The organism is Afipia massiliensis (assembly GCF_001006325.2).
Lineage (GTDB): Bacteria > Pseudomonadota > Alphaproteobacteria > Rhizobiales > Xanthobacteraceae > Afipia > Afipia massiliensis_A.
On the sequence record NZ_LBIA02000001.1, the window covers coordinates 1 to 461373 of the forward strand.

400 protein-coding genes, 8 pseudogenes and 2 riboswitches (1 of these 410 only partly in view) are annotated in these 461373 nt (G+C 60.0%); of the genes and pseudogenes, 150 read left to right on the forward strand and 258 right to left on the reverse strand.

Translation table 11 applies throughout. The features are described from left to right. Positions 1-551: 551 nt before the first annotated feature. The 4 genes from YH63_RS00005 to YH63_RS00020 form a co-directional block, all read right to left on the reverse strand. Positions 552-3794: a bifunctional cytochrome P450/NADPH--P450 reductase gene (locus YH63_RS00005; RefSeq protein ID WP_046829389.1), complete on the reverse strand. Its 3243-nt coding sequence runs from the start codon at positions 3792-3794 to the stop codon at positions 552-554. A gap of 132 nt (positions 3795-3926) precedes the next feature. Beyond that, on the reverse strand, positions 3927-4928 hold the full coding sequence (locus YH63_RS00010; protein WP_046829388.1) for an alpha/beta fold hydrolase: 1002 nt from the start codon (positions 4926-4928) through the stop codon (positions 3927-3929). 14 nt (positions 4929-4942) lie between these two features. After that, positions 4943-6484, reverse strand: a complete 1542-nt coding sequence (locus YH63_RS00015) for a WS/DGAT/MGAT family O-acyltransferase (protein ID WP_046829387.1) — start codon at positions 6482-6484, stop codon at positions 4943-4945. Between the two features lie 116 nt (positions 6485-6600). Continuing rightward, the gene (locus YH63_RS00020; protein ID WP_046829386.1) at positions 6601-7401 is read right to left on the reverse strand and encodes an esterase/lipase family protein; all 801 of its coding nucleotides are present in this window, start codon (positions 7399-7401) and stop codon (positions 6601-6603) included. A gap of 277 nt (positions 7402-7678) precedes the next feature. Between YH63_RS00020 and YH63_RS00025 the strand changes: the two genes are divergently transcribed. Then, entirely contained in the window at positions 7679-10381 is a 2703-nt protein-coding gene (locus YH63_RS00025; protein ID WP_046829385.1) for a bifunctional acetate--CoA ligase family protein/GNAT family N-acetyltransferase, read from the forward strand. A 133-nt stretch (positions 10382-10514) separates the two neighbouring features. On the opposite strand, the gene YH63_RS00030 is transcribed toward YH63_RS00025, so the two are convergent. After that, entirely contained in the window at positions 10515-11567 is a 1053-nt protein-coding gene (locus YH63_RS00030; protein ID WP_046829384.1) for an alcohol dehydrogenase, read from the reverse strand. Between the two features lie 199 nt (positions 11568-11766). Between YH63_RS00030 and YH63_RS00035 the strand changes: the two genes are divergently transcribed. Continuing rightward, positions 11767-12675, forward strand: coding sequence for a LysR family transcriptional regulator (locus tag YH63_RS00035; protein WP_046829383.1), 909 nt, complete (start codon positions 11767-11769; stop codon positions 12673-12675). A 64-nt stretch (positions 12676-12739) separates the two neighbouring features. Here the strand turns inward: YH63_RS00035 and YH63_RS00040 are convergent, their stop codons facing one another. The 3 genes from YH63_RS00040 to YH63_RS00050 form a co-directional block, all read right to left on the reverse strand. After that, on the reverse strand, positions 12740-13657 hold the full coding sequence (locus YH63_RS00040) for a FecR family protein (RefSeq protein WP_046829382.1): 918 nt from the start codon (positions 13655-13657) through the stop codon (positions 12740-12742). Between the two features lie 11 nt (positions 13658-13668). Continuing rightward, on the reverse strand, positions 13669-15030 hold the full coding sequence (locus YH63_RS00045) for a tetratricopeptide repeat protein (RefSeq protein ID WP_046829381.1): 1362 nt from the start codon (positions 15028-15030) through the stop codon (positions 13669-13671). A 126-nt stretch (positions 15031-15156) separates the two neighbouring features. Then, positions 15157-16974, reverse strand: coding sequence for a glycosyltransferase (locus YH63_RS00050; protein WP_246657979.1), 1818 nt, complete (start codon positions 16972-16974; stop codon positions 15157-15159). 55 nt (positions 16975-17029) lie between these two features. On the opposite strand from YH63_RS00050, the gene YH63_RS00055 reads away from it, so the two are divergent. The 5 genes from YH63_RS00055 to YH63_RS00075 all read left to right on the forward strand — a co-directional run bounded on the left by YH63_RS00055 (position 17030) and on the right by YH63_RS00075 (position 22367). Then, complete coding sequence (locus tag YH63_RS00055; protein WP_046829380.1) at positions 17030-18208, forward strand: glycosyltransferase; 1179 nt, start codon at positions 17030-17032, stop codon at positions 18206-18208. A 134-nt stretch (positions 18209-18342) separates the two neighbouring features. Further along, positions 18343-18756: a Zn-ribbon domain-containing OB-fold protein gene (locus YH63_RS00060; protein ID WP_046829379.1), complete on the forward strand. Its 414-nt coding sequence runs from the start codon at positions 18343-18345 to the stop codon at positions 18754-18756. Positions 18757-18761: 5 nt separating this feature from the next. Further along, positions 18762-19901, forward strand: a complete 1140-nt coding sequence (locus tag YH63_RS00065; protein WP_046829378.1) for a thiolase C-terminal domain-containing protein — start codon at positions 18762-18764, stop codon at positions 19899-19901. Positions 19902-19924: 23 nt separating this feature from the next. Further along, complete coding sequence (locus YH63_RS00070; RefSeq protein ID WP_046829377.1) at positions 19925-20845, forward strand: SDR family NAD(P)-dependent oxidoreductase; 921 nt, start codon at positions 19925-19927, stop codon at positions 20843-20845. A gap of 157 nt (positions 20846-21002) precedes the next feature. Beyond that, positions 21003-22367 (forward strand): metal-dependent hydrolase family protein, encoded by a 1365-nt coding sequence (locus YH63_RS00075; RefSeq protein ID WP_046829376.1) that lies wholly within the window; start codon positions 21003-21005, stop codon positions 22365-22367. 26 nt (positions 22368-22393) lie between these two features. Here YH63_RS00075 and YH63_RS00080 read toward each other — a convergent pair whose 3' ends face one another. From YH63_RS00080 to YH63_RS00095, 4 genes and pseudogenes are all read right to left on the reverse strand, one after another. Beyond that, positions 22394-23182, reverse strand: a complete 789-nt coding sequence (locus YH63_RS00080; protein WP_046829876.1) for a crotonase/enoyl-CoA hydratase family protein — start codon at positions 23180-23182, stop codon at positions 22394-22396. 24 nt (positions 23183-23206) lie between these two features. Beyond that, positions 23207-25945: pseudogene (ppc, locus tag YH63_RS00085) on the reverse strand (phosphoenolpyruvate carboxylase); the annotation flags it as partial. A 245-nt stretch (positions 25946-26190) separates the two neighbouring features. Continuing rightward, positions 26191-27738: an acyl-CoA synthetase gene (locus YH63_RS00090; protein ID WP_046829375.1), complete on the reverse strand. Its 1548-nt coding sequence runs from the start codon at positions 27736-27738 to the stop codon at positions 26191-26193. Positions 27739-27750: 12 nt separating this feature from the next. Then, positions 27751-28563 (reverse strand): crotonase/enoyl-CoA hydratase family protein, encoded by an 813-nt coding sequence (locus YH63_RS00095; protein WP_046829374.1) that lies wholly within the window; start codon positions 28561-28563, stop codon positions 27751-27753. A 109-nt stretch (positions 28564-28672) separates the two neighbouring features. Between YH63_RS00095 and YH63_RS00100 the strand changes: the two genes are divergently transcribed. The 5 genes from YH63_RS00100 (at position 28673) to YH63_RS00120 (ending at position 34516) form a co-directional block, all read left to right on the forward strand. Further along, positions 28673-29545, forward strand: a complete 873-nt coding sequence (locus YH63_RS00100; protein ID WP_046829373.1) for an SDR family oxidoreductase — start codon at positions 28673-28675, stop codon at positions 29543-29545. A 47-nt stretch (positions 29546-29592) separates the two neighbouring features. Continuing rightward, positions 29593-30819 (forward strand): ABC transporter substrate-binding protein, encoded by a 1227-nt coding sequence (locus YH63_RS00105; RefSeq protein WP_046829372.1) that lies wholly within the window; start codon positions 29593-29595, stop codon positions 30817-30819. A gap of 126 nt (positions 30820-30945) precedes the next feature. Further along, positions 30946-32370, forward strand: a complete 1425-nt coding sequence (locus YH63_RS00110; RefSeq protein ID WP_046829371.1) for an amidase — start codon at positions 30946-30948, stop codon at positions 32368-32370. A 55-nt stretch (positions 32371-32425) separates the two neighbouring features. Then, positions 32426-33721: an O-acetylhomoserine aminocarboxypropyltransferase gene (locus YH63_RS00115; protein WP_046829370.1), complete on the forward strand. Its 1296-nt coding sequence runs from the start codon at positions 32426-32428 to the stop codon at positions 33719-33721. 3 nt (positions 33722-33724) lie between these two features. Continuing rightward, the gene (locus YH63_RS00120; RefSeq protein WP_046829369.1) at positions 33725-34516 is read left to right on the forward strand and encodes an alpha/beta fold hydrolase; all 792 of its coding nucleotides are present in this window, start codon (positions 33725-33727) and stop codon (positions 34514-34516) included. Here YH63_RS00120 and YH63_RS00125 read toward each other — a convergent pair. From YH63_RS00125 to YH63_RS00150, 6 genes are all read right to left on the reverse strand, one after another. After that, a complete protein-coding gene (locus YH63_RS00125) occupies positions 34505-35212 on the reverse strand; it encodes an ABC transporter ATP-binding protein (protein ID WP_137325077.1) in 708 nt (235 codons plus the stop codon). The genes YH63_RS00120 and YH63_RS00125 overlap by 12 nt on opposite strands. Continuing rightward, positions 35202-35936: an ABC transporter ATP-binding protein gene (locus YH63_RS00130; RefSeq protein WP_046829368.1), complete on the reverse strand. Its 735-nt coding sequence runs from the start codon at positions 35934-35936 to the stop codon at positions 35202-35204. Before YH63_RS00130 ends, YH63_RS00125 begins: the two co-directional genes overlap by 11 nt. Then, positions 35933-36943 (reverse strand): branched-chain amino acid ABC transporter permease, encoded by a 1011-nt coding sequence (locus YH63_RS00135; protein ID WP_046829367.1) that lies wholly within the window; start codon positions 36941-36943, stop codon positions 35933-35935. Before YH63_RS00135 ends, YH63_RS00130 begins: the two co-directional genes overlap by 4 nt. Continuing rightward, complete coding sequence (locus YH63_RS00140; RefSeq protein ID WP_046829366.1) at positions 36943-37821, reverse strand: branched-chain amino acid ABC transporter permease; 879 nt, start codon at positions 37819-37821, stop codon at positions 36943-36945. Before YH63_RS00140 ends, YH63_RS00135 begins: the two co-directional genes overlap by 1 nt. 97 nt (positions 37822-37918) lie before the next feature. Beyond that, on the reverse strand, positions 37919-39160 hold the full coding sequence (locus YH63_RS00145; RefSeq protein ID WP_046829365.1) for an ABC transporter substrate-binding protein: 1242 nt from the start codon (positions 39158-39160) through the stop codon (positions 37919-37921). An 82-nt stretch (positions 39161-39242) separates the two neighbouring features. Beyond that, positions 39243-40067 (reverse strand): putative hydro-lyase, encoded by an 825-nt coding sequence (locus tag YH63_RS00150; RefSeq protein WP_046829364.1) that lies wholly within the window; start codon positions 40065-40067, stop codon positions 39243-39245. Between the two features lie 111 nt (positions 40068-40178). On the opposite strand from YH63_RS00150, the gene YH63_RS00155 reads away from it, so the two are divergent. Next, a complete protein-coding gene (locus YH63_RS00155) occupies positions 40179-41135 on the forward strand; it encodes a LysR family transcriptional regulator (RefSeq protein WP_046829363.1) in 957 nt (318 codons plus the stop codon). Here YH63_RS00155 and YH63_RS00160 read toward each other — a convergent pair. Continuing rightward, on the reverse strand, positions 41086-41343 hold the full coding sequence (locus YH63_RS00160) for a DUF6894 family protein (RefSeq protein ID WP_046829362.1): 258 nt from the start codon (positions 41341-41343) through the stop codon (positions 41086-41088). The genes YH63_RS00155 and YH63_RS00160 overlap by 50 nt on opposite strands. A 123-nt stretch (positions 41344-41466) precedes the next feature. On the opposite strand from YH63_RS00160, the gene YH63_RS00165 reads away from it, so the two are divergent. Next, positions 41467-42225: a sulfite exporter TauE/SafE family protein gene (locus YH63_RS00165; protein ID WP_046829361.1), complete on the forward strand. Its 759-nt coding sequence runs from the start codon at positions 41467-41469 to the stop codon at positions 42223-42225. On the opposite strand, the gene YH63_RS00170 is transcribed toward YH63_RS00165, so the two are convergent. From YH63_RS00170 to YH63_RS00200, 7 genes are all read right to left on the reverse strand, one after another. Further along, positions 42222-43061 carry an aldo/keto reductase gene (locus YH63_RS00170; protein ID WP_046829360.1) on the reverse strand — a complete coding sequence of 280 codons (840 nt, stop codon included), beginning with the start codon at positions 43059-43061 and terminating at the stop codon, positions 42222-42224. The genes YH63_RS00165 and YH63_RS00170 overlap by 4 nt on opposite strands. Positions 43062-43073: 12 nt before the next feature. Continuing rightward, on the reverse strand, positions 43074-44162 hold the full coding sequence (locus tag YH63_RS00175) for a lipocalin-like domain-containing protein (protein WP_046829359.1): 1089 nt from the start codon (positions 44160-44162) through the stop codon (positions 43074-43076). Continuing rightward, on the reverse strand, positions 44152-46617 hold the full coding sequence (locus YH63_RS00180; protein ID WP_046829358.1) for an ABC transporter permease: 2466 nt from the start codon (positions 46615-46617) through the stop codon (positions 44152-44154). Before YH63_RS00180 ends, YH63_RS00175 begins: the two co-directional genes overlap by 11 nt. Next, positions 46614-47282, reverse strand: a complete 669-nt coding sequence (locus tag YH63_RS00185) for an ABC transporter ATP-binding protein (RefSeq protein ID WP_046829357.1) — start codon at positions 47280-47282, stop codon at positions 46614-46616. Before YH63_RS00185 ends, YH63_RS00180 begins: the two co-directional genes overlap by 4 nt. A 50-nt stretch (positions 47283-47332) precedes the next feature. Continuing rightward, the gene (locus tag YH63_RS00190) at positions 47333-50416 is read right to left on the reverse strand and encodes a MexW/MexI family multidrug efflux RND transporter permease subunit (protein WP_046829356.1); all 3084 of its coding nucleotides are present in this window, start codon (positions 50414-50416) and stop codon (positions 47333-47335) included. A gap of 21 nt (positions 50417-50437) precedes the next feature. Further along, positions 50438-51559, reverse strand: a complete 1122-nt coding sequence (locus tag YH63_RS00195; protein WP_083992732.1) for an efflux RND transporter periplasmic adaptor subunit — start codon at positions 51557-51559, stop codon at positions 50438-50440. A 73-nt stretch (positions 51560-51632) separates the two neighbouring features. Next, entirely contained in the window at positions 51633-52334 is a 702-nt protein-coding gene (locus YH63_RS00200) for a TetR/AcrR family transcriptional regulator (protein WP_046829354.1), read from the reverse strand. Positions 52335-52686: 352 nt separating this feature from the next. Here YH63_RS00200 and YH63_RS00205 point away from each other — a divergent pair, with 352 nt between their 5' ends. Both YH63_RS00205 and YH63_RS00210 read left to right on the forward strand, forming a co-directional pair. Further along, the gene (locus tag YH63_RS00205; protein ID WP_046829353.1) at positions 52687-54702 is read left to right on the forward strand and encodes a TRAP transporter permease; all 2016 of its coding nucleotides are present in this window, start codon (positions 52687-52689) and stop codon (positions 54700-54702) included. A 25-nt stretch (positions 54703-54727) separates the two neighbouring features. After that, positions 54728-55696, forward strand: coding sequence for a TAXI family TRAP transporter solute-binding subunit (locus YH63_RS00210; protein ID WP_046829352.1), 969 nt, complete (start codon positions 54728-54730; stop codon positions 55694-55696). A 57-nt stretch (positions 55697-55753) separates the two neighbouring features. Here the strand turns inward: YH63_RS00210 and YH63_RS00215 are convergent, their stop codons facing one another. The 4 genes from YH63_RS00215 to YH63_RS00230 all read right to left on the reverse strand — a co-directional run bounded on the left by YH63_RS00215 (position 55754) and on the right by YH63_RS00230 (position 60163). Further along, entirely contained in the window at positions 55754-57004 is a 1251-nt protein-coding gene (locus YH63_RS00215) for an NAD(P)/FAD-dependent oxidoreductase (RefSeq protein ID WP_083992684.1), read from the reverse strand. Positions 57005-57181: 177 nt separating this feature from the next. Beyond that, positions 57182-58690: a tripartite tricarboxylate transporter permease gene (locus YH63_RS00220; RefSeq protein WP_046829351.1), complete on the reverse strand. Its 1509-nt coding sequence runs from the start codon at positions 58688-58690 to the stop codon at positions 57182-57184. Positions 58691-58702: 12 nt separating this feature from the next. Further along, positions 58703-59188 (reverse strand): tripartite tricarboxylate transporter TctB family protein, encoded by a 486-nt coding sequence (locus YH63_RS00225; protein ID WP_046829350.1) that lies wholly within the window; start codon positions 59186-59188, stop codon positions 58703-58705. A gap of 69 nt (positions 59189-59257) precedes the next feature. Further along, positions 59258-60163 carry a tripartite tricarboxylate transporter substrate binding protein gene (locus tag YH63_RS00230; protein WP_246658103.1) on the reverse strand — a complete coding sequence of 302 codons (906 nt, stop codon included), beginning with the start codon at positions 60161-60163 and terminating at the stop codon, positions 59258-59260. A gap of 422 nt (positions 60164-60585) precedes the next feature. Here YH63_RS00230 and nikR point away from each other — a divergent pair, with 422 nt between their 5' ends. The 4 genes from nikR (at position 60586) to YH63_RS00250 (ending at position 65938) form a co-directional block, all read left to right on the forward strand. After that, positions 60586-61041, forward strand: coding sequence for a nickel-responsive transcriptional regulator NikR (nikR, locus tag YH63_RS00235; RefSeq protein ID WP_046829348.1), 456 nt, complete (start codon positions 60586-60588; stop codon positions 61039-61041). A gap of 51 nt (positions 61042-61092) precedes the next feature. Then, positions 61093-62361 carry a Zn-dependent hydrolase gene (locus YH63_RS00240; protein WP_046829347.1) on the forward strand — a complete coding sequence of 423 codons (1269 nt, stop codon included), beginning with the start codon at positions 61093-61095 and terminating at the stop codon, positions 62359-62361. A gap of 30 nt (positions 62362-62391) precedes the next feature. Continuing rightward, on the forward strand, positions 62392-64494 hold the full coding sequence (locus tag YH63_RS00245; RefSeq protein WP_046829346.1) for a S9 family peptidase: 2103 nt from the start codon (positions 62392-62394) through the stop codon (positions 64492-64494). Positions 64495-64642: 148 nt separating this feature from the next. Further along, positions 64643-65938 carry an MFS transporter gene (locus YH63_RS00250; protein ID WP_046829345.1) on the forward strand — a complete coding sequence of 432 codons (1296 nt, stop codon included), beginning with the start codon at positions 64643-64645 and terminating at the stop codon, positions 65936-65938. Here YH63_RS00250 and YH63_RS00255 read toward each other — a convergent pair. Together YH63_RS00255 and YH63_RS00260 are read right to left on the reverse strand one after the other, a co-directional pair. Continuing rightward, on the reverse strand, positions 65935-66540 hold the full coding sequence (locus tag YH63_RS00255) for a hypothetical protein (RefSeq protein ID WP_046829344.1): 606 nt from the start codon (positions 66538-66540) through the stop codon (positions 65935-65937). The genes YH63_RS00250 and YH63_RS00255 overlap by 4 nt on opposite strands. Before the next feature lie 179 nt (positions 66541-66719). Then, positions 66720-67709 carry a hydroxyacid dehydrogenase gene (locus YH63_RS00260; RefSeq protein WP_046829872.1) on the reverse strand — a complete coding sequence of 330 codons (990 nt, stop codon included), beginning with the start codon at positions 67707-67709 and terminating at the stop codon, positions 66720-66722. A 189-nt stretch (positions 67710-67898) separates the two neighbouring features. On the opposite strand from YH63_RS00260, the gene YH63_RS00265 reads away from it, so the two are divergent. Together YH63_RS00265 and YH63_RS00270 are read left to right on the forward strand one after the other, a co-directional pair. Next, positions 67899-68612 (forward strand): RraA family protein, encoded by a 714-nt coding sequence (locus YH63_RS00265; RefSeq protein WP_046829343.1) that lies wholly within the window; start codon positions 67899-67901, stop codon positions 68610-68612. 285 nt (positions 68613-68897) lie between these two features. Next, positions 68898-70316 (forward strand): protein adenylyltransferase SelO, encoded by a 1419-nt coding sequence (locus YH63_RS00270; protein WP_046829342.1) that lies wholly within the window; start codon positions 68898-68900, stop codon positions 70314-70316. Between the two features lie 134 nt (positions 70317-70450). Here the strand turns inward: YH63_RS00270 and YH63_RS00275 are convergent, their stop codons facing one another. Beyond that, on the reverse strand, positions 70451-71464 hold the full coding sequence (locus tag YH63_RS00275) for an NAD(P)H-dependent flavin oxidoreductase (protein WP_046829341.1): 1014 nt from the start codon (positions 71462-71464) through the stop codon (positions 70451-70453). 190 nt (positions 71465-71654) lie between these two features. On the opposite strand from YH63_RS00275, the gene hemE reads away from it, so the two are divergent. Further along, positions 71655-72713 carry a uroporphyrinogen decarboxylase gene (hemE, locus tag YH63_RS00280; protein ID WP_083992683.1) on the forward strand — a complete coding sequence of 353 codons (1059 nt, stop codon included), beginning with the start codon at positions 71655-71657 and terminating at the stop codon, positions 72711-72713. Positions 72714-72919: 206 nt separating this feature from the next. Here hemE and hemC read toward each other — a convergent pair whose 3' ends face one another. Continuing rightward, positions 72920-73885 (reverse strand): hydroxymethylbilane synthase, encoded by a 966-nt coding sequence (hemC, locus tag YH63_RS00285; protein ID WP_046829339.1) that lies wholly within the window; start codon positions 73883-73885, stop codon positions 72920-72922. Positions 73886-74078: 193 nt separating this feature from the next. Here hemC and YH63_RS00290 point away from each other — a divergent pair, with 193 nt between their 5' ends. Further along, the gene (locus tag YH63_RS00290) at positions 74079-74891 is read left to right on the forward strand and encodes an HpcH/HpaI aldolase/citrate lyase family protein (protein ID WP_046829338.1); all 813 of its coding nucleotides are present in this window, start codon (positions 74079-74081) and stop codon (positions 74889-74891) included. A gap of 146 nt (positions 74892-75037) precedes the next feature. On the opposite strand, the gene YH63_RS00295 is transcribed toward YH63_RS00290, so the two are convergent. Both YH63_RS00295 and YH63_RS00300 read right to left on the reverse strand, forming a co-directional pair. Beyond that, positions 75038-75376: a VOC family protein gene (locus YH63_RS00295; RefSeq protein WP_046829337.1), complete on the reverse strand. Its 339-nt coding sequence runs from the start codon at positions 75374-75376 to the stop codon at positions 75038-75040. 8 nt (positions 75377-75384) lie between these two features. After that, positions 75385-75984 carry a TetR/AcrR family transcriptional regulator gene (locus YH63_RS00300; protein ID WP_046829336.1) on the reverse strand — a complete coding sequence of 200 codons (600 nt, stop codon included), beginning with the start codon at positions 75982-75984 and terminating at the stop codon, positions 75385-75387. Positions 75985-76210: 226 nt separating this feature from the next. Between YH63_RS00300 and YH63_RS00305 the strand changes: the two genes are divergently transcribed. Both YH63_RS00305 and YH63_RS00310 read left to right on the forward strand, forming a co-directional pair. Then, positions 76211-77392 (forward strand): efflux RND transporter periplasmic adaptor subunit, encoded by a 1182-nt coding sequence (locus tag YH63_RS00305; RefSeq protein WP_046829335.1) that lies wholly within the window; start codon positions 76211-76213, stop codon positions 77390-77392. 153 nt (positions 77393-77545) lie between these two features. Continuing rightward, positions 77546-80758, forward strand: coding sequence for an efflux RND transporter permease subunit (locus YH63_RS00310; protein ID WP_046829334.1), 3213 nt, complete (start codon positions 77546-77548; stop codon positions 80756-80758). A 181-nt stretch (positions 80759-80939) separates the two neighbouring features. Here YH63_RS00310 and hutX read toward each other — a convergent pair whose 3' ends face one another. The 3 genes from hutX to YH63_RS00325 all read right to left on the reverse strand — a co-directional run bounded on the left by hutX (position 80940) and on the right by YH63_RS00325 (position 84316). Then, a complete protein-coding gene (gene hutX, locus YH63_RS00315; RefSeq protein WP_046829333.1) occupies positions 80940-81440 on the reverse strand; it encodes a heme utilization cystosolic carrier protein HutX in 501 nt (166 codons plus the stop codon). Between the two features lie 11 nt (positions 81441-81451). Then, complete coding sequence (locus tag YH63_RS00320) at positions 81452-81787, reverse strand: antibiotic biosynthesis monooxygenase family protein (protein ID WP_046829332.1); 336 nt, start codon at positions 81785-81787, stop codon at positions 81452-81454. Between the two features lie 159 nt (positions 81788-81946). Next, a complete protein-coding gene (locus YH63_RS00325) occupies positions 81947-84316 on the reverse strand; it encodes a TonB-dependent hemoglobin/transferrin/lactoferrin family receptor (RefSeq protein WP_046829331.1) in 2370 nt (789 codons plus the stop codon). A gap of 245 nt (positions 84317-84561) precedes the next feature. On the opposite strand from YH63_RS00325, the gene YH63_RS21750 reads away from it, so the two are divergent. From YH63_RS21750 to YH63_RS00380, 11 genes are all read left to right on the forward strand, one after another. Beyond that, the gene (locus YH63_RS21750; protein ID WP_246657980.1) at positions 84562-84780 is read left to right on the forward strand and encodes a hemin uptake protein HemP; all 219 of its coding nucleotides are present in this window, start codon (positions 84562-84564) and stop codon (positions 84778-84780) included. Further along, positions 84777-85769: a heme/hemin ABC transporter substrate-binding protein gene (locus YH63_RS00335; RefSeq protein ID WP_137325079.1), complete on the forward strand. Its 993-nt coding sequence runs from the start codon at positions 84777-84779 to the stop codon at positions 85767-85769. Before YH63_RS21750 ends, YH63_RS00335 begins: the two co-directional genes overlap by 4 nt. 53 nt (positions 85770-85822) lie before the next feature. Beyond that, positions 85823-86866, forward strand: a complete 1044-nt coding sequence (locus YH63_RS00340; RefSeq protein ID WP_137325080.1) for a FecCD family ABC transporter permease — start codon at positions 85823-85825, stop codon at positions 86864-86866. Continuing rightward, positions 86863-87657 (forward strand): heme ABC transporter ATP-binding protein, encoded by a 795-nt coding sequence (locus tag YH63_RS00345; protein WP_046829328.1) that lies wholly within the window; start codon positions 86863-86865, stop codon positions 87655-87657. Before YH63_RS00340 ends, YH63_RS00345 begins: the two co-directional genes overlap by 4 nt. Before the next feature lie 166 nt (positions 87658-87823). Further along, positions 87824-88624 (forward strand): FadR/GntR family transcriptional regulator, encoded by an 801-nt coding sequence (locus tag YH63_RS00350; protein ID WP_046829327.1) that lies wholly within the window; start codon positions 87824-87826, stop codon positions 88622-88624. 284 nt (positions 88625-88908) lie between these two features. Then, positions 88909-90210: an ABC transporter substrate-binding protein gene (locus tag YH63_RS00355; RefSeq protein WP_046829326.1), complete on the forward strand. Its 1302-nt coding sequence runs from the start codon at positions 88909-88911 to the stop codon at positions 90208-90210. A gap of 179 nt (positions 90211-90389) precedes the next feature. Beyond that, complete coding sequence (locus YH63_RS00360; protein ID WP_046829325.1) at positions 90390-91286, forward strand: branched-chain amino acid ABC transporter permease; 897 nt, start codon at positions 90390-90392, stop codon at positions 91284-91286. Continuing rightward, the gene (locus tag YH63_RS00365; RefSeq protein ID WP_046829324.1) at positions 91286-92272 is read left to right on the forward strand and encodes a branched-chain amino acid ABC transporter permease; all 987 of its coding nucleotides are present in this window, start codon (positions 91286-91288) and stop codon (positions 92270-92272) included. The genes YH63_RS00360 and YH63_RS00365 overlap by 1 nt, the downstream gene beginning before the upstream one ends. Next, positions 92269-93018 (forward strand): ABC transporter ATP-binding protein, encoded by a 750-nt coding sequence (locus tag YH63_RS00370; protein WP_046829323.1) that lies wholly within the window; start codon positions 92269-92271, stop codon positions 93016-93018. Before YH63_RS00365 ends, YH63_RS00370 begins: the two co-directional genes overlap by 4 nt. Next, positions 93015-93677: an ATP-binding cassette domain-containing protein gene (locus YH63_RS00375; protein WP_046829322.1), complete on the forward strand. Its 663-nt coding sequence runs from the start codon at positions 93015-93017 to the stop codon at positions 93675-93677. Before YH63_RS00370 ends, YH63_RS00375 begins: the two co-directional genes overlap by 4 nt. 24 nt (positions 93678-93701) lie before the next feature. Further along, entirely contained in the window at positions 93702-95294 is a 1593-nt protein-coding gene (locus YH63_RS00380; protein WP_046829321.1) for a class I adenylate-forming enzyme family protein, read from the forward strand. Positions 95295-95469: 175 nt separating this feature from the next. Here YH63_RS00380 and YH63_RS00385 read toward each other — a convergent pair whose 3' ends face one another. The 3 genes from YH63_RS00385 to YH63_RS00395 form a co-directional block, all read right to left on the reverse strand. Continuing rightward, on the reverse strand, positions 95470-96243 hold the full coding sequence (locus YH63_RS00385; RefSeq protein WP_046829870.1) for a ferredoxin--NADP reductase: 774 nt from the start codon (positions 96241-96243) through the stop codon (positions 95470-95472). Between the two features lie 332 nt (positions 96244-96575). Continuing rightward, on the reverse strand, positions 96576-97796 hold the full coding sequence (locus tag YH63_RS00390; protein ID WP_046829320.1) for an ABC transporter substrate-binding protein: 1221 nt from the start codon (positions 97794-97796) through the stop codon (positions 96576-96578). A gap of 54 nt (positions 97797-97850) precedes the next feature. After that, positions 97851-99134, reverse strand: a complete 1284-nt coding sequence (locus YH63_RS00395) for a hydroxymethylglutaryl-CoA reductase, degradative (protein ID WP_137325081.1) — start codon at positions 99132-99134, stop codon at positions 97851-97853. A 125-nt stretch (positions 99135-99259) separates the two neighbouring features. Between YH63_RS00395 and YH63_RS00400 the strand changes: the two genes are divergently transcribed. The 6 genes from YH63_RS00400 (at position 99260) to YH63_RS00425 (ending at position 105467) form a co-directional block, all read left to right on the forward strand. After that, positions 99260-100666, forward strand: a complete 1407-nt coding sequence (locus YH63_RS00400; RefSeq protein ID WP_046829318.1) for a PLP-dependent aminotransferase family protein — start codon at positions 99260-99262, stop codon at positions 100664-100666. 239 nt (positions 100667-100905) lie between these two features. Continuing rightward, the gene (locus YH63_RS00405) at positions 100906-102123 is read left to right on the forward strand and encodes an ABC transporter substrate-binding protein (protein WP_046829317.1); all 1218 of its coding nucleotides are present in this window, start codon (positions 100906-100908) and stop codon (positions 102121-102123) included. Between the two features lie 124 nt (positions 102124-102247). Then, the gene (locus YH63_RS00410) at positions 102248-103102 is read left to right on the forward strand and encodes a branched-chain amino acid ABC transporter permease (protein WP_046829316.1); all 855 of its coding nucleotides are present in this window, start codon (positions 102248-102250) and stop codon (positions 103100-103102) included. A gap of 1 nt (position 103103) precedes the next feature. Continuing rightward, positions 103104-104033: a branched-chain amino acid ABC transporter permease gene (locus tag YH63_RS00415; RefSeq protein WP_046829315.1), complete on the forward strand. Its 930-nt coding sequence runs from the start codon at positions 103104-103106 to the stop codon at positions 104031-104033. Then, positions 104030-104773, forward strand: a complete 744-nt coding sequence (locus YH63_RS00420; protein WP_046829314.1) for an ABC transporter ATP-binding protein — start codon at positions 104030-104032, stop codon at positions 104771-104773. Before YH63_RS00415 ends, YH63_RS00420 begins: the two co-directional genes overlap by 4 nt. Further along, the gene (locus YH63_RS00425) at positions 104760-105467 is read left to right on the forward strand and encodes an ABC transporter ATP-binding protein (RefSeq protein ID WP_046829313.1); all 708 of its coding nucleotides are present in this window, start codon (positions 104760-104762) and stop codon (positions 105465-105467) included. Before YH63_RS00420 ends, YH63_RS00425 begins: the two co-directional genes overlap by 14 nt. 99 nt (positions 105468-105566) lie before the next feature. Here the strand turns inward: YH63_RS00425 and YH63_RS00430 are convergent, their stop codons facing one another. The 3 genes from YH63_RS00430 to YH63_RS00440 all read right to left on the reverse strand — a co-directional run bounded on the left by YH63_RS00430 (position 105567) and on the right by YH63_RS00440 (position 108375). Then, positions 105567-105962, reverse strand: coding sequence for a carboxymuconolactone decarboxylase family protein (locus YH63_RS00430; RefSeq protein ID WP_046829312.1), 396 nt, complete (start codon positions 105960-105962; stop codon positions 105567-105569). Positions 105963-106233: 271 nt separating this feature from the next. After that, positions 106234-107217, reverse strand: a complete 984-nt coding sequence (locus tag YH63_RS00435; protein ID WP_046829311.1) for a tripartite tricarboxylate transporter substrate-binding protein — start codon at positions 107215-107217, stop codon at positions 106234-106236. A gap of 75 nt (positions 107218-107292) precedes the next feature. Beyond that, positions 107293-108375 (reverse strand): tartrate dehydrogenase, encoded by a 1083-nt coding sequence (locus YH63_RS00440; protein ID WP_046829310.1) that lies wholly within the window; start codon positions 108373-108375, stop codon positions 107293-107295. Between the two features lie 193 nt (positions 108376-108568). Here YH63_RS00440 and YH63_RS00445 point away from each other — a divergent pair, with 193 nt between their 5' ends. From YH63_RS00445 to YH63_RS00455, 3 genes are all read left to right on the forward strand, one after another. Then, on the forward strand, positions 108569-109273 hold the full coding sequence (locus tag YH63_RS00445; RefSeq protein ID WP_046829309.1) for a GntR family transcriptional regulator: 705 nt from the start codon (positions 108569-108571) through the stop codon (positions 109271-109273). Between the two features lie 108 nt (positions 109274-109381). Next, the gene (locus tag YH63_RS00450) at positions 109382-110620 is read left to right on the forward strand and encodes an MFS transporter (protein WP_046829308.1); all 1239 of its coding nucleotides are present in this window, start codon (positions 109382-109384) and stop codon (positions 110618-110620) included. A 74-nt stretch (positions 110621-110694) separates the two neighbouring features. Then, on the forward strand, positions 110695-111549 hold the full coding sequence (locus YH63_RS00455) for an alpha/beta hydrolase (protein WP_046829869.1): 855 nt from the start codon (positions 110695-110697) through the stop codon (positions 111547-111549). A gap of 278 nt (positions 111550-111827) precedes the next feature. Here YH63_RS00455 and YH63_RS00460 read toward each other — a convergent pair whose 3' ends face one another. The 3 genes from YH63_RS00460 to YH63_RS00470 form a co-directional block, all read right to left on the reverse strand. Next, positions 111828-112121: a hypothetical protein gene (locus tag YH63_RS00460; protein WP_046829868.1), complete on the reverse strand. Its 294-nt coding sequence runs from the start codon at positions 112119-112121 to the stop codon at positions 111828-111830. A gap of 112 nt (positions 112122-112233) precedes the next feature. Beyond that, positions 112234-113400 (reverse strand): M20 aminoacylase family protein, encoded by a 1167-nt coding sequence (locus YH63_RS00465; protein ID WP_046829307.1) that lies wholly within the window; start codon positions 113398-113400, stop codon positions 112234-112236. Between the two features lie 61 nt (positions 113401-113461). Then, on the reverse strand, positions 113462-114592 hold the full coding sequence (locus YH63_RS00470; protein WP_046829867.1) for a M20/M25/M40 family metallo-hydrolase: 1131 nt from the start codon (positions 114590-114592) through the stop codon (positions 113462-113464). Between the two features lie 216 nt (positions 114593-114808). Here YH63_RS00470 and YH63_RS00475 point away from each other — a divergent pair, with 216 nt between their 5' ends. Then, positions 114809-115675 (forward strand): DMT family transporter, encoded by an 867-nt coding sequence (locus YH63_RS00475; RefSeq protein ID WP_046829306.1) that lies wholly within the window; start codon positions 114809-114811, stop codon positions 115673-115675. A 132-nt stretch (positions 115676-115807) separates the two neighbouring features. Here the strand turns inward: YH63_RS00475 and hppD are convergent, their stop codons facing one another. Beyond that, positions 115808-116932, reverse strand: a complete 1125-nt coding sequence (gene hppD / locus YH63_RS00480) for a 4-hydroxyphenylpyruvate dioxygenase (RefSeq protein ID WP_046829305.1) — start codon at positions 116930-116932, stop codon at positions 115808-115810. 135 nt (positions 116933-117067) lie between these two features. Between hppD and YH63_RS00485 the strand changes: the two genes are divergently transcribed. After that, positions 117068-117544 (forward strand): Lrp/AsnC family transcriptional regulator, encoded by a 477-nt coding sequence (locus YH63_RS00485; protein WP_046829866.1) that lies wholly within the window; start codon positions 117068-117070, stop codon positions 117542-117544. Positions 117545-117631: 87 nt separating this feature from the next. Here the strand turns inward: YH63_RS00485 and fahA are convergent, their stop codons facing one another. The 6 genes from fahA to YH63_RS00515 are packed head-to-tail and all read right to left on the reverse strand — an operon-like array spanning position 117632 to position 123731. After that, a complete protein-coding gene (gene fahA, locus YH63_RS00490; protein ID WP_046829865.1) occupies positions 117632-118903 on the reverse strand; it encodes a fumarylacetoacetase in 1272 nt (423 codons plus the stop codon). A 21-nt stretch (positions 118904-118924) separates the two neighbouring features. Further along, on the reverse strand, positions 118925-119563 hold the full coding sequence (gene maiA / locus YH63_RS00495) for a maleylacetoacetate isomerase (RefSeq protein ID WP_046829864.1): 639 nt from the start codon (positions 119561-119563) through the stop codon (positions 118925-118927). Positions 119564-119574: 11 nt separating this feature from the next. Next, positions 119575-120921, reverse strand: coding sequence for a homogentisate 1,2-dioxygenase (gene hmgA, locus YH63_RS00500; RefSeq protein WP_046829304.1), 1347 nt, complete (start codon positions 120919-120921; stop codon positions 119575-119577). A gap of 4 nt (positions 120922-120925) precedes the next feature. Next, complete coding sequence (locus YH63_RS00505) at positions 120926-121882, reverse strand: MBL fold metallo-hydrolase (protein WP_046829303.1); 957 nt, start codon at positions 121880-121882, stop codon at positions 120926-120928. After that, positions 121879-122112, reverse strand: coding sequence for a DUF2783 domain-containing protein (locus tag YH63_RS00510; RefSeq protein WP_046829302.1), 234 nt, complete (start codon positions 122110-122112; stop codon positions 121879-121881). Before YH63_RS00510 ends, YH63_RS00505 begins: the two co-directional genes overlap by 4 nt. Beyond that, positions 122109-123731 carry an FAD-dependent oxidoreductase gene (locus tag YH63_RS00515; RefSeq protein WP_046829301.1) on the reverse strand — a complete coding sequence of 541 codons (1623 nt, stop codon included), beginning with the start codon at positions 123729-123731 and terminating at the stop codon, positions 122109-122111. Before YH63_RS00515 ends, YH63_RS00510 begins: the two co-directional genes overlap by 4 nt. A gap of 111 nt (positions 123732-123842) precedes the next feature. Here YH63_RS00515 and YH63_RS00520 point away from each other — a divergent pair, with 111 nt between their 5' ends. After that, positions 123843-124322 (forward strand): MarR family winged helix-turn-helix transcriptional regulator, encoded by a 480-nt coding sequence (locus tag YH63_RS00520; RefSeq protein WP_046829300.1) that lies wholly within the window; start codon positions 123843-123845, stop codon positions 124320-124322. Between the two features lie 289 nt (positions 124323-124611). Here YH63_RS00520 and YH63_RS00525 read toward each other — a convergent pair whose 3' ends face one another. The 3 genes from YH63_RS00525 to YH63_RS00540 form a co-directional block, all read right to left on the reverse strand. Continuing rightward, on the reverse strand, positions 124612-126660 hold the full coding sequence (locus YH63_RS00525; RefSeq protein ID WP_046829299.1) for a methyl-accepting chemotaxis protein: 2049 nt from the start codon (positions 126658-126660) through the stop codon (positions 124612-124614). A 215-nt stretch (positions 126661-126875) separates the two neighbouring features. Continuing rightward, positions 126876-128036 carry a ribonucleotide-diphosphate reductase subunit beta gene (locus YH63_RS00530; RefSeq protein ID WP_083992682.1) on the reverse strand — a complete coding sequence of 387 codons (1161 nt, stop codon included), beginning with the start codon at positions 128034-128036 and terminating at the stop codon, positions 126876-126878. Between the two features lie 127 nt (positions 128037-128163). Continuing rightward, on the reverse strand, positions 128164-131082 hold the full coding sequence (locus tag YH63_RS00540; protein ID WP_046829298.1) for a ribonucleoside-diphosphate reductase subunit alpha: 2919 nt from the start codon (positions 131080-131082) through the stop codon (positions 128164-128166). Positions 131083-131197: 115 nt separating this feature from the next. Then, a riboswitch (cobalamin riboswitch) is annotated at positions 131198-131416 on the reverse strand. A 276-nt stretch (positions 131417-131692) separates the two neighbouring features. Further along, a riboswitch (cobalamin riboswitch) is annotated at positions 131693-131911 on the forward strand. 98 nt (positions 131912-132009) lie between these two features. Between YH63_RS00540 and metE the strand changes: the two genes are divergently transcribed. Continuing rightward, positions 132010-134361, forward strand: coding sequence for a 5-methyltetrahydropteroyltriglutamate--homocysteine S-methyltransferase (metE, locus tag YH63_RS00545; RefSeq protein ID WP_046829297.1), 2352 nt, complete (start codon positions 132010-132012; stop codon positions 134359-134361). A 239-nt stretch (positions 134362-134600) separates the two neighbouring features. Here metE and YH63_RS00550 read toward each other — a convergent pair whose 3' ends face one another. The 9 genes from YH63_RS00550 to soxY all read right to left on the reverse strand — a co-directional run bounded on the left by YH63_RS00550 (position 134601) and on the right by soxY (position 142171). Next, positions 134601-134993 (reverse strand): c-type cytochrome, encoded by a 393-nt coding sequence (locus YH63_RS00550; RefSeq protein WP_046829296.1) that lies wholly within the window; start codon positions 134991-134993, stop codon positions 134601-134603. Between the two features lie 158 nt (positions 134994-135151). Next, entirely contained in the window at positions 135152-136426 is a 1275-nt protein-coding gene (locus YH63_RS00555) for an NAD(P)/FAD-dependent oxidoreductase (RefSeq protein WP_046829295.1), read from the reverse strand. A 56-nt stretch (positions 136427-136482) separates the two neighbouring features. Next, a complete protein-coding gene (locus YH63_RS00560) occupies positions 136483-137004 on the reverse strand; it encodes a DsrE family protein (protein ID WP_046829294.1) in 522 nt (173 codons plus the stop codon). A 23-nt stretch (positions 137005-137027) separates the two neighbouring features. After that, positions 137028-137312, reverse strand: a complete 285-nt coding sequence (locus YH63_RS00565) for a c-type cytochrome (RefSeq protein ID WP_246395234.1) — start codon at positions 137310-137312, stop codon at positions 137028-137030. A gap of 23 nt (positions 137313-137335) precedes the next feature. Then, the gene (locus YH63_RS00570) at positions 137336-138040 is read right to left on the reverse strand and encodes a c-type cytochrome (protein WP_046829292.1); all 705 of its coding nucleotides are present in this window, start codon (positions 138038-138040) and stop codon (positions 137336-137338) included. Continuing rightward, the gene (gene soxC, locus YH63_RS00575; protein ID WP_046829291.1) at positions 138024-139301 is read right to left on the reverse strand and encodes a sulfite dehydrogenase; all 1278 of its coding nucleotides are present in this window, start codon (positions 139299-139301) and stop codon (positions 138024-138026) included. The genes YH63_RS00570 and soxC overlap by 17 nt, the downstream gene beginning before the upstream one ends. 218 nt (positions 139302-139519) lie before the next feature. Next, a complete protein-coding gene (gene soxB, locus YH63_RS00580; protein WP_046829290.1) occupies positions 139520-141217 on the reverse strand; it encodes a thiosulfohydrolase SoxB in 1698 nt (565 codons plus the stop codon). Between the two features lie 110 nt (positions 141218-141327). Then, positions 141328-141657, reverse strand: a complete 330-nt coding sequence (gene soxZ, locus YH63_RS00585; protein ID WP_046829289.1) for a thiosulfate oxidation carrier complex protein SoxZ — start codon at positions 141655-141657, stop codon at positions 141328-141330. 49 nt (positions 141658-141706) lie between these two features. Next, positions 141707-142171 (reverse strand): thiosulfate oxidation carrier protein SoxY, encoded by a 465-nt coding sequence (gene soxY, locus YH63_RS00590; RefSeq protein WP_046829288.1) that lies wholly within the window; start codon positions 142169-142171, stop codon positions 141707-141709. A gap of 246 nt (positions 142172-142417) precedes the next feature. Here soxY and soxA point away from each other — a divergent pair, with 246 nt between their 5' ends. Genes soxA through YH63_RS00605 form a run of 3 tightly spaced genes read left to right on the forward strand, consistent with a single transcriptional unit; the run spans position 142418 to position 144451 of the window. Next, a complete protein-coding gene (gene soxA / locus YH63_RS00595; protein ID WP_046829287.1) occupies positions 142418-143242 on the forward strand; it encodes a sulfur oxidation c-type cytochrome SoxA in 825 nt (274 codons plus the stop codon). A gap of 14 nt (positions 143243-143256) precedes the next feature. Continuing rightward, the gene (soxX, locus tag YH63_RS00600) at positions 143257-143919 is read left to right on the forward strand and encodes a sulfur oxidation c-type cytochrome SoxX (protein ID WP_046829862.1); all 663 of its coding nucleotides are present in this window, start codon (positions 143257-143259) and stop codon (positions 143917-143919) included. Between the two features lie 34 nt (positions 143920-143953). Next, the gene (locus YH63_RS00605) at positions 143954-144451 is read left to right on the forward strand and encodes a GlcG/HbpS family heme-binding protein (RefSeq protein ID WP_046829286.1); all 498 of its coding nucleotides are present in this window, start codon (positions 143954-143956) and stop codon (positions 144449-144451) included. Positions 144452-144477: 26 nt separating this feature from the next. On the opposite strand, the gene YH63_RS00610 is transcribed toward YH63_RS00605, so the two are convergent. The 3 genes from YH63_RS00610 to YH63_RS00625 form a co-directional block, all read right to left on the reverse strand. Beyond that, positions 144478-145359 carry an HdeD family acid-resistance protein gene (locus YH63_RS00610; protein ID WP_349642959.1) on the reverse strand — a complete coding sequence of 294 codons (882 nt, stop codon included), beginning with the start codon at positions 145357-145359 and terminating at the stop codon, positions 144478-144480. An 840-nt stretch (positions 145360-146199) separates the two neighbouring features. Next, positions 146200-146787, reverse strand: a complete 588-nt coding sequence (locus YH63_RS00620) for a SoxW family protein (RefSeq protein ID WP_046829284.1) — start codon at positions 146785-146787, stop codon at positions 146200-146202. A gap of 20 nt (positions 146788-146807) precedes the next feature. After that, on the reverse strand, positions 146808-147551 hold the full coding sequence (locus tag YH63_RS00625) for a cytochrome c biogenesis CcdA family protein (protein WP_170978640.1): 744 nt from the start codon (positions 147549-147551) through the stop codon (positions 146808-146810). On the opposite strand from YH63_RS00625, the gene YH63_RS00630 reads away from it, so the two are divergent. The 3 genes from YH63_RS00630 (at position 147538) to YH63_RS00640 (ending at position 149583) form a co-directional block, all read left to right on the forward strand. Further along, on the forward strand, positions 147538-147993 hold the full coding sequence (locus tag YH63_RS00630; protein ID WP_046829283.1) for a thioredoxin family protein: 456 nt from the start codon (positions 147538-147540) through the stop codon (positions 147991-147993). The genes YH63_RS00625 and YH63_RS00630 overlap by 14 nt on opposite strands. Positions 147994-148024: 31 nt before the next feature. Next, positions 148025-148402: an ArsR/SmtB family transcription factor gene (locus YH63_RS00635; protein WP_046829282.1), complete on the forward strand. Its 378-nt coding sequence runs from the start codon at positions 148025-148027 to the stop codon at positions 148400-148402. A gap of 71 nt (positions 148403-148473) precedes the next feature. Continuing rightward, positions 148474-149583 (forward strand): YeeE/YedE family protein, encoded by a 1110-nt coding sequence (locus YH63_RS00640; RefSeq protein ID WP_046829281.1) that lies wholly within the window; start codon positions 148474-148476, stop codon positions 149581-149583. Between the two features lie 64 nt (positions 149584-149647). Here YH63_RS00640 and YH63_RS00645 read toward each other — a convergent pair whose 3' ends face one another. Together YH63_RS00645 and YH63_RS00650 are read right to left on the reverse strand one after the other, a co-directional pair. After that, positions 149648-150118 (reverse strand): DsrE family protein, encoded by a 471-nt coding sequence (locus YH63_RS00645; protein WP_046829280.1) that lies wholly within the window; start codon positions 150116-150118, stop codon positions 149648-149650. A 115-nt stretch (positions 150119-150233) separates the two neighbouring features. Then, positions 150234-151283, reverse strand: a complete 1050-nt coding sequence (locus YH63_RS00650) for a YeeE/YedE family protein (RefSeq protein ID WP_046829279.1) — start codon at positions 151281-151283, stop codon at positions 150234-150236. A gap of 292 nt (positions 151284-151575) precedes the next feature. Here YH63_RS00650 and YH63_RS00655 point away from each other — a divergent pair, with 292 nt between their 5' ends. After that, positions 151576-154410 carry a bifunctional transaldolase/phosoglucose isomerase gene (locus tag YH63_RS00655; RefSeq protein ID WP_046829278.1) on the forward strand — a complete coding sequence of 945 codons (2835 nt, stop codon included), beginning with the start codon at positions 151576-151578 and terminating at the stop codon, positions 154408-154410. Positions 154411-154417: 7 nt separating this feature from the next. Here the strand turns inward: YH63_RS00655 and YH63_RS00660 are convergent, their stop codons facing one another. Together YH63_RS00660 and YH63_RS00665 are read right to left on the reverse strand one after the other, a co-directional pair. Then, positions 154418-155308 (reverse strand): NAD(P)-dependent oxidoreductase, encoded by an 891-nt coding sequence (locus tag YH63_RS00660; RefSeq protein WP_046829277.1) that lies wholly within the window; start codon positions 155306-155308, stop codon positions 154418-154420. A gap of 83 nt (positions 155309-155391) precedes the next feature. After that, entirely contained in the window at positions 155392-156822 is a 1431-nt protein-coding gene (locus YH63_RS00665) for an aldehyde dehydrogenase family protein (RefSeq protein ID WP_046829276.1), read from the reverse strand. Between the two features lie 322 nt (positions 156823-157144). Between YH63_RS00665 and YH63_RS00670 the strand changes: the two genes are divergently transcribed. The 5 genes from YH63_RS00670 (at position 157145) to YH63_RS00690 (ending at position 162087) form a co-directional block, all read left to right on the forward strand. Next, positions 157145-158044, forward strand: coding sequence for a LysR family transcriptional regulator (locus tag YH63_RS00670; RefSeq protein WP_046829275.1), 900 nt, complete (start codon positions 157145-157147; stop codon positions 158042-158044). 296 nt (positions 158045-158340) lie between these two features. Beyond that, on the forward strand, positions 158341-158784 hold the full coding sequence (locus tag YH63_RS00675) for a PAS domain-containing protein (protein ID WP_046829274.1): 444 nt from the start codon (positions 158341-158343) through the stop codon (positions 158782-158784). Between the two features lie 233 nt (positions 158785-159017). Further along, the gene (locus YH63_RS00680; protein WP_046829273.1) at positions 159018-160076 is read left to right on the forward strand and encodes an acyl-CoA dehydrogenase family protein; all 1059 of its coding nucleotides are present in this window, start codon (positions 159018-159020) and stop codon (positions 160074-160076) included. 33 nt (positions 160077-160109) lie between these two features. Beyond that, positions 160110-161270: an acyl-CoA dehydrogenase family protein gene (locus YH63_RS00685; RefSeq protein WP_046829272.1), complete on the forward strand. Its 1161-nt coding sequence runs from the start codon at positions 160110-160112 to the stop codon at positions 161268-161270. A gap of 31 nt (positions 161271-161301) precedes the next feature. Beyond that, the gene (locus YH63_RS00690) at positions 161302-162087 is read left to right on the forward strand and encodes an enoyl-CoA hydratase/isomerase family protein (RefSeq protein ID WP_046829271.1); all 786 of its coding nucleotides are present in this window, start codon (positions 161302-161304) and stop codon (positions 162085-162087) included. On the opposite strand, the gene YH63_RS00695 is transcribed toward YH63_RS00690, so the two are convergent. The 6 genes from YH63_RS00695 to YH63_RS00720 all read right to left on the reverse strand — a co-directional run bounded on the left by YH63_RS00695 (position 162074) and on the right by YH63_RS00720 (position 168599). Then, positions 162074-163411 carry a GumC family protein gene (locus YH63_RS00695; RefSeq protein WP_246657981.1) on the reverse strand — a complete coding sequence of 446 codons (1338 nt, stop codon included), beginning with the start codon at positions 163409-163411 and terminating at the stop codon, positions 162074-162076. The genes YH63_RS00690 and YH63_RS00695 overlap by 14 nt on opposite strands. Positions 163412-163647: 236 nt before the next feature. Next, positions 163648-164484 (reverse strand): endonuclease/exonuclease/phosphatase family protein, encoded by an 837-nt coding sequence (locus YH63_RS00700; protein WP_046829269.1) that lies wholly within the window; start codon positions 164482-164484, stop codon positions 163648-163650. Then, entirely contained in the window at positions 164484-165293 is an 810-nt protein-coding gene (locus YH63_RS00705) for a carbohydrate ABC transporter permease (protein ID WP_046829268.1), read from the reverse strand. The genes YH63_RS00700 and YH63_RS00705 overlap by 1 nt, the downstream gene beginning before the upstream one ends. After that, a complete protein-coding gene (locus YH63_RS00710) occupies positions 165290-166210 on the reverse strand; it encodes a carbohydrate ABC transporter permease (protein WP_046829267.1) in 921 nt (306 codons plus the stop codon). The genes YH63_RS00705 and YH63_RS00710 overlap by 4 nt, the downstream gene beginning before the upstream one ends. A 45-nt stretch (positions 166211-166255) precedes the next feature. After that, on the reverse strand, positions 166256-167533 hold the full coding sequence (locus tag YH63_RS00715; RefSeq protein WP_046829266.1) for an ABC transporter substrate-binding protein: 1278 nt from the start codon (positions 167531-167533) through the stop codon (positions 166256-166258). Between the two features lie 49 nt (positions 167534-167582). Further along, entirely contained in the window at positions 167583-168599 is a 1017-nt protein-coding gene (locus YH63_RS00720; protein WP_046829265.1) for an ABC transporter ATP-binding protein, read from the reverse strand. 241 nt (positions 168600-168840) lie between these two features. Between YH63_RS00720 and YH63_RS00725 the strand changes: the two genes are divergently transcribed. Both YH63_RS00725 and YH63_RS00730 read left to right on the forward strand, forming a co-directional pair. Then, positions 168841-169629 (forward strand): DeoR/GlpR family DNA-binding transcription regulator, encoded by a 789-nt coding sequence (locus tag YH63_RS00725; protein WP_046829264.1) that lies wholly within the window; start codon positions 168841-168843, stop codon positions 169627-169629. Positions 169630-169660: 31 nt separating this feature from the next. Continuing rightward, positions 169661-171310, forward strand: a complete 1650-nt coding sequence (locus tag YH63_RS00730; RefSeq protein WP_046829263.1) for a Na/Pi cotransporter family protein — start codon at positions 169661-169663, stop codon at positions 171308-171310. 39 nt (positions 171311-171349) lie between these two features. Here the strand turns inward: YH63_RS00730 and YH63_RS00735 are convergent, their stop codons facing one another. Continuing rightward, positions 171350-172123, reverse strand: a complete 774-nt coding sequence (locus YH63_RS00735; protein WP_046829262.1) for a ferredoxin--NADP reductase — start codon at positions 172121-172123, stop codon at positions 171350-171352. 176 nt (positions 172124-172299) lie between these two features. On the opposite strand from YH63_RS00735, the gene YH63_RS00740 reads away from it, so the two are divergent. Beyond that, positions 172300-173499, forward strand: coding sequence for an amidohydrolase family protein (locus tag YH63_RS00740; RefSeq protein ID WP_046829261.1), 1200 nt, complete (start codon positions 172300-172302; stop codon positions 173497-173499). Between the two features lie 11 nt (positions 173500-173510). On the opposite strand, the gene YH63_RS00745 is transcribed toward YH63_RS00740, so the two are convergent. The 9 genes from YH63_RS00745 to YH63_RS00785 form a co-directional block, all read right to left on the reverse strand. Continuing rightward, positions 173511-174047, reverse strand: a complete 537-nt coding sequence (locus YH63_RS00745; protein ID WP_083992680.1) for a MarR family winged helix-turn-helix transcriptional regulator — start codon at positions 174045-174047, stop codon at positions 173511-173513. 50 nt (positions 174048-174097) lie between these two features. Beyond that, the gene (locus YH63_RS00750; protein ID WP_046829259.1) at positions 174098-174802 is read right to left on the reverse strand and encodes an ABC transporter ATP-binding protein; all 705 of its coding nucleotides are present in this window, start codon (positions 174800-174802) and stop codon (positions 174098-174100) included. Next, positions 174799-175590, reverse strand: a complete 792-nt coding sequence (locus YH63_RS00755) for an ABC transporter ATP-binding protein (protein ID WP_046829258.1) — start codon at positions 175588-175590, stop codon at positions 174799-174801. Before YH63_RS00755 ends, YH63_RS00750 begins: the two co-directional genes overlap by 4 nt. After that, on the reverse strand, positions 175587-177473 hold the full coding sequence (locus tag YH63_RS00760; protein WP_046829257.1) for an ABC transporter permease: 1887 nt from the start codon (positions 177471-177473) through the stop codon (positions 175587-175589). The genes YH63_RS00755 and YH63_RS00760 overlap by 4 nt, the downstream gene beginning before the upstream one ends. A gap of 57 nt (positions 177474-177530) precedes the next feature. Continuing rightward, positions 177531-178751, reverse strand: coding sequence for an ABC transporter substrate-binding protein (locus tag YH63_RS00765; RefSeq protein WP_046829256.1), 1221 nt, complete (start codon positions 178749-178751; stop codon positions 177531-177533). A 111-nt stretch (positions 178752-178862) separates the two neighbouring features. Continuing rightward, complete coding sequence (locus YH63_RS00770) at positions 178863-179447, reverse strand: amino acid synthesis family protein (RefSeq protein WP_046829255.1); 585 nt, start codon at positions 179445-179447, stop codon at positions 178863-178865. Then, a complete protein-coding gene (locus YH63_RS00775; protein ID WP_046829254.1) occupies positions 179444-180028 on the reverse strand; it encodes an amino acid synthesis family protein in 585 nt (194 codons plus the stop codon). Before YH63_RS00775 ends, YH63_RS00770 begins: the two co-directional genes overlap by 4 nt. Beyond that, positions 180021-180929 carry a UPF0280 family protein gene (locus tag YH63_RS00780; RefSeq protein WP_046829253.1) on the reverse strand — a complete coding sequence of 303 codons (909 nt, stop codon included), beginning with the start codon at positions 180927-180929 and terminating at the stop codon, positions 180021-180023. The genes YH63_RS00775 and YH63_RS00780 overlap by 8 nt, the downstream gene beginning before the upstream one ends. Continuing rightward, positions 180926-182395: a hypothetical protein gene (locus YH63_RS00785; RefSeq protein ID WP_046829252.1), complete on the reverse strand. Its 1470-nt coding sequence runs from the start codon at positions 182393-182395 to the stop codon at positions 180926-180928. The genes YH63_RS00780 and YH63_RS00785 overlap by 4 nt, the downstream gene beginning before the upstream one ends. 334 nt (positions 182396-182729) lie before the next feature. On the opposite strand from YH63_RS00785, the gene YH63_RS00790 reads away from it, so the two are divergent. From YH63_RS00790 to YH63_RS00805, 4 genes are all read left to right on the forward strand, one after another. Further along, positions 182730-183212 (forward strand): (2Fe-2S)-binding protein, encoded by a 483-nt coding sequence (locus YH63_RS00790; RefSeq protein WP_046829860.1) that lies wholly within the window; start codon positions 182730-182732, stop codon positions 183210-183212. Further along, a complete protein-coding gene (locus tag YH63_RS00795; protein ID WP_046829251.1) occupies positions 183212-186781 on the forward strand; it encodes a molybdopterin cofactor-binding domain-containing protein in 3570 nt (1189 codons plus the stop codon). The genes YH63_RS00790 and YH63_RS00795 overlap by 1 nt, the downstream gene beginning before the upstream one ends. Positions 186782-186993: 212 nt before the next feature. Then, positions 186994-188298, forward strand: coding sequence for a nicotinate phosphoribosyltransferase (gene pncB / locus YH63_RS00800; RefSeq protein ID WP_046829250.1), 1305 nt, complete (start codon positions 186994-186996; stop codon positions 188296-188298). A 114-nt stretch (positions 188299-188412) separates the two neighbouring features. Further along, on the forward strand, positions 188413-188646 hold the full coding sequence (locus YH63_RS00805) for a DUF6489 family protein (protein ID WP_046829249.1): 234 nt from the start codon (positions 188413-188415) through the stop codon (positions 188644-188646). 120 nt (positions 188647-188766) lie between these two features. Here the strand turns inward: YH63_RS00805 and hpxZ are convergent, their stop codons facing one another. The 4 genes from hpxZ to YH63_RS00825 all read right to left on the reverse strand — a co-directional run bounded on the left by hpxZ (position 188767) and on the right by YH63_RS00825 (position 193060). Then, positions 188767-189159, reverse strand: a complete 393-nt coding sequence (hpxZ, locus tag YH63_RS00810) for an oxalurate catabolism protein HpxZ (RefSeq protein WP_046829859.1) — start codon at positions 189157-189159, stop codon at positions 188767-188769. A gap of 176 nt (positions 189160-189335) precedes the next feature. Next, positions 189336-190997, reverse strand: a complete 1662-nt coding sequence (locus YH63_RS00815; RefSeq protein WP_046829248.1) for a flavin-containing monooxygenase — start codon at positions 190995-190997, stop codon at positions 189336-189338. Between the two features lie 148 nt (positions 190998-191145). After that, positions 191146-192090, reverse strand: a complete 945-nt coding sequence (locus YH63_RS00820) for an alpha/beta hydrolase (RefSeq protein ID WP_046829247.1) — start codon at positions 192088-192090, stop codon at positions 191146-191148. 193 nt (positions 192091-192283) lie between these two features. Continuing rightward, on the reverse strand, positions 192284-193060 hold the full coding sequence (locus YH63_RS00825) for a DUF4394 domain-containing protein (protein ID WP_046829246.1): 777 nt from the start codon (positions 193058-193060) through the stop codon (positions 192284-192286). A gap of 260 nt (positions 193061-193320) precedes the next feature. Between YH63_RS00825 and YH63_RS00830 the strand changes: the two genes are divergently transcribed. Both YH63_RS00830 and YH63_RS00835 read left to right on the forward strand, forming a co-directional pair. Continuing rightward, positions 193321-193803 (forward strand): sigma-70 family RNA polymerase sigma factor, encoded by a 483-nt coding sequence (locus YH63_RS00830; protein WP_433995106.1) that lies wholly within the window; start codon positions 193321-193323, stop codon positions 193801-193803. Then, a complete protein-coding gene (locus YH63_RS00835; RefSeq protein ID WP_046829244.1) occupies positions 193800-194552 on the forward strand; it encodes an anti-sigma factor in 753 nt (250 codons plus the stop codon). Before YH63_RS00830 ends, YH63_RS00835 begins: the two co-directional genes overlap by 4 nt. 27 nt (positions 194553-194579) lie before the next feature. Here the strand turns inward: YH63_RS00835 and cnbZ are convergent, their stop codons facing one another. The 6 genes from cnbZ to YH63_RS00865 are packed head-to-tail and all read right to left on the reverse strand — an operon-like array spanning position 194580 to position 199891. Beyond that, positions 194580-195338: a 2-amino-5-chloromuconate deaminase CnbZ gene (gene cnbZ / locus YH63_RS00840; protein WP_046829243.1), complete on the reverse strand. Its 759-nt coding sequence runs from the start codon at positions 195336-195338 to the stop codon at positions 194580-194582. A 46-nt stretch (positions 195339-195384) separates the two neighbouring features. Then, positions 195385-196119, reverse strand: coding sequence for an ABC transporter ATP-binding protein (locus YH63_RS00845; protein WP_046829242.1), 735 nt, complete (start codon positions 196117-196119; stop codon positions 195385-195387). Next, positions 196112-196861 (reverse strand): ABC transporter ATP-binding protein, encoded by a 750-nt coding sequence (locus tag YH63_RS00850; RefSeq protein ID WP_046829241.1) that lies wholly within the window; start codon positions 196859-196861, stop codon positions 196112-196114. The genes YH63_RS00845 and YH63_RS00850 overlap by 8 nt, the downstream gene beginning before the upstream one ends. Continuing rightward, positions 196854-197789, reverse strand: a complete 936-nt coding sequence (locus YH63_RS00855) for a branched-chain amino acid ABC transporter permease (RefSeq protein ID WP_046829240.1) — start codon at positions 197787-197789, stop codon at positions 196854-196856. Before YH63_RS00855 ends, YH63_RS00850 begins: the two co-directional genes overlap by 8 nt. Then, a complete protein-coding gene (locus YH63_RS00860) occupies positions 197786-198652 on the reverse strand; it encodes a branched-chain amino acid ABC transporter permease (protein ID WP_046829239.1) in 867 nt (288 codons plus the stop codon). The genes YH63_RS00855 and YH63_RS00860 overlap by 4 nt, the downstream gene beginning before the upstream one ends. 27 nt (positions 198653-198679) lie before the next feature. Next, positions 198680-199891, reverse strand: coding sequence for an amino acid ABC transporter substrate-binding protein (locus YH63_RS00865; RefSeq protein WP_046829238.1), 1212 nt, complete (start codon positions 199889-199891; stop codon positions 198680-198682). Positions 199892-199963: 72 nt separating this feature from the next. Here YH63_RS00865 and YH63_RS00870 point away from each other — a divergent pair, with 72 nt between their 5' ends. Then, positions 199964-200962, forward strand: coding sequence for a LysR family transcriptional regulator (locus YH63_RS00870; RefSeq protein WP_246657983.1), 999 nt, complete (start codon positions 199964-199966; stop codon positions 200960-200962). On the opposite strand, the gene YH63_RS00875 is transcribed toward YH63_RS00870, so the two are convergent. Beyond that, positions 200959-204129: an efflux RND transporter permease subunit gene (locus tag YH63_RS00875; protein ID WP_046829236.1), complete on the reverse strand. Its 3171-nt coding sequence runs from the start codon at positions 204127-204129 to the stop codon at positions 200959-200961. The two genes, YH63_RS00870 and YH63_RS00875, sit on opposite strands and share 4 nt — an antisense overlap. Beyond that, on the reverse strand, positions 204126-205316 hold the full coding sequence (locus YH63_RS00880; protein WP_046829235.1) for an efflux RND transporter periplasmic adaptor subunit: 1191 nt from the start codon (positions 205314-205316) through the stop codon (positions 204126-204128). The genes YH63_RS00875 and YH63_RS00880 overlap by 4 nt, the downstream gene beginning before the upstream one ends. A 245-nt stretch (positions 205317-205561) precedes the next feature. On the opposite strand from YH63_RS00880, the gene YH63_RS00885 reads away from it, so the two are divergent. Further along, positions 205562-206248: a GntR family transcriptional regulator gene (locus YH63_RS00885; protein ID WP_083992678.1), complete on the forward strand. Its 687-nt coding sequence runs from the start codon at positions 205562-205564 to the stop codon at positions 206246-206248. A gap of 61 nt (positions 206249-206309) precedes the next feature. Here the strand turns inward: YH63_RS00885 and YH63_RS00890 are convergent, their stop codons facing one another. From YH63_RS00890 to YH63_RS00920, 7 genes are read right to left on the reverse strand one after another with little or no spacing between them, the layout of a single operon-like run. Beyond that, entirely contained in the window at positions 206310-207422 is a 1113-nt protein-coding gene (locus tag YH63_RS00890; RefSeq protein ID WP_046829234.1) for a Zn-dependent alcohol dehydrogenase, read from the reverse strand. Next, a complete protein-coding gene (locus tag YH63_RS00895; protein WP_046829233.1) occupies positions 207423-207743 on the reverse strand; it encodes a DUF6166 domain-containing protein in 321 nt (106 codons plus the stop codon). It abuts the gene before it with no gap. A 37-nt stretch (positions 207744-207780) separates the two neighbouring features. Continuing rightward, a complete protein-coding gene (locus YH63_RS00900) occupies positions 207781-208500 on the reverse strand; it encodes an ABC transporter ATP-binding protein (RefSeq protein WP_046829232.1) in 720 nt (239 codons plus the stop codon). After that, positions 208500-209306: an ABC transporter ATP-binding protein gene (locus YH63_RS00905; protein ID WP_046829231.1), complete on the reverse strand. Its 807-nt coding sequence runs from the start codon at positions 209304-209306 to the stop codon at positions 208500-208502. The genes YH63_RS00900 and YH63_RS00905 overlap by 1 nt, the downstream gene beginning before the upstream one ends. Then, on the reverse strand, positions 209306-210319 hold the full coding sequence (locus YH63_RS00910; RefSeq protein WP_137325083.1) for a branched-chain amino acid ABC transporter permease: 1014 nt from the start codon (positions 210317-210319) through the stop codon (positions 209306-209308). The genes YH63_RS00905 and YH63_RS00910 overlap by 1 nt, the downstream gene beginning before the upstream one ends. Further along, on the reverse strand, positions 210316-211197 hold the full coding sequence (locus YH63_RS00915; RefSeq protein WP_046829229.1) for a branched-chain amino acid ABC transporter permease: 882 nt from the start codon (positions 211195-211197) through the stop codon (positions 210316-210318). Before YH63_RS00915 ends, YH63_RS00910 begins: the two co-directional genes overlap by 4 nt. Before the next feature lie 3 nt (positions 211198-211200). Continuing rightward, positions 211201-212475, reverse strand: a complete 1275-nt coding sequence (locus YH63_RS00920) for an ABC transporter substrate-binding protein (RefSeq protein ID WP_046829228.1) — start codon at positions 212473-212475, stop codon at positions 211201-211203. A gap of 204 nt (positions 212476-212679) precedes the next feature. Between YH63_RS00920 and YH63_RS00925 the strand changes: the two genes are divergently transcribed. From YH63_RS00925 to YH63_RS00935, 3 genes are read left to right on the forward strand one after another with little or no spacing between them, the layout of a single operon-like run. After that, a complete protein-coding gene (locus YH63_RS00925) occupies positions 212680-213483 on the forward strand; it encodes a sterol desaturase family protein (protein ID WP_046829227.1) in 804 nt (267 codons plus the stop codon). Between the two features lie 28 nt (positions 213484-213511). Further along, a complete protein-coding gene (locus tag YH63_RS00930) occupies positions 213512-213910 on the forward strand; it encodes a hypothetical protein (protein WP_046829226.1) in 399 nt (132 codons plus the stop codon). A gap of 31 nt (positions 213911-213941) precedes the next feature. Next, positions 213942-214154 (forward strand): hypothetical protein, encoded by a 213-nt coding sequence (locus YH63_RS00935; protein WP_046829225.1) that lies wholly within the window; start codon positions 213942-213944, stop codon positions 214152-214154. 26 nt (positions 214155-214180) lie between these two features. Here the strand turns inward: YH63_RS00935 and YH63_RS00940 are convergent, their stop codons facing one another. The 4 genes from YH63_RS00940 to YH63_RS00955 all read right to left on the reverse strand — a co-directional run bounded on the left by YH63_RS00940 (position 214181) and on the right by YH63_RS00955 (position 218017). After that, positions 214181-215440, reverse strand: coding sequence for a Glu/Leu/Phe/Val family dehydrogenase (locus YH63_RS00940; RefSeq protein ID WP_046829858.1), 1260 nt, complete (start codon positions 215438-215440; stop codon positions 214181-214183). 152 nt (positions 215441-215592) lie between these two features. Beyond that, the gene (gabD, locus tag YH63_RS00945; protein ID WP_046829224.1) at positions 215593-217065 is read right to left on the reverse strand and encodes an NADP-dependent succinate-semialdehyde dehydrogenase; all 1473 of its coding nucleotides are present in this window, start codon (positions 217063-217065) and stop codon (positions 215593-215595) included. Between the two features lie 440 nt (positions 217066-217505). Then, positions 217506-217730, reverse strand: coding sequence for a hypothetical protein (locus YH63_RS21755; protein WP_083992677.1), 225 nt, complete (start codon positions 217728-217730; stop codon positions 217506-217508). A gap of 65 nt (positions 217731-217795) precedes the next feature. After that, positions 217796-218017 (reverse strand): cysteine rich repeat-containing protein, encoded by a 222-nt coding sequence (locus YH63_RS00955; protein WP_046829223.1) that lies wholly within the window; start codon positions 218015-218017, stop codon positions 217796-217798. 152 nt (positions 218018-218169) lie between these two features. Between YH63_RS00955 and YH63_RS00960 the strand changes: the two genes are divergently transcribed. Next, on the forward strand, positions 218170-218526 hold the full coding sequence (locus YH63_RS00960; RefSeq protein WP_046829222.1) for a hypothetical protein: 357 nt from the start codon (positions 218170-218172) through the stop codon (positions 218524-218526). Between the two features lie 48 nt (positions 218527-218574). Here the strand turns inward: YH63_RS00960 and YH63_RS00965 are convergent, their stop codons facing one another. Further along, the gene (locus YH63_RS00965) at positions 218575-219393 is read right to left on the reverse strand and encodes a hypothetical protein (protein ID WP_083992676.1); all 819 of its coding nucleotides are present in this window, start codon (positions 219391-219393) and stop codon (positions 218575-218577) included. Positions 219394-219597: 204 nt separating this feature from the next. On the opposite strand from YH63_RS00965, the gene YH63_RS00970 reads away from it, so the two are divergent. After that, positions 219598-220800, forward strand: a complete 1203-nt coding sequence (locus YH63_RS00970; RefSeq protein WP_046829219.1) for an efflux RND transporter periplasmic adaptor subunit — start codon at positions 219598-219600, stop codon at positions 220798-220800. A 9-nt stretch (positions 220801-220809) separates the two neighbouring features. Beyond that, positions 220810-223959: an efflux RND transporter permease subunit gene (locus YH63_RS00975; RefSeq protein ID WP_046829218.1), complete on the forward strand. Its 3150-nt coding sequence runs from the start codon at positions 220810-220812 to the stop codon at positions 223957-223959. Positions 223960-223984: 25 nt separating this feature from the next. Here the strand turns inward: YH63_RS00975 and YH63_RS00980 are convergent, their stop codons facing one another. The 21 genes from YH63_RS00980 to YH63_RS01080 form a co-directional block, all read right to left on the reverse strand. After that, positions 223985-224674: a winged helix-turn-helix domain-containing protein gene (locus YH63_RS00980; RefSeq protein WP_046829217.1), complete on the reverse strand. Its 690-nt coding sequence runs from the start codon at positions 224672-224674 to the stop codon at positions 223985-223987. Next, entirely contained in the window at positions 224671-227358 is a 2688-nt protein-coding gene (locus YH63_RS00985; RefSeq protein WP_046829216.1) for a sensor histidine kinase, read from the reverse strand. The genes YH63_RS00980 and YH63_RS00985 overlap by 4 nt, the downstream gene beginning before the upstream one ends. Before the next feature lie 21 nt (positions 227359-227379). Continuing rightward, positions 227380-227982 (reverse strand): K(+)-transporting ATPase subunit C, encoded by a 603-nt coding sequence (locus tag YH63_RS00990; protein WP_046829215.1) that lies wholly within the window; start codon positions 227980-227982, stop codon positions 227380-227382. An 11-nt stretch (positions 227983-227993) separates the two neighbouring features. Further along, complete coding sequence (kdpB, locus tag YH63_RS00995) at positions 227994-230066, reverse strand: potassium-transporting ATPase subunit KdpB (protein ID WP_137325084.1); 2073 nt, start codon at positions 230064-230066, stop codon at positions 227994-227996. A 23-nt stretch (positions 230067-230089) separates the two neighbouring features. Then, the gene (kdpA, locus tag YH63_RS01000; RefSeq protein WP_046829213.1) at positions 230090-231793 is read right to left on the reverse strand and encodes a potassium-transporting ATPase subunit KdpA; all 1704 of its coding nucleotides are present in this window, start codon (positions 231791-231793) and stop codon (positions 230090-230092) included. Between the two features lie 9 nt (positions 231794-231802). Further along, positions 231803-231892: a K(+)-transporting ATPase subunit F gene (locus YH63_RS01005; RefSeq protein WP_046829212.1), complete on the reverse strand. Its 90-nt coding sequence runs from the start codon at positions 231890-231892 to the stop codon at positions 231803-231805. Between the two features lie 322 nt (positions 231893-232214). After that, positions 232215-233306: a glycerol dehydrogenase gene (locus YH63_RS01010; protein WP_046829211.1), complete on the reverse strand. Its 1092-nt coding sequence runs from the start codon at positions 233304-233306 to the stop codon at positions 232215-232217. Further along, positions 233303-234079, reverse strand: coding sequence for an SDR family NAD(P)-dependent oxidoreductase (locus YH63_RS01015; protein ID WP_046829210.1), 777 nt, complete (start codon positions 234077-234079; stop codon positions 233303-233305). The genes YH63_RS01010 and YH63_RS01015 overlap by 4 nt, the downstream gene beginning before the upstream one ends. A 2-nt stretch (positions 234080-234081) precedes the next feature. After that, complete coding sequence (locus YH63_RS01020) at positions 234082-234915, reverse strand: carbohydrate ABC transporter permease (protein WP_046829209.1); 834 nt, start codon at positions 234913-234915, stop codon at positions 234082-234084. Further along, entirely contained in the window at positions 234915-235775 is an 861-nt protein-coding gene (locus YH63_RS01025) for a carbohydrate ABC transporter permease (protein WP_046829857.1), read from the reverse strand. Before YH63_RS01025 ends, YH63_RS01020 begins: the two co-directional genes overlap by 1 nt. Positions 235776-235839: 64 nt before the next feature. After that, entirely contained in the window at positions 235840-237159 is a 1320-nt protein-coding gene (locus YH63_RS01030; RefSeq protein WP_083992731.1) for an ABC transporter substrate-binding protein, read from the reverse strand. Between the two features lie 59 nt (positions 237160-237218). Further along, positions 237219-238271: an ABC transporter ATP-binding protein gene (locus YH63_RS01035; RefSeq protein WP_046829207.1), complete on the reverse strand. Its 1053-nt coding sequence runs from the start codon at positions 238269-238271 to the stop codon at positions 237219-237221. 3 nt (positions 238272-238274) lie between these two features. Further along, positions 238275-239801, reverse strand: coding sequence for a xylulokinase (gene xylB / locus YH63_RS01040; protein ID WP_046829206.1), 1527 nt, complete (start codon positions 239799-239801; stop codon positions 238275-238277). 41 nt (positions 239802-239842) lie between these two features. Further along, entirely contained in the window at positions 239843-241324 is a 1482-nt protein-coding gene (locus tag YH63_RS01045; protein ID WP_046829205.1) for an FAD-binding oxidoreductase, read from the reverse strand. A gap of 139 nt (positions 241325-241463) precedes the next feature. Then, positions 241464-242444, reverse strand: coding sequence for a LacI family DNA-binding transcriptional regulator (locus tag YH63_RS01050; RefSeq protein ID WP_246658105.1), 981 nt, complete (start codon positions 242442-242444; stop codon positions 241464-241466). A 310-nt stretch (positions 242445-242754) separates the two neighbouring features. Next, complete coding sequence (locus YH63_RS01055; RefSeq protein WP_046829204.1) at positions 242755-243054, reverse strand: HU family DNA-binding protein; 300 nt, start codon at positions 243052-243054, stop codon at positions 242755-242757. 515 nt (positions 243055-243569) lie between these two features. Beyond that, positions 243570-243890, reverse strand: coding sequence for a cupredoxin domain-containing protein (locus YH63_RS01060; protein ID WP_046829203.1), 321 nt, complete (start codon positions 243888-243890; stop codon positions 243570-243572). An 11-nt stretch (positions 243891-243901) separates the two neighbouring features. After that, positions 243902-244426: a DUF4142 domain-containing protein gene (locus YH63_RS01065; protein ID WP_046829202.1), complete on the reverse strand. Its 525-nt coding sequence runs from the start codon at positions 244424-244426 to the stop codon at positions 243902-243904. Positions 244427-244586: 160 nt separating this feature from the next. Beyond that, complete coding sequence (locus YH63_RS01070; protein WP_046829201.1) at positions 244587-246122, reverse strand: FAD-dependent oxidoreductase; 1536 nt, start codon at positions 246120-246122, stop codon at positions 244587-244589. Positions 246123-246194: 72 nt separating this feature from the next. Then, the gene (folE, locus tag YH63_RS01075) at positions 246195-246818 is read right to left on the reverse strand and encodes a GTP cyclohydrolase I FolE (protein WP_046829855.1); all 624 of its coding nucleotides are present in this window, start codon (positions 246816-246818) and stop codon (positions 246195-246197) included. A gap of 84 nt (positions 246819-246902) precedes the next feature. Continuing rightward, complete coding sequence (locus tag YH63_RS01080; RefSeq protein WP_046829200.1) at positions 246903-247604, reverse strand: RNA polymerase sigma factor; 702 nt, start codon at positions 247602-247604, stop codon at positions 246903-246905. Between the two features lie 792 nt (positions 247605-248396). Between YH63_RS01080 and YH63_RS01085 the strand changes: the two genes are divergently transcribed. Next, positions 248397-250739: a Tex family protein gene (locus YH63_RS01085; protein WP_046829199.1), complete on the forward strand. Its 2343-nt coding sequence runs from the start codon at positions 248397-248399 to the stop codon at positions 250737-250739. 102 nt (positions 250740-250841) lie between these two features. On the opposite strand, the gene rfbD is transcribed toward YH63_RS01085, so the two are convergent. Continuing rightward, the gene (gene rfbD / locus YH63_RS01090) at positions 250842-251744 is read right to left on the reverse strand and encodes a dTDP-4-dehydrorhamnose reductase (protein WP_046829198.1); all 903 of its coding nucleotides are present in this window, start codon (positions 251742-251744) and stop codon (positions 250842-250844) included. 538 nt (positions 251745-252282) lie between these two features. On the opposite strand from rfbD, the gene YH63_RS01095 reads away from it, so the two are divergent. The 8 genes from YH63_RS01095 (at position 252283) to YH63_RS01130 (ending at position 258230) form a co-directional block, all read left to right on the forward strand. Next, positions 252283-253077, forward strand: a complete 795-nt coding sequence (locus tag YH63_RS01095) for a FadR/GntR family transcriptional regulator (protein WP_046829197.1) — start codon at positions 252283-252285, stop codon at positions 253075-253077. Beyond that, positions 253067-253564, forward strand: coding sequence for a 2,4'-dihydroxyacetophenone dioxygenase family protein (locus tag YH63_RS01100; protein WP_246395249.1), 498 nt, complete (start codon positions 253067-253069; stop codon positions 253562-253564). Before YH63_RS01095 ends, YH63_RS01100 begins: the two co-directional genes overlap by 11 nt. Next, positions 253564-254337 (forward strand): SDR family NAD(P)-dependent oxidoreductase, encoded by a 774-nt coding sequence (locus YH63_RS01105; RefSeq protein ID WP_046829854.1) that lies wholly within the window; start codon positions 253564-253566, stop codon positions 254335-254337. The genes YH63_RS01100 and YH63_RS01105 overlap by 1 nt, the downstream gene beginning before the upstream one ends. A 165-nt stretch (positions 254338-254502) precedes the next feature. Then, positions 254503-255285, forward strand: a complete 783-nt coding sequence (locus YH63_RS01110; protein WP_052753891.1) for an ABC transporter permease — start codon at positions 254503-254505, stop codon at positions 255283-255285. Further along, complete coding sequence (locus tag YH63_RS01115) at positions 255282-256088, forward strand: ABC transporter permease (RefSeq protein ID WP_083992675.1); 807 nt, start codon at positions 255282-255284, stop codon at positions 256086-256088. Before YH63_RS01110 ends, YH63_RS01115 begins: the two co-directional genes overlap by 4 nt. After that, positions 256085-256843, forward strand: coding sequence for an ABC transporter ATP-binding protein (locus YH63_RS01120; RefSeq protein ID WP_046829195.1), 759 nt, complete (start codon positions 256085-256087; stop codon positions 256841-256843). The genes YH63_RS01115 and YH63_RS01120 overlap by 4 nt, the downstream gene beginning before the upstream one ends. Continuing rightward, entirely contained in the window at positions 256840-257172 is a 333-nt protein-coding gene (locus YH63_RS01125; protein ID WP_046829194.1) for a hypothetical protein, read from the forward strand. Before YH63_RS01120 ends, YH63_RS01125 begins: the two co-directional genes overlap by 4 nt. A gap of 2 nt (positions 257173-257174) precedes the next feature. Then, positions 257175-258230 carry an ABC transporter substrate-binding protein gene (locus YH63_RS01130; RefSeq protein WP_052753890.1) on the forward strand — a complete coding sequence of 352 codons (1056 nt, stop codon included), beginning with the start codon at positions 257175-257177 and terminating at the stop codon, positions 258228-258230. 652 nt (positions 258231-258882) lie between these two features. Here YH63_RS01130 and YH63_RS01135 read toward each other — a convergent pair. Beyond that, the gene (locus YH63_RS01135; protein ID WP_046829192.1) at positions 258883-259602 is read right to left on the reverse strand and encodes a Crp/Fnr family transcriptional regulator; all 720 of its coding nucleotides are present in this window, start codon (positions 259600-259602) and stop codon (positions 258883-258885) included. Positions 259603-259854: 252 nt separating this feature from the next. Here YH63_RS01135 and YH63_RS01140 point away from each other — a divergent pair, with 252 nt between their 5' ends. Further along, positions 259855-263076 carry an ATP-binding protein gene (locus YH63_RS01140; RefSeq protein ID WP_246657985.1) on the forward strand — a complete coding sequence of 1074 codons (3222 nt, stop codon included), beginning with the start codon at positions 259855-259857 and terminating at the stop codon, positions 263074-263076. Between the two features lie 33 nt (positions 263077-263109). On the opposite strand, the gene YH63_RS01145 is transcribed toward YH63_RS01140, so the two are convergent. The 10 genes from YH63_RS01145 to YH63_RS01195 form a co-directional block, all read right to left on the reverse strand. Further along, positions 263110-264585, reverse strand: a complete 1476-nt coding sequence (locus tag YH63_RS01145; protein ID WP_046829190.1) for a Dyp-type peroxidase — start codon at positions 264583-264585, stop codon at positions 263110-263112. 16 nt (positions 264586-264601) lie between these two features. Next, positions 264602-266656 carry a hypothetical protein gene (locus YH63_RS01150; protein WP_046829189.1) on the reverse strand — a complete coding sequence of 685 codons (2055 nt, stop codon included), beginning with the start codon at positions 266654-266656 and terminating at the stop codon, positions 264602-264604. After that, positions 266653-268098, reverse strand: a complete 1446-nt coding sequence (locus YH63_RS01155; RefSeq protein WP_046829188.1) for a cytochrome P450 — start codon at positions 268096-268098, stop codon at positions 266653-266655. Before YH63_RS01155 ends, YH63_RS01150 begins: the two co-directional genes overlap by 4 nt. 434 nt (positions 268099-268532) lie before the next feature. Then, complete coding sequence (locus tag YH63_RS01160) at positions 268533-269564, reverse strand: M23 family metallopeptidase (protein ID WP_246657986.1); 1032 nt, start codon at positions 269562-269564, stop codon at positions 268533-268535. 48 nt (positions 269565-269612) lie between these two features. Next, a complete protein-coding gene (locus YH63_RS01165) occupies positions 269613-270809 on the reverse strand; it encodes a helix-turn-helix transcriptional regulator (protein ID WP_137325085.1) in 1197 nt (398 codons plus the stop codon). Between the two features lie 45 nt (positions 270810-270854). Then, positions 270855-271436 carry a hypothetical protein gene (locus YH63_RS21760; protein WP_046829185.1) on the reverse strand — a complete coding sequence of 194 codons (582 nt, stop codon included), beginning with the start codon at positions 271434-271436 and terminating at the stop codon, positions 270855-270857. Next, positions 271384-271905 carry a calcium-binding protein gene (locus tag YH63_RS01180; RefSeq protein ID WP_246657987.1) on the reverse strand — a complete coding sequence of 174 codons (522 nt, stop codon included), beginning with the start codon at positions 271903-271905 and terminating at the stop codon, positions 271384-271386. The genes YH63_RS21760 and YH63_RS01180 overlap by 53 nt, the downstream gene beginning before the upstream one ends. A gap of 294 nt (positions 271906-272199) precedes the next feature. Beyond that, positions 272200-273444 (reverse strand): MFS transporter, encoded by a 1245-nt coding sequence (locus tag YH63_RS01185; RefSeq protein WP_046829184.1) that lies wholly within the window; start codon positions 273442-273444, stop codon positions 272200-272202. Then, complete coding sequence (locus tag YH63_RS01190) at positions 273444-273689, reverse strand: hypothetical protein (RefSeq protein ID WP_246657988.1); 246 nt, start codon at positions 273687-273689, stop codon at positions 273444-273446. The genes YH63_RS01185 and YH63_RS01190 overlap by 1 nt, the downstream gene beginning before the upstream one ends. Positions 273690-273826: 137 nt before the next feature. Next, positions 273827-276031, reverse strand: a complete 2205-nt coding sequence (locus tag YH63_RS01195) for a TonB-dependent receptor (RefSeq protein ID WP_046829182.1) — start codon at positions 276029-276031, stop codon at positions 273827-273829. 166 nt (positions 276032-276197) lie between these two features. Here YH63_RS01195 and YH63_RS01200 point away from each other — a divergent pair, with 166 nt between their 5' ends. Further along, positions 276198-277289, forward strand: a complete 1092-nt coding sequence (locus YH63_RS01200) for a helix-turn-helix transcriptional regulator (RefSeq protein WP_046829181.1) — start codon at positions 276198-276200, stop codon at positions 277287-277289. A gap of 43 nt (positions 277290-277332) precedes the next feature. Here YH63_RS01200 and YH63_RS01205 read toward each other — a convergent pair whose 3' ends face one another. From YH63_RS01205 to YH63_RS01225, 5 genes are all read right to left on the reverse strand, one after another. Continuing rightward, positions 277333-278256: a 3-keto-5-aminohexanoate cleavage protein gene (locus tag YH63_RS01205; protein WP_046829180.1), complete on the reverse strand. Its 924-nt coding sequence runs from the start codon at positions 278254-278256 to the stop codon at positions 277333-277335. 35 nt (positions 278257-278291) lie between these two features. After that, positions 278292-279233 (reverse strand): 3-hydroxyacyl-CoA dehydrogenase, encoded by a 942-nt coding sequence (locus tag YH63_RS01210; protein ID WP_046829179.1) that lies wholly within the window; start codon positions 279231-279233, stop codon positions 278292-278294. 16 nt (positions 279234-279249) lie between these two features. Beyond that, the gene (locus tag YH63_RS01215; RefSeq protein ID WP_046829178.1) at positions 279250-281769 is read right to left on the reverse strand and encodes a branched-chain amino acid ABC transporter ATP-binding protein/permease; all 2520 of its coding nucleotides are present in this window, start codon (positions 281767-281769) and stop codon (positions 279250-279252) included. Positions 281770-281780: 11 nt separating this feature from the next. Then, positions 281781-282659 carry a branched-chain amino acid ABC transporter permease gene (locus tag YH63_RS01220; protein WP_046829850.1) on the reverse strand — a complete coding sequence of 293 codons (879 nt, stop codon included), beginning with the start codon at positions 282657-282659 and terminating at the stop codon, positions 281781-281783. A gap of 107 nt (positions 282660-282766) precedes the next feature. Beyond that, a complete protein-coding gene (locus tag YH63_RS01225) occupies positions 282767-284023 on the reverse strand; it encodes an ABC transporter substrate-binding protein (protein ID WP_046829177.1) in 1257 nt (418 codons plus the stop codon). A gap of 179 nt (positions 284024-284202) precedes the next feature. Between YH63_RS01225 and YH63_RS01230 the strand changes: the two genes are divergently transcribed. Then, on the forward strand, positions 284203-284904 hold the full coding sequence (locus tag YH63_RS01230; protein WP_046829176.1) for a GntR family transcriptional regulator: 702 nt from the start codon (positions 284203-284205) through the stop codon (positions 284902-284904). A gap of 11 nt (positions 284905-284915) precedes the next feature. Beyond that, positions 284916-285692: an SDR family oxidoreductase gene (locus YH63_RS01235; RefSeq protein ID WP_046829175.1), complete on the forward strand. Its 777-nt coding sequence runs from the start codon at positions 284916-284918 to the stop codon at positions 285690-285692. Positions 285693-285775: 83 nt separating this feature from the next. Here the strand turns inward: YH63_RS01235 and YH63_RS01240 are convergent. Then, positions 285776-286459 (reverse strand): annotated as a pseudogene (locus tag YH63_RS01240) (NapC/NirT family cytochrome c). A gap of 108 nt (positions 286460-286567) precedes the next feature. Between YH63_RS01240 and YH63_RS01245 the strand changes: the two are divergent. The 3 genes and pseudogenes from YH63_RS01245 to YH63_RS01255 form a co-directional block, all read left to right on the forward strand. Then, positions 286568-286948, forward strand: a pseudogene (locus tag YH63_RS01245) (LuxR C-terminal-related transcriptional regulator); the annotation flags it as partial. 109 nt (positions 286949-287057) lie between these two features. After that, positions 287058-287426 (forward strand): response regulator transcription factor, encoded by a 369-nt coding sequence (locus tag YH63_RS01250; protein WP_046829848.1) that lies wholly within the window; start codon positions 287058-287060, stop codon positions 287424-287426. A 339-nt stretch (positions 287427-287765) separates the two neighbouring features. Beyond that, complete coding sequence (locus YH63_RS01255) at positions 287766-288827, forward strand: ketopantoate reductase family protein (RefSeq protein WP_046829174.1); 1062 nt, start codon at positions 287766-287768, stop codon at positions 288825-288827. Positions 288828-288994: 167 nt separating this feature from the next. On the opposite strand, the gene YH63_RS01260 is transcribed toward YH63_RS01255, so the two are convergent. The 10 genes from YH63_RS01260 to YH63_RS01305 are packed head-to-tail and all read right to left on the reverse strand — an operon-like array spanning position 288995 to position 298071. After that, positions 288995-289765 carry an ABC transporter ATP-binding protein gene (locus tag YH63_RS01260; RefSeq protein ID WP_046829173.1) on the reverse strand — a complete coding sequence of 257 codons (771 nt, stop codon included), beginning with the start codon at positions 289763-289765 and terminating at the stop codon, positions 288995-288997. Continuing rightward, positions 289762-290577, reverse strand: a complete 816-nt coding sequence (locus YH63_RS01265; protein ID WP_137325086.1) for an ABC transporter permease — start codon at positions 290575-290577, stop codon at positions 289762-289764. The genes YH63_RS01260 and YH63_RS01265 overlap by 4 nt, the downstream gene beginning before the upstream one ends. Continuing rightward, a complete protein-coding gene (locus tag YH63_RS01270) occupies positions 290574-291551 on the reverse strand; it encodes an ABC transporter substrate-binding protein (RefSeq protein ID WP_083992674.1) in 978 nt (325 codons plus the stop codon). Before YH63_RS01270 ends, YH63_RS01265 begins: the two co-directional genes overlap by 4 nt. A 33-nt stretch (positions 291552-291584) precedes the next feature. Continuing rightward, positions 291585-292403, reverse strand: a complete 819-nt coding sequence (gene pcaD, locus YH63_RS01275; RefSeq protein ID WP_052753887.1) for a 3-oxoadipate enol-lactonase — start codon at positions 292401-292403, stop codon at positions 291585-291587. Positions 292404-292413: 10 nt separating this feature from the next. Continuing rightward, positions 292414-292881 (reverse strand): SRPBCC family protein, encoded by a 468-nt coding sequence (locus YH63_RS01280; RefSeq protein WP_046829170.1) that lies wholly within the window; start codon positions 292879-292881, stop codon positions 292414-292416. Between the two features lie 9 nt (positions 292882-292890). Beyond that, a complete protein-coding gene (locus YH63_RS01285) occupies positions 292891-293868 on the reverse strand; it encodes an amidohydrolase family protein (protein ID WP_046829169.1) in 978 nt (325 codons plus the stop codon). A gap of 11 nt (positions 293869-293879) precedes the next feature. Beyond that, positions 293880-296276 (reverse strand): xanthine dehydrogenase family protein molybdopterin-binding subunit, encoded by a 2397-nt coding sequence (locus tag YH63_RS01290; RefSeq protein WP_046829168.1) that lies wholly within the window; start codon positions 296274-296276, stop codon positions 293880-293882. Then, positions 296273-296854, reverse strand: coding sequence for a (2Fe-2S)-binding protein (locus YH63_RS01295; protein ID WP_046829167.1), 582 nt, complete (start codon positions 296852-296854; stop codon positions 296273-296275). Before YH63_RS01295 ends, YH63_RS01290 begins: the two co-directional genes overlap by 4 nt. After that, positions 296851-297738 (reverse strand): FAD binding domain-containing protein, encoded by an 888-nt coding sequence (locus YH63_RS01300; protein ID WP_046829166.1) that lies wholly within the window; start codon positions 297736-297738, stop codon positions 296851-296853. Before YH63_RS01300 ends, YH63_RS01295 begins: the two co-directional genes overlap by 4 nt. Before the next feature lie 6 nt (positions 297739-297744). Further along, a complete protein-coding gene (locus YH63_RS01305) occupies positions 297745-298071 on the reverse strand; it encodes an NIPSNAP family protein (RefSeq protein ID WP_046829165.1) in 327 nt (108 codons plus the stop codon). Between the two features lie 308 nt (positions 298072-298379). On the opposite strand from YH63_RS01305, the gene YH63_RS01310 reads away from it, so the two are divergent. The 3 genes from YH63_RS01310 (at position 298380) to YH63_RS01320 (ending at position 301715) form a co-directional block, all read left to right on the forward strand. Continuing rightward, the gene (locus YH63_RS01310) at positions 298380-299753 is read left to right on the forward strand and encodes a PLP-dependent aminotransferase family protein (RefSeq protein ID WP_046829164.1); all 1374 of its coding nucleotides are present in this window, start codon (positions 298380-298382) and stop codon (positions 299751-299753) included. 128 nt (positions 299754-299881) lie between these two features. Beyond that, on the forward strand, positions 299882-300643 hold the full coding sequence (locus YH63_RS01315) for a sulfite exporter TauE/SafE family protein (protein WP_046829163.1): 762 nt from the start codon (positions 299882-299884) through the stop codon (positions 300641-300643). A gap of 172 nt (positions 300644-300815) precedes the next feature. Further along, a complete protein-coding gene (locus tag YH63_RS01320; RefSeq protein WP_046829162.1) occupies positions 300816-301715 on the forward strand; it encodes a LysR family transcriptional regulator in 900 nt (299 codons plus the stop codon). A 66-nt stretch (positions 301716-301781) separates the two neighbouring features. Here YH63_RS01320 and YH63_RS01325 read toward each other — a convergent pair whose 3' ends face one another. The 4 genes from YH63_RS01325 to YH63_RS01340 form a co-directional block, all read right to left on the reverse strand. Beyond that, positions 301782-302753, reverse strand: coding sequence for a Bug family tripartite tricarboxylate transporter substrate binding protein (locus YH63_RS01325; protein ID WP_046829161.1), 972 nt, complete (start codon positions 302751-302753; stop codon positions 301782-301784). A 72-nt stretch (positions 302754-302825) separates the two neighbouring features. Then, positions 302826-304061 (reverse strand): amidohydrolase family protein, encoded by a 1236-nt coding sequence (locus YH63_RS01330; protein WP_052753886.1) that lies wholly within the window; start codon positions 304059-304061, stop codon positions 302826-302828. Continuing rightward, a complete protein-coding gene (locus YH63_RS01335; RefSeq protein WP_046829160.1) occupies positions 304058-304417 on the reverse strand; it encodes a hypothetical protein in 360 nt (119 codons plus the stop codon). Before YH63_RS01335 ends, YH63_RS01330 begins: the two co-directional genes overlap by 4 nt. Then, the gene (locus YH63_RS01340) at positions 304404-304769 is read right to left on the reverse strand and encodes a Rieske (2Fe-2S) protein (protein ID WP_046829159.1); all 366 of its coding nucleotides are present in this window, start codon (positions 304767-304769) and stop codon (positions 304404-304406) included. The genes YH63_RS01335 and YH63_RS01340 overlap by 14 nt, the downstream gene beginning before the upstream one ends. A 294-nt stretch (positions 304770-305063) precedes the next feature. Between YH63_RS01340 and YH63_RS01345 the strand changes: the two genes are divergently transcribed. Next, positions 305064-306518, forward strand: a complete 1455-nt coding sequence (locus YH63_RS01345) for an amidase family protein (RefSeq protein ID WP_046829158.1) — start codon at positions 305064-305066, stop codon at positions 306516-306518. Positions 306519-306783: 265 nt separating this feature from the next. Here YH63_RS01345 and ggt read toward each other — a convergent pair whose 3' ends face one another. The 10 genes from ggt to YH63_RS01395 form a co-directional block, all read right to left on the reverse strand. Continuing rightward, positions 306784-308394 carry a gamma-glutamyltransferase gene (ggt, locus tag YH63_RS01350; RefSeq protein ID WP_205717117.1) on the reverse strand — a complete coding sequence of 537 codons (1611 nt, stop codon included), beginning with the start codon at positions 308392-308394 and terminating at the stop codon, positions 306784-306786. A 214-nt stretch (positions 308395-308608) separates the two neighbouring features. Then, positions 308609-309574 carry a carbamate kinase gene (gene arcC, locus YH63_RS01355; RefSeq protein WP_046829156.1) on the reverse strand — a complete coding sequence of 322 codons (966 nt, stop codon included), beginning with the start codon at positions 309572-309574 and terminating at the stop codon, positions 308609-308611. Further along, a complete protein-coding gene (gene fdrA / locus YH63_RS01360; RefSeq protein WP_046829155.1) occupies positions 309561-311093 on the reverse strand; it encodes an acyl-CoA synthetase FdrA in 1533 nt (510 codons plus the stop codon). Before fdrA ends, arcC begins: the two co-directional genes overlap by 14 nt. Continuing rightward, positions 311090-312340, reverse strand: a complete 1251-nt coding sequence (locus YH63_RS01365; protein WP_019196112.1) for a DUF1116 domain-containing protein — start codon at positions 312338-312340, stop codon at positions 311090-311092. The genes fdrA and YH63_RS01365 overlap by 4 nt, the downstream gene beginning before the upstream one ends. A 10-nt stretch (positions 312341-312350) precedes the next feature. Then, entirely contained in the window at positions 312351-312548 is a 198-nt protein-coding gene (locus YH63_RS01370) for a hypothetical protein (protein WP_046829154.1), read from the reverse strand. Between the two features lie 245 nt (positions 312549-312793). Next, on the reverse strand, positions 312794-314386 hold the full coding sequence (locus YH63_RS01375) for a gamma-glutamyltransferase family protein (RefSeq protein ID WP_046829153.1): 1593 nt from the start codon (positions 314384-314386) through the stop codon (positions 312794-312796). A gap of 207 nt (positions 314387-314593) precedes the next feature. Then, the gene (locus YH63_RS01380; RefSeq protein ID WP_046829152.1) at positions 314594-315571 is read right to left on the reverse strand and encodes an oxamate carbamoyltransferase subunit AllH family protein; all 978 of its coding nucleotides are present in this window, start codon (positions 315569-315571) and stop codon (positions 314594-314596) included. Positions 315572-315742: 171 nt separating this feature from the next. Next, positions 315743-316492 carry a TetR family transcriptional regulator gene (locus tag YH63_RS01385; protein WP_046829151.1) on the reverse strand — a complete coding sequence of 250 codons (750 nt, stop codon included), beginning with the start codon at positions 316490-316492 and terminating at the stop codon, positions 315743-315745. Positions 316493-316688: 196 nt separating this feature from the next. Beyond that, positions 316689-317900 carry an amidohydrolase family protein gene (locus YH63_RS01390; RefSeq protein WP_046829150.1) on the reverse strand — a complete coding sequence of 404 codons (1212 nt, stop codon included), beginning with the start codon at positions 317898-317900 and terminating at the stop codon, positions 316689-316691. Positions 317901-317953: 53 nt separating this feature from the next. After that, entirely contained in the window at positions 317954-318985 is a 1032-nt protein-coding gene (locus YH63_RS01395) for a polysaccharide deacetylase family protein (protein ID WP_083992670.1), read from the reverse strand. A 205-nt stretch (positions 318986-319190) separates the two neighbouring features. Here YH63_RS01395 and YH63_RS01400 point away from each other — a divergent pair, with 205 nt between their 5' ends. Genes YH63_RS01400 through YH63_RS01410 form a run of 3 tightly spaced genes read left to right on the forward strand, consistent with a single transcriptional unit; the run spans position 319191 to position 323810 of the window. Then, on the forward strand, positions 319191-320354 hold the full coding sequence (locus YH63_RS01400) for an ABC transporter substrate-binding protein (protein ID WP_433995107.1): 1164 nt from the start codon (positions 319191-319193) through the stop codon (positions 320352-320354). Positions 320355-320391: 37 nt separating this feature from the next. Next, on the forward strand, positions 320392-321267 hold the full coding sequence (locus YH63_RS01405) for a branched-chain amino acid ABC transporter permease (protein WP_046829148.1): 876 nt from the start codon (positions 320392-320394) through the stop codon (positions 321265-321267). Further along, positions 321264-323810: a branched-chain amino acid ABC transporter ATP-binding protein/permease gene (locus YH63_RS01410; protein WP_046829147.1), complete on the forward strand. Its 2547-nt coding sequence runs from the start codon at positions 321264-321266 to the stop codon at positions 323808-323810. Before YH63_RS01405 ends, YH63_RS01410 begins: the two co-directional genes overlap by 4 nt. 59 nt (positions 323811-323869) lie before the next feature. On the opposite strand, the gene YH63_RS01415 is transcribed toward YH63_RS01410, so the two are convergent. From YH63_RS01415 to YH63_RS01475, 13 genes are all read right to left on the reverse strand, one after another. Next, a complete protein-coding gene (locus tag YH63_RS01415) occupies positions 323870-324298 on the reverse strand; it encodes a RidA family protein (protein WP_052753885.1) in 429 nt (142 codons plus the stop codon). Positions 324299-324759: 461 nt separating this feature from the next. Further along, positions 324760-325737 carry a hydroxymethylglutaryl-CoA lyase gene (locus YH63_RS01420; RefSeq protein WP_046829146.1) on the reverse strand — a complete coding sequence of 326 codons (978 nt, stop codon included), beginning with the start codon at positions 325735-325737 and terminating at the stop codon, positions 324760-324762. After that, positions 325734-327728: an acetyl/propionyl/methylcrotonyl-CoA carboxylase subunit alpha gene (locus YH63_RS01425; protein ID WP_046829145.1), complete on the reverse strand. Its 1995-nt coding sequence runs from the start codon at positions 327726-327728 to the stop codon at positions 325734-325736. The genes YH63_RS01420 and YH63_RS01425 overlap by 4 nt, the downstream gene beginning before the upstream one ends. Positions 327729-327740: 12 nt before the next feature. After that, complete coding sequence (locus YH63_RS01430; RefSeq protein ID WP_046829144.1) at positions 327741-329348, reverse strand: acyl-CoA carboxylase subunit beta; 1608 nt, start codon at positions 329346-329348, stop codon at positions 327741-327743. Then, positions 329341-330735, reverse strand: coding sequence for a phenylacetate--CoA ligase family protein (locus tag YH63_RS01435; RefSeq protein WP_052753915.1), 1395 nt, complete (start codon positions 330733-330735; stop codon positions 329341-329343). The genes YH63_RS01430 and YH63_RS01435 overlap by 8 nt, the downstream gene beginning before the upstream one ends. Positions 330736-330873: 138 nt before the next feature. After that, entirely contained in the window at positions 330874-331473 is a 600-nt protein-coding gene (locus YH63_RS01440; RefSeq protein WP_046829143.1) for a TetR/AcrR family transcriptional regulator, read from the reverse strand. A gap of 97 nt (positions 331474-331570) precedes the next feature. Further along, positions 331571-332725 (reverse strand): ABC transporter substrate-binding protein, encoded by a 1155-nt coding sequence (locus YH63_RS01445; protein ID WP_170978644.1) that lies wholly within the window; start codon positions 332723-332725, stop codon positions 331571-331573. A 37-nt stretch (positions 332726-332762) separates the two neighbouring features. Continuing rightward, positions 332763-333809 carry a branched-chain amino acid ABC transporter permease gene (locus tag YH63_RS01450; protein ID WP_046829141.1) on the reverse strand — a complete coding sequence of 349 codons (1047 nt, stop codon included), beginning with the start codon at positions 333807-333809 and terminating at the stop codon, positions 332763-332765. Beyond that, entirely contained in the window at positions 333809-334681 is an 873-nt protein-coding gene (locus YH63_RS01455; protein ID WP_046829140.1) for a branched-chain amino acid ABC transporter permease, read from the reverse strand. The genes YH63_RS01450 and YH63_RS01455 overlap by 1 nt, the downstream gene beginning before the upstream one ends. Next, complete coding sequence (locus YH63_RS01460; protein WP_046829139.1) at positions 334678-336537, reverse strand: AMP-dependent synthetase/ligase; 1860 nt, start codon at positions 336535-336537, stop codon at positions 334678-334680. The genes YH63_RS01455 and YH63_RS01460 overlap by 4 nt, the downstream gene beginning before the upstream one ends. Next, on the reverse strand, positions 336534-337313 hold the full coding sequence (locus YH63_RS01465; RefSeq protein ID WP_046829842.1) for an ABC transporter ATP-binding protein: 780 nt from the start codon (positions 337311-337313) through the stop codon (positions 336534-336536). Before YH63_RS01465 ends, YH63_RS01460 begins: the two co-directional genes overlap by 4 nt. After that, on the reverse strand, positions 337310-338101 hold the full coding sequence (locus YH63_RS01470; protein ID WP_046829138.1) for an ABC transporter ATP-binding protein: 792 nt from the start codon (positions 338099-338101) through the stop codon (positions 337310-337312). Before YH63_RS01470 ends, YH63_RS01465 begins: the two co-directional genes overlap by 4 nt. 92 nt (positions 338102-338193) lie before the next feature. Next, complete coding sequence (locus YH63_RS01475; RefSeq protein WP_246657989.1) at positions 338194-339120, reverse strand: enoyl-CoA hydratase-related protein; 927 nt, start codon at positions 339118-339120, stop codon at positions 338194-338196. Positions 339121-339197: 77 nt separating this feature from the next. Here YH63_RS01475 and YH63_RS01480 point away from each other — a divergent pair, with 77 nt between their 5' ends. From YH63_RS01480 to YH63_RS01510, 7 genes are read left to right on the forward strand one after another with little or no spacing between them, the layout of a single operon-like run. After that, a complete protein-coding gene (locus YH63_RS01480; protein WP_170978646.1) occupies positions 339198-339992 on the forward strand; it encodes an enoyl-CoA hydratase/isomerase family protein in 795 nt (264 codons plus the stop codon). A gap of 3 nt (positions 339993-339995) precedes the next feature. Next, positions 339996-340814 (forward strand): SDR family oxidoreductase, encoded by an 819-nt coding sequence (locus tag YH63_RS01485; protein ID WP_046829135.1) that lies wholly within the window; start codon positions 339996-339998, stop codon positions 340812-340814. A 15-nt stretch (positions 340815-340829) separates the two neighbouring features. Further along, on the forward strand, positions 340830-342329 hold the full coding sequence (locus YH63_RS01490; protein ID WP_046829134.1) for a class I adenylate-forming enzyme family protein: 1500 nt from the start codon (positions 340830-340832) through the stop codon (positions 342327-342329). Continuing rightward, positions 342326-343102, forward strand: coding sequence for an enoyl-CoA hydratase/isomerase family protein (locus YH63_RS01495; RefSeq protein ID WP_046829133.1), 777 nt, complete (start codon positions 342326-342328; stop codon positions 343100-343102). Before YH63_RS01490 ends, YH63_RS01495 begins: the two co-directional genes overlap by 4 nt. Before the next feature lies 1 nt (position 343103). Beyond that, positions 343104-344258: an isovaleryl-CoA dehydrogenase gene (locus YH63_RS01500; protein ID WP_046829132.1), complete on the forward strand. Its 1155-nt coding sequence runs from the start codon at positions 343104-343106 to the stop codon at positions 344256-344258. A gap of 33 nt (positions 344259-344291) precedes the next feature. After that, positions 344292-345077 carry a 2-ketocyclohexanecarboxyl-CoA hydrolase gene (gene badI / locus YH63_RS01505; protein ID WP_046829131.1) on the forward strand — a complete coding sequence of 262 codons (786 nt, stop codon included), beginning with the start codon at positions 344292-344294 and terminating at the stop codon, positions 345075-345077. Positions 345078-345084: 7 nt separating this feature from the next. After that, the gene (locus tag YH63_RS01510; protein WP_433995087.1) at positions 345085-346278 is read left to right on the forward strand and encodes an acyl-CoA dehydrogenase; all 1194 of its coding nucleotides are present in this window, start codon (positions 345085-345087) and stop codon (positions 346276-346278) included. A 123-nt stretch (positions 346279-346401) separates the two neighbouring features. Here YH63_RS01510 and YH63_RS01515 read toward each other — a convergent pair whose 3' ends face one another. The 6 genes from YH63_RS01515 to YH63_RS01540 form a co-directional block, all read right to left on the reverse strand. Further along, positions 346402-346815: a PaaI family thioesterase gene (locus YH63_RS01515; RefSeq protein ID WP_170978648.1), complete on the reverse strand. Its 414-nt coding sequence runs from the start codon at positions 346813-346815 to the stop codon at positions 346402-346404. 114 nt (positions 346816-346929) lie between these two features. Then, positions 346930-347727 carry a TetR/AcrR family transcriptional regulator gene (locus YH63_RS01520; protein ID WP_083992669.1) on the reverse strand — a complete coding sequence of 266 codons (798 nt, stop codon included), beginning with the start codon at positions 347725-347727 and terminating at the stop codon, positions 346930-346932. 124 nt (positions 347728-347851) lie between these two features. After that, a complete protein-coding gene (locus YH63_RS01525) occupies positions 347852-349558 on the reverse strand; it encodes a long-chain-fatty-acid--CoA ligase (protein ID WP_046829129.1) in 1707 nt (568 codons plus the stop codon). A gap of 149 nt (positions 349559-349707) precedes the next feature. Beyond that, positions 349708-350928 carry an ABC transporter substrate-binding protein gene (locus YH63_RS01530; RefSeq protein WP_046829128.1) on the reverse strand — a complete coding sequence of 407 codons (1221 nt, stop codon included), beginning with the start codon at positions 350926-350928 and terminating at the stop codon, positions 349708-349710. 101 nt (positions 350929-351029) lie between these two features. Further along, complete coding sequence (locus YH63_RS01535; RefSeq protein WP_046829127.1) at positions 351030-353168, reverse strand: alpha/beta hydrolase fold domain-containing protein; 2139 nt, start codon at positions 353166-353168, stop codon at positions 351030-351032. Between the two features lie 511 nt (positions 353169-353679). Further along, the gene (locus YH63_RS01540; RefSeq protein WP_052753882.1) at positions 353680-354048 is read right to left on the reverse strand and encodes an enoyl-CoA hydratase/isomerase family protein; all 369 of its coding nucleotides are present in this window, start codon (positions 354046-354048) and stop codon (positions 353680-353682) included. Between the two features lie 196 nt (positions 354049-354244). Between YH63_RS01540 and YH63_RS01545 the strand changes: the two are divergent. After that, positions 354245-354556: pseudogene (locus tag YH63_RS01545) on the forward strand (PQQ-dependent sugar dehydrogenase); the annotation flags it as partial. Positions 354557-354773: 217 nt separating this feature from the next. Here the strand turns inward: YH63_RS01545 and YH63_RS01550 are convergent. Beyond that, positions 354774-355274 (reverse strand): winged helix-turn-helix transcriptional regulator, encoded by a 501-nt coding sequence (locus YH63_RS01550; RefSeq protein WP_046829125.1) that lies wholly within the window; start codon positions 355272-355274, stop codon positions 354774-354776. 123 nt (positions 355275-355397) lie between these two features. On the opposite strand from YH63_RS01550, the gene YH63_RS01555 reads away from it, so the two are divergent. From YH63_RS01555 to YH63_RS01570, 4 genes are all read left to right on the forward strand, one after another. Beyond that, on the forward strand, positions 355398-356117 hold the full coding sequence (locus tag YH63_RS01555) for a hypothetical protein (RefSeq protein ID WP_046829124.1): 720 nt from the start codon (positions 355398-355400) through the stop codon (positions 356115-356117). Between the two features lie 73 nt (positions 356118-356190). Continuing rightward, complete coding sequence (locus YH63_RS01560; RefSeq protein ID WP_046829839.1) at positions 356191-356652, forward strand: (2Fe-2S)-binding protein; 462 nt, start codon at positions 356191-356193, stop codon at positions 356650-356652. Beyond that, on the forward strand, positions 356645-359017 hold the full coding sequence (locus YH63_RS01565) for a xanthine dehydrogenase family protein molybdopterin-binding subunit (protein WP_046829123.1): 2373 nt from the start codon (positions 356645-356647) through the stop codon (positions 359015-359017). Before YH63_RS01560 ends, YH63_RS01565 begins: the two co-directional genes overlap by 8 nt. Further along, positions 359014-359865: an FAD binding domain-containing protein gene (locus YH63_RS01570; protein ID WP_046829122.1), complete on the forward strand. Its 852-nt coding sequence runs from the start codon at positions 359014-359016 to the stop codon at positions 359863-359865. Before YH63_RS01565 ends, YH63_RS01570 begins: the two co-directional genes overlap by 4 nt. Positions 359866-359905: 40 nt before the next feature. Here YH63_RS01570 and YH63_RS01575 read toward each other — a convergent pair whose 3' ends face one another. From YH63_RS01575 to YH63_RS01625, 11 genes are all read right to left on the reverse strand, one after another. Next, positions 359906-360469: a winged helix-turn-helix transcriptional regulator gene (locus YH63_RS01575; protein WP_046829121.1), complete on the reverse strand. Its 564-nt coding sequence runs from the start codon at positions 360467-360469 to the stop codon at positions 359906-359908. A gap of 83 nt (positions 360470-360552) precedes the next feature. Next, positions 360553-361776, reverse strand: coding sequence for an ABC transporter substrate-binding protein (locus YH63_RS01580; RefSeq protein WP_046829120.1), 1224 nt, complete (start codon positions 361774-361776; stop codon positions 360553-360555). A gap of 81 nt (positions 361777-361857) precedes the next feature. Next, positions 361858-363123 (reverse strand): CaiB/BaiF CoA transferase family protein, encoded by a 1266-nt coding sequence (locus YH63_RS01585; protein WP_046829119.1) that lies wholly within the window; start codon positions 363121-363123, stop codon positions 361858-361860. Position 363124: 1 nt separating this feature from the next. Then, positions 363125-363922: an enoyl-CoA hydratase/isomerase family protein gene (locus YH63_RS01590; RefSeq protein WP_246657990.1), complete on the reverse strand. Its 798-nt coding sequence runs from the start codon at positions 363920-363922 to the stop codon at positions 363125-363127. A 100-nt stretch (positions 363923-364022) separates the two neighbouring features. Next, complete coding sequence (locus YH63_RS01595; RefSeq protein WP_046829117.1) at positions 364023-365012, reverse strand: fumarylacetoacetate hydrolase family protein; 990 nt, start codon at positions 365010-365012, stop codon at positions 364023-364025. A gap of 23 nt (positions 365013-365035) precedes the next feature. Then, positions 365036-365407: a hypothetical protein gene (locus tag YH63_RS01600; RefSeq protein ID WP_046829116.1), complete on the reverse strand. Its 372-nt coding sequence runs from the start codon at positions 365405-365407 to the stop codon at positions 365036-365038. Between the two features lie 295 nt (positions 365408-365702). Next, positions 365703-366023, reverse strand: a complete 321-nt coding sequence (locus YH63_RS01605) for a non-heme iron oxygenase ferredoxin subunit (protein WP_046829115.1) — start codon at positions 366021-366023, stop codon at positions 365703-365705. A gap of 47 nt (positions 366024-366070) precedes the next feature. After that, positions 366071-366484, reverse strand: a complete 414-nt coding sequence (locus YH63_RS01610) for a Rieske (2Fe-2S) protein (RefSeq protein WP_046829114.1) — start codon at positions 366482-366484, stop codon at positions 366071-366073. A 1-nt stretch (position 366485) separates the two neighbouring features. Continuing rightward, positions 366486-367589: an amidohydrolase family protein gene (locus YH63_RS01615; RefSeq protein ID WP_046829113.1), complete on the reverse strand. Its 1104-nt coding sequence runs from the start codon at positions 367587-367589 to the stop codon at positions 366486-366488. Position 367590: 1 nt separating this feature from the next. Beyond that, a complete protein-coding gene (locus YH63_RS01620) occupies positions 367591-368643 on the reverse strand; it encodes an amidohydrolase family protein (RefSeq protein WP_046829112.1) in 1053 nt (350 codons plus the stop codon). A gap of 37 nt (positions 368644-368680) precedes the next feature. Beyond that, on the reverse strand, positions 368681-369607 hold the full coding sequence (locus YH63_RS01625; protein WP_246657991.1) for a Bug family tripartite tricarboxylate transporter substrate binding protein: 927 nt from the start codon (positions 369605-369607) through the stop codon (positions 368681-368683). A 133-nt stretch (positions 369608-369740) separates the two neighbouring features. Here YH63_RS01625 and YH63_RS01630 point away from each other — a divergent pair, with 133 nt between their 5' ends. Then, positions 369741-370553, forward strand: coding sequence for an IclR family transcriptional regulator domain-containing protein (locus tag YH63_RS01630; RefSeq protein WP_046829110.1), 813 nt, complete (start codon positions 369741-369743; stop codon positions 370551-370553). A gap of 239 nt (positions 370554-370792) precedes the next feature. Here the strand turns inward: YH63_RS01630 and YH63_RS21550 are convergent, their stop codons facing one another. The 4 genes and pseudogenes from YH63_RS21550 to YH63_RS21965 all read right to left on the reverse strand — a co-directional run bounded on the left by YH63_RS21550 (position 370793) and on the right by YH63_RS21965 (position 372924). Continuing rightward, positions 370793-371077 carry a hypothetical protein gene (locus tag YH63_RS21550; RefSeq protein WP_046829109.1) on the reverse strand — a complete coding sequence of 95 codons (285 nt, stop codon included), beginning with the start codon at positions 371075-371077 and terminating at the stop codon, positions 370793-370795. A 31-nt stretch (positions 371078-371108) separates the two neighbouring features. Then, positions 371109-371657: pseudogene (locus YH63_RS01645) on the reverse strand (IS30 family transposase); the annotation flags it as partial. Further along, complete coding sequence (locus tag YH63_RS01650) at positions 371630-371911, reverse strand: DUF6538 domain-containing protein (protein ID WP_349642961.1); 282 nt, start codon at positions 371909-371911, stop codon at positions 371630-371632. The gene YH63_RS01650 and the pseudogene YH63_RS01645, both read right to left, overlap by 28 nt. Before the next feature lie 593 nt (positions 371912-372504). Further along, positions 372505-372924, reverse strand: a complete 420-nt coding sequence (locus YH63_RS21965; protein WP_083992668.1) for a GYD domain-containing protein — start codon at positions 372922-372924, stop codon at positions 372505-372507. A 344-nt stretch (positions 372925-373268) separates the two neighbouring features. On the opposite strand from YH63_RS21965, the pseudogene YH63_RS21770 reads away from it, so the two are divergent. Together YH63_RS21770 and YH63_RS01665 are read left to right on the forward strand one after the other, a co-directional pair. Further along, positions 373269-373487 (forward strand): annotated as a pseudogene (locus YH63_RS21770) (hypothetical protein); the annotation flags it as partial. After that, a complete protein-coding gene (locus YH63_RS01665; protein WP_046829107.1) occupies positions 373451-378277 on the forward strand; it encodes an NAD-glutamate dehydrogenase in 4827 nt (1608 codons plus the stop codon). The pseudogene YH63_RS21770 and the gene YH63_RS01665, both read left to right, overlap by 37 nt. A 249-nt stretch (positions 378278-378526) precedes the next feature. On the opposite strand, the gene YH63_RS01670 is transcribed toward YH63_RS01665, so the two are convergent. From YH63_RS01670 to YH63_RS01705, 8 genes are all read right to left on the reverse strand, one after another. Continuing rightward, positions 378527-379321: an integrase core domain-containing protein gene (locus YH63_RS01670; protein ID WP_246657992.1), complete on the reverse strand. Its 795-nt coding sequence runs from the start codon at positions 379319-379321 to the stop codon at positions 378527-378529. Between the two features lie 435 nt (positions 379322-379756). After that, positions 379757-380188, reverse strand: coding sequence for a biotin/lipoyl-containing protein (locus YH63_RS21970; RefSeq protein ID WP_433995108.1), 432 nt, complete (start codon positions 380186-380188; stop codon positions 379757-379759). 372 nt (positions 380189-380560) lie between these two features. Next, on the reverse strand, positions 380561-381400 hold the full coding sequence (locus YH63_RS01680; RefSeq protein ID WP_046829106.1) for an ABC transporter ATP-binding protein: 840 nt from the start codon (positions 381398-381400) through the stop codon (positions 380561-380563). 78 nt (positions 381401-381478) lie between these two features. Continuing rightward, positions 381479-382798, reverse strand: a complete 1320-nt coding sequence (locus tag YH63_RS01685) for an ABC transporter substrate-binding protein (protein ID WP_046829105.1) — start codon at positions 382796-382798, stop codon at positions 381479-381481. Positions 382799-382926: 128 nt separating this feature from the next. Next, on the reverse strand, positions 382927-384054 hold the full coding sequence (locus YH63_RS01690) for a branched-chain amino acid ABC transporter permease (protein ID WP_046829104.1): 1128 nt from the start codon (positions 384052-384054) through the stop codon (positions 382927-382929). Between the two features lie 15 nt (positions 384055-384069). After that, complete coding sequence (locus YH63_RS01695) at positions 384070-384999, reverse strand: branched-chain amino acid ABC transporter permease (protein ID WP_205717103.1); 930 nt, start codon at positions 384997-384999, stop codon at positions 384070-384072. A 10-nt stretch (positions 385000-385009) separates the two neighbouring features. Further along, a complete protein-coding gene (locus YH63_RS01700; protein ID WP_046829103.1) occupies positions 385010-385795 on the reverse strand; it encodes an ABC transporter ATP-binding protein in 786 nt (261 codons plus the stop codon). Next, positions 385792-387762 (reverse strand): AMP-binding protein, encoded by a 1971-nt coding sequence (locus YH63_RS01705; RefSeq protein ID WP_046829835.1) that lies wholly within the window; start codon positions 387760-387762, stop codon positions 385792-385794. Before YH63_RS01705 ends, YH63_RS01700 begins: the two co-directional genes overlap by 4 nt. Before the next feature lie 245 nt (positions 387763-388007). On the opposite strand from YH63_RS01705, the gene YH63_RS01710 reads away from it, so the two are divergent. The 6 genes from YH63_RS01710 to YH63_RS01735 all read left to right on the forward strand — a co-directional run bounded on the left by YH63_RS01710 (position 388008) and on the right by YH63_RS01735 (position 394552). Then, a complete protein-coding gene (locus YH63_RS01710) occupies positions 388008-389360 on the forward strand; it encodes a sulfite oxidase (RefSeq protein WP_046829834.1) in 1353 nt (450 codons plus the stop codon). A gap of 38 nt (positions 389361-389398) precedes the next feature. Continuing rightward, positions 389399-389740, forward strand: coding sequence for a hypothetical protein (locus YH63_RS01715; protein WP_137325089.1), 342 nt, complete (start codon positions 389399-389401; stop codon positions 389738-389740). A 577-nt stretch (positions 389741-390317) separates the two neighbouring features. Next, positions 390318-391652 (forward strand): extracellular solute-binding protein, encoded by a 1335-nt coding sequence (locus YH63_RS01720; protein WP_046829102.1) that lies wholly within the window; start codon positions 390318-390320, stop codon positions 391650-391652. An 88-nt stretch (positions 391653-391740) separates the two neighbouring features. Beyond that, complete coding sequence (locus YH63_RS01725) at positions 391741-392769, forward strand: ABC transporter ATP-binding protein (protein ID WP_046829101.1); 1029 nt, start codon at positions 391741-391743, stop codon at positions 392767-392769. Further along, complete coding sequence (locus tag YH63_RS01730; RefSeq protein ID WP_205717104.1) at positions 392766-393701, forward strand: carbohydrate ABC transporter permease; 936 nt, start codon at positions 392766-392768, stop codon at positions 393699-393701. Before YH63_RS01725 ends, YH63_RS01730 begins: the two co-directional genes overlap by 4 nt. Continuing rightward, complete coding sequence (locus YH63_RS01735; RefSeq protein ID WP_052753881.1) at positions 393701-394552, forward strand: carbohydrate ABC transporter permease; 852 nt, start codon at positions 393701-393703, stop codon at positions 394550-394552. The genes YH63_RS01730 and YH63_RS01735 overlap by 1 nt, the downstream gene beginning before the upstream one ends. A gap of 480 nt (positions 394553-395032) precedes the next feature. Here the strand turns inward: YH63_RS01735 and YH63_RS01740 are convergent, their stop codons facing one another. The 5 genes from YH63_RS01740 to YH63_RS01760 form a co-directional block, all read right to left on the reverse strand. After that, complete coding sequence (locus YH63_RS01740) at positions 395033-395824, reverse strand: crotonase/enoyl-CoA hydratase family protein (protein ID WP_083992667.1); 792 nt, start codon at positions 395822-395824, stop codon at positions 395033-395035. 74 nt (positions 395825-395898) lie between these two features. Then, positions 395899-396960 (reverse strand): alcohol dehydrogenase, encoded by a 1062-nt coding sequence (locus YH63_RS01745; RefSeq protein WP_046829098.1) that lies wholly within the window; start codon positions 396958-396960, stop codon positions 395899-395901. 83 nt (positions 396961-397043) lie between these two features. Beyond that, entirely contained in the window at positions 397044-400340 is a 3297-nt protein-coding gene (locus YH63_RS01750) for an acetyl-CoA carboxylase family protein (protein ID WP_046829097.1), read from the reverse strand. 53 nt (positions 400341-400393) lie between these two features. Next, the gene (locus YH63_RS01755; protein WP_246657993.1) at positions 400394-402322 is read right to left on the reverse strand and encodes an AMP-binding protein; all 1929 of its coding nucleotides are present in this window, start codon (positions 402320-402322) and stop codon (positions 400394-400396) included. Then, positions 402298-403452, reverse strand: coding sequence for an ABC transporter substrate-binding protein (locus YH63_RS01760; RefSeq protein ID WP_246657994.1), 1155 nt, complete (start codon positions 403450-403452; stop codon positions 402298-402300). Before YH63_RS01760 ends, YH63_RS01755 begins: the two co-directional genes overlap by 25 nt. A gap of 311 nt (positions 403453-403763) precedes the next feature. Between YH63_RS01760 and YH63_RS01765 the strand changes: the two genes are divergently transcribed. Continuing rightward, on the forward strand, positions 403764-404477 hold the full coding sequence (locus YH63_RS01765; RefSeq protein WP_052753880.1) for a GntR family transcriptional regulator: 714 nt from the start codon (positions 403764-403766) through the stop codon (positions 404475-404477). Between the two features lie 493 nt (positions 404478-404970). Here YH63_RS01765 and YH63_RS01770 read toward each other — a convergent pair whose 3' ends face one another. The 5 genes from YH63_RS01770 to YH63_RS01790 form a co-directional block, all read right to left on the reverse strand. Beyond that, positions 404971-405411, reverse strand: a complete 441-nt coding sequence (locus YH63_RS01770) for an HIT domain-containing protein (RefSeq protein WP_046829095.1) — start codon at positions 405409-405411, stop codon at positions 404971-404973. Positions 405412-405564: 153 nt separating this feature from the next. Then, positions 405565-406263 carry an ABC transporter ATP-binding protein gene (locus tag YH63_RS01775; protein ID WP_046829094.1) on the reverse strand — a complete coding sequence of 233 codons (699 nt, stop codon included), beginning with the start codon at positions 406261-406263 and terminating at the stop codon, positions 405565-405567. Beyond that, complete coding sequence (locus tag YH63_RS01780) at positions 406260-408110, reverse strand: branched-chain amino acid ABC transporter ATP-binding protein/permease (RefSeq protein WP_046829093.1); 1851 nt, start codon at positions 408108-408110, stop codon at positions 406260-406262. The genes YH63_RS01775 and YH63_RS01780 overlap by 4 nt, the downstream gene beginning before the upstream one ends. Positions 408111-408125: 15 nt before the next feature. Beyond that, complete coding sequence (locus YH63_RS01785) at positions 408126-409001, reverse strand: branched-chain amino acid ABC transporter permease (protein WP_046829092.1); 876 nt, start codon at positions 408999-409001, stop codon at positions 408126-408128. 163 nt (positions 409002-409164) lie between these two features. Continuing rightward, entirely contained in the window at positions 409165-410523 is a 1359-nt protein-coding gene (locus tag YH63_RS01790) for a substrate-binding protein (protein WP_046829091.1), read from the reverse strand. A gap of 414 nt (positions 410524-410937) precedes the next feature. Here YH63_RS01790 and YH63_RS01795 point away from each other — a divergent pair, with 414 nt between their 5' ends. Continuing rightward, positions 410938-411504 (forward strand): hypothetical protein, encoded by a 567-nt coding sequence (locus tag YH63_RS01795; RefSeq protein ID WP_052753879.1) that lies wholly within the window; start codon positions 410938-410940, stop codon positions 411502-411504. 190 nt (positions 411505-411694) lie between these two features. After that, positions 411695-412180, forward strand: a complete 486-nt coding sequence (locus YH63_RS01800; protein ID WP_046829090.1) for a MarR family winged helix-turn-helix transcriptional regulator — start codon at positions 411695-411697, stop codon at positions 412178-412180. Positions 412181-412530: 350 nt separating this feature from the next. Here YH63_RS01800 and YH63_RS01805 read toward each other — a convergent pair whose 3' ends face one another. After that, entirely contained in the window at positions 412531-413658 is a 1128-nt protein-coding gene (locus tag YH63_RS01805; RefSeq protein WP_205717105.1) for an AraC family transcriptional regulator, read from the reverse strand. A gap of 219 nt (positions 413659-413877) precedes the next feature. Between YH63_RS01805 and YH63_RS01810 the strand changes: the two genes are divergently transcribed. From YH63_RS01810 to YH63_RS01820, 3 genes are all read left to right on the forward strand, one after another. Continuing rightward, the gene (locus tag YH63_RS01810; RefSeq protein WP_046829089.1) at positions 413878-415161 is read left to right on the forward strand and encodes a cystathionine gamma-synthase family protein; all 1284 of its coding nucleotides are present in this window, start codon (positions 413878-413880) and stop codon (positions 415159-415161) included. A gap of 56 nt (positions 415162-415217) precedes the next feature. Beyond that, a complete protein-coding gene (locus YH63_RS01815; RefSeq protein ID WP_046829827.1) occupies positions 415218-416000 on the forward strand; it encodes a crotonase/enoyl-CoA hydratase family protein in 783 nt (260 codons plus the stop codon). 131 nt (positions 416001-416131) lie between these two features. Next, positions 416132-418498: a molybdopterin guanine dinucleotide-containing S/N-oxide reductase gene (locus YH63_RS01820; protein ID WP_046829088.1), complete on the forward strand. Its 2367-nt coding sequence runs from the start codon at positions 416132-416134 to the stop codon at positions 418496-418498. Between the two features lie 268 nt (positions 418499-418766). Here YH63_RS01820 and YH63_RS01825 read toward each other — a convergent pair whose 3' ends face one another. The 3 genes from YH63_RS01825 to YH63_RS21975 all read right to left on the reverse strand — a co-directional run bounded on the left by YH63_RS01825 (position 418767) and on the right by YH63_RS21975 (position 420758). Further along, positions 418767-419279, reverse strand: coding sequence for an integrase core domain-containing protein (locus YH63_RS01825; protein WP_046829826.1), 513 nt, complete (start codon positions 419277-419279; stop codon positions 418767-418769). A 292-nt stretch (positions 419280-419571) separates the two neighbouring features. Continuing rightward, positions 419572-420537, reverse strand: coding sequence for a polyamine aminopropyltransferase (gene speE / locus YH63_RS01830; protein WP_246657995.1), 966 nt, complete (start codon positions 420535-420537; stop codon positions 419572-419574). Continuing rightward, positions 420435-420758 carry an S-adenosylmethionine decarboxylase family protein gene (locus YH63_RS21975; RefSeq protein ID WP_052753878.1) on the reverse strand — a complete coding sequence of 108 codons (324 nt, stop codon included), beginning with the start codon at positions 420756-420758 and terminating at the stop codon, positions 420435-420437. Before YH63_RS21975 ends, speE begins: the two co-directional genes overlap by 103 nt. Before the next feature lie 368 nt (positions 420759-421126). Between YH63_RS21975 and YH63_RS01840 the strand changes: the two genes are divergently transcribed. Together YH63_RS01840 and YH63_RS01845 are read left to right on the forward strand one after the other, a co-directional pair. Next, positions 421127-421486: a VOC family protein gene (locus YH63_RS01840; RefSeq protein WP_046829086.1), complete on the forward strand. Its 360-nt coding sequence runs from the start codon at positions 421127-421129 to the stop codon at positions 421484-421486. 95 nt (positions 421487-421581) lie between these two features. Further along, positions 421582-422505, forward strand: coding sequence for a complex I NDUFA9 subunit family protein (locus YH63_RS01845; protein ID WP_046829085.1), 924 nt, complete (start codon positions 421582-421584; stop codon positions 422503-422505). Positions 422506-423067: 562 nt separating this feature from the next. Here the strand turns inward: YH63_RS01845 and tenA are convergent. Then, positions 423068-423742 carry a thiaminase II gene (gene tenA / locus YH63_RS01850; RefSeq protein ID WP_046829084.1) on the reverse strand — a complete coding sequence of 225 codons (675 nt, stop codon included), beginning with the start codon at positions 423740-423742 and terminating at the stop codon, positions 423068-423070. A gap of 163 nt (positions 423743-423905) precedes the next feature. On the opposite strand from tenA, the gene YH63_RS21940 reads away from it, so the two are divergent. Further along, the gene (locus tag YH63_RS21940) at positions 423906-423998 is read left to right on the forward strand and encodes a dodecin family protein (RefSeq protein ID WP_349642976.1); all 93 of its coding nucleotides are present in this window, start codon (positions 423906-423908) and stop codon (positions 423996-423998) included. A gap of 245 nt (positions 423999-424243) precedes the next feature. Here YH63_RS21940 and YH63_RS01860 read toward each other — a convergent pair whose 3' ends face one another. Genes YH63_RS01860 through YH63_RS01870 form a run of 3 tightly spaced genes read right to left on the reverse strand, consistent with a single transcriptional unit; the run spans position 424244 to position 425629 of the window. Further along, on the reverse strand, positions 424244-424594 hold the full coding sequence (locus tag YH63_RS01860; RefSeq protein WP_046829083.1) for a 4a-hydroxytetrahydrobiopterin dehydratase: 351 nt from the start codon (positions 424592-424594) through the stop codon (positions 424244-424246). A 58-nt stretch (positions 424595-424652) separates the two neighbouring features. Further along, a complete protein-coding gene (fdxA, locus tag YH63_RS01865) occupies positions 424653-424988 on the reverse strand; it encodes a ferredoxin FdxA (RefSeq protein ID WP_046829082.1) in 336 nt (111 codons plus the stop codon). A gap of 38 nt (positions 424989-425026) precedes the next feature. Continuing rightward, a complete protein-coding gene (locus tag YH63_RS01870; RefSeq protein ID WP_046829824.1) occupies positions 425027-425629 on the reverse strand; it encodes a MarR family winged helix-turn-helix transcriptional regulator in 603 nt (200 codons plus the stop codon). Positions 425630-425726: 97 nt separating this feature from the next. Between YH63_RS01870 and rpoH the strand changes: the two genes are divergently transcribed. Then, positions 425727-426626, forward strand: coding sequence for an RNA polymerase sigma factor RpoH (rpoH, locus tag YH63_RS01875; RefSeq protein ID WP_046829081.1), 900 nt, complete (start codon positions 425727-425729; stop codon positions 426624-426626). 180 nt (positions 426627-426806) lie between these two features. Then, positions 426807-427043: a zinc-finger domain-containing protein gene (locus tag YH63_RS01880; RefSeq protein ID WP_083992665.1), complete on the forward strand. Its 237-nt coding sequence runs from the start codon at positions 426807-426809 to the stop codon at positions 427041-427043. Positions 427044-427131: 88 nt separating this feature from the next. On the opposite strand, the gene YH63_RS01885 is transcribed toward YH63_RS01880, so the two are convergent. The 4 genes and pseudogenes from YH63_RS01885 to YH63_RS01900 form a co-directional block, all read right to left on the reverse strand. Further along, complete coding sequence (locus YH63_RS01885) at positions 427132-427563, reverse strand: thiol-disulfide oxidoreductase DCC family protein (protein WP_246657996.1); 432 nt, start codon at positions 427561-427563, stop codon at positions 427132-427134. Between the two features lie 357 nt (positions 427564-427920). Then, positions 427921-429558 (reverse strand): chaperonin GroEL, encoded by a 1638-nt coding sequence (gene groL, locus YH63_RS01890; protein ID WP_046829080.1) that lies wholly within the window; start codon positions 429556-429558, stop codon positions 427921-427923. Between the two features lie 154 nt (positions 429559-429712). Beyond that, positions 429713-430028 (reverse strand): annotated as a pseudogene (locus YH63_RS01895) (co-chaperone GroES). A gap of 491 nt (positions 430029-430519) precedes the next feature. Next, positions 430520-430765, reverse strand: a complete 246-nt coding sequence (locus YH63_RS01900) for a hypothetical protein (RefSeq protein WP_046829078.1) — start codon at positions 430763-430765, stop codon at positions 430520-430522. 336 nt (positions 430766-431101) lie between these two features. Here YH63_RS01900 and YH63_RS01905 point away from each other — a divergent pair, with 336 nt between their 5' ends. Next, entirely contained in the window at positions 431102-431353 is a 252-nt protein-coding gene (locus YH63_RS01905) for a DUF1488 family protein (RefSeq protein ID WP_046829077.1), read from the forward strand. Between the two features lie 707 nt (positions 431354-432060). Here the strand turns inward: YH63_RS01905 and YH63_RS01910 are convergent. The 13 genes and pseudogenes from YH63_RS01910 to YH63_RS01965 all read right to left on the reverse strand — a co-directional run bounded on the left by YH63_RS01910 (position 432061) and on the right by YH63_RS01965 (position 445141). Beyond that, a complete protein-coding gene (locus tag YH63_RS01910; RefSeq protein WP_046829076.1) occupies positions 432061-432486 on the reverse strand; it encodes a hypothetical protein in 426 nt (141 codons plus the stop codon). A 768-nt stretch (positions 432487-433254) separates the two neighbouring features. Beyond that, positions 433255-433374 (reverse strand): annotated as a pseudogene (locus YH63_RS21980) (hypothetical protein); the annotation flags it as partial. 29 nt (positions 433375-433403) lie between these two features. Further along, positions 433404-434198 (reverse strand): enoyl-CoA hydratase/isomerase family protein, encoded by a 795-nt coding sequence (locus YH63_RS01915; RefSeq protein WP_046829075.1) that lies wholly within the window; start codon positions 434196-434198, stop codon positions 433404-433406. A 41-nt stretch (positions 434199-434239) separates the two neighbouring features. Further along, positions 434240-435214, reverse strand: a complete 975-nt coding sequence (locus tag YH63_RS01920; protein WP_046829074.1) for an NAD(P)H-dependent flavin oxidoreductase — start codon at positions 435212-435214, stop codon at positions 434240-434242. Between the two features lie 39 nt (positions 435215-435253). After that, positions 435254-435553, reverse strand: coding sequence for a putative quinol monooxygenase (locus YH63_RS01925; protein WP_046829073.1), 300 nt, complete (start codon positions 435551-435553; stop codon positions 435254-435256). 11 nt (positions 435554-435564) lie between these two features. Then, a complete protein-coding gene (locus YH63_RS01930) occupies positions 435565-436365 on the reverse strand; it encodes an SDR family NAD(P)-dependent oxidoreductase (protein WP_046829072.1) in 801 nt (266 codons plus the stop codon). A gap of 40 nt (positions 436366-436405) precedes the next feature. Then, complete coding sequence (locus YH63_RS01935) at positions 436406-437962, reverse strand: long-chain-fatty-acid--CoA ligase (protein ID WP_046829071.1); 1557 nt, start codon at positions 437960-437962, stop codon at positions 436406-436408. Between the two features lie 76 nt (positions 437963-438038). Beyond that, positions 438039-438512, reverse strand: a complete 474-nt coding sequence (locus tag YH63_RS01940; protein WP_046829070.1) for a MaoC family dehydratase — start codon at positions 438510-438512, stop codon at positions 438039-438041. Positions 438513-438541: 29 nt separating this feature from the next. After that, the gene (locus tag YH63_RS01945) at positions 438542-439762 is read right to left on the reverse strand and encodes an ABC transporter substrate-binding protein (protein WP_052753876.1); all 1221 of its coding nucleotides are present in this window, start codon (positions 439760-439762) and stop codon (positions 438542-438544) included. Between the two features lie 56 nt (positions 439763-439818). Continuing rightward, positions 439819-440598, reverse strand: a complete 780-nt coding sequence (locus YH63_RS01950; protein ID WP_046829068.1) for an SDR family oxidoreductase — start codon at positions 440596-440598, stop codon at positions 439819-439821. A gap of 28 nt (positions 440599-440626) precedes the next feature. Next, complete coding sequence (locus YH63_RS01955; RefSeq protein ID WP_046829067.1) at positions 440627-442435, reverse strand: acyl-CoA dehydrogenase C-terminal domain-containing protein; 1809 nt, start codon at positions 442433-442435, stop codon at positions 440627-440629. Between the two features lie 5 nt (positions 442436-442440). Further along, positions 442441-443232: a crotonase/enoyl-CoA hydratase family protein gene (locus tag YH63_RS01960; RefSeq protein ID WP_046829066.1), complete on the reverse strand. Its 792-nt coding sequence runs from the start codon at positions 443230-443232 to the stop codon at positions 442441-442443. 34 nt (positions 443233-443266) lie between these two features. Then, the gene (locus tag YH63_RS01965) at positions 443267-445141 is read right to left on the reverse strand and encodes an AMP-binding protein (RefSeq protein WP_433995109.1); all 1875 of its coding nucleotides are present in this window, start codon (positions 445139-445141) and stop codon (positions 443267-443269) included. A gap of 265 nt (positions 445142-445406) precedes the next feature. On the opposite strand from YH63_RS01965, the gene YH63_RS01970 reads away from it, so the two are divergent. Continuing rightward, complete coding sequence (locus YH63_RS01970; protein ID WP_246657997.1) at positions 445407-445952, forward strand: TetR/AcrR family transcriptional regulator; 546 nt, start codon at positions 445407-445409, stop codon at positions 445950-445952. A 165-nt stretch (positions 445953-446117) separates the two neighbouring features. Here the strand turns inward: YH63_RS01970 and YH63_RS01975 are convergent, their stop codons facing one another. Continuing rightward, positions 446118-447185 carry a tripartite tricarboxylate transporter substrate binding protein gene (locus YH63_RS01975; protein ID WP_246657998.1) on the reverse strand — a complete coding sequence of 356 codons (1068 nt, stop codon included), beginning with the start codon at positions 447183-447185 and terminating at the stop codon, positions 446118-446120. Positions 447186-447231: 46 nt separating this feature from the next. Then, positions 447232-448044 carry an IclR family transcriptional regulator domain-containing protein gene (locus YH63_RS01980; RefSeq protein WP_046829064.1) on the reverse strand — a complete coding sequence of 271 codons (813 nt, stop codon included), beginning with the start codon at positions 448042-448044 and terminating at the stop codon, positions 447232-447234. A 28-nt stretch (positions 448045-448072) separates the two neighbouring features. Here YH63_RS01980 and YH63_RS01985 point away from each other — a divergent pair, with 28 nt between their 5' ends. The 5 genes from YH63_RS01985 (at position 448073) to terL (ending at position 454440) form a co-directional block, all read left to right on the forward strand. Further along, positions 448073-449020 (forward strand): sulfurtransferase, encoded by a 948-nt coding sequence (locus YH63_RS01985; protein ID WP_052753875.1) that lies wholly within the window; start codon positions 448073-448075, stop codon positions 449018-449020. 19 nt (positions 449021-449039) lie between these two features. Then, positions 449040-450785, forward strand: coding sequence for an FAD-dependent monooxygenase (locus YH63_RS01990; protein WP_083992662.1), 1746 nt, complete (start codon positions 449040-449042; stop codon positions 450783-450785). A 510-nt stretch (positions 450786-451295) separates the two neighbouring features. Continuing rightward, a complete protein-coding gene (locus YH63_RS01995; RefSeq protein WP_246657999.1) occupies positions 451296-452618 on the forward strand; it encodes a site-specific DNA-methyltransferase in 1323 nt (440 codons plus the stop codon). Further along, positions 452618-453046, forward strand: a complete 429-nt coding sequence (locus YH63_RS02000) for a DUF5681 domain-containing protein (RefSeq protein ID WP_046829060.1) — start codon at positions 452618-452620, stop codon at positions 453044-453046. The genes YH63_RS01995 and YH63_RS02000 overlap by 1 nt, the downstream gene beginning before the upstream one ends. Beyond that, positions 453043-454440, forward strand: a complete 1398-nt coding sequence (terL, locus tag YH63_RS02005) for a phage terminase large subunit (protein ID WP_046829059.1) — start codon at positions 453043-453045, stop codon at positions 454438-454440. The genes YH63_RS02000 and terL overlap by 4 nt, the downstream gene beginning before the upstream one ends. A gap of 149 nt (positions 454441-454589) precedes the next feature. Here terL and YH63_RS02010 read toward each other — a convergent pair whose 3' ends face one another. Then, on the reverse strand, positions 454590-455159 hold the full coding sequence (locus YH63_RS02010; RefSeq protein WP_046829058.1) for a hypothetical protein: 570 nt from the start codon (positions 455157-455159) through the stop codon (positions 454590-454592). Between the two features lie 215 nt (positions 455160-455374). Between YH63_RS02010 and YH63_RS02015 the strand changes: the two genes are divergently transcribed. The 9 genes from YH63_RS02015 to YH63_RS21985 all read left to right on the forward strand — a co-directional run. Next, positions 455375-455650, forward strand: a complete 276-nt coding sequence (locus YH63_RS02015; protein WP_046829057.1) for a helix-turn-helix domain-containing protein — start codon at positions 455375-455377, stop codon at positions 455648-455650. A 145-nt stretch (positions 455651-455795) separates the two neighbouring features. Beyond that, entirely contained in the window at positions 455796-456017 is a 222-nt protein-coding gene (locus YH63_RS02020; protein ID WP_046829056.1) for a hypothetical protein, read from the forward strand. Positions 456018-456114: 97 nt separating this feature from the next. Then, a complete protein-coding gene (locus tag YH63_RS02025; protein WP_046829055.1) occupies positions 456115-456471 on the forward strand; it encodes a DUF3489 domain-containing protein in 357 nt (118 codons plus the stop codon). Beyond that, the gene (locus YH63_RS02030; protein ID WP_046829054.1) at positions 456468-456956 is read left to right on the forward strand and encodes a DUF2924 domain-containing protein; all 489 of its coding nucleotides are present in this window, start codon (positions 456468-456470) and stop codon (positions 456954-456956) included. The genes YH63_RS02025 and YH63_RS02030 overlap by 4 nt, the downstream gene beginning before the upstream one ends. Continuing rightward, on the forward strand, positions 456946-458481 hold the full coding sequence (locus tag YH63_RS02035; RefSeq protein ID WP_046829053.1) for a recombinase family protein: 1536 nt from the start codon (positions 456946-456948) through the stop codon (positions 458479-458481). The genes YH63_RS02030 and YH63_RS02035 overlap by 11 nt, the downstream gene beginning before the upstream one ends. Positions 458482-458995: 514 nt before the next feature. Continuing rightward, the gene (locus YH63_RS21555; protein ID WP_046829051.1) at positions 458996-459235 is read left to right on the forward strand and encodes a multiubiquitin domain-containing protein; all 240 of its coding nucleotides are present in this window, start codon (positions 458996-458998) and stop codon (positions 459233-459235) included. 2 nt (positions 459236-459237) lie between these two features. Continuing rightward, entirely contained in the window at positions 459238-459666 is a 429-nt protein-coding gene (locus tag YH63_RS02045) for an E2/UBC family protein (protein WP_046829050.1), read from the forward strand. Further along, positions 459663-461117 carry a HesA/MoeB/ThiF family protein gene (locus YH63_RS02050; protein ID WP_046829049.1) on the forward strand — a complete coding sequence of 485 codons (1455 nt, stop codon included), beginning with the start codon at positions 459663-459665 and terminating at the stop codon, positions 461115-461117. Before YH63_RS02045 ends, YH63_RS02050 begins: the two co-directional genes overlap by 4 nt. Before the next feature lie 220 nt (positions 461118-461337). Further along, positions 461338-461373, forward strand: the 5' portion of a protein-coding gene (locus YH63_RS21985) for a DUF6527 family protein (RefSeq protein WP_433995110.1). Its footprint extends 204 nt past the window's final position; 36 of the gene's 240 nt are visible here — the first part of the coding sequence; it begins with the start codon at positions 461338-461340; its stop codon lies beyond the right edge, outside the window.

A 461373-nucleotide genomic window follows, 5' to 3' on the forward strand; every position in this document is an offset into this window, starting at 1 on the left:
CGTCGGTGAGGACGAAGGCGGCGAAAGCCGTCCGGATAAGGATGCTCGGCATCCGTCCTCACCCGGAAGTACGGTCCCCTCGCCCAAAATCGCCGCCAAATAGCAGTCAAGCTTGCGCAGACTGCGTAAACTTGTCTGCGGAGCGCCGCAAGGCGATGCGCTTCCGGACACACCATCGCCTCGCAAGCGATGCCGGAAGCGAAACAAGACAAGGTGCGCCTCGCGGCGCTCCATGCCCCTCATTTTCAGGGGCGAGACTCAAAGCTCACCTCGCGCGTGGCGCGAGAACGCGAACCCGTGCGTGAATGAAAGTGGCTGTTTGAAAATTGAATCTGGATAGAGCGCGCGATGCCCGACACCTCCCTCCCCTTCCGTGGGGAGGGTCGGCCGAGCGAAGCGGAGGCCGGGGTGGGGGCAAAGCGAAACACGTGGTGATCACCCCCACCCGGCCCGTTGTTCGCTGCGGCTCACAACGCGCCACCCTCCCCGCAAGGGGAAGGGAAAGGAAAGTTGCGCCTTCGCGGAAACGGCGTGGAGAAAGACCGTAAGCTTCAACTTCCCGCCCAGACGTCGAGCACGTAACGGTTCTGCGTTCCCATGCTGTCGATCCAGCGTAGCGCCGCAGCCTCGTCGGCACCGGACCGCTCGCGGTAGATCGTCGTCAGCACCCGCTTGACGTCCGGCTCCATCTTGCCGCCATCGCCGCAGACGTAAATGATCGCGCCAGCTTCGATCAGTTTCCAGACCTTATCCTTCTGGGCCGCGATCAAATCCTGCACATAGCTCTTCGGCGTATCCGCTCGCGAGAACGCAACGTGCAGGTCGGTAATGCCCTGATCGGCGAAACCCTTGAGCTCGTCCGCATACAGGAAATCCTGCTCCGGATGACGGCAGCCGAAGAACAGCATCGAAGCGCCGAGCGACTTACCCTTGGCCTTCATCGCCGCGCGCTCCTGAAGGAAGCCACGGAACGGCGCAAGACCCGTACCGGGACCGACCATGATGATCGGCGTCGACGGATTCTCGGGAAGGCAGAAACCGGCCTTGGTTTCGCGAACGATGGCATGGACTACGTCGCCGGGGCGGCGGCTGGAGAGATAATTCGAGCACACGCCCTTGTAAGTGCCGCGCCCGGAACTGGCCGGCGCATCAACCACACCGACAGTGACGCTGCATTTCGACGTCCCGGCCACCGCAGGCGATGAGGAGATCGAGTAATAGCGTGGCGACAGCAGCGAAAGCATTTCCAGATAGGTGTGGAAGGGCAACTCGCACGCCGGGTATTCCTCGAGCAGACTGTACACCGACCTTCGCTTCGCCAAAATTTCCGAACGGTAGAGCTCGGTTGAGGCAGGATCGTCGCCGATCAGCGCTTCGAGCTTCGGCTTGGTCATCGGGCAGCGGGTATGCTCCGACATGATCTGGATTTGCTTGCGGGTCGCGACCTGCTGCAACTCCACGAACTCTGTCAGCAGCCGGCCAACCGAGACCGCGTTGTCGACCGGCAACTGCGCCCGGCGGCCGGTGGCGACATGCAGCCGTACCTGATCGGCGGGAAGGAAACCAAACCGCCGCGCCACCGCATCCACCAGAACCGGATCGTTGCGCGGAATGACGCTGAGATGGTCTCCAACACGATAGCTGACGTTCTCCGGCAATTCGACTTCGATATGCCGCGTCGAGCGCGTCGATGGATTGGCGCCGGACTTGTTCTGCAACTCGTCGTTGATCAGCAGCTTCACCGGGACCGCGCCGCCGGACACCGCGACCGTATTGACCGCGCTGTGTGCCACCGGCTCGATCTTGTAAAGCGGCTCGTCGTTAGCTTCGCGCGTGAAGCCGGTGTCGATGCTGAACTCCTTCACCGCGATTTCGCGCACCGACTTGAACCATTTCTCGAATTGGCCATCGAGATCGTCGCGGGCGTCGCCCTCGCCCCGCACCACGGCCGGTGTCGCGCCATGCGCCGCAAGCTGCTCATCGATCATGCGCGGGATCGATTGGTAAGTCGCAAGCCAGTCGCTGTTGCCGCAACCGAACACGGCGTAGCGGACACCCTTGAAGGCGTCCTTGGGCAGATCGCTGCTCAGCCATTTGACGAACTGGGTCGCATTGTCCGGCGGCGCGCCGTTGTAAGAGGCACAGAAAATGATGACTCCCCCCTGATCGCTCAGGTTGCCGACATAGTCGTCGAGCGGCGCGAGCTTGGTTGCAAAGCCGTTAACTTCCGCCAGATCGGCGACGCGATGTGCAAGATCCTCTGCCGTACCCAGATTCGAGCCGTAGAGAATGAGCAGCGGCGTGTTGTGACCGGGACGTACCCGCGCCGGCGCGGCCGCCCCTGCACTGCCGGCAACCGCGGCGGCGCCCGGACGATTGGCAACGATGGTCCGGTCCTTATCCGAACGCGCGCGCACCTTGATCTTGAAACCGTCTGGCTTAATCGTCAGCGTTTCCTTCAGATGCATCTGATAGCGCGTGTGATCGAGCAGCTTGAATCGCTGCAGGATCATGCCGAGCGCCAGCGCAGCCTCATGCATCGCAAAGCCGCGGCCGATGCAGGCGCGCTGGCCGTTGCCGAACGGTTTCCACGCATTGGCGGGCCGCTTGGTCTCCGCCTCGCGGCTGAAGTTTTCCGGATCGAAAACATCCGGATTCGGACCCCATACCGACGGATCGCGGTGCAACGCCATCACCAGAACCGTAACGAAGGTGCCTTTCCGCAGCTTGTACTTGCCGCCGATCGTCTCATCCTTGAGCGGAGATACGCCGTAAGCCGGCGCCGGCGGCCACATCCGCAGGGATTCTTTCAGGATCTGCGAAATGTAATGAAGCTGCGTCACCTGCTGGAAGGTCGGCTTGGCATCGATATCAGGACCGAGAACCCGATCGACTTCCTCATAGGCCTTCTTCAGCACCTCCGGATGCTTGAGCATGGCGTAGATCGCGCAGGACAACAGGCCACTGGTGGTCTCGTGGCCGGCGATCAGGAAGGTGTTGATCTGGTAGCGAATGTTGACGTCGTCGAGCTGCTCGCCGGTCACCTTGTCGACGCCGGTCATCATCGCGTTGAGCATGTCTTTCTTGGCCGCCGCCTCGTCGGCATTCTTGCGTCGCTCGGCGACGATCTCATCGACCATGTTATTCATGAACGCGACGTCTGCCGCCATGTCGGCGCGGCGCGCGCGCATGAACAATCCTTCGAGCGGGATGCCGCGAGTCATCATGATGGTTTCGAGCGATCGCACCAGTGCGCCGACGAACGGGTGATAGTCCTCGCGATAGAATGAATTGAAGCGATAGTCGAAGCCGCACAGCCCGATGGTATCGAGCGTCAGCGCGGTCATGTCATGGACGACATCGATTTCGTCGTCAGCGTTGAGACGTTCCCATTTCTTGACGAGTTGCTCGGCGATATCGACCATCATCGGGTGATATGACTGCATCGCCCGGCCGCCGAACGGCGAAAGAAGGATGTTATGCGCCTTGTTCCAGTTCGGCTCGGTGGTGTCGGCAGTGAACAGTCCGTCGCCGCCGATCGCGCGCACGCGACGTAGCGCACCGCGCACCGCCTTGTCGAACCGCTTTTCGTCGCTCAACTCGTTGACGAGTTCAAATCCCGAGACGATCACCAGCGGCTGGCCCATCATGTCGAGCCAGAAGATCGGACCCAGTTCCTTGGTCTTGCGCACCAGATCCTGCACCGGCGCGGTCGAATCCAGCGACAGCATGTTGCCGACGACCGGCTTCTTCGGCGGATGCGGAATCGGATTCAACTTGTTCTGGGACGACATCGCTCGGGTATCTCCTGCCCACGTGATTTTGACGCCCGGTTGGCCCGGAGCTTTTCTCCGAAACTACTGTTCCGGCGCATCTTTTGCAAAGAACTTATAATGCAGCGCTTTGGCTACGATCTCCCGGCGGCGTTATCCGAAACGCCGGCGACGCCATTCGAGGATTTTGGCGCTGACCTCGCCGGGCTGCTCCTGCTGGGTCCAGTGCCCGCTGTCCTTGACCAGGTACTTTTCAAGGTCCGGGACGATAGTCTCCATCCCGTCGCATGACGACGGCGGAAGCACCGCGTCGTTCTCGGCCATGATCATCAGCGAAGGCACGCGCACCGTGTGGTCAATATGCGCCGAACGTTCCCAGTTACGGGTCATGTTGCGGTACCAGTTGATCCCGCCGGTGAACCCCGAGATCTTGAACGCATCCACAAACACCTGCATTTCCTCAGGCGTCAGGATTTTCTCGCGCGGATCGAGCTTGCCGTCGTAACCCGCCACCATCTGCGGGAACGCCATGTTCAGCTTTGGCGACGCACCGAGACCAGCCGCTGGCGGCCCCTCGCCGGATTCCAGTGCTTTCTTCTGCGGCATCGGCTTGCGCATGAAGAAATCGAAGGCCTGTTCGACGCGACTGTCGAATATCTTGTCGGCGCGGCGTTCAGGGTCTTGAAACTGCGCGATGTAGAGGTGATCACCGTACCGCTTGCGGAGCAGCCCGATCGGATCGCTTGGGGTGCGCGGCGTATGCGGCGTATTAACGCCAATGACCCCGGCCACGCGCGACGGATGTCGCAGCGGCATCTGCCAGACGATAAATCCGCCCCAGTCGTGGCCGACGAAGATCGCCTTGTCGATTTTCAGGTGATCGAGCAATCCAACGAGGTCGCCCGTCAGATTTTCGATGTCATAAGCCTCGACAGACTCCGGACGGTCCGTGGCGCCATAGCCGCGCTGGTCCGGCGCGATGACACGTACGCCCGCTTCGCTCAGCGCCTTGATCTGGTGCCGCCACGAAAACGCGATCTCAGGCCAGCCGTGGCACAACACCAGTGGCGGCGCGTCTGTTTTCGGGCCGGCTTCGTAGAAGCCCATGCGTATACCGTTGACCTTGGCATACTGAAGCGGCGGCATTTCCATCATTGCAGGTGCCACGTTCAGCTTGCGGCACTTGCGCGGTTGCCGGGCGCGGCAAAGGCCGCGGCGAGAAGTTCGAATTCCTTGGGCAGCATATCCGCCAGCACCTCGACATGAGGAATGATGTTCGCGCCGGCGATGAAGCCAAAATCGAGCTGATCGCGATAGCTCTGCACCGTGATGTTCAGGGCAAGACCATGCGTCGAGATCGACACCGGAAAGATATGCAACAGCTCGGCGCCCACCGCATAGAGTGTCTGCCGCGGACCGGGCACATTGGAGATCGTCACATTCGCCGTTGGCGGAAGCACATCGGACAGGTTGGAACGGCTGTAGAGCAGCGCCAGCACCTGAATCAGCATCGGAGCACCCAGCATCGCAACGTTGGAAACCGACGGCATCAGCGCGCGCAGCGGATGCGACATTTCCTTTGACTTGGCCGACTGCGCGATGATGGCCTCGAGGCGCTCCTTCGGGTCCTCGATGTTGGTCGCCAGCGAACAGATCATCCCGAACACCTGATTGTTGGCGTCAGTGTTACCCTCCTCGCGCAGCGAGATCGGGACTGCTGCGGTCAGCGAGCGGCTCGGCAGCCCGCCGTGTTCGAGCAAATAGCGACGCAGCACGCCGCTCGACAGCGCCATCACGACGTCGTTGAGCTTTCCGCCGGCCTGTTTCCCGATCGCCTTGGCGTCCGGCAGCGAGATCGAGACGCCCGCGAAGCTTCGCTCCGAAGAGATCGACTTGTTCAACATGGTCGGGGGCGACACCATGCTCGCAAGGCTTTCCCGTGACTTAGGATCGGACACCTTCGCCACCATGTCGCGGATACTTTTGACGGTTTCGGGAACACCGCCGACCATCCTGATCCCGCTCTCGATCTGGAACATCGCGTTGTCGAACAACACAGAGCCAAGATCGCTCTTGCCGGTGCGCGGCAGATCGAAGCTTTTCGCCTTGGTGGCGTCCAACAGCTGGCGCCAGAGCTGGGTATAGGAATCGAGCATGTTGGCTGCAATATCGCGCGGTTCATTCGCTGGCTTATTCGGAACGGCCTTTGGAAATTCGCGTGGCACAGGCGTGATGTCATAGATCATATTGGTCAGTGCGGCACCCGCGCCACCGTCGATGCAGGCATGGTGCATCTTGGAGTAAAGCCCGACCTCGTTGTCCTTCATGCCCTCGAAAACATAAAACTCCCAAAGCGGGCGAGCCCTGTTGAGAAGCTTGGCATGGATCCAACCGACGGTCTCCTCAAGCGTCTTGCGATCCGCGGGTGCCGGAAGACTCGCGCGGAATATGTGACGGTTGATGTTGAACTGATCGTCCTCGACCCAGCTTGGATTGTCGATGTCGAGGGGCGCCTTCTCCAGCCGCGCCTTAAGGATGGGAGCTACATGAAGCCGGCCCGCAATCATCTTCTTAAAGTCTTCGAAGAAGTTGCCCTGATAGCCATCCTTCAGCTTGAAGATCGCCATGCTTCCGACATGCATCGGCATCTCGGGCGTTTCGAGATAGAGAAACGACGCGTCCATTGAGGACAGCTTCTTGGCGTGGCTCATCTAACCCTCCCGTTTCAACGAGACCATGACGCTTGCGGGCTCTTGCCGCGTTTCGCGCTTCATGATCCGATTTGCCGTTGTCGCCTTTCCGGCGATTCTCGCTCGGCCGTATTCTTTTATGCGCCGACTTTCTCCGGACGCGCATAGGCCAGTGCAAACGGCCCCGAGCGATCGAACGGATGAAATTCGCCTTCCCGTTGCGCAAGACGATCGGCGACAGCCCACAGCGCCGCGGCATTGACGCCAATTCCGATATGGCTCGCGAGCGAGATTTCGATGTTTTCCGCCGTATCGTTTTCGCGGACAAGGCAGGTCCGCCAGTTCACGATCCCATCGGCACGGGTAAAGAGCGACGACGTCGGCACCGGCAGATCACCAGCCAGCGACTGAATGTCTTTCATGTCGGCCTCTTCGATGGTCTCGCCCGACACCATTTCGTAGACGCGCTTGGCATTCGTCGCGGTGATATCGCCGGCAAACGGGGTGCCCAGCGTCACGACATAACGAACCATGTCCGGCATCCGCAAAGCCAGATCACGGGCGTAAATCCCGCCGAGACTCCAGCCGACGAGACTGACCTTGCGGCCAGTCGCAGCGTGGACGCTCGCCAGCAATTTGCCGAGTTTGTCGCGCATGCTGTAGACGCCACCGGTGTTGCGGCCGAAGCCCCACGGATGGGTGGAGAATCCGAGCAGGTCGAGATAGCGCCGCAGGATGAGGGTGGAGACATCGCTCGCCAGCAGACCCGGCAAGACCAAAACCGGATGCCCGTCACCGCGCGGGGCTGTCAGAAGCGCAGGCGCCATCAGCAATGTCGCATTCAACTCGAAAACGCCCCGCCCCTCGGCAAGAAACAAACCGAGATTTGGCGGGCGTAGCCGGCCCTTTTCGGCGAGGTGGCTCTCGTTAGCTGTCATTGCGACCTGCCCGGGCAAACAACTTCACTGAACACGCCTTTTACTGCTCCGCATTGAGGCAGTCCGCTCAGTCTAGAAGCATGTCAGGCCTCATGCCAATCGGCTTTCGTTGAAAACGGCGGCGTGGTGAATTTTATTGCTCTGCAGCATGTTCCGGAACATGTTGCACAATGCCGGCATCCGGGGAATCGCATGCGACCCGATGCCCTTGGACCGCCCCCGACGCATTTCCCGCACAATTGCGATAGCCTGTGACGACGATGGCCCGAGACCTTTCATGAGCACGTACCGCCTCGACCACCTGTTTGCGCCGCGCTCGATCGCGCTCATCGGCGGAAGCCCGAAGCATGCCTCCGTTGGCGGTTCAACGCTTCGCAACCTGCTCGGCGGAGGCTTCAGCGGACCGATCCATATCGTCAACCGCAAGTACGCCGAAATCGAAGGCATCAAGACGCTCCGCGATATCAAGGACATTCCGGGGACGCCCGACCTCACAATCATCTCCACACCGCCCTCCGCCATTCCAGGGGTCGTGAAAAGAGCCGGCGCGCGCGGATTTCCAGCCGCGATGGTGCTTTCCGCGGGGCTCGGTCTCGGCACCGGCTCATATACGGAAGCCATCGCACAGACCGCGCGAACGACAGGGTTGCGCCTGATAGGACCATCGCTCGGCGTGCTGGTGCCGCGCATGAAATTGAACGCCAGTTTTGCGTCGCGCCTGCCGCAGGACGGCGACCTTGCGCTGATTTCACAATCCGGAGCGATCTCGACCACGCTGGTCGAATGGGCCGCGAACCGCAACGTCGGATTTTCCGCTATCGTCTCGATGGGTGAGAATCTCGACGTCGATTTCGCCGACCTCCTCGACTATTTCGCGCTCGATTCCGACACCCGTGCCATCCTGCTTTACGTCGAGTCGATCAGCGACGTGCGAAAGTTCATGTCGGCGGCGCGCGCCGCTGCGCGCGTGAAACCCGTGGTCGTCATCAAGTCAGGTCGTCACACCCAGGGCGCGCGCGCGGCAGCAACCCATACCGGCGCATTGGCGGGATCGGACGCCGTCTATGATGCCGCGTTCCGCCGGGCGGGACTGCTGCGCGTGCTCGACCTCGACGAACTGTTCTCCGCCGCTGAAACGCTGGGCCACCTGCAATCCTCACATGGCCACCGGCTTGCGATCGTCACCAACGGCGGCGGACTTGGCGTCCTCGCGGTGGACCGCCTGATCGATCTCGGCGGAGAACTCGCTGGCCTTTCCGAAGACGTCAAGAAAGGCCTCGACAAAGTTCTGCCGGAGCGTTGGTCGAGTGCCAACCCTGTCGACATTCTCGGCGATGCCGACGGCGAGCGTTACGCGAAAGCCTGCGAACTTGTGCTGGGCGACACCGCCAACAACGCCGTTCTGATCATGAATGCGCCAAACACGCTGGCGCCTCCGGTTGAATCCGCGCAGGCCGTGGTCGCCGCCGTTGAAAAGTATCGTGCCGAAACCTACTCCCGCAAACCGGTGTTCGCCGCCTGGGTCGGCGATAGCGGCGCCAGCAGTACCGTGTTCGGCGAAGCAGGCATCCCGCACTTCTCCAGCGAAGCCGATGCTGTGCGCGGCTTCATGCATATCGTCCGTTATCGCGAAGGTCTGGACGTCGCGATGCAGACGCCGCCCAGCCTGCCGGAAGACTTCGCGCCGGATGTGGCGGCGGGACGCGCGATCGTCCAGAACGCCCTGCAGGACAAGCGCGGGTGGCTCAATCCGATCGAGATCACCGAATTGTTCGCCGCTTACGCGATTCCCATTGCCTCGGCGACGCTGGCGCGCGATCCGGATCAGGCCGCACGCGCGGCAACCGCAATCCTGGCCGCAGGCAACACCGTCGTCGTCAAGATCAGCTCACCCGACATCCTGAACAAGTCCGATGTCGGCGGCGTGCGGCTGAACCTGACCAGCGAGCGCGCGGTGCATGCCGCAACCGAAGAAATCCTGCAACGCGCCGCCAAGATGCGGCCCAAGGCCCGTATCGATGGCGTCACCATCCATCCGATGATTCTGCGCCCTCGCGCGCGCGAACTGATCGCCGGCCTTGCCGACGATCCGAGTTTCGGCCCGGTCGTGGTGTTCGGGCGCGGCGGCACCGCCGTGGAAGTCATTAATGACAAGGCGCTCGCGCTTCCACCGCTCGATCTCAATCTGGCAAGGGATCTGATCGCGCGTACACGCGTCTCGCGCATTCTCAAGAGTTACCGCGACGTGCCAGCAGCGGATGAAGGCGCTGTCGCGCTGCTGCTGGTGAAGATCGCGCAAATGGCGGCCGATTTGCCCGAGATCCGCGAACTCGACATCAACCCCCTGCTCGCGGACAAGGATGGTGTGATCGCCGCGGACGCCCAGGTGTCGATCGCGCCGCTGAGCGATGCGATCCGTGGCTCCGGTCACTACCGCTTTGCGATCCGGCCCTATCCGAAGGAATGGGAACGGCACATAACGCTCAAGGATGGCAAGCACATCTTTGTGCGCCCGGTCAGACCCGAGGACGAGCATCTCTATCCGGAATTCTTTTCGCACGTCAGCCAGGAAGACATCCGGCTGCGGTTCTTCTCCGCGATGAAAGAATTGACCCATCCGTTCATCGCCCGCCTGACGCAACTCGACTACGCACGCGCGATGGCCTTCGTCGCCATCGAGGAAACCACCGGAAAGATGCTGGGCGTGGTGCGCCTTCACACCGATGCCGACTTCGCCAGCTCGGAATTTGCCGTGCTTGTGCGGTCCGACCTCAAGGGCGTAGGCCTCGGCTTGCTGTTCATGAAAATGATTATCGAGTACGGCCAGGCGGAAGGCGTCCGCGCTATCCGCGGCCAGGTGCTGAGCCGAAACAACAGAATGCTGGACATGTGCCAGCGGCTCGGATTCGAGGTTCGTCCCGATCCGCAGAACTCGGATATTTCACTCGTCGTTCTGCCACTCGGTACGCAAGCGAAATAATGCTGCTTCCTGGAGATTGATCATGGCGCGAATTGTGATTCCCGCAGCGATCGCACTGGCCGTCATTCTCCGGGCTTATACCAATATCCTGACGCGTTGAGCGGCGCCGCAGCGCCGCTCTTAACGCACATCGTCAGGGCACCAGCACCGCACGACCGACCAGCTTGCCCTGCTGCAGATCCTTCAGCGATGCGTCGGCTTGTGCGAGCGGCCGGGTGGTGACCGGGATCGGCGCAATCCCCTTCTCGCGCACGAGATCGATCAACTCCTGCGTCTCACGCAGGTTGCCGACATAACTTCCCTGAATCGTAATCGCCTTGATCGGAATGAGCGGCAATGCCCATGGCGCGCCGCCGCCGAACAGACCGACAACGACAAGCTTTCCGCCCTTGCTCAGGCAGTCGAATCCCAGTGCCGCCGTCGCTGCATTGCCGACCAGATCAATCACGCCCAGAATCGGTCCGCCCGCTTTCGACATGATCTGCTGCAAGGCATCCGGCGCGGCGCCGTCAACCGATGCCAGCGCGCCCGCCTCCTCGGCAGCCTTGCGCTTGTTCGCATCGATGTCGACCACGATGGCACCTTTGCCGCCCATCGCTTTGAGAAGCGACAACGCCATTAGTCCAAGCCCGCCCGCGCCGAAGATCACAATGGGTCGGTCCAGAACGGTCTCGAGTTTCTTGATCGCGCTGTATGTCGTGACGCCCGAGCACGCATATGGCGCAGCCGTGACCGGATCGAGACCCTTGAGATCGAGCAGATAGCGCGGATGGCGAACCGTGATGTGATCGGCATAACCGCCATCGCAATAGACGCCGATCGAATTCGGTTTGACGATACACATGTTCTCGTCGCCGGCGAGGCAGGTGTCGCACTTGCCGCAGCCGAGCCACGGATACACCAGCCGGACGTCGCCGACTGCAACGCCCTTGGCCTCCGGCCCGAACGCCACGACCTCGCCCACCGTCTCGTGTCCCATGGTCAACGGCAGCGAGACGCCGCGATCCTTCAACGACAGCTTGCGGCCATGGCCGAGATCGTAACCGCCCTCCCAGATGTGCAGGTCGCTATGGCAGACGCCGGCGGCCTTGACCTTCAGCAGGACCTGCGTGCCCTCCGGCTTTGGGGTCGCGACGTCCACTTCCGTCAACGGAGCATTGAATTCGGTGACCCTGAAGCTCTTCATCGCGTATCTCCCGTTTCTTTTCCAGCCGCCTGGCGCGCGGATTCTGTTCGGGCGGGAGTAGAGGCGAGCGGAGGCAGGCCTGTCAATACGGGCCACGCCATGCCCGCCGCCGGCAGATGAAACTTGGCCGCAGGCACCGGATGGACTACGCAAGGCGGACCGGCAGAGGCTTCGCCGGCGAATATCGAGAGCAACTGCGATGACCGACCAGTTTGACTGGAATCTTGTTCGATCGTTTCTGGCCATTACGCGCACCGGCAGCATGACCGCGGCCGCCAAGCGCCTGAAGATCGACTATTCGACGCTCAGCCGGCGGATTGCCGCGCTGGAAGCGTCGCTGGGCTCCCAGTTGTTTGATCGGCGCACCAGCGGCTCGTCTCTCACCGAGGCCGGCGAGCGGCTGCTCGAAATGGCCGAACAGATGGATCAACTTGCGACCTCGGCAGCGCAGTCGATCGGCGACTCGAAGCTTCAGGCCAACGGCGCGGTGCGGATCGGCACGCCGGACGGCTTCGGCACTAAATTCCTGGCGCAGCGTCTTGGCGACCTCAGCGACCGCCACCCCGATCTCACCATCGAACTCGTCGCAATGCCGCGCGAATTCAACCTCTCCCGCCGCGAGGCCGACATTGCGGTGAGCCTGACGCAACCGAGCGAAGGGCGGCTGCACTCGCGCAAGCTCACAGACTACGAACTCGGGCTCTACGCATCGCGCGAGTATCTCGCCAGGCATCCAGCCATCGAGACCGCCGCGGACGTGCCGTCCCACCGGTTCATTTCGTACATCGACGACCTGATCTTTTCGCCGGAGCTGGAATACGCGCATTTCGTGTCGCCGGACCTGCGGCCGGCGATCAAGAGCTCGAACCTGATTGCGCAACTGAATTCCACCATCGCCGGCGCGGGCCTCTGCGTGTTGCCGTGCTTCATCGCGCAGACCGAGCCGGAACTCGTTCGGGTGTTGCCGAGCTTTCGTTTGATCAGGACATTCTGGCTGTTGCTGCACAGCGACCTGCGCAACATCGCGCGCATCCGGGTCACGGCGGATTTCATTGCCGAACAGGCGGCTCAGGCTCAGCCGCTTTTCCTGCCCAAAAGCCAGAAGTGAAAAACTGGCCGCCGCTGCCGTTATGCAGACTTCGAACGGCAACGCCGTTACCGCAACCGGGAGATCAGTTGCCGTAGCAATACCCATAACAACCGCCTGGATTTGTGTTCGGCGGTGGTTGGACCTGATTGGTCTGGTTCGACTGCGACTTGTTCTTGGCGATGGCGTTGCCACCATCGAAGATCGAAAAGTATCCGAGCGGATCCGTGCCCGGCGGCTTCGCCGGGTCGGTGACGATCGTCTTGCCGAAGCCGAGCCGCGCAGCCATCTGGTCAGTCGGCAGATCGCTGATACCGCCGGTCTGCCCCGGCCCGCTGGTCAGCGCGGCCATGATCTTCTGCAACAGGAAGTCGGGGATCGGGAACGGCTCCGGAATGGGATCGTTCGGACCGGACACCCAGGTCATGTAACCAGGCCGGACAATCACCGAGCCAACATTGTTCTTGATGATGACCGAACCGACATGGCCGATGACGATCTCGCCCTTCGCCTGCGACAGTTTAGGATCGGAGCCTGTGAAACCCGGCGGGATCGGATAAACAACCGTAGCGACGCCGCCGCGAATACCAAGCGTCGCAACCGGGGTCTTCACCGTGACGCCCGCGGTGTGGCTGATCTGCCCGCCGACAAAGCGCATCACGCCTTTGGAGACGGTCGCCACCATCTTGCCGGTCCCGGCAGCCGGATCGTAGACGTACTCGTCGATCACGATATTGCTGTTGCGGCCGACATTCAGCGTCGAGGTGTCGGGGAACATGATCTGCGTCGACCCTTGCGCCGACGTCTGCACCCTCTCCTTGTAGATCACATTGGTGCCGATGGTGAGCGTGCGCGTGCCCGCGCCCGGCGGCGTCCCGGTCGCGTCAAGATTGACGGCACCGACCCGCCCGGAGTTTTGAGCCTCGGCAGCGGGAATAAGTGCAGTCGTGGAGAGCAGCACCGTCAGAAACGACGTAAAATATGTCTCTTTGGAAAATAACATCTGCTGCTCCCTCAGAAACGGGCGGTCGGGCCGAACATCACGGAGAAATTCTCCAGGCGATAGTTCGGCAGCGAGGAATTGGTCTTATCGTACTGGACCGCAGCCGAAATGCCGAAATTCTTAGTCACGGGCGCGTTAAACAGCGCGCCCACCGACCACTGGTTATCGTTGCGTGCAATCAGCGGATCGATAAACGGATTTGGCGCGTCGAAACGGGTTTCGATCCACCGGACGAACGGCGCCACACTCCAGTTGCGTGACATCCAGACGAACGGCGGCCCGAACTCGAGCGTCAAGGCGGCTTCCATTGCCCACTGGTCAAAAGACTGGAACGCGAATGCCGAGTCGCCCCGCCGATAAAGCCCGCGCGCATCAAGCTTGATCTGCTGTGCGATGTTCCAGCTCGCCGCAAGGCTGGTTGTGTACCAATCGCCGGAGTTGAAGCCCGCGACAGGATCGGTTGTCCTGAAATCTGAGCGACGCCATTCGAAATCGGGACCGAAGGTGAATTTGTCGTTCACCGGAACCTTCACGCCGACGCCGACGCCTACCGTCGAAAAGTACGACGAGCCGCCGACCCAGGTGTTTCCGCCGACCACATAGGGCTTGATGGTGACGCCTGGCAGAAGCTCCGGTGCCAGCGCAAGCCGAGGACCGAAGCTGACATCGACGAAGCCGACGTTGAGGTCCTTCAGGCGCGATTGCTCGGTGAGATATCCAACCGCGCGCGTTTCGATAATGTCGCCACGCTGGTTCTGCAAATCATAATCGTGGCTGAGGCCGACGAGCCCGAACCAGTTGATGTCGCTCTTCTGCCGCGCGGTCGGCAGCAACGCTAGATCCTGACCTCCGAGACGCAGCACGCCGCCGCCCGGCGCGAAGCTCGCATTGCTCTGCGAGCGGATGCCTGTCTGCGCGAAACCGGAGAACCGGCTTGGCTGAAGCTGCTTCTCGGTATCCGGAAGATAGGTTTCGATGCGCTCCTTGGTGATGGCATCGATATCCGGACTCGCGAGAGCTTCCTTGAAATAGCGCTTCGCCATTTCATAAGAGCCGAGCCGGAAATACAGCGCGCCGAGTTCATATTTCACGCGCGTCAGCTTGGGATTGTAGAACAGCAGCCGCTCAAGCGCACCGATCGCGGCTTCGTAGTCCCCCCGCGCAGTCGCAACCTTGACGTAAGCGAATGTCACTTCGTGGTTCGCGGGACTCCGCACCATCTGCTGAAACAGTTGCTGCTGCTCTGCCGCATCCTGGGCCCGCGCGCTGTTCACATCAGCAAACACAACAAGTGCGCAAACAGCCCAGATGCTACGGGCCGACACAGCCTGCGTCCGTGACCCAGCCAAGAGGGGCAATACTCGAAACCACATATCAAAAATTCCCGTCGCCAATGACTCCGGTAGAACCATAAAAGCGGCATTTAATCAACGCTGTACCACCCGTATCGCGTGGCCGAATTGATACAGCTGGAAGAAAAGCAGGGCCGCGGAACGCGACTATGTCTGCCTCTGGCTTAGGCATTGGTACATGTGCGCGACCCATCGGTTCAATTCGCGGAAGGAAATTTTTGCCGGAAAATCAGCGCCTACGCCGTACTTCTGGATTTGACCATCAAGGAATGAGCCCTCAGGTGGAGCAAGATCATGCGGTATCCCGGCACGGCGCCACACTTCGTCATGAAGGTGCAGGAAATGAAAATCCTTGCACAATCGACTCAATCTCTCGGCGCTGTCCGGATCGAACAAGTCCGGCACATCGAACCATGAGACGGGACCGAGAGGCGCCCGATTCTGAATTTTACCGCCCAGCTTGTGCCGCTCGACGAGCGATGTGAGCAAAGCAGACCCGGATTTTTCCCAGCCGTCCAGCGAACCGGAAAGACTTTCAACTTCCGCCAGCGCTTCCGTCAGCAACCCGTGCCCTGCTGGAAATTTCAGAACGCCGGTCGGCACGCGGCCGAACACATCCAAACCGGCGAAGAAAACATTGCCCGGCGGAAGATCAGGCTTCAGCAACAGGACATCGGGATCGATCCACCATCCACCCAGTTTCTGAAGCAATGCATAGCGGAACAGATTTGCGTGAATCGCGAAAGCGCCCTCTTCACCCAACGGCCTAAGGACAACCTCTCGTGGCAGGATTTCGGCTGCATCCTCAACAGATATCCAGTCCGGGACGTTCAAGTCGCGATTGTAGGAAAATACCTCGACGCGATGTCCGCTGGCCGCGAAGCTCTTCAAGCACATCAGCTGATAGGGACCGATCGTCTCACCGTGCCAGAATGTTTTCAGCGTTTGAGGCTCGCCGGCGAGTAGATGATCTCCTTGCGGCGAAGTCTCGGCATTGCCGAAAGACCGCACGCCGGGCCGCCAGCCGCTGATCTGGATTGATCGGGCCAGATGATCCAATGCATCGTACGGCACACTCTGGGTGGAGAGCTTCTGCTTGAGCTCCTTCATTACCCAGAATTCGCGAAACCATCCTTCAACGGCCTCAAAGGAGAGACGCGCTCCCTGCGGAACATCGATTCCAAAACGCTTGAACAGTGTATCCAGAAAGCTGCCTTCAGGCGGCCCGAGGTTTTTTGGAATACGCAGCGCGCGCCACAGATCATTCCAGAGATGGACGAAATCGCTTGAGGCCAGCCGCTCAAAAACTGCCTCACATTGTCTAGGATCGAAGAACATCAGAACTTCGTTGGGATGAATCTCGTAAGCGCTGACTTTCGGGCGAACCAAATGGTCGATCGCATACTCGGACGAGAGACGCGTGATGAGTTTCGGTCCGACGATACCGTGATCGGCTCCCGGTGCGGCGGTCCCTGCTGCCGGCAGAAGCCTCATCGCCTCTTCGATGGCAGCCGTCATGATCGGCGACTGCGCGGGGAATTTCATGACGGCGGCATTGGCGACGCCGTCTTCCTGGTAAGCGAGATAGATCTTGTCGTCCGGCAGCTGCGAAGCCATCACGACAATGTCGAGATCCATATACCAGCCGCCGAATTTCTGGATGGCGAGGTATCTGAACAGATCGGAATGCAGCGCGAGCGAAAGATCGCCGTCATTATGATGAAATTGGTAGAGCGGGCCGGACAGAACCTCACGCGCATCAACAAGTTCAACACCTTCGGGCACGGTCAGGCTTCTATTGTAGGTGTACAACAATACACGCGCGCCTGACGCGACCGCGCTCCGCAGCGACAGCTCTTCGTAGTAGCTGGGATTTGGTCCTGTCCAAAAAGTCCGCACTTCCTGGCGGGGCTTCATAAAAGACGGCTGCATGCGATGTTCGATTGCCTTTTGATATTCAATCATTATAGCCAGTATTCCGATCTGCGTTGTCAAACGCAAAGTGGAAAGTAAACTCGCCATGAAGACGGTTCTGTTTGCCTGGGAGAACGGCGGCGGGTTTGGCCATATCGCAAATCTGGGACGCTTTGCTGCGCTGCTGAGGCACCACGAGATACGCCCGGTTTTTGTGCTGAAGCATCCGGAAACCGCGCGTCTGCTGGAGACCGACGCAGAGGTACTTCAGGCTCCGCCGTGGCCGGTGACTGCTTCTGACGAAAATTCCTTTCGCTCGACAGCGACGATGCACGACCAACTGGCATCAGCGGGTCTGGCCGATGAGCATGGCTTGCGATCGTTGCTGCAAGCGTGGGACCACATTTTCAAAACCATTGCTCCGGACCTTGTCGTCGCGGACTCTGCGCCCGCGGCAAGCATGATGTCGCATAGACGGATTCCGTTGATCGTGGTCGGAAACGGATACACCGCCCCTCCCGGCGAAATGAAACGCTTTCCGCCGCTTCATCGTGTTCATCCTCCACGCTGGAGCGAAGACGAAACGCTGGGAACGGTCAATCGCGTGCTGCAATCTCTGGGCCGGCCTCCCCTTGAACGGCTGCCGCAAATATTTTCCGGCGATGCGCAGATCATTCTCACCTTTTCGATGCTCGATCCCTATGATTTGCAGAGATCTGGCCCGCTCGCTGGCCCCATCTTCGACACTCCGCCGCTCGAAGGCCGGAAAGATGCGGACCACATCTTCGTCTACCTGTCGCGAGGCGTGTTATCCAAACTTCCTTTCGACATCGTTCCGGCATTGCTCCCTCATGCCAGCCGTCTCATTGTTTCAGCTCCAGGCATGGCGAGCGGGCAGTCCGACGACCTGTTGCGTCGCGGAGCGCAGGTCTATGCACAACATTTGCCATTGAGCGAGACGTTGGCATCGACACGGCTCGTCATTCATTTCGGCGGAGGCGGACTGGCAGCTCACGCAATTGCCGCGGGTATCCCTCAACTCGTCGTGGCAACTCACATCGAGCAGCTTCTGAACGGGCTCCAGCTCGAAAAGGCACGCCTCGGAAAGGTCATTGATAGTTTCCAGCCACAGGCCGACATCTCCAAGTCGCTGGATGCGATCCTCGCTGACGATGGCATGCGACAACATGCGGCGCGGGTCGGTCATACGCATCGCGAAATGCTGACGAACATGAAGCCGCTTGAAACATTCGAAGCCGCCGCCCTGAAACTTCTCGGCAAATAGCCGAGTGCCTTCAGCAAGCGTGCATGCCAGCCCCTATTTTTCGCTCCGGGGACGCCACTTGCCTGCGGCTGGGATTACCGGCATAAAGTTAATCGACCAATTAACAAAAGCCAACGATCAGGGAGAGACTGCAGATGGCTGCACCTTCGCGCGCCTTACCGGTGCCTACGCCGGAAACCAAACACTTCTGGGAAGGAACCCAGGCGAATGAGCTGCGTCTGCAACGCTGCGACGACTGCTCGAACGTCTATTTCCCGCCCCGTCCGTTCTGTCCGTCATGCGCCTCGCGCAAGGTCAGCGCGTTCAAGGCCAGCGGCAAGGGCAAGCTTTACAGCTACGTGATCAACCACCGTCCCGCCGCCCCGGGATTCACGCCGCCTTACGCCATCGCGGTTGTCGAACTCGATGAAGGTCCGCGGATGATGAGCAATATTCTCGATTGTCCGCAGACGCCTGAAGCTCTCGTGCTCGACATGAAGCTTGAAGTCGCGTTCGAGATAGTCAGCGACAAGATCACCCTTCCCCAGTTTCGTCCGGCGAAGGGCTAAACATCATGCGAAGAAATCAGGTTGCCGTCGTCGGCGCGGCAGAAACCACCAAGCTCGGCGTCATTCCCGACGTATCTCAAATCCAACTGCACGCCGACGCCGCGCTGAACGCACTGGCGGATGCGGGACTAAAGCTGTCGGACATCGACGGTATCGCCACCGCTGTCGAGACGCCGCAACAGCTCGCCCATTACCTCGGCATCACGCCGACCTGGGTCGACGGCACGTCGGTCGGCGGCTGCTCGTTCATGCTTCATGTTCGCCACGCGGCCGCAGCGATTGAAGCCGGTTTGTGCAAGACCGTCCTCATCACCCATGCCGAAAGCGGCAAGTCGATGATCGGCAAGCTGCCGCGCTCGATTCCCGCAGACAGCCTACAGGGCCAATTCGAAGCGCCGTTCGGCATCTATGGCCCGCCGAGCATGTTCCCGATTCCCGTGCTGCGCTACATGAAAACCTACGGCATCACCCACGAGCAAATCGCGATGGTGTCGGTGGTTCAGCGCGAATGGGCCGCGAAGAACCCGCGCGCCATGATGAAGGACCCGATCACCGTCGAGGACGTGCTCAACTCGCGGATGATCGCCTATCCGTTCCGCATTCTTCAGTGCTGCCTCGTCACCGACGGCGGCGGTGCGCTGATCCTGACCAGTGCCGACCGCGCCAAGGACTTCCCGCAAAAGCCGGTTTATATCTTGGGCACCGGCGAGAGCGTCGAAACGCCGATGGTCAGCCAGATGGAAACCTTCAACTCGTCACGCGCGTTCAAGGTTGCGGGACCGACGGCGTTCCGCGAAGCAGGCATTGCACACAAGGACGTCGATCACCTGATGATCTACGACGCCTTTGCACATCTGCCGCTGTTCGGTCTCGGCGATCTCGGCTTCATGCCGCATGAAGAAACCGGCAAGTTCATCGCCGACCGCAACACTGCCATCGGCGGCAAGCTGCCGATGAACACCAACGGCGGCGGTCTCAGCTACATGCATTCGGGCATGTACGGAATGTACGCGCTGCAGGAAAGCGTGCGGCAGATGCGCGGCATCGCGCCGGCACAGGTGCCGGGCGCGAAGATCTCAGTCTGCCACGGCGTCGGCGGCATGTTCGCCGCCAGCGGCACTATCATTTTCACCAACGAACGCTGACAGCGAAAACAGGAGCTAAAGTCATGTCACAGAAGAAATCGCTGGACGGCAAGGTCATCATCGTCACCGGCGCGGGCCGCGGCATCGGCCGCGAGATCGCGCTGCTCGCCGCCGCAGAAGGCGCCAAGGTCGTGGTCAATGATCCCGGCGTTGCCGCCGACGGATCGGGCACCAATGCGGCGCCCGCCGAAGAGGTCGTCGAGGAAATCAAGAAGCGCGGCGGCACCGCCGTTGCGAATTTCGAGACGGTTGCCGAAGCAATCCCTGCCAGCAAGATCATCAAGCAGGCTATCGACACCTACGGCAAGCTGGATGGCGTCGTGAACAACGCCGGCATCCTGCGCGATGCAATCTTCCATCGCATGAGCGTCGAAGCGTTCGAGTCCGTCATCAAGGTTCACCTGATGGGCTCGTTCTACACCTCGCACGCCGCTGCCCGCATTTTCCGCGAGCAGGAAAGCGGCGCATTTGTCCACTTTACCTCGACCTCGGGCCTGATCGGAAATTTCGGCCAAGCAAACTACGCCGCCGCCAAGCTCGGCATCGTCGGCCTGTCGAAGTCCATCGCACTCGACATGGAACGCTTCAACGTGCGCTCGAACTGCGTGTCGCCGTTCGCATGGAGCCGCCTGATCGGCACCATTCCGACCGAGACCGAGGAAGAGAAGGCCCGCGTCGCGCGCATGCAGCAGATGGGGCCGGAGAAGATCGCGCCGCTGTCCACGTTCCTGCTCGGCGACGCCGCTAAGGACGTCACCGGACAGATCTTCGCGGTCCGCATGAACGAGATCTTCCTGATGGGCCAGTCGCGTCCATTGCGGTCGATCCACCGCGCCGAAGGCTGGACGCCCCAGACCATTGCAGAGCATGGCATGCCCGCACTCAAGTCGTCGTTCTACAAGCTCGACCGTTCCGCGGATATTTTCAGCTGGGATGCGATTTAGCGCGCTCCAAAACGATCAAAGGACTCGCCTGCAATCCGGTCTTGTGCGGGCAGACCTTCCGTTCGCCGATACGCTTAAAATCGTGCTTGTTGTATGCACTGAACTAATACAAATTTGGAAACACAAAAAGACGCAGCACGCTCAACAAGGCAGCTGAATGATCGCTTGGCAACTGATGCGGATCTGTCTCGGGCATTTTTCCCGGATCGCTCTGGGTTGGGTTTTGGTCGCATTCGCGTCGCCTGTCGCCGCTCAGCAAGGCGCGCCGTCCGAAACGCTATTTCGCAACGTGCGGGTGCTCGACGTCCTGAAGGGCGAGTTGGGCCCGGCCACCGACGTGCTCGTGCGCGGCAACCGGGTCGCAGCCATCGGCGCGTCCGGCAAGGCAGCGGCAGGCGCGACGGTTATCGACGGTCAGGGACGTACCCTGATGCCCGGCTTGATCGATGTTCATGTCCACATCAGCTTCGGAAGTCTGCTGTTTCCGCAGCTCAATGATCCCAAGACCTCGCCCGAGAAACTTGGCACCGCGATGTCGAACTCAGCGGAGCAGATGCTGTTGCGCGGTTTCACCGCCGTTCGCGACATGGGCGGTCCGATCTTTCCGCTGAAGCGCGCCATAGATGCCGGCAAGACCCTTGGCCCACGCATCTGGCCGTCGGGGGCGGTGGTTTCGCAGACGTCCGGCCACGGCGATTTCCGTGCGCCCAGCGAACGGTCGCGGCGCTTCTTCGGCAAGCCATCGCGCGCGGAGGAATACGGCGCAACCTTCATCGCCGATGGCCGCGACGAGGTCCTGACCGCAACGCGCGAGAATCTGCGGATGGGCGCGAGCCAGATCAAGTTGATGGCGGGTGGCGGCACATCATCCGCCTACGATCCCATCGACGTGACGCAATATACATCGGACGAAATGAAAGCCGCCGTCGAGGCCGCCGACGACTGGAACACCTACGTCGCCGTGCATGCCTATACGCCCCGCGCGGTGCGGCGCGCCATCGATGCCGGCGTCAAATGCATCGAGCATGGCCAGTTGCTCGACGAGCCGACCATCGAATTGATGGCCCGACGCGGTATCTGGCTGAGCGCGCAGAATCTTATACCGGACTCGCCCAACATGACTCCGGAGCGGCGCAAGAAGCGCGCAGACATCATCGAAGGCAATGCGCGTCTATGGCCGATGGCGAAAAAACACGGCGTCAAACTTGCGTGGGGTACCGATCTTCTATTCGAGCCGGAACTGAATGCCCAACAGAACGCCCTCATCCTGGCCCTGCGGCAATGGTTTACGCCGGCGGAAGTCCTCAAGATGGTGACCTATGACAACGCGCAACTGCTGGCGTTGAGCGGTCCCCGCACGCCCTACGAAGGCAAACTCGGCATCGTCGAGGAAGGCGCTCTCGCAGACCTAATCCTCGTCAATGGCGATCCGCTCGCGAAACTCGACCTGATCGCCGATCCGGGAAAGAATTTCTCCGTCATCATGAAGGATGGCGTCATCTACAAGGGAGCGCAGCGCTGATTGCGCTGCTCGCCTGTAACCTCGCCTTATCCGAATGATCCATGCCGGCCTTGCCCGCTGGCAAAGCGCGTGGCTCCTTCAAGCGTCTCCCCGGAGGCGATGATGCCAAGACCACCCTGCATCTCGTCGTTGATCGCGTCTTCTTCCTCGAGATCCCATTGACGCAGCGCGGAGCGCTTGTCGTTGCGCAGGCAGCCTTGCGGGAAACGCGCAAGCTCTTGCGCTAGAGCAACAGCATGTGCCCGCGCCTCGCCCTTCGGCACAAGGCGATTGGCGATCCCGATATCGAACGACTCCTTCGCATCGACCGGACGTCCTGTGAGGATCAGATCCATCGCGCGCGAATGCCCGATCAGCCGCGGCAGCCGGATGGTGCCGAGATCAATCAGCGGCACACCGAAGCGGCGGCAGAAAATGCCGAAGGTCGCACCCTCTCCCACCACGCGCATATCCGCCCACAACGCCAGTTCCATTCCGCCGGCAACGGCATGGCCTTCGACCGCCGCGATCACCGGCTTGCTGAGACGCAAACGGCTCGGGCCCATCGGTGCGATGGTGTCGTGACCACCGAGCTCGCGCTTCTTCTCGCGATCACCCAGCGCGACGGCTTTCAGATCGGCGCCGGCGCAGAACGCGCCGCCGGTGCCGGTGAACACCGCAACTGAAGAATTCGGATCGGCATCGAATGCGCGGAAGGCATCGAACAGGCGGCGCGCCGTCGCGCCATCGACGGCATTCTTGCGCTCGGGCCGGTTGATGGAAACGATGGTGACGGGTCCCTCGCGCTCGACAAGAATCGTGTCGGTGTCGGTCATCATTCCCTCCGTTGTTTTTGATTATTAGCCGCTGTTGCGCAGCCCTGCCGAAATTCCGTTGATGGTGAGCTGAATGCCGCGCAGCACCTGCTCGTCCGTGCTTTGCGCCCGATGTGCCTGGAGCAGTTCAACCTGCACGTGGTTGAGCGGATCGAGATATGGAAAGCGGTTGCGGATCGAGCGTTCGAGCAGAGGATTTCCCTGCAACAGCCGGTCGTGCCCCATGATCGTCAGCAAGGTCTCGATGGAATCATGCCACTCGGCACGAATGCGGCCGAAAATAGTGCTGCGCAACTTCTCATCCGGGACGAGATCCGCATAGCGCGACGCGATTGCGATGCTGCTCTTTGAAAGCACCATGTCCATGTTCGACAGCAGTGTCTGGAAAAACGGCCACTCGCGATACAGTTCCTGCAGGAACGCGATTCCTTTGTCGGGATTCTGCTTGACCCAGGCATCAACCGCGCTGCCGAAACCATACCAGCCCGGCAGCATCAGCCGGCATTGCGCCCAACTGAACACCCATGGGATCGCGCGCAGGTCTTCGATCTTGCGCGTCTTGGTGCGCGAGGCCGGGCGGCTGCCGATGTTCAGCGTCGAGATTTCCGAAATGACGGTAGACGCCCAGAAATAGTCCTCGAAGCCTTCGGTTTCATAAACCAGGTTGCGGTAGGCCGCATAAGCAAGATTCGAGAGCTCCTCCATCGCGGCGATGTACTCGTCGCGCGGCGCGGAGTGCTTCGGTTGCAACAGGCTTGCTTCCAGCGTCGCGGCCGCGAGAATTTCAAGATTGTGACGGCCGACGTCGGCGTTGGAATACTTGCTGGAAATGATTTCGCCCTGCTCGGTGATACGGATCTGCCCATTCACCGCTCCGCCCGGTTGCGCCAGAATCGCATCGTAGCTTGGCCCGCCGCCGCGGCCGACCGAACCGCCGCGCCCATGGAACAGACGAAGCCGTACGCCATGGCGCTCGAATACCTCAACGAGACTGATCTCGGCCTTGTAAAGTTCCCAGCCCGAGGTGACAAAGCCGCCGTCCTTGTTGCTGTCCGAATAGCCGAGCATGACTTCCTGAATGCCGCCGCGGCTGTCGACGAGACGGCGATACTCGGGCAGCGCGAACAGGCTGTCCATGATTTGCGCGCATTGCCGCAGATCGTCGATAGTCTCGAACAGCGGCACGATGTTCAGGCGGCTGGTGCCGTCCGGCGCCACCAAACCCGCTTCTTTCAGTAGTACTGCGACCTCGAGCAGGTCGGATGCGCCCTCGGTCATCGAGATGATGCACTGGGGAATGACCGCACCGCCGAACACCGCATGCGCTTCAGCGGCCGCGCGCAGCACAGCGAGTTCCTTGATCGTCTCTTCGCCATAGGCAACAAACGGCGACGCCAGTGGACGCGCGGTGTTCAGCTCGCGCGACAGCAACGCGATCCGCGAGTCTTCCGGCAATTCTCGATAGTTCGTGCCGGGTGCCGCCGCCTCAAAGAGTTCCGCAATGGTGCGCTCGTGCACCGCGGAGTTTTGCCGCATGTCGAGCGCGGCAAGATGGAAACCGAAGCAATCCACTGCGCGGCGCAGATGCCGCAGCCTTCCGCGTGCAATCACCAGCGAGTTGTTGGCGACCAGCGAGGCGTGCAGCACGTCAAGGTCGCGGGCCAGTTCCGCCGGTCCCGCATAAGCCTCGGCATGACCGACCGGAGGCCGGCTGGTTTCGATCTTGAGCTTCAGCGCAGTCGCGGCAAGGCGCGCGTAGATGCCGGACACAGCCAGGCGATAAGGCTCGCCGCTCCGGTGGGGTGACGGGTCAGGCGATTGCTGCGCCAACGCGCGCAACTCAGGCGATACATCCGCGAGATGGGTGGCCAGCGACAGCTCGCCGCCGAGCTCATGCAGTTCGGCGAGATAGAAGCGAAGCACGCGCGTGCTCTGCATCTGCAATGTTCCACGCATCACGTCAGCGGTGACAAAGGGATTGCCGTCGCGGTCCCCGCCGATCCAGCTTCCCATCTTGAGGAACGTCGCAAGCCCTGGCGCATCCTGCGCATCGGCGGCGCTGCCGCCCTCTTCGGCCAGCCGGTCTTCCAGCGAGCAATGCAGCCGCGGCACTTCGCGCAGGAATGTATAGTCATAGAACGACAGGCCGTTGGCGACCTCGTCCAGCACAGTCAGCTTGGTCCGGCGTAGCAGGTTGGTCTGCCACAGCGTCACTACGGCGCGGCGCAATTGCTCGTCGCTCGCCGCGATTTCATCGACCGTCATCTGGGTCCGCTCACGCGTATTGAGCACGGAAGCGATTTCCATTTCGCGGTCGATCGTGCTCTTGCGGCGGACTTCGGTGGGATGTGCGGTCAGAACCGGGCTAGCCAGCGCCTTGGCAAGGAACGTCCGCAGCGCGTCGGCATCGATCCCGGCCTCCTTTGCGCGCGCCAACGCACGCGACAGCGTGCCGGGGCGCGAGGCCGTTCCCGCCATGTCCTGCGCACGCCGCTGGCGGATGTTGTTCTGGTCTTCGGCGATATTGGCCAGATGCGAAAAATAGCTGAACGCGCGCACGATGCGAACGGTTTCGGCAATCGACATGCCGTCCAGAATGGTTTCCAGTTCAAGCCGCGCCGGCTTGTCGTCATCGCGATGGAAGCGGATCGAGGTCTGCCGGATACGTTCGACCAGATCGAAGACGTCGGCCCCCTCCTGGTCGCGCACGGTATCGCCGAGAATGCGCCCAAGCCGCCGGATGTCGGCGCGCAGCAGCGCATCATCGTCGGATAACGGACTATCGCCGTCCCGAAGCCGGGTGTCACGCGTTCTGGACGAAGATGTCTCCGACATGGATGATCCGTTTGCGCGAAAAAAACCGGTGTTCCTCCAGTCGCAATTTTTGCACAACGGCGCAAGCACCGGAATACTCATCCCCGGCGCATTTTGCTCAACCGCTTCGGCGGCCGGCTTGTGATGCCGCATGCTTCCCGCAAGAAACGGCAACCGTTCCGCCTGAAAACGCGCTAAATCTTGCGTCCGGCGCGCTCCCAATACGGATCGCGCAGCCGCCGCTTGAAGATCTTGCCGGAATCCTCGCGCGGAAGATTCTGCTGGACTTCAATATGCTTGGGCACCTTGTAGCCCGCCAGCGAGAGCTTCAGCTGTTCACGGATCGCGGCAACGTCAAGTTTGGCTTCCGGTTGGGGCTCGACCACCGCCATCAGCGCCTCGCCGAACTCCTCGTCGGGAATTCCGAACACGGCGCAGTCGTGCACGCCGGGAAGTCCATGCAGCACAGCCTCGATCTCGGCCGGATAGATGTTGACGCCACCGGAGATCACCATGTCGCGCTTGCGGTCACAGATAAAGACGTAGCCATCCGCATCGATGTAGCCGACATCGCCGCTGGTGATGAAACCGTCCCGTTCGATTTCAGAGCGTTTCTCGGGCCGGTTGTGATAGGTGAAATCGGGATTTCCGGCGATGCGCGAATAGATTTCACCGATCTCCCCCTGCGGCAAAATCCGACCGTCGTCGCCGATGAACCGCAGTTCGGCGCCGGGGGAAATCTTCCCCACCGTGCCGGGCTTCTTCAGCGCATCCTCGGAGTTGGCGAACGTCACCGCGCCGGATTCCGTGCTGCCGTAGAATTCGTAAATTACCGGGCCGAACCACTCGATCATGGCGCGTTTGACGTCGGCCGGACATGGCGCTGCGGCATGGATGATATGGCGCAGGGAAGAAACGTCGTAGGACTTACGAACATGCTCGGGCAGCTTCAGGAGCCGGGTGAACATCGTCGGCACCATGAAGACGTTGTCGATCTTCTGCTGATCGATGATCCGCAGGAACTCCTCGGCGTCGAAGCGCGGCATGATGACCAGCAGATCGCCGAGCCGTCCGGCGCGCAGGCCGAACGCATTGGGCGCGGAGTGATACAGCGGCCCCGGCAGAAGCGCACGCACGCCGGGCTTCAGTCCATAGATCAGCGCGCGCATCGCTTCCATCGACGCGCTTTGCTCCGGCGTGGGCGCATAGCGCTTGACGCCCTTGGGGTGCCCGGTAGTGCCGGACGTGTAGATCATATTCTGCGGCTGCGGCAGCGCGGGACCGTCATATGGCGTTTGCTTGGCAAGCCATGTGTCGAAATCGATGGTGCCACGCGCAGCCAGGCAAAGCGCAGGATCGATCCGGTTGCTTGCGGCGATTTCCGGCGGAGGCGGCAGGCTGAGCATGGTGACACCGGCGGGAACGACGCCATCGAGCCCGTGCAGCAGATCGGCGTGGCCGATCAGCACACGCGCGCCGGAATCGCCCATGACATAGGCAACTTCATCGCCCTTGAAATGCCAGTTAATCGGAACCGCATAGGCCCCGAGCGACATGACAGCATATGCCGACTCGAGAAACGCAATGTCATTGCGCATCAGGATTCCAACGCTGTCGCCTTGCTTGACGCCGAGCGCGGCAAGCCCGCCTGCGATCAGACCCGCCCGCTCGTTGACCTCATCGCGCGTCTTGCGGCGGTCACCGCTGACGATTCCCGTCTCACGTTTAACCGAAGCTGACATCCATTCACCCGTTCAGTTCGAGCCGTCAGCAAATTTCGGCGCGCGTTTTTCGATGTTGGCGCGCACCGCCTCGGTCTGGTTGGGCGTTCCCATGAGTTTCATCTGCTCCACCGATTCCGCCAGCAACGCCGGTCCGGGATTGCTGGTGGACAGGCTGTTCAGCATCCGCTTGATGGCGCGGATGGCGTCCGGGCTCTTGCCGGCAATGTCGCGCGCGGTCTCGAGCGCAACCGAACGAGGATCGTCGCAGATCCGTGTCGCAAGGCCGTAGCTCATGGCCTCCTGCGCGGAGAAAATCCGGCCGGTGAAGGTCAGGTCGCGCAGGATATCGTCGCGGACCAGGCTGGCGAGAATCGGTGTTCCCGCCATATCTGGCACCAGCCCCCATTTGATTTCCATGATCGACATGCGCGCGTCCGGAGCGAGGAAGCGCATGTCGGCGCCGAGGGCGAGCTGGAAGCCGCCGCCGAACGCAACGCCGTGCACGGCAGCGATTACCGGCACCGGCAACTGCCGCCAGCCCCAGACTGCCTGCTGCGAATGATTGGTGAGGCCGTGCGTGCGCTTGGCAAGATCACGCAGATCACTGCTGCCGTCGCCCATCGCGGAAAACCGCCCCATATCGAGACCTGCGCAGAACGCACGGCCTTCGCCGGACAGCACCACTGCGCGCAGCCCCTTTTCGTTCTTGAGCCGAGCTGCCGTGTCGACCAGCGCATTGAACATCGCTGCATCCAGCGCATTCATCTTGTCGGCGCGGACCAGACGAACGTCGGCCACACCCTCCGACATCGAAACCGTAATGCGATCGCTGGTGGCGGACATGGCATTCTCTCCCTGATTGTTTTTGATCTCTTCTCTTTACAGAGTTAGCCCACCCTGTTTTAATTAATCAACTAACTAATCAACAAATTCTATCAGGGCAGGATTGCACATGTTCACAGATCGACTTCTCGCGGGCCGCAAAATCCTGGTAACCGGCGGCGGCACTGGGCTCGGCAAGGCCATGGCCGCGAAGTTTCTCAGCCTTGGCGCGGAAATCCACATCTGCGGCCGCCGCAAAGGCGTCTGCGAGGAGACCGCCGCCGAATTGATGAAACTGCACGGCGGCAAGGTCACGGCCCATGGCGTCGATATTCGCGATTCCGCTGCTGTCGATGCGATGATCGAGGAAGCATTCAAGGACGGCCCCCTCACCGACCTGATCAACAATGCGGCGGGAAATTTCATTTCACGCACGCAGGATCTCTCGCCGCGCGGCTTCGATGCGGTCGCCAACATCGTGATGCACGGCACGTTCTATGTCACCCATGCGGTCGGCAAGCGCTGGATCGCAGGCGGCCATCGCGGCAACGTCGTCTCCATCACCGTGACGTGGGTGCGCAACGGCAGCCCCTACGTGGTCCCCTCGGCCATGAGCAAGTCCGCGATTCATGCCATGACCATGTCGCTCGCCACCGAATGGGGCCGTTACGGCATTCGGCTCAACACCATCGCGCCCGGTGAAATTCCGACGGAAGGCATGAGCAAGCGCATCAAGCCCGGCGACGAAGCCGGCGCGCGCACGATCGCCATGAACCCGATGGGCCGCGTCGGTCACATGAGCGAGTTGGAAAACCTCGCGACGTTCCTGATTTCCGGCGGCTGCGACTGGATCAACGGCGAGACCATCGCGATGGACGGCGCGCAGGCGCTGGCCATGGGTGGCAACTTCTACCAATTGCGCGACTGGAAGGATTCCGACTGGAGCGCAGCACGCGACGCCATCATGGCGCAAAACGAAAAGGACAAGGCGAAGCGCGCTTAAGCGTTCGCCACGTCCGTCCAGATAAAAATCAAACAGGGAGAAACTGAATGCGTTTCACGAAACCGCTATGCGCTGCTGTTGCGGCAGGATTTCTGGTCGCCGCGACCGGAAGCGCCATGGCCCAGAAAAAATACGATACGGGCGCAACCGATACAGAGATCAAGATCGGCAACATCATTCCCTATAGCGGCCCCGCTTCAGCCTATGGCGTCGTCGGCAAGGCGATGGAAGGCTATTTCAAGAAGCTTAATGAAGAAGGCGGCATCAACGGCCGCAAGGTCAACTTCATTTCATATGACGACGCCTACAGCCCGCCGAAAGCGGTCGAGCAGACCCGCAAGCTGGTCGAAAGCGACGAAGTGCTGCTGGTGTTCGGCGCGCTCGGCACGCCGTCAAACTCGGCGATCCAGAAATACATGAACGCCAAGAAGACGCCGCACCTGTTCCTCGCGACCGGCGCGACCAAGTGGAACGATCCAAAGGCGTTTCCGTGGACCATGGGCTGGCTGCCGAGCTACCAGAGCGAAGGCCGCATCTATGCGAAGTATCTCCTGAAGGAGAAACCTGACGCCAAGATCGCCGTGCTCTATCAGAACGACGACTTCGGCAAGGATTACCTGAAGGGGATTCAGGATGGCCTGGGCGCCAAGAAGTCCATGATCGTTGCGGAAGAAAGCTACGAGCTGTCGGAGCCGACCATCGATTCCCACATCGTCAAGCTGAAGTCGCTGAACCCCGACGTTCTCGTGATCTTCACGACACCCAAGTTCGGCGCGCAGACCATCAAAAAGGTCGGCGAACTCGGCTGGAAGCCCACGATGATCATCGCCAACGTCAGCGCATCGACAGCGACCGTGATGAAGCCTGCGGGTTTGGATAACGCGCAGGGTGTTATTTCCGCCTCCTACGCAAAGGATGCATCCGACCCGCAGTGGAACAACGATCCCGGCATGAAGGAATTCAAGGCGTTTCACGCCAAGTATGTACCCGAAGCCAACGTCGCGGACAGTTCCCTTCTCACCGGCTACAACATGGCGCAGACCATGGCCGCAGTGCTGAAGCAGTGCGGCGATGATCTCACCCGCGCCAACGTCATGAAGCAGGCTGCCAACATCAAGGGGCTCCAGCAGGGTGGCTTGCTGCCTGGTATTTTGATCAGCACCAGCGCGACGGACTTCTCGCCCATCGAACAGCTGCAACTGATGCGGTTCAAGGGCGAGCGCTGGGAGCTGTTCGGCGGCGTCCTTGACGGCGAAGCCGGCGGTGAACGCTAAGGCACCATGCACTCTGCGCTGACGTGACTTGAGTTGAGCGAGGCGGATATCTCTCAATTTCGCCTCGCCATTCGAACGCCTCCCGCTATATTGGCCCCAAGAAACCAATAAACGGGAGGCGATTTCGTGGGATCCAGTGAAGAACTCGTGCAGGCGACGGCCTGCGACATTGTCGAGCGGCTGCGCAAAAACGACATTACGCCCCACGATCTGCTCGACGCGCTGGAATCCCGAATTCACAAAGTCGATGGTCAGGTCAACGCCCTGCCCACGCTCTGCTTCGACCGTGCCCGCGCCCATGCCGACCGGCTGATGAAGAAGCCCGTCGGCGAGCGCGGCCTGCTCGCCGGTATGCCGGTGCCAATCAAGGATCTGACAGACGTCGCGGGCGTGCTCACCACACAGGGCTCGCCGATCTTCAAGAACAGCATCGCGACAAAATCCAACATCGTCGTCGAAAATCTCGAGATGAACGGCGCGGTGATCTACGCCAAATCCAACACGCCGGAATTCGGCGCGGGCGCGCAGACCTTCAACGAGGTCTTCGGCGCGACGCTCAATCCGTGGAACCTGTCACGCTCGGCGTCCGGGTCGTCCGGCGGCGCTGCGGCGGCGCTCGCAACCGGCACCGCATGGCTCGCCCACGGCACCGATGTGGGCGGATCGCTCCGCAATCCGGCCAGTTTCTGCGGCGTCGTCGGCATGCGCCCCAGCATCGGCCGCGTCGCCCATTCCCAAGCCGCAAAGATCGACCGTACGCTCAGCGCCGACGGGCCGATGGCCCGCAATGTTGAAGATCTCGCGCTGATGCTGGACGCGATGTCGGGCGAGCATCCCGGAGATCCGCTATCCCTGCCCGTTCTGCCAACATCCTTTCTCGCCGCCGCCCGCTCCGGCAAAAAGCCAAAGCGCATCGCCTATTCCGCCAATCTCGGGATTTCACCGGTCGATCCGGAAGTCGCCGAGATCACGCGCAAGGCCGCGCAACGATTTGCCGAAGCCGGCGTGATCGTCGAGGAAGCCCACCCGGATTTCAGCGAGGCGGTTGCATGCGCGCACGTGCTGCGGGCCTACGACTACGTGCTGACCAAGGGAAAACTCCTCAAGCAGCACCGCGATCAGTTGAAGCCGGAGGTGATCTGGAACATCGAGGAAGGCCTCAAGCTGACGCTGGCCGATATCGAACGTGCCGAGGCGCAGCGCGTCACGCTCACCAATCGCGCCCTCGCCTTCTTCGAGACCTACGATCTGCTGCTGTGCCCGACCACCATTGTCGCGCCGTTCCCGGTCGAACAGCGTTATCTCGCCGAATGCAACGGCGTCAAATTCGACAACTACGTCGGCTGGCTCGCGATGGTGTCGGCGATCACGGTTGCCTGCTGCCCGGCGATGTCGATTCCTTGTGGATTCACGCGCGAAGGCCTTCCGGTCGGACTGCAGATTGTCGCGGCACCCCGCGGCGAGGCCCGCGTGCTGGCGGGCGGGAAACTGCTCGAAACCATTCTCGGACTGGGAGCCCTCACCCCGATCGATCCGCGGCCGGGCACCTGAGCTTGCAATCGGCGACCTTGCATGAAACATATCCCCTCAATCTGTGAGAGAATAGATGGCAGCGCCAAAACCTCCTGCGTTCGACACGCTCAGCCTGCATGCGGGCCAGCATCCCGATCCGGTCACGGGCTCGCGCGCCGTTCCGATCCATCAGACGACGTCCTACGTGTTTCAGGATGCGGACCATGCGGCCGCGTTGTTCAACCTGGAACGCGCCGGACACATCTATACCCGCATTTCCAATCCGACCATTGCGGTGCTGGAAGAACGCCTCGCCGCACTTGAAAACGGCGTCGGCGCGGTCTGCACCGCCAGCGGCATGGCGGCGATGCATCTGGCCATCGTGACGCTTCTCGGCGCGGGCGATCACATCGTAGCCTCCGCTTCGCTGTATGGCGGCACCATCAACCTGCTGACGCACACACTTCCACGCTTCGGCATCACCACGACCTTCGTCAAGCCGCGTGATCTCGACGCCCTCCGCGCCGCGATCAAGCCGAACACCAGGCTCGTGATCGGCGAAACCATCGGCAATCCCGGCCTCGAAGTGCTCGACATCCCGGCGGTTGCGAAAATCGCGCACGACGCCGGTATCCCGCTTCTGATCGACAATACGTTTGCGACGCCCTACCTCGCCCGCCCGATCGAGATGGGCGCAGATATCGTCATGAACTCGATCACCAAATGGATCGGCGGCCACGGCATCGCGATCGGCGGCGTGATCGTCGACGGCGGTCACTTCGACTGGGAGAAATCCGGCAAGTTCCCGACACTGACCACGCCCTATGCCGGCTATCACGGCATCGTCTTCAGCGAAGAATTCGGGCCGCAGGCCTTCATCATGCGCGCCCGCGCCGAGGGTCTGCGCGATTTCGGCGCCTGCATGTCACCCACCAATGCCTTCCAGATCCTGCAAGGCGCGGAGACGCTGCATGTCCGCATGCAACGTCATGTCGAGAACGCCGCTGCCGTGCTGACTTTCCTCACCGCGAACAAAGCCGTCGAGTGGGTGCTGCATCCCTCGCTCGAGAGCCACCCCGACCATGCGCTGGCGAAACAACTGCTGCCGCGCGGCGCGGGTTCGATCATCACCTTCGGCATCAAGGGCGGACGCGACGCTGGACGCAAGTTCATCGAGGCGCTGAAACTCGTCAGCCATGTCGCCAATGTCGGTGACGCCAAGACGCTGGTTATCCATCCCGCCAGCACGACGCATCAGCAGATGAACGCAGAGCAGTTGAAGGTCGCAGGCATCGGCGAAGAACTCATTCGCCTCTCCATCGGCATCGAAGCCGCTGACGACATCATCGGCGACCTCGGCCAGGCGCTTCGCTTTTCGCAGAAAGCTTGAGACATGATTTTGACTGTGGACGGCGCTGAGGTATTCGCAACGACGGGCGGCAAGCCCTTCAATCCGGAACTGCCGCTGGTTGTTTTCCTGCACGGCGCCGGGTTCGATCATTCGATGTGGGCACTGTTCAGCCGGTGGTTTTCCCATCACGGCTACAGCGTGCTGGCACCGGATCTTCCGGGGCATGGGCGCTCCAAGGGACAACCCATTGCGTCCATCGCAGGCATGGCGGACTGGACGATCAAGCTGATCGACGCCGCAGGCGCGAAGAAGGCCGGGCTGGTCGGTCATTCAATGGGTTCGCTGGTCGCGCTGGATGCCGCCGCGCGCTATCCCGACAGGATTTCCGCGCTCTCGCTAATCGGCGTCGGCGGGGCGATGCCGGTGTCCCCTGACCTGCTCAATGCGGCAAAGGACAACAACCACGACGCCATCGACATGGTCTCGATTTGGGGCTTCGGGTTCGCCGCAGGTCTCGGCGGCTCGCAGGCGCCCGGCCTGTGGATGATGGGTGGCGGCCAGCGCGTACTCGAACTTGGCAAACCGGGCGCGCTCCATAACGATCTCGCCGCCTGCAACGACTACAAGGACGCGCTCGCTGCTGCGGCGAAGGTCACCGCACCAACCACACTCATTCTCGGCGAACGGGACATGATGACGCCGCTCAAATCGGGCAGGCAACTCGCGGCCGCGATTTCCGGCTCGACGCCGGTGGTGCTGCCGGGCGCAGGCCACATGCTGACAGCGGAACGGCCGGACGATGTGCTGAAGGCACTGATCGCTTCACATGCCTAGGTAGATCCGCCGGACCTCCGGATTGGATCTGATGTCGGCAGCCGGGCCGCTCATCACCACCTTGCCGGTCTGCAGCACATACGCACGGTCGGAAATCTCGAGGCTTTCCGACAGACGCTGTTCGACCAACAGAACGGTCACGCCATTGGCGCGGATCTGCTGAACCGCCCGAAAAATCTCATCGACCAGCTTCGGCATGATGCCCTGCGACGGCTCGTCCAGCATCAACAGGCGCGGCCGTGTCATCAGGGCGCGGGCAATCGCCAGCATCTGCTGCTCGCCGCCGGACAGCGTGGCCGCGCGTTGCGATAGGCGCTCTTCGAGTCGCGGAAACAGCTTGAACACGAATTCAAGCGGGCTGTCGCGATCCGGGCTGCCGCGATGCAGGTAACTGCCGAGCCGCAGATTGTCCGCAACACTGAGGCGCGGGAACAACCGCTTGTTCTCCGGTACAAAGGCCAGTCCACGCGCGGTGATGAGGTGCGCCGGAATGTTGTCGATCCGGTCGCCGACAAAACTGACCGTTCCCGATTTCGGCTTTTCCATCCCGGCGATGGATTTCAGCAATGTGGATTTGCCCGCGCCGTTTGCCCCGGCGACGGTGACGATCTCGCCGGAATCGACGTTGATCGAAATATCGGAGATCGCGATCAGGCCGCGATAGGCCGTGGTGAGGTTCGCTACTTCAAGCAACACGGTGGCGATCCCCCAGATAGGCGGCGATCACCTTCTCGTCGCGCACCACTTCTTTGGGCAGGCCCTCCGCAAGCACCTTGCCGAGATGCAGCACCACGGCGCGGTCCACTAACGGCATGACGACTTCCATCACATGTTCGACCATGACGACGGTGACGCCGGTCTCCCTCACCTTTCGGATCAGATCGACACCCGCCGCTGCTTCGCTCGGTGTCAGCCCGGTCAGCACTTCATCGAGCAGCAGCAGCTTCGGTTCGGTCGCTAAAGCACGCGCCACTTCGAGGCGGCGCTTCTGCGGCGGCGTCAGGTCCGCTGCAGACGCATCGGCATGGGCCGCAAGGCCGACATAGTCGAGAACATCGAGCGCCTTGGCGCGGGCCTGCAGAACACCGGGATAGCGCACGAACGCCCCGACCGTGACATTCTCGACCACGGACATGGAATCGAACGAGCGAGGCACCTGATAGGTCCGGGCAATGCCGAGACCGCAGCGATCGGCAGCAGGGAACGGCGTAATATCCCGGCCATCAAATTCGATAACACCGAACGACACCGGAAACGAACCGGCGATCAGATTGAACAGCGTCGATTTGCCCGCACCATTGGGGCCAATGAGCCCGAGAATTTCGCCGCGCTTGACGTCGAGATCGATGGAATCATTCGCGACCAGCCCATCGAAACGACGCGTCACACTGCGGCAGCTGACAAGCGGATTGTCGATCATGCCGTCGCCTCGCGCTTCACTGCCGGCTTGATCATGCTGAGAATGCCCTCAGGCCGCGTCAGCGATACGATCATGATAAGGCCGCCGTAAATTACGAGATCGAGCCCCGAACCGGCGCCGCCGAGATACGAGCGCGTCAGCTCGGCCAGCGGAATCAGGATCAATGCGCCGATGGCCGGCCCCCACAGCGAGCCGACGCCGCCCAGCACTGCAGGCAGCGCCATCAGCAGCGAGAAACGGAAATGCATCACGCTGTCCGGATCGATGTAGGACACGAACGCCGCGTAGAACCCGCCACCGACCGCCGTAAAGAATGCCGAGATCGCGGCCGCCGCCATCTTGGAATGGAAGATCGTGACGCCGAGGCTCTCGGCCGCATCGGCGCTGTCCTTCACCGCGCGCCACCAATAGCCCCACTTCGATTCAACAATGGAGAACGTGACCAGCCAGGTGACGGCGAAAAGGCCCAGCGCGAAGTAGAAATACGGCGCCTTGTCGCGCGCGAATTGCAGCGTCCACCACGAGTCCGGCGTGAACGGCCACTGGATGCCGAGCGCGGCGCCCGCATAGTCCCAGTTGTGGAACAGCAGCAAGCCAATTTCGGCGATGACGATGGTCGCGATCGAGAAATAGTGTCCCTTGAGCCGGAAGCACGGGTAGCCGAGCGCCAGCGCGATCAGCGCGGCGATAATCCCGCCCGCGAGAAGCCCACCCCACGGCGTGATGCCGAACTTCACGTAGAGAATACTGGTCGCATATGCGCCTATCCCGAAATACAGCGCATGCCCCAGCGAGACCTGCCCGCAATAGCCGCCGAGCAAATTCCAGCTCTGAGAAAGTGCCGCGAACAGCAATGTCAGGATCAGGACGTTCATCATGTAAACGTCGGTCACCAGCCGCGGCACCAACGCGATCAACGCAAATACGACAAACGCGGTAATGAGCTGACGCCGCCGGCTGGCGACGAACGCGGACATCGATGAGGCTGCGGCAGAACTCTGGGTCATCACAGCCTCCCGAACAGGCCGCTCGGCCTGACGAACAACACCAGAAGATAAAGCGAATACACGCCGACGGATTTCAGCGACGCCGGCAGAATCAGTGTGGTCAGCGCCTCCACCAGCCCGACGATCACGCCCGCAACCAGCGCGCCGAAAATACTGCCGAAGCCGCCAAGCGCGACGGTGACGTAAGCGATCAGCGCGAAGGTTCCGCCGACCTGCGGATGAATGTAATAGAAAATCGCCAGCACCGCGCCCGCGATTCCCACCAGCGCGGCGCCAAGTCCCCAGCCGAGCGCAAACACACGGTTGCGGTCGATGCCGACCAGCGCCACCGCGCCCTGATCCTCGCGCGTCGCCTCGAGCGCCTTGCCGAAATCCGTGCGCGTGATCAGCCAGTAGAGCCCGGCGAACACCGCCAATGAGACCGCTCCGCCGAAAATCTGCGGCCACGGCAGAAACACGCCGCCCAGGTTGAGCGTCTTGCCGCCGAGCCATGTATTGGCGATGTTGCGGTAATCCGGCGTGAAGAAATACTGCGCGAGGCCCTGGATCAGCAGCGCGAGGCCAAAGGTCGCGAAGATCTGCACCATGCCGGGATTGGCCTTGGCGCGCATCGCATAGCGGATAATGCCCGCATAGACCGACACGCCCAGAACGAACATCAGCGCCACCACAAGCGGCATGAGCACAACCGGATCGAGCGTCGTTGCGAGCACCAGGCCGAAGGTCGCATACATCGCGAGCATCAGGAACTCGCCGTGGGCGAAGTTCACCACGTCCATCAATCCGAAGATCAGCGAGAGGCCGACCGCGATCAAGGCGTAGATCAACCCCAGCAGGAGGCCGCTCGCGATCACCTGTAGAAACGCTTGCGTTGTCACTGTGCAATCATTCTGTCAAAGGAGGACGCTGCCGCCAGGAGCGGCAAGTGGACGTTCAAGAAAATGGGCGCTGCCTTATCGACAGCGCCCGTGTGTCTCAGCCATTCATCGGCCATTTCGGCTCGGCGATTGCGGCCTGTGCCGGATACACGGTCACGAACTTGCCGCCGAGATACTGCAGCAACACCGGATCGGCATCGTCGTTCTGCCCCTCAGGGGTGAACTTGATGCGCTTCCAAGGCATAATCGTCTTCTCGCCGGGCGTATCGGTGGCCGCAAGCGCCGCGCGGATCTTTTCGCCATCAGTGGATTTCGCCCGGTCGATGGCATCGGCGAGGACCAGGATGCAGGTCAGCTGCCGTGACGTGTTGTCGTTCAAATCGCGGTTGGCGCGCGCCTTGAACATCTCATTGACCTTGCCGACCGACGGACGCTTGGCCGCGAGGTCGAGCGAGAAGCTGGCGCGCGAAATCATGCCGTTCAGCTTGTCGCCCACTGCGTCGAACGTCGCCTTGTCGGAGAAGCCCGCCGCCTGCGCCAGAATGTTGTTCGGCTTGTAGCCGAGTTCATCCATCGTCTTCATCAGAAGAATGGTGTCGGTGGTGTAGCTCGACGGCAGCAGAACATCCGGATTGGCGCTCTTGATCTGCTGCACTTCAGCCGTCAGCGACGGCGAACTGGCGCGATACTTGATGTCGACGGCAACCTTGTAGCCGCGATCCGCCGCCAGCTTGCGCTGGACATTCGACGAGTCGGTACCGAAAATTGTGTCCTCGAAGAACAGCCCGACGGTGTCGATCTTCTTGCCCTTCTTCTTCAGCGCATCCATGAACTCGAACATCGCGAGAGAGAACATCTCGTCATGAGCTGCGGGGCGGAAGAAGAACTTGAGGCCCCGGCGATGCAGGCTCGGCGACGAGGAGTCGGCGGCAATATAGGGGACACCATAGCGTTCGCAGGATGCGCTGACCGTCGCCGAGACTGACGAATGGAACGCGCCGCAAATAGCGACCACCTTGTCCTGAGTGATCAGGCGCTCGGCTTCGGCACGGCCCTTCTGCGGATCGCCCTGATGATCGGCGAAAACCAGCTTGATCTTGGCGCCACCGAGGCCCGCAAGCCCGGCGTTCTTTGCGGTCGGCAGATCGAGATCGTGCGAGTTGTTGACGATATCGACCGCGGTTTCCAGCGCGTGGCGCGCGTCCGCGCCGATCTGGGCCGTCGGTCCTGTCAGAGGCCAGATGCAACCGATCAGGATTTCCTTGCCGGCTTGCGCAAACGCGTGCGTTCCCGCCAACGACAGAGCAACACCGGACAACAATACTTCGCGACGATTCATCGACAATACTCCCTGGTTTAACGCGGCCTCATGTCTGGCAAAGGCTTCGCGGCTGATCTGTCGTAACTCGCAGGCAAGGCTCTTACTGAATCGAAAATTCCGAATTGCGAACGTCTGTCACCAGCATGAAGCCCGGCGCATGGGTGATCGCGAAGGCTGGCCGCGACTGCAGGATGACCGATTGCGGCGTGACTCCGCACGCCCAAAATACCGGCATTTCATCCGGCTGAATACTCACTGCGTCGCCATAGTCAGGCTTCGCGATATCCTTGATGCCGATCAGTTCCGGCTTGTCGATATGCACTGGCGCGCCATGCACCGCCGGGAAACGCGTGGTGATCTGGATCGCGCGGATCGCTTCCGCAGGCTTGAACGGGCGCATCGAGACCACCATAGGCCCTGCGAACGGTCCCGCCGACGCGCATGGAACGTTGGTGCGATACATCGGGACGTTACGCTTCTCCTCGATGTGGCGAATTTTCAGTCCGTCCGCGATCAGCGCTTCCTCGAATGAAAACGAACAACCAATGACGAAGGCGACGAGGTCGTCTCGCCAGTGCGCCATGATGTCGGTGGGCTCTTCGCTTAGTTGCCCGTCGCGCCAGACCCGGTAGCGCGGAATATCTGTGCGGATGTCGAGGTCGATGCCGAGCGCGGGAATCCGCGGATCGCCGACTTCGGACATGCCGATGATCGGACACGGCTTGGGATTGAGCTGGCAGAAACGATGAAAGGATGCCGCGAGTTTTTCCGGCACGACGGCGAGGTTGCCTTGAACATAACCGGGCGCAACACCCGCGGTGACGCCAACCTTGCCGGACCGATAGGCCAGCCGCGCGTCCCGGCTTGGCAGGCCAGCGCCGAGACTATGAACCGATCGAGACACCTGTTCGGCCGCCGAGAGCATAGGACCCCTCCATTTCTCGTCAAAAAGAGTGGATCATTGCCCCACGATAAAGTCTAGTCGCGTTTTCTTATAAGAAACGATAAGCTGGACTAATAGGTGTGGGGCTACGGCATGGTGGATTTCAAATCGATCGAAACATTCCTCTGGGTGGTGACGCTCGGGAGCTTTGGCGGCGCGGCGCGCAAACTCAACACCACCCAGCCTGCGATCTCGCAGCGCATCTCGCAGCTCGAAGCCGAGATGGGCGTGAAGCTGCTGCAGCGTGACAGCCGCTCCGTGATGCCGACACCGAGCGGGCGGCAGATGATGCAATACGCCGAGAAGCTGATCGGGCTTCGCGCGGAGATGCTGGCCGCCGTGATGGATCGCTCTGCGATGCGCGGCGTGCTGCGTCTCGGCGTTTCGGAAACCATCGTCCACACCTGGCTGCCGAAACTGATCGAGCGCGTCGCCAGCACCCATCCCAATCTGTCGCTGGAAGTCGAAGTCGACATCACGCCAAATCTTCGCGCGCGCCTGCTGGCTCAGGAAATTGACCTCGCCTTCTGTCAAGGGCCGTTATCGTTATCGAACGTGCGCAACCGCGTGCTGTGCGATTATCCGATTTCCTTTGTCGCCAGCCCCTCGCTCGGTCTCGGCAGCGGTGTGCTGACAGTTCATGATCTCGCGCGCTTCGCGATCATCACTTTCGCACGCAAGACGCAGCCTTATGAAATCGTGCGCTCTCTGTTCAACCGGCCCGATCTGCCCTCGATCCGGCTGCACGCCAGCGCGTCGCTGGCGACCGTGATCCGGATGGCGACCGACGGCATCGGCGTCGCGGTGATCCCGACCGCGATCGTCGAGCGCGAACTGGCGGAAGGCCAGCTGCGTCTTCTGTCCACAGATCTTCAGGTACCGACGCTGACATTCGCCGCAAGCTGGCTCGCCTCACCCGACACGCTGGCCGCCGAACTGGTTGCCGATCTTGCCGTGAAACTCGCACAAGTCGAAGTCGACACGGCCGCCACGCGCAATGTCAGTGCTGCGACGGTGGCGGCTCGTCCGGTATCTCCAGCGCTTCCGTGAACGGAAATTCGAGCACGATCTCACCGGCAGCGTCAGTGACTTCCAGAGATGCCGATAAGAGGCTCGGGTCCTTACCTTCCTCCTGAAGAATTTGCCGGATGGTCGCGCGCGCCACACGCCAGGCGTGATCGGGATCGCGCAATTCAGCGCCTTCAGGGTCCGGAATAAGCGTCTGGCCGATGCGGGTGTTGAAGAAATAACGGGGCATATTTGAAACCTAGGACTGACACCGCAAACCCACAAGGGCGGCCTGCATTTCCGCGCGGCGATAGCAGTTGATCTGGATGGGCCTTTTGATGCCTAAGTGAAAGGTATCTGACGGAATCATGACGTGCATACTATCATCACCGAGCCGTTGTTCTATTTTGTGGCGGTTCCGGCGGTGATCCTGCTGGGACTGGCCAAGGGCGGCTTTTCGGGTCTCGGCATCGCATCGACACCATTGCTGGCGCTTTACCTGCCGCCGCTGGAAGCCGCAGCCCTGATCCTGCCGATCTTGATCACGCAGGACATCATCTCGATCTATGTCTACCGGCGCGACTGGGATGCGTGGAACCTGAAAGTCATGTTGCCCGGTGCGATTGCCGGCATGGCGCTCGGATGGCTGCTCGCCTCGCACCTGTCGGATGCCTTTGTGCGGATCATTATCGGCCTGATCGGACTGGCGTTCGTCGCCAACACCTGGCTGCGTCGCAACAGGATCGAACCGCATCCGGCGACCACAATCAGCGGGGTATTCTGGGGCGGCGTCTCGGGCTTTACGTCGTTTATGACCCAGGGCGGCGGACCGCCGTTTCAGGTTCACGTCCTGCCGCAGCGGCTGCCAAAGCTGACGCTGGTCGGCACCACCACCATCTTTTTCGCGGTGGTCAATGTCCTGAAGATCGGCCCCTACTTTGCGCTTGCGCAGTTCACGACAAAGAACTTCGCGACGTCGTTGCTGCTGCTGCCGATCGCGGTGCTGGCGAACTTCGCCGGCATCTGGCTGGTCAGGAAAACACCGACCGGATTGTTCTACAACATCGCCTACGTGCTGCTGTTCGTCATCTCGCTGCTGCTGCTGTGGCAGGGCGTGGCGGCAGTGGTCTAAAGCATCGGCAGGCTGCGCGGCTCGCGGCCCAGCGGAAACGTCTTGTCGATCGCGGCAATGTCGCTCTCCGTCAACGTCAGGCTCCCTGCTCCCGCGTTGTCCGCCGCATGGTCCGATGAGGAAGCCTTGGGGATCGCGAACACCGACGGCCACCGCGTCAGAAACGCGAGCGCCACCTGACGCGGCGTTGCGCCATGTCGCATAGCGATCTCCTGCAAGGCCTTGCCGCCGGCCGATTGCGCATGAGGGAAATCGTCATGACCGAACGGCGAATAGGCAACGACCGCGACACCATGGGCTTCACACCACGGGATCACCGAATGTTCGATAGCGCGTTCGTTCAGATGATACAGCACCTGATTGCAGGCGATACGCCCCTCGCCCGCGACATCGAGAATCTCCGCAAGATCGCCCGCGTCGAAATTGCTGACGCCCCATGAGCGGATCTTTCCATCGCTCACCAGTTGTTCAAAAGCCGCGACTGTATCCTCCAGCGGATATGACCCGCGCCAATGCAAGAGGTAGCAGTCCAGACGGTCGGTCTTGAGGCGTTTCAGAGAGCGCTCGCAGGCCTGCACCGTGCCCTTGCGCGAAGCGTTGCTCGGCAACACCTTTGAGACCAGAAATACCTCGTCGCGACGACCGGCCGTCGCCTCGGCGACGACAAGCTCCGCATCGTCATACATTTCCGCAGTGTCGATATGGGTCATGCCGAGGTCGAGACCGTTGCGCACTGCGGCCACAGCGGAAGCGCGATTACCCCGATCGATGTACCAGGTGCCCTGCCCGATGACCGAGACCTGCTTGCCTGTCGCGCCGAATGATTTGTACTTCATGCCAATGTGCTTTCAGTAGCCTGTCATTTCCAGATAGCCGATGCCAGTGTGGCTGCCTTTAAAGCTGATCGGGCCTTCCCAATAGGCGAATCGCGTGCCCATCCAGCTTTTCGCATTCAGCGGCACGCTGTCGATCTTCAACCCTCGCTCGGAAATTGCGACGCTCCACGATGTCGGCAGCTTGCGGCCATCGATATCGGTCGATCCGGTGGGCGTCATGGTGATCGCGGTCGTGGCTAGCGGCACCGAGTGTCCGCTGCCGTCAATCCAGTTACCGGCGAAATAATGACCGCCGTCCTTCTGCCGCAGGCGAAACAGCATGACCTTTTCGCCGGAATCGAGATGCAGCGAAACCCAGTCCCACCCGGTCTGGTCGGATGCCAGCGGCTGGCTGCTCCATTCGCGGTCCATCCACGCACGGCCTGTGACGGCGACCTGTTTATCGCCCAGCACAATCGTGCCCGACGCCGAAAAGTAGGGTTGGCTGAAATAGTACGACGCCTGCCCGCGTTCCGATTTCCTGCTGTAGCCGCCGTCCCCCTGCAACACCAGCGGACGATCCGCAGTGAGATTCAGGGCGTAACTGAAATCCGCACCCGATGCTGAGACCGCGATCGGCGCAACATTCTGCGCGCTGAAAGCATCAAGCCCGCGCATCTCCCATGAATCAATCCATGCATGAAACGGCACCGCCTCCGCGCCGGCCTGGCCCACGCCGCCGCGCGCGAACTTCTCGGCATAGCGATGCGTGGTCGCGCTGGTGATCGCAGCGTGTCCCATCCAGATCTGCTGATTGGCCCAGCCGTCCTGCTGTGCTCCGGGAGCCATGGCCTGCCGGAACAGCGTCCATTGCGCGCCCCACTGGGCGCCACTGGCGTCATTCAAGTTCGCGGTGAGATACCACCACTCGATGCGGTAATCCGGATGCGGCCCGTGATCACGCGGAAATTCGAGCGCTCTGCCCGGCACCACCGCCGCAAATCCCTCACTCTCACCGCCCAATCCTGCAAAGCCCTGCGCGCGCGCGAACCCGTCACTGAGCATTGCGAGCAGACTGCCGCCCACGAAGGCGCGACGGTCGATATGAGTTTTAACGCTCATTGGCGAAAATCTTCGCAAGGGTTGCGGGTTGCAACCGGATCAGCCGGAGGATCGGCAGGCACGTCGCTAGCAATGCTGCCAGCATCGCAACCGCAAGCAGTTCCAGCAACTGCGCAGGGAAAACATGCAGCGGCAGACGCCAGCCGAACGCCTTGACGTTCACCACCGCCACCAGACACCACGCCACCAGAATTCCGAGCGGCAGCGCCAGCAGCGCCGTGATGAACGCAACCGACATGGTTTTCAGCAGTTCGATCCCCGCGAGCCGCCGCCGCGTCAGCCCCAGCGCCCACAACGGCGCCAGTTGCGGAAGCCTGCTGTTGCTGAGCGTGAGGAGACTTGTCAGCAGCGCGACCCCCGCGACACCGAGCGTGAAGGCATTCAGCGCCGACGTTACTGCAAATGTGCGGTTGAAGATGCGGGTCGACTCCGCCTTCAGCGTCGCCTGATCCAGCAGCCGACTGGCATCGAGTCCGAATTTTTCGCGAATGGTTGCGACGAGCTCAGGCACCTTCGCCGGCGAGACGCGCAACCCGAACCGCGTCCGGGCGATCTCCGGCCATCGTTTGGCTAGCGCATCGATATCGATCCCGATCTGACCTTTTGGATTGCCGTAATCGGGATAGATCCCGGCAACCTCGACCTGCCACGGTCCCGTCGTCGCCGGCAGCACGATGCGTTCGCCGAGACGAACTTTGAGCCGCCGCGCCAGTTGCTCGCTGACCAGCGCCCCCTCGCCCGCGCGCACCTTGTCCCAGACGTGCGGTACCGACTCCAGCAGCGGCCAGCGCTCGCGATAGGTCGCGTGGTCGGCGAAACCAAGAACCTCCACCGGCAGTGTGTCCAGCGTCACATCGGTGCGCCACGCGGGCAGGATGGCCTCCACTTCAGGCCGCTGACGCAGCCACGTCACGATCTCTGAAGCTTGCGCATCGCTGTTTGCATTCAGATAGACCTCGGCCGCGAGCCGGTCGTCGAGCCAGTTCGTGAAGGTGCGCGAGAAACTCTGCACCATGGTGCCGACGCCGACATTCACGGCCAGTGCGAGCAATAGCGCCATCAGCGCCAGCGACAATCCCGGCAGTTGCTGCCGGCTGTCGGCCCAGAACCATTTGACCAGCGGACGCTCTGTGCCGCGCTGCCCGAAATTTAGCACAGCACCGAGCAGCACCGGCAATGCCAGCGCCGCCGCCAGCAGCAATCCCGCCAGCACCAGAAATCCCGATGCGAGGGAATCCCCAAAGTAGAAGCATCCCGCAGCGGCAATGACGACCGCGAGCGCCAGCAAGCCCTGCCGCTTCAGCCATCGTTGCTGCTCCTGTTGCCAGGCATAGGGCTGCGCCGCAGCCAGAACAGGAAGACGATAGATGCGATAGAGCCCCGCACCCGCTGCGAGCAGCGCACCGAGAATGCTCATGCCGAGGCCCGATAGCCACCAGCTTGCTTTCAGCGTGAGCTGTCCCGGAACCTGTGCGCCATAAAGCCCGCGCAGGCTCGCGACTACATCGGGCAGCAGGAACGCCGCGACGAAATAACCGCAGATCAACCCGACAATGCCTGACACAATCGCCAGCGATACCAACTCAATCACCAGCACGACGGTGAGCGCCCGCGCCGACACCCCACAGGCGCGCATGGTCCGCAACATCGGCAGCCGCTGCTCGAACGCGAGCCCGATCGCCGAATGGACGATAAAGAGACCGACCACGAATGACAGCAGGCCGAATGCCGTGAGGTTCAGATGAAAGCTGCTGGTGAGGCGTTCGAGATCACTCGGCGCGCCCGCTTCCGTCAGTCGCAGCTTGTCGCCAACGACCTGCTCGAGCGGCGGCCGCTTTCCACTACTCTGTTCGCCGACCAGGAGCCGCGACACCTGATCCGGCATTTTGAGACTACGCTGCGCGATGCCGATGTCGACCACCAGAACACCCGGCGCGAGATTGTCCTGCACAGCCAGCGGCGGCAGCGATGTCCCGCCGCCTATCACCGGCGATGCACCTTCCGGCAGCTTCAGGTCGGACAATGTCTCCGGCGCAACAAGTGTCTGACCCGGCGGCATCAGGAACGTCTGCAAATTCGCCTGGCCGATATCCGGCGCAGGCCCCGCCCCGGTAGGCAGGGACACCGGTTCGATACCGAGCAGCCGGAATGCACGTCCACCGATCAGGACGCGGCCTTCCACCACCGGCGACACTGGCCAGTTAGCGCGGCGCAGATCGACAAAGAGCTGCTGCGGGAAAATCGGGCTGTCGCGACCGACCAGCATCGCCGTGTTGCCGCCGCCGAATGTCGCCGCCGCGCGGTCGTAGCTGCTGCGCGCCTGTTGATTGAGCGCCTGCACCCCGCTCCACAGCGCGGTGGCTGAAATCAATCCGACCAGCAAGGTGGCGAGTTGCATCCGGTGCCGCTTCCAGTGGCTCAACAGACCCACGAGAATCCACAGCGGACGCGTCATGTGATCCGCCCCGCGGTGAGATGGACCCGCCGGTCGAGCGTCGCCGCAAGCCGCTCGCTGTGCGTCACCATGAGAAAACCGCAGCCTGTGCGCGCGACCAGATCGCGCGCAAGCGCCAGCACATCGTCGGCAGTTTTCTCGTCGAGATTTCCAGTCGGCTCGTCAGCCAGCAGCACCAGCGGCTTGATCGCCAGCGCGCGCCCAATCGCCACGCGTTGTTGCTGCCCTCCGGACAATTGCTCGGGATAGCGGTCGAGCAGCGCGCTCAACCCAAGGCGCTGCACCAGTTCGTCCTGCCATGCTGGATCGTGACGTCCCGCGATCCGTGCCTGGAACGCGAGGTTATCGCTGACCTGAAGACTGGGGATCAGATTGAACTGCTGAAACACGAGACCGAGCCGGTCGCGTCGCATGGCGGCCCGGTCGCCGTCCGAGAGATCGGATACCAACGCGCCGTCGAGCCAGACTTCGCCGCTGTCCGCCTTGTCGAGACCTGCGATCAGATGAAGAAGCGTGCTCTTGCCGCTGCCGGACTCGCCGGTAAGCGCCACGCTTTCGCCTGCGGCCAGCGCAAGATCGACGCCGCGCAAAACCGCAAGCTGCTCCTCCGACGTCCGATAGGATTTGGTGAGGTTGCGAACCGTCAGCATGATCGCGGCGATCATACACTCCCGCGAAGGGAGCGTACAATCGCCGCGACGTTCATATCAGCGTATCATGTCAGATTGAGTTCGTACTTCTCGATGTCCTTGGCTCGCTCGGAGCCTGCCGCCGCCCGGTGATCGGTCGCGATCATGGTGTACACCGCTGGCAGCACGAACAGAGTGAACAGCGTGCCGATCGTCATGCCGGCCACGACGACCAGGCCGATGGAGAAGCGGCTCGCCGCACCGGCACCGCTGGCCGTCAGCAACGGCAGCAGACCGGCGACCATCGCCGCGGTCGTCATCAGGATCGGCCGCAACCGGACCCGCGCAGAGTGTTCGATCGCGGTTCTGCGATCCAGACCTTCCTTCAACTGGAGCTCGTTGGCGAACTCCACCATCAGGATGCCGTGCTTGCTGATCAATCCGATCAGCGTCACCAGACCGACCTGCGTGTAGATGTTGATTGTCGCCAGACCGAAGTACAGCGGAAGCAACGCCCCCGAGATCGCCATCGGCACCGAGATCAGGATGACCAGCGGGTCGCGGAGACTTTCGAACTGCGCGGCCAGCACCAGGAAGATGATGATGAGCGCGAACAAGAAGGTGACAGCGAGCTGATTTCCTTCCTGCACGTATTGCCGCGAGTCCGCGAGAAAGTCGCGGCTGAAGCCTGCGGGCAGTTGCTTGGCCTGCTCCTCGAGGAATTCAACGGCCCGGCCGACCGTGACGCCCGGCATTGGCACAGCCTGGAAGGTTGCCGAATTCAACTGGTTGAAATGCGTCAGCGCGTTCGGATTGGTCTTGGTTTCGATGCTGACAATGGTCGAAAGCGGAACCTGCCGGCCACCGTTCGTTGCGACGTAATACTTCTCCAGCGATTCCGGCGACAGTCGAAGGTCACGCGGCACCTGCGGGATCACCTGATAGGAGCGCCCTTCCAGATTGAACCGGTTGACGTAGTTACCGCCAAGCAGCGTCGACAGCGTGGTGCCGACCGCCGCCATGTTGATACCGAGATCGTTTGCTTTCGACCGGTCGATGTTGACGCGCACCACCGGCTGGTTGAACGCCAGATCGCTATCGGCCACGATGAACAGGCCGCTCGCGCGCGCCGCCTTCTTCAGCTTTTCCATCTGCTCGAAGACAGCCTGGAATCCGCTGGTGGTGCTGATCACCATCTGGATAGGCAAGCCGCCCGGCCCGCCCGGCAGCGGCGGCAGGTTGAACGCGAACGCGTTGACGCCTTCGATCTTGCTCAGTTCATTCTGAACCAAGGGTTTCAGCGCAAGCGACGACCGCGTCCGCTCATCCCACGGTTTCAGGATCATGCCGGCGATGCCGTTGGCAGGTCCGCTGATGCCGTTGATGATGAAACGCAGATCGGTTTCCGGGAAACTTCCGAAAGCCTTGTCGAGCTTGGTGCCGTAATAGTTGCTGTAGTCGATATTGGCGTACTGCGGCGCCTTGGTTACCGAGAAGAGAATGCCCTGATCTTCTTCCGGCGCCAGCTCCTTGCTGGTGTTCATGTACATGAAGCCGACAAGGAACAGGATGGTCGCGCAGAAAAGAACGGTGATCGGGCGGTAGTCCAGCGAGCGGTCGAGCTTGCGCCCATACCAGCGGGTGACCTTGCCGAACACGTTATCGACGATCTTGGCAAACTTGCCATGATCGCTGCCGCTCTTGAGCAACACCGAGCACATCATCGGCGATAGCGTCAACGCCACGACGCCGGAGATGATCACCGAGCCTGCTAGCGTAAACGCGAACTCGCGGAACAGCGCGCCGGTCAGACCGCCGAGGAACCCGATCGGCGCATACACCGCCGCCAGCGTGATGGTCATGGAGATGACCGGCCCGACGATTTCCCGCGCGCCGACCAGAGAAGCTTCAACGGGCGATTTGCCCTCCTCCAGATGCCGGTGGATGTTTTCGACCACGACAATCGCGTCGTCGACCACAAGTCCGATGGCAAGCACCATCGCCAGCAGCGTCAGCAGGTTGAGCGTAAAGCCCATCGCCAGCATCAGGATGCAGGCGCCGACCAGCGATAGCGGAATGGTGACGACCGGAATGATGACCGAGCGCAGCGAAGCCAGGAACAGGAAGATCACAACGACCACGATGACGACCGCCTCGACCAAGGTGTTGCGCACCTCGTCGATCGACGACTGAATGAACTTGGTCGAATCGTAAGCCACCCGCATTTTCAGCGACGGCGGCAGATTGCGCTCAATCTCCGGGAACAGCGCGCGAACGCCCTTCACGATGTTCAGCGGGTTGCCCTGCGGCGTGGACTGCACGCCGATGAAGATGGCCTGCTGGCCGCTGAGCGACACGCTGGAATCCGTGCTCTGCGCACCCAGTTCGACGGTCGCGATATCCTCAAGCCTGACGAAGCCGCCATCCTTGGCCTTCACGGTCATCCGCTTGAACTGGTCGATACTGGTCAGGTCGGTATTGGTCGTCACGTTGGAGACGATGAAATACCCTTTGGTTTGACCGGCGGCTGCCTGGAAGTTGTTGGCCCTGATTGCCGCCTGGACATCGTCCGGCGACACATTGCGGCCGGCCATACGCGCCGGATCGAGCCAGATGCGGGTCGCCAGCGTCTGCGCGCCGAGAATATCGGCCGAGGCGACGCCGTCGACCGTCGCCAGGATCGGCTGAACGACGCGCGCGAGATAATCGGAAATCTGCGGTCCGCTCAGTTCGTCGCTGGCGAAGCCGAGATACATCACCGCCGTGGTCTGGCCGGTCGATTTGGTGATGACGGGATCGTTGGATTCCCTCGGAATCAGATACCTGACCGAGCTCACCTTTGAGCTGACTTCGGTCAGCGCCGAATTCGGGTCGACGTTGAGCTTGACGTAGACTGTGATCGTGCTCAAGCCCTGCACCGAGGACGACGTGATGTAATCGACGCCTTCCGCCGACGCCACCGCCTGCTCGATCGGCTGCGTGATGAAGCCCTGCATCAGGTCCGGCGACGCGCCGGGATACGACGTCGTAATCGTGACGACGGTATTCGACAGCTTGGGATACTGGCGAATTCCCAGATGCGTCGCCGCCTGGAAACCGATCAGCAGGATCAGCAGGCTGACGACAAGCGACAGCACCGGCCGCTTGATGAAGATATCAGTGAAGGCCATGAGCGGCGCTCCGTTCAAAAATCAATTGCGCGGCGGCTGCGCGGGAATCGGCGGCGGCGGATCGGCCGAGATCGCGACGGCCGAACCAGACTGGAGCTTGAGCTGTCCCACGGCGACGACACGATCGCCGGGTTTTACGCCGCTGGTAATGACGACCCGCCCGTGAATGCGAGGACCGGTCTTCACAAAGGTCCGGTCCGTCTTCAGCGAAGCCTTCCCGTTCGCATCCTTCGTTTCGGTGATCAGCCAAACGGAATCGCCGTAGAGCGTGTAGTCAACGGCGGTCTCCGGCACGGTGACCACCGCGGGCTTCGGCGGCAGTTCAACTGTGGTGGTCGCAAACATGCCGGGCTGCAGAATCCGGTCCGGATTCGCCAGCGTGGCCTGAATCCGCACGTTGCGGGTGTCGGCGCTGATCTGCGGCTCGATCGTGGTGATCTTGCCCTCGAAGGTGCGGCCCGGATAGGCGTCCACAACGATGCGAACGGTCTGGCCGACATTGAGAACCGCGCGGTCCTTTTCAGTCGCCGTGAAGTTCAGGAACAGTTGCGACAGATCGGTCAACGAGACGATCTGCGTTCCGGCGCTCAGATACTGGCCGAGCTCGACCATGCGCACGCCGAGGTCGCCGTCGAACGGCGCCTTGATCCGCTTCTGCGAGATGATGGCTTCGGTCTTGGCAACCGCCGCCTGGGCCTGATCGAAAGCCGCCTGCGACTGGTCGACCGTCGCCTGCGGACCAAAGCTCTTCGCTGCGAGCGCCTTGGCGCGATCGAGCGCAAGCGAAGCCGCCAGCGTCTGCGCCTTATAGCTGGCAAGATCGCTCTGATCTGGCGCGTCGAAAATCTGGATGAGCGGATCGCCCGCCTTCACTTTCGAACCCGCCGTAAACAGGATCTCGGTGACACGGCCGCTGACGTCGGTGGTGACGTTGACCTGATGAACCGCGGCGAGATCGCCGACGCCGGTCAGCAGGTTCGGCAGTACTTCCGATTTCGCTTCAGCAACGGCAACGTTGGTCGGAGGCGGCTTCATGCTCGCGAAGTATTTCTTGATGCCTTCGCTGCGCAGGTGGTTGAAGCCGACAATGACCACCAGCAACAGCGCAAGTGCGCCGCCGATGATGATCATCCAGCGTCGCATGCGCACAGGCTTATGCTGCGTCTTTTCGCTCGACGAAGGGGGCTGATGAGAAGGTGTGCTCTTGGCGTCCATGTTATGCACTTTCCGCAATCCGGACCGCCGCATTCGAGAGCGGTGGAACGGTATCCAAATAAGAATTGATAGCCCGGCCGCTCATTCCGATTCCTCGCAGAATGAACTGGCAAATCTGACGTTCGAAGTCCGGTGCGCTGGGATACGTCAACGAGGGAGTCGCAGGAAGCCTTGCCAGGGCAATCATGTGAACAACCTGATGCGCGAACCAGAAAAGGTTTAGCGATTCTCCCTCGACCCGCTCCACGTCGCCGGCTTCGATGGCGCTTTCAAGCGAGGCCTTGAAGATGGGGCCGATCAGGTCTCCGATTTTGTCATAGAGCAGCCTTGCGAATTCGCCATCGGTCAACTGGCTGGAGATTAGCAGCCTGACGCGCTGGGCGTCTTCCTGGTCCGGCGCATCGGTGGCGCGCATGAAATGCACAACCATTTCGCGGATAAGAATGACAAGCGTCGCCGTCGATGGTTTCAGCTCGCGCAGCCGAATCAGCTCCGGATCAGCCTCACAGGCTTCCGCGAGAATTTCGGTATAGAGTGCGGCTTTAGTTGGGAAATGCTTGAACAGCAGCCCCTCGGAGATGCCTGCAGCCTGCGCGACGCTGCGCGTCGTCGTCCCCGCAAAACCGTACAGGGCGAAACAACGTTTGGCCGCTTCCAGGATTTGCTCCCGGCGGAGATCGCTCGTCAGTCTGATTGTGCTCATTCGGCGTGTGAGTAAGCACTCACTTAGCCCAAAGTCAATTGGATTTGCTGCTGTGCAGCGCGCAATTCCGCCACATTTGAACCACCGCGCCCCGCCGCAGGGCATCGGCACCGCACACTGATCCGGCGGCGTGGAACAGCATGTCATCCGACGAACGCGCCGGTACCCTGTGTTGATTGTCCCGCCTTCGGCTCACAACCAAAGCGCGTTGCAACGATGTTCTGACGCTGCACAGAAAGGAGGTCTTGCCTAAATCGATCGAACCCGCCTCAATGCGCTCCAACGAATGGTCCCTGCGTCAGCAGGAAGACCGCAAGGCCCGCTATGAACAGGGTCACGAGGGGGAGATGGTATGACGACGGTAAATACACCGCCGGGCAGTGACCCGACGGTCATTTCCGACGAGGCTTTGCGCAAAGCCGAGGAATTCATCGAAGCGGATGAGGGAGCGACCAACAGGCTCGGCGGACTGGCCGGCCAGACCGTCACCGTCATCGCCATCGCAATGAGCCTGTTTCATCTCTATGCGGCCTACGCGATCGTCCCGACGCAGGAGCTGCGCTATACCCACGTCGCGTTCACGCTGGTGCTCAGCTTCCTGCTGTTTCCGTTGGCCGCGCGCTTTCGCAACCGCGTGCGCTGGTGGGATGTGATCCCCGGCATTCTTGCCGTCGCGACCATCGTCTACGCATTGTCGGGCGGCGACGATTTCACCGACCGCGCCACGACGCCCGATCGCTGGGACGTTATCGTCGGCATCATCTTTATCGTCCTCGTGCTGGAGGCGACCCGCCGCACCACGGGCGCGATCATGCCAGTGGTCGCCGTCTTTTTCATCGCCTATGCGATGCTGGGCCCGCATCTCCCTGCCCCCTGGACGCACCGAGGCTATGACCTGTCGCGGCTGGTCGGACATCTATTCATCACGCTCGAAGGTATTTTTGGCGTCGCGGTCGATGTGTCGGCGACGCTGATCATCCTGTTCACGATCTTCGGGGCGTTCCTTCAGCAGTCGGGCGCCGGAAAATTCTTCATCGATTTCTCGCTGGCGATGATGGGCGGCAAGCCGAACAGCGCCGGGCGCACCGTGGTGCTGTCATCATTCCTGCTCGGCGGGCCGTCAGGATCGGGCGTGGCCACGACAGTGATGATCGGCACCGTCGCCTATCCGATGATGAAGAAGGCCGGCTTCGAGAAAAACGCCGCCGGCGGCCTTCTCGCCGCGGGCGGACTTGGCGCCATCCTGTCACCGCCGGTGCTCGGCGCCGCGGCGTTCCTGATCGCGGAGTTTCTCAAGATCAGCTATCTCGACGTGATCTGGATGGCGACCATCCCGACCTGTCTCTATTACCTCTCGCTGCTGATCATGGTCGAGCTCGACGCCAAGCGCTTCCATGCGCGCGACGTCGACTTCAAACCGGAGATGTCGCTCGGCACAATGACCAAGCGGTACGGCTTCCACTTCATCTCCCTCATCGCCGTCGTCTTCTTCATGGTGATCGGTTATTCGCCGGCATTGTCGGTGTTCTACGCGATCATCACCACATTCGCGCTGAGCTTCCTGCGCAAAGATACCGCGCTGATGCCTCCGAAGCTGAAGCGCGCGCTGGCTGATGGATCAATCGGTGCGCTCAATGCCGCCACGACCTGTGCATGCGCCGGCATCGTCGTCGGCATCGTGACGCTGACAGGACTCGGCCTGAAATTCTCCTCGATCGTGATTGCCTACGCTGGTGGTAGCCTGCTGCTCACGGCGATCTACACGGCGCTGATCGTCTGGATCATCGGACTCGCCGTGCCTGTCACGGCGTCCTACATCATTTGCGCGGTGATCGCGGCCCCTGCCCTGATCAAGCTCGGAGTGCCGGACTACGCCGCGCACATGTTCATCTTCTACTATGCGGTGCTCTCCGAGGTCTCGCCGCCAACGGCGCTTTCGCCTTTCGCGGCAGCAGCCATCACCGGCGGCGATCCCTACAAGACCACGCTGCAATCGTGGAAATACACCCTGCCCGCGTTCCTGGTGCCGTTCGTATTCGTGCTGGACCCGCAGGGCGTCGGACTGCTGCTCAACATTCCGAAAGGCGGCTCGTGGGTTGATGTCTTCGAAATCACCCTCAAAACCACGCTCGGCCTGATGGCGCTGGCGGCGGCGGCACAGGGCTGGGTCTTGCGGCATACCACGCTGATCGAACGCGGACTGCTGATCCTCTCGGGACTTCTGCTGGTGTTCCCGAGCCTGATCGAAGCTTTGATCGAAGCGGCGATTGGTCGCGATATCTCTTATACTTATGTACCCGGCGTCCTGATCGGATTGGGGGTATTGTTATGGCAGGCAAAGGGGCCGGCGCTTCAACGACCGGCCTGAACGTTTCACAGGGAGGAACACTGGAATGAAAAGAACGACAAAAATCGCTGCGGTGCTTGCCGTCGCGCTATCCGCTGGGCTGGCGCTGACCGCCCACGCACAGCAGAAAACGATGGCAATCGGAACGGGCGGCACCGGCGGCGTGTACTACCCGCTCGGCGGCGCGATCGCGAACGTCCTGTCGAAAAACCTGCCGAACGTGCAGGCCACCGCCGAAGTGACCGGCGGCTCGGTCGACAATCTGAAGCTCATCGGCACCGGGAAGAACGAACTCGGCTTCACGATGGCCGATGCGGCGCTCGACGCCTACAAGGGCGAGGACAAATTCAAGAGCGGAAAGATTCCGCTGCAGGCGCTCCTCGTGGTTTACCCGAACCGCATGCATGTCGTGACCGTTGAGAGCACCGGCATCAAGACGATGGCCGACCTCAAGGGCAAGCGCGTCTCCACCGGCTCGCCCGGCGGCGCGACCGAGGTCATGGCTTTCCGCGTGATCGAGGCTGCCGGTCTCGACAAGGACAAGGACATGAAGCGCGAACGCCTCGGCGTCGCGGAATCCGTCAACGCCATCAAGGACGGCAAGATTGACGCGTTCTTCTGGGTCGGCGGCATTCCCACCGCATCGGTCACCGACCTCGCCGCCACACCCGGCGTCAAGCTCAAGCTGATCGACCACGCCGACGTCGTCGAGAAAATGAACGCCAAGTACGGCAAGCTCTATAGCGCGGGCATCATCAAGGCCGGATCGTATCCAGGCTACGATGTCGACAACAAGATGGCCGAGGTCTGGAACATCATCGTCACCGGCGATAAGATGAGCAACGACGACGCCTACAACATCGTCAAGACGCTGGTGGAAAAGAAGGCCGATATCGTCGCCGTGCACAAGGAAGCGGAAAGCTTCTCGCTCGACAACCAGGTGCAGGATCGCTCCCCGGTGCCGTTCCATCCCGGTGCGATGAAATACTTCAAGGAAAAGGGCAAAGGCGGCTAGGCCTAAGCCGAATTGCTTCGATGAACCCCGGCTTCGCGCCGGGGTTTTTTCGTTGCACTATGGAATGTCCTTCGGCGCGTCTCGATCAATCGCGAAATCGTCGAACCACGGCTGATGGTTGCCGGCAATCGACGCTGCAATCATGCGCGAAGCAAGATAGCTGTAGGTAATTCCGTTGCCGCCGTAACCGTATGCCGCGTGAATACGCGGATGACCGGGCACACGCCCGATCAGCGGCAGGCCGTCGGTCGTGGTGCCAAACGTTCCGGACCACACGAATTCGGCCACCGGCTCGGCATGCGACCACAGCCCGTTCAGCTTGCGCAGGATGGTCTCCGCCTTCGCCGGCATCAACTTGTCGCGTGCTTCCGGCTCGATCACCTGATCGTCGTCCTCGCCGCCCACGATGATCCGGTTGTCCCGCGTTGTGCGTGCGTAACTGTAATTCTCGGAAGCTTCCCAGATCAGCGTGCCATCGCGCCAGATTGCGCCGGCCGGCTGCGGAGGTGTCGCGACGGCCCAGCTCGACGAAATCTTGTGAAGACTGGAGGTAAGAAATTCCGGCATCACATAGCCTGTCGCGAGCACGACCTGCTTCGCCTCGATCACATGACCGCTGTCGAGTTCGACAACGACCGCCTGCCCGCTGTTGTCGTAATTTTCCGCGCTGGCATCGAATATCTTGACTCCATGTATCGTCGCCATCGCCAGCAACGCCTGACACAGCAACAACGGGTCTGCGTCCGCCGAGCCTATCGAATGGATCGCCGCCTCCCGGTAGAGGCCGAACTGTTCCAGCAGCGTCAGGTGATCCAGATATTCGCCGGGCAGCCCGGCACGCATGCGAAGCGCGTGTTCGGCCTGCAATTCGCGCGCACCGACTTTGCCCGCCGCCAGATACAGCGAACGCTTGTGCCGCATGCCGCATGCGAGTTGGTGCGTATTCACCAGCTCAGCCAGCCCGCTGACCGCGCTGAAGCTGCGGCGATAGATGTTCGCAGCGCGCTCGAACCCATACATGGCGGTGAGATCGCTCAGGGAGCTATCGATCTCCCACAGCAGCATGGCCGTGCTGGCGGTCGTGCTGCCGAGGCCGGGGCGCTGCCGGTCGATGATACAGACTTCATGCCCCTGCGATGCAAGATGCTCGGCTGCCAGCGAACCGGTGACGCCGGCGCCGACAACCAGAATTTCACAGCGGAAATCCCGATCGACGGACGGGCGGACGGGCTGCACGAGCCGGTGGCTCCACGGCGACGTGCCTCCGCGCAAATCGTTTTGCCGAACTCTCTCTGGATCGAACATCATTCGCTTCAATCATGGCTGGAAACGGCACTCCCCTGTGCCGCGATCATGATGACGCCAGAACGTGGCAAAAGTTCCTTCGCTAGTGCCCCGATCCGAAGTTCGCTTCATTTGGCTCGCAAGTCCGCAAACAGAGGGTGCGGTAACGATGATGCGGACTTGCGACCGCCACACCCGCCGTCAGGCCCCCTCGTCCAGCGCGACCAGCTCACGCTTCTTGCGCAGCGCCGGCAGCAAAGGCGCGATCAGCAGGATCGCGGCCACTACGAGGCAGACCGCCGAGATCGGGCGCTGCACGAATGTCATCAGGTCGCCCTGGGACAGGATCAGCGACTTGCGCAGGTTGTTCTCCATCAGCGGTCCGAGCACGAATGCAAGAACCAGCGGAGCCGGTTCGTATCCAAACTTGCGCATCAGGTAGCCGATGACGCCGAATCCGACCATGACATAGACGTCGAAGACATTGTTGCTGCTGCAATAAACGCCGACGATGGTGAACAGCAGGATCATCGGAAACAGCACGTTGTAGGGCAGCTTCAGCAACTGCACCCACATGCCGATCAGCGGCAGGTTGAGGATCAGCAACATGACGTTGCCGATATACATGCTGGCAATGATGCCCCAGAACAATCCGGGATTCTGGGTGATCAGCAGCGGCCCCGGTTGCAGGCCGTGAATGACGAAGGCTCCGAGCAGCAGCGCCATCACGACGTTCGGCGGAATTCCCAGCGTCAGCAGCGGAATGAACGCGCCGCCCGCCGCGGCGTTGTTGGCCGCTTCGGGCCCGGCGACACCTTCGATGGCGCCCTTGCCGAAGCGCTCCGGCGTTTTCGACAGGCGCTTCTCCAGCGCATAGGAGCCGAATGACGCAACCACCGCGCCGCCGCCCGGCAGAATGCCGAGGAAGAACCCCAGGATCGTTCCGCGCCCCATCGGCCCGGCGCTGGCCTTCCAGTCGGCCTTGCTGGGCAAAAGGTGCGAGATTTTCGCACTGATGACGTCCCGCTTGATGACCTGCTCGATATTGATCAGGACTTCGGCGACGCCGAACAGGCCCATCACCACCGGCACCAGGCCGATGCCGTCGATCAGTTCGAGACGGCCGAATGTCAGCCGCGGCATCGCGTTGATGCTGTCCAGCCCGATCAGACCAAGCACGACGCCGATGCACGCCATCAGCAGCGCCTTGGCCATCGAGCCCTGGGTGAGGAATGTCAGAACCACAAGGCCGAGCACCATCAGGCTGAAATACTCCGCCGGGCCGAACGCAACCGCGACGCTGGCGAGCGAAGGCGCGATCAGCATCAATGCAATCAGCGAGAACGTGCCCGCGATAAACGATCCGAGCGCGGAGATGCCGAGCGCCGGCCCGGCCCGGCCTTGCTTCGCCATCTGGTGACCGTCGAGACAAGTCACGACCGACGCTGCCTCGCCCGGAATGTTGACGAGAATCGACGTGGTCGAGCCGCCATACATTGAGCCGTAGTAGATACCGGCCATCATGATGATGCCGGACTCGGGCGTGCCGGACAGCGTCACCGGCAGCAGCAGCGACATCGCCGAGATCGGACCGATGCCTGGCAGCACACCGACCAGCGTGCCGATGAATACGCCGATGAAACAATACAGCAGGTTGACCGGCTGAAGCGCGACGCCGAGACCGTGCGAGACGTTGACGAGAACATCCATGAGCTTGCCCGATCAACCGATACCGAAAATGCCCGAAGGCAACTGGATAAGGAGCGCGCGCTTCAATACCCACCAGACGCCGAGCGGCGCCAGTACGGCGAGCGGAATCGCCAGCGTCCAGCGCACCGGGTCGATGACACGCAACAGCAGCAACAGCAGCGGGATCGATGACAGGAGAAATCCGAGCGGCTGAAGGAGGAGTGCGAATAGTGACAGACATGCGGTGACGATCAGCGGCTTGGTCCAGCGCGTTCCCGCCCACAGCGACCCGACGGTCGGCCCGCCTTCCGTGACTGCCGCGACAATGATCGACAGCGCGAACAGGCACATCAGGATGCCCGTGTAGAACAGGACGAAGCCCGATCCGGGATCGTTGATGCTGCCGATCTTGAGCTTGTAGCCCGACCAGATCACGAACATGCCGAGCGCGAGCCCGACCAGCCCGCCCCATAGTTCGGAGTTGTTCAGCCCGCTTTTTGCACGGCCCGCCTCTGCCATCGCCCATCTCCCCCAGCGTCAGATCAGGGCCCGCGGCAAGCGCGAGCCCTGCATTAAGCACGCAGACCTTTAGTTGGTCTTTTTGGCGAGCCCGAGTGTATCGATCACCTTGCGTTCGGAGTTGGTGACCTCGGCGACGAACTTCTTGTACTCCTCGGTGTTCTTGTAATTTGCCACCATGTCGAACTTCGCCAGCGTCGCGATGACCGCCGGGTCTTCGATCGCCTTCTTGAAGGCATCGTGCAGCTTGGCGACGATCTTCGGGTCCATGCCCTTCGGGCCCGCGATACCGAACGGCGAGTCATAGACCATGTCGTATCCAAGTTCCTTGAGCGTCGGCGCATCGGGGAAATTCGGCGAACGCTTCGACGTCCACACCATCAAGAGACGCAGCTTGCCCGCATCGACCAGCGGCCGCCAACCGGTGGAATCAGCCTGCAGCATGGTGTGGTTGCCGAGCACTGCGGCGTTGGTCTCCGCGCCGCCCTTGAACGGCACCTGCGTCAGCTTGATTCCGGCCTTGCCTGCGATCTGCTCCATACCGATATGCAGCGATGTTCCCGCCCCCGGTGTCGCATAGGTCACCTTGCCGGGGTTGGCCTTGGCGAAATCGACCACATCCTTCCAGGTCTTGAACTGCGATTCCGCGTTGGTGGTCACGCCGAAGGTGTAGCCGGTCAGGTGGACGATGTAAGTGAAATCCTTCTCCGGATTCCACGACACGTCCTGCATCAGCGGAAGACGGAAAACCGTGATCGGGATCTGCGAAATGGTGTAACCGTCCGGCTTCGCCGCCGCAGCCATCGTCGCCGGGCCGACCGTGCCGCCGCCGCCGGCCTTATTGTCCACCACAACCGGCTGCCCGAGAATTTTCGAGGCGCTTTCGGCGATCGCGCGCATGGAAATGTCGGTCGAGCCGCCCGCGGGCCAGGGCACGATCAGTGTGATCGGCTTGATGGGATACTCCTGCGCCATCGCGACACCGCAAACCGCTGCGAACGCAGCCGCTGCCAATCCGGTCTTCAGTACGGTTCGATAAGTCGTTACGCTTCGATAAGCCATATGATCATTTCTCCCTTGGAGGTTCGTGATGATGTCCGAACCTGTCTTGTTCTATTTTTATGGAGTGATGATCCCCGAAATCGGCGCGAAAGAAAAGCAAGGAGACGCATGAAGTCGAAGTTATTGCGACGCATCAGGCCACTGCGTCGTATAATCCCAGAATGTGCTACCTCTCGTTCGCTTAGCGAAACAGACCGCCCCACATTCAGACACCGCACCGCGCGTGCCCCGGAAATCCTGCCTCTTTTGACATCATCGAATCGAGCCCAACGGCGTCGCGGATCGGCTATGGTCATGGAACCATCAGCACCCGGCCGTTGCCAACGGAGCCCTCAATGCACCGCGTTACCATCACCCTTGACGACGATCTCATGGCGGACCTGGACCGCATGATCGAGCAGCACGGCTATCAGAATCGTTCCGAGGCCATCCGCGATTTCGCCCGGGCCGGGATGCAGCAGGCCGCACAGGATGCCGGAAAGGCCGGCGGCGAATGCGTCGCCGCGCTGGTCTATGTCTACGATCACGCCGCGCGCGATCTCTCCAGCCGCCTTGTCAACAATTTCCACGATCACCACGATCTGTCGCTGGCGACGCTGCATGTGCATCTGGACAACGACAACTGCATGGAGATCACCGCGCTGAAGGGCCGGACTACCGATGTGCAGCATCTGGCCGATCATGTCATCGCGGAACGCGGGGTACGCTATGGCCGCGTGGTGATGATCCCCACCGACCCCGGCGCCAAGCCCTCCGCTGCGCGCAAGCGTCCGGCGCACCGGCACACCTGACCCTCCATTTCCGGAGATGTTTCCGGCACAAACCTGCGGTATCGATCCATTATGACAAAAGCCAGATCCAATCTTCAGATCGATTCCGCGCGCCTCTGGGGCGATATTCATGAAACCGCAAAATTCGGCGCCACTCCGAAAGGCGGTGTGAAACGCCTTACTCTGGGCGCAGAGGACAAGCAGGTGCGCGACTGGTTCCGCGCCGCCTGCGAGGCAGCGGGCTGCGAAGTCCGCGTCGATGCGCTCGGCACCATGTTCGCGATCCGTCCCGGCCGCGACATGTCGAAGCCGCCGATCGGGATCGGCTCGCATCTCGACACCCAGCCGACCGGCGGCAAGTATGACGGTATCCTTGGCACGCTGGCCGCGCTGGAAGTGGTCCGCGCCCTGAACGATGCCGGGATCGAGACCGACATTCCGGTTTGCGTCTGCAACTGGACCAACGAGGAAGGCTCGCGCTACGCGCCGGCGATGATGGCCTCCGCCGCCTATGCCGGCGACTACACCACCGACGATATTCTCGGCCGGAAGGATGCCGACGGCATCACCGTCGCGGACGCGCTCGATACCATCGGCTATCGCGGCGCAGATGCGGTGGGGAAACAAAAATTCAGCGCCTTCGTCGAATTGCATATCGAACAGGGCCCATTGTTGGAGGCCGAGAACAAAACCATCGGCGTGGTCGATCGCGGCCAGGGCATCATCTGGTACGATGGCACGATTTCAGGCTTCGCCAGCCATGCCGGCACGACGCCGATGCCGCTGCGCAAGGACGCGCTGGCGGCATTTTCGGAAGTTGTGCTCGCGGTGGAAAAGATCGCGCGCGATCACGGGCCGAATGCGGTCGGCACCATCGGCGAAATCAAGATCGACAATCCATCGCGCAACGTCATCCCCGGCGATCTCGCGTTCACGGTGGACATCCGCAGTTCGGAATCAAACATTCTCGACGGCCTGCATAGCGCCATACAGGCCGCCGTCGCCGAGATCGCCGCCCGCCGCAAGGTGAGCATCGATGTCCAGCAGATCTGGCGGAAAGAACCTACCGTCTTCAACACCACGCTGGTTGATGCAGTTGAGGCTGCCACCAAGGAAATGGGCTACAGCCACCGCCGCATCACGTCCGGTGCAGGGCACGATGCCTGCAATCTGGCGGGTGTCGTTCCGGCGGCGATGATCTTCGTGCCCTGCAAGGACGGCATCAGCCACAACGAACTGGAAGACGCGACGCAGACCGACTGCACGGCGGGTGCCAACGTGCTGCTGCATACCGTTCTGGCGCTGGCAGGCGTTGCATCCGCGCCGAATGCGAATAGCTAAGCTCCAAGTTCTCACCGGAAGCAAATCTTCATGACCACTCGCCCTCCCGCGGCTGCGCCCGTCGCCCCGCGCCGCCCTCACAGCTTCACGCATCACGGCATCACCGTGATCGACGATTATGCGTGGCTGAAGGACGACAACTGGCAGGAGGTGCTGCGCGAACCATCGGTGCTCAAGCCGGACATCCGGGCCTATCTCGAAGCCGAAAATGCCTACGCCGACACGGTGCTCGGTCACACCACAGAGCTTCAGCAAAAGCTCGTGGCTGAAATGCGCGCCCGCATAAAAGAGGACGACTCCAGCGTTCCCTCGCCCGACGGGCCGTTTGCGTACTTTCATAAGTATCGTGAAGGCGGCCAGCACGAGCAGATCGGCCGGCAGCCCCGTGACGGCGGCGAGGCGCGTTTCATCATCGACGGCGATGAGCTGGCGAAGCAGACCGAATACTTCAAATTCGGGGAAGCGCGCCACTCCCCCGACCACACGCTGGAAGCATGGAGCGCGGACGTCCGTGGCTCGGAATATTTCACCATCCGCGTTCGTGACTGGCAAACAGGAATCGACAGCGCCGACATTGTCGAGGAAACCGATGGCGGCATCGTCTGGGCGGCGGATTCAAAATCGTTCTTCTACGTCAAGCTCGACGGCAATCACCGCCCGATGCAGGTGTATCGTCACACACTCGGCACGCCGCAGTCCGACGACGCGCTGGTCTACGAGGAAAGCGACTCCGGCTGGTTCACCCATATTCATGAAAGCGCCAGCGGCCGCTTCTGCGTGATTGCGGGCGGCGATCATGAAACGTCCGAGCAGCGGCTGATTGATCTGAGCGCGCCCGAGGCCAAGCCGCGCCTGATCGCAAAGCGTGAGGACGGCGTACAGTATTCTGTTGCGGATCGCGGCGATCAGTTGTTCATCCTGACCAACGCGGATGAGGCCGTCGACTTCAAGATCGTCACCGCGCCGCTCGCGTCACCAGCCCGCAAGAACTGGCGTGACCTGATCCCGCACCGGCCCGGCACCTATATCATCGATCTCGAGCTTTATTCCGGTCATCTGGTGCGGATGGAACGCACCAACGCGCTGCCGTCCATCGTCATCCGCGATCTTGCGACCCTGCAGGAACACGCCATAGCCTTCGACGAGGCGGCCTATTCGCTCGGCACCCTTGGCGGCTACGAATTCGACACCACGCAGATCCGGTTCTCCTACTCGTCGATGACGACGCCATCGGAAGTGTTCGACTACGACATGGTTAGCCGCCAGCGCACCTTGCGCAAGCGTCAGGAAATTCCGTCCGGCCACAACCCTGCCGACTATGTCACCACGCGGATCATGGCGACATCCAACGATGGCGCCCAGGTGCCGGTGTCGATCCTCCATCGCAATGACCTCAAGCGCGACGGCAGCGCGCCGCTGCTGCTGTACGGCTACGGTTCCTACGGCAGCTCTATGCCGGCGTCGTTCTCCACAAACCGGCTGTCGCTGGTCGATCGCGGCTTCGTCTATGCCATCGCGCATATCCGCGGCGGCGCGGACAAGGGCTGGGGCTGGTATCTCGACGGCAAGCGCGAGAAGAAAACGAAAACGTTCGACGACTTCGCCGCCGCCGGCCAGGCGATGATCGAAGCGAAATACACCTCCGCGAAAAGGATCGTCGGCCACGGCGGCAGCGCGGGCGGCATGTTGATGGGCGCTGTGGCGAACCGCTCGGGCGAACTGTTCGCGGGCATCGTCGCCGAAGTCCCGTTTGTCGATGTGCTGAACACCATGCTCGATGAGTCGCTGCCGCTGACGCCGCCGGAATGGCCCGAATGGGGCAACCCGATCGAGAGCGCGGCCGATTTCAAGACCATCCTGTCGTATTCGCCGTACGACAATGTCGCGGCGAAAGACTATCCCGCGATTCTGGCAATGGGCGGCCTCGCCGATCCGCGCGTGACCTATTGGGAGCCAGCAAAATGGATTGCACGGCTGCGCCCGGTGATGACGGGCGGCGGGCCAGTGTTGTTGCGCACCAACATGGGAGCTGGCCATGGCGGCGCATCGGGCCGCTTCAACAGGCTGGATGAAATCGCGATTGTTTACGCGTTTGCGCTGTGGGCGGTGGGACTGGCGGATGGTGAAAGCTAAAGCTTTCCTCTTACCTTACAGGTAATTTAATCGCCGTCGTCAGACCCTCATGATGCAATTTGATTCCGTTGCAGCGCGTCGTGACGCGCTGCTTTTCTGTGCCATACTCAGTTACTGACCCGCTGCCTCTCGTTTCCGGAATGCCCGCATGCGCCGCCTGCCCTTCTATTACGGCTGGATCATTGTCGCCGTAACCTTCATCACCATGGGCATCGGCGTGAATGCCCGCACCTCGTTCTCGCTGTTCTTCTCGCCGATCGTCGATGAATTCGGCTGGGATCGCGGCATCACCGCGGGCGCGTTCTCTGTCGGCTTTCTGGTCTCGGCGCTGCTCAGTCCCTTGATGGGCAAGCTGATGGACCGCAGCGGTCCGCGCACCGTCATGGAACTTGGCGTGGTTCTAATGGGAGCCGGCCTCCTGCTCGCGCCGCTGACGACGCAGCCGTGGCATCTCTATGTCACCATCGGATGCCTCGTTGGCGCGGGCAGCATCTGCCTCGGTTATTCCGGCCAGTCGCTGTTTCTGCCTAACTGGTTCGTCAGGCGCCGTGGCCTCGCTGTCGGTCTCGCCTTCGCCGGCGTCGGCATCGGCTCCATCATCATCCTGCCCTGGGTGCAACTCCTGATCGACAGGAGCGGCTGGCGCGCTGCGAGTTGGGCGATGGGCATTCTCGTGCTCGTTGTGCTGATCCCGCTCAATCTTCTGTTACGCAAACGCCCCGAGGACATCGGCCTGCAACCGGACGGCGACGCCGCGCCGACGGCAACGACGATTCCGCCTCCATCGAACATCGTCGATCCGGCATGGGCTGCAACCGACTGGACGCTCGGCCTTGCGGTGCGCACCGCACGGTTCTGGTGGATTTCGCTCGGCTATTTCTGCGGTCTCTATGTCTGGTACGCCGTGCAAGTGCATCAGACCAAGTATCTCGTCGAGATCGGATTCAGTTCGACCTCGGCGGCATGGGCGCTGGGCATGGTCAGCCTGATCGGCATCCCGGGACAGATCGCGCTCGGCTATCTCTCGGACCGCATCGGCCGCGAATGGATCTGGACGATTTCGAGTCTTGGCTTCGCGATCTGCTTCGCGGCGCTGATCGCGTTGCAGTTCGCACCGACGCTGCTGCTGGTTTACGTCATGGTCGTGGTGCAGGGATTCCTCGGATACGGATTCACCTCCATCATGGGCGCGGTCGTTGCCGAGATCTTCCAGGGCAAGCACTTCGGAACGATCTTCGGCACCATCGGCTTCACCGCGCTGGCCGGCGGCGCGGCAGGGCCTTGGGTGACCGGCATCCTGCATGACATCTACGGCGACTACACGCTGGCCTTCATCATCGGCATTGCCGTGAGCGCGCTGTCCGCCGCCGCGATCTGGCTGGCTGCTCCGGGCAAGGTCCGCGCCGTTGCGGGGCGCATGGACCGGATCGCGAAGGCGGCCTAAAGCCCGATCTGCACCGGATAGCCTTCGCGCAGTGCATTAACGATCGACGGCGGCGTCAAAAGCTTCGCGTCAGCCAAATCAGCAAATGCGCGGCTGTAGCCCGAAAACGACCAGCGCCAGACTTCGCCGTTCGCGATCAGGTAGCTTTCGCCTTCACTGGTCACCATCGTGCCATCCGGCAGCTTGAGTGCCGCTACGCCCAACGGATGCAGCCGTTTTTCGCGGCCATCGAGACGCTCGCCGTGAAGCACGGCGTCCATTTCGGTCGCATAAGGCTTTGCGCGACTGTTGCCTTTGGCCCATGCGTCGCGAAACGCCGTCGCCTCGTCCCGGCGGCAGTAAAAGCACGGACGATGCCCTGCCGCGAAGGATGTCGCTTCATCGAGGAAGAACAGCTCGGTCCAGCTTCGTCGGTCCATCACCTTGCGCCTGCGTCCGCGAAACTCGCAGACGCAGGTGATCCACGCCTTCGACGACCAGCGACGGTTCAGCAGCGTCTTCGTCGCCGGATCGTGGATGATGCCGCGATTGCCGGTGAAGCGACCGCGATGCGCGGTCGCGACGATTTCACCGAACGGCGACACGCGGTTTTTGAGGGGCATGAGGCCTCGTCACTCACAACGTCGTCCCGGTGGAGGCCGGGACCCATAACCACCGTTTTCTCTGCAGAGGTACGTTGAACATTTCTTCGCACGATACCCTGACAGGGAGTATGGGTCCCGGCCTCCGCCGGGACGACCCGAAAACTGACTACGTCACTCAGATCAACCGAAGCTCCGCCTCAGCCCAGCACATCCTGATTGATGACATTCTCGCGGATAGGTTTGCCGTCGAGCGCACTGAGGATGTTCTTGGCGGTTTGCAGGCTCATGCGGTCGAGCGCCTCGCGCGTCACGCCCGCCACATGCGGCGCGGTGATGACGTTATCGAGCTTGAACAGCGGATGATCCGGCCGCGGCGGCTCCTGCGCAAACACGTCGATGCCCGCGCCCGCGATCTTGCCAGAGGTCAGCGCCGCATGGAGTGCGTCTTCATCGACGATGCCGCCGCGCGCAGTGTTGATGAGGTAAGCCGTCGGCTTCATCATCTGCAATTGCGCCGTGCTGAACATATTGACGGTTTCCGGCGATTTCGGACAATGGATCGACACGAAATCGGCGCGTGGCAGCGCGGTGTTGAGATCGGTTACATATTCCGCGCCCGCCGCCTCAACCTCGGCGGCAGATTTGAATGGGTCATAGACCAGAACGTTCATCTCCATCGCCACCAGTCGCTTCACTGTCCGGCTACCGATGCGGCCGAAGCCGACCACCAGCGCGGTCTTTCCGAGCAGGTCGAAGGGGATTGCACCGAGCCGCTTGGTCCAGTTGCCGCTCTTCACAAGGGCATCGAGTTCAGCCGCGCGCTTCGCCAGCGCCAGCATCATGAACAGTGCGCATTCGGCCACCGATGGCGAGTTCGCGATGCCGGTGGTCATCAGCGGAATCTTGCGGGCGCTCAGTGCCGCGACATCGACCGCGTCGTAACCGACGCCAATGCGCGTAACGACCATCATTTCGCCCGACGAGACGATCTCGTTCGCGCCGAAGCGCGTGCCGCCCAGCGCCACGCCGTTGACCGGCGCATGCTGCCGCAGCATTTCGTTGAAATCCGGGGCAGAGATCGTGTTGGGAAACTCGATGGCCTCGATGTCGCTGCGCTCCCGCAACAGGGCCCAACCACCGGGCGACAGGGTTTCCACGATCAGCAGTTTCTTCTTGTTGGTCGCCATTTCATCCCCTGATGTTTGTTGATTTTCGTTCAGCGCGAGGCGCAAGTCGCCCATCATCGCCTTGTTTCGCCTCTTCCCGCAAGCCGGGAAAGGAGCCGAACCGTGCCCTTGCAGCGATCACGTTGCAAAGGCAAACTCCCCACGCCGCACCGTTCGGATCGGCAGAAAACAACAACAGGAGATCAACCCGTGACCCAGCCCGCGCCCCATCCCGCATCCCTGCTCGAGACATTGGCACGCTGGGACACGCCGACCATCTGCAACGCGCTGGAAGTGGTCGCGCCCGAACGCCGGCTGATCGGTTTCACTACCAAGCCACTGGTCTGCCCGTTTCCGGACTTGCAGCCGATGGTCGGCTATGCCCGCACCGCAACAATCCGGGCGACATCGCCGTCGAGTTTGTCGGCGGCCGATCAACGTGCCCAGCGCGCCGCCTATTACGAATATTGCGGCACAGGCTTTGGCCCGCGCATCAGCGTCATTCAGGATCTCGACGGCGCGAACATTGGATTCGGCGCGTTCTGGGGCGAGGTCAACAGTTCGGTGCACAAGGCACTCGGCTGCCTTGGCGTCGTCACCGACGGGTCGATCCGCGACATTCCGGCGTGGGCGCCGGGCTTTCAGGCGCTGGCCGGCAGCATCGGGCCCTCGCACGCGTATGTTCATCTCGCCGGATTCGGCGAGGATGTTTGCGTCGCCGGCATGACGGTGAGCTCGGATGATCTGATTCATGCAGACCGCCATGGCGCGGTCGTGATTCCGGCCAATGTCGCGGCGAAACTCCCCGATGCCGCGCGGCTGTGCGAGCGCCGCGAAGAGCCGATCCTGGGTATCGCCCGCGATCCCGGCTTCACCGTGGAGAAGCTCAAGGAAGCGCTGGCCAAGGCCGCGGAGATTCACTAACGCGTGACGATGGCGCAAGCCTTCTCGCAACACGCAATCAACGGAAGGTTTGTGCCATGAAAGTCGCACTCGGCGTCGTCGTCGGACTGGTGATCGGGTTCCTCGCCATGACCTATTTCAAGACCGGTCACCTGCCGTTCTGACGTCCTATAGGCAGGCGTCATTCCGGGGCGCGAGTGAAACGAGCGAACCCGGAATCTCCCGCGCACCTGCCGGACAAATGGATTCCGGGTCTGCGCCGAGCGGCGCATCCCGGAATGACCGGTGAATGAAATTGGGTTTCTGATGCCTGTGTCTCCCTTGTACCGCGCCTCGACCAGCCACGCCGCGCTCGGTCCTGAATTCTACGATGTCGTCGCGGCGGCCGCGTTTCCCGATCACATCCTGCGCTACCGCAACCAGCGCGCGGCAAGGACAGTCGGGCTTGATACGCTTAGCGACGAGGAATGGATCGCGCATTTCGGACGATTTCAGCCGCTGGCCGAAAACTTCAAGGAGCCGCTGGCGCTGCGCTATCACGGCCATCAGTTTCGCGTCTACAATCCGGAGCTGGGCGACGGGCGCGGATTTTTGTTCGCACAGCTATACGACGACAAGGGCCGCCTGCTCGATCTCGCCACCAAGGGCAGCGGCAAGACGCCGTGGTCGCGCACCGCAGACGGACGCCTGACACTCAAGGGTGGCGTGCGCGAGGTGCTGGCGACTTCCATGCTGGAAGCGCTCGGTGTCGATACCTCGAAAACCTTCAGCTTGATCGAGACCGGCGAAGCACTGGAGCGCGGCGACGAACCCTCGCCGACGCGCTCTTCCGTTATGGTGCGGCTAAGCCACTCGCATGTCCGGATCGGCACGTTTCAGCGGCAAGCGTTTCATCGCAACACCGCGAACATCCAGAAGCTGCTCGACTACACGATCAGGACTTACATGCCAGACATCTGGCACGACGATGCATCGGCGCGGGCCATCGCATTTCTCGAAGAGGTCTGCCGCCGCGTCGCCCGCGTCGGCGCGCAGCTGATGGCAGCCGGATTTGTTCACGGCGTCCTCAACACCGACAACATCAACGTTACCGGCGAAAGCTTCGACTACGGCCCGTGGCGGTTTCTGCCCGTGCTCGATCCCGCCTTCACCGCCGCCTATTTCGACGAAACCGGGCTTTACGCCTATGGCCGTCAGCCCGATGCGCTGTTCTGGAACGTCACGCGGCTGGCGGAATGCCTGCTCGGCATCACGGACCAGCCGAGCCTTGAAAAAGCGCTCGGCGTCTTTGAACCCGCCATTCGCCAGGAATTCACCGACGCGATGCTGCGACGGCTCGGCGTCCAGTCACTCGATGCAGTGCGCGACAACGAACTGGTGCGTGCGCTGTGGATCTTCCTGTCGGAAACGCAAGCGCCGTTCGAGCAGACCTTCTTCGACTGGTTCGGCGGCCTCGCGAGCGCCGAACGCGCGGCAGGAAGCCCGTCGAAGGATTTCTACGCGAATCCGGCGTTCAGCGCGGTTCGTGACGCTTTTCAGGGCTTCTCACCGCGCGATGGCGTCGATCTCAGCCACGCGTATTTCAGCAAGCCCGTCGCATGTTCGATGCTGATCGAAGAAGTCGAAGCCATCTGGAAGCCGATTGCAGACAGCGATGACTGGTCGGTGTTTCACGCCAAACTTGAGGCCATCGACCAGATGCGTGAGGCGTATGGGCTGACGTGAGGTACACGTCATTCCGGGGCGCGAGCGTTGGCGAGCGAGCCCGGAATCCAGGAGTTACTTCCGATGAACTCGACTGGATTCCGGATCAGCCCGCTGCGCGGGCTGATCCGGAATGACATGGCGGGAATGGATCCTCACGCCACCTTCTTGCGCGGCTCGGACACGGCAAACGTGCCGTCGAGGAATCCGGTCAGGCGCTGGCGGATGATGAACTCGGCATCTGCCATGATGCGGTCGATCAGTTCCTTGCAGGTCGGAATATCGTTGATCAGGCCGACCATCATGCCGCAGCTCCAGGCGCCTGCGTCCATATCGCCTTCCAGCATCACCTTCGGATAGACGCCGGCGACCTGATCCATGATGTCCTCGATCTTGAGGCTCTTGCCCTTTTCCTTCTCGATCTCGATCAGCTTCTCGACATTCCTGTTGGTCAGCACGCGTTCGGTGTTGCGCAGTGCGCGCATTACCAGACGGGTATCGAGCTCGGTGGCCTTTAGCAGCGCCTGCTTCACGTTGTCATGCACCGGCGCTTCCTTGGTGGCGATGAAGCGCGTGCCCATGTTCATGCCCTGCGCGCCCATCGCGAGCGCCGCGACGAGGCTGCGCGCATCGGCCATGCCGCCCGACGCAACGAACGGAATTCGCAGTTCCTCTTCCGCGCGCGGCAACAGGATCATGTTCGGCATGTCGTCCTCGCCGGGATGACCGCCGCACTCGAAGCCGTCGACGCTGACCGCGTCGCAGCCGATGGCTTCAGCCTTCAGCGAGTGGCGGACCGAGGTGCACTTGTGGATGACCTTGATGCCCGCCGCCTTCAACGCCGGCATGTATTGCTCAGGGCTGCGGCCTGCGGTCTCGACCGCCTTGATGCCGGCTTCCTTGATGGCCGCGATGTATTCGGGATACGGAGGCGCTGCGAAGGTCGGCAGGAAAGTCAGGTTCACGCCGAACGGCTTGTCGGTCATGTCCTGGCACTTCTTGATTTCCTTCGCCAGCAGCTCAGGCGTCTTCTGCGTCAGGCCCGTGATGATGCCAAGGCCGCCTGCGTTCGACACGGCGGAGGCAAGCTCCGCGAAGCCGATAAAGTGCATGCCGCCCTGGATGATCGGGTGCTGGATGCCGAACATTTCCGTAATCGCCGTTTTCATATGTTCCCTCTCATTGGTTCTAATGACATCGTTACCGCAGGTGCTCGCGGCGCGACAATGGTTTGGCTCGACAGGGCTGCCATGCCATCCGTTCCGAAAAGGAACGTATCAGCATGATCCAGGTCGTCAACCGGTGGCCAAAACCGGAGGCAGCGTGTATCAGGGCCGCAGATAAGCCTATCTTCAGCCAATGGAATTTCGTTTGAGCCAGTCCCCCGCCGTCAAGCCGTTCATGGAAGTCCTCTCTGGCCGCAGGCAGAGCGTGCCGCCGGTGTGGATGATGCGGCAGGCAGGCCGTTATCTTCCTGAGTACCGCGAGCTGCGCGCGAAGGCGGGCGGCTTTCTCGACCTGTGCTTCAATCCCGAATGGGCGGCCGAGGTGACACTGCAGCCGATCCGGCGCTTCGGTTTCGACGCCGCGATCATCTTCTCGGACATTCTGGTGATCCCGCATGCCCTCGGACGTTCGGTGCGCTTCGAGGTTGGCGAAGGCCCGCGACTCGATCCGCTCGATACGCCGGAGAAGATCGCGACGCTGACGACGGCTGCCGACTTCACCAAACTCGAACCCGTCTTCGAAGCACTGCGCCGTGTCCGCGCCGAACTCGATCCGAAAGTTGCGCTGATCGGTTTCTGCGGTGCGCCGTGGACCGTTGCGACCTACATGGTCGCCGGGCAAGGCACGCCGGATCAGGCGCCGGCGCGGATGCTCGCCTACCGCGAGCCGGATGCGTTTGCAAAAATCATCGACGTGCTGGTCGAGAATTCCATTGAGTATCTACTGGGACAGCTCAAAGCCGGCGCCGACGCGTTGCAGATCTTCGACACATGGGCAGGCATCCTGCCGCCGCGCGAATTTCAGCGCTGGTCGGTTGAGCCGACACGGCGGATCGTCGAAGGCGTTCGTGCGAAAGCTCCGCACGCGAAGATCATCGGCTTTCCGCGCGGCGCGGGCGCACAGCTGCCGCTGTATGTCGGCCGCACCGGCGTCGATGGCGTCAGCATCGACTGGGCGGCGGAGCCGTCACTGATCCGCGAGCGCGTGCAGAACCACGTTGCTGTGCAGGGCAATCTCGATCCGCTGGCCTTGATCGCAGGCGGCGATGCGCTGGATCGCGCGGTCGATGATGCGCTGGCGAACTACGCAGGTGGCCGATACATCTTCAATCTCGGTCACGGCATCCAGCCGGAGACGCCCATCGCCCATGTCGAGCAGATGCTGAGGCGCGTGCGGGCTTATAACTTATAAGGGGTAGTTCGTTTCCTGCTCCTTGTTACGTGCAAGGATCACCCCACCCGGCTGACCTTTCGGTCAGCCACCCTCCCCATTCAGGGGAGGGATAAGTTCGCGGGATACGTCGGTCTTTTTCATCCCTCCCCCCTTGTGGGGAGGGTCGGCGCGTAGCGCCGGGGTGGGGGGTCAACGACCGCGCATCACTGCGAATTAGTCTAGATCTACGGCCTCGATCGCTCGATGATCGCAGCAGCCCCCTTCGCCAGCAGATCAAATGCCACCGCCCGGCCAAGCTCGCGCGGCTTGTCGGCCGGGCCGGTGCGCGTCGCTTCGAGCAACTGATCGCCTTCCAGATCAAGCACCGAAGCAGTCAGCGACATCTCGCGGCCGTCGATCGTCGAAAATCCCGCGATCGGCGAATTGCAGTGGCCGTTGAGCACCCACAGCACCTCGCGCTCCGCATCGGCGCACAGATGCGCCACCGGATCATCGATCAGCGCGAGATACTGCCGTGTGCGCCAATCGTTCACTGCACATTCCACCGCGACGATGCCCTGCCCCGCCGCCGGCAGCATTTCCCGCGCAGCGAATTCGTGGGCGATGCGGCTTGCAAGCCCGACGCGCTCCAACCCCGAACGCGCCATGATCAGCGCATCGGCAGGACCGACTTCGCCGCCTTCTGCGAGCCGCTGCATCTCGCCATTGTCGAGTTTGCGCACCCGCGTATCGGCCGCGCCGCGAAAGTGAATCACTTCGATCTCCGGAAACAGCCGCCGCGCATACGCCGCACGCCGCACAGCGTTGGTCCCGATCTTGAAGCCCTTGCCCTTGGTGCGCTTCAGATCGTCGAACGTGACGCCTGCGCGCAGCACCAGCGCATCGGTCGGCGGATCGCGCGACAGCGTCGCACCGATCACAAGGCCGGGCGTGTCCTCGTTGCCCGGCATGTCCTTCAGCGAATGCATCGCCGCGTGCAGTTTTCCTGCGATCACGGCTGCGCGGATTTCGGCAACAAACGCGCCGCCTTTGCCGCCATGCGGCAGCAGCAAGCCGACCTGATCCTGATCGCCGCGCGTCTCGAACTTGACGATCTCGACGTTCAGATCCGGCGCGGCAGCTTCGAGCTGGCGTGCAATTTCCCCGGTCTGCGCAAGCGCCATCGTACTTTTGCGCGTTCCGATACGCATGGAAATTGCTGCCACGTTTGCTCCGTCACCGGCTTGATGTCGTCCGTAAATCACGTTCTTTCGGGCCGAAACATACGGCGGACCGTCCCCCTAATGCAAACGCATTGAAGAACCTATCGCGGTTGCATCAGCTTCCGGTCCGCGCTTAAACAGCCTAAATCCCGCGTCCTGCGCAATCAAAAGAGTCCCCTGAATGACATCTTCCCCGTCCATCGGCTTCCTCGCGCCCCTGTTCGTTCCCGCCACCCGGCCCGACCGTTATTTCAAGGCAGCAGGGTCCGGCGCGGACGGCGTGATCATCGATCTTGAGGATGCGGTGGCCGCGAACGAGAAGGACGCCGCCCGCGCGACGCTGGTTGCGGCCTCCCTGCCCCCGAATTCGATCGTCCGCGTCAACGCTTTCGGAACGCGCTGGCATGAGGCTGACATTGTGGCGATGAAGGGCCTCGGCATTGCAGGGATCATGCTGCCGAAGGCAGAGACCGCGGGACATCTGGAAAGCGTGCGCGCCGTGCTGGGTGATCTGCCGGTGATTTCGCTGATCGAATCGGCGCACGGCGTCGCAGGCGTCCGCGAGGTCGCCCGTCACTCCGACCGGCTCGCGTTCGGCTATATCGACTTCAGCGCCGATGTCGGCTGCAGCATGGACCACGACGCGTTGCTGATGGCGCGCTCCGAGATCGTGCTGGCGTCAAGACTTGCACAGTTGCCGTCACCGCTCGAAGGCGTGACGCCATCGTTCGATGATCCTGCACTGGTCGAGGATGACGCGCGTTATGCGGCAATGATGGGTTTCGGCGGCAAGCTCTGCATTCACCCGAAGCAGATCGCCCCGACACTCAAGGGGTTCCGGCCATCGCAAAAAGACATCGAATGGGCGATTCGAATCTCGAATTCAGGCGATGGCGCCGTGTCGGTCGACGGCATGATGGTCGATGCGCCGGTTCGGCTTCGGGCACAGCGCATTCTCGCCGCGGCAAAGGCCAGCGATGCGGCTGGGGGGTAGCCGATAACGTGGAGACTTCAGCTTACACACCGTCATTGCGAGCGAAGCGAAGCAATCCAGTCTTCTGATAGAAGAAAGCAAGGACTGGATTGCTTCGTCGCTTTGCTCCTCGCAATGACGAAGAGGAAGCTTCCAGCAAGCTCTCGCTAATCGCGCGCGATCCACACCGCTATTTCATTTCCGCCAGGTTCGCGGAAATGAAACCGCCGCCCGCCGGGAAAATCGAACTGCGGCTTGGTGATTGTGCCGCCGGCGGCGATCACGCGCCGTTCGGCATCGTCGATATCCGCGGTCCGCACCACGGCGAGCGGTGCTGATACCCTCTCGGGCGCCTGATCGATACCGCCATCAATTCCCGCGCCAGTGAGCGCGTCATAGGTCGGACCGTAGCTGACAATGCCCCAGCCGAAAGCCGCCTGAAAAAACGCGCTGGTGCGCGCACGGTCGGTGCTGGGAAATTCGATATAGTCGATCTTGTCGGTCATGATTGCCTCTATTGCGCCGCGACCGGCGGCCAGGTCATCAGAACCACCTCGACGATCTTCTTGAGTTCGTCGCGCTTGGCTCCTCCGACCGCCTGGACTGCTATTCCTTGTGCGATGGTGGAGGCATAGCGCGCCAGCACCTCCGCATCCGCGTGCGCGGGAAGATCGCCATCGGACCGCGCCTGCTCGAAGCGCTCGCGCAGATCGCTTTCAAACTTCGCGCGCCGCGCGACCAGCTCCTGCTTGATCGACTCCGCGGCGTCTCCGCAGGTCAGCGCGCCGTTGATGGACAGACATCCTGCCGGACAATCCGGATCGGTCACGGCATCGACTTCTCCATAGAGAAGATGCTCGATCACCGCGCGCGCCGTCGGCTGCTGCAGCGCCAGCTTGGTGTAACCGGCGGGGCCATCGGCATACGCGTCGAACGCCTTGCGGAATAATTCTTCCTTGTTGCCGAACGCGGCATAGAGCGACGGCTTGGTGATGCCCATCGCCTCCGTCAGATCGGTCATCGACGCGCCCTCGTATCCCTTCTCCCAGAAAACGTGCAGGGCGTTTTCCAAAGCCTGATCGAGATCGAATTCACGGGGGCGTCCCATGGCCACGGTAAGAACCTTTCTGAATTTGTACCTTTCGTTAGATATGTCCCTTGACGGAGAAAGTCCAAGTCCCATTTATACCGAACGTTACAGTTGCGATGCAGCAATATTGCATCGCGACGCGGGGCAAATCGGAACTTTTATTCTCCAGCGATCACGATCTCCCCAGCAACGTATTGAAATTACAGCATTTCGCGTTTCGGCGCGGATGCAATGAAATGGGAAGCTCGTGATGAAAAGCCTTTCAAAAAGAACAAGCCTGATTGGCGCCGGCATCGGTCTGGCAATTCTGGCGACTGCGGGAACCCTGGTCTTTACGGCCTCGAACAATCGGGCCAGGGCTGATTCCGCCGCCGCGGCCACACCGCCCGCAACTCCCGTCTCCGTCGCCAGTGTCGCCGAGCGAGAAACCGCGATCTGGGACGAATTCTCGGGCCGGCTGGAAGCCATCGAGCAGGTGGAAGTCCGCTCGCGTGTCGCCGGCGCGATCCAGGAAATCCGTTTCCGCGAAGGCGCGCTGGTTCAGAAGGACGATGTTCTCGTCGTGATCGATCCCGCGCTCTACGCCGCCGAGGTCGCCCGCGCGGACGCTCAGGTCGCCGCTGCGCAGGCTCGTCTCGTCTTCACCAAGAGCGATTATGAACGCGGCCAGCAACTGAGCGGATCGCAGACTATCTCGCAGCGCGATCAGGACAACCGCATCAACGCTTATCGCGAGGCGGAAGCAAACCTCAAGGCAGCACAGGCCACCCTCAAGACCGCGCAGCTCAACCTCGGCTACACCGAAGTCCGCGCGCCTGTGACGGGCCGGGTCGGCAAGCGCGAGATCACCGTCGGCAACCTGATCGCCGCCGGTCCCGGTTCGCCGCTGCTGACCACCATCGTCTCGACGACGCCGATCTATGCCAGCTTCAACGCCGACGAACAGATCGTGCTGCGTGCGCTCGACTCGCTCGGCAAAGACGATGCGGCATCGAAGACCGGCCGCATCCCCGTCAAGATGGGCACCGCGACCAGCAACGGCCTGCCGTTCGAAGGCCACATGCAGTTGATCGACAATCAGGTCGATGCGCGCAGCGGCACGGTGCGGGTCCGCGCCATCTTCGACAACAAGGATGGCCGCCTGATCCCCGGACAGTTCGTCCGCCTGCAGATGGGCAAGCCCAAAACCGAACGCGCGATGATGATCAACGAACGCGCCGTCGGCACCGACCAGAACAAAAAGTACGTGATGGTCGTGAACAAGGAGAACAAGGCCGAGTATCGCGAAGTCTCGCTTGGCGTCGCCGTTGACGGCCTGCGCGTGGTCACGGCCGGCCTGAAGCCGGGCGAGCAGATCGTGGTCAAGGGCTTGCAGCGCATTCGCCCCGGCGCACCTGTCGCGCCTGAAGTCGTGGCGATGGACACCAACTGAACGGCCTCCGGGAAATACATCAACAACGTCATTGCGAGCGAAGCGAAGCAATCCATCGCTGAAAAGAGAAGACTGGATTGCTTCGTCGCGAATGCTCCTCGCAATGACGATATCGGGCGACCGACGCAACAATACCAATAATGAGATGACGTCATGAATATCTCGAGATTTTTCATCGACCGGCCGATTTTCGCCGGTGTGCTGTCGGCGCTGATCCTGCTTGCGGGTCTGCTGTCGCTCCCCGCACTGCCGATCTCCGAATATCCGGAAGTTGCGCCGCCCATCGTGACCGTGCGCGCGCTCTATCCCGGCGCCAACCCCAAGGTGATTATCGAATCGGTCGCGACGCCGCTCGAGGAGCAGATCAACGGCGTCGAAAACATGCTCTATATGAACAGCCAGGCGACGACCGACGGCGTGTTGACCCTCAACGTCACCTTCCGCCTCGGCACCAATCCCGACCTCGCGCAGCAGATGGTTCAGAACCGGGTCTCGCAGGCGGAGTCGCGGCTGCCGGCGGTGACGCGCCAGCTCGGCATCACCACGGTGAAGAGCTCGCCGAACATCACGCTGGTGGTGCATCTGTTGTCGCCGAACGATCGCTACGACACCACTTATCTGCGCAACTTCGGCGTGATCAACGTCAAGGATCGCCTCGCCCGCATTCGTGGCGTCGGCCAGGTGCAAATCTGGGGCGCCGGCGATTATGCGATGCGCGTGTGGCTCGATTCGCAAAAGGTCGCCGAGCTTGGTCTCTCGCCCGGCGACATCACCCGCGAAATCCAGGCCCAGAATGTCGAGGCCGCGGCGGGTACGGTCGGCGGCGCGCCGAACTCCACGGACATCACCCTGCAGATGCCGCTCAATGCGCAGGGCCGCCTGAAGGACGAGCAGGAATTCGGCGACATCGTCATCAAGACGGGTCAGAACGGTGAAATCACTCGCCTGCGCGACGTTGCGCGGATCGAGCTTGGCGCCTCTGAATATGCGCTGCGTTCGCAGATCGACAATAAATCCGCTGTCGGCATCGGCATCTTCCAATCCCCCGGCGCCAACGCGCTCGCCATCGCCGACGAAGTCCACGCGGTGATGACGCAGATCAAGCAGAACATGCCCGAGGGTGTCGATTACCGCATCGCTTACGATCCGACGCGATTCATCCGCGCCTCGATCGAAGCCGTAATCCACACCCTGCTGGAAGCGATCGCGCTGGTGGTGCTGGTCGTCATCCTGTTCCTGCAGACCTGGCGCGCTTCGATCATCCCCCTGATCTCGGTGCCGGTCTCGATCATCGGCACCTTCGCGGTGCTCCTGCTGTTCGGCTATTCCATCAATGCGCTGAGCCTGTTCGGCCTGGTGCTGGCGATCGGAATCGTGGTCGACGACGCTATCGTCGTGGTGGAGAACGTCGAGCGCAACATCGAGGAAGGCTTGTCGCCGCGCGATGCGACCTATCGCGCCATGAACGAGGTGTCGGGCCCGATTATCGCCATTGCCCTGGTGCTGGTGGCGGTGTTCGTGCCGCTTGGCTTCATCAGCGGCCTGACCGGCCAGTTCTACAAGCAATTCGCCATGACCATCGCGATCTCGACAGTGATTTCCGCGATCAACTCGCTCACGCTGTCGCCGGCGCTCGCGGCCCTTCTGTTGAAGGGTCACGATCAGCCGAAGGATGCGCTCAGCCGCGGCATGGACAAGATCTTCGGCGGCTTCTTCCGGCGATTCAACAGCGTCTTTCTGAAAGCCTCGGATTCCTATAGTGGCGGCGTCAAGCGGGTCATCTCGCGCAAGGCCGCCGTCATGGGCGTCTATCTGGTCTTGATCGGCGTCACGGCCGTCCTGTTCAGGGTCGTGCCCGGCGGATTCGTGCCGCTGCAGGACAAGCAATATCTGATCGGGTTTGCCCAGCTTCAGGAAGGCGCCACGCTCGACCGCACCGAAGAGATCATGCGGCAAATGTCGGCAATCGCCATGCAGCAGCCCGGTGTCGAGAGCGCCGTGGCGTTTCCGGGCCTGTCGATCAACGGCTTCACCAACTCGTCGAGCGCCGGCATCGTATTCTCGACGCTCAAGCCATTCGGCGAGCGCAAGGATCCTTCGTTGAGCGCCACCGCGATCGCGGCCGAGTTGAATAAGAAATATACTGTCATTCAGGACGCCTTCGTGGCCATGCTCCCGCCGCCGCCGGTTGACGGCCTCGGCACCACCGGCGGTTTCAAGCTGCAGCTCGAAGATCAAGCGGGGCTGGGTTATGAGGCGCTGGACGACGCCAAGAAGGCCTTCCTCGCCAAAGCGGCACAGGCGCCGGAGCTCACCGGATTGTTCTCGAGTTACAAGGTGGACGTGCCGCAGCTTTATGCGGACATCGATCGCACCCGCGCGCGCCAGCTCAACGTGCCGATCACCAGCATCTTCGAGACCCTGCAGGTTTACCTCGGCTCGTACTACGTCAACGACTTCAACAAATTCGGCCGCGTCTATTCGGTGCGCGTGCAGGCCGACGGCAAATTCCGCGCGCGGCCGGAAGATGTCGGCCAGTTAAAGGTGCGCTCGACGACCGGCGATATGATTCCGCTGTCGGTGCTGCTGCGGCTGCAATCCACCGCCGGCCCCGAAAGCGCGATGCGCTATAACGGCTTCCTCGCCGCCGATATCAACGGCGATACCGCGCCTGGCTATTCCACCGGCCAATCGCAAGCCGCGGTCGCGCGTATCGCCAGCGAGACGCTGCCCAAGGGCATCGGCTTTGAGTGGACGGACCTGACCTATCAGGAGATCATCGCGGGTAACACCTCGCTCTACATCTTCCCGATCGTGATGCTGCTGGTGTTCCTCGTGCTCGCTGCGCAGTACGAAAGCCTGATGCTGCCGCTGGCGATCATCATGATCGTGCCGATGTCGCTGCTGGCCGCGATGTTCGGGGTCTGGATCACCGGCAACGACAACAACATCTTCACCCAGATCGGCCTGTTCGTTCTGGTCGGGTTGTCGGCCAAGAACGCGATTCTGATCGTGGAGTTCGCACGCGAACTTGAATTTGCCGGACGCACGCCGATTGCGGCGGCGATCGAGGCCAGCCGCTTGCGGCTGCGGCCGATCCTGATGACGTCGATCGCCTTCATCATGGGCGTGGTGCCGCTGGTAACATCGGTCGGCGCCGGCGCGGAGATGCGTCACGCCATGGGCATCGCGGTGTTCTCCGGCATGATCGGCGTCACGGCGTTCGGCATCTTCTTCACGCCGGTGTTCTACGTGCTGCTGCGTGGCGTCACCGGCAACAAGCCGCTGGCCCAGCACGGCGCAAGCTCGATCGAGCCCGTCGCCGCCGCACACGCACCGCATGCGCTGAAGGATGCGGCCGAATAGCCCGCTCGCGCGGGCCACGAGATGGCGCACAGCTGCATTGCCCGTGACAGCGATGCGCCCGCGACACGAAGCAATCCGGTCCTTGCCCCTCCAAAGGCTGGATTGCTTCGGTCGCAACTTCTGCAAAAGAAAATGGCCGGGGAAACCCCGGCCATTTTTGCAATCAGAACAGCGAAGACCGTTAGCCCAATGTCTTCGCCAGCGCGCGAAATTTCTCGAGCTGATCGGTCTTGAGCGCCCGGTTCTCGTCGCGGCCGACGAAGACCTTGAACATCACGCCGCCATCGACGTTGAGGAACGCCGCGAAGGCCGACGACTTGCCCATGAACGGGCGCTCGACGAAGGCGATCCCGCCGCAGCGCTCATGCCGCAGATGGCCGTGCATGCCCTTGGGCTTCATGATGTTGTAGTAGCCGCGTCCGATCTCACCGCCGCCGACAGGCTCGGTGACTTCGAAGATGCCGTCCTCGGTATGGATGATCAGCGTCACCTCGCCCCATGTCGCAATGTCCTGCATCGCGGCCACGAACGCGGAGCCCGGCGCGAAGCTGCGCATCTCCTCGGGCAACGCCTCGATCACGGCGCGCGCCGTGACGTTCTTCTCCCGCGCGACGTCTTCGATGACGCCGCCGGGGTTCTCCGCCATATGCTTCTTGAGATCGGCCAGATCGGTGCTCAGCATGGACTGCCCTCTCAAGCCGCGGCGCTGGTCTTGCGCTCGCTCTGGATGATGTCGAAGCCTTCGAACTTCGGATGCCCGAGGTAGAGGCTCGGGCCGGTCTGGTTGTCGGCGCGGGCATGCGCCTTGCGAAACTGCTCGGACTTGGTCCAGGCCTCGAACGAGGCCTTGTCGGCCCACAACGTGTGCGTCGAATACAGCGTGTGATCCTCGGCCACCGGGCCGCGCAGCAGGTGAAACTCGATGAAGCCCGCCAGCTCGCTGAGATACGACTCGCGCGTCGCCCATACGGTCTCGAACGCCTGTTCGGAGCCGGTCTTCACCTGGAAACGGTTCATAGCAATAAACATTGGTCTTCTCCTGTTTGTCTTACCTTAAAGGCATCGGGCGGTTTATCAAAGGGGCCTAACCCACATCCTTGAGCGATTCAACGCAACATGCCGCGCAGAAACTCTCTGCGCGGCATAAGCCTGTTCGCTTTTGAAGCGAGGTTATTGAACGCTCGGCGTTCAGGTCCCTCCGAAGTGGTAACGTAGCCCAGCCTTGTAGACGATGCCCGCGCCGGCGCTGGCCCACAGCACGTCATTCTGTGGCGACGTGAAGTCGGCGGCGCGCGGAATGGCGTAAGGCCGGTAGTACTGGTTGAGGAGATTCTCGACCGAGAAGTTCAGAGCGAAGTCCTTTGTCGGTCTCACTTGCAGATACAGGTTGACCAGGTCGTAGGATGTGCCCGGCAGATACGTGACCGGAATATCGGTGTTGCTCTTCACCGACGTCCACATCGCCGACAGTATTACCTGATTGTCGAGGAAGCGCAGGCCTGCCGTCGTCGTCACCTTCTGCGGCTGGATGCTGTAGAGGCCGATATTGGTCTTGGTGTTCTTGCCTTCCTGCAGCGTCAGCGACACGCCTACGAAGTAGTCGTTGGCGTCGTACATCGTTTCGGCTTCGAAACCCTGGATCCGGGCGTGCGCGATGTTCTGATACTGAAGATACGTGGTCGGAAACAGCCCCGGAATCGGCGGGAACGAATTGAACGGAGGTCCGGTGAGCTGAAAGCTGTCGATATAGTCGTCGACATCGTTGCGGAAGAGATTCAGCTTACCGCGGAAACTGTCGCCGGCCCTGAACAGATCATTCTTCTTGATGTTGACGCCGATTTCCTTGGTCTTGCCTACCTCGGGACGCAGATTGGGATTCGGCAGGAAGCAGAAGAAGCCGCGCGTGCCGTCCGGGCAGATCGAAAAGTCACCCTGCCCGGCACCGGTTGCGACGTGGGCGCTATCCACCAGTGTTTCGGTGATCGACGGTGCACGATAGCCCTCTGCGTAGCTGACATACGGCGTCACGACGCTCGCAGGCAAAAGTCCGATCGTGATCTTCGGCGAGAAGCGGTCGCCGCTGGCGGAAGCTGCCGATGAACTGAGCTGATAGTTGTCGTATCGAATCGCGCTGACCATTTCGAACAGCGAGGAGTAGTTGGTCTTCCACTGGACGAAAGCGCCGGTGACTGTGCGTTCGCCGCCGGGGGTGGTCTTGTTGGAATTGCCGCTCTTGTCGAAGGTCGAAACGTCGTCGCGGAAGCCGTCGCCACCGTAAGTGACGGCGTGGCGCCAATCACCGGTCTCAAAACGCGATGTATTATGGACATCGAATCCAAAGGTGTCGATCAGATAGCCACGCTGATCGCCAACGCAGCCGGTGATGCTGTTGCCCGGCCGACCGCCGATGCAATTGCCGGTCGCCGCTGTCGAGTTGTGCAGGGTCTTGACCTGCTGGCTATCGGTCCGATTCCAGTAGATCTTGGCGTCCCAGTCGAAAATCTGGTCGTCGGGCCGCGAGTACTTCCAGCCAAGTGTGGTGGTGTAGTTCTTCAGGTTGGTCGCATAGACCGATGTGCCGTTGCCCGCCGCTCCTGGCTGCGCGAAAGGCTGCCCCAAGGGCCGTCGTGGCTGACCAACATTGAAGAGATCTTCCTGGAAGATGCCGCCGAGCTTGATCTCGTGCCCATCCGCAGGACGCACGGTCAGTTTTGCAATACCGCTCGAGAGCCGCTGCGCGGTGTTCTCGACGGTGACGCCGAGACCATCCTTGTAGTTGTTCTGCGTCGAGTAGGTACCGCCTGCGAACACATCGACGTTCGGATTGACGTGCACGCCGCCGAAGATCGATCCGAGCGCGCGGCCGCTGTTGGTACCGAACACCGTGTTGGTATCGACGCCCCAGCGCTCGCCGGGGCGCACCACGTCCTGAATGTCCTTGGTGCGGAATGAGGCCACGCCGCCGATGGCGCCCGAGCCATAGATATTGGCGGTCGGACCGCGCACGATGTCGATGCCGCCGATCAATTCGGGATTCAGGAAGAACGAGCCATTCGAGTTGTGGCCGGTACGCTGGTAATTCTGACGCGCGCCATCGACCACCACCGCAACGCGGCCGAAATCCTGCAAGCCGCGGATGTTGATCGCGGTCGATGGATCGTCACCACGATCCTGCAGCCAGACGCCGGGTATATTGTAGATCAAGTCGCCAACGCGCGAGGCCTGACGCCCCTGGATCTGCTCCAGCGTCACGACGCTGACCGGCGCCAGCGCATCGATCGCGCGCTCCTGGGTCTTCGTGGCGGCAACTGTGATCTCGTCGAGTGATTGATAAACCGGCTGTCCGATCTGGGCGTTCGCGTTCATCAGATTCGCCTGCGGCACAGGCACTTCCGCCATCGGTGCCCCGGCGCGCTTGCGCTTGATCGGCTTAGGCTTAGCCGTTTGAGCAACCTGGCTGGATTGCGCATACACTGGCCCAGCGGCAACCACCGCTCCCAGCGTAACAACAGATACAGATAGTAACAGCGCGCACGCACGCGCGTTCAGCCCCGACATGACAGCCCCAAATCTTCTTGATGCTTTTTGTGATGCGGCTGGCGGGCATCGCCCGGAGGCGGCTGGCTGGCTGTCTTGGAATCCGTTGGCCACTGCCAACGTGTTGCCACTTTTCGTAAAATGCTTCGTCGGGGTCAAGCCAAGCGACGGCCAGTTTAAATCTATTGTAAACTGGAGTGTTGGAATTCGCGCGCCGACAAACTTAAGAACAACCAAGACTTTCCGAAACAGGACGCGCGAAACGAATGAATGCTGGCTCTCCCCAAGACCCCGACGGCATGTCGGGCAAAGACGCCGGCGATCAATCTAGAACGACTCTAATTGAGCGATCGATCCCTTTGACGGATAACCGTATCCAGAGCCGTGACCTGTTCGTGTCCTCGCGCGAGATCACCATCTCCCATGGCGAGGAAACCTATCGCTTGCGGCTGACCTCGCAAAACAAGCTGATCCTGACCAAATGAACTGCAGAATGCCCGCACCCCGAACGACCGGCGTATTGCTCGGCGTCACGCTCGCCCTCGCCGCTGGTCTTTGCGTGAGCGCTGTCCCGTTCGCGGCCGCCCGCGCCGAAAGCATCGTCGTCCATGATGCCCGTGGCCGCGACGTCGCCATAGGCAACCGGTCGCGCATCGTCTCGATCGGCGGCGCGATCACGGAAATTCTGTATGCGCTCGGCCTCGAGGACCGGATCGTCGGTGTCGACACCACGAGTCTTTACCCCCCGAAGGCGCTCGGCGAAAAGCCGAACGTCGGCTACATGCGGCAACTGAGCGCAGAGGGCGTGCTCGGCCTCAACCCGCAACTGATCCTCGCCATCGAAGGCTCCGGCCCGAAGGAAACGCTGGAAGTTCTCGACGCAGCGAAAATTCCGTTCGTGTCGTTTCCCGAGACCTACACCGAGCAAGGCCTGATCGATAAGATCAAGATGGTCGCGCATGCGATGGACGCCGACGCCCGCGGCGCGTGCCTCACCGCGGCGGTCAGCGGCGATCTCGCCGAATTGAAGAAGCTGCGCGACAACGTCAAGAAGCCCGCGCGCGTGATGTTTGTGATGTCGTTCCTGAACGGCCGCGCCATGGTGGCAGGACACAAGACGGCGGCAAACGAGATCATCAAGCTCGCCGGCGGCGTCAACGCGGTTGACGGGTTCGAGGGCTACAAGCCGGTCAATGACGAAGCCATCGTCGCCGCCAAGCCGGATGTCATTCTGACCATGCAGCGCGGCCGCGAGCAGCTCGACGCCCAGACCGTGTTCGCCAATCCGTCGTTTGCGCTGACGCCGGCTGCCGCCAAGAAATCGTTCGTGGCGATGGACGGACTTTATCTCTTGGGCTTCGGTCCGCGCACCGCCGCTGCAGCCCGCGATCTCGCGCTGTCGCTTTATCCCGACCTCACCGACAAGGCCGCGACATGGAAGCCGGCGACGCTGACCGTCGACTGCCATAAATGACGACGGCCGAAGCAGCGTCCGCGACGCCACGCCCTCTCGCCCCAAGTGTTTCCATGCGGCCTTCGGCCATTCTTGTTTACGCCGTTCTGATCGCCGGGGTCTTCGCGGTCGCGCTGCTGGCGACCACCGTCGGCGCGGCAGGCATTCCGCTGCCCCGCCTTGCCGCTGCGCTGGGATTCAACATCGGCCATGCCGATCCCGCCATGCTCGCGCGCGATGAACTTGTGCTGTGGTCGATCCGGATTCCGCGCATCGCCGTCGCAGGCATGATCGGCGGTCTTCTCGCCCTGTCCGGTGCCATCATGCAGGGACTGTTCCGCAATCCCCTCGCCGATCCGGCGCTGGTTGGCGTGTCCAGCGGCGGCGCGTTCGCAGCGGCGTCCGCCATCGTGATCTCCGACAGCGCATGGGGCGCGAGCTTCCGCTTCCTGCAATTCGAACTGCTGCCTGTCGCGGCGTTTGCAGGCTCGCTGATCACCACCACGATCCTCTACAAGATCGCCAGCCGCGAGGGCCGCACCTCCGTCGCGATCTTTCTGCTGGCCGGCCTCGCCATCGCGGCCATCGCCAACGCCGGCATCGGGCTTCTGGTGTTCGTCGCCGATGACCGCCAGTTGCGCGACATCACCTTCTGGTTGCTCGGCTCGCTCAGCGGCGCGACCTGGCCGAAAGCCGGGGTGGTTGCGCCGGTCGCACTGCTTGCGCTGCTGGCTATCCCGCTGATCGCCCGCGGTCTCGACGTGCTGGTGCTTGGAGAAGCGGAAGCGTTTCACACCGGTGTGGATGTCGAACGGTTGAAAAAAATCTCGATCGTGCTGATTTCCGCGATGACCGGCGTTGCGGTGTCGATCTGCGGCGTGGTCGGCTTCGTCGGCATCGTCGTTCCGCATCTGCTGCGGATCGTGATCGGCCCCGGCCACCGGATGCTGCTGCCCGCCTCGGTCTGCCTCGGGGCCATTCTGCTCATTCTCGCCGACACCATTGCGCGCGTGCTGGCGGCCCCGGCCGAAGTGCCGATCGGAATTCTCACCGCGGTGCTCGGCGCGCCGTTCTTCCTGTTCATCCTGTTGCGGCAGCGGGCGCTGATCGGATCATGACCTCGCCGGTCCCTGCCATGATCGAAGCCAACGCGATCTGCATGAAAGTGCGGCAGGCGACGCTGCTCGATAACGTCAGCGTGCAGCTTCGCGGCGGCGAGACCGTCGCCATCGTCGGGCCGAACGGCGCCGGCAAATCGACGCTGCTGCGCCTGCTGTCCGGCGATCTTCGCTGCACCGGTGGCGGCGTTCGCCTCAAGGGCCGCGATCTCGCCTCGTTCTCCTCGCGCGAGCTGGCGAACCATCGCGTCATGCTGTCCCAGCATGTCAACGTCTCCTTCCCCTTCACCGTCGAGGAAATCGTGGCCATGGGCGCGGGCGATCGCCCCCGCACCGTCGCAACCCCTCTGGTCGATGCGGCCATTGCCGAACTTGATCTCGCGCCGTTCCGCCACCGCGAATTGCCGACGCTGTCGGGCGGCGAACAGCAGCGCGCCCACTTCGCGCGTGTTCTGGTGCAACTGGCCTGCGGCGAAGCGGACCATGGCCCCGGCGTGCTCCTGCTCGACGAGCCGACATCCAGCCTCGACCTGCGCCACCAGATCAATCTTGTTGAAACAGCGAAACAACGGGCTCGCACCGGCACCGCCGTGGTCGCGGTGCTGCACGATCTCAACCTCGCCGTCCGGTTCGCGGATCGCATTATCGTTCTGCGCAAGGGAATGGTCGCCGCTGACGGTAGCCCCACCGAGACGATCACTAACGAGATGATCAGACAGGTCTTCGAGGTCGAGACCAATATCGGCTCCGAGGACGGCCAGCCCTACGTTCTGCTCCAGCGCATGCAATAATCCGCGAATGCGGCGGCGCACGCGCTGCCGATTGCGATTTCAGGCCATTTGCGCTATTTCACGCATCAGAACTGGTCAGACCTCCTGCATCGCAGCAACCAAGATCCATCTGATGTTAAACATCGGATGATTGTCGCGGTGAATGCCCGCGTGCTAGCTTTGGCAAATGAAGTCGCCCGCCAAACCCCGTCCAAAGCCAGTCAGCAAGCTCATCAAGCCGGGCCGCATTCAGGCCGTGCTGCGCACGCTCGGCAGCGAGATCGCGCAGGATCTGATCCCGGTCGGCGCGACGCTGCCGCCGGAACACGACCTCGAGAGCCGTTTTGGCGTCGGCCGCGGCGTGGTGCGCGAAGCGATCAAGACGCTCGCCGCCAAGGGACTGGTCAGCGTGCGGCCCCGCCACGGCACCCATGTGCGGCCGCGCGGCGACTGGAGCCTGCTCGACCGTGACGTGTTGAGCTGGCTGATCAGCAAGGAAGAGCCGAATCGCGACCTGCTGCTTGCGCTCCAGGAAGTCCGCCTGATCATCGAGCCTGCTGCCGCCGCCCTCGCCGCCGAACGCGCGACAGCGAAGGATCGCAAGCGCATCATGACGGCGCTCGCCGCAATGGAAGCCTCGCACGACGTGCCGACCGCCATCATCGCCGACAAGGCATTCCACCTGGCGATCATCGACGCCACGCACAATCCGGTGCTGCAGGGTTTCCGCGGCGCCATCGACACCATTCTCAGCGCCGTCTTCATGGTCGCCACCGGCAGTCCGGGCTGGTTTCACGAAAATCTGCCGAACCACGCCATCGCGGCCCGCGCCATCGGCGAGGGCAACGCTGAGAAGGCACGCGCGGCAATGCAGCAAGTGCTCGGTTATACCCAGTTCAAGCTGTCGAAGAAGAAATACGGACGGGCGCGAACGTCATCCGGCAAGCAGGCGGTCAACGGCAAGCTCAGGAAGAAGCGCGTCGCGTGACGCAACAATCCGTCACGGCAACCGGTTCGCCACACGAACGCGCGATGCGCGTACCCGCCTGACTGGAATGTGTCAGTCCTGGTTGGCGTTACTGCAAATACCTTGTGCAAATTCTGCAAGACCTCTGCAACCCGCTAGAAGTGCAAGCTTTCGTCGCACCATCCCGAGAACCGGATCATAGACGTGCGCCGAAAGCCCGCTTAAGCTGTCATCGAACCACTGACATCCGGCGAACGGATGCGGACACAAAGAGCCGGCGCGACCGGACAATTCGGGAGGAACATATGAAGCGCTTCACGCGAACCCTTGGCATGTTGACGGCCTGTTCGGCCGCATTTCTGGCGCTCACTGGCCCATCGTTGGCACAGGAAACCTTCAAGGTCGGCATCGTCACCTTCCTGTCGGGTCCCGCCGCCGAAAGTTTTGGCGTGCCCGCCGGCAAAGCTGCGGAATTCGTCATCGGCGAATTGAACAAGGGCGCCGTACCGGCTCCCTATAATAAAGCCGGCTTCGGCGGCATGAAGATCGAGCCCATCGTCATCGACGAGAACGGCGGCGCGACCAAACAGGTGCAAGAGCTGCGCAACCTCTATCAGCGCGACAATGTCGACGCCGTCATCGGCTATATCGGATCCGGCGACTGCCTCGCGGTCGCGCCCATCGCGGAAGAGCTGAAGAAGCCGCTGTTCCTGTTCGACTGCGGCACGCCGCGCATCTTCGAGGAAGCCAAATACAACTACGTCTTCCGTACGGCCGCCCACGCCACCCAGGATAACGTCGGGCTCATCCGTTACATGAAGATGAAGAACATCAAGATGGATACGTTCTCGGCCATCAACCAGGATTACGCCTGGGGCCAGGACAGCCGGGCCGACTTCGTCGCGGCCGCGGCCCAGCTTTACCCCAATGCGAAGCTCGGCGCGGACCTGCTGCCGAAGTTCGGCGCGGGCCAGTATGGCACCGAAGTCTCTGCTCTGGTGTCGGCCGGATCTGATGTCGTCTATTCGAGCCTCTGGGGCGGCGATTTGCAGGCCTTCGTCCTGCAATCGGTGCCACGCGGCCTCGCCAAGCGCAGCCAGTTTGTGTTCAGCGCCGCTGACCACGTCCTGCCGCCGCTCGGCGACAAGATGCCCGACGGCGTCATCATCGGCGCACGCGGCTCCTATGGTCTGATGTCGCCGAAGACCCCGCTCAACGAGTGGTTCTTCAGCGGCTACGAAAAGGCCAACGGTGCCTATCCCGTGCAGGCCGCCTATCGCGTCACGCAGTCGATCCTCGGCGTGAAGAACGCGGTCGAGAAGGCCATGGCCAAGAACGGCGGCAAGAAGCCAAGCGCCGATGAACTGGTCGCTGCGATGACCGGCTCCGAATGGCAGAGCCCAGGCGGCCTGATCCAGATGAAGAACGGCGACGGTCATCAGGCCATCCAGCCGATCTCGTTCAGCCGCACCAAGTACAACGCAGAGAAGAAGCGCGTCGATCTGGTCGACATCGTCAACTTCGAAGCCGAATGCGTTAACCCGCCTCCGGGCGTGAAGGCGATCGACTGGATCAAGGGCGGAATGAAGAACGACAAGTGCAAGTAATCTGATCAGATCGCACATGTCGCCTCGAACACCATGCGCCCCCTCTCCCCGTTGGGGAGAGGGTGGGGTGAGGGGCGCTTGATGCCTCTGCTCGGATACCGATCCCCCTCACCCGGCGCTACGCGCCGACCTCTCCCCACCGGGGAGAGGTGATCCCGGCATCGCGGCACGAAAGACACATGAACACTTTTCTCACGGTCATACTCGACGGCCTGATCCAGGCATCGTGGCTATTCGTCGTGGCGCTGGGGCTAACCCTCGTCTTCGGCGTGCTCAAGATTCTCAACATCGCCCACGGCGGCTTCTACGCGCTGGGCGCCTATCTCGCCGCGACTGCCGTCACCATGGCCACCGCGCATAAGGTTCCTCCGGGCCTTGGCTTTATCCTGATGCTGGTGTCGGTGGCCCTCATCGCCGCGGCAATCGGCCTGCTGATGGAGCGCGGACTCATCAAGCTGTTCTATGGCCGCGATGAAGTCGTGCTGCTCCTCGTCACCTATGCTGTGTTTCTGATCTTCGAAGACGCGACCAAATTGATCTGGGGCGTCAATCCGATCTACGCCAACCAGCCTTATGAACTGTTCGGCAATGCCGAGTTCGCCGGGTTGTTCTACGTCGGCTACGATCTCATGCTGATTCCGCTGTCGGCGGCCATCGGCTTCGCGGTGTGGTTCGGTCTCAACCGCACCACCACCGGCAAGATCGTCACGGCGGTCATCCACAATGCCGAGATGAGCGCCAGCATGGGCGTGAAGATCAATCGGGTCTACGCGCTGGCCTTTGCCTTCGGTGTCATGCTCGCCGCACTGGCCGGCGGACTGACCGCGCCGAAGATTTCGGTGCAGCCGGGACTGAGCTCCGAAATCATCATTCTCAGCTTCGCCATCGTCGTAATCGGCGGCCTCGGCAGCGTTGAAGGCGCAGCCGTCGGCGCCATCCTTGTCGGCCTCGCGCGTGCCGCGTCGGTCCATCTGCTGCCGCAGGCCGAATTGTTCATGATCTATCTCATTATGGCTGCCGTGCTGATGTTCAGACCCGAGGGCTTGTTCCGCCGTGAAACCGCGAGGCGGATCTGATGAAATACGCCACAAATCCATTCGTTCTTTTCGGCCTCGTCGTACTCGCTGTGCTGTTCGGCCGCGTGATTCCAGCGTGGACGCTGTCGCTCGCCACCGTCGCCGCATCGAAGGCGCTGGTCGCGCTCGGCATCGTTGTACTGGCGCGCACCGGCAACGTCTCGTTCGGGCAAGGCCTGTTCTATGCCGGAGGCGGCTATGGCGTTGCTCTCATCGCCCACAGCTGGGGCCTGACGGATGCCGTCGCGCAGGTTCTGATCGGCGCGGTGTTCGGCGGTCTGCTCGGCCTGATCATCGGCCCGCTCATTGCCCGTTACACCGGCATCTTCTTCGGCATGCTGACGCTGGCGCTGTCGATGGTGCTCTACGGTGCGCTGGTCAAGACCACCGTGCTTGGCGGCTCCGACGGATTCAACGTGGGCCGCCCCACCCTGTTCGGCGCGGTGTTCAACGATCCACGCGAAGCGGACTTCATGCTCTACGCGGTGTCGGTCGTCGCCACCGGCCTTGCGGGCATCTTCGCAACGATCCTGTTCCGCTCGCAGTTCGGGCTGACAAGCCTCGCAGTGCGTGAAAACAACCTTCGTGTCGAATATCTCGGCACCTCCGCGAACCGCATCGTCACCATCAATTTCATCATCGCGGCAACATTCGCCGGCGCCAGCGGGGCCCTCGCCCTGATGGCCCAGCGACACATCGATCCGGAATTCGCCTACTGGACCACATCCGGCGAATTCGTCTTCATCGCGGTGCTCGCGGGCACGCAGAGCGTCGCCGCGGTGTTCATTTCAGCTGTTGTGCTCGAACTGGTGCGCTCGTTCTCCAATCTCTACCTGCCGAACACATGGCAGCTCGTGCTCGGCCTGTTCCTGCTGGCGGTTATCCTGTTCCTGCCGCGCGGCATCGGATCGCTCTGGAATCGGAAGAAGCGCACGACGGAAGCGCCTCCGGAACCGGCAATCGCCGGGAAAGGAGCGGCATCATGAAGCCCGTCCTTTCCGTCCGCGGACTGCAGAAGCGTTTCGGCGCGGTGGTCGCCGCCGACAACGTCAGCATCGATATTCCAGCGGGCCAGAAGCTTTGCCTGATCGGCGCGAACGGCGCGGGCAAGACCACGTTCGTGAACATGGTGACGGGCTACATGAAGCCCGACAGCGGCGCGATCGAACTTGACGGCTCGCCGATCGGACGGCGCTCCCCGCGCGATGTCGCCAAGCTCGGGATTTCGCGCTCGTTCCAGATTCCGCAGCTCTTCATCGAACTCACCGCGGCGGAAAATCTCACCGTTGCCGTCTCCAGCGCGGAAGGCGGAAAGCTCTCGGTGACCGCCCCTGCGGACAGCGGCGACCGCCGCGACAAGGCCGTCGCACTGCTCGACCGTTTCGGCCTGGCCGGCCACGCGGACCGCCCGGTGGCCGAACTGGCCGGCGGCGTCCGCAAGCTGGTCGATATCGCCATGGCGCTGGCGCGCCGTCCGAAATTGCTGCTGCTGGATGAACCGACCTCCGGCGTCTCTGCGGAGGAGAAATTCGCGACGATGGACCGCGTCATTCACGCCGTGTCGGAAGAAGCCGCTACCATCGTCTTCGTCGAACACGACATGGACATCGTCAGCAAATATTCCGACCGCGTGGTCGCCTTCTACAACGGTCGCATTCTGGCCGACGGCGAGCCGTCAACCGTGCTGAAAGACAACGAAGTGCGCCGCTATGTGACAGGAGGCGCACGATGACCCCCGCCCGCCCGCTGCTTGATATCGACAATCTCGCGGTCGAGATCCAGTCAATGCCCGCGCTGCGCGGCTTCACCATGCACCTTTCTGAGGGCGCCATGGTCAGCCTCGTCGGCCGCAACGGCGCCGGCAAAACCACGCTGATGCGCTCGATCATGGGGCATCTCGCACCCAAGCACGGTACGATCCGTTTCGGCGGCGAAGACCTGGCCGCCCTGCCGCGTCATGCCCGCGCCGGTCTCGGCATCGGCTACATGCCGGAAGATCGCGGACTGGTGCCTCAACTGACGGTAGAAGAAAACATCCTGCTGCCGCTGTGGGTCGCGAAGGATGTCGATCGCAAGGCGCGGCTGGACTTCGTCTACGAGGTGATCGGTGAACTGACCACCATGCGCGACCGCAAGGCGCTGCTGCTGTCCGGCGGACAACAGAAGCTGGTTGCGCTCGGCCGCGCGCTCGGCATCGGAACAAAATGCCTGCTGCTCGATGAGCCATTCGAGGGGATCGCACCTGCCCTGTCCGAACGCATCTCCGATGTGCTTGCCTCGCTCAAGGGCAAAGGTTTAACTGTCTTGATGTCTCAATCCGATTTGAATCATTCGCATACTTTGTTCGATGCTGAATTCGTGATCGAGCGCGGAGCCAACCTTACAGCCTGACATTGCAGGACAGGACACGACGACATGGACTGGTCGCAATATCCGATTCCAGCAATGCGGCTGGAAACCCGTTTCGGCGATCGCGTCGTCCCAGCCTTCGAGAACCGGCCGGCGAATATCTGGGCGATGGTCGCCGATGCAGCCGTGCGGCATCCCGACAGCGACGCCTTGATCTGCGGCGACGAACGGATGACCTGGCGCGAGGTCGCGCAGAAATCCATGCAGATCGCGGCGGGCTTCAAGGAAATCGGGCTGAAGCCCGGCGACCGCATCGCGCTTCTGCTCGGCAACCGCAACGAATTCGTACTGGCGCTGTTTGGCGCAGCCCATCTCGGCCTCGTGAGCGTGATGCTGAGCACGCGCCAGCAAAAGCCCGAAATTGCCTACGTTCTGACCGACTGCGGCGCGAAGCTTCTCATTTATGAAGACGCCATGGCAGACCGCCTGCCCGATCAACTCGAACTTCCAGAACTGCTTCACCGCGTGTCGATCAGCCCCACCGAGGGCGCACTGGCGTTTCAGGATCTTGTCGCAACCGACGCAGCGCAGTCGCCGGCAGCGGTGGACGAGCAGGATACTGCGATGATCCTGTACACGTCGGGGACGACGGGAAGACCCAAAGGCGCGATGCTGGCGCATTGCAACCTGATCCATTCGGCGATGGTGTATGAAGCCTGCCTCGAACTGACCCACAAGGACCGCTCGATCGCCGCCGTTCCGCTCGCGCATGTCACCGGTATTGCGGCCAATATCATGAGCATGGCGCGTTGCTCCGGCGCGCTCATCATCGTGCCGGAATTCAAGGCCGCAGAATATCTGAAGATCGCCTCGCGCGAACGCGCCACACAGACGGTGATGGTGCCCGCGATGTACAATCTGTGCCTGCTGCAGGCCGATTTCGACTCTTACGATCTGTCCGCCTGGCGCATCGGCGGCTATGGCGGCGCGCCGATGCCGGTCGCAACCATCCAAAAACTCGCGGAGAAACTTCCCGGGTTGAAACTGGTCAATGCCTACGGATCGACCGAAACATCGTCGCCTTCAACCGTCATGCCGCCGGAATTCACCGCGAGCCACGGCGACAGCGTCGGCCTGCCCTGCCCCGGCGCGCATATCATGGTCATGAGCGCCGACGGACGCGAACTGCCGCGCGGCGAGGTCGGCGAACTCTGGATCCACGGCGGCTCGGTCATCAAGGGGTACTGGAACAATCCGCGCGCGACGGCGGAGAGCTTTACCGCCGGTTACTGGCATTCCGGCGACCTCGGCTCGATCGACGAGCAGAACTTCGTGCGCGTGTTCGATCGGCAGAAGGACATGATCAACCGCGGCGGTCTCAAGATCTATTCGGCGGAGGTGGAGTCGGTATTGGCCGGTCATCCCGCGGTGATCGAAAGCGCCATCGTCGCGCGCCCCTGCCCGGTGCTGGGCGAGCGCGTTCATGCCGTGGTGGTGGTCCGCGCGGAGATCGATTCGCCGACGCTGCGTTCATGGTGCGCCGAGCGCATGTCGGATTACAAAGTCCCGGAAACCATCTCGATCGGTACCGAGCCGCTGCCGCGCAATGCCAACGGCAAGGTCATGAAGAAGAACCTGCGCGACAGCCTGACGGGCTAAGCATCTCTGCGGACAGTAGGTGTTCCCAACGGCCTAGCTAATACAATCGGGAAATTCAGCGATTCAATTTCGTCATTGCGAGGAGCTCTTGCGACGAAGCAATCCAGCTTGTCTTTTGCTTCTGGATTGCTTCGCTGCGCTCGCAATGACGGCGCGAGATCGCCGCGCTCAGCGCTCAGCGCTCAGCGAACGCCTTCTCGACCACGAAATCAGCCGGTTCGCCATGATTGCCTTCAACGAAGCCGCGATCCATCAAGAGCTTCTTGGTGTCCAGCAGCAGCGCCGGGCTTCCGCACATCATGACGCGATCTTTGGCCGAATCGAGGTCAGGCAGCGAAATGTCGGAGAACAGCTTGCCCGATGTGATCAGGTCGGTGATGCGGCCGCGATTGCGGAACGGGTCGCGCGTCACGGTCGGATAATAGATGAGCTGCGCGCGCACCATGTCGCCGATCATCTCGTCCTGCGGCAGCTTCTCGGTGATCAGCTCGCCATAGGCCAATTCCCTGACGTGACGGCAGCCGTGCAGCAGCACGACCTTCTCGAAACGCTCGTAGGTCTCGGGGTCCTTGATGACGCTCAGGAACGGTGCGAGGCCGGTGCCGGTGCCGATCAGATAGAGGTTGCGGCCATCGGTGAGGTTGTCGATCACCAGTGTGCCGGTCGCCTTGCGGCTGACGATGATCTCATCGCCTTCCTTGAGATGCTGGAGGCGAGAGGTCAGCGGGCCGTCTGCGACCTTGATCGAGAAGAATTCGAGGTTCTCTTCATAGTTCGCGCTCGCGACGCTGTAGGCGCGCAGCAGCGGCTTCTCGTTCACCTTGAGGCCGATCATGGTGAACTCGCCATTGCGAAACCGGAACGACGAATCGCGCGTGGTCGTGAAGCTGAAAAGATTGTCGGTCCAGTGATGGACGCTGAGAACCGTTTCCTGATTGAAGTTGCTCATAACCGGACCCATGCTCTTGCAATCGGTGAGCGCATAATCGCCGGACTTGCGGGCGGTCACGCCTCACGCAGAACTTCTCGCCAATGAATTTTGCTGGATGACCTGAAGACGGCGGCAGCATTCACGACGCCGGTGAAATAGCCGAATTTGCGTTTTTGGTCAATTACATACCGCGCCTGCGTCATGCCTCAAGGGCAGACCCACGTTGCATTCTAAGATCATGATCCGGAGGAGAAATTTCCTCCCGCACAGAGCCCGCCGGGAGGAAATTACACTCAATCTAACCGCCCGGATAACCGCGGCTGAGGAGCGCTCAGCCGCGGCAACCGGTCTTACTTCTTCACCATCGCGCAGTTGCCCTCGCTCATCGGCCGGAACGCTTCCGCCGCCGGGATCGTCTCAACCAGCTTGTAGAAATCCCAGGGGGCCTTGGATTCAGCCGGTGTTTTCACCTGGAACAGATACATGTTGTGGATGTGACGGCCGTCTTCACGGATCGTGCCCTCGCCGAACAGCGGGTCCTTCGACGGCATCGCCTTCATCTTGGCGACGACCGCCTGCCCATCCGTCGTGTTGGCAGCGGCGGCTGCGCGCAGGTAATGCAGCGTGCCGGCATAGACGCCCGCCTGGATGGCGGTCGGCCGCCGTCCGCCGCCCACGATCGCGGTGAAGCGATCAGCGAACTTGCGCGTGCCTTCGTTGGTGTCCCAATAGAAGCCCTCGGTCAGATAGAGGCCCTTCGCGCCCTGCAGCCCGATGGCGTTGACGTCCGTGACCTGCATCAGAAGCGCCGCAAGCTCCTGTCCGCCGGCCTGAATGCCGAACTCGGAGGCCTGCTTCACGGAGTTGACGGTGTCGCCGACCGCATTGGCGAGCGCGACAATCTTGGCCTTGCTGGCCTGTGCCTGCAGCAGGAACGACGAGAAGTCCGACGCGCCGGGCGGATGCCGCACGCTCCCCAGCAGCTTTCCGTTTTGCGCCTTCACGACATCGGACGCATCCTTTTCGAGCGAATGGCCGAAAGCATAGTCCGCCGTGACGAAGAACCACGAGTCCTTCTTAGCCTTCAACAAGGCCAGCGCCGTTCCGTGCGCCAGCGCCCAGGTGTCGTAGGTCCAGTGCACGGTGTTCGGCGAACACTTCTCGCCGGTCAGCAGTGATGAGCCGGGTCCCGACGCGATGAACGCGGTTTTCGAACCACGCGTGGCTTCCTGCACCGCCAGCGCCACCGACGAGAACGGCACGTCGAGAATGGCATCGATCTTGTCGATGTCCATCCAGCGCCGCGCCAGCGCACCGCCGATATCCGCCTTGTTCTGGTGATCCGCCTGAACGAGTTCAACCTTGATATCCGGCTTCTCGGCCTTGAAGTCTTCGACTGCGAGACGCGCGGCGGCAACCGAACCTGCGCCGGTGGAATCGGTCGCGATACCGGTGAGATCGGTCAACACGCCAAGCTTGATGGTGTTGTTGGCAATCTGCGCGCTTGCCGGAGCCATGAGCGCCAGCAGCATCGCGGCGCCCGCCAGAAAAGCCGATTTCGATTTTAGCATTTGTATCCTCCCGGTTGAATTTCTTATGTGGTTGTCCGGTCTCGCCGGAATTGCTTAGCGTCGAATCGTTTCCAAGACTTCCTGCGCGACGTCGATACGCACCGTTGCGCGCTCGACCAACACTTTCGCAACAGCCTCGACCTCATCGCCGACAGCGCCGGCCATGATCGCGATGTTTTGCGCGTGAAGCGCCATGTGGCCGGACTGGATGCCCACCGTGGCGAGCGCCTTCAGCGCAGAGAAATTCTGCGCGAGTCCGACCGCCGCGATGATGCGCGCCAGCCGTTCCGCCGTGGTCACGCCGAGAATCTTCAGGCACGCCTGCGCGGTCGGATGGATCTTGGTCGCGCCGCCGATCAGACCGACCGCGAGCGGCAGTTCGATCGACCCGGAGAGATCGCCGTCCTTGTTGATCTCGTAGCGCGTCAAACTCGTGTAGCGCCCGCCGCGCGCCGCATAGGCATGCGCACCCGCTTCCACCGCGCGGGTGTCATTGCCAGTCGCGAGGATCACCGCGTTGATGCCGTTCATGATGCCTTTGTTGTGTGTGGCCGCGCGATACGGATCGGCTTCAGCGAACTGATACGCGCTGATGATGCCGTCGCGCACGCTTTCTCCGCCGATGTCGGCGAGCTTCCAGACCGCGTGCGCACGCGCAAGTCGCCGGTCCGCCAGATTGGAGAGGATGCGCAGGAACACGCGCCCGCCACTCCATGTGGCGATATGCGGCGCGATTTTTTCCGCCATGGTGTTGACGGCATTGGCGCCCATCGCATCGCGCGTATCGACAATCAGATGCGTGATGACCATCGGCCCGCCCAGCGTATCGAGAATCCGCACCTCGACATCGCGGAAACCGCCGCCAAGCTTCACCAGCAGCGGATCGCAGGCGTCGCAGATTGCCTTGATCTCGTCGCGCTTCTCCAGAAGACGAAGGCGCGCAGCATACGGATCCGACACATCGACGGCCTGCACCTGCGCGATCATCAGCGTGCCGGACACCGAAGTGGTAAAGCCCGCGTCATAGGTCTGGCGCGCGGCGTTGCAGACTGCGGCGACGACGGAGGATTCCTCGGTCGCCATCGGGATCAGCACGTCTTCGCCATCGACCTTGACGTTGGTCGCGATGCCGATCGGCACATTCATGGTGGCGATAACGTTTTCGATCATCTTGTCCGCGAGCTGCGGCGACAGATTGCCCATATCGGCAAGGTGAGCTGCGGTCGCGGGATCAAGCCCCGCGAACGAAGCCACCAGATCGAGCCGTTCCTGCGGCGACTTGCGGTGAAATCCAGCGATCCGCGAACTGCGGTTCGCGCCATGCTTGGCGACAGTCATTATTCAGCGTCTCCCAGACCGAAGTCCTCTTGAGGGGATTCTCGGCCGCGGAAACTGTATGGTGACGGGGGTACGCCACAAGGAACACTTTGCACAATTTCAGGAAGGTCCGTACCATTCGCAACATGGGTACAGTTCATCATCTCGGCCGCGGAACCACGCGATCGCGCGTCGAGACCATTGTTGATGCGATCATTGCGCGGATCGAGCGCGGCGCGATCCGGCCCGGCGAACGCCTGCCGTCGATCCGCGACGCGTCGAAACTGTTCGGTGCATCAAAGAATACCATCGTCGATGCCTATGACCGGCTGGTCGCGTCGGGGCAGATCGAGAGCAAACCCGGCTCCGGCTTTTACGTTTCGATGCATCGCCCCAAGCGCGCGGAGACAATCGAACCTGCGAAAGTCGAGGCCGTCGACAGCGTCTGGCTGCTGCGCGAGCAACTCGAAAAACGTTACGAGGTGCGTGTCGGTGATGGACGGCCGCCGGCGGCGTGGATGGAAGGCTCGGAGGTCGGGCCTTATCTGCGGCCGGTCAGCCGGCCCGGGAAGCGCAATCTGCCCGAGAGCTACGGCAGTCCCTACGGCCTGTTGCCGCTGCGGCAGCGCATCGCGGGTCTTTTGGCCGAGCGATCGATCGGAGCGGAGCCGACGCAGGTTCTTTTGACTCAAGGCGCGAATGACGCGCTCGACATGATCGTGCGCCAGTACATCGAGCCGGGCGATCCCGTTCTCGTGGACAGCCCCGGCTATTATCCGCTGTTCGGCAAGCTGCGGCTGGCCAAGGCGCGGCTGATCGGCGTGCGGCGAACCGCCGACGGGCCGGACCCGGACGATCTCGCCGCCAAGGCGGCCAGCACCGGCGCACGGATGTTCTTCACGCAATCGCTGGCGCACAACCCGACGGGTTGCTCGATCACGCTTCCGATCGCCTATCGGCTGCTGCGCACCGCGACGGAGCACAACTTGCGCATCGTCGATTCGGATCCGTTCGCCGACGTGCTGTCGAATACGTCCCCCCGCCTCGCCGCGCTCGATCAGCTCGACCGCGTGATCTATGTCGGTACCTTCGCCAAGACTCTCTCCGCCAGTCTGAGGTCGGGATACATCGCGGCCAACGCTGACACCGTCGCGCGGCTGGCCGATCTCAAGATGATCACGCGCGCCAACAGTTCGGGTTATATCGAGCAGATCATCTACGACCTGATGACCAGCGGGCGCTATCGCGGCCATCTCAAGCGGTTGACCGGCCGCATCGAAGCGGCAACCCGCCAGGCCAACGACACACTGTCACGCCTTGGCCTGCCGGTATTCGGCCAGCCGCGCGGCGGATTTTACATGTGGTGCGAACTGCCCGATCACATCGACGACACGCAACTGTCGCGCATCGCCGCCGAGCGCAGCATCCTGCTCGCGCCGGGTTCAGCGTTCAATCCGGACGCGATGCCTGCTCACCCCGCGATGCGCGTCAATATCGCGCATGTCGGCGATCCGCGGTTCGCAAGTTTCATGGCCGAACATCAAGCACCATAGAGCATCCAGTGCGGTGCGCCGTTGTACGCACAGCGGCCAACGGTAAAGACGCTCCAATTTTTTTGGCGTCGCAACATTAACACGCGGCAATTTTGTTCCGGCCCGCTCGAATTCCGTTTCAAACAACCGCTCGCTGCAATCATCCGATCTTTGCTTGACTTGAACTTCTCCGGCCAGCAGTCTGTCGGCTCAAATAAAAAGCACCGAACACGAATTCGGATGCATCAGGGAGAAACGTCATGAAGTCTTTTCTCAGCCTTCTCGCAACAGCGAGCATCGTCAGCGCCGGCACCCTTCTCGGCCCCGTTCCAGCTTCCGCCCAGCAAACCATCAAGATCGGCGTTCCAACCTCGGTCCAGCTTCAGGTCGGACGCGACACGCAGAACGCCATTAAAATGGCGATCGAGGACATCAACAGCAAAGGCGGCCTCGTCGGCCGCAAACTTGAAATGGTTGTCGCGGACGAAACCGAGAACCCCGAACAAGGCATCGCGGCGATCAAGAAACTCACAGCCGACGACAAGGTCGATGTGCTGATCGGCGGTTACACCAGCGGCGTGACGCTGGCCCAGTTACCGCACATTTCCAATGCGAAGACGATCTATCTCGGTGTCGGCGCTGCGTCGCCCGCGATCACCGCGAAGGTGAAGGCCGACTACGAGAACTACAAATATATCTTCCGCGTTTCTCCGATCCACGCTGGCCATCAGGCCCGCGCGCTGGTCGATTTCATCGGCGGCAAGCTCAAGGGCGAGATGGGATTGAAGAAGATCGCCATCGTCGGCGAGAACGCCAAATGGGTGCAGGATCTCGTTCCGATCCTGAAGAAGGGCGCGGTCGAGGGCGGCACCGAAGTGCCGATGGCCGAATTCTTCGACACCTCGACGTCGGACTTCTCGCCATTGTTCGCCAAGGTCAAGGCCAGCGGCGCGCAGTATCTGATCGTCATCCTGTCGCATGCGTCGTCGGACATTTTCGTCAAGCAGTGGCATGATGCGCAGGTGCCGATTCCAATCGGCGGCATCGACGTCAAGAGCCAGGACGCGGACTTCTTCACCCGCGTGAGCGGTAAGGCGCTGTCGGAGACCGTCGGCCTGTTCGCGACCCGCGCCGCGCTGACCCCGAAGACCATCCCGTTCTGGGATGAATTCGTGAAGCGCTACGGCACCGCGCCAGTCTACACCGGCGTCGGCGCCTACGATGCAATCTACGTCTACGCGGACGCCGTGAAGCGCGCCAACTCGGTCGAGCCGAACGCGGTGATCAAGGAACTCGAGAAGACCGACTATGTCGGCATCGCCGGCAAGATCGTGTTCGACGAAGTCCACGATGTGAAGACCGGACCCGGCCTGCAGAACCTGCTGTTCGCGCAATGGCAGAAGGACGGCGCACGCGTCGTCGTGTGGCCGAAGGCTTCCGAAACCGGAAAGATGATCCCGCCGCCCTGGATGAACTGAACAGACTCACGTCGTGAGAACGGCGGCCGGTAACAACCTTACCGGCCGCCGATCCCGAAGGCTCGCCTTCCCCTTACGCCCCGTGATCCGGTTCTGACATTCGTATCCTCAGCAGCAGGCGGTTATGCTCGAAATCCTGATCTATGGCGCTGTGTCCAGCGCAATCTACGCGATGCTCGCGGTGGGCTTCACGCTCATCTTCGGCGTCGCCCGCATCCTCAATCTCGCCCACGGCGCATTCTATGCACTCGGCGCCTACGCGGCTTATGTCTTCACATCCCTGCTGAACCTGCCGCTGTTCATCGCGGCACCGCTGGCCGTTCTTCTGGTCGCGGGATTTGGCGTGCTGATGGAGCGGTTTCTGGTGCGGCCGTTGCGGGCGTCGCAGCTCGCGGTGCTGATGATCACGCTCGCCGTATCGCTGGCCGTCGAACAGGCGCTGTTCATCACCTTCGGCTCCGAATATCGCAACGTGCCTTCCTTCGTCGCCGACAAGATTTCCATCGGCGGCGTCGATATCGGCGGGCAGAGACTGCTCGCCCTCGTTGCGGGCATTCTGGTGCTGCTGACGCTGTGGCTCTTCATTCAACGCACGCGCCTCGGCGCGGCCATTCTCGCGGTGTCGCAAGACCCCGAAGCCGCGCAGTACATGGGCATCCCCACCAACCGCATTTTCTCCATTGTCATGGCGATCTCGGCGGGGACCGCAGCGCTGGCCGGCGTATTGGTCTCGCCGTTCCTCACCGTGCAGCCGACCATGGGCCTGCTGCCGATGGTGAAGGCGTTCGCCATCGTCATCGTCGGCGGCCTCGGATCGATCCCCGGCAGCATCATCGCCTCGCTGATCCTCGGCTATTCCGAAACCATCGTGGCCTATCTGGTCTCGACATCGTGGACTGAACTCGTGTCCCTCGTCGCAGTCGTCATCACCCTCATGATCAGACCGTCCGGGATTCTCGGCCGGCGGGCGGCGTTCTGACATGCGGCAGATTTCATTGATCGATGTCGCTGGCGGTATCGCTGTGGTGGCCGTGCTCGCACTCGCCCCCGTGTTCGTGGCCAGCAACTATCTCACCGGCGTGCTGACGGTCTGCGTCATCTACGGCATCTGGGCCTCGAGCTGGGACTTCATGTCGGGCCTGACCGGCCGCGAGAATTTCGGCCACTCGCTGTTCATCGGCGCAGGCGCCTATACTTCAGGCTTCATGGCCACGATCTGGTTCACGAATCCGTGGTACAGCCTGCCGGCGGCAGTCGTCATCGCCGTTATCTTCAGCCTGATCGTCGGCTTCCCGACATTGCGCCTGCGCGGTCCCTACTTCGCGCTGGCCATGCTGTCGGCCTCCGCGATCCTGCAACGCCTCTGCCTGATCTTCTGGGAACAGACCGGCGGCGAGGAAGGCCTCTACGGCCTCGACCCGCTGATCCGAAATCCCCTGCACTACTACTGGTTCGTGCTGGCGGTCCTTGTCGTCACGGTCATCGTGCTGGTGCTGCTGGCGCAATCGCACTGGGGCCTGCTGCTTCGCGCCATTCGCGGCGACGAGGCGACCTGTCAGGCCGCCGGAATCAACGTGACGTTCTATAAGATCGCATCGCTTGCGATCAGCGCGGCCTTCGCCGGGCTCGGCGGCGCGCTCTACGCGCACTACCAGCTTCAGGTCAGTCCGCCGCTGTTCTCCGTCGTGGTGTCGATCACCATCATCATCATGGTCTATGTCGGCGGCATCGGTTCGATCTACGGTGCTGCGATCGCCGCGATCCTGCTCACGCTGCTCACCGAAATGCTGCGCGGCTTCGGCGAATACCGGCTCTGGATCTACACCCTCACCCTGATGCTGATCCTGTTCTTCCTGCCGAATGGCCTCATCGCGCCGCTCTGGCGCAGAATGACGGAGCGCTTCCGATGACCGCGCTTCTTGAAGTCAACGACGTCACCAAGCGCTTCGGCGGCCTCACGGCCGTGAAGAACGCAACCTTCACGCTGCAGAGAGGCGAGTTCACCGGAATCCTCGGTCCCAACGGCGCGGGCAAGACCACGCTGTTCAATATGCTCACCGGCTTTATGGGACCAACATCCGGAGCTGTCACATTTAACGGTGAAGCGCTGCAAGGACTCGCGCCCTACAAGATCGTCAACCGCGGCATGGCGCGGACCTTCCAGCTCTGCCGTCCTTTTGTGGGCATGAACCTGCTGGAGAATGTTCTCGTCGCCTGCATGTCGCCACGCGCACATGTCGACAAGGACAAGGAAGAACGCGCGCGCCACCTCCTCGAACAGGTGGGGCTCGGCGGACGCGGGCTGGAGCCAGTGGAAACGTTGCCTTACGGCGACCTGCGGCGGCTCGAAATTGCGCGCGCGCTGGCGACCCGGCCCGATCTCTTGTTGCTCGATGAACCCTTCGCCGGATTGGGCAGCAGCGAGATCGAACCGCTTGCGCAACTGATCAAACGCCTGCATCGCGAGGAAAACCTGACCATCCTTCTGATCGAACACAAGCTGCGCGAGTTCATGGCGCTGGTCTCCCGGGTGATCGTGATGAATTTCGGCGAGATCATCGCTGTGGGGCCACCCGAGGAAATCGTGAAAAATCCGAAAGTGATCGAAGCCTATATCGGCAAGACGGAGGACGCTCATGCCTCTGCTTGAAGTCTCCGATCTGCGCGTCAGCTACGGCAAGGCGCTCGCCATCGAATCCGTTTCGATCAAGGTCGACAAGGGTGAACTGATCGGCGTGCTCGGGCCCAACGGCGCAGGCAAGACCACGCTGCTGAAAGCGATCTCGCGTTCCATTCCCTCGCAAGGCACGCTGACGTTCAAGGGCCAGTCCCTCGACGGCGTCGCGCCCTACGACGTGGTGGCGCGCGGCATCTGCCATTGTCCCGAGGGCCGCAAGCTGTTCTCGGAACTGTCCGTGCTGAAGAATCTCCAGCTCGGCGCCTACCTGCGCAAGAACAACGCCGAGATCAACGCCGACCTCGAACGTGTGTTCACGCTGTTTCCGGTGCTGCGCGAACGGCAATGGCAGCAATCGAGCACGCTTTCCGGCGGCGAACAGCAGATGGTGGCCATCGGCCGCGCACTGATGGGGCGGCCGGAATTGCTGCTGCTCGACGAGCCGTCGGTCGGCATCGCGCCACGCTTGAAGGGCCTGATCTTCGATGCGATCCAGCAGATCCGGAAGGACGGCACCGCCATCCTGATCGTCGAGCAGGACGCGACCTCGACCTTGCGGATCACCGACCGCGTCTATGTCCTCGAGCATGGCCGCACCATCCGCGAGGGAACGGCGAAAGACCTCGCGGGCGACGAGTATATCCGGCAGGTTTATCTCGGGGTGTGAAGCTTGAGCGATCAGCCGTCATTGTGAGGAGCGTAGCGACGAAGCAATCCAGTTCTTTTCTGTAGCTCTGGATTGCTTCGCTCGCAATGACGCCGTGAACTACTTCTTATCCAGCGCGCCTTCGGCCTTCAGCACTTCGTGCGCGGCCTTGAAGGCCTCCAGGCCTGCAGGAATGCCGCTGTACACGGTGGCGTGCAGCAGAACTTCCTTGATCTCCTCGACGGTCACGCCATTGGTCAGCGCGCCTTTGACATGGAGCTTGATTTCGTTGGGTGCTTTCAGCGCCGTCAGCATCGCGAGGTTGAGCATGCTGCGGGTCTTGCGGTCGAGGCCGGGCCGCGTCCAAGCATAGCCCCAGCACCATTCAGTGGTGATGTTCTGGAAGGCCATCATGAAATCGTCGGCCTTGGCGATGCTGCCGTCGACATAGTCCTTGCCCAGAACGTCACGCCGGACGGCCAGACCCTTCTTGAATTGTTCGCTTTCACCGCTCATGACGCTCTCCAGAACTTCGATTGATGATGGGTAATCCAACAGCCTTAGCGGCTGGGCACTGATCCGACAATCGCCGGTTCTGCCGCGCCGCCATGACGCATTCGATGGCTAGTGTGGTGGTTCGCAAGTCCGCATCATTTCTACGGCGCCTTCATTTGCGGACTTCCGGACCAAAACCACACTAGAATTATATTTTCTAGTGTCCTTTTGAATCCGAAATTCGCTAGGAAAGTGCTGCAAAATGATGCGAACTTCGGATTCAGGACACTGGCTAATTCGCCTTCGCTCCCGATGCCTGAATAACCGGCGACCATTTCGCGACTTCAGCCTTGAGATGAGCAGATAACGCCTGTGGGGTCGCCTGTTCCGGCTTTACCGGCTCGACGCCGAGCGCGGCCATGCGTTCGATAACTTTTGGATCTTTCAGTGCGGCCTGCAAAGCATCGTTCAGTTTCTTCCGGACGTCAGCCGGCAACCCCTTCGGCGCCCACATTGCATGCCATGCGGCGACCTCGAAGCCCTTGAGGCCGACTTCGTCGAGGGTCGGCAGGTCCGGCAGAATCTTCAGGCGCTCTTTGGTCGTGGCGGCGTATCCCTTGATCTTGGCGTCCTTGATCTGCGCAGTGGTGGTCGTGGTCTGGTCGCACATCATGTCGAACTGGCCGCCGAGCAGATCAGACATCGCAGGTCCCGTTCCGCGATAGGACAAGGCGGTCATCTGGGTGTTGACCGCGCTCATGAACATGATCGCGCACAGGTGCGATGCAGAACCGATGCCCGCGTGGGCATAGGTCACAGCGGTTTTCTTCTGCTTGACCCAGTCGATCAGGTCCTTGGCCGTCTTCGGCTCCAGACCGGCCTTGCCAACAATCGTCATCGGCACGTCCGCGATGCGGCCGATGGAATCGAAGTCGTCGATCACATTGTAGCGGAGGTTGTCGTAGAGCGACGGCGCCGTCGCCTGCGCGATGTGCCAGACCGTGACCATGTATCCATCGGCAGGAGATTTGACGACGCGGGTCATTCCGATGGTGCCGCCGGCACCGCCGACATTCTCGACGACGATCTGCTGACCCAGCGTTCGGCCCATCGATTCCGCGATCAGGCGAGAGACCGCGTCAGTCGGCCCTCCCGCCGCAGCCGGAACGATCAATGTGATCGGACGCGACGGAAAGTCCTGTGCCGCAGCCGGTCCGATTCCCGAAATCGACAGCGTGGCAATTGCAACTGCAAATCCTGCGAAGAATCTTCGCATCGTGTCCTCCCTGTGTTTTTGTTTCCTCGCGTTATTTTCTTCTTGGCTTTTTTGTTGCTTCGCCCGGGTCCGGGTCTAGTTCTCCTGATTGTCTCCGGCCAGTGCATCGCAGACGGCCTTGGTGACATCGGCAGTTCTTGCTTTTCCGCCCAGGTCCGGCGTGTGCAGTGACTTGTCGGCCGTTACCTTTTCGATGGCCCGCATCAAGCGCGCCGCTGCGGATGGCTCGCCGAGATGCTCCAGCATCATGACACTGGACCAGAACGTCCCGATCGGATTGGCAATCCCCTTGCCGGTGATATCGAAGGCCGAGCCATGGATCGGCTCGAACATCGATGGAAACTGGCGTTCGGGGTTGAGATTGGCGGTCGGCGCGATGCCGAGCGAGCCTGCCAACGCCGCCGCCAGATCGGACAGAATATCGGCGTGCAGATTGGTCGCGACGATGGTGTCCAGGGTTTCGGGCTTCAGCGTCATCCGCATGGTCATGGCATCGACCAGCATCTTGTCCCACGTGACGTCGGGAAATTCGCTGGCGACCTCGGCCGCGATTTCGTCCCACATCACCATCGCATGACGCTGAGCATTCGACTTGGTCACGACGGTCAAGAATTTGCGCGGCCGTGAGCGCGCCAGTGCGAATGCGAAACGCATGATCCGCGCGACGCCAGCGCGCGTGAACATCGACACATCGGTGGCCACTTCCTCGGGCAAGCCGCGATGCACGCGCCCGCCGACGCCAGCGTACTCGCCTTCGGAATTCTCGCGCACGATCACCCAATCGAGTTCAGGACCGGAAACGTTACGCAACGGGCTGACGATCCCCGGCAGGATGCGCGTCGGGCGGACGTTGGCGTACTGATCGAACGGCTGGCAGATCGCAAGCCTCAGGCCCCACAACGTAACGTGATCGGGCACGTCGGGTGCGCCTGCGGAGCCGAACAGGATCGCATCGTGGGACTTGATCAGGTCGCGTCCGTTGTCCGGCATGAACGCGCCGGTTGTCTTGTAACGCTCCGATCCCCAGTCGAAATGATCGAACGCGAACGTGAAACCGCCATCACGCTTTGCGCATGCGGCGAGCGCTTCGACGCCCGCGGAGATGACCTCGGAGCCGATACCGTCTCCGGGAATGGCAGCAATTCGATAGGTTCTCACATGACATCCACTTGTTTGGCCGAACCCGACACGAACGCGAACTGCCGTCGCTGAGTGGGCCGGCAAGTCTCGCCTTCTGTCAGCGTCAGCACGCTAAGGGTGCTATCTTCCATGGAAGATGGTATGGATGTCAAGACACCTCGCGCAAGACACAGGCTAGCCTCTATAAGGAAGCGGCAGTCAGGAACCGGACATGAGTCGCCTTAAAACGCCGATCGCAGAGCCGCTTGCCAAAGCACCCTCGCTTGTCGCCGACGCCTATCAGGCGTTGAAGGACGCCATTCGCGACAACGCCTTCGCGCCCGGCTACCAGGGCTCGGAGCAGGAAATCGCGCTTCGGCTTGGCATGAGCCGGACCCCGGTCCATGAGGCTCTGATCCGGCTTCAGGAAGAAGGGCTGGTGCGGGTTCTGCCCAAACGCGGCGTCACCGTTCTGGCGCTGTCGCCTGACGATATGCGCGAGGTCTATGACGTGATCATCGCCCTCGAAGGCATGGCTGCCGAATTGATCGCCGGTATGAGCGCGAAAGACCGCCGTCCCATCGTTGCGGCCTTGGAGAGCATCAACGCCGAGATGAAAAATGCGTTGCAGCGCGATGAACTCGACGCATGGGCGCTTGCGGACGATCGCTTTCATCGCACCCTGATCGATGGCAGCGGGAACATGCGCCTGGCGCGCCTTGCCAATACCATCATGGATCAATCGCACCGCGCACGCATGATGACGCTCCGCCTGCGGGCCAAGCCGACGAAATCGCTCAAGGAGCATCAGGCGATCATCGCCGCCATCAAGAGCGGCGATTCCATGCTGTCCTGCAGCGAAGCCCAAAGTCACAGGCGGCGCGCGCGCAGCGAACTCCTGCCGCTGCTGGACCAGTTCGGAATGAAACATCTCTGACGCGTCGCCCGCGATTGCATAGGCGCATTCGCAAACTGCACCTGCTCCTGACCGGCGAATTGCGGTTCATAGACATATGAGTCGCGATTTGTCCTCCGGGCGTGCCCGATGACCCCCATCACCCCGGACATGAAACCGGGCATGAAGCCGGTCCACATCGCGCTCAACGTGCTGGCGCTGTGCTTCATGTTGTCCGTGCTCGGGCGCGGACTTGGCGAAACCTTCACCGTTTTCCTGTTGCCGATCTCGCAGACCTTCGGCTGGGACCGGGCGGAAATCATCTCCATCTACTCGCTGGCAGCGCTGGCCGGCGGCCTTTCGGCCCCCATCATCGGCCGGCTGTTCGACCGGTCCGGCCCCCGCGCCGTCTACTCATTGGGACTGCTGTTGCTCGGCTGCGCGTTCCTCGCCGCCGCCCATGCGCAGCAGCTCTGGCAACTCCAAGTCAGCCTTGGCCTGTGCGCCGGTTTCGGTGTCGCCTGTATCGGCAACGTCCCCAATTCGATCCTGCTCGGACGATGGTTCGGCCCGAAACTGCCGACCGCGATGGCCGTGGTCTACTCCGCGATGGGCGCGGGCGTGCTGATCCTGTTGCCGCTGTCGCAGGTTCTGATCGACCGACTGGGCTGGCGCGGCGCGTATCAGATCTTCGGCGGAACGGCGCTGATCCTGCTCGTTCCGCTGCTGTTCTTGCCGTGGAAACTGTTCGCGTCGGGCTCTGCCACGCTCGCCAAAAACGCCGCCGCCGAAGCCATCGACGAGGGCTGGACGTTGCTCAGCGCCATGCGCCATCACGCATTCTGGGCGCTGTTCTGGACATTCTTCTTCACCGCGGTCGGCATGTTCGCGCTCTCGGCGCAGATCGTCGCCTATCTGGTCGATGCCGGGTTTCCGCCGCTGCAGGCCGCGACCGCGTGGGGTTTCAGCGGCGTGGTGCTGCTGTTCGGAATGCTCGGCGTCACCTGGCTCGACGGCGTTATCGGACGTCGCCGCACGGTGCTGTTCAGCTACGCGCTATCGATTATCGGGATCGGCCTGCTCTGGCTGCTGAAATCGTATCCCAATGTCTGGCTGCTGACCGCATTCGTCGTGACATTCGGCAGCATGATAGGCTCGCGCGGCCCGCTGATCACCGCAACCGCGATGAAAATCTTTCGCGGCGAGCGAGTCGGCACCATCTATGGGACGATCACCATCGGCAGCGGCCTTGGCTCGGCGTTCGGTTCGTGGGCCGGCGGTCTGATCCACGACATGACGGGAGGCTACGACGCGCTGCTGCTGTTTGCCCTCATCAGCGTGATCCTCGGCATGATCCCGTTTCTCGTGGTCCCCGCCCTGCGGCAGTGACCGCGAACATCCCGGTTGCGCCGGTGTCCCGGAGTTGCGATCATCATGAAACGATGAAAACCGGAGATGTTGTCATGAGCGCGCCTGTCGATGCACCGGATTGGCGCAGACTGACTCAGGACCAACTCGATCTCGGTTTCAACAACACGATCCATGTGCCCGAGACGTCAACAATCGTTGCCGAGTGGGACAGGCTGTCCGCCGAAATGCGCGCACGCCACCCGCAGTCTCTTGATCTTCGTTATGGTCCGCGCGAGCGCAACCGGATCGATTTCCTGAAAGCTAACAACGGCGGTCCCACGCTGGTCTTTATTCACGGCGGCTACTGGCAGACACGCGCGAAGGAAACCTTCGCGTTCTGCGCCCGCGGGCCGATGGCGCACGGCATCAACGTCGCCCTGATCGGCTACACGCTCGCGCCCGACGCGACGCTCGACCAGATCGTGGACGAAGTCCGCACCGGCATCGACACCCTCGTCAACGAACTGCCCGCGCTCGGCAGCAGCGCGGACAATATGGTCGTGTCGGGCTGGTCTGCAGGCGGGCATCTGTCGTCCATGACGCTTGGGCATCCGCACATCAAGGCGGGGCTTCTCATCAGCGGGATCTACGATCTCGAACCGATCCGCCACAGCTATCTGAACGCCAAGCTCGGCCTGGACGAAGCCATGAGCCGCCGCAACTCTCCGGTGCTGCAACCGGGCGGCGTGGACAAGCCTCTCGTCGTTGTCGCCGGAAGTGGAGAACTGCCGCTGCTGCGCAAGCAATCCGCCGACTTCGCCGCGCACCGCGCGGTGCATGGGCTTCCGGTCGTCTACGAGGAAATCCCCGGCGCGAACCATTTCACCATGATGGATGAACTGGCGTCGCCGTCCGGCCGCCTGATAACGCTGGTCCGTCAGTTGTTCGGGCAAATTTCCAGCAGCTAGTGTGGTGGTTCGCAAGTCCGCATCATTTCCACAGCGCCGTCATTTGCGGACTTGCGAACCAAAACCACACTAGAATCATAGCTTCTAGTGTCCTTTTGAATCCGAAGTTCGCTACGGAAAGTGCCGCAAAATGAAGCGAACTTCGGATTCGGGACGCTAGGGCGAGCACTCATAGTGCCGAGCTCGGTTGGCGCGGCGAGATCGATGTCTGCATTGAGTCCGCGTTCGCCGATTCGTGCCGCAACCTGATCTCGCAGCATCGTCCGGATATTGAGGATTCAGAGGTCGAGCACAACGGTTCCCGAAACGGCATCTGTCATGCCGCGTCCGTCACCCTGATCTTCGAGAAGGGACCTGAAGCTGTCGAGTGTCTCGATCATTGCGGGTCGCGCAGCAACCAGCGCTTCCTGACTGGACCACGATCCGATGAGGCAAAACGTTTGCTCGCCGGTCTGTATGCTAAAGCCACGCTCGAGGCCCGGCCATTTGGCCTTGCCGTTCCGGTGCGCATCGAGGAAGGCGGCCTCTTCGCCGGACTTCACCCTGAACTTGACTACATTGTAGACCTGCATGATGCGCTCCAATGTGTTGAAGGGGATGGCATTTCCCTTGCTTCATCGTCATTCGAGGCGCCCAAGCGCGCGCCTCTCGATGACAGTCCCGGGCAGAATCCGAATTCGCTCTTCACGCTACCATCGGCATCCGCTGCTCGATAATTCGCGAGAACAGACTGGCCCCGACGGGCAAAATCTTGTCGTCGAGAATGAACCCGGGATTGTGCAGCGGCACGCTTCCCTCATGACCCAGCCAGAAATAGGCACCGGGCACCGCAAGCAGCATGTCGGCGAAATCCTCGCTGCCCATTTTTGGCGTCGGAGTTGTCAGCACATTCTCGCCGCCGACGACCTCGCGGGCCACGTCCGCCACGAAATGCGACTGCTCCTCGTGATTGACCAGCACCGAGAAGATGTCGCGGATCTCCACCTTGATCTCGACCTGAAACGCCGCCGCCATGCCGGCTGCGATGGTGCGCATCCGGTCGCGGATCTTTTCCCGGACCTTCTCGGAAAAGGTCCGCACGGTGCCGGCCAGCGTCGCCTCGCCCGGAATGACATTATAGGCCGAACCCGCATGGATCTGCGTGATCGACAGCACCGCGGATTTCAGCGGGTCGACATTGCGGCTGACGATGGTCTGCAGCGCCTGCCCCAGCGTCATCGCGATCACGACCGGATCGCGGGACATTTCTGGCATAGCGCCGTGGCTGCCATAGCCGGTGATGGTGATGTCGAAGAAATCCGCGCAGGCCATGCTCGGCCCGGGAAAGATCGCGACCTGGTTCGGCGCAAGCTGAGGGGCGTTGTGCAGCCCGTAAACCTCATCCAGCGGAAATTTCTCGAACAGCCCGTCCTTGATCATGGCGCGCGCGCCCCCGAGCCCTTCCTCGGCGGGCTGGAAAATGAAAGCCACCGTGCCGTCGAAATTACGCGTTTGTGCCAGATAGCGCGCCGTGCCGAGCAGGATGGTGGTGTGCCCGTCATGGCCGCAGCCATGAAAGCGATCGGGAATCGTCGAGCGCCAGCTCAGATTGGTCTTTTCCTCCATCGGCAGCGCGTCCATGTCGGCGCGCAGGCCGATCCGCCTGTTGCCGCCGCCCTTGCCTTTCAGCAGGCCGACCACGCCGGTGCCGCCGATGCCGCGATGCACCTCGATGCCCCACCCGGCGAGCTTCTCGGCGACGATGCCGGAGGTGCGGTGTTCCTCGAAGCCGATTTCCGGATGCGCATGAAGATCGCGGCGGATGGCGGTGAGGTCGTCGGCGAAGCTGTCGATGAGTTCAATATTGGGCATGCGGCATCATCCATTTTTTCATGAAGATTGTAGCCAGGCAAAGCGCGGGCATCTTGGCAAATCATTGCAGGCTGGCCAAGAGACCGGCCATCAAACGTCCGCGTTCGACCAGGCTGTCGACCTCGATATGCTCGTTGAGGGTATGATAATCCGCGCCGCGCACGCCGAGGCTGTCCAGCGTCGGCAGCCCCATCGCGCCGGTGAAATTTCCGTCCGAGCCACCGCCCGAACTGCCGTGGATCAGATCGAGGCCGATGGTTTTCCCCACCGCCCGCGCCTGCTCATAAAGCGCCATGGTTCCGGCATTGGGTTCCCAGACCGGCCGCGTCACGCCGCGCGTCACCTTGAACGTCACGTCATTTGTCGTGCCGTTCAGCGCCAGCATCCGCTCAACCCCGCGATCGAGATCGGCCTGGCGTTTCGCCATGCTGAGTGCCTCGCCGCGGCAGCTCGACGCCACGCAGTTGACCCACTGCCCGCCATGAACGACGCCGACGCTGAAGGTGCAGTCGTCGCCGGTCATGCCGTCGATGGCAATGATCTGCCGTGCCATTTCGCGGATTGCGGATCGTCCAGCGGCGAGTGTTGCGCCGGCGTGGCTCGGCTTGCCGGCAGCTTCCAGATTGAACCGCGCAATTGCGTAGCGGCCCGTGGTGACGCCTGCATTCTTGAACGCCGGTTCCGGCACCAGCACATACTTGTTGCGCGCCGCTTCCGCCTCGATGATGTCGCGCGTGCTCGGCGTGCCGACTTCCTCGTCCGGCGTGAAAAGAACCGTGACCGGCAGCGGCGTCGCAATCGACGCCCTCTGCAGTTGCAGGATGGCTTCGAGCGCGGCGTAATTGCCGCCCTTCATGTCGAGGATGCCCGGCCCGTAACACTTGCCGCCCTCGCGCCGCCACGGCAGCTTTTGCAGGGTGCCGATCGGATGAACGGTATCCATGTGTCCCGCGATCAGGATGCCCGGCTGTCCCTGATTGGGGTGCGGAAATCGCGCCCGGATACAGCCGCCAAAACCCTGCCGCCCGGAGATCGTTTCAATCGTGGCCCCGCCGATCGCCATGTCGCGCGCGGCAAGTTCAAGCATGCGATTGACCGCGGCGGCGTCCCAGGTCGGACTTTCGCATTCAATCCACGGACGCAGGCCCGCCAGCATCGTCTCGGCATTAAACGGAAGTGAGGTGGGATCGATCAAGGCGCTGTCCTCTCGTTTTGCTTCTTTACGGCAGGAACTGACGCCCCGCTCGCACCGGATCGTTGCAGGTTCGGCAGCCGATTCAAGATGCAAACTTGCCGGGGCTGATGTCAGTTTGGCGATGTTGCCTGCCGGAATCAGATTGCGTATGCAGGCCCCAATCTCATTGGGAAGGTTTGCGATGTCGATTTGCGCTGCAACACAGGTGGGTTTGTGACGCAATCGCTCGTCGTCGTGCCCCCGTCCAACGCGAAGGCCGCCGGTTGGATGGCTGGCTGGCTGACCCTGATGCTGGTCCTGCTGGTGGCTGGCCGCGAAGCCACGCGCGAACTCAGCGTTTTCCAGATCATGGAAATGCGCTCGGTCATCGGCCTTTTCATGCTCTATCCGCTGATTCATCTGAACGGCGGCCTGGCAAGCATGAAAACCGCGCGTCCGCTTCAGCACATTGGCCGCAACGTCGTTCACTACGCCGCGCAGTACGGCTGGTTTCTGGCCCTGACGCTGATCCCGCTGGCGCAGGTGGTGGCCATCGAATTCACCATGCCGATCTGGACCGCGCTGCTCGCGGTGAGCTTTCTCGGCGAGCGGCTGAATATCTGGAAGATTCTCGCAATCGTGCTCGGGCTTGTGGGTGTCCTCATCATCGTGCAGCCCGGCGCTGCGCAGGTCAGCCCCGGTCAGTTGATCATGGTGCTCGCCGCCGTCGGCTTCGGCGCGGCGATTGTGATGGTGAAATCCCTCACACGCACCGACTCGGTGATCGTGATCATTTTCTGGATGCTGGTGATCCAGTCCCTGATCGGATTGATCCCAGCCCTTTACTATTGGCACACGCCATCAGCGCATGTCTGGCCATGGATCCTAGTGATCGCGTTCTGCGGAACGTACTCGCACTACTGCTTCGCGCAGGCGATGCGCTATGCCGACGCCACGGTTGTTGTGCCGATGGACTTTCTTCGCGTGCCGCTGTCAGCCGCGGTCGGCTGGCTGATCTATTCCGAGCGGCTCGATGCGGCCACCATCGCAGGCGCGGCGCTGATCCTGACCGGCAATTTGCTGAACCTGAAGCGATCGTAGGCGGGGTCGACCCCCATCGTCATTGCGAGCGAAGCGAAGCAATCCAGCAGCAACACAAGCAAGACTGGATTGCTGCGTTGCGAGTGCTCCTCGCAATGACGATTAAGTCCTACATTCCGTGCGCTGATCGGCTCACGCCGCGCTTTTCTTGTCCACCGACAGCACGCCGCGCCGGATCTGGTCTTCCTCGATCGACTCGAACAGCGCCTTGAAGTTGCCCTCGCCGAAACCATCATCACCCTTGCGCTGGATGAACTCGAAGAAGATCGGGCCGATCGCGTTGGCCGAGAAGATCTGCAACAGCACCTTGGTGTGGCCGCCATCGACCACGCCTTCGCCGTCGATCAGGATGCCGTTCTTCTGCAGGCGCGCGACGTCCTCGCCGTGTTTCGGCAACCGCGCATCGATCTTCTCGAAATAAGTCTGCGGCGGCGGCGGCATGAACGGCAGGCCGTCGGCGCGCAGCTTCTCGATGGTGTGATGGATGTCCTTCACGCCGCAGGCGATGTGCTGGATACCCTCGCCGCGATAGGTGTTGAGATATTCCTCGATCTGGCCGGAATCGCCCGCATCCTCATTGATCGGAATCCGGATCTTGCCGTCCGGGCTGGTCAGCGCGCGCGAGAACAGGCCTGACGCCCTGCCCTCGATGTCGAAGAAGCGAATCTGGCGGAAGTTGAACAGCCGCTCGTAGAACCCGGTCCAGACATCCATGCGGCCGCGATGCACGTTGTGGGTCAGGTGGTCGAGATAGAACAGCCCCGCGCCATCAGGGTGAATGTCCTTCAGGCCGAGCCATTCGAACTCGGTGTCATAGGCCGAGCCCTTCGCGCCGTAACGGTCGACGAAGTAAAGCAGGCTGCCGCCGATGCCCTTGATGGCCGGAACATCCAGCGTTTTGCGGGATGACGTCTCGTCGGCCGGCTCCGCGCCGAGTGAGAGCGCACGCTCGTAGGCGCGCTTCGCATCGACCACGCGGAACGCCATCGACGGCGCGCACGGCCCATGCGCGGCGACGAAATCGTATCCATGCGTGCCGGGCTGTTCGTTGACGAGATAGTTCACGTCGCCCTGACGGTAGACCGTGATCGCCTTGGTCTTGTGCTTGGCGACAACCGTGAAACCCATCAGGCGAAACAGCGCATGGAGCTTTTCCGGCTCGGGATGGGCGTATTCGACGAACTCGAAGCCGTCGGTGCCCATCGGGTTCTGCTCGGAAATGACGGCGGCCGGTGCATCGTGCGGAAACGGACCCATGGCGATCTCCCTTGAATCTGCTGGCGATTCTTTCTCAGGGAAGTATTGCGCCGCTTTTCATGCAACAGGCGTGCAAAATGAGCCGGATTATGCCAAAATCATGCACAGAACGTGCACATATGAAGGTTTTTGCGCATGACTTCACTGGACGGCTTCGATCTCAAAATTCTCGCCGCGCTTCAGGACGACGGCCGCCTGACCAATCAGCAACTCGCCGATCTGGCAGGCCTGTCGGCGTCGCAATGTTCGCGCCGCCGAACCCGGCTGGAGGACGAGAAGATCATCGCCGGCTATCACGCCGACCTCGCCAGCGAAGCGCTCGGCTTCAACGTGCTGGCTTTCATCCAGATCACACTGGCGACGCACTCGCCCAACAACGCCAAGCGCTTTCGCGACCTGATGCGCCGGGTGGACGAAATTCAGGAAGCCTATTCGCTGACCGGCGACGCGGACTATCTGTTGAAGGTCGTGCTGAGCGATCTCAAGAGTCTGTCCGACATCGTCAACAACGTGCTGATGCCGCACGAGAGCGTTGCGCATGTGCGCTCGTCGATCGTGCTCGACCGGCTGAAGACAACGCGCAAGCTGCCGCTGCGGAAGCTCGCAACTTAGGCGTCATTGCGAGGAGCGTAGCGACGAAGCAATCCAGTCTTGCTTGTTGCTTCTAGATTGCTTCGCTTCGCTCGCAATGACGGAAATTCAGATGGACGGCAGGACCGTACCCTCAACTTCGCCGAAGCCGATGCGGTAACCGTCGCCCTGACACCAGCCGCGCATGGTCAGCGAGTCACCGTCTTCGAGAAACGACCGCTGCTCGCCGCCGCCGAGATCAAGCGGCTCAGCGCCGCCCCAACTCAGTTCCAGCATGCTGCCACGCTCGCTCTTCTCAGGACCGCTGATGGTGCCGGAGCCGAGCAGGTCGCCGACATTCATCGCGCAGCCGCTTGAAGCATGATGCACAAGCTGCTGCACCGACGACCAGTACATGTGCCTGAAATTGGTGCGGCAGATCGTGCCGGGCTTGTTCATCTTCTCGGTACGCAGGTCGACCGCGAGTTGCATGTCGTAGTTGTTCGCACCTTTCTGCTGCAGATACGGCAGTGGCGTCGGGTCCTGCGCCGGGCCGTGCACCCGAAACGGCTCCAGCGCCTCACGCGTCACGATCCACGGGCTGATCGAGGTGCCGAACGCCTTGGCCTGAAACGGGCCGAGCGGCACGTATTCCCATTGCTGGATGTCGCGTGCGCTCCAGTCGTTCAACAGGGTGAAGCCGAAGATCATCTCCTCGGCCTGCTGCTCGGTCAGCATCTCTCCCATCGCGGAGGCCTGTCCGATCACCACGCCCATCTCCAGCTCGAAATCGAGCCGCTTGCACGGTCCGAATGTCGGCAGCTCCGCCGTCGGCGGCTTCAACTGCCCGCGCGGACGACGAATCGGCGTGCCGCTCACCACGACGGTCGATGCCCGGCCATTGTAGCCGATCGGGATATGCAGCCAGTTCGGCAGCAGCGGATTGGTCTTGTCGCGGAACATGGTGCCGACATTGGTGGCGTGTTCCTTCGACGAATAGAAATCGGTGAAGCCCGCGACCTCGATGGGCATGTGCATCTGCGCAAGATTTTGCGATACCAGAGCGCGCATGCGCAACTCCGCGTTGTCGCGCAGTTCGGGATTGTCATGACGCAGCAGTTCGCTGATGCGCGCGCGGGTCTGCGCCCAGACCTTCGGCCCGAGCGCCATGAACGCATTGAGCGACGGTTTCGCAAAGACATTGTCCGTCCCGTCAAAACGGATCAGTTCCGCCCTCTCCAGTTCGGCAAGATCAAGTATCTGATCTCCGATGGCGACGCCGACGCGCAGGTCCGGCCATTCCGGCGTGAAGAACACGCCGTAAGGCAGGTTCTGGATCGGAAAATCCGACGATGGATCAACCTCGATGAAGGAACGCAGCTTCGGATCGTTCGGGTGCATCGTGTCCATCCAGTCTGTCTATTATTCAGCGTCGGGCTGGCGGCCGGGTTCGGCTGCAGTGAAGGCCTCAAGCTGTGCAGCGGCGGCATCGAGCGCCACGATACGCTTGTAGGGCGCGAGATCCACACCGAACCGCCGTGCATTGAACACCTGCGGCACGATACAAATGTCCGCCAGCGTCGGCTGATCGCCGAGCGCGAACGGCCCCGGCAGATGCGCCAGCCGCGCCTCGACGGCTTCGAATCCCGTCTCGATCCAGTGCTTCGACCATGCCGCGCGGGTGGCCTCGTCGACACCCATGCCGGTCAGCCTGTTCAGCACCCGCAAGTTTCCGATGGGATGAATATCGCTGGCGACGACAAGCGCGATCTCCCGCGCAATGGCCCGCCCCTTCGCATCCGGCGGCAGCAGCGGCGGCTTCGGATGGGTCTCGTCGAGATATTCGATGATCGCAATCGACTGCGCCAGTTCGAGATCGTCATCGATCCAGTACGGCACGAGGCCGGCCGGATTGACCTTGCGATAGGCCGGCTGCGTCTGCTCGCCCTTGCGCAGATGCACAAAGCGATGCTCCGCGCTCAGTCCCTTGAGATTGAGCGCGATGCGCACGCGATAGGCCGCGCTTGAGCGGAAGTAGCCGTAGAGAACAGCATCACTCATGCCGGTCACACTTACGGTTTCGACGGGTCGAAGCGGCGCTCCAGCCCCTGCCAGCAATCGGCGTAATCGTCCTGCAGCGTGCTGGTGGTCGCGGCGTACTCGGTCACGCGCTGCGGAAAGCGCGTCTCGAACATGAAGGCCATGGTGCCGGTCAGTTTCACCGGCTTCAATTCTCCGTTGCTGGCGTGATCGAACGCCTCGCGATCCGGTCCGTGCGGCAGCATCATGTTGTGCAGGCTGATGCCGCCCGGCACGAAGCCCTGCGGCTTGGCGTCGTAGACGCCGTAGATCAACCCCATGAACTCCGACATGATGTTCATGTGATACCACGGCGGCCGGAAGGTATTCTCTGCCACCGCCCAGCGTTCCGGGAAGATCACGAAGTCGATATTCGCGGTGCCTGCTGTCTCCGACGGCGAGGTCAGCACGGTGAAGATCGACGGATCGGGATGATCGAATCCGATGGCGCCGACCGGCGAGAATGTCCGCAGGTCATATTTGTACGGCGCATAGTTGCCGTGCCACGCCACCACATCCATCGGCGAATGCGGCAGCCTGGTCACGAACAGCGACCCGCCCCACTTTACATAAAGCTCGGTCGGCGTGTCCTTGTCTTCGTAGGCCGCCACCGGCGTCAGGAAATCGCGCGAGTTCGCGAGACAATTCGCGCCAATGGGTCCGCGCTCCGGCAGCGTGAACGCGCCGCCATAGTTCTCGCAGAGATAGCCACGCGCAGGCCCCGACGGAATCTCGACGCGGAATTTGACGCCGCGCGGGATCACCGCGATTTCGCCGGGCTCGATGTCGATGATGCCGAACTCGGTGACGAGGCGCAAGTTGCCCTCCTGCGGAACGAACATCAGTTCGCCGTCGGCGTTGTAGAAATGCTGATCCACCATCGATTTGGTGATGAGATAGATGTGCGCCGCCATGCCGGCCTGCGTATTCGCGTCGCCCGCCGTGGTCATGGTGTAGACGCCCTGCAGGAAGGTCTGGTCGTCCTTCGGCATCGGCGCGGGGTCCCAGCGCAGTTGCGCGATCGGCATGTCGTATTCGGTACACGGCGCGGTGCGCCAGTGTTTCGCGTCGGCCTTGGCGAAGCGGCCCGAATGTCTCACCGACGGGCGGATGCGATAGAGCCACGAGCGCTCGTTGGTGCCGCGGGGCGCGGTAAACGGCGAACCAGAGAGCTGCTCGGCATAAAGCCCGTAGGCGCAGCGCTGCGGCGAGTTGCGGCCGATGGGCAGCGCGCCGGGCAGCGCCTCGGTCTCGAAGCTGTTGCCGAATCCGGACATATAGCCCGGCGTGACGTTGACGGCGTTGCGATTGACGACGCCAGGAGCGGTGTTGATGTTCATCGCACTATCCTCCTTGCAGAGCTGCCCACATTTCGCGGTCGCGCTTGTCGGTCCAGATCACAGGATCGTCGATCCCGGATGCTTCATCGAAGGCGCGCGAGACATTGAACGGCAGGCAGTGTTCATAGATCGCGAAGCTGGAGAACTTGGGGTCCATCACGGCGCGCGTCGCGGCCATGGTTTCCTTCAGCGTCCGCCCCTTCGCCACCGACAGTTCAGCCGCGCCATAGAGCGACGTCACGAAGTCGCGCGTCATGGCGATGGCCTCGTTCACGGTCGCCGCGCCCTTCAGCGCGTCGCCACGGCCGGGCGCGACCGCCTTCGGATTGAAGTCGCGGATTTCATTCAGCGTCAGCGGCCATTCGCGCAGCAGCGCGTCGCCGCAATAGCAGGCCGAATGGAATTCGATCAGGTCGCCGGAGCACATCACCTGCGCATCGGGCACCCAGGCCACGATGTCGCCGGAGGTGTGGCCCGCGCCGAGATGGATCAGTTGCACCTCGCGCTTGCCGAGATAGAGCGTCATGCCGGTGTCGAACGTGATCGTCGGCCATGTCAGGCCGGGAATGCTCTCGGCGTCGCGGAACAGCCGGGGAAACCGGCCAAACTCGGAATCCCAGTCCTGCTGCCCGCGCTCCATGATGAGGCGGTGGGTTTCCGTTGAGGCGACGATGCCCTGCGCCTTGTAGGCCGACGCGCCGAGCACGCGCACCGCATGATAGTGCGACAGCACCACATACTTGATCGGTTTGTCGGTTACGGTCTTGACGCGCTCGATCACGCTGTTGGCCATCGCCGGCGTCGCCTGCGCGTCGAACACGAGGCAACTGTCGTCGCCGACGATCACCGCCGTATTGGGATCGCCCTCCGCGGTGAAGGCATAAATATCCGGCCCGATTTCGGAGAAGGTGATTTTCTTCTCCGTCATGTCTCCGGTCGAAGCGAAACCCTTGGCGTTCATTTTGCGTCCCTTGTTGAATCCATCTTGCCGCCCGTCATGACAAGCTGGCGCTTCGCCAGCGCAATCGCTTCGCGCAACACCTCGGCATCGCCGATATGATTGGCCAGGATCAGAACCAGCGCTGTATCCAGCGATGCACTGTCCTCGTCGCTGAGGCCGCGATGCGCTTCGACCACCAGCCGGTAGGCGGTGTCGGGATCGCTGAAATTCGATGTCGTCGAGAGTGTCATGACGCGGTTCCCGGCTGTGCGCTGGCGCGGGCAATGGCGGCTTGCACGGCGGACGCCGTCGGCTTCCGGAAGCGCGCCGCGACATAGCCGTCCGGCCGCAGCAGATAGGCCGCGCCGTTGGTGACATCATAGCGCTTCGCAAACAGTCCCGACACATCGCGCAGCGGCGCGGTCTCTCCAATCACGATGGAGTGACAGCCGGGCAGATCACCGTCGCCAGTTCCCGATCGCAGCAACACGAAATTTCCGCCCCCCTGCCTGAACGCTTCGGTGAGATAGATCGGCTCGCCGCCTGCCGTCGCCAGCGGCGCGTCGATCATGTGGGTGCCGGGGCACGGCCCTGCGCTCCATGAATCGCGGTCCGGCGTCGATAGCGGCGACTGATAGATCGACGGCGTCGACAATCGCCCGCCATTGACCATGCGTTTGGCGAATTCGGTTTCCTTCGCGAGTCTGAGCACCGCCTGCCGCATCCGGCGTTCCTGCTTCGAATGCGGCGCGATGAAATCGGTCGAGCGGGTCGAGGCGCGGATGTTTTCGTCGGCGGCGGCGCTGCGCTCGATCTCGTAGCTGTCGAGCAGCGACGCCGGCGCCTTGCCGCGCAGGATCATCGACAGTTTCCACGCAACATTCTCCGCATCCTCAAGACCGGAGTTTGCGCCGCGTGCGCCGAACGGCGAGACCTGATGCGCCGAGTCGCCCGCGAAAATCACGCGCTCATGGACGAAGCGCTGCATGCGGCGGCACTGGAACTTGTAGATCGAAATCCATTCGAAATCGAAATTCGCATGACCCAGCATCCGCTCGATCCGCGGCCGCACATTCTCAGGAAGCCGCTCGACGGCGGGATCGGCGTCCGGCCCCAGTTGCAGATCGATGCGCCAGACATCATCCGGCTGGCGATGCAGCAGTGCGGACTGGCCCGAATGGAACGGCGGATCGAACCAGAACCAGCGCTCGGTCGGAAATTCGGCGGTCATCTTGACGTCCGCGATCAGGAACTGATCCTCGAACACCTCGCCGGAGAACTCCGCGCCGACGAGGCCGCGCAACGCCGACCGCGCGCCGTCGCAGGCGACAACATAATCCGCTTTCAGATGATAGCGCCCGTCCGGCGTGTCGATGGCCAGCACGACATGATCGTTGCGCTGGTCCAGCCCGACCACCTTGTTGCGCCAGCGCAGATCGATCTGCGACAGTTCCTGCACACGATCGACCAGAAAGGCCTCGGCGTAATATTGCTGAAGATTGATGAAGGCCGGCATCTTGTGGCCGTCTTCCGGCAGCAGATCGAAGCGGTAGAGCATGTCGTCGTGCAGGAAGATTTTTCCGACCTTCCAGACCACGCCCTTCTCCACCATGCGCTCGCCGACGCCTAGACGATCCCACAATTCCAGCGAGCGTTTCGAAAAGCAGATCGCGCGCGAGCCGTCGCCGATCCTGTCGGCGTCGTCCAGCAGCACGACGTTATGGCCGCGTTGCGCCAGATCGATCGCCAGCGTCAGCCCGACCGGGCCGGCCCCGACCACCACCACCGGATAGCGCGCGGCATCCGCCGCCGTCCGGTCCTGATCGGAATGGCGGCGATAGCCGAACTGAATGACCCGAGGTTCCGACACGTCTCAACCCTGCTTGACTGATGGGCTTCTTGAACGAAGCTCTGGCCATCAGAATAGACCAAGGCTATGATCGTTGCAACTGCAACCAAATAACCCAACCGGACGTATTCCTTGAGCAAGCTCGATCTCTTCAAGTTCGTGCCGTTCCGGCTGAACCGGCTGGCAGCGGAAGTCAGCGCCGAACTCGCCAGCGAGTATCGCGAGCGCTATGGCCTGGATATTCCGGAATGGCGGGTGCTGGCCACGCTTGGCTTTCGCGACGACGCCTGCACGGCGCAATACATCGCCGATTGCACGCGCACACATAAATCGACTATCAGCCGCGCCGTCGCCCACCTGCTGGAACAGCAACTGATCGAACGCGTGGAAAACAAGGATGACCGGCGCGAGCTGGCGCTGCAACTCACCGGCAAGGGGCGCGCGCTTTACGAGGAACTGATTCCACGCCTGCTCCTCAAGGAGCAGGACATCCTGTCATGCCTGACGGCGGTGGAGCGCAGGGATTTCGCCAACGCGCTCGGCAAGATCGAGCGCCAGCTCGATCTGGTTCAGACCGTGAAGGATGCACGCGCCAAGAAGGATGCGTATTAGGTGCGAAGACAACAACTCCGCGTCATTGCGAGCGAAGCGAAGCAATCCAGAGTCGCACACAAGGACTGGATTGCTTCGTCGCAACTGCTCCTCGCAATGACGACGTGGAACGCAAGGGATGTCGTCCCGGCGCAGGCCGGGACCCATAACCACTAAACATCGCGATGATGTTGTGGAGATTGCTCCGGCATCTTCTCCAAATCTCTAGCTCAGGGAGTATGGGTCCCGGCCTACGCCGGGACGACCTGAATAGAGATCGTGCACGCCGCCTCAACGGCTACGACAGTCATCACGCCGCGCGGATGTTCTCCATGAAGCGATCCAGTTCCTGACGCAGCCGCGTGCTTTCAACCGCCAGCGTCTGCGCGGAGTTCAAAACTTCACCCGAGGCCGACCCGGTTTCACTCGCGCCACGGTTAACCTCGGAGATGCCCTCCGCGATTTCCAGCGTGCCGCTGGCAGCGCTCTGGACGTTGCGCGCGATTTCGGTCGTCGCGGTGGTCTGCTGCTCGATCGCTGCGGCGATGTTGCCGGCGATCTTGGAAATCTGGCCGATGGTCTCGCCGATTTCCTTGATGGCGGAGACGGATTCCTGCGTGGCGGCCTGCATGCCGGTGATGTGCGACGAAATCTCGTCGGTCGCCTTCGCGGTCTGGCTCGCCAGCGACTTCACTTCGGACGCGACCACGGCAAAGCCCCGCCCCGCGTCGCCCGCCCGCGCAGCCTCAATGGTGGCGTTCAGCGCCAGCAGGTTGGTCTGCTCGGCAATCGCCGTGATCAGCTTGACCACGTCGCCGATCTCCTGCGCCGCGCGCGACAGCTTGGCGATGCGCGCGTCGGTGGCTTCGGCCTGCGACACCGCCGCCGCGGCGATCCGGCTCGACTCCTTGACCTGCCGGCCGATCTCGTTGACCGAAGCCGACAGTTCCTCCGTAGCCGCTGCGACGGACTGCACATTCGCCGATGCTTCTTCCGACGCGCCCGCGACCTTGCCGGACAACTCCTGCGCGGTCTCGACGGTCCGGGTCAGGGTCGTTGCGGACGACTCAAGCTGGCTCGCCGAAGACGAGACGCTCGACACGATCACGCCGACGGCGGTTTCGAAATCGTCGGCGAAACGGTGAAGCTCCGCGCTGCGGGCAGCGCTGGCGGATTTGCCCTGCGCTTCGCGTTCCGCCGCCTCGCTCTGCGCCTTGGCAACGGCGCGCATCTTGAACTCCTCGACGGCGCCCGCCATCTCGCCGATTTCATCCTTCTGGCCAAGCCCTGGCAGCACAACGTCGAAGTTGCCGCCGGCGAGCTGCCGCATCGCGTTGCACATGGCGATCATCGGCCGGGAAATTCCGCGGCCCAGCATCCATGCGAGGAACGCGCCGAACACGATGCCCGCACCACCGAGCGCCGTCACGAACTGGCTGGTCGAATGCGCCGCCGTGGCGGATTCCTTGGCGAGTTGCGTCTGCCGGACCACCAGACCATCCTTGATGGTCTTTGCTTCCTGCGTCACTGATGACGCCGCATCGTTCATCTTGGCCGAGAGCGCGGTGATCTTCGCGGTGTTCTCGACGAACTTCGCGAAATTCGTCCTGTAGGCGTCAAGCTCAGAGGTGATTTCCGCGATCTTGGATGAGAGCTTTGCGTCCTCCGAGGTCAGCGATCCGAGGCTGTTCTTCAGGAGCTGCATGCGCGCGCTGACGCTGTTCGCAACCGCGTTGTCCGGCCGCAGGATGTAATTGCTGATGTTGGCGGTGATGGCCGCCGAGTGGGTCGCCAGTTCCTTCGCATTCTGCTGGATCGACGTCAGGCCGGCGAGAATCGCGGTGTCCGCCAGATCGTCGAACTTGTAGCGGATCACGTTGCCCATGCGGAGCAACTGGTTCGACGCGATCGCCGCGTTTTCGGTCTTGAGCTTGATGACATCCGCGAACAGCGCAGCGAATTCGCCGTAGCTGGCGGAAAGGCTAAGCACGCTCTTGCGGTTGTCGGCGGTGGCGACACGCGCGGCACGCTCAATCGCACTGCCGAGACTCTTCTCGGCGGCACGCGCAGCTTCTTCGTCCGCCGGAAGGCCGGTGGTCACGTAATGGCGGGCCAGAAGCTGATAGGCCACCAGCTCGCGATCGATCTCGCGTGCGCTGTCACTCTCGGCGACGATGCCTTGATAGGACTGAACGCCACTCGCGATGCGGTCGAAACCGAAATAGGCGACGCCCATATTGATGGCGGAAATGCCCAGCACGATCACGAAGCCGAGCATGATCTTGGTTCGGAATCTAAGATTTGAAAGGAAGCTGACGTTTGTCTTCTGCTTTGCCGGAGTGCCCTTGAACCAGCCCATTCCCAACCCCCAAAAATTCTTTTTGCATGCCCGACCGGCCGGCCAATCAGCCGGCGGAAAGTCCCCCAAGGTAAACAAAATTGAATAACACCCCGTAAATTGCTACCGCGCGCAGAAAAAAACGCCCGCCAGGCGGGCGTTTCTTGCTAACGATGTGTGCAACTGCAGCGGGCTGAGCAATATCCCGGCACCGCTGGCGCCGAAAGATTAACAATTCATTCCCAGCTTAGCGCGCCGCCGTTCTGGTATTCGATCACGCGGGTCTCGAAGAAGTTCTTCTCCTTCTTCAGGTCCATCGCCTCCGACATCCAAGGGAACGGATTGTCCGTCTCGTCGAATACGCGCGTGAGCCCAAGCTGGGCGCAGCGGCGGTTGGCGATGAAGTGCATGTACTGCTCGCACAGCGCGGCGTTCAGCCCCAGAAATCCCCTCGGCATGGTGTCGCGGCTGTAGGCGGCCTCCAGTTCGGCGGCCTCGCGGATCATGCCGCGGATCTCGTCCTGAAATTCGCGCGTCCACAGGTGCGGATTTTCCATCTTGATCTGGTTGATGACATCGATGCCGAAGTTCAGGTGAATCGATTCATCGCGCAGGATGTACTGATACTGTTCGGCGATGCCGACCATCTTGTTGCGGCGGCCGAGCGACAGGATCTGCGCAAAACCTGTGTAGAACCACATGCCCTCGAAGATCACGTAGAACGCGACGAGATCGCGCAGAAACGCCTGATCGGATTCCGGCGTGCCGGTCTTGAAGTCCGGGTTCTCGAGATTCTGCGTGTGCTTCAGCGCCCAGGCCGCCTTGTCGGTGATCGACGGCACCTCGCGGTACATGTTGAACAGCTCGCCCTCGTCGAGGCCGAGACTTTCGACGATGTACTGAAACGTGTGCGTGTGCACCGCCTCCTCAAACGCCTGACGCAGCAGGTACTGGCGGCATTCGGGATTGGTCAGATGGCGATAGATCGCCAGCACGATGTTGTTGGCGACGAGGCTCTCGGAGGCCGCGAAGAATCCGAGATTACGCTTGATCGCGCGGCGCTCGTCCTCGGTGAGGCCGTCGCGCGATTTCCACAGCGCGATATCGGCCTGCATCGAAACTTCGGTTGGCATCCAGTGGTTGTTGCAGCCGGCAAGATACTTCTCCCACGCCCATTTGTATTTCAGCGGCAGCAACTGGTTGACGTCGGCGCGGCAGTTGATCATCGCCTTGTCATCGACCGACACGCGCCCGCCCTTGCGGTCGATGGTGCCAAGCCCTGTTGAATCAAGTCCTGTTGAATCAAGTCCGGTCTGGTCAATCGCTGCGGATTGGCCGGTCAGGATTGGCGGGAGCGTGTTGGCGGCTTTGGGTGAGGTTTCGGACCAGTCGAGCATGGACTTCGCTTTCTATATAATGTGGGGCATTGCTGATCGTCATTGCGAGGAGGCGGAGCCGACGAAGCAATCCAGTTTTCTTTTTGCTCTGGATTGCTTCGCTTCGCTCGCAATGACGGCGAGTCTGCTACTGGCACGCCTCGCAGTCGGGATTGTCGATGGAGCACGCCACTGCATCCGACAGATCCGGCGCGGATGACGACTGCGGCACCATGATGGGCTTGTTCACCGGCATGGCCGCGAGCGACGACGACGACACCGCGTTGAGCTTGCCGTCGGTGCCCTTGAGCGTCGATTTCTCCACGTGCGTGGCGCTGCGCGAGCGCAGGTAGTAGGTCGTCTTCAGGCCGCGCGCCCATGCCAGCCGGTACAGCTGATCGAGCTTTTTGCCCGATGGATTGGCGATATAGAGGTTGAGCGACTGCGCCTGATCGATCCACTTCTGCCGCCGCGCTGCCGCCTCGATCAGCCATGCGCTGTCGATCTCGAACGCGGTTGCATAGAGCAGCTTCAGATCGTCCGGCACGCGGTCGATGGAGCCGACGCTGCCGTCGAAGTATTTCAGATCGGACACCATCACCTCGTCCCACAGGCCGCGCGCCTTGAGATCACGAACGAGGAATTCGTTCACCTCGGTGAAGTCGCCCGACATGTTCGATTTGACGTAGAGGTTCTGGTAGGCGGGCTCGATCGACTGCGCCACGCCGCAGATGTTGGAGATGGTTGCGGTCGGCGCAATCGCCATCACGTTGGAGTTGCGCATGCCGGTGGATTGCACCCGCGCGCGCAGCGCCGTCCAGTCCAGCGTCACCGACCAGTCCACATCAAGGCCGCCGCGGGCGGCCGCCAGAATTTCAATCGAGTCGATCGGCAGGATGCCCCTGCTCCACAGCGACCCCTTGAACGACGGATACTGTCCGCGCTCGGCTGCAAGATCGACCGACGCTGTGATGGCGTGGAACGAAATCGCTTCCATGCTGGTGTCAGCGAACGTGACGGCAGCGTCGGACGCCATCGGGATTCGCAGCGCGTGCAGCGCGTCCTGAAAGCCCATCAGGCCGAGCCCGACCGGACGATGCTGCAGGTTCGAGCGGCGCGCTTCCGGAATGGTATAGAAATTGATGTCGATGACGTTGTCGAGCATCCGCATCGCGGTCGAAATCGTCCGCTTCAGCCGCACATGATCGATCCCGCCCTCGCCCACATGGTTGAGCAGGTTGACCGAGCCGAGATTGCACACCGCAACCTCGTCATCCGACGTGTTCAACGTGATTTCGGTGCAGAGATTTGACGAGTGGATCACGCCGACATGCTGCTGCGGCGAGCGCAGGTTGCACGGGTCCTTGAAGGTGATCCACGGATGCCCGGTTTCGAACAGCATGGTCAGCATCCGACGCCACAGATCCGTGGCACGCAGCTTCTTGAACACCCGCATCTCGCCGCGCGCGGCCTTGCCCTCGTAGAAGGCGTAACGCTCGGCAAACGCCTTGCCGTAAAGATCGTGCAGGTCCGGCGTCTCGTCCGGCGAGAACAGCGTCCACTCGCCGTCGGATTCGACGCGTTGCATGAACAGATCCGGCACCCAGTTCGCGGTGTTCATGTCGTGGGTGCGGCGGCGATCGTCGCCGGTGTTCTTGCGCAGATCGAGGAATTCCTCGATGTCGACATGCCATGTCTCGAGATAGGCGCAAACCGCGCCCTTGCGCTTGCCGCCCTGATTGACCGCGATGGCCGTGTCATTGGCGACTTTCAGGAACGGCACCACGCCCTGGCTTTCGCCGTTGGTGCCCTTGATGTGAGCGCCGAGGCCACGCACGCGGGTCCAGTCGTTGCCGAGGCCGCCGGAATACTTCGCCAGCAGCGCATTGTCCTTCACCGACTTGAAGATGCCGTCGAGATCGTCCGCCACCGTGGTGAGGAAACAGGACGACAGTTGCGGCCGCAGCGTGCCGGAATTGAACAGCGTCGGCGTGGACGCCATGAAGTCGAACGACGACAGCAGGTTGTAGAATTCGATGGCGCGCGCCTCGCGATCGATCTCGCGGATCGCAAGGCCCATCGCGACGCGCATGAAAAACGCCTGCGGCAGCTCGATGCGGTTGCCGTCGTCATGCAGGAAATAGCGGTCGTACAGTGTCTGCAGCCCGAGGAACTGGAACGACAGATCGCGCTCCGGCTTCAAGGCCGCTGCGATCCGCTTCAGGTCGTAGCGTGCCAGTTCGGGATCGAGCAGCTCGGCCTCGATGCCCTTTTTGACATAGGCCGGAAAGTACTCCGCATAGCGCGCCGTCATGTCGGCCTGCGAGGCGTTGATCTGCGCGGAATGGACAAACGACAGCACTTCGGTGCGCAGCTTGTCGAGCAGCAGCCGCGCGCTGACATAGGCGTAGTTCGGCTCCAGTTCCACCAGCGTGCGTGCAGCCATGATGCCCGCGAGCGCCAGTTCATCCTGGCTAATGCCGTCGTAAAGGTTGCGGCGCGTCTCGGCGAGAACCGGTGCCGCATCGACGCCGTCAAGATTGGCGCAGGCTTCCTGAATGATCAGCGTCAGGCGATCCACATCGAGCGGCACGCGCGTGCCATTGCCCAGCGTCACATGCAGTTGCGGTTCGGAAGAAGTCTTGGCGGGCTTTGCGGCTTCCGCCTCGGCGCGCTGGCGCGTGCGTTCCTCGCGATAGAGCACATAGGCACGAGCGACCTTGTGATGTTCGCTGCGCATCAGCGCCAGTTCGACCTGATCCTGCACATCCTCGATATGGAAGGTGCGCCCCTCGCCGATCCGGCGGGTCAGCGCGCCGACGACCTCGTTCGTCAGTTGCTCGATGACCTCGTGAATGCGGCGCGACGCCGCCGCGGTGTGCCCTTCGACCGCGAGGAACGCCTTGGTCATCGCAATCGAGATCTTGCTCGCGTCGAACGGCGAGACCGTGCCGTTGCGGCGGATGACCTGCAACGGCGGTGTGGTGGCAGGGACGGCCAGCGACTCGGAACGCAACTGAATGAGAGGAGCGGATTTTGCGGCTTCGCGTTCGAGAGAGAGAGACATCGGCAGACCCCGTGCGTGTTGCAATTTTTTGGGGGCTTGGGCCGAGAGAACGCTGCATGACGACCGGCAAGCGCCGGCAATGCTGCAAGCGACCTCCGGACACCCCGCCCGTGGACGTTCTTTTGGTGTCGCGGCAGGTCTCCTGGCTCGCAGGTCAGCGTTGAACCCGGTCTTCCCGATGCGAAAAACGCACCAGTGACATCGGTCGGATTCAACTCACTGCTTACAGTTGCGGGGGCAGCGCCGGACTTGCTGCATCAAACGTGCAGCTCACCGGCTTCCCTCTTAGCCACTAGATTTTGACGTCCAGCGGACCGTGACATCTACATGTGGTGATATAAGGCTCAAAGAGTCAACAAAAGATTAAAAAGCATCCCCGTTATCCCTAGGCCCTTCGAGAAACCGCTGTTTCTCAACACTGGGTTAGAGTGCTTCGATTCTGTTTCCACGGCCAAGATAATTCAGAACCACGCCACGATATCGCACCTCAGGACAAATCAACGAGAATCAGTGACGGCGACGCCATCAAGTTTCTGCCCACAGGCGTCGCGCGCGATCTTCTGAGGTGCCCGGTGGGAAGCTTTCCCTTTGACCGACCGGAATGCGCTTCTCATAACTTGACCATCGCGGTTCTGCGGATCGGTGGTCCGGAGCCAAGAGGGAATGCGGTGCGCGCGGTCCAGGTGGATTGCGCAAGTCCGAAGCTGCCCCCGCAACTGTAAGCGGCGAGCCTTTGTCCATCACTGCCACTGCGGCGCAAGCCGCGGGAAGGCCGGACTTAAGGCGTCGACCCGCAAGCCAGGAGACCTGCCGCGATCACAGTACGTCCACGGGCGGGGTGCCCCGGTGTGTCGCTTGCGGAGGACGGCACTTCCGTCTCTGTCGTTCGCGCATGTCCGGCCCTGCCCCAACATCACGGGGTTTCCGATGACGAATTCTGCTTCCACTGCTTCCATTCCTGTCGCCACGCTCGGCGTGCCGCGCATCGGCCCACGCCGCGAACTGAAAATGGCGCTGGAGAAATTCTGGTCCGGCAAGATCGACGAGGCCGCGCTGCGCGAGGCCGCCGCGAAAATCCGCGCCGACAACTGGACGCGCCAGCGCGATCTCGGCGTCACCGTGATCCCGTCGAACGATTTCTCGCTCTACGATCAGGTGCTCGACACCAGCGCCATGGTCGGTGCGATTCCGAAGATCTACGGCTGGACCGGCGGGCCGGTGTCTTTCGAGACATATTTCGCGATGGCGCGCGGCAGCCAGAAAGGCTTGTCTCACAAGGACTCGGGCGACCACGACGGCTGCGCGCATGGCCATAGCCACGGGCAAGGCGTTCCGGCGCAGGAAATGACCAAGTGGTTCGACACCAACTATCATTACATGGTGCCGGAGTTCTCGAAGGATCAGACCTTCGCCCTCTCCTCCACCAAGGCGATCGATGAATACCGCGAAGCCAAGGCGCTCGGAATCCAGACCCGGCCGGTGCTGGTCGGCCCCGTGACGTTCCTCAAGCTCGGCAAGGGTGAGAACCGGCTGTCGCTGTTGCCGAAGCTGCTGCCGGTCTACATCGAGTTGCTCAACAGGCTCGCAGCCGAAGGCGCGGACTGGGTGCAGATCGACGAGCCGTGTCTCGTGCTCGATCTCGACGCGGATGAAAAGGCCGCGCTGAAGACGGCGTACAGCGAACTCGCGCTGAAGGTGCCCGGCGTCAAGATCATGCTAGCCACCTATTTCGGCGAACTCGGCGACAACGCCGATCTCGTCACCAAGCTGCCGGTCGCGGGCGTGCATCTCGATCTGGTGCGCGGCAAGGGCCAGATCAACTCCGTCCTCGACAAGATGCCAGCAGACCGCGTGATGTCGCTGGGGGTGATCGACGGACGCAACATCTGGCGCGCCGATCTCACACGGGTCTTCAATTTCTCCAACGACGCCATCGCGCTCCGTGGCGCGGACAGAATCCAGATCGCGCCGTCGTGCTCGATGCTGCATGTGCCGATCGATCTCGATCAGGAAACCGATCTCGACGCCGACCTGAAGAGCTGGCTTGCGTTCTCGGTGCAGAAGATGGGCGAACTGGCCGCGCTGAGCCGCGCGCTGTCGTCGGGACGCGAGTCCGTCAAGGATGTGTTCGCGGCCTCGGACGATGCTGCCAAGAAGCGCGCATCGTCGCCGAAGATTCATAATCCTGCCGTGCAATCGCGTGCGGCGGAAAAATCTTCGGCCCTGTCGGAGCGCAAGAGCGCGTTCAGCGCGCGGCAGAAACTGCAGAGCAAGGTGCTGGGCCTGCCCTCGTTCCCGACCACGACCATCGGCTCGTTCCCGCAGACCGAGGAGGTGCGCAAGGCGCGCGCCGCTCACGCCAAGGGCCAGCTCAGCGACGCCGAGTACGACACGTTCCTGCGCAAGGAAACCGAGACCGCCGTGCGCTGGCAGGAAGATATCGGCATCGACGTGCTGGTGCACGGCGAGTTCGAGCGCAACGACATGGTGCAGTATTTCGGCGAGCAACTGTCGGGCTACGCCTTCACCAAGCACGGCTGGGTGCAAAGCTACGGCTCGCGCTATGTCCGCCCGCCGATCATCTTCGGCGACGTCTCGCGCCCCAAGCCGATGACGGTCGGCTGGTCGTCCTATGCGCAGTCGCTGACCACGCGGCCGATGAAAGGCATGCTCACCGGCCCGGTCACCATGCTGCAATGGTCGTTCGTGCGCGACGACCTGTCGCGCGATCAGGTCTGCCGCCAGATTGCCTTCGCGCTGCGCGACGAGGTGACCGATCTGGAAAAGGCCGGCATCGGCGTGATCCAGATCGACGAGCCGGCGTTGCGCGAGGGTCTTCCGCTGCGCAAGGGCGACTGGAAGGCGTATCTCGACTGGGCGGTGGACTGCTTCAAGGTCTCGCAAGCTGGCGTGAAGGACGAAACCCAGATCCACACCCACATGTGCTACGCCGAGTTCAACGACATCATCGACGCCATCGGCGCGATGGACGCCGACGTGATCTCGATCGAGACCTCGCGCTCGAAAATGGAGCTGCTCGACGCCTTCGTGACCTACAAGTATCCGAACGAAATCGGACCCGGCGTCTACGACATCCATTCGCCGCGCGTGCCGGAAGTGCCGGAGATGATGGAGCTGATCGGCAAGGCGCGGCGCAACCTGTCGCCGGAGCAGATCTGGATCAATCCGGATTGCGGCCTCAAGACGCGCGGCTGGCCGGAGGTGAAGTCCGCGCTGAGCAATATGGTCGAGGCCGCACGGCAGGCGCGCGTGGCGTAGTCGTCGTTCTGTTGATGCCAGTTCTCCCTCTCCCCGTTCTTACGGGGAGAGGCGAAGAACAGTATCTCGCGTCGTCCCCGCGAAGGCGGGGACCCATAACCACCGAATTCACCGTTGCGCGTGATGCCGCACCGCTTGCCCGGCTATCAATCTTAAATGAGAGTTTAGGGAGTATGGGTCCCCGCCTTCGCGGGGACGACATTGTGCGTGCGGGTCGTTCGCGCGCCCGGAACGTCGGATTACTTCTTCTTCCCGTCCGCGCCGTACTGCTTGAGGAATGCGGTGAGATCCTTGATCTCGTCTTCCTTCTTGATGCCGGCGAACGCCATCTTGGTGCCGGGGATCTTGGCCTTCGGGTCCTTGATGTACTCGGCGAACACCGCGTCATCCCAGGTGATGCCCGAATTCTTGTTGGCGTCGGTATAGTTGTAGCCCTCGATCGTTCCCGATTTGCGGCCGAACAATCCGTTCAGCACCGGACCCACCGTGTTCTTGGCGGTCTCGCCGACCTGATGGCAGGCGCGGCACTTGTTGAAGGACTTCTCGCCCGCGGCAACGTCCTGAGCATTGGCGGAAGTGGCAAAGCTGACAGCGGCAAGAGCGAGGGCGGCGACGAGCGAACGAGCAATCATGTGGTTTGACCTTTGAAGCGGGCAGGAAGGCTGGCAGGTGGTGAGAGTGAGAACTATGGGCGGGAAGACTTAGAGAGGAAGACTTGAGAGAAGAGGATTTGGGGCATGAGACCGAACCCCACCGCGCCCCGCGGCGGGTTCCGTCAACGATCAGTTCATCAGCCGAATATATCGGCCGTGATCCCGGTATACCAACCCATGTTTTCCGCCTGCGTCTGCTTGCGCAGATCGGCGCTCTCGCCGGTCTTTGAGATAAACGTGGAAGACGCGCCGATCTTGCCGTCCTTGGCTTCGTAAGCGCCGCCAACCTTCACGGCGTCATCGGTGTCGATCATGCTCCAGCAGGTGTTGGTGTAACGCGCCGGGAACGTGCGCGCCGAAGCCAGTTCGCCCCGGATCATCATGGCGGCGACCTTGGCCTGGCTGTTGGCGGAGAACGCCGATTTTGGCATCTCGCCGGCGATGCAGGCATCGCCGAGAACGTAGATGTTGGAATCGATCGCCGACTTCATGTTCGTCGGATCGATGGCGCAAAAGCCGGTGGCATTGGCCAGGCCGGCATCGCGCGCGATTGCACCGGCCATCTGCGCGGGGATGACGTTGACCAGCGCCGCGTTCTTGTAGGTCTCGAAACCGGTGACGACGGTGTTGGTCTTCGGGTCGACCGACTTCAATCCGTCATGCACCTTCGGGCCGAGCCATTCGACCATGCCCTTGTAGCGGTTTTCCCAGCCTTCCTGAAACAGCGCCTGCTTGGAGAAGGTTTCCTTCGGATCGATGATGATGATCTTGCTGCGATCCTTCTTCGCCTTCTTCAACGCATGAGCCATCATCGAGACGCGCTCGTAAGGTCCGGGCGGGCAGCGATAGGGATTCGGCGGAGCGATCATCACGATGACGCCGCCGTTTGGCACCGCGTCGAGACGCTTCTTCAGGAGCAGCGTCTGCGCACCCGGCTTCCAGGCATGCGGCATCACTTTTTCGGCGGCCTGCGACCAGCCGGGAACGGAATCGTATTTCAGGTCGATGCCCGGCGAGACCACGAGGCGGTCGTAAGGAAGCTTCTTGCCGTTGGCGAGAATGACCTCTTTCTTGTCGCGATCGATCTTCGCGGCCATGCCGTTGACGACGGTGACGCCATGCTTCTTCATCCCGTTGTAGCGGTGCGTGATCGACGCAAAGTCCCTGACGCCGCCGAGGTAGAGATTGCTGTGGAAGCAGGTCTGATACCTTGGGTTCGCCTCGACCAGGGTGACGGAAATCGCGCCCGCGCTGTCCTTGGCGATGTACTTCGCGGCCGTCGCGCCGCCCGCGCCGCCGCCGATCACCACAACGCGCGGCTTGCCCTGCCCGAGAACCGCAGGTGCGCCAAACATCATGACGCCCGCGAACGATGCCGATCCCGTAATCAACTGCCGACGATTGATGCTCATGGTATCCCTCCAGTATTCTTGATTGAAAAATGGTTTCAGCAGGCAGGCCACGCCGGTCAGCCGACTTTCAGATAGGCAAAGCCTTTCGATTGCAGCGCCGCGACGGTGGCGACGCCCGACGGCACGAAGCTGATAAACGGCACGTCTCGCACCTTGCCCTTGTCGAGCTTCAGCCGCTGGAAGGTGATCTCGCACAGATGAACCTTAAGGCCATTCTTGGCGAGCGCGGTCACCCGCTCAAACAAGGCCGGATCGATGGTCTCGTCCTTCCACGGCGTTCCCTCCAGCGTGCTCAGGAAATACTTCACCGCGACGCTGTGCGCGATGATGACGAGTTGCAGGCCGAACGGATCGGCGCCGTAAGCCGAATAATGATTGGAAATGTTGTTCAGCGTCTGGGCGAAGCGCGCGTTGTCGCCGTAGTCGCAATGATAGAGGCAAGCAACATCGCCTTCCTTCTTCAGGTCGGCCATCGACAGCGCCGGCGGCGCGGCGTGCGCCGTTGCCGCGGCCAGACCACCCGCAGCGGCTCCGATGATGACGCTGCGACGCGTTGTCGAACCCTTGTGGTCTGTCATGACAACCTCCGATGTTGGAACCGCTATTTCTGCGTCTTGAAATAAGCCGCCAGAGCCGCGATGTCACCCGCTTCGAGCCGTCCCGCGATGGTTTGCATCACCGGGTTGTCGCGCTGCTTGTCCTTATAGGCATTCATCACCGCGATGAACTGGTCTTCCGGCCATCCAGCGATTTTCGGAATGCCCTGCGCATTCTGACCCGAAACGCGGTGACAGGTCACGCATTCCGACGACAGATATTGTCCAAGTTCTCGGTCTCCCGCAGCAGCATTTTCCAGCGCAAGGCCCGCCGCCAGAACGAAAAGCATCGCCCTCGCCGACGGCCGCCTCATCAATCGACCTTCGGCCCGGATTTGCTGTCGGGCGTCACGTCCACCGAGATCGCCCGGCCGGTCACCTTCGGTGCGCTGCGGCAATCCTTCATGCACGGGTCTTTCTTCCAGAACTGTTTTTCAGCGGTCTCGCGGTCGTCGTCGTAAAACGCCGCCGCATTCGGCATCTTGATGGACGTAAAGTTCCTGTCATTCAATTCGAAATTTTCGCCTTTGACGATATCATTCATGCTGAGAAGGTAGGCCGTCAGAGCATAAACATCATCATCGGACAGCGACCGCGCATTCCCGTAAGGCATCGCGCGCTTGATGTAGTCGAACGCGGTCGACAGATCCGGCCAGAACGAGCCGATGGTCTTGTCGGGGCGATCCGCCTTCAGCGTTCCGGCGCCCCCGGAAAGCACCGGCCAGCGGCCAGCACCTTCACCGAATTCGCCGTGGCAGGACGCGCATTGCGCCTGAAAAATCACGTCCCCCTGCTTCACCGTGCCCTTGCCCGGCGGAAGGCCCTTGCCGTCCGCCCGCACATCGGTGTCCCACGCCTTGATTTCGTCCGGCAGCGCGGGACGTCCGAGCCCGAGCTTAGACGAGGTCTTCGCGGCCGCCTGTGCGGCAATTTGCTGCGCTTCGATCCGCGAGTTCGCAACTGCGAGCGCGACGCCGCATAACAGCGCGACTGCGGCGAGCTTAACCGATCTCGACATTTTCAGTCTCCCCGCCTGAACGCACCAGCCAGGTCTGAATGCCGTTGTTGTGGTAGATCGAGTTGACGCCGCGCACCTTGCGCAGTTCGTCCTTGGTCGGCTGCACATAGCCTGTCGAATCCATCGCGCGGGACTGGATCATCAGTTCCTGACCGTTCCAGTCGAAGTCGACATAGAAGCGCACCAGCGACTTGTCGAACACCGGCCCGTCGATCCGCGCGGTCTGCCAGTTGCGCCCGCCGTCCATCGAGACATCGACGCGCTTCACGGTGCCGCGCCCGGACCATGCAAGGCCGCTCAGCACGTTGCGACCTTTGTGTTTCAGCGGCGCCTGCGGCGACGGATTGGTCACCACCGACTTCGCATCCATGACGAAGGTGTGCTTGCGCGAACGTCCATCGGCCAGCAGATCCGTGTATTTCGATGTTTCCTCGCGGGTCTGCCATGGCTGGTCGCCAACCTCGATGCGGCGAATCCATTTCACCCAGAGATTGCCCTCCCAGCCCGGGATCACCGCACGCAGCGGATAGCCCTGCTCGGGCCGCAGCGCCTCGCCGTTCATGGCGAATGCGAGCATGCAATCGTTCAGCGCCTTCTCGATCGGGAGCGAGCGGTTCATGGCGGCCGCGTCCGCGCCTTCCAGCATCAGCCACTTCGCATTCGGCTTCAGGCCCGCTTCATCCAGCAGCGTCTTCAGCGACACGCCGGTGTACATGACGTTGTGCACCATGCCGTGGGTGAACTGGCAGCCGTTGAGCTGCGCGCCGCGCCATTCCATGCCGGAATTGGCCGCGCATTCGAGGAAGTAGACCTTGTTCATGCGCGGCATGCGCTTGATATCGTCCATCGTGAACACCAGCGGCTTGTCCACGAGACCGTTGATCATCAGCCGGTGTTCGGCGGGATTGATGTCCGCGACGCCGGAGTGATGCCGTTCGAAGCACAGCCCCGACGGCGTGATGATGCCGTCGAGTTCGTGCAGCGGCGTGAAGTTCACCGAGGACTCCGGCGATGCCGTGAGCCACGACACGTCGCGGCGGATCACGTTCTTCTCGAACTTCGACGGCACGCCGTAAGGCTTCTTGTCGACGCCGTCGCCGAGATAGCGATTCCAGTCCTGAATCTCGGTGATCAGCGGATCAGGCTTGACGCCTTCCGCCATCGCAGGCTTTGCGCCGAGTGCAGCGCCTGCGCCGGCGAGACCAACTGCGCCGAGAAACTTGCGGCGGTTGAGAATATCCGCAGATGATTTGTCACTCATGCGGCATCCTTTCTATTTATCTCGATACGTGAATATGTTGAACGCAGCTTGTCCATCGATGTTGCTTCTCACAGCGACTGATCGGATTCAGCCGTCATTGCGAGCGAAGCGAAGCAATCCAGAGCAACAAGGAAGAACTGGATTGCTTCGTCGCTATGCTCCTCGCAATGACGGAGCGGAACGCTCAAATTCGTGGTTCGCATGCCTTCAGCCTCTCGTCAGACACCTGAGACTTTGACGGCGGTGTTCGGTTCGACCTTGACGGTGCCGCGCTTGCCGACATGCGCCGACACAACGTCCCAGATCGGCGGACCCTGGGTGTTTTCGTTGACGCTGGCCCAGCCCGCGACGGTGTAGCTCTTCGCGGCGTCGATCGGCTTGCCGGATTTCAGATGCGTCAGTTCGGAAATGCGCGAGCCCATCGGCTTCGACACATCGATCGAATAACCCATGCCGCCGATGCGGACCATGTCGCCGCCGCCCTGGAAGTACGGATCGGGATGGAAGATGTTGTCGGCGACGTCCTCGAGAATTTCCTTGAGCTGCGCGCCGGTCATCTGGTTGCGATAGCAGTTCGGATAGGTGATCGCGGTGGCGTTGGTCACGTCTTCCCATGTGATCGGGCTGTCCGGAAGCAGCGTGCCGCCCCAGCGGAAGCCGGGCGACAGCGCGATTTCGACGTCGCGTTCCGACAGCATCGCGTCGCAGATCAGATCGTCGAAGGTGCCGTTGAAATTGCCGCGTCGATACAGCAGCGAATCCGTCTTGCCGATGACGCGCGCCAGATCCTTGGCGAACGGCGCCCTCACCTTCTCGACCAGCGCGGTCATCGCGCTGTCCGGTTTGATCGCATCGGTGAACACCGGCATCAGCTTGAAGCGGACGCCGGCGACCTTCTTGTCCTTCACCTCGATATCGAGGCGCGACACGAACTTGCCGTGCGAACCGGTCGCGACCAGCACCGTGTCGCCCACGCGCACGAGGCCCGGCATCGCATCATGCGTATGCGCGGTCAGGATCACGTCGAGGCCCTTGACCCGGCCCGCGAGCTTGCGGTCAACGTCGAAGCCGTCGTGCGACAGCAGCACGACGATCTGCGCACCCTCGGCGCGCGCCTCATCGACTTGCTTCTGCATATCCTCTTCGCGGATGCCAAATTCCCATTTTGGGAACATCCAGCGCGGATTGGCCACCGCCGTGCGCGGCAATGCCTGTCCGATCACGGCGATCTTCGCACCGCCGCGTTCGAACATCTTGCGCGCCTCGAACACCGGCTCCTGCCATTCGTTGTCGCGGATGTTCTGCGCGAGAAATGCGAACGGCGCCTTGTCGGCTATTTCCTTGACGCGCTCGGCGCCGTAGGTGAATTCCCAGTGGCCGACCATGGCGTCGAGCTTCAGCGCCGACATGACGTCGACCATGTCCTGCGCCTTGGTCTGCAGCGAGGACCAGCTTCCCTGCCAGGTGTCGCCGCCGTCGAGCAGCAATACCTTGTCCGCACCGCGTTCCGCGCGCACCGCATTGATCAGTGTTGCCACGCGATCCATGCCGCCCATGCGGCCGTAATTGCGCGCCAGCGAGACGAAATCGTCCGACGTCAGCGCGTAGGCATCCGCCGATCCGGCGGCGACATTGAAATATTTCCGGAACGCGTCGTCGGTGAGATGCGGGGGAAGTCCGCGATCCGCGCCGACGCCGAGGTTGACCGACGGCTCGCGGAAATACAGCGGCATCAACTGCGCATGGATGTCGGCAACATAGAGCAGCGTCACCGTGCCCAGCGGATCGAAGCGCGTGATGTCGGCCTGCGTCAGGCGCTGCTGCGCGGCCACGCGTCCGAGCGAACCAAGTCCGCTTCCGATCGTCAGCGCAGACGCAGCCGCGGTCGCCTGCAGGAATTCCCGCCTCGATATCATCGAACCACCTACAGTAAAGCTGTCATTGCGAGCGAAGCGAAGCAATCCACTCTTGAAGAGAGAAGCTGGATTGCTTCGCCGCTCGCGCTCCTCGCAATGACGGTCCCGCCTCAGCCGACCGTCAGCTTGTTCTTGGCCGTGTATTCTGAACCGTCGTCATCCTTCCAGGTGAAGGTGAACTCGCCGGTCTCAGAGGCCTTGTAGAAAAATGACTGATACGGATTCGCCGAGATCGCCGGATTCCAGTCCGCTTCGAACACCGGCTTGCCGTTGAACGTCGCCGAGAACTTGTTGATGATCTTGCGCGGCACGACCTTGCCGGACGAATCCTTGCGCTGGCCGGATTCCATTTCGTGCGAAATGAGGGTCTTGATTTCGATCATCTCGCCGGCCTTCGCGGCGGCAGGAACACGAACGCGCGGGGTGGGTGCATTGGCCATGGGAAAATTCCTCGCCTGAGTATCTTTTTCTTAAGTGAACGCCGCTCGATCAGCCGCCGCAGCCACCGATGGTGACCTTCACGTTTGCTTTCGCCATGTAGAGATTGCCGTCCGACATTTCCGCGACGCAGACGATGTTCTGGGTCTGCGCAAGGCGCATGCGGGTCGACGCGGAGGCCTTGCCGCAGGCAGGCGTGAATTTGTAGGTGACGACGCCCGGAAGCGGATTGCCGTCGGCGAACACATGTACCGCCTTCACGTAATCCTTGTCGGTCATCGGGCTTTCGACTTCGACGTTGACCGGCACCACGAGGCCGTTCTCGGCGATCTCGGGCACATCGAGCTTGATCTTGCCGCTGGCGGGCTTCTTGTCGCCGTAGAGCTTCTTGATTTCGGCGGCGACGGCGTTCTCGTCGGCGAACGACATCTTCGGCGCGAGGAATGCCGCGAGCCCCGCGATGGCCGCGAGCGTCAGCGTTTCGCGACGGGTTGTTTCAACGGTCTTCAAATTCATCGAATGATTCCTCCAGCGGGAGTCTTTTGCATCCCTTGACGATAGTATCGCTTGACGATGCCAAGTGTGATCTATCATGATCCGAGACACATCATTATATTGTTTTTCTTGAATGTAAAGATGTGCCGGTGTGGTGGTTCGCTAGTTCGCATCTGCGAAATAAAATGAACTTCAGATTCACGACACCAGGCTAATCCGGGGAACCGAAAGGGTCGCACAGACGGCCTGACGGAGGGAGGAACAAGAATGAGACAGACCACGATTCGGTCGGCGATAGCTTTCGCCATTCTGGTGTGCGCTTCGGGCGCCCCCGTTCATGCACAGGATGCGAGTGAAAAGGAAATCGAGCGTTATCGCGCGATGATTTCCGATCCGATGTCGAATCCCGGCTTTCTCGCGGTCGACCGCGGCGAAGTCCTGTGGAGCCAGAAGCGCGGCACCAAGGATGTTTCCCTTGAAACCTGCGATCTGGGTCAGGGTCCTGGCAAGCTGGAAGGCGCTTTCGCCAAGCTGCCACGCTATTTCAAGGACGCCGACAAGGTCATGGACACCGAGCAGCGCCTGCTGTGGTGCATGACGAACATTCAGGGTCTCGACACCAAGGACGTGATCGCCCGCCGGTTCTCCGGCCCCGGCCGCGCATCCGACATGGAAGACCTCGTCGCCTTCATCGCCAACAAGTCGAGCGGCATGAAGATCGACGTTCCGCTCAGCCATCCGAAAGAACAGGAAATGGTCGCCGTCGGCGAGGAATTGTTCTATCGGCGCGGCGGCGTGATGGATTTTTCGTGCGCCACCTGCCACGCCGAGGAAGGCAAGCGCATCCGGCTTCAGGGTCTGCCGGACCTGTCGAAGCCTGGCAAACAGGCGCAGGAAACCATGGGTGTATGGCCGACCTATCGCGTGTCGCAAGGTGCGCTGCGCACGATGCAGCACCGCCTGTGGGATTGCTTCCGGCAGCAGCGCTGGCCGGTTCCGGAATACGGCTCGGACGCTCTCACCGCCCTGACCGTGTTCCTGCAGAAGCAGGCGGCCGGCGCTGAAATCAACGTCCCGTCGATCAAGCGTTGAGAGAGGAGCGCATCATGAAAACAATTTCAAAATTTGCCGCGCTGATCTTGACCGCCGCCGGCATCGGAACGCTCGCTCTCGCCGCGCAGGCGCAGACGGCGGCAAAAAAGGCCGACGTTGCATCCACCGTCAAGAAGGTCGATCCGGCGTTGGTGGATACGTATGTGAAAGCGACCTTCGGCAAGGCCCCGCCGGAATGGCAGGCCCGCATCGAACCGGATGAAACGCTGAAGCTCTGCAATCAGTATCGCAACGATGTGCCATCGGCGGAGGCCGACAAGATCATCGCGCGCGAACTGGCGAAGGTTGTCTTCCCCGCCGACGGGAAAATGCTCGGCGACTGGAAGGAAGGCAAGAAGATCGCCAACAACGGTCGCGGCGGACAGTTTTCGGACGCGCCGGACACCGTGAGCGGCGGCAACTGTTACGCCTGCCATCAGCTGGAAAAGGCCGAACTCAGCTACGGCACGATCGGCCCAAGCCTGTTGGCTTACGGCAAGGATCGCAAATACGCGCCCGACGAGATCAAAACCACGTTCACGAAGATCTACGATTCCCATGCGGTGCTGGCGTGCTCCAACATGCCGCGCTTCGGCGCGAATAAGGTGCTGACGGAAAAGCAGATCACCGATCTCGTCGCATTGCTGTTCGATCCGGAATCGCCGGTCAACAAGTAGACCCGGCAATCCTGCGCAAAGCGGAGATAACGAGATGAAGGTGCAATATCTGCTGGCGATGGCGGCTGTTTGCGCCCTCGCCTCGTTTCCCGCGCGCGCGCAGGACGCGACCGTCACATACAAATCGCTCAGCCCCGAACTGGCGCTGGACGCGGCGAAGGCCGCGTTCGCCGATTGCCGCAAGCGCGGCTATCAGGTGTCGGTCGCCGTGGTCGATCGTTTCGGCACGCCGCAGGTGATGCTGCGTGATCGCTTCGCGGGTGCGCATACGCCGCCGACCGCGACTGGCAAGGCATGGACCGCGGTCAGCTTCCGCAGCAGCACAACCGAGCTCAACACGGCAACGCAGGCGCCCGCGATGCAGGGCCTGCGCAATCTGCCCAACGTCGTGGTGATCGGCGGCGGCGTGATGATCGAAGCCGGCGGCTCATTGCTCGGCGCGATCGGCGTTTCCGGCGCACCGGGCGGCGACGCCGACGAAGCCTGCGCCAAGGCCGGCATCGCCGCGATCAGCGACAAGCTCGACTTCTAAAGCCGCACGTCTCATCCGCTGTCGATTCAGGCCGGAGCCTTGAGCTTCCTCAGCCGGAACGACAGCCCGATGAAAATAACACCCATGAGCATCGAAAACCAGGCGATCGTCCAGACCAGCGCCAATGCGCCGGCGCCCGGCCGGACCAGCAGGAGAACACCGAAGGCGATCGAAACCAGACCGCCGAGGATCAGCCACCATTCGCCTTCAATTTCCTTGCGCAATTGAATCGCGCCCCAGATCTCCAGCACGCCGATCACGATCGACCAGACGGCGATGAACATCAGCAGCACCAGGGCGGTCGTGCCGGGCCAGAAGAACGCCAGCAAGCCCGCGACAATGCCGGCGATGCCGACGAAAGCGAGCCACCAGCGCGGTGCAATGGCGTCACCTCTGCCGGATATCGCGGCCCATAGCGACAACACCCCGTCAGCGAGCGCGAATGCGCCCCAGAACAACGTGAGAGTCAGCAGCGTCAGACCCGGCCAGACAAACGCCAGTATGCCGAAGAGAATGGCGGCGATGCCGCGCAACAACACCAGCCACCAGTTTTGGGCGAGAGCTTCACGCAGCGCAAATCCTGAACCGGGTAAGGTCGCCCGCGATGGGGCCGATGTGTCGGACATTGGATCTCTCCGTTCTTTCGACGTTGCACCAACCGTCTCCAGGGAGCGACCGATGGCATCGGCATATTCGAACGCAGGAGCCGCCTTCAGCGCATCCTCGTGACACCGGTCAGAATTTGCCTGTTGCCGGCCGGTGTCAACTTTTGAAACCGGCATGGGCCGCAGAGCGCCAATGCATGAGCGCGAGGACGCCTTGGTTAAAGAGGTCTTCCGCAAGAAGAAACAATGCGCAAGGACCGGCACGCGCAGGATTGAATCAATGGGGCGGGCCGATTTCTCCACCCGTCATTCCGGGATGCGCCCCTTGGCGCAGGCCCGGAATCCATGCTTCGAGGGAATCAATAGTCCGGTGATGGATTCCGTGCTCGCGCGAAGACGCGCGCCCCGGAATGACGGCGGACAATATCGCGCACACGCAGGCTGCAACATTTCGTGATGGGGATACGAATCCCCGCGCGCTGAACCTCTCGTATGTTCGACGTGTCCTGTTCGTGAGGGGCGCTTTCTAGAGGCGTCTTGAAGGCGGAGCAGGATGCGGCGCCTGCGCGCACGGTTCGCACCCGTTGCGCCCGGGAGGCTGGGGTCACCGTCCGGGCCAACTACGTGGCTCTGCCGTTCGCGGCTGGACGTCGGTGAGGACGAAGGCGGCGAAAGCCGGCCGGATCGGGACGTGAAAGCGTCCGTCCTCACCCGGAAGTACGGTCCCCTCGCCAAAAATCGCCGCCAAATAGCAGTCAAGCTTGCGCAGACTGCGTAAACTTGTCTGCGGAGCGCCGCAAGGCGATGCGCTTCCGGAGTTCATCGCCTCGCAAGCGATGCCGGAAGCGAAACGATACAAGGTGCGCCTCGCGGCGCTCCATGCCCCTCGGTTTCAGGGGCGGAACCAAAAGCTCACCTCGCGCATTCATGTGCGAGAGCAATCACGCGCGGCTGTTTGAAAATTGAATCTGGATGGAGTGCGCGATGCTCGTTATCTCCCTCCCCCTCCGTGGGGAGGGTCGGCCGAGCGAAGCGGAGGCCGGGGTGGGGCAAAGCGAAACGCGGTGATCACCCCCACCCGGCCCGTCGTTCGCTGCGCTCACAACGCGCCACCCTCCCCACAAGGGGGAGGGAAAAGAAAGCTCACGCCTGCCGCTTGAGCCACTCCGGGAACGGCGCGGACTCATAACCCTTCTCGCGGACATAACGGAACATCGCGAGAAATTCGTTTGGCTCCAGCAGTCCCGGCAGGCGCGCGACTTCCCGCGCCTGTCCGCTCTTCGCCGCAAGGCCCGTCGCGGTCTCGGGAAAGAACTGGATCGTCGGCGTGAAGCGAACGCCGTAAGCCTCGGCGAACGCCTTCTCGCCGCGCTTGCGTCCGTCGAAGTCGGTCACTTCGCGTGAACCGATATGGTTGAGATGGAGGATCTCGAAATTGTCGCGGACGTAGCTTTCGATCTTCGGGTCCAGCATATGCACCTCGTGCATCCGCTTGCAGGCCGGGCAACCTTTCAGGCCCCACATGATCGCGAAGCGTTTGCCTTTCGCGGTCGCGCCGGCGAGATCCTCGGACACATCAAGGAAGCTGTCGAGATACCAGTCCATGTGATAGATGCCGTCGTCGCCGAGCTTTGCCTTCGCGAAGGCCGGCGCAGCGCGCAGGCTCAAGGCGCCGATGCCGAGTGCCGCGATGGCGTGCCGCCGGGTCAAGAGTTTTTTGTTGTTGGGCAAGAAGACCTCCCTCGTCCGCGTCAGCCGACCGATCCGAACGCCGGAAATGTTTCCAAGAGCCAACCGGCGATGCGCGGCATGCCGCCAGTCAAAAACAGCACCCCCGTCAGCACAAGAGCGCCGCCGATCACCTTTTCGATAGTGCCCATATGGCCGCGCAGCCGCGCCATCAGCCGCATGAACGGCGCGGAGAACAGCGACGCCAGCATAAACGGAATGCCGATCCCGAGCGCATAGGCCCCGAGCAGCGACGCGCCGCGCGTTGCCGATCCCTCGACACCAGCAACCACAAGGATCGCAGCCAGCACCGGTCCGACGCACGGCGTCCAGCCGAATGCGAAAGCGAGGCCGACGACATAAGCGCCGAGAAATCCCGCGGGCTTCGAGGCGGTTTGAAACCGCGCCTCGCGAAACAAGAGCCCGATCCTGAACACACCAAGGAAATGCAGGCCGAGAATGATGATGATCACGCCGGCGATGATGGCGAGCGTGTCGAAATACGCGGTGATGGTCTTGCCGAGCGCCGAGGCCGACGCGCCGAGCGCGACGAACACGGTGGCGAAGCCGAGCACGAAGGCGAAAGACAGCGCCACCACGCGCCAGTTCGGTCGCCAACCGGGCGCGGCGTCATCCTTGGTCAGATCATCGAGGCTGATGCCCGCCAAAAAGCACAGATACGGCGGCACCAGCGGCAAAACACAGGGCGAGAGGAACGACAGCAGCCCCGCCCCCAGCGCGCCGATCAAGGAAATGGAAGAAACCACGGATTTTCCGGCTCTGGCAGATACATGCGAATTCGTGTATATGTATCACATGTCTGGACAAACGCTCGCAAAAACCGTCGCCGCGGCTGCGCTTTCAACAAGCATGCTGTGGCCGGTCATGACGCAGGCCGCCGAACTCGTCATGTTCGAGCAGGCCGGCTGCATCTATTGCCAGCGCTGGGACCGCGACGTCGGCGCGCTCTATGAGCGGACCGATGAAGCCAAGGCGATGCCGCTCCGGCGCATCGATATCCGGGATCAGAAAGCCAGCGGGATCGTTCTCACCGCGCCGGTGCGCTACACGCCTACATTCGTGGTCGCTGAAAACGGCCGCGAGATCGGGCGCATCACCGGTTACAGCAATGACAATGCATTCTGGGGACTGCTCGACGCGCTCGCCGCGAAGCTGCGTCCCTCGCCGCGCGAACCCAGTCGAATCTGACGACGTTTCACCGTTTGAAAAGATAAAGCCAATGACATCGATCCTTTCATCCGAACTGGAAACCGAACTTCGCGACGGCGCGGAGTATTCGCCCGAACTCGACCAGTTGATGCGCAAGGCGCGCAAGGCCAGCAACTTTCTCAAAGCCCTCTCGCACGAGAACCGGCTGCTGCTGCTGTGTCTTCTTGCAGAGCGCGAACGGTCGGTCACCGAGCTTGAGAACATCCTGTCGCTGCGCCAGTCCGCCGTGTCGCAGCAACTCGCGCGATTGCGTTACGACGGCATGGTCGATACGCGACGCGACGGCAAGACCATCTACTACAGCCTCGCCAATGACGATGTCCGTCGGGTGATCTCGGTGGTCTACGATATTTTCTGCGCGCCGGTGGACGCCGCAGACAAGAAATAATCCTGCCGCAACGGCAGGCGGACGCAACGCAGCCCGCAAGGCTGACGTCGCGCCGATCCGGGAGAAACGCCATGCAGAATATGTCTGCCTGGATGCAAGCTTTGGGCGGCTTCGCCATCGGCGCGACTGCGGGCTTCGCTGTGCGCCATGCGCGGCTGTGCACATTCGGCGCCATCGAGGATGCGCTGATGGGCGGCGACAGCCGGCGGCTGCGCGTGTTCGGGCTGGCGCTCGGCATCGCCATTCTCGGAACGCAGGCCCTGATCCTCGGCGGCGTCCTCGATCCCGCATTGGTGACCTACACGCCGTCTGCGTTGCCGCTGGTTGCGATCGCCATCGGCAGCGTGATGTTCGGCATCGGCATGGCGATGGTCGGCACCTGCGGCTTCGGCTCGCTGGTGCGGCTCGGCACCGGCGACCTGCGCAGTCTCGTCGTGGTGCTGGTGCTGGGCGGCGCGGCCTATGCGACTTTGCGCGGAATCTTTGCCGGATTCCGGATCGACTTTCTGGAATCCCTGTCGCTTCCGATGCCGAACGGCACACGCGCCGAGATCGCATCGCTGTCCTCGCAATTTCTGGGCATCGATACGCGGATCATCATTGCGGCCATCGCAGGGGCCGGACTGTGCTGGCTGGCACTCCGCGACCCGCGGCTCAGGCGCGCGCCGCGTCTTCTATCAGCGGGAATCGCGCTCGGCGTCCTCATCGTCGCCGGCTGGATCGTCACGGTGTCAGTCGTGGATGAGTTCGCTGGCCCGTCACGTCCGCAAAGCCTGACCTTCGTCTCCACCGTCGGCAAGGCGCTGTACGCGGGCCTGCTGAACGTGACTAATTTCGCGGACTTCGGTGTCGCCAGCGTGTTCGGCGTCATCGCCGGATCGTGGCTCGCCGCATGGCGCGCGGCGGAATTGCGCTGGGAAGCGTTCGACGACGATCACGAGATGCGGCGTCACCTCGGCGGCGGCGTGCTGATGGGCATCGGCGGCATTCTCGCCGGCGGTTGCACCATCGGTCAGGGCCTGACCGCCGGATCGATGCTGGCGCTGTCCGCACCGCTCGCCGTTGGCGGCATGATTATCGGCGCGCGGCTTGGCATCGCCATTCTGGTCGATGGTTCGCCGCGCGACATCATTCAGCGCCGCTGGGCCAGCCTGCTCGGCAAAGGCGGTCCTGCGGAATAGGCGGTCTTTTGAGCGGGCATGATCTTTTCCGAAAACCGGTATCCACTTTTCGGGATCATGCCATTCAGGGACGAATGACGGTGTAGCCGCTCTCGCTCAAGGTCAGCAGTTGCCCGACGCCGACCTGAACCTCGATGGCATGCGGATTGATCTTCGGCCGCTGCCCGGTCTCGTGCTCGATGGTGTCGAGCGTGTTGCCGCAGACATCGAAACGCACGCCCTGCGTGATCAGACTGTCCACCAGTTGCCGATTCTCGCTCGTGTCGCGCAACAGATCGATACCGGGTCCGAAAGCCACCACCTCGATGGCGATCTTGTCCTGCCCGTAGGCCTTCTGGAGGTTGCTCGCGACGCTAAGCACAAGCCGCTGCTTCTTCGGATCGGAGTCGGACAGTTGCAACGCGATGAAGTGTTCCGCGAACGGCTTGTCCTCAGGCGGCTTGGGCCCAGCCTTCGTTTGCGCGCCAGCCGGACACGAAACGGCCGAGGTCAACGCAGCAAGAGCGGCTGAGTAAAACAGTTCACGGCGGTTCATAGTGGCTTGCCCCTCCCGGCCGACAACGCGGCGGGAGAATGCAGGAGCACTTTCAGGACGACAAGGTGTCGTCGCAAACGTTCTGGTGAACGCTCCGGGAACCGGGATATTGCCGTTAGCGCGTCGCCAGCGCCGGAATGATAACCGATCCGCGAATGCCGAACGCCGCACCCGCGAGAATTCCGGCGACCGCGATGAACGACGGCATGCCCAGCGTGGACAAGCCGGTCAGTCCCTGCCCGATCGAGCAGCCGTACGCCATCGCGCCGCCAATGCCCATCAACGCCGCGCCGGAAATCGAGCGCACCATGTGGTTCGGCGAGGTGTAACCCTCGAGCTTGAAACGTCCGGTCACAACCGCCGTCACAAGGCTGCCGGAGAGCACACCGGCCACGAGCGCGATGCCAAAGCTCAGCGTCAGGCCGGTGGAGAGCATCGTATACTGCAACGAATCCGCGATCGGCGAGACGAAGGAGAGCGACGTCACCGGAATCGGGTTGAAATCATCGGCGCCGAGCCAGCCGGTGGTGAGCCAGCCGGCAGTGACCAGAAGGCCAACAGCGAGGCCGGCCGCGATCTGGCCGTAAGCACGGCGGAACTGGCGGTCGGAGAATGCGAAGATCAGCAGCGCGCCGCTCGCGATCAGCGTCACGGCGATGCGGGCTACGAACTCGTCAATGCCCATGCTGGCGAGCAGTCCCGGCGCGGAAACGGCGGCCGGCGTGGTCTGCGTCGCCTGGAGAACGCCGAGACGCGCAGGCGCGATCAGGCCCTTCAGGGTCATCTGCGCGGCGATGCCGATGATGGCGATCACGACCAGCGAACGAAGGTTGCCCTTGCCGAGCAGCACCAGAGCGCGCGAGGCGCAGCCGTTGGAAAGAACCATGCCGAAGCCGAACAGCAAGCCACCGGCGAAAATCAGCGGGGCGGAGAATGACGGCTGCAGGTAGATCGACTTGGCGATATCGACGAGGCCTGCGCCCGCGATGAACTGCGTTCCCAGAATCGCGACGGCCAGCGCCAGCGCGTAACTGCGGACCTTGCGGCCGTCATTGGCGGTCCACCAGTCGCGAAGGCTGCTCATCAGGCAGAAGCCGCTGAGAAGACCGACGACGCCGAACGCGAGACCAATCGCGAAACCAGCAGAAACCGGGATACCGGGCATGACGGAGTTTCCTTGACCACAATCGATAACGTCTGGAGAACAAATATCTATTCGCCCGCTTGCAAAGGGTCCATATCGTTGAAAAACTAAGGATATTCTTGCCCACGCAGCGAAAAATGGAGAGAGTCCTGCTATTCTGAGAGGCGCCAGGCGGAAATCCTTCTCCCATGGTTCAGCAAAAAATCGCGCTGCCGGCGGCACTCTCTATAATCCTGCCCCATAGGCGGTCTATTCTGGCCGCATGAGATCAAACGCACCCCTTCCCGCCCCCGCCAATTCCCCCAGAGACGGTATGAACCCAGTTAAAGCTCTCACGACTTATGGCCAGGCCATCTGGCTCGATTTCCTTGCACGCGGTTTCATCGCCAATGGCGAACTCAAGGCGCTGGTCGACAGCGACGGGGTGCGCGGCGTCACGTCCAATCCCTCGATCTTCGAGAAGGCGATTGGCGGCAGCGATGAGTATGACGGAGCTGTCTCCGCACTTTTGAAAGAGCGCGACCGGCCGGTGGCCGATCTTTATGAAGCCCTCGCCGTGGAAGACATTCAGCGCGCAGCAGACGCGCTGCATTCGGTCTATGACGAACTGAAGGGAACCGACGGCTATGTCAGCCTCGAAGTCTCGCCTTATCTCGCGCGCGACACCGAAGGCACCATCGCCGAGGCGCAGCGGCTCTGGAAAGATGTCGGCCGCGCCAACCTGATGGTGAAGGTGCCGGGAACACGCGAGGGCGTACCCGCGATCCGCGCGCTGATTTCGCAGGGCATCAGTATCAATGTCACGCTGCTGTTCTCGCAGAAGATGTACGCCGAAGTTCTTGAAGCCTATATCTCCGGCCTTGAAACCTTCATCGCCGGCGGCGGCGACCCGAAGCGCATCGCCAGCGTGGCCAGCTTCTTCGTCAGCCGCATCGATACCGCCGTCGACACTCAGCTCGACGGCAAGATCGCCGCCGCGAGCGGCGATGAGAAGGCAAAGCTTGAAGCCCTCAAGGGAAAGGTCGCCATCGCCAACGCAAAGCTGGCGTATCAGCATTACCTGAAGGTGATCGGAAGCGAACGCTGGAAGAAACTCGCCGCAAAAGGCGCACAGGTCCAGCGCCTGCTGTGGGCCTCCACCGGCACCAAGAACAAGGCCTACAGCGACGTGCTGTATGTCGAGGAACTGATCGGCCGCGACACGGTCAACACTGTACCGCCCGCGACCCTCGATGCCTTCCGCGATCACGGCAAGCCACGTGACAGTCTCGAAGAAAACATTGCAGACGCGGAGCACGTGCTTGCCGGCCTCGCGAAAAGCGGCATCTCGCTCGACGCGATCACCGAGGCGCTGGTCGACGACGGCGTAAAGCTATTCGCAGAGGCCTTCGACAAGCTGCTTGGCGCCGTCGCGCAAAAGCGTGCTGCAATTCTCGGTTCGCGTATCAATGCGCAGACCATCAAGCTGACGACGGAGATCGAGAAGGACGCCAGGACTTTGTCGGAGCGCTGGCGTGCGGATGGGACTATCCGCGCGTTGTGGCAGCGCGATTCGTCGGTCTGGACCGGCGCTGATGAGAGCAAGTGGCTCGGATGGCTCGACGTCGTCGCCCGCGAGCAGAGCGACTCGGCTCGCTATGTCGCGTTCTCCGGATGGGTGAAGAGCAAGAACTTCAGCGATGTTGTCGTGCTCGGCATGGGCGGCTCGAGTCTCGGACCGGAAGTGCTTGCCGAAACTTACGGCCAGATCGACGGCTTTCCGAAGCTGCGCATTGTGGATTCGACCGATCCAGCGCAAGTGCGGCGGACCGAAGCCGCGATCAATCTCGACAGGACGCTGTTCATCGTGTCGAGCAAATCCGGCGGCACCACCGAGCCCAATGCGTTGATGGAGTATTTCTTCATACGCGCCGGCGCAAAGGCCGCTGAACGCTTTATCGCGGTGACCGACCCCGGCTCGTCGCTTGAAAAAGTCGCAACCGCGCGCGGCTTCGCACAGATTTTCCACGGCGAGCCGACCATCGGCGGCCGTTACTCGGTGCTGTCGCCGTTCGGCCTCGTGCCGGCGGCTGCAGCTGGAATTGATGTGGCCGAATTCCTCGGGCTTGCTGCTGCGATGGTGCGCTCCTGCGGTCCGGATGTGCCGCCTGCGGAAAATCCGGGCGTGCAGCTCGGGCTGGCACTGGGTGCTGCCGCGAAGCATGGCCGCGACAAGCTCACCCTGACGGGATCGAAGCGCATCGCAGACTTCGGCGCGTGGGCCGAGCAGTTGATCGCCGAATCTACAGGCAAGAATGGCAAGGCGCTGATCCCGCTGGAGGGCGAGCCTCTCGGCAAGCCCGAGGTTTACGGCGCGGACCGCGTGTTTATCGACCTGCGACTGAAGGACGATAGCGACAACGCGCGCGACACCGCACTTGCAGCGCTGGAGGCCGCAGGCCATCCGGTCGTTCGCATTACCGTGACTAGCCCCGCACACATCGGACAGGAATTCTTCCGCTTCGAGATCGCGACCGCCGTCGCAGGCGCGGTCATGGGCATCAATCCCTTCGACCAGCCCGACGTCGAGGCCGCGAAAATCAAGACGCGCGAGCTGACATCCGCGTTCGAAATATCCGGCGCGCTGCCGACCGAAACCGCTGTTGCAGCCGACCGAACGATTGCGATCTATACAGATACGGCGAACGCCGACGCATTGCGCAAGTCCGGCGCCGGCAGCGATCTCGTGTCATGGCTCAAGGCTCATCTCGCTCGCATCAAGGCGAATGATTATGTGGCCACCCTCGCCTATCTCGACCGCAGCGAAGCCAACATCGCCGCGATACAAGCTATCCGCATGGCGATCCGCGACAGCAAACATGTCGCCACCTGTGTCGGCTTCGGGCCGCGCTTCCTGCACTCCACCGGACAGGCTTACAAAGGCGGGCCGAACAATGGTGTGTTTCTGCAGATCACGGCAGACAACGCCGCCGATCTGGATGTCCCCGGCCAGAAGACCAGTTTCGGCGTCATCGAAGCGGCGCAGTCACGCGGCGATTTCGACGTGCTGACGGAACGCGGCAGGCGGGCGCTGCGGCTTCACATCACCGGCGATGTGGCGAAGGGACTCGCGATCATCGGAGCAGCTGTTCAGGGCGCCTTGAAATAGGCGGCTGTTACCGATCCTCAACGGCCGACGCGATGAAGCGATAGATGTCGGTGTGATCGGCATTCTTGTCGAGCGCGGCCTTGGCGTTCTCCCAGAGCGACGCGATCGTTTCCGCGTTCGACGAATCGAGCCCGACGAGTTTCGACAGATCGGCGGCGATGCGCAGATCCTTGGCCATCAGGGCCAAAGAGAAGCCTGACGCGAAGGTCTCCGAGATCACGAACTGCTTCATCTTGACGTCGGTGGAGTTGTTCTTGCCGGTCGAGGCGTTGAGTACGTCGATGACAGTCTCCGGCTGCAGGCCGAAACGACGACCCACCAGCAACGCTTCGCAGGCGGCAACAAGCCCGGCCGCGGAAACATAGTTGTTCAGCGCCTTCATCGCATGGCCTGAGCCAAGCGGTCCGGTGGCGAAGACCGACTTCGCCATGGCTTGCAGCACCGGCTTCGCGCGTTCCACCAGCGCGGCATCGCCGCCGGCCATGATCGACAAGCTGCCGTCGATGGCGCGCTTGACGCCACCGGAGACCGGCGCGTCGATCAGCGCGATCCCGCGCGCGGCGAGATCCTTGCCGAGCGATTGCGTATCGACCGGCACCGATGAACTCATGTCGATGATCAATGCGTTCTTCGCAAGAACATCGGCCACGCCCTGCTCGCCGAGTACAGCCTCGCGCACGATCCTGCTGTCCGGCAGCATGGTGATCAACATCGACGCATCTTTTGCGGCGTCGCGTCCGCTCGCGAACACCTCTCCGCCCGCAGCAGCAAGCGCGTCGCGCGCGGGCGCTGACGGGTCCGCACCGCGAACCTTGTAACCTGCGGCGATGCAGCGCTTCGCCATGGGCAGACCCATTTGCCCTAGACCTATGAACACAACAGTATCGGGTGTCGCCATGGTGCTTATCGATCCGTGTTGGTCTTAGAATAAAATATGCCGGCGCGAGGAACCCCGCGCCGGCAAAATCATATCGAACAATCTCAAGCTGCGTTGAAGCCTGCGATCGCCTTGGCTTCGAGATACTCCTCGAGGCCGAACTTGCCCCACTCGCGGCCGTTGCCCGACTGCTTGTAGCCGCCAAATGGCGCGGTACGCTCGTTCGGCACACCATTCAGGTTGATGTTGCCGGCACGAAGCTGACGGCCAACCTTGCGTGCGCGCTCGACGGTGCCCGCCGAAACATAGCCCGCAAGCCCGTATGGCGTATCGTTGCCGATTTTTACAGCCTCGGCTTCGTCCTTGGCGCCCATGATGACCAGAACCGGCCCGAAGATTTCCTCGTTGGCAATCGTCATGTTGCTGGTGACATCCGAGAATATGGTCGGACGAACGTAGAAGCCCTTGTTGACTCCCTCAGGAAGGCCGACGCCGCCGGCGACCAGCGTCGCGCCCTCGTCGATGCCCTTCTGGATCAGGCTCTGGATCTTGTCCCACTGCGTGCGGTTGACCACCGGACCGATCGTGGTGCCCTCAGCGCGCGGGTCGCCCGCCTTGGTCTTGTCGGCGACGGCCTTGGCGATCGCCGCGATCTCCTTGATCTTCGCCTGCGGCACGATCATGCGCGACGGCGCGTTGCAGGACTGGCCGGAGTTGTTGAACATGTGCGCCACGCCGCCGGTCACGGCCTTGGTGAAGTCTGCGTCATCAAGAATGATGTTCGGCGACTTGCCGCCCAGTTCCTGGCTGACGCGCTTCACGGTGTTGGCGGCGCGCTTCGCAACGTCGATACCGGCGCGGGTCGAACCGGTGAACGAGATCATGTCGATCCCGGGATGTTCGCTCATGGCAACGCCGACATCGGGGCCGAGGCCGTTGATCAGGTTGAAGACACCCTTCGGCACGCCCGCTTCATGCAGGATTTCCGCGAAGATCAGCGCCGACGACGGCGTGTATTCCGATGGCTTCAGGACCATGGTGCAGCCGGCCGCGATCGCGGGCGCAACCTTGCAGGCGATCTGGTTGAGCGGCCAGTTCCATGGCGTGATCATGCCGATGACGCCGACGGGCTCGCGCACAACGACCGCCGAGCCGATCGGTTCTTCGAACTGGTAATCCTTGAGAACCTGAAGCGTCGAGGAAAGATGGCCGAGACCGGCACCTGCCTGCATCTTCTCTGCCATCGGCAGCGGTGCGCCCATTTCATCGGACACGGCGGCACCGATATCCTTCATCCGGGTCTTGTAGACCGCGATGATCTTTTCGAGCAGCGCAACGCGCTCTTCGCGGCTGGTCTGCGAGAAGGTCTCGAAGGCGCGGCGCGCGGCGGCGACCGCCTTGTCGACGTCGGCTTTCGATCCAACCGCGATTTCATAGATCGCTTCTTCCGTCGCCGGATTGACCACCGGAATCGACTTTTTGATGGCCGGATCCACCCAGCTACCGTCGATATAGAACTGCATACGATTGGTCATGACGTTTCCTTTACTGGCCGCGTTCGTGCGTAGATATTGATGGAATCGATCGTGCGATCGGTGAATTAGCAGACCGGCCCTCGCCGGCATACCCGGATCGTACCGCTCTTGCCGCTGAAGCGAAAGACCATTCCCGGTCGTTTCTCATGACGTGCGGTCGCAGCGCATGCGAGGCATGCGTTCTCCTTTGAGTTTCGAGGTTTCGTGCGGCGGAATGCTGCAGCATCGCCAGCCACAAGCGCCTTTTGAACCACCGCAATCATTTTGACAATAGCATAGCATATCGGGTTAATATCGACTTCTCCGATATGAGGGACGGTCGATGGATACCGAGTTGGCGAGAACGTTTCTGACCGTCGTCGAGGCGGGCAACTTCATCAACGCTGCTGAACGGCTCCATGTGAGCCAGTCAACCGTCAGCACCCGAATCCACACGCTCGAGAATCTGCTTGGCTGCGTCATGTTCGTGCGCAACAAGGCTGGCACCACGTTGACGCCGGCCGGTCGTCAGTTTCAGAGACACGCGACCGCACTGGTCAGGACAGTCGCTCAGGCGCGGCACGATATCGGCCTCCCCGAGGGCTTCAGCGGAGCGCTGGTGATCGGCGGCCGCATCGGGCTGTGGGAAGAATTCCTGCTGCATTGGCTACCGCTCATGCAAAAGGCGACACCCACAGTCTCCATTCGGGCCGAAAGCAGCCTCGAACCCGAAATCATGCAGGGACTGATCGAGGGCCGGATCGATATCGGCGTGATGTACACGCCGCAAAGCCGTCCCGGCCTGAAGGTTGAACAGCTGTTCGACGAGCGCCTTGTGATGGTCTCAACCAGCGCCAGGAACGCGCCCGAGCCGCAGGCTGGATATGTTTACGTGGATTGGGGTCCGGAATTTTACGCGCGGCACAGCGCCTGCTTCCCAAACTTCGGCGGACCATCGCTCACGGCAAACATCGGCTGGCTGGGACTGCAACACGTCATGAAGAGCGGAGGATCCGGCTATTTCCCGATGCGGATCGTCCTCCCCCACATCGCCGCGAAACGGTTGCATCTTGTCGCAGGTGCACCTGAATTTTCCGTGCCTGCGTATGTGGTCTATCCCGTCGATAGCGAACGCGAGGTGATCGCGAGCGCGATCGACATCATGCATCGGCTGGCCAGCTCAGCGACAAAAAGCAAGACTGCGGTAAAACCGGTCAAGTACGTAACCCGGGCGAAGCGGTAGCTTTCACGATGCGGCGCCGATGTATCCGGTTCTTCGATACAACCGGCCAATATTTATCACTTGCCAACCACTCCTTCGGGGCGAGGATAACAGATGCACACAATCAGTAACGGAGGAACGATGTATCGAACGCCATCCGGACAAGAAACTGTCCTCGCCAGCATGATCCGGAAAAGTACGGCCTCCCCATGCTGGCCTCGCGACGCCGACATGGAGCAGTCTTCCGAAAAATCTCTCAGCAAACTGGCGTCTTCTGCGCCATCCGCGGCTGCCGATGCCCGGCGAGACGAAAGAACATGACCGCAGTTTCAGCCGGTCTTGCCGATGCGCTGCTGGCATCAGCGTCAGATGCCATCATCGCAACCGACCGTGACGGCCTCGTTACTTTCTGGAATCCCGGTGCCGTGCGAATTTTCGGCTTCTCGTCCGACGAGGCGATGGGACAACCGCTCGACTTCATCATTCCCGAGAATCTCAGGGCACGCCATTGGGCCGGATATCGGAACACGATGGCAACCGGTGAAAGCCGTTATGGCGAAGGGGATCTGCTGTCGGTTCCAGCGCTGACCAAGAGCGGCCAGCGCATCTCCGTCGAGTTCACGATTGTCATGTTGCGCGACGAACGCGGTCTGCCTGATGGAACGGTCGCTGTGCTGCGCGACGTGACCAAGAATTTCACGGAGAAACTCGCGTTGAGGCGCGAGGTTGCGGAGCTTCGACGGTCCACCTCCAGCACGTGAACCGTCTCCGCCGTCCATTTCTGAAAACCTGATCTGATTTGACACCGTTCGGAACGAAAGGATAGCGTTCCGCCGACGTCATTCCCGCGACTCCAGCCACGCGCTGGCATCCAAAATCGACGCACGTTGCGTTGCAAAAACCGCATCCTGGCTGGACGGCTGGGCAAAAGAATGTGCAGGACTATGATGGATGACGATCAGCCCCTGCGGACAATTGGAAAAGGCCCTGTAGCGTGAGCGAGAATATTGTTGCGGAGACGGCGGAGCGGATTTTTGCGGATCTTGCGGACGCGCAGAACATCAACGGCGCCGCGAATGATGGCTGGAAGCAGCCGCTGTGGAGCGCGCTGACGGATGCAGGTCTGCCGCTGTCGTGGGTGCCGGAGGAGTGCGACGGCTCCGGCGCGAGCCTCGCGGATGGTTTTGCGGTTGCGGCTTCCGCCGGAAAATTTGCGGTGCCTGTTCCGCTGGTCGAAACAATGCTGGCGGGCTGGCTGCTGGCGCAGGCTGGGATTCCCTCCCCCGCAGGCAGGATGACGGTTGCACCGGCGCGACCGCAGGATCGCGTCGCGCTTAATGCCGACGGTACGCTCAGCGGACGGCTTCGCGGGGTGCCGTTCGCATCCGAGGCCGCGCATATCGCGGTAATCGCACAAAGTGCGAAGGGATACTCCATTGCACTGGTGGAGACATCGGCCTGCCGGATCGAGACCGGCGAGAGCCTCGGCAATGACGCATCGGACACCGTGACGCTCGACAATGTCAGGCCCGTTTCGTCCAAACCGGCGCCATCCGCTTTCACGCCGACATCACTGATGCAGATGGGCGCGACGGTGCGCAGCCTGCAGATCGCTGGTGCGCTGGAGACGATGCTCGAGATCACCGTGCGCTATTCGAACGAGCGTGTGGCGTTCGAGAAGAAAATCTCGAAGTTCCAAGCCGTGCAGCACAACCTCGCACGGCTCGCGGGCGAAGTCGCCGCCGCCGTCGCCGCGGCAGGATCGGCCGCCGACGCGATCGCAAGCAGTTCGTTGTTCGACGATGCGGTGTTTCTGGAGGTTGCATCGGCCAAGGTCCGCTGTGCGGAAGCCGCCGAGAAAGGCACCGCGATCGCGCATCAGGTGCATGGCGCCATCGGCTTCTCGATGGAGCACATCCTGCATCGCTACACGCTACGCGCGTTGGGCTGGCGCGACGATTTCGGCCACGAGAGTTACTGGGCGACCGAGCTTGGCAAGTTTGTCGCTGCTCGCGGCGCGGATGAGCTGTGGCCGCTGGTCGCGTCGCGGTAATCAAATCACAATCGAATTTTCAGGAAATATGAGATGACCGCAGCGCTTCGTTTCGACCAGATCCGTTTGCCGGAAGAATGCGAGACGCTGCGACGCGAAGTGCGTGCGTTCCTCGCCGAGGAGATCGCCGCCGGCACCTTCAATCCGCATGAACCGCAGCGCGAGGACACCGACATTCCGGAGTTCAGCCAACGGGTCGGCGAGCGCGGCTGGATCGGCATGACCTGGCCGAAACAATATGGTGGTCACGAGCGCACCTTTCTGGAACGCTATGTCGTCACCGAGGAGATGCGCGTCGCCAATGCGCCGACCCGCCGCTTCTTCGTCGCCGACCGCCAGAGCGGCCCGGTGCTGCTCAAATATGCCAACGAGCGGATCAAGATGGACATTGTACCGCGGATCTGCCGCGGCGAGGTCTGCTTCGCGATCGGCATGAGCGAACCGAACTCCGGCTCTGACCTGTTCGCAGCCAAGACCAAGGCCACCAAAACCGACGGCGGCTGGCTAATCAACGGGACCAAGATCTGGACTACCTCAGCGCACATGGCCGACTACATGCTCGCGATTTTCCGCACCTCGCCGCCGACCAAGGAGAATCGCCGCCACGGCCTGACCCAGTTCCTGGTCGACATGAAGACACCTGGCATCACGGTCAACCCGATCGAGCAAATCAGCGGGCTGAAGGAATTCAACGAGGTTGTCTTCCAGGACGCCTTCATGCCGGATGACCATCTGCTGGGCGAAATCGACGGCGCGTGGAAACAGGCCACCAGCGAACTCGCCTATGAGCGCAGCGGGCCGGAACGGTTCCTTGAGACCTACTACGTGCTGACCGAACTCGTGCGCGCACTCGGGTCAAACCCCGACACGCGCGGCGCGGAAGGCATCGGCCGGCTCGTCGCCCAGCTTCACACCATGCGCCGCATGTCGGTGTCGGTTGCAGGCATGCTGCAGGCCGGCAAGGAACCTGTCGTCGAAGCGTCCATCGTCAAGGACATCGGCACCATCTGGGAGCAGCAGTTGCCGCACCGGGTGCGCGACCTTGCGGCTTTCATTGACTTTGACGCGTCCAACCACCAGACGCTGGAAGATCAGCTCACGTTCGCCATCAAGACCGCACCAAAACTGACAATCCAGGGCGGCACCACCGAAGTCCTGCGCGGCATCATCGCGCGCGGACTCGGGCTACGCTGAGACAACAACAAACATCGAACGAGGAAAATCAATGAGCGGCTTCACCGATATCGGCGTCGAGAAACATGGCCACGTCACGCTGATCGAAATTCGCCGGCCGCCGCTGAATTTCTTCGATCTCTCCCTGATCCGCCAGATCGCCGACGCGCTCGGGCAAATCGACAACGACATGGACAGCCGCGCCGTGGTGCTCGCCTCGCAAGGGAAAGCGTTTTGCGCGGGCGCGAACTTCAACCGGCCTGCGGGCTTTGATGGAGACGCAGCGTCCGGCGACGGCACAACCGGTGACCTTTACCGCGAGGCCGTGCGCATCTTCAGCAACAAGAAGCCGATCGTTGCAGCCGTCCAGGGCGCGGCCATCGGTGGCGGGTTGGGCCTTGCGGTCTCGGCGGATTTCCGCGTCACCTGCCCCGAGGCCCGCTTCGCAGCGAATTTCACCAAGCTTGGTTTTCACCCCGGCTTCGGCCTCACCGTGACACTTCCCGAAGTGGTCGGAAAGAACAACGCCGCGCTGATGTTTTACACCAGCCGCCGCGTGACCGGCGAGGAAGCGTTCAACATGGGACTGGCCAACGTGTTGGTGCCGCAGGATCAGGTGCGCGACGAAGCGTTCAAACTCGCACACGAGATCGCAGAAAATTCGCCGCTGGGATTGATGTCAACACGCGCAACCATGCGTGCGGGATTGGCGGATCGCGTCAAGGCGCAAACCGATCATGAACTCGCTGAGCAAACGTGGCTGCGCGACACCGAGGACTTCCAGGAAGGCATCAAGGCGACCGCAGAGCGCCGCGCCGGCAACTTCAAGGGGCGGTGACGGGTCCCTTCGGCTCGTCCATCAGTTCCAGTAGCCATGCAAGGCTGACGCCGAGGCCGAGCCCAATCAGCAAGCTGGTGAGCAGCACACCGATGGGAAACGCCCCGCTGGGCTCAAGCGGTGCTGTCGCACGACTGAGTATCCGGGCATTCGATCTGTCAGGTTGCTGTTGGCCGCCAAGGTCGCGAGACCGGGCCAGCACAGCCTGATAGGCAACCCGGCTCGCCTCCACATCCCGTTCAAGCTCCTTGAGACGTGCAACCGTTTCGTTGGACTTCATCAGGTCCTGTTTAGACGCCTCAATACGATTTCTGAGCTGCGTTACCGACGAGCGCGCCCGCTCCAATTCGCTCGTGGCTGACTGAACAGCCCCTTGGATCGACTGATCCAGCAGCCGTTTTGCTTCGTTAGCCCGCATCCGCGCAATGATGAGATCGGGATGGCGGGGCCCAAGCGTCTCGGACAGGTCGAGCTCAAGTTGCCTCGCCGCTGCGTAGCGATTTCCAAGCGCGCCCACGGCTCCTCCGCGAGCCGTGTCGGGAATGCCTCCAGCTTCCAGAGTCTTTCTGGCACGCTGAAGCTGGTTGAGTGTCGAACGCAGACCAGCGACCTTGGCCTCGGCAGCGCTCATCTGGCCGGAAATCTCGTTCATCTGCTTCTCGGCATTGGATGAACCGGTCGCGACAACCGTCTGGTTCTCACCGCGAAACATCTCATAGCGTTGTTCCGCGTTCCGCACGCGGGACTGGAGCGTTTCCAGCCGTGGACCGAGAGATGCGGCGGCGCTGGGCGATACTCCCTTGCGCGCCTGCGCCTGTTCCTCGACATAGCCATCCATTACGGCATTGGCGACACGAGCCGAGGTCTCACGATCCGGTGTGACGACGTTGACGTCGACGGTATGAGAGCCGGGATTGCGCACGATGCTGACCGCACGGTCGAGCTGGCGCAGCGCCATCGCGTGCCGATCGACGGCAGGAGCAAGCCCGACGCCGGCCAGAAGCGCGGAGAGAATGCCTTTCGATTTGCCGCCAAAGAGCGGATCGGTTTCGAGTTTCTCCTGCGCAATGACCCGATCGTAAACACTGCGCGATGTCATGACGTGGATCTGGTTTTCGACGCCCGTCGCGTCCGCGTTACCCGCTGCCGGAGCCGCGCCACCACTGCTAACCTGGGCTCCCGGCACGTCGAGCAAAATCCGGCCGGAAGCGACATACTTTGGAGCCGACAGCAGAATCCAGGCAAGGCAAATACCCGCGCATGCAAGCGTCACGGCGGTAATGAATGCAGCCCGGCGGCGCAACATCGCCGCGATGCCGTCCACATCCAGGGCGGGCGCCTGAATGCGCGGCAGGTACGCGTCGTGCCTGTCGCTCTCGGATATCGCCATATTAACGGCCCTACGCAGTACAATCCGAGCCAGTTTAGCCCCTCTCCGCGCTCCCTGGGGAGACATCTTTGTTCAATGATTGAACAAAATCTGCCCTCAGACCGGGCCGCTGAAGGCACCTGCGCCAAGCGGCTGGAGCCACAAACGCCGCGATGAGCCGGATATGCGCGTTAGTCCGCGAGTTCGATAAAGATTGGCTGGTGGTCAGACGCCGCGGTCTTGGCGTCCACCTCAATGTGGCGAATCCGGCCGCTCAGATCCTCGCTCGCGAAGATGAAATCGCGGCAGTCGGGCCCGTCCGACCATTGCACGCGATCGTATAGTCCGCATGTCATCGCGTGAGACTTTCCGGGATGACAGATCAACCAGGCATCGCGATAGTTCAACCCCGCACGGGCTGATTCATTGATCAGCGCGTGCTGAGGATCCGAGACATCGAAATTGAAATCGCCGCAGAGCAGGCTTGACGCTGCCAGTGTCTGGGCCGCATAGGGCTCGTTGTGTGAACCGCTCGCCTTGGCGCTTGTCGATGCCTCTTCCTGAAGATCAAGCAACCGCTTGATCTGCGCTTCGCGCTGATCGGCCGAATGATACTCGAGGTGGGTGTTGACAACGCGCAACGCACCGGACGCCGTCTGAACCGTCACATCGAGCGCGTGACGCCGCATGCTGCGGACAGTGCCGGCTCCCGGCCACGGCAGCAAATGATTGGATATCTGTGTCACCGGCAACCGCGACAGCGTCATGTTTCCGAACCGGTGCGTGCGTCCGCCGCCATCGATGGTTTCAATTGCCGGACGAAAGACCGGCACATATCCGGGCAGCAGAGATGCCAGCTGCGCGCTTTGATCGGCGCCACCGTCGAGATTGGCAAAATTGTCGGAGACTTCCTGAAAGCAGTAAACGTCCGCGTCAGCCAACTCCTTTGCGACGGAGACGATGCGCGCAAGATCGGTCACGCCATCGCAGCCCTTGCCGCACTGAATATTCCAGGTCAGCAGCCGCATCAGCGAATGCCCGCACGCATGAAGGATTGTACGAACTGCCTCTGGAACAGCAGGAACGCAATCAGCAACGGGCCCATCGTCATCACCGTGGCTGCCGTGATGATCGACCAGTCCACGCCGGTCTCAGGGGCCCCGAACACCGCAAGGCCGACCGTGAGAGGCCGGCTTTCCACCGAGTTCGTCACGATCAAAGGCCACAGGAAGTTGTTCCAGTGATAGCTGACAGACACGAGGCCGAAGGCCACGTAAGTCGGCCGCGCCAGCGGAACGTAGACCTTCCAGAGAATCTGCAGCGGGCCTGCCCCTTCGACACGGGCTGCCTCGACCAGTTCCTGCGGCACGCTCTTGAACGTCTGCCGCAACAGAAAAATTCCGAACGCGCTTGCGAGGTATGGCAGCGCAATCGCGGGAATCGTGTCGAGCAAGCCAAGCTTCCCGATCATGCGATAGTTCTCGACGATCAGCACGTCCGGCATGATCATCAACTGCAATAGCACCAGTGCGAAGGCGATCCCGCTTCCACGGAACGTGAAACGCGCGAAAGCGTAGGCCGCAAGCGTCGAAAGTATCAGCTGACCGATCAGAATGATGACGACCAATACGACCGTGTTGATGTAGTACCGCCCGAACGGCGCCTGATCCCACGCGCGTGCAAAATTCTCCAGTGTCCACGGCGCGGACAGGCTGAACGATGTCGCGTAAGCCGCTGGATGCAGTGCGCTCCAGAATGCGTAGACCAGCGGTGCGAGCCAAAGCAGCGCCAGCAGCCACGCCGCAATCGCTTCAAGAGGATGCGTGCGGCCGTTCATTGATAATGAATCCTGCGATCGAGGTAGCCGAATTTGATCAATGCGACCGCGCTGAGCAGAACCAAGAGCACCACCGTCAGGGTCGCGGCGTAGGCGGAATCCTGGAACGTGAACGCGACTTCATAGATGTAATACAGCAGCAACGTACTGGCGTTGTTGGGCCCGCCCTTGGTCATGATGACGAGATGGTCGACCAGTTTGAACGAATTGATCACTGCGTTGATTGTCACAAACAACGTCGTCGGCATCAGCAGCGGGAAGGTAATGCGGCGGAAAGTGTACCAGCGGCTTGCGCCTTCGACTGCGGCGGCTTCCTCCAGATCCGGCGACAACTGCTGAAGCGCGGCCAGATAGAAGATCATGAAGAATCCGGCTTCCTTCCAGATCACCATCACAACAAGACAGCCCATCACCGTGCTGGGATCGCCGAGCCAGTTCCAGCCGGCTAATCCAAAAACCCCGCGCAACTGATCGAGCAGTCCGTAATCCGGCGTGTAGAAGAACAACCAGATGTTCGCGACCGCGATCATCGGCAGTACGGTCGGCGTGAAGAAGGCAAGCCGCAGAAAGCCGCGGCCACGCATGTTGCGATTGACCCAGATCGCCATCAACAGCGCCAGAGCGATCGACGTCGGGATGGTGCCCAGCGCAAACCAGAAATTGTTGACCAGCGCCTTCCAGAAAATCGGATCGGCAGCCATCGCATGATAGCTCTCCAGGCCGACGAAAACTTCCGTGCCGTTCCGGCGCGTAATAAAGAACGAATGCCGGATGGTCGCCAGGATTGGATAATGCGTGAACGCGATCAGCAGCACCGCCGCTGGCAATAGCAGAAGCCAGGCGTTCACAGCATTCCACCACGCATGCGATTTCGGCCTGCGTGCGGCAACTGACATGGTGGCGGCTTGATCTGTCATCGGACAATTGACCGGATGGCGGCGAACCGCCAACCGGTCTTTTCTTTACTTGTAAGCGCGCAGCACGCGGTCGGCTTGCTGCTGGGCAGCAGCAAGAGCTTCCGACGGCTTCTGCGTACCCGTCACCGCAGCCTGAATGGCGTCGTTGACGAACTTGTAGATACGGCCGTTCTCGTGAACCGACAGCTCAGGGACAGCATGTTCGAGCTGATCGCGAGCGACCAGAGCTGCAGGGAAGCCCTTCGCGTATGCCTCCATTGCCGGCGTCTTGTAAGCCGCGGGCGAAACAGCGGCATACCCGGTCTTGATGCTCCATTCGGCCGCGCGCTCAGGCGTCGTCATCCACTGGATGAACTTCACCGCCGCCTTCTGCTGCTCGGGCGAAGCGCCCTTAAAGATGTAGAAGCTGCCGCCGCCGGTTGGCGAGCCACGGCGTTCCTTGGCAGGCAGCATGGCGACACCAAAGTTGAACTTGGCGCCGTCCTTCACCGCGGTCAGATTGCCCGTGGTGTGCCACATCATCGCGGTCTTGCCTTCGAGGAAATCGGTACGCAGCGTCGCCCAGTCGATGCTGCCCGGAGGCATCACCGCCTGCTTGCGCGACAGATCAACCCAGTAATCCAGCGCACCAACGGTCTTCGGCGCGGTGAGATAGACCTCATTGCCCGCCTCGTTCATCAGCCTCTGGCCGTTTTCGATCGCCAGCGCCTGAAGCATCCAGTAACCGTAGCCTGTCGTCGGAATTTCGACGCCCCAGCGGGTGGTGTTACCGGATGCATCCTTCTTGACGAGCTTCTTGCTCATCTCGGTCATTTCGTCCCAGCTGGCGGGCGCCTTTTCCGGATCGAGACCCGCTTCCTTGAAAGCGTCCTTGTTCCAGTACAGCACGATGGTCGACCGCTGGAACGGAATGCTCCAGGTCTTGCCGTCGACCTGCCCGTTCGCCATGAACGCCGGATAGAATTCCTTGAACCACGCCTTGTCGGCAACGAGGTCGTCCATCGGCACGATGGCTTTTTCATCCATCAGCGTGAACACGTCGGTCGAGAGCAGCACCGACAACTGCGGCGGCTGGCCGCCCTTCATCGCCGTCATCGCCTTGGTCATCGTATCGGTGTAGTTGCCGGCATAAACTGCGGTCACCTTGATGTCCGCGTTCTCCTTCTCGAAACGCGCCACCATGTCGTCGATGATCTTGGTCACCGGGCCGCCGACCGCGACAGGATAATACATGGTGAGATCAACCGCAGCCGCAGGCCGCGAACCGAAAGACAGAGCCGCAAGCGCAGCCGCCGCAAGCATCGTTCGTCCAAAAAATTTCATATCATCCTCCCCTTGTTATCGTTCGACTGCCTGACGCCCTGTTAGGGCCTCAGACAGCAGCAACCCTTTTCGTTTCGCCTGCCGCGGGTTCGATCCGCCGCTCCGATGTTTTGTCGAACTGATGCTCGAAACCCGCATCCCAAACGAGCCGGATGTCGTCTCCCGGCTGTGATTTGCAAAATCCGTCCTGTCGCACCGAAACCCGCTGACCGTCGATTTCACAAAGAATGATGCTGTCAGCGCCGAGATGCTCGACCGCCTTTACGCGCGCCGAATGACCGTCATGCGACACGACGCGAATATGTTCTGGACGAATGCCGAGCAACCGGTCGCCCCGCGCAATCAGATTCATCGGCGGCGTCCCGATGAAGCGCGCCGTGAAAGCGGTTGCCGGTCGATTGTAAAGCTCTTCAGGCGTGCCGTTCTGCTCGATACGGCCGTCACGCATCAGCACCACGCGATCGGCCATGGTCATGGCTTCGGTCTGATCGTGAGTCACATAAACCATCGTCATGCCGAGACGCTGCTGAAGCGAACGAATTTCGGTGCGCATTTCATGGCGCAGCTTGGCGTCGAGGTTGGAGAGCGGCTCGTCCATCAGGCAGACTTTCGCCTCAGCGATAATGGCGCGACCGAGCGCGACACGCTGACGCTGGCCGCCGGAAAGCTGCGACGGTTTGCGCTCCAGCAGATGGCCGAGACCAACGATGTCGGCGACGCGCTTGAGCCGTGCATCACGCTCCGCGCGGGACACGCGGCGTACACGCAGGCCAAAGACGATATTCTCTCTGACACTCAGATGCGGAAATAGCGCGTAGGACTGAAAGACCATCGAGATCTTGCGCTGAGCCGGCGTCAGATTCGTTACATCGGCCCCGCCGATTGTAATGGTGCCGCCATCCGGCTGCTCGAGGCCAGCGATCAACCGCAAGGTCGTGGATTTTCCGCAACCCGATGGCCCCAGAAGCACCAGCAGCGAGCCCTGATCCGCCGTGAGACTCACGTCGTCAACGGCGCGCATCGGGCCCCAGTTCTTGGAGATATGATCGAGACTGATCGCCGACATGAACCTACCCGGTCCGGACAAATTGAGAGATACGAGAGCCTCTCCTTGTGCACGGGCATGCGCGCCGGACGATCCCGCTGGTCCGAGACTGCCACAACCGGCTCACGTCAAAAGAACGCTTCGTTCCCGTCCAAGGCAACATCAAAAAGCTCTCCATATGTTCATTCGAACATAAATCTTGATCAAACGAAATAAGAAATTGCGCGTTTCTGGTTCGGATGATAATATTTCAATCAGATACATGCTCAAGATGACAAACAAGCGACAGACGCTGATCCTCGAAATCGTGCGCGAAAAGGGTTTCGCCTCGATCGAGCATCTTGCTGCGCATTTCAACGTGACGCAGCAAACCGCACGCCGGATCGTGAACCAGCTTTGCGATCAGGGTTTGCTGCGCCGCATCCATGGCGGTGTTGGCCTGCCGGTCTCGAACCAGAATCTCGCCTATGAAAGCCGGCAAGGCCTGAACTTCGAGGCCAAGCGGCAGATCGCGCAGGCGGTCTTCAATTTCATTCCCGACGGCGCGTCGATCATGATCGGGCTCGGGACGACGCCCGAATATGTCGCGCGGGCGCTCGCGGACCGAAAAAATCTGCGCGTCATCACCAACAATCTCAATGTGGCGTCTGCGTTCGCACGCAACCCCGATGTCGAAATCACAATCGCGGGCGGAACGCTACGCCCGCTCGATCGCGACATCATCGGCGACGCGGCGGTGCGCTTCTTCTCGCGCTTCAAGACCGATATCGGGATTTTCGGTGTCGGCGGCATCGACGAGGAAGGCACGTTGCTCGATTTTTATTCCGGCGAGGTCCAGGCGCGCCAGGCCATCGTTGCGAATTGCCGGACTGCCCTGCTGGTCGCCGACGCCAGCAAGTTCGGCCGCAGCGCCACCGTCCGCGGCGGACACATCAGCGACTGCCATCATCTTTTCACAGACAAGCCGCTTCAGGCTGATTTTCAACGGATCGCCGAACAGTATGGCGACAAGATCCGCGTCGTGGGCGACGGCCGCGTGCAGGCCGCCTAGACTCCTTTCGGCGCTCTAAGGGGACTCGATCATGACCCTGGCCATCAACCTGATCGACCTTGCCGGGTTCATCGCCTTGCTGCTGTGGGGCACCCATATGGTGCAAACCGGCATCCAGCGCGCCTTCGGTTCGAAGTTGCGCGCGATCCTCGGCAGCGCCTTGCGCAATCGCTTTCGCGCGTTCCTTGCAGGCATGGGTGTCACGGCAGTCCTCCAGAGCAGCACCGCAACCGGATTGATGACGGCCGGTTTCGCAGCGGGCGGCTTTATGGGACTGGTGCCCGCCCTCGCCGTCATGCTTGGCGCCAATGTCGGGACGACCTTGATCGTCCAGGTTCTCTCGTTCGACGTCACACTGGTCGCACCCGCCCTCGTCCTGATCGGCATGCTGATGTTCCGCAGGGATTCGCGGACGCAGGCCCACGACCTTGGCCGCGTGTTCATTGGTCTCGGATTGATGCTCCTTGCGCTGCGCCACCTCCTCGATCTCATGACGGGCTACGAGAGTTCTCCGACCTTGGCCGCGCTGCTGGGCCTGATCTCATCATCATGGTTGCTGGATGTATGTCTTGCGGCCGCATTGACATGGGCCGCCCATTCGAGCGTTGCCATCGTCCTGCTGATCATGTCGCTGGCGACAAAGGGGATCGTACCCCCGGACGCCGCATTCGCGCTGGTACTCGGCGCAAACATCGGAACGGCTATCAATCCCCTGATTGAAGGCCCGGCGGGAGACGATCCTGCGGCCAAACGTCCCGCGCTGGGAAATCTGATCGGTCGCCTTGTCGGCGTTGCTCTCGCAATCGGCTTTCTGGGGCCGATCAGTCAGTTCATCATGGCGATAGAGCCAAACAAAGCGCGCGCCGTTGCCGACTTTCACACGCTTTTCAACCTGGCCATCGCGGTGGTGTCGCTGCCGCTGCTGACACCTTTTGCATCGCTGCTTCACCGCTTGCTTCCTGACCGCGCCGATCCGGCCGATCCCGCGCGGCCACTCTACCTCGACCCCGCGGCAAAGGAGACGCCCATCGTTGCGCTCGGCGCAGCTTCGCGCGAAGCGCTGCGTCTGGCGGACGTGCTGGAAGAAATGCTGCTCGGGGTCAACGCCGGGCTCGCAAAGGGAGACCGCCGGCTACTCGTGGAAATCCGGCGGCGCGAAGATATCCTCGACAAGCTTAACATTGCGATCAAGTCCTACCTGACATCGCTCGATCCGGACGAACTGAATGAGACGGATCAGCGTCGCCTGAATGAAATTCTGACGTTCACAATGAACATCGAACAAGCCGGCGATGTGGTGGACCGCAATTTCCTGCCGCACGCCTCCAAGCGGCTCAAGCGCGGCCTTGTTTTCTCCCACGAGGAGCAGAACGACCTGACTGCGATGATCGCGCGACTTGCGGTCAATCTCAAGACGGCGGCTTCGCTGTTCGTCACCGAAGACCCGCGAACTGCACGGCTGCTGGTCGATGAGAAGGCCGTTTTCAGGGATGCAGAATCAAAGGCAACCGCTTCGCATTTCGACAGACTCAGGGACAGCGATCTTCAGACCGCCCAAGCCAGCTCGATCCATCTCGATCTGTTGCGCGACATGAAGCTGATCAATTCATATATTGTGGCCGCAGCCGCGTATCCCGTGCTGGAGCGCACCGGAGCATTGTTGCCAAGCCGCATGACATAAGCCGCACTGGTTTTGCGCCAGCAGTACGATGCTCGTCGACTAGCGTTCGACGAACGCCTTTTCGATCACGAACTCGCCCGGCTCGCCGTGATTGCCTTCGGTAAAGCCCTTGTCGAGCAACAGCGTACGGGTGTCCTGCAACAACGCGGGGCTGCCGCAGATCATGACGCGATCATGTGCAGCCTCGAGTGGCGCGAGACCCGTATCGTTGAACAGCTTGCCTGATGTCATCAGATCGGTGATCCGGCCGCGATTGCGGAACGGGTCGCGGGTGACCGTCGGATAGTAGATCAGCTGGTTGCGCACCAGTTCGCCGATCAAGTCGTCCTTTGGGAGATGCTCATTGATCATCTCGCCATAGGCCAGCTCAGCGACATGGCGGCAACCATGCAGCAACACGACCTTCTCGAAGCGGTCGTAGGTTTCCGGATCCTTGATGACGCTCAGGAACGGCGCGAGCCCGGTGCCGGTACCGACCAGATAGAGATTTCGGCCATTCCTCAGATTATCGATGACGAGCGTGCCGGTCGCCTTGCGCCCAACGATGATCTCGTCGCCTTCCTTCAGATGTTGAAGCCGCGAGGTCAACGGGCCATCTTGCACCTTGATCGAAAAGAACTCGAGTCGGTCCTCATAATTGGCGCTCGCCACGCTGTAGGCGCGCAGCAGCGGCTTCTCCCCGACCTTCAGGCCGATCATGGTGAACTCGCCGTTGCGGAAGCGGAACGACGGATCGCGTGTGGTGGTGAAGCTGAACAGCGTGTCGGTCCAGTGATGGACGCTGAGGACGCTTTCCTGATTGAAGTTGCTCATGTCGCTCGATCCGGTGTGCGGGTCTGATCGCGGGGCAAAATCAAAAAACGCAGAGACAGATTGCCTCGCCAAATTTCGTTTGTATACTAATGAATAATCCAACTTGATCCCGCCGTCAAGGCGCGCTCAAGTTGGCGCCGACCCGCCGCCAAGCCCCTGAACCAAAGGAATAATCCATGTCCCACGATGCGCCCCAGGGCACCACCGGCCCCACCAAGCTGGTGATCCGCAACATCGGTCTGATCCTGAGCGGGGCGATGGAAAAGCCTATACTGGACGCGGACACCATCATCGCGGAGAACGGCAAGATCACCGCGATCGGGCGGGCAAAGGACATCGACGCGGAAGGCGCGACCACCATCATCGATGCCAATGGCACGACAGTGACTCCCGGCCTGATCGACAGTCACGTTCACCCCGTAGCAGGCGACTGGACGCCGCGACAGAATCAGATCGGCTGGATCGACAGTTTTCTGAACGGCGGCGTGACCACCATGATCTCGGCTGGCGAGGTTCACATGCCCGGCCGTCCGCGCGACATTGTCGGCGTGAAGGCCATGGCGATCTTTGCCCAGCGTGCGTTCGACAATCTTCGCCCCGGCGGCGTCAAGGTTCACGCAGGAGCGCCGGTAATCGAGCCGGGAATGACAGAAGAGGACTTCAAGGAACTGGCCGCAGCGGGCGTCAGGCTGCTCGGCGAAGTCGGCCTCGGCGGCGTCAAGGACGGCCCAACCGCGCGCAAGATGGTGGCATGGGCGCGCAAATACGGCATCCAGAGCACGATTCACACCGGCGGTCCGTCGATTCCCGGATCCGGCCTGATCGACGCGGACGTCGTGCTGGAAGCCGACACCGACGTCGTCGGGCACATCAATGGCGGCCACACCGCCCTGCCCGATGGACAGATCCGCTGCATCTGCGAGGGCTGCAAGCGCGGCCTCGAACTGGTTCACAACGGCAACGAGCGCGCCGCGCTCTATACGCTGCGGATCGCCCGCGAGATGAAGGAACTGAACCGGGTTATTCTCGGCACTGATGCTCCCGCCGGTTCAGGCGTGCAGCCGCTCGGCATCCTGCGCATGGTGTCGCTGCTGTCGTCGCTCGGCGATGTGCCTGCCGAAATCGCGTTCTGCTTTGCCACCGGCAACACCGCGCGGATGCGCGCGCTGGATTGCGGCATTATCGAAGTCGGCCGCGCCGCAGACTTCGTCATCATGGACAGAGCGCAGCACTCGGCCGGAAAGAATATTCTGGAGAGTGTTCAGCTCGGCGACCTGCCCGGCATCGGCATGACCATCATCGACGGTATCGTCCGCACCCAGCGCAGCCGTAACACGCCGCCAGCAACCAACGTGCCGGAGATTGTCGCGCACTAATCAGCGATAGATCACCTCAGCTTGCTCAGCAGCGTCACAAAAGTTTCGCGCTCCTTTGCATCCAGCGGAGCGAGTGTTTCCTTGGTGATGGCCAGCGCATTCGGCGCGGCCTTCTCGGCCATTACCTGCCCTGCACGGGTCAGGCTGACCAAAAGCCGGCGGCCGTCCTGCGGGTCGGAACTTGTTTCGGTCAATCCGCGCGCGGTCAAGCGGTCGATGACACCCTTGATGGTGGCAACATCCATTGCCGTCAAACGACCGAGCTGGTTCTGGGAGCATGGCCCGGTCTCGGTGAGCTTCGCCAAAGCCGCCCATTGCGTCGGTGTCAGATTGATCCCGATTTCCTTCGCAAAGATCGTCGCGTGGCGTTGCCAGACCTGACGCAGGATGAATCCGATCTGATCATCGAGGACATAGGGTGGCTTTGGCCCCTTGGTACTCCGCTTGGGAGCGGCTCCCTTGACCAAGGCTGTTGCTTTACCTTGAGCGCCAGCATTGTTCAGAGCGGCCTTACTAAGAGCAGCTTTATTCAGAGCAGCTTTGGCCATTCTTTTCCCCCAGCATTTCTTCTTGCCTGACGGTGTAAGCCGCCCACCAGTTACACAGCCAGATGTGCATCGCGAATGTCCGGGCGAGCCTCGAGTTCGCTCATCGTGCCGCTGAAGCAGATGCGGCCACGCTCGATGATATAGGCGCGATCCGATATCAGATTCGCAAAGTGAAGATTCTGCTCGGAGACGACGATGCTGACACCCTCCTTCTTCATCGCAAGGATCGCGCCCACCATCTGCTCGACGATCTTGGGCGACAATCCTTCGGATGGCTCATCCAGCAATACCAGCGACGGATTGCCCATCAAGGTCCTTGCGATGGTCAGCATCTGTTGCTCGCCGCCGCTCATGCGCCCGCCCATGCGGCCGCGCATCTCGCCGAGATTGGGAAACAGGTTGAACAGCTTCTCGCGGGTCCACCGCGGTGCATTCAATCGCGGCGGCTGGCGTCCAACTTCGAGATTTTCATCAACGGTAAGGTCTGTGAATATCCGCCGCTCTTCCGGCACATAGCCAAGCCCGCTGCGGACAATGGCGTGGGTCGGCTGGTTCGAAACGTCCTGTCCTTCGAAAACAATCTGGCCTTCGCGCTGCTCGACCAGACCGACAATCGACCTGAACGTCGTCGACTTTCCCGCGCCGTTTCGACCGAGAAGCGCCACGACTTCTCCATCACCCACCTCAAGCGCAACATCGAACAGGATATGCGCTGGCCCGTAATAGCTGTTCAGTCCCTGCACCGAGAGCTTCATGCCGAAGCCCCCTCGCGATGGCGTGCGTCGTACACCAGGCCTTCTCCAAGATAGATTGCGCGGACCTGCGGATTGCGCCGAACTTCCTCCGGCGAGCCCTCCGCGATCAGCGAGCCGCGGTTGAGCACAAGGATACGGTCGGCATGCTCGAACACCACATCCATGTCGTGCTCGGTGAACAGAACCCCGATCGACTTCTCCCGCGCGATCCGCGCGGTGAGCTGCATCAGCGCGATACGCTCGCGCGGCGCCATGCCTGCGGTCGGCTCATCCATCAAAAGCAGCTTGGGCTGATTGGCGAGCGCGATTGCAAGCTCAAGCCGCTTGAGGTCGCCATAGGCGAGTTCTCCACATGGCCGGTCCGCATAGCCACTCATCCCGACGAGATCGAGCAGACGGTCGGCCTCAGTACGCTCAAATCCAGCGGTCGAGCGCCACATATTAAAAAGCTCGGAATTGTATGACACGAGGGGGACCTGCACGTTTTCACGCACAGTCATGGTGGGAAACGTCGCCGTAATCTGGAAGGTGCGCCCGACACCGAGCCGCCAGATGGTACGTGGTTTCTTGCCAACCGTGTCCTGGCCAAGCAGATGGATCTTGCCGCTGTCCGGCATGTTCTGGCCGTTGAGCATGTCGAAACACGTGCTCTTGCCAGCGCCGTTCGGACCGATCAGCGCCAGAATTTCGCCCGCCATTAGCGAGAACGACACGCCGCGCACGGCGTGAACGCCACCGTAGGATTTGGTCAGGCCTTCGACTGCAAGCAGTGTGGGTGCGACACTCATTCGGCGGTCTCGATCCGTGATGCCACAATGGCAGATTTCGACGATTGCGACTGACGCCGTGCGCGAATGGTTTCGATCATACCGACAATGCCCTTCGGGAAGGCAACCACGATCAGCACGATAATCGCGCCAAGCACCAGTTTGGACAAATCCGTCTGGCTCACCAGCCAGATGTTGAGGGCCTTGAAGACGATCGCGCCGACCACCGCGCCTGATACCGTCTCGACGCCGCCGAGCAGCACCATCACCAGCGCATCCACCGAAAGCGAGATGCCCAGACTGTCGGGGAAAACGCTGCCCTTGAGATACGCGAACAACGCACCGGCTACACCCGCGACGGTGCCTGCGATCACGAACGCGGTCCATTGAATGCGTTTGCCGTCGATACCGATCGCTTCGCTCCGCAGGATGGAATCCCGTGTCGCGCGCAAAGCGTAACCGAACGGCGAGAACACGATGATGCGAAGCACCACAACTGCCAGCGTCGCGATGCCCAGCGACAGCCAGTAGAAACTGGCAGGCCCTGCTGCCCACGCCGCGGGCCAGACTCCCAATATTCCATTATCACCGCCGGTCACGCTCACCCACTGGAACGCAATCGACCAGACGATTTGTGCAAAGGCCAGCGTCAGCATCGCAAAATAGACGCCTGACAGTTGAACCGCGAAAAATCCGAAAATCGCCGCACCGAACAGCCCAAAAAGCGGCCCGAGCAGCAGACACGCAATCATCGGCAGGCCCGCGGCCTTGGCGAAGAATGCGACGCCATAGGCCCCAAGGCCGAAGTAGGCCGCATGGCCAAACGACGCGAGGCCGCCGACCGACATCAGGAAATGCAGACTGGCCGCGAAGACCACAAAGATCGCGATCTCCGCGCCGACGTTGAGTGCGTAGTTGCCGCCAAACAGCGGCAACGCTGCTGCCACAATCAACACAGCCAGCGTCGCAAAACGTTCGTTCATCGTGAGAGGCCGCCACGGACGAACCGTAAGTCCTGGCGTCTTGCGCGCCGGCGCTTCCGGCTTCCCGAACAGACCCCACGGACGAACGATGAGGACCGCAGCCATGACAAGAAAGACGAGAATGATCGATATCTTTGGGAATATCAGGATTCCGAACGCATTGAGTTCGGAGACCAGAACGGCTGCAACGAACGCACCAATGATGCTGCCGAGGCCGCCGATCACGACCACCACGAAAACATCAACGATGATGCGCAGATCCATCGCATGATGAACAGCGTCACGCGGGATTTGCAACGCGCCACCGAGTGCGGCCAGAAACACACCAAGCGCGAACACGCTGGTGAAAAGCCACTTCTGGTTGACACCGAGCGCGGCCACCATGTCGCGATCCTGCGTCGCCGCGCGAACCAGAACGCCCCAGCGCGTGCGCCGGAACAACAGCCACAAGGCGCCCAGCACCACGGGACTGAGCACAATCAGAAACAGGTCATAGGTTGGAATGTTCTGGCCGAAGAAGTCCACCGCACCGCGAAATCCGGGCGCACGCCGGCCCACCAGATCGTCCGGCCCCCAGATCAGGACTACGATATCCTGAACCATCAGGGTCAGGCCGAAGGTGGCGAGAAGCTGGAACAGTTCCGGCGACTTATAAATCCGCCGCAGCAGCACCATTTCGACCAGCACGCCCAGAACCGCAACGACAAGCGCCGCAACGACAATGCCGCCCCAGAATCCCAGCGCGCCGGACAGCCGCTCAGTCAGGGTGAACGCAACATAGGCGCCCAGCATATAGAACGCGCCATGCGCGAAATTCACGATCCGCGTCACGCCGAAGATAATCGACAGGCCCGATGCCACGAGGAACAGCGACGCCGCGCTCGCAAGACCGGTCAGGAACTGAACAAAGTAGAAGCTCATATGCGATCCAGGGCTGGAAAATGCCGCGGGCGCATCGCGCGCCCGCGGTCGTCAACATCAATCCTTCGGGCGCAGCTTCTCGACCTCCGCATCGCTCGGCAGGAAGTCCTCGCCCTTGCGATACACGGAGTCGACCATTACGCCCTTGCCGTCCTTCAGCGCTGTCTTGCCGACATAGGCACCGAGCGTCGATTGATGATCATTCTTGCGGAAGGTGATCTGACCGAACGGCGACGACATCGACAGGCCTTCCGCCGCCGCGATCATCTTTTCCGGATCAGTCGAATTGGCCTTGGTGAGAATCGCCGCTGCGGCCTTGATCGTCTGATAACCGACGATGGAGCCCAGCCGCGGATAGTCGTTGAACTTGCCCTGATAGGCTTTCAGGAACGCATCATGTTCGGGCGTCTTGATGCTGTACCAGGGATAACCGGTGACGATCCAGCCTGAGGGAGTTTCTTCCTTCAGCGGATCCAGATATTCCGGCTCGCCGGTGAGGAAGCTGACCACCGAACGATCCTTAAACAGACCGCGGGTGTTGCCCTCGCGAACGAACTTCACGAGATCCGCACCAAAGGTCACGTTGAGAATGGCCTCCGGATTTGCGTTCGCCAGCGCCTGCACGATCGGGCCTGCATCGATCTTGCCCTGCGGCGGCCACTGCTCGTCAACCCACTGGATGTCGGGCCGCTTCTCCGACAGCAGCTTCTTGAAAATGCCAACTGCGGACTGGCCGTACTCGTAGTTCGGCGCGATGGTTGCCCAGCGCTTTGCTGGCAGCTTGGCGGCTTCATCGACCAGCATCGCCGCCTGCATGTAGTTCGATGGCCGCAGGCGGAACGTATAACGATTGCCCTTTGACCAGGTGATCGCGTCGGTCAAAGGCTCGGCAGCCAGGAAGAACACCTTCTTCTGCTTGGCAAAGTCGCTCACCGCGAGCCCGATGTTGGACAGGAACGTGCCGGTCAGCATGACCACGTTCTCGTTCGAGACCAGTTCGTTCGCGGCGGTCTGCGCGTCAGCGGGTTTACCGCTATCGTCCTTGGACACGACAACCAGCTTCTTGCCGTTGATTCCGCCTGCCGCGTTGACCTCCTCGACCGCGAGTTGCCAGCCTTTGCGATAAGGCTCGGTGAACGCCGGCAATAGCGAATAGCTGTTGATCTCGCCAATCTTGATTTCGCCGCTCTGCGCCATGGCGGATGTCGCCATGCTGCCGAACACCACGCAGAGACTTGTGCCTAACAGGCCTTTCAAAAGAAATTTGCGTCGTTGCATCCCAGACCTCCAATGTTGGCGAAGCGTCTGCTTCGCCGTGACATCCGTCCATCCCTTCTCTCACTCGGGGATGGTCCGGCAATTCCTCTCGCACGTTCAGGAATCAGACAGCTACCGAAGGCCATCCTCACCCTTGATTTCTTCAATCGTCAGGCCGCCGACACGCGGCAGCGGACGCCCGCTATCGGTCACGGCAACCGCAACCATGATTTCGTTGGCGCGCGGCGCATCGTTGATCTGCACTTCCATGCCGTCGAAATGACTGCGCACGAACGCCGCGTCCTTGTGACCCAGCGGAATATCAAGCACTGTTCCCAAACCTCCACGCTTCTTGGATGACGGTATCAGCGCAGCACCCTTGCCCAGCACCTTGCGCACCGGCGCGCCCATTTTGGGATGCAAGATTGCTGCCGCATGCTCGAGTTCGCCATTCTCGCCGACCGCCGCCGCCTTGCCGTAGCTTTGCGCCTTGCTGCCTTCGATGCCCAGTGCCGCGACCGCCCGGGCGGCAAGCAATTCGCCCAGTTCCTCGCCAATGGCGATGAGGGGCGCGAGATCATCGACAAATTTTCCGGAAAATGGATTATCGATCACCGCGATCGCCGCCGCGCGGCGGGTCGGCGGCGAGACATTCCGGCCACCCTCCATCAAAGTCTCCTCGACGACGATAACGATCTTGCGAATGACGGCACTCATCGCAGTCCATCCTCCCCCTTGATCTCGCTGGCCTTGAGACCACCGACCCGGGCATGAATCCGCGAACCGGTGGTCATCACAAGCGCCAAGAGCAATTCATCAGCGCGCGGGGCATCGGAGATGCCGACTTCCATGGCATCAAAATGGGATCGCACATAAGACGCGTTGATGTGTGTCACCGGCACGTCAAGCCGGGCACCCGGCCCCCCGACCTTCTTGGCAGACGGCACGATAGCCTTCGCCTCGCCGAGAATTTCCCGCATCGCGTAGCCACCGGGCACATGCCACAACGCGCCGTGTTCCAGTTCACCGGCGGAGCCGATGATCGCTCCCTTGCCATATCCCTGAATGACGGCAGGATCGCCACCGAGCGCCTTCAACAATGCGCCCGCCATCGCGATTCCAAGCGGCGTGAGATCGTCCATGAAGCCGGCGATATCTTCGACATAACGCCCGGCAAACGGATTACGGATCACGCATAGGATCGCGCCGCGGCGTAACGGTCGCACCGCCGGCTTTCCACCCTCATGGAAAATCTCTTCAATCAGCGTGACGCGTTTGCGGATCGCAATCTCAGACATACATCAAACTTTCGGTTCGGACCGTCGAGCGCTGTAACGGCGCAACACCATCGGCGATCCTCAGAGCGACAACGCACGTCTCGCCCTGCAGATGAAGTGCTGCACCATCGATCAATCCCGCAGCAAGCAACAGCCGCGCACTGTCCGCGCCAGCCTCGAGAGCGACGGCAATATCGTCTGGCGGCAAATGGCCGACATCCCGGGTGACGAGACGCGCACCGAGATCGCTGTCGAGCTGAACCTCAGCCGCCGGGCAACGGGCGACGGCGGGATGCCCCGGCAGATCAACCGAATTAGCAATAATGGTTGCGGCGGCATCGGCCTGCGCAGCGGTTCGCGCCAGAACCGTGACTGCGTCAGCAATACCGAGTGAGAAACTGCGCCCACGCCATCCGCTGGTCGCGACACCTCGTGTCGGATCGCTCGCCGCAATGACCGTCGTCCCGATCAAGGCCGGTGTATCGGGCCGGTTCACCAGACCAACTCTGAAATGCTCGTCATTGGCAAGATGCAGCGCGATATCGCCGCCGTTGTTGACATAGGCACGATCAAGATCGGCCGCTTGCGTCATGGCGCCAAGAATTTCCTCGGCGACGGAACCGGCGACCGCCGCCATCGGCGTGATGAAATGATCCGTGGCAAACGGCGCGACCGCGTCATGCATGCGACGTGCGACAACGCCGTTCAAGGAGCAGACGTCAGGCCGCGCAGCCTTGCGCAGTTCCAGCAACTCTTCGCAAAGTTCGTCGAGGAGTCCGGTGAATTGCCGAATGGAAGCTTCATATGCCGCACGAACAGCAGCCCCCGCGCCACGCGCCTCCACAATCAGATCGATGGGACCATCCTGCAGGTGAAGCCGCCTGCCGTCCGCCAGCCATCCAATCTGCGGGAGCCGTGTCATGGGCGCGATCTCGGCTCAGAAGTTTGTCGCGGCAATTGACGGATTTCCGTGCTGTCCTTCAATGACGCCAATGGCCGCACGTGATCCATGTGACCGCCGAGCGCGGCATAATCCGAAAGCCGCAGGGTGAACTCGATGGGCGCGACCAGCGCAGGTGTCGGCACATAGCCAAAGGCTCCCTCCGGAACCTGAGTCACGTCGACCATGAAAGTGATGCCGCCGCCCGGCCAGACATAGACCGGCGCACCGCCGCAGGTTACCGACGTCAGCGCATCCTTCACGGATCGCGTGAGCCGCACGGGGTTGTCGGTGACGCCCGCCCTCAGCGATCCGCCCGCGCCGCCCATGAACAGCACCGTGCACAGGGCCGGTTCGCAGTTTTCCTGAATCCGCTCAACCGATAGCTTGAGGTCGGCCGGCATCTCTTTCTCGACGGGTTTCAGCGCCTCGTCGAGTTCGAAATAAGCGGCGTGTTCGCCGGTGGTGCTCACCATCATCATCCGCATGCCGGGATGCGCGGTCTTGGGATCGAACGGACCCAGCACCGAAAGAGGATCGGAGATGTTGGTCCCGCCCCAGCCGGTGCCGGGTTCGGCGACCTGGAAATAGCGCCCGGGTGTCGAGCGCCGGCCCTTCATCTTGATACCGGTGTCGGGAATATCGAGAAGCTTGCCCGCCTGATGCTCCGACAGGACGCCGGTGATGTGATCGTCGACCACGACCACTTCATCAACCTTGCCATGCCACTGCTTGGCGAACATGCCGATTGTCGCAGAGCCGCAGCCGACGCGCATGCGCTCTTCGGGAACGCCGTTGACGATCGGCGGGTAACCAGCCTGCACCACCACCGTCGCGCCACCGTCGATTGTGAGTTCGACAGGCTTTCCGTTGGACAGATCCATCAGCGCGTCACAAGTGATACGCCCCTCTTTCTTCGATCCCCCGGTCAGGTGATGCACGCCGCCGAGCGACAGCATCTGCGAGCCATATTCTCCGGTCGTGACGTGCCCCACCGCCTCGCCCTGCACGCGCACCGTCGCGGTTTCAGGCCCGAGATAGCGATCGGTATCGATCTTCACCTTGACGCCGCAGTAGCTGAAGATGCCCTCGGTCACCACCGTGACCATATCGACACCGTCTATCTCGGAAGAAACGATGAATGGCGCAGGCTTGTAATCGGGATAGGTCGTGCCGGCACCGATGGCCGTGACGAAAACGCCAGGCTCATGAACGATCTTGCCGTCCCAATCGCCACCGGCCTGAAACGGAACCAGCCGACCGCCATGCGAAACCGTGCGCTCGAGCACGACATGCGGATCGACGCGCACCAGTTCGCCATTGTTGTTTGCATAGCGATCGCACGCACCCGCGGCGCCGGGCTTGATGTAACACATCACCGGGCACGCATCGCAGCGGATCTTGTCCGCGCTGCCGGGCGCTGTAACGGAGGTCACCTCGGTTTGCATGACCAAACTCGCGTGCAAGCCAGCGAACTGATGCGCGGCGCCAATGCCGCGAGGATTAGTTCAGTCAGTCCGCATTGGCATTTTGTTCGTATACGAACGATGTTGCGCGCAGTCCCGAAAGCTGTCAAGCGCCGTCGCGCGTAAAAACCGGAACTGCCGAATAAAAACTCAGTTGCCTACTTTGCGTGTTCAGAAATCATGCAATGCATCATCGCACGGGACACGCGACACTCTGGGCGCATCATGCGCTTGCACGTTTGTATACAAACGGTATCGTCGCAGGCAGACATTGCCGACCTTTTGCAGCGCAGCAGATCGGACCGTGACGATGAATATGACGCAGCAACCGATCCGCCTGACAGTGAACGGCAGGATCCACGATGTCGGCGCCGCGCCCGACACCCCGCTGCTTTACGTGTTGCACAACGATCTTGAATTGAACGGCCCCAAGTATGGCTGCGGGCTCGGCGAATGCGGCGCATGTACCGTCATCATCGACGGTGTGGCAGCCCGCTCCTGCGTGATACCGGTCAGCGGCTGTGTGCAGCGAGACATACTGACGCTCGAAGGCCTCGGATCGCGCGACCATCCCGACCCCGTGCAGCACGCCTTCATCGAGGAACAGGCCGCGCAATGCGGTTACTGCCTTAACGGCATGATCATGAGCACGAAAGCTCTTCTCATGCAGAACCCGCGCCCCTCGGAAACGGAGGTGCTCCAGGCCTTGCGATACAACCTGTGTAGGTGTGGCGCGCACGTCGAGATCCTACGCGCGGTCATGCGTGCTGCAGGTCATGCCGTCGAAGGACTCGAGTAATGGTGGCGGATTCCCAGACAGATCGAGAACAACTTCCTTCCGGATCGCTGTCCGTCGTTCGCCCGGCATCTTCCGGCAACACTGGATCGGCTTTCGAGACCTTCATCAAGATCACCGCGAACGGGGTTATCACTGCCTTCAATGGTCATGTCGATCTCGGGACCGGCATCCGCACGGCGCTTGGACAGATCGTCGCGGAAGAACTGGACGTCTCGTTCGCGCGTGTCATCGTCGTACTGGGCGACACTTCGCTCGTTCCCAATCAAGGGGCGACCATCGCCAGCGAAACCATCCAGATCACTGCGGTGCCACTGCGTAAAGCGGCCGCGCAAGCACGTCACTTTCTGATCGCACGCGCCGCGCAGAGGCTTGAGCTACCGGAAAGTGAACTGTCGGTAGAGGACGGCCTGATCCGGGGTCACGATAACCGCAGCATCAGTTACGGCGAACTGATCGGAGACGAAACCATCCGGCTCGATCTCGCCGATGATGCTCCGGTGAAAGCGGTCGAATCCTACAAAATCGTCGGACAATCTACGCCGCGCGTCGATCTCCCGGCCAAGGCAACCGGTGAACTGGTCTACGTGCATGATGTGCGCGTTCCCGGCATGCTGCATGGGCGCGTGGTGCGTCCGCCCTACGCCGGTGTCGATGCCGGAAGTTTCGTCGGAACGAGTCTGATTGCCGTCGACGAGTCGTCCGTTCGCGATATTCCCGGCATGGTGTCGGTTGTGCAGGTCGGCGACTTCGTCGGTGTCGTCGCCGAACGCGAGGAAAACGCGGTCAAGGCGGCCGCTCAACTCAAGGTGACGTGGAAACCGACACCGACGCTGCCCAATCTGAAAGATATCGAAACGGCGCTCCGCGCTAATCCGAGTACGCCACGCACATTGCTCGACAAGGGCGACGTGGATGCCGCCATCGCGGATGCCGCAAAGCCGATGCAACGAACCTACATCTGGCCCTACCAGATGCACGGATCAATCGGACCTTCGTGTTCTGTGGCAGATGTTCGGGAGGGATTCGCGCGGGTATGGTCCGGCACGCAGAATCCGCACATCCTGCGATCCGACCTCGCACTGCTTCTCGCACTGCCGGAAACTCAGATCGACGTGATCCGACTGGAGGCCGCCGGTTGCTACGGCCGCAACTGCGCCGATGACGTCTCCGCCGACGCGGTGTTGCTGTCGCGCGCAGTCGGCAGGCCGGTGCGCGTACAGCTAACCCGTGAGCAGGAACACGCGTGGGAGCCCAAAGGCACAGCGCAACTGATGGACGTCAACGGCGGCCTGCATGCCGATGGCAGCGTCGCGGGCTATGACTTCGCCACGCGCTATCCCTCGAACGGAGCACCGACGCTGGCGCTGCTTCTGACCGGCATCGTCCCGCCTGTTCCGGCGGTCTTTGAGATGGGCGACCGCACCGCGATCCCGCCTTATGACTACGATGCGATGCGGGTGACCGCCCACGATATGCCGCCCATCGTGCGGGCGTCATGGTTTCGCGGCGTCTCGGCATTGCCCAACACGTTTGCGCACGAATCCTACATTGACGAACTCGCGGCCGAGGCTGGCGTCGATCCGATTGAATACCGCCTGCGCTATCTGAAGGATCCGCGTGCAGTCGATCTGGTCAAGGCCGTCGCCAAGCGCGCCGACTGGACTCCTCGCCCGCTCTGGAAGGAGCAGGAAGCCGAGGGCGATGTGGTGCGTGGACGCGGCTTCGCTTACGCGCTCTATGTCCACAGCAAATTCCCCGGCTACGGCGCTGCATGGTCAGCCTGGATTGCGGACGTCGCGGTCAACAAATCGACCGGCGATGTGAGCGTGACGCGCGTCGTTGCCGGGCAGGATTCCGGACTGATGATCAACCCGGACGGCGTGCGCCATCAGATCCACGGCAACGTCATCCAGTCGACCAGCCGCGCGCTGATGGAAGAAGTCTCGTTCGATCGTGCCGCTGTGGCCAGCCGGGAATGGGGTACCTACCCGATCATCACATTCCCGGACATTCCCAAGATCGATGTGTTGATGCTGCCACGGCAAGATCAGCCGCCGCTCGGCGTCGGTGAATCCGCGTCGGTCCCGAGCGCCGCGGCTATCGCAAACGCAATTTTCGATGCAACCGGTGTGCGCTTCCGCGAACCGCCGTTCACGCCCGAGCGCATTCTTGCGGGATTGCGCGGCGATGCTCCCGCACCGCAGGCCTTGTTGCCGGCGGCCAGTTTCAAGCCGCAGGAACGAATTCCGGATACGCCAAGTCCGTTCTTTAAACGCCGCAGTACGCTCGCAGGTATCGCCGCAGTCTGCACAGCGGCTGTCGGCATCGCCGCAGCGGTGCTGCCGTGGCGATCAATTGCACCCATCGCGCGGCCGGATGTATCGACGTATTCCGCGGCGACCATTGCCCGCGGCCAGCAACTCGCGGCGCTCGGCAACTGCGCCGGCTGCCATACCGACATAAGCGGGATCGCCAATGCGGGCGGACGGGCGCTCGAGACACCGTTTGGCATCGTTTACAGCACCAACATCACCCCCGATGTCGAGACCGGTATCGGGGCGTGGTCATACCCGGCCTTCGAGCGCTCGATGCGCGAAGGCATCCATCGCGACGGCCGGCATCTCTACCCGGCATTTCCCTACAATCACTTTGCCAAGACAACCGATGCAGATTTGCAGGCGCTCTACGCTTATCTGATGGCGCAGGAGCCGGTGCACGCCGTCAACCGCGAAACTGCTCTGGCATTCCCTTTCAGCCTTCGTCCGCTGCTGGCAGGCTGGAACGCGCTGTTTCACGAACCGGCCCTCTTCAAGGCAAATCCCGCGAAATCAACCGTCTGGAATCGCGGCGCTTATCTGGTCGAGAGTCTCGGTCATTGTGGAGCTTGCCATACGCCGAGGAATGCATTGGGCGCGGAAAGAACAGCCAAAGCCTATCTGGCCGGCGGCGTCGCGGAAGGCTGGGAAGCGCCGCCACTGACGTCCCTGTCGCACGCGCCGATCCCGTGGAGCGAGGACGAACTCTTCGCCTATCTGCGAACGGGCATCTCCCGCTTCCATGGTGTTGCCGCAGGGCCTATGGCGCCGATCGTAAGAGAGCTGGCAGCCGTGCCTGACAGCGACATTCGCGCCATGGCGGTTTATCTCGCCTCTTTCAACGAGACCACAGAAACGCCAGCGGCGCAGGAAACGCTGGCAACGCGGCTGGAAACCATAACGAGCGTGAAGGCCGTCTCTGCCTCAGCTCTTGGCGCGCGCATCTATGATGGCGCTTGCGCGGTCTGCCATCAGATCGGCGGGCCTGTTCTGTTTGGCAGCAAACCCTCACTGGCGCTGAATAGCAACTTGCACAGCACCATGCCCGATAACCTTATTCAGGTCATTCTCCACGGCATCGAGCAGCCGGTCTCCAGCGATCTCGGCTATATGCCTGCCTTCAAGAACAGCCTCAATGATGAACAGGTCTTGGAGCTGGTGTCCTACCTCAGGCAGCAGTTCGCTCCGGACAAGGCGCCCTGGACCGACGTCGCCGCCGCGATCGGCCGGGTCCGGCACGCCGCCAGACCATAAAATCACACGGGGGTGGCTGGCTGCCCCTGAAGGAGCCGGATATGATCCTAGTGATCCGGTTCTGACATTCGTACACACTCCTTCGCAAGCACTTTTACGAATGTCAGAACCAAAGGATCACTAAAATCATAATTCGCTTGTGTCCTTTCGTATCCGGCGTCCGCTCGGAAGGCGCTGCGAAGTGAAGCGAACGCCGGATACGGGACACAAGCATGGCCATTACAGACATCGCTTCGCGGACCTACAATCACGGCTGGCGGCTCGATCCGATCGTGCGCAGCCTTCTCGACACCGACTTCTACAAGCTCCTGATGCTTCAGATGATCCGGCGATTCTATCCGGATGAGCATGTGACGTTCTCGGTGATCAATCGCACGCATCATGTCCGCCTCGGCGAAGTGATCGACGAGGGAGAGCTTCGCGCCCAGCTCGATCATGCCCGCACCGTTCGCTTCACCAAAAAGGAGTTGATCTGGCTCGCCGGTAATACGTTCTACGGCAAGACCCAGATGTTCTCGCCGGGCTTCATCAGCTGGCTCGCGACGTTTCAGCTCCCCGAATACGAGCTGCGCACGGTCGATGGGCAGTACGAACTGCATTTCCACGGGCCGTGGACCCACACGACCATGTGGGAAATTCCAGCGCTCGCCATCATCAATGAATTGCGCTCGCGGCAGGCCATGAAGGGACAAGGCCGGTTCGTTCTCGACGTTCTGTACGCGCGGGCGAAGGCCAAGCTCTGGACCAAGGTCGAACGACTGCGCAAACTTGAAGGCCTGCGGCTGTCGGATTTCGGGACACGGCGGCGGCACGGCTTTCTGTGGCAGCGCTGGTGCGTCGAAGCCGTCAAGGAAGGGCTTGGCCCGGCCTTCACCGGCACCTCCAACGTACTGCTCGCGATGGACAACGATCTGGAAGCGATCGGCACCAACGCACATGAACTGCCGATGGTCGCAGCCGCGCTGGCGAAGGACGACACCGAACTGCGGTGGGCGCCTTACCTTATCCTCGATCAGTGGCGACAGACCTATGACGGAAATCTTCTGATCGCCCTGCCCGATGCGTTCGGCACCAAGGCATTTCTGCGGGATGCGCCCGAATGGGTGGCTGACTGGACGGGCTTCCGCCCGGACAGCGCGCCGCCGATAGCGGCAGGCGAAGAGATCATCAAGTGGTGGAAGGAAAAGGGACGCGATCCGAAGGAGAAACTGCTGATTTTCTCAGACGGCATGGATGTCGGGTCAATCGAGGAGACGCATCGTTATTTTGCCGGACGCGTCAGAACCAGCTTCGGCTGGGGCACGAATCTCACGAACGACTTTGTCGGATGCGCGCCGGATGGCACCGCCGATCTCGATCCGATCTCGCTCGTTTGCAAGGTGACTGCCGTTAACGGACAGCCGGCGGTAAAGCTCTCGGACAATCCTGAAAAAGCGACCGGCAGTCCAACCGAGATTGCGCGTTATCTACGCGTGTTCGGCAATGCAGGCCGCGTGCGCAGCGCGGTCCACGTATAGACGCTGGCGGAGCAGATCGCTTGGAGCGATTTCCATTCGGCCTCATCATGTGTAGATTGGCCCGATCAGGATCGTGATCCTGAATGAATGGGACGCCAGTACAGGAACGATTTGATGAAGGTCACGGTCAACATTGATTGCACGCCGCAGGAAGCACGAGAGTTCCTGGGACTTCCAAACATCCAGCCCATGCAGGAAAAGGCGATGAAGCAGCTTGAGGAAAAACTGCTTTCCGGGGTCGCAGGCATGTCGCCCGATGCCATCCTGCGCAACTGGATGTCGTTCAATCCCGAACAATTCGGGGACATGTTCAAGATGTTCGGCGGACTCGGCGGCACCAAGAAGTAAGACGCGAGAAAACGCTTTAAAAATATTTACAGCGACGCCGCGTAAACTTCGTATTCCTCACGAACAGTCTCGATATGCTCGCGTGTCAGCGCGCGACGAACCTGGAATACTGGTCTTAGATCATGTCTCATCCGGCACGTCGATCAGACTGACATGCGCCGCGACGATCCGCCAGCCTTCCGCGAAACGGACCCATGTCTGCATCTGCCGCCCAATCCTGCCGGGCGCGGATGAACGATGGAACAACGTGGAAGCAACGGCGGTATCGCGGCCATAGGCCGTAATGACAGTCTTCGACAGATCGCGGATCAGACCCGCGGGATTTCGCGCCGCGCGGAACGCGGCAATGGCGTCGTAGCCGTAAAGGTTTTCACCGATCCCGTAGCGAATCGTCCTGGAGTCCTTGCGAAACAGCGCATCGAGTGTCGCAACGTCATTCGACGTCAGCGCCTTTTCGTAAGCCGCAAAGGCTGCGCTGACTTCAGCTACGACATCGGGTAAATCGACTTTCACCGTCATTTTCAAGTACCTTTAAGGCGCCGTGCGCTCAGGCCCGCGCGGCTTGCAGCGCGTGATGCCAGCCTTTGGCCGACTTAGCCGCTTAAACCAACACATGAACATGACTTTCATTTTGCAGGTGATGTTCATCGTGAACTGATTGGCGTTTAACGTCGTCGTGCCCTGCATGCCTATTCGGCAGCGACGGCTGCTGCGGTCCGACCTCGACTCGTCAAAGCAAAGCCTTCATAGCCTTTTCCCGCGACGTCGTTACAGATCTGGCGATAAACGCCGACACCGCCGATATAGGGCATGAAGACCTGCGGCTTTCCGGGAATGTTGGCGCCCATGTACCACGAGTTGGCCTGCGGATAGAGCGTTCCGCTCGCAACATCGTTGACCTGCGTCACCCAGTCGTCCTCAGCATCTTTTGTCGCCTCCATGCAGTCGATGCCACGCTGACGCATGTAACCGATGCAGTCGCTGATCCAGTCCACGTGCTGCTCAATCGATACAATCATATTGCTCAGCACCGACGGACTGCCCGGGCCGGTGATAATGAACATGTTCGGAAAGCTGGCACTCATCAGACCGAGATAGGTCCGGGGTCCCTCTGCCCATTTCTGGTTCAGGGTCGTGCCATCCCTGCCCTTGATATTGATCTTGGCGACCGACCCGGTCATGGCGTCGAAGCCGGTGCCGAACACAATCGAGTCGAGTTCGAAATCCTTGCCTCCGGTCCGCAAACCATGCGGCAGTATCTCCTCGATCGGGCTGGATCGAATGTCGACCAGAGTGACGTTGGGCCGATTGAAAGTGGCGTAGTAATCCGTGTCCACACAGATGCGTTTCGAGCCGATCGGATGATCGTGCGGCTGCAACAGTTTTGCGACCGCGGGGTCCTGCACAATTTCCTCGATCTTCGACCGAACGAATGCACAAGCGGTGTCGTTTGAAGGCTTGTCGAACAAGAGATTATTATAGGATGCCATGAAGCTGATGCCGCCGCGCGTCCAGCCGGTCTCATACTCCCGCCGTCGCGCTTCCTCTGTATCGTCCAGCGCGCCTTTCTCGGAAATGACCATCAGGATTCCGTTCCTCGACTCTTCGCGCGCGCGCCGCCGCCGATCGGCATAGTCGGACTTCCAGGATCGCGTGATCTCCGGCGTAAGCGGAGCATTGTGTGCCGGAACACTGAAATTGGGCGTGCGCTGGAAAACAAAAAGATGGCTGGCCTGCCCGGCGATGATGGGAATTGACTGGATCGCAGATGAACCGGTCCCAACGACACCAACCCGCTGCCCGGTGAAATCCACCTCGTCATGCGGCCAGTGTCCGGTGTGATACGTTTTTCCCTGAAAACGATCCCAGCCCTTAAAGTCAGGTATCCGAGCGTTCGATAGGCAGCCGGTCGCCAGGATGAAATAGGTCGCCGATACGGCTTTTCCGTCCGACGTGATCACCGACCAGCGGTTGGCGCTCTCATGAAATTCCGCGGCCTCAACCCGCGTATTGAGCTGAATATCGCGACGCAGATCGAACCTGTCAGCGACATGGTTGGCGTATTTCAGGATCTCGGGCTGCGGCGCATAACGCTCGCTCCATTCCCATTCCTGCTGCAACTCCTCCGAAAACGAATAGGAATATTGCATGCTCTCGACGTCGCAACGCGCGCCGGGATAACGATTCCAGTACCATGTCCCGCCGACATCACCACCTTGCTCATAAACACGCACCGAAAGACCGAGGCCGCGTAGCCGATGCAGCATGTACAAGCCCGCGAATCCCGCACCGACAACAACAGTGTCGTAGCTTTCATTGGAGGGCGTTGAACCATGCTGCGGAGCAATCATATCTTCGTTCTCCCGGATTTTCCGTTGCTCTTGGAAAGCTGCTGGTCAGCCTTCTGCATTCAATGTGACCTCGAAAAACGGGCAAAGACAATAGATCGATGCCGAGCGGACGCCATGCACGGTGACGGGACGATCGACGATCGACGCGCTATCCCATCGCCTTGAGCCAACTGCCGATTTCCCGCATCGCGTCACTCGCCTTCGGGAGCAGTTTTCCCATGGTGATGAATCCATGAAATTGACCGGGATACGTCCGGTACACCACAGGCACACCCGCGTTGCCGAGGCGCTTGGCAAACTCTTCTCCCTCGTCGCGCAAGGGATCGGCACCGGCCGTCAATACGAATGCGGGCGGCAATCCGGAGAGATTTTGGACACGCGCTGGCGATGCCCGCCAGTCGTCGATTCCAGTGGCACCATTGAGATAGTGATCGCGAAACCACCGGATTACTGAATGCGTCAGCAATGCGCTGGTCTCGGGCTCGCTATGCGAGGGGTGTGTCATCGTAAAATCGGTTGCCGGATAGATAAGGACCTGGCCCGCGATTTTCGGCCCCGCATTCCGAGCATTAATCGCAACGACTGCCGCGAGATTGCCGCCTGCGCTGTCACCGCCCACAAGCAATCGGGATGCATCAATCCCTAGCGAAAGAGCATTCTTCGAAACCCATTCCGTCGCCGCAATCGCGTCATCGACCGCCGCCGGGAACCGATGCTCCGGCGCCAGACGATAATCTACCGAGACCACGATGAGTTGACCTTCATCGGCCAGTGTCCGGCAAACCACGTCATGGGAGTCGAGATCACCGATCACCCAGCCGCCGCCATGAAAAAAGACCAGACATGGCGAGAGTCCATCGGCCTGCCGCAGCTTCAATGGCTTGTAGAGGCGTGCGGGAATTAGCCCATCCGGCCCCGGTATCGTCAGGGATTCCATTGAAGCAATTTGGGGCGGCTCAGGATTCGAGACAACGCGGCCTGCCAAATACATCTGGCGGGCCTCCACCGGTGACAGCGTTTCATATGGCGGACGTCCGGCCTCGCGAAAGGCGTGGAGAACGGCGGCGGCATCGGGATCGAGTGTGACTGACATGGTCCTCCCCAAGGCTCTTGCGGGCGTTGTTATCCTTCTTGCTTGAATTGTTAACCCGCGATTTGGCTGCTGTCGACGTTGCCGAGACGAATACCCGGCCAGCAGATGCCGTACAAAAGACGACGGCACCGCACGGGAAAGTGCAGGGCCGTCAGTAATCGTAGGATTGGCTCTGATGCCAGCCCTTACAGCATCACATACCGAGGATTGCGATGTCCTTCACCGGACCGGTGACGCCGGAAATCTTGGCGGCTTCAGTCGCTTTGCCTGTCGCGAGATCGACGCTGTAGAGTGTGTCTCCTACCATCAGCCAGGCCTCATTCTTTCCGTTGCCATCCGACCAGATATCGAACGACGCGCTGTCAGCCTTGACGCCAAGCTTGCCAATGGTGCCGAGAATGCCATCATTGGGAGGAGCCTGTTTCACGAGCGTACCGGCGGTCGCATCGATGTTGAACAGCGCCGTTTCCTTGGTACCCTTCACCGAGTTGGTGTAGGCACCGGCGATCACATTTGGCTTTGCACCCTTGCTGGCGTCGGTCTCGGCATACTTATGATCGCCGTCCTTGGTGACCTTGCCGTCATCGACATTGGCGCGGAGGCTCATGCCGTCAGCGCCCATCACGCGCAAGCGATCCGCTGCCGGGTTGAAATCGACCGTGACGAGCACGCCCTTCGCGACCATGGTTTCGAGCTTCGATTTCATGGTCGCCTTGCCGTCCTTGGCGATCGTCACGACCGTGCCGTCATCGACCAGGCCATAAAGCATCCCGTCGGCGGGGCGAACGTCGATACCGACCAGCGCCCCGGAAATCCCTGTCACCTTGACGGAACCGGTGGCCTTCTTTTGTGCGGTGTCGACCATCGCGATGGTGTCGTTGCCGACCAATGCTGCAACTTGAGCCGCGCTTGCCGCGACTGATGTCATCAAAAGTGCCGTGGATGCGGCGAAAATCGTGCTGAACTTCATGGCGAAACTCCCTGTATCTCGACGATCCCATTCGGACCGATACAGGCGATACCGGCGGCAAAGCCGAACGGATGCAGCGCCCTCAAGATTATTTTCGGGGCGGTGCATCCAAATGCCGCACGGGACCGGTATAAAGGCTATGCAATCTCTGACGCATGGCTCAGGTCCCCGAGGTTCCCGCTTTGGATGTTCAAACAGACAAGCCCCAGTTCGACCGGGAGCGTGAGGCTCAACTCGCTGCCGCTCTGGCGCGATGCACCGTGGGCGACCGCAGCGCGCTTCAGATGATCTACGACAGCGAAGCAGCGCGGATGGTCGGTGTGGCGCGCCGTATTCTCATTCGTCAGGATCTCGCGGAGGAAGCTGTCCACGATGCCTTCGTGCGGATATGGAACGGCGCTCGCGGCTTCGATCCGCAGCGCGGCAGCGCCATCGGCTGGCTTTACGCTATCGTAAGAAACCGCGCACTCACCATCTATCGCGGCGAGCATCGCTACGACCATGACGAGCACGGCGGCCTTCAAGACATTGCTCCCGATGATTCGATCGCTCGTCTTCCGGAGACCAGCGCGCTGCGCCGCTGTCTTGAACGCATCGAGCGGCCGCGACGCGACGTGGTGGTCCTCGCCTATGTTCACGGCATGAGTCATGGCGAAATGGCGGGACGGCTGAAAGTGCCGCTCGGTACCGTCAAGAGCTGGGTGCGACGTGGGCTGATGTCGTTGCAGGAGTGCATGGGATGAGCATGCAGGACGAACGCGACACCACAGCGGCCGACTACGTGATGGGTTTGCTCGATGCAGCAGGCGAAGCGGCCGCGGAAAAACGGCTGGAGAGCGATCCGGCGTTTGCGGCAGCAGTGAGCGCCTGGCGCGAACGGCTTTCGGAGTTCGATACGACCGCCGAACCCGTGACACCCAGCCCTGACCTGTGGCGCCGCATCGCCGAAACAACGAAGAAGGAAACCATTTCGGCACTGCCCGGCACACGCAACGCCGTACTCGGCGCAACGGTCTGGGACAATATTCGGTTCTGGCGTACGACCGGCCTGACCGCCAGTGTCGCCGCGTTGCTGTTTGCTGTTATCGCGCTCGGTGCGCTGACGACATCGAAGGAGCTGCGACGCGATCTGGTTGCGTTGGCGCAAAGCAAGCCGGTTTACGTCGCGATTCTCGTCAACGACACCACCAAGGAAGCCGGGGCGGTGGTCAATGCTTTCGCTAACGGCCGTGTCGAGCTGATCCCGCTCAAGGTCATTGACGTGCCTCCGGGACGCACATTGCAGGTGTGGACACTGTGGGATCGCGCCGTCGGCCCGAAATCAATCGGGATCACGGGCCAGTCGCGCACGCTGCAGCTCAATCTCGAGTCCCTGCCCGAAACCGTGGCCGATCAGTTGTTCGAAATCACGCTTGAACCGGAAGGTGGGTCGCCCATCGGGCGACCCACCGGTCCGATCCTGTTCAAGGGCAACGCCGCAAGAACCCTATAGCTGTTCATCAATTCGTGTGATCGAAGCTTAAACCTCGATCACACGCTCCGTGAGAACCCGGCGGCAATCCATTTCATACTCAAGATCCTGCACCGGCGGCCGGTTCAGGTGCCAGGTCAGGCCTTGCCGGAAGATGCCGCGCTTGCCGAGTTCGCTTTCGATGAACGGGAAGATGTCGTGAACGGTGTAAAGCTGGGTCGCCGTGAGCTGGCTCCAGTCGCCGCCGAACGCGCCCATGCGCCGTTCCATCTCACCCAGAACCCATTTCGCCTTCTCCAGCATCGCTGCGGGCGAGATATCCCCCAGCCGCACGGCGTGGTCGCGATAGTTCCCTTTGCCTTCAGGCGCCTCTCCGCTTCCGGCGACAACGAACGATGCCGGCGCGTTCGCCGCGACAACGCTATAGGTAAAGGCATAAAAACTGGGCGTCGACGGCGGATCGATTTTCGGACAAACGTTGCTGCGCGCCACCGGATTGTCGGCACCGTCCCGCATCACGCCCCATTCCTTCAGAAAGCCGGTGTACTCCGCGTTGAAGCTCACGAACCCGCTTTCAGTGAAGGGCGCAGGCGAACGCAACTCGCAGGCTGCGAATGCTGACAACGGACGGCCTGCGGCTTTCAGAACCTGTGCGATCTTTTCAAATCCCTGACGCAACGGCACCGGATTCGTGAACCGCACCCGCTCGAGCGCGAACCCCGGAAGCGCTCCAACGCCTGCCGAATACTGGCTGACACCCGGTATGAAACGATAGCCACTGTCGGGCGCTTCAACGGTCTTGATCATGATGCCTCTTCTTGCTTCAGAATTGAATTGTGGTCTTGGCCGCGGACTATTCTTCCAGAACGCCGAGATAGGCGTCGCGAATGATCGGGTCGGCCAGAAGTTCAGCACCGGACCCCGATCTGACGATCCGGCCCATATCCATCACGAAGGCGGCGTGGCACAGATCCAGCGCAGTCGTGACATCCTGCTCGACCAGCAGGATCGACATGCCTTCGGCATTGAGCGTACGCAGCGCGGCGACAAGCTGCTCCACCAGCAGAGGAGAGAGACCGAGCGACAGCTCGTCAATCATCAACAGCTTCGGCGCGCTCATCAGGCCGCGTCCAATGGCGCACATCTGCTGCTCTCCTCCGGAGAGCGTCGCTGCGGCCTGATTGCGCCGCTCGGACAGTTTCGGGAACGTCGTGTAGACCCGATCCATATCGCGGCTGATCTCGGCGCGCGACGCGGTGCGCGAATAGGCCCCCATCAGAAGATTGTCTTCGATGCTCATTGCGCCGAACAGGCGCCGCCCTTCTGGCACGTGGACAATGCCGCGTGAAAGAATCCTGGCGGCCGTAGCACCCGCAAGGTCCTCGCCATCCGACCGATAGGAGCCCGATTGAACCGGAATCAGACCCGACAGCGCACGCATCAGCGTGGTCTTGCCCGCCCCGTTGGAGCCGATCAGCGCCGTAATCTCACCCCTGCGCACCGCGAGATCGATGCCCCATAGCACCTGCACCTCGCCATAGCCGGCGCGCAGACCCTGCAATTCGAGAATGGGAACAGCATCAACCATGGGCGGCGGCCCTCTGGGCATATTGCTGACCGAGATAGGCTTCGACGACCGCCGGGTTCTTGATCACATCGCGCGGCTGACCGTCCGCAATCAGCCGCCCGTTGTGCAGCACAACGATCCGCGTGCAGACATTGAGCACGACCTTCATCAGGTGCTCGATCATCACAATCGTAATGCCGCTGGCAGCAAGCTCGTGAATAAGCCGGGTCGCACGCTCCACCTCAGCGCTGTTCAAGCCGGCGTTGACTTCGTCCAGAAACAGCAGCTTCGGCTTCATCGCCAGCGCCTTTGCGAGCTCGAGCCGCTTGCGCATCGCCAGCGTCAGCGTTGCCGCCGGCTGATCCGATTGCGCTTCGAGACCAACGAAAGCCAGACGTTCACGGGCCGCCTCACGTGCCGACTTCAGGCTTTCATTCGGCTGCGAAAACAGCGCGGCAGCAGCCACGTTGTCGAGAGCAGAGAGTTCAGCGAAAGGCTGCACGATCTGAAAGGTTCGAGACAGCCCAAGGCGCGCAGACTGATAAGTCTTTACGCGCGTAATGTCTTGCCCTGCGAATATCACCGTCCCCAAACTCGCTGGGGTCACGCCGGTGACGACATTGACGAGCGTGGTCTTGCCGGCGCCGTTCGGGCCGATCAGGCCGAGTACCTCGCCCTTGTTGATGCCGAGCGACACGTCGCTCAACGCCTTGAGGCCACTGAAGTGACGGGAGACTGACTGAAGCCGGAGAATCTCAGACACGCTTCGGCCTCCATGAAAGAAGTCGATCACGCAGCGACATCAGCCCGTGCGGGAGGAACAGCAGCAGCGCGACGATGAGAACGCCGAGGACACCGCTATGGATCTGGATGTAGTTGCGCCAGACCACCTCCTCCAGACCGAGATAGACGAGCGCACCGATAACCACACCGAGCGGCGAACCGAGCCCACCAATCAGCGCCATCACGATCGGCTTGACCGAGTAGAGAATGTCGAACACGTCCGACGGATCGATGTAATGGACCCACGCGGCGTAGATGCCGCCCGCGGCGCTGACGAAGCATGCCGAGAGGCCAAACGCGACGCTCTTGTAGAGCGTGGCATTGAGACCGATCATGTTGGCGGCAGTCTCATTCTGCCGGATGCAGGCAAGTCCAAAGCCGAGCTTTGACCCCGAGACGATGAGCACCATCAAGGCGGTCCCGAGCAGCAATGCCCACATCGCATAAAAGAAGAAGGTCGCGTCCGATATCACACCGGCTGCGGATGTCAGCGGGATATTCAGGCCCATGCCGCCACCGGTAAGATCGGTGGCATTGTTGACGAGTTCGCGAAACACCTCGATCAGCGAAAGGCTGGCAATTGCGAAGTAATGTCCGCGCAAACGGAGCAGCGCGGCGCCCAGAAGGGCTGCGACCACGAACGCCCCTACCCATGCGGCGGCCACCGCAACACCAATAGGGACTCCCCGCGACATCAAAACGCCGGTTGTGTACGCCCCCAGGCCGAAGAACGCTGCCGTGGCGAACGATGGATAGCCCGCGAAACCACCGACAATGTTCCATGATAAAGCGAGGATCGCGTACATGCAGGCGATCGTGCCAAGCCTTAGTGCATACGCTCCACCGAACATAGGCAGCGCGGCGATACAAGCGATCAGCACCAGCAGGATCAGATTCGACCGGGTCATTCGAAGCCCTTTCGGCCAAGCAGGCCCTGGGGGCGAACGATCAGGAAGATGATCAGCAAGACGAATGACAACGTCGTCGCATGCGCCGGACCGATCAGCGTGGAGCCGATGCCTTCGATCAGGGCCAGCAGAATGCCGCCGGCCAGAGCACCCGACACACTGCCGAGGCCACCAAGCACGCAGACCACGAAAGCCTTGCCGAGATAAGCCGTGGAGGTGAGCGGCGAGATCGGGAAGATCAGCGCCATCAGCACCCCAGCGCAGCCGGCCAGTGCAGCACCGAGGCCGAAGGCAATCGCGTAGATCGACTTGACATCGACACCCATCAGCGTGGCAGCGTCACGATCGAGCCTCACCGCAACGATAGCGCGCCCGACACGCAACCGGCGCAGGATCAGATAAAGCACCCCGGTCAGCGCCAGCGCAGACGCAGTCGCGATCAGCCGATCGACCGGGACGACAACATCGAAGAATGAGATCGATCCCATCGGCGGCGTCAGCGTCAACTTCCGGTAATCCGCCTTGAAGTAATAGATCATCGCGTTGTTGAGGATCAGATCGAGGCCGAATGTCAGCGTCAGCGTCACAAGCACAGGCGCGGTGATCACGCGGTTAAGAATGATACGTTGAATGAGGTAACCGAACGCAAAGAACAACGGCGCCGCGATGAGAAGCGCGTACCACGGCGAGAGATGGAGTGACTGATAAAGTCCCCAGGCCAGATAAGCGCCGAGAACGATGAACGAGCCATGGATCAGGTTGATGACGTTCAGAACGCCCCAAACCAGTGAGAAGCCGATCGCAATACATGCGTAAAGGCAGCCCAGCACTAAAGCATTGATCAGAACCTGGGCCGCCAGCATGTGATGTCCTCGCCTCCGCGCCGTGGATCAGTTCACGCCGAGCTTGAATTCGCCCTGCTTGATCAGCGCAGGCGAAAGCACGATGGGCTTGCCGCCCTGAAGCTGGAATACCGGCGGCTCCAGTGAGTTGATCTGCCCTGTCGGACCAAACTTCACGGGGCCGAAGAACGTCATCACGTCAAGCTTTGCGAGTTCGTCGCGCACCTTGTCCTTGTCGAGCGACCCGGCCTTCTCGATCGCCATCTGGAACAACGCTCCGGCGACCGACGCCGACGCCTGCGCGTAGTCAGGTTCGGATTTGAACTTTTCCTTGAACAGCTTCACATAGTTTGCCGTGGTGCCGAAAATGTCCTTGCCGGAATACTGCGCGGCGGGATGCCACCAGGCGGCGCTGGTGATGTTTTCTCCGCCTGCACCGGCGGCATCGATGAATTCCTGATAGGCCGGACCCGCGATCATCGAAACCACCGTGGCCTTGATCTGCTGGTCAGCCATCTGCTTTTTCACCAGCAGCAGATCGTTGATGTAGCCGGTCACGAAGATCCACTGCGGAGCCAGCGACTTGATCTGCGACAGCGTAGCGGAGTGATCGAGTGTTCCGATCGCATACTTCTCGAAGTAAGCGACTTCGAGACCGTTGCCCTTCGCCGATTTTTCCATTTCCTGCGCGATGGCAAGGGGAAACAGATCGTTCCGCGCCAGAATCGCGACCTTCTTCACGTCCGGCGCCTTCGCTTTGACCATCTGAGTGAGCGGCGTGGTCAGCGTGTCGTTCGGCGTGAAGGTCCCGAACAGATATTTGTATCCCTGGTCGTAAACCTGCGACGACGAGGCGGTCGCGGCAATGGTCGGCACCTTGTACTTCTCGGAAACGCTGCTGCCCGCCTTCGCGGCGCCCGACCCGAACGGGCCAAACAGGAAGTTGACGTTGTTCTGGGTGATCATCTGCTCGGTGGTCTGCACCGCGCGCGGCGTGTTCGACTGGTAGTCGGTGTAGACGATCTCGACCTTGTACTTCTTGCCGCCGACCGAGATGCCGCCCGCCTTGTTGGCCTGCTCAGCCCACAGGTCATATCCCTGCTGCTGTTTGATCGCCTCGGGCGCGAGCGGCCCGGTGAGCGGAAGCGGCGCACCAAACTTGATGACATCCTGCGCCTGCGCCGCCGAGGCGGACAATCCCAAAGAGGCAACGATCAAAAGCGAATTCAAACCACGCGAGACGAGCCGGGAGCGAGCCATCCAGATTCTCCATCAGGTACCAAGGGTGCGACCTGTTGAAATCTTGGCAAAATAAGGAATCGAATAAAAGCATTGAATTTCGATGCGAACGGTCTGAAAATTAGATCGCTATGCACGACCTGCTTGATTTCAAAGCATCCCCTTACCGGAAGAACTGGGCCCGAACACATGATTGAATCAACGGCTATTCGGTACTTTCGCGAGGTCACGGTGCGCGGCTCAATCAAGCGGGCCGCGGAATCCTTGCGGATTGCCCCCAGCGCCATCAGCCGGCAGGTGCAGGGGCTCGAAGACGAGCTTTCGGTCAAACTGTTCGAGCGCGGGGCGCGGGGGATGAATCTGACCAATGCCGGTCACCTGCTCTACCGCTATGCACAAGAAAGCCTGACGAAACTGGACCGGGTCCGCGCGCAGGTGGAGGAATTCGATTCGCTGCAGCGCGGTCACGTCAAGCTGGCGACCGTTGAAGGCCTGCTGGCGAGCTTCGTGTCGGACTTTGTGGTCGATCTTTCGAGGGACTACCCCGGCATTTCGATCGCGGTGACCACCGTGGGCTCGCGCGGCGTCGCCGAAATGGTGGGACGGCACGAGGTCGATCTTGGGCTTGTTTTCGGCCGCGCGCCCCGCCGCGACTTGATCGAACTGGCCCGTATGCGGCAATCGCTGTGCCTGATGGTTGCGCCGCAACATTCGATGGCCGGCAAAGATCATTGCTCGATAAAAGATCTGGCAGGGCTACGAGTAATCCTGCCCGATCCTTCGTTCGGTATTCGTCAGGAAATCGATCGCGCCTGCGCCAAGGCCAACATCGAACTCGATATCTACAGCGAGACCAACTCCATCGCCTTCTTACGAACGATGGCTGCCAAAACTGGCCTCGGCACCTTCCTGCCGCGGAACGCGGCGATGCCAGAACTGGTCGCAGGTACGCTGGTCGCCATTCCTATGCGTGACAAACGGCTGGAGGCAACGCAGGTAACACTGGTGCAACTCGCGGCCCGCAACACCACACCCTCCAGCCTCCGCGTCGCGGAATTGCTGGTCGACAGAATGAAGCAACAGACGGACTAGCCGGGAACACTTTCCGTGGTCCGGGGCTCCATTTCAACACTGCCCGGGAACAGCCGGCGCACCAGAATATAGAAGATCGGCGTGAAGATCAGGCCGAACAACGTCACGCCGAGCATGCCGAAGAATACGGCGACGCCGACCGCTTGACGCATTTCCGATCCGGATCCCGATGAAATCACCAGCGGGACCACACCGAGAATGAATGCGAACGAGGTCATCAGGATCGGCCGCAATCGCAACCGGCACGCCTCGATAACGGCTTCAAGCTGATCGCGCCCCTCCCGCTCAATGTCGCGGGCGAACTCGACGATCAGAATGGCGTTCTTGGCCGCCAGTCCCACCAGCACAACGAAACCGATCTGGGTCAGGATGTTGATATCCTGTCCCATGATCCGCACTCCGATGGTCGCGGCGAGCAGGCACATCGGCACAATCAGGATCACCGCGAATGGAAGGGTCCAGCTGCCGTATTGCGCGGCAAGCACGAGATACACGAACAGCACGCAGATCGGGAAAACGTAAAGCCCCGTATTGCCCCCCGTCACCTGCTGATACGACAGATCGGTCCACTCGAATCCGAACCCGCTCGGCAGCGTCTGGACCGCCAGCGCTCGCATCATATCGATCGCTGTTACAGAACTTGTTCCCGGAAGCGTATCGCCCTGCAACTCAGCAGCCGGATAAAGGTTGTAGCGCGCGACCCGGTCAGGCCCCGATGTATCACGGAAGTCGACGACGCTTCCGAGCAGCACCATATCTCCCGCCGTGTTGCGGGTTCGCAACCTGGCGAGATCGGTGGTCTCCCGGCGGAACGGTAAATCCGCTTGTGCCATCACGCGGTAGGAACGGCCGAGAATATTGAAGTCGTTGATATAGGTAGAACCGAAATAGGTCTCGATCGCTTCGGTCACGTTCTGGACCGGCACATTAAGCATCTGCGCTTTCTGGCGATCGATCTCAACGAACACCTGAGGCGTGTTGGCGCTGAACGGCGAAAACACCGCTGTCAGTCCGTGGGCTTTCCGGGCCTCATTCACTAGTTCGTCGGTGGCCGCCGCGAGCAGTTCGGGACCGCGCCCCTGCCGGTCCTGCACGCTCATGGTGAACCCGCCGCCCGTGCCGATACCCGGCACCGCTGGCGGCGGCACGACGATCACGAAGGCACCCTCGATGCTCGACAGCCGCTTGCGCAACTCCGCGGTGATCACATTGGCAGTCAGCCCCTCCTTCAGCCGGATTTTCGGATCCTCGAACACCGGAAACAACGCAGCTGCATTACTGGCTTGCGTTCGAGTCGCGCCGGACAGGCCGGCAAACGACGGCACGCGTACGATCCCCGGCGTCTCAAGTGCGATCCTCTCGATCTCACGAACGACCTCGGTCGTACGTGCAAGCGAGGCAGCGCCCGGCAACTGCACGGCGACAATGACGTAACCGCGATCCTGCGCCGGAATGAAGCCTTGTGGTGTAGCTACGACCAGCCAAACGGCTGAAGCAATCAAGGCAGCGTAAGCCAGCAGCATCACAACCGAATGCCGGATAACAAACTCCGCCGCAGTTCCATAACCGTGCGAAAGGCGATCGAACACGCGGTTGAAGGCGCCTGTGAATTTTCCCCATCCGCGCGCGATCACATTCCAGTTCGCCGGCGGCCGTTTCTCTTCATGCGGGCGCAGGATGATCGACGCCAGCGCTGGAGAAAGGGTCAGCGAACAGAAACAGGATATCGCGGTGGCGACGGCGATGGTCACGGCGAACTGCTGGAAAAACTGTCCGGAAATGCCACCCAGAAATGCAGTGGGTACGAACACCGCACACAGCACGAGCGCGATGGAAACCAGTGCCCCGCCGACCTCCTGCATGGTGAGCAGTGCGGCTTCGCGCCTGCTCAGACCCGCAGCCAGATGCCGTTCGACATTCTCAACAACGACGATCGCATCGTCCACCACAATGCCGACAGCGAGCACCAGCCCGAACAGCGTGAGATTGTTGATCGAAAATCCGAGCGCTGCCATGATCGCGAAGGTGCCGATCAGCGAAACAGGAATCGCTAGGATCGGAATGATCGCCGGACGCCAGCCTTGCAGAAACACAAGGACGACGATCACGACCAGGATCATCGCTTCGTAGATTGTCTTGATCAGCTCGTTGACCGACTCCGCAATGAACTCGGTGGGGTTGTAGCCAATATTGTATTCCAGGCCCGGCGGAAAATCCGCCTTGAGCCTTTTCATCGCATCGGAAATGCCCTTGGCGGTAGCCAGCGCATTCGAGCCGGGCCGCTGCGACACCAGCATCGCGACCGCGGATTTCTTCAACAGAAAGCTATTGGTTGTGTAGGCCAGCGCGCCGAGTTCGATACGCGCCACATCGCGCAGACGCACGATACGGCCATCCTCTCCGGCCTTGATGATGATGTTTTCGAACTGCTGCGGATCTTTCAAACGCCCCGTAAAGGTGAGATTGGGTTGAAACGCGCGGTCGGAAATCGGCGGTTCGGCGATCTGGCCACCGGCGATCTGTAGATTCTGGGCGCGGATCGCCGCGACGACGTCACCCGCGGTCATTCCAAGCGTGGAAATCTTCTCTGGGTCGAGCCACAGGCGCATCGAATAATCCCGCGCGCCGAAAATCTGGATGTCGCCGATGCCGTCCAGCCGGAGCAGCTGATCGCGCACCTGCCGGAGCGCATAGTTGCTGATGTAGAGCTGGTCGTAGGTGTCGTCAGGCGACAGCATGAACACGACCATCAGCAGGTCGGGGCTGTCTTTGCGTGTCACAACACCATTACGTTGCACTTCCGTCGGCAAACGGGGCAACGCAATCGCCACCCGGTTCTGAACCAGCACCTGTGCCTTGTCGAGATCGGTGCCCAGCTTGAACTCGACGGTGATCGTCAATTGGCCGTTCGAGGTCGCCTGACTGTAAATAGACACCATGTCCTCGACGCCATTGATCTCCTGTTCGATCGGCGTTGCGACGGTATCCGACACAGTTTGCGCGGACGCGCCCGGATATTGCGTGGCGACGATCACCGTCGGCGACGCCACCGGCGGATACTCCGCGACGGGCAAGATGGTGTAGGCAATCGCGCCGACAATCATCAGCACGATGGATAGCACCATCGCCAGAATGGGCTGGTTGATCGACAAACGGCCCAGATTCATGACTTGCCCCCGCCGGCCGGCTTCGGCGCATGCGGCGCGACTTTCGCTCCGATCCGCGCACGCTGAAGTCCTTCGACGATCACACGATCATCCGGCAAGAGCCCCTCGCGGACGACACGCAAACCACCATCGATGGGTCCAAGGGTGACCGGCTTTGCCTCCACCGTATCGTCGTCCTTCACGACAAAAACGATCTTGCGGGATTGATCCGATGCAATCGCTGTGTCCGGCAGCAGTAGCGCTTCGTAGGGAGCACTTCCAATGACTCGCACGCGGGCGAACTGTCCGGGCAAGATCGACAGATCCTGATTTGGAACCAGCGCGCGGCCGCGCAGGGTGCCGGTGCCGATGTCAAGCCGATTGTCGAGGAAGTCCATCGTGCCCTCGCGCGAGGGCTTGGTTTCGCCGGACAGGATGATCTGTACGGGGTTTGGCGTGTCGCGCGAGCTTGGCCTCCTGCCCTCGAACCACAACCGGTTGTTTTTGAGATAGATCGATTCATCCATATCGAAATAGACATGGATCGGATCGAGCGAAACGATCGAAGTCAGCAGCGTGGCCCCGCTCTCGCTCCCCTGCACGAGGTTACCGACCGTCACCAGATGCCGGCTGACGCGGCCATCGATCGGCGACTTGATTTTCGTAAACTCGACGTCAAGCTCGGCCCGACGCAGCGCACCCTCGGCCTGCAATACAGCTGCCTGGGCGGATTCAAGTTGCTGGCGTCGTTGATCGACGATGGTCTCGGCGACGGCCTGCGTCTTGATCAACTGTTCGGCGCGCGCCAACTCGCGCTCCGCAAGTTCGATCTTTGCCTTGGCGTCGGCCAGTTGCGCCCGCGCTTGTTCAGCAGCGGCCTCGTACTGACGCGGATCGATCACGTAAAGCAGATCGCCGGTCTTGACGAAGGCACCATCCTTGAATTCGACCCCCGTCACGAAGCCGGTCACACGCGCCCGAATCTGAACCTGCTGAATGGCTTCGAACCGGCCCGTGAACTCGTCCCAGTCCGTTACAGTCCGCTTGGTTGGCTGAGCGACAGTAACAGGCGGCGCACTGGCTGCGGGTTGTTGCGCCGGCTTATCGCAGGCGGTCAAAATTGATCCGACGGCAATTGTGACAAACACCAAGAGTGACTTGTTTCGTCCGGAGCGCCAGAAACCATTAGGGATCACATGTGATCTCATAATAGAGCTCCCCTATCGTCACCGAACAGCTTGAACAGCGTTCCTGTCGAGCGGACACGTTATCGCGCATTGATGAACATCGCCAGTGCCCTAAATCCTCCGGCGATTTAGTCGCAGCTAATCATTTTTGATTAGAAACGATCTTACTACTCCGCGCCGTCTTCCCGCACACCAGTTCTTGTCATTGATATACTACGAATATATGCTTGGGTTGATGGAGCGGATTCTTGCAAAATGGTGACGGATTGAAATCCAAGAAGGCTTCAAAGCGTGCAGCCCCAAATTCAGAGATCGATGACGGGACGCTGACCGATCGTGCCTATCGCGAACTCGAGGAAATGATCGTCACCTTGCAGTTGCCGCCAGCCACTGTGCTGTCGGAGCATACGCTTGCAACAAAGCTGAAAATTGGACGCACCCCTATTCGGGAAGCGCTCCAGCGTCTCGCGAGGGACGGTCTCGTGGTCATCATGCCGAGACGGGGCATCATGGTCTCGGAAATCAATCTCCGGCTGCAACTGCGGCTGCTCGAAGTTCGCCGCGAACTTGAGCGGCTGATGGCGAGGCTGGCAGCCGAGCGCGCCACCCCCGAAGAGCGCCAGGAGTTTGCGGAAGTCGCGAAAGGAATGCTTGCGGCTGCGGCTCAGGCCGACGACATCGAATTCATGCGGCTCGACCAGCGGTTCAACCTGCTGATCGCAACGACAGCCCGCAACGAGTTTGCCCGACGCTCAATGGGACTGATGAACGCCCTCTCCCGCCGCTTCTGGTATCAGCACTATCAGGAGGTTGCCGATCTACCCCTGGCTGCCAAGCTGCATGCAGCGGTCGCCGAGGCCGTCGCGGGAAAGAAGCCCAAGATGGCGGCCTCCGCTTCGGACAAGCTGATCGACTATATCGAGGATTTCGCGCGCAAGACGCTCGACACATAAACGGAGATCTGCCGCTCACAGCGGATATCGGAATCTGCAGCAGATCAAATCTGCTACCGTCTCAGTCAAACATCACAACACTGCGAATGGTTTCGCCACGCTTCAGCGCGTCAAAGCCCACGTTGATCTCTTCGAGAGAAATACGCCGTGAAATCAATTCGTCCAGCATCAGCGACCCATCGAGATAGGCTTGCGCCAGCATCGGAAAATCACGGCGTGGCCGGGCGTTCCCATAACTGACGCGTCGAATCCGCTTTTCCTGCATCAGCGATCCCCAGCGGAACGATATGTCCTGCTGCACATCGACCTTACCCAGCCAGATCACGTGCCCCCCAGGCCTAACGGCTTCGGTTGTCACGCGAAACGCTGCCGGGCTTCCGGCTGATTCGATCACAACATCCACGCCACGCCCACGGGTCTCGTTCTTTGCTGCTGCGACAGGATCCTCATCCGACGCATTGACCGTGCTGGTCGCGCCCATCGTGATTGCGAGCGCGAGCTTTGCGGGATCGAGATCTACGGCGATGATTGCTCCTGCCCCCGCCAGACGCGCACCTTGCACCGCTGCCAGTCCGACAGCGCCGCAGCCGACCACCATCACCGTATCGCCGTGAGCGATTGCACCAAGATTGAGAGCCGCGCCCACGCCCGTCATCACGCCGCAGCCGATCAGGCAGGCGCGATCGAAGGGAATGTCCTTCGGCACCGGGACGGCCTGTTGATCGGGCACGATGCAGTATTCGCCGAAAGATCCAAGAAACATCAACTGCTGAAGATTGTGCCCATCCGCCAGCGTTGCCCGGCTCTCACCGTCGAAGGATCGCGCCTTTGGCCCTTCGCCAAGGTACTCTTCGCACAGTATCGGCAGATCCCGGTCGCAATAGAAGCAATGGCCGCAGTGCGGATTCCACGACAGGATCACGTGGTCGCCCTTCTTGACCCCTCGCGCCGCTGATCCGACCTCTTCGACAATACCGGCCGCCTCGTGACCAAGGACAATTGGCATCGGGAAACGCAATGATCCTTCGATCACCTCGAGGTCCGTGTGGCACAACCCGGCAGCGCGGATGCGTACAAGAACATCTGTGGACTTCAACGCCGATGCAGTGACCGTTTCAATCGCAAGCGGTGTTTTCGCGGCATGGAGAACAGCCGCGCGGTATTGAAGCGGCATCTACGCGACCGCCTTGCCGGGATTTCCATTGCCCAGCGCCGTGAGTGCGACATCGATATCGGACGATGTCATTTCCCATTCATTGCCGAAATTCGCCACCACTGCCCGCATGAACGGATCAGTCATGGCCTTGGCAGCACCTGCATCTCCAAGGTGCTCGATCAGCATCGCAAGCGCAAGCTGTCGCGGCTCCGGTCCTTCATAGCTCCACTCGAAGCCGTTTTTGGTGAACCCCGTGACATCCGTACGAGGATTCAGCGGCGCTCCATCGACAGTCACTTTCACGCCGTCGATTGTCCTGTCGCCCACATACCGCTTCATACTGCTCTCCTCATTCGTATCCGAGCCGAAAACTGCACTAATGCGCCGCTTCGATCTCGCCCGCGATCACACGCATCACATCGCGATCGCGATGCGCCTCGGCCAAGGTGCCGGAAAACATCAGTTCGCCACGTTCCAGCACGTAAAGACGATCGACATAGTCCGGAATGTGATGAACATTTGATTCCGCCATCAATACGCCCTTGCCCATGGCACGGATCGAGGCCACGCCTTCGGCGATCAGCGGAATGATGGCCGGCGATAGTCCCTCAAACGGCTCATCCAGCAACAACAACTTCGGATCGAGTGTCAGCGCGCGGGCGATCGACACCATCTTGCGTTCGCCGCCCGACAATTGTGCCCCGCCTCGCGCAAGATACTGCCGCAACTTCGGGAAGACCGCATAGGCTTCCTCAATACGCTCATTTGCAGGGCGGCCCGTCGGCCGCGTCCATGTCGAGAGCTCGATGTTCTCTGCCACCGTCAAATCGGCATAGACCTCGGATTCCTCCGGTGAGAAACCAATGCCGCTCTGCGCGATCTTCCACGTCGGCAATTTCGTCAGATCAGAGCCGTCAAAGCTGATCTCGCCCGACAACGGGCGGCGATAACCCATGATGCTGCGAAACGTCGTGGTTTTGCCGGCACCGTTGCGGCCGACGAGACACACGAGTTCTCCCGCCGCGACCGACAGGCTGATTCCGTTCAGGATCCGGCTGCCCTGAATATCCACTTTCACATTGGAGAGCTTGAGCATCAGGACGCCCTCTTCAAGGTCGGCGGACGCGTTCCCACCACCGCCGAGATCATTGCTGGATCGGCAAAGAATTGATCGGGCGGCATATCGGCCAGAACCTTGCCCTCCTGCAGAGCGACAATCCGGTGCGAATAACGCGCAACGAGATCCATATCGTGTTCGACCTGAACAATAGCGCGGACCCCCGCTGCCTTGGCCGCGGTCACGAGAACCTCCATGATGGCATGCTTGTCCGCGGTAGAGACGCCGCTGGTCGGCTCGTCGAGCAGAATGACCTTGGGGTTGAGTGCGAAAGCGCTGGCAATATCCAGCAGCTTCTTCTCGCCCTGCGACAACGTCGAGGCCACGGTGTCCAGCTTGCCGCGGAGGCCGAGAACCTCTGCGACACGCACCACGTCCGCCTGAAGCTCGCGATCCTTCGACAGCGAGCGAAATGGATTTGAAATTCGCTGCAATCGCGAAGCAACGGCAACCGCCAGGGTTTCGCGCACTGTCAACGCCGGAAATATATTCACAAGCTGGAAAGCACGCGACATGCCACGCCGGGCCAATTCGACGGGTCCGACACCCGCAATGTCCTGACCGAGAAAGCGGACCTCACCCATGGTCGGCCGCAAAAGACCCGTTACAACATTGACGAGCGTGGTTTTGCCGGCGCCGTTTGGTCCGACGATCGAAACGAATTCGCCATCATCGACGTGAAACGATACGTCCTGCAGCGCGCGGTATGCCCCGTAATGCTTGGAGACGCCGATCGTTTCGAACAACCGCTCACTGACGGCCGGGTTTCCGCTATCCTGGCGCATCACCTCTCTCCTGTCTTGCGGGACGCGAGCATCTCGACAGCACCCGACAGACCTTGCGGTAGGAAAATCACGAGCAGCACCAGCACGCCGCCCATCACGAAGCGCCAATACTGGGTGATGGCCATCACAAAATCCTGCAGCAGCACAAATGCCAGCGCCCCGACTGCCGGACCGACAAAGGTCCCGCTTCCGCCGAGAACCGCCATGAAAACCAGATTGCCGGAATGGGTCCAGTAAGCCAGTTCTGGATCGGCGAGACCGGTCGTAATCGCGAGAATGGTCCCGCCGATACCCCCATAAATCGCAGAGATCACGAAAGCCGCAAGGCGCATGCGGAAAATCTGCACACCGACGTAAGCGGCCTTGCCCGCGTTCTCGCGGATAGCCTTCAGATGCAACCCGAACGGCGATTGGGTAATGCGCCACATGATCGCTCCCAGCACCGCGAGCAGCACGAGCACATAGTAATAAAATGGCCCGGTGAGAAACGCCGTCTTTCCGCCGCCCCATTCCATGCCGAACAGCAGCGGGCGCAGCACACGCATCCCCTGATCACCGCCGGTAACGCTGTAGAATTTGAACAGGAAGGAATGAAACAGCATGCCGAATGCAAGCGTCAGCATACCAAAGAAGATTCGAGTGTAACGCACGCAGAGCATGCCGATGACAAGCGCAACCGCCGCCGAAACAACCGCGCTGGTCAGGACAATCAACTCAAAACTCAGCACCCCGAATTTGGATGTCAATGTCGAGGCGGTGTAGGCTCCGACGCCAAGAAAAAGAGCATGGCCGAACGATAGCAGCCCTGTCGTGCCAAACAGCAGGTTGAAACCGAACAATGCGATGGCATAGGCAAAGAACGGCACCAGCAACAGAAGCGCATAAGGTGACGCCACCAGCGGCAATAGACCCATCAGCGCAGTCAAGCCAATGAAGATCCACAGCCCCTTGATGTGCGGCAATGAGCGCCGCCTCGGCGCGGTCAGCGAGATATCGAGAGATTGTTCACTCATGTCGTCACCTTGCCGAACAGCCCTGCGGGCCTAAGAATGAGCGCTGCGACGACAACCAGATAAACGGACAACAGCTCCATTTCCGGCATGATCGAAATCGATGCAGCACGCATCAATCCAACAATCAGCGCACCGACAAGCGCGCCGCGCATGCTACCTAGACCACCGATCACAACGACAGCGAAGGCTTCCACCACCAGCTCGACCGCCATGTCGAGCGAGGCCGCACTCGACGGCACCACCAGCGCGCCACCCACCGTGCCCAGCATGCAGCCGACCGTGAACACGAGTGCAAAAATTTTCGACGCGTTGACGCCGAGGCCTTCCGCCATGTCGCGATTCTCAGCCGTCGCCCGCACGATACGTCCGGTCTTCGTGCGCTGGAGAAACAACCCGAGCGCAACCGCAATGCCGATGCTCGCCGCGATCACCAGCAAATTGTAGGTCGGCACCTGCACACCCAACACATGCGCCGTGCCGTAGGCCATGTAGGCGTTGTCCATAGTGCGCGGGGTCGCGCCCCATGTGAAGCGGAAGACGTCCTGGAACATCAGCAGCAGGCCGAAGGTGAGCAGCAGCTGATAGCTCTCATCCCGGCGATAGACCGTCCGCAGCACGCGTTCGATCGGCAGCCCGACAAGGCCGATGGCAAGGCCTGCCAGAATCAGGACCGGAAAGAACATCATCGGCGGGAGTCCGAGCTTCATGGCGACAGCGACCGCCGTAATCCCGAAATACGCTCCCAAGGCATAGAAGGAGCCGCACGCGAGATTGACGATCTGCTGCACGCCGAACACGAGCTGAAGCCCAGCCGCCACCAGGAACAAGATGGCGGCGTGGAATATCCCGCCGAGGACGATATCGACGAGCGATGTCATTGCTTAAACCGGCAGTTTGGCGGTCTTGATCCATTCCCAGAAATCCGCACCGGGCGGTTTCTGCAACTGATCCGCCTGGAATGTGTCGATCGAAGCCAGCGTCGGGAAATCGTACTTGTTCTTATTGGTCGATGGCCCCTGATAGAACACCTGCTCCGCGATCTTGTCCTTGCGGAACCGGCCCTTGCCGCCGAGGCTTTCGACTTCGATGCCGGGCATCGCTTCGGCAACCATGTCTGGCGTCGGCCATTTTTTGGCCGCCTTTTGTGCGGCCTCGACACCGGCCTTGTAGCTTGCGAGCGCGAAATAGGCGCGGTCCGCTTCCCAGTGGGGCGCCTCTTTATACTTGTCCATATAATCCTGAACGAACGCCTTCTGCAGCGGCGACGCTTGCGGATGATCGAAGTAAAGCGTGTTGTGTCCGAAGATCACGCCTTCCGGCATGAACTCCTTCTTGAGCTGATTGAGCTGCCAACCCGCCGCAGGCAGCACGACCTTCACGCCATCAAACAGACCAGCGGCCGCGCCCTGCTTCATGAATACCGGCAAGTCGGCAAACAGCATTGAGGAGAAAATCAAATCCGGCTTGGCCGCCTTCAGCGCAGCGATATGCGACGTCAGATCGAGTGTGCCGACCTTCGGCCATTGCTCGGCAACGAACTCCGCCTCCACGCCGTAGCGCGCAAGGATTTGCCTGAAGGCTTCCCAATTGTTGCGGCCGTAGGAGTAGTCCGGATTGATACCGGCGACGCGCTTGAACTTGCCCTTGAAGTGTTTCACGGCCAGCAGCGACGCCATAACGGCCTCACACTCATTATCGGTCGAGCGGAAGACGTAACGCGATTTCGGCATCACTTCCTTCACGCCGTCCTGCGTGGTGCCGTCCCACATGACGAGGAGCGACTGCTCTTCCTCGGCCACGGGGGCAACACCGAGACTGACGCCGGTCGAGATCAGGCCATGAACACTCTCGACCTTCTCCTGCAGCACCAGGCGCCGGAACCGCTCGATGGTGTCCTTGGGATTCGTTTCTTCTTCAATGACCAGTTCGAACTTTCGGCCGGCGATGCCGCCGTCCTTGTTCATGCGCTCCGCAGCCCACTGCACGGCACGGATGCCGCATTCGCCGGCAGTACCGGCGACGCCGGATCGCGGTGCAATGATGCCGATCTTGAGCGGCTTGTCTTGGGCAATGGCCGGGGCAAACAATTGCGGCGCAGCAGCAACGGCAGCGCCTGCACCGGCGAGCTTGGAAAACGTGCGGCGGGTGAGCTTCATCTGATGTCCTCCCATGATCTATCAGCGCATCTGCCGTGCGCCGTTGCCATACCATAAATATATCAGACGCATTTCAGCAAGCGATTTTTGCAGGGAGCGTCAACTTGCAGCAGATGATTGCCCAACTAATAGATTGGTGATATGTCAGGTGACAAATGGCCGGATAGGGTTGCCGGCCACCCCGGAAACAAAGGAGAAGGCGTCATGGAACTCACATCCAGCCCGATGACTGACCGGCAGCGGAAATACCGGGCGACCTACAGGGACCGAATCGCGGGCTGGTACAACGGCTGGCTGCACGCCTTCGTCATCTACGTGATCGGGTTCACCGCCCTCTCGGTCTATGTCGCCAACATCAGCAACGTCCGCTGGTGGGAATTTCTGATCGTGCCGGTGACTTTCCTGGCGGCAAACTTCTTCGAGTGGTGGATTCACCGCTTCGTCATGCATCGCCCGTCGCAGATCAAGGCGTTTCGCGCGATCTACAATCGGCACACGCTGATGCATCACCAGTTTTTCACCGAGGAAGAAATGCGCTTCGCCGATCACAACGACTGGCGCGTCACATTCTTCCCTCCCTATGCTCTTGTCACGTTTACGTTGATGTCGATCCCGCCCGCGCTGGTGCTGGGCTGGCTCGTTTCACCAAATGTCGGCTGGCTGCTGATCTGCACCACGACATCGATGTATCTCATCTATGAATTCATGCACTTCTGCTGCCACGTCGACGAGAACTGGTTTGTGCGCAACATGCCCTTCGTCAATACGATCCGGCGTCATCATGCGGCCCATCACAACCAGTCGATCATGATGGAGCGGAACATGAATCTGACCTTCCCCGTCATGGACTGGCTGTTCGGCACCTCGGATCTCGATCGCGGCCTGATCGGCCATATCTTCAATGGCTACGACACCCGCTACATCCGGAAGAACATGCGAAAGACCTCACGGACGCCGAAGCCGGAAGCCGCCGGTCAGGGCACCGGATTCGCTACGCCTGCCGAATAGCTGCAGCCGAGACCGAACGGAGATTGGCATGAGTGCGATCGAGCCGAACTGGCTATCGCTGATCTGGTTTGCCGGGCTGGCTACCGTATGTGGAATTGCCTTCCTCATCATCGCCGGCATGTTCCCGCTTCATGCCCGGCCTGATGCAGCAAAGTCACCGTTCGTCACGCTGCTTGTCCTAGGAAATGCGACGTTACTGGCCATACTTCTGGGCGCTACCGGGCTCTATGGATATCTTGAACTGCGATGGACCACGCTGATCGTCGTCAGCGGGCTCATCTTCCTGTTTGCGCCGGCGCTGTTTGAGGAATGGCGGTGGCCGCTACGCAATACCGCGGTCGAGCTATCCGTATTGATCGGGGTTCAGGTGCTTGCACTCGCTATCCTGGCCAAGGTCGGCAGTTCAGCGCTGGCGATCCTGTCGTGAGAATGCGTCGATAAGGTCAAGGGAGAAACCAATGCCCGTAAAGATCAAATTTGTACTATCCATCGTAGTTGTTCTCGTCGCGGCTATCGCGTTCTACATGCAGCACGCGCTCGGCCATGGCCGCATTCAGTATCTCGTGGCATTTCTCGGGTGTCTCATGGTGTTCGCCATGTGGCTTTTCCCTGAGGTGAAACGCGAAGAAACAGCGGGCGGCGTTCGCCGGGAACAGCAGTCGAGTCGCTGAGCCGAGCGACCGCATCTGCCCCGCGATCAGGGGAACAATCCGCGTGTGATTTTTGCGGCGCGCACGCGTTCAACACCAATCGCCATGGCCGCGGTTCGATTGAAGATGTTGTCGCGTTTCACCCGCGAGGCCATTTGATCGAACGCGCGATTGAGAATCTGATACTCGCGTCGCGTCACCTCTTCCTCTTCCCAGAACAGTTGTTGCAGATCCTGCACCCATTCGAAGTAGCTGACCACGACGCCACCGGCGTTGCATAAAATGTCCGGAATCAGGAAAATCTCGTCCTGGCGCTTCTCCAGTACGAGGTCTGCATCCGGTGTTGTGGGACCATTCGCTCCCTCGGCGAGAATCCTGCATTGCAATTTTCCGGCAATATTCGCGTCGATGACACGTTCGGTGGCAGCCGGCACCAGAACATCGCAAGGTAACGTCAGCATAGCGACCGGATCGCACTTCAGCTCTTCCGAATAGCCAAGAAGACTACCGTGCTTTGCGGCGTGCCTCATCAGGTCGGCCACATCCAGCCCCGCCGGACGATGCAGCGCACAGGTGTGATCGCTGACTGCAACAATTGTCACGCCCATCGCCTGCAGTTCCGCCGCAGCGATCGACCCGACGTTTCCGAAACCCTGAACTACGGCCGTCGCTGTGTTCAGACCGATTGAACGCTCGGTCATCACACGTTTGGCAAGGTGAGCGACGCCGCGCCCCGTCGCCTCCCGTCGGCCCAGCGTTCCGCCTGCGCTGACCGGCTTTCCCGTCACGATTTCCGTGACGGTGCGGCCCTGATACATCGAATATGTATCCATGAACCACGCCATCACCTGCTCGTTGGTCCCCATGTCCGGCGCCATCACGTCGATATGCGGACCGACAAATGGAATCATTTCCTGCATGTAACGACGCGACAGCGATTCCAGTTCGTGTGCAGACAGGCTTGAAGGATCGACGCCGATGCCACCCTTGGCGCCGCCATAGGGCAACCCGACGAGCGCGCACTTCCAGCTCATCCAGATCGCAAGCGCGGCCACTTCGCCGAGATCGACGCTTGCAGCGAAGCGTGTCCCTCCCTTGGTGGGACCGAGCGTCAGATGGTGCTGAACGCGGTAGCCTTCGAAGACCGCCGTCGATCCATCGTCACGATGGATGGGACAGGAAACGACCACCGCGCGTTTCGGCAACAGCAGCCTGTCGCGCTCATCTGCAGGAATCGCAAGATAATCCGCAATGACGCCGAACTGGTTGGCCGCCATATCGAAAACCGGGCCGCTGTAAACAGTCATTGACGTCTCATCGGCTTGGTCGACTGCGGAGATGGGCATCTCCGCAGCAACAAATCTGCTGATGTGGTCGAAGGGACAAGAATCAACGTATCGAGACAGTCTTATCGCACGAAAAGAATCTCAGCGCTCCCCTTGCAAAGCCCCCGACTCGCCTAGATCCCGCCCATGCAGAGGTACTTGATCTCGAGATAATCCTCGATGCCGTACTTGGAGCCTTCGCGGCCGTTGCCGCTTTCCTTGACGCCGCCGAACGGCGCGATCTCGGTGGAGATGATGCCCTCGTTGATCCCGACCATGCCGTATTCAAGCGCTTCGGCGACACGCCACACCCGCCCGATGTCGCGGCCATAGAAATACGCGGCAAGGCCGAATTCGGTGTCGTTGGCAAGGCGGATCGCCTCCTCTTCGGTCTTGAACCGGAACACCGGCGCCACCGGACCGAATGTTTCCTCGCGAAAGATCAGCATATCCGGGGTCGTGCCGGTCAGGACCGTCGGCTCGTAGAACGTGCGGCCCAGCGCGTGGCGCTTGCCGCCAATAGCAATCTTGGCGCCCTTGGCCGTCGCATCGGAGATGTGCTCCTCGACCTTCTCGACGGCAGCCATGTTGATCAGCGGGCCGATGGTGACGCCCTCGCCGAAACCGTCGCCGACCTTCAGGCCACGCACCGCCTGCGACAGCTTCTCGACAAAGGCGTCGTAGATCTTGTCCTGCACGAAGATGCGATTGACGCACACACAGGTCTGCCCGGCGTTGCGGTACTTCGATGCCATCGCACCTTTCACCGCCGCGTCGATATCGGCATCGTCGAACACAATGAACGGCGCATTGCCGCCAAGCTCCATCGAGGTGCGCTTCACGGTGGAGGCGCTTTGCTCCATCAGCTTCTTGCCGATCTCGGTCGAGCCGGTGAAGGTCACCTTGCGCACGATCGGATTCGACGTCATCTCGCCGCCGATGGCGGAGGCCGATCCGGTCACCACGGAGAACACGCCCTTCGGCACGCCCGCGCGTTCGGCCAATACAGCAAGAGCCAGCGCCGACAGCGGCGTCTGGCTGGCCGGCTTCACCACCATCGTGCAGCCTGCGGCCAGTGCCGGGGCAGCTTTGCGGGTGATCATCGCCGCCGGAAAATTCCACGGCGTGATCGCAGCGCAGACCCCGATCGGCTGCTTCAGCACCACGATGCGGCGATCGGCCGTAAACGGGGGAATCGTGTCGCCGTAGATGCGCTTGCCTTCCTCGGCGAACCACTCGATGAAGCTCGCAGCATAGGCGATTTCACCGCGGCTCTCTGCCAGAGGCTTGCCCTGCTCCGCCGTCATGATCATGGCGAGATCTTCCTGATTGGCCATCATCAGGTCGAACCATTTGCGTAAAACGGCGGAGCGCTCCTTCGCCGTCCTGGCGCGCCAGGCCGGGAGCGCGGCATTCGCCTGTTCGATGGCGCGCTTCGTCTCGCCCGCGCCCATGTTGGGCACTGAACCGACCAGTTCACCGTTCGCAGGATTGTCGACCTTGATCGTGCCGCCGCTATCGGCCGCGACCCATTCGCCGCCAATGAAGCAGCCGTCTCGCAACAGCGAAGTGTCTTTCAGGGTGAGTTTTGAGACCTTGTCCAGCATGTTACGAAACCTTGTTGATGGGCGCGATCAGCGTTTCGCGCAATTTGAAGCGGATGATCTTACCAGAACCGGTGCGCGGAATCTCGCCCGCAAATGAACCGAAACCGGAAACCTTCTAAGGCGATATGCCCCACGGCAATGATCGAGAATGTCTTCGGTTCCCATGCCTGTTCTAGCCCGCGCGCAACTGCAAACAATGCAGGGCATCGCACTGCAATCGATCACATTCACGATACGACTTCTGGCGGCCAGCGAGCTTGGAGCCGCTCCCAGCGAGGCTGCATATATACCGGCGAAAGAGTTGCCGAACTCGTGCGCGCCGCCTCACATGAGCATCCGCGACGCAAGCGGCGGCAGCGCGTCAAGGAGAGCACACGGACTTAATTGCCTCCACGCCTGAAGCGCTCGCTATCAAGCACGAAGCATCTGTCGCGGCCAGACTATCTGCAGCGGCGGACACGCACGCCATTAACCCACACGGTGCGGCAAACGACCGCTGGACGAACGACCACTGGACGGCGGACGACGGCCGCTCCCCGGGGCCCAACGCAGCCTGCGCGATAGACTCCACGGGCACAGACGACCGCATTGGCGTCAGTGGTCACGACAGTCATCGTTCCGCCAAAGGCCAGCACAGCAGCCGCTATAAGCAAAATTGTGCGCATGATTACCTCCCACAGTACTTGATTGATCCTGGCGCAATTCTCCCGAACAAATCCCGCGGCGCCGGCTACTTTTTCTCCGCGGCGGTCAACACCCTCTTGCAATCAGGGGTCAGCTTGTCGCTGGACTTGGACAGACAAGCGATGACCCGCCCTCCTCCTGGCGCGACGCCTTTGCAGAACTTCTCATAATCCCCCATGCATGCGCTGCGCTGTTCAGCCGTTAGATCCTGCGCATACGCAGCACCTGACAACCCAAGAAGAGCAACAATCAAGATCGTGCGCGTCATGTGTACATCCTTTCCGGTTGTTAACAGATCAAGTCAGGTCAGTGGTTCTTGCTTCTTTGCTGCTCAGCCGTTGTACTCGAACTCCGTAAAGTCCCAAGCAATACGTTCAAACCGAATTCATCCGATACCGGCCTTTGTCGTGGGGAAAGACCATGCAGGATATCCGAAGCAAATGGCTTACGTTCTACGCTGAGCATATCGAGCACGTCTCAAAGGAGATGTTCAGTCACGTCGAAAAAATGATCGTCGCGACATTGATCATATCGGCAGGCGCACATGTCTCCAGCACCGACCCGGCCATACTCCTGTTCGGCTACTTGCGTCACGGTCTGGTTGGCCGCGGGGTCGAGCTATTTGGCATCATCCTTCTTATTCTCAATTTCCTCGACGGCTTCTACAAGCTTACAAAATTGAGTTGGCATGTCGCGTATCTGATCATCATGTCCGTTTGTTACTTTGCCTTAAGCGTCCGACTGGTCCAGCTGATCCTGGCTTTTCGCGGTGAATAGCGTACCGCGCATCAGATCTTCGCAGGCAAAACGATCCAGGAAAACGGTCTATCGCGCGGCAAACTGAGCGAGAACATCCTTGCACGCGGGTGAAAGGTCAGCCGCTCGCACGGCCAGACACTGCACGATGCGGCCACCGCCGGGTGCAACGCCTCCGCAAAGCGCGCGAACATCTCCGCTGCACGCAGATCTCAGGACAAGCAATTCCTCGCGCGGTCGCATGGGCCGCAGCACCAAGGCAGGCGCTGGAGCCGCCGCCGCTCCGGCAGGCGCCGCCGCAGCAGCCGGTGCGCCACCCGGGGCTGGCGCTGCACCACCGCCTACTGCGCTGACCGCCTTCTGGCAGCTTGGCGAAAGTTTCGGCATGCTCTTCTGCAAGCACTGCAATGACGCCTCGCCGCCCGGCGGCACGCTTGCGCAATTCTTCTGATAGTCCGAACGGCAAGCGCTGCGTATGGCAGCGGTTTGCGCATCGGTCGGCTTCTGTGCTGGTGTAGCAGCAGCCGCCTTGGGAGCAGCAGTAGCCTTGGGAGCAGCCGCCGGTGCGGCGGCTTTCGCCGGTGCAGGAGCCGCGGGGGCCGGCGCGGTTTCCGCCTTGGGCGCGGCGGCGGCCGGCTCGATGGCATTCACGGCCTGCTTGCAGGACCCGGAAAGCTTCGACATGTTTTTCTGCAAGCACTGCAATGAAGCCGCGCCGCCCGGCGGCACACTGGCGCAATTGGCTTCATAATCCGCGCGGCATGCAGAGCGGATCGCATTGCGCTGTTCATCGGTGGGCTGTTGGGAGACGGCCGGTGTTGCAACTGCGAAAATGACCATCGCTGCCAGCGTCCATAGCGCCGCGACACGTTTCAACGTGCTGATCATTTGAAGAAATCCCTATTGTTGTTGCCGAATTCGCTGCTTCAATCAAAACGAAACTGCAAAAAACCTGCCGGAATAATCTTCGCGGCCATCATCATTTTCGGTTTTGAGTTTCACCGCAAGCAGATTGTTGCTATTCAAGGATCGCGGGGCGCAATTTTCTTACCCTACAGCCCCCGCTGGAACATCATGAGACGGGGCATCTGAATGAAGCCTGCGTGTCCAACCTCGTTCACCGCGCTCTTCGCTTCTGTTGATCGCAGAGCACACAGGGCCTCCCGTGCCCTTCTGGCCATATCCGCATTCATCGCGCTAACTGCCTGCGAACAAAATAGTTTTGTGGCCCCGCCGCCCGCCAAGGTCGATGTCGGGCTGCCTGTGCAGCGCACCGTCACCCGCTACCTGACGGCCACCGGCAACACCGCCCCGGTCAACAACGTCGATCTTGTCGCCCGGGTGCAAGGTTTTCTCCAGTCGATCTCCTACCAGGACGGCGCCTTCGTGAAGCAAGGCACGACGCTGTTCACGATCGAGCCAGAGACTTACAAGCTGAAGCTTGAGCAGGCACAGGCCGCCGAGGCCGGTGCGCAGGCTTCGTTGAAGCAGGCGGAGGCCGACTTCAAGCGCCAATCGGATCTCGTTACGCGGCAGATTGTGTCGCAGGCAACTCTCGAACAATCCACGTCCTCACGGGACAATGCGCAAGCCAATCTGCAGCAGGCTCAGGTCAATACCAAGATCGCGGAGGTCAACTACAGCTACACCAACGTAGCCGCCCCGTTCGATGGAATCGTCAGCGCGCGTCTCGTCTCAATCGGTGAACTCGTCGGCGCGTCCTCGCCAACCCAGCTTGCAACCATCGTTCAGCTCAATCCGATTTACGTAAACTTCAACGTCAATGAGCAGGATGTTTTACGGATACGCGCGTTCGCCGCACAGAAGGGTCTCACGCCGAAAGACCTGAAGGAGACTCCGATCGAGGTTGGACTTCAGACCGAAAGCGGCTATCCGCACAAGGGAAAGCTTGACTACGCCGCGCCGACGATCAATCAGGCGACCGGAACCCTTGCGGTACGAGGTATCCTGTCGAACACCGACCGTGTTTTACTGCCGGGATATTACGTGCGCGTGCGCGTTCCCCTTGACCAGCAGAAAGACGCCCTGCTCGTTCCTGATGTCGCATTGGGCAGCGATCAGGCCGGACGATATGTCCTTGTGGTCAACAGCGAGAATGTCGTCGAGCAGCGCAAGGTGCAGACCGGGCCCCTCGAAGGCGATCTGCGAGTGATTGAGAGCGGCCTGAAGCCCGATGAACGTGTCGTGATCGCCGGCTTGCTGCGCGCCATCCCCGGCCAGAAGGTCGATCCTCAACTGCAAAAAATCGAGCAACCTCGCGCGTCAGCGAACTAGGACGGGGCCATGATCTCGAAGTTCTTCATCGAGCGGCCGGTTCTTTCCAACGTCATCGCCATCCTGATGATCCTGATTGGTGGCGTGGCATTGTTTAGCCTTGCCGTCGCGCAGTACCCCGACGTGGTGCCTCCAACCGTGCAGGTCACGACGCGCTATCCCGGCGCCAGCGCCAAGACCGTCATCGATACCGTCGCACTGCCGATCGAGCAGCAGGTGAACGGCGTTGAGGACATGCTCTATATGCAATCCTACAGCGGCGCCGACGGCACCTATTCTCTCACTGTGACATTCAAGATCGGCACCGATCTGAATTTCGCGCAGGTGCTGGTCCAGAACCGGGTGTCCAGCGCTCTGTCGTCCCTGCCCCAATCGGTGCAGACCCAAGGCGTCACAGTCCAGAAGAGATCGACGGCAATCCTGCTGTTCGTGACACTGACTTCTCCGAACGCCACGTATGACAGTCTTTATCTGAGCAACTACGCCACCATCAACATTCGGGATGAATTATCGCGTCTTCCCGGGGTCGGCAACGTCACCGTGTTCGGCGCGGGCCAGTACTCGATGCGGATCTGGCTCGATCCAAACAAACTGCAAGCGCTGGCGCTGATGCCTCAGGATGTCATTCAGGCAATCCAGCAGCAGAGCCAGCAAGTCACGGCAGGCCAGGTCGGAATGCCGCCAACGCCGTCCGGGCAGGCATTCCAGTACACGCTCAACATCAATGGACGTCTCGACGACGTCACCGAGTTTAACGATGTCATCGTCAAAACCGGCAGCAATGGCGATATCACCCGCGTTCGTGACGTCGGGCGCGTTGAACTCGGCGCCCAGACCTACAGCCAGATATTTTCGCTCGACAAGAAGCCCGCCATCGGCATCGGTGTCTTCCAATCGCCCGGCGCGAACGCGCTGGAAGTCCAGCAGGCTGTCAAACAGAAGATGGACACCCTGGCACGCGGTTTCCCGCAAGACATCAAGTTCGACATTCCGTTCGACACCACCAAGTTCGTGTCGGCTTCGATTCGTGAGGTTTACAAAACGCTGATCGAGGCGGGCCTTCTGGTCCTGATCGTGATCCTTGTGTTCCTGCAGGACTGGCGCGCCATGCTGGTTCCCGCAACCACCGTCCCGGTCACGATTATCGGCGCCTTCGCCGCGATGGCCGCGCTCGGGTTCACCATCAACCTGTCGACGCTGTTTGCGATCGTTCTCGCCATCGGAATCGTGGTCGATGACGCGATTGTCGTCGTCGAGGGAGCCGCTCACAATATCGAACGCGGACTATCCGGCCATGATGCGGCGATCAAGGCGATGGATCAGTTGTTCGCGCCGATTATCGGTATCACGCTGGTGCTGGTGTCGGTGTTCCTGCCGGCTGCGTTTCTGCCCGGGCTGACCGGCCGCATTTATGCGCAGTTCGCGCTGGTGATCGCCGCGACAGCCCTGATCAGCGCGATCAACGCCGCAACCTTGAAGCCGACGCAATGCGCCCTGTGGCTGCGGCGGCCGGTCCCACCGGAGCAACGCAACTGGTTCTATCGCGGCTTCAATTCGATCTATGACCGGCTCGAGAAGCGCTACGCCGCCCTGATCGGCCGCATGGTTGCGCACAGCAATCTGACGGTCATTTTTGCATTGATCCTGATCGGCATCGGCGGCTACGGCCTGTCCCGCGTGCCGACGGGCTTCATACCCATTGAGGATCAAGGCTATTTGCTTGCGGCCGTCCAGTTGCCGGACGGAGCATCGCTCGATCGCACCCAGCGCGTTCTGGATCAGGTCACCGAGATATCGAGCAAAACACCCGGCGTTGCACAGGTCATCAGCATCGCCGGCATATCGGCACTCGATAACAGCTCGAGCCTCGCCAATGCAGGCGTCTCCTATCTCATGTTGAAGGACTGGGATGAACGAGGCGCTGGTGAAGATCTGCGATCACTAGTTGTCGGACTGAACAAGAAACTCGAAGCTATTTCGGAAGCACGGATTTTCGTGCTTCCACCGCCACCAATTCAGGGCATCGGCAATGCCGCCGGCTTCGCCATGCAGGTCGAACTGCGTGACGGAAATTCCGATTTCGGTAAGTTGCAGGCCATAACTCAAGCCGTCGTCGCAAATGCCCAGACGCAAAGCGCCTTGCAACGGGTGAACTCACCATTCCGCTCCATGGTGCCGCAATTCGACGTCGAGGTTGATCGGATCAAGACCCAGACACTGCACGTCACGACCGATCAGGTGTTCTCGACGCTCGCGTCCTATCTGGGCGCATCCTACGTCAACCAGTTCAACAAATTCGGCCGCACTTTTCAGGTTTATGCCCAGGCGGATTCACAATTTCGCCTGACCACCAAGGATATCGAGAACCTGACGGTTCGTAACCAGCAAGGCGCCATGATCCCGCTCGGCACGATTGCGACCATTACGCCGACGGTCGGCCCCTCACTCATCAGTCTGTACAATCTCTACCCATCCGCGACCATCATCGGGTTGCCAGCTCAAGGTTACAGCTCCGGCCAGTCCATGGCACTGATGGAAAAGATCGCCGAGAAAACCTTGCCGCCGGGCACCGGATACGAATGGACGGCGATGTCGTATCAAGAAAAGGTTGTCGGCAGTCAGATCTACTTCGTCTTCGGCCTCGCCCTGCTGCTCGTCTATCTGGTGCTGGCCGGACAATATGAAAGCTGGTACGCGCCAATAGCAGTCATTCTGGCCGTGCCGCTGTCATTGCTCGGCCCGATGGCCGTCCTCACCGGACTGCGGATCGAGAACAATCTCTACACGCAAATCGGATTGATCCTGCTGATCGCCCTCTCGGCCAAGAACGCCATCCTCATTGTTGAAGTGGCGCTTGAACTCCACGTCCGCGACCGGAAGCCACTGCTGGAATCCGCTGTGGAGGCTGCGCGGGCGCGGTTCCGGCCCATCCTGATGACGTCGTTCGCGTTCATTCTCGGTGTGGCACCATTGGTGTTCGCTACCGGCGCCGGCGCCAGCGCGCGCAAATCAATCGGCATTACTGTGTTCAGCGGCATGATCGCCTCCACCTGCCTCGCCGTGCTTTTCGTTCCGACGTTCTTCGTCATCGTCCAGCGATTTGAGAATTGGCTCCGTGAGCGCAAGGAAAAGAGGGCCGGTTCACAGGCGACGGCGTAACAAGGCCCCTCACCTTCTGATGTAGCTACATCTCCCTCACCCGGTATCCGATGCCCGGCTCCGTCAGCACGACGCGAGGATCATCCGGCTTGTCCTCGATCTTCTGCCGGAGTTGGCCGATATAGACCCGCAGATACTGCGTATCCTCGGTATGTGCAGGCCCCCAGACTGCGGCGAGAATTTGCCGGTGCGTGACGACACGGCCTGCGTGCCGCGCCAGAAAGGACAGCAGATCGAACTCCTTCGGTGTCAGCTTTAGCTCCGCACCCCCGCGCGTGACACGATGACGAACGGAGTCGACCTCCAGGTCGCCGACGCGAAGCAAGGGCGTCTCGGCCTTGCGCTGCAGGCGATGGCGCAGTGCCGCCCGCATCCGCGCCATCAATTCACCGACATTGAACGGCTTGTTCACATAGTCGTCGGCGCCAAGATCGAGAGAATCGATTTTCTCGGCTTCGCGTTCGCGCGCCGACAGCACGATAATCGGCACGTCCGACCACTCCCTGACACGGCGGATGACATCCTTTCCGTCACCGTCGGCGAGCCCAAGATCCAGCAGAACAATATCCGGAGTTTCGGCGGCAATCCGCTTGATTGCATCAGCAACAGTGTCGGTACTACTCATCTCATAGCTGTTGGCTTCGAGTGCCGGCTTGAGGAAGCGCAGAATCGCAGCTTCGTCGTCAACGACCAGCACACGGGCTCTGGCAGTCATGCCTTCGGATCCTTTCGCGGAAATGTCATGATGAAGCGGGTGCCGTGGTTCTCAGCAACAGGGCTCTCCGCCCGGATTGAACCTCCATGCGCTTCCATGATGCCCTTGGCAATGGCAAGCCCAAGCCCGGTCCCCTGCCTGCCGTCGGTGCTTGCATTCACGCCGCCCCCTTTTACGAAGCGGTCGAAGATTCGCGGAAGCATATCAACGGCAATGCCAAGCCCGTTGTCCGTCACCCGCAGAGATATTTCACTGTCTGCTGCCACGGCATCAATAACGATATGCGTGTGTTGCGGGGTGTGCAGCACTGCATTGGCGACGATATTGCCAACGGCCTGTTCGATCAGTATCGCATCGGCGCGCACCAGCGGCAGATCGGCTGGCAATTCGATCGCCAATGATTGCCGAGCACCACGACGACGCACCGCGCTGACGACCCGCGCCACGATGTCGCGCAGATCGATCCAATCGCTTCGCAACTCAAGCGCCCCCGCGTCGATCCGCGTGATCGCCAGCAGGTTGCGCACCATTTCATCGAGACCTTCAGTCTCCTGCTTGATCTGTCCGAGCAAATCGTTCTTCGACGCCGCATCGAGTTTGTCGCCATAATCGAGAAGACTCGTCGCAGACCCAAGTATCGATGACAGCGGCGTGCGGAAATCATGGGAGATCGAAGCCAGCAAGGTATTGCGGACCCGCTCGGCCTCGGCAGCGGTCTTGGCGTCGACCATTTCGCCAGCCAATGACGCCCGCTCAAGCGCAGCCGCCGCCTGTCCGCATAAGGTGTCGAGCAAGGCTCGCTCCTCCGAGTCGAGCGGCGGTGCGTCTTTCTCGGTCGCAACGCCAATCGTCCCCAGCACCTTATTGCCGATCCTCAGCGGCGTAAAAAGCCACGGGATAATGGGCAGCGTACCTGTGTTTGCGCCGGCGGGCTCGGCGTGATTGTAGGCCCAGCGCGCGGCCGTCATCGCCGCGGCATCGAGTTCGTCCTCCGGTGGCCAGGCCGCCGTTAGCGCCACATCGTCATCCTTTGCCAGCAACACCACGACCGGCCGCCTCAAACTGGTGTGAATTTCGCTCGCAGCACCCTCCGCAACATCAACTGAGCTGGCCAGTCCCGACAGCCGCCGCGTAAACTCGTACAACCGACGTGTTGCCCGCATCCGATCCGCCGAAATGCGCGCCTGCTCGCGAACCCTGGCCGCCATGGCGGCGCTGGTGATCGCGACAACGAGAAAAATGACAAGCGCGAGCAATTCATAAGGCTCGGCAACGGTCAGGGTGTGCAGCGGTGAAATAAAGAAGAAATTGTAGGCGAGGAACGACAGGATCGACGCATAGATCGCCGGCCAGATGCCGAAATTCATCGCGCTGAACAGCACCGCCAGCAGGAACACAATCGAGAGGTTCGGAATGGGCGTCAGCCTCGTGAGAACCTCGCCAACCACCACCGCCCCGCCGACTGCAGCAGTGGCGTAGAAAAAATGCAGTGCGTTCAATTTTTCCAAAGACCAGCGTCGTCGCGGCCGCGGCGGTGACCCCGCGGCGTCAGCTGCTCGCGTGACCAGATGAATCGCAATGTCCTGGGTTCTCCGCACCAGTTCGTGCGGAAGCGAGCGCCGCAGTAATTCGTTGATGAAGCCCCCGCGCGCCCGGCCAACCACAATCTGGGTTACGTTCTCGAACTTCGCGAACCGCAGAAGTTCGGCCGGCATGTCGGTGCCGGTCAACGTCTGGGTCTCAGCTCCGAGGCTCTCGGCAAGCTTCAGTATCTCGTCCAGCCGCTGGCGCGCGACGCTGTCGATATAGGCACCTGGCCGCTCCACGGTTACCGCGATCCATGGCGCATCCATCAAGTCGGCGAGACGTTTGGCTGCACGCACGACGCTCGGTGAGATCTGGTCGGGCCCGACACAGGCAAGAATGCGTTCACCCGCCGCCCAGGGCCCTTCAATCGCCTGCGCCTGCATGCTTTCGATGAGAGTGGCATCGACACGCTCGGCCGCCCGCCGCAGCGCGAGTTCGCGCAGCGCCGTAAGATTCTGCGGCTTAAAGAAGTTGTCGACAGCGCGAGCGGCGGTATCCTGAACGTAGATCTTGCCTTCAGCCAGACGCTTCAACAGTTCGTCCGGCGGAAAATCGACCAGCACAACTTCATCGGCTTTGTCGAAAACCTTGTCCGGCACGGTCTCGCGCACCCGTACCTTGCTGATCTTCTGAACAACGTCGTTGAGACTTTCCAGATGCTGGATATTCAGCGTCGTCCAGACGTTGATCCCTGCCCGCAGCAGCTCGTCGATATCCTGCCAGCGTTTGGGATGACGGCTGCCGGGCACGTTTGTGTGCGCGTATTCATCGACCAGCAGAAGATCCGGTCTGCGCGCGAGAGCCGCATCGAGATCAAACTCGCGCATCACCTGATTGCGGTAGACGATCGGCTTTCGAGGCAAAACTTCGAACCCGTCGATGAGTTGCTCGGTCTCCCGCCGGCCATGCGTCTCGATCAGCCCGGCGGCAATATCCTTGCCTCCGGACTTCTCGCTGCGCGCGGCTGTGAGCATCGCGTAGGTCTTGCCGACACCGGGAGCCGCGCCGAGGAAAATCTTCAGTCGCCCCCGGCCCTCCTTGCCCGCGAGGGCCAACAAAGCGTCAGGTGAGGCTCTCTTCGTCTCCTCGCTGGACATTCAACTCCTCGGTAGCTGCACTCACGAACCCATCTTATCCATTGCAAGGTTCAACTGCAGCACATTTACGCGAGGTTCACCCAGAAAGCCGAGACTGCGCGTCGCGACCATCCCATCCACAAGCGAGCGAAGTCGCGCTTCCTGCAAGCCCCGCGCTTTCGCAACCCGCGGCACTTGAAACAGCGCCGCTTCCGGGGAGATATCCGGGTCAAGCCCGCTTCCCGACGTGGTCACAAGGTCGACCGGGACAGCCGCCGAGGAATTCTCCTTCTTCAGAGTCTCAACGCCACTCGCGAGCCGCTCGGCCAGCACCTTGCTGGTCGGGCCGAGATTCGAACCCATGGAGTTCGAGGCATTGTACGGAGCCGCGGTGGTCTTCGATGAGTCCTGCGGGTCAGGCCCGGTTGTCGCTGACGGCCGGCCATGGAAATACCTGGCTTCCGTGAATTGCTGCCCGATCAGCGCAGAACCGATCACCTTGCCGTCCTGTTCGATCAGGCTGCCTTGGGCCTGATAGGGGAACAGCACCTGCGCCGCTCCCGTCATCGCCAGCGGATAGATCAACCCGGTGATGGCCACAAGGCCGATAAGGAACACAAGTGCGGGACGAATTTCTCTCAACATGACTAAACCTCTCAAGCCAACTTCAGGGCTGTAACCACAAGATCGATCGCCTTGATGCCGATGAACGGCAGGATCACACCGCCGAGCGCGTAGACCAGCAAATTCCGCCGCAGCAATGCTGCCGCACCGACAGGACGATACTTCACACCCTTAAGCGCCAGCGGAATCAGGCCGATGATAATGAGTGCGTTGAAGATGATTGCCGACAAAATCGCGCTTTGCGGAGTCGACAGTTGCATCACGTTCAACACGCCGAGTTGCGGATAGAACGCCACAAACATCGCCGGAATGATCGCGAAGTACTTCGCCACGTCGTTGGCAATGGAGAATGTCGTCAGCGCTCCGCGCGTCATCAGCAATTGCTTTCCGATCTCCACCACCTCGATCAGCTTGGTGGGATCGGAATCAAGATCGACCATGTTGCCGGCTTCTCGCGCCGCCTGAGTGCCGCTCTGCATCGCCACACCGACATCCGCCTGCGCCAATGCAGGAGCGTCGTTGGTGCCGTCACCGCACATCGCGATCAGACGTCCGTTCGCCTGTTCGCTGCGAATGTACCGCAACTTGTCTTCCGGTGTCGCTTCGGCGATGAAATCATCGACGCCCGCTTCAGATGCGATGGAGGCCGCCGTCACCGGGTTGTCGCCGGTGATCATCACCGTTTTGATGCCCATCCGCCGCAGAGCTGCAAACCTGTCTTTCACATCAGGCTTCACCACGTCCTTGAGGTGGATCACGCCAAGGATACGCCCACCATCTGCCAATCCGAGCGGCGTGCCGCCGGAGCGAGCGATCCGGTCGACCGCGGCGCGGAATGCAGGCGGCTCGGTGATATCCCCGCCCGCCTCGTCGCGGGCGAATTTCAGAACCGAATCGATTGCGCCCTTCCGCAGCTTGCGCGTGCCGATATCGACGCCGGACAGGCGCGTCACAGCCGAGAAAGGAATGAACGCCGAGCCCTTCGGCGCCTCCTCGCGTTGGACGCCATACTTCTCCGCTGCCATCGTTATGATCGAACGGCCTTCCGCCGTCTCGTCGGCATCGCTCGCAAGCAATGCAGCTTCGGCCGCCTCGCGTTCCGAGACGCCAGGCACAACGATAATCTCCGTCGCGAACCGATTGCCGAAAGTAATCGTGCCGGTTTTGTCCAACAGCAACGTATCGACGTCACCTGCGGCCTCGACTGCACGACCCGACATCGCCAGCACGTTGAAGCGAACCAGGCGATCCATGCCCGCGATTCCAATCGCGGACAACAGCGCGCCGATGGTGGTGGGAATTAACGTCACAAACAGTGCGACCAGCACCACCACCGAGATCGAACCGCCAGCATAGGCGACATAGCTCGGGATTGTGGCCGTCGCGAACACGAAAATGATCGTCAAACCGACCAGCAGAATGTTCAACGCAATCTCGTTCGGCGTTTTCTGCCGGTCCGCGCCTTCCACCAGCTTGATCATGCGATCGAGAAAGGATGATCCCGGCGATGACGTGATACGGATGACGATACGGTCGGAGATCACCGTGGTGCCGCCTGTGACCGCCGAGCGGTCACCGCCGGATTCCCGGATCACCGGCGCCGATTCGCCAGTGACCGCAGCTTCGTTGACCGATGCAATACCCTCGATCACCTCGCCGTCGCCGGGAATGATGTCGCCCGCCGTACAGACAACGAGGTCCCCTGCTTCAAGCTGGTCCGCCGACACGCCCTCATAGAGTTCATCGTTGTCAGCCGACAGAAGCCGCTTGGCGCGCGTTTCCGTTCGGGTCTGCCGCAGCGTATCGGCCTGCGCCTTGCCGCGTCCTTCCGCGACGGCTTCGGCGAAATTGGCAAACAGCACGGTAAACCACAGCCATATGGTGATCTGCATCTCAAACGCGATGTTCTCGGCGCCGATGACGATGTCGCGTATCAGCAGCACCGTCGTCAGCAGCGTGACCACCTCGAGCACGAACATCACCGGATTCTTGGCGAGTGTGCGCGGATTGAGTTTGACGAACGCCTGACCGATGGCGGGCAGCACGATGGACGGATCGAGCAGCGTCGTCGCCGATACGCGCTTGCGCAGTTTAACGGATTCCATAACGTTACTCCGAAGGAGATATTCTAGAATGAGCCGCCGGCCAGCATCGCCAGATGTTCGACGATGGGGCCCAGCGCCAATGCGGGAAAGAAGGTGAGACCGCCAACGATCAGGATCACGCCGACCAGCAAGCCGACGAACAGACCGCCAGTGGTCGGGAACGTCCCGCTGGACAACGCTACAGTTTTCTTCGCGGCGAGCGACCCCGCGATCGCCATGGCAGGCACGATCATCCAGAAGCGGCCGACGAACATCGCGACTGCGCCAGCCAGGTTGTAGAATGGGGTGTTGCCCGTGAGCCCACCGAACGCGGAACCATTGTTTGCGGCCTGCGAGGTGAACGCATAGAGCACTTCGCTGAACCCGTGCGGACCAGCATTACCCATCGACGCAACAGCCGGTTCATAAACCACCGCGATCGCAGTCCAGCCCAGCATCATCAGCGGCAGGATCAAGATGGCAAGCATCGCCATTTTGACTTCACGCGCTTCGATCTTCTTGCCGACATATTCCGGCGTGCGGCCGACCATAAGACCTGCGACGAACACCGTGATGATGACAAACAGCAGCATCCCGTAAAGACCTGCACCGACGCCGCCGACGACAATCTCGCCCAGTTCCATGTTGATCAGCGGAATCATCCCGCCGAGCGCCGTGAACGAGTCGTGCATGGCGTTGACTGCGCCACAAGAGGCGGCGGTGGTGACAACGGCAAACAATGCGGATGCAACGATGCCGAACCGGACCTCCTTGCCTTCCATGTTGCCGCCGGTCAGGCCAAGCGCCTGCAACGCGGACGTGCCGTTGGCTTCAGCCCAGTAGCAAACCGCGACGCCGACAATGAACAGTACGCCCATCGCTCCCAGGATCGCCCAGCCCTGCCGCTGATTGCCGATCATCCGGCCGAAAACATTGGTCATGGCCGCGCCGAGAACGAAGATCGCGAGCATCTGCACGAAGTTGGACAGCGCGGTTGGATTCTCAAACGGATGCGCGGCATTCGCGTTGAAGAAGCCACCTCCATTGGTACCCAGCATCTTGATGGCCACCTGCGAAGCCACAGGACCAACCGCGATGGTTTGTTTCGCGCCTTCCAGTGTTGTCGCATCGACGTACGCGCCGAGCGTTTGAGGCATACCCTGCCACACAAGAAACAGCGAGAGCAGCACGCAAATCGGCAGAAGCACATAGAGCGTGCCGCGGGTGAGATCGACCCAGAAATTACCGACGGTCTGCACCGAAGCCCGCGAAAATCCGCGACTCAGCGCGACCGCAAGGGCAATGCCCGTCGCAGCCGAGAGGAAATTCTGATGCGTCAGGCCCAGCATCTGCACGAGATAGGACATCGTGCTTTCACCACCGTAGTTCTGCCAGTTGGTGTTGGTGATGAAGCTGATGGCCGTGTTCAGTGCAAGGTCGGGCGCGACTGCGGACTGGCCTGCCGGATTGAATGGCAGCGCACCTTGCACGCGCATCAAGGCATACAGCAGCACGAAGCCGCCCACATGAAACAGGAGCATGGCAAACGTGTAGGCAAGCCAATGCTGCTCGCGCTTTTCGTCGACACCGCCAATGCGATACAATGCTGATTCAACCGGACGCAGTATCGGCGACAGAAATGTGCGTTCGCCCGCGAACACGCGGGTCATGTAGCCGCCGATCACAGGAGTGAGCGCGACGATGACGGCACAGAAAATGATGATCTGGGCCCAACCGATCATTGTCATGGCGGACTCCTAGAAACGCTCAGGACGCAGCAAAGCGTAGGTGAGATAGACAAGCAGCCCCGCTGTTGTCAGCGCGGCCAACGAATAATCAATGGACATGAAACGCCTCTCTAAAGCCGGTCGCAGGCGATGGCGTAACCCATCGTCAGGATGAAAAGGCCAAAGACGATGGCCAGCATGAGCAGATCGAGCATGGAAACTCCCACCGATGATTGGGGCTTCCATGCAGATAGGCTGCGGCACATAAGGAAACGATGCGAATTGCCGGGGTGGCGTATAAAGAAACAATAAAGATGGGAGAGATTGGCTGACCAGCCGGAACGAGATCAAGCCCGCTCCGGCCATGCGGCGAGAACGAGCGCAAAGATTTCAGTATGTCCACTGGCAACCGCTCTTAAGAAGAGTTCGGTCGCGGCCGCTTTTAACTCGCTTTTGCGAGCCCATCCGCTTTTTTGAGCGCGGCCACGAGGTTTTCCTCGGTTACGGCCCCGACAAACTGCTTGAGGTATGGCGCTTCGGCGATCGAGCGCTGCGCGATGGTCCGAATGCCGTCCTGCACGTCGCCCGAGAACCCAAGATCTTTCAGGCCCGTCGGCAAACCGACCGCGCGATAGAACGCGACGATGTCGGCAAGGAAGTCTGCCGACCGCTGCTCAAGACAGAGCTGCGTCAGGAGACCGAATGCGACCTGCTCGCCATGAAGCGATGCATTCAGTGAAGGAATGGCTGAAAAGCCTCGCGTAAGAGAATGCGCGATCGATAAGCCACCGCTCTCGAAGCCGAGACCGCTGAGCAGGATCGTCGCCTCGACGATATTCTCAAAAGCGGCGTCAGGCTCCTTGCGGTCGACCGCCGCGAGGGACGATATCGCATCCCGCCGGATCACCTGATAGCACTGGTCGGCAATCGAAACCGCGAGCGCGGCGGGCCGAGCCTTGTAGAAGTTCATGCCACCGGAGTTGAAGCACTGCTCCGCCTCGAACTTTTTCGAGAGCGCATCGCCGATCCCGGCAACGAAGAAGCGGCGCGGCGCACGCGCGATAATCGATGTGTCAACGACAACCGCATCCGGGTTGGTCGGCATCAGCCGGACTTCCTTCAGGACATGATCGTCGGTGTAGACGATCGCCAGCCGGCTGGTCGGCGCATCGTTCGAGGCCACCGTCGGCACGACGATGATCGCCCCGCCGCGCAAAATGCGAACGCCCTTTGCGGTATCGATCGCCTTGCCGCCGCCAATCGCAATAATGACGTCGCTGTTAGCAGCGCTAGCCTTGGTGGCCATCGTATCGATCTGGTTCGCGGAACATTCGCCTGAGAACTCGGCGAACTCCATGCCGTCGGTGCATGGCTTAAGCAATGCAGTGAGCTGTTCGCGCAGAGAACCGAGCACGGCCACGTCCGCCACAATAAACGGGCGACGACCGTAAAGGGACACCAGCGCCGCGAGTTCATTCAGCGCGCCCGGACCCTGAACGTAACGGTGCGGCCCCCCGAAAGCTCGAATGGTCATTGATCACCCCAGAAGAAATCGCGTTTGCCGCCATCCATGCAGATCAGCGCGCCGTTGATGAACGCGGCCTGAGTGGAGCACAGAAATGCGATCAGCGAACCCACCTCTTCAGGCTGGCAAAATCGGCCGAGCGGATTCTGTCCGGCGATAACCGCGCGCTTTTCAGCCGAAAAACCCGCGATCAGCGCGGTCTCGACATAACCCGGCGCGATTGCATTGACCGTAATTCCTGCGCTGCCGACTTCCTTGGCCAGCGTTCGCGTGAATCCGATCACGCCAGCCTTCGCTGCGGAATAATTCGTCACGCCGGGGCGTCCGCCGCCGGTGACGTTCATCGACGACGTATTCACAATCCGTCCGAAGCCGCGTTCGCGCATCAGCGGGACCGCATACTTGCTGCACAGAAATGTGCTGCGCAGATGTGTCCGGACAATGATGTCCCAATCGTCGAGCGACATGTTTTCGGCAAGGCTGCCAAGATGCCGGCCGCCTGCGCCGGCGTTGTTGACCAGAATGTCGAGATGACCAAGCCCGCGATGCGCTTCGCGGACGACGGCTTCCGCGCCTGCTTCTTCCGATACGTCACCAATGGCGACAACTGCTTTCGTGCCCGCAGCCCTCAATTCAGCCACGGTGGCCTCCGCCGCCTCGCGGTCGATGTCGTTGATCGCGATGGAGCATCCTTCTGCCGCCAGCGCCAGTGCCTCAGCCTTGCCAATGCCCCGCGCCGCACCGGTCACCAACGCGGCTTTGCCCTTCAATCCGAGATCCATGATTAACCCTTCACTGCACCGGCACCGAGGCCTTGAATGAAGTACTGCGTCAACAGCGCGAACGCCGCGAATAAAGGCAGCGCGATCAGCGTCGATCCCGCCATGATCTCACCCCACCGCAGATCGAATGACCCGACCATCGAGGCAAGCCCCACCGGCAGCGTCTTGTTGGCATCGCTGCCGATCATGATCAGCGCGAACGTGTAATCGGTCCACGACAGCAGGAACGAGAAGATCGCCACCGTGATCAACCCGGGCAGCGACAATGGCAGCACCACCCGCAGGAAGGCGCCAAGCCGTGTACAGCCATCGACCATCGCGGCCTCTTCCAGCTCGAACGGCATGCCCTTGAAGAATCCCCACAGGAACCAGACGCCAAGCGGCAGCGTCAGTGTCAGATGCGACGCGATCAGGCCGATCAAGGTGTCGCTGAGGCCAAGACGCGCGAAGATCGTGAACATCGGAATCGCGATCAGCAGCGGCGGGAACATGTAGGCGTAGAGCATCGCGCCCACGATCAGCTTCTTGCCGCGAATGCGCTGGCGCGTCACGGCGTAGGCGATCATGATCGAAAAAACCATCGTTACGACGACGGTGACCACGGCGACAATGACGCTGTTCATGAAATGCGTCGGGTAGTCGGTCAGTTCGAGCAGGTTACGATAGTAATCCAGCGTGAACGGACCCGGCATCAGCGAGACGGTGCTGAGCAGGCTCGTCGGCTCACGCAGACTGGAGATGAACATCCAGTAGATCGGGAACGCCGAATAGATCGCGATGACGATCGCGGCGCCATAAAGGCTCAGCCGGGCGGGAAGCGATTTGACGGCGGCCATTAATCGTCCTCGAGCGGGAAGATACGGAAGTAGAAGAACACGGCGACCGACAGGATCGCGAAGGAAATCGTCGCAATCGCAGCGCCGCCGCCGATGTCGAACAGGCTGAATGCGTGGCGATAGGACAGGATGGCCAGATGCTCGGTCGATCCGACCGGCCCGCCGCGAGTCAAAAGCCAGATCACGTCGAACTTGTTGAACATCCAGATCGCGCGGAGCAGAACGACCACGGTCAGGATCGGCTTCAGCATCGGCAACGTAATGTGGAAGAACCGCTGCACCGCCGTGGTGCCGTCCACCCGCGCCGCCTCGTAGAGCGACGTCGGAACGGTCTGCAATGCCGCGAGGAAACAGGTCGTGACAAACGGGGTCCACATCCAGACGCTGACGAGGATGACTGACGTCATTGCCGCGCCGGAACTCTCGAACCAGTTCACAGGCGGCAGCCCCATGGCTGCGATGGCTTTGGTGATGATGCCGATGCTGCCGTCCACCATCCACTTGAATGTGAGGATCACGACCACGGTCGGAAGCAGGTAAGGAAGAATGGAGAGTCCGCGAACGAAATTGCGACCGGGGAATGTCTCATTCAGGATCAGGGCAAAGCCGATGCCGAGCACGACCTGAAGCACGATCGAACCCAGGGAATAAAGGACGCCGTTCCAAAGCGCGCGCCAGAATTCCGGCAACTGCATAATCGCGATGTAGTTGTCGAGGCCAACCCATTTGGGTTCACCGACAAACGAGTCGAGCTTGTAGAAGCTCAGACTGATGGCATAGGTCACCGGCGCGACGATCAACACGAGCGTCACCAGCAGTCCAATCAGCAAGAAGCTGTAGATCGTCGCTTTCGAACTCAAGTTCGTCTTTCCGGGGAAAAGCCCGGCCGGGAGCATCCGGCCGGGCAGTTGGCAAACGCTTTTCTTATGCTGTGAGCTTGCGCATCTTGTCGCCCGCTGCCTTGACGCAGTCGGCCGCCGGCATGTTCTTCAGGATGCGATTCTGCAGCATTTCGGGGATCACAAAGCCTTCGAAGACCTTGCCCGGACGCAGATCTGGCGCAGGACCTTCCGTATCGACGGACGTCAGGGTCATCGATTTGTCGACGATGAAGCCCTTCATGGTCTCTACAGCTTCCTTGTGCTTCTCGATCAGCGGGTGAGCGCGCCAGCGCGCATCCTCGTAAACGTCGAGGCGCGGAGGCTGGAAGTGCAACGGCGCGGTGTGCAGGAAGTTGATGTACTGGTTCTCGGTGAACCACTTCATGAACTTCATCGACTCGCTGGAGTTCGGCGTCTTCAGCACCACCCAGCCGTCATAGCCGTGGTTGACCGCCTTCGCCTTCCCCGCGCTGTCCATGTACGGCATGATTCCGTACTTGGTCGCGAGAGCCGGTGACGTACGCTCAAGCGCCTCGATGATGCGGCCGGCATAGGCCGTGTGCCCGACCTTGTCCGAGGAGAAGTTGGACAGCACTTCACCGAAGCTCGCCTGGCTCGTGCCGGACGGCATGGTCTTGTAGAGGTCAGCAAAGAAATCGAGATAGGCCGCAACCTTCGGAGCGTTTGCCGCATTGTCGATGGCGACGTTCCACTTGTCGTCGAACAGCTTGACGCCTTCGGCCCACATGAAGCCCGGCGACAGCCAGTTGGTTGCGCCGTTGCTGCCGATCGGGAACAGAGCGCCCGCGCGGCCATCTTCATTCAGCGCCTGCGAATTCTTGAGCATATCGGCCCAAGTCTTGGGAACGCTCAGGCCCTTCTTCTCGTAGAGGTCCTTGCGGTAATAAATCCAGGCCAGATTGTAGTCGTAGGGATACCAGTAGGTTTCGCCCTTAATGGGGAAGAGAATCTTCGGGCCCCACTTGTGCTTGCTGGTCAACTCGGTCAGCGGCATCAAATGCCCTTCCGCCTGCAGCAGCAAAACGTGACCGACGAAGGCAAACGTCGCGATGTCATAAGGCTGACCGCCGCGCAGCGAGGTCGTCACCTTGGTAAAGGCATCGTCAAGCGGCACGGAATCGACGATGACCTGCGTGCCGGTCATCCGTTCGTATTCAGCACAAGCGACCTTCAGCGCGCGGATGCTGTCGATGGATGTTTCGGTGTTGAGGAAGCGGATCGTCTTCTTGCCCTGCCCCCAAACTGCGGGCGCGCCGAGTGTGCCCGCCGCGATCCCTGCGCCGACTGCGCCGGCGCCCTTGATCAGCGTGCGGCGGTCGATACTTTTTCCGTTCTTAGACATTTCGTTGTCTCCCATGGCAAATTCACTGTTGTGAACGTTCGTTTTAGTTTCTTGGTCGCCTAGATTCTTTGTCCCGTTGCTTTCGAGAACAGGTGGAGCCGCCCGGCCTGAAGCCGGACGGGAATGCGCTGGCCGAATTTCCAGTTATCGACGCGATCGGTGAGGATGCGCAGGCGCGTGCCGCTTACCTCGCCGACGCTCAGGGTCTGCGCGCCGAGCTGCTCGATAACGCCGATTTCAAATGCAAGCGAATCTGGGCCCTCGCCGAGCGCAATGTGCTCGGGGCGAATGCCGAGCGTGATCTCTTCGTTGACGGCCTGATACTCTGCTGGAAGCGCGATCCGCAGCGCCCCGCTCTCGAATGTGCCGTTCGAAGCCCGCCCCTCGATCAGATTCATTTCTGGCGATCCGATGAAACCGGCCACGAACAGATTGACCGGGCGATCGTAGACTTCTAGCGGCGCGCCGACCTGCTGGACGTGGCCGTCGCGCATGATAACGATGCGATTGGCGAGCGTCATCGCCTCGACCTGGTCATGGGTCACGTACACCATGCTGGTGCCAACTTCCTGATGCAGCCGGGCGATTTCCTCGCGCATGCGAACGCGCAGCTTGGCGTCCAGATTGGACAGCGGCTCATCCAGCAGGAACACTTCGGGTTCGCGCACGAGAGCGCGGCCGAGCGCAACGCGCTGCATCTGGCCGCCCGAAAGCTGCTTCGGCTTCCGCTTCAGGTATTCATCGAGGCCGAGCATCTTCGCGGCGCGCTGAACCCGCATATCGATTTGCGCCGGATCCATTTTCCGCATTCGCAGACCGAAGGCGAGGTTCTCGTAAATCGTCTTGTGCGGATAGAGCGCGTAGTTCTGGAACACCATCGCGATGTTGCGATCCTTCGGCTCCAGTGCGGTTACGTCGCGGTCGCCGATAAAGATTTTTCCGGAGGTGATTTCCTCAAGACCTGCCAGCATCCGCAGCGTCGTGGACTTTCCGCAGCCCGATGGCCCGAGGAATACAACAAATTCACCATCGCGAATCGTCAGATCGACGCCATGAACGGCGATCACCGGACCATACGCCTTGCGAACTTTTTCGAGTCTAATCTCTGACATAGATCACTTGTTCTGGCCGGCCACGAAATCGTGGATGCGATGATTGATCGGCGCGAGCGCCTTCTGGATATCGCGGTAAATCGGAAAACCCTGATCGTAAATGGCAGCGCGTGCCGGATCCGGTGTCGCCCGCGACACGATCTGGACGACCCCTGCTGCATCGCGCTCGTCCTTGAAGACGCCAATGCCGACGCCCGCGAGCAATGCGGCTCCGTACGAAGCATCCGCAACCGCAGGGAGTTCGACGGTGATGTTGAGCACGTCGGCAACGATCTGGCGCCACAGGGCGCTACGCGCGCCTCCACCGGTCAGGCGCGCGGTCGTGAAGCCGAGCCTCTTGGATTCCATAACCTCGAGACAATCCCGCAGCGAGTAAGCCACGCCCTCATAGAGCGCACGGACGAAGTGGCCACCGCTGTGGTTGAAACCCGCACCGACAAAATCCGCACGCAACAGCGGATCCCAGTACGGGCTGCGCTCGCCGTTGAGATAGGGATGGAAGAACAGTCCTTCCGAGCCGGGGCGGACCGCCGCTGCACGTGCATCCATGGCGTCGAACACGGCGCTGCCGTCTTCGCCTTCGCGGCGGAAAAACGTATCGCGCAGCCATTTGTGCGCCGATGCGCAGGAATTGGTGGCAGCGATAACGTACCAGTGGTCCGGCACGACATGGTAGTAATTGATCAGCGAAAAATCCGGTCGCGCCCTGGGCGACAGCACGTTCACGGTCGCGGCTGTCGCCAGCTTCACGACGCCAATTCCTTCGCGCACCATACCCGCGCCGAACGTCTCTGCGGCGGTGTCCGACGTGCCGCAGACAACCGGCGTGCCTTCGGCGAGACCCGTCGCCTGCGCGGCCCTCGCTGTTACCTTGCCGACGACAGCACTCGGCTTGACGATCGGCGGCAATGTCGCCATCGGCCAGCCGATCATATCGCACAGTTCCTTGGACCATTCGGCGGTCTGCGCATCCAGCATCAGCGTGCCGAGCGCATCGATGGTGTCGGTTTCCCAGGTGCCGGTGAATTGCGCGCGCAGCCAGTCCTTGGCGACGTAAAGCCGCTTCACGCGCGCAAATGCTTCCGGCTCATGGTTACGCAGCCATAGCATCTGCGGCAGCGTCCAGGTCGGGTTGGCGCGATTCGCCCCGATCTTGAGAATGCGCGCGTCGGCCTTGTCGCGAAGATGTTGCGTTTCGTCGCGGCTGCGCTGGTCGTTCCAGAGAATGGCCGGACGGATGACATGGCCGTCGGCGTCCTCCAGCACTTGCGTGTGCGCGCCGGCGGAAAACGAAATCGCCGCGATATCCGAAGCTGGACGGCCCGACGACTTCAACCCGCGACGCAATGCATCGCAGGCTGCAAGCCACCAGTCATCCGGGTTTTGCTCACTCCAGCCGGGATGCGGCGACGATGTCGCGACCGGCGCGGACGCCTCGCTCACCAGTGAGCCGTCGGCCTTGATGATGCTGATCTTGAGCGAGCCCGCGCCGAGATCAATACCGACCAGAAGAGGATCAGACGCCGCCATAATGGGCGTCCTCCCCTGCAGCAGCACGGATGTGCGCCATGTCAATCACGGCGAATGTCTTTCGCATTCGGGCCGGCGCGCAGTCCAATCTTGCCGGGATTGAACAGATTGCCGGGATCCAGCGCATCCTTGATCGATTGCAGGACTGCGAGCCCCGCGCCGAGCTCGCGCTTCATCCACGGATTGCGGAACAGACCCGCGCCATGGTGGTGCGCAATCGAACCGCCATGATCGAGCGTGAGTTGCTGAACGGTATCCCAAAGCTTCTGGTGAATAGGCAGCGCCTGATCATCCGGCATCGGAGGCAGCCGCACCGTCATGTACTGGCAAGCGCCTTCGGGATAAACATGCGACCAGTGCGCACCGAAATGTATCCCCGGATAAATGGCGCGCACGGCATTGCCGATGGCGTCATACATCGCGGGAATCGTAGACCAGTTACCGGTCACCTCGATGGTGTCGTTGAAGTAGCCCGCATCATGCCATTTCTGAGAATAGGCGACGTAGCGGTTCTGCTTCCAGTGTTCATAAGGGCCGCTTGGCCCGACCTCACCACCCTGAGCGGCGGCAATTTCAAGCGCCATGCTCTGCTCGGCCGTCACCATCGGCTCGCTGCCACAGAATTGGAGCACCGCAAGAAACGGCTTGGTCTTGAACAGCGCGATATCCTTGGTCCGCTCGTCGCTCTCGACGCGATCATAGAGCCGCACAATCGTCGGGCGCAGTTCGGCCTGCATGATCAGACGTGCGCTGTCGAGGGCTGCCTGCAGCGACGGGAATGCGAGGACCACACCGCGCTCCACGGCAGGCATCTTGAAGATACGCAGCGTCGCTTCGGTGATAATTCCGAGAGTGCCTTCGCTGCCGATCATCAGATCGCGGATGGAAGGGCCGACCGAACGGCGCGCGACAGGCCGTACTTCGAGCGGTGTACCGTCCGGCAACACAGCCTTGAGCCCCACGACGATGTCTTCGATCTTGCCGTAACGGCTGCTCAGCTGTCCGCCGCCACGGCAGGCAAGCCAGCCGCCGACAGTCGAGATTTCGATGGACTGCGGCAGATGCCCGCTGGTGTACCCGGCTTCGTTGAGCTGTTGCTCGAAATCAGCGCCGTTCATGCCGGCTTGCACGGTCACAACCGCATCGGTCGGATTGATGGAGACAATCTTGTCGAGCCGGCGCGTGTCCACCATGATCTCGCCGCCGAGCGGAATAGCGCCGCCGAGCACACCCGAGCCATTGCCATATGGGATGACGGGAACGTTGCGCGCCTTCGCAAGCTGAACGATACGAACGATCTCATCCTGGTTCGCAGGGCGCACGACAAGGCGAGGAACCGCGCCTGCAATCTCTCCCGCACGTTCGCGGAAAACGGCAAATGGCAAACGATCCCGCGAATAGCCGAGCCTCTGATCGAAGGACGTCAGAACATTGGCCTGGCCGATGACGGCGCCAAAAGCGGACGCAAGGTCTTCATCGACGCGATCGGTATCGCGAACTCCAGCGATGGTGGTTGCGGTCATGACAGCCCCTGCTCAGAGGCCAAATTTGCCACGCTCACTCGACGTCCTCCCTGATCGCATTATTCCGTGATTGAACAAACGGTTTGCGCAATCGTTTGTTCAAACGTCTTACAAACTCCCGCGTGGGTCAAGTTAAAATTTATCGCGGAGCTGGGCCTGTGGAGGCACGAACGACAAGACCGTCTGGCGCGAGTGGCGCGACAGGTTCCGGCGTACCGCCGTTCAGGAGATCGATCAGGAGATCAGACGCAATTTCGCCCATGAGTTCAGTCGGCATCTTTACCGACGTCAGTTGGGGATAGAGCATTGTTGCGACCGGTGCGTCATGCAGTCCCATCACCGATACGTCGCGCGGAATTTGCAAACCGGCTTCATGCAGGACGGCCATTGCACCTGCTGCCGTCACCAGCGTTGCGCCCAGAACCGCCGTGGGCTTCAGAGCGAGCAGACTGCGCATCGCGTCCGCACCACCCTCCGCAGTGTACCCCGCGACCGCGACCAGCTTGGGATCGAAGGGAATGCCGTGACGCTTGAGACCGTCGCGATATCCCGCGAGACGCTCGCCCGCATTGAATCCACCGGGCCGCCCTGCCAGATGCGCAATGCGCCTGTGCCCCATCTGCGCCAGATGATCGACAGCGATCGTCGCCGCAGCGCGGCTGTCTAGCACAACGCAATAAGGACTGCCCGGCAGTTGCCGGTTGAGCAGCACGAATGGCGTGTGGGTGGATTCCAGTTCTTCGCGCAGCAGACGATCGTCATCGAGACTGGCAACCAGCAATCCGTCGGCGCGGTTGCCATGCGACAACCGATGATAGACCGCATCGGTGGCGCCCGACTCGCGATGCGCAATCAGCAGCGAATAACCGTGGCGCGCAGACGATTTCTCCGCGCCGCGAATAGCCGACGCGAATACCGGGTTGTCGAGCTGCGGAACGATCAGTCCGAGGGTCTGGCTGCGCGACGTCCGCAATCCCTGCGCAAGCGTATTCGGCGAATAGTCCAGCGCGCGCGCGCTCTTTAGAATGCGCTCGCGGGTTTCGTCACGAATACGTTGATTTGTCTCGCCGCGGAGCACGCGGGACGCCGTGGAGATATCCACGCCTGCCATGCGGGCCACATCAGCCAATCGCGGTCTCATGGATGCACCGACGGTTGCAATGAGGCCACAACCTAGAAAACAGGCCGCCATGACGCAAGCGATCTTGCAAACGGGCCGTCTTGCCGGGAAGAACGGCTCGCCTCGCCGGGCAAGGACATTCTACGCCGATCGCCCACGCCAGGAGGATCAACGCTCCGATGCACCTTGATGATTCTTGCGGACGCACCCCGACAATGGATCAGCGGCACCTGAGACCCGCCGCTTGGGCGCGTGCGGATCTCTCCATCTCCTCAAGCAACAAAAAAGCCCCCGAAGGGGCTTTGTAAGATTACACTGCGTCCTTGGCAGCTTTGACCGGGCGAGCCCTGACGATCTTCCGTGCAGGCTTTGCCTTGAAGGTCATGGCCTCGCCGGTAAAGGGATTGGTTCCCTTGCGGGCCTTGGTTGCAGGCTTCTTGATAACAACGAACTTCGCAAAACCGGGAACCAGGAAGACGCCGGATTTCTTGAGCTCTTTGTATCCGACCGCTGCGAGCGTCTCGAGAACGCCCTTCACTTCCTTCTTGGAAATTTCGGTCTCCGCAGCGATCTTCTCAATCAGCTGCGACTTCGTCATTTGGACTGCCATAACTACTCCCTTTGATTCGAGTCAGAACACACTATTGATAATTCCACCAAAAAGCGCTTCCGGTCAGCCGTTTGCACAGCTTTGTGGGCTTTTTACCGGGGATTTCCATAGGAATCGTGCTCCGACACGGCTTTTTAGGGCTGTTCGAGACCGCGCGGCAGCCTTGGGCGCCGCTGTCGGAGGGGCATAGAAGGCAACTCCGCGCCGTTAGCGGCGGCGTCAGCGATGGCCCAGGCCCGCCGCCGCTGCGGTCGCCACCAGGAATATGCCGCCCTGCACGATCGCGGACGGCGTCTCTGCAAACATGATTCAAGAGAGGTTTTCAGTCGCTGCACCGTCAATCGCAGGACCAGACGGCCGATCCAAATCATCGTCTAGCGACTGAGAATTACCGCCTGCCAGCATTCAAGAACCTTGTGCAGGCACGACCGACAGTGAGGCCGCATTTGATGCGGCCTCACCATCAACTCTCAGAAAAAACGCGCGGACAAGCCGCGCGCCTTCAATAGCAGCGCTCACTTCGGGGCAACGGAGATGCGCCCCTTCATGTTGGGATGGAAGCGGCAATAGTATTCAACATCGCCGGGCGTCTTCAGTACGAAGCTCCCAGTCTTCTTGGGCGGAATCATCACATCCCAATCGCCGCGAACCGTCGCCGTATGTGCGAAAACGTCCTTGTTCACCCACTCGATGGTATCGCCGACCTTTGCCTTGATGTCGGCGGGCAGAAAATCGAGCTTGTCGACGGTCACCTGAAACGTTTCGGCATGCGCCGGGACGACAGTCGCCATCGACATAACGACAAGAAGAGCGGGCAGACCCAGTCCCGGCCTCATGGCGAACCTCCCTACTTCACGGCTGCTGCGACATGCTCGGCATGCTGCAGGTGGCCCTGGAAGATCTTGAGGCCTGTCTGCAGCAGGCTTTTGAGTTCCGCATTGCTTGCAGACGGGATCAGCAGCGTCTCAAGCGCGCCGTTGACTGACTTGTGATAGGCGACTTCATTGGCGAGATAGGCCTTGTCGTAGGCAGCACCATCGAGCTTCGCGAGTTCGGCCTGCTTGTCGGCAGCCTGCTTCGACAGCGTCTTGCTGGTGTCATTGTCTTCCGGCGTGACCTTCAGCTTCTTCACCAGATCCAGCGCCTGCTTGTTCACCGCTTCATGATCGCGCACCATGTCCTGCGCGAACGCTACGACAGCCTTATTCTTGGATTTCGCAATCGCCTGTTTCGCAGCGGTGACATCAATCACACCTGCGGTGTAGGCGATATGCGCGATCTGCGGATCGGTGGGTTTCGCTGTGCCTTGCGCGAAAGCTGCGCCACCCAGCAGAGATATAACGGCGACCGCCGCACTCAATCGAATCAGCATGACACACTCCTTTTGATCCGCGCGGCAAAGCCTTCGCGGATACCGTTGATGAGGTAGTGGTCATTCGATGATCGGCGGAGAAAAAGGTTTCCGGATATTCCGCACTCTTCGCAAAGTTTCGTCGCTACCGGATCACGGACCGAGGAGCGCATCGCGGCCGTTAGACAGCGGCCCCCTGCTCCATGGCGAGTTCGGCTTGCAGACTTGCAACGTCGCGATAGATCGATGCGACGGCGAGCGTCCTGCCCTTGTGCTTGTATCGCAGCAGGCAATCCCTGGCGTTGATGTCTCCGTCGACGACGATTTCGTCCCATTGCTCAGCATGGCCGACATAGTTAATCGGCACATCGTAATGCTGGCTCCAGAAGAACGGCACCGCATCGAACACTTCGCGTTGTCCAAGCATATTGCGCGCCGCGGCTTGTCCCTGGCGCTCGGCGACCACCCAGTGTTCGACACGAATGCTTTCGCCGGAATACGGATCCGGCCAGCGCGCGATATCACCAGCGGCATAGATTCCCGAAACGCTCGTCTCGAGGTGCGTATCCACCACCACGCCGCGATCGAGCGCCAAGCCAGCGCCTTCGGCCAATGCGAGCCGCGGACGAACGCCGACACCGACAACCACAACGTCGGCCTCCATAACACCTCCGCTTTTGAGGGTCGCGTTCCGGCCATCGATGCTGACCACCGTGTCTTCGAGATGAAAGATCACACCGTGCTCCTCATGCAGCGCACGCACGAAATCGCCCATCTGCGGACCAAGCACGCGTTCCATTGGCCGCTTCTCCGGCGCCACCACATGGACCTCGATGTCGCGCGCGCGCAGCGCCGCCGCCGTTTCAAGCCCGATGAAGCTTGCGCCAATCACGAGTGCGCGCCGCGCACCCTGCGCCGCATTGATAATGGCGCGGCTGTCGGCCAGCGAGCGAAGCGTGTGGACATGCGGCAGCCCGGCGCCGGGAATCGGCAAACGCACCGGTTCCGCACCGGTGGCCAGCAACAGACGATCATAGGAGACAGTCTCTCCAGTGGCCGTCACAACGTGATGCGCTTGAGGATCGATTTTGGCTATGCCGGTATTGACGCGCAAATCGATGTCAGCCTCCGCATAGAAATTCTCCGGCTTCAGCGGAATCCAGTCCTCCGGTGCGCTGCCCGCGAGATAGTCCTTCGACAGATTGGGCCGATCCACCGGCCCATCTGCTTCCTCGCCAAACATGACGATCTGTCCGCCGAAATCCTGCCGCCGCAGCATTTCGGCAGCAGCAAAGCCGGCCGCGCCGCTGCCAACGATGACAATCCTTTTGGGAGTGTCGGCTGGCGGTTTCGCCGATGGCTTTGATTGAGTTTTCGGCTCCAGCTTTACCTGTACAAAAATCTTGCCGTCGCGCTGCTCGACGCGCCAGCACGACAGCGGACTGAACGCGGGCGCGCGCGTAGCTTCTCCCGTTCGCAGATCGAAGCAGGCATGATGCCATGGGCAACGGATGCTGCCGTCAACCACAAGCCCATCGGCGAGCGGACCATGATAATGAGTGCAATGCGCATCAACGGCAAAGATTTCGGCCCCGGCACGCACGAGCAGGATTTCCTGATCGCCGACATGGCCGAGCAGTTTGTCCTCGATCAATTCTGCGGGTGAGACGCCTCGCGTCAGATCAGGACCACCGGGTGAGGTTTGCTCCTGCGTCATGATCTCTCCCTTTCGTTTCCCTTGAATATATGCGGCCCGTGGGGAGCGGCGGCGGATCGGACACCAGCCTCGTCACACCGCCACGCCGAGGAATTCCTGTCGTGTCAGCGCATTGTCGCGGAAGCAGCCCAGCATACGGCTGGTGACCAGATCGGTGTCTGCCTTGTGGACACCGCGGGTCGCCATGCAGTGATGCGCTGCCTTGATGATCACGCCGACGCCCTGCGGCTTCAGCACCTCATTGATGGTGTTGGCGATCTGCGCCGTCATCTTTTCCTGGATCTGCAGGCGCTTCGCGAACACGTCAACCACCCGGGCAAGCTTGCTGATGCCGACGACGCGACCATTGGGAATGTAGGCCACCCATGCCCGTCCGATGATCGGCGCCATATGATGCTCGCAGTGGCTCTCAAACGGGATGCCACGCAGCACAATCATTTCGTCATAGCCCTCGGTCTCGTCGAACGTTTTCTGAAGAATCTCGACGGGATCCTGCGCATAGCCTGAGAAAAATTCTTCAAACGCGCGGGTTACCCGGCTCGGGGTCTCGATCAGCCCATCGCGCTGTGGGTCGTCGCCGGCCCAGCGGATGATCGTTTGAACCGCCGCCTCGACTTCAGCCCGGTCCGGGCGGTTCGTATCGTCCTGCGAGACTTTGACTCGCTCCAGAGCGTGCACATTCTGACCTTTCAACATACTTCCTCCCTTGCCGGAGCCCACGCACCGTGCATTGAAACCATTGACAATCGTTGGATGGCCCGAAGACCAAGGCTCCCAGGTTCAGCCAGGAAGCCCGAGCCGCTTCATCACGCCTGCGGTCATTCGCTCGCAGCGCCGGCCGGCGAACGGGAATGCGTCCATCAGAACGGGGCCGATCTGCTTGTCCAGCTGCTCACGCACAAGCTTTCGTGCGCGATGCAGCCGCGTCTTGACCGTCTCCGGCCGCAATCCAAGAATTTCCGCGGTATCTTCGACGCTCAAGCCTTCGATCACCCGCGTGATGAAAACGACCCGATAGACTTCGGGAAGGTTGTCGGTTGCCTGTTCGACGAGTTGCAAAAGCTGGCGCTGCGCCATGGTTCGTTCCGGGTCGTCGGATTTCGACGTAAGGGGAAATTGAATGATCTCTGCGGGGGTGCGCTGCGCTTCGAATGTGACAATGTCCACGGTCGGACGCTGGGTTCGTAGCCGCCCCAGCGCTTCATTGATGGTGATGCGCGACAGCCATGTCGCAAGACTGGATTCGCCGCGGAAACTATCCAGATGCGTGAAGGCGCGAACATAGGCCTCCTGCACCGCGTCCTCCGCCTCGGCATCGTTCCGAAGAATGCTGCGTGCGAGTCGGTAAAGACGCTGATTGTAGCGCTGCATGATGGAGCGAAAAGCATCGCCATCACGCGCGATGGCGCGCTGCACCAGATCGAAATCGTCCGATGAGACAATAGGATGGGACTTCTGCTCATGTCCCTGGGCTGCTGTCATGACCTGTCTCCTGTTGCCCTTTGGATGCGCGGGCGAGGAAAAGGTTCCAGAGATTCTCGAAATCAGCGCTGGCGGCCTGCCGGGCTTGAAATGAGGCGGCCCTGTCGTCTGGCTGACGATAGATCAGAAAGCGGGCATTTGCGATGCTGGTGCTGCTGTCCCACCCTTTATATCGGCTGGTGTTATGGGTCCCGGCCGCAGCCTGTCATCGGGCCGGCGAAGCCGGACCCGTTGGCCGGGACGACATGTGCCTGCTTGACTTTCAAATTATAAGATTATATTCCTATTGCATTCAGGCCGCGATGTTTCATGAGCACCGTGCCCGGATAACCTGAGTGACGACGGTGGAGCGCCGGGAGGCGCAGCGCCTGTCGCATCAGGCGCGCATGGCCCTCGCCAGGCTGTGCGGCGGACTCGATCGCAAGAGTTCGCCAAAGGTGCCTCGCAAGCACCTTGGCGCCTCCCGGCGCTCCATCGTTCTCGCGTTCCGCGCGAGAAGTGGAGTCTGCAAAGCTCGGATGCATTGATTTGCACCGCGAGGCCAAGGGCGGCTGAGCATGTGTAAAAAGTTTTGCCCCGGTCGTCTCCGCGGACCGGAATCCACCACGATCCTGTGATTTTTTGCAAGCCTTCAAACCGCCAGGATTCGTCACGCCAGATGTTGAACACAGTTCATCCACAGATCGATTTTCCGTCGCGACGGGATTGATGAATCATCGATCTGTGGTTCATAAGCCGTCTCCCTGCGGTCGCGATTCAGGTTCGCGATCTTCTCGTTAAGAAAGACTCCGCGTGACCAAAACAGTCTCTCAACAGATTGCCGACGAGCTTGGTGTCCGTGAACAACAGGTCGAGGCCGCAGTCACCCTGCTTGATGGCGGCGCCACCGTTCCGTTTATCGCGCGATACCGCAAGGAAGCCACCGGCGCACTCGACGACGCGCAGCTCCGCACGCTGGAAGAGCGCCTGAACTATCTACGCGAGCTCGAAGAGCGCCGCGTCACCATCCTCAGTTCGATTCGCGAGCAAGGCAAACTCGACGCGGCGCTGGAAGCTGCCATTCTCGCGGCGGACAGCAAGGGACGCCTCGAGGACATTTACCTGCCGTTCAAGCCCAAGCGTCGCACCAAGGCGGAAATCGCCAAGGAAGCCGGACTGGAGCCGCTGGCGGAATTGCTGCTCACGCAACCGGAGAACGATCCGCAAGCGACCGCATTGCCTTTCGTCGATGCAGACAAGCAGGTCGCAGACGCGGCCGCTGCGCTCGATGGTGCGCGTTCGATCTTGGTTGAGCGATTTGCCGAAGACGCCGACCTGATCGGCGGCCTGCGTGAGCAAATGTGGTCGAATGGACTTCTCGCATCCAAGCTGCGGGACGGCAAAAAGGAAGCCGGCGCCAAGTTCAGCGACTATTTCGACTTTAGCGAGCCCCTGAACAAGCTCCCGTCGCACCGAATCCTTGCGATGTTTCGCGGCGAGAAGGAAGAGATTCTCGATCTTCAGATGCTCCCGGATGCCACTCCTGCGACGCCGACAACGGTCAGCTCCTATGAATTGCGCATCAAGCAGCGCTTCGCCATTGCGGATCAGGGACGCCCCGGAGACCGATGGCTGGCTGAGACGGTGCGCTGGGCATGGCGCACCAAAATCCAGGTGCACCTCAACATCGATCTGAGAATGCGGCTGTGGACAGCCGCAGAGGAGGAAGCGGTCCGTGTGTTCGCCTCGAATTTGCGGGATCTGCTGTTGGCCGCGCCCGCCGGGGCGCGCGTCACCATGGGTCTCGACCCGGGATATCGAACCGGCGTCAAGGTTGCGGTGGTCGATGCAACCGGCAAGGTCGTCGCCACAACCGCGATTTTCCCCCACGAACCGCAGCGCCGCTGGGACGAAGCCCTTGCGATTCTCGGCAAACTCGCGCGCGAGCATCGCGTCGAACTGATCGCGATTGGCAACGGCACGGCTTCCCGCGAAACCGACAAACTGGCGACCGAGCTGGTGAAGCTTCTTCCTGAGCTGAAAATGTCGAAGATCGTGGTGTCCGAAGCGGGCGCCTCGGTCTATTCGGCGTCCGCTTTCGCATCCGAAGAACTTCCGGGACTCGATGTCACGCTGCGCGGCGCAGTTTCGATCGCGCGACGGCTGCAGGATCCGCTGGCCGAACTGGTCAAGATCGATCCGAAGTCAATTGGTGTCGGCCAGTATCAGCATGACCTCGGCGAAACCAAGCTGTCCCGCTCGCTCGATGCGGTGGTCGAGGATTGCGTGAACGCAGTCGGCGTCGATGCCAACACCGCTTCAGCCCCGCTGCTGGCGCGGGTGTCAGGTATCGGTGCCGGACTCGCGCAAAGCATCGTCCAGCATCGCGATGCAAACGGTCCATTCCAGTCCCGCAAGGCGCTCAAGGAAGTGCCGCGGCTCGGCCCGAAAGCGTTCGAACAGTGTGCGGGCTTTCTGCGCATCAATGCTGGCGAGGACCCCCTTGATGCATCCGGCGTTCATCCGGAATCATACCCGGTGGTGCGGCGAATTCTTGCGGCGACCAAAAGCGACATCAAGGCGCTGATCGGCAATGCCGAGATTCTGCGGCAGATCAAGCCGCAGACATTTGTCGATGACACGTTTGGTCTGCCGACGGTGACCGACATTCTGCGCGAGCTGGAAAAGCCCGGCCGTGATCCCCGCCCGGCCTTCAAGGCCGCAGTGTTCAAAGATGGTGTGGAGAAGGTCAGCGACCTCAAGCCCGGCATGGTTCTGGAAGGCGCAGTGACAAACGTCGCGGCATTCGGTGCCTTTGTCGACATCGGCGTGCACCAGGACGGCCTGGTCCACATCTCGGCAATGTCGCGAACCTTTATCAAAGATCCGCGCGAGGTGGTGAAATCCGGCGATATCGTTCGCGTCAAAGTGCTGGAGGTTGACGTACCACGCAAACGTATTGCGTTGACGTTGCGGCTCGATGACGAACTCGGCGCAAGGCCCGATCGCGCTGCCAAGAGCGAACCGCGCGGTAACGTCCGCTCATCTTCAAGCTCGCCAGCGCCACGCAAGGCGCCGCAATCCACCAGCACGTCAGGCGGCGGCGCGCTGGCCGACGCGCTTCGTCGGGCAGCAGAAAAGAACAAAGGGCGGTAAGCCGAAACCCGGTTAGAAGGAGCTGCCGCAGCGCGCGCCTATTGATCCTCAACGAGGCAGAGGCCCGCGCCAAAGTACCTGATTCAGCGCATGAACGCACTGTCACCCTGCATGCGCGCCCAGTTCGGCCATGAATTGCTTCAGATGCACCTGCCAGGCAGGAACATCCAGATCGAACGTCTCGCGAATCTTGCGCGTATCGAGCAGCGAACTCTTGGGACGCGCGGCAGCCGTGCGATACTGCTTTGACGCGATCGGAATGATCATGTCTTCCTCAACACGCAACGGCCAGCCCCGTCGCTTTGCTTCGCGTATCAATTCCACCGCATATCCGTGCCAGGACACCCTCCCCGAAGGCGCAAGGTTGAAAACGCCGCGCCCTTTTTTCGCATCGTGTCCACAACAGTCCACGATACGCGCGGTGACATCGGCGATGAATTCAGCAGACGTCGGGGCGCCAACCTGATCGTCAACGATCCGGAGTTCGTCCAGCTCTGCGGCCAGTCGCAGTATCGTTTTGGCGAAGTTGTGTCCTGCCAAACCGTAAACCCATCCCACCCGGACAATGGTGTGGTTATCCGTGGCAGCGAAAATCGCCTGATCGCCTGCGAGTTTTGAGCGACCGTAAACGTTCAGGGGAGATGGCATATCATCCTCAAGATAGGCCGTCTTTTTCGCGCCATCGAACACATAGTCGGTCGAGTAATGGATCAACCGTGCGCCCAGCGCTTCAGCTACTTCAGCGATAACGCCGGGCGCAATCGCATTGGCGCTAAAACAGCCCTCGGCGTCCTCCTCGGCCTTGTCGACCGCCGTATAAGCGGCGGCGTTGATGATGATGTTCGGTTGCACGCCGCGGATTACGTCGCGCAACTGGTTGATATTCGCAAGATCGCAAGCCTCCCGATCGGGAGCCAATATTTTGCCACGATCCGCAAGACGCACCTGCAAGGCAGAACCGACCTGGCCGCTTTTACCCAGCAGAAGGATGCGGGACACCGTCATCGCGCATAACAATTAGGCAGACCAACGAAATCATCGGGGTTCACGGCGGAAGTTCGCCTGTCCATATCCATAACCAGCGCAGACTCCATTGTATCCCGAGGCCCTGATGCAATTGGGGTCAATGTACCCGGCTCTGCCGGAGAAGAGTACAGGTCGTTTGCGGAAATCCCAATCTAGAATCTGGGCTGCGCGATTTGCACCATCTCTCTTAAGCACAAAGCAGAACGCATATCTGGGTCGAGATCGTGCATCCATGGGCGAACAGAGCGCCAGAAATGAGCGCGGGCTGTTGAGCGTTCCGCGCCATTTACAAAGGCAGGCCGTTGATCGGCGCCCGGCTCGCCGGCAACCGATGCTGCCATGCGGCCTCGATCTCGTCTGCAGAACAGACCTTCGTGGCTGCGGCACCGGAATTTTGCAATGCGATATGAGCTAAATCATCCGATGTTAAACATCGGATGATTGCAACACCAAACCAGCCCGTGCTAGCGTCTCCGGAACGCCGTCATCGAGAACGGCGGCTGGGAGACGGAAACCGGTGGCAAAACCCCGCCCAAGGACAATCAGCAGAGTCGCCAAGCCCGGACGCATTCACGCCGTCCTGGCAACGCTCGGCAGCGAAATCGCGCGTGACGTTATTCCGGTCGGCGCAACGCTGCCGCCTGAGCCCGATCTTGAAGCGCGTTTCGGCGTCGGGCGTGGCGTTGTTCGCGAGGCGATCAAGACACTGGCTGCGAAAGGGCTTGTCAGCGTCGGCCCGCGTCACGGTACCCGCGTATTGCCTCGCCATGACTGGAGCCTGCTCGATCGCGATGTGCTGAGCTGGCTGGTCGGTAAAGGTGATCCGGATCGCGAACTGTTGCTGGAAATCCAGGAAGTGCGCTCGATCATCGAACCGGCTGCGGCAGCATTGGCCGCCAAACGCGCGACCAAAACCGATCGGCTGCGCATCAACGCAGCATTGGCAGCGATGGAGACGTCGCACGATCAGGCCAGCGCCATTGCGGCCGACAAGGCATTTCACCTGGCCGTCCTGGATGCCACCCACAACCGGGTGTTTCAAGGCTTCAGGGGCGCGATCGACACCATTCTGAGCACGGTTTTTCTGGTGGCCGTCGGCAGTGCCGGCTGGTTCGACGACAATCTGCCCAATCACGCCTCCGTGGCACACGCCATCGACGAAGGCAATTCCCGCAAGGCGCGAGCCGCGATGGAGCAGGTTCTCGGATTCACGGAGTCCAAACTTTCAAAACGAAAATCCGGCGGCGCACGACTTTCATCGAGCCAGCCCTCGGCCAAGCTGAAGACCCAGAGGAAGCAGTATGTATCGTGATATGAAGGGCTCGACCCATGTGCTTGCATCGCCGGAGATCGCGGTGGTCGCGATCCCGGAAGACGAGCGCGTCTGGGTGCCTCAGGCTCCTGACGTCTGGTTCAGGCCGCTGATGCTGAACACCCGGCAGGGCCAGTGGTGTAACCTGCTGCGGGTGCGAAAGTCCGGCGTACTGTCGCGCCACCTTCATCCGAACCCCGTTCACGGCTTTGTGCTGAAGGGAAAGTGGTTTTACCGCGAGCACAAATGGGTCGCCACTGAGGGCTCCTACGTGTTCGAGCCGCCGGGCGAAATTCACACCCTCGTCGTGCCTGAAGACACTTCCGAGATGATCACCTTCTTCAACATCCAGGGATCGATGGTTTATCTCGACGAGCAGAACAAGCACGTCGGGTATGAGGACGTATTCACCAAGATCGACATGTGTCGCGCCCATTATGAAGCAAGCGGTCTCGGCCGCGATTACGTCGATCAGTTCGTGCGATGATGGACGGGCCCGCCATATCGCGTGAGACAGCCTCTGCCGCGTGGGCGTCGATCTGGTACGCCGGAAAGCGCGTACTCGTGACCGGCGGAACATCGGGAATCGGCGCAGGCATTGCACGCGGTTTTATCGAAGCAGGTGCAGACGTCTCCGTGACCGGCGTTGGCGATGCCGAAATCGCGGCAGCGGCTACCGATCCTGTGCTGAACAAGGCGCGCGCGCATCAACTGGATGTCCGCGACAGCGACGCCATCAAATCCTTGATCGGCTCCTTCGACGGCCTCGACGTGCTGGTCAACTGCGCAGGCGTCATTCGCCGCGGCGAGGAACTTGATCCCGATGTGTTCCAGTCGGTGATTGATATCAATCTCAACGGCGCCATGCGGATGTGCGCTGCCGCGCGGCCATTATTGGCGAGTTCGAATGGCGCTATCGTCAATCTGGCGTCGATGCTTTCATTCTTTGGCGGCGGTCTTGTTCCCGCATATGCAGCCAGCAAGGGCGGCATCTCGCAGCTGACCAAGTCGCTCGCTATCGCCTATGCGGGTGACGGTATTCGCGTCAACGCCATTGCACCGGGGTGGATTCAAACGCCCCTCACCTCCGCGTTGCAAGCCGATCCGGCACGCAGCCAGCCGATACTCGACCGAACGCCACTCGGACGCTGGGGAAAGCCATCGGACCTGCTCGGCGGCGTCCTCTATCTGTGTTCGCCAACCGCATCGTTCGTCACCGGAACAGTCCTCGTCATTGATGGAGGATATGCCATCGCATGACAGCGATGTGGCGACGTGCCGCGCATCACGCGGCTTGATCACGTTTAGTCTAAAAGCGCTGAACAACAAGCGCCCTACAAGAAACGACAACGATATGGGCCGGAACACCGGCCGCAGGGAGGTACCGTGCTGGTGATACCCAGTCAGAAGATTCGGCCGAGATGGATGACGCGAGGCTTCAGCTCCGTCGTGGGTGCTGCGATGTTCGTGGCGCCCCTGCTCGTCCTCGTCATCCTGTGGGCCATTGTGGTCCCGCTGTTCCAGATCAATCCGCGTGTTTTCCCATCCTTAGGTTCGGTCGGCACGGCCGCAATGGATTCAATCCGCGACGGCACGCTGATCAATCATATCGGCGCGAGCCTGTTGCGCGTCGGACTGGGAACCCTGATCGGCATCGTTACGGCGGTTCCGCTCGGCATCGCGATGGGCGTCAGTCCCGCAATCTCTACGTTTCTAACGCCACTGTTTCGCTTCTTCTCCGTGCTGGCCGGCATCGCATGGATTCCGATCGCCACGCTGTGGTTCGGCTACGGTTTCGGCGCGATCATCTTCGTGATCTTCAATGCCGTATTCTTCGTAGTCGCGTACAATACGCTGCTCGGCGTCTCAACCATTCCCTATTCGCTTCGCAATGCCGCTGCGTCGCTCGGCGCCGGTCGCTGGGCGCTGCTGACCCAGGTGCTGCTGCCCGGCGCGTTGCCAAATATTGTCACTGGAATTCGAACCGGCCTCGGCTTCGCGTGGCGCGGGCTGATCGCAGCGGAGATGATCGCAACCAATGTCGGCCTTGGCTACATGCTATTCGTCGCCCGCGATTTCTATCGCACTGAGGTCATCGTACTCGGCATGATTGTCATCGGCGTGCTGTGGCTGCTGATCGATCGCCTGCTGCTGGTTCCGTTGGAGCGTTCGACTATCGAGCGCTGGGGCATGGTGAGGCGCGCATGAACATCATCCTGAAAGGCTGGAGCGCTTATACCCGAATGACCGCCCGCTGGCCGGGCCTTGCCGCCGTGATTCCGTTCATTCCGGTGGTGCTGCTCTGGACCGCAATCTCCGAAGCCGGGGTATTTCCCCGCGCATTCTTCCCCGGCCCCGGCGATGTCGTGCGGTCGTTCTTCACACTCACATATAAAGGCATCCTGCCCGACTACCTTCAAGACAGCCTGATCCGGCTGATCACCGGCGCTGCGGTCGGCATGGCGCTGGGCATTCCGCTCGGCATCCTGATCGGCACCAGCCGCTGGGCGCATCGCGCCTGCTGGCCCGTGCTGCTGTTCTTCCAGGCCATCGGCGACATCGCGTGGCTGCCGATCCTGCTGATCTGGTTCGGCTTCGGCCTCACCACCATGACCTTCGTGATCGTCTACACGGTCCTGTTTCCGGTGGTCCTCAACACGGTCCTCGGCGTCGAATCCGTGCCACGCGACCTCGCGCGCGCCGCCCGCAGCCTCGGCGCATCACGCGCGCGCGTGCTCTGGGAAGTGACGCTGCCCGGCGCGCTGCCCAACATCATCACCGGCCTTCGTAACGGTCTCGGCTACGGCTGGCGCGCGCTCATCGCCGTGGAGATCATCGTCGGCACCAGCGGCATCGGATTCATGATGTTCGATGCGCGCCGTGCCGGCTCCACCGTCGAGATCATTCTCGGCATGATCATTCTTGGACTGCTTTGGTACATCGTTGACGCCTGGATACTCGCGCCGATCGAGCGCGCGACCGGCAAACGCTGGGGATTGGTGACATCATGAGCACGCTTTCGATCCGCAATCTCGCAAAGACCTACTTTGATCCGTATGCCGGCGAGCATGTCACCGCCGTACGGGATGTCTCGCTCGATGTCGAACAGGGAGAGTTCGTCTCTGTGGTCGGGCCATCCGGCTGCGGGAAGACTACGATCCTCAATATGGTCGCCGGTTTCATTCCGCACTCCGGCGGCGAAATCCTGCTGAACGGAAAGGCCATCGACGGTCCCGGCCCTGAGCGCGGCGTGGTGTTTCAGTCCTTTGCCCTGTTTCCATGGAAGACCGTTCTGGACAATGTCGGCTTTGGTCCGAAAATGCGCGGCGTTCCGAAGGCGGAGCGGGACAAGATCGCGCACGAGTATCTTGCACTCGCGGGGCTGACCCACGCCGCGAACCGTTATCCCAACGAACTGTCCGGCGGCATGCAGCAACGCGTCGGCGTGGTGCGTGCACTCGCCAACAATCCGGCTGTGCTTCTGATGGACGAACCATTTGCCAGCGTCGATGCGCAGACGCGCATGACGCTCCAGGAAGAACTCACCCGCATCTGGCAGGAGCGTCGCCCGACGGTGATCTTCATTACCCACGATGTGCCCGAAGCTGTGTTCCTTGCCAACCGGGTTGTCGTTCTCTCAAAGGGCCGCGTTCTCGACCAGATCAAGGTGGATCTGCCACGCCCGCGAATCTGGGACGACCTGATCGAAGACGATACCTTCAAGAAGTTGTCCGCACAGGTGTTGCATATGGTGCGTTCCGCATGAGCCTCGCATCCGAAGCCCTTCGCTCGACCAAGGGACGCGTCGTGCTCGGCGTGGTTGCCGCGTGGCTCTGCTTCCAGCTCTGGCTGACGCTCGCCGCGCCAATGAAGATTTCGCCGGAGCTCAAAGGTGCTTCCGAGAAGGTCAATATCCAGATTGAATTGCCTTTTGTGCCTGAACGCTTTCACGTTCAGTCGTTTCAGCAATATGGAAGGGTCGCCGGTGCCGACGACCATTCGATAGCACTACGAGGAGTCAAACGAACGGATCTCAACGCGGTTGCCCGGCCTTACTGGGTGACGAGCGTCGGGCCGATAAAAGAGGGAGGATAATAATGAAACGATTATTGATGTTGGGAGCTGCACTGATGCTGGCGTGCGCGCCGGCGCAAGCGCAGACGATGGTGAAAGTCAAAGCCGGCATGGTGACCGGCATCGATCAGATCGGGCTTCCGATCGCGCTCGAACGCGGCTTTTTCGAAAAAAACGGCCTCGATGTCACGATCGCCCGGCCCTACGCGACCGGCGTCGATGCTCTGAATGCGCTGCAGGCTGGCGAAAGTGAAATCGTTCAGGTCGGCGTGCCAATGATTGGCGCCGTCCTGCGCGGAATGGATCTTGTCGCGCTCGGCAACTACAGCGGAAATGCGACCAAGGCCGGTTCTGATGCAACCATGGCGGTGATCGCGCGCGAAGGTGCCGGAATCGTCAAGGGCGACCTCGCAAGCCTGAAGGGCAAGAAGATCGCCGCCTCATTCGGCACGATCAATCATCTCTATATTCTGGCGATCCTTGAGAAGGCCGGCCTGAAGCCGGAAGACGTGACGCTGGTGAATACCCCGCCACCGGATATGACGGTTGCGCTGCTCGCCAAGGGCATCGACGCGTTCTCGGCGTGGGATCCATGGCCCATCGTTGCGGGCAAGGACGTTCCCGGCGCCATCGAGGTAATCCGGGGCGGCGACGTGATTTCCTATCTCGGATTCAATGTCGCCTTGCGTCCGTGGGTCGAGAAGAACGGCGAGACCATCGAGAAGTTTCTCGCCGCCGTCTCCGAAGCCGACCAATGGATGCGCAAGAATCCGAAACAGGCCGCTGGAATCGCGACCCGCTGGATTCCAGGCCTGAAGCCGGAAATCGCCGAAGCGGCGATGCAGTTCAATATCCAGCAGGCAGACCGGCGCTTGTCCGCAAACAACTTTCGCGCACTTTGGAGCGCGGAGGATCGCCTTGCGCGGCTTGGTATCCTGAAGTCGACGTTCGACGTCAACAAGCACATCGAGCCGAAGCACATCCTGAAGGTGATGAAGGATAAGCCTGAGCTGTTCGCTGACCTGCCGCCGATTCCGGCGAACGTGGCGATCGGTCCGGGTTACGTTTTCAAACCCTGAAAACTAATCCACGTGACGGGCGGGGATCTTCCCTGCCCGTCGGCGTGGACGTTCCACATCCATGCCGGTCGGAATGATGAAGACCTCGTTGTCGGAGAACGACTTTTCAAACGCCTCGATGGCTCTTTCTCGAAGCCTCGTCACGGACGTAGTCGGTAGCAGCAATGCTGGCTCCCGGCCTTGCCGGTGGCGATCACGCCGCCAAGCTGGCGGAACTAGCGAACGACCGCGCCATCGTCCGAGTGCTTACAGACCACAACAGTATCGATGAAGGCCCCCCTGGGGCGTTCGCTTGTTCGCCGCGAATTCGCCGATTGATCTGTGACCTGGTTCACATACCCCCATTCGGACCTAGGCTATTGAAGCGCTTCCTTCACAGGAGGCTCTCATGCAAGCCCCAATAGGAAAAATTGCCCATCTAGACCTAGCTAGCCGGCGGAACTGGACGGTGTGTTGGCGATGGTCGATTTCGATCCTGGCTGCGGAGTTTGTTCTTGTTGTCGCCTTGGTTGGATTCGCTCTCGAGTCCCGGCCGGACTCGCGGGTGAAATCCGAATCCGTGCAGGTGCAACAGGCGCAACAGCACAGACCCAGTGCAAACCGCAAAACGTGTCCGCTCGTTGAACTCCGAAAAACACAGGAGCTTTAGCGATCAATCCTGCGAGCGCTCAGCCATGACCTTCAACGACTCCACATCGATCACAGTAATCGAGCCGCGTTGAAGACGAACGAGCTTGCGCTCGGCCCACTCATGCAGTTGCTTGTTGACGCTTTCTCTCGACATGCCAAGCATCTCACCAATTTCCTGCTGCGTGATGGCGATTGTCTTGTCCAAGGCCGCGCCCGGTCGATCGATCAGACGCATAAGCGCCTTGGCCAGCTTGCCTGACAACTCAGGAAATATGACTTGCTCCACATGATCGCTGATCCAGCGCAATCGGACACAGAGCAGTTCTATCAATTTTGTCGCCAACACCGGCTGGGAGGCAAGCAAGGTTAGAAAGTCCCGCCTATCAATGAAAAATAACTCGCAGTTAGAATTTGCGATCGCGTCAGCAGTTCTGGCGAGGCCATCAAGGACCGCTATCTCGCCAAACATTTCTCCAGCATCGACCATGTTGAAGATGGCTCCTCGGCCATCGGCGGATGAGACGCCAATTTTCACCGTGCCGCTGATAATGAAAAAGAGGCTTTGGCCGGGATCCCCTTTTGCGAAAATTGTTGCCCCACGTTTGAAGGTTCTTTTTCTGGCGTAACGGCACAATTGATCTAACGCATCGCGTTCAAGGTCGCGAAACAGTGGATGGCTGCGCAAGACATTCGTCTTATCGCCTGCAGGGAGGGCTGCTTTTGGTCTGTCGTCCTGAAGCATCAGTATATGGCTCAGTTGCAAAGCGACTGAATGTCTTCCTATCCGGAGATGATCACGGCAGAGGGAGGACGGGCAACGTAATTTTTGTTGAATCTCAATCAATTACAGCTGCGATGCAGCAACGCGCAATAGACTAGACGCATCCCTTTGGCGCACGTCCATTTTCTGAGCTTCCGATCCAGGGGCGAGTCCGTCTTGCTATTGTCAAAGGAACCCTTAAACCTAACCTAGGCCCAAAACTGCGGGGCTGCCATGAACATGGGGCAGCGTAGCTTGGTTGGCAGCACAGATCATCAGTGCAACTACTGCGGTTTCCTTATGGAACCGACAGCCCGGTTTTGCGGCGGCTGTGGACGCCCGAAAGCCCGCTCCGGCGACACGGCGGCACACGCGCTTTCCTTTCTGCAATCCAACATACCCGCTGACCTCGCAGACCGCATCTTGCGCTCCGGCGGAGCAATGTTGGGTGAGCGCAAACATGTCACGGTCGTTTTTGCCGATGTCCGCGATTCAACCGCCCTCATCGATCAGCTCGATCCTGAGGAAGCGCTCCAGGTTCTCGGTCCTGTCCTCAAGAATTTGATGGATGCGGTCCATCATCACGAAGGCTTCGTGAACCAGACACTTGGCGACGGGATCATGGCGCTGTTCGGCGCTCCTATCGCGAGGGAAGATCATGCGGTTCAAGCGTGCAGCGCCGCACTTGCGATGCGAACCGCTGTCGATGAGCTTAATCGCTCAACCGGGAGAGACATCGCCATTCGCATCGGCATGAATTCCGGTGAGGTCGTCATCCATTCGATCGGCAATAATCTCGCAATGAACTATGACGCTGTTGGAAAGAGCGTTCATCTGGCTGCACGGCTGGAGGAGATCGCAAGGCCCGGCAAGATCATGCTCTCTGCGGCAACCCATGATCTTGCCAAAGGCTTCGTGACGGTCAGACCGCTCGGATTTGCCAACGTAAAGGGCGTCTCGGAAGCCGTTGAGGTTTTCGAGTTGACCGCGATGCGGATAAGGACCCGGTGGCAGGTCCGGTCCGCGCGAGGCCTCAGCGTCCTCGTGGGCCGTCAGAATGAACTGCGCTGCCTGAGAACCGCACTCGAAGATGCCGCGTCCGGAAATGGGCAATCGCTAACCATTGTCGCTGCGGCAGGACTGGGAAAATCCCGGCTGATACACGATTTTATCCGGAACCTGTCTGATGAGTGGACCGTACTCGAGACCGCTTGCCCCTCGCAACGCACGAGTTCGAGCTACTATCCCATCAGCATTCTGATCCGAGCCATGTTTGAGGTCGGCGCTGATGACAATCCGGAAATCGTGATCGATCGCGTCAGGGACGGGATCAATCGACTGGACCGCACGCTCTCGGCTTTCCTGCCCCCAATTCTCTCGCTGCTGGATCTCAGCGCGGACGATCAAGACTGGAAAAAGCTGGAACCGTCAGAGAGGCGGCTCAGGACTATCGAAGCCGTAAGATCGCTTACTCTTCGCCTCGCGCAATCAAAACCCCTGGTAATCCTGATCGAGGACCTACACTGGAGTGATGCGGAGACAAGGCTCATTCTACAGAGTCTGGCCGGCGCGCTGAACGGAACGAAGATCGTTCTGATCGCAACCCAACGCCCAGAGGGCGCTCCGCCCGATCGCGGCACAACGCGCCTGGATCTGTCACCGCTTGACGATGCGACCTCTCACCAATTGATCGATTGGCTCATGGGCGACGACGGCAGTCTCGCCCCGATAAAGAGGCGGATACTAACCCAGGCCCAAGGCAACCCGCTCTTTATGGAAGAACTTGTCCAGACGCTTAAAGAGACGCGATTTCTTGACGGGCATCCGGGCAGCTATCGGATCGCCAAGAAGACCGGACGAGTTGAGATTCCGCCGACCATTCATTCAGTGCTCGCAGCGCGCATCGATCTGCTGGATGGTTTTCCAAAGTCGTTACTCCAGACCTCAGCCGTCATTGGCATGGAAATTTCCGTCGATCTACTTTCGGGAATGATGGATGTAACCCCGGCCGAAGTATCAGATGAGCTTCGAACGCTGGAAATCGCGGACTTTCTTCGAAAGATCAGGAGCGCCACATCCGCGGACTATTCTTTCAAGCACGAGCTCACACGGGAGGTTGTCTATAGCACCATGCTGCTGGGCCTTCGGCGCTCGCTTCACGCCAAAGCCGTCGAGGTCATCGAGTCACGTTTCGCCGACCGCCTTGACGAGCACGTTGATCGGCTCGCTGATCACGCGTTCCATGCCGGGCTATGGGAAAAGGCCGTTCCCTACCAGTTGCGCAGTTGCCGGCGCGCCATCAAACGCGGAGCTAATCAGGACGCCGTTAGTATCTGTGAACGCGGCCTTGAGACCCTGTCGCATCTACCAGCGTCAGCCGCGAAGATCAAAGCCGAGATTGATTTCCGTCTCGCGCTTGTGATCGCGCTCGAACCACTCGGAAAACATCGCCAGATTGCAGATATTTTGCGCGAAGCGAGCCGTCTGGCCGACCCCTTCGGAGACCCGCAGCGCACTGCCGCGGTTAATTGCCAGCTTGCTGTGGCGCTTTGGAGACTTGGCGAACATCCAGCAGCAATGTCAGCCGCCGAAACCGCGAGAGGCATTGCCAATCAGATCCGGGATTCATCGCTCCAGTTCGCGTCGCTTCTCATTGTCGGCATTGTTCATCACGAGACAGGAACTTTCGCAGCATCGGTCGATATTCACGAACGGTGTATTGCGCTTGAAACGCCGGAACTTGACCAGAAACGCGCCGGATGGGCCGCCTACCCCAGCGTCCTTTTGCGTACCTTCATGGCGGACTCTTTGATTGAACTCGGTGACCTCGGACGCGCGCAGGCGGTGGCCGAGGATGCCAGCCGGCGCGCCGAGATCCTGGATCACGCTTACTCGCGAGCGAACATCAATCACGTGCTCGGACGTCTGCGCACCGCGCAAGGGCGATACGCCGAGGCGATTACGCTCTTGCGTGAAAGTTGGCAGACCTGCCTCGATCTCGAAATGGTCCAGATGTATCCGGTCTTTGCAGCTCGAATGGGGGAGGCGCATCTCGCGGCGGGCGACGTCGAAACCGCTCTTGATATCCTGTCGGTGCCTGAACGACTGGACGTGCCGCTGGCTGAACATTCGTTCGGCTGGCGCTATCTTTTCCTCGCTCAAGGTCGGGCTTTGCTCGCGGCCGGCCGGCTCGCAGAAGCACATGCGGCGGGTAAACGCGCTCTCGCACTTGCCGAACAACGAGGAGAATCGCCACAACAGGCATATGCAGCGCATTTGCTCGGTGAGATCGCACGCGCCGCAGATCCGCAGGATCTCATCGTGACGGAAGCACATTTCAAGCGCGCTCTTCAACTTGCGGAAGAATGCGGCATGCAGACGTTGATAGCGATGTGTCGTCAGTCCCTTGAAACTAGCGCAAACCAACGCGGCGAACCCAGCATCGCACGCAGATGAGCCGCGATGGGGCCGGCAAATATCCAGTTGACGTCAAACAAGCTCAGGTCGCGCCAATGCACGTACTGCCTCAATGCCGGGCAGGAAAAAGTATGCACCTCCGCGGACCCTGACAAACGGGCGCGGCCGGTCAATATAGTGGTTGATTGGACGATCCTGAATAGTGACGACATCTCCAGTGCAACTGAAATGCCCGAACGGATCCGTTCCCGCATGAAGGCCGCCGAAGTGAGTGTTGTTGAGCCATGAATGCTGGATCATTTCGAACTGTCCGGCGATGTCGGCATTGAGAGCAATGAACGAGATCCCGCGCGACGCTTTTCGGCTAGCCGAGTTGCCCATTCCTGAATCAAGCCGTTCTCCATATGGCCTGCCACGCCGGATGATGCGATGCATTTTTGAAAGGCGCAGCGCTGTGTCGGCGTCCGGTCCTATCGTATCCCGGGGATTTGCGCGGCGAATGTGCGCTCCTATCGGGCATGCCGTACCAAAGCGATCCTCGAAATGGTAGAGAAAATCGTTGCGCGGAGATGCGTCGGGACCTCGGTCAACAGGAACCAAAGGATGCCCTTCGCGCGTTCGCCCAACCAACCGCGCCGCGATTTCTTCCCGCGCCGGTTCATCGGTCCTCCCGTATACGCGCCCTGCGGTGTTTGCAACAAAGTCATTGAAGGCGCGCACATCCTGCTCGAGTTGCCGGAAAACGAGGTAGGTACCGTTACGCCGAATGTCCCGCGCTTCTGCACCCTTGCTATCCTTCGTGCCGGAGATACTTGAGATACGGATACGGCGTTCGTTCCTGTAACCGAGAATGAACTCACCCGGCTTGACGAGATGAATGCGCTTTTCGTCAGCGGTCAGTTCCTTGTTCTCATCTGGATCGCCGGAACTCTTCTTGCGCTTCTTGCTTGCCCTGGGTGATCCTTCGATCATCGGCTGAGAAATTCCATCCTTGAAGCCAAAATGCTCCTTGTGATCTTCATAAATCCGCCCTTCGAGAACAATGCGCTCGCCGTTCTGCCGCAATGCCGGCTCGGCTGCGCCCGCCATGGCTTTGATCTCGGTATCGATCAGTGCCATGAGAGAGGATCTGTCGCTGGCGTAGAGCAGCAACATTCCGTCGATGTCCCGGCTCCCATTCCAGCCGCCCCACTCCCAGAATTCAGGAGAACTGTCGCCGAGGTCTCCGAGAATGTTTGATCGACGCGAAGGACCCGTTGCCGTTGGCTTGGGCGCCATGCCTTCGAGAAATTCTGGAGAGAAACTGTTCAGCATGTTATCGCTGACGTTAATGTGCTTCAACCCAGGTGCCGAGAGCGCCAGATTGATCGCTTGCCTGTCGCCACGAGCAACGGCGCATGTCAGACGCTTGGCCAGCGAGCCCAGCCATCGCTTTGCGGCATCGACCTTGTCGGGTTCAAAGTGCCAAAAGAGGTAGGCGGAAAAAGGCAATTTCGGATATCCGCTCAACACAAGCCTTTGAACATCCTCCCACTCAACCTTCTCCATGGCAATTTACCCACAGTCAGAGGTTTCGAAAGATCGCGTCGATTTCACCATAGCTTAATGGCTTGAACAGGGATTGTCTCAAGGCGGTATTGGCGTTGATATTGATGACACTAAGCGTCGGATATGCGCCATACCAGACGATCGTTTCGACCTGGCTCTGGCGCACGTAAGCTTTGAAAGGTTGTTCGGCCTGTGCTCCCTTCCAGAACAAGAATTTCGATGCAGGGAAGCCATAACGTTTGCCATCTGCGCTGACAAACGTGTTTGACCAGATGGCGTTCAGGCCTTTGACTGCCGCCAGATCGATGAACTCGTTGAGATAGCTCTCCCAGGCGCCGCCAAAATTATCGAGAAACAACAGCCGTCGTCCTCCATCAATCACAACCCAGCGCGCGGAAAGGATTGTAGGTATCCCGCCGAGTTCCCCGCGATTGAACCAGAAACGGGAAAGCAGGTTGATGACGAACAGTGCTAGGCGCAATAGCCAGCGCCGGACAAAGCCTGGCTTCACAGACGTGATACTCGCGAGGTGATTTTGATATCTGTTGATGCCGCCTTCCTCACGCGTGTACTTCTTTGCGTTTTCTTGGGTATGCCCGATCAGTTCGGAAGAATCGGAAAAACGCCGTTTGTCTCTCATCTCGAGAACTCTGATTACCCCGAAGATGACGAGACCGATGGCGTAAAATGCCAGAATTCCGATGAGGCCGTATGCCACGATTACAAAGACGGCGAAGACGATGGACCGCACAATCGTCGCAATCTGTTGACTGAAGCCAAGCGGAATATGGCGCGCAATGAGCAACGCACCCACGGCTACTGCGATGACCATCGCGAACCTGTCGAGATCGAGCAGCAAACGCCGCACATTCTCGCGAACGGCATCGTATGGCCGTAGTTCAACAGCGAGCTTCAGAGACGTCGCCCAATAGTTCAGAACCAAGAGAACGACGCCAAGAAGAAGCAGTCGCCATGTGATTGAAGCTGCCGCGACGAACGATGCCAAAAATCCCGACTGCGTTCCTACAGATTCTGCGGATCGAGCCGCAATCATTCCTGGAGTGACAGCCAATACAACAGATCCGACAAGAAAAATGATCAGCGTGTATCTGAAGATAACCGCGAGTTGCAATGGAAAACGATTGATGAAAAGCTGGTCGTGAGGGTTTTTTGTCCAACTGGTGAGGAAGAGTTCAATAATCCGAACGACCAACCAGATGCAACTCAATGCGATGAGAATGTGCAGGATCGCTGGCTCAATCGTGATGTAATTTGAAACCCACGGAAACCAGGAAGTGAGAAAGCTTCCGACGCTGGCGCCCAGCTGGGTCACCTGCTCGGAGGCTCGAACAATATGATCATGCAGGACAAACGGCCCCAAACCGAACGGCGATCCGACAATTATACCCGTGCCGCAAACTACGACGAATGCTGCAACGATTGCTGACGAGACAATCCATGAGCGCTGCCGCACCTCCCACGGTGTGGGTGCCTGCTGCTCTGCCCAACAATTGTCATCCTGGCCGCGGATAACATGACGCCGCACCGCTTCAAGGAAACCCACTGATCGTGCAGGAATAGCTTCGCCTGACGACCATTTACTTGAGAGGAACGACACGATGTTGTTACGGACGAGGCTTTCGCCCTTCACTTGAGCAACCGAACGCCCCGGACTCCCGCAGAAGAGCGTGTTCGCGCCGACGTCGTGGCGCATGAGGTATTCCTTGATCAACTGGGGAGCCGCAAGTCCAGAGGACGGATAATCGGTACAATGCCGGTACACTTCATGCATGCCCTCTGATGCGACATCGAGCAGTTCACCAAGAAAATCCTCGGCTGGACCATCGAATGTCGCTTCGAACACGAGACTTGGAGAAAATTCGTTGTCCGCCTCGAGCACGACGAAGCTGCAAAAATGCAGACTTGCGATTCTATCGAACCGAAACAGCGGCTGGCATTGCAGAAAATCGCCAGCTGGACGGGGTTCAGCGGTATCACGCAAGTATTTCCGGCAGGCCTCCACGAGTCCGGGGGCGAGCGGCGTAATGATAGTCGTGTAGTTCGGGTTCACCGTTCCTGCGTCCCAGCGGCTTGCGTGTTAAACGTGAGCACAAATGAACAGGGTGCGGGGCCCTCGTAACGGACTTGGCCGTCGCTTCCGGATGCGCGCGCAAGATCAGGAAGGCGCAATAGCGCCCGCACCATTTCCATGAGGGCGTTCTCAGCAACGTATTTCCCAAAGCAACGACGCTCTCCATCGCCGAAGTGAATATAACTCTCGATCGGGCGTTTCGGATCGAAACGCCACGGACGCGGAAAGGCGTCCGGATCGAACATCGCGGCCAGCGGACCAGCGAGAATGCGCGCTCCTTCCGGCACGACGCGCGCGCGCTTCGTTCCATTTGCAATAACTGCCTCGCGCGGAGCATCGCGCACCAACAAGGGAAGCATCGGTCGAAACCGCAGCGCCTCGTAGATATAGTGTGCAAGCGCATCGCGCGATTGCCTTACACGCTCTGCCGCCGATTTCCGGTCCCCTTCGGATGCCGTGCTTCCTAGGCTTTGTTCGTGCGCTTCTGCGCGATCGAGCGCGACGGCCAGCTTCTGCGCTTCTCGCAAGGCTTCTGGGCGCGCTACGAGTTGATCAACCGTGTGAGCGGTCCCGCGAACAACCGTTGCCAAGCCGGTCGCAACCAGACCGGTCAGGTATCGACGAATCCAGTCTTCATCGAACCAATTCGGCTTATCGCCAACGTTAAGCAACGCAGTCAATCGCGTCAGGAGATTGTCTGGCAGGTTGATTTGATGCGAAGTGGTGATAGACGATTTCGCAACTGAAATTTCTTCCAGCAGAAGCTGCGTCAGGCTGATCATATCGTCGCGCGAATCGACCCAGGGTTGTGAGCCGACCGGTGGATTGACCATGATGATACCGGCAAGATAGCGCGTCGCGCGCGCCATGCGCCGTTTGTCACCCTGCAACGGAGGAACGCCGAAATAATCGGCGGCGATGCGAACGACAACCGGCTCCGCAAGCTCCGCTACCATGTCGATCCTGCCATCGGCAGCGGCTATGCGCTCGCGGCATTCTTCGGCAACAGCCTTCTTGATTGTCAGCGGATCAAGGTCTCGCTTGACGACACTCTGGAGAAGCTCTCGCTCGCGTTGGTGTTGCTCGTTCCAGTCTACCGTCATCAGGAATGGCCCCCATGGCATTCCTGGTTCGATCACCTCACCGAGGGTGAAATCATCGAAGCGTCCGAGAACTTCCCGAATGTCATTCATTTTGGTGAGGATCACGAGCTTGCCAAAGATCGAGATGGGGCGCACACGACGAAGCACCGTGAAGACGATCTTAAGCAACCAAAGGTGTGAAAAAATATATGAGCTGAAGCGGTAGCCGGCCATCTGCCTGGCCAGCGAAATCCGTTCGACAAATCGCGTCAGCGAACCACTGTCAGTTGCCCGCCAACGCGGACCTTCGACCATTGATTCAGGAACGTTCGTACCCATGACGACATCCCGCAATTATCTTTGGCGGCGTATGCGAAGAAAAATTCGGATCAGCAATCAAATGGTCAGCGCGGCAAGCTGCATGATACCATCTTCGGAACCGAGCAGCCACACCTACAACCTCACCGACAAAAGCAGGCAATTGGCTGCCTCGACGCGCGGAAACGGCCAAGAGCCTTACAAAATTATTAGTTACAACAATAGCTTGGCCCGCATGCACGACGCTTGGGCAAAACCCTTCGCTCCTGCCAACACCCGGCGCTTTCGGCGTACAACGCGGGCAGCGGTGGGATCGGATGGTCGCACGAAGTCGGCGTCCTGCATGAGGAATAGCATGACACGGCGACCTGGGGGTTAGGCACTATGGGTGCCGAAGCGTTCCTCGACATGGTCGAGCTCTCGCTCGTCAAAATCCCGACACGACCGTTAAGCAGCTACAGCGTGAGTTCAAAATCCTTCTTCAAAACGATCTCGCCATCGTGCTTAACGACGTACGACGCCTTGTAGGTGCCTTGATCCCAGCCGTTCGCAGGACGCTTTCTGCCTGCAAACAGCATGACCTGCGCCTTGTTCTTGTCGAGCGGAATTGCGTGATTTTCAGCGATGACGTGCCCAGAGGGATTTGTAACCGCGAGCCATTGTGTGTCGCCCGCCTTGAGACCTATCGTACGGATAAAGGCAACTATCGCTGGAGCTTCGATCGTGGGCAGTTCTTTTTCCGCGGCTCCGCCCTCGATGAGATCCATCGTGACCGGACTGTTTGTGAAGCCGGCATTCAAGATCGCCCGCTTCTGATACGCCAGTTGCTCGCGAAGTGAAGGGTCCCAGAGAAACTCACCGCCATCACAAGCGCCTGACGGCGCGTCGTATGCGAATGGATCGGCAATCCTGCCCCGATGCCTGACGGTGAAATGGAGATGCGGATACTCGGTCAATCCCGAAAGGCCAACTTGTCCGAGCGGCTGCCCCGCCTGCACGAGATCGCCGGGCTTCACCTGCAGGCTGCCGTTGGCCATGTGGCAGTATTGCGTTTCCCAATGGTCTGGATGCTCTATGACGACACCATTGCCGCATTCGATGTGGCGGACCGCTTCACGCGCCGATTTGAGAAAAGAACCATCCGGGATACCGTCGCGGGCGCGGAGAACGCGGCCGCTTGCGGAAGCCAACACATTCACACCAGCCCGCTGCGCATCCAATGAACGCAGACGAAAATCCGTACCGTTGTGGCCGTCATACGTCAGCGTCCCGCATTTGTAATCCTTTGCCAGCGATGAGGAATCGACATCAACGTAGTTTTGGATACTGCAGGTGCGGCCCAGATCGCAGGCCACAGGCATTTTCAACTGGAGGTTCTCCGCAACCGCGCTGGAGATAAACGCAAGTATCGAGCCGCCAACAGCGCAAAGCTTGCGGAAGACCGACCACATCGCGAAACTTTGTGCTTGTGTTAACGGCTTGCTCATTGATCGCATGCCTGATGCCGTCCGACAGCCGGACCGTACGTTACTGCCCTAATGAGTTCTCTCACCCAGCCGAGGAGCCGACATGCCTCGGCCCACCGCCTTTTCGCGCCGCCCCGCGCCGAATGGTGACAACGTGAGATGATAGAGCAGGAAAAACTCGGAACGCCGATTGATTCCCAACTTCAGCATGATCCGCTTAGTATAAGTCCTTACTGTCGCTTCCGTCAGACGAAGATCCGCTCCGATCATGCGCGGGCACTGCCCTTGAAGAATGCGCGCTATAATTCTCTCCTCCGCCCAGTTCAGGCTGAACGCGGATGCGATCCGCTCAGCTCCCGACACTTCGTCGAATTGCGGCACGATGACCAGGACTTTCCCCGCGTCGCAATGCGCGGGCACTGCGCCGATCCTGGCAAAGGCAAACTGCTGACGGTCAGTGGAGAGAGCCACCGTTGTGTTCAGCCATCCCTGACCGTCATGGGACATCAACGTCTCCCGTAGTGCCTCTTTCAGATTTTCAGTCACCCAGGCCGTCAAACCTGCGAGCGTGCCGCGCTCTACAATGAGAAGCTTGCCTTCCGTCAGGAGAGTTCGTCCGCTCCGATTCAGTTCATGCACGCGCAGATACTCATCCACAACGATGGCGGGATAGATCAACTCTTCCAGCCATGTTTGAAGATCAGTGCGCCGAGGCGGTGGCGAGGCAAGAGCACAGGCAGTTTCCCACATCATGCGAACTGCCCGCGCCAAGCAAGGAATCTCGGCCGGAAGAATCGGCGCCGGTCGCCATCCCGCCACAAACACGACAGTCACTCCGTCGCCGGAGGCAAACCGCCCTATGACCGAATGACTCTTGGCCCCCGGCTCCGATCCAATCAGTTTTCTCACGAAGGTGGTGCGCGCATTGACAGGTTCGATAACGGTACAATCCGTATCCGCTCCCTTCCGCGCCATTCGCGCGACTGTCATTGCGCACGAGGGATCAATCGTTGCTCGCCCGATCCGGGCCTCATCCAGTTCCGCGTCGGCACGAGACATAGTGGCGACATAGCAATTGCTGCACTCGAGCAATTCGGTGACGGCACGTCCGAACTGCTCCATGACCGCGCGACGCGCAGCCTTTTCCCGATTGGGCCATGGCGGCAGCTGTATCGAGAGACGTTCCACATTATGAAGGGATTGCGCGCGTTCGGCGCGGTCAAAATGGCTCCCTCGGGAGGGCAGTGCTTTGCTGTTCTCGTACACCTGCGTCTCCCTCGGCAATGATCGCGGCCAGCTTCATGCCGGCCGTTAACTCTCCCTGAACGCGCGATGTATCCGCAGTTTCATCGGCTGCAGTAAATACTCCGCAAAGGTTCTTTCTCCCGTCTCGACGAATATCTCGACGGGCATGCCGGGCAACAACGATGACAGATAGGGAGCGGTCTCTGTTTTGTGTTCCAGTTCAACTTCCGTCATGTATGACGCGACACCGGTCTTTGGATCGACCAAAGCATCGGCCGCCACTGTCACGATCTTTCCATCGAGCAATGGTCTGCGACGGGTATTGAGCGCGTGAACGCGCATCACCAGCAGGATCCCCGTTCCGATCAGGGCGATGACGCCGTACCACGGGTGCAGAAAGAAAAGAATGAGAATGAACATCGGAAGGAACGGAGCGTCGATCAGCGCTGCAACGGTTCCACTCGACAAAAAATTTCTCAACTCGCGGACCTTGACGAGATCGTGCGTCCTGCCGTCGCCGCGTCTGGCCGTATTTGCAATGGTGCTTTCAAGAACAATTGGTGCGACGTAGCGCTCAAATCCGACCGCGAAGCGGCTAAGCAGCCGACCGCGAAGCGTATCGCAGTGTATCGATACCGGCACCGCCATTCAGCGTATCGGCACCGTCACCGCCGCTGATGTTGTCGTCGCCAGCGTCGCCGAAAAGTTGGTCATCGCCTGTTCCGCCATCGATCGTGTCATTGCCCGCGTTGCCATGCACCGTGTCGTTGCCGGCATTGCCGGACAGATTATCGTCACCCGCGCCGCCGTTGACGATATCGTCGCCGTCGCCGCCCAAAATCGTGTCGATGCCGGCATTGCCGTTCAACGTATCGTTGCCGGTGCCGCCATCGATGGAGTCATCGCCCGCCCCGCCATTGACGAGGTCATTGCCAGCCAAAGCGGTTATCGTGTCATTGCCAGCCAGACCGTTGATCTCATCGTCCATTGCTGTGCCAGGTAATACATCGTCGCCTGGCGTTCCATTGATAAGCATGATGTTTGTTCCCTGTGCTTTGACGTTCACAAGGCAAGCCGGCTCCCGGCCCGTTATGGACGCCGTGGATTTCGAGGACACGAATTCCATTCCTTTTGATGGAATTCGACGGGGGCAACGTGGATTATTGGGAGGCGCTGCGGCAATCCCCATTTGGTGACAAAAGTGTAGGGAGATACCGTTGCATCGTCCGGCAATTGACCCGCACGCCAAGGGCCAGGAATCTCACGCGCTCGCACGACTAGCCGGTCAGAACTTCGCGGCCTTCATCGTTGCATCGGAAACCGCCATGGCGGGAAAACATTTTTATCAAAGCAAACTAGGCCGAGTACTCCGAGCCGAAAATCCGCGGATACTGAAATAGCGGTGAAATACTTATTGATCCGGACGAACTTCCAACCGCTTCCGATTCAGTATCCTGATCGTTGCGACGACGGCGACAAAAGAAAGCAGTGTGGCCAGACCGAACAACGTCCCGTATCCGAGAGTATCCGCAATCTTTCCTGAAATCATCGATCCGGCAAAATAGACGATGAGCTGGGCGCATGCGAGGATTGTAAAGTCCGTGCCCGGCTGCTCTTTCGACGCCGTTGCCATAAACAAACTATAGAGCGCAACGATTTCCATGTAGCGAATCAACGTCTGGAAACCCGCGGCTCCGAAAATCGGCACGATCCCGGTGATGAAGCCCAAGGCGTGCGCGGCGAACAACGCAAAGCAAACCGTTCTAAGAAAACCCAGAAGTCCCAGCGTCCAGCCGGTGCCAAATCGCTGCAACAGGACAGCGGCGATGGCTGCGCCGGCCAGCCCCGCCGTCGTCGCAGCAATCCCGGACAGGTAACCGATCTGGGTAAGCGGCACGCCCGCATCGACGAGGTAGGAGCCCTCCATAGCCTTTACTAAGCCTTCGCTCATCCGGTAGATCAGCGCGACCCACAGAACATCGCGAACCTCTCGCCGGCGAAAGAAAGCTTTCAAAGACGGGCGATCAACTGCCTGTCCGCCCGTAGGCGCTGGACCTTTTTCCTGCATGGCAAATGCGGCGGCGAGCGGGATAAAGCAAAATGCCGCGATTGTCAGGAGCATCCCGGTCCAGCCGATGCGAGAATAGAGAACAAGCCCTAGCGTCCCACCTATGACCACGCCGAACGCGACAGATCCGCCTTGGATGGCATTGCCGACCGCGCGATCCTCCGGTGCAAGATGTTTTGCGGCGTAGCCGTCTGTCGCGATGTCTTGCGTCGAGATCAGCAACGAACCGAGCATGCCCACGCCTATAATGGCCCAGACATTGGTAGGGCCAAACGGGATCAGGCACAGAATGCTGATGATCACGCCAGCCTGAGTGACAATCACCCACCCCGCTCGATGCGACCGCGCGAATGGGCGAACGCGATCGACGTAGGGCGCCCAGAAGAACTTCAGTAACAGCGGCAGAAACCAAAGACTGAGATAGGCAATCGCGGTTCTGGGGACGCCAGCCTCGCGCATGATCGGCGGCAATGCAGCCGCAAACAGGTATGAAGGAATTGCCTGCGCAAGATACAAACCGGCGAGGACGGAAAAGAGTCGCTTTCGGCCATGGATCGCAGGCGTAGCGGTGGCAGAAATTCCCGACATCACGCAGCCGGCGCGTAGCTGGACAGAAAATCGCGGGCGGCGCGCTCATCCTGAAAGACCCGGGTCGGCATCGACCAAAGCTTTTGAAACGTTTCCTCCATCTTTCTGGTCGCGTCCGGCCTGACGATCGCGATGGCAAGACACCGCTCGGAGAGGCGACTTCGCGTGGCCTTGAACCAGAGCGCCTGCTCGCGTTCTCCAGCGGCCGAGAGCCTGCCCCCGCCTCCGAACAGTGTGAGAAGCATGAACGGATCCTCGCGATTTCCTATCCCGGAGAGCGCTGTGAGATAGTCACGCTCATCTGCCTCCGTGTAGGGAGGCAGAAAGCGTAACGTCAAAAGCAGCTGTCCGACTTCGAGGCTAACCATGTCGATCCATCACCTCAGAAAGTTCTCCGGTAGCCAACCGTGGCGGTCCGGCCCCACGAGTAAACATTCAGATTGCGTACCGACGTTGCCGTTGGATTGACAAGCGGGGTGTCGAACAGGTTGTTGACGGCAGCGTAGAGCTCTCCGCCCTGCCAGGGACCGCTGATAGCCGCGTTCATCGTCATCCCTCCACCGATTGGATAGATGGTTCCGGCCGTGTTGATGGGAACATGGCGTCCGGTGTACCCCTCACCTTCCAGCCTGACCTTGATGCCGTTGTCGAAACGGTAATCGGTGAAGATCGTGCCCCGGAACGGCGTTGCTATGCGGTTGTTGGGAAGCCAGCTCTCGAGGGAGCCGTTTCTGTCGCTGTCATAGCGACCTTCGCGATACCCAAGGACTGTACCGAACGACAGCTGGTTAGTGACAGCCATTTCGCCGATAAACTCGACACCGTAGATCATCTCCTTCTGCTGAGAGATCTTGTTCGTCAACGGATCGAAGGTGACCCCCTGCTCAGAGGTGCTGACAAATCCGGTCAGGCTGCCCTTGAAGCGCTCATCCCCGCCCCGAATACCCAGTTCATAATTGTTGACGACCTGCGCTTCGGGCGCAATCGACGTATAGCTGATCGTCTTCCCTCCTGGCGGAGTACAGTTCGGGTTCACGATCGGACAGGCATACGCTGTGCTCAGGCCAGCACGCCGCGTATATGCACCGACATCTGGCAATGCGAAGCCCTGCGAGAACCCACCGAAGATCTCGGAACGATCGTTGAGCTTGAACGTCGCACCGGCATTGTACGTCGGCGATGCGTATTCATACTGACCGCCTATGACATTGAGTGGCGGCAGCACGAACGCAAAGACCGGTGACAGCGCCGCATAAGCCGCCGGCCGGACGAAATTATCCACCTTCAGATCGAAATGCTCGTAGCGGACGCCGCCGCGCACGGTCAGTCTGTCAGTAACCGGCACCTGCAACAGCGCAAATCCGGCCGTTGTCGTCTGCGTAAGAGGCGTGAACACGTCCTGACCGTTCGTCAGCTCCTGCGTCGTCTTCTCATATATAACGTCACTGCCCCATGTGAGCTTCGCGCCGCTCCAGATCCGGTCGAGCGGCGTATCTATCGACAGGTTCACGCCGCCGCGATCCGAAAACAGCGTGGTCTGGTTGAACGGGCTGGTTGGGCTGGCTGGATTGCCGGAATAATAAACGGGATTGTTATAGGGGAAAGAGAACGCCGAATAATTGAAGCGCTTCTTGATGTTGTTATAGAAGCCGACGACGTTGACATTGCCCAGCGCAAAATTGGCATCATTGTAACGCGCCGAGAACGAGCGCGTATCCTCGAGCACGCTCTCACCCGTATAAGGTTTGGTGAAATCCGGCCGTGCATAGGCGCCCGAGTAGTTGGTCAGATACTGCGGACGCTGGTCGAGATAGATGGAGGTCGCCGAGACCTCAAACCGCTTCCCGTTGTCGAAATCCTTGCCTATCTTGGCGAGGAAGTTGCCGCTGATGAAACGGTCGCCGCCACCCTGGCCCAGCATTCCGTCCGACGACAGTTCGCGACCATAACCATCATAGGTCTTCTGTGCGCCCCGGCCGGTGCCAACGAACACATAATCGATTCCGTCGGTGTTCTTGCCACTCACCGTTGCCGACATTTCCGGGGCCAGCGAGCTGCCAACATTAGCCGTGAAGGCGCGCAGGGCCGTGTTCACCGTGACCCGGGGCGGGCCGGCCTGAGCCTTCTTGGTGATGAAGTTGACAGTGCCGCCTGTGGCGCCCGCCCCATAGAGACTAGAAGCGCCTGCAACCATCTCGATCCGCTCGACCGAGTTCAGGTCGATCAAGGCAAGGATACGGGACACATCCCGCAGCGGGGTATTAAGCGGCACGCCGTCAAGCAGCACGAGAAGGTCGCGGCCGCGATAGGTTTCAGATGCGCCCGAGATGGTTTGAGTGGAGGAAGAAAAGCCAGGAAGCAGTTTCGCGAGTGCGGCCGAGGCGCTGCCGCTCTGCTTCAACTGGTCCTCGATCTGCTGCTGACCCACGATTTGAACAGACTGCGGAATATCGGAAATGGACCTCTCCGCGCGCGCTGCTGTGACGGTGATCTCGTCCAGCCGGGAGGTGTTCTGAGATTGCTGGGAGTGCGCCTGGGAAGACATTGCGGTCACGGCAGCAACCAGGATCGGGTAACGGATACGCATTTTGGCTCGCATTGTTCGATCGAGTTTAGCGGGTCATGAGAAGCTTGAACCAGCGCGCCAACGATCCCCAATTTAGAACCATTGTATTTGTTAATGACGCTTTGCTTCTTTTTACTCTCTCACGGCCCGTCTATTCTTTCGGTACGCGATTGCTTGATCCGCTTTCTTGGACTCGCATTTCAAATACACAGACTGGAGCGAACGAATTCACCTTGATCCTGACGATGTGGTAAAGCAGCGACAACTCCGGTCCGAGTCAGATGCAGATCTCGCACCGGACCCTTCACTTCATCCTGTCTGGATGGTTGCTGACGACATCGACGAGGCGCAACGCACGCGGCTGGAGCAGCACCTTCCTTCGAAAAGCGCTCTGCGCGGCTCTCTCGGATCGTTCCAATCTGCACCGTTCAAATCAAAAGCGATCCTGCGGATGACGCCGGACCTCGGACTGATGTCTTGCTTCGAACCTGCGGCACGTTCAGTCATGCCGCAAAGCAAGACCCGAAAAATAGTCGTGATCCGGCCGTCGGACGGAATCCTCGTTGCCGAGCAACAGGACCGGCGAATGACATGCTTCCAGCGCGAAGCGATTATCCTCGACGCAACCGAGGAAACGACATTCATCGCAACCGGCGTGAGCCGCTTTGACTGCTTCATTTTGTCGGAAGCAGCCGACCCGCAGAGGATCGTGAACATCAACAGGATGGAGCGCATCAACCAGGATAACGGAGCATTGATCGTCCTTGGTCATTATGCAGCGGCGCTTATGCGAGGGCTGCTGCCGATGGATTCAGCTGCTCTCGCATCGCTCGCAACAGATTACATGCGTAGTCTTGTTTCAGCGATGATCGATATCGCCAGGCTCACGCCAGATCTTCCACGAACCGGGCTTAACAGGACGCAGCCCAGTCTGATCGCCATCAAGGCGGATATCGAGGTACGACTCGCCGAAAAAGATCTGTCGCTGACCGGCTTCGCAACAGCGCGGAGCGTTACTGTCAGGCATCTTCAGAAGCTGTTTGAAGCAGAGGGCCGGACGTTCTCGGATTATGTACTTGAACGCCGACTTGAGCGAGCCCGCCAACTCCTGCTCAATTCCGCTGCCGCTCCGCGGCCGATCAGCACCATCGCCTTTGATCTGGGTTTCGGTGACCTGTCGTACTTCAATCGCACCTTCAAGAAGCGGTTCGGGATAACACCCCGGGAAACCCGGGCGCGAAGCATCGCGTTGGTCAATGCGAGCGACGCCACGGACTAACTGGGGCCTGCGGCGCCCAGGCATCGAACTATGGCTCAATTCGTCAAACCTGAAGTGTATCGCCACCCTTGAGATGAAGGATTTCACGGGCTTCGTCAGGCGAGGCGACTTCGAGTCCGAGCCCTTCGATGATCTTGCGAGCGAGACGAACCTGTTCGGCGTTAGACTCCGCCATACGACCCGGCGCAGCCCACAGCGAATCCTCGAGTCCGACGCGAATGTTGCCCCCCATCGCCGCGGCCATCGCCGCGATCGGCAACTGGTTACGTCCTGCACCCAGCACCGACCAAACGTACTGATCACCGAACAGCCGGTCAGCGGTCCGCTTCATGTGAAGCACGTCTTCCGGATGCGCCCCTGTACCACCCTGCAATCCGAATACGGTCTGCACGAACAACGGAGCCTTCACCAATCCCTGATCGAGGAAATACTTCAGGTTATAGAGGTGCGCGGTGTCGTAGCACTCGAACTCGAAGCGCGTCCCGCTTCCGGACAGCTTGCTCAGCACATACTCGATATCCTGGAACGTATTGCGAAAAACGATGTCCTTGTTCTCGACGTGCTTGCGCTCCCACTCATGTTCAAAGGTCTTGAAGCGGTTGAGCATGCCGAAGAATGCGAAGTTCATCGAACCCATGTTCAGCGACGCGACCTCCGGCTTGTAGAACTCAGCCGGCCGGACCCGCTCATCCACCGTCATCGTCGGCGAGCCGCCCGTCGTTAGATTGACCACGGCATTGGAGCGCTGCTTGATGACCTTGAGAAACGGCGCGAACGCTTCCGGGCTTTGATCAGGCTGACCGGTTTTAGGATTACGCGCATGAAGATGGACGATGGCCGCACCCGCCTCAGCGGCGCCGATGGCCGCGTCGGCGATTTCCTGCGGTGTCACCGGAAGCGCCTTTGACATCGAAGGCGTGTGAATCGCGCCGGTCACGGCGCAGGTGATGATGACTTTTCGGCTCATTTTCTTGTCTCTTTCTTCTGCAATCGCTGATGAAATCAGTCGGTCTGTTTGGCCTTGTGCGCGACCAGGGCCGCGAGCCGTTCATTACGGCGGGCTGTCAACTTTGCAACACGATCCGTCGTCGGTTGATGCGGCCATGCCGCAATAACGCGGTCGACGTTTGGGCTGGTATAGACCTCGGGTCCGGCTGCTTCCGCTGCCAACTCCTTATAGAAGCCTGTATAGCGCGCGCAATAATCCGGGATACCGCCGGGCGCGTTCAGCTCGATGGTTTCGAACGGACCAAGAAACGACCACCGCAATCCAAGGCCATTTTTGACGGTGTGGTCTAGATCCTCTGCCGACATATAACCCTCGCCCACCAACCGAAAGGCTTCAGCCAGAAGCGCGCCTTGCAGCCGATTGAGGACGAAGCCGTTGATCTCCTTGTTGACGGTGACCGGCACCTGTCCAATGGCGCGGTAAATCTCGCGCGCACGCGATACGGCCTCAGGCGACGTCCACGGCGCACCGCAAAGCTCGACCAGCGGCACAAGATGCGGCGGATTGACCGGATGGCCGACGAGGCATCTGGCACGGCCCTTCAGATTTTCCGTGAAGCGCGAGGCGACAATCGCGGAAGTCGACGATGCCAGCAAAGCATCCGGGGCAGCAAGGCGATCGAGCTCTGCAAACAGCGCGATTTTTTCCTCGATTTTCTCGGGACCATTTTCCTGGACGAACTCCGCGCCCTTCAGGGCATCGGCAAGATCCGACGCCACCGAAATCCGTGCCATCGCGCCTTCGGGATCGTCGGCAAGGCCGTGGCGGTTTAGCGCCCTCAGTTCCTTGCGGATCAAGCCGGGTGCCGCGCTCAGCGTCGGCGCGTGTGAATCGGTGAGCCGTACGTTCCAGCCGGCGCGAGCGAAGATCGCCGCCCAGGCTCGCCCGATCAGACCAACTCCGACGATCGCGACGTTTCTTTTGCTATTAGGCATACTTGTTCTTCCGTCTCTACAGCCACAGTACCTTGCGCCGCAGATCGAGATCGTCGCGCAACGCCTTCGATGGACCTTCGTGAATGATGCGCCCTCGCTCCAGCGCTACGGTCGTATCCGACAGAGCCAGCGCGAGATCGAGATGGTGATCGACGATGATAATCGCGACTTCCTTGCGCAAGCGATCGAACGCCTCGAACAATTGCTCGACGACGGCGGGTGCAAGACCTTCGAATGGCTCATCAAGCAGCAACACTCGCACGTCACCCGACAGCGCACGCGCCACGGCAACCATCTGCTGTTCACCGCCGGACAGATAGTCCGCCGGACTGTCCAGCCGCTCGCGAATACGCGGGAAGTACTCGTACACCCGTTCGCGAGTCCAGTGCACGCCGTTGCCGGTTTGCCGCTTTAGTCCGCCGAGCTCGAGATTGTGCTCCACGCTCATGCCGGCGAACAGCCCCCGCCCCTGCGGCACATAACCGATGCCGAGACGCGCACACTCTGCGGACGCACGTCCGACCAGTTCAGCATCGGTCAGACGGATCGAGCCCTTCGAGGCTGGCGCGATACCGACCAGCGTCTTTAGCAAAGTCGATTTTCCTGCTCCGTTGCGGCCAAGCAGTGCGATGATCTCATTGTTATGCAGCGTGAAGTTCACGCCATTGAGAATGTGACTCTTGCCGTAGAACGTATCAACTCCATCGACAGTGAGCAAAGCGCTGGCCTTCGCCGAGGTTTCTCGCGGCTTTGCAGCGACGGCTGCTGCGCCAGATCCGATATAAATTTCCTGCACCTTCTTGCTGCTGCGCGCATCCTCGACGCTTCCGTCGAGCAGCACGCGCCCTTCATTCATCACGGTCACATGATCGGCAAGAGCAAAGACCCGATCGATGTCGTGCTCGACCAGCAGTACAGGCAGATCCGACGAGATGCGCTTGATGATTGCGCCGATACGCTCGCGCTCGGCAGCGGCAAGTCCCGCGAGCGGTTCATCGAGCAGAAGCACGCGAGGTGCGGTGGCCAGCGCGACGCCCATATCGAGCAATCGCTGACCACCGTACGACAGCGCACCTGCTTCGGCCTTCTCGATTCCCGCGAGGCCGAGATAGCGTATGACCTCGTCGGTTTCGCGATTGATGGCGTCGATCGACAACGCATTGGTGAATGGATCAAACCGGCGTGGATGCCGCGCCTGCACCGCGAGGCGGACGTTCTCGCCGACACTTAATTCCGGAAAAAGATTAGTGATCTGAAACGAGCGACCGATGCCCGCTTCGGCAATCTCTTCGGGCGTATGGCCGGCGATAGGCTTACCCATCAAGGTCGCTTCGCCTTCATCCGGCGGGAACATGCCGGACAGGAGATTGAACGCCGTGGTCTTCCCAGCGCCATTCGGGCCAATCAAGGCATGCAGCGTCCGGTCAGCGACAGAGATATTGATTCCTTGCACCGCCTTGATGCCGCCGAAGCTCTTCACCATGTCGCGAGCGGCCAGCACTGGACCTTCCACGACGCCTTTTGGTCGCAGGAACTCCGGCAACGGCAACGCCTCGACCTTGCGCGCCGACATCGCTGCATCCTCGGTCACTTTCTTGCGGAACGGCGCAAGGAGTTTCTCGCCCACGCCAATCAGGCCCGTGGGTGAGAAAACGATGAAACCGACGAAGACCAAGCCAAGCCAGAGCAGCCAGTTTTCGGTGTAGATGCCAAGAAATTCGCGAAACAGAATAAAGAACAGTGCACCCAGCGCGGGGCCGAGGAAGCTGCGCATGCCGCCTATCACGACCATCGCCAGCAACTCGCCGGAGAAGGCAACCGAAATCGGATCGGCTGATGTCATCCGATTTTTGTAAAGCAGGAGGATGCCGGCCAGTCCGGTCAGCGCTGCTGACAGCGTGAACGCTGCGAGCTTGTAGCGGTTGGTCGGATAGCCGAGAAAGCGCGCGCGCTGTTCGTTTTCGCGGATGGCCACCAGCACGGTGCCGACGGTCGAATTATGAAAGCGCCACAGCAGCACCAGCACCGCAAAAGCGATCGCCGCGACGAACCAATAATAGGTGGTCGATGAATCCAGATCGAGACCGAGGATCGCGGGCCGCACGATGCCGCCGAGGCCATTCTCGCCGCCAGTCACGTCGGTCCAGCGGAATGCCACCGAATACAGCATCGCCGCCAGCGCCAACGTCAGCAGCGAGAAATACACCCCACGCCGCCGCAGGATGAGAAATCCGAACGGCACCGCGACCACGACGATAATGAGAATGGCCCCGATCGCCGGACCGAAGAACGATCCAGGCATTACATCGCGCTGAAGCAGGCCCGCCGCGTAGGCCGCCAGCCCGAACCATGCGCCGTGGCCGAACGACACCAGCCCAGTGTGGCCGACCAGAATGTTCAGCCCCATGCACGCGATGCCGAACACCACGACTTCCGTCGCCGACGTCATCGTCAGGCCGAGCGCGATCAGCACCGGCGGCAGCACAAGAAGACCGATGGCCGCGATGACCAATTGAACAGGAATGCGTCGGAACATGACGGATCACCTCACTCGAAGCGGGTGATGCGTTCGCCGAACAGGCCGCGCGGCCTGAACACAAGCACCAGAAGCATGAGGAGGTAGATCGCGGCTGTGGACGCCGCGGAGTAGCCGATGCCGACCATCACGCCTTTCACCAGTCCAACCAACAATGCCGCGACAACGACGCCCCAGAAAGATCCGAGTCCGCCGATCACCACCACGACGAAGGCCGGCGTGATGATTTCGTTGCCCATCGCCGGATGAACCGCATAGATCGGCGCGAGCAGCACGCCAGCCAGCCCCGCAAGGCCAATACCGAGCGCCGCGACTGCCGACATATAGGGCTGCAAGGAGATTCCGAGCGCGCCCACCATGTCCGGGTTCTGCACGCCTGCGCGCACGACGCGGCCGAACGCGGTCATCCGCAACAGCACCCACAGCCCAGCGACGCAGGCGGTAGCGATGCCGAGCAACACGACGCGGTAGAACGAATAGATGAAGGTGCCGACCACGACCTGCCCGCGCAACTCCTGCGGAATCGAATAGGACAGCGGCGGCGCGCCGAAGATCATGCGCAGCGCCTGCTCTGCGACCATCGCGAGCCCAAATGTCAGAAGCAGCGAGAGAATGGGATCAGACCGATAGAATCGCCGGAACAGCAGCCGCTCGATCACCACGCCAAGCAGCGCGACCGCCACCGGCGACAGCACCAGCGCGCCGCCGAATCCGAGGTAAGGCGAGATCACTAGCGTCAGATAGGCGCCAATCGCGAAGAATGCGCCGTGCGCAAGATTGACGATGCCGCCGAGCGAGAAGATCAACGAGAGACCGAGCGCGATCAGCAGATAGTAAACGCCGTCGAGCAGTCCGTTGAGAATCTGCTGCGCGAGCAATATGCCGGACATTGTCGTCGCCCCGCAATCGATGGACCACGCATCGCGCGTGCCGGAAAACAAGGAAGGGTGAAGAGTGCGTCCTCCGGGATCACCCGGAGGAGCGCATCAAGTTGGCTTCAAGACGGGAACGTACAACTGTTCTCTTCTTTGGTAGCCGCGATGATTTCGAGATCTTCGTTCGGACCGGGCACGGGACCGCTCGACGAGAAGATATCCCACTGGTTTTTGACCTGAGCCGCCGGCAGCGCCTTCACCGCATACATCTCGTGCATCAACTGATGATCCGAGGCGCGGAAATAACCCGGCCGCGTCTTCAGGAGATCGAACTTCGCGCCCTTCTCGAAATGCGCGATGATCTTCGGCGATTCCGCCGACTTCAGCTCGTTGATGGCCTGCGCCACGATCTTGGTGGCGACGTAGTCGCCCCACGCCTGGTTCTCCGGCGGCTTGTTGTACTTCTTGGTGAAGGCTCCGACGAAAGCCTTGGAACCGGGCGTGTCGATGAGGTGATGCCAGACCACAGGCCATGTACCGACGAAATTGCCTTTACCCGCCGCCCACGCCAGCGCGGTATCGAAACCGAAGCCGCCGACCGGATAGGTCAGGCCGAACTCGGCATACTGCTTGAGGAAATTCGTGATCTGGTTTCCGGCGAGATTGATCACGACGAGGTCGGGCTTGGAGTCACGTATTTTGAGCAGGTACGCCGAGAAGTCCGTAGCGTCAGTCGGCACGAGGTCATCGCCAGCGAACTGGCCGCCATTGCCTTCCATGAATCGCTTGGCGACCCGCAGCAGGTCGTGCCCAAACGCATAATCCGCTGTCAGCGAGTACCACTTCTTGCCCTTGACCAGCCCCTCCTGAAGGAACGAGCGACCGACCGTCTTCACGTACATCGAGTTTTGCGATTCGACGTGGAACATGTAGCGCTGGCAGTCCTTGCCGCGCAGCGCATCGGAATTGCCGCCAGTGTTGATGAACAGCGTCTTGTTGCGCGACGCTACCTGCGCAATGGTGAGGCACGACGCCGACGAAATCTCGCCGATGATGCAGGCGACCTTGTCGCGCTCGATCATGCGCTCGGCCTTGGTGGAGGCGGTCTGTGGATTGACCGAGTCTTCCTTCAGCAGCTCGACCTTGCGGCCCATCATGCCACCCGCCGCGTTGATTTCCTCGACCGCGAGATCGGCCGCCATCACGGCGTATTCGCCGAGCGGGCCGAGAAACCCGGTGCGCGGCGTCAGGTGACCAATGCGAATGACATCGGCGGATTGCGCCCGCAGGATCGACGGCGCAGAAATTCCAGACACCAGCGCGAGGCCGCCGGCGGTCTTCAGCAACGTACGTCGCGTGAATTTGTCCTTGGTCGACATAAGCCATCCTCCCTGTGACGGCCGCGTTTCGCGGCGCTTATTTCCGGCTGGGCGTTGCGCGTTTGTTGGGGCGCTTATATCGCTTGCCGTGATCTGTGATCACATTTAGACTGACAAAGGAAAACAGCGTTGTCGAGTCCCTTGTTTCGCTTTTTGTATATCCCGCAGGATCAACGGTCATGAACCGCCCCGCCGCGCTTGATCTGGTTGAGCCGCTCGATCGGCAGACGTTGGGCGGACGTGCCTATGCGCAACTTTCAGATTTGCTGATTTCCGGCCGGATGGCGCCCGGCGAGAAAATCTCGCTTCGTCAGGCGGCTGAGGTGCTCGGTGTCTCTATCATGCCGGTGCGCGAAGCCGTCTCCCGGTTGGTCGCAGACGGCGCGCTCGAAGTCACCCCCAACCGTGCGGTCCGCGTGCGATTGATGACCGCAGCACAGTTTCGCGATCTGACACAGGCACGCATCGCAATCGAAGGCCACGTGGCGGCTCTCGCCGCCGGAAATCGTAACGACGACGACCTCAAGGCGATTGCACGCGCGGAGGCTGCAATGCGCTCTGAGAGCCGCGCCGCCAAGCCGAACCTACCCCGCGCGGTCGAACTCAATAAATCGTTTCACTTCGCGGTGTATGAGGCGGCGCACTCGGCCACCCTGGTGGACATCATCCGCGCGCTTTGGCTCAAAGCCGGGCCGGTCATCAATCTCGACCTGCGCGCCAATCCCGAGCGGCTGGCGAAGGGCGATGCGGTACGCTTCCACGCCAGGGTGCTCGCTGCCATCAAGGCAGGCGACGAAGCCGGCGCGCGCGAAGGAGTTGCTGCGGATATCAGCAACGCGGCAGAAGTCATTCTGTCGCGCGGCGGTCTTGCTGAACCATAACCGGAGATTTCATGAACCTCGACATCAAGGGACTCCGCGTGTTGGTGACGGCGGGCGCTAACGGGATTGGCCTCGCCATCGCGCGAGCCTTTGCAGGAGAAGGCGCAAAGGTTCACATCTGCGACGTGGATACCGAGGCACTCGCAGCGCTGAAAACAAGCGATCCGGCGCTGACGCAAACCGTGTGCGACGTTGCGGATCGGGACTCGGTGAAGGCGCTGTTCGCGGAAACCACAACCGTCCTCGGCGGCCTCGATGTGCTGGTCAACAATGCCGGCGTTGCCGGACCGACTGCGAAGGTGGACGAGATGAATCCCGAAGACTGGGATCGCTGCCTTCAGATCTGCCTGACCGGACAGTTCAATTGCGCCCGGCTGGCTGTGCCATTTCTGCGTGAAAGCAAAAATGCATCCATCGTCAATATTTCTTCAGCGGCCGGTCGCCTCGGCTTTGCCATGCGGACGCCCTATGCGGCGGCCAAATGGGGCGTTATCGGATTTTCGAAATCGCTGTCCATCGAACTGGGCCCGGACAACATCCGCGTCAATGCAATCCTGCCCGGCCTTGTCGCCGGCGACAGGCAGCGGCGCGTGCTGGAAGCAAAGGCGCAGCAACGCGGCATCTCGTTCGCGGAAATGGAGAAAACCGCCTTCTCCTACACATCGATCAAGGACTATGTCACGCCGCAGGAGATTGCCGACCAGATCGTTTTCATGTGCAGCCCGAAGGGCCGGACCATTTCGGGCCAGGCAATCTCGATCTGCGGCGACACGCAAATGCTCGGCTAGGCGATAGATCTCGCCGAGAACGTCATCGCGCTTCCACGAGATATCTCGGCAGTCAGACTGTGACGCATCTCGGCTGGGCACCCTCAATCTGCAACCGATGCACCTGAGTTCGTCGACGCAAGAAAATGCTGCAACGATTGCCGCTGCTGCTCGATGGAGCTCTGCCTGTCCCGGAGTTCCGAAGGTGCGGTCCAGCCCGGCTCTATCCCCGCCATGTCCGGCAATTCATGCGCGATGCCCTTGTGGCAATCAATGCAGGTCCGCTCCCCAGAAACCAGATACCGCGCATGAATCTCCGCGGCTCGCCGCGTCTGCTTGGTGAAATCCATGGCAATGGTGGAATGACAATTCCGGCATTCGAGTGAGTCGTTAGCCTTGAGCCGCGCCCATTCGTGCTTGGCGAGTTCGAGGCGCATGTCGAGAAACTTCTGCCGGGTCGAGATCGTACCGAAGATCTTGCCCCAGACCTCTTTTGAGGCCTGCATCTTGCGCGCGATTTTGTCGGTCCAGTCGTGAGGCACGTGACAGTCAGGACATGTCGCGCGGACCCCGGATCTGTTCGTGAAATGGATGGTCCGCTGAAACTCCTGACGTTGTCGTGCATTTCGTGACAGGACGTACAGAGCTTTTCCGTGTTGGTGATTTCAAGCGCGGTGTTGAACCCCGCACAGGAAGCCGCCAAGCGTCAGGAAGCCAAGACTGAAGTAGGTGCTCGGCCGGCTCGCGATCCTCCAGAACCACAGCAGCAGAGCTTTCAATCTCGCCATGTCGCTCTCACTGCTTGGGGTCGCGGACCAGAAGCATGTCCTGGAACGTATTCGGCACAAGCGGCCCTGCGCCGCATCAAGGACCTCAATGTTCCGATGCCCGTCATTGTCATCACCGGGCACGGCGATGTCCCCCTCGCCGTCGAGGCGATGAAGCTGGGTGCGTTCGATTTCCTGGAAAAGCCATTCGACGATGAAGCGATGGTCACCGCCGTCCGGCTCGCGCTCAACCGTTCCAAACAAGCCGAGAAGGCGAGCGCGGATCGCGCAGATCTTGACAAGCGCATCACCTCGCTGTCGAGCCGAGAGCGAGACGTGCTCAATGGTCTGATTGCGGGGCATTCCAACAAGATCATTGCCGCGAATCTCTCAATCAGCCCGCGTACGGTGGAGATCTATCGAGCGAATGTCATGACCAAGATGCAGGCGGAAAGCCTGTCCGAACTGGTCCGCATGGCGATCACCGCAGGATTGGCCGGCTCGGACTGATCCCGATCGAAATCTTGACACAGATCAAGACAGCTCCCGCGCGGATGTGGCGTATGAATTGATCGCCGGACCAAACGCGGCGCAGTTGACCGGTCGCCACATGGGACAGATGGACATCGCCGCGCCGAAGACGATCCTTGTCGTGGACGACGATGCGGCACTGCGCAATTCCCTGGAATTCAGTCTTGGCATCGAGGGTTACGACGTTCGCGCTTACGCCAGCGGGTTCGCGTTGCTCGCCGAGGCCGACTTCCCGGAAAGCGGATGCGTGATCATCGATCAACGTCTACCCGACATTCAAGGTCTCAAGCTGATCGACGTCCTCCGTGAACGCGCGATCATGCTACCGGCGATCCTCGTGACGACGCACCCGACACCCGCGCTCCGCCGCCACGCCGCAGTGGCCAATGTGCCGATCGTCGAGAAGCCTTTCCTCACCGGGATGCTGTTTCAACGGATCAGCGCCGCGTTCAAATAGCTCGCATAAATAGCGCGCCGTCTGCAATCGCGCCGGACGGCGCAAACCTCCAGACTCCGATCTCCGCCGGGTGAAAGTACAGGAATTACTCGGTAATTTGCATTGAAGGCACCGTGCACAATGGCCCGCCGAGAGGGTGAAAATGAGGGCTGGTATACGATTGTTATGTATACCAACTTGCGCTAGACACTGGCGCCCCTTCCCCGAAGGGTTTTTCCCCTGTGATGTTTAAGGGTCTGGCCTCGCCGTTCCTTTGCCCAGGCAGGATTTCTGATGTAGCGGACCTTCCCCGCCCGGCTTCGGTTGTGGCGTTAAGGCATAAATTTTGGACGAGAGAGCATGGCGCGCAATATTCTGATTCTTGGAGCCTCGTATGGCTCACTGCTGGCGACAAAGCTGCTGATGGCCGGTCACAACGTGACCCTGGTTTGCCGGACGAAGACTGCAGAGCTCATCAACCGCGAGGGTACCGAGGTTCGCATCAAGTTGCGTGATGAGCCGGCGCACCGCTCAATCTTTTCACGCGATCTGCCCGGGAAGCTGGACGCGACCTCGCCCGACAAGGTCGACCTTTCCCGTTATGATCTGGTTGCTCTTGCCATGCAGGAGCCGCAATACACCAACCACACGATCCGCGTTCTGATGATCAAGATCGCCGCGGCGAATCTGCCTTGTCTTTCGATCATGAACATGCCGCCCCTGCCCTATCTCAAGCGGATTCAGGGACTGGCGGGCATGGACCTCGAAGAGGCCTATACCAATGCGCAGGTATGGGAACGGTTCAAGCCGGGACTGGTGACGCTTTGCTCGCCTGATCCTCAGGCCTTCCGTCCGCCGGAAGAAGCGGCGAATGTCCTGCACGTGGGCCTGCCGACAAACTTCAAGGCCGCGACGTTTGAAGATGAAGCTCACAACAAGTTGCTGCGCGAGCTGGAAGCGGACATCGACGCAGTGAGGCTGGACGGCCGGGACGTCCCCGTGAAGCTCAAAGTGTTCGATTCGCTGTTCGTCCCGCTGGCGAAATGGTCGATGCTGCTGACCGGGAATTACCGCTGCATCACGCCGGGCGACCCTCAGCCAATCCGCGAGGCAGTGCACGGTGACTTGAACCTCTCGAAGTCGATCTACAACCATGTCGATGCGGTTGCCCGAAAGCTCGGTGCGGATCCCGCAGATCAGGTACCTTTCGAGAAATACGCCAAAGCGGCGGAAAGCCTTCTCAAGCCGTCGTCGGCGGCACGCGCGGTGGCCAGCGGTGCGCCGTTCATTGAGCGGGTCGATCTGCTGGTGAAGCTGATTTCGCATCAGCTGGGCATGCCCAATGCTGAAATCGACCGCACGGTCCAAGTCGTTGATCAAAAACTCAGCGAGAAGATCGTGGTGGGTGGATCGAGCGCATAAACAAGCGGTTGGGCCATTGAGTTCGAAGAACGGCTCGACTTGGCATCTTCGCGGGTGTCGCCGATCGCATGGTCGGCATCCCGCACGTTTAGACTTTACGTTGCAGGGCTTTCAGGCTCGGCGGTTGGCTGAGCTGAAGTTTTGCCTGATCAAGTTCCTCATACTTGTTAGATAGCGAGGACTTCCCCAATCCGCCCGCGAATGAGCTCCCGCTCCTCGGGCCCGATCGCCGTCGCAAAGCTCACGTCATATGCGATCATTGCCGGCCGCTTAAGAACGACGATGCGATCGCCAATTTCCAGCGCCTCGCCGATGTTATGCGTGATGAACACCGCCGTCTTTCCATTTTCCTTGACGAGTTTCACAAACTCCGCCCGCAACCGAGTGGCAGTCATTTCGTCGAGCGCGGAAAACGGTTCGTCGCAAAGAAGAATGCTCGCATTCGTGGCAAATGCGCGGGCTATCGAAACCCGCTGACGCATGCCACCGGAAAGAGCGTGTGGATAGTCGTTCTCGTGACCTTCCAGTCCCAGTTTCGTCAACCAGAGCTGCGCTGTTGCTCGACGCTCGGCCACTGGTGTATCGAGCATCTCAAGACCTAATTCGACGTTTTGAATCGCCGTTCGCCACGGCAAGAGCCGATCGTTCTGAAAGACGATGGCAATCTTTCCGCGAAACGAGTCAAAATCTGAAAAGGGATTGCGCCCGCTGACCCGAACGTCACCGCTGGTCGGTTCGGTCAAACCCGCAATCATGTTGAAGATCGTCGACTTGCCGCAGCCAGTCTTGCCGAGGATGGCCAGCATCTCACCGGACTTGACGTCAAGGTTGATCCGATCGACGGCGCGATAGCCGCCCTTCGAGCCCTCTTTGCCAAAAACCTTTGAGACGTTACCCAGATGGATCGCAGGCGTTGTCGTCTCGATGATAGCACTCATATTGCACGCTCCGAAACAGCCCGATAGCGGAAGGCCACATTCTCGATCAGAGTCAGCGCCGCCTGAACGATCAAAACAAAGAAAACCAACTGCAGAGTCCAGGCCAGCGCACCTGCCATATCAAACAGTTGCTGCTGCTGGAGCAATTGATATCCCACTCCTCCCGTCGCACCGACAAGCTCCGCCACCACAACGACGCGCGACGCATTACCGAGATTCACCTTCCACGCCGTCAGAATGTCGGGGAGAACCGCAGGAGCAATCATGACCCGGAACAGCTTCATTCGCGTGGGGCGGAAGCTGAACACCATCTCCATCAGATCCTTTGACATTGCGCGCAACGCGCCAAGAACCTGAAATGCAAAGGCGGGAAGCGTGGTCATGACCATGATGAAGAAAATGCGAAACTCGACCCCGTGAAACCAGATGATAGCGAACACGACCCACGAGAGCGCGGGAATGCCCTGGAACAGCGTCAGAATTGGCGACAGGAATTTGTCAACGGCTGGCGACCGCGCCATTAGCAACGCGAGCACGCCACCAATAATAAACGCTCCTGCCAGTCCGGCGAGAATCCGCAAGACCGTCGCGAGGACGTCTGCAAACAATACTCCGCTGGAGAGAATATCCAGGCAACGCCAGAATACATCAATCAGCGACGGAAACAGGAAGCGCGGAAAGAACAACGAGGCGAACTGCCATAGCGCAATGACCACCACAAACGGGAGGACAGACATGCCCAGGCGCTTTGCCGCCGACAGCATGCGTGCTGACGGCGACAGAGAAACGTCATCTAAGGTTTGGTCGCTCACTTACCCTGCCTCTTGTAGATCGTCGATGGATCCGGATCTGCATTTAGGAATGCAATCGACTTGCCGGCGGAATAAACTGACTTGATTTCCTTTTCGACATCAGAAGCCCACTTGACGTTCATCCCAAGTCGGTCGTTTGCCCGAATAAGCTCGCCAATCGCCTTCTGATCGTCAGGCGAGCCCTTGACGGCTATCAGCTTTGCAGCGTCATCCGGATGAGTTGCAACCCATTCGGCGGCTTCCTTGTAAGCCGCGAACAGCTTCTTCACGAGTTCTGGATTCTTCTCCGCCCAAGCCGAATGCGCGGCGACGCCCAGATATGGAATGTTGCGGCTGCCTGTGAATTTCTTCCAGCTCTCCGCAATGCCGATGTCAATCGTTTTGATACCCGGCTTTTTTGAATGCAACGTGGTGTAAGCGGGTTCCCAGAGCTGAACGGCCGTTGCGCGATCAGCCAGCGCGTAGCCGACGAGACCGGGCGTTGCAGTGTTAACGACGGAGAACTTCGCAGTATCGGCACCTGCTTGACGCGCGAACCAATCGAACATGACGTAGTTCGTCGTTCCCTTCGCCGCCGCAAGATCCTTGCCTTCCAGATCCTTCAGCGTCTTGATCTCCGGTCGCGATGTCACCACCGAGCCCCAGAAGTCAAAAAGATTGAAAAGATAGGTCACTTTAACGCCGCGCGTATCCGCGAGACCAACCGTCAACAGAGCCGCACTGCCGCCAAGCTGAAATTCGCCTGAATTGAACTGCGCAGTGTAGGCATCCGGGGTCCGCTCCTCGAACTTGATACGAAGACCATGCTTCTCATCCAGTTTGTGGGCCTTGATGACGGGCGGCAGAAACGCGCCCAGTGATGGAGCTCCGAAAACAACGATAGTGAGCTCTGCCGGCGCCTGAGCACGAACCGGGGCGCTGACCAGCAGCATGGAGATACAAGCGAGGCTCGTGAAGAACTTGCGGGTTATCATGTTATCCCTCCAGGTTTGTTGCTTTTTAGGGTCTTATTTATTGGTGTTGTTAAGCTTCAGAACGTCGCGGACGGTTTCCGCAAAAGCATCCGGTGCCTCCACGCAAGATATGTGAGCGGCATCAAGTGTCACGAGATCAGCCTGCGGAATCGCCGCAACGATTTCCTCGGCGCGCGCAGGCGGCGTCGATGGATCGCGTTGTCCAGCGATGACACGCACCGGGCATGAAATCCGTGACAGATTCGGCAAAACATTCGTCGTCGCCAATACTTCGCAGCAGCCTGCGTATCCGGCGGATGACGTGCCCGCAATCATCGCTGCGAGTTCGAGTACGCGCGACTCATGTTTGTCGCGGTATCCAGACGTCACCCAACGCTCCAGAGATGGCTGTACGAACGAAGAAACTCCACTCGAACGCGCGGTCGCAGCGCGATCACGCCACATCGATTCGGGCGGAAAATTTGCAGCCGTGTTAGCGAGAACCAGTCCGCTGATACGATCCGATGCGTGGATGCCGAGCCACATCGCAGTCAAGCCGCCGAGCGAAACGCCGCATACGACGGCGTGCGGAATTTCAAGTGTATCGAGAACGGCGAGCACATCCTTGCCCAGCGTTTCGATCGTATAGCCGTTTATCGGCGCATCTGAACGTCCGTGGCCGCGCGTGTCGTAGCGCACCAGGCACGCATGAGGTCCGAGACGTTCCGTGACTTCATCCCACATTGCAGAAGATGCTGCGAGCGAATTGCTGAAGACGATGGCCGGCTTGTCCAAAGCCCCCGATACGCTCACCGCAAGCCGGACGCCCGGTTCGACCTCGATATTCTGTACGTCTCGTACGGCAATGATCATATCTGCCGTCCTACTCAGCCGCGCCCTGAGCCGGCACATCGAATTCCTTGCGCAGCGAAGTGAAGAATTTGGCTACCAAATGCTTCGATACGCTTCCCAGAATGCGCTGGCCCACGCCTGCAACAAGTCCACCGATTTCGCCAACACCTTGATAAGTCAGCTTCGATACATTCGGACCTTCCGCCGTGATCTCAAACCGGGCCATGCCATTGCCGTGTCCAAGCGTACCTGCGCCGGAGACCTTGATGCTGCAGGTCTTGGGTGGCTCCTTGTCCGAAAGCGCGATCTCGCCTTCAAACGAGCCTCCTACAGCGGCGACGCGCAACTGCATGTCGACCTTGTACGTATCGGGCGAGATTTCAGTCATGTTCTTGCAGCCTGGGACACAGCGCGTCAGCACGGTGGGATCGTTGAGCGCGACCCAGAGTGCGTCAACGGAGGCCTGGATTGTTTCTGTACCGCCGATGTCGAGCTTCATGATGCCTCCTCAGATTCCGAAAAGACGCTGAGCGAGGCCACCGTTGATCGCGGCGCGCTCGGAGTCGGAAAACTGCGTGTCCGCGACGATCTTGAGCGGCGCCAGATCGCCAATTGGAAATGGCATGTCAGACCCCATCATGATCCGGTCGGCACCTACAACATCCGCCAGGAAACGTAGTGTGCGCGTGTCTTGAACGATGGTGTCGTAATAGAGCGCGGCAAGTGCCGCATCGGGGTCACCGAGCTTGTCCTTGTCGAGCGAATAATTGCGCCGCAAGCGACCAATCACGTACGGCAACGCTGCTCCACCGATACCCGCAACAATCTTGGCATTCGGATAACGTGTGACGGTGCCGGAGTAGATCAGCCGGGACATGGCGATCAGCGTGTCGGTGATCCGACCGACGGCGTTGGCCATCCCGTAATCATGAACGCGGTCATCGCCGCTCTCGAAAACAGGATGAATGAAGATGATCGAACCCAGTTCGTTTGCAGCCTCCCAGAACGGAGCCAATGTGGGGTCGTCGAGCACCCCGCCTTTGCCTTTGGGCTGAGTGCCGATCATGGCGCCCCTGAATCCCGAAGCATGAGCTTCGCGCAACACTTCCGCAGCAAGCGTCCCGTTCTGAAGCGGCACCGTCGCCAGGGGGATAAACCGCGGTTCGCTCTTGGCGGCCTGCGCAAGGTGAGAATTGATCAATCGGGACCAGCGCGCGCCTTCTTCCGCGGGTGTTTCATAACCAAACATATCGAGCCAGCCGCCGACGACCTGACGCTCGACCTTCTGTGTATCCATCCACTGCAGGCGAGCAGGCACATCACTGAGCGGCTTCGACACCGGTCGGGTCGGCTTGCCGCCGGCGAACGAAAACCCGAGGCTTCCACCCTCCTCGATCAGACGAATCGAAGGAAAGTTCGCGGCCTGCGAGCGGATCGCATCCAGCAAGCTTGGAGGAACAAGATGAGCGTGGCAGTCGATAATCATACAGTTAGTCCTTACTGATTGTTCTTCTTGGCCGCCGCAACCGCGTCGCTGATGGCGGAGATGCGAATGGGAAGTTTGGAGAACGAGATGTCGAGACTACGGACGGCATCGTTGATTGCGTTCGATATCGCAGCCGGCGCACCGAGATAGCCGCTTTCACCGGATCCCTTTTGTCCGAACACGGTGTATGGGGACGGTGTGCAGTGATGCACGATCTCGACCTTCGGAATCTCGTGTGACGACGGCAATAGGTAATCCATGAAGCTCTGGGTCAACATCTGGCCTTCGCCGTCATAGACGAACTCCTCCAGCAACGCGGCGCCGATGCCGTGTGCAATGCCACCCAAGGTCATTCCCTTGACGATGTGCGGATTGATGACGGTGCCGCAGTCATGGCCGATCACATAGCGACGGATGTCCGGCTTGCCGAGAACGGGATCGATAGCGATCAGGACAACGTGAAATTCGAAAGAATGACACGGATACATTTGCACGCGGCCGTTCTCCGGAAGCTTGTCTCCGGTCGGAACCTGCATCACATGCGTGGTTTCCAGTCCCGGCTCCATGCCTGCCGGCAGCAGATGAAAATTGCGGTGGGCAATGCTGACGAGGTCAGCCCACCCCAAGTGGTCGGAACTCTTTGTGGCCGTTACGCCGCCATTTGAATAGCCGACTTCGTCTTCTGTGCAGCCAAACTGATGCGCGGCGATCTTGACGAACTTCGACTTGAGTTTCTGCGCAGCGTGGAATGCCGCACCACCCAGCATGATCGCCATCCGGCTGCCAACGGGAGTGTTGGACGGCAATGACGCAAGCGAATCGGGGCGCACAACTCGGATGCTGTCGGGATCGATTTCGAGAACTTCGCCGACGACGGTGGCCACCAGCGTCTCGTGCCCCTGTCCCGCAGAGGTCGTGTGAATGGTGACGGTTACAAATCCAACGCCGTCGATATTGATGCGGCAGGAATCCATCCACGTCGTCGTGGTGTTCTTCTCGTTCAGCAAAGGCTCGAACGACGAGTTCCCACCACTCGGCTCGAGGCAGGCGGCAATGCCGATTCCCGCGAGCATTCCTGATGCCCGCAGCCGATCGCGCTCCTTCTGCAGCGCCACGTAGTCGACGTGTGTGAGAACCTTCTCAACCACCGTGTGATAGTCGCCGCTATCATACCGCGTCCCGCTCGGGATGAGATACGGAAACTCATCCTTGCGAATAAAGTTGCGGCGACGAACTTCGACGGGATCAACCCCGATCGCATCCGCGACCTTGTCGATCGCCGTTTCGATTGCATAATTCGTCGGCGACTGGCCAAAGCCGCGCACAGCTTCCTGCACGGCCTTGTTCGACGTCACGGATTGCGCGCGATACTGCACGCTATTGATCTTGTAAGGCCCTACGATTGCGCCGATCGGCTTGCCGAGCTGGAACGGCGCACGGCCGGCATAGCCGCCCGCATTGTCCAGCGCGCGCATCTTCATCGACTTGACGATGCCCTGGTCGTTGAAGGCAATATCGACATCGAAAATGCGCTCGGGACCGTGTTGATCGCCGCCACGCATATTCTCGAGCCGATCCTCGATCAGACGAACGGGACGGCCCAGCCGGCGCGAAAGATGCGAAACAAGAACGGTGTGCTTGATACCGCGCTTGACGCCGTAACTGCCGCCGACATCGACATCCTGATGGACACGAACGTTGTTCGCGGGAATTCGTAATGCCCGTGCAATCTGGTCTGGATACTTCGGCATCTGAATCGAAGCCCAGACATCCAGTATTTCACGCCACGGGTCCCAAGACGCGATCACCCCGAACGTCTCGATAGGCACCGTCGAATTCCTGCCCCATACCACACGGAAAGACAGGTGACGCGGGCTTTCGGCGAAATCCTTCTCGACTTCACCCCAGACAAAGGTCTTGTCGAGCAGAACGTTCGAACCGTGTGCCGGGTGAACCGGAGGGCTATCGGGATTGAGCGCCTGCTCGGCATCCGTGACAAACGGAAGCGGCTCATAGCTCACGCGAAGTTTCTCGGTGGCGTCCTCGGCTTGCGCTCGCGTCTCGGCCACGACAGCGGCGACCCACTCGCCTGCATATCGGGTCTGACCAACGGCAAGCGGATAACGCTTCACGTTCGGCGTATCGAGCCCGTTCATCAACGGATCGACCGCAGCAGCCAGCTCTTCGCCCGTGAGAACGTAGTGTACGCCCGGCATCGCTAACGCGGCTGAACTGTCGATCGAGAGAATGCGAGCTGATGGATACTGGGATGGCAGGATCGCGACGTGAAGCGTACCCTCCCGAACAATATCGGCTACGTAATTACCACGGCCGACAACGAAACGACGATCCTCACGGACACGGCGATTGGTGGATACGAAGCGGAAGGCTGATGGATCGGCACTCATTTCGAGCCCTTTCCCGACGCATCAGCCGCAGCCTCAAGAACGCCCTTTTCAGACGCATCGTGGCCTTCCGCACTTCCAGTTTGCGCGGCCTTGTTACCTCGAAGCACATTCGATTTCTTCAACCGATCAGCCGCGAATTCGACAGCTTCGATAATCTGTCCGTAGCCAGTACAGCGGCAGATATTTCCAGAGATAGCTTCGACGATATCCTCACGGCTCACATCATGCGTGCGCTCAAGAAGCGCATGCGCGGTGAGAATCATGCCCGGCGTGCAGTATCCGCACTGCATACCGTGCGTTTCGCAAAAAGCATCCTGTATGACGCTCATCTCACCGGGTGCAGTTGCGACACCCTCGATGGTCGTGATGTCATAACCATCGGCCTGGACAGAAAATACCAGACAAGAGCGCACCGGCTCGCCATCCAGCAGCACCGTGCAGGCCCCACAGACGCCATGCTCGCAACCTGCATGCGTACCCGTCAGCAAAAAATCGTCCCGCAATGTGTCGAGCAGCGTCGTTCGCGGCTCGACGTCACTGGTGCAGATCACCCCATTGACATTGAGGTTCACTTTCATCTGGCTACTCCCAGGGCTTCTCCGCCATTGGCGCGGTCACGCGCATCTTCCAGCGCCCGCGTGCAGAGCGTAACGGCAACGCGGCGGCGATAATCCGCGCTCGCATGCAGATCGTCCGTCGCATCGAGGTCAACCGCGGCGGCCGCAATGGCGTCGGCTAGCGATTTTTTCTCGAGGCGCGTTCCGAGCAGCGAAGATACATCGAGCTTCAGCGGCCGATCTCCAACGCCGCCGATTCCGAGCGACGCTTCGAGGCAGCGCCCATCTTCGTCAATCGCGATCTGCGCCGCAGCCGAGACAAATGCAAAATCGGAACTGCGAGCGCTGATTTCGTGAAAACCAACGCCAACCCGCTTGTGAGTCCAGACCGGAAAGCGAACCGCGCTGAGACATTCACCGATGCCGATCGTAGTCAACATCGGGCCAATAAAGAAGTCGTCCGCAGGCGTTGAAACAGGGCCATCGGGAGTTGCAGCTTCGATTTCGGCGCCTAGTGTTACTGCAACCAGCGGGATTTCCGCTGAGGGGTCGGCATTCGCAATCGAGCCTCCGATAGTCCCGCGATTCCTGGTCGGAGGATGTCCGACCCACGGCAGCGCGAGCGCCAGCAACGGAACTGAAGTCCTAATCAGCGGACTATTCAATGCCATCGCTTGCCGCGTCGTTGCTCCGATCACGAGCGAGCCGTTATCTTCGCGAATGCCGGAAAGCTCAGGCAATCGCAGCACATCCACCAGCTTGGTTGGACGGGCAAGGCGCATGGCAAGCATCGGCACCAGCGTTTGACCGCCCGCGATCACGCGCGCATCTTCATCTGCAGCAAGCAGACCGCACGCCTCGGCAAGCGACCCCGGCCTGACATAATCGAATGGCGCTGGTTTCATAATTCTTCAGCCGAGCAAGGGGCCGGCGAAAGCCGGCGACAACACCGAAATGGTTTGATTTTTAAGAAGCGGTCCGTCGACCTCGCTCGCTTTCTTCACCGCAGCCCATTCGCTGTCTGCACCGAACGCAGCCCATGCCGCCTTCCGCGCCTCTTCGCTCGGAAACCGCGTCATGTATGTGAGACGGCCATCTTCTTCCGTCGCGACAAATGCGCCGACAAGTTCGATTCCGTGACGGGGAAAGAATTTCGCTGCGACCGCATCCTTAAAACGTTTGCGCATCGCTTCAGCGCGGCCTTCAACGGCCTCATACACCCGGATTTCGTAAACCAAGACACACTCCTCGAAGCCTGCAATTCCGCACTCGCGCCATCGTATTTATGTCGGCAGCTTTAGGCCCCGAACTAAGAATTCACGAAGGCAATTGTCAAATAAAAAATGAAGCAATGAGTCAATTTTTGCTCATTTGAAGCTATTACAATTATTAGATTGTCACAGTTTTTGGGCTAAATGGCCGCGCCCGTAGTCGTTTTGCATTGTCCTCACGCCAATTTCCCAGGGAGTTGAAACGATTTTCAAATTGTACTATTCGACAATGCTGCGACGATATGGGACCATCACCCACACGCCACGGGGATAAAATGACTGATTGGGTCCCGACCCTTCCTGCAGGCGGCGGTCCTCGTTATCTCGCCTTTGTCGAGTCTCTCGAAGAGGACATCGCTAGCGGCCAGATCAAACCCGGCATGCGACTGCTCCCGCAGCGGGAGATGGCCCAAAGGCTCGGGCTCAGCATCGGGACAATTTCGAAGGCTTATTCCGAAGCGGAGCAGCGCGGTCTCATCTCCGGAGAAGTCGGGCGTGGCACCTTTGTGCAGCGTCGCAAGCCGGAACAGCGCAAAGGCTACGTCCCGTCCGATGCCCCTATCAATCTCGCTCTGAACGTCCCACCCTATACAGGCGAAGACGAGGTTATCGCGTCGGCTCTCGCCGAGATCGCTGCGGAAGGCGAGATGGCAAACCTGCTTGGCTATTTGCCGCATCAGGGCATTAGACGTCATCGTGAAGCGATGGTGATCTGGCTTGCGTCGTTAGGGGTCACGGCCGATCCGGATGAACTTTTCATCACTCACGGGGGGCAACACGCCATCTCCGTTGCACTCAATCTGGCGAGCGCGCCTGGTGACATTGTTCTCACCGAAAGGTTTACCTATTCGGGAATGATCGCGCTGTCCGCGCAGAACGGCTATCGGCTGCACGGAGTGGCGGCCAATGCGGACGGCCTCATTCCCGAAGCACTCGACCGCGCGTTCGGTGAGACCGGGGCCAAGGTATTGTTCTGCATGCCAACCTTGCAGACGCCCACCGGGGTGACGATGCCGGAAGAGCGTCGCGACGCCATCGCCGAAATCGTCCGCAAGCACAACGCCTATTTGATCGAAGACGACGCTTATGCGTTTCTGTTCGAGAATCCACCTCGACCCATCTCTGAGCGGATTCCGGAACGTAGCTTTTACGTTGTGAGTTTTGCCAAGTGCCTCGCGCCGGGATTACGCATCGCGGCAATGATTGCACCCGCTTCGTTCCGAGACCGCTGCAACAATGCCATCCGGGCAACAGGCTGGATGGCCACACCCGTCATGGCAGAAGTCGTCGCAAGACTTATTCATAACGGCGACTTGGTCCGCCAGGTCAAGCGCAAGCGCGAAAAAGCTGCCGTGCGTAATGAAATCGCAAGCAGGGTTCTAAGTTCCTGGTTACCGCCAATTTCCTCTCCTCCGGGATTTCATCGCTGGCTTCCACTTCCTGCGGGCCGCACCCTGAATGCACTCGTCACACAGGCTGCGCACGCAGGCATCACGCTTGCGCCGCCCGGAGCATTGCAGCAAGTCGACCGCGGTACGCTCGGAATCCGACTTTGCCTTGGCCATCCTTCCGCCGAAGCCGACCTTGAAAAAGCGATGGTTGAGATCAAGCGAATTCTCGAAATGACGGAAGAAATATCCTTTGTCTGACATGCCATGCGTCATTCAAACGCAAAAGGCTACGGGGTCGCGTCTACCAAGGCGACAAACTCAAGAAACAAGAAAAGAAAAGCAGCGAATCCATTGGACGCTGATCAAGGGAAAAGGAACGCAAACCAATGGAGCCGTTCGCGCTTGTCGCGCTGGTAGTGGCGACATTTCTTCTCGCAGGCTTGGTCAAGGGCGTCGTCGGAATGGGGTTGCCGCCCGTTGCCATCGGCATAATGGCGCTCGCGATGCCGCCGGCGCAAGCCGCCGCGCTGGTTTTGGTGCCCGCCTTCGTCACCAACATCTGGCAAATGATGTCGGGCGAACGCCTTATCATCGTCGTTAAGCGCCTGTGGACGCTTCAGTTCGGTATCTGCATCGGCGCCTGGTTGTGCGGCGACATCCTGACAACGCAAACGTCCAAACTACCCAGCCTTCTACTGGGTTTGATGTTGATGCTGTACGCCGTCTACGGAGCGGTCTCCGTAACGCCGCGGATGCCCGCACGTTATGAACCGTACATGTCTCCGATCGTCGGTCTGATGACCGGCGTCATCATGGCGGCAACCGGACTCATGGCCATTCCTCTGGTCCCCTATCTGCAAGCAATCAATCTTGAAAAGGAAAACTTGCTACAGGCATTAGGGCTGTCCTTCTTCATATCAGCGGTCGCACTGGGCACGGTACTTACGAGCGCGAATATTTTCCGCGGCGACACAGCGCTTATGTCGGCGTTCGCGCTGCTGCCGGCCGCGGTGGGAATGGCCGTCGGCCGACGCTATGTCAGCCGCATCTCCGCCGCCACTTTCAAGCGCTGGTTCCTGATCGCGATATTCCTGATCGGATGCGCCTCAGCCATTCAGGCGCTCCGATCCGCGCAACCGCTCTACTAATCAAGAAACATTACGGGGAAGTGCTACGCCAGAGTATCTCGCAATGTTCGTCACCAGTGGAATTGAAAAATGGGCTGTGCCGATCAAATCCGGCGGCATCACCGTTGATTGATGTTCATGCAGCATGTGACCGCTGAGATGACGGTATTGAACTGACGGGGAGGACATCGGAATGATCGAGCTTCGCCAATTTAGACAGTTCATCGCGGTGGCGGAGGAATTGAGTTTCCGTCGCGCCGCCGAGCGGCTGAACATGGCGCAGCCTCCTTTGACAGCAACAATAAAACGTATCGAGGATGAAGTTGGCGCCGTCCTTATCGAGCGGACCAACCGCATAGAACGCTTGACCGAGGCAGGTCGCGTGTTTCTCGATGAAGCACGAAAAACCGTCAATCAGGCAGAGCGCGCCATGCTCGCAGCACAGCGGGCGGGCGCTGGCCTGACAGGGACGCTACGAGTGACATTCGTTGCAAGTGCTGCTAGAGAAATCCTGCCCTCAATCTTGCTGCGATTTCGAGAGCATTACCCCGCGGTCAAGCTTGAACTACGAGAGGCTATGACAACCCAGCAGCTTGCGTCTTTGGCGAATAACGACAGTGATCTGGGCTTTGTTATCCCTCCCCTCCAGGATGCCGAAAATCTAACAATCGAGGTCATTGCCAGAAACCGGCTGGTTGCGGCCTTGCCGGAGGGACACCCGCTAACAAAAGCGGCCCAGATAACCCTCGCCGACATGTCTCATGAATCGTGGATCTTGTTCGCGGCCCGCCAAGGCCCCGGCTTACATCGCATCATCCACACGGCATGTGCCAAGGCCGGGTTCTCACCCATGATCGGTCAGGAAGCCCCGCAAATGGATACGATAGCGAATCTTGTGGCGGGCGGAATGGGCGTTGCTCTGGTGTCGAGAGCACTCGCGACGAGCGGGCGCAGAGGCGTAGCCTTCCGGGAGTTGGCCGGGCCCGGAACTCCGGTCGAGTTTGAACTGGCAATCGCCTATGCTCACTCTTCCCCAGTTCTGAATGCATTCGTCACCGCAACCAGATTGCACACGAAGATGATGGCGCCGTGAGCTGCGGCTGATTGATCCGGGACGATGCGCATCCACTGTCTCAATCAGCCGCTGTAGTCATTTCAACTATTCCGGCGGAATGTTTGCCTTCCTGACGACATCGGCCCAACGCGCAATCTCGCTATCTACAAAGGTGCGGAACTCGTCTCCGTAAAGGTCGCCAGGTTCGACACCCATCTCAGCTAGCTTCTTCTTAGTCTCCGCAGACTCGTTGACTTCCCTCATCGCGGCGACAAGCTTCTTGTAAATCGGAGAGCCGTTCGCCTGAGGCATGTAGACCCCAAACCAAGCTTGGACGTTGAAGCCGTTCACGCCCGACTCATCAAGCGTCGGAACATCGGGAAGCAATGGCGAGCGTTTCAGCCCCGTCAATGCGAAAACACGCACCAGTCCGCCCTTCGATGCATTTATGACCGTCGGCAGCGAGTCGAACAGCAACGGAATGTGTCCCCCAATGAGATCGTTCATTGCAGGGCCGTTACCCTTGTAAGGAACATGAACAACATCGACTCCTGCCATCTGCTTGAACAGTTCACCCGAAAGATGGTTGGAGCTGCCAGTGCCGGCCGAACCGAACGAGTACTTGCCTGGATTCCTTTTGAGGATCTCAATCAGCTCCTTAACGTTCTTTGCCGGGAAATTGTTGGACGCAAGAATTGCGTTGGGGGCCGCTGCGACGAGCGCAATAGGTGAAAGATCCTTCTTCGAGTCGTAAGGAATGCTCTTGTAAAGGCTCGGCGTGATAACGTGATGCGTGGCCGTGAGGAGCAGCACCGTACCGTCAGCGGGAGATCTCACCACCGGTTCGGTACCGATGATACCGGATGCACCCGGCTTGTTCTCGATATACGTCGTCACACCGAGTTTATCGCCGAGGATTTTCCCGACCACACGCGCAAGCACGTCAGTCGGACCACCTGCAGAGAACGGCACGATAATTCGGATCGCATTACCCGGAATCTCCGGCCCAGAACTGCGCGCATCGCCCGTCGCAAAAAGAAGAAGAACGGCTATCGCCGCAACGAGTACTCTTCGCATTATCATCCCCCAGATGGCGTTTTGTTCTTTTTGGTTACGTTATAGACTGTTCGTCGTCCAAGATTTGCCGTCTCAGACGAGCTTCTTCACCGGCGTCGGGTCCAGGTTGAAGAGACGCGCGGCATTCAATCCGAGAATATTTCGCTTCGCCTGCTCGGTCAGGAAAGGCAGATCGCAGATTTCCTGGGGCAGATCGAAATCGAAATGTGGCCAGTCTGACGAAAACATCAGCTGCGTCTCTGCCTTGATCATTTCGAAGGTGTTCTCAAGCGCCTTCGGATGCGTCGTTTCCATTGGCTGCGTCGTATAGAAGCAATTCGTATTCATATACTCGCTGGGCATACGCTTGAGCTGCGGCGCCTCGGACGGACGCATCAGATACTGATCATCGAGCCGCTGCATAAGGAACGGCACCCAAGCCAATCCACTCTCGACCCACATCGTCTTGAGTTTAGGAAATCGCTCGGGAATCCCGTTCAGGATCCAGTTTGTCATGTGAACCATGTTGCACCAGGCAAAACCCAGCGCATGCATACCGAGAAAGCGGTTCACAGTCGCCAATGAGGGATCCTGCCAGTGATATCCCGCATGAAAAGCCAACGGCTTCCCGGTTTCTTCGATCATTGAATACAGACGCATATATTCGTTGCTGTGAACTGGCTTGTAGCGCGTGCTCGTTACACAAAATCCGATGACGCCTTTGTTGTCGCCGAATTCCTCTACCGCACGTTCGGCCTCCTTTGGCGTATTGAACGGCAAATAGATCAGCGTCTTAATTCGATCTTCGGCTGACAGTATTCTGTCCGCCATCCATCGATTGTAGGCACGCCCAAGCCAGACCTCCATTTCCGTCTGCGGATGCATGCCGAGAAACAACATCGGGGTCGGAAAGACCACCATATTGTCCACGCCGAGAGAATCCATCGCACGGCGCGTCAAGGTGACATCGCGGTGAACGTCTGTTTCCTTCACAGCCTCGCGCTGATCGTCCTGATGCGGGATGCGTCCGCCCACCGACTGGTAACGTAGGCCGAGATCGCCGTTCAGGCCATATGGTGGTGCGCCGATCCGCTCCGCCTGATAGCGCATAGCGTTATCGCGAATAACCGGATCCTCGATGTACGTGACGACCTCTTTCCACGAAACCGACTCGACGTGATGCGCGTCGATATCGACGACAAACCAGTCTTGCAGCCCGCGCTTGACGGCATTCCGCTTTGCGTGCGCAAGCACGTCTCGCGTATCCGTGTAAACATCGATCTGCTGCGTCGCGGCGTATTGAGGGCCGACCTTCTCCCGAATATTCATGACTTAGCCCCTGGATAGTAACTATCTTCGTCCGGCCGCCGGCGATACCAAAGTGCAAGCTCCACCGGACCGAGATGAAGCGCCCGAAGCATTTCCGAAACGGCTGACAGCAATTCCGTCGGTGTCATTTCGCTGTCGCGCTCGCCGGCGATAGGCGGAAATGTTCTTTCCTCACCGTCAGACTTCGCGACGTAAAGGCGAATGGCTGCCGTCAGAATTTGCGCAACGGATTCGTCGGAGACACGATAGGCCTCACCGCTTTCCACCAACTCCCGCGATGCGCGCAGCAGATCGGGAGCGAGCGAATCGATCCACCCATACTGATCGTTGCGCCGGTCAGCGTCAGACTCGGACATAGATCTCTCCATCCCTGATTGTCATTTCTGCTTTGCGCAACCGGATTTTGGGATTTCCCTGATGGTTTCCGGTTTTGATGCTGTACTCGTAGCCATGCCACGGACAGACGATGTTTGTTTCCGACTCGTCGTATTCCATCGCGCGTACGGTGTGATCTTCCGCAACAGGTTCGAGCACGCGCTTCATGATACGCCCTTGGCAAATCGGACCGGCTCTGTGGGCGCATCGATTGTGCCAGGCGTAGAATTCTCCATCGATCCTGAAAACACCGACTTCCATGTCGCCGCAGACGATCACCTTGCGGTCACCATCGTTGTAATCCGCCACCTTCCCTGCGCTGTATTCTTGCATTGCGTCTCTTTCCATCGGTCGATTTTCACGGCGGCTCGACGCCACTCAGATCGCGCACCAGCGAGATCGCTCGCACGCAATGCTTGCGTTTATATTTCATTCTAGATTTTGAACCGGCAATAACGCGTTTCTGAACGAGCGATATGCCGCGCGTATCGCGAAGGCCAACGGCCCCCATATCGCGCAGCAAGAATGGCCGCTGGCAACCGCTACCGTCTGTCTGGCGATCCTGAAAAGCTGACACAGCCGCCAGCGCTCCCCTGCCCGCGCTAGTGCTCGACTTGCGTTCGACTCCTGTTAAAATTTTCTACCAGTCAAGCAGGGAGAAGAAACGTGGCGAAGACACCAATCTGGCAGTGGTCGGCTACAGAAACGGCCGCAGCAATCAAGACAAGAAAGGTGACCTCCGAGGAAGTGGTGAGCGCCCATGTCGATCGGATGCACGAAGCCAACGCCGCGATCAACGCGGTGGTCGTCGATCTCAGCAAAGACGCGATGAAAGCAGCGAAGGCCGCCGACAGGGCGCTCGCCAAAGGCAATGACATCGGACCGCTGCACGGTGTTCCGGTCACGATCAAGATCAATATCGATGTCGAAGGCCAAGCCAACTCGAACGGCGTCGTCGCCTTCAAAGACAATATCGCTCCGGGTGACTCGCCGGTCACCAGCAATCTGAAGAAGGCGGGCGCGGTCATCATCGGCCTGACCAATACACCTGAATTCTCGCTACGTGTCTGCACCGACAATCCGCTACACGGGCTGACGTTGAATCCCTGGGACCCGGCAGTCACTTGCGGCGGGTCTTCAGGCGGCGCCGGCGCTTCTATCGCTGCTGGCATCGGCACCATCGCCCATGGCAACGATATCGGCGGCTCGCTGCGCTGGCCGGCGCAGTGCAACGGCGTCGCTACCATCAAGCCGACCCAGGGGCGCGTTCCAGCCTTCAACCCGAGCGCCACTGCAGAACGGCCTCTCATGGCACAGTTTATGTCTTCGCAAGGGCCTATCGCCCGCGAGGTCCGCGACGTGCGCCTGGGACTGGAAGTTATGGCTCAGCGAGATCCCCGCGATCCGTGGTGGGTGCCGGCGCCATTGAAAGGACCTAAGCTGAAGGGAACGATCAACGTTGCGCTGGCTAAAATCCCCGACGACATGAATACCGATCCCGGCGTGATCTCACTCCTGCGAAAGGCCGCCGACTATCTCGCCGATGCCGGGTACAGAGTTAGCGAGGTCGAATTACCCGATCTCAACGGTGTCTGGCAGCTCTGGTGCGATCTGATCATGACCGAGCTTCAGGTCCTGCAGGAAGAACAGATGCGGGCTGTCACCAGCGCAGATTTCAACCAGACGCTCGACGCTGTTTTGGCGTTATCAACACGTCTCGACCAGGCCGGCTATATCAAGGCAATCAGCGATCGGTCGCGCCACATCCGCAACTGGATGACCTTGCTGGAGGACTATCCGCTCCTCTTGACGCCGACAACGGTGAGGGCCACGCCGGAGGTCAATGCCGATCTCGGGGGCCACAAGAGCGTGAAGGAACTGCTCCGGAATGATCTTCGTTTCATCTCGTCGATGAATGTGCTCGGTCTGCCGGCAGCAGTCGTGCCGGTCGGACTCCACAAAGGTTTGCCTGTCGGCGTCCAGATCGTTGGGTCGCGCTATCGCGAAGACCTGTGCCTGGATGCCGCCGCAGCCATCGAAAAAAGAGCCGGCATTCTGGTCAGAAAACTATGGGAACGGTAGCCCCGTAATCGCACCAAGATAACGCCTGCGCAAGCCAATGAAGGGATCGGGCGTCGATCGAGCTTAGTCCTTGCAGGTTGATCGACCTTATCAGAAGCGCGAACGTTACTTATAGCGATCTTCGCGGCTCGCTTCTGCCTGCGCAACACGCAAACATTCTGTCGCAGATGCCATACACGCAGTTGATCGCAGCTCAAAAGCGCGCGGTCATGCCGCGCGCTTTCAATAGAGCATCGAAGAAACTGGCTAACTGCAACCCAAGTGACTACACGCCAAGCGCTCGCCCGTCGCTGCGCGGATCATGCGCGCCTGTGATGCTTCCGTCGGGGTTGATGCGGATCGCGCCGGGATGGCCCGCGAGAGGGCTTTGGGCTGGGATCGGGCTCATTTCATGGCCGCGCTCAGCGAGCTTCTTGAATACCTCTTCGCCTGCATCCTTTTCCAGCTTCAAGCTATCGCGTGAATCGGAGAACGTTTTCCCGAGCAGGAAACGCGGCCGCGAAAGCGCCGTAAGCGGATCCATGTTGTAGTCGATAAGCCTTGTAAGCACTGCCGCCAGCGTCTGCGGCTGGCCGTCGGCACCTTGCGTTCCATAAAGAAGATGAGGTCGCCCCTGCTTGAGATACATGCCAGGATTAAGTGTGTGGAACGGGCGTTTGGCCGGCTTGAGACAGTTAGGACTCGCAGGATCGAGATTGAACGAGGCACCGCGATTGTGCCACAGGATGCCGGTATCGCCCGCGACCATGCCGCTCCCCCAGTCGAAATAGACCGTCTGAAGCATACTCACGCAATTGCCGTTCTGATCGGTCGCTGCGATGTAGACCGTATCGCCTTTCTTGAAGACGTGCGGCCAGGGCTGTGCCTTTTCCATGCTGATGGCCTTGGCGTGCGCATCGAGACCGGCCTTCGAGAGCAACTGATTGACCGGAACGTCGGTAAATTCGGGATCGGCGATATAGCGATTGCGGTCGATGAATGCGTACTTCACAGCCTCGACAAGCAGATGATAGTAATCCGCGCTGCCCTCAGGGTACTTTGCGAGTTCGAAGCGATCGAGAATGCCCATGATCTCAAGGGTCGTAATACCCTGCGTGGGCGGCCGCAGACCAATGAGTTCACCACCACGATAACCGACGCGTAGCGGCGCTTCATCGCGGGCACGGCAGCGTGCCAGATCATCTGCAGTGAGCGGCGAGCCTACTTTCTTCAGCCCAACCACAATTCGTTCGGCAAGTTTTCCTTCGTAGAAATCGCGCCCGCCGTTAGCCGCCAGCATTTCCAGTGACCGGGCGAGTTCGGGCTGTACGAGCGTTTCGCCAGTTTCCGGCATTCGTCCTGCAGGCATGAAAATGCGTTGAACATCTGGCCAATCTTTCAGATCCTTTGCTCGAAAGTCCTGCCAGAAACGCTGCGAAGGCGTGACGGGGAATCCTTTGCTTGCATACTCGATCGGGCGCTCGAACAGCGACGCCCAGCTCAGCTTGCCGCCCCAGGACTTGCGGCTGAAATCGAAAGCCTGATCCCATGTATCGACCGTGGCGGCAGCGGTAAGCGCGGACCCGGGACCTCGAACCGGGACGCTGCCGCTATAGTTCGGGGGATTTGCAGCGGCCTGGCCGATTCCGGACAAAGTCCGGATGTTGCCCTTGCGGTCACTCATGATCATGAAGGCGTCGCCGCCAAGGCCAGTAAAGTGCGGATAGGTCACGCAGAGCGTTGCGCCGATAGCGATGGCCGCTTCGATGGCGTTGCCGCCCTTGCGCAACACCTCCAAGCCCGCTTGGGTCGCGAGATCGTGGGGACTCGTGACCATCCCCTTGGTCGACTGAGCGAGCGCGCTGGAATTGGATAACGCTCGAACGGGGCCCGGCATCGCAGCAGCAACAGCGGCGAAGGCTGACGTGACAAGCAATTCTCTCCGCGAAAAATGACCTCGGCTCTTATCGAAGACTCTAGTATCTGACATCAGTATTCCCCCGTTTGTGTTATGGTGAAATCCAAAGCGCGATCAATAGCCTGCATGCACGAGCGAGTTCTTCGTCACCTCCGGAGTTGATAGCCCGCGCTTATTGCGGGCGAGAAAACGATTATGGGTTCTGTACGATATGTGTTCCGGTCTCGCCGCGAAGCGCAGGCATTGCGTGATCGAGATGACTGATGATTGCGCGCTTGCCGCCGCCTTCCAGAAAGCGGATCGCCGCATCGATCTTCGGCCCCATGCTTCCGGGCGGGAAATGTCCCTCGCGGTGATAGGCCTTGATCTCATCGAGCGTCACTTCTGTGAGCTCCTTCTGGTTCGACTTGCCGAAATTGACGGCAACACGCGGCACCGCCGTCAGTATCAGCAGCTCGTCGATATCGAGCACGTTGGCGATGTGTGCAGATGTCAGATCCTTGTCGATGACCGCAGGCACGCCGGTGCGCACGCCCTTCGCATCGCGGATCACGGGCATGCCGCCACCGCCGCCGGCAATGACGATCGTGCCGCGCTTGACCAGTGCATCGACCAGCGAAATGTCGCAGACATGCTTCGGCTTCGGCGAGGGCACGACATGACGCCAGCCGCGACCTGAATCCTCGCGCATCGCCCAGTTGAGTTCTTTGCTGATATTCTTCGCTTCCTCTTCCGAGAAGAACGGACCGACAAATTTGGTCGGATTGCGAAAGGCCGGATCGTCGGCATCGACTTCCACTTGGGTCAGAAGACTCGCGACATGGCGCTGATTGCCATTTTCCCGCAGCGCGTTCTCGATCGCCTGCATCAGAAGATAACCGATGCCGCCCTGGCTATGCGCCACGCAAATGTCCATCGACATCGGCGGGATGCGGCTCATGGTCAGCATCTGACGCATCATGATCTTGCCGACCACAGGTCCGTTGCCGTGCGTGATCACCAGTTCGTTGTCGATCTGGGCAAGCGGCAGCAATGCCTCCGCGGTTTGCCGCGCGACAGCTTTTTGCTCGTCGGACGTGCCGCTGATATCTTCGGGATGAACCGCGTTGCCACCGATGGCAATTACGAGGCGGCGCGGAACTTCATTAAGTGTTCGCATAGCGGTTCACCTTGATGTCATTGGTCGCGATAGCCAGCACGAGTTCGCATGCCTGTGCATTCGACGGCGCGACCATAACGCCTGCTTCTTCCAGACGCCGGACCTGCGCGGAGCGCACCTGCCGATCAAGCTCGGTGCCCGTTACCGAAGCAACAATGATGGGCGCATTGTCAGCGCGGTCCGCCACGATCTCCGCCAGATGCGTTGCAGGATCGGCATGCGCGCCGTAGCCAATCACGAGATCAACAAGAATGACCGCGACCTCGGGATCGATCAGCGCTGCGCGCAAGGCGTCGTCGCGCACCGACGGATCGATCATGGGATGTGGACGGCCTTGGGTATATTCGTCGGCTCCGAGATCGATGATCCGGTCTCGGCCCACGCTCTCTGGCGCATCGAGATCGGGAACGTTGGGGATCGCCGCGTTCGACGCCACCTTGCGACCGCCGGCCCCGAGGATCACCTGTGCTTCGGCGCAGAGTGTTCCGCCCGCAAACAAACCCTCGATCCGGCGCTCACCCTTGCGCCTCGGCAGACGTGTAGCCAGTTTCGTGACGTTGAAGTTAGCGCCGATGATCCGGCCTCCGAGTGCGAGTTCAGCAGCATCCTTAAGTGTGCGGGCAAACTTCGCATTCGGCGGCAGATCGGCTGAAGCAGCGCCAATGAAGCAGACCGTGTAGGGCTTCGGACTCTTGGCGATGCGCCCGATTACAACCTTCGCGACATCGGGATGCGGCGGCTTGGAGATCAGCACAACGCGATCCGTTGCCGGATCGGCGTCCAGCGCGTCCATCGCCATCAGCGTCGTAATCCCGCCGATTTCTTTTTTCAGGTCGCGCCCGCCAACGCCGATCGCATGCGAGATGCCCTCGCCCGCTTCGGAGATGAGACACGAAACTTCCTGGGTGCCGGTCCCGGACGCCCCGATGATCCCGATCTTGCCGCGCTTCAGCTTGTTGGCGAATGCCAGCGGCGCGCCACCGATGACGGCCGTACCGCAGTCCGGCCCCATCATCAGCAGACCCAACTCCCGCGCATGCTGCTTGAGCGACAATTCATCCGCAATCGAGACGTTGTCACTGAACATCAACACGTGAAGTCCGCGATTGAGCGCCTTGCGTGCTTCCGCCGCGGCGAACTCGCCGGGAACGGATATCAACGCCAGATTTGCGTCAGGGGCGGCCTTGACCGCCGCACCGATGCTGCGCGGCTGCCATGCAGCTTCTCCCGAACTCTGGGTCTTTGGCTTATCGAGCGCCTTGAGCGCGTCACCAAGCGCAGAGCGCGCGGACTGTTCGTTCTCGGCCCTGACCGCAAGGATGAGATCGTTGCCTTGCGCCGCGATATCGCCGTCAAGAAGCCCGGCGTTACGCATAATGGCCAAATTCGACGGCGTCCCCATCATCAGCGCGGCTTCGAGAATGCCGGGCGCCGCCGCGATCTCACGCGACAGCCGCATCAGCGCGACGGAATCCAGATAGAAACCCTTCCGAATCTCATTCAGTACGAACGCACTCATGATACCCCCAGGTCTTTCGCAATGGCCCGAACGGCTTGCTGGAAGCAGGCCATCGGGGCCTTCACCACGCCCGCACCCACCTGCCCGATTCCAGGTTCGCGGTGCGCGATACCGGTGTTGATGATCGGTGCCAGCCCGGTTTCAACCACAAGCCGCACGTCGATGCCGGTCGGAACGCCCGCAAAATCAAGTGCAGCTATCGTCCATTCCGGATTTTGCCCCACGGTGATTTCGCCCATTGCCCGGGTGAAATTTCCCGCTGACGACGGCGCGCCAGCGCCGATGAACCCGGCTACCGCAGGTGAAGCCGCCATGGCGAAGCCACCGAGACCAATTGTCTCGACAATGGCGGAGTCGCCCATGTCGGGATTAGCGTCCTTTTCGGAATAGCCCGCGAAATAGAGCCCCTCGGGCATTTCGACCGGCGCGGTGAACCACTGATCACCGAGGCCACTCACGCGCACGCCGAAGTCGGTGCCGTTGCGGCACATGGCAGTGACGACCGTTGAGCCGCGAATGCCTTTCGCCGGATCGGTCATCGCCTTGCCCATCGCCATCGCGATGTTGAGAAAGAACTGATCGTTCTGTGCAATGAAGGCGATGCAGTCAGCAAGAACCGCGTTATCGGTCGACGTGCGCGCCATTGACGGCCCGACTTCTCTAAGAAACACGCTCGAACAGGCGAGATTGCGTTGATGCATTTCGTCGCCCATCGAGAGACCGCGCGCGATGATCGACTTCAACTCGATGCCACCGCGCGCACGAATGGCCTTGGCGAGCACCGGTCCAAACACATCACGCAGCCAGGCGAGACGGGCGAGTACGCTCGCGTCATTCCCGCCGAAGCGCATCACCTTGCCGAGTCCTTCGTTAATCGCGCAGTAGGCCCGGTTGGAGAACCGGGTGTTCTCGACGACGAAAAGAGGCATCGACACGGTGGTCATGCCGGTCATTGGACCGACTGCGCCAAAATGGTGATTGGGGTGGAATTCGATGCCGCCGCTCGCTGCCAGTTCGGTAGCCGCATCGAGATCGGACGCCCAGCCCTCAAAAACGATCGCGCCTGCGACCGCGCCGCGCATCGGACCGCACATCTTGTCCCATGTGATCGGCGGCCCGGCATGAAGAACCATGCGCTCCTTTAAGCCCTTGAGCACATCCCGCGCCGGAACGATGTCGATCAGCTTTGGCTCGCCTTCCAGAATGCGCGCCACGGCCTGCTTGTTTGCTTCTTCGATCAGTTTCATGGACGCCCCCTCATACGCCCAGCTTTGCAAGCAGCGACGCCATCTCGGGATCACCACCAGCCGGCGGCGACCAGTCGACATGGACAACCTCGATGTCGCAGTCGCGCAGATCCTTCACGAAGCCCTCAAGTCCGACGTTCACGACTTTCACGTCGCCCGTCAGCAGGGCCTGGTACGGCGTATTTTTTTCGGGTGCCACCAGCGTCATCCTTTACTCTCTTTCGATGGGTCGAGATTAGTAAGAAAGTTTTTACTTTGTCAATTGCGGATGCGAATACACTGCACGAATGCCGAACGTGCGAGCGAAGGAACGAAAAGAAGAGCGCTGGCACTACGCGTCGCTATCGACAGGCCACCCTGCGCCGATGCAACACCACGAGCCCGGCACGCGCACGATCCCCGGGGCACTGAGATTCCAGTGAGCCCCGAGGATCTCGCGCCGCAAATCGCAACCTACCGCGCGGCCACCACGCCATCGCTGCGGGGATCGCTTGCGCCCTCCATCAAACCATCCGGGTGCCATACGATTGCGCCCGCGTGCCCCATGAACTCCTCGAACGCCCCCACCACCTGAACATCGTGTCCGAGGCTGCGCATGGCGCCGATTGTCCCTGGATCGAAACGAGACTCGATTTTCAGATTGTTGTTTTCCTCGCCCCACGTTCGACCGAGCAGCCAGCGCGGGGCCGTGACTGTCGACTGGAGATCCTGACCGTGGAGTGCGTAGCGCGAGAAGATGGCGGCCTGCGTTTGCGGCTGCCCTTCACCGCCCATCGTGCCATAGGACATCAGCCGACCGTCGCTCAGCTCGGCCATTGCAGGCTGGATCGTGTGGAACGGAAGGCGCGACGGCTCAAGCCGATTCTGTTCATTCTCGGCGAGGCTGAAGCTCGTTCCGCGATTTTGCCAGGTCACACCGGTCTGAGGAAGAATGACCCCCGAACCGAACTCCCAGTAGATACTTTGAATGAAGCTGACGCTCAGACCGCTGCGGTCGGTTGCGGCGAGCCATACCGTGTCACCCTGCTTGGAAGGATCTGGCCACGGGGCAGCGCGTCCTGTCGCAACAGTTTCATCGAGAGCTGCGAGCGCTTCTTCCGTCAGGAAATCAGTCGCAGCCCGCTCCATGTAGTCGGGATCTGTCACATGGCGGTTGCGAACGCGGAATGCCGCTTTCGTGCATTCGACCAGCCGGTGCAGATGATCGATGCCATCCGCCTCGTTGGCGATACGCCGCGCGTAGAGTCCGAGGATCAACAGCGACGCCAGACCTTGCGTCGGCGGCGGCATATTGAAAACCTTGTGACCTGCCACATCAAGCGACAAGGGAGTCACCAAGGTTGCCTGATGACGTTCGAGATCGGCCAGACGAAGCGGGCTACCCGCCTTCTCCAAATCCGCGGCCATCGATCGCGCAAGATCGCCGCGATAGAAATCAGAAAGGCCCGCTTGCGATAGGCGGGCGAGCGTGTCCGCAACGCGTGGCTGCCTGAGTTTGGAGCCGACAACAAGCGGAGCGCCGTTCGGCAAGTAGACATCGGCGAAGCCCGGCACGTCTTGCAACTCGGGGCGCTTCTTCTTGGTGTTTTCGTGAAGGGTCTGCGGAACTGGCACCCCTTCCCACGCGTAACGAATTGCGTCCTGCAGAAGCCGTGACATCGGCAATCGACCGCCATGCTGCCGGCGACTGAGATTCTGCGCCTTCTCCCAGCCGTCAACGGTGCCTGCAACCGTCAGCGCCGATAACGGACCGCGCCCGGGGACGGCAGCGCACCCGCGCTCGCGGTACCAGTTGCGATCGGCGGCCATCGCGGAGCGCCCGCATGCCTGAATTCCGATTGGCGCCGATCCCGGCTTGCCGATCAGCCAAAAGCTATCTCCGCCGAGGCCGTTCATGTGCGGATATACGACGGCGATTGCAGCCGCAGAAGCAATCATCGCTTCAATCGCATTGCCGCCATCGGACAGAACCGAAAGACCAGCCTGTGCCGCGAGATGATGCGGCGCCGTGACCATGCCTCGATAGCTTCTTTTCGTCTGCAACATCGGAACGCTCCGGCTAAAAACAAGTAATAATGTTTTTACTTATATATCGTCAAGAGCGTTTGCTGCGCGGCCCAAAGCGTCACGCGGCGTCGATGAAGGACATCTTGCGGCCAGGGACACCGGAACAGCGCTACAAACAAGAACTGCTCCGAACACAGGGTCCGGAGCAGCCAAGGTTGGGGAACGCCCGCGGCGCAAATGCGCTTGTTAGGTGCGGATGGAAACAGAGCTTCGTTCTTTATCGCCGGAAAGATTCCGCTCGACCGCTCGCAGCGCAATCAAGACACCTGCAAAGCCGTCGCGGCCCGAGCTGTGACCGATCGCCGATACTGCGGCCAAAGCCCGCTCAACACGACCCACCTCGCCTGTCATCGTCGCGTGAACTGCAGCATGCATTGCGGCGGCTCCATAGCCGAGCGCCGCTGTCCGCAAATGTACCCGGCTGATGTCGTTGGTGCGATCAAGATGCTCGCGGCAGACGTCCCAGATAAGGTCCCGCACATTCAACAGATCGAGCGCCGCCAGCGCGATCAGCGCGCCCCCGATCAGATCATCGCCGGACGGCGTGAGACCGGGCCCAAGGCCGATCAGATTTACAAGCTCCGCACAGTCCGCAGACGACGGAGCGCGCTCATGGAGCGCATCTATGATAACGCGACCGAGAGCAGCGATTCCCGCGGCAGCGGCAGCGACGAGCGGCGTAAGTTCCGTGGGAGGTTGCGCACAACCCGCCGCCGCCAATCCCTCCTCCGCCGAACCAACACGCCAGAATTCGTCAACAGCGACGAGCCCGATCCGCAAACCGGCACGCGTCCAACCGGGAGCCAGCTCTGGTTTCCAGATGGAGGCGCCATCGAACGTGGCGAACGGCTTGTTGTCGATAACAAGGATTGAGCCAGTCACTGCGACCACAGCCCCGACCATTGGCCAACACTGTGGCCGACGCTCGCACAAAACGTGCAGCGGACCAGAGCCAAGATGCGGGAGGCCAACACAAATCCACTGGCTGCCGAGCACAGCGTAAAAAGAGCGATCGAAAACAGCGACAACCCGGCCGTTGCTTTCAACCTGAAGGACCTTTTCGGCCAGCAAGCCTAGCTCACCAATGGCCGGAACTTGGCGAATTTCAGCTCGCCCGGGCTGTAGGGCGCGCTCCAAAGTTCGTATTCGATCCGCAATCATCATACCGAGATTCCGCGCCGCAAATCGGCAAGAAACCGTCCGCATCCTTAAAGTAATAATTCTCTTACTTATCATTGTCAAATGACAACGCCGACCGCAAAAGCGGCCGGCGAATTATGACAAAGGTATGCTCGGGAGTGGACCGCTGCGCGTGCGGTCGCAAAAAGCGAGCAATTACACCAAGTCGGACGCCTTGCCCCGCACAGGCGAGAGCTTCGGAGAGGACACTTTTTTGCCGTCCTTGTGTAGCGCATCAGGGGCCATCAACCATGTCGCGATGACATCGTGAGTGTGCATGCGGCGATCAGCGAGCCATTGCGGATCGCTCAGATCCTTGTCGAACATCAACGACAGCGTGTGCCGGTTCGACACATGGAAGTAGCTGAATGCGGTAATCGTCACGTAGAGCTGGATAGGATCTATCCCGCTGCGGAAAATACCTGCCGCCGCTCCGCGCCGCAGAATGTTCTCGATGTTGGAAACAAGCGGCATGGTGAGCGCTGCAATTTTGCGGGATTTACGAAGGTATTTCCCGCGCTGCAGATTCTCGGTGTTGATCATAGCGATGTAGTCTTGGTGATTCTGAAAAAACGTGAACGTAAAATCGATGAGCTCCTGTAGAGCTGTCGCGGGGTCGAGGCTGTCCAGATTAAGCTGCTGTTCAGCGGCCCGGATCTCCGTATAGACGTGCTCAAGAGCAGCCAGGTAAAGCCCGTTCTTGTCTCCGAAGTAATGATACAGCAAACGCATATTGGCCTTTGCGCGCGCGGCAATCGCATCGACGCGCGCTCCGCCAAGACCATTCCGGCAGAACTCAAAAGTAGCTGCCTGCAGGATCGATTCCTTGGTGAGGGCAGAATCCCGCTTGCGCTTGCCCTCTGGCTTCTTTCGTACCGAACGCTTCTTTGCTGACGTCTCGTTCATCCGTGCACCTGGTCAACGCCTTTGAGAGCATCTGGCGACTTTAGCATGAGTTGCCGTTCCGGCGGGTCGTTCGACCTCTGAAACCTCGTTTTACGGGCGGCATTTGACAGCTAGCTACCACACAGGCCCGATTGCAATCAAATAACGGGAACGTCCATGCCACACCGTCGGCCATCCGGCGATCAGGGCACGTGTTTCAACGCCCATCGGCGGTCATCGCTCCGTTACTGGCAATCAGACGACCCGCCTTGTAGACGTCGCGCGACTTCGGCCGGGAAATCACCGCTTCCTGGATGTGCTGCGCGTCGAGCACGAGGAAATCGGCTACCCCACCTTCGACGAGACCATAACCCTCGATAGTGAGCGCTTTCGCTGCGCTCGACGTCACCATATCGAAAGCAAGCGCGAGTTCCGCATCGGTGTTGAAGCCCGAACGATACCCCACGATCATTGCCCGTTCCAGCAGATCGCCGTCGCCGTAAGGCCACCAGGAATCCCGAATATTGTCGTTGCCTGCGAACACGTTGACGCCAGCGTCATGAAGCAGCAGCACCGGCGGAAAGGCGTGGGCTCCGGGCGCGTTCGTCAGAATAGACACCCCCGCCTCTGCAAGCTGATTTGCCGCCCGCTGCGCGATATCGCGGGAAACCTGACCGAGCGCATAGGCGTGACTGATCGTTACCTTGCCGGCAAGCCCGAGCGCCTTGGTGCGCCGCGCGATCTCCTCGATTTCGAAGACACCGAGCAGATCGCCGTCATGCAGATGTATGTCTATCCCAACGCCATGACGTCCTGCGATATCGAAGATCGCATCGAGATGTCCTGCGATGTCGCCATCATAGCCAGCCGGATCTAGGCCTCCGACGAGATCGGCACCGTTACGAACGGCCTCATCGAGCAATTCGCGCGTACCAGGCGCTGTCACGATGCCGCTCTGCGGAAAGGCAACGATCTGGATTGACACCCTGTCGCGATGCGCATCGCGAACCGCCACGACTTGCTCAAGATTCCGTAACCCGATCCCCGGATCGATATCGACGTGGCTGCGCATATGGGTCGTTCCCTGCGTGACGCAGAGCTCGATCAGACCCGCGGCGCGCACGGGAATAGGCTTCGCCTTGGCAAGCTCCTGCTTTTCGAATTCAACCCGTTCGCGGACGTTGAAGCCCGCAGTGCAGGGCCTATGGGGTTTCCACTCGTCGCCGATGAAGCCCTTGTCGAGATGAATGTGGCCGTCGACGAGACCCGGCAGCACGAGACGACGGTTGAGATCCAAGGTTTCATGCGCCGACACGGAGCCGCACTGATCGGAGGTGATCGCGGCGATGCGGCCATTCCTGACGGCGATATCGACAACGCGTCCATCGGACAGTCGTGCATTTCGAAACAGGGCGTCGAACTCAGTCAATTGATGTCCCCAAAAATGTAGCCAGGCGAACGCGTCGTCGGCTTAGCGCTGCGTCAAGACGGAATGATCCCTTCCGGCAACGTGCGGCAATGGTCCGCGACGCCTCCAGCGGTCGTAATCCAGATGTCGCTGCGCTTCGCAACGATGGTTTGCAGCGCGCGCCGCAGTGGCCGCAGACGATGCGGCTGCCCGACAAGATAAGGATGCAGCGCGATTCCCATCACGAGGGATTGCTTCGTTGACTGCTCCAGCATTTCCTCGAAGGTATCGACAATCATCGCCGCGAACTGTTCGCCAGAATCTTTCCTGCCGACGATGGAGGGAATATCGTTCAGCTCCTGCGGATACGGCACTGAAAGAATGCGCCCGCCATCTCTGGTCGAAAACCATACCGGCTGGTCGTCCATGCACCAGTCCAGCAGATAGCTGTAGCCAGCCTCGGCCAGCAGATCCGGTGTAACCGAAGATTGCGAAATCCAGGGCCCGAGCCAACCAGCCGGCGGACGCCCCTCCGCGCGCGTGATGACCTCGGTGCACTCCTCGATCAGCAGTCGCTCCTGTGCTTGCGGCATTATGCCCTGCCGCTCCGAATTCGTCCGACCGTGACCGACCACCTCGGCTCCGCGCACCCGGAAAGCATCCATCACCTCCGGACAGTAGTCATAGATGCTGCTGTTCGCGAGCACCGAGACCGGCAGTGACAGTTCGTCGAACAGGTCAATCAATCGCCAGACACCGACCCGGTTACCGTAGTCGCGCCATGCATAGTTCAGAACATCCGGCTGCGGTCCGCCAGGGCAAAGTTCCGCGCCTAAACCGTCGCCAAAGGCGAAGTGCTCAAGATTTAGGCCGATGTAGACCGCAAGGCGCTTGCCTTCGGGCCAGTTGAAGTCGGGTCGTCTGACGATGGCGCTATAGCCATAACGCCCGTGAGAAGGAACTTCGAGGGTTTGCCCTGATCGCTCGCCGGACGCCCTCGATACGTGACCAACATCTTGCTGGAAGCCTCCAACGTTGGGCGCAGACTTCACGATGTTGCCCAGTGTATTCGACGCGCCTGTCTGCGTGGCGGGTTTCTCGCCCATCCAAAAACTCCTTCAACAAGATGATGTGCGCTTGACATTCCAACTATAGTTGAAGAAAGTTTTTACTTCCGTCAAGCTTGCAGCAGATGAGCCGACGGAAAGCTGGCGAGGTTGTTCTCGATGCCGAGAGCATAGCCCTTAGCGGGAGGTTACCAGAATGAAGCAGGTTTCGAAGTTGTCGAGTCGTTTTCTCTGCCGTGCGGCCATGTTCAGAAACATGGCCGGCGCAGCCTTCTCCACAGCGTTGTTGTTTTCATCCGGCGCACTGGCTGCAGACCCGATCAAGATCGGGCTCGTCACTGCCCTTTCGGGGCAATCGGCCCGGGCTGGCGAGGCGTTGACCCGCGGAGCCACTATCGCCATCGAAGAGATCAATGCAAAGGGCGGCGTCCTTGGCCGGCCGCTCGAACTGGTCCGCCGCGACGACGAAAGCAATCCGGCCAAGGGGCTGATCGCAGCGCGCGAACTGATCCAGCGCGAGAAGGTTGCCGCGCTGATCGGCGGCCTCGACACTCCGGTCGCCCTCGCGATTGTACCGTTCGTCAACAACGCCAAGATGCCTTTCGTGGTGCCATGGGCCGCCGGCACCGCCATCACCCAAAATGGTGCCAGCTCGAACTATGTATTTCGCGTCTCGGCCATGGACGATGAAGTCGACAAGGCTATCGTTCAGTTCGCGCGCAAGACCTACGACACCAAGAAGCCCGGCCTGATTCTCGTCAACAATCCCTGGGGCGAGTCGAACGAGCATGGTCTCAAGTTGGCAATGAAGGCCGCTGGTACCGAACCGGCCGGGATCGAGAAGTTCGAAGGTAACGACGTAGATGTCGTGCCGCAGCTATCGCGGCTGAAGCAGGCCGGAGCTGACACGCTCTTCCTGGTCGGCAACGTCGGTCCGGCTTCACAGGTGGTGAAATCGCTTGACCGCATGGGCTGGGCACCGCCGATCGTCTCCCACTGGGGCCCCGCCGGCGGCCGCTTCACCGAACTCGCAGGCCCCAACGCCAAGAACGTGATCTTCGTGCAGACCTACAGCTTCTTCGGCGACCTCTCACCTGCCGGCAAGAAGGTCATGGCGGCATTGCAAGCGAAGTATCCCGACATCAAGGGACCTGCAGATGTCACTCCGGCTGTCGGCGTTGCCAATGCCTATGACACCGTCCTGATGATCGCGAGCGCAATCCAGAAAGCCGGCAAGACCGACCCGACAGCGATCCGTGACGGCTTCTATGCAATCGACCGTGTCGATGGCCTGATCAAGACCTACGAGAAGCCCTTTACGCAGACAAAGCACGATGCCCTCACGGAGAACGACTACATCTGGACCCGGTTCGAGGACAACCGCATCCTGCCGTTCGTAAAAAAGTAAACCGGCTCGTTAGTCGACAACCAGCACAGGCTCGCACATGTCAATTCTTCCTGCGATTATCACAGGATTAGCTCTCGGCAGCATGTACGGGCTGCTCGCGCTTGGCTTTCACGTTACTTACGCAGTATCCGGCACGGTAAATTTCTCCCAGGGAAGCTCAATGACCCTGGGCGCCGTGGCCGGATACTTTTTTCTTGTTCTGTGGGGTTGGCCGGGCGCTCTCGGGATTCCGGCTGTCCTGGCGATCTGCGCCCTCTATGGCCTCATCATCGAACGCTACGCCGTGCGTCCGTTCGTGCAACGCGGATCTGACAACTGGCTGATGGCCACCGTTGCCGTCGGCATCATCGTCGATAACCTGATGCTGTTTGTATTCGGCAAAGAGCCTCGTGGCTTTCCATCGATCCTCGCAGTGAAACCGATCCAGATCGTCGAAGGAGCTGGCGTCTACCCGCTTCAGCTTCTGATACCTGTGGTCGGCCTGCTGCTGGCGACGGGTCTTCACCTGTTCACCCGCCGTACGCGCCACGGCGTCGCCATGCTGGCGGTCGTGCAGAATCCAAATGCAGCGCGCCTGATGGGCATCGATGTCAGCCGCGCCATCGCGGCGAGCTATGCGGTGTCGGCCGTTCTCGCCGGGATCGCGGCACTTCTGATCGCGCCATTGTTCAACGTCTCTTCGGATATGGGGACGCTGTTCGGCATCAAGGCATTCGCCGCCGCGATCATCGGGGGTCTCGGCAGTGCATGGGGGGTTATGCTGGCCGGACTTTGTCTTGGCCTCATCGAGGTGTTCGCCACCAGCTATCTCGGCTCGGTCTATACCCAGATCATCACCTTTGCTTCCGTCATTGTCATCCTCGTAGTTCTGCCTCACGGGCTGCTCGGCCGCGCTGGAGTTAAAAAGGTATGATGTCCCGTACATCCCTCCTCGCCGCCGGCGCTGTGCTGGTGGTCGCCCTTGGCTATACGGCGATCGCCGATAGCTACGCGGTCTTTCTTATCGCCACCATTTCTCTGACGGCGATTGCCTGCATCGGCCTGAATGTTCTGCTCGGACTGGCTGGACAGATCTCGCTGGGTCATATCGGATTCATGGCGATCGGCGCCTACACAACGGTGCTTCTGATGGAAAAGGCCGGCTGGCCCTATCTGGCAGCCACCGCAGCAGGCATCGTCCTTGTCAGTATCATTGGCGGCCTTCTCGCCATGCCGGCGCTACGTGTCAGGGGACCGTATCTCGCCATGGTCACGATCGCGTTCGGCTTCATCGTCGAGCATGGCACCGTCGAGTGGCGCGATCTCACCGGCGGCGGCAACGGCCTCGTCCTGACCGCTCCACCGACAATTTTCGGTATGCCGTTGTCGGAACGTGGCCTCGCGATCGCCAGCGTCGTTCTGGTCTTCGCCGGCATCATCCTGTTCGATCGGCTCAAGCGCAGCGGCTGGGGTTACGCCATGCGCGCTGCGCGCGATTCCGAGGTTGCGACACGTTCGATCGGTATCGACCTCGTTCGCGTTCGGACCATGGCTTTTGTCATTTCCGCCGCGGCCATGGCGCTGGCGGGAGCCTTGTTCGCTCCGCTTCAGGGATATATCAGCCCGAGTTCATTTCCTTTCCTGCAATCGATCTTGTTGCTTTTCGGCGTCATGATCGGCGGGGCCGGATCGGCCCTCGGCCCGGTGATCGGTGCACTCCTTATCGTGCTGCTGCCGGAACTTCTGTCAGATCTGGCGGAATATCGCTTGCTCGCCTTCGGGCTTCTGCTGTTCGCCGTGCTGCGCGTCGCCCCCAACGGGATTGCCGGCCTGATCGCACAGCTCACCGCAAAATTCGTTCCGACATCAAAACCGCAAACCGCGACAGAAGGTATAGGCGCAGTCGGTGAACCGGACGCCCGGCTTCGTGTGGAAGGCAACAGCGTTCCTCCGCTCAACGTGGCGGATCTGTCGATCTCATTCGGTGGCGTCCGCGCGGTGCAGCACGTCTCGTTCACCGCAAAGCCAGGTGATGTGACGAGCGTGATCGGCCCCAATGGCGCGGGCAAGACGAGCGCCCTCAACCTGCTCTGCGGATTTTATCGCCCTAGTTCTGGCACCGTGAAGCTCGGGGATCGCGACCTGACCGGTATGCCGTCGCACGCCCTTGCCCGCGTCGGCGTCGCCCGGACATTCCAGACCACGCAACTGTTCGGCTCTCTCACCATTATCGAAAATGCGCTTCTGGCAGAAACAGCGGGCAAGCTCGGCGGCATTGTCTCGCCGCTGCGCAACCCTGATACGGAACGTTTCGCGCGATCGCTGCTGCGCTTCGCGGGCGTCGATGGTGACCTCGATCGACCGGCGGAGTCCTTGCCGCATGGCGAGAAGCGCCTGGTCGAGATCGCGCGCGCATTGGCATTGCGACCGAAGGTTTTGCTTCTTGACGAGCCGGCCGCCGGCTTATCGAAAGGTGACAAGCAACGTCTGACGACACTGCTGCGCCGCATCGCGGACCTCGGCATCGCGGTCATCATTGTCGAGCATGACATGCCTATGATCATGTCTCTCAGCGACCACATCGTCGTGCTCGACGGCGGCAAGCGCATCGCCATCGGCGAACCGGCCGCCATCCGGAACGATCCTCTCGTCCGGAAGGCCTATCTCGGCGATGCCGCTGCGAGCGAACAACGTCACCGCGCCGCCTGTCAGACCGGGCAAGAGACCATGCTCGAGATCAAGAAGCTCGATGCGTTCTACGGTCTGTCGCAAGCGCTTGAAGGCATCGATGTCGTTGTTGCCAACGGCGAGGCTATCGCCGTTCTTGGTGCAAACGGTGCCGGCAAGACCACGCTGATGCGCTCGATCGCCGGCCTTGAGCCGCCGCGTGCAATGGGCGAGATTCAGCTTTCTGGCAAACGGATCGATAGTTTGCCCGCGCATGGACGGGCTCGTATCGGTGTTGTGCTGGTGCCGGAGGGGCGGCAGGTATTTCCGGAACTTACTGTCCGGCAAAATCTGCAGCTTGGAGCCTTCGCGCGCACCGGTATCGATCTGGATACCGAGGTCGAAGCCATGCTGACGCGCTTCCCGCGTCTCAACGAGCGCATCGATCATCGCGCCGGTCTGCTCTCCGGCGGCGAACAGCAAATGCTGGCAGTCGCCCGTGGCCTGCTGACCTCGCCGAAAGTGCTGATGCTGGACGAACCGTCGCTTGGCCTGGCGCCGCTTGTTGTCGAAGAACTTTTTGCGTCATTCGAAAGACTTCGCGTCGAAGGCATGACGCTCATTGTCGTGGACCAGATGGCCGGACAAGCTCTCGCCCTGGCCGACAGAGCCTATCTCCTCGAGACCGGCGCTATCGTAAAAAGTGGAGCGGCCGGAATTATTGCAGAGGATCCATCCCTCGAAGCCAGCTACCTGGGAGGAGAGGTCCAGACAAAATCCGAACAGCCAACCATTGTGGTGGCATCATAGCGCACATCAGGCACGCTCCGAACTGCACAAGCGGTTCGGATGCCTGATGCTCTCGCCAGCTACTTTGCCGCGCCGATATGGGGAACGAGAGCGATAACATCAACTTCGAGCCGCGTTCCTTGACCGAGCAATGAGCCAACCCCAACAGCGGTGCTCGCTGGCGGCTCCTTGCAATCGATGAAGATTTCGACGCGAACGCGATTGAAGCCATCATAGTCGGCAAGATCAGTCAAATATGACGTCGTCTTAACGATATCGGTGATTGCGGCGTTGTGATCCTTAAGCACCGCGGCAACGCGCGCGAAAATTCGGCGGGTTTGCTCCTCAATGTTGTCGCGCGCATCATCGTCGTGACAGATGACGCCGGACAGCAACAGCAAATCACCGCTGGGGCCAAGCGGAATGCGGCGCGCGGGCGAATATCTCGGTCTGGCAGGCGCAAGATTGGTCATCTCGAATGATCCCTTTTGCTGAATCATCAGGGCCATCGTCCCGATGATCTTTGCAAATCAGCTTCATCGCCGCCCGTTGCTGGCGGCGTTCGATGTCAGAACCTACCATTAGCGGGTTCATGAAGCTCCCGCCAATCCCCTCATCATCCCTTCTCTTGTATGGTTCACATCGCCTTGACGATGTTCTCGGTCATTTTCTTGGCGTCGCCGAGCAGCATCATGGTGTTGTCAAAAGCGTTTCGCAGGATTTCAGATACGTTTTCTGGTTATGATGTTTCACAATCGGGATCGATTCTCGAGCTTGATGACGTGATTCCTAAACGGCCGCCGCTCCGCAGGAGTTAAAGCACAACTGTTCAGAGATTGTCAGCACGTCATCGACCTCTATGCCGAGGTACCGCACCGTGCTTTCCAGTTTCGCATGGCCTCGCAGTAGCTACACAGCGCGCGGGTTGCCTATTTTTGCAGCGGCAGCAGGGAATTTCATCTTCAATGCATCAGACAAGCTTCCTAGAACGCGCAGTTTCGTGAAAGCGCGTGAGGCTCCCGCTATGCATGATCCGGCCGCCGAGTGGTCGGCCGATGATCCGTTCCGCAAACAGCGCAGCCTCGATCAGCGCATCGAGATTGACGTCGGTCTCGATTCCCATCTCGTGGGCCATAAACACGATGTCTTCCGTGCAGATGTTTCCGGCAGCCGCGCCGTGCGAGTGGCCGGCAAACGGACAACCTCCAAGCCCCGCGACAGAGCTGTCGAACAGATCTACGCCCATCCGCAACGCCGCATAGAAACTGGCTGGTCCTGCGCCGCGCGTGTCATGCAAATGTAGACCGATGCGTGCGGTGGGCGCCAGTTCACGAACAGCACCAACCCGACGCTCGACCTCGGTCGGTACAGCCCATCCCACCGTGTCCGCCAGATAAATAGCCGGAATTGGACGCCCGTTCTTTCCGAAACGTTCCAGCACCCAGCGGACATTCTCTGTGACGGCTTCAACAGGTACTTCGCCCTGCAGATTGCACCCGAAAGCAGTCATGATGTAGACCGAAGCAATCGCAACGCCCGCGTCATCGTAGAGACGGATCCAGTCATCCTGACGTTTGCGCATCTCTTCGGCGTTGCAGCCATTGTTTTGCAACGCGAACGCGTCGGAAGCGTAAAACAGCAAAACGCCCTTCAGGTCCACGTTCTTCACGGCGGATGCACGCCTGAAGCCCGTCTCGTTGAGCCATAGCCCGGTGTGCTTCACACCCGGAACCTTCTCGATGGCGGCGAAGAACTCGGCAGAATCTGCCATCTGCGGGACGTGCTTCGGGCTCACAAACGAAGCAACCTGAATTTGCTTGAGTCCAGTATGCGATAGCGCGTTGACCAGAGCGACCCGGTCGGCCAGCGGAAAGATTTTCTTCTCGTATTGAAATCCCTCACGTGGGCCTTCCTCGTGAATCTCGATGGCCGCCGGCAAATCACTCATGCAGCATTCTCCACATCGGGCGAGACAACGAAGACGACCTGATCGCGCTCCACGGTCGCATCCACAACACAATCAATGTGGGTGACACATCCTGCCGTTGACGACGCTATCGTCAACTCCATTTTCATCGATTCCATCACCGCAAGTACGTCGCCCGCCGCGATCGACTGGCCCATTTCAACATTGACCGATACGACTCGTCCCATCATCGGCGCTCTCACCTGCCCGTCATTGGCACCGACATGCGCCAGAAGCGAACCAGAAAGATAGGGATGAACCGTGAACCCGGCGTTCGCAACTGCCGACGCAAACCCGGAAAACGTGTCCGACAGCGTAGGTGTCACCGTCATGGCGACATCGTCATAAGCAACAGTTACCTGACCGTCGCTATGAGCGTGGAACGCGAACGTCGTTGTACGGCTCTCAATGCTGACAAGCAGTGCGTCTGGCCGCCCTGCGTAACCGAACGTAACATCATGAGACCGGCCAGGTGCGCCAAGGTGAATAGCAGGAGCAGCAGCTGGCTCCGGCGCTCCGCTTCCCAGTCGCCAGCCAGTTAGCCCCTCGGGCCCACCCCAGATGCGATCATTGCGGCGCGACCAAAGCCACAAACCTGCAGCTATGTGAGCGTCGAGATGAAAGCGAGGCATCTCGACACCCGACGCGACTATATCATCGATGGTACCGGTGTGCACCTCGTTTGTCCGGACGTTGGAATCAGAGACGATCCTGCGCAGGAAGGTCAGATTTGTCGTCACACCGCCGACCGTGCAATCGAGCAGCGCTGCATCGAGCCGCGCATAGGCTTCGATCCGGGTCGCGGCGGTCGCGATCAGCTTCGCGATCATCGGATCGTAGTAAGGCGTTATCGCCATGCCTGCGCTGATACCTGCATCGACACGAACCATATCGGTCAGCCGCAGGTTTTCGATGGTGCCGGTCGAGGGCAGAAATCCATTGTCGGCATCTTCCGCATAAAGCCGCGCCTCGATCGCGACACCTGATACCCTCACATCGGCCTGAGCAAGCGGCAAGGCACCGTCCGCGACCGCACGAATTTGCAGTTCAACCAGATCCAGCCCCGTGACGCTCTCGGTGACGGGGTGTTCGACCTGAATGCGTGGATTGACCTCAAGGAAGAACGCATCGCCGTCCTTGACGATGAACTCGACCGTGCCAAGTCCGGCATAGCGGACCCTCTCTCCGAGCCGCACCGCATGGGTAAGAATACTTTCACGCAAGGCTGGATCGAGGCTGAGGACCGGTGCTTCCTCGATCACCTTCTGGTGCCGGCGCTGCAGACTGCATTCACGATCGAACAGATGGACAACGTTGCCCTGGCCATCGCCAAGAATCTGAACTTCGATATGCCGCGCGTCCGGCAGGAACTGCTCGACGATCAGGCTCGGGTCGCCGAACGAACTCTTGCCTTCACGCATCGCAGCCTGAATGTCGGCAAGTGCGGTCGCTGCGCTGTTCACCACGCGCATGCCCTTGCCACCGCCGCCGGCCGCTGCCTTGAGCAGCACGGGAAGCTTCATCCCCACGACCGCGTGCTCGATCTCCTCGATCGATGCACTCGGTCTGTCGGTACCCGGCACCACCGGCACACCGGCAAGCTTGGCGATCTGTTTTGCAGAGGCCTTGTTGCCAAACTGACGCAGTACTTCCGGTGACGGCCCGATAAAGGCAATTCCCTTCTTTGCAAGCGCGTCAGCGAAGTCGCCATTCTCAGCAAGAAAACCATAGCCCGGGTGAACGGCATCCGCGCCTACACGAGAGGCGGCTTCCACGATGCGGTCGATAACGAGATAGCTTTCGCTGGCGGGCGCTGCACCGATCTCGATCGACTCACCAATCTCGCGCACATGCAGTGCGGTACGATCAGCGGCCGAATGCACCGTGGCGACCTGGATTCCGAGCCTGCGGCAGGTTCGCGCAACCCGGCAGGCAATCTCTCCGCGGTTGGCGACAAGAATTTTCTTAAACATGCGATTGCCGCCTTACATTCGGAACACGCCGAAGCGCGTATCGCGACGCGGCGTCCGGCTGGCCACATCAAGCAGGAGAGTCATGACTTCGCGCGTTTCACCCGGCTCGATGACGCCATCGATCCACAGGTTGCGCGCGAAGTTGTACGCATTGGCGAAAGTTTCGTATTCACTGCGGATGGGTGCCTTGAAAGCTTCTTCGGCCTCAGCCGTCCACTCCTTGCCACTGCGTTCAACGATCTGGCGGCGCACCAGCGCAAGCGTGGTAGCCGCCTGCTCCGGCCCCATGATGGCGGCGCGGCCGTTCGGCCACATGAACATAGCGGTCGGTTTGAACGCGCGACCGCACATGGCGAGATAACCTGCGCCATAGGAGCCGCCGATGATAATGGTGTACTTCGGCACCGATGCGGAGCTCATCGCGGTGATGAATTTCGCGCCCGCCTTTGCGATGCCACCTGCTTCCGCTTCCCGCCCCACCATGAACCCGGAGACATCGGCAAGAAACAGCAGCGGCACATCGCGCTGACAGCACAGATTGATGAAATGCGTCGCTTTCAACGCGGACTCGGTGAACAGCACACCGGCATTCGCCAACACGCCGACCTGATGGCCGTTTATGCGGCCAAATCCAGTGATCAGCGTGTTGCCGTACTCGGCTTTAAATTCCTGCAGCTCGCCGCCGTCGAGAAGACACTTGAGAATTGCGCGCGTATCAGTCGGCTTACGGGCGTCCCGGCTGACGATTTCATAAATGCGGTCGGCCGGATGCTGCGCAAGCACAGGGGCACTCTGCTTCCATCGCGATGGCGCAAGCGGCTGGAGCTCCGCAACGATGCTTCGGGTAAGCGCGAGCGCGTGCGCATCGTTTTCTGCAAGATGATCGGTCACACCGCTGACGCGGCTGTGCATCATGGCTCCTCCCAGAGCCTCCGCATCGGTCTGTTCGCCAGTAGCTGCCTGCACGAGCTGAGGCCCACCGAGATACATGAAGCCCTGTCCGCGAACGATGACCACCTCATCGCACAGCGCGGGAATATAGGCGCCGCCCGCAGTGCAGGCTCCGAGCACGACTGCGATCTGCGGAATCCCATCGGCCGACATGCCAACCTGATTGTGGAAGATCGAACCAAAGAGCCCTTCATCAGGAAAAATGTTGGCTTGATCGGGAAGAAATGCACCACCGGAGTCCACGAGCGTAACGCAAGGCAACCGGTTTTCCCACGCGAAGCGCTGCGCACGCACATGCTTGCGGCACGTCATGCCGAAATAGGTGCCGCCCTTCACCGTAGCATCATTGGCGATAATCATGCAGGGGCGACCCGAGATGGTGCCCACGCCCGTGATCATGCCCGCGCCCGGAGGGACACCCTCATACAGGCCTTCGCCCGCGAACTCGGCCAACTCGAGAAATGGGGAGCCAGGATCGATCAGCACGTCGATACGCTCGCGCGCCAGCAGCTTGCCGCGTTCACGATGTTTCTTCCGCGCGGTTTCCGGACCACCGATTCGAGCGGCCTTTCGCCGAGCATACAGATCGTCGAGCAGCTTGCGATAAGCTTGGCGATTGAGCTCCGCCTCGGAGACCGGAGGCTGTATTCCCGCTGCCTGATTAGCCATGATCACCAGTTCCTTTTAGCGACGGCATCTCGCGAAGCGTCAGTGACACTTTCTTGGCGCCTGGCTTTTCGAAGAAATTCGCAGCAACCACCGTCACATCCGCCTTGACAGACAGCGCATTGCGGATCCGCTCCTCAGCCGAGCGCTTGAGCGCAGCATCAGATGCCGGATTTGCCGCCTCACTGCGCTCCACAATCACCTTGAGATTGTCCTGCGTGGTGTGGCCGGCGAAGTCCGCGACAACGCGCATCACGCGATTGGTCTCAGGCATCGACGCCACGATGTCCTGAACCGCCGATGGAAACAGATTGACCCCGCGCACGATGAGCATGTCGTCAGTGCGGCCGAAACACCGGACTGCCGGTGTGGTACGCCCACCCCGCTTGCCGTCGTTGGTCACGACAACATGATCTCCGCTCCGGAAACGCAACACCGGCGAGGCTTCACGGCCGAGCGATGTGTAAACCAGTTCTCCGGTCGTTCCCTCCTTGAAAGGGCGCACATCTCCGCTCTCCGGATCGATCAACTCGACCAGGATGTGATCTGGACCGACCATGTACATACCGTCTTCGGTATTGCTCTCCGCCCAATAGGTGCAGCCGAGATCGGTACCGCCCATCAGCTCGCGGCACGTTGCATTCCAGCGCTGCTCGATGGCCTGACGAACGGCCGGAATGCCGCCGCCCGGCTCGCCGCCGACGATCAGACATTCGACGCCGAGGTCGCGCGCCTCGAAGCCGGTGAGCTCCTTGGCCATGTCCGCCAGAAACAGTAGGAAATTCGGGGTCCCGACGATACAGCGCGGACGGAGATCACGACAGGCGATCAGCAACCGGTCGAAGCCGCCGTCCGCGCCGATCGGAATGTCGCGTGCGCCGAGGTATTGGATCGCCTGAAAGATCGGGATGCCGCCGACGAAACCCTTGCTCATGGAAAAGCCGTGCAGCACAAGGTCGCCCGGCCGCATGCCGCACGCGAACAATGCGCGCGCCGTCATTTCCTGCCAGGCCAAGACATCGTTTTCCGTCAGACCAACATAAGACGGGCTGCCTGTGGTGCCCGACGACGCCTGAATCTGCACAACATCTTCGAGCGGCGCAGCCAGATGCTCGCCGAGTGGCGGCGCCGCTGCAAGGCTTGCGCGCAGGTCCTGCTTGGTAGTGAACGGAATCCGCGCAAGGTCATCGATCCTACGGATGCTGCTGACATCGATTCCGGCTTCGCGAAATCGCCGCCGGTAGAGAGTCGAGCGCGCATCGAGGTAGTCGAGCTGCCTGCGCAGGCGCTCCTCCTGAAGGCCACGGATAGCCGCAGCAGGCGCCGTTTCAACACCACTGAACGTGGTGGCGATCCCATGCGAGAATGCCAACGGTTTGCGATATCGCATTTTCATTGTCCCTTCATCGGCAGTCGCAGCCGGCGGCGAACGTTGCGTAGCTCGATAGCTACCCGATCACCCGCAATTAAACAAGCGGTTGACCGTTTCTTTATACAGGTAAACTACCGCGCAAACCCGCGTCTACCCTCACTTTTTAACGAGACCGATGCCGCGCAGCACAAGCTCGCGATAGACTTCGATCAGCTGCTCTTGAGAGAGACGGCCGCGCGGCCTGTACCAGGTGCAGACACCGGTCAGCATCGCGATAATGGCGTAGGTCGTAACCTTGGGGTCCCGGACTTTCCAAACCTTGTCCTTGTTGCCCCACTCGAGGATATCACGCAGCTTCTTCTCGTAGGTTTCGCGAAGCCCCACGATCTCCGTGGAGTGTGATGGAGACAGGCTGCGAAGCTCCATATTGCCAATAAACACCTCTTCCCGGCGGGCCGTGTGCCAACGCAGATGAAACGCAATGAACGCTTCCAGCGCCGCCAGCGGCGTCTCGGGACCGTCCACCTCCTTCGCGAGCCCGTCGAGCAGCTCAACGAGAACTTCCTTCAGCAGCAGGTAAAGGAAATCCTCCTTATACTTGATATAGTTATACAGAGAGCCAGCCTGGATTCCGACGTCGTCGGCGAGGTCCCGCAGCTTCATTGCCTCGAACCCGTGCTGATAGATCCGCTTGATGGCAGCTCGACGGATCGCTTCCTTGGTTTTGACTCCCGTCGAGCCTGTCGTTCTGGCCATCAATTGATCCCTTCCAGCGTCGATTCTCCGGCTGCCATTATAGCACTCATCGCAAGGCCAATCGCGCCGGCTGGCCGCAGCCGGCGCGATCCTGCTATCAAGGCGCCCGGACGAACCGCGCGTTCTTGGTGTCGCTCACCATGACACTGACGGGAGAGTCCGAAAAATGCTTGGTCGGAGAGAAGCCGAACGGGGCTGTAGCGCCGTTCACCGAGAACCTACGGCCGCTTTCCAGTTGGGCAATGACGCAATCTCGCGTGAGGTCCTTCTCGCAGGAGCGGATTGACTGAATAAGAATGCTGGCGCCGCTATAGGAGGCCATCGTGTAGCGGTTGACCTTCTTCATTTCGTCCGCAGTGAGAAACTTCTTCGCGGCGGCAACGAATGGCGCCGCCTCCGGGTCCGACAAGTCAGCCATGTAATCCGCGGTATAGTAGCCATCGCCTGCGTCACCGGCCAACTGTTGCACGATCGGCAGATGCGCGGTCCACACCGTGGACACCCGCAGGTCCGTCATACCGAGTTTCTTGGCTTCCTTGAAGATTGCTACGTTCTCAGCGATGATCCCGCCGGACACGAGGAAGTCGACCTTCTCCTTCTGCACGCGAAGCATCTCGGCGGAGAAATCCTTCTGGCCGCGCTTGTAGGGGATCTCAACTACGCTCTTGAGGCCGAATTCCTTCACTGCGCGCTCGTAGCCGAGCTTGTTGTTCGCGCCGAAATCGTCGTCCTGATAGATCAGACCGAATCGGGCATCCTTCTTGTTGAGCTTTTCCACCGCATACTTCACACCAGCATGGATCGCATTGCCGTAGTCGGTGCCGATGACGAAGACGTTCTTCTTCACCGGATTGTAAGCCTGCTCGGCCGGATTGATCGTAACCAGGGTCAGCACCTTCTGCTCGATGAACATCGGAAGCATGGCGTTCAAGTGGCTGGTGCCCGATGTGCCGGTGATTGCAAACACGCCGTCTGCAAGCAGCTTTTGAGCTGCCTGGAACGACCGGGCCGGGACATAACCGTCGTCCTCCGTGAGCGCGACGATCTTGCGGCCGGCCGCACCGCCCGAAGCATTGGCTTCGGCGAGCGCGATTTTGGTGCCGAGATAATGGGCTTCACCTGCGAAGCTTACAGGGCCCGTCAGCGGGAGAATTTCACCGATACGGATTTCCGTCGCGGTAAGTCCCGGCTCTGCCGCATGCGCAACTCCCGCGAGCGCTCCGAATACGACAACACCCGCGATTCTTCTCATCAAACGCATTCCTGCCTCCCTTGTTGATTTGTTTGTCTCAGTATCGAAATGGCCAGTTGCTCCAGAGACGCTTCGCGTCCCGCCACAGCCCCATCAAGCCGTCTGGCTGAACGCGCAACACCACCACGATGACGATGCCGTACAGCAGTCCACGGACCTCGAGCGCACGGGTCGAGAACACCTCGGTGAGGCCACTGCCCAGCGTGTCGAAAAGCCAGCGCGTCACCTCCGGCAGCAACGACATGAAGATGGTGCCGAGGATCGCTCCAGCGATCGAACCGAGCCCACCGACGATAATCATGGCCAGCGCCTCGATGCTGACGAGCAGCGCGAAGCTGTCGACGTTGATGTAACGCACCTGATACGCGCTGAGTGCGCCAGCTGCGCCCGTAAAGAACGCCGAGATCGCAAAGGCCATCAGCTTGTAGGAAACCTGATTGATGCCCATCATCTCCGCGGCAGTATCGTGATCGCGGATCGCTGCGAACGCGCGCCCCACCCGGCTACGCATGATGTTCATCGCGGCGACCACAAACAACACGGTCATCGCAAGACTGAAGTAGTAAAATGCGGTCTTGGTTGCGAGCGGAAACCCGAACAACGTCGGCGCCGGCAGAAACAGCCCGGCCGAGCCGCGCGTGAGCCAATCCAGATTAAGGATGGTGTGCGTAGCGATGACAGTGAAGGCGAGTGTCGTGATCGCGAGATAGAGTCCCTTAAGACGTAACGACGGAACGCCGACCAGCAGGGATAGCAGTGCCGCGAATAGCCCACCGCTTATCATTCCAGGGATGATCGACAGCGAGTAGTCGACCGCGAGAATGCCCGCGGTATATGCGCCGATCGCCAGGAAACCGGCCTGCCCCAGCGAAATCAGCCCGCACACGCCGGTGAGCAGATTGAGGCCAACAACGCCAATGGCTGTAATCAGGATCGTTGTCGCCAGCGTCAGAAAGTATGGGCCAACGACCGCAGGCAGCGCGAGGCACGCCAACAGCAGAACACCGGTCCAGGCTTTGACGGTCGCCGAGTCGGTGAAAGCGACAAGCTCCGTGTAACTCTGCTTAAAATGACCTGCGCGCATCAGACTCGCTCCACATCACGGGTTCCGAACAGTCCGAACGGACGGATCATCAGAACCACCAGAATGATCACAAAGCCGATGATCTCTTTCAGGCCACGGCCGATGTATCCCTCGCCGATATTTTCCAGAATCCCGATGATGAATCCGCCGATAGCCGAACCGCCTACAGCGTCCAACCCGCCCAGAATTGTTGCGGGGAATGCGCGCAAGCCAAATGCAGACATATCGGGACCGATCTCATAGATCGTCGACACCAGCAGGCCAGCCAGTCCTGCAGTCGCCGCGGCGAGCGCCCAGGCCAACGCGTAGATCCGGCGCACGTCGATGCCCATCAACAGCGCGACCGTCTCGTTGTTCGCCGCGGCACGCATGGCGATGCCCGAGCGGGTATAGCGATAGAACATCGCAAAGCCGGCCATGATGACGACAAGGAAACCGATGGCGATGACTTGTGCCAGATAAAGACGGATCGGCCCGAAAACGAGGACGCTATCACCCGGCTGCGCCGGAAACTCGAGCGGAGCGGCGCCCCAGATCAGCACCACGATCGAGCGGATAACAATCGCCAAGCCCACCGTCATCATCACGATGGCGATGGTCGGCTCGCCGATCATTGGCCGGATCAAGAGCACCTCGACCAGCAGCCCGATGACGATAGAGATGATGATGACGATCGGTACCAGCGTCCAGAAGCCGACTCCGGTATGAACCGCAATGGTGTGGGCGAGATAGGCATTCAGCATCATCATCTCGCCGTGGGCGAAGTTGATGACGCGCGTTGCCTTGTAAATGACGGCAAAGCCGATGGCCACAAGACCATAGACCGCGCCAACAGCGAGCCCGGATCCGAAAAGTGCGAAGAAATAGTTCACGCCCTTGCTCCGTAAATCTCGACGATCTCATTCACGAACTTCTGCTCGATCGCCTTGCGCCGGACCTTCATGGTGGCCGTCAGCTCGCCGTCGTCGTGGTCGAGCTCCTTGGTCAGCAACGAGAACTTGCGCACCTGGGAGACACGCGCGAAGCGGGAGTTGGCGGCGTTAACCTCGTCATCGATCAGCTCGCGTACCTCCGGCAGGAGAGTGAGGCTGCGATAGGTTGTGAAAGACAGCGCTTTCTCCTGCGCCCACTTGCCGACGGAGTCGTAATCGACCTGAATCAACGCAGCGACGAAGTTGCGGCCGTCGCCGACCACGATCGCTTCGCGGATATAGATGCTCTCCTTCAGCGCATGCTCGACTTCGGATGGCGAAATGTTCTTGCCGCCTGACGTAATGATCAGGTCCTTCTTGCGATCGATGATCTGCACCTCGCCATCGACAATCCGCGCGATGTCGCCGGATGCGAGCCATCCGTCGTTCAGCACCGCCGCAGTTGCCTCTGGCGCGTCGAGGTATCCAAGGAACACCGTCGGTCCCTTCATCAGCAATTCGCCGTCGTCTCCGAGGCGATACTGCAGCGAGGGGATTGGCACGCCGACGCATCCAAACGCGGTGTGCTCGGGCTGCTGCACCAGAGCAACGGCGGCCGTCTCGGTCATTCCATAGACCTGATAGATCGGAAGCCCGATCGCGCGGAAGAACAGCAAGGTTTCCGGAGAAACAGACGCCGCCCCGCAGAAGCACACAGCAACCCGGTGCAAGCCGGAGAATCTCTGAATGTTGCGGAACATCAGCAGGTGCAGCAGTTTGCCAACCAGCTTGTCGCGGAGTCCCCTTCGGTATCCGCCGGAAGCGATTTCGCGACGCGCAATCGGCATCGCCAGAGCGAGTGCTGCCTGATATGCCCAGCGATGGAACGGATAGGATTCCTTGATCTTGATCGTGATGGTTTGCTGAAGCTTTTCCCAGATACGCGGCACGCCGAGAAACAGCGTCGGCCCGATTTCGCGCAGATCCATCGAGACGGTATCCACCGACTCCGCGAAATTCACCACCGAACCGCAGCACAACTGCATCACAGTCGAGAACGAGCGCTCTGCAACGTGACACAGCGGGAGATAGCAAAGTACCTCGAGATTCTTCCCGTCGTAGCCGAACGTGTCGACCACACTGCATCCGGCAACCAGCATGTTGCGATGGGAGAGCATCGCGCCCTTCGGCGCGCCGGTCGTGCCGGACGTGTAGACAATGATCGCGGGATCGTCCGGCGAACAGGCTGCCGACTGCGTCCGGTAGTTGACGAGCACTGCTGGGTCGCTCTCGGCCCTGCGCTGGCCGCGTTCGATGACTTCGGCGATACTGACGAGGCCATCTTCCTCATAGCCACGCATGCCCTTGTCATCGACGTAGATGACCCACTTCAGGTTAGATAGACCATGCTGTTTGCGCGCTTCCAGAATTTTGTCGACCTGCTCCTGATCTCCGCACACCACGACGCGCGATCCGGAATGCTCAAGAATGTAGGCAAGCTCCGCCCACGGGCTCGTCGGATACAATCCCACACAGATGCCGCCGAGCGACTGCGCCGCCATGTCGGCGTACATCCACTCTGGAATTCCCTCGCCCGCGATAGCAAGACGCTCACCCTCGCGAAAGCCGAGGTCAGCGAGACCGAGCGCCAGAAGCTCGACGTTGCGCGAATACTCGCCCCACGTAATCCGCTTCCAGATCCCAAAATCCTTCTCGCGGAACGCGAGGGCGTCCGGCTGGATTTCGCTCCACAGCTTCACCAGTTGCGGAATTGGCAGTGAGCCCGCGCGCGCCTGATCGCGAATCGAAGCCGTCATGCTGCGTCGCTCCTCGCATTACCCAAATACGCTGCCATCACCCGCGGATCTTGCGACACCTCCGACGGCGTGCCCTCACCGATTTTCTTGCCGAATTCGAGAACCACGACCTGATCGGAAATATCCATCACGATCCCCATGTCGTGCTCGACCATCAGCACCGTGACGTCGAGTTGCTCTTTGATATCGAGAATGAAACGGGCGATATCTTCGGTCTCTTCCTGGTTCATTCCGGAAACCATCTCGTCCAGCAGCAGCAGCCGCGGGTTCATCGCGAGCGCACGTCCAAGCTCAACGCGCTTCTGCAAACCATAAGACAAGGTTCCGACGGGCAGATCGCGAACGCTCTGGATTTCGAGAAAGTCGACGATCTCCTCGACGCGGCGCCGCGCCTCGATCTCCTGCTTGCGCACGCAACCCCAATACAACGCTGCCGTCAGAGGGTTGGCCGACAATTGCGAATGCATCCCGACCAGAATGTTGTCGACCACGGAAGCATGGGCAAAAACCGCGAGGTTCTGGAATGTGCGCCCGAGCCCCCTATGCGCCATGCGATGGGCCGGCAGACCGGTGATCGCCTCGCCTTCGAAGCGCACTGTTCCGCGCGTCGGCGGCACGAGACCACTGATCATATTGAAGACCGTGGTCTTGCCCGCGCCATTCGGCCCGATCAGGCTGCAAATCGTGCCGCGCTTCACGGAGAACGAGACGTCCTGAACCGCGTGCACGCCGCCGAAGGACTTGCCAAGCTGACTGACTTCAAGAATTGCGTTCACGACAACCACCGCTTGCGACGCTTGTAATGTTTCACATCGCGCATACTGCGGCGGACTCCCTTGGCACCAAGACCAAGATAGAACTCGCAAACGTCTTCATTGCGCTTCAGCTCTTCCGAGGTGCCGTCGAGCACGACCCGGCCATTCTCCAGAACAAATGCGTTGCGCGAAGCATCGAGCGCGAGGCTCGCGTTCTGCTCCACCAGCAGCACAGTGAGACCGCCTTCGCCACTTAGCCGCCTCACTGCAGCGTAGATCGCTTCAGCCATCAGCGGCGCAATCCCCAGCGACGGCTCATCGAGCATCAGCAATCGCGGATTGGCCATCAACGCCCGCCCGATTGCGACCATCTGTTGTTCACCACCAGAGAGATAACCGGAGAGAACCGTGCGGCGATTCTTGAGCTGCGGGAAAAGCTGGTAGATTTCTTCGAGGCGGCGAGCGATGTCGGCCCGGTTGGTGGTATGGCCCCCGACCACCAGATTTTCTTCCACGGTCAGCTCAATGAAAAGCTTCCGGCCTTCCGGAACATGCGCGATGCCGAGCCGCACGATGTCGTCCGGGGCGAGTTTCGTAAGATCACAGCCTTCGAACCGGATTACGCCATCGCGGATCTTGCCGTCCTCGGGATAGAGCACGCCGGAAATAGCTTTCAACAGCGTGGTCTTGCCCGCGCCGTTGGCGCCGAGCAACGCCGTAATACCGCCCGCGGTCACATTCAACGACGCGTTGCGAACGGCCTCGATGGCGTTGTTGTAAACCACCTGAAGGTTTTCAACCTCAAGCATTTGTTTCCCCATGTGGGCCTCAAGGGCCTTCAGTCACGACAGCTATCAGCGCTCCGAACAACGCGCAAGAAAAAAACGGTTGCCCGCCCGTTTCAATGCCAGGACGGACTTCGCTTTTCAAGGAATGCAGTCAGGCCTTCGCGCGCGTCGCCGCTTTCCCACGTGCCGACAAGCGCGCTGGTCGCGTCTTCGATTGCGGCATCAAGGCCGCGCGCGCCGGTGCGCCGAAACAACCGCTTGGTCTCAGCGATCGCGGTTGGCGAAGACCTCAGTACCGCTCGCAGCTCGGCCTCCACGGCAGCATCAAGATCGCCGCGCCCGACAACATGATGCACCAGGCCGGCGTCAAGCGCCTTCTGCGCCGGCATCGGATCGTGCCCCGTCAAGAAGTGCGCGCGCGCCTGCGCCTCACCCAGACGGCGAACGACAAACGGCGAAATCATGGCGGGAATGATCCCCAGCCGCACCTCGGACAAGCCGAAAACCGCTTCATTGCAGGCCACCGCGATGTCGCAGGCACAAACGAGGCCAAAGCCACCGCCGATCGCCGCGCCATTGACGCGCGCAATCACAGGCTTGGGAGATGAGTCGATCGCAACCAGAAGCTTGCCGATTCGGCTGGCATCTTCGCGGCGCTGCTCCGAAGACTGATCGAGAATTCCGCGCATCCAGCGCAGGTCGCCGCCGGCGCTGAAACTCTTGCCCTCACCGGTCAGCACCACCGCACGCACTTGAGGCATCGCTGAAACGGATTCAACCGCATCGGTTAACGCCACCACAACTTGCGGATTCCATGCATTATGGACATGGGGGCGGTTGATCGTAATGCGCGCCACGCCGCGTTCGTCGATATCGCGGATCACAACATCCGCTTCAGCATCGGAAGAAGATTCGATGGTCACAGCACACCTCATTAAACAAACGGTTGACCGTTGCTTTATTAGATGGGATTTGCTACCGCGTCCAGACAGACATCGGACAACCGGAAAGGCGCCACCGCACTCTACGAACGAATCCACAACCCGCCGTGCCGTTCTTTCGATGCGCGGGGCGCCAGAAGCTGAACACTCCTGACCATTATTCAACGGAGAACATGATGCCTCGCGAGTTTTCCACCATTGAACTGACCATTGACGAGCAGGTCGCGACGATCTGGCTGAACCGGCCGGAAAGCGGCAATGGCATCAACCTTCAGATGATGACGGAGTTCAAAACTGCCGCCTTCGATCTTGAAGCCAATCCGGATATCCGCGTGGTCATCCTGCGCGGACGCGGCCGGCATTTCTCGGTCGGTGGCGACATGGCAATGTTCACGGAAGCGGGTGATGCATTACCGCGCGTGATTGCAGACGTTATAACGAATTTCCACGATGCGTTGCTCTCCTTGCGGCGCTCGACAGCAGCATCCATCGCGGTCGTGCATGGCGCCTGCGCCGGGGGCGCTCTGTCGCTGGCACTCGCCTGCGACTTCGTGGTCGCGGAAGACAAGGCGAAGTTCGCCGCAGCCTACCGCAAGCTCGGGGCCAGCGCCGATGGCGGGATGACTCATGCCCTGACGCGCGCGCTCGGGCAGCGCCGCGCCCTCGAACTCCTGCTGTTGAGCGACACGTTTACCGCCTCAGACGCACTGCAGATGGGCCTGGTCAATCGGTTAGCGTCGTCCGACAACCTTGAGTCGGAAGTCGTCCGCATGGCCGGCATCCTGCGCGGAAATGCACCGGCCTCCGTGCGCGCCTTGAAGGGTCTTACCTATCAGGCTCCGACGACCTCTTTTGATCAGCAACTGTCCTCCGAACTCGCGGCATTCGCGCAGTGCGCAGGCACGGCCGATTTCCGCGAGGGCGTCAGCGCCTTCGCGGCGCGCCGGCAACCTGTTTTCAAGGGAGCGTAATAGATGCGCCTGTTGCAAGACAAGGTTATATTCATCACCGGCGGCAGCCGCGGGATCGGCCGAGAGATCGCCCTTAAATTCGCGGCCGATGGTGCAAGGATTGTCATCGCCGCAAAGACCAGCGATCCTCACACCTCGCTTCCTGGCACCATCCACACGGTCGCCGACGAAATCCGCCGCGCCGGCGGAGAAGCCCTGCCGTTACAGGTAGACGTTCGAAACACGGACGCCGTCAAGGACGCGATCGAGACGGCGGTCAAAACGTTCGGCGGCCTCGATATTCTCGTCAACAATGCCAGTGCCATCAGTCCGACCGGACTTCTCGATACATCGCCGCAGCGTTACGACTTGCTGCAATCGATCAACACCCGCGGGACCTATCTCTGTTCACATTATGCGATTCCTCATCTGCGGGCGTCGAAAAATCCGCACGTACTCACGCTGTCGCCGCCCATAAGCACGGGCACGAAGTGGTACGGCACATATGCGGCTTATGCGATCTCCAAGTACGGCATGACCATGTGCACGCTGGGAGTCGCTGAAGAGTTCCGACCAGACAGCATCGCAGCGAACTCGCTCTGGCCGCGAACGATGATCGCGACCGACGCAGTTCGCGTGCACTATGAGGACGAATACCGCCGCAGCCGGCATCCTGCGATCATGGCCGATGCCGCTTATCTGATCGTGACAAAGGACAGCCGCACGTTCTCCGGCAATAGTTTGATCGACGAAGACTTCCTGCGAGACGAGGGCTTCTCGGATTTCTCGCACTATGCAATCGATCCGTGCGTCGAACTCGCCGCTGACATTCTGATCGATTAACCAAAGGATCACCGCATGCAGCCTGTCGGACAGTGGATCAATCTTCATGCGCGCCAACGCCCGGCCAAGACCGCCATCGTCGATGACCGGCGGCGCTTGACCTATGCGGAACTTGATCGGGAAACGGATGCCCTTGCAGCAGCATTTGCCGCCCGCGGCGTTCGCGCCGGTGACCGTATCGGTATCCTTTCCGGCGCGTCGGTGGAATGGGTGATGGTCTATCTCTCCATCGTGAAACTCGGCGCGATCGCAACGGCACTGAACTACCGGGAAACACCTGACCGTCTCGTCGCGATGATGCAAAGCGTCGGGGTGAGCCTCCTGTTCACCGATACTGGCTCTCGCGCTGCACTGTCCGGTTTCTCCGGGCTTCCCGAGATCATCGAATTATCCCGGGCATCGCTCGACGATCTCACGAGTCGGCATACCGAGCAGCATGCCTTTGACTTGGTGAAGCCGACAGACGGAAACGTCATTCTGTTTACTGGCGGTACAACCGGCGTCTCCAAGGGCGTACTGCTGTCTCACGCCAACCTGTTCTGGAACGTGATCAACGAAGCGCTGGCCACACGGATCACCGAATGGGACACCACCCTGCTCGGAACCGCCCTGCATCACTCGGCCGCGCTAAACACGTGGTTGCTGCCGCATCTCTATCTCGGCGGCACGGCCGTAATCCTGCGGGAGTTCACGGCGGACGCCTGGATCGACATGGTGCAGCGTGAGCGCGTCACGAACGGATTCACACCGCCCACCATGGCGCGCCAGGTGGTCAAGCACCCAAATGCGGGCAAGGCGGACTGGCGGCATTTCCGTCGCTGGTACTCAGGCGCAGGCATCCTTCCCCGGCACGAGCGCGAGGAAATGGAGGCGCTCAATCCGGGACTCGGTATCTATTATCAGTATGGACTGACCGAAGCCGGCCCCATCGTAACCGTACTGCAACCGGAAGATTACGACCTCGCTCCCGGCAGCATCGGCCGCGCCGTGCGCAACTGCGAAATCCGCATGCTGCGCGAAGACCGCACCGACGCGCCACCGGATACAGTCGGAGAGATCGCAGTCCGCGGCCCAGCTGTGATGAGCGGATATTTCAACCGCCCGGAAGAAACCGCGAGAGTGTTCCACGATGGCTGGCTTTTAACCGGCGATCTTGGCGTCATGGATGCAAATGGTTTCATCACATTTCATGATCGCTCCAAGGACATGATCAAGACGGGCGGCCTCAACGTCTACTCGCAGGAAGTCGAGCACGTGCTGGCGAAACACCCCGCAGTACGCGAAGTCGCCGTGATCGGCACGCAGGACGATCACTGGGGCGAGATGGTCACCGCCGTGATCACGCTGCATGACGGCATGTCCGCCGACGAAAACGACCTGATCTCGTTTGCGCGGAAGGATCTTGGCGGCTACCAGACGCCCAAGCGCATCCTGTTCATGAGCTACGACGAACTGCCGAAGAACTATCTCGGAAAAATCCTCAAGCGCGAACTTCGTACAAAGGTTGATTCATGACTGTCTTGCGTGAAATTCCACGCCCCGGCGTAGCCCTCATCACCATCAATCGTCCCGACAAGCTGAATTCCATCGATCCGGCGACGGATTTGCTGTTGCGTGAGGCATGGGCCTGGGCGGAACAGGCGTACGACGTACGGTGCATTATCCTTACCGGAACAGAGAAGTCATTTTGCGCAGGCGGCGATATCGCGCAGCTTTTGCCGGATCTGCGCCGCCGCAACGAGATCAATGCCGATGACGGCACGTTCTGCGGGCTGACACGTGTATATCCGACACGCAAACCGATCATCGCCGCCGTCAATGGTATGGCGTTCGGCGGCGGCCTTGAACTGGCGCTGGCTTCGGACATCCGGATCGCCAGCGCCAAGGCAAAATTCGGCCTGCCGGAAGTCCAGGTCGGCGTGCTTGCCGGCGCAGGCGGCGTAACCCGCCTCCCCCGGTTCATCGCGCCCGCCATTGCAGCCGAAATGCTGCTGACCGGCGAAGCGATCGACGCGGACACGGCGCTCCGCGCCGGTCTCGTCAGCCGCGTTGTTCCCCCGGAGCAACTGATGGAGACGGCCTTCAGGATCGCAACCCGCATCGCCGCGAACGCGCCGCTGGCAATTGTCCGGACGCTTGAACTGATCCGGAAATCCCGCTCGCTCAGTCTTGCGGACAGCCTCGATATGGAGCGTGCCAGCCTTCAATATCTTCTGGCCAGCGCGGACGCGAAGGAAGGCATCGCCGCCTTCTCCGAAAAGCGCGTCCCTGCATTTACAGGACACTGACATGCTCGACATTTACGCATCGGACGAGACCACGCGCCAAATCCGGGACAGTGTCGCCGCGTTCGCCAGCGAACGAATCGCGCCGTTGGCTGACGAGGTCGACCGCAAGGATACGTTTCCGCGACATCTGTGGCCGGACCTCGGCGCGCTCGGCGTGTTGGGAATTACGGCAGACGAAGACGACGGTGGCGCGGGTTTAGGCTATCTCGCGCACGTGGTCGCTTCCGAGGAAATTTCCCGCGCTTCCGGCTCGATCGGAATTTCCTACATCGCCCATTCCAACCTGTGCGTGAACCAGATCCGGCTAAATGCCAATCCTGAGCTGCGGAGGCGTTATCTGCCCAAGCTGATCTCCGGCGAGCATGTCGGTGCGCTGGCCATGAGCGAATCCGGTTCCGGATCGGACGTCGTCAGCATGGCGCTGCGGGCGGAGCAACGCGGCGATCGCTTCGTTCTCAACGGTAGCAAGATGTGGATCACCAACGGCGATCACGCCGACGTTTATGTGATCTACGCAAAAACGAGCCCTGATGCTGGTAAGCGCGGCATCACCGCTTTTGTGGTCGAGCGTGACACGCCCGGTTTCGGCCGCGCGCAAAAGCTCGACAAACTCGGCATGCGTGGCTCAGGCACTTGCGAACTGGTGTTCGAGGATTGCGAAATTCCGGCGGAGAATGTTCTGGGAACAATCGACGCCGGCGTCCGAGTACTGATGAAAGGCCTCGACTATGAGCGCATCGTCGCCGCGTCCGCGTCTGTTGGATTGATGCAGGCGGCGCTTGATATTGCACTGCCCTACGTGCGGGAACGCAAGCAGTTCGGCCAACCGATCGGAGAATTTCAGCTAGTCCAGGGTAAGCTTGCTGAAATGATGACCGCGCTCAATGTCTCGCGCGCCTACCTCTATACCGTGGCCGCTGCGGCGGATCGCGGGCTGCCGCTTCGCAAGGAGGCCGCCAGCGCCATCATGTTCGCATCGGAAGCCGCGACGCGTGTAGCGCTCGACGCCATTCAGTTGCTCGGCGGCAACGGTTACATCAACGAATACGCGACGGGCCGGTTACTGCGCGACGCCAAGCTATATGAGATTGGCGCGGGCACGACGGAAATCCGCAAAATGCTGATCGGCCGCGAACTGGTCCACGCCGGCGGATAGCCACTAGCCAATGGACCGCAGGGAGGAAAGAACATGACTTACGAAGACATCATCTACGAGGAACGCCCGAAGGGCATTGCTCGCATCACGATCAATCGGCCAGCAAGCTACAATGCCTTTCGTGGGAAGACGGTCGAAGAGCTCATCCACGCCTTTCAGCGCGCGGGGTGGGACAAGTCGATTGGCGTGATCGTTTTGACCGGCGCGGGGGACAAGGCCTTCTGCACCGGCGGCGACCAGAGCGCACATGAGGGACAATACGACGGCCGGGGCACGATCGGCCTGCCCATCGACGAATTCCAGAGCGTCATTCGCGACATGCCGAAGCCCGTCATCGCACGGGTCAACGGCTTTGCGATCGGCGGTGGCAACGTGCTCGCGACGATCTGCGATCTGACGATTGCATCCGACAGGGCGCAGTTCGGACAGGTTGGTCCGAAGGTCGGATCCGTCGATCCGGGTTTCGGAACTGCTTATCTGGCCCGTGTCGTTGGCGAGAAGAAGGCGCGCGAAATCTGGTATCTCAACCGGCGCTACACGGCTGCGCAGGCGGTCGAGATGGGGCTCGCCAACATCGCCGTGCCGCATGATGAACTCGATGCGGAGGTTGATCGCTGGTGTGAAGAGCTGCTCGAGCGTAGCCCCACAGCCCTGGCGCTTGCCAAGCGGTCCTTCAATGCAGATACGGAATCGATCCGCGGCATCGCCAGCATGGGCATGGCAGCGCTCAGCCTCTATTACGACACCGAGGAGTCGAAAGAGGGCGGCCGGGCGTTTCGGGAGAAGCGCAAACCCGACTTCCGCAAGTTCAATCGTTGAGATCATGATGACACAGACCAGGCGCGCTGCATTCCAGTGGGACGATCCGTTCCTGCTCGACGATCAGTTGACCGAAGACGAGCGGATGATCCGCGACACGGCGCGGGCTTACGCTCAGGACAAGCTGCTGCCGCGGGTAACGCAGGCCTATCTCGAAGAGAAGACCGATCGCGACATCTTCAACGAGATGGGCGAGCTCGGCCTGATCGGCGTCACGCTGCCAGAAGAGTACGGTTGCGCCAACGCAAGCTACGTCGCCTATGGCCTGGTCGCGCGCGAGATCGAGCGGGTCGATTCCGGCTATCGCTCGATGAACAGCGTGCAGTCGTCGCTGGTGATGTATCCGATCTATGCCTACGGCGACGAGAGCCAGCGCAAGAAGTATCTGCCGAAGCTCGCCACCGGCGAGTGGGTCGGCTGCTTCGGCCTGACCGAGCCCGATGCCGGCTCTGATCCCGATGGCATGAAGACGCGCGCCGAGAAGGTTGCCGACGGCTATCGCCTGACCGGCTCGAAGATGTGGATTTCCAACGCGCCGATCGCCGACGTGTTCGTGGTGTGGGCGAAGTCCGCCGCGCACGACAACAAGGTCCGCGGCTTCATCCTCGAGAAGGGCATGAAGGGCCTGTCCGCGCCCAAAATTGGCGGCAAGCTCTCGTTGCGCGCCTCGATCACCGGCGAAATCGTGATGGACGGCGTCGTGGTGCCGGAAAGCGCGCTGCTCCCGAACGTCTCGGGTCTCGCGGGGCCTTTCTGCTGCCTCAACCGGGCTCGCTACGGCATTTCATGGGGCGCGATGGGCGCGGCGGAAGACTGCTTCGCCCGCGCGCGGCAGTACACGCTCGACCGCAAGCAGTTCAACCGTCCGCTGGCCGCGACCCAGCTCGTGCAGAAGAAGCTTGCCGACATGGAGACCGAGATCGCACTCGGCCTGCAGGGCTCGCTGCGGCTCGGCCGCCTGATGGACGACGGCAGGATGGCCCCTGAGATGATTTCGATCATGAAGCGCAACAACTGCGGCAAGGCGCTGGACATTGCGCGCATGGCCCGCGACATGCACGGCGGCAACGGCATCTCGAGCGAGTATCACGTGATGCGTCACGCGCAGAACCTGGAGACCGTGAACACCTACGAGGGCACCCACGACGTCCACGCCCTCATTCTCGGCCGCGCCATCACCGGCATTCAGGCGTTTTCTTGATCCCTATATGCAAGGCCGTGTTGGTGTCACCGGGGCATCTCCTATAGCTGCTTCACTTCGCGACAGGATCGCTTCTATCAATAGCGCCGAACCTGAACGCGCCGAGCCGCCGTGGTCCGCATCTCACGGAGCAGCGACAACCTGTCCCCTCGGCTTCAGGATTGCGAAGTTACCATTGGCTTGCGCAATCAGCTTGTCGCCGAGATAAAGCCGGGAATCGAGATTTGCGATCGTCCGCCCGCGATTGAGCAGAGCCGTTTCACAACGGATGATCCCTGCAGGAGCCGGACGGAAATAGGTGATCTTGATCTCGATGGTGGTACATGACTCACCCTTGTCAAGGGTTGGGTAGAGCGCAATCCCCATACCGGTGTCCGCCAGTGCGTAAAGCACGGCGCCATGAGCAACCTGATGCGGATTGTGATGAACGCCTGGAGCAACCTCAAGCGAACAAATGCTGCGGCCGGGACCTTGCTCGTCGATGCGAAGCCCTATCGTCTCGCCGAACGGATGAATCGCGGGCAATTGCATCACCATATACATTCCTTCACGTTGCGCGGCCGCGCATCTTCACTTCGTTAATCAGATTTCCGAAAATCCTCGGAGCCTGCAAAAAAGGCCAACATTTTCGATGATCAAGTAGTAGCTGCGTCAAGAATTCGTTCGACGTCTCCCCGCCAACTTCTCTTTCGCTTTCTTTCCCGCGTCGCGCGGCATCTCGGGAAGCCCGAGCAGACGGGACGTCAACACCAGCATTTGATCGACTGCTTCTTCCGGAGTTCGTTTTCCTTCTGGATTGTACCAGTACGCGGCCCGATCCCACTGGTTCATGACGGACAGAGTGACGAACATAGGATCGACGAACTCATCCGAACCGACTATCTCATTCACAAGGTCATGAATCCTGTAGCGATAATCATCGAGCCGCTTGTCAAAATGCTTTCGCTCCTTTTCAGGAAGAAACATCCTGCCGAACTGCGGATCGATCAGGCGATCGTTTGCTCGGGCAATAACCCTGTGTCGTATCTTGTAATCTACATGACGCCGGGCGATCTCAATCAGACGTTCGCTGCGGGGTGTTGAATCGATTTCTCGCAGGACATACGAGAAAAAATCATTCATCCCAAATTCAATCGCTTCAACGAGCAACGCCTCCTTCGAGGAATAATAATTATAGAGAGTAGGCGCCTTCAGGCCGACTGCGCTGGCAATCGTGCGCATGCTGCAGGTTTCATAGCCTCGCTCCGCAAATAACGCGATGGCCGTCAGGAGTATGTGCCCCCGCATTCGCCCGACGGACGCCTCCTGCCGCTCGACGATCTTTCCTTCGTCGATAGCCTGGCCCAGATAGCTGACACCGGCCCCGTCCTGAGGGACTCGGGCTCCCGTTCGAGTACGCTTCATCCCTGCCCGGCTCATGGACTGCCCGCTCCGCGGATTCGTGCTCATCTACGGATCAGGTAGCTGACCCACCACCGCCTGACAACCGCGCCCACCCGACAAATTGGACTCAGATGAGGTTGAAGAGCGGTCCGGAAACAGGCCAGCTGCCGGACCAAGCCCGTGACGCCAGCTATTGAGACCGGGCCGACTCCGCTTCCTGGAGCCTCCGCCACATCACCTTGCCGGACGCATTTTTCGGCAAGGCATCAACGAATTGGACGATGCGAGGGGCCTTGTAGGCACTGATCTGGGCCCGGCACCAATCGATGATGTCCTGCTCCGTGAGCCCAGTATGCGATGGCTTACGGACGACCACCGCCTTGACCGTCTCGCCACGATAAGCATCATTCGCGCTGATAACGCATACTTCCTGGATTCCGGGATGCCGGAACATCACCGCCTCGAGTTCGGCCGGCCACACCTTGTAGCCGGATGCGTTGATCATTCGCTTGAGCCGATCCGTGATGAAGAAGTAGCCAGCTTCGCCCTGATACCCCAGATCGCCGGTACGCAGGAAGCGCTTGCCGTCGATCGTGATGAACGCCTGCTCCGTGGCATCGGCGCGACGCCAATAGCCGCGAAAGACTTGCGGGCCGTGAACGACAATCTCGCCCTGCTCTCCCACCGCCATCTCGGCGTTCGTGTCGATATCGATCACCCGCGCATCGACGCTGATGAAAGGGATGCCCAGGCACTGAAGTTTCGGCGCGTCACACGGATTGAACAGCGTGACAGCAGCGGATTCGGTGAGGCCGTAGCCTTCGACAAACCGCAGCCCGAATTGATCAAACAGCCGCTCGGCGATAGCCTGAGGCATGGCTGAACCGCCGCCCCCAATATAGACAAGACTAGAAAAGTCATATTGCGCGAGCTGCGGACTTGCCAGCAGGTCAATGATCATCGTCGGAATGCAAGTCCAGTGGCTCACCCCATGTTGCGAGATGAGTTGTCCCGCCACGTCGCGGTCCCATCGGGGCATGATCACCAAAGTCCCACCGGCGAAAATCGACGCGTGCATCACGCAAACGAGACCGGTGATATGAAACAGGGGCAGAACGGCCAGGCTCACCATTTCGGGCGTGCCATCAAGCCAGAATGACGTGGCCATTGCATTGTGCATGACGCTCGCGTGCGTCAGCATGCACCCTTTTGGAAGTCCCGTTGTGCCACTGGTATAGGGGAGAAGCGCCAGATCATCCCGGCACGCGACCAGATCCGGCAATACATCCTGCGCCTGAAGAGCATCCTGCCAATGATGAACGGCACCCCGCCCCAGGCTGGGCAACGGATGATGCGCCGTTAGCCAATCCCGCCATTGCGCTGGTATCGCAGAAAATGAACCATTCGATGAACCGATGACATCGGCGAACTGCGAAACAATCAAATGATGCAGATGATCCGCCGTCTCTATCCCATCGCTGGCGGCAGCGACCTCTCCTGCAAGGTCCCCGGTTGTAATAGCCACCGTGGCTTGCGCATCACTGATGTAGTGACGCAACTCCGCCGCGCGGTTCATCGGGTTCACCGGCACGACGACCGCGTTGGCGCGGGCAATCGCATAGTGGGCGATAACAAGTTGGGGGCAGTTCTGCATGACCACCAACACGCGATCACCAGACTGAACTCCAAGTGCTGCAAGACGCGCGGCAAGACGCGCGACCGCGTTCTCCAATTCCGCGTAAGTGATACGGCTGTCAAAAAATGCCAAGGCCGTCTTGTTCGGATAGCGCTTTGCACTGACAGACAGGCTATCCCACAGCGAGACAGTCGGCGGCTCCATCGCCGCAGGCAACCGAGCCGGCCAGACCTTCCACGATCGTTTCTCTTGTCGCGTCATCTTCTATTCAACTTCAGGCAAAGGGAAGAACGTCAACTGCGACTCTTCCAATACTGACTGGGAGGGACGACCGCTCCTCGCGCGGCTCAGGAATTCACACCTTCGGCGCGCGAGGCTGCAAGCACATCCTTTCCAAACCCGGCGGTGGTCTAATTCTTGACCAGCGGGCACCGTGACTCTGAAAGCGGCTGGTATGCCTTGGCGCCGGGGATCGTGTCGCGAACGGTCATATAGTCCCAAGGCGCCTTTGAGTCTGACGGCCTCTTCACCTCCAGGAGATAAAGATCGGACACCATGCGGCCATCGGCCCGAATCCGACCGCCCTTCGCGAAGACGTCGTTGATCTCCATCTTCCGCATATGATCGAGAACGACCTTGGCATCATCGGTTCCGGTCTCTTTCACCGCCTTGAGATAGGTTGTGACTGCGGAATAGATGCCGGCCTGCAGCATGATCGGCATTCTGTTCCGCTCCTTGTAGAATCGCTGGCTCCACGCCCGCGACTCATCGTTCCGGTCCCAATAAAAACCCTCGACCAGGACCATGCCTTGCGCCGCTTCGAGTCCGAGTGCATGGACGTCCATCATCGTTCCCGCCATGGGTGCGAGTGTCTGCTTCTGACTGACGCCAAATTCGCGGGCTGCCTTGACCGCGTTGATCAAGTCTCCGCCCGCGTTGGCAAGCGCGATGACATCGGAACGAGAGCTTTGAGCGGCCAGCACAAACGACGAAAAGTCGGAAGTCCCGATCGGGTGCTTGCGAGATCCGACAACGGTGCCGCCAGCAGCGCCGATTGCCTTTATCGCATCCTTTTCGATGGCCTGTCCGAGAGCGTAGTCGACCGTCAGGAAGTACCAGTTCTTCTTGCCCGACTTCGTGATCGATCCAGCCAGCGCATTGGATATGCCATAGGTGTCCCAGGCATAAAGTACCGTATTCGGCGAACACTGCTCATTGATCAGACTGGTCGTGCCCGCGCCCGTGACCATGAGCACGCGATTCTTGTCTCGGGTAATGCCGGACACCGCAAGCGCAACAGCCGAATTGATCGTATCGGTGATCATATCGACGCCTTCAAGATCGTACCATTCCCGGGCGCGGCTTACCGCGATATCCGGCTTGTTCTGATGGTCGGAAACCACCAGTTCGACCTTGAACGACGGCTTCTCGTTCTTGACAAAATCGTCGACGGCCATCCGTACCGCGGCGACCGAGCTCGCCCCGCTCAAATCCTGGAACACACCGGACATGTCACCCAGAACGCCGACCTTCACCGTGCCATTCGAGATGCCTGCTCCCTGCGCCAGCGCGCTGCCGGAAGACAGAAGACCTATCGCAGCAGCAATCGCGAATTTTCGAACCACCTTCATCGGATATCCTCGCAGTTTGTTGTTTTTGAATTCGTGTGGAGGTCACCGGCGAATGGCCATCACTGACCAGGCCGCCGATCACCGACTTGCTCGCCAGGGATCTAACGTTTCACGCGTTCTCCGACCCACGCCCCAATCGCCTGGAGGGTCGAGATGGTTTCAGGCAGAAACGGAAAGATCGTGTAGACGTGCACGGAGTCTTCAACGATCCGCGTTGTCACATCCACGCCCGCTTGCTTGGCCAGTTCCGCAAAGCGGGTGGTGTCGCTCAACAGCACCTCGCCTTCACTGGCGGTCAGGAACATCGGAGGCAATCCGGACAGATTGCCATACAGCGGCGAGACCAGCGGATCGGTAGGCTCGTGCCCCTGGAAGTATGACGCGCCGAGATAAGCCAGCACATCGCGATTGGCAGCAGGATCGTCGCCGGTGAACTCGGCAACGGACGGTCCGCGCAGGGTGAGATCGACAAACGGACAAACGCCGATGATTCCGGCCGGCAGTGGATCGCCCGCCGTCTTCAACACAAGCGCCAAGGCCAGCGTCAGTCCGCCCCCCGACGATTCGCCACTCAATATGATGGACGACGCAGGGACGCCGCTGTCGAGCAGGCCGCGATAGGCATCGACAGCGTCATCGACGGCTGCGGGGTAAGGATGTTCCGGCGCAAGGCGGTAATCAACAGTGACACAGTCACCGCCAACCGCTTCCGCAAGCCGACCAGCATACTCGAGCGATCCGCTCGCCGAGCCAAGTACGTAACCGCCGCCATGGAAATGCAGAACGGTCGGACCGCCGGGCGAGCCCGCCTTGCTTGAACGAACCTGCAGCGCAGGCACACCACGAAGCTCAAGCTTCTCAACCTGAACCTGCTTGGGCAGCGGGAAATTTGTCGTCAGGAATCGGTCATAGCCCTCGCGCAAGCCATCATGCCCCCGCGCCACGTTCTCGGGCGAAAATGTGTTCTTCCACATCGTGAATGCGCGCTGGCTCTCAGGCCGCTTCAGGCTCTTGCCCTCGCGGGTCGCCGACAGCCCCAGCACTTCACCTGGCGATTGCTTCACAGCCTTGAGGACGTCGTAACCCCAGACGAAACCCCATGTGGTCTCGGTCATAGGATCGATGTGCTGCATGCCCTTCCAACGGCCGTTTCGTGCGCGGATGCGATCCGCTTCGGATTCATGGGTCAACTTGACCATCGCCCGGGCGCCAGATTGAACTCGCGTCGTGCGGGGACGCCGCCGCTGCTCGTATTCCAACAGAGCCGCCGGAACATCCTTGTCCGCTCGCTGCGAAAGGACGGTCGCGAGCGTCCAGGCGTCTTCAATACCCTGACATGCGCCTTGCGCGAGGAAGGGCACCATGGGGTGCGCCGCGTCGCCCATCAAAGTTACTCGGCCATAGGTCCAGCGATCGATCGGGTCGCGATAGTACATCCCTGTGATGAACGAGGCATCGATCTGCTCCATCATCTTCCGCGCGCGCGGCTCGATGTCGCTGAATGAGCGATGCAGCTCGTCAATATCGCCGCTTTCGGTCCACGACTCGCGCTGGACTTCAGTTGCCGGCACAGAGGCGAGGATGCTGTAGAGATTGTTCGGACGCACCCAGTAGGTGATCAGCGTACGGCCGGGGCCGAACCAATAGTTGCCCTTTTCCTCGAGATTTATGGAGCCCAGCTTGTCTGCCGGAATCAGGGCGCGCCACATCAGAATGTTGGAGAAATGCGTCGGCTCTTCGCCCCGCATCTGCTTTCGGATCGCCGAGTGAATGCCGTCCGCGCCGATCAACGCATCGCCGCGAAGCTTCTCTCCCGAGGCCAGAGTGACCGTCACACCTTCATCGTCTTGTTCAAAGCCGGTACATTGAACGCCCAGACGCAGCATCCCATCCGGCATTGCGCCCGCTAGGATATCGATCAGGTCCGCACGATGGATGTTGTAGAGCGGCGCACCCCAGTGCTTCGTGCCCGCAGCGCCAAGCGGCGATCCATAGATAAACTTTCCGGTGCTGATATCCCGCATTTCGTACGATTGTGGAATGACACCCTTTTGCGCAACTGCGTCCTCAAGGCCCAGCTCCCGCAACACAAGCGAGCCGTTGGCGGCGAGCTGGATACCGGCACCAATTTCCTTAAGGGCCGACGCCTGCTCAAGAACCGTCACGTCAACACCCTTCTGACGTAACGCGATAGCGGCAGTCATGCCGGCGATACCCGCCCCAACAATAATAACGTGCATTCAAGAGCCTCCCTGCCGCGACGCGCTGCCTGTTTCGGACAGGCGGCTTTACGAACGAATGTTCGTACGTATCGCCCGCCATCACGGTCGTCAAGGCCGCCCTGATCGGTGAGCTTCGCCAGGCGAACTCACTTCTCAATTGGGGGCAAACAAATTCACTACCAAGCGTCGCTGCAGATCAATGCCAGCAGAGACAACAGCAAATTCTAAAGGCAGAACGGGATCACGCGAAGGCTGCCCTCGAAAACGCCAAGTTAAAACTCATCGCATGCGACCCGCATTGCTCGAATAGTTCGGCCTAACCATGGGCGGCCTTTAGCCCATTGTCGATGTCGGCTTAAAGAAACCGTATGCTGGAGGACCCGCAGGAAGAAAGGTAAAGATCGCATCTTAACCATATCGCTTCTCCTCGGATTCTATGAGCTTGGAAATTCGCGCGGCGGCGTTCGGCGTTGGCGCTGACACCTTCTGCGAAATCATTGGTCTCGCGCAGCCACGACTGCTCGTGGAATTAGCGCTTCAATTGCTCTTCAAGGCGCTCTATCAACCCGCGACGAAGTGTCTTTCGAGTTGATTTCACGCCAAGTGGCGAACTCTCGGCGATTTCCTGCGCCAGCTTCATGGCCTCGTCACGCAGGCTCTCCTGGGTGGCCAAAACATCGCAGAGACCAATTCGATAAGCTTCGTCGCCTTTGATCCGGCTCCCCGTGAGCATCAACATCGACGCCCGCGTTGCTCCGACAAGCTCCGGCAGAGTGACTGTCAACCCGAAGCCGGGATGGAAACCGAGCCGGGTGAAATTCGCCGAGCAGCTGGTGCTTGCAGTCCGCTGACCTTTGAAGTCCGCTTCGAAACGACATCGCGTTCCAAAACTGCTCATTATGCGAATGCAGTATGTAGACGCCAGATAGAGAAGTCACTGTTGGCCCAGATCGAGATGTCACTCTCCACGGTTTCAGCTGGGGAGCATTGGTCCGATGATGGTGATTGCGATGAGCCGGACGGAGATCGACCGGATGAGCGTCTTGCACGATCTGGTGGCTAACAGAATCAATGTCACGGAAGCCGCGACGAGTGCGCTGGGCGACCACGTTGCACCGCTCGGTTTTGCATTCTCAGGAGGCGATAACCTTCCGGGGCAATACCGCAGCGGCACATTTATCGGGTTGCACGGCTCATGGAATCGCAAGTCGCGTAGCGACTGCAAGGTGATCTTCGTGCCATTTCGGGACGGGCGACCACAGGGCAAACCGGTTGATATTCTGACGAGATTTTTATCGGCCGACGAAAAGGCGCACGGCCGCCCCGTCGGTGTCGTCATGGATACAAAGGGAGCCGTCGTCGTTGCGGATGATGTCGGCAATGTTGTCTGGCGGGTCGGGAAATAGATATGGATGGTCATCGTAAGAATCACTGGCATGCGTCAATCCCTACGGCTGCCGATGATGTCAGACGGACGGCGCGGGTGGCAGCGGTGAAACCCTGTTCCCCCACCGCAACCGTGCCCTCATGAATTTCCCCGCGGTCAGTAGACTTCCAGATCGCGGTAATCGGCGGGGTAAGATCGTGAGATCTGATTTCGTCGAATCAACGGCACACAATATCTCACGGACGTTCGTTCTTTAGATGCGTTAAGCGCCACCGAACCAAGTCGTCCGCGCCGGGCCCCGCTTGCGGCAGCACGTCTCTGACTCTGACACGCTCCCCCGTCTCCGAGTCGATGAGGGCAAGCTTTAGTGGTCGCCCCGTCTTTCGATTCACAAACTTAAGTGGCGGCCCGCCGTCTCCCGAAACTGCCCATTTGTCGCCGACTTGCGCAAGAGCCTGCGTTACGAGAATGGTATCCCACCCCTTTCGACTGAGAACATATTCATAGCGTTCTGGGTTGGTTTGATATCGTCGCCGCTCGATCAACTCATTGTCTTCAAGATGACGCAAGCGGTCGGACAACGTCGCATTAGTCACGCCGGTTGACCGGCGTAGATCTTCATACTTGCTCAGACCCAATGATAGGTCGCGCAAAATCAGCACAGCCCAGCGGTCTCCAATCGCGGCCAACACGCCGGCGATCGAGCACGCCATTCCATCAAAACCTTTTGATCGCATAAAGGACTTGCCTCCTTGTTACTCTTATCATTAGAGTGACTAGCCGTCCAGCCTTCTCAAGGCGAGAACGGAAACGCGCATCATAACGACATCGCGGAATTCTGCAGGTTAGGGACAGTGAACATGAGCGAGCTTCGTGACCTTGTGATCGATGCACATGGCGGCATCGAGCGCTGGAACAAAGTGAAGACGATCGACGGAGATATGTCCATCACAGGCTTGCTTTGGGCAAGAAAAGGCTGGCCAGATGCCTTGAAGGATGTCCATGTCGCCATCGACACCAAGGTTCAATCTGCCCGGTATCGTCCCTTCACGAACCCGAACAAGCGCAGCATCTATCAGCCCGACCATACCCGTATTGAAGCGCTGACCGGACAGGTTCTCCAGGAGCGCGGTGATCCTCGGTCGGCATTTCAGGGACACGCCCCTGAAACGCAATGGGACGACCTCCATCTCGCTTATTTCAGCGGTTACGCGATCTGGAATTACCTGATGACGCCTTTCGTCTTCGCGTGGCCGGATGTGAGTTGCGAAGAAGTAGAACCCTGGAATGAGAATGGCGAAAAACGCCGCCGGCTCAAGGTGACCTTCCCCGACTCGATCGCCACTCATTGCCCTGAACAAATCTTTCACATCAACAGCGATGGCCTGATCAGCCGCCTGGATTACGGCGCTGTCGTCGCCGGCAACACACCAACCGCTCACTACGTCTCAGACTACAAATCCTATGACGGAATCAAGATCTGGACGAAACGGCGCGCACTTCGACGCAACCCCGATGGCACCGCGGCACCCGCACCCGTCGTCGTCGCCATTGAGATTGCCAATATCAGCCTGTCATGAAGCAGCCGCAAGGCGAAAAAATCTATCGGAGGAAGAAGTGATCCATACGGATGAAAAACGTCATGTGGTGACAATGACCGTCAACGGCGTTAGCCAGATCGCATCTGTGGAAGCGCGTAAATTGCTGGTCCACCTGCTCCGCGACGACCTGAACCTGACGGGAACCCATGTCGGTTGCGATACATCGCAATGCGGCGCCTGCACCGTCGATATCGATGGACAAGCGATCAAGTCCTGCACGGTTCTTGCTGTGATGGCCGACGGCGCATCGATAACAACGGTCGAGGGCCTCGCGCCAGCGGTTGGCGCGCTTGATCCGATCCAGGCAGCCTTTCACGAACATCACGCCTTGCAATGCGGATTCTGTACACCGGGAATGATCATGAACGTGCGACAGCTGCTTAAGCAGCATCCGAATCCAACCGAACACGACATCCGCCACAACCTCACCGGCAACATCTGCCGTTGCACCGGCTACCACAACATCGTGCGCGCGGTTGAGTCGCTCGCAGCGGGGGCACAACGCCATGACTGAAACATCCGCCATCAAATACATGGGCCAGCCACTGCGGCGCCGCGAAGACTTCAAATTCATCACCGGCAAGGGACGCTTCACCGACGACATGAAGTCGCCGGGCATGCTTCACATGGCGGTGTTGCGGTCGCCGCATGCCCACGCCAACATCAGACACGTCGATTTGTCCGCGGCCCAAGCCGCCCCGGGTGTTCGCCTCGCATTGTCCGGCGCGGACCTCTCCGGCAAGATCGGATCGATTGAGCCCAACTGGGTCATCCCGGGGACCAAGATCCCGGACCGGCCGGTGGTCGCCATTGATCGCGTCCGCTTCGTCGGTGAATGCGTTGCTATCGTCGTGGCCGAGACACAGGCACTGGCACACGATGCTGTCGGACTGATCGAGGTCGATTACGAAGCGCTGCCCGCCATTGTCGATGAGGAAGCCGCTATTCGCGAGGGTGCGCCGCAGCTCCACGACAACGTACCGAAGAACATCACGACGCTCTACAAGGCTGGTGGCGGTGACTACAGGAAAGCCGCCAGCGAAGCGGATCATGTGATCAAGCTTCGTGTGATCAACAACCGCCTCATTCCGACTTGCATGGAAACGCGCTCCATTCTCGCCGAACCGAATGTCGATGGCACGCTGACCGTCAACATCCAGAGCCAGGTACCTCACATGCATCGGCGATGGATTGCCGATGCCGTGGGAATTCCCGAGCATCAGCTTCGCATCGTCGCCCCCGACATTGGCGGTGGCTTCGGCGCGAAGATGCATCTTTATCCGGAGGAACTGCTCTGTCCTTATCTGGCGCGCCAGCTCGGCGTGCCGGTCAAGTGGTGGGAATCCCGTTCGGAAAGTCACCAGTCCACAAGCCACGGACGGGCTCATACGGAGACCATCGAAGTCGCGTTTCGCAACGATGGCAAAATTCTCGGGCTGAGAGTCGAGACGCTCGGCAACGTCGGAGCCTACCTGTCGAACATGGCCTCGGGCGGCCCGACGGTGAATACGATCAATTTCGGAACCGGCACCTACAAGATCGACAACTACGAAGCGTTCTCCAGGGTTGTGGTGACGAATACCGTTCCGGTCGATGCCTATCGAGGCTACGGGCGTCCTGAAGCCGGATACATCGCGGAGCGCGCTATCGACGCGGTCGCGCGTCATCTCAAGCTCGATCAGGTCGAGGTGCGCCGGCGAAACTTCATTCAGCGTGCCGACTTCCCGCATCGCCCCTACAATGGCCATGCCGTGATCTACGACAGCGGCAACTACGAAGGTTTGCTGGAAAAGGCTCTCGAAGCCTTCAAATACGATGAGAGAATCGCCGAACGCGATCAGTTGCGCAGTCAGGGCCGTTATCGCGGCATCGGTGTCGCGGCCTATACCCACATGTGCGGCATGGCGCCGTCACGCCGCCTGTCGCTGATGGGTTTCAGTCGCGGGGGCTGGGAGAGCGCGCGGGTCAGTATCGACTCGAGCGGCCGAGCCACGATCTTTTCCGGCTCCATGAGTCAGGGACACGGCCACAACACGTCACTGGCCCAGATCGCAGCCGACGTGCTCCAGATTCCAATCGAGCATATCGACATCGTGCAAGGTGACACACGGCAGGTTCAGGCCGGGCATGGCACCTTCAACTCCCGCTCCATGTCTGTCGGCGGTTCGAGCGTTCATGTCTCGTCGCAGCGCATCGTCGCCAAGGCAAAGAAAATCGCGGCAGGCATGCTGGAGGTGGACGAGAAGGACATTTCATATCGCGCCGGACAATTCAGCGTCCCGGGGACGGACATCGCTCCCATAAGTTTCGGCAAGGTCGCACGCATGGCCTATGTCGGCCACAAGCTGCCTGACGGAATGGAGCCAGGTCTCGACGAAACGATGTTCTATGACCCAGCCGGTATGGGTTCGCCTTCGGGAATCCATATGGCTTATATCGACGTCGATCCTGAAACCGGAATGGTCGACATTCTCGACTATGTGGCCGTGGACGATGTCGGCAAGATCATCAACCCCCTGCTCGCAGCCGGGCAAATTCACGGCGGCGTCGTGCAGGGTATCGCGCAGGCACTTTACGAGGAAGTCAGCTACGACCCCGATACCGGGCAGCTGATGACCGGCTCACTGCTGGATTACGCTGTCCCGCGCGCGGAGCATGTCCCCAATATACGATCCTCGTTTCAGGAGACGCCGTCCCCCACCAATCCGATCGGCGTCAAGGGCATCGGCGAGAGCGGGTCGATCGCCGCTCCGCCGTGTATGGTTCATGCCGTCCTTGACGCATTGTCGTCGTTCGGAATTTCGCATCTCGATATGCCGATGACACCGCCGCGCATCTGGTCCGCGGTTCAGCAAGCACGCGCAGGAGCAAGCCAATGATCCCGGCATCGTTCGACTACGTTCGAGCAACCTCGCTCTCCCAGGCCATTGGCCTGCTGCAGAACGACCCCGACGGCACGAAGCTTGTTGCCGGCGGCCATACGCTGATCCCGACATTGAAGCTGCGGCTGGCATCGCCAGCGCTCCTGATCGACATCGGCAACATTCAGGAACTGAAGGGAATCGAAATCGGAGACCAGATCAAGATCGGCGCGCTGACCACCCACGCCGAACTCCTTGAATCCCTTGGTGGCGTTCTGCCCATTTTCCATCAGGCTGCCGACATGATCGCCGACCCGCAGGTGCGTAACCGCGGCACCATCGGCGGCTCGCTGGCCAACGCGGATCCGGCCGCTGACTGGCCTGCCGTTGTCGTTGCGTTGAATGCCGAACTGGAGGTCGCAGGCCCGAATGGCCGCAGGCGCATCGCAGCGAAGGATTTCTTCGTCGATATATTCACGACCGCGCTGGAACCCGGTGAAGTCCTCGCAGCTATCCACATCGCCCACCCTGTTGCGGGAACGCAATTCAGATACCGGAAGATCCGACATCCGGCGAGCGGTTACGCGGTGGTCGGTGTAGCGGTGGCCGTATGCCTGAAGGATGACGTTGTCTCGCATGCCTCCATCGGCATCACCGGCGCCGCCGGACACGCCTTCGCGGCCGAGCCGGCAATGGAGTTTCTGACCGGCAAACGCCTCACACGCAAGATCATTGAAGAGTCAGCACGGCTGGCAAGCGAACAGGCTGAATGCCTGTCAGACCATTACGCTTCGGCGGACTACCGCAAGCACCTCGTCAGGACCGAGGTCGCAAGAGCTTTGACGTCACTGAGCGAAGGGACATGACTTCGGGCAGCGACATCACTGCCCCCAATCCCATATTTGGCTATCTGCTCTTTCGCTTCGACGGCGTACGCGACTTTGGGCCTGCCTCTGCCCGGTCGACATCTGAGCGCAAGTCGTCCCCGCCAAATCTTTTCCGGTTGAAAGGCACCGCGCCGGCGCCGGGAACGATTTCGATGTCCTCGAGACGGAGCGGCTTGCCTCGGGCGGTCAGGAGTTCGGGATACTTGATCTCCTGCCCGCTAGAGCGGTCGTTGAAAACGACCTGCGGCCCCGCGGGTTCGGCCAGCCAGTCATCGCCCCATTTCTTCAACGCCAGGTAGGTCGGAAAGAAATCCCGGCCTTTTTCGGTCAATACATACTCATATCGGCCCGCGTGCTCAGGCAGCGGAACACGGGCCATAATGCCAGCATCGACGAGTTTCTTCAGACGGGTGCTGAGGATGTTCGGCGCAATTCCGACGTAGTACTGGAATTCATCGAACCGCTTGACGCCGTAGTAAGCTTCTCGCAGCAGCAGGATCGACCACCGGTCTCCCACTGCCTCCATGGCGCGCGCTACCGAACATTCCCTGTTGGCTATACGGCTCCGCTTCACATCCGCCATCACAACCCTGCATTCCTCGAATCCGGCTCTGTCATACACGCTATATATCAGAGCCGGATGCTCGTCTGTCCAGCGCCCCCTCTTTAGGGGCCGGAATTGGCCTCAATGACCTGCCCGAACGGCTGCCACCGCTCACCCACCAGGCGGCGCAGTTGCATGGATTTGATCGGTGCGAAGTCATCCCGACCCGTGCTGATCTTGATGCCCGGCATCAGCATGTCGAGTTCCAGGCCCTTCATGCTGGCGGCCTGCCGCATCACATTTTCCCGGGTCAGATTATCGCCGGCCTGCTTCAGAACCTGCACCATGGTTTGCGCCATCACGTAGCCTTGGGTGTTGCCTGTGGCAGTGATGTCGGCACCGGGATAGTGCTTTTCCAGAAACGCGAGGTAAGCCTTGACGCCGGCATCATTGGCCATGGCTGGATCGGTTGCGTCCTTAAGAAAGCCGCCGCTGATGATGCCTTGGGAAATATCGAAACCCGCAGGCTTGATGACGCTGCCAATCGAGGCCGCCGGAATATTGAGGATATGGACCGGCTTCCAACCCAGTTCGGCCATCTTCCGTATCGCCTGAGCTGCGAACTTTGGCCCGGCAAAGTTCATGAAGATATCAGCGCCGCTGGCCTTCAGTCCAACGACCTGAGAATCGACCGTCGGTACCGACACTTCATAGCTTGCCTCCGCAATGATCATCGAGGCCTTCGTGCCAAGCCCCTGCTTAAGGCCGGTCAAAATATCCTTGCCGTAATCATCATGCTGATACAGCACCGCGATCTTTCCGCCAGGATGGTTGGCCGCAAGATACTGGCCGTAAACCCTGCCTTCGTTGAGAAACGACGGCTGGAAGCCCATGGTCCAGGGAAAATTCTTCGGATCATTCCATTTCGATCCGCCACCGCCAACAAACAACTGAGGCACCTTCTTGGCGTTCATGTATTTATGGATCGCGGTGTTGGTGGGAACACCAAACGTGCTGAACAGCAACAACACTTCGTCATTCTCAACTAGCCGGCGCACTTGCTCGACCGTCTTCGGCGGGCTGTAGGCATCGTCGTAACTGATGAAGTTGATCTTGCGGCCGTTGACGCCGCCTTCCGCATTCACCTTGTCGAAGTAAGCGGCCTCGGCCTTTCCGATCAGACCCCATGCGGATCCTGGACCGCTATACGGCATGGTGTTGCCGATCTTGATTTCGGTATCGGTGGCGCCGGTATCATATTTTTTCTCTCCCGCCAAAGCGATACTGGAAACAAAAGAAATAATGGCGGCGCATGCCATAAATGAGAAATTGAATATCACACGCATTTCGAGCTCCTCTGGATACAGTTTCTCGTTGCGGCCGCGAGAAATCGCGGCCGCTTATGCTGTCGAACAATTCAGATTGAATCAGGCGGCCTGGCCGGATTCTTCGGGCGGCTTTGTTACTACATCGGGCTCAAGTGCCCGCCGATGCGCCACAAGCACGCCAGCTTCCGTCAATCGGTCCAGTTCTGATTGGCCGATACCAAGCTCGCTGAACACCGCGCGGTTATGCTCACCCTGGAATGCGGGTGTGCCGATTGGCGTCAGCTCTTCTCCCGAGAAATGCCATGGTCGTCCCGGCAGGCGATATTCGCCGCCACTCCGATCTGGCACATGCTGAACAGCGCCCCAATAGTCGCTCCATTCTGACTTCGTCAGATCCTTGATAGAGCGGATTTCGCCCATCGCGATCTTGGCTTCATCGAACTGAGCATCGAGCGTCGCCATATCCGGAAACGTCAGCATCCAGGATTGGATAATCTGATGCAGCACACCGAAATTCAGCCGACGTGCGGCTGCCGACGAAAACCGCGGATCTTCCATCAGATCGACCCGCCGCATCGCGCGCAGCCACGAGGGGAACGTGCGGCTTCCAATGATGCTTGTCGCAACAGTGAAATGCTCGCCTTGCGGACCAGTAAAGAACGAGCAATCCGTCGCGCCAAGGACAGCTGGCTCCGCGCCAATGTCGTCATCAGAAAGGTCGACATGAGCGCGCTCATTGACTGCCAGCAAGGTCGCAGCCATCGCCACATCGATGTACTGGCCCTTGCTGCTGGTCTGACGGCTGTTAAGTGCAGCCAGGATCGCAATCACAGCTTGCAGACCGGCATAAACGTCGGCATGCGACAGGCTGTCCGTGCGTGGTTCGGTGAGCGCTTCACCGTAGTGACGCACGCTGTTCTCCGTGAATCCTGCCTCGGCCTGTACCGTCGGCGCGTATGCCATCCGGCTGCGCCAGGGACCACCCTGCCCGTAACCTGTGATCGAAGCGTAGATCAGACGCGGATTGCGCTTCGACAACGTCTCATAATCGAGGCCGAAGAACCCGAGCGTTCCCGCGCGAAAATTCTCGACGACAATGTCCGCCGTATCGCAAAGCTTCAGCGCCAGATCGTAAGCGCCGGGCACGTTGAGATTGATGCTGACGTTGCGTTTTCCAGCATTCTGCTGGGCGTAGTAACCCGACATGCCGTCGGTCGATGGAAACGCGAAGCGGGACACATCCGGGCTTGGCGGCTCGACCTTGATGACCTCGGCACCGAGATCCTGCAGCGTGCGCGCACACAGCGGGCCTGCAAGAACACGGGAAAAATCGACGACACGGATTCCGCTGAGAGGACCGGTCATGTCAGTGCCCCGCGAACTTGGCGAGGCCCGGACCATTCTTGCGGAACGATGCAAGACCGGCCTTCAGATCCTCCGATGCCCAGATCGGCGCCTGTACCCGCGCCATCGCCTCGTCGGCCGCGACGACACCCTCGCTAGCTGCGATGTGAGCCAGTTCCTTGGTCGCGGCGTGAGCCAATGTAGGCCCCTGTGCAAACTCCTCCGCGATCGCCATCGTCGCCTTCTCTAGCGACTCCTCGGGCACCGAGAGATTGATCAGTCCCCATTTCTCCAGCGTCGGCGCGTCGTAGCGCCGCGCGAGCATGGACATTTCCTTGGCCCGCAAGGCGCCGATGCGCTGCACCTGGCGCTGAATTCCACCCAGCAAAGGATGAAGCCCAAGAGTGGCCTCCACGGAGCCGATCTTCGCCGACGAAGCCGCGATGATGTAGTCGCAGCACAGCGCGAGTTCGAGCCCACCGCCGAGACAGACGCCATGAACGCTTGCGATGATCGGGATCGGCAGCAATTCCATGAAACGGAGAAACTCAACGCCAGTCAAACGACGGCTCTCGGCGTCTGTGCTACCGCTTACTTGAGCGACCCGCTTGTCGAAAATGTCCAGATCGGCGCCAGCCGAGAAATGTCGCAAACCGCTGCGGAGCACGATCGCCCGGCTCCCAGCCTTCTGCGCGTCTTCGATCTGCTCAACGATTGCATTGATGAGCTTCGGGCCCAACAGATTGTAGGGCCTGTAAATCAATGTGATGACAGCGATATTCCCGCGCTGCTCGCGCGTGACCAGTGCTTCCTCGGACAAGGCTCGCCTCCTGTTTGCCGGCGCGTTCATTCGCTCCGGCCTTGTTACAGGAGCAGATTATCTAATGACTTTCATTTTGCAAGTCATGTTTTCGCGCAGATCAGGTATCTTGCCGCTCAACCCGATTTTTCAAAATGCCGATCTTCTCGACTTCCAGCTCAATGCTGTCACCATGCTCAAGGTACCAGCCGAGCTCGAGGCCACATCCATTGCCGACGGTGCCTGATCCAATGAACTCCCCTGGCATCAAGGTTTCATCCTGTGTGACATGCGCAATGATTTCCTCGAACGAAAACAACATGCCGTCGCTCACGCCCTTCGAGCGAATCTTGCCATTCACACGGACTTCCATGTTCAGCTTGTAAGGGTCGCCGATCTCGTCCGGCGTCACGATCCAGGGTCCGAGTACATTCCCTCCGTCGAAACTCTTGCCTTTCGTAGGGCCGAGCCGGCCCTCCATCTCGATACGCTGAGCGTCGCGCGCGGAGAAATCGTTGAAAATCGTGTAACCGAAGATATGATCGCGCGCCTTCGCCGCAGAAATATTGGCGCCCTTGCCTTTCGTGATGATTCCGAACTCAAGTTCGTAATCCATAATCTTGCTGTAACGCGGCCATTTGACGGTCGTATTGGTGCCCTTCACGCTAAAGCGATTGGTGATGTAGTAGATGGGCTGCTTGCGATATATTTCTGGAAGCTCGGGCAAAGGCTCGGCCTCCAAACGCGCCAGTTCAGCCGCATTGCCTTCCGCGCGCGCCTTGAGCTTGAGTGAGCCACGCGGCGACTGACGGATGTGCAGCGGAAACGACATCCCGTCCCGCATCTGACGCGGTTCCGGCAACGGCGCCAAAATCTCTACATCCGAGACTTGGACCGACAAATCGCTGTCTGTTTCATATTTTTGAAAGATAGCACGTGCCTGATCCAGCGCCGCCTCTCCTGCGTCGATGAACGACAACATTGAGTTGAAAGCAGAATCTCGCGAACCCGCCCGCTTCGAAACCTTCGTAAGCTCTAGGACTAACTTGTCGCCACCATGAACAAGTCCAACATACTCTTTTCCCTTGGAGCGATATGTAGCGAACTTCACGGAACTCTCCCTGATCGTTGTTTCTAAAGCAGCCCATGGAACAACATCACAGCAACTTTCATTTTGCAAGTTATTGAGCAACCAAAAGACGCATACCCCTCAAATCCGAGAGCCTGCTCGACGAACAGGACATTGTGCTGGAAATGCCGCCATGCCCGGCATTCGGATAGATGCTGAGCATCGAATTCGGAATACTTGCAAAGCTCGAGCGATTTAGGAGCTTGTACCATCACGTCGTGATCCCATTGACGACCAATGTCGGCATCGTGATCTTTGCGCCCGCTTAAACCGAGTCCTTGGACTGCGACGGCCGCCACCTGGACCTGAATCGTCTGCTGGCTGAAGGGTTTATCCAGATCCGTATCGCACTCCACCAACCACGCTAGAAAAGACATTCGCGGCTGCCTGTCCGCCCTCTGTTTGGGTGAGAGGAGGAACTGGCAAGACGACAGCCTCTCTTGTGCCGCCCGATGAGCTAGGGCCGCCGTTCGCTCCCTTACTAGCCGATGGCGGGCTTAAAGCATGCGCTCATGAACAATGATGCTTATGCATGACGAATGGTTGACTTCTCTCTCATATCGCCAAACGCACGCGAAACACAGCTCCGCGGCATGATGTCCGCGTCACAGACGCTATTACAAATTCTGCTTTTATTTATCCTATCGCCCACAGCAGCGCGAGCCCGTCGGGCTACTCGGCGAGCAGAACCTCGACCCGATTGTCGATTTGCCGGACCTGATAAACCTTCACGTCGCAATCGACCGGCTCACACAACGCCTTTCCCGTCTTGACGTTAAACATGCCGCCGTGCAGCGGACATTCGACGACGTCGTCATCCAAAAAGCCATCCGTCAGTAACGCCATGCCATGCGTGCACAAATTGTCGGTGGCGAAAATCTCGCCATTTACTTTGTAGAGCGCGACCTGAAAATTGCCGACCTCAAAGGGAAGCATTCCCCCTTCGTCGATATCCGCGCTCTGACAAATCGCATGCCAACTATCGTCGCTCATCGTCTGCTCTTCTTCTGTATCTTGGAAAGGAATGCTGCTGCGGTCGGTTACATTTCGACGAAGACCGTTGCCTCTTCGACAACGACCGGAAATGTCTCCGCCTGAAGCTCGCGTTCGGCGACCGCAGTTTCGTTCTCGACGCACGTCTTGTACTGTTTCGTGAACATGCGCTCCGGATCGCAATGCGACTTGCCTGTCTTCAGATCGAACTCCCATCCGTGCCAGGGACAACGGAGCATTTCGCCGGGCCGCGAGAGCTTGTAACAGCCGGGTGCTTTCGATTCCGGCAATCCAACGACAACCCCACGGCTGAGCTTTGCACCCTCATGCGGGCAACGATTGAGCAGCGCGAAGAAGTCACCACCCACGTTGAAAACACAGATTTCACGGCCGCGGATGTTCACGACCTTGTTGCTCCCCGGCGGGATTTCTTTCACGTAAGCGATACGATGTTTGGGCATGTCAGAACCGGTAGAACTGTTCGGCGTTGTCGCGGCAAATTTGCCGGCGCTCTGCGGGCGTCAGCTTGATGCTGAAGGCGTATGCGGGATCATCCTGATCCCAATGCGGATAGTCGGTGGAGAACAGCAGCCGGTCCCAGCCGACCCAATCGAAGGTGCGGCGCAAGTCATCCGACCCGCCCGGTTCCTCCATCGGCTGGGTCGTGTACCAGAAATTGCGCTTCACATAATATGACGGCGGATGATCCAGATGGGGTACTTCGCTGCGCATCCGCTCCCACAACCGATCCATACGCCAGACAAAGCTGGGCACCCATGCGAAGCCGATTTCCACCAGCACAACCCTGAGCTTGGAGAAACGCTCGAACACGCCCTCGAGAACGAGGCTGCTCATGGTCGCCGGTCCGCCCATTGTGGTGGCGTAATGTTCCTCCATGTAAAATGACGGCCAGCCGCCTCCTGTCGATGCATGCCCACCGACGCCATAGGAGTGAATACCAAGCGGCAGGTTATGAGCTTCGGCCGCCTCATAGATCGGCCAGTAACGTTGCCGCCCAAGCGGTTCACTGCTACGCGGCGCCAACATGATCTGAACGAAACGCCGATCGCGCGCACAACGCTCGATTTCCTTCACCGCGGCAACGGGATCGTCCTGCGAAACAACGAGTGTGCCACGCAGGCGCGCATCTTTGTCCAGCCATTCCGCCACCTGCCAATCGTTGTGCGCCATCGCGAGCGCTTGCGCGTATCCCAAGTTGCGCTCGCTCCCGACGTTACCGAAGAGCGGGATGAGAATGCCGTTGATCACATTAAATGGATCGAGATGCTGCTCGCGCATGAAGTCGAGATCGGAGCCCGGCGGACCGCCGGATGGCGGCCAAGCATCGCGGCGGCAAATCAACGGCGCCGAACGTGGATACTGCGTCGTGTTGATGAAGGGTTGCCGCAGATGCCCGCCGAACTGCTCGGAATGCTCCTGCCATCGCTTGGGCAAAAACGGGTACAGGCTCTTGCCGTTCTTCGGAAGCGGATGAATATCGCAGTCGATGATTCCGGCATCGGCTTTCTTGGCGACTCCCGCTTGAGGACTCTCGATAACTGTCATGTTAGACCTCCCGCAGCCGAGCGTAGGTTTCAAATGGATTTTCCGTGCGAAGCTTCCGCATCAGATCCGGCTGCCCTTGCAGCGGCACGGCGTCAGTGCCGTCGAAATTCCAGCGGGGATAATCGGTTGAGAAAAGCAACATGTGCTCGCCGACCTGCTCGACCAACTCCCGAATCACTTGCGCATCCTTGGGACCGTCGAAGGGCTGCAGCGTCAGCCGTACATGCTCCGACACAATTTCTGTTGGCGACCTCTTGAGCCACGGGACTTCCATCCGCAGGCCGCGCCAGAGCTTGTCGATGCGCCACAGGAAGGACGGAAGCCATGTCACGCCGGAATCTATCAGCACGACCTTCAGCTTCGGATATTCTTCAAACACACCTTCGGTAATCAGGCTGAGCAGTTGCGTTTGCACACCGACGCTTTGTGCGACCTGATCTTCGATGTGATAGGAAGGCCATCCATTGGTCCATGGCGCGAACCGATAGGTGGTGCCGGAATGAATTCCGACCGGAAAACCGTGGGCCTCCGCAGCCGCATAGATCGGCCACATGGCGCGACGACCGAGCGGCATGTCGCCCATGGCTATCATCGAAACCTGAACAAATCGCCGGTCGGATGCGAGCCGCTCGATTTCCAGCGCGGCCTTCTCCGGATGCTGCCAGGGCAGGATAATCGATCCACGCAGCCGTTCGTCCTTGCTCAGGAATTCCTCGGCAAGCCAGTCATTCATCGCACGACACAAAGCCACCGCTAGGTCTGCATTGTAGACAGCCTGAGCGCCATAAAGGCAGTTGCAGATGGCGATATCAGTGCCGAAGGGTTCTAGCGCCAGTCTCCGGACTGTCTGGACATCGCTGCTCGCCTTCCAGTCCGGCCGCAAGGCCGGACCGATGTTCGAGATGTCACTGGTCAACTCCAGACGATCGATTCCACGCGTCGTGACCTGCTCGCGCCAGTAGTCGTCGAGATACGGCATCAGCTTTGCCGTTGTCGGCAAGGTGACGTGAACGTCACAATCGATTTTCTTCTCGGAGACCAGGGACTGAAGCATGAGCGTTCTTCCGATTCAAGATTGCAGGTGACAACGGTCAGTCAGCGCTGATGCCCGCAGCGCGGATGGTTGCTCCCCACTTATCGGTTTCCTTGCGAATAAACGCAGTGAACTCTTCAGGTGACGACCCGACGGGGTCTGCGGCCTGCTTCCTGAACGCCTCCTGCACCGCCGGCGACTTGATCGCTTCTACGATCGAGCGATTCAGCTTCATGACAACATCCCGCGGAGTCCCGGCCGGCACCACGATGCCGGTCCAGCCCGTCGCCTCGTAATCCGGCAACCCGCTTTCGGCAATGGTCGGCACGTTAGGAAGCAGCGGAGAACGCTTTTTGCCTGTGACGGCCAGCGCGCGCAGCTTGTCGCCCTCGACAAGCGGCATGGTCGTAATCATGGAGTCAAACATCAACTGGACATGTCCGCCCATGAGATCGTTGAGCGCGGGCGCACTGCCCTTGTATGGAATGTGAGGCGCTTCGATGTTGGCCTGCTTGACAAACAGCTCGCCCGACAGATGCATCGACGTACCCATTCCACCGGATGCGCGATTGAGCTTGCCGGGATTTTTCTTGGCGTAATCGATCAGCTCCTTTACCGATTTCACCGGCAGGTCCAATGCGACGACAAGCATCAAGGGATATTGCACCACGAGCGAAACCGGCTCGAAATCCTTGATCGGATCGAACGGCAGCTTCTTGAACAATGTCTGGTTGATCGCGTGCGTACCTGTTGTGGCGAACAAGAGCGTGTAGCCATCCGGCGCGCTTCTCGCGACAAACTCCGCGCCAAGATTGTTCCCAGCACCGGGCTTTGGCTCGACGATCACAGGATGGCCGAGCGATGCCTGCATCTTTTCCGCTAGCATTTGCGCGGTAATATGTGTGGGGCCACCAGCAGCGGCAGGTACGATGATCTTGATCGTCCGGCTCGGAAAATCATCGGCCAACACGGTTGAAGCCGCCATACAGGCCGCGCCGAGAGCCAAAACCTTCAACAAATTAATTGATCGCCGCATCGTTTTCCCCTCTTTCAATGTTCGACTGTCGAACTTATTGTCGACTATCGAACAAAGCTAACTGCAGACGAGGGGTTTGGCAATGACTGTACGCGTCAGCGATCCGTGGACAGACCTCTCGAAGTGGCCGGGCGGTAGCGACACCTTTGTCGAAGCCTTCGCGAAAGGCCTCGCCGTCATTTCGGCGTTCGGTGATCACCGCAAACTAACCCTCACCGAGGTCGCACGACGCGCGAATCTGCCGAGGGCAGGCGCGCGACGCTTGCTGTATACGCTGGTCACGCTCGGAATGGCGCGCCAGGAGGGTGACGACTTCATGCTGACCCCGCGCATTCTTCAGCTGGGCTTTTCGTATCTGTCATCACTGTCGCTGCGAGAGGTGGCGCAGCCCGTGATCGAGACGCTATCCCGCAAGGCCGATGAGGTCGTCGCCATCTCGGTGCTGGACGGCGCAGACGTCCTCTACATCGCACGCGCCGAAGTCACGAGCGTATTGCGACGGGGGTTGACCACCGGAAGTCGCATTCCGGCGTTCTGCACGTCGATGGGGCGCGTGTTACTCGCAGGGCTGCCAAAAGACGAATGCTCGGCGGTGCTCGCCAATTCGGAACGGCGTCAATGGACACGAACCACAGTGACCGACGTTCGCAAGCTTGAACACGAAATCGAAAAGGTCCGCTCAGTGGGCTGGAGCATGGTGGTCGAAGAACTCGAACTTGGCGCGTACGGCATGGCTGTCCCGATCTATGGCGCTAACGGCAGCACGATCGCCGCCATCAACCTGTCCACAAATCTGGCGCGTCATTCTCCAAAGGCGCTATTCAAGAAATTCATGCCCGCACTAAAGGCCGCTGCCGACGATATCTCACAACACCTGATTGCATACGAGCAGTAGCGCTTCGCATAGGAAATAAGGAAAGGTCGCCATCCATAATCCGCGACACGATGGAGCTGGTCGAACAAATCGCGAGGTTTTTCGGGCACCGAAATATTTGTCCGCCTATGTCGACATTCTCAATATGCACCTCGCTGCAATAGGAAGAGAAGACCTACTCGATAGCGATGTCGATATCGGTACGCAGCTAGAGTCCGGCGTTTCTTCGCGGACCCTTACTCTCGCTGATCGAGCTTGGGCTATCGCGCGTCAGCGCGGTCGCGTTGTACGAAAAGATTGCGCGAGATGACCTCAACAAAGAGGATTGCATCGCTTGGGTGAAAGAACGCGACACTCAGTTTGAGGGCATGGGCATTCCGGTCATCATCCTTCGGCGCCAAACTACTGCCTGAAGGTAGTTCCGGCGCCACCACATCAACGTCCTGATGAAATTGGGAGACTTTGATGGCTAAAAAGCCTGTTACCATCCCCATCACTTCAGCAAGAAGGGCGATACGGCTGCGTTCCTGCAGGCAATCCTTCACAAATATGATGTTGGAGACAAAGTCAGCTTGTCATCACGTAGCGCGAATGGCGCTCGACAAGCGTCGCGACATAGCTGTTCCTGGATCCACCGATCAAGTCGCCCTCCCAATGGCCTCGGACCGCACGATCTTCAACAGAAGCCGGCCTTTCGCTGATGGACACAGCATTCTTTATCTGCCCGAGCCCGTTTCGTTTCAGGCTGGCATGTTTGGAGCGGCGGATAGTGCGTTTCGCTCTCAGGTGCTCAAGCAGTTCTTTTTTCAGCACGCCGCGCGCCTGAATGAACAGGCTGCGATAGATCGTCTCGTGTGACACCTGCTTCTGAGGCTCCCCCGGATATCTGCGCTTGAGCCAGCCGGCAATTTGCTCCGGTGACCATTGCCGCCGCAGCCCGACCGATACTGTCCGCCTCAAGAACCGACGGCAAGCCAGCTTGCAAAGCTTGGGACGTCGTGCCCGATCCCAGGCGGCTTGATCCGACCGAGCAGCCCGATAGCGGTCCGGTCCACCATTGCGATGGACTTCACGGCTGATGGTCGATGCAGATCGTTTCAATTGGCGAGCAATTGAACGCAACGAACATTGCGCGCTGAGCGTTTCACCTTCGGTGAACCACAGGCGCGGGCCGTCAAGACCTCCTCCAATTTTGCATCGAGCAGGACCACCAGACGCCGCGCGAAATTGGGCTCTGGTGTTTGCGGGCTCAGGAACAGATGACGTTTATGAAACCAGCTCGCGAGCGCGTTCGGAAGACGCCGTCGCCAGTAGTACATAGCTTTTCTTCGATAGAGATGAGTTGCGGCTGACACGATCGCTCCGTGTGAAGCAGTCATGTGTTGCACGCTGTGGCTCAGCGCCCCACCTAGGTCGATTATTCAATGTTTTCAGCGTGTTGCGTTTTATTGGCTGGGGCGGGAGGATTCGAACCTCAGCCGACAAGCATCTTAACCTTTTGTAATCACGCGCGATATGCACGCCTCACCGACGCCTGTGATACAGTGCTGTGATACGATTTACAAGCGACGGCCGATCTCCGCAGCTCTACGTCTTCGTTCAAAAACCGCTCGGGCGGACTAAAGGCGAACCCGAGGAAACTTCGCTCGCGATCCTCGATTCTTTCGCGGACGCCATCGCGAAGCGCCTGCTGCAACTATCCACCAAGCGTGTCTAGAACGACCGCATCGCGTGAGGCCTATGACGAGAGGAGCGAGGGATCCACATTCCGACGCGCCCGCTCGGAAACCGGATCTTCGATCCGGTGGCTCCGATCCCAGACGTCACGCCGTCTCCGAAACGCGATCTGTTCCTGACGGACGTCGTCGAGGTCGTGAAGGAGGCGACGACGGAGGCCGGCGTGTTGCTGTCGTGAAGTCCGGCGATCGCTTTGATCGGCGATTCCCTTGGCTCTCTCGGCCAGGCCAGCAAGTCATCCGAGTTCATTTTTGAGGACTTCGATGCCCTTCCTCGGGCGCCTCAGTTTCGAAACTCTCGCCCTGCCACGTCCACTTGGCTGCGGGCTTAATCGAGACCTCTGGGCCCGACTGACAATACGGAGCGTCTCCTGTTCCAGAAAGGTCGACCGTCGTTGCTCCAAGGCAACCATCTTGCCGACAATCGTCGTCATGTCCGCAGCCGAGAAGGCTCGCAACGATTCGGTGAGGACGTTGCCGAGCGCGCCAAGACTCAAGCTGAGCGACATGGCGGAAGACTCATCTGGCGCTTCGACGATTGTCACGACGTCATACCATCCCTCCGTCCAGAAGATGTCCTTCACGGCCACTCCAAACGTCTTCGCCAATTGCTTGAAGGCATCTGCCCGCTTTGGGGACTCCTTAGCGTTGCGGATTCCTTGATCGGTGAACTTAGCAAGCGCGACATACGTTAACCATGGTCGTCCTCATTGGTTAGGACCCTGTGTAACCTGGCATGAGCGGCTCCATAAATCTCAGCATAGCACGGTTAGGGAGGTGCGAACTTCAGCGCCAAAATCCGAATAGTATCAATGGTGTTGTTATGAGGTCATGAGCTCAGAGAATGTTGAAAAAATCCGTGAAATCAGAGCGTTATGCAAAAGGTACCGGCAAAAGGACGAAGCGAAAGAGATATTTTGAAAGGCACCCGCACCTGCCACGAACAGCGTTCCATGGCTGTCTTTACGTCCAGCCCGCGCAAGAACAGTTGAAACCTTCCAATGGAGGCGTATTTCTGGGATTGAATGGCATTGTCATCAAGAGCCACGGAGGTTCCGACGCTGAGGTTTTCGCAGACGCCATCAATCTCGGTTACAAATTGGTGCCCCAAGAGTTGCACTCCGAAATCAAGCAGACAATAGCATCTGCGGTCAGACGGCGCGGCCACAAACGGAGGACGTTATGGCGTGGCGTGACGACAAGGCTAGGGCAACCCTGATCCGCGAGGCAGCGGGAAGCATGCAGCCGGGCAAGACGCCCCGAGCCTTTGCCGAGCTTCTGTTCGGCCACACCATGATCGAGGATCTCGCCAACTACGATGCCGCCTCCCTGGCCTTCCTGGCAGAACAGGCCTGGGAACATGTGCAGCGACGCACGGCAGGCAGTGCCGATATCCGCGTTATCAATCCGATGATGCCGGACGGGCGCGAGATTTCCGTGCTCGAAGTTCTAAACGACAACATGCCCTTCCTGTTCGATTCCACTATGGCGGAGCTCGCCGAGCAGGGCATTGAAGTCACGCTGGTCGCCCACCCGATCATCGCCGTGGAGCGCGATGAGCAAGGCAAGCTCCTGCGTTTCCACGGCGAAACGCTGACAGAGGGGGCAAAGGGCGAGCGCGAAAGCCTGATCCATTTCCACATCGCCCGCCTGGACGCCGATGCCGACCGCCAGAAGCTGATCGAGGGCCTTGCCAGGACGCTCAACGACGTGCGCGCCTGCGTCACCGACTGGGGAGCCATGCGCGCCCGTGTCGAACAGGCGATCAAGACCTTCAACTCCAATCCGCCGCCGCTGCCGATCGACGAGATCGCCGAAGCCAACCAGTTCCTGCAATGGCTGTGCGCCGACAATTTCACCTTCCTGGGCCTGCGCGAATATCGCTTTTCGCCCGACACCGATGCGTCGGACGAAATCAGCACGGACCAAGGCCTCGGCATCCTGCGCGATCCCGATGTGAAGATCCTGCGCCGCGGCAACGAAATGGTGGTGATGACGCAAGAAATCCGCGAATTCATGCGCGAGCCGACCATCCTCATCGTCATCAAGGCCAATGTGAACAGCCACGTTCATCGCCGCGTCCGCATGGATTATGTCGGCATCAAACTCTATACGCCCGACGGCCGGCTCGAGGGCGAACTTCGCCTCGTCGGCCTGTTCACCTCGAGCGCCTACACCCGCTCGGTGCGGCAGATCCCCTATATCCGCCTCAAAGTGGCGCAGGTGCTTCAGCGCGCCGGCTTTGACCCGGAAAGCCATTCGGGCAAGGCGATCCTGCATATCCTCGAAGAATATCCGCGTGACGAACTCGTCCAGGTCGATGCCGAGACGCTCTATAATTTCCTCATGGAAATCCTGACGCTTTATGAGCGTCCCCGTGTGCGGGCGTTGGCACGGGCCGATAAATTCGACCGTTTCGTCTCCATCCTGGTCTTCATTCCGCGTGATAAATATGACATCGATGTGCGCACGCGTGTCGCGGCCTTTCTCGCGCAGGTCTATAAGGGGCGCCTGGCAGCTTCCTACACCTCCTTCCCCGAAGGGTCGCTTGCCCGCGTCCACTACATCATCGGGCGCTATGACGGCGAAACGCCTGTCATCGAGCGTGCCACCCTGGAAGCCGAGATCAGCGCCATCGCCGCGACCTGGGGCGACAAGCTAAAAGCCGCGCTCGCCACCACCACCGACGGCATGCGGGCCCGCATGCTCGCCAACCGTTATGCCCAAGCCTTCACCGGCGGCTATACTGAAGCCTTCGGCACATCACAGGCCATTGCCGATATCGTCACCATCGAAAAGCTCACCTCGGCTCGTCCTGTGGCGATTTCGGTCTACCGCATCGAGGGCGAAGACGATCCAACGCGCTTCGGCCTCAAGGTCTTCTCGCATGGCGCGCCCCTGTCGCTCTCCTACCGAGTGCCGGTGATCGAAAATCACGGCCTACGCGTCGTCAACGAACGCACCTATAAGATCGTGCCCGGCGCCACGCCGGCACCCGCGTCGGTCTGGCTGCACGATATGACGATCGAGGCCAATGACGGCAAGCCGATCGTTATCGGCGTGGAATTCAAACATCGCCTGGAAGCCTCGATAATGGCTGTGCTGGGCGATCGCGCCGAATCGGACGGCTATAACGCCCTCATCCTGCGTACAACCTTAGGCTGGCGCGAAATTTCGACCATCCGGGCCCTCTCCCGCTACCTGCGCCAGATCCGCGCGCCATTCAGCCAGGACTACATGTGGGAGACTTTGCGCAACAACACCGCGATCACCGCCAGCATTGCCGCTCTGTTCCGAACACGCTTCGATCCGCACCTCGTCGCCACCGACGCCGAACGCTCGACACGCGAGACGACCCTCCTCGCCGAGATCGAGGAGCAGCTCAAATCCGTAGCCTCGCTCGACGAAGACCGCATCCTGCGCCGTTTCACCAATCTGGTGCTGGCAACCATCCGCACCAATCTGTGGCAGATCGGCCAGGACGGGCATCCGCGTCCGGTGATCTCCTTCAAATTCGAAGCGCGCAAGATCGAAGACCTGCCGGCGCCGCGACCACTTTACGAAATTTTCGTCTATTCACCGCGTGTCGAGGGCATTCATCTGCGCTTCGGCAAGGTAGCGCGCGGCGGCCTGCGCTGGTCCGACCGGCCGCAGGATTTCCGCACCGAGATCCTCGGCCTGGTCAAGGCACAGCAGGTCAAGAACGCCGTCATCGTGCCGGTCGGCGCCAAAGGCGGCTTCGTGCCCAAACGCCTGCCGCCGCCGTCCAATCGCGATGCCTGGATGGCGGAAGGCACCGAAACCTACCGCATCTTCATTCGCTCGCTGCTCGAACTCACCGATAATCTCGATGGCGACACGATTGTGCCGCCCGACAATACCGTGCGGCACGATGGCGATGACCCCTATCTCGTCGTCGCCGCCGACAAGGGCACCGCCACCTTTTCCGACATCGCCAACACGATCTCGACCGAGAAGGGCCATTGGCTTGGCGATGCTTTCGCCTCCGGCGGCAGCCGGGGCTATGACCACAAGAAGATGGGCATCACCGCGCGCGGTGCGTGGGAAGCGGTCAAACGCCATTTCCGCGAGCTCGGCACCGATATCCAGACCATGCCCTTCACCGCTGCCGGTGTGGGCGACATGTCCGGTGACGTCTTCGGCAATGGCATGCTCCTCTCGCCGGCGACCAGGCTCGTCGCTGCTTTCGATCACCGCGACATCTTCATAGATCCCTCGCCCGACCCGGCCATCAGCCACGCCGAGCGCCTGCGCATGTTCAACCTGCCGCGGTCGAACTGGCAGGACTACAACAAGTCGCTGATCTCGCAAGGCGGCGGCGTGTTCTCGCGTTCGCTCAAGGCAATCCCGCTGGCGCCGGAAGTGCGGGCCTTGCTTGATCTCGACAAGCCGCAAGCCACGCCCTTCGAGGTGATCACGGCGATCCTAAAGGCACGCGTTGACCTCCTCTGGTTTGGCGGCATCGGCACCTATATCCGTGCTTCGGGGGAAAGCGACGATCAGGTTGGCGATCGCGCCAATGATCCGATCCGTGTCACGGGCGCTGATATCCGCGCCCGGGTAATCGGCGAAGGCGCCAATCTCGGCGTGACCCAGCGCGGCCGCGTCGAAGCGGCTCAGAAAGGCATCAAGCTCAACACCGACGCAATCGACAATTCGGCCGGGGTCAATACCTCTGACGTCGAGGTCAATATCAAGATCGCGCTGGCGCGCCCCGAACGCGATGGGCGCCTTAGCCAGAACGACCGCAACAGCCTGCTTGCCGCGATGACCGCCGAGGTCGGCATGCTGGTGCTGCGCAACAATTATCTGCAGACGCTGGCGCTTTCGCTGACCGAACGCAAGGGCGTGGCCGAGACCGGCTTCCTCACCAGACTAATGCAATCACTCGAGCAGCGCGGCCTCCTTGACCGCAGCGTGGAGTTCCTGCCGGACGATGTGGTGATCACCGAGCGCACCCGGCGCGGCCAGCCTTTTACCCGGCCGGAACTTGCCGTGCTGCTCGCTTACGCCAAGCTGACGCTTTACGATGATCTGCTCGTCACCAGTGTGCCGGACGATCCTTATCTCGCCCGCGAATTGTCCCAATACTTCCCGCCCGAGGTTCAGGACAAATTCCCCGATTCGGTGGAATCCCATCGCCTTCGGCGCGAGATCATCTCGACCAATCTCGCCAATGCCCTGATCAATCGCGGCGGCCCGGCTTGCGTGGTGCGCCTGATCGACGAGACGGGTGCCGACGTGCCCACCATCGCCATGGCCTTCGTGGCGGTGGATGAATCCTACGGCCTCAAGCGGCTGAACGACGCGATTGACGGGCTCGACACCAAGATCGAGGGTCAATTGCAACTCGGCCTCTACGCCTCGGTTCAGGATCTCCTGCTCTCCCGCGTGGTCTGGTCTGTGCGCAATGTCGATTTCAGCGCCGGTCTGGAAGCGGTGATCTCGCGCTTCGGCTCCGGCATCCGTGAGATCGCCGCCGGGCTCGACAATACCCTGCCCCAGGACATGCAGGCCGGGCGCAGCAAGCGCCTGCAGGACCTGACCGATGGCGGCGTCTCGGCGGAACTTGCCGGCAAACTCGCCGATCTCGACACCTTGGTCTCCGCACCCGATATCGTGACGGTCGCAGGGCGCACCAACCGCGCCATCGGCGATACGGCCACGACCTTCTTCGCCGCCGAAGCCAATTTCCGTCTCGACCGCATCATCGCCGCCGCACGCGCACGCGGCATGCAGGCGAACGATTTTTTCGAACGTCTCGCCATCGATCGCGCCGTTGATCAGATCGCGGGCGCCGAAAGAAGACTAGTTGCCGATATGCTGGCAACCGGCCAGTCCGGCCAGCAGGCCGCCGAGACATGGCTCGCGGCCCATCCTGAAGCGACGCGCATCCGCCGTTCGGTCGAGGAGATCGCTGCCGGTGGCCTGACGCTCGCCAAGCTGACGGTGGCGGCGAACTTGCTGGGTGATTTGGTGAAGGGTTGAGAGGGCACGCTCACGACAAGCGGTTTGGAGGGTGCGCAGATGGACCGGCGGCAGGCAAGATATCCAGAATCTCTTGTGCCGAGGCACCATTGGGATAACGGCGGACCGCTCGTTCGATTGCGGTGAGCGCATCATCGGGGATCTGGTCCGCCAAGCGCCTTTCTGTGGCCATCGTCACTCACATCAGTCTTGAACCTTCGGTCACGACCAATCGCCGCGCTACGCGAAACACCAAACCATTGCCCTATCTCAGCGAAGGACGCACCGGCCTCTTTTGCCTTCAATAACTTCTGTCGAGATTCGCATTCCAGATATCTGGCATTTCCGAATCTCCAGTGGAGATTCCTGTGTGTACCGAAAACTTAAGCTCGGACGTAGTGGTGGAAGTCCGCCGATGACGGGGTACGATTTGATGCTCCCTGTGCACTGAACTGGACGAGAGACCAGTGCATCTTTATCCAATGACCGATGCGTTCTGATGTCGTTGTAGTAGTGAGCATAGGACCGCAAGGTCCGGCGTAGATGCGCTTCGCCCAGGACAATCATATGATCGACGCACTCGCGCCGGATTGATCCAATCAGCCGTTCGGCAAAACCATTCTGCCAGAGCGAGGCTGGTGCGGTAGGCCTGTCCCGGATACCCATGGCGCGCAGTCGCCGTATGACGACGGCACCATAGATGTGGTCACGATCGCGGATGAGGTAGCGCGGGGCCTCATCCCAAGGGAATGCCTCGGCTAACCGGCGTGCGATCCATTCTGCGGTCGGGTTTGTTGTAACGCTGATCCAGACGAGGTCTCTGCGGTTGAGCCGGACGATGACGAAAGCATAGAGTAAGTCGAAGCCAATGGCCGGGACAACGAACAGGTCCATCGCAGCAATATCCGGAGCATGATTGCGCAGGAAGGTGCGCCAGCCCTGGCTTGGCGGCCCTCGCCGCTTGACCATGTACTTGGCGACGCTTGACTGCGCGACCTCAAACCCGAGCTTGAGCAGTTCGCCGTGAATACGTGGCGCGCCCCAAAGCGGGTTTTCGATGCTCATCCGCCGGATCAACACACGGATGTCCGTCTCGATCTGCGGCCGCCCTCCCCGAGCGCGACTTCCAACGCCAATAGCAGCGAAAGCCGGCCCGATGCCAACGCACCAGCATCTCGGGGCGGATGATCGTGAGGACCTGCAGGATCGACGGGAACCATCGATACAATTGGATAAAGAACCAGCGATCATTGTTCGTAAGCCGGGACCGGCCGCGCATCTTGCGCCGCAAAATGATCAATTGGTGTCGGAGTGCCGCATTCTCAGTCTCAAGCCGACTTCGACTTGAATGGCGAAGGCCAAAACGAAACAGAGCAGCCCGATCATTCCGCCAGCTTAGGCGATTCCATCACGTCATCAACGCGGTTAAGGTTTTCGGTACACACAGCGCACGGCGTAAAGTAAAATGCGTCAGCACTAGTTGATTGCCGTTACTTCATCTCAATGAGCAGATCTTTGGAATCGACTTGGGCGCCTGCGCCGACGAGGATGCTGGCGACAGTGCCGTCGCGCGACGGCGTACAGCACGGTCTCCATCTTCATCGCCTCAAGTATCATCAGCACATCGCCGACCTTAACGCTTTGGCCCGGCTGGATGCTGACGGTGGACGCTAGGCCCGGCATCGGCGCGGCAACGTGGTTGTCGTTGCCCCGTCTTGCGGCGGGTCTTGATGGTGGACACCGCGGCACGGTTCGGTACGGTGATAACGCGCGACGCCGCCGATCGGCTCGAAGAATGGAGGCGCCATTTATAACAACGACAGACCCATACCTCGCTCGGCAACTTGACGTCGAACGAGTTCGCACGACAAACTCAAACAGCCCGGGAAATTGCCTAGAACCTGGACCACAAAACGGGGCAGTTCCATCCATCCGAAAAACATACTTCAGGGAGGACCACTTCAAAGGGGGCAGATCAGCCGCGGAGCACAGGATAATTAGCACTGCGACCTCCTCGACTCAGCAGCGATCGAACCGCGTCTCTGCCAGCAGTCGCTCGAAAACGGGAATATTGGGGGTATCGGCCGGAGACTTTCGCTCATTCTGCCGCGAGACAACGCTAATCGGGAGTCCGGAGACCGCACGATGGGAATGAGGTTTTCGGTACACACAGCGATCATCGCGCAAGCGACAATTTGCGGCGGGCGGGCAAACTGATCGCGCTGACGCGCGGCCGGTTCGCGCATTTCCGGATTATCGCATTTGTCTCCGTTGACCGGTATGGCACATGCTCGGCGTCGTCGCCTAAGCGAGCCAGCGTTTGCGCCGCTTGTAGTGCTTCACATCGCGGAATGATTTGCGCTTGTCCCCGGCGATGCCAAGATAAAATTCCTTGACGTCCTCATTTGCGGCGAGCGCCCGCGCCTCGCCGTCCATCACCACGCGACCATTTTCGAGAATGTAACCGTGGCTGGCGTATTTGAGCGCCATACTGGTGTTCTGCTCGGCGAGAAGAAACGAGACATTTTCCTTGACGTTCAGATCCTTAACAATCTCGAAGATCTCCTCGACAATCTGCGGCGCGAGACCCATCGATGGCTCGTCGAGCAGGATCATCTTCGGGCGCGACATCAGCGCACGGCCGATCGCGCACATCTGCTGTTCGCCGCCCGACGTATAGCCGGCGGTGGAATCGCGCCGCTCCCTGAGACGAGGGAAATAGGCATAGACTCGCTCCAGATCCTGCGCGATCGCGGACTTGCTGTCCCTGCGCGTGAAGGCGCCGGTCAGGAGATTCTCTTCGACAGTGAGGTGGGCGAAGCAGCGCCGCCCCTCCATCACCTGAATGCAGCCGCGCCGCACCAGTTCGTTTGGCGACAGGGACTGCACTTCGACGCCGTCGAACAGGATCGAGCCCTTGGTGACCTCGCCGCGCTCCGCATGCAGTAGATTAGAGACCGCCTTCAGCGTTGTTGTCTTGCCCGCGCCGTTGGCGCCGAGAAGCGCGACAATTCCGCCCCGCGGCACATCCAGCGAGACACCCTTCAACACGAGGATGACGTGACTGTAGACAACCTCGATATTGTTGACCGACAAAAACAGCCCTGCCGCTTCTGTCGCCGTGGCGGCCTTAGTGAATGACACGCAGCCCTCTCCAAACGGTTGCAGCTTTCGGGGTATCCGGGAGGAGGCGAACGCTCCTCCCGGATCGCCAAGCTGCGTTCAGGTTTCTTTCGAGCAATCGCGCGGCTGGATCTTCTTCTCCGCGGCATACTTCGCGGAAACATCGTTGACGAGCGGTTCGGTGATGGACTGGTTGGCCGTGTACCAGTCGGAGATGATTTTCCAGCCCTTGCCATCCCACTGCTGTACGCGCGCCTCGCGCGCACCCTCATGATCGGAGCAGGAAATCTTGATCGGCTTCAACATACCCTCGAAGCCGAGTTCCTTGAGGCGTGCATCGGAGATGTTGAGGTTCTCAAGACCCCAACGGACCTGCTCGCCCGTCAGCGGCTTTTTGCCGAACTTTTCCTGCGCCTTGCGGATCGCTTCCACGCCGAGCATGGCATTCACCAACCCGCGGTTATAGAGGACTTCGCCGACCTTGCCAGGCTCCGACAATCCTTTTCCCTTTGCATAGACGTGCTTCTCCACGTCGGCATGCACGGAGAATTTGCCTGCGCCATGCTGAAGCATCAGCGCCTTATAGCCAGCGGCTTGATCGCCTGCGGGCGTCACATCCGGCTCGGCACCTGACCACCAAACACCGAGCATCTTGTCACGCGGATAGGCAACAGCCGCCGCTTCCTTGACCGCCGTGCCGTTCATGACGCCCCAGCCCCAGAGCAAAACATAGTCCGGCCGGTTCTGGCGGATCGCCAGCCATTGCGACTTCTGTTCGACACCGGGGTGTGTGACCGGGATCGGCGTAAACTCAAAACCGTGCTTCTGCGCCAGCACCTGCAGCGTCGGGATTGGCTCCTTGCCGTACGGGCTGTCGTGAAAGACCAGCGAAATCTTCTTGCCTTTCAGCTTGTCGAAACCGCCGAGCTCCTTGGCGACGTGCTGAATCGCGATATCGGCCGCGGACCAGTATGTGCCGAGCAGCGGGAAGTTATACGCGAACACCGCGCCGTTCTTGGAATCGGCACGGCCGTAACCCATCGTGATGATCGGGATCTTGTCAGTCGCGGTCTTTTCGGTGAGGGCGAATGTAATACCGGTCGACAGCGGATTGAAGAAGGCCGCACCGGTTGGGCCCTTGCCCTTGAGACGCTCGTAACACTCAACGCCTTTGTCAGTGGCGTAGCCGGTCTCGCATTCCTCGACCAGAAGCTTGACGCCGTTGATGCCACCGTCGCGCTCATTGACCATGTTGTAGTAGTCGGCCATGCCGTTTGCAAACGGCACGCCATTCACTGCGTACGCGCCCGTCCGGTAGGACAGCATCGGAATGAACTGCTCGTTCTGCGCCGCAGCCGGAGTGGCAAGCGCCACGCCCGATAGTACGGCTGCCGCCAGTATCAGTTTGTTGCGTACCATATCGACGTCCTCCTCCTTCAGCCCGGTTTTGCAATACCGGGTCCGGTTTCGCGGGCTTCATTGCTCCTTCTGCCAACGACCGCCGCTCCGCGTTGCGATCTCCGGTTTCCTTCGCGCTGACCGCCCCTTCAGTAGGGAAACGGCCAAAGCCTGAGCTTCTCCTTGCCAAGCGAAATAAGCCGGGCGAACCCATGGGGCTCCTTGATGAGAAGATAGCAGATCAACGATCCAAAGATGATGAATTCCAGGTGAGTGATCGTCTCTGTCGACAGCGGCACGCCGAGCTGGGTTGGAATCAGGTTCAACATGATCGGCAGAATGAGGATAAAGGCCGCACCTACGAACGGACCCATGATCGATCCCAGCCCGCCGATGATCACCATAAACAGAAGCTGCAGCGAACGGTCGATCGAGAACGCGAGCGGCTCCCACGAGCCCAGATAGACGAACGCCCAGAGTGCGCCCGCCACGCCGATGATAAATGAAGAGACCGCGAAAGCCGTGAGCTTTGCGTAGAGCGGCCGGATACCAATCAGCTCGGCGGCGATGTCCATGTCGCGGATCGCCATCCATTGTCTGCCGAGATTGCCGCGCACGAGGTTCTTCGCCAGAACCGCGAACACAGTTACGAAGATCAGGCACAGCAAATAGCGCTCGATCGGCGTGCTTAAGACCAGACCGAAGAAGTCCAGTGTCGGCGCATTGACCGACCCTGACGGTGCGTAATTGGTGAACCACGACACCCGTAGGAATACCCAGTCGAAGAAAAACTGCGCTGCGAGCGTTGCAACCGCCAGATAGAGGCCCTTGATCCGCAGACTGGGAACACCGAAGAGGATTCCGACAACCGCGGCCGCGAGCCCGCCGAGCAGAATGGATAGCAGCACGGGTAACGGCGGGATCGAAATCGCGAAGCCAAGCCAGGCGAGCGGAACATGAACGCCGGTCCCCAACTTGTAGGCAGAGTAGGCGCCGATGGCCATGAACGCGCCGCTGCCGAGCGAGATCTGGCCGCAATAGCCGACGAGTATGTTTACGCCGATAGCGGCAAGTGCAAGGATCAGGAAGGGCAGCAGAATGGCGCGCAGCAGATAGTCGCTGCCGAACGGCCAAATGTGGAAGTTGGCCAGCAGCGGTACGCCAATGAAGGCGATACCGAGCAGGATGGCGAGCGCCATACGATCCTGGCGGATCGGGAAGATCGCCATATCCTCCGCGTAAGTTGTCTTGAATTGGCCAGCCTCGCGATAAAGCACAACTAACTCCTCGTCTCAGATACGTTCGATGATCCGCTCGCCGAACAGACCCTGCGGCCGCACCAACAGCACCGCCAACGCCAGCACATAGGCGAACCAATATTCAATACCGCCACCTATATGCGGCCCCAGGAACACCTCGGCGATCTTCTCGCCCGCCCCCACAATGAGCCCGCCGACGATGGCTCCTGGAACGGAGGTAAAGCCCCCGATGATCAGAACCGGCAGGGCCTTCAGCGCGAGAAAAGTGATGGAGAACTGTACGCCCAGCTTGGTGCCCCACACGGTCGCTGCAACCAGCGCAACGAGACCGGCAACAAACCAAACCACGAACCAGATCCAGCTGATTGGAATCCCGACCGACTGCGCGGCCAGGTGGTCATCGGCAACCGCCCTGAGTGCGCGACCGGTCTTGGTACGTTGGAAGAAGATCGCGAGGCCGGCGACCAGAATGCCGGCGATAAGGCCGCCCCAGACATCCAGCTTGTTGACCAGAATTCCACCCGGAAAGAGGTTCTCAAACAGGAACCATGCGTCTGTCGGAAATAGCCGCAAAGGGTAAGCATCGGAACCGAAGATCATTTGCGCCGCACCTTCGAGGATGAATGTCGCGCCGATAGTGGACATGAACAGCGTGAGGCCGTCCTGGTTGACAAGAGGTCCGATCACGAATCGCTCGATGAGCCAGGCTGTTATCGCCATGATCACGGCGGCGAAGCCGATGCCGATGGTGATCGCAGCCCAAAGCGGGAACCCCTTGGTCACCAGGAAGTCAAGCGAACGGACCAGCGCCAACCCTGCGAGCAATACCATTGCGCCTTGGGCAAAATTAAAGACACCAGATGCCTTGAAGATGAGCACGAAGCCGAGCGCGACCAGCGAATATAGCACGCCGGACAGCAACCCGCCGATCAGCACTTCGAGAAATTGTCCCAACGCGATCACGCAATGCTCCTCAGTGTGCGACGCCGAGATAGGCGTCGATGACGGCCTGGTTTTTCTTGACCTCGTCCGGCGCGCCGTCGGCAATCTTCACGCCATGATCGAGCACCACCACGCGATGGGAGAGATCCATCACCACAGCCATGTCGTGCTCGATCAACGCGATAGTGGTGCCGTAATGATCGTTCACATCGATGATGAACCGCGACATGTCCTTCTTCTCCTCGAGGTTCATGCCTGCCATCGGCTCGTCGAGGAGAAGAAGGTCGGGCTCCATCGCAAGGGCGCGGCCAAGTTCGACGCGCTTCTGCAGGCCGTATGGCAAGCGCGCGACCGGCACCTTGCGGATCGGCTGAATTTCCAGAAAATCGATGATCTCCTCGACCCGGCGCCGATGTTCGATCTCCTCTGCCAGCGCAGGGCCGTAACGCAGCATCTGCCACAGAAGACCCCGGCTCATCTTCAATGTGCGGCCAGCCATAATATTGTCGAGCGCGCTCATTCCTTTGAACAGTGCGACGTTCTGAAAGGTGCGCGCGATGCCGCCACGGGCCGCCTCGAAAGGCTGCATCCTGGCGCGGGTCCGCCCCTTGAAGGTGATAGCGCCATGATCGGGATGATAGAAACCGTTGATCACATTGAGCATCGAGGTTTTGCCGGCGCCGTTCGGTCCGATGATGGCGCGAATTTCGCCCTTCCGGATGTCAAACGAAACGTCCGTCAGCGCTTTCACGCCGCCAAATGCCAGCGATACGCCCGCGACCTGAAGTAAGATTTCGTTCGTGTCGGGCGCCCTCATGCCGCCTTCCCCAGAGTTTCCGTCGAACCAGCCGCTTGCAAGTCACGGATCTTGACCCGCGCCGCGATCACGCCCTTGCGGCCATCCTCAAACGTGACTTCGGTAGAAATGTTGGCTTCGTGCGAACCGTTGTAGAGCGCGGTGACCAGTGGTGCATAGCGCTCGGCGACGAACCCGCGGCGAACTTTCTGCGTGCGGGTCAATTCGCCATCGTCTGCGTCTAATTCCTTATGCAGAATGAGGAAACGGCGAATCTGCGCGCCCGCCATTGCCTTTTCCTCCGCGAGGGAGCGGTTCACTTCGGCAACGCTCTTGGCCACCAGGTCGTAGACCAGTGGATGCCCCGCCAGTTCCTGATAGGAGCCGTAGGCGATGTTGTTACGTTCGGCCCAATTCGCCACCGCAGTCAGATCGATATTGAGAATGGCGCAAACGAACTCCCTGGAATCGCCGAAAGCGACCGCTTCCTTGATGCTGGGAAAGAACTTCAATTTGTTCTCAAGATACTTCGGCGCAAATATCGTTCCGTCGGCCAGCCGACCCACATCCTTTGCGCGATCGATGATCTTCAGATGTCCCGTCTTCTCGTCGAAGAAACCGGCATCACCAGTCTTGACGTAACCGTCAGGCGTCAGGGTCTCCGCAGTCTTCGCCTGATCCTTGAAATATCGGACAAACATGCCAGGTGAGCGGAACTGCACTTCACCTGATTCCGCGATGCGGATATCGACATTCGGCGCCGCCGGCCCAACAGTATCGGAGTAGATCTCCCCATCAGGCTGACAGGTAACGTAGAGAAACGCTTCAGTCTGACCGTAGAGTTGCTTCAGGTTCAACCCGATCGAGCGGTAGAACGCGAAAAGATCCGGACCGATGGCCTCACCTGCAGTATAGGCAACGCGCACGCGAGACAGGCCAAGAGTGTTTTTAAGGGGCTCGTAGAGTATCAGGCGCCCGAGCGCATAGAGCAGCCGGCCTGACAGCGGCACCGGCTTTCCGGTCAAGATCGACTCGCCATGCCGTCGCGCAATGCCAAGGAAGTAGTCGAACATTCGCCGCTTGATTGGCGCAGCGTCCTCCATGCGGATCATCACCCGCGTCAGCATGTTTTCGAAAACGCGAGGCGGAGCGAAATAGAAGGTTGGTCCGATCTCGCGCAAATCCTGCTCGACCGTCTCAGCGCTCTCGGGGCACGCCATGCAGAAACCCGCGGCAAGGCCCTGTGCATAGTTGAGGTAATGATCGCCGACCCAGGCGAGCGGCAGGTAGGCAAGCGCCACGTCGCTGTCGGTCAATCGATCGAACCTGACAGTATCCGTCACGGCGTCGATGCAGCCTCGCGCCGACAGCATGACGCCCTTCGACGCGCCGGTTGTTCCCGAGGTGTAGAGGATAATCGAGATGTCAGAACCTTCACTCTGCCAGATTATTTCATCGATCTGCCCGCCAAGCGCAGCGTTGGCCGCAAGCGCGGCGCGGCCGTCTTCGATGACATCGTTGATTGCGATCAATCGGCTGTGATCGTAGTCACGGAGTCCGCGCGGCTCGTCATAAACAATCTTGTGGAGATGCTGCACGCGGTCGGATACAGACAAAACCTTATCGACCTGCTCCTGATCTTGCGCTGCGACAAACTTCACATCGGCGTGAGCGAGCACATAGGCAAGTTCGTCAGCCACGGCATCCGAATAGACCGGAACCGGAATCGCGCGCAGCGCCTGCGCTGCCATCACGGTCCAGTAGAGCTTGGGCCGGTTGGCGCCGACGATGGCGATCGTGTCTCCTGGCTGCAATCCAAGCCGCTGCAAGCCCGCGGCATAAGCACGCACGATCTCGGCGACCTGGGCCCAGGTCCATGTCTGCCAGATGCCCAGATCCTTGTGCCGAAAGGCCGGACGGCTGCCAAACCGCGCAGCATTCCGCAGAAGCAACTTGGGGAACGTGTCAAACGGTCCGCCAATGGCCATGTCGGTCTCCATCCCAGAAACCGGCACGTTGGTTCGCGCCTACCTATTTTTTGTGACCCGCGCCCTTCAGGGGGCTGCCATGCGAGTTCCGCATGCTTCGCTTCACAATACAAGGGATCAACAGCCCTACAAGCCCAGTTTGGCAGGACCCGGACGCGGCTAGATATGGGTGGACCGGCGTCTTATGCTTTAATTGGAATTGGGAAGTGGACTGAATCCGATCAGCCCCGCCATTGGAGGAAACCATGGTCACCCAAACAGAGCGCTCCGTTCATGAGTTGTATGACGACGCCGAGCGAGGCGATGCAGTCGTTTTTGGCCGTCGCACAGACGCTTCACGTCGCGGGTTTCTGGGAGGAGCCGGGCTGACGGCTATGGGTGCAGCCGTCGGCGGATTCATTCCGTTCTCCCAGAATATGCCGGCCGGCATGTTTCCGGCGGCTCTGGCACAGGCAACACCTCCATCCGGCGCTGCGCCTGCGGCAGCCAAAGGGCCGCAAATTCTCGATTTCCCGGGCAAGGCGAAGGGGCTGATCGTGCTTGGCGACAGGCCGCTGGTGGCCGAGACGCCCGAGGCCATGCTCGATGACGACACCACGCCGACCGAAAAGTTCTACATCCGCAACAACGGCCAGACCCCTGCGGGATTTACCGAGGGCGACGCCTGGAGTTTCAAGATCGACGGTGAGGTCAACAGGCCGCTGACGCTGACGCTTGGCGAACTAAAGGCAAAATATAAGCCCAAGACTTACCGCATGGTTCTGGAATGCGGCGGCAATGGACGCTCCTTCTTCCAGCCGCCGACACGCGGCAACCAGTGGACCAATGGCGGCGCTGGCACTGCCGAATGGACCGGCGTATCCCTCGCCGATGTCCTGAAGACCGCCGGCCTGAAGTCGAGCGCAGTCTACACTGGCAATTACGGCGCCGACCAGCACCTCTCCGGCGATGCCGCCAAGGATGCCTTGTCGCGCGGTGTCCCAATCGCGGATGCGATTGAGCCACACGCCTTGTTGGTGTGGGCGATGAATGGCCAGCCTCTGAACAACATTCACGGAGGCCCACTCAGGCTTGTCATTCCCGGTTATCCGGGATCGGTTTCGCACAAATGGCTCAAGCGCATCTGGATTCGCGACAAGGTTCACGATGGCCAGGGCATGGGAGGCACCTCCTATTCCACCGCAATCAAGCCGATGATTCCGGGCGGAAAGACCGACGAATCCAACATGCGAACGATGACGTCGATGCCGGTGCGCGGGATCATCACCAACCCTGCCAACGGCGCCAAGCTGCCCGCCGGTACCCGCAAGCTCGCGCTGCGCGGCGCGGCGTGGGATGGGCATGACGGTATCGCTCGTGTTGACGTTTCAATCGATTTCGGGGCGACCTGGCGGCCAGCCAAGGCAGCCGCCCCGCGCAATAAATACGACTGGCGACGCTGGACGACGGAGGTCGTCCTGCCTTCCGACGGTTACTACGAGATCTGGGTGCGCGCGTCGGATACCAAAGGACGCGCGCAGCCGCACGTGGCCGGTGGCTGGAATCCCCAAGGCTATGGCGCCAATCCGATGCATCGCGTCGCCGTGCTGGTCGGATGAGCAGTATTCCAGCGGATCGCAGATCCCTGATTGTCGCCGTGTTGACGCTCGTCGTGAGCATGGCGTTCGCGCAGCAGCATTCGATCGCTCAAACCTCCGTGCCGCAACCAGCCGAGGAAACGCCGGAGATGTTTCCGGCGGGCCCCCATCGCGACGACACGTTCTATTTCTGCACCGCCTGCCACAATTTCAAACTGACGGCGGCTCAGAGCATGAATCGGGAGCAGTGGGACGAAACGCTCGACTGGATGACGACCAAGCATAACATGCCCAAGCTCGATGGCGACGACCGCAAGAACATCCTCGACTATCTCGCTACCGCGTTTCCCGTTACGTCGCCTGCCCAACAGGGGGGCTTCAAAAACCCGTTCCTGAATTGATCGCAGAGCACGGGCGCATGCGCAGACAAGGTCAGAAGCCCCGCGCGGGGGAGCCGGCCGCGCATCTTGCGCCGTAAAACGATCAACTGATGTCGGAGCACCGCATTCTCATCCTCAAGCCGGCTCTTCGACTTGAACGGCGAGGCCAAAATAGCCAAAATGAAATACAAAACTAAGAATACTTATATTATTGAAATATCTATATAATTTCTCCAGCTCCCGCGTGTCGGATTCCTCCACCAATGACGACGGCATGTATCCTCTGGCAAGATTGCGACGCGGCGCTAACCCTACAGAGCCAGCGCGAAAACCACGTGCGGCCAGCACGGCGCATGGATCAAGAGCGACCGGTTTGTTAGCCGGGCCGGATCGCAGGCAGCGGCAAATCCAGGGTGCTATCCGGCCGAAGATTTTCTTACTGGATCATAGCCTTGCGCCGCCGCTGTATCATTGCGGCGTTGTCAGCATTCCCCATCCGTGGGATAATTGTCATCAGCTAATGTCAGCGGGAGCACGCCTCGACCGTCTTGACCGGCGCACAACCTCCTGCTGAACGATCAAGCAATGGGAGGAAAACATGGCATCCCATGCATCTCGTCGTTACGGCCTGTCACGCCGCGACGTAATTAAAACCGCAGTCGGCGCAGCCGCGGCCGTCGGTCCATTTTTCCACGTCACTCCGGCCCACGCCGCCAAGACACTGAAGATCCTGCAATGGAGTCACTTCGTCCCCGCTTACGACCGCTGGTTCAACAACACTTACACCAAGGAATGGGGCAAGAAGAACGACACCGAGGTGATCGTCGACAACATCAATCTCGCGCTGCTCGAGTCGCGCGCCGCAGCTGAGGTGTCTGCTCAGAAGGGCCACGACCTCTTCATGTTCCTCATGCCACCTTCGGTGTTCGAGGATCAGGTCGTGCCCATGAACGATGTCTATGCCGAATGCGAAAAGGTAAACGGCAAGGCGATCGATCTCGGGGTCAAGAGCACCTACAATCCGAAGACCAAGAAATACTTCGCCTTCTCCGACAGCTACGTGCCCGATCCGGTGAACTACCGCACCGATCTCTGGGCCGACATTGGCATGAAGCCGGACACCTGGGACGACGTCCGTGTCGGCGGCAAGAAGATCAAGGACAAGACTCGTATTCCGGTCGGCATCGGGCTGTCGGCTGAGATCGACACCGGCGTGGCCATGCGGGCGATCATGTATTCATTCGGCGCGCATGAGCAGGATGAAGCCGGTAATCTGACCATCAACTCCAAGAACACGCTCGAGGCGCTGCGGTTCGTGAAGGCGCTGTTCGAGGAGTGCATGACGCCAGAAGTTCTGGCCTGGGACGCCTCGTCCAATAACCGGCAGATGCTGGCCGGCCGCTCCTCGCTGGTGCTCAACGCCATCTCGGTGACGCGCACTGGCGAGAACCAGAAAATGGCGATTCACGAAAAGATTGCCATCGCCAAGGCCGCCAAGGGTCCGGTGCGCCGCATGGGCCTCGAGCACGTGATGGACTGCTACGTGACCTGGAAGTTCTCGGAGAACATCGCGGGCGCGCAGAAGTTCCTGATCGACTACATTGGCAACTTCAAAGAGGCCTTCCTGGCCAGCGAGTTCTACAACTTCCCGTGCTTCCCCAAGACCGTGCCAGACCTCAAACAGCTCATCTCCAGCGACAAGAAGGCGGTGCCGCCGGACAAGTACACCGTGCTCGAGGACGTGCTCGATTGGGCGACCAACATCGGCTATCCCGGCTACTCCACCGCGCCCATTTCCGACACGTACCAAACATGGCTGCTCAACACGATGTTCGCCGAAGCCGCGACCGGCGCGGAAACGCCGGAAGCGGCCTTGCAGAAAGCCGACGTGAAAATGAAGGCGATCTGGAGCAAGTGGAAAGAGCGGGGATGATCTGATCGTCCTCCCCTGATGTCATCGGCGGGGTCCGGCCTCGGGCCGGGCCCCGTTTGGCGCCGATGTGATAGGCCGAGGGACACTCATGGCGACGGTCGAGGCACGGCAAATTTTCAAGCAATTCGACGAGGTGCGCGCGGTCGACGGCATCGATCTCCTCGCCAAGGAAGGTGAATTCCTCGTGCTGCTCGGCCCCTCTGGCTGCGGCAAGACCACGCTGATGCGGCTGATCGCGGGGCTCGAACAACCGACCTCGGGCGACATCGTCATTGACGGCCGTGTCGTCACCGACCTGCCGCCGCGCGCCCGCAACATTGCCATGGTGTTCCAGAGCTACGCGCTCTATCCACATCTCACGGTCGAGAAGAACATCTCCTTTCCGCTGCGCGCGATCGGCATGCCGAAGCAGGAGATTCGCAAGAAGGTCGAATGGGCGGCACGCATGTTCGGCATCGAGCGCTTTCTCGACCGCAAGCCGCGCCAGCTCTCCGGCGGCGAGCGCCAGCGCGTCGCGCTCGCCCGCGCGGTCGTGCGCCAGCCGGTCGTGTTCCTGCTCGACGAACCGCTGTCGAATCTCGACGCCAAGCTACGCAACTCCGCCCGCGACGAGCTCAAGCAGTTCCAGCGCAGCCTTGCCACCACCACGATCTATGTCACCCACGACCAGGCCGAAGCCATGGGGCTTGGCGACCGCATCGCCGTGCTCAACCAAGGTAAGGTTATCCAGATCGGTACGCCACACGAAATTTACGGGCGCCCGATGGACATCTTCGTGGCCACCTTCATAGGTTCGCCGCCGATGAACCTGGTGGAGGAAGACTCCTCGTATTTCGGTTTCCGACCGGAGGCGTTCCTGCCGCGCGAGGTTGGCAGCGCAGAAGACAGCATCGGTCTGCCCTTCCGTGTCACGCGCGTTGAATATCTCGGCGCCGATCGGCTGGTCTATGGCGTGCTCGAAGGGCGCACGCCGGAGACGCATGTGATCTCGAAATTGCCCAACAATATCCGCGCGGAAGCCGCCGCCGGGGAGCGCCACGACTTTGTCGTACGCAGGAGCGAGATTGCGCGCTTCGACCGCGCGAGCGGCCGGCGCATCGACGGAGGCGCGTTATGACGACGGTGACGGCAGGGGCGTTCACCGCGTCGGCAGGCTGGCGGATGCGGCTTGCCGACAACGAACGCTGGCTCTGGCGGCTGATGCTTGCGCCTGCCATCCTCTATATCGCACTGCTGGTCGGCTTTCCGTTCTTTCTCGCGCTGTTTTACAGCGTGTCGGACGTCACCGTCGGCAGCCGCGGCATGAGCTTTGTCGGGTTTGAGAATTTCCGGCGCGTGGTGGCGACCAGCACGTTCTGGACGGCGGTCTGGAATACGCTCATCTTCACCATCGTCTCGCAGTTTTTCGTTCTCCTGTTCGCCAATATGCTGGCGATGGCGCTCTCCACCGATTTCCGCGGCAAGTGGCTGGTGCGGCTCCTGATCCTTTTGCCCTGGGTCGCTCCGATCTCGCTCGGATCGATCGGTTGGCTGTGGATCTACGATTCGATCTATTCGGTGATCAACTGGACCGGGCAGGCCTTTCGTATTCTTGGACCGAACGAATGGCCGATCTGGCTTGGCCAGCCCAATCTCGCCATGGCCTCGATCATCATCGTGCAGATCTGGCGCATCGTGCCGCTCGCCACCGTGATCCTGCTCGCCGGGCTGACCTCGATCCCGCAGGATATCTACGACGCCGCCGCCGTCGACGGCGCCGGATTCTGGCGGCGTACGTTCCAGATCACCTTCCCCCTGCTCATGCCGATCACGCTCGTCGCCGTGCTGTTCGGGATCATCTTCACCTTCACCGACATGATCGTGGTGTTCGTGCTAACGCGCGGCGGCCCCTATGACCAGACCCAGGTGCTTGCGACATGGGCCTTTTTCACCGGCATCCAGGGCGGCGATCTTGCTGGCGGGGCGGCAGTGTCGCTGTTCCTGTTCCCCGTGCTGGTCGCGGTCGCGGTCGTGTTCCTGCTGCTCGCGCGGCGGGCGGAGGTGACGTGATGGCACGCCGGCGAGTTCTCAGGCGCATTGCGATGGCCGGCGGACATGCCGGCGTGCTGGTCTTCTTCGTCACATTCCTTGCATTTCCCTTCTATTGGATGCTGATGACGACGTTCAGGACCACGATTGACCTGCACGACGTGAACAAGAACCCGTTTCTGTTCAACGAGCCGCCGACGCTCGAGCACCTCAAAGTGCTGTTCGAGGACACCCAGTATCTGCAATGGCTGATCAATACCGGCGCGGTGGGGATTGCCGTCGTCCTCATCACGCTTTTGCTCGCGGTGCCGGCGGGGTACGCGCTCGCGCGCATGACCGGCCCTTGGGCGCAGACGCTCGGCATCGCCATTTTTCTCACTTATCTCGTGCCGCCGACCATCCTGTTCATTCCCTTCGCACGCATCATCGCGGTTCTCGGCCTGCAGGATTCGCTGTGGTCTTTGGTGCTGGTCTATCCGAGCTTCACGGTGCCGTTCTGCACCTGGCTCCTGATGGGGTTCTTCAAGGCTATCCCGCGCGACCTTGAGGAGGCAGCTATGATCGATGGGTTGAGCCGCTTCGGCGCGTTCATCAAGGTAGTGATGCCGATTTCGATCGCGGGGATGCTGACCGCGGTGATCTTCGCCTTCACGCTGGTGACGCAGGAATTCGTCTATGGTGTCACCTTCATCACCTCGGCGTCGAGCTACACCGTCAGCGTCGGCGTGCCGACCTTCCTAGTGCGCGGGGACGTCTATTTCTGGGGTTCGATGATGGGCGCCTGCCTGATCGCCAGCGTGCCAATTGCCATTATCTATAATTTCTTCGTCGCTCGTTTCGTGGCCGGCTTTACTATGGGCGCCATAAAGTAACGCCCATGAAACTGTTTGACGTCAGCGGGTAACGGACAGAAGGGCAGTCATTCCTAAGAGAGAGGTTTCTGATCATCTGGCTGGCCACGCAGTGGTGATAGCGCCGGTCTCCACGCAAATTCCCTGCAAACAGGGAATTTTACAGGGAAATCTACGATTTCGAGGCGTCCGGAGACATTTTGAAGGAAGAAACTGCCGTGCCGCAGAGATTTTTCGGACAATTCCCTACTTTAACTAACAGGGACAGCATCACCACGAACAGGGAACTTTTGCTGACTAACAGGGATCTTCATACGCGAGGAATAAATGTCGCCGATACGAAACGTGCAATCAACCCTCATCTCACGGTCGCGGCAGCACTCTGTTTTTACACGATTCCGATAGCAAAATTAGCGGGCGCCAAAGACGATCACGTGTTCAAGATGATCGATTCTCCTGCTTTCGTTAGTTGGATATTTGATAGGTCACCTTTCGATGCGGTTATCGCCCCTGGAAATTCGCGGCGCGCCGCTCGATGAAGGATTGGACTCCCTCTGCCGCATCCTCGGTGCCAAGAATCCGCTCGCGCATCACTGAGATATAGTCCGCCGTCAGCTTCTCCCCGCTTTCAGTGAACTTCAGCGCCGCTTCCTTGGTCACCTGAATTCCAATAGGCGCGTTCTTGGTGATCAACCTGGCAACTTCCATGGCACGTTCGATCTGCTGCCCTACCGGAACGACCTCCTGGACAAGACCGATCTTGCAGGCTCGCTCCGCGTTGAATTCATCGCACAGGAACAGATGATACATTGCATCGCCCCATCCGGCTCGTGTCAGGAACCGAAAATGAGCCCCGCCAAGTGGCGCGATGCCCCGCTTGGATTCCATCTGGCAAAACCTGCTAGTATCCGCAGCGATCACGATGTCGCCGGCAAGCATCAGCTCAATTCCAATGGTGTAGACGATGCCCTGCACCGCAGTCACGACAGGCTTGCGACAGCGGTTCTTGAGCGCGAAAATATCGATCGTGCCTTCTCGATGATCCCAGTTCTCGGCGTTCGGCCCGAAGAACCGGGCCATATCAAGACCCGAGGTAAAATCGTCGCCCTCGGCGCAAATTACACCTGCCCAGAGATCATCCGTGCCGTCCAGAAGCGTCAGGGCGTCCGAGAGCTGGTACGTCATCGGAGGCGTGAAGGCGTTCTTCTTGGCCATATTGTTGATAATGATCTTGAGAACGCGATCATGAACTTCCGTGCGAACTGAACCCGGTGCTTTCATCGGTTCCATCATCTTATCTCCATCTGGTCGTGTGCGTGCACGGCGCCGCGAACTATCTTCGGCGCGTGTGATACTGAAATTCGCGGCTATGTGTTGGTCAGCATAATACGGCCGACGACCTTGCCGGCGCGCAGTTGGTCGATCCATTTCTGGACATCCGCCATCGGCTCTTCCCGCATAGGCGTCGGCTTGACCTTGCCGGATCGCGCCAATTCCATCAGTTCGCGGCCTTCCGCCAGAGTTCCGGTGATGAACCCTTCAATCGTCATCCGCTTGTAGATCCACTGTACCATCGGCAGATTGAAACTTCCGCCCATCTGGCCGGAAACAACAATCTTTCCGCCACGCGCCAGCACCGACACGGCAAAAGCCATCGACTTTTCGCTGCCTGCGAAGTCGACGATCTCGTCGAAGCCGCCATCGGTCTCCTTGATGATCCGCTTGACGACATCGGCTTCGCTGGGGTCGTAGGCTTTTGATGCGCCGCTCTTGAGGGCAGCCTCGCGCGCGGATGCACTGATGTCCGCCACCGAAATTTCTTGCTTGAACATAGCTCCCGCAATGGAGAGGCCCATCATGCCGACGCCACCCAGACCGATCAGCAAAAGATTGCGCTGACGCGGGCGATCCACGAGACGCTTGAGGGCGCCATATGCGGTCACGCCGGAGCACATCAGCGTTGCCGCCATATTGAGCGGAAGCGGATCGAATTCCAGCAGGTACCTGGCGTCGGGAACCAGCACGTGGCTCGCGAATCCGCCGTCGATGGCGACGCCGAGAAAGCGGTTTCGTCCGCACAGGTTCTCGTCTTCATTGAGGCAGTCGCGGCATTTGCCGCAGCCGATCCACGGAAACACGGCGCGCTTCTGTCCGACCAGACCCGGCTCGACATCCGGACCGACCTCCTCGACAACGCCGACGATCTCGTGGCCCATGGTGAAGGGCAAGGTCTGTCCGCGCGTGGTGTCGAGCTTCTTGCCATCTCCCAAGTGCACGTAGCCGTCCTGAATATGCAGGTCAGAATGGCACAGACCGCACCGCTCAATCCGCACCAAAACTTCCCGGCCTTGCGGCTTCGGCGCGTCAACGATGGTTTCACAGAGCGGGGCCGCGAACTGGACAATGGACTGACGACGTAACGCGGGCATTGATTTCTCCTGAGAGCAGCGATGAGTGGGTATTCGAGAGATCGTCTAACGGCGGGAAACGCGCACCGGGAATTCCAGCGCGCTCACCAGCTGTCCACGAATGGGCGCTTCGGCGAGTTCCGCGTCGGTTTCTTCGGCGCAGCCCGAAGTGCACTCGCGATGCGGCTGCGGGTTTCGGCCGGATCGATCACGTCATCGATCTCCATGTAGGTCGCGGCGTTGAGTGCCCGTCCGTCGGCGTAAAGCTGGGCGACGTAGCGCTCGAACTCTCGCTGCCGCTCGGCGGGATCCTCAATCGCCTCAAGCTCCTTGCGGTAGGCGAGACGGACAGCACCCTCGATACCCATGGAGCCGAGTTCGCCGGACGGCCACGACAGCGAGCACAAGCCGGTCGCCGCAGCACCACCGGCCATCGCTTGAGCGCCAAGCCCATAGGCCTTGCGAACGATCACCGACATGAACGGCGTATCCACGCTCGCGCCGGCCAGGAACATGCGCGCGAAGTGACGGACAGTGGCTGTCTTCTCAGCATCTGGGCCGACCATGAAACCTGGCGTATCGCAGAGCGACAGGATTGGAATGTCGAACGCATCGCAAAGCTGCATAAAGCGGGCGGCCTTGTCGGCCCCGTCGGCATCGATCGCCCCGCCGAGATGTACGGGATTGTTCGCGATCACACCGATCGGTGCCCCCTCAATACGCACAAAGGCGGTGACCATTCCCTTGGCGAACGCTCGCCGCAGCTCCATCACCGAGCCCTCGTCGGCGAGCAGATCGATCACGTCCCTTATGTCGTAGATCCGAAGCCGGTTCTCCGGAATCACGCGCCGCAAGAGGCGCTGATCGGCACATGTCCAACTTGCAAGCTTGCCCTGGAAATATCCAAGATACTTCTTCGCCGCAGCGACCGCCGCCGCTTCGTCCTTCACAAGAACATCGATCACGCCGTTGAGCGTTTGTATGCTGGCTGGTCCGACCTGGTCGGGCGTGAAGGAGCCCAGTCCTCCCGCTTCGATCATCGCCGGCCCGGCCATGCCGATGGTCGAGTCTTCGGTGGCGATAATGACATGACACGCGCCGAGCAAAGCGGCGTTGCCCGCGAAGCAGCGCCCTGCCGCGATCCCCACCAGCGGCGCAACGCCGCTCATCAATCCGAAGTGGCGGAAGGTGCGCAGGTCAAGACCCGATGGCCCCATGTAATCGGTGTCGCCCGGGCGGCCACCCCCGCCTTCGCTGAACAGCACGAACGGTGCCCGAATGCTCCGCGCCAGCTCCATCATGCGATCCATCTTGCGATGGGCCATGAATCCCTGAGTGCCGGCGAAGACAGTATAGTCGTAGGACATCACCACGCACCGCGTGTCCGCGCCGGGAAACAGCCCTGCGTTGACTGTTGCCGTTCCGGTGACCGTGCCATCGGCCGGACTGGCCTCGATCAACTCGTCAAGCGAACGCCGCCTTCGTTGAGCGGCGAGCAACAGGCCGCCATACTCCACGAAACTTCCGTCGTCGCACAGATCGTCGATATTTTCGCGGGCGGTGCGCTGATCGAGCTTGCGCCGTCTCGCGACAGCCTTCGGCCTGGCCGCGTCCATCAATCCCGCTCGTCGTGCAAGAAGTTCCTGAAGATCGGGGCGAAGATGATCGAGATCGATCACCTCATCCGCCACACCTTCAGGCTTCTCCAGCTCCATTGTTTCGATGAACAGCAACGCCGCGTCGGACGATATTGTTTGCCCCGACGTAACGACGATACGTCCAACACGGCCGCTTGCGGGCGCGTGAACAACCATTTCGGCTTTCATCGCCTCCAGGATCGCGATTGAATCACCAGCGTGGACGATGTCGCCCTCGGACACCTCAATGTCCACGACACAGCCCTGGATCGGGGACCTGACTGCAACCGACCCCGGAGGCGGCGTCAGATCGTCACTATCCAGCGTCGGGGCGGCAACCGCAGCGGGCACGGCTTCGAAGAACCGCGCCTTGTGATCGACGGATGCAACAAGCTGATCGAGGTTCTCCTCGACAAAACGCGTGTGGATTTCGTCCGCGATCACAAGCGGATGTTTCAAAAGATTAAGCAGCAAAGATGTATTGGTGGCGACGCCGCCAATGCGGAATTCGCGGAGCGTTCGATAGCCGGTATCCAGCAGCTGCTCCTTTCGCGGAGTGCGCACAATGAGCTTTGCCAGCAGGGAATCGAAACTGGCGCTCGTCTCGTAGCCGGCATAGCCGAACGTATCGACGCGAATTCCCGGGCCGGACGGCGGATCGAATACCTGGAGCCGGCCGGCTGATGGCACCACGTCGCCATTGGCAGTAAGTTGCTCCATATTGAGCCGCAACTGCATCGCGAAACCACGCGGCGCCGGAATGTTGTCCTGCGTCAGCCCGAGATCCGGCAGGCTCGCACCGTCCGCGATCTGCAGTTGCGTGCAGACGAGGTCGATGCCGGTCACTTCTTCGGTCACGGTATGCTCGACCTGAAGACGCGGATTGGCCTCCATGAAAATGAAATCCGGCTGCCCCTTCGGCGGAGCTGGCTCGTACAGGAACTCGAAGGTTCCGAGACTCTTGTATTTGACCTCACGCGCCATCGACACGGCGGCAGCGAGGATACGTTCGCGCACGGCGGCAGGCAGCGTCAGGCTCGGCGCAATCTCGATCAGCTTCTGATGGCGACGTTGCAGCGTGCAGTCGCGTTCGTAGAGATGACTGATGTTGCCCTGTCCGTCGCCAACGATCTGAACTTCGATGTGACGGGCGCGGCGAATGAGGCGCTCAACATAGACATCGCCATTGCCGAAAGCAGACATGGCCTCGGATTGGCAGCGCCGGTAGGCTTCTTCAATTTCGTCGATGTTTTGCACAACGCGCATGCCGCGGCCGCCGCCGCCGGCAACGGCTTTGATGATCGCAGTTTCGCCTTGCGGGAGCGAGGCAAAGAAGGCCCGCGCCTCGTCGAGGCTCGCCACACCGGGTGTTCCAGCCGCAAGCGCAACACCGCAGCGTTGGGCCAACGCCCTCGCCTGCGCCTTGTCGCCGAACAGCGACAGCTGGTCGATCTCAGGGCCAACAAACATAATACCGCCCTCGCGACACAGCTGCGCGAATTGCGCGTTCTCGCTCAGAAAGCCGTAGCCTGGATGAACGGCGTCGCATCCGCTACTTTTCGCGATATGGATCATCGCCCCCGCATCAAGATAGCCACGAACGCCATGCCCCGGGAGTGGCTGAGCCTCATCGACCCGCATCACATGCAGAGACGAAGCATCTTCCCGCGTGAACACCGCGACAGTCGCGATACCGAGGCTCGCCGCCGCCCGCGCAATACGAATGGCTATCTCGCCGCGATTGGCGATCAGTAGTTTTTTCATGTCAGAGGCTCGATGAAATCGCAGATAAGGACAACGGTGCGCGATGCGCCTCGTCAAGAGTCGATGTATTTTTCAATGATCTCGACTTTCCTGACTTTTCCCGTGGCCGTCATCGGAAGCGCGGGCACGAACCTGAATTCGGGGATTTTGTAGGACGCCATGCGGGACTGACACCACACGACAAAATCGCGCTCCGTCGCTTCAACGCCGCTCGCAAGCTGTATGAAGGCAACAGGGACCTCGCCCTTCTCCGCATCAGGGCGCGGCACCACCGCCGAGGCTGCGATCTGCGGATGTCGCCCCAGCAGGGCTTCGATCTCGGCGGGAAACACGCTCATGCCCCTCACCTTGATCATTTCCTTTCGGCGCCCGAGAAAGTGGACGTAGCCTTCCTCACTGATTTGGCCCACGTCGCCAGTGTGAAACCATCCATTCCGCAACGCGTTATGGGGCGTGCCGGTCTCATCGACATATTCCTGCGTCAGTGAGGGCGAGCGAACGCACAACTCGCCGGGATTCCCGAACGGGATCAAAGCACCGGTCTCGAAATCGCAGATCTTGAATTCGGTTCCGGGCACCGGGAGGCCCACGAAGATCGCCTGCTGGTTTAAATCGAAATCGTCGTCCTGAAATCCCGACACGAAGGCGTCGTAGGTATGGGTTTCAGTCATTCCCCACGACACTTCGTGGAGCGAGCCGCCCGTCAGAGCGCGCCATCGTTCGCGAACCGATGCGTCGATCTTCTTAACAAACGACGCAGTCTTCGCGTGCTTCAGAGAAGTCATGTCAGCCCGCTGCGCGGCAGGATGCGCGAGGATCTCAAACGCGCTATCGACCATGAAGAAGACATGCGTTGCACGATGGCGTTCGACCGCCTCAATGAAAGCCTGTGGATCCCAGCGCGTTTGCAGCACCAGCGTCGAACCAAATACGATCGGCATGATCATGCCGATGCCCTCGCCCGCGATCCAGAACAGCGGAACGAAACAGATGATCACGTCATCGTCGGACAGCTCAAAGCACAGCGGACCACCGGTCGCGGCCGTATAGAGCATGTGTCGCTGGGTATGAACGCAGGCCTTCGGCAAGCCGGTGGTGCCGCCGGTGAAATTCAACGCCGCCGTGGCATCCATATCTATGGCAGGATGGGCCGCTCTTGCCGCCGACTGCTGAAGGGCTGAGAGGAGATCGATGCTGCCGGCACAGTCGCGCTTCGGGGCCAGGACGACATCAGGAACAAGGCCGACCGGCGCGGTCGGCAGCATGTCACGCAGACTGGTAGTGAGAACCGTGGTGAGGCTTGAGCGGCCGCGAACATTTTCCACCATGTCGTGGAAGGTATCGAGCGCCAAGATCACCTTGGCTTTGGAAACCGCCAGCTCATGCTCAAGCTCGGCCTCCTTAAACATTGGATTGACCGGAACATAAACCGCGCCGGCCTTCAATATTCCATAGAACGCAATCAGAAACTGGGGACAATTCTGCAGAAAGATCGCAACGCGATCGCCTTGAGACACCCCGTGCGATTTCAGCAACGCCGCGAAATTCTCGCTCAACGTGTCGAGTTCTTTGAATGAAAGCGTTGCGCCGTAAAACAGGACCGCAGGCTTTTCGGGATGCAGCTTCGCGCGCTGTCGCAAGTAATCGCCCAGCGATTGCTCGCCCAGCGGGTAAATCGGCGCTCGTGTCAGATGGTTCGGCCAGTTCCGCTGCTGCGCCTTGGCAAGTGCAGCGAGATAGGCCGCCTCGTCGCCGCCGTCAGGTGTTGGAATTCCGGAGGCACTTTCAGCTTTCATCGCGTACTCCCCACGTATGTGTTGGCCACGTCGCAACAACCGACGCAAGAGCTTCGCTCCCTCACGGAGCAACCTGCATGACGGTCTTGCTGGCTTCTTGTTACTCACTGTCGCACGCAGAATGGCTATCCTTCTGCGTGCGACAGGCTCACTATCCAACCTTACTTTTTCGCGACGTCTGGGCACTCGGATTCCGAGAGAGGGCGAAACGCTTCTTCTGCGGGAATGGTGCGGAGAATCTTGTAGTAGTCCCAGCGCCCCTTGGATTCGCTCGGCTTCTTGACCTCGACCAGATACATGTCGTGGATCAGCCGCCCGTCCTTGCGCAGCTTGGCATTACGCGCGAACATGTCGCTGATCGGCATCTCACGCATTTTTGCGATGACCTGCTCGCCGCCGTCGGTTTTCGCCGCCTCGACAGCCTTGAGATAGTTCAGCACCGCGGAGTAGACGCCGGCCTGGATCATCGACGGCTTTGCGCCGTTCATTTGCGCCGAAAAGCGCTCAGACCACTTGCGTGTCTCGTCATCCATGTCCCAGTAGAATCCATCCGTGAACACCATGCCCTGGGCCACCTTGAGTCCAAGACTGTCGATATCGTTGATGAACGCAAGAAGCGCCGCGATCTGCTGGCCGCCCTGCACAATGCCGAACTCGGATGCCTGCTTTACCGCAGTCGTCATGTCGCCGGCCGAATTGGCAAAGCCGATCGTCTTTGCCCCTGACCCTTGAGCGTGCAGCAGCGAAGACGACAGGTCGCTGACCTCGCGAGGGTGCTTCACCGAACCTCTCACCTTGCCGCCGGCCGCCTCGATCGCCGCCCTGGCGTCGCGCTCGAGATTGTAGCCGAAGGTGTAGTCAGCAGTTACGAAGAACCAATCCTTTGCGCCCTGCAACGTCAGTGAGCGCGCGGTGCCTTTTGCGAGGGCGTAGGTGTCGTAGCTCCAATGGGCGAGCACCTTGGAGCAATATTTTCCGGTCAGATCCGATGAGGCAGCTCCGGAAGCCAGAACGGCAACATTCTTCGCCTTGGCGATTTCGAGGGCAGCTAGCGCGACCGGCGTCGTCGGCAGATCGACGATCACCTTGACGTTCTGCCGATCAACCCACTCACGCGCGATCGGGCCGCCAATGTCGGCCTTGTTCTGATGATCGGCCGAAAGCACTTCAACGGGACGTCCAAGAACCTTGCCGCCGAAATCCTTTACCGCCATCTGGGCGGCAACAATTGAGCCTTTTCCCGAAATATCGACATTCATCCCGCTCAGATCGGTGAGCACCCCGATCCGCAATGGCTCCTGAGCCCAGGCACCCATCGAACCAATGACCAGAGCCGATGCTCCGGCAACAACTCCACGAACCATCCCTTTGACTTTTGAACCCAAAACTTCCTCCCAAGAACCGTCATTTTTCATCGCCTCGTCCCTTGTGACGGGAGATTGCTCGTCAATAATGCACATACAATCTTGACGATCAATGGCCAATTGGTGTCAATGGATTTCTCCCGGGGCGGCTGATACGACGGAGGAAGCCACCCAATAATGAGGGTTTCGCGCGTCGCCCGGGATATCGGGCAACTGCCTGATCGTTGTGATCGAGCCGCTTTGGCATTTTTGATGGATTGCAGATGTCGGAGAACGTGGTGTCCGCTAAAGCCGCTTCGCCAGCGCTGGAAGATGGGGACAGCATCTCTGGAAAGAGAAGCGCGGCTTACGAACTGTTCCGCGAGATCGTCCGCGGTCTCTATGACGGACGGTATGTTCCGGGCCAGAGGCTGATCGAAGCTGACCTCACGCGAGACTTCAAGGTGGGCCGCTTTGTTGTGCGTGAAGCCCTCAAGATGCTGATGACCGAAGGCGTCGTATCGATCGGGTTCAACCGCGGAGCGCAGATTCCCCGGTTAAGCCGCTCTGAAGCTCACGACACGCTGATCGTCATGGAATGGCTGTTTGCCCTGGGCGCAAAGACCGCCGCTGCAAGGATTGATCTCGAAAACAACCGAGAACTGATGTTGGCCAGCACCGAAGCGCTCATTGCTTTCGAGAACAATCATGACTTCTTCGAGTTCGGTCGCGCATGCAGCCATTTCTTCCGTACGATCACCAAGCTTGGAGCAAACAAGGAACTGCATCGTCTGCTCCCTACGCTTCAGATTCATTTGGTCCGCGCTCAGTTCCGATCATATCCATCTGCCGCGGAGAATCTTCGCCTCGCGAGCTTCAAGAAGGTCTCCGATGCCGTCCTGTCTGGCGATCCCGAAAAGGCTGAACAGGCGGTACGACGTCATTTTGTAAGCTTGTCGCGAGATATTTCTAAACTACCAGACCGCGCCTTCCGATAATCGTCGAGGACATTGCTCGACAACCCCAGCCTGGTCCAGTTGAAATGATCTAAAGGCAAGAAGCCGCCGTGGCGCAGGGGCTTTCGGACAATTCCCTACTTCAACAAGCAGGGAAAATATTTCTGCGAACGGGGATTTTCTGTTGAACAGGGAAATTCATATGGATGTGGGGAGGGATTGGCGAAGACCGTTCGTCTGGTCGTCGGGTATTTTTAACTGCGCGCGATCTCGCGTCGGTGACAATCGATGACGCGCCTCGTTAGGCAGCGCGAAACAACAACGCCATGTTTGGAATTGAGCCATCCCTCCGAGGCGCGTCATCCCGAGGCGCTCATCGTCATCGGCCGCGCTGCAAAGTACATAGAAGCCCCGCCGGCAGCGGTCTCACCGGCGCAATCGTGACAGACACATCGAGCGGACGTGCGATCTGAGTCTCCAACTTTTGAATGGATGGCTAATAATGAATGCACCGCTTCAGTGTGCCAACGCCGGTCTAAGCCCTCTGCATCTGCTCCTTGATGGCGGCAATTAGCCTAGTAGTGTGCTGTTCGAGGACTTTCGGATCTTCCTTGCGCGTTTGAGCTGGCAGCAGGTCTATTCCCGCGGTCATAGGCATGACATGCATATGCATATGCAGCACGACCTGACCGCTGGCTGGTTCGCTGAACTGCTGAACGATAACGCCGCCTGCGTTGAACGCACTGACTGCCGCGAGCGCAATCCTCCGCGTTGTTCGCGCAACCTCCACGAATTCATCGGCTGAAATGTCGAGGATACCCCTCACGGCGGCCTTCGGGATCACCAGGGTGTGCCCTGGCGAGCGCGGCATGATGTCGAGAAACGCAAACGTTTGCTCGTTCTCGTACACCTTGTAGGAAGGTATCTCACCGCGAAGAACTTTCGCAAAAATATTCTGGTCGTCGTAGATTGCCATTACATCCCTCGCCGCTGGCGAGCCCGCCATAATTCCGCTGCGGGCGTGTCAACACCTTCATTTGCGAGATTAACCGGCGGCATGTCGCGATCTTCTCTCGCAATTCATCTTCGTTGGTGATTTGCCCGCTCCCAAAAGATACTGGCGGGCTCATTAAACGCCGAGATAGCGCTGCAGCACCTCCGGCTGTTTCTTGATTTCCAGCGCGGGGCCGTCGTGGACGATATGGCCGTTATTGATGATGTAGACGCGCTGAGCGAGCGCCAGCGTCGCTGCGAGATTCTGCTCGACCAGAACGATGGTCTGTCCGGCGGCGGCAAGATCGCGGCAGGCCTTCAGCAGATCGCGCACGATCACGGGAGCCAGCCCCTCGAATGGCTCGTCCAGCAGGATGATTTTCGGATCGCGCACCAGCGCCCGGGCAATCGCCAGCATCTGCTGCTCGCCGCCGGACAGATCGGTGCCGCGGCTGTCGCGCCGCTCCTTCAGTCGGGGAAACATTTCGTAAATGCGATCGAGCGGCCATTTGTTCGGCGCCGTCAACCCGGCGAGAATGATGTTTTCTTCGACATTGAGGCTGCCGAAGACGCGCCGGTCCTCATGCACAAGCTGCATACCGGCCTGCGCGATGACGTGGCTCTTCTTTCCTGCGATCTCAACGCCGTCGAGCACGACCGAGCCGGACTGCGGCGTCACGACGCCCATCAGGCTCTTGAGCGTGGTGCTCTTGCCCGCACCGTTGCGGCCGAGCAGCGCCACCACCTCGTTGCGTTCCACGCGCAGCGAAACGTCGAAGAGGATGTGGGAATCCCCGTAATAGCTGTTCAATCCTGTGACCTCGAGCAGGCTCATTCGAGGACTCCATGAACGCCGCCGAGATAGGCTTCCTGCACCTTCGCGTTGTTCTTGATTTCGTCCGGCGTACCCTCGACCAGCACGCGACCTTCCTGCAGCACGGTGATCCGCTCCACGAGTTCGAACAGCGAATCCATATCATGATCGATAATGATCATGGTGCGGCCCCGGCTGATGGATTTGAGCAGCTTTACTGTTTCGATGCGCTCCTGCGGACTCATACCGGCGAGCGGTTCGTCGAGCAACAGCAGGCTCGGAGAATTGGCCAGCGCCAGACCGATTTCCAGCCGCCGTTTCTCGCCGTAAGCGAGTTCGGAAACCGGCACATCCGGACGCCCTGCAAGGTTCACCAGTTCCAGCGTGTGCTCGACCTGTTCGTTCAGCCCCTCGATCTTCGACCTGTTCGCGAAGAGGTCGAGCTTGAACTTGCCGCGCAACTCCGCCAGCACCGCGATGGTGACGTTCTCGCGTACCGTCAGACGATTGAACAGCTGGTTGACCTGATAGCTCTTGGTGAGACCGAGCTGGCAAACGTCGGTGACGTTCTTGCCCGTGATGTCCTGCCCCTCAAACATGATGGTGCCGGATGTGGGCGGCACTTCGCAGGTGAGCATCTTGAAGAAGGTCGACTTGCCGGCGCCGTTCGGGCCGATGATGCCGCGCAGTTCGCCATGGTTGACGGTGAGGCTGATGTCGCTGTTGGCGACCAGACCGCCATAGCGCTTGGTCAGGCCGGTCGCTTGCAGGATCGGCCCGGTATAGGAGTCGGGCGCGCGACGATGCGGCGGCATCGGCACCAGGTTCGGCTCGCGCACGGCTTCAGGTTTGGCGACGACGGCGACCGGAGCGTCATCTTTCGGCTTGGCCGAAATCTTCCCGGCCACAAAGAGATAGAGATCCTTGAAGCCTCCAATCAGACCGTGACGCAGGAAACATACCAACAGCACGAACACCAGACCGAGCACAAGTTTCCACGCAGCACCGAGCCCAAGCGCGGATTGCAGGAAGTCCTGCAAAAACAGCCAGACCGCGGCGCCGAGCAGCGGACCGAACAGTGTGCCGGTGCCGCCGATCGCCGTCTGCATGATGAGTTGTCCGGATGTATCGAACATAAATGCATCAGGCGGCATGAAGGCCTGCATCACGCCCAGCAGGCCTCCGGCAAAGCCGGCATACGCCGCCGCGATCACGAAGGCGGTGAGTTTGTAGCTCTGGATGTTGTGGCCGAGGGCGGCAGCCCGCAGCGGATTGTCCCGGATCGCGCTCAGCACCGCGCCGATCGGCGATCGTACGATGCGCAGCGCGATCACGATGCCGATGAAGTAGCAGAACGCGAGGAACTGATAGAGCGACCACCCGGTGGTGAAGCTGATGGTGGTGAAGCCGAGGTCGAAGCTTGGCGTCGGAACGCCGGGCAGTCCGTTCTCGCCGCCGGTCCATTCCGCAAGCGGATTGAATTCGACGAAATAGAAGACCTCCGCGATCGCCACCGTGATCATGGCAAAGTAGATGCCGGTACGCCGCAGCGCAATCAATCCGACCAGATAGCCGGTGATGGCCGCCGCGACCATGCCGATGAACAGCGCCGTCACAACGTGCGGGAAGCCGGTGCGGGTGAGCAGATAGGCGGCGACAAATCCGCCGGTGCCGTAAAAAGCTGACTGCCCGAACGAGAGCAGGCCCGTATAGCCGAACAGGATGTCGAAGCCGACGCCGAACAGCCCCCAGACAAGGATGCGGTTGACGGTATTGGGCGCGAACCCAAGATGAGGCAACAGAAACGGCGCGGCGATCAGGCCAATGGCCGTCAGTGTTTCGATCAGATATGGACGTTGGTTCTGCATTTTACCTGACCACACTCATTCGCGGCCACGCGTGCCGAGCAGACCTTGCGGCCGCAGCATCAGCACTAGCACCATTGCTGCGAACAGCATGACGTAGGCGTAACCGGGATTTACCATCGACGTGATACTGATGATCTCACCGGCGATGAGGCCGCCGAGAATGGCGCCAGGAAACGAGCCGACGCCGCCGATCACGACGACCACGAATGTCTGCACCAGGATCGCCTCGCCCATGTCGGGCGTCAGCGAGACCACCGGCGCATTGACGATCCCGGCGAAGCCAGCCGCCATCGCGCCGATGCCGAACACGACCATGAACACGCGATAGACGTTGATGCCGAGCGAATCGACCATCATGGAATCTTCGATGCCGGCCCGCACGATCATGCCGATCCGCGTGCGATACAGCACGACAAACAGGACCAGCAAGGCGACAGCGACGATGCCGACCAGCGCCAGCCGGTAGGTCGGATAATACATGAACCCGAGCGAGGTGATGCCGGTAAACAGCTTCGGTGCCGGCACACTCAGCGACAGGCTGCCGAAGAAGAAGCGCACGACCTCGACGAAAACGATGCTCAATCCGAACGTCACGAGCAACTGGTCTTCATGCGGACGATCATAGAAATGACGGATGATGACGCGCTCCATCACCACGCCGAGCACCATCACGAAAAGCGAGCCGGCAATCACGGCGACGATGAAGGATTCGGTGTAGGTGTAGGCGACATACCCGGCATAGCCACCGAGCATGAACATGGCGCCGTGCGCGAGGTTCAGGACGCCGAGCGTCCCATAGATGATCGTCAGGCCCGATGAAATCAGCGCAAGCAATGCGCCGAGTACCAGTCCGTTGAACATCTGCGATACAAAATTAGCCCAGTTTATCACAACCAGCCCTATCTAAAATTTGCCGGCAATCCGTCGCGCGCCGCCGACGCGCCGCTCGCGCGACGAACCGGCACCGGCTCACAAGGAGTTGCGTTTACGAAAAGACGGCGCCGGCACTCAGTACAAATCGGATACCGAGAACCGGCGCCGGATCACAAGGCGATCAGGTGTATTCGCCGAGATTGCAGCCGAAAGCGTCCAGCTTCTGCATCAGCCCTTCACCCGGAACGACTTCCACGACCTCCCAGAAGTCTTCTTTGTTCTTCATGTCCTTGGGCGCCTTGCCCTTGACGATGATGACCGGGCGAACGCACTGGTGATCTTCCGGCCGGTAGCGAACGTCGCCGACGAGGGACGGGATCGTTTCGCCCTTCTCGTAGGCCTTGATGACTGCGGGCGGATAGAAGGTGCCAGCGGTTTCGACCATGCGGGCCCAGTGCGCGAAACTGGTGTAAGCGTTTTCTGCGCCCCACTCCGGATGATGACCGAACTTCTTCACGAACGCTTCGTTGAACATCTTGGCGAGCGGGAACCTGTCCTCGAGCGTCCACCAATAGTCGGTCGCGGCGTAAACGCCGGCCAGCAAGCCGCCGCCCACTTCGGGCGCGAGGAACGGAATCTGGTAGGGCACCGCCAGCTTCATCTTGTCGAAGATGCCGAACTTCTGCGCCTGCTGGATCGACAGAACCGCGTCACGGCCCCAGTTGACGTTGATGAGAACGTCGGCGCCGGAGTTGGCGATATTCAGCAGATAGGAGCTGAAGTCAGGCGCGCCGAGCGGCGAGACCTGGTTGGTCACAGTGGTCCAGCCCGCGGTCTTGAGATAGTCCTCCATCGATTTGGTGACAGTGTGACCGTAGGTGTAGTCTGGCGTCATGTAAGCCGCCTTTTTGCTCTTGCCGAAGGTCTTGACGAGAACCGGGCCGATCGCGGCCGCGGCGGTCTGGCCAAAGAAGTTCTGGCGGAAGCCGTAGCGCACGCAGTCCTTGCCGGTGGTGTCGTTGGAGCCGGAGATGCCGGCCACGTAGAGCACCTTCTCGCGCTGCGCGAGCTTGTTGAGCGCAACCGCGACCGCGCTCGAGGTCGAGCCGGTCATCAGCACTGCCTTGTCCTCGGTGATGAAGCGCTGCTGCGCCTGCACCGCGATGTTCGGCTTGGCGCCGGAATCAGCGACGCCGATCTTCACTTCCTTGCCGAGCACGCCCTTCTTGGTCTTCGGCGAGAGCTTCTTGATCAGCTCGTGGCCTTCATTGATGTGCTCGACAGCGAGCTGCCAGCCCTTGAGCTCGTCTTCGCCCTGCACCGCATAGGCGCCGGTGCGCGGCACGGCGATACCGATGAAAACCGAATTGCCGACTGAACCGGCCGGCCAGGTGCCGATCGGCGGCGATTCGGCGGCGAAGCCCGGCATGATGAAGCCGCCCGGCAACAGCGCGCCACCGGCAAGTCCCGCGCCGGCCCGCAACAGCGAGCGGCGCGACACGGAAAAGTCAAATGCCTGTTCGTCAAAGATTTTCTTCATCGCCAGTAATCCTCCCAAAAGCATTCTGTTGTTGAGATGCGCGACTTCCAATCGGGCACCAAAGGCGCCCGGCCTGAACGGCGGCATTTCGCAGAAACGACATTACGATCTGCGACTTTTCGTACTCTCCTCTCATTTACCAGCATCGCCGCCTTCAGGGTGCGGCTGACTTACCGGTCTGCGTGCGCCTTCATATCGCCTTACGATATACTTGACTGTCAATGTCACTTTCGTCGCATGACTTCCCGTACTAGGATACGTTGATATGTCGCGTTACGATATATTTCAGGATCGCGCTGCACTGCGATCGGTACCCGCAGACGTGCCGGATTGCCCGCCCGGCATCGATGAGCGATCCGAATTCCGGGGATGGTCGATAACGCGCAAGGCGCGGTGCTGTGAACGGAGATCGCAATGAGCCTGAAAAGCAAGGTGACCCCATCACTCACGCGCCGGAGCGCATCAACACGACGGAAGACCAGCGCGCCGTTCGCAACCGACACCCGCATCGGCGCAATGAGAGAAGCTGGCCCACATCTTGTCAGCAACAACGTCATCGCGACGTCCGCACCACAGGTGCGCTCCATCGAACTCAGCGGCCGCGCCCTGAATGCCCTCAAACTGCTGGCGCCAGAACTGACAGGAGAAATTCCACCACGCGGACCATGGATCCCACCGGCCGCACTCCTTCGCAAGATCACGCTGAAGCGTCTGTTGGTCGCCCGGAATTGCGGCCCACAGACCGCCGATGAAATCGTCAGATGGGCAGCATCGCGCGGTGTGATCATCCAACCGATTTTTCATGCCGGCCGGTCGCTCTCGGCGATGTGGCGCGAGATCGAGGCCAAGTTCACGGCGGGAAAATTGACCAAGATTGAGTTGACCGAGGCGCTCGAAAGGTCTGTTCGCCGAAGAAGCACAAAAGTACCCCTGGCGTTGCAGATCATCCTTCTGAGCCTGCTGAGTTCTTCCTGCGATTAGGCCACAGGCGTTCCTGGCCCCGCCAGTGCATCGATTGGGACTCGTCTCATCGGACGTTCGGGCGAGCACTCGCGCAGAACTATCGATACAGAAAAGTGCTTGCGACTCTGCGGCTTGGTGGCGGATATTCGAGCCATCAGCAGCAGGTTATTGCTTTATCAATGAGGGCGCGCAGGCGCTGGGCAACAGAATGATTTCTTCCAAGCGGAAGCAGCCGCGATCAGCAGCGAGCCGCGCCGGCGCGAAGCCAGCAACAAAGAGCAAAATTCAGGCCGTAGACTACAAGGCGCTTGCCCAGTTTCGATTCGAGCTTCGGAAATTCCAGGCTTTCAGCGAAGCGGCGGCTCGAAAGGAAGGCCTCACCCCGCAACAACATCAAGCACTTCTCATCATCAAGGGCTTCTCAAGCCACGAGCCCGTCTCGGTCGGTGAGTTGGCAAAATTTCTGCTGATTCGACACCATACGGCTGTTGAACTGATGGACAGGATGACGAAACTGGGCCTTCTGCGTCGGGTGATCGACAATGAGGACGGTCGACGGGCCCTGGTTAAATTGACCAGGGAAGGTGAAAAGCGATTACGAAAACTGTCAAAGATTCATTTCGCGGAAATCAGTGCGATCAGCCCGACGTTGACCAAAATCATGAAGCCCTTTCGAAGCGCGCTACCGAAATAATGGCAACCAATGCGTATGCTAAAGATGATACTGGCAATGATCCGCGCGTAGCCGGGTTAGTGTATACGTAGCCTGCTCGGCTTTATCGGCATCACGGACGTCGCCTTTGCTCGCACTGCAAAATCGGCGTCTGAGATGAGTAACTTCGAGCTAGGGAGGCGTCCTATCCCACCTGTGCCTGTCCGGAAGCATCAAATCATACGTCATCCTTGGCGGACTTCATCATCATTACGTCCGGGTTTAGGTTTTCGGTACACAACCCCGAATAGAAACGAATGAGGGACGAGAAACAGGACGGCAAACTGTTACCTCAACCGATCAGCCGTGAGGCGGCGGATCAGAAGAAAAAGTCACGCCGACCGAAAGGCTGTTTGCCGACGGTAGGTCCCCGGCGTACTTCCCGTCCAAGTTCGAAAAGCCCGGTGGAACGCGGGTGTATTGTCGAAACCGACCAGCAACGCAATTTCATCGACGGAGTTCTGCGTCTTAACCAACTGCTGAACAGCCAGGTCGCGGCGCATCTCATCCTTGATCTTCTGAAAGCTAGTGCGCTCATTGGTAAGCCGTCTCGACAATGTTCGACTGGACATGACAAGCGCGGCGGACACGACGTCCAACGGCTGATCACTGCCCACCTTGTCCGCCAAATACTCGCGAACACGCGATGCGGTTGATCCATGATCAAAGGTGACGAAGATCCAATCGTCCGGCGCCCGTTTGACAAACTGGAGTAGCTCGGCCCTTGTCCGATGAAAACGCTGACGCAGGAAGCGCTCCTCAAAACGCACCGACGTAAATTCTTGATCGAAGGCCACGGGGCCCGGAAACAGTTGCGCATACTCGGCAAAATGATCGGGACGCGCGAAGCCGAATCCGACACTCACGATCGGCAGTTCGCGTCCGACCAGCCATGATGCGACGCCATGGCTGAGCTTGATCATTAGTTCATGCCCAAAGACAGTTGGCACGGCCCCCTCAATCAACGGCGTGAGCGCCAAAGTCACGACGTCGTCCTGGCGCGACAGGCGGAGAGCGTAGTCGTCCAGCAACAGATTCCAAAATCGCGTGAAACGATACATCGCGGTCAAGACTGACGACGCGTCGAGGAGGCTTAGGCCTAGATACTTGAGCGTGCCGCCTCTGATCGGCCGCGACCAAAGCCCCAGCATTTCATCGCCGGTTGCCAGCGCAACGACCTCATAGAGGCGAACAAACTGCTCACGCGTTACCCTGGCACCGCGTCGATCGAGGAAGGATGGCGCGATACCGGCCTTGAGCACCAAGTCGTCAACGCTCGCTGGCGTGAGCGTACGCTTGGCGCCCATCAACATGTTCTGAACGAACGATATCGGAACCGTCGGGCTGAGGTTCGGCATGCCGACCGCTGTCACAAGCGAAGTGAAGTTTGGCGGAATATGCAAATAATTGGGCGGGAAACGCAATAGACATTGCACCATAATCGAATATTTTTGCTTCAAATGTGAATGTCTACGGCCGTCCTCGCCCGGCCTGTGGCGCGAACAGCAAATGGCTTCATTTTGAGGCGGCGCCTCCGATCAGCAAGGAAACGATCCGGAGACATGGATGCCCCTCGCGTCCCCGCTCCTAACCACTGCATTATTGGCAAAGCCGGCACGCGCAGCGCTCCATATCTCCGGCCTGACATCGGCTTCCGCAGAGCGACAGAGAGCTAGATCATGGCGAACCCGTTTCCGTCGAAGACCCACATCGGCAACCACGTGCTGCATCCGGAAACGCAGATGATGAACTACGGTTACGATCCGCAGCTATCGGAAGGAGCCGTCAAACCCCCGGTTTTCCTGACCTCGACCTTCGTTTTTAAGACCGCCGAAGACGGACGGGACTTCTTCGATTTCGTCTCGGGGCGACGCGAACCTCCCGCGGGTGTGAGCGCGGGCCTCGTTTACTCGCGCTTCAACCACCCCAACAGCGAAATCGTTGAGGACCGGCTTGCCGTCTACGAGCGCACCGAAAGTTGCGCGTTGTTCTCATCCGGCATGTCGGCGATTGCGACCACAGTACTCGCATTCGTCCGCCCGGGTGACATCATCTTGCACTCGCAACCGCTCTATGGCGGCACGGAATCTCTGTTTGCGAAGACGCTAGCAAGTCTCTCCATTGGCGCAGTGGGCTTCGCCGACGGCATCGACGAAACACCGGTCAGACTGGCGGCCGAGGGCGCGATGCGCAAAGGTCGGGTCGCGATGATCTTCATCGAGACTCCGGCAAATCCCACCAATGGACTGGTCGACATCGCGATGATCCGCCGCGTCGCCGAGATGATCGGCCAAGCCCAGGGCCACACCCCGATCGTCGCATGCGACAATACGCTGCTCGGCCCGGTGTTTCAGCGACCGATCGAACACGGCGCGGATCTCTCATTGTATTCATTGACCAAATACGTCGGCGGACATTCCGATCTGATCGCGGGTGCCGCGCTCGGTTCAAAGGCCGTGATGAAAGACATCAAAGCATTGCGAGGCGCCATCGGCACCCAACTGGACCCCCATACCTGCTGGATGATCAGTCGGTCGCTCGAAACCCTGAGCATCCGCATGGAGAAAGCCGACAGCAACGCACGGCTTGTGGCGGATTTCTTGCGCGACCACGCCAAAGTGACGAAGGTTCATTACCTTCATCACCACGATAAGGCCTCCCCCGCCGGCCGCCTGTTCACGAGGCAATGCACCGGCGCGGGATCCACTTTCTCGTTCGACATTGTCGGCGGCCAGGCCGTCGCATTCCGGTTCTTGAATGCACTGCAGATCTTCAAACTAGCGGTGAGTCTCGGCGGCACGGAGTCGCTCGCCAGTCTGCCCGCAAGCATGACCCATTCCGGTGTTCCGGCTGAAATCCGCCAAAGAATAGGCGTTCTGGACTCCACGATCCGGCTGTCGATCGGCATCGAGCACCCGTCCGACCTGATCGCGGACATCACGCAAGCTTTGAACAATGCATAGCCAAACCGCAGCACGGCTCTTCACACCGCACCAACTGCAACAACAAGGTTGAGATGATGAACTTCAAATCGCTTCAAATCGAGATGGCCGGACCTGTTGCTATCGTGACCCTGTCACGGCCGGAGCGTCGCAACGCGATCGATGAATCCACCGTCGAGGAAATCGGACGATTTTTCGAATCTCCCCCGCAAGAAGCGAGGGTCGCCGTGCTGAAGGGCGACGGCCAACATTTCTGCGCTGGACTGGATCTGGAAGAGCATGCGCGACTGCGACGTACCCCGGTGCAATTCATGCGCATGTGCCAGCGATGGCATTGGGCCTTTGACCAGATGCAATTCGGCGGACTGCCGATCATCGGCGCGCTGCAAGGAGCCGTGGTCGGCGGCGGATTGGAATTGGCAGCGGCATGCCATACCCGCGTCGCGGATACCTCGACCTTCTTCGCCCTGCCTGAAGGTCAGCGGGCGATTTTCACCGGCGGCGGCGCGACGGTCCGCGTCGGCCGGATCATCGGGCCAGGACGCATGGTCGATATGATGTTGGCCGCTCGCACTTATGATGCCGAGCGCGGATTACAACTCGGCCTTTGCCATGAAATCGTAGCGAGCGGGCAGAGCTTCGCCCGAGCCATGGAGATCGCCCAGGCGGCAGCCAAGCACGCACCGCTGTCGAACTATGCGATGGTGACCGCGATCAGCCGGATCAACGACATGTCAACCACCGATGGCCTATTCACCGAGAGCCTGATGGCCGGCATGGTCCAAAGCGGTCCCGAGGTGGCAGCCGGATTGGATGAATTTCTGCAAAAGAAGGGCCGACGACTCGAAGTGACACAGTAGGTCGCAACGATGTGATCGTTGCGCGGCCAACGCCCCTAACTGGTAAGGTCGCATCGGCGCACAATAGGTTGAAAATATCGGGAACGACTTTACGAGTGCGATTGCGCTCGATAAGCGATTGGAGATTCTGAATGACCGAAGTAGCCGCGAAGCCCGCCTCGGATTCAGCTCCAGCAACCAACACGCGTTTCCTGCCGCACACGTCCCATTGGGGGTTTTTTTCGGCGCGCTGGCAGGACGGCGAACTCGAAGTTCGTCCGCACTCGGACGATCCCGATCCCAACCGCATCATCGAGAACTTCCCCGGGGCATTGCGCCATCGCGCGCGCATCGCACAACCGATGGTGCGTCGCGGCTGGCTCGAACGCGGACCGGGACCCGACGTTCGGCGGGGACGCGATGAGTTCGTTCCGCTGTCCTGGAACGCTGCCCTCGACCTGCTGGGCGCCGAGCTAACCCGCGTGCGTGACCGCCACGGCGCCGGCTCAGTGTTCGGTGGATCCTACGGCTGGTCGAGCGCAGGCCGCTTTCACCATGCACAAAGCCAAGTCCACCGCTTTCTCAACATCGCCATGGGCGGCTACGTCCGGTCCGTCAACACCTATAGCTCGGGCGCATCCTCGGTTTTGGTGCCTCACATCCTCGGCGACTACGAGGAGTTGGTGAAGCGCAACGTGACTTGGGAGCAGATCGCGGAGCATAGCGAGATCGTGGTGGCCTTCGGCGGCATGGCGCTGAAGAACAGCATGGTGGCCGGCGGCAGCATCAGCAAGCATATCGAACGCGGCGCCATGGCGCGCGCGCATGCGCGCGGCTGCCAATTCGTGCATGTCAGTCCGTTGCGTGCCGATCTGCCCGAGGAGGCCGGCGCTCAATGGATCAGCAGCATCCCCGGCACCGATACCGCGCTGATGCTCGCCCTTGTGCACACGCTGGTCTCTGAAGGGTTGCACGACCGCAATTTCCTCGATCGCTATACCGTTGGCTGGTCGATTTTCGAGCGCTACGTTTTGGGCGAGACGGACGGCCAGCCCAAGAACGCAGCATGGGCCGCCGCCATCACCGGCGTCACAGCCGACACCATCACCGCGCTCGCCCGCCGTCTTCACGGACGCCGCGCCCTGATTGTGGTCTCACACTCGCTGCAACGCGCTGAACATGGCGAGCAACCGGTCTGGATGGGTGCAGTGCTCGCCGCTGCGCTGGGGCAGATCGGCCTACCGGGCGGCGGCTACGGCTACGCGCTCGGTGCGATCGCCTATTACGGACGCCGGAACAATGCGGTGCCGATGCCGACGCTGTCGCAAGGTCGCAATCCGATCCCTGAATTCATCCCGGTCGCCCGCATCGCGGACATGCTGCTGAATCCCGGCGGTTCGTATCGCTACAATGGCAAGACCAAGACCTATCCCGACATCCGCATGGTCTACTGGGCCGGCGGCAACCCGTTCCATCATCATCAGGATATCAATCGCCTGCGGCGGGCTTTCGCGCAGGTCGATACGGTGGTGGTGCATGAACTGGGCTGGACGGCGACGGCGCGGCACGCCGATTTCGTACTTCCTGCGACCATGACGTTGGAGCGAGAGGATATTGGCGGCAGTTCCAACGATCCGCTATTGGTGCCGATGCATCCGGTCGCGACTCCTTATGGCGAAGCACGGGACGACTACGCCATCTTCGCCGATCTGGCCGAACGCCTCGGCGCCCGTGAAGCGTTCACCGAAGGCCGCACGGTCCGCCAATGGCTGGAACATCTTTATGAGCGCACCCGGAAGGCTCTCGCGGAGATGGATCTGCCAGCTCCGAGTTTCGACGCATTCTGGGCGGGCGACGGCCTGATCTTGCCGCAACAGCCCGACGATGGCGGACAGCTTCGTCACTTCCGCGACAATCCGGAGGGGCAACCGCTGCCGACTCCCAGCGGTAAGATCGAGATCTTCTCGGAGACCATCGCGAGTTTTCAGGAGCCGGATTGCCCCGGTCATCCGACGTGGCTTACGCCGGTGACTGCGCCAGGCCCATCGACACCGCTGATCCTCGTCGCCAACCAACCGACGACGCGCTTGCACAGTCAACTCGACTTCGGCGGGCACAGTACGGGCGCGAAACATCGCGGACGGGAGGTCGCTCGCATGCATCCCGACGATGCAGTGGCGCGCGGCATCGCCGACGGCGACATCATCCGCCTGTTCAACGCACGCGGCGCATGCCTTGCGGGCGTCCGCATCACTGACAACATCCGGCGCGGTGTTATTCAGCTTCCAACAGGCGCCTGGTACGATCCCGTCGATCCAGAAGAGGAAGCCCCGCTTTGCGTGCATGGCAATCCGAACGTCCTGACGCGAGACGTCGGCACCTCCGCATTGGCGCAGGGCTGCACCGGACAACTGACGACCGTCGAGGTCGAGCGTTTCGACGGCAACCTGCCGCCGATCCAGGCCTACGATCCGCCCGTCGTTTCGAAAGCCGGCGAAAGCGAGCATTCGGCGAAATGAACTGAAGGGAGCGGCGATAACCTTAAGTCCCAATCGCCGCTCGTCATTATTGAGGTCGGAGCGTACACGGCAAGGTCACGAAAGAACTCGGTGATATCCTTCCGTACCAAGGGCTCGCCGCCGGCGTTTCATATTTTCTCGACACCACATTGAATGAAAGAACGGGCGACACGATCGAGTTCTTGAAACGATAGAATGGGAAGAAAGATCATCGCATCCGACATGCAGTATCTACATCTGAGATCGCAACGATTGTGCCTGTCGCAAATCAAATCCGGACATATTTGTGATGCAGTCCGCCGAGGATTGGACGGCAAAGAATACGCCCTGCTCTCTCAACGGTCCGCGATAGGGGCGCATCCTTATCCAAGGACAGGTGCGTGCGCGTCTCATTATAATAATTCATATACGACTGCAGCACATGACGAAGATGCTGCTCGCCGAACACAACAACGTAGTCAAGGCACTCCCGTCGGATCGAACCGATAAGTCGTTCAGCATATCCGTTTTGCCATGGGGAACGCGGCGACGTCGGTCGATCGCGAATGCCCATTGATCGCAGTCTTCGAATGAAGACCTCGCCATAGGCCCGGTCTCGATCACGGATCAGATAGCGGGGAGCTTGCTCCCAGCCGCAAGCTTCCGTGAGTTGATTTGCGATCCATTCTGCGGTCGGATGCGCTGTAACGCCAAACCATAGGATCTGTCGTCGACCATGCCCCACAATCAACAAGCCATAAAGCAGACGAAACGAGATTGTCGGCACGACGAACAGATCCATCGCCGCGATGCCATCGGCATGATTATGAAGGAACGTCTTCCACCCTTGGGATGGCGGGCGTCTTCGCCTGGCCATATACTTGGCCACACTCGTCTGGCCGACCTCGATGCCGAGTTTGAGCCTGCAAAGGTCCCTCATCACGCGGCAGCATTGCCCGATTCTCGATCAACTGCCAGCCGGATAAGGTTTGCGACAGGGACACCTGCTCTACTCGCCCATGTCCTGGTCACCCCGACGCGGGCTTGAATCGCAAACGACCGTCGTTGCTATCACTCCCCGAAGCACCTGAGCATCAGAACGATAACGCTTGCTGGCCGGCGGTAACCATAGCACGGCCTCCCCGCAGCAATTCAAACGCCGCCCGGTGCGTCCCCGGCTCATAATACCTGGTCGTGATTGCCTGCTTTTCGACACGCGCACGGATCGTCGCAATACATGGCGATAGCGAATCGCCCGCCATCGACGCGCCCCTGAGGGCAATCATCCCCATCGGATAGCTGGGCACCGGAGCAATGTAGTCCTGCAACTGCCCGAACACCGACATGAACGACCGCGCGCCAGCCTCCGTCGATTCAGTCCGAAACGGAGGTGAACCGCCCTGGATCACGATCATTCCCGAGCCGCGAAGCCGCAGGAAACATCTCTGATAGAATTCCTCGGTGAATAGTCTGGCCGCGTCCCCAACAGGATCGGTCGAGTCAATCAGGATGAGATCAAAGCGCCGCTTCTCCTCGGCCAGATATCTGTAAGCATCGTCAATCAAGATATCCGCGCGGTCGTCTAGGAATGCATCGCCGGATACCTCGGGGAAAAACCGCCGCGACAGCTCGACGACCTCACTGTCGATCTCAACCATTGTGACTGAAACCACCGGATGCTTGAGCGCCTCACGCAGGCAGCCGCCATCGCCGCCTCCCACGATGAGAACGTCTTTGACATCGCCGTGAGCGAACATCGGAACATGCACAAGCATCTCATGATAGATGTGATTATCACGCTCGGTGATCTGGATTGCGTTGTCGAGCGCCAGCACCTTTCCGAACACGGGCGTTTCGAAAATCTGGATTTTCTGAAATTGCGTCTGCCTTTCAAGCAGGCAATCCGTGACGGCGATACGCTGGGAGAATCCCGGATAAAGCTCTTCCTGAAACCACTTCATTGCTGAATCCCCCGCCGGTGCTCGCTGATCGAAATGAACTCGGGCCGCAGCGCGTCCCTCAACACTTGAGCCGCCTGATAGGGACGGGCGCCACCACACATGAATATGTCGGCGGCCGCGAATGAATACTCGGGCCAGGTATTTCGCAGTGCGTCAGACATCCCGTTCCACGTGCTGATTGCGCAGGAATGATCACCACCGATCACGACGAACTGATCGCCGTCGGCGGCTAACCGACGAGTCATGCCGACCGTCCAGCGAGCCGTCCGCGCAACGGTCACAATCGGCGAGATATCAATCGTACATAGGTCGTCCGGCATTTGCTGCCAGCTGAGTACGATACCCCCTTGAAGCTAACGCGAACTCGCTGTTTTGTTGAAATTCGGCGGGCCCAGCTTTGCACCGTCATCACACGCGCTGGCGCCACATGCCACTCCGAACGCAGGAGGCGCTCGATCGCTACAACCAAGCAATGGAGCGGTTGAAATCCGGTGATTGGAAAGGTTTTGGCACGCAATTCGATGCAATGCGCGAGCCGTTGAAGGAGATGAACCGACAATCTACCGGCCATTAGGATTCCAGCGGAGCAAGGCTTTATCACGTTACTTAGAGTCAGGAACAAATTCTGACCGGTGGAGCAGTATCGACTACAAACGGCGCGGGGAAGTGAAACAGGAGAGTTCTATCCATGATCGAGGGGATCAGCGCAATCACACTGGCCACGCACGAAATGTCGCGAGCTGTCAGATTCTACCGCGCGCTGGGGTTCGAGATCCTGCATGGCGGCGAAGAGTCGTCATTCACCAGCTTTCGAGCAGGGACGAGCTATCTTAACCTCATCGCCCAGCCTGCTGAGCGGCGCTGGTCCTGGTGGGGGCGCGTAATCTTTTATGTCACCGATGTTGATGCACTTTACAACCGTGCGCTCGCAGCAGGGTGCCAGCCAACGACCACGCCCCGCGATGCCGAATGGGGTGAGCGCTTCTTCCACCTAACAGACCCTGACGGCCATGAACTCAGTTTCGCTCGGCCTTTGCTCCCGGTTTAATAGCAACTCGAAGCAGCCTGCCATTCCAACAGGTGCTGGGAGCGCGTATGGTACTCCGATGAACAGTGGTCGCCGCAATCTGGCGAATTTGAGTCATGGTGACAACGAACGGTCGTATCGTGACCGTGTTTGGCGGAACCGGATTTCTCGGCCACCGCATCGTTCGGCGTCTGCGCTATCGTGGATTTCCTGTTCGGGTCGCGTCAAGGCATCCGGATCGGGGGCACGGACTTTTTGGTTCTGATGATCCGCAACTTCAATCCGTTCAGGCCAACATCCACGACGAGCAATCAGTCGCGGACGCGACTGCGGGCGCTTACGGCGTTGTAAATGCAGTCAGTCTTTACATCGAGAACGGACGAGAGACTTTTCATTCCGTTCACGTCGAGTCGGCCCAACGGGTAGCAGCGCAAGCGCACCGCGCCGGAGTCGAACGGCTCGTCCACGTTTCAGGAATCGGTGCCGATACCGCCTCACAATCACAATACATCCGAAAGCGCGGCGAAGGCGAATTGGCGGTCCAGGCCGCGTTCGCCGATGCACTTTTAATCCGTCCGGCGGTGATGTTCGGACCAGACGACGCGTTTCTCACCACCATCCTCAAGCTCCTCCGCCAGCTTCCAATCTATCCGATGTTTGGCCGCGGTCTGACCAGGCTGCAGCCGGCCTATGTGGGGGATGTTGCGGAGGCGATTGGCCGGGTCATGCAGAACGCCGAGACGCCTTCGATGATCTTCGAACTCGGCGGCCCGCGTGTCTACTCCTACGAAGAACTTCTCAGAGCTATTGCGCGCCAAGCCGGCCTTGCGCCCCTATTGATTCCGATCCCGTTTGCCATTTGGTACGCACTCACATGGGCCTCCGAAACGTTTCCGAGTCCACTCCTCACTCGCAATCAAGTGGAACTGATGCAGATCGATACCGTGTCATCACCGGAGATGCCTGGATTTATTGAACTTGGGATTTCGCCGCATTCAGTCGAGGCAATTCTCCAGAGAATGTTATCGAACAGCAGATGAAAGAGGTTTCTCGGTCAACCCGCTTCAACGGCTGACGGAGAGAAATTGCCTCGTCCGTGTAGTCCGCCCTCTGTGCCGTGAAAAAGTGCAGGGCCTAGCGGCCTCGCACAGGGGCAACCTTGTTAGGATGCGATTTGAGGTCCTATCAGCTCCCATATACTGATTTTAAGCGTTTCCGGCATCAGGAAGAGCGCGAGCACTGTCAGCTTTGGGTCAAAAAAAGCGGGCATCGCTGTTGGCAATCATAAGGTCCGGCTGGGTGTCAAAAGCGGACATTCCTAACGGCTCATTCCGCGAATCTAAAAATCGCGATCGTTATGCGTGGTTCACTGAGGACACCATCGTCCAGGTGCATGGAACGGGGCCGCAGGGCATCACCTACGTCGATCCCTGAATAAAGGACCCGCAGGCGCACCGGCGGGGGCCATCGAACGCCTCGACAGCACGGCACCCGCCAGAGTGCCCACCGCAGATTCGTATCATGACCGGTCGTCCGCGCACCTCGTGCAGGATGCTGGCAACCACGTTTCGCAAGCTTTCCGACTCGGTACACAGTCAGTGACTATTCAACATGCTGGCCCGCCCGCCAGCCCATTTCCCAGAAGTCGGCCTCGAGCCGGGTGGCTTCCTTGAAGATCGCGATCAGCTCTGCCTCGCGGGCCGGCGTAGCGTAGAGATCGGCGAGGCTCTCCAGGTGCGCCCGCGCTTTCACCGCGACCTCCTGGTACGGCGCACCGGCATACTCGGCGATCCAAACGCGATATGGGTTCGTTGCAGCGCGCGCCTCGGGTCGCGAGGCGAGCCGCGTCGCGATCTCCGCGTAGCCGATCACGCAGGGGGCAAGCGCCACCTTGAGTGCCAGCAGATCGCCGCGCATTCCCGCGTCGAGCACGTAGCGTGTATAGGCCAGCATCTCGACCGCCGGAGGGGTTTGTTCAAGATCGCTGGGCGACAGGCCCCAGCCGGCGCAGAGCTTCACATGCAGATTCATCTCGATGTCGAGGATGGTCGAGAGGCCGGCCGCCGCTTCGCGCATGTCAGCGAGCTTGGGCGACTTGTAGACGGAGAGCGCGTACGCGCGAGCAAACTCGATGAGGAACAGGTAGTCCTGAACGAGGTAGTGACGAAACGCAGCTTCGGCGAGCGAACCGTCTGCCAACCCGTTCGTGAAGGGATGCTCGGTGTACGCCCGCCACTCGGCGGATGCTTCTGTCTTTAGACGCTCAAAGAAACTCATGTCTTTCGCCGGGTTTGCTTCTCAATGGTTGTTTTTGGCTCGCTACCAATTTCTCGTCGCAAACCGGGTGGACGTTGACCTTGATCTGCGCGAGGCTAATCCTTCAGCCGTTTGGTTATAAGAAGTCGGGAGCAACACCGTACAGAACGCAATCTTCAAGATTATCGATCTCGCGGGATCATCGGACAAGGGCATTGAGGACGCTATCCAAAGCGCCATTGAACATGCCAGCAAGACAATCCGATGTTTGGCTTAGTTTGAAGTCGTTGAAACGCGCGGATCCATAAGGATGGTCACGTGACCCCATTGCCAAGTCACCCTTAGGGCGGGCTTCAAGCTGGAAGGAAGGTAATCAATTCGCCGGTTTTTCCGGTCCAATCCGAAGTAGCAGGGCGTGAACTCATAAACGCGTCGTTGGACAGCTTGCTGGAGTCCGCCTCTGGAGAAGAACGCGCTCGGCACCGAAAAAAGGGCGCAAGTTGCAGGACAACCCGAACTCGTTCACGCCTTGGTCATCCGAGCGAATATGCGGTCAATCTTGGTGGCCATGATGAAGTCGTTCTCATGCAGTCCCTTGATCTTCTTGGTCTGCAGAGAGACCGTCGCATTGCCCCAACCGAAGCTGATATTCGGATGATGGTCTTCGGCTTCCGCGAGTTCACCAATCTCCTGAACAAAGGTAAGAGCCTCGCGAAAATTGCGAAACCGGAAGCTCCGCTCGATGCGGTGAGATTCCTCCGCCAGTTGCCAGTCTGGGGCCTGTGCGTGAAAGAGCTCAACTTGCTCGCGCGTGAGTGGAGGTATTCCCCCGCGACAGGGAGTGCAGGTTTTGCTAGCAAGAGCTTCGGTCATGTTGCTTGCCCCTCGTGTCAACCTTCGCCCTGATGTTGCGGCGCGGGCACGGTCGGCCTCAATCACCCGCGCCGGGATTTGGTGAGAAGTATTGGAGTTTGTCCGGCTTCCCCTCCCATTCCTTAGAGTCGGGCGGGGGCGCTTTATTGACCGTAATATTTGGCCAGATTTTCGCGTATTCCGCATTCAGCGACAGCCATTTCTCAAGCCCCGGCTCGCTGTCAGGCTTGATCGCATCGACTGGGCATTCCGGCACGCAGACCCCGCAATCGATGCATTCGTCCGGGTGGATGACGAGCATGTTCTCGCCCTCGTAGAAGCAGTCCACGGGGCACACGTTGACGCAATCCATGATTTTGCAGCGAATACAGCTCTCGTTGACGACGAAGGTCAATTAAGCGTCCTTTCAGCAGATCGCTGTGGTGAACTCATTCATGGTGTCCGTCCGTCCTCGCGGTGCTCGTTCATTGGTTGAAAATGGACGCAGAGGAGACCCGCGTCCGTCGGCTCGATCGGAACGCCGAACAGCAGGCATTCAGTGGCCGAGGAGCCCGTGCTCGGCAGGTTGCCGCACATCTCTCCACCGAGGTGCGTGCAGTCCTGGCAAACACCGAAGCGCCGATGCGCCCCACTCGCAGCTAGAGTGGACAGCACTTGGTGCAGGGCGCGGTGCATCGCAGTTCGCTCTGTCGCGTCGAGCGAATCCACGGCGCGCACCAGAACTTCGAACGGATCGCGTGCAAGCGCTTTTTTGCCCTTGCTCGTCAATCGCAGACTTACGCTTCGCCCGTCCGTCTTGACTGGTTGTCGGACCAAGTACCCACCCGCTTCAAGCGCCTTAATGGCTTGTGTTGCGGTGCCGCGGGTTGTCGCTTGAAATTCCGCGAATGCCGACGGGGTCCGCGAAAACGGATTGGCACGGGCGAAGAAGCGGAGCGCCATCCATTGGGCTGGACTGAGTTCGCCGTCATAGCCCTCAGCTTGTACGAGCCGTCCCACCTGCAGCAGGAGCTCTGCCGTTTCGCGCGCTGACATGATTGCCTCTTTGAAAATATAATAACGTTTCGAAATCAACTTGACAACTGATCTGATATGGATAATTTTGTTTCGAAACTAGTTCGAGGGCTTGATCATGGCCCGCAACGCGGCCCTGCCGATCCTTACGGCCGAATCCGGCCTCACCCATTATCTTGAGGAAATCCGGCGGTTCCCGATGTTGGAGCGCCAGGAAGAATACATGCTAGCCAAGCGCTGGCGCGAGCACGGCGATCGCGACGCGGCGCACAAGCTTGTCACCAGCCATCTGCGGCTCGTGACCAAGATCGCCAGGCACTATCGCGGCTACGGCCTGCCGATTTCCGAGGCGATCTCCGACGGCAATGTCGGCCTGATGCAGGCGGTCGAGCGCTTCGAGCCGGAGAAGGGCTTCCGGCTCGCCACCTACGCGGTGTGGTGGATCAAGGCGGCGATCCAGCAATACATCCAGCGCTCGTGGTCGCTAGTGAAGATGGGCACCACGGCCAACCAGAAGAAGGTGTTCTTCAACCTGCGCAAGGCCCAGAGCAAAATCTCCATCCTCGACGATGGCGATATGCGGCTGGACCAGGTGAAGATCATCGCCCGGCGGATCGGCGTCACCGAAACGGACGTGATTTACATGAACCGGCGGCTCGGCGGCGACGCCTCGCTCAACGCCGCGATCCGCGAGGACGGCGATTCCAGCGAGTGGCAGGACTGGCTGGTGGACGAATCCCCGGACCAGGAGACGACGCTCGCCGCGAACGAAGAGTTCGATAACCGCCGCAAGACGCTGTTCGATGCGCTCACCGTGCTCAACAAGCGCGAGCGGCGCATCTTCGAGACACGCCGGCTCGCCGAGGAACAGATCACGCTCGTAGAACTGGCCGAGGAATTCGGCGTCTCGCGCGAGCGCGTGCGCCAGATCGAGGTGAGCGCCTTCGAGAAGGTGCAAAACGCAGTGAAGCACCGCGTCGCGGCGATGGGGACCCCGGCGCCTCTGCAGGTGCATTAGCTTCCAACCCTCTCCCGTGGTGGGAGAAACTAGCGATGGACGTGTTGCTATGGGTACGTTTTACGGCAACCGAACGACACGAGCGGGGCACCGCCCACCGGGTGCTGATCGAGCCCTCGCTCGACGATCCATGCACGGCACTTTGCATCATCGATCGGGCGCCTAAGCCGCGCACTGCAGATGGAAAGTTATCCGACGTTTCATAATGAAGTCGGGGTGCCGATCGTGCGCATTGGCTGCCGCGAATTCAAGTGCATTGGGGCTAAACCGCCGCAAGATCACCCACACATCTACCTCAATATGGGCGATGCCACTGAGATCGTCTGCCCCTATTGCTCTACGCTATTCCGCTTCGATCCGAGCTTGGGCGCACACGAAGCTGATCCGGCAGATTGCGCTTACGGTGACATGGACTGAGTTGAAAAGCAGCAACGCTGCTTCCTTCGTCATGCCGACCGCAGCCAACCAGCGCCAAGCGCCACCGTCCCGCAGTCTCGGGGGCGGTTCACGATGGCCACGAACGATCCGAATTCGGCGGCATGCAAGCGTCACGACGGCCGAACCAGCGATAGCGGTTGCGCGCGACCAAGTCATAGATCGCGTCGCGGATCACCCGTGGGATGAATTGAAAGATCCATGTCCACTGCCAGCACGGAAGCTCGCGCGCAATGCGCAGCACAGCTTCGGATTTTACATAGGCCTGGCCGTTCGCCAAGAAGGCAAAGGAATCCGGGCGATCAGGATCGATCCCGAGCTGCTCAGCGAGCGGACGTCCCTCGGCCAACTGGATCGGAACGAAGCGAAAATAGCCGCGGCGATCACGTTTGCTCACGAAGCGGCCGCCGCGCGAGCACAGGACGCATACGCCGTCGAACAAGATCAGGCCATGCGGCGAGTTGATACCGCCAGGACTTTTTGGATCAATGACGATTGTCAAGACAATGCTCCGATGACGTATCGAATCCGCGAGGTTCGATAGTTTGGATGACGATGCGGAAACGATCCACTCCACGCGCTGGCTTCAACTTTCCCGCCGATTGATCCAAGTCTTTAACAACCATGTCGACCAATTGCTGACGCAGTAATTTTAGGGCTTTCTGAATTGCAAGTGTAAGCCCTATGCATTCGCTCGAAATATCCAGTAACGAGCCTTGTACATGGCGACCGAGTTGGCGGATTGGAAGCGAATCGAATCGCTCCATTCACGTTCTGGCGATAAGATTTGCTTCATATAGCAAAAAGGCTCAGCATCCCTGCCGAGCCTTTCTTATTAATTGGTTCTGAACGTACAGAATTAGAAGTCCATGCCACCCATGCCACCGCCGCCACCTAGCATTGCTGGGGCATTCTTCTTCGGCAGTTCAGCCACCATTGCTTCCGTAGTGATCAGAAGACCCGCAACCGAAGCTGCGTTCTGGATCGCTGCACGAACCACCTTGGTCGGGTCGATGATGCCCTTGGAGACGAGGTTGCCGTATTCGCTGGACTGTGAGTCGAAGCCGTAAGCATACTGCTCCTTCTCGAGGATCTTGCCGACGATGATGGAACCGTCTTCGCCCGCATTGATGGCGATCTGGCGGGCCGGAGCCGAAAGCGCCTTGCGGACGATCTCGACGCCGGTCTTCTGGTCCTCGTTATGGGTCTTGACCTTCTTCAAGGCTTCCGATGCACGGAGCAGAGCGACGCCGCCGCCCGGCACGATGCCTTCTTCAACAGCCGCACGGGTCGCATGCATCGCGTCATCAACGCGATCCTTGCGTTCCCTCACTTCGACTTCGGTCGCGCCGCCGACGCGGATCACCGCGACGCCGCCTGCGAGCTTGGCCAGACGCTCCTGCAGCTTCTCGCGGTCGTAGTCCGAAGTGGTCTCTTCGATCTGCGCCTTGATCTGTGTAATGCGCGCCTCGATGTCGGCCTTCTTGCCGGCGCCGTTGACGATGGTGGTGTTTTCCTTGTCGATCATCACCTTCTTGGCGCGGCCTAGCATGTTCAGGGTCACGTTCTCAAGCTTGATGCCGAGGTCTTCCGAGATCGCCTGACCGCCGGTCAGAACTGCGATGTCCTGCAGCATGGCCTTGCGGCGATCGCCAAATCCTGGCGCCTTCACAGCGGCGACCTTCAGACCACCGCGCAGGCGGTTCACAACGAGCGTGGCCAAGGCCTCGCCTTCGACGTCTTCAGCAACGATGACGAGCGGCTTGCCGGTCTGCACGACGGCTTCCAGCAGCGGAAGCAGTTCGTTCAGCGAGGAGAGCTTCCTTTCGTAGATCAGGATGTAGGCGTCGTCGAATTCAACGCGCATCTTGTCGGCGTTGGTGACGAAGTAGGGGGAGATGTAGCCGCGGTCGAACTGCATGCCTTCGACGACGTCCAGTTCGGTCTCGAGCGACTTGGCTTCTTCAACCGTGATGACGCCCTCGTTGCCGACCTTCTTCATCGCGTCGGCGAGGAACTTGCCGATTTCCGCGTCGCCGTTGGCCGAGATGGTGCCGACCTGGGCGATCTCGTCGTTCGACGTGACCTTCTTGGAGTTCTTGACGAGGTCCGCAACGACCGCTTCGACCGCGAGGTCGATGCCGCGCTTGAGATCCATCGGGTTCATGCCGGCGGCAACCGCCTTGCAGCCTTCCTTCACGATCGCAGCCGCCAGAACGGTCGCGGTGGTGGTGCCGTCGCCGGCAGCATCCGCCGACTTCGAGGCCACTTCGCGCACCATCTGCGCGCCCATGTTCTCGAACTTGTCTTCAAGTTCGATTTCCTTGGCGACGGTAACGCCGTCCTTGGTGATGCGCGGAGCGCCGAACGACTTGTCGAGGACGACATTCCGGCCCTTGGGGCCAAGCGTGACCTTCACGGCGTTGTTGAGGATTTCGACACCGCGCAGCATCTTGTCGCGCGCATCGACCGAGAATTTGACTTCCTTGGCTGACATAACTTGTCTCCCTGAGTTGATCTTTGTTGCTCACCTCAGGAAGCCGACCCTTTGCGGACGTCTCGAAGGATGAGATGTGAGTGCTGAGGGCATCATCCTTCGAGACGCCAGCTGCGCCCGCCGGCTGCTCAGGATGAGGAAACTGGCTGACAGCTTAAGCGGCCTTCTTCTTGGAAGCGGGAACGTCGGTGATAACGCCCATGATGTCGCTTTCCTTCATGATCAGCACGTCCTGGCCGTCGATCTTGACCTCGGTGCCGGACCACTTGCCGAACAGGACGATATCGCCGACCTTGAGGTCGATCGGGATCAGCTTGCCGGCTTCGTCACGGCCGCCCGGACCAACCGAAAGGATTTCGCCCTGCGACGGCTTTTCCTTGGCATTGTCCGGAATGATGATGCCGCCAGCGGTCTTGTCTTCTACGTCGATGCGCTTGACTGCCGCGGTCGTGAAGCGGACGGAATTTCATGCGATCCTCCTATGCCTCTGAAGATGTTATAATTTTTGAATTGGCAGTCACAGCACGCGAGTGCTAAAGCGATCCTTGTACATAAGCCGGTCATGCGGAAGTGCAAGGTGTACCGAAAACTCCATCCGAGTTTATCGAGTGAAAGATTCACCTAAGCTGGCGCTATGATCGCGCTACTGGCGCGCGATCCATTCTGGGGTGGGGTTTGTTGTGACGTTGACCCAGGCCTCTGCGATTGAGCCGCACGCCAATGTCGGTGCCAGCGCCGGCTTCGATGTGGCGCCAACGTAGCCGGCTTGGTAATCGGGGCGCGACTGCGCGTCCCTGGATTCGTTGAGCCGTCGGTCATATCCGGGCGAAATTGTCTCGGTTGGGGACGAGCAAATGCTGGCATCATCGAGCTCCAGGCGATGCGCGATAGAGCTGCGGCAATTTCCACAGGTCTCTTCTTGCAAGATCCCTTCGACTATCTGGTTTCGGGGTCGTCCCGTTCAGACTGCCGTTCGCAGCCGCCTCATCGTGAACTCGATCTCCCCGCCTGGCAGCTCGCGCCAATGCTCGACCTCGCTCATGAAGGCGGGCTTCGGGTAGCGATCGAGGAATTCCCTCACCGTTTGGCGGGCGTCGTCACGGGGTTGGGTGAAGGTCTCTCGCACGAAACCATCGTGGGCGCGGTGCTGCGCGCGATGATCGCGCATCCGGTCCGCCTGCTCACGCGGGGTCTTGGGCCCTGCCATCGCTGCTACTCCATATAAGCGATGTCTATTAGATAGATTGGCCGCGGTTCTGGTCAGGGCAAGTCCAGAGCAACCCATTACTGCAAAGAAAAAGGCGCGCCCCCCCGCGAGGCATTAGATAATTCGCCTGTTCGCTAAAGGAACGGGGCCGAATTGAACCTACGGCAGGCTTGATCCGATGCCGACGCGAGCGGGCGTGGCCATTGCCCAAACGCTTATCGCGTCGGTCTATAAAAGATGGGCGCAGGCAGATTGATGCGCTCATGCAGCCCTCGCTTGTAGGGGGCCGGATAAACCACCATCTGTAAGGCTCACCCCCGTCTGAGGGCCATTCTCATGGTTGTCGCTGGCGGCGATTACGTCCATTTCGTTGTGGAGTACGGCGGCAAAATTGAAAAGTGCCGGGTAACGGAGACTGCCCTTCTGAACAGAGAACGCTTGAGCAAGAAGTATGCAGGCCACGCACAGCTCATCGCTATCTTTGTAAGACACCGAGCCGAGATCGAATGTCTCGCACTCGCGAAGTTGCAGAGGGAGGGTCACTCTGACCGCAGTGTTGTAGTGACCACTGAGGATCTGAACCCTTGATGTAGCTGGCTGTTCGACGCCCTTGCTTACGCAAGAACAACGTGGCCACTAGCTGTTGAGCGGCGATGACGTGAAAACGAAGAACCCGTATGAACAAGACGCTGATATCGATAGAAGAACTGAAGCAAATCGCTCTCAGAGAAATCCACACTTACCCCGGATGCAAGGACGTATCCGCCGTCGGTATTTATCCCATCACAGACGAGGTAGCCGGAACAATTGGTCTGTCCAAATCGTAAGCAGCGAAGGCGTTGACCCCCAAGCCACAAACCGCGCTGCGATTTATGCCAAGCACAAGCTTCGTCACGAATACAATCTGTGGACGGGGTGAGCCTCTTATGCCAGCAGCAAACGCATTAGTTCTTTCTGGGCGGCGGTTCGTTCGCTACTTCCTCTGCCAATAGCTTTAAAAATTTCTCCACGAGACTGCGATAGAGCTTAAGGTTTTGCTGGCGAATGAAAAATTGATGCTCCATAGCTACCTCCTCTGAGGGCATGGACCGAAGGGCATCGTGCGCCTAAGAGTGGCAAGTGTCGAGCACGTATTGTCTCCCAGAACGATCAAGGAAAACGACTTGTTCGACTTCCTGCGCGCTGAAAAGAGGCTTATTGATTTAAAGCCACGGCAAACACCCGCCGGTTCAGGCCGACGAGCTTTATTCTTTTCGGTGCCACGAACAGGTGCCTTCCGGCTCAACGGCAGAAATCTAGAAGGCCATCTCCGGGCGTGGTTCGGGCAGTGCCGCATCTTCTGCCTGATGGGAGTCACGCTCCTGGGCAGTAACCGGCAACTGCAGGACCAGGGCACGCTGCCCCTCCAATAACAGCGTCACCAGAACCGTGTTTCCATCGGGAAACATCAGCGCATCGTGATGCTGATGCTGAGTATTTGGTCCAACAGCACAGAAACGTGCGACTTGGACGTCGGCGCTCCTGGTCGAGATCCAGTTGCGATCGTATTTGATGTCCTGGTCGAAGGCGAGTTCGGTGCCAGGGAGAAGGCACACGGCAACACCCGGGTCGCCTTCAGCGGCGAAACCACGGGTCGACGTTCCATGGAAACTTGTCGAGACAAGCGTTTCTCCAACCTTGGCTGGACGAGACGCTACGGCATGCAAGCTGTAATCACACATGAGATTTGCTCCTCTTGTCGAGACAACTCATCCGCATCCGCTCCGGAGGCGGATTTCTATCAGTGTGTCATTTTACGAAACGCACTCGCGGTGTCTGGTTCCTGCGTTCCCAGATACTCTATTGCGCCCCAGAACGATCTGGCCGGCGGGTGCACGGACTTCGGGTTGGTTGCCAAATCGCGATTTCCTGATCGCTCTGTTTGGCTCGCCGCCAACGCACCGTCCTCCATTGAGGATGGGACTGGGATGTTCAATCTTCAAGCTGCAAAAGCGAAATACTCCTGAAATATTTCCATAGTGAGCGCGGGAGATTAGGGCAAAGCCGCGCTATTTCGCCGATACGAGAGTCGCTGAAAAACTTCATCACTCGCCGCGTCCGTTCTACACGCCGTTCGTCAGCGAGAGATCATAAGCGGTCGGCACGACGAGCAATCACGAATTTTGGTGGATGCCAGAGGCGATGCGCATCAAGGTTGAAGTATTGCTGCTTTCCGACAAATCAAACACGTCGCCAGCTGAGGATCAATTCCGCCGATCCATAGAGCTTGCGCGACGACAACAGCCTTGTCGCGGGAATTGAGCAGCGCGATGAGTCTCGGTCGGCTGTATTACTCTCAAGGCCATGCCGTCGAAGGACGCAATTTTCTGAACCCTGCCTTTGAGGCGTTCACGGAAGGATTTGGCACTCCCGATCTTAAACGCGCGAAGGCGCTGCTTAAGGAATGGAGTTAGGCGACAACGCGTGACTCACTATCGGTCGTCCCTTATTCAATACACTCCCGAACCGGACACGTTCCATAACCGCTCATTCTGCGAATCTGATACACGCCGCTGAACTACGTCCGCGGCCTTTGTTGGCCTTCCCTTGGGATTCGCAGATTGTCCCTTCTTGAATTGCGATCCCGTCCCGACAGTATTTACCTACCAGCGAATCTCGGCGCCCGCTTTTCGAGAAACGCCTGACGAGCTTCTTTCGCGTCATCGCTGGCAAATGCCCGTTGAATATTGGACACCTCAAGACGCAGTTGCTGTTCCATATCGATACTTTCCATGGCGCGGACTAACCCCCGTTTCAGTAAACGCAGAGTAATCGGCGACCACGCGCAGAGCTCTTGGCAATAGGCCTCTAATCGCTCCGCAAACGTGTCGTCAGCCACAACCTCACCGGCCAATCCCCAAGCTACCGCCTCTTCACCTTTCAGACTGCGGTTTTCGGCCATAAACCGCATAGCGCGCTCGTAACCGATCGCTTGTGGAAGAGTAATAGTAAGACCAGCATCCGGAGAACCGCCGATGCGAGTGTATCCGGCCATCAGGCGAGCACTTTTACTCACGAGCCGTATGTCAGTCGCCATTGCAAGGCCCAGTCCAGCGCCAACGGCAACGCCATTTATACCGCCCACGACCGGCTTCTCGCAGCGCTTACGGATAGAGAGCAAAAAATGGCCGACCCAGCCTAAATCGTCAAGCTGAGCAGATTGGGGAGAGAGCGATGAATACTTCTCACTGTCGGACAGATCGAGACCTGAGCAGAATGAGTCTCCCGAACCGGTGATAGCCAAGATCCACACGTTGTCGTCCACTGCTGCAGCATCGACAGCTTCGACTATTCCCCACGCTAGCCTTTGATTTATGGCGTTTTTCTTATCGGGGCGATTGAGGGTGATGGTTCTTACATGCCCGCTGTCTTTCACATGAAGAATATCGGTCACGTGCTGTCTCCTTGTTTTTCGGATTCTGGATAAACACTAAGCTACGCAGCAATGTTCTTTAGGCGCGCGGTAATGATGTCATCGGCCTCACGCATGATACGATCAAGAAGCTCCTGGACTGTCGGAATGTCCTTGATGAGGCCCACGACCATTCCGCAACTCCAGCCCCCGGCGTCCATATCGCCGTCCTTCATGACTTTTGGATAGACCCCCGCTACCTCTGGCGCTACATCGGCGAATGTAATTGCTTCGCCAAGTTGTTTCTCCTTGTCTAGGAGGCGCTGAACGCCAGCATTGGTGAGGACGCGTTCGGTATTGCGCAACGGGCGCATGATAAGGCGCGTATCGAGCTCGGTTGCATTGAGGATTGCTTCCTTGACCCGCGGATGAACGGGCGCCTCTTTCGTTGCAATAAACCGCGTCCCCATATTCATACCGTTGGCGCCCATAGCCAGTGCGGCTACCAGACTTCGTCCGTCTGCCATGCCGCCCGAAGCGACAAATGGGATCGTCAGTTCATCGGCCGCGCGTGGCAGTAGGATAAAGTTCGGCACGTCATCCTCACCGGGGTGCCCACCGCATTCAAATCCGTCGATGCTCAGTGCATCCACTCCGATTGCCTGCGCCTTCAGCGCGTGCCGCACGGAGGTGCATTTATGTATGACCTTCACCTCTGCTTCTTTCAAAATCGGAAGCCATTTTTGAGGATTATTGCCAGCTGTCTCGACGATCTCAATGCCGCCATCAATAATGGCGCGAATGTAACCTGGGTAATCAGGCGGCTTCACCGCAGGAAGAAACGTCAGATTGACGCCGAATGGCTTGTTGGTCATCTCGCGGCAACGGCGGATTTCCGCGGCTAGGTCGGCTGCGGTCGGCTGGGTCAACGACGTGATCAAGCCGAGACCACCCGCATTTGCTACGGCGGAAGCCATTTCCGCGAAACCTACATAGTGCATGCCACCTTGAATGATGGGGCGTTCGATGCCGAAAAGCTCAGTGATACGAGTCTTCATTGCTGACCTTGATGCTTAGAATTGAACGAAACCGTTGAACTAGCGCTTTTCGACTTTCTCAGGCGTTATTATCTCGACCTTCACTGGGGCAGAGAAGCACTTCACAGCTATCCGCCCAAATGCGCGCATGTGATCTGATTTTGAATGGACCGGAAGACAGTCGGCGGAATCCCACTCTTCTACGAAAACCAGCTTGTTAGAATCGTCTACGCTCTCGTGAAGATCATACGCGACGCACCCCTCTTCCTTGCGCGTGGCCGAAATCGCCTCGCGCGCCGCTGCTATGAGCTCTGCCCGCATTTCCGGCTTCACCGTTAAAGTAGCGATCACGTAAACCATCGTTAAACTCCTTATTTGCCCGACGCGTAGCGCGCCGCTGGCTTTCCGGTCACCAAGACCGACTTGTAGAATTTCTTGCGCGCGCTCTCAAATTCTGTCCATAACGCCGAATCCGCGAGCGTCGGAAACGTCACATTCTCCTTCATGTCGACTGCACGCATGGCTGTTTCGACCAAGGTGTCTGCCGTCATGAAAAGCTCTTCCGGAAAACCCGGTGATGACACGCCAGATGCTGCAAAGAACTCGCTCTTGACCGGTCCTGGCAGGATGGTCTGAACCGTGATGCCGCTTTCCGCATACTCCTGCTCAAGGGATCGTGAGAAATTTAGGACGTACGCTTTCGAGCCGCTGTAGGCAGCAGCAGTGACGGAAGGACCTAGCGCAATGACGGAGGCGATATTGACCAACAAGCCGTGACCGCGGGCCTTGAAGGCCGAAAGGGCCGCAAGCGATAACGTGGTCAATGCGAGCACGTTCACTTTGACAAGATTTTCGACGATGCTTACGTCAACCTTAGAGGTTGGCCCGAGTGCGCCAACGCCGGCATTATTTACGAGGACGGAAATATCGCCACGCTCGGCAAATACATTCTGAACGCGGCGTAGATCTGCCTCATTCGCCAAATCGGCAACGATGGTTGTCACGTTGCTTCTGGAGTGCTCTTCGAGTGTGAAAGCCAGTTGCTCAAGCCGCTCCTTGCGCCGTGCAACCAAAATCAAGTCGTATCCTCGCTGCGATAGCTGTCGGGCATAAGCCAAGCCGATGCCAGAAGATGCGCCGGTTATGACTGCAGCGTGTCGAATGTCGCTCATACTGGTCCTCTCTAGACTGTGTTGCGAATTGTCGTGGTCGCTAATTCACGCGCCGCTCGTAGCCGCGCCAGTACTGCTCACGCAGCTCCCGCTTCAGCAGTTTTCCGGTTGGATTTCGTGGAAGGACATCGACAAATTCGACAGATTTCGGAAGTTTGTATCCAGCCAGTCGCTCACGCGCGTATGCGATGATGGTTTCGGCGTCCACAGTGCTGCCGTTGCGGCGTATGACAATTGCCTTTACGGCCTCGCCCCACTTTGGGTCGGGGACACCGATCACCGCAACATCCGCCACATCAGGTTGCCCGAAAAGCACGCTCTCGACTTCGGCGGGATAGATGTTTTCCCCGCCTGAAACGATCATGTCTTTGACGCGGTCGTGGATAAACAAATAACCGCTTTGATCGAGATACCCCGCATCGCCTGTCGAGAACCAACCGTTGCGCAAAGCCTGCGCCGTATCCTTGTCGCGGCGCCAGTAGCCCTTCATGTTCTTGACGGTTCGGCAGACAATTTCACCGACCCGTCCCACTGGAAGCGCGTTGCCTGCTGCGTCCACAATGCGAATGTCGACACCATCGATTGGCTTTCCGCACGAACGGAGCAGTTGGGAGTCGGCGCGATCGTGATCGTCGATGGACAGAACGGTTATGCCGCCCGTGGTCTCTGTGAGACCGTAGATCTGGATGAAGCCCGCGTCTTTGAAGGTCGTTACCGCTCTTTTTAGCAGATCAAGCGGTATGGGTGATGCGCCGTAAACGATCCGCCTTACACACGACAAATTAGCTTTGCCAATCAAAGGCTCGCTTAACAAAGCCAGGATCATCGCGGGCACAAGGAAAGTGACCGTGATCCGCTCCGTTTGAATGGTCTTGATCACCTGTGCCGGCACGAAATCACGGATCAGAACGAACCGCAGTCCGCCGAGCAAACAGATTAACCCGGTACCGCAACCCGCAATGTGAAACAGCGGCATTGCCACAAGGGCAATGTCTGATGATGACCAACCGCCCCATGACTTCAGTGTCTGGGGCAGCGAACCCAAGATGTTACGATTGGTCAGCTGGACGCCTTTGGGATGGCCGGTCGTGCCGCTGGTATAGAGTTGAAGACAGACATCATCAGCGTGGGCTTCAACCGCCGGATCATCGTCAGTTTGCTTGTCGCGCCACTGCCGATAGCTATTGTCGGTTGTTATGACACGTTCGACAGTCTTAAGTCCGGGGCCGGCCTTCTGGATAACGTCAACAAAGAGCTCTCCGATGAAGAGTACTTTTATCTCGGCATCGTTGATAACGTATTCTATCTCCGGCCCTGCGAGCCGGGCGTTTATTGGAACGATCACTGCATTTACTTTTGCAGCACCCAACCATATTTCGAAGAAGCAATCGGAGTTCTTATCAAGCACTCCGATGCGATCTCCCTGACCTATTCCGGCGGCACGCAAGCCGTTCGCGACCCGGCTGGACGCATCCTGCAGCTTGCCATAGGTGATATTTCTCCCCTCGTGGCTAATAGCGACAGCCTTCGGCCTGCGAGCTGCGTGAAATCGCGGAATTTCGGCAAGCGAACTCAACAGCGGATTTACATCCGACATAATGGAAACCTCCCCTGAGAGCTCTTGTGCGGCTCTTTGAGTTTTGAAGTGAACGGTCGCTAGGAAAGTGAGGCTGCTAGGTCTCTAGCGGCTCCTGGAAGTAAGACACGCCGAGCCATTCTGCGATCACCGCGGGCTTATCGACGCCCTCGATCTCGACTGCGACTTCAGATTTCGACATGTATTCCTTTGGATTTCTCAGAGTCACTTCAATCAGCTTGAAGCGAGCGCGCACACGACTGCCCGATTTAACCGGGGAGATAAACCGGATCTTGTCGAAGCCGTAGTTGACGCCCATGACCCTACCTTTGACGGCTGGAAGAGCGTCATACGTCATCGCGGCCAACATGGAGAGCGTGAGAAAACCGTGCGCCACCGTACCCCCAAAAGGGGTTTTGGCTGCCTTCTCCGGATCGACGTGAATGAATTGCCAATCCTCGGTAACGTCGGCAAATTTGTCGATGCGCTCCTGGGTTATGTCAAACCATCGCGACACACCGACCTCTTCTCCCTTTTTTGCGACGTATTCCTTGAATGTGAGCTCAGTCATTGGAATTCCACCTCTACTGGTTGGAAGAATTAGCGCTTTCGCGCGGTAAGCAAATCGCCGAACAGCTCCCAATGGGCCCCGGTGAACTTCATCATCTGCAGCTGTTCGAGCGGTGCGAAGTCGATGGAAGATGTCTTGATCTTGACGCCAGGAAGAAGGCCCTCCGGTTCCATTTCCAGATTCGCGGCCTGCTTCATGATGTTTTCGCGCGTGAGGTTGTCACTGCTTTGTTTGATGGTTTGCGCCGCTACCTGTGCAACCACATAGGCATACATGTTCAGTGAGTCAGCCTTGTTCGCGCCCGGCATGTACTTGTCCATGAACGCATGCCACTTCACGACCGCTGGATCCTTCGACCACTGCTGATCATTGACGTCCTTGAGATACGAAGCTCCCAGCACGCCTGTCGAGTTCTCGACGCCCGCCGGAATAAGTACGTTCACGATCGATGTCGCCGTGTTTGGAATGATCTGGATCGGTTTCCAGCCCAACTCACCTACCTTTTTGATGGCCTGGGCGACAAATTTGGGAGTCGCAATATAGAACACGACGTCAGGATTTGCCGCTTTCAACGATACAATGAGCGGCTCGATGGTTGGGGACGATGACTCGTAGGGAATGGCAGCAACAATCTGCTTGTCAGCCGCTGCGCCTAAGCTCTGCCGAAATCCTGCGAGGTAGTCTTTTCCAAAATCATCATTCTGATAGATGATTCCGATTTTCGCGTTGGGAAAGTTTTTCTGCAGATATTGGATGTAGATATCCGCCTCAGCCTGATAGTTATTGAGGAATCCCATCGTCCAAGGAAAATTCTTGGGGTCGTCCCACTTGTTTGCACCCGAGGTGAGGAACAGATGGGGAATTTTCCTGGCATTTAGGTATTTATGGATCGCACTGTTTCCGGGCGTGCCTAACGGACTGAGAAGAAACAAAACCTCATCGCTTTCGACGAGCTTTCGAGCTTGCTCTACGGTCTTCGGAGGGCTGTAAGCGTCATCGTAAGAGATGTAGTTGATCTTACGGCCATTGATGCCGCCGTTGTCGTTGAGCATCTGAAAGTAAGCAGCTTGAGCCTTGGCGATTGTCGCATAAGACGACGCGGGGCCGCTGTAAGGCGATATATTGCCAATCTTGATTTCGGTATCGCTGGCTCCAGTGTCATAGGCCTTCTGAGCACTGACATTACTCGCACACGTCAGTGTCATCATGGCAGCAACAATTGCTCCGAACGCGTAAGTTCGTCGTTCCATTGGTTCCCCCGAGAGATATTCTATGTTTGATGAAAATTGACGGCGTGAGGACACCCTCAAACCGCGGTTAAGCCGCCGTCGACAGCTAAGATCTGACCGGTGATGTGTTTTCCGGCATCGCTTGCAAACAGAAGCGCGGCGCCCTTGAGATCTTCATCATCGCCAATACGGCGCAAAGGCACGCCTTCGGTGAGCTTCTCAACGCCTAGGGCCTTAATGGTACCGTGCGTCATCTTGGACGGGAAAAATCCGGGAGCCAACGCGTTGACGGTGATGCCGTACTTGCCCCATTCGCCCGCGAGACCGCGGGTAAAGTTTACTACCGCGCCCTTGCTGGTGTTGTAGGCGATCGTCCCGGTAGGACCACGATTACCGCGGAGACCCGCAATGGATGCGAGATTGATCACGCGTCCGTACTTGTTCGGAATCATCGACTTCTTTGCGATGGCCTGCGAGAGCACGAACAGCGAGCGGATGTTAAGATTCATGACCTTATCCCACGCATCAACGGGATGATCTTCGGCAGGGGCGCCCCAGGATGCGCCTGCGTTGTTGACAAGGATGTCGACCTTGCCAAGCTTGGCGATCGCCTCGTCGGTAAGTCGTGCAATATCTTGATCTTTTGAGTTATCGGCAGCGATCCACTCGACCTTCGCGCCTCTGTCTTTAAGATGCTTGGCAGCGGTCTCAAGGTCTTCGGCTTTGCGCGACGAAATCACGAGGCGCGCGCCTTGGTCGGCCAGTGCTTCAGCGATCTGCAAACCAAGGCCACGCGAAGCGCCGGTCACCAACGCTGTCTTTCCGGTCAGGTCGAAAGCTTTCATAGCTGAGTTCATCGGTTGTTCCTTTCGATTTTCAGATTGTTCAAAGTGCAGCAGCGGCGAGGTCCATGAGCCCTCGCGAGCCTAGAGCTGCCCGTTCTAGAAAAGTTGAAGTCATGGGAAGTTCGCGCTCCATCCAGTAGCGCGCGAGCACAAGCTTGCGCTCAAGAAACTCCCTATCTGCACGGTTGGCCTTGAGAAGATCGTGCGCAACGCGTGCGGCTCGGGCCCACATCAACCCAATGGAGACGACGCCGAATATGTTCAGGACGTCGTACGACGCGGCCGCAATGTCGTATGTCGAACCACTGTTCGCGCGTACCCATTCAACTGCAGCTTCAAGGTCTTTTGCTGCTTTTCGAAGCGCGTCCGATAGATCGTCCAGCCCTACTTCCTCGCAGCTTTCGATAGCTACCGTGATTTCGGACGCAAAGGCCTCGTAGGCCCGGCTGCCATCTGCCCCCAGCTTGCGCGCGACGAGGTCGTGCGCCTGGACGCCGTTCGCACCTTCGTAAATCTGGTAAATGCGGGAGTCGCGGACAAACTGCTCAACGCCGTTATCCCGGATGTACCCATGGCCGCCATAAATCTGCACGGCAGCGTTAGTGCCGTCAAAAGCCCGATCGCTAAAATAGGCCTTGATGATCGGTGTCAAAAGCTGCGCAAGATCGCCTGCTCGACGTCGCTGATCTGGTTCTGAGGCGTTGCGTTGCTTCTCAATGAGAAGCGAGACCCATGATCCAAATGCCCTCGCACCCTCGTTGAACGCACGCTGCTTGATGAGCAAACGCCGAACATCGGGATAGGATATGATCGCATGAGGCTGGTTTGAGCCTTTCGCGGGCTTTCCGGCTATACGCTCTTGCGCATATTGCGCCGAGTTCTGATAGGCCGCCTCCGAAACACCGAGCGCCGAGATGCCGGTTCCGAGGCGGGCGCGGTTCATCATCAAAAACATGCCGCTCATGCCAGCCGCTGAGCTCGTCTTGCTTTCGGACTGGCTACCAAGCCGATGTGCTACCGCGTCTTCAAAATTGAGAACGCAGGTGGCGTTTCCCCTAATGCCCATTTTCTTCTCAACCGCGCCGACGGAAACGCCGTTACGGTGAGAGAGCCGCCCGCTATTCGGATCGATGTTCTGTTTTGATACCAGGAAGAAATTTACCGACGACAGATCGTCGACGAACTTGCCCTCGGCATTCGGCAGCTTTGCAAGGACCAAGTGCACAATGTTGTCGGAAAGATCGTGATCCCCTCCGGATATGAAGATCTTCGTGCCAGTGATCTTGTAACTGCCGTCGGGCTGCTCGATCGCCTTGGTTTTCATCAACCGAAGATCGGTTCCGCAGTGGGGCTCGGTCAGGCACATGGTTCCCGTCCAAACACCGTCCACCATCTTCGGTATGATGTGCTCTAGCATCCAGGGCGCGCCCGTCACTTCAAGAGTCGACAGCGCGGCATTTGTGAGTCCGGAATACAAGGCAAGCGCTGCATTTGAACCGACAGCGATTTCGCCCGCGGCCATTCCGATCAAACCGGGCAACCCCGCCCCGCCAAATCGTTCAGGCGAAGCGAGCTTGTTCCATCCCGCTTCGCAGTATTGTTTGTAAGCCTCGGCAAACCCTTTCGGCGTCCGCACAGCCCCGTTTTCCAGGCGACACCCCTCCTCGTCGCCGCTTTGGTTTAGGGGTTGCCATTTATCTTCACAGAACTGGGCAATGCCTTCCAAAACGGGACGGGTCAGATCGTTCGTGAGCTCGGAAAAACCGGCCAGATCCTTGAGGTCCTGCACGCGTAGGAGATCGTGCAGAACGAACAAGTAATCTTCGACAGGCGCTTTATAGATTGGCATTGCGCTTAGCGTCCCTTGAACACGGCCTTGCGGCGCTCGACGAAGGATTGAATGCCCTCCTTCATGTCCTCGCTGCTCATCACGCGATCGCGAATGTGCGGGATGATGTCGATTGAAGCTCTCTCGCCCGACTCAATGAACTTGAGTGCCGCCTGCTTGGTGATCTGAATGCCGATCGGCGCGTTCTTCGCAATTATCTGCGCGATCTCCATTGCCCTTTCGATCTGCTTTCCAGCCGGGACGACTTCCTGCACCAGACCAATCTTGAGAGCGCGATCAGCCTTGAACTCGTCGCACAGGAAAAGATGGTACATCGCATCACCCCAGCCCATCCGCGTAAGGTAGCGGAAATGGGCGCCGCCGAGCGGCGCGATGCCGCGCTTCGATTCCATCTGGCAGAAACGGGAGTTGTCGGCGGCAATAACGATGTCGCCAGCCAGCGAGATCTCAATGCCGATCGTGAAGACAATGCCCTGAACGGCAGTGACAATCGGCTTCCGGCAGCGGCTCTTCAATCCGAAGGGATCGATGTTGCCATCCGGCAGGGGCTTTACCGTCGCCTTGGGTCCGAAAAACTTCGGCATATCCAAACCGGCCGTGAAGTCATCGCCATTTGCGCAGAGCAATCCGACCCATAGGTTTTCATCGCGGTCCAGAAGCGTCATAGCGTCGGACAGTTCGCGCATCATTTCGGGGCTGAACGCGTTCTTCTTTGCCGCGTTATCGATGACGATCTTTAAAACGTTGCCGTGCGTTTCGTGATAAACGCGACCGACTTTTTCTTCATTCTCAGCCATGGAGAGCTCCTTAGTCCCGCTGTTGCGGTGTGGGTTAGAGAGGAATGGTGATGACGGTTGAATCCGGCGGATCGGCATAGAGACGCTGAACGTCGCGTGCACGACGACCGAGGCCAACCCGCTGATTGATGTAGCCTTTGTCGGTTATTTCATTTCCGTCGATGGACGGCGGCTCCAAAAGCAACACGACCCGTCGAATGGTTCGACTTCCCGCGTTTCCAGCGGCAGCGTTATGGGCCTTAAAGCTCGCCTTCAAAGCTTCGCTGATTGCCGGACTTGAGATGAGTGCGCTCGTTGACGCCGAGTTGTCGCCTACAAAAGCGCGACACGCTTCGATATTGAGCCAGGCCAAAAGCCCGACATAATCGCGATCCTGGCCCGTGACGATCGCGTCCTGAATAAATGGGCTCGCGCAGGCAATCGCGTCTACCCTCAATGCACCAACTTGTACGAATGTGCTTGAGAGCAATTTGAAGTCTTCGACCACACGGCCAGCGAACAGCAATCCCTCGTTGACATCATCCGGATCGAGGAATTCGACCATGTCGCCGATTTTGTAAAATCCCTCTTCATCGAAGGCGGCCGCGGTCAATTCGGGTTGATTGAAATAGCCGGGCGTGACGGAAACACTGCGTATTCTGATCTCGAACTTTCCGCCCCCTAGCGGGAGAAGCTTGATCTCGGTGCCTGCGCATGGCAGGCCGATCAACCCGACACGTTCGGTGAACCAGTGTGTCGTAGTCGCGGCTGGAGCAACTTCCGTCGCTCCGTAGGTCGAGACAAATACAATGCGCTGACCGATTGTTTCCACTGCCAGCTTTTGAAATCTATCGAAGATGTCGTCAGGCAGGCGCGCCCCGCCGTATGCCAATGTGTAGAGATTCTTGAAAAAATTCTTGCGCAGCGGTTCATCATGTTCGAGTGCGGTTGCGAGCGCGATGTATCCCGCGGGAGCGTTTGAATAGGTAATAGGTGAGATTTCACGTAGGTTTCGAAGTGTCTTCTCAAACTGTCCGGGCACAGGTTTGCCGTCGTCGATGTAGAGGCTCGCGCCTCTTGCAAGGACGAGGTTGAAGACGGCGTTTCCGCCCATAACGTGATTCCAGGGGAGCCAATCGAGATAGCTCGCCTGGTCGGGAGGTAGATCTATTTCACGCGCCTGCATGAGCATTGCAGCGTTGGCGCACATCATGCGATGCGTTAACTCGACCGCCTTCGGCATGCCGGTCGAACCGGAAGTGAACAATAGCTTTGCAGTCGCGTCCGGATCAATCTGTTCGATGGCCTTTGCAACCTTGGCCGTCGGCACGGCTTTGACGAGATCCTCGTACCTATGAGCTGAACCGGTCGCCCTTCCCTTTACGACGATGAGGTCTATGTCGGCGAGGTCCACGGCTGATAGAGCTTTGGCATATTGATCGGCGTCTTGGGCAAACACGGCTCCCGGCTTGAGAAGGCCGAAGATGTACTTGAGCTTTCCGTGGTCCGAGCTCTGCAACGAGTAAGCGGTGGAGATCGGTGCGACGGGAATTCCGGCCTGCATTGCCGCCATAGCAACGACGGCGTGCTCAATCGAGTTACCACTGAGGATAACGAGTGGGCCCCGAGCCACATTCGGCAGGGCAAACAAGGCCTCAGTGACGGAATCCACAATGCGTTTCCCCGCAGCGTACGTGAGGGTCTGCCACTGGTCGGACGCGTCCCGTTGGGCCAGCCAGATCTGATCTGGACGTTCCGTTGCCCATTTTGAGAGGAATTCCGGCAGGTGCCGGGCGTAGCGATCGAGCGCGACACGCGATTTCAAATAGATCACGCCGCCAGCGTCGCGATTCATCTCGATATCCCGAGCCATCCAAGACACTGGCCGGAATGGCACGCGCGACAACTGTTGCCGGATCTGCGAATTCAACGACAGTTCCTCCCAGAATGGCCGCTTTCGGCTCTTTTTGGCTATGTCGGCACGAGCTTTTGCGCTGCTCGCAGGTCCAACATTCATTTGGAAATTCAATGGAAATCGCTGCAAACCACGCGTACTGTGCCTCGCAACAATGTGCATGAGGACTATCATGCACAAATCAACATGATGACTATCATGCAGATCGTCAAGCACTAATTTGAAGGGTTATCCCGTGGGGCATTCGCAAGCAGACAAGGCTCGGAACAGAGAGCGGATTTTGGAGGTAGCAGCCACGCAATTGCGCGAGGCAGGCCTCGACGGCGTGAGCATCAGCGACCTTATGAAGGCCGTCGATCTTACGCATGGAGGTTTCTATGGGCATTTCCCGTCAAGGGATGACTTGGTTGCAGCAGCTCTCGACAAGGCGTTGACCGATGGTGAGGCTTCAGCCGTTAAGTCCGGCTCGACCAGAGGTAAGCGAACGTTAAAGTCGGTCGCGAACAGCTATCTTAGCAAGATTCACCGAGACAACCCGAGCGCTGGGTGCGCAGTATCCGCGCTGGCGGGCGACGTCGCGCGATCGAATATTCAGAATCGCGAGATCATGAGTAAGCACCTAGAGAAGTACTTCGATAACATCACTGGTGTGGTCGGCGACGAGTGTCCGCGCGACTTGGCGATCTCTCTAATGTGCATGATGGTCGGCGCCGTTACCCTATCCCGCGTTATGACTGATCCGGGTCGCTCGGATGGAGTGCTGCAAGCCGCGCGGAATGCCATGTTGCAACTTGGCCAGCCGGAAAATCCTTCTTCGACCGAATAATTTCTCACCGCCGGCCCGAGTACTACGCGGTTGTATCCGCGACATCCGGCGCTGACTCATAGGTACCAATTCTGAGCAGGTATGTATTGAAGCGGCCGCGCTCGCTGTTCGGATCCGCTTCGCATACGCGCAGGACCCATTCGATTTTAAATCACTAAAGGGTGGCTAATTGCCAACCGCCTTCGAAGACTCAACGATCTTACCCCATTTTGTAATTTCGTCGTTCACATAAGCTTTGAATGGAGTGCCAGTTAGATGCCCGGGTTCGACGCCAAGCTTTCTAAATGCTTGAGCCATATCCTCGGATGCCATGATCTTCTTCATCGCTCGCTCGAGCTCTGTCCGAGCTTCGCCTGAAAGACCAGCCGGCGCATAAAGACCAAACCAGGCGGATGCGGAATAGCCCGGAAGGTTGCCGGCCTCAGCAATCGTGGGCGTATTGGGCAGAGACGAGACGCGCTCGCCGTTCGTCACAGCAAGGATTCTCAGTTTTCCGGCTTCTGCGTTCGCCAGAACAGTCGGCAGGGAATCGAACATCACCTGGATATGTCCGCCAATCAAATTAGCCATCGCTGGTGCCGCGCCCGGATAAGGCACGTGCATCATGTCGACTCCAGCCATCGACTTGAACAGTTCGCCGGCCAGATGATTTGCGCTCCCGACCCCCGGCGACCCAAAATTCAAGGTGCCCGGCTTCGCCTTCGCATACTTGATAAGATCTGCGACCGAATAAACTGGCAAGTCGGGATTGACGACCAATGCATTCGGTACAAGCGCGACGAGTGCTATCTCTGTGAAATCTTTCTTCGTGTCATACGGCAAGCTTTTTTGCAGAGTTGGATTGATGACGTGGTGCGTCGAGCCTAGCAAAATGTGTGAACCGTCCGGCGCGGCGCGTGCCACGAACTGCGTACCCACCGTTGCGCTGGCGCCGGGCCGATTTTGAATCACAACTGTGACGTCGAGCTCTTTGCCGAGGCGAGCACCCAACTCTCGCGCAAGAACATCGGTGGTGCCTCCGGCCGGAAATGGCACGGTAAGTTGTATTTGATTGACCGGATAGGACAGAGCGGACGTGGCGTAAACGATTCCGAAAGTGACACCGATCGTCGCAAGTATGCGAGTAACTCTCATGACTTTCTCCCTGTCGAAGCGATGCGCCCCGTTTTTACTACCTTGTTTAAAGTTCGCCAGAAGAACAAAATGACCGCTTAGTGAAATCGTAGATATCATCTGCAAGCTCTGCAAGCTGTGGTCAGCTATGCCTGCGTCGAGTGATCTATGAATGCGTGAGCGACTTGCTCGGTCGAGCGCGTTTTGTATCTTGAACCGGAGCAGACATGCGCAATCGTGATGCCGAGTGCCATAACCTTGGAAGAAATTGCTCAACTGCAGTTTTGTGTGTGAACTCGCCAGAGGCCAAACTCACATTAATAGCGGCAATCACAGCACCGTTCATGTCGCGCACGGGCACGGCAAGCCCGCAGATCGAATCGTCGAACTCTCGCTCGCCCCAAGCGTATCCTTGCTTGCGCACCTTGAGTATCTCGGCCTTCAACTTCGCTCGATCGGTGATGGTGACACTCGTCAACTTGCGCATCTTTACCTTGCGGAGAAATTGATCGAGTTCATCATCCGAGAGTCCCGAAAGAAGGACTCGTCCCATTGATACTGCGTAAGCAGGGATCAAGCTTCCGAGAGAAGGACTGACCGGAAGAATGCGCTTGGCGTGTTGCCGCTGCAAATAGACGATATCTTCGCCATCTAGCACCGAAAGAGCACAAGATTGTTTGCTGACAGCGCTAAGCTCTTCCAGTGCGACCTGCGCTTCGCGCCAGTAAGGCAGCGTGGACAGATATGAAAGGCTCAGACGAAGTACGCGGGGTGTAAGCCAGTACTGCTTTCCATCGCTGCGGACGATTTCGAGATCAATCAACGTTAGCAGAAAACGTCTTACCGCTGTGCGCGGGAGCTTTGTTGCGTCTGCTAAATCGGCAAGCGAATGGCGTCCTGGAGCTTGGCCCAAAACTTCAATGACCATCAGCCCTCGCGCGAGAGAGCGTACGAAAGCCTCACTCTCCGATGTTGCCATTTGAACAAGCCTTGACAGTTAGGGTCTGATGACTTTTATTTTAACCGGTAAGCGGACGATTATGACCGCTAAGCGGTTACAAGTCAACTTCGTCGAGGATGGGCCGGAGGAAGCGATGAAAGCTAAAGTGGAAACAGCGGAGTTATCCGCAAATGTCGCACAGGCCGAAGAACTGATTGCTCATCCGTCCACTGACCGGCTTTTCATCGATCTGCGGCTTGGTGATCCGGAAGAGGAACTGACGAGCTTTCGTACCTGTCATATTTTCGGGGCAGTCCACGCCCAGATACGCGAGGTGTTCGCGGCTCCGCCGACCCCAACCACAGGCAATCTGCCACTTCCGTCGATAGCGAGCTTGCAGCGATACCTTGATGATTGGGGTGTTGGCCAGGAAACCGAGATCATTGTGTATGGTCCGACGCCTGCGCTCGCAGCACGTGGCTGGTGGGTGCTGAAGTGGGCGGGCTTCCAGAAAGTGCGCCTGCTCGATGGCGGACTCACTGCCTGGATGGCGGCTGGAGGAGCCGTTGCGCAGGGTGACGAGATTGCGCGTGGTCCGGCATCGAAGCCCGTCCCCCTTAGCGCAGGTCATATGCCGACAATCGAGGCGGAGGAAGTCGAGCGCCTCAATGGTGACGTGACATTGATCGATGCACGCGATGAAGCATCCTATTTGGCCGGATGCATTCCCCGCGCCCAAAATCTGCCCGCATCAGATCAGTGGACTCCCGCTCGAAAGCTCCGCCCTCTACCTGAGATCCGCCAACTTTATGCGGGCGTGGATGTGAGGCCGAACAAAGACAACGTTGTTGTTGTCTATTGTGGCGGTGGCGTCTTGTCCGCACTGGAGGTGCTGACGATGGCAGCCGCGACTGGGGCAGTGCAACGGCTATACGTTGGCTCTTGGTCTGAGTGGAACAAGAGTTCTCATCGCCTTGCACAAAGCGCTGAATACAATCAACAGCTCACCCGATGATTAAACTTTAAGGTGTTGCATGAACGTGATCGCCCGACCCGTATCGAACACCGACGTTGACGTCATCATTTGTGGCGGCGGCCCAGTCGGTCTCGCGTTGGCTTATCTCTTGGGGCGGTGGGGTCTCCGTACAACCCTCTTCGAGAAGCGCGCGAGCACGACAATTTTGCCCAAAGGGCAGTATGTGCATGCGCAGACTGCTGAACTTTACCGGCAGTGGGGTGTATGGAGTCTTCTTGAAAAGCGTGGGTGGCCAATCGAGAAGTCAAATGGCCAGGGCGTTTACGTCAACGTGTCGCGCGGTCCTGTCGCCCAGGTGCGTGCGACAACTGGCAAGGAAGCCGATTACGCCAAGAAGTGGGAACGTCTGACCCCTGTCTATCCGCGTAAGATCCCCGCTTCAGATTATGAAGCGGCGCTGTGTCAGCAAGCCCGCCAATGGCCGTCCGCCGAGATTCACTTTAGCACACGCGTCGTTGATGTTCGGCCAAGTGACACGCACGTCACTGTACGCGTTCGAAATGAAAACACGGGTGCCGAGCGTGAGGTCCGCGGGCGCTATCTGGTGGCATGCGATGGCGCGCATAGTTTCGTGCGGAATCGTGTGGGTCAGGGCGAAGACCATGGACCGGCTTTTCTCAATCAAGTGCTTGTAGAATTCAATGCGTCGCTCGACGATACGCTGGGCCGGGATGGGTTCTTCCATTCTTTCGTGATCGACCCACGTTACGCAGGCTGGTTCGGCAGCAAACATCCCGACACCGGCGTCTGGCGCTACAGCTTTCGTCACGATGAAGATAGCGTGCCGGATCATGAAACGATTTTTGCGCGCATTCGCGGCGCGCTCGGCATGGATATTCCGATCGAGATTCTGCAAATCTTCCGATTCGACTACACCACCGGCTTGCTCCGTCGCTGGCGGGAAGGAAATGTGTTCTTCGCCGGTGACGCCGCGCATTGGCACTCGCCGTGGGGTGGGTATGGGGCCAATTCCGGTGTGCAGGATTCCAACAATCTTTCCTGGAAACTGGCAATGGTGTTGAAGGGGATCGCCTCAGACAGTCTGCTTGATACTTACGAAATTGAACGCAAGGCAAAGGCATGGCAGGTCGTCAAGGCCGCGACTTATAACTCTCTTCATTTCCAAAGCATCGTGCAGTCGGTCGTTGTGGGCGAACCAAAACTAGCTACGGAAGGAGAGCTGAGCGAGGTCGGTCGGCAGTTCTTGCAGCAACGATTCGATCCTCATGGCGACAATACGGTCTTGCATACAGGGTTCCAGCTGGGGACGGTATACGATTCTCACGCAGTGATCCGCGACGGTGCTGTAGCTCCGGTATCCGACCTGAAAAACTATGAGGAAACAACGGTGCCAGGCGTGCGTGCGCCGCACGTCTGGCTTCGCGACAAAAAGGGACAGCGTCTATCAATCGTTGACCTTTGGGGAACCTCGTTTAGGCTTGTCATCTCCGGCGACAGCCAAATTTGGCGACAAACCGTCAGCGCGTTCCACGCCGAGACCGGCATACCCCTTACACTTATCGACGTAAGCCCAGAAGGCGATTACGAGCCGTTGGATGTAAAGTTTGAGAAGCTTTACACCAAAAATGGCGTTGTCCTGGTGCGACCCGATGGCTTTGTTATGCGTCGTTTCACCAGCTCTCCAGCAGCCGATCTCAACCTTCTTCAGGAGACGTTTCGCAATAGTTTTGGGTCATTAGGGCTGAGAAACTCTAGCGTTGAGAAGTACGCTCTGACAACCTGAACCCAGAGGACGAGAAGGTTACTCTCGTGACGCAGCATCACCTAGGGTGGCAACAACTAGCTTGCCACGCACTTGTCTCAAAGGATCATTCAATTTCCTCTTCACCATACAACTGGATAGCTTTTGCAGTTTCCTTATCAGTCGCTGACCGAATCTGCTCTAGCCCAATGGCCACAGTTTCGCGGCAGGACGTTCCATAACCGCTCATTCCGCGAATCTCGGGGAAAGCGCTTTACCGCGACTAACGTCGTCGCTGATTAGGCTTGATTCTGGAAATTTTTCACGATAATGAAAAATTGTCCTCAAGCGAGTCATTGGACAGGGTAGTGGCTCGCTCCTGCATCATCTGATGCGGTCAGACGCTAGGTGAGATCACTCCTCCATTGGTTAGTGGTCCTAGCTATATCCTGTTTAGTGCTCCCAGTGAGCGCACCTCTCAACGCTTTCACCAGCAACGGCTGGCGCGTGGCTGCGACTTGTCGCAGACGCCGCTTCAGCATGGAGACGGTTATGCTCAATGTCCAATGGGTGCCTATTGGCACGCTTAAACAAAATCCTCGCAACGTTCGCACTCACAAAAAGAACCAGATCAAGCAGATCGCCGACAGCATTCGGACGTTTGGATGGACCTTTCCGATTCTGACCGACGAGATGCGAATGATCGTCGCCGGAACCGGCCGCTACCTCGCATCCACAGAACTCCGGCTGCGCGAGGTTCCTATCATCATTAAAGCGGGCCTCACCGAGACCCAGAAACGAGCGCTCGCGCTTGCCGACAATAAGATCGCGGCCAATGCCGGCTGGGATCACTTGGGCTTAGCCGCCGAGTTGGGAGAGCTTGCTACCCTTCTTCCTGAATGCAACCTCGACCTGCGGATCACGGGCTTTGAAGCGCCGGAGATCGACAACCTCATGGGCGCCTTTAGCGATTCTGAGCAAGACCCGGTGGACGAGATCTCTCGGCCGGCGGATATCGCGATAACGCGACGAGGCGACCTTTGGACGCTGGGCCGTCATCAGCTTTATTGCGGTGATTCCGGCGATCCAGTTGACGTGCGAACACTCATGAGGCGCCAGATGGCGCACATGGTCTTTGCGGACCCCCCTTACAACGTGCCGGTTCGTTCAATACAGGGTCGCGGCAAAATTAAGCACCGGGAATTTTCATCGGCGTCGGGCGAAATGTCGCCAAAGCAATTCACGAGCTTTCTCGCCAAATGGATGAGGCTTGCCGTCGAGTTCTCCGAGGACGGCTCCATTCATTTCTGCTGCATGGACTGGCGGCACATGTCCGAGGTCCTTGCAGCGAGCGAGGAGACTTATAGCGAACTAAAAAACCTTATCGTTTGGGCTAAATCCAACGCTGGACAAGGCAGCTTCTATCGGTCCCAGCATGAACTAATCTTCGTCTTCAAGAACGGCGATAGATCTCACCAGAATAATATTGAGCTTGGAAAGCATGGCCGATCTCGCTCCAATGTCTGGCAGTACGCTGGCGTAAATACCTTCCGCAAAGACCGACTCGCAGAACTGACGGTCCACCCGACCGTCAAGCCGGTCGCCCTCGTGGCGGATGCGATGCGTGATTGCTCGCGGCGTAACGATATCATTTACGATCCATTTATGGGCTCAGGCACAACAATTCTCGCAGCCGAGAAAGTTGGTCGCCGTGCCTATGGGATCGAAATCGATCCACTCTACGTGGACGTAGCGATCCGGCGTTGGCAAGAGTTCACCAAACGCGACGCGATCCTAGAGGCTACCGGCCAGACCTTCGACGAGGTCGCCGCGAAGCAATCCGCCTCCCCCGCCCTCAAGCGCGTGAGGACATAATGGAATCGGATTCGAAAGAGAAACGCCCCGCCCGAAAGGTGCGGCGGAGGACGAGCGACGACGACGTCGGCTACGGAAAGCCTCCCAAAGCGCACCAGTTCAAGCCGGGACAGAGCGGCAATCCGAAGGGCCGCAAAAGGGGCGTCAAGAATCACGCGACGATCGTTAAAGAACTAATGCAACGTACAGTTCCCGTCCCCATGCGCGGAAAGATGCGGAAGATCAGCCTTCGCGAGGCCATCTACCTCCGCATCGCTGACGACAGCCTGAAGGGGAATATCAAAAGCGCTGCTTTCCTCTTCAATCGTGACCAGATGATCGAAATGGGTAACGACGACATTCGCGAAGGTCTAGGCGATGACGATAAGGCAGTACTTGAGGCCTATCTCGCAGAATTCCGATCAAAGTCTTCGGGAGATAAATCATGACAAAGCAAGATCAAGGTGTCGTTTATGCCCTGCTCCGTTCCGACTTCGAAAGCTTTCTGCATCGCTGCTTTCGCATGCTCAATCCTGGCGCGGCCTACTTGCCAAATTGGCACATTAAAGCAATCGCACGCCAACTTGAACGCATTCAGAACGGAGAGACCAACCGCCTAATCATCAATATGCCGCCGCGATATCTAAAGTCGCTAACGGTCTCGGTGATCCTGCCGGCGTTCTTGCTCGGACATAATCCTCGAATGAAGATCTTTGGTGTGAGCTACAGCAACGACCTTTCGGCCAAGCATGCTGCTGACTTTAGGGCGATTGTTCGGTCGGATTGGTACCGAAAAGTATTTCCGAGCATGCAGGTCGCTCGCGTCGCCGATTCCGACGTCTTCACGACGAAGCGCGGGTTCCGCCGATCAACCTCTGTTTCGGCAACGCTGACAGGCCTTGGCGGCGATATGATCATTCTAGATGATCCGCAAAAGCCTGTGGACGCACAGTCGGACACCCTGCGTAATTCCCTGAATCAGTGGTTTACTAACACACTCCTCTCGCGGCTCGATAACAAAGCGACGGGCGTCATTATTCTGGTCATGCAGCGAGTTCATCTTCACGACCTGACCGGCTTTCTGGTCGATAATTCCAGTGATTGGACCGTGCTGAGCCTGCCAGCCATTGCCGAGATCGACGAGAGGGTCGAGATTGGCGAAGGTGAGTACCACGCGCGCCGAGTTGGCGAAGCTCTTCATCCCCGGTACGAGACCATCTCAACACTGGAAAAACTTCGCACCCAAATGGGTTCGGCCATCTTCAGCGCTCAGTACCAGCAATCTCCCGTTCCGGACGGCGGCGCAATGATCAAGCGTGAATGGTTACGCTACTATGATCGGCTGCCGGAGCGGGGTTATCGTACCAAGTTGATCCATAGCTGGGACACTGCGGCAAAGGTGGGAACTCAGAATGACTGGTCGGTCTGCACAACCTGGCTTCTGGTCGACAATTTCTTCTACCTGATAGACGTCATACGAGGCCGCTATGAATACCCTCAGCTCCGCGCAATGGCTATCACGCTAGCGCAGAGAGACCAACCGCTTAAGGTCCTAATCGAAGATACATCGACGGGTGTCGCTTTGGCGCAAGAACTTCGCCAGAGCGGCATCTATACGGTTAAGCCTGTACCCGTCGAGCGAGATAAGCTAGGTCGGCTGTTCGTGCATCAGGCCAAGTTTGAAGGGGGCTTGGTGCTGTTTCCGCGGAAAGCGCCCTTTCTGGCACAGCTCGAAACCGAGCTTTTGACTTTCCCGCAAGGAAAGCACGACGATCAAGTCGATAGCCTCAGCCAGGCCCTGTCATACAAGGGGGGATTCGACACGACCTATTCCTGGGCGTGACGGAGTTTAATTTGTGCCAATTTCAATGCACTGTTAAACGCTGCGCTATGCAAGTTTGCGCGTGATACCATACTGAGGCTAAATCCAAGGTGAGCAAGTCAATGCGACATCGCCTCCTTGGCTTAACCGTGGAGTGTGGTTGTGGGCGGTTAGAGCTTGCGGATCGATGAGAAGCGCATTGTGAAGACCGGGCTCTTCATCGATCCTCCCAAGGTCACGCTCTGCTCTTTCACGCAATCGAGGTCCGATGGAAAAAACCCTCCAGAAAACCGGACGGTGTCACCTCTTTTCATCACGGCCAGAGATTTGAAAATGTCCGTATCAGGATCGATCAGAGTTTTATCAAATAAATCCGATAGGTCGTTGTTCCAGGTTGAGACGTGCAAGCCTGACGCAAGTTCGAGCGTAATCACACCTCGACCATCGCCATTGGTGGATAGATAGGAAATCTTTGCTATCCATCCACCTGCGTGATGCCCCTGAAGGGCGCTACAGATCGCCTGCTGCCTGGCATTGCGAATTCCACCTGCGGCCAATTCATTCCCGGCCGACGTGAATTGGGATCGTGCCTGCGTAATGGCCGCTATGAAGCGAGCCTGATCGGATGGAGGGGGCACACTCGGGGCCGGCGGAGCCGCACTTCGGCCGCCGCCGACAAGAGTTCCGACAACGACAGCTCCAAGTGCGCAGCCCAAGGCCGCCTTGATCGCAATGTTCATGGGACTACTCCCGATTAGTGTTCGATGTGCCCTTCCGCCGCATCGTGAACCGCTCGGCGTGGGTGGATCAGCACATCGCTTCCTATGAGAGCAAAGTCCACAACACCTCGGCTGTCGGTGTCACTATCATCACCGTCGGTTAATAAAATCCTATTTTGGGATAATCCGTTTCTGGGATCAAATTACTTGCCGCCGATTCACGGCCCTGGCGGCGCATGCAGAAGACCCTCAAATCCGCGGATTATGCCCGCCTGATCCACCTGCTAGTCGCAGTGCGGAAAGCTGCGGATGTTCGGCAGCAGGCGCTGGCCAAGAAGCTGGGCAAACCGCAGTCCTTTGTCGCCAAGTATGAAAACGGGGAGCGCCGCCTCGACCTCATCGAGTTTGTGGCCATCGCTCGCGCGCTTGGCGCCGATCCCGTGAAGCTGTTTAAGGACTACGTCGCGGCAAAGGGCTCGCCGAAAGCCGCCTCAAAGCGTCCGACCAAATAATCCGCTGATGCGCGAGCCCAGAGCCCTTTTTGGGCGGATCATTTCGTGATCGTGGTCAACCGATAAGAGCCACAAGATTGCTGCGTTTCCGCTCGACTTCGCCAGCGCATGGAGCGTCACTGTCGCCGCAATCGGAGGCAAAATGATGGACCGCAAAATCACGGAACAGGCAATTGGTCTGATCCTCGTCGAGATTGGTGCTCGCCTTGGCGAGGCAGCACGGATTGCCAAGGCTGCCGAGGCGTGTGCGCTGGCCGGCAGCGTCAGTGAAGGCGTGAGAGTCTCGATGGATCTCGAACAGATTTTCTATGAGACCGGCCGTTTGCAGGATGCGGCTTCGCTGCTCAACCGGCTGTCGAGCGACTAAGGATCTCTTCCGCCCAATGGATTCTCTGCCCGTCTGGAACGACGGGCTTGCGGCAGTGGCAGCACAGGATGCTGTCGTTCCCGCAGGGAGAACCGAAATGGCCACCAGCAATCGAAAGCGCCCTCGAAAGACCGGGCGTAAATCCACACCGGCAGCAAAGCGACCGACAAAATCCGCTGTGAAGGTTCTGCCGTCCGACGCGTCGAAGAAATTAGCACCACTGAAGACGCCAGAGGTCGCCGCATCCAAACAGGACAAGGTCCTTAAGATGTTGCGCGCGCCCTCCGGCACCACCATTGCCGCCATCATGAAGGCAACCGCCTGGCAGGAACATTCGGTGCGAGGGTTCTTTGCAGGTACTGTGCGCAAGAAGCTCAAGCTGAATTTGACCTCGGTCAAAACCGATGGCCAGCGCGTATACCGCGTCGTCGCGAAGGCGATCCCCGCGAAATGACCCAAGCCCCCTCCTCCATGAAGCCAGCCGATCCGGCGGTAGAAGCCGAACTGGATCGGCTGGCGACGGCTCCCATCGTCGAACTGCGCAAACGTTACCGGGAGGTGCTTCGAACGGATCCGCCAAAGGCTTTCGGTCCGGATCTGCTCCGTCGCAGCATCGCCCATCGGATTCAGGAAAAGGCTTATGGCGGACTGTCCGGTCCGACAAAGCGGCTGCTCGACCAGCTTGTGAAAGCCATGGCGGCCAAACCCAACGGGCGACTGGAACTGCCGCGCCGGATTAAGCCCGGCTCGGAGCTGGTGCGGACATGGAAGGGAAAGACCTACCGCGTCGTGGTTCGTCCGGACGGCTTTGCCTATGAGGGTAAAACCTATGCGGGCTTGTCGGAGATTGCGTCCCTGATTGCCGGTAGCAACTGGAATGGACCGCGGTTCTTCGGGCTACGGTCGAAGCCCGAAAAGGCTGAAGACCATGGCAAGTAACGCGCCTAAAACCCTGCGCTGCGCCATTTACACCCGCAAATCGACTGAGCACGGCCTTGAGCTGGAATTCAATTCGCTCGATGCCCAGCGCGAGGCCTGCGAGTCTTACATCAAGAGCCAGGCGTCGTTGGGTTGGAAGGCGCTGCCACAGCTCTATGACGATCCAGCGTTCTCAGGCGGCAATCTCGAACGTCCTGCGCTCCAGCGACTTCTGAAGGATATCGACGCCGGCAAGGTCGATGTGGTCGTCGTCTACAAGATCGATCGCCTCACCCGTTCGCTGGCGGACTTTGCCAAGCTGGTCGAGGCGTTTGATGCCAGATCAATCTCGTTCGTCGCCGTGACCCAGCAATTCAACACCACCACCTCGATGGGCCGGCTGACCCTCAACGTCCTGCTATCCTTTGCTCAGTTCGAACGCGAGCTATCCTCCGAGCGCGTCCGGGACAAGGTCGCTGCCTCGCGCCGAAAGGGGAAGTGGACCGGCGGCACGGTGCCGCTCGGTTATGAGGCTCGAGACAAGAAGCTCGTCATCAATCCCGCGGAAGCAGAAACCGTCCGCATCATCTTCCGACGCTATGTCGAGCTACAATCCTTTGGCCGCCTTGTTACCGATCTCGACAAGCGCGGCATCGTCACCAAGCGGCGGAATACCAAGGTCAAGAAGTTCAATGGCGGTATTCCGTTCACCTACGGTCCCCTCGCCCACTTCCTGAAAAACCGAATCTACCTTGGCGAGACCGGCCACGGCGGCAAATGGTATCCGGGCGAACACAAACCAATTGTTGACCGAAAGACATTCGACAAGGTGCAAGAATTGCTAGCTGCAGGTGTCAACAAACGCAGAGTCAAACGATCCGACAGCGGCGCGCTGCTCATCGGAAAACTGTTCGACGATCGCGGCAACGCAATGAGCCCGAGCTTTTCGTCAAAGAACGGCGCCCGCTATCGCTTCTATGTTAGCTCGGCAATTCTGCGCGGTCGCAAAACCGCAGCCGGATCGGTCGCACGGGTTTCGGCGACCGACATCGAACAAACGCTGATCAATGCCCTGCGCCAACGGCTGAAGATTGATCAAGCTGTGTTGGATGCGGATATTATCGGCGCTTACGTCGCACGTGCAGAATTGAGCAGCCGCGCCGTCAAAATCAACACTACGCCGGCAGCAAAAATTCGATCGAACAAGCTCTCGATCCCTTGGCAGGTGCGCAAACCAAGTTCCGCGTCGGTCGTTGAGGCCAACGACGAACGCCAGCCTGATGCAAAACTTGTTCAAGCGATTGTTAGAGCCCATGCATGGCTGCGTGATCTACAGAATATGAAATTTGACACAGCCGAGGCGCTAGCGGCCTCGGTCAAGCTGCATCCTAAGTTAGTAAGGCAAGAACTGCGTTATGCGTTTTTGGCGCCAGCCATAAAAGAGGCAATTTTAACAGGCGATCAGCCATCGGCCCTTTCGCTCGCACGGATTCCGAAGAACTTGCCGCTGGCATGGTCGAAACAGTGCCGCACCCTTGGTTTCTGAAGGCTCGAAATCACAAGTCCAGTTGGAAACCTGTAAGTCCGCTCCTGCGCCAAAAGCTGGCCTTACCGCGTCGATCGCGCAATGTGGGACTTGGCGGCCGGAATCTGCCGGCCTGCTTCGCAGTTCGACGGGGGAAAGCGGCCGTCAGATCCGAGCCTTGGTGGCGGTTGGTCAAATGCGGCTGTGTGGCGCGACCGGAACCGCCGGCAAAGTTCATGCATACTCGGATTGCGGCGTCACCCCGAAGGACCAAGGTTGTGATGCAGCATTGGAAAGTCGTTCCAAATGGATATGCACCAGATCCAAGCTCCGCATGAGGATGATCCACCGGCTTGGATGCTCTTCTCCTGCCGATTCGGATGCCGGTTTGGGCTCGATGACGGCCCTGCATTTGTTCACGATCTGTTCAAGCGTGTTCTTTTGGCCTATACTTGGTTCTCGATTCGCAAGTTCGGGGCGATCACCGCACCTCATACTGCAGCTAATGCTCTCGATGGGAACAAGAGAAAGAATCATGGCTAGGCAATTTCAATTCAAGATCGAAGACGAGACCTATCACTGGGACGAGCAGTTCATCACTGGCGCACAGGTGCGGCAGGTTGGACCAGGCATCCCCGAGGGCATGGACCTGTACGTTAAGATCCGCAATCTCCCCGGCCGTCCAGTTGCTGACAACGAGAAGATCGACCTCGCAGAGCCGGGCATCGAGAAGTTCTATGCGCAGGATGCCAGCTCCGAGGCGGGCAACTCCTAACGATGGCGCTCCTCTTTGATGAAGACTACCAGATACTTAAAGATGCGGGTCTGACGTTTACCGAGGACGAGGCATCACGCTTTTTTATATTCCGCGATTTTCCACTGCCCGAAGGCATCTACACCGCGAACGGGCAGGTGCGAGCGACCATCGATGTGCTCTACATCATTCCGCCCGACTACAACACATCGGGCGGTGACATGTTCTGGGTTCATCCGCAGCTCGCACGTGCCGACAGCAAGCCAATTCCAAACGTCGGCACGGCAGGCCCGAACCAAGATTCGCGTACTCATGCTGGCATCGAGTACACACGCTGGTCTCGCCACTGGAACCAGCCCAGCGTCACATGGAAGCCAAAGGTCGACAATATTCGAACCATCGTTGACCGCATTATGTGGGCGTTCACCTATCCGGATGCGAAGCGCCCATGAGCGGACATCGGATCACACTGCTTGGCACGCAGCACGATCGTCTGCGTATATGGCTCGACGATCATCCGGAAGGTCATGAGCGCGGAGCGATCATCCTGTTCCGCCGCTTCGAGCGCAACCATGCGGGCCTTCGGCCGTCAATCAGATTCGTCTGTGTCGACATCATTGAGATGCAAGACGACTGGATACTTGACAGCTCGCCCGTGCACCTGCGGATCAACCTTCGCAAGATGCAGGACATCTACTTTCGCTGCGAGCAGGACGGCCACGAACTCGGCTTCGTGCACAATCACCCCGGCGGTTTCCTTGAGTTCTCGGAAAAGGATGAGGACAACGAGCGGCGCATCTTGAAGGGATATGCCGGCTGTAACGGTAAGTCTGTTGCACTTGTTTCGCTCCTCTGGGCGGAGGAACGATGGCGCGCTCGCATACGGCGGGGCGCCGCACCGCAGCAGACAGAAGCTGTGCGGCACGTGGCGGTGCTTGGCATCAACCTGGACATGCATATCAACGGTGAGGAGAGCGCACCTTCCGAGGTCCTCAAGCGTCAGGCGGCGGCTTTTGGCGTACCGTTCAATCGCAAACTCCAGTCGCTGCGTGTGGCCGTTGTTGGTGTAGGCGGCACCGGCTCCTCGGTGGCGACGCTATTGGCCCGCGCCGGCGTAGGCGAGCTCGTTCTGATCGACGGCGACGTGCTTGAGGGTACCAATCTCAATCGCGTGCGCGGCTATCGCACCCAAGATGTGAAGCGAAATAAGGCCGAGGTGTTGACCGCCTACCTTCAGTCCCTGGAGTTGCCTGGCGTTACCGTGTCGGCCATTGGCAAGTATCTGGACAAGTCGCCGGATGCCATCGACGCGATCTCTGGCGCTGACGCAATCTTCGGATGCACGGACGATGTTGCAGGGCGTGATCTCCTCAATCAGGCCACCTACTACTATGCCTTGGCATTCATCGACGTCGGTCTCACCGGCAAGATCGACACCGGCGCCGACGGAGAGCCGTATCTTCGAGACCATCGCGGGCGCATCAGCCGCATCCTTCCGGAGGACGGCAAATGCCTACGCTGCCAGAAGGTAGTGACCCAACAGAAGCTCGACTATGAGCGCGAACTGAGAACGCGCCCCGAGCTTGCGGAACTCGACAAGGAAACGCTCAAGCAGGAATACTATCTGGTCGGCGGTGGGGAGCGAGCGCCAGGAGTCGGACCGTTTACGAGCGCGTCAGCGGACACTGCAGTTGCTACGCTGATGGACCTCATCCGACCGTTTCGCAAAATCCCAAGCGACCTGCTGAAGGACAATATCTGGTACGACTTCGTCCACATGGTCATCCATAGCAACGCGTACCCAGATGATCCCGGCTGTTTCTGCTGCGGTCCTACAGGACTCAAGCTCAAGCGTGAACGCGGATACCGGCTCGACATGCCGGCGCTCGGGAAGATCACCTAACATCATGTTTAAGTGGCTCGCAGATAGATTTCGTGCGTTTCTAGATAGCCTCTCGCGGCAGGAAGCTCCCGTTGAGCGTGTGCCTGAAGTCAAGAAGGAACCGCCGCCGCCACCTGTCTATTTCGAAAGCTGTGAGGTGGTTGCGAAGACGCCTGCGAATGCGTCCATCGGCGACCGGCAACTCATCAGCGTCGTCTATCAGGACAAGCCCCGCTGGACGATGTTCCGTTGCCCGTGTGGCTGTGGCGATATGATC

Coding starts and splice junctions, on each gene's coding strand:
- YH63_RS00730 (WP_046829263.1), top strand. CDS start 169,661: ATGACCCTGGCCATCAACCTGATCGACCTTGCCGGGTTCATCGCCTTG.
- YH63_RS00865 (WP_046829238.1), bottom strand. CDS start 199,891: ATGGCTCGCTCCCGGCTCGTCTCGCGTGGTTTGAATTCGCTTTTGATC.
- YH63_RS00405 (WP_046829317.1), top strand. CDS start 100,906: ATGAAGTCTTTTCTCAGCCTTCTCGCAACAGCGAGCATCGTCAGCGCC.
- YH63_RS01080 (WP_046829200.1), bottom strand. CDS start 247,604: ATGACAGCAGCCCAGGGACATGAGCAGAAGTCCCATCCTATTGTCTCA.
- YH63_RS00775 (WP_046829254.1), bottom strand. CDS start 180,028: ATGTCTGAGATTGCGATCCGCAAACGCGTCACGCTGATTGAAGAGATT.
- YH63_RS00645 (WP_046829280.1), bottom strand. CDS start 150,118: ATGAACCGCCGTGAACTGTTTTACTCAGCCGCTCTTGCTGCGTTGACC.
- YH63_RS01525 (WP_046829129.1), bottom strand. CDS start 349,558: ATGACGCGACAAGAGAAACGATCGTGGAAGGTCTGGCCGGCTCGGTTG.
- YH63_RS00095 (WP_046829374.1), bottom strand. CDS start 28,563: ATGTCCGCCACCAGCGATCGCATTACGGTTTCGATGTCGGAGGGTGTG.
- YH63_RS00370 (WP_046829323.1), top strand. CDS start 92,269: ATGAAGCCCGTCCTTTCCGTCCGCGGACTGCAGAAGCGTTTCGGCGCG.
- YH63_RS01185 (WP_046829184.1), bottom strand. CDS start 273,444: ATGTCGGGAATTTCTGCCACCGCTACGCCTGCGATCCATGGCCGAAAG.
- YH63_RS01495 (WP_046829133.1), top strand. CDS start 342,326: ATGACTGTCTTGCGTGAAATTCCACGCCCCGGCGTAGCCCTCATCACC.
- YH63_RS01990 (WP_083992662.1), top strand. CDS start 449,040: ATGAACGTGATCGCCCGACCCGTATCGAACACCGACGTTGACGTCATC.
- YH63_RS01410 (WP_046829147.1), top strand. CDS start 321,264: ATGATGTCCCGTACATCCCTCCTCGCCGCCGGCGCTGTGCTGGTGGTC.
- YH63_RS00905 (WP_046829231.1), bottom strand. CDS start 209,306: ATGCGCCAGGATAGCGGAAACCCGGCCGTCAGTGAGCGGTTGTTCGAA.
- YH63_RS01435 (WP_052753915.1), bottom strand. CDS start 330,735: ATGCGATATCGCAAACCGTTGGCATTCTCGCATGGGATCGCCACCACG.
- YH63_RS01035 (WP_046829207.1), bottom strand. CDS start 238,271: ATGTCAGAGATTAGACTCGAAAAAGTTCGCAAGGCGTATGGTCCGGTG.
- YH63_RS01450 (WP_046829141.1), bottom strand. CDS start 333,809: ATGCGCGCAGGTCATTTTAAGCAGAGTTACACGGAGCTTGTCGCTTTC.
- soxA (WP_046829287.1), top strand. CDS start 142,418: ATGAGACAGACCACGATTCGGTCGGCGATAGCTTTCGCCATTCTGGTG.
- YH63_RS02030 (WP_046829054.1), top strand. CDS start 456,468: ATGACCCAAGCCCCCTCCTCCATGAAGCCAGCCGATCCGGCGGTAGAA.
- YH63_RS01570 (WP_046829122.1), top strand. CDS start 359,014: ATGATCCCGGCATCGTTCGACTACGTTCGAGCAACCTCGCTCTCCCAG.
- YH63_RS00215 (WP_083992684.1), bottom strand. CDS start 57,004: ATGATGTTCGATCCAGAGAGAGTTCGGCAAAACGATTTGCGCGGAGGC.
- YH63_RS00420 (WP_046829314.1), top strand. CDS start 104,030: ATGACCGCGCTTCTTGAAGTCAACGACGTCACCAAGCGCTTCGGCGGC.
- YH63_RS01670 (WP_246657992.1), bottom strand. CDS start 379,321: ATGAGCATCGAAAACCCGCTTTGGGGCGCGCCACGTATTCACGGCGAA.
- YH63_RS01070 (WP_046829201.1), bottom strand. CDS start 246,122: ATGACGCAGGAGCAAACCTCACCCGGTGGTCCTGATCTGACGCGAGGC.
- maiA (WP_046829864.1), bottom strand. CDS start 119,563: ATGAGTGATGCTGTTCTCTACGGCTACTTCCGCTCAAGCGCGGCCTAT.
- YH63_RS01790 (WP_046829091.1), bottom strand. CDS start 410,523: ATGAAGAAAATCTTTGACGAACAGGCATTTGACTTTTCCGTGTCGCGC.
- YH63_RS00105 (WP_046829372.1), top strand. CDS start 29,593: ATGCGTTTCACGAAACCGCTATGCGCTGCTGTTGCGGCAGGATTTCTG.
- groL (WP_046829080.1), bottom strand. CDS start 429,558: ATGTCAGCCAAGGAAGTCAAATTCTCGGTCGATGCGCGCGACAAGATG.
- YH63_RS00395 (WP_137325081.1), bottom strand. CDS start 99,134: ATGACTGTCGCCAAGCATGGCGCGAACCGCAGTTCGCGGATCGCTGGA.
- YH63_RS01665 (WP_046829107.1), top strand. CDS start 373,451: ATGGCGTGGCGTGACGACAAGGCTAGGGCAACCCTGATCCGCGAGGCA.
- YH63_RS01100 (WP_246395249.1), top strand. CDS start 253,067: ATGTATCGTGATATGAAGGGCTCGACCCATGTGCTTGCATCGCCGGAG.
- YH63_RS21970 (WP_433995108.1), bottom strand. CDS start 380,188: ATGGATGGAACTGCCCCGTTTTGTGGTCCAGGTTCTAGGCAATTTCCC.
- YH63_RS00465 (WP_046829307.1), bottom strand. CDS start 113,400: ATGCCCAATATTGAACTCATCGACAGCTTCGCCGACGACCTCACCGCC.
- YH63_RS01430 (WP_046829144.1), bottom strand. CDS start 329,348: ATGGCTAATCAGGCAGCGGGAATACAGCCTCCGGTCTCCGAGGCGGAG.
- YH63_RS00965 (WP_083992676.1), bottom strand. CDS start 219,393: ATGATCAGCACGTTGAAACGTGTCGCGGCGCTATGGACGCTGGCAGCG.
- YH63_RS01615 (WP_046829113.1), bottom strand. CDS start 367,589: ATGACAGTTATCGAGAGTCCTCAAGCGGGAGTCGCCAAGAAAGCCGAT.
- YH63_RS01910 (WP_046829076.1), bottom strand. CDS start 432,486: ATGTGTGATTACAGCTTGCATGCCGTAGCGTCTCGTCCAGCCAAGGTT.
- YH63_RS00525 (WP_046829299.1), bottom strand. CDS start 126,660: ATGGGCTGGTTCAAGGGCACTCCGGCAAAGCAGAAGACAAACGTCAGC.
- YH63_RS00770 (WP_046829255.1), bottom strand. CDS start 179,447: ATGAGTGCCGTCATTCGCAAGATCGTTATCGTCGTCGAGGAGACTTTG.
- YH63_RS00935 (WP_046829225.1), top strand. CDS start 213,942: ATGCCCGTAAAGATCAAATTTGTACTATCCATCGTAGTTGTTCTCGTC.
- YH63_RS01225 (WP_046829177.1), bottom strand. CDS start 284,023: ATGTCGACCAAGGACAAATTCACGCGACGTACGTTGCTGAAGACCGCC.
- YH63_RS00365 (WP_046829324.1), top strand. CDS start 91,286: ATGAAATACGCCACAAATCCATTCGTTCTTTTCGGCCTCGTCGTACTC.
- YH63_RS00035 (WP_046829383.1), top strand. CDS start 11,767: ATGACCGACCAGTTTGACTGGAATCTTGTTCGATCGTTTCTGGCCATT.
- YH63_RS01560 (WP_046829839.1), top strand. CDS start 356,191: ATGACCGTCAACGGCGTTAGCCAGATCGCATCTGTGGAAGCGCGTAAA.
- YH63_RS01530 (WP_046829128.1), bottom strand. CDS start 350,928: ATGAAGGTGGTTCGAAAATTCGCGATTGCTGCTGCGATAGGTCTTCTG.
- YH63_RS01135 (WP_046829192.1), bottom strand. CDS start 259,602: ATGCTTCAGGACGACAGACCAAAAGCAGCCCTCCCTGCAGGCGATAAG.
- YH63_RS21975 (WP_052753878.1), bottom strand. CDS start 420,758: ATGCCGGACGACCTATGTACGATTGATATCTCGCCGATTGTGACCGTT.
- YH63_RS00275 (WP_046829341.1), bottom strand. CDS start 71,464: ATGAAAACGGCGATTACGGAAATGTTCGGCATCCAGCACCCGATCATC.
- YH63_RS21750 (WP_246657980.1), top strand. CDS start 84,562: ATGAATGCTGGCTCTCCCCAAGACCCCGACGGCATGTCGGGCAAAGAC.
- YH63_RS00450 (WP_046829308.1), top strand. CDS start 109,382: ATGACCCCCATCACCCCGGACATGAAACCGGGCATGAAGCCGGTCCAC.
- hutX (WP_046829333.1), bottom strand. CDS start 81,440: ATGCTGAGCACCGATCTGGCCGATCTCAAGAAGCATATGGCGGAGAAC.
- YH63_RS00185 (WP_046829357.1), bottom strand. CDS start 47,282: ATGATCGCCGCGATCATGCTGACGGTTCGCAACCTCACCAAATCCTAT.
- YH63_RS01510 (WP_433995087.1), top strand. CDS start 345,085: ATGACACAGACCAGGCGCGCTGCATTCCAGTGGGACGATCCGTTCCTG.
- YH63_RS00435 (WP_046829311.1), bottom strand. CDS start 107,217: ATGCGAAGATTCTTCGCAGGATTTGCAGTTGCAATTGCCACGCTGTCG.
- YH63_RS01955 (WP_046829067.1), bottom strand. CDS start 442,435: ATGCCAATCTATAAAGCGCCTGTCGAAGATTACTTGTTCGTTCTGCAC.
- YH63_RS00230 (WP_246658103.1), bottom strand. CDS start 60,163: ATGGCGCAGGAGTATCCCATCAAGCCGATCACACTGATCGTGCCCTGG.
- YH63_RS00755 (WP_046829258.1), bottom strand. CDS start 175,590: ATGAGTGTCGCACCCACACTGCTTGCAGTCGAAGGCCTGACCAAATCC.
- YH63_RS01140 (WP_246657985.1), top strand. CDS start 259,855: ATGAACATGGGGCAGCGTAGCTTGGTTGGCAGCACAGATCATCAGTGC.
- YH63_RS00910 (WP_137325083.1), bottom strand. CDS start 210,319: ATGAGTGAACAATCTCTCGATATCTCGCTGACCGCGCCGAGGCGGCGC.
- soxY (WP_046829288.1), bottom strand. CDS start 142,171: ATGAATTTGAAGACCGTTGAAACAACCCGTCGCGAAACGCTGACGCTC.
- YH63_RS00225 (WP_046829350.1), bottom strand. CDS start 59,188: ATGGCAGAGGCGGGCCGTGCAAAAAGCGGGCTGAACAACTCCGAACTA.
- YH63_RS01550 (WP_046829125.1), bottom strand. CDS start 355,274: ATGCGATCAAAAGGTTTTGATGGAATGGCGTGCTCGATCGCCGGCGTG.
- YH63_RS01540 (WP_052753882.1), bottom strand. CDS start 354,048: ATGAGCAGTTTTGGAACGCGATGTCGTTTCGAAGCGGACTTCAAAGGT.
- YH63_RS00055 (WP_046829380.1), top strand. CDS start 17,030: ATGAAGACGGTTCTGTTTGCCTGGGAGAACGGCGGCGGGTTTGGCCAT.
- YH63_RS01950 (WP_046829068.1), bottom strand. CDS start 440,598: ATGAACTCAGCTATGAAAGCTTTCGACCTGACCGGAAAGACAGCGTTG.
- YH63_RS01015 (WP_046829210.1), bottom strand. CDS start 234,079: ATGGATCTCGGATTGAAGGGCAAAGCCGCGTTGGTGACCGGTGCGGCG.
- YH63_RS01725 (WP_046829101.1), top strand. CDS start 391,741: ATGGCGACGGTCGAGGCACGGCAAATTTTCAAGCAATTCGACGAGGTG.
- YH63_RS01205 (WP_046829180.1), bottom strand. CDS start 278,256: ATGAGCCGAAAAGTCATCATCACCTGCGCCGTGACCGGCGCGATTCAC.
- YH63_RS00925 (WP_046829227.1), top strand. CDS start 212,680: ATGGAACTCACATCCAGCCCGATGACTGACCGGCAGCGGAAATACCGG.
- terL (WP_046829059.1), top strand. CDS start 453,043: ATGACAAAGCAAGATCAAGGTGTCGTTTATGCCCTGCTCCGTTCCGAC.
- YH63_RS01750 (WP_046829097.1), bottom strand. CDS start 400,340: ATGAAAAAACTACTGATCGCCAATCGCGGCGAGATAGCCATTCGTATT.
- YH63_RS00685 (WP_046829272.1), top strand. CDS start 160,110: ATGACCGCAGCGCTTCGTTTCGACCAGATCCGTTTGCCGGAAGAATGC.
- rpoH (WP_046829081.1), top strand. CDS start 425,727: ATGGCCCGCAACGCGGCCCTGCCGATCCTTACGGCCGAATCCGGCCTC.
- YH63_RS00650 (WP_046829279.1), bottom strand. CDS start 151,283: ATGCCCGGTATCCCGGTTTCTGCTGGTTTCGCGATTGGTCTCGCGTTC.
- YH63_RS01320 (WP_046829162.1), top strand. CDS start 300,816: ATGATCGAGCTTCGCCAATTTAGACAGTTCATCGCGGTGGCGGAGGAA.
- YH63_RS00675 (WP_046829274.1), top strand. CDS start 158,341: ATGACCGCAGTTTCAGCCGGTCTTGCCGATGCGCTGCTGGCATCAGCG.
- YH63_RS01705 (WP_046829835.1), bottom strand. CDS start 387,762: ATGGCCATTGGCGGACCGTTTGACACGTTCCCCAAGTTGCTTCTGCGG.
- YH63_RS01250 (WP_046829848.1), top strand. CDS start 287,058: ATGGACATCGCCGCGCCGAAGACGATCCTTGTCGTGGACGACGATGCG.
- YH63_RS00550 (WP_046829296.1), bottom strand. CDS start 134,993: ATGATTGCTCGTTCGCTCGTCGCCGCCCTCGCTCTTGCCGCTGTCAGC.
- YH63_RS00725 (WP_046829264.1), top strand. CDS start 168,841: ATGCTCAAGATGACAAACAAGCGACAGACGCTGATCCTCGAAATCGTG.
- YH63_RS01445 (WP_170978644.1), bottom strand. CDS start 332,725: ATGAGAAGAATCGCGGGTGTTGTCGTATTCGGAGCGCTCGCGGGAGTT.
- YH63_RS00705 (WP_046829268.1), bottom strand. CDS start 165,293: ATGAACGGCCGCACGCATCCTCTTGAAGCGATTGCGGCGTGGCTGCTG.
- YH63_RS01400 (WP_433995107.1), top strand. CDS start 319,191: ATGTTCAGAAACATGGCCGGCGCAGCCTTCTCCACAGCGTTGTTGTTT.
- YH63_RS00260 (WP_046829872.1), bottom strand. CDS start 67,709: ATGGCGACCAACAAGAAGAAACTGCTGATCGTGGAAACCCTGTCGCCC.
- YH63_RS00845 (WP_046829242.1), bottom strand. CDS start 196,119: ATGGTTGATGCTGTTCCCATTCTCGAATTGCAGGGTCTGCGCGCCGGC.
- YH63_RS00120 (WP_046829369.1), top strand. CDS start 33,725: ATGATTTTGACTGTGGACGGCGCTGAGGTATTCGCAACGACGGGCGGC.
- YH63_RS02035 (WP_046829053.1), top strand. CDS start 456,946: ATGGCAAGTAACGCGCCTAAAACCCTGCGCTGCGCCATTTACACCCGC.
- YH63_RS00410 (WP_046829316.1), top strand. CDS start 102,248: ATGCTCGAAATCCTGATCTATGGCGCTGTGTCCAGCGCAATCTACGCG.
- YH63_RS01440 (WP_046829143.1), bottom strand. CDS start 331,473: ATGGCCAGAACGACAGGCTCGACGGGAGTCAAAACCAAGGAAGCGATC.
- gabD (WP_046829224.1), bottom strand. CDS start 217,065: ATGCTGGACAAGGTCTCAAAACTCACCCTGAAAGACACTTCGCTGTTG.
- YH63_RS01935 (WP_046829071.1), bottom strand. CDS start 437,962: ATGTCGGATGTAAATCCGCTGTTGAGTTCGCTTGCCGAAATTCCGCGA.
- YH63_RS00090 (WP_046829375.1), bottom strand. CDS start 27,738: ATGTCAGCTTCGGTTAAACGTGAGACGGGAATCGTCAGCGGTGACCGC.
- pcaD (WP_052753887.1), bottom strand. CDS start 292,403: ATGATCATTGCCGTACGAGACGTACAGAATATCGAGGTCGAACCGGGC.
- YH63_RS01230 (WP_046829176.1), top strand. CDS start 284,203: ATGAACCGCCCCGCCGCGCTTGATCTGGTTGAGCCGCTCGATCGGCAG.
- YH63_RS00080 (WP_046829876.1), bottom strand. CDS start 23,182: ATGACCGACACCGACACGATTCTTGTCGAGCGCGAGGGACCCGTCACC.
- YH63_RS00665 (WP_046829276.1), bottom strand. CDS start 156,822: ATGACCAATCGTATGCAGTTCTATATCGACGGTAGCTGGGTGGATCCG.
- nikR (WP_046829348.1), top strand. CDS start 60,586: ATGCACCGCGTTACCATCACCCTTGACGACGATCTCATGGCGGACCTG.
- YH63_RS01485 (WP_046829135.1), top strand. CDS start 339,996: ATGCGCCTGTTGCAAGACAAGGTTATATTCATCACCGGCGGCAGCCGC.
- YH63_RS01045 (WP_046829205.1), bottom strand. CDS start 241,324: ATGACCGCAACCACCATCGCTGGAGTTCGCGATACCGATCGCGTCGAT.
- YH63_RS01870 (WP_046829824.1), bottom strand. CDS start 425,629: ATGTCAGCGCGCGAAACGGCAGAGCTCCTGCTGCAGGTGGGACGGCTC.
- YH63_RS00360 (WP_046829325.1), top strand. CDS start 90,390: ATGAACACTTTTCTCACGGTCATACTCGACGGCCTGATCCAGGCATCG.
- YH63_RS00985 (WP_046829216.1), bottom strand. CDS start 227,358: ATGTCCAGCGAGGAGACGAAGAGAGCCTCACCTGACGCTTTGTTGGCC.
- YH63_RS01980 (WP_046829064.1), bottom strand. CDS start 448,044: ATGGCAACATCGGAGAGTGAGGCTTTCGTACGCTCTCTCGCGCGAGGG.
- YH63_RS00290 (WP_046829338.1), top strand. CDS start 74,079: ATGACATCTTCCCCGTCCATCGGCTTCCTCGCGCCCCTGTTCGTTCCC.
- YH63_RS00135 (WP_046829367.1), bottom strand. CDS start 36,943: ATGACCCAGAGTTCTGCCGCAGCCTCATCGATGTCCGCGTTCGTCGCC.
- YH63_RS00020 (WP_046829386.1), bottom strand. CDS start 7,401: ATGACAGCTAACGAGAGCCACCTCGCCGAAAAGGGCCGGCTACGCCCG.
- YH63_RS00540 (WP_046829298.1), bottom strand. CDS start 131,082: ATGTCTCTCTCTCTCGAACGCGAAGCCGCAAAATCCGCTCCTCTCATT.
- ggt (WP_205717117.1), bottom strand. CDS start 308,394: ATGCCGGGCCCCGTTCGAGCGTTATCCAATTCCAGCGCGCTCGCTCAG.
- YH63_RS00050 (WP_246657979.1), bottom strand. CDS start 16,974: ATGATTGAATATCAAAAGGCAATCGAACATCGCATGCAGCCGTCTTTT.
- YH63_RS01210 (WP_046829179.1), bottom strand. CDS start 279,233: ATGCCTAATAGCAAAAGAAACGTCGCGATCGTCGGAGTTGGTCTGATC.
- YH63_RS02050 (WP_046829049.1), top strand. CDS start 459,663: ATGAGCGGACATCGGATCACACTGCTTGGCACGCAGCACGATCGTCTG.
- YH63_RS01110 (WP_052753891.1), top strand. CDS start 254,503: ATGACGCGAGGCTTCAGCTCCGTCGTGGGTGCTGCGATGTTCGTGGCG.
- YH63_RS01740 (WP_083992667.1), bottom strand. CDS start 395,824: ATGATGGAACCGATGAAAGCACCGGGTTCAGTTCGCACGGAAGTTCAT.
- YH63_RS01860 (WP_046829083.1), bottom strand. CDS start 424,594: ATGACCGAAGCTCTTGCTAGCAAAACCTGCACTCCCTGTCGCGGGGGA.
- YH63_RS00295 (WP_046829337.1), bottom strand. CDS start 75,376: ATGACCGACAAGATCGACTATATCGAATTTCCCAGCACCGACCGTGCG.
- YH63_RS00555 (WP_046829295.1), bottom strand. CDS start 136,426: ATGAGCATCAATCGTCGGCAGTTGATTACGGGATCGGCATCGTTCGCG.
- YH63_RS00485 (WP_046829866.1), top strand. CDS start 117,068: ATGACTTCACTGGACGGCTTCGATCTCAAAATTCTCGCCGCGCTTCAG.
- YH63_RS00960 (WP_046829222.1), top strand. CDS start 218,170: ATGCAGGATATCCGAAGCAAATGGCTTACGTTCTACGCTGAGCATATC.
- YH63_RS01215 (WP_046829178.1), bottom strand. CDS start 281,769: ATGTTCCGACGCATTCCTGTTCAATTGGTCATCGCGGCCATCGGTCTT.
- YH63_RS00415 (WP_046829315.1), top strand. CDS start 103,104: ATGCGGCAGATTTCATTGATCGATGTCGCTGGCGGTATCGCTGTGGTG.
- YH63_RS00505 (WP_046829303.1), bottom strand. CDS start 121,882: ATGAACGCCAAGGGTTTCGCTTCGACCGGAGACATGACGGAGAAGAAA.
- YH63_RS00980 (WP_046829217.1), bottom strand. CDS start 224,674: ATGACTGCCAGAGCCCGTGTGCTGGTCGTTGACGACGAAGCTGCGATT.
- YH63_RS00340 (WP_137325080.1), top strand. CDS start 85,823: ATGCGGCCTTCGGCCATTCTTGTTTACGCCGTTCTGATCGCCGGGGTC.
- YH63_RS00815 (WP_046829248.1), bottom strand. CDS start 190,997: ATGATTGCTCCGCAGCATGGTTCAACGCCCTCCAATGAAAGCTACGAC.
- YH63_RS01370 (WP_046829154.1), bottom strand. CDS start 312,548: ATGACGCTGGTGGCACCCGAAAAAAATACGCCGTACCAGGCCCTGCTG.
- YH63_RS00425 (WP_046829313.1), top strand. CDS start 104,760: ATGCCTCTGCTTGAAGTCTCCGATCTGCGCGTCAGCTACGGCAAGGCG.
- YH63_RS01115 (WP_083992675.1), top strand. CDS start 255,282: ATGAACATCATCCTGAAAGGCTGGAGCGCTTATACCCGAATGACCGCC.
- YH63_RS00880 (WP_046829235.1), bottom strand. CDS start 205,316: ATGAGATCACATGTGATCCCTAATGGTTTCTGGCGCTCCGGACGAAAC.
- YH63_RS01610 (WP_046829114.1), bottom strand. CDS start 366,484: ATGCCCAAACATCGTATCGCTTACGTGAAAGAAATCCCGCCGGGGAGC.
- fahA (WP_046829865.1), bottom strand. CDS start 118,903: ATGCACCCGAACGATCCGAAGCTGCGTTCCTTCATCGAGGTTGATCCA.
- YH63_RS00805 (WP_046829249.1), top strand. CDS start 188,413: ATGAAGGTCACGGTCAACATTGATTGCACGCCGCAGGAAGCACGAGAG.
- badI (WP_046829131.1), top strand. CDS start 344,292: ATGACTTACGAAGACATCATCTACGAGGAACGCCCGAAGGGCATTGCT.
- YH63_RS00245 (WP_046829346.1), top strand. CDS start 62,392: ATGACCACTCGCCCTCCCGCGGCTGCGCCCGTCGCCCCGCGCCGCCCT.
- YH63_RS01810 (WP_046829089.1), top strand. CDS start 413,878: ATGGCGAACCCGTTTCCGTCGAAGACCCACATCGGCAACCACGTGCTG.
- YH63_RS00875 (WP_046829236.1), bottom strand. CDS start 204,129: ATGAATCTGGGCCGTTTGTCGATCAACCAGCCCATTCTGGCGATGGTG.
- YH63_RS00785 (WP_046829252.1), bottom strand. CDS start 182,395: ATGCAAACCGAGGTGACCTCCGTTACAGCGCCCGGCAGCGCGGACAAG.
- YH63_RS00890 (WP_046829234.1), bottom strand. CDS start 207,422: ATGCCGCTTCAATACCGCGCGGCTGTTCTCCATGCCGCGAAAACACCG.
- YH63_RS00030 (WP_046829384.1), bottom strand. CDS start 11,567: ATGAAGAGCTTCAGGGTCACCGAATTCAATGCTCCGTTGACGGAAGTG.
- YH63_RS01685 (WP_046829105.1), bottom strand. CDS start 382,798: ATGGTACGCAACAAACTGATACTGGCGGCAGCCGTACTATCGGGCGTG.
- YH63_RS00740 (WP_046829261.1), top strand. CDS start 172,300: ATGTCCCACGATGCGCCCCAGGGCACCACCGGCCCCACCAAGCTGGTG.
- YH63_RS01605 (WP_046829115.1), bottom strand. CDS start 366,023: ATGAGCGACGATAGTTGGCATGCGATTTGTCAGAGCGCGGATATCGAC.
- YH63_RS00720 (WP_046829265.1), bottom strand. CDS start 168,599: ATGTCGGCGATCAGTCTCGATCATATCTCCAAGAACTGGGGCCCGATG.
- YH63_RS01975 (WP_246657998.1), bottom strand. CDS start 447,185: ATGATATCTACGATTTCACTAAGCGGTCATTTTGTTCTTCTGGCGAAC.
- YH63_RS00305 (WP_046829335.1), top strand. CDS start 76,211: ATGAAAAGCCTTTCAAAAAGAACAAGCCTGATTGGCGCCGGCATCGGT.
- YH63_RS00990 (WP_046829215.1), bottom strand. CDS start 227,982: ATGTTGAGAGAAATTCGTCCCGCACTTGTGTTCCTTATCGGCCTTGTG.
- soxX (WP_046829862.1), top strand. CDS start 143,257: ATGAAAACAATTTCAAAATTTGCCGCGCTGATCTTGACCGCCGCCGGC.
- YH63_RS01620 (WP_046829112.1), bottom strand. CDS start 368,643: ATGCTTCAGTCCCTGGTCTCCGAGAAGAAAATCGATTGTGACGTTCAC.
- YH63_RS01030 (WP_083992731.1), bottom strand. CDS start 237,159: ATGTCTAAGAACGGAAAAAGTATCGACCGCCGCACGCTGATCAAGGGC.
- YH63_RS00250 (WP_046829345.1), top strand. CDS start 64,643: ATGCGCCGCCTGCCCTTCTATTACGGCTGGATCATTGTCGCCGTAACC.
- YH63_RS00115 (WP_046829370.1), top strand. CDS start 32,426: ATGGCAGCGCCAAAACCTCCTGCGTTCGACACGCTCAGCCTGCATGCG.
- YH63_RS00345 (WP_046829328.1), top strand. CDS start 86,863: ATGACCTCGCCGGTCCCTGCCATGATCGAAGCCAACGCGATCTGCATG.
- YH63_RS00900 (WP_046829232.1), bottom strand. CDS start 208,500: ATGCTCAAGCTCTCCAATGTGAAAGTGGATATTCAGGGCAGCCGGATC.
- YH63_RS21555 (WP_046829051.1), top strand. CDS start 458,996: ATGGCTAGGCAATTTCAATTCAAGATCGAAGACGAGACCTATCACTGG.
- YH63_RS01795 (WP_052753879.1), top strand. CDS start 410,938: ATGAGCCTGAAAAGCAAGGTGACCCCATCACTCACGCGCCGGAGCGCA.
- YH63_RS00060 (WP_046829379.1), top strand. CDS start 18,343: ATGGCTGCACCTTCGCGCGCCTTACCGGTGCCTACGCCGGAAACCAAA.
- YH63_RS00070 (WP_046829377.1), top strand. CDS start 19,925: ATGTCACAGAAGAAATCGCTGGACGGCAAGGTCATCATCGTCACCGGC.
- YH63_RS00690 (WP_046829271.1), top strand. CDS start 161,302: ATGAGCGGCTTCACCGATATCGGCGTCGAGAAACATGGCCACGTCACG.
- folE (WP_046829855.1), bottom strand. CDS start 246,818: ATGTTGAAAGGTCAGAATGTGCACGCTCTGGAGCGAGTCAAAGTCTCG.
- YH63_RS01425 (WP_046829145.1), bottom strand. CDS start 327,728: ATGTTTAAGAAAATTCTTGTCGCCAACCGCGGAGAGATTGCCTGCCGG.
- YH63_RS00045 (WP_046829381.1), bottom strand. CDS start 15,030: ATGTGGTTTCGAGTATTGCCCCTCTTGGCTGGGTCACGGACGCAGGCT.
- YH63_RS00170 (WP_046829360.1), bottom strand. CDS start 43,061: ATGAAGTACAAATCATTCGGCGCGACAGGCAAGCAGGTCTCGGTCATC.
- YH63_RS01630 (WP_046829110.1), top strand. CDS start 369,741: ATGACTGTACGCGTCAGCGATCCGTGGACAGACCTCTCGAAGTGGCCG.
- YH63_RS00205 (WP_046829353.1), top strand. CDS start 52,687: ATGACGACGGTAAATACACCGCCGGGCAGTGACCCGACGGTCATTTCC.
- YH63_RS00150 (WP_046829364.1), bottom strand. CDS start 40,067: ATGCTCTCGGCGGCCGAACAGGTGTCTCGATCGGTTCATAGTCTCGGC.
- YH63_RS00560 (WP_046829294.1), bottom strand. CDS start 137,004: ATGACAGACCACAAGGGTTCGACAACGCGTCGCAGCGTCATCATCGGA.
- YH63_RS00655 (WP_046829278.1), top strand. CDS start 151,576: ATGAACCCAGTTAAAGCTCTCACGACTTATGGCCAGGCCATCTGGCTC.
- YH63_RS00855 (WP_046829240.1), bottom strand. CDS start 197,789: ATGACCCGGTCGAATCTGATCCTGCTGGTGCTGATCGCTTGTATCGCC.
- YH63_RS01145 (WP_046829190.1), bottom strand. CDS start 264,585: ATGGAGAAGGTTGAGTGGGAGGATGTTCAAAGGCTTGTGTTGAGCGGA.
- YH63_RS00390 (WP_046829320.1), bottom strand. CDS start 97,796: ATGCTAAAATCGAAATCGGCTTTTCTGGCGGGCGCCGCGATGCTGCTG.
- YH63_RS00040 (WP_046829382.1), bottom strand. CDS start 13,657: ATGTTATTTTCCAAAGAGACATATTTTACGTCGTTTCTGACGGTGCTG.
- YH63_RS00270 (WP_046829342.1), top strand. CDS start 68,898: ATGCCTGTGTCTCCCTTGTACCGCGCCTCGACCAGCCACGCCGCGCTC.
- YH63_RS01300 (WP_046829166.1), bottom strand. CDS start 297,738: ATGAAACCAGCGCCATTCGATTATGTCAGGCCGGGGTCGCTTGCCGAG.
- soxC (WP_046829291.1), bottom strand. CDS start 139,301: ATGAGTGACAAATCATCTGCGGATATTCTCAACCGCCGCAAGTTTCTC.
- YH63_RS00955 (WP_046829223.1), bottom strand. CDS start 218,017: ATGACGCGCACGATCTTGATTGTTGCTCTTCTTGGGTTGTCAGGTGCT.
- YH63_RS01985 (WP_052753875.1), top strand. CDS start 448,073: ATGACTTTTATTTTAACCGGTAAGCGGACGATTATGACCGCTAAGCGG.
- YH63_RS00350 (WP_046829327.1), top strand. CDS start 87,824: ATGAAGTCGCCCGCCAAACCCCGTCCAAAGCCAGTCAGCAAGCTCATC.
- hemC (WP_046829339.1), bottom strand. CDS start 73,885: ATGCGTATCGGAACGCGCAAAAGTACGATGGCGCTTGCGCAGACCGGG.
- YH63_RS21760 (WP_046829185.1), bottom strand. CDS start 271,436: ATGGCGGTGCCGGTATCGATACACTGCGATACGCTTCGCGGTCGGCTG.
- YH63_RS00240 (WP_046829347.1), top strand. CDS start 61,093: ATGACAAAAGCCAGATCCAATCTTCAGATCGATTCCGCGCGCCTCTGG.
- YH63_RS01735 (WP_052753881.1), top strand. CDS start 393,701: ATGGCACGCCGGCGAGTTCTCAGGCGCATTGCGATGGCCGGCGGACAT.
- YH63_RS00920 (WP_046829228.1), bottom strand. CDS start 212,475: ATGAAGCTCACCCGCCGCACGTTTTCCAAGCTCGCCGGTGCAGGCGCT.
- YH63_RS01290 (WP_046829168.1), bottom strand. CDS start 296,276: ATGAGTGCCGATCCATCAGCCTTCCGCTTCGTATCCACCAATCGCCGT.
- YH63_RS00400 (WP_046829318.1), top strand. CDS start 99,260: ATGGGTACAGTTCATCATCTCGGCCGCGGAACCACGCGATCGCGCGTC.
- YH63_RS00145 (WP_046829365.1), bottom strand. CDS start 39,160: ATGAATCGTCGCGAAGTATTGTTGTCCGGTGTTGCTCTGTCGTTGGCG.
- YH63_RS00930 (WP_046829226.1), top strand. CDS start 213,512: ATGAGTGCGATCGAGCCGAACTGGCTATCGCTGATCTGGTTTGCCGGG.
- YH63_RS00710 (WP_046829267.1), bottom strand. CDS start 166,210: ATGACAGATCAAGCCGCCACCATGTCAGTTGCCGCACGCAGGCCGAAA.
- YH63_RS00195 (WP_083992732.1), bottom strand. CDS start 51,559: ATGCGACGCTGGATGATCATCATCGGCGGCGCACTTGCGCTGTTGCTG.
- YH63_RS01490 (WP_046829134.1), top strand. CDS start 340,830: ATGCAGCCTGTCGGACAGTGGATCAATCTTCATGCGCGCCAACGCCCG.
- YH63_RS00630 (WP_046829283.1), top strand. CDS start 147,538: ATGGAAGAAACCACGGATTTTCCGGCTCTGGCAGATACATGCGAATTC.
- YH63_RS01020 (WP_046829209.1), bottom strand. CDS start 234,915: ATGGCCGCCGTCAAATCGCTTCCCGCCCGGCTGAGCCTTTATGGCGCC.
- YH63_RS01565 (WP_046829123.1), top strand. CDS start 356,645: ATGACTGAAACATCCGCCATCAAATACATGGGCCAGCCACTGCGGCGC.
- YH63_RS00320 (WP_046829332.1), bottom strand. CDS start 81,787: ATGTTTATTGCTATGAACCGTTTCCAGGTGAAGACCGGCTCCGAACAG.
- YH63_RS01330 (WP_052753886.1), bottom strand. CDS start 304,061: ATGAATATTCGGGAGAAGGTCGGCCCTCAATACGCCGCGACGCAGCAG.
- fdrA (WP_046829155.1), bottom strand. CDS start 311,093: ATGAGTGCGTTCGTACTGAATGAGATTCGGAAGGGTTTCTATCTGGAT.
- YH63_RS00915 (WP_046829229.1), bottom strand. CDS start 211,197: ATGACATCGCTCGTCGATATCGTCCTCGGCGGGATATTCCACGCCGCC.
- YH63_RS00455 (WP_046829869.1), top strand. CDS start 110,695: ATGAGCGCGCCTGTCGATGCACCGGATTGGCGCAGACTGACTCAGGAC.
- YH63_RS01780 (WP_046829093.1), bottom strand. CDS start 408,110: ATGCAGAACCAACGTCCATATCTGATCGAAACACTGACGGCCATTGGC.
- YH63_RS00075 (WP_046829376.1), top strand. CDS start 21,003: ATGATCGCTTGGCAACTGATGCGGATCTGTCTCGGGCATTTTTCCCGG.
- YH63_RS01160 (WP_246657986.1), bottom strand. CDS start 269,564: ATGAGCAAGCCGTTAACACAAGCACAAAGTTTCGCGATGTGGTCGGTC.
- YH63_RS00180 (WP_046829358.1), bottom strand. CDS start 46,617: ATGACGCGTCCGCTGTGGATTCTCGTGGGTCTGTTGAGCCACTGGAAG.
- YH63_RS02025 (WP_046829055.1), top strand. CDS start 456,115: ATGGCCACCAGCAATCGAAAGCGCCCTCGAAAGACCGGGCGTAAATCC.
- YH63_RS01945 (WP_052753876.1), bottom strand. CDS start 439,762: ATGGAACGACGAACTTACGCGTTCGGAGCAATTGTTGCTGCCATGATG.
- YH63_RS00130 (WP_046829368.1), bottom strand. CDS start 35,936: ATGATCGACAATCCGCTTGTCAGCTGCCGCAGTGTGACGCGTCGTTTC.
- YH63_RS01600 (WP_046829116.1), bottom strand. CDS start 365,407: ATGTCTTTTCTAGCGTGGTTGGTGGAGTGCGATACGGATCTGGATAAA.
- YH63_RS02045 (WP_046829050.1), top strand. CDS start 459,238: ATGGCGCTCCTCTTTGATGAAGACTACCAGATACTTAAAGATGCGGGT.
- YH63_RS00735 (WP_046829262.1), bottom strand. CDS start 172,123: ATGAGCAACTTCAATCAGGAAAGCGTCCTCAGCGTCCATCACTGGACC.
- YH63_RS00380 (WP_046829321.1), top strand. CDS start 93,702: ATGGACTGGTCGCAATATCCGATTCCAGCAATGCGGCTGGAAACCCGT.
- kdpA (WP_046829213.1), bottom strand. CDS start 231,793: ATGACAATGATCGGTTGGGCCCAGATCATCATTTTCTGTGCCGTCATC.
- YH63_RS01575 (WP_046829121.1), bottom strand. CDS start 360,469: ATGGCGGATGTGAAGCGGAGCCGTATAGCCAACAGGGAATGTTCGGTA.
- YH63_RS00160 (WP_046829362.1), bottom strand. CDS start 41,343: ATGCCCCGTTATTTCTTCAACACCCGCATCGGCCAGACGCTTATTCCG.
- YH63_RS00700 (WP_046829269.1), bottom strand. CDS start 164,484: ATGCGGCTGCTGACCTGGAATATTCAGTGCGGCAAGGGCTGCGATGGC.
- YH63_RS00975 (WP_046829218.1), top strand. CDS start 220,810: ATGATCTCGAAGTTCTTCATCGAGCGGCCGGTTCTTTCCAACGTCATC.
- YH63_RS01460 (WP_046829139.1), bottom strand. CDS start 336,537: ATGACGGCTTCGATTCGCGATCAGGCGCGCGCGGGCTCACTGCCAATT.
- YH63_RS00155 (WP_046829363.1), top strand. CDS start 40,179: ATGGTGGATTTCAAATCGATCGAAACATTCCTCTGGGTGGTGACGCTC.
- YH63_RS01005 (WP_046829212.1), bottom strand. CDS start 231,892: ATGTCCATTGATTATTCGTTGGCCGCGCTGACAACAGCGGGGCTGCTT.
- YH63_RS01385 (WP_046829151.1), bottom strand. CDS start 316,492: ATGAACGAGACGTCAGCAAAGAAGCGTTCGGTACGAAAGAAGCCAGAG.
- YH63_RS01520 (WP_083992669.1), bottom strand. CDS start 347,727: ATGAGCACGAATCCGCGGAGCGGGCAGTCCATGAGCCGGGCAGGGATG.
- YH63_RS01405 (WP_046829148.1), top strand. CDS start 320,392: ATGTCAATTCTTCCTGCGATTATCACAGGATTAGCTCTCGGCAGCATG.
- YH63_RS01065 (WP_046829202.1), bottom strand. CDS start 244,426: ATGCTGATTCGATTGAGTGCGGCGGTCGCCGTTATATCTCTGCTGGGT.
- YH63_RS01310 (WP_046829164.1), top strand. CDS start 298,380: ATGACTGATTGGGTCCCGACCCTTCCTGCAGGCGGCGGTCCTCGTTAT.
- YH63_RS00795 (WP_046829251.1), top strand. CDS start 183,212: ATGGTGGCGGATTCCCAGACAGATCGAGAACAACTTCCTTCCGGATCG.
- YH63_RS00745 (WP_083992680.1), bottom strand. CDS start 174,047: ATGGCCAAAGCTGCTCTGAATAAAGCTGCTCTTAGTAAGGCCGCTCTG.
- YH63_RS00660 (WP_046829277.1), bottom strand. CDS start 155,308: ATGGCGACACCCGATACTGTTGTGTTCATAGGTCTAGGGCAAATGGGT.
- YH63_RS00895 (WP_046829233.1), bottom strand. CDS start 207,743: ATGAAGCGGTATGTGGGCGACAGGACAATCGACGGCGTGAAAGTGACT.
- YH63_RS00005 (WP_046829389.1), bottom strand. CDS start 3,794: ATGTCGTCCCAGAACAAGTTGAATCCGATTCCGCATCCGCCGAAGAAG.
- YH63_RS01515 (WP_170978648.1), bottom strand. CDS start 346,815: ATGGTGATGCAATTGCCCGCGATTCATCCGTTCGGCGAGACGATAGGG.
- YH63_RS01125 (WP_046829194.1), top strand. CDS start 256,840: ATGAGCCTCGCATCCGAAGCCCTTCGCTCGACCAAGGGACGCGTCGTG.
- soxZ (WP_046829289.1), bottom strand. CDS start 141,657: ATGGCCAATGCACCCACCCCGCGCGTTCGTGTTCCTGCCGCCGCGAAG.
- YH63_RS02020 (WP_046829056.1), top strand. CDS start 455,796: ATGGACCGCAAAATCACGGAACAGGCAATTGGTCTGATCCTCGTCGAG.
- YH63_RS01940 (WP_046829070.1), bottom strand. CDS start 438,512: ATGACTGAGCTCACATTCAAGGAATACGTCGCAAAAAAGGGAGAAGAG.
- YH63_RS01010 (WP_046829211.1), bottom strand. CDS start 233,306: ATGACCATTCGAGCTTTCGGGGGGCCGCACCGTTACGTTCAGGGTCCG.
- YH63_RS01555 (WP_046829124.1), top strand. CDS start 355,398: ATGAGCGAGCTTCGTGACCTTGTGATCGATGCACATGGCGGCATCGAG.
- YH63_RS00820 (WP_046829247.1), bottom strand. CDS start 192,090: ATGTCAGTCACACTCGATCCCGATGCCGCCGCCGTTCTCCACGCCTTT.
- YH63_RS01055 (WP_046829204.1), bottom strand. CDS start 243,054: ATGGCAGTCCAAATGACGAAGTCGCAGCTGATTGAGAAGATCGCTGCG.
- YH63_RS01480 (WP_170978646.1), top strand. CDS start 339,198: ATGCCTCGCGAGTTTTCCACCATTGAACTGACCATTGACGAGCAGGTC.
- YH63_RS00175 (WP_046829359.1), bottom strand. CDS start 44,162: ATGAGCGTTAAAACTCATATCGACCGTCGCGCCTTCGTGGGCGGCAGT.
- YH63_RS00835 (WP_046829244.1), top strand. CDS start 193,800: ATGAGCATGCAGGACGAACGCGACACCACAGCGGCCGACTACGTGATG.
- YH63_RS00065 (WP_046829378.1), top strand. CDS start 18,762: ATGCGAAGAAATCAGGTTGCCGTCGTCGGCGCGGCAGAAACCACCAAG.
- YH63_RS01650 (WP_349642961.1), bottom strand. CDS start 371,911: ATGACTGCTTCACACGGAGCGATCGTGTCAGCCGCAACTCATCTCTAT.
- YH63_RS00025 (WP_046829385.1), top strand. CDS start 7,679: ATGAGCACGTACCGCCTCGACCACCTGTTTGCGCCGCGCTCGATCGCG.
- YH63_RS00375 (WP_046829322.1), top strand. CDS start 93,015: ATGACCCCCGCCCGCCCGCTGCTTGATATCGACAATCTCGCGGTCGAG.
- YH63_RS01760 (WP_246657994.1), bottom strand. CDS start 403,452: ATGGGTGCCTGGGCTCAGGAGCCATTGCGGATCGGGGTGCTCACCGAT.
- YH63_RS01295 (WP_046829167.1), bottom strand. CDS start 296,854: ATGAAAGTGAACCTCAATGTCAATGGGGTGATCTGCACCAGTGACGTC.
- YH63_RS01800 (WP_046829090.1), top strand. CDS start 411,695: ATGATTTCTTCCAAGCGGAAGCAGCCGCGATCAGCAGCGAGCCGCGCC.
- YH63_RS00310 (WP_046829334.1), top strand. CDS start 77,546: ATGAATATCTCGAGATTTTTCATCGACCGGCCGATTTTCGCCGGTGTG.
- xylB (WP_046829206.1), bottom strand. CDS start 239,801: ATGGCGGCGTCTGATCCTCTTCTGGTCGGTATTGATCTCGGCGCGGGC.
- YH63_RS01745 (WP_046829098.1), bottom strand. CDS start 396,960: ATGCCCGCGTTACGTCGTCAGTCCATTGTCCAGTTCGCGGCCCCGCTC.
- YH63_RS01930 (WP_046829072.1), bottom strand. CDS start 436,365: ATGAGCGACATTCGACACGCTGCAGTCATAACCGGCGCATCTTCTGGC.
- YH63_RS01765 (WP_052753880.1), top strand. CDS start 403,764: ATGTCGGAGAACGTGGTGTCCGCTAAAGCCGCTTCGCCAGCGCTGGAA.
- YH63_RS02010 (WP_046829058.1), bottom strand. CDS start 455,159: ATGAACATTGCGATCAAGGCGGCCTTGGGCTGCGCACTTGGAGCTGTC.
- YH63_RS00940 (WP_046829858.1), bottom strand. CDS start 215,440: ATGACTGTTTACAGCGGCCCGGTTTTCGATATGGCGGCCAACCAGTTC.
- YH63_RS00605 (WP_046829286.1), top strand. CDS start 143,954: ATGAAGGTGCAATATCTGCTGGCGATGGCGGCTGTTTGCGCCCTCGCC.
- arcC (WP_046829156.1), bottom strand. CDS start 309,574: ATGCGAACACTTAATGAAGTTCCGCGCCGCCTCGTAATTGCCATCGGT.
- YH63_RS00790 (WP_046829860.1), top strand. CDS start 182,730: ATGACGCAGCAACCGATCCGCCTGACAGTGAACGGCAGGATCCACGAT.
- YH63_RS01155 (WP_046829188.1), bottom strand. CDS start 268,098: ATGGGTACGAACGTTCCTGAATCAATGGTCGAAGGTCCGCGTTGGCGG.
- YH63_RS01255 (WP_046829174.1), top strand. CDS start 287,766: ATGGCGCGCAATATTCTGATTCTTGGAGCCTCGTATGGCTCACTGCTG.
- YH63_RS01905 (WP_046829077.1), top strand. CDS start 431,102: ATGGTTGTCGCTGGCGGCGATTACGTCCATTTCGTTGTGGAGTACGGC.
- YH63_RS00010 (WP_046829388.1), bottom strand. CDS start 4,928: ATGATGGAAATGCCGCCGCTTCAGTATGCCAAGGTCAACGGTATACGC.
- YH63_RS01825 (WP_046829826.1), bottom strand. CDS start 419,279: ATGGATCTGTTCGTCGTGCCGACAATCTCGTTTCGTCTGCTTTATGGC.
- YH63_RS01325 (WP_046829161.1), bottom strand. CDS start 302,753: ATGCGAAGAGTACTCGTTGCGGCGATAGCCGTTCTTCTTCTTTTTGCG.
- YH63_RS01375 (WP_046829153.1), bottom strand. CDS start 314,386: ATGTTGCAGACGAAAAGAAGCTATCGAGGCATGGTCACGGCGCCGCAT.
- YH63_RS01710 (WP_046829834.1), top strand. CDS start 388,008: ATGGTCACCCAAACAGAGCGCTCCGTTCATGAGTTGTATGACGACGCC.
- YH63_RS00825 (WP_046829246.1), bottom strand. CDS start 193,060: ATGAAGTTCAGCACGATTTTCGCCGCATCCACGGCACTTTTGATGACA.
- YH63_RS01285 (WP_046829169.1), bottom strand. CDS start 293,868: ATGATTATCGACTGCCACGCTCATCTTGTTCCTCCAAGCTTGCTGGAT.
- YH63_RS01220 (WP_046829850.1), bottom strand. CDS start 282,659: ATGTCCGGCATATTGCTCGCGCAGCAGATTCTCAACGGACTGCTCGAC.
- YH63_RS01920 (WP_046829074.1), bottom strand. CDS start 435,214: ATGAAGACTCGTATCACTGAGCTTTTCGGCATCGAACGCCCCATCATT.
- YH63_RS01315 (WP_046829163.1), top strand. CDS start 299,882: ATGGAGCCGTTCGCGCTTGTCGCGCTGGTAGTGGCGACATTTCTTCTC.
- YH63_RS01120 (WP_046829195.1), top strand. CDS start 256,085: ATGAGCACGCTTTCGATCCGCAATCTCGCAAAGACCTACTTTGATCCG.
- YH63_RS00430 (WP_046829312.1), bottom strand. CDS start 105,962: ATGAGCGGTGAAAGCGAACAATTCAAGAAGGGTCTGGCCGTCCGGCGT.
- metE (WP_046829297.1), top strand. CDS start 132,010: ATGACGAATTCTGCTTCCACTGCTTCCATTCCTGTCGCCACGCTCGGC.
- YH63_RS00970 (WP_046829219.1), top strand. CDS start 219,598: ATGAAGCCTGCGTGTCCAACCTCGTTCACCGCGCTCTTCGCTTCTGTT.
- YH63_RS01815 (WP_046829827.1), top strand. CDS start 415,218: ATGAACTTCAAATCGCTTCAAATCGAGATGGCCGGACCTGTTGCTATC.
- kdpB (WP_137325084.1), bottom strand. CDS start 230,066: ATGGAATCCGTTAAACTGCGCAAGCGCGTATCGGCGACGACGCTGCTC.
- YH63_RS00015 (WP_046829387.1), bottom strand. CDS start 6,484: ATGAGCCACGCCAAGAAGCTGTCCTCAATGGACGCGTCGTTTCTCTAT.
- YH63_RS01130 (WP_052753890.1), top strand. CDS start 257,175: ATGAAACGATTATTGATGTTGGGAGCTGCACTGATGCTGGCGTGCGCG.
- YH63_RS00255 (WP_046829344.1), bottom strand. CDS start 66,540: ATGCCCCTCAAAAACCGCGTGTCGCCGTTCGGTGAAATCGTCGCGACC.
- YH63_RS00445 (WP_046829309.1), top strand. CDS start 108,569: ATGAGTCGCCTTAAAACGCCGATCGCAGAGCCGCTTGCCAAAGCACCC.
- YH63_RS01060 (WP_046829203.1), bottom strand. CDS start 243,890: ATGAGGCCGGGACTGGGTCTGCCCGCTCTTCTTGTCGTTATGTCGATG.
- YH63_RS00335 (WP_137325079.1), top strand. CDS start 84,777: ATGAACTGCAGAATGCCCGCACCCCGAACGACCGGCGTATTGCTCGGC.
- YH63_RS00780 (WP_046829253.1), bottom strand. CDS start 180,929: ATGACACGGCTCCCGCAGATTGGATGGCTGGCGGACGGCAGGCGGCTT.
- YH63_RS01415 (WP_052753885.1), bottom strand. CDS start 324,298: ATGGCCCTGATGATTCAGCAAAAGGGATCATTCGAGATGACCAATCTT.
- YH63_RS00220 (WP_046829351.1), bottom strand. CDS start 58,690: ATGGATGTTCTCGTCAACGTCTCGCACGGTCTCGGCGTCGCGCTTCAG.
- YH63_RS01195 (WP_046829182.1), bottom strand. CDS start 276,031: ATGCGTATCCGTTACCCGATCCTGGTTGCTGCCGTGACCGCAATGTCT.
- YH63_RS01335 (WP_046829160.1), bottom strand. CDS start 304,417: ATGTCCGAGTCTGACGCTGACCGGCGCAACGATCAGTATGGGTGGATC.
- YH63_RS00385 (WP_046829870.1), bottom strand. CDS start 96,243: ATGAGCAACTTCAATCAGGAAACGGTTCTCAGCGTCCATCACTGGACC.
- YH63_RS01960 (WP_046829066.1), bottom strand. CDS start 443,232: ATGGCTGAGAATGAAGAAAAAGTCGGTCGCGTTTATCACGAAACGCAC.
- YH63_RS00565 (WP_246395234.1), bottom strand. CDS start 137,312: ATGCTTTTCGTTCTGGCGGCGGGCCTTGCGCTGGAAAATGCTGCTGCG.
- YH63_RS00715 (WP_046829266.1), bottom strand. CDS start 167,533: ATGAAATTTTTTGGACGAACGATGCTTGCGGCGGCTGCGCTTGCGGCT.
- YH63_RS01775 (WP_046829094.1), bottom strand. CDS start 406,263: ATGAGCCTGCTCGAGGTCACAGGATTGAACAGCTATTACGGGGATTCC.
- YH63_RS01260 (WP_046829173.1), bottom strand. CDS start 289,765: ATGAGTGCTATCATCGAGACGACAACGCCTGCGATCCATCTGGGTAAC.
- YH63_RS01380 (WP_046829152.1), bottom strand. CDS start 315,571: ATGATGATTGCGGATCGAATACGAACTTTGGAGCGCGCCCTACAGCCC.
- YH63_RS01270 (WP_083992674.1), bottom strand. CDS start 291,551: ATGATAACCCGCAAGTTCTTCACGAGCCTCGCTTGTATCTCCATGCTG.
- YH63_RS01580 (WP_046829120.1), bottom strand. CDS start 361,776: ATGCGTGTGATATTCAATTTCTCATTTATGGCATGCGCCGCCATTATT.
- rfbD (WP_046829198.1), bottom strand. CDS start 251,744: ATGACGGTGTCCCGCATCCTTCTGCTGGGTAAAAGCGGCCAGGTCGGT.
- YH63_RS00100 (WP_046829373.1), top strand. CDS start 28,673: ATGTTCACAGATCGACTTCTCGCGGGCCGCAAAATCCTGGTAACCGGC.
- YH63_RS00355 (WP_046829326.1), top strand. CDS start 88,909: ATGAAGCGCTTCACGCGAACCCTTGGCATGTTGACGGCCTGTTCGGCC.
- YH63_RS01995 (WP_246657999.1), top strand. CDS start 451,296: ATGCTCAATGTCCAATGGGTGCCTATTGGCACGCTTAAACAAAATCCT.
- YH63_RS00640 (WP_046829281.1), top strand. CDS start 148,474: ATGCAGAATATGTCTGCCTGGATGCAAGCTTTGGGCGGCTTCGCCATC.
- YH63_RS01340 (WP_046829159.1), bottom strand. CDS start 304,769: ATGCAAGAATACAGCGCAGGGAAGGTGGCGGATTACAACGATGGTGAC.
- YH63_RS00570 (WP_046829292.1), bottom strand. CDS start 138,040: ATGTCGAGATCGGTTAAGCTCGCCGCAGTCGCGCTGTTATGCGGCGTC.
- YH63_RS01730 (WP_205717104.1), top strand. CDS start 392,766: ATGACGACGGTGACGGCAGGGGCGTTCACCGCGTCGGCAGGCTGGCGG.
- YH63_RS01845 (WP_046829085.1), top strand. CDS start 421,582: ATGGTGACAACGAACGGTCGTATCGTGACCGTGTTTGGCGGAACCGGA.
- cnbZ (WP_046829243.1), bottom strand. CDS start 195,338: ATGATCAAGACCGTTGAAGCGCCCGACAGTGGCTATCGTTTCATACCG.
- hppD (WP_046829305.1), bottom strand. CDS start 116,932: ATGGGTCCGTTTCCGCACGATGCACCGGCCGCCGTCATTTCCGAGCAG.
- YH63_RS00670 (WP_046829275.1), top strand. CDS start 157,145: ATGGATACCGAGTTGGCGAGAACGTTTCTGACCGTCGTCGAGGCGGGC.
- YH63_RS00750 (WP_046829259.1), bottom strand. CDS start 174,802: ATGAAGCTCTCGGTGCAGGGACTGAACAGCTATTACGGGCCAGCGCAT.
- YH63_RS01190 (WP_246657988.1), bottom strand. CDS start 273,689: ATGCTTCTCACACTGTTCGGAGGCGGGGGCAGGCTCTCGGCCGCTGGA.
- YH63_RS00190 (WP_046829356.1), bottom strand. CDS start 50,416: ATGGCCTTCACTGATATCTTCATCAAGCGGCCGGTGCTGTCGCTTGTC.
- YH63_RS01820 (WP_046829088.1), top strand. CDS start 416,132: ATGACCGAAGTAGCCGCGAAGCCCGCCTCGGATTCAGCTCCAGCAACC.
- soxB (WP_046829290.1), bottom strand. CDS start 141,217: ATGATATCGAGGCGGGAATTCCTGCAGGCGACCGCGGCTGCGTCTGCG.
- YH63_RS00765 (WP_046829256.1), bottom strand. CDS start 178,751: ATGCAACGACGCAAATTTCTTTTGAAAGGCCTGTTAGGCACAAGTCTC.
- YH63_RS00210 (WP_046829352.1), top strand. CDS start 54,728: ATGAAAAGAACGACAAAAATCGCTGCGGTGCTTGCCGTCGCGCTATCC.
- YH63_RS00325 (WP_046829331.1), bottom strand. CDS start 84,316: ATGTCGGGGCTGAACGCGCGTGCGTGCGCGCTGTTACTATCTGTATCT.
- YH63_RS01500 (WP_046829132.1), top strand. CDS start 343,104: ATGCTCGACATTTACGCATCGGACGAGACCACGCGCCAAATCCGGGAC.
- YH63_RS00530 (WP_083992682.1), bottom strand. CDS start 128,036: ATGCTCGACTGGTCCGAAACCTCACCCAAAGCCGCCAACACGCTCCCG.
- YH63_RS00460 (WP_046829868.1), bottom strand. CDS start 112,121: ATGCAGGTCTACAATGTAGTCAAGTTCAGGGTGAAGTCCGGCGAAGAG.
- YH63_RS00200 (WP_046829354.1), bottom strand. CDS start 52,334: ATGAGCACAATCAGACTGACGAGCGATCTCCGCCGGGAGCAAATCCTG.
- YH63_RS01625 (WP_246657991.1), bottom strand. CDS start 369,607: ATGGCGGCTTCAACCGTGTTGGCCGATGATTTTCCGAGCCGGACGATC.
- YH63_RS02000 (WP_046829060.1), top strand. CDS start 452,618: ATGGAATCGGATTCGAAAGAGAAACGCCCCGCCCGAAAGGTGCGGCGG.
- YH63_RS01235 (WP_046829175.1), top strand. CDS start 284,916: ATGAACCTCGACATCAAGGGACTCCGCGTGTTGGTGACGGCGGGCGCT.
- YH63_RS01420 (WP_046829146.1), bottom strand. CDS start 325,737: ATGAGTGATTTGCCGGCGGCCATCGAGATTCACGAGGAAGGCCCACGT.
- YH63_RS01470 (WP_046829138.1), bottom strand. CDS start 338,101: ATGCTTGAGGTTGAAAACCTTCAGGTGGTTTACAACAACGCCATCGAG.
- hemE (WP_083992683.1), top strand. CDS start 71,655: ATGGAATTTCGTTTGAGCCAGTCCCCCGCCGTCAAGCCGTTCATGGAA.
- YH63_RS01395 (WP_083992670.1), bottom strand. CDS start 318,985: ATGGGCGAGAAACCCGCCACGCAGACAGGCGCGTCGAATACACTGGGC.
- YH63_RS01280 (WP_046829170.1), bottom strand. CDS start 292,881: ATGAAGCTCGACATCGGCGGTACAGAAACAATCCAGGCCTCCGTTGAC.
- YH63_RS02015 (WP_046829057.1), top strand. CDS start 455,375: ATGCAGAAGACCCTCAAATCCGCGGATTATGCCCGCCTGATCCACCTG.
- YH63_RS01880 (WP_083992665.1), top strand. CDS start 426,807: ATGGAAAGTTATCCGACGTTTCATAATGAAGTCGGGGTGCCGATCGTG.
- YH63_RS01770 (WP_046829095.1), bottom strand. CDS start 405,411: ATGGCAATCTACGACGACCAGAATATTTTTGCGAAAGTTCTTCGCGGT.
- YH63_RS00860 (WP_046829239.1), bottom strand. CDS start 198,652: ATGCTGGCGGCCCAGGTTCTGATCAATGCTTTAGTGCTGGGCTGCCTT.
- YH63_RS21755 (WP_083992677.1), bottom strand. CDS start 217,730: ATGCGCACAATTTTGCTTATAGCGGCTGCTGTGCTGGCCTTTGGCGGA.
- tenA (WP_046829084.1), bottom strand. CDS start 423,742: ATGAGTTTCTTTGAGCGTCTAAAGACAGAAGCATCCGCCGAGTGGCGG.
- YH63_RS01925 (WP_046829073.1), bottom strand. CDS start 435,553: ATGGTTTACGTGATCGCTACTTTAACGGTGAAGCCGGAAATGCGGGCA.
- YH63_RS00510 (WP_046829302.1), bottom strand. CDS start 122,112: ATGACACTCTCGACGACATCGAATTTCAGCGATCCCGACACCGCCTAC.
- YH63_RS01840 (WP_046829086.1), top strand. CDS start 421,127: ATGATCGAGGGGATCAGCGCAATCACACTGGCCACGCACGAAATGTCG.
- YH63_RS01585 (WP_046829119.1), bottom strand. CDS start 363,123: ATGACCGGTCCTCTCAGCGGAATCCGTGTCGTCGATTTTTCCCGTGTT.
- YH63_RS01720 (WP_046829102.1), top strand. CDS start 390,318: ATGGCATCCCATGCATCTCGTCGTTACGGCCTGTCACGCCGCGACGTA.
- YH63_RS01365 (WP_019196112.1), bottom strand. CDS start 312,340: ATGAAACTGATCGAAGAAGCAAACAAGCAGGCCGTGGCGCGCATTCTG.
- YH63_RS01535 (WP_046829127.1), bottom strand. CDS start 353,168: ATGCACGTTATTATTGTTGGGGCGGGTATCGCCGGCATGACTGCCGCT.
- pncB (WP_046829250.1), top strand. CDS start 186,994: ATGGCCATTACAGACATCGCTTCGCGGACCTACAATCACGGCTGGCGG.
- YH63_RS01105 (WP_046829854.1), top strand. CDS start 253,564: ATGGACGGGCCCGCCATATCGCGTGAGACAGCCTCTGCCGCGTGGGCG.
- YH63_RS00635 (WP_046829282.1), top strand. CDS start 148,025: ATGACATCGATCCTTTCATCCGAACTGGAAACCGAACTTCGCGACGGC.
- hmgA (WP_046829304.1), bottom strand. CDS start 120,921: ATGAACATCAACACCGCTCCTGGCGTCGTCAATCGCAACGCCGTCAAC.
- YH63_RS01900 (WP_046829078.1), bottom strand. CDS start 430,765: ATGGCAGGGCCCAAGACCCCGCGTGAGCAGGCGGACCGGATGCGCGAT.
- YH63_RS01700 (WP_046829103.1), bottom strand. CDS start 385,795: ATGAGGGCGCCCGACACGAACGAAATCTTACTTCAGGTCGCGGGCGTA.
- YH63_RS00760 (WP_046829257.1), bottom strand. CDS start 177,473: ATGAGCTTCTACTTTGTTCAGTTCCTGACCGGTCTTGCGAGCGCGGCG.